The sequence below is a fragment of the Marinicella litoralis genome (assembly GCF_002591915.1).
Classification (GTDB): domain Bacteria; phylum Pseudomonadota; class Gammaproteobacteria; order Xanthomonadales; family Marinicellaceae; genus Marinicella; species Marinicella litoralis.
Map to the genome: position 1 here is coordinate 313,804 of NZ_NIHB01000002.1, position 461,373 is coordinate 775,176.

At 42.4% G+C, this 461,373-nt stretch carries 402 protein-coding genes and 5 tRNA genes (2 of these 407 cut by a window edge); 158 read left to right on the forward strand and 249 right to left on the reverse strand.

Annotation, left to right across the window (positions count from 1 at the left end; all coding sequences use genetic code 11):
* On the forward strand, positions 1-645 hold the 3' portion of the coding sequence (locus CCS90_RS07855) for a DUF3011 domain-containing protein (RefSeq protein ID WP_099018993.1). The gene continues 591 nt to the left of window position 1, outside the view; only the last 645 of its 1,236 coding nucleotides appear in the window; the start codon falls outside the window, past its left edge; the stop codon is at positions 643-645.
* A 57-nt stretch (positions 646-702) separates the two neighbouring features.
* Here CCS90_RS07855 and CCS90_RS07860 read toward each other — a convergent pair whose 3' ends face one another.
* From CCS90_RS07860 to CCS90_RS07935, 16 genes are all read right to left on the reverse strand, one after another.
* Positions 703-1,413 carry a hypothetical protein gene (locus CCS90_RS07860; protein WP_133566445.1) on the reverse strand — a complete coding sequence of 237 codons (711 nt, stop codon included), beginning with the start codon at positions 1,411-1,413 and terminating at the stop codon, positions 703-705.
* Positions 1,413-2,189 (reverse strand): hypothetical protein, encoded by a 777-nt coding sequence (locus CCS90_RS07865; RefSeq protein WP_099018995.1) that lies wholly within the window; start codon positions 2,187-2,189, stop codon positions 1,413-1,415. Before CCS90_RS07865 ends, CCS90_RS07860 begins: the two co-directional genes overlap by 1 nt.
* Positions 2,189-2,947: a hypothetical protein gene (locus CCS90_RS07870; protein ID WP_099018996.1), complete on the reverse strand. Its 759-nt coding sequence runs from the start codon at positions 2,945-2,947 to the stop codon at positions 2,189-2,191. The genes CCS90_RS07865 and CCS90_RS07870 overlap by 1 nt, the downstream gene beginning before the upstream one ends.
* Positions 2,947-3,756 (reverse strand): hypothetical protein, encoded by an 810-nt coding sequence (locus tag CCS90_RS07875; RefSeq protein WP_099018997.1) that lies wholly within the window; start codon positions 3,754-3,756, stop codon positions 2,947-2,949. Before CCS90_RS07875 ends, CCS90_RS07870 begins: the two co-directional genes overlap by 1 nt.
* A 13-nt stretch (positions 3,757-3,769) precedes the next feature.
* Positions 3,770-4,525, reverse strand: coding sequence for a hypothetical protein (locus CCS90_RS07880; RefSeq protein WP_099018998.1), 756 nt, complete (start codon positions 4,523-4,525; stop codon positions 3,770-3,772).
* On the reverse strand, positions 4,525-5,313 hold the full coding sequence (locus tag CCS90_RS07885; protein WP_143751553.1) for a hypothetical protein: 789 nt from the start codon (positions 5,311-5,313) through the stop codon (positions 4,525-4,527). Before CCS90_RS07885 ends, CCS90_RS07880 begins: the two co-directional genes overlap by 1 nt.
* Positions 5,313-6,080: a DUF6090 family protein gene (locus CCS90_RS07890; RefSeq protein WP_133566446.1), complete on the reverse strand. Its 768-nt coding sequence runs from the start codon at positions 6,078-6,080 to the stop codon at positions 5,313-5,315. The genes CCS90_RS07885 and CCS90_RS07890 overlap by 1 nt, the downstream gene beginning before the upstream one ends.
* Positions 6,080-6,844, reverse strand: a complete 765-nt coding sequence (locus tag CCS90_RS07895) for a hypothetical protein (RefSeq protein ID WP_180236514.1) — start codon at positions 6,842-6,844, stop codon at positions 6,080-6,082. The genes CCS90_RS07890 and CCS90_RS07895 overlap by 1 nt, the downstream gene beginning before the upstream one ends.
* A complete protein-coding gene (locus CCS90_RS07900; RefSeq protein WP_099019002.1) occupies positions 6,844-7,629 on the reverse strand; it encodes a DUF6090 family protein in 786 nt (261 codons plus the stop codon). Before CCS90_RS07900 ends, CCS90_RS07895 begins: the two co-directional genes overlap by 1 nt.
* A gap of 1 nt (position 7,630) precedes the next feature.
* Positions 7,631-8,245 carry a hypothetical protein gene (locus CCS90_RS07905; RefSeq protein WP_133566447.1) on the reverse strand — a complete coding sequence of 205 codons (615 nt, stop codon included), beginning with the start codon at positions 8,243-8,245 and terminating at the stop codon, positions 7,631-7,633.
* A 244-nt stretch (positions 8,246-8,489) separates the two neighbouring features.
* Positions 8,490-9,422, reverse strand: a complete 933-nt coding sequence (locus CCS90_RS07910; protein WP_099019004.1) for an alpha/beta hydrolase family protein — start codon at positions 9,420-9,422, stop codon at positions 8,490-8,492.
* Between the two features lie 224 nt (positions 9,423-9,646).
* The gene (locus tag CCS90_RS07915; RefSeq protein WP_099019005.1) at positions 9,647-11,497 is read right to left on the reverse strand and encodes a tetratricopeptide repeat protein; all 1,851 of its coding nucleotides are present in this window, start codon (positions 11,495-11,497) and stop codon (positions 9,647-9,649) included.
* On the reverse strand, positions 11,494-13,665 hold the full coding sequence (locus tag CCS90_RS07920; RefSeq protein WP_099019006.1) for a tetratricopeptide repeat protein: 2,172 nt from the start codon (positions 13,663-13,665) through the stop codon (positions 11,494-11,496). The genes CCS90_RS07915 and CCS90_RS07920 overlap by 4 nt, the downstream gene beginning before the upstream one ends.
* 103 nt (positions 13,666-13,768) lie before the next feature.
* On the reverse strand, positions 13,769-15,031 hold the full coding sequence (locus CCS90_RS07925) for a hypothetical protein (protein ID WP_099019007.1): 1,263 nt from the start codon (positions 15,029-15,031) through the stop codon (positions 13,769-13,771).
* A 30-nt stretch (positions 15,032-15,061) separates the two neighbouring features.
* On the reverse strand, positions 15,062-15,844 hold the full coding sequence (locus CCS90_RS07930) for an outer membrane lipoprotein-sorting protein (protein WP_099019008.1): 783 nt from the start codon (positions 15,842-15,844) through the stop codon (positions 15,062-15,064).
* A 19-nt stretch (positions 15,845-15,863) separates the two neighbouring features.
* Entirely contained in the window at positions 15,864-18,371 is a 2,508-nt protein-coding gene (locus tag CCS90_RS07935) for an efflux RND transporter permease subunit (RefSeq protein WP_099019009.1), read from the reverse strand.
* A gap of 146 nt (positions 18,372-18,517) precedes the next feature.
* Between CCS90_RS07935 and CCS90_RS07940 the strand changes: the two genes are divergently transcribed.
* Both CCS90_RS07940 and CCS90_RS07945 read left to right on the forward strand, forming a co-directional pair.
* Positions 18,518-18,805 carry an ArsR/SmtB family transcription factor gene (locus CCS90_RS07940; protein ID WP_306475081.1) on the forward strand — a complete coding sequence of 96 codons (288 nt, stop codon included), beginning with the start codon at positions 18,518-18,520 and terminating at the stop codon, positions 18,803-18,805.
* Between the two features lie 108 nt (positions 18,806-18,913).
* Complete coding sequence (locus CCS90_RS07945) at positions 18,914-21,115, forward strand: carbohydrate binding family 9 domain-containing protein (protein ID WP_099019011.1); 2,202 nt, start codon at positions 18,914-18,916, stop codon at positions 21,113-21,115.
* Between the two features lie 6 nt (positions 21,116-21,121).
* On the opposite strand, the gene CCS90_RS07950 is transcribed toward CCS90_RS07945, so the two are convergent.
* A complete protein-coding gene (locus tag CCS90_RS07950; protein ID WP_162846754.1) occupies positions 21,122-23,008 on the reverse strand; it encodes a glutamate synthase-related protein in 1,887 nt (628 codons plus the stop codon).
* Positions 23,009-23,290: 282 nt separating this feature from the next.
* On the opposite strand from CCS90_RS07950, the gene CCS90_RS07955 reads away from it, so the two are divergent.
* Positions 23,291-25,648 (forward strand): winged helix-turn-helix domain-containing protein, encoded by a 2,358-nt coding sequence (locus CCS90_RS07955; protein WP_099019013.1) that lies wholly within the window; start codon positions 23,291-23,293, stop codon positions 25,646-25,648.
* Here CCS90_RS07955 and CCS90_RS07960 read toward each other — a convergent pair.
* The 4 genes from CCS90_RS07960 to CCS90_RS07975 all read right to left on the reverse strand — a co-directional run bounded on the left by CCS90_RS07960 (position 25,547) and on the right by CCS90_RS07975 (position 31,034).
* Positions 25,547-28,243, reverse strand: a complete 2,697-nt coding sequence (locus CCS90_RS07960) for a choice-of-anchor Q domain-containing protein (RefSeq protein ID WP_133566448.1) — start codon at positions 28,241-28,243, stop codon at positions 25,547-25,549. The two genes, CCS90_RS07955 and CCS90_RS07960, sit on opposite strands and share 102 nt — an antisense overlap.
* A gap of 298 nt (positions 28,244-28,541) precedes the next feature.
* Complete coding sequence (locus CCS90_RS07965; protein WP_246026995.1) at positions 28,542-28,847, reverse strand: hypothetical protein; 306 nt, start codon at positions 28,845-28,847, stop codon at positions 28,542-28,544.
* 596 nt (positions 28,848-29,443) lie between these two features.
* Positions 29,444-30,808 carry a DNA repair protein RadA gene (radA, locus tag CCS90_RS07970; RefSeq protein WP_099019016.1) on the reverse strand — a complete coding sequence of 455 codons (1,365 nt, stop codon included), beginning with the start codon at positions 30,806-30,808 and terminating at the stop codon, positions 29,444-29,446.
* Complete coding sequence (locus CCS90_RS07975) at positions 30,801-31,034, reverse strand: glutaredoxin family protein (protein ID WP_099019017.1); 234 nt, start codon at positions 31,032-31,034, stop codon at positions 30,801-30,803. The genes radA and CCS90_RS07975 overlap by 8 nt, the downstream gene beginning before the upstream one ends.
* 14 nt (positions 31,035-31,048) lie before the next feature.
* Between CCS90_RS07975 and CCS90_RS07980 the strand changes: the two genes are divergently transcribed.
* The gene (locus CCS90_RS07980) at positions 31,049-32,428 is read left to right on the forward strand and encodes an L-serine ammonia-lyase (protein WP_099019018.1); all 1,380 of its coding nucleotides are present in this window, start codon (positions 31,049-31,051) and stop codon (positions 32,426-32,428) included.
* 54 nt (positions 32,429-32,482) lie between these two features.
* On the opposite strand, the gene CCS90_RS07985 is transcribed toward CCS90_RS07980, so the two are convergent.
* The 3 genes from CCS90_RS07985 to CCS90_RS07990 are packed head-to-tail and all read right to left on the reverse strand — an operon-like array spanning position 32,483 to position 34,394.
* Positions 32,483-32,800, reverse strand: a complete 318-nt coding sequence (locus CCS90_RS07985; protein ID WP_099019019.1) for a hypothetical protein — start codon at positions 32,798-32,800, stop codon at positions 32,483-32,485.
* 14 nt (positions 32,801-32,814) lie between these two features.
* Positions 32,815-32,940, reverse strand: a complete 126-nt coding sequence (locus CCS90_RS15105) for a hypothetical protein (protein ID WP_257205615.1) — start codon at positions 32,938-32,940, stop codon at positions 32,815-32,817.
* Positions 32,940-34,394, reverse strand: a complete 1,455-nt coding sequence (locus tag CCS90_RS07990; RefSeq protein ID WP_099019020.1) for a WS/DGAT/MGAT family O-acyltransferase — start codon at positions 34,392-34,394, stop codon at positions 32,940-32,942. The genes CCS90_RS15105 and CCS90_RS07990 overlap by 1 nt, the downstream gene beginning before the upstream one ends.
* Positions 34,395-34,474: 80 nt before the next feature.
* On the opposite strand from CCS90_RS07990, the gene CCS90_RS07995 reads away from it, so the two are divergent.
* A complete protein-coding gene (locus CCS90_RS07995; RefSeq protein WP_099019021.1) occupies positions 34,475-35,656 on the forward strand; it encodes a serine/threonine-protein kinase in 1,182 nt (393 codons plus the stop codon).
* Positions 35,657-35,724: 68 nt separating this feature from the next.
* Here the strand turns inward: CCS90_RS07995 and CCS90_RS08000 are convergent, their stop codons facing one another.
* From CCS90_RS08000 to carA, 6 genes are all read right to left on the reverse strand, one after another.
* On the reverse strand, positions 35,725-37,695 hold the full coding sequence (locus CCS90_RS08000; protein WP_133566449.1) for a caspase family protein: 1,971 nt from the start codon (positions 37,693-37,695) through the stop codon (positions 35,725-35,727).
* 10 nt (positions 37,696-37,705) lie between these two features.
* On the reverse strand, positions 37,706-44,149 hold the full coding sequence (locus CCS90_RS08005) for an autotransporter domain-containing protein (RefSeq protein WP_099019023.1): 6,444 nt from the start codon (positions 44,147-44,149) through the stop codon (positions 37,706-37,708).
* A gap of 223 nt (positions 44,150-44,372) precedes the next feature.
* Positions 44,373-46,103 carry a single-stranded-DNA-specific exonuclease RecJ gene (gene recJ / locus CCS90_RS08010; RefSeq protein WP_099019024.1) on the reverse strand — a complete coding sequence of 577 codons (1,731 nt, stop codon included), beginning with the start codon at positions 46,101-46,103 and terminating at the stop codon, positions 44,373-44,375.
* Between the two features lie 22 nt (positions 46,104-46,125).
* The gene (greA, locus tag CCS90_RS08015) at positions 46,126-46,602 is read right to left on the reverse strand and encodes a transcription elongation factor GreA (protein WP_099019025.1); all 477 of its coding nucleotides are present in this window, start codon (positions 46,600-46,602) and stop codon (positions 46,126-46,128) included.
* Positions 46,603-46,612: 10 nt separating this feature from the next.
* Positions 46,613-49,825, reverse strand: coding sequence for a carbamoyl-phosphate synthase large subunit (gene carB / locus CCS90_RS08020; RefSeq protein WP_099019026.1), 3,213 nt, complete (start codon positions 49,823-49,825; stop codon positions 46,613-46,615).
* Positions 49,818-50,990 carry a glutamine-hydrolyzing carbamoyl-phosphate synthase small subunit gene (gene carA, locus CCS90_RS08025; RefSeq protein ID WP_246026996.1) on the reverse strand — a complete coding sequence of 391 codons (1,173 nt, stop codon included), beginning with the start codon at positions 50,988-50,990 and terminating at the stop codon, positions 49,818-49,820. Before carA ends, carB begins: the two co-directional genes overlap by 8 nt.
* A gap of 134 nt (positions 50,991-51,124) precedes the next feature.
* Between carA and CCS90_RS08030 the strand changes: the two genes are divergently transcribed.
* Both CCS90_RS08030 and CCS90_RS08035 read left to right on the forward strand, forming a co-directional pair.
* Positions 51,125-52,246 (forward strand): Card1-like endonuclease domain-containing protein, encoded by a 1,122-nt coding sequence (locus CCS90_RS08030; protein ID WP_099019027.1) that lies wholly within the window; start codon positions 51,125-51,127, stop codon positions 52,244-52,246.
* Between the two features lie 26 nt (positions 52,247-52,272).
* Positions 52,273-53,295 (forward strand): threonine aldolase family protein, encoded by a 1,023-nt coding sequence (locus tag CCS90_RS08035; protein ID WP_099019028.1) that lies wholly within the window; start codon positions 52,273-52,275, stop codon positions 53,293-53,295.
* Between the two features lie 42 nt (positions 53,296-53,337).
* Here the strand turns inward: CCS90_RS08035 and CCS90_RS08040 are convergent, their stop codons facing one another.
* From CCS90_RS08040 to CCS90_RS08085, 10 genes are all read right to left on the reverse strand, one after another.
* The gene (locus tag CCS90_RS08040; protein ID WP_099019029.1) at positions 53,338-55,536 is read right to left on the reverse strand and encodes a putative bifunctional diguanylate cyclase/phosphodiesterase; all 2,199 of its coding nucleotides are present in this window, start codon (positions 55,534-55,536) and stop codon (positions 53,338-53,340) included.
* Between the two features lie 69 nt (positions 55,537-55,605).
* A complete protein-coding gene (gene parE / locus CCS90_RS08045; RefSeq protein WP_099019030.1) occupies positions 55,606-57,489 on the reverse strand; it encodes a DNA topoisomerase IV subunit B in 1,884 nt (627 codons plus the stop codon).
* Between the two features lie 19 nt (positions 57,490-57,508).
* Entirely contained in the window at positions 57,509-58,054 is a 546-nt protein-coding gene (locus CCS90_RS08050) for a thioredoxin family protein (RefSeq protein ID WP_099019031.1), read from the reverse strand.
* Positions 58,026-58,868 (reverse strand): BPSS1780 family membrane protein, encoded by an 843-nt coding sequence (locus tag CCS90_RS08055; protein WP_099019032.1) that lies wholly within the window; start codon positions 58,866-58,868, stop codon positions 58,026-58,028. Before CCS90_RS08055 ends, CCS90_RS08050 begins: the two co-directional genes overlap by 29 nt.
* Before the next feature lie 9 nt (positions 58,869-58,877).
* Positions 58,878-59,324, reverse strand: coding sequence for a Fe-S cluster assembly sulfur transfer protein SufU (gene sufU / locus CCS90_RS08060; RefSeq protein ID WP_099019033.1), 447 nt, complete (start codon positions 59,322-59,324; stop codon positions 58,878-58,880).
* 1 nt (position 59,325) lies between these two features.
* Positions 59,326-60,528 carry an aminotransferase class V-fold PLP-dependent enzyme gene (locus CCS90_RS08065; protein ID WP_099019034.1) on the reverse strand — a complete coding sequence of 401 codons (1,203 nt, stop codon included), beginning with the start codon at positions 60,526-60,528 and terminating at the stop codon, positions 59,326-59,328.
* The gene (locus CCS90_RS15210; protein WP_162846755.1) at positions 60,522-61,703 is read right to left on the reverse strand and encodes a SufD family Fe-S cluster assembly protein; all 1,182 of its coding nucleotides are present in this window, start codon (positions 61,701-61,703) and stop codon (positions 60,522-60,524) included. Before CCS90_RS15210 ends, CCS90_RS08065 begins: the two co-directional genes overlap by 7 nt.
* Positions 61,684-62,424 (reverse strand): Fe-S cluster assembly ATPase SufC, encoded by a 741-nt coding sequence (gene sufC / locus CCS90_RS08075; protein ID WP_099019036.1) that lies wholly within the window; start codon positions 62,422-62,424, stop codon positions 61,684-61,686. Before sufC ends, CCS90_RS15210 begins: the two co-directional genes overlap by 20 nt.
* Positions 62,424-63,917, reverse strand: a complete 1,494-nt coding sequence (gene sufB / locus CCS90_RS08080; protein WP_246026997.1) for a Fe-S cluster assembly protein SufB — start codon at positions 63,915-63,917, stop codon at positions 62,424-62,426. The genes sufC and sufB overlap by 1 nt, the downstream gene beginning before the upstream one ends.
* Before the next feature lie 4 nt (positions 63,918-63,921).
* Positions 63,922-64,341, reverse strand: a complete 420-nt coding sequence (locus CCS90_RS08085) for an SUF system Fe-S cluster assembly regulator (RefSeq protein WP_162846756.1) — start codon at positions 64,339-64,341, stop codon at positions 63,922-63,924.
* A gap of 219 nt (positions 64,342-64,560) precedes the next feature.
* Here CCS90_RS08085 and CCS90_RS14935 point away from each other — a divergent pair, with 219 nt between their 5' ends.
* Positions 64,561-64,716 (forward strand): hypothetical protein, encoded by a 156-nt coding sequence (locus CCS90_RS14935; RefSeq protein ID WP_162846757.1) that lies wholly within the window; start codon positions 64,561-64,563, stop codon positions 64,714-64,716.
* Positions 64,717-64,806: 90 nt separating this feature from the next.
* Here the strand turns inward: CCS90_RS14935 and CCS90_RS08090 are convergent, their stop codons facing one another.
* A complete protein-coding gene (locus CCS90_RS08090) occupies positions 64,807-65,298 on the reverse strand; it encodes a DUF2059 domain-containing protein (RefSeq protein ID WP_162846758.1) in 492 nt (163 codons plus the stop codon).
* Between the two features lie 185 nt (positions 65,299-65,483).
* Entirely contained in the window at positions 65,484-65,888 is a 405-nt protein-coding gene (locus CCS90_RS08095; protein ID WP_099019039.1) for a hypothetical protein, read from the reverse strand.
* A gap of 154 nt (positions 65,889-66,042) precedes the next feature.
* Between CCS90_RS08095 and CCS90_RS08100 the strand changes: the two genes are divergently transcribed.
* The 3 genes from CCS90_RS08100 (at position 66,043) to CCS90_RS08110 (ending at position 68,942) form a co-directional block, all read left to right on the forward strand.
* Entirely contained in the window at positions 66,043-66,672 is a 630-nt protein-coding gene (locus tag CCS90_RS08100; protein WP_099019040.1) for a redoxin family protein, read from the forward strand.
* Positions 66,665-67,198: a TlpA family protein disulfide reductase gene (locus CCS90_RS08105; RefSeq protein ID WP_162846759.1), complete on the forward strand. Its 534-nt coding sequence runs from the start codon at positions 66,665-66,667 to the stop codon at positions 67,196-67,198. The genes CCS90_RS08100 and CCS90_RS08105 overlap by 8 nt, the downstream gene beginning before the upstream one ends.
* A gap of 145 nt (positions 67,199-67,343) precedes the next feature.
* On the forward strand, positions 67,344-68,942 hold the full coding sequence (locus tag CCS90_RS08110; protein ID WP_099019042.1) for an ABC-F family ATPase: 1,599 nt from the start codon (positions 67,344-67,346) through the stop codon (positions 68,940-68,942).
* A 31-nt stretch (positions 68,943-68,973) separates the two neighbouring features.
* Here the strand turns inward: CCS90_RS08110 and CCS90_RS08115 are convergent, their stop codons facing one another.
* From CCS90_RS08115 to CCS90_RS08125, 3 genes are read right to left on the reverse strand one after another with little or no spacing between them, the layout of a single operon-like run.
* On the reverse strand, positions 68,974-69,273 hold the full coding sequence (locus CCS90_RS08115) for a DUF6122 family protein (RefSeq protein WP_099019043.1): 300 nt from the start codon (positions 69,271-69,273) through the stop codon (positions 68,974-68,976).
* A gap of 58 nt (positions 69,274-69,331) precedes the next feature.
* Positions 69,332-70,120, reverse strand: coding sequence for an esterase/lipase family protein (locus CCS90_RS08120; RefSeq protein WP_211336988.1), 789 nt, complete (start codon positions 70,118-70,120; stop codon positions 69,332-69,334).
* A gap of 4 nt (positions 70,121-70,124) precedes the next feature.
* Positions 70,125-71,555 (reverse strand): WS/DGAT/MGAT family O-acyltransferase, encoded by a 1,431-nt coding sequence (locus CCS90_RS08125; RefSeq protein ID WP_099019044.1) that lies wholly within the window; start codon positions 71,553-71,555, stop codon positions 70,125-70,127.
* A 220-nt stretch (positions 71,556-71,775) separates the two neighbouring features.
* Here CCS90_RS08125 and CCS90_RS08130 point away from each other — a divergent pair, with 220 nt between their 5' ends.
* From CCS90_RS08130 to CCS90_RS08140, 3 genes are all read left to right on the forward strand, one after another.
* Complete coding sequence (locus tag CCS90_RS08130; RefSeq protein ID WP_211336989.1) at positions 71,776-72,906, forward strand: PQQ-dependent sugar dehydrogenase; 1,131 nt, start codon at positions 71,776-71,778, stop codon at positions 72,904-72,906.
* 11 nt (positions 72,907-72,917) lie between these two features.
* Complete coding sequence (locus tag CCS90_RS08135) at positions 72,918-75,020, forward strand: TonB-dependent receptor family protein (protein ID WP_099019045.1); 2,103 nt, start codon at positions 72,918-72,920, stop codon at positions 75,018-75,020.
* A 78-nt stretch (positions 75,021-75,098) separates the two neighbouring features.
* On the forward strand, positions 75,099-75,527 hold the full coding sequence (locus CCS90_RS08140; protein ID WP_099019046.1) for an SRPBCC family protein: 429 nt from the start codon (positions 75,099-75,101) through the stop codon (positions 75,525-75,527).
* 617 nt (positions 75,528-76,144) lie between these two features.
* On the opposite strand, the gene CCS90_RS08145 is transcribed toward CCS90_RS08140, so the two are convergent.
* A complete protein-coding gene (locus CCS90_RS08145; protein ID WP_133566450.1) occupies positions 76,145-77,779 on the reverse strand; it encodes an amidohydrolase in 1,635 nt (544 codons plus the stop codon).
* A gap of 113 nt (positions 77,780-77,892) precedes the next feature.
* Between CCS90_RS08145 and CCS90_RS08150 the strand changes: the two genes are divergently transcribed.
* The gene (locus CCS90_RS08150) at positions 77,893-78,111 is read left to right on the forward strand and encodes an RNA-binding S4 domain-containing protein (protein WP_099019048.1); all 219 of its coding nucleotides are present in this window, start codon (positions 77,893-77,895) and stop codon (positions 78,109-78,111) included.
* A 108-nt stretch (positions 78,112-78,219) separates the two neighbouring features.
* Here the strand turns inward: CCS90_RS08150 and CCS90_RS08155 are convergent, their stop codons facing one another.
* The 3 genes from CCS90_RS08155 to CCS90_RS08160 are packed head-to-tail and all read right to left on the reverse strand — an operon-like array spanning position 78,220 to position 80,454.
* A complete protein-coding gene (locus tag CCS90_RS08155) occupies positions 78,220-79,143 on the reverse strand; it encodes an ABC transporter ATP-binding protein (RefSeq protein WP_162846760.1) in 924 nt (307 codons plus the stop codon).
* Positions 79,143-79,967 carry a hypothetical protein gene (locus tag CCS90_RS14940; RefSeq protein WP_162846761.1) on the reverse strand — a complete coding sequence of 275 codons (825 nt, stop codon included), beginning with the start codon at positions 79,965-79,967 and terminating at the stop codon, positions 79,143-79,145. Before CCS90_RS14940 ends, CCS90_RS08155 begins: the two co-directional genes overlap by 1 nt.
* Positions 79,968-80,001: 34 nt before the next feature.
* On the reverse strand, positions 80,002-80,454 hold the full coding sequence (locus CCS90_RS08160) for a hypothetical protein (RefSeq protein ID WP_099019050.1): 453 nt from the start codon (positions 80,452-80,454) through the stop codon (positions 80,002-80,004).
* 195 nt (positions 80,455-80,649) lie between these two features.
* Here CCS90_RS08160 and CCS90_RS08165 point away from each other — a divergent pair, with 195 nt between their 5' ends.
* Both CCS90_RS08165 and CCS90_RS08170 read left to right on the forward strand, forming a co-directional pair.
* Positions 80,650-81,555, forward strand: coding sequence for a histone deacetylase family protein (locus CCS90_RS08165; RefSeq protein ID WP_246026998.1), 906 nt, complete (start codon positions 80,650-80,652; stop codon positions 81,553-81,555).
* A gap of 191 nt (positions 81,556-81,746) precedes the next feature.
* Entirely contained in the window at positions 81,747-83,603 is a 1,857-nt protein-coding gene (locus CCS90_RS08170; RefSeq protein WP_162846762.1) for a C1 family peptidase, read from the forward strand.
* A gap of 39 nt (positions 83,604-83,642) precedes the next feature.
* Here CCS90_RS08170 and CCS90_RS08175 read toward each other — a convergent pair whose 3' ends face one another.
* Positions 83,643-84,530 (reverse strand): alpha/beta hydrolase, encoded by an 888-nt coding sequence (locus tag CCS90_RS08175; protein ID WP_211336990.1) that lies wholly within the window; start codon positions 84,528-84,530, stop codon positions 83,643-83,645.
* 388 nt (positions 84,531-84,918) lie between these two features.
* Between CCS90_RS08175 and CCS90_RS08180 the strand changes: the two genes are divergently transcribed.
* Positions 84,919-85,620, forward strand: coding sequence for a hypothetical protein (locus tag CCS90_RS08180; RefSeq protein WP_099019053.1), 702 nt, complete (start codon positions 84,919-84,921; stop codon positions 85,618-85,620).
* A gap of 90 nt (positions 85,621-85,710) precedes the next feature.
* Here CCS90_RS08180 and dapB read toward each other — a convergent pair whose 3' ends face one another.
* The 4 genes from dapB to grpE form a co-directional block, all read right to left on the reverse strand.
* On the reverse strand, positions 85,711-86,484 hold the full coding sequence (gene dapB, locus CCS90_RS08185; RefSeq protein ID WP_162846763.1) for a 4-hydroxy-tetrahydrodipicolinate reductase: 774 nt from the start codon (positions 86,482-86,484) through the stop codon (positions 85,711-85,713).
* A gap of 181 nt (positions 86,485-86,665) precedes the next feature.
* Positions 86,666-87,808: a molecular chaperone DnaJ gene (dnaJ, locus tag CCS90_RS08190; protein WP_099019055.1), complete on the reverse strand. Its 1,143-nt coding sequence runs from the start codon at positions 87,806-87,808 to the stop codon at positions 86,666-86,668.
* Positions 87,809-87,979: 171 nt separating this feature from the next.
* On the reverse strand, positions 87,980-89,911 hold the full coding sequence (gene dnaK / locus CCS90_RS08195; RefSeq protein ID WP_099019056.1) for a molecular chaperone DnaK: 1,932 nt from the start codon (positions 89,909-89,911) through the stop codon (positions 87,980-87,982).
* 147 nt (positions 89,912-90,058) lie between these two features.
* On the reverse strand, positions 90,059-90,679 hold the full coding sequence (gene grpE, locus CCS90_RS08200; RefSeq protein ID WP_218961656.1) for a nucleotide exchange factor GrpE: 621 nt from the start codon (positions 90,677-90,679) through the stop codon (positions 90,059-90,061).
* 125 nt (positions 90,680-90,804) lie between these two features.
* Between grpE and recN the strand changes: the two genes are divergently transcribed.
* Positions 90,805-92,463 (forward strand): DNA repair protein RecN, encoded by a 1,659-nt coding sequence (recN, locus tag CCS90_RS08205; RefSeq protein ID WP_099019058.1) that lies wholly within the window; start codon positions 90,805-90,807, stop codon positions 92,461-92,463.
* Between the two features lie 56 nt (positions 92,464-92,519).
* A complete protein-coding gene (locus tag CCS90_RS08210) occupies positions 92,520-93,656 on the forward strand; it encodes a hypothetical protein (RefSeq protein ID WP_099019059.1) in 1,137 nt (378 codons plus the stop codon).
* Positions 93,657-93,674: 18 nt separating this feature from the next.
* Here CCS90_RS08210 and CCS90_RS08215 read toward each other — a convergent pair.
* The 5 genes from CCS90_RS08215 to lolA form a co-directional block, all read right to left on the reverse strand.
* Positions 93,675-93,750 (reverse strand) — tRNA-Arg (locus CCS90_RS08215).
* A 240-nt stretch (positions 93,751-93,990) separates the two neighbouring features.
* Positions 93,991-94,896, reverse strand: coding sequence for a TolB family protein (locus CCS90_RS08225; protein ID WP_099019060.1), 906 nt, complete (start codon positions 94,894-94,896; stop codon positions 93,991-93,993).
* On the reverse strand, positions 94,893-95,258 hold the full coding sequence (crcB, locus tag CCS90_RS08230; RefSeq protein WP_099019061.1) for a fluoride efflux transporter CrcB: 366 nt from the start codon (positions 95,256-95,258) through the stop codon (positions 94,893-94,895). The genes CCS90_RS08225 and crcB overlap by 4 nt, the downstream gene beginning before the upstream one ends.
* Entirely contained in the window at positions 95,255-96,553 is a 1,299-nt protein-coding gene (locus CCS90_RS08235; RefSeq protein WP_211336991.1) for a replication-associated recombination protein A, read from the reverse strand. The genes crcB and CCS90_RS08235 overlap by 4 nt, the downstream gene beginning before the upstream one ends.
* A 3-nt stretch (positions 96,554-96,556) precedes the next feature.
* A complete protein-coding gene (gene lolA, locus CCS90_RS08240) occupies positions 96,557-97,228 on the reverse strand; it encodes an outer membrane lipoprotein periplasmic chaperone LolA (protein WP_162846764.1) in 672 nt (223 codons plus the stop codon).
* A gap of 340 nt (positions 97,229-97,568) precedes the next feature.
* Here lolA and CCS90_RS08245 point away from each other — a divergent pair, with 340 nt between their 5' ends.
* The 6 genes from CCS90_RS08245 (at position 97,569) to CCS90_RS08270 (ending at position 105,729) form a co-directional block, all read left to right on the forward strand.
* Positions 97,569-103,241: a beta strand repeat-containing protein gene (locus tag CCS90_RS08245; RefSeq protein WP_099019063.1), complete on the forward strand. Its 5,673-nt coding sequence runs from the start codon at positions 97,569-97,571 to the stop codon at positions 103,239-103,241.
* Positions 103,242-103,313: 72 nt separating this feature from the next.
* Positions 103,314-103,808, forward strand: a complete 495-nt coding sequence (locus CCS90_RS08250) for a phage tail protein (RefSeq protein WP_099019064.1) — start codon at positions 103,314-103,316, stop codon at positions 103,806-103,808.
* A gap of 9 nt (positions 103,809-103,817) precedes the next feature.
* On the forward strand, positions 103,818-104,336 hold the full coding sequence (locus CCS90_RS08255) for a phage tail protein (RefSeq protein ID WP_099019065.1): 519 nt from the start codon (positions 103,818-103,820) through the stop codon (positions 104,334-104,336).
* 10 nt (positions 104,337-104,346) lie between these two features.
* The gene (locus tag CCS90_RS08260) at positions 104,347-104,871 is read left to right on the forward strand and encodes a phage tail protein (RefSeq protein WP_099019066.1); all 525 of its coding nucleotides are present in this window, start codon (positions 104,347-104,349) and stop codon (positions 104,869-104,871) included.
* A gap of 2 nt (positions 104,872-104,873) precedes the next feature.
* Complete coding sequence (locus tag CCS90_RS08265) at positions 104,874-105,221, forward strand: hypothetical protein (RefSeq protein WP_099019067.1); 348 nt, start codon at positions 104,874-104,876, stop codon at positions 105,219-105,221.
* Positions 105,214-105,729 (forward strand): GNAT family N-acetyltransferase, encoded by a 516-nt coding sequence (locus CCS90_RS08270; RefSeq protein WP_099019068.1) that lies wholly within the window; start codon positions 105,214-105,216, stop codon positions 105,727-105,729. The genes CCS90_RS08265 and CCS90_RS08270 overlap by 8 nt, the downstream gene beginning before the upstream one ends.
* Before the next feature lie 5 nt (positions 105,730-105,734).
* Here CCS90_RS08270 and CCS90_RS08275 read toward each other — a convergent pair whose 3' ends face one another.
* The 4 genes from CCS90_RS08275 to ald form a co-directional block, all read right to left on the reverse strand.
* A complete protein-coding gene (locus tag CCS90_RS08275) occupies positions 105,735-106,028 on the reverse strand; it encodes a DUF6916 family protein (RefSeq protein WP_099019069.1) in 294 nt (97 codons plus the stop codon).
* Between the two features lie 51 nt (positions 106,029-106,079).
* Entirely contained in the window at positions 106,080-106,613 is a 534-nt protein-coding gene (locus CCS90_RS08280) for a DsrE family protein (protein WP_099019070.1), read from the reverse strand.
* A gap of 14 nt (positions 106,614-106,627) precedes the next feature.
* The gene (locus CCS90_RS08285) at positions 106,628-108,919 is read right to left on the reverse strand and encodes a DNA translocase FtsK (RefSeq protein ID WP_246026999.1); all 2,292 of its coding nucleotides are present in this window, start codon (positions 108,917-108,919) and stop codon (positions 106,628-106,630) included.
* Between the two features lie 83 nt (positions 108,920-109,002).
* Complete coding sequence (gene ald, locus CCS90_RS08290) at positions 109,003-110,064, reverse strand: alanine dehydrogenase (protein WP_099019072.1); 1,062 nt, start codon at positions 110,062-110,064, stop codon at positions 109,003-109,005.
* A gap of 277 nt (positions 110,065-110,341) precedes the next feature.
* Here ald and trxB point away from each other — a divergent pair, with 277 nt between their 5' ends.
* Both trxB and aat read left to right on the forward strand, forming a co-directional pair.
* The gene (gene trxB / locus CCS90_RS08295; protein ID WP_099019073.1) at positions 110,342-111,298 is read left to right on the forward strand and encodes a thioredoxin-disulfide reductase; all 957 of its coding nucleotides are present in this window, start codon (positions 110,342-110,344) and stop codon (positions 111,296-111,298) included.
* Positions 111,299-111,358: 60 nt separating this feature from the next.
* Positions 111,359-112,015, forward strand: coding sequence for a leucyl/phenylalanyl-tRNA--protein transferase (gene aat / locus CCS90_RS08300; RefSeq protein WP_099019074.1), 657 nt, complete (start codon positions 111,359-111,361; stop codon positions 112,013-112,015).
* On the opposite strand, the gene CCS90_RS08305 is transcribed toward aat, so the two are convergent.
* The 17 genes from CCS90_RS08305 to pilB all read right to left on the reverse strand — a co-directional run bounded on the left by CCS90_RS08305 (position 111,997) and on the right by pilB (position 134,732).
* Positions 111,997-112,926, reverse strand: a complete 930-nt coding sequence (locus tag CCS90_RS08305) for a peptidylprolyl isomerase (RefSeq protein WP_099019075.1) — start codon at positions 112,924-112,926, stop codon at positions 111,997-111,999. The two genes, aat and CCS90_RS08305, sit on opposite strands and share 19 nt — an antisense overlap.
* 61 nt (positions 112,927-112,987) lie before the next feature.
* Positions 112,988-113,536, reverse strand: a complete 549-nt coding sequence (locus CCS90_RS08310) for a hypothetical protein (protein WP_099019076.1) — start codon at positions 113,534-113,536, stop codon at positions 112,988-112,990.
* Positions 113,537-113,650: 114 nt separating this feature from the next.
* Positions 113,651-114,256, reverse strand: a complete 606-nt coding sequence (locus CCS90_RS08315) for a peroxiredoxin C (RefSeq protein ID WP_099019077.1) — start codon at positions 114,254-114,256, stop codon at positions 113,651-113,653.
* A 139-nt stretch (positions 114,257-114,395) separates the two neighbouring features.
* A complete protein-coding gene (locus CCS90_RS08320) occupies positions 114,396-117,776 on the reverse strand; it encodes an efflux RND transporter permease subunit (RefSeq protein ID WP_099019078.1) in 3,381 nt (1,126 codons plus the stop codon).
* Positions 117,745-120,987, reverse strand: a complete 3,243-nt coding sequence (locus CCS90_RS08325) for an efflux RND transporter permease subunit (protein WP_099019079.1) — start codon at positions 120,985-120,987, stop codon at positions 117,745-117,747. Before CCS90_RS08325 ends, CCS90_RS08320 begins: the two co-directional genes overlap by 32 nt.
* Positions 120,984-122,042 carry an efflux RND transporter periplasmic adaptor subunit gene (locus CCS90_RS08330; RefSeq protein ID WP_162846766.1) on the reverse strand — a complete coding sequence of 353 codons (1,059 nt, stop codon included), beginning with the start codon at positions 122,040-122,042 and terminating at the stop codon, positions 120,984-120,986. The genes CCS90_RS08325 and CCS90_RS08330 overlap by 4 nt, the downstream gene beginning before the upstream one ends.
* Positions 122,043-122,166: 124 nt before the next feature.
* Complete coding sequence (locus CCS90_RS08335; RefSeq protein ID WP_099019081.1) at positions 122,167-124,911, reverse strand: hypothetical protein; 2,745 nt, start codon at positions 124,909-124,911, stop codon at positions 122,167-122,169.
* 19 nt (positions 124,912-124,930) lie between these two features.
* A complete protein-coding gene (locus CCS90_RS08340; protein WP_162846767.1) occupies positions 124,931-127,036 on the reverse strand; it encodes a type IV pilus secretin PilQ in 2,106 nt (701 codons plus the stop codon).
* A gap of 77 nt (positions 127,037-127,113) precedes the next feature.
* The gene (locus tag CCS90_RS08345; protein ID WP_099019083.1) at positions 127,114-127,641 is read right to left on the reverse strand and encodes a pilus assembly protein PilP; all 528 of its coding nucleotides are present in this window, start codon (positions 127,639-127,641) and stop codon (positions 127,114-127,116) included.
* Positions 127,638-128,264 carry a type IV pilus inner membrane component PilO gene (locus tag CCS90_RS08350; protein ID WP_099019084.1) on the reverse strand — a complete coding sequence of 209 codons (627 nt, stop codon included), beginning with the start codon at positions 128,262-128,264 and terminating at the stop codon, positions 127,638-127,640. The genes CCS90_RS08345 and CCS90_RS08350 overlap by 4 nt, the downstream gene beginning before the upstream one ends.
* Positions 128,261-128,845: a PilN domain-containing protein gene (locus CCS90_RS08355; RefSeq protein ID WP_099019085.1), complete on the reverse strand. Its 585-nt coding sequence runs from the start codon at positions 128,843-128,845 to the stop codon at positions 128,261-128,263. Before CCS90_RS08355 ends, CCS90_RS08350 begins: the two co-directional genes overlap by 4 nt.
* Positions 128,846-128,847: 2 nt before the next feature.
* Complete coding sequence (gene pilM / locus CCS90_RS08360) at positions 128,848-129,906, reverse strand: type IV pilus assembly protein PilM (RefSeq protein ID WP_099019086.1); 1,059 nt, start codon at positions 129,904-129,906, stop codon at positions 128,848-128,850.
* A gap of 270 nt (positions 129,907-130,176) precedes the next feature.
* Positions 130,177-130,253: transfer RNA gene (locus CCS90_RS08365), tRNA-Ile, on the reverse strand.
* Between the two features lie 59 nt (positions 130,254-130,312).
* Positions 130,313-130,930 carry a dephospho-CoA kinase gene (gene coaE, locus CCS90_RS08370; RefSeq protein ID WP_099019087.1) on the reverse strand — a complete coding sequence of 206 codons (618 nt, stop codon included), beginning with the start codon at positions 130,928-130,930 and terminating at the stop codon, positions 130,313-130,315.
* 6 nt (positions 130,931-130,936) lie between these two features.
* Positions 130,937-131,755, reverse strand: coding sequence for a prepilin peptidase (locus CCS90_RS08375; protein WP_218961657.1), 819 nt, complete (start codon positions 131,753-131,755; stop codon positions 130,937-130,939).
* Positions 131,756-131,792: 37 nt separating this feature from the next.
* Positions 131,793-133,016, reverse strand: coding sequence for a type II secretion system F family protein (locus tag CCS90_RS08380; protein WP_099019088.1), 1,224 nt, complete (start codon positions 133,014-133,016; stop codon positions 131,793-131,795).
* Between the two features lie 6 nt (positions 133,017-133,022).
* On the reverse strand, positions 133,023-134,732 hold the full coding sequence (gene pilB / locus CCS90_RS08385) for a type IV-A pilus assembly ATPase PilB (RefSeq protein WP_099019089.1): 1,710 nt from the start codon (positions 134,730-134,732) through the stop codon (positions 133,023-133,025).
* Positions 134,733-135,152: 420 nt separating this feature from the next.
* On the opposite strand from pilB, the gene sucC reads away from it, so the two are divergent.
* From sucC to CCS90_RS08410, 5 genes are all read left to right on the forward strand, one after another.
* Positions 135,153-136,316, forward strand: a complete 1,164-nt coding sequence (sucC, locus tag CCS90_RS08390) for an ADP-forming succinate--CoA ligase subunit beta (protein WP_099019090.1) — start codon at positions 135,153-135,155, stop codon at positions 136,314-136,316.
* A gap of 1 nt (position 136,317) precedes the next feature.
* Positions 136,318-137,190: a succinate--CoA ligase subunit alpha gene (gene sucD / locus CCS90_RS08395; RefSeq protein WP_099019091.1), complete on the forward strand. Its 873-nt coding sequence runs from the start codon at positions 136,318-136,320 to the stop codon at positions 137,188-137,190.
* Between the two features lie 139 nt (positions 137,191-137,329).
* Positions 137,330-137,770 carry a DUF4426 domain-containing protein gene (locus tag CCS90_RS08400; RefSeq protein WP_099019092.1) on the forward strand — a complete coding sequence of 147 codons (441 nt, stop codon included), beginning with the start codon at positions 137,330-137,332 and terminating at the stop codon, positions 137,768-137,770.
* 50 nt (positions 137,771-137,820) lie between these two features.
* Positions 137,821-139,251: a DUF4139 domain-containing protein gene (locus CCS90_RS08405; RefSeq protein WP_099019093.1), complete on the forward strand. Its 1,431-nt coding sequence runs from the start codon at positions 137,821-137,823 to the stop codon at positions 139,249-139,251.
* Between the two features lie 145 nt (positions 139,252-139,396).
* Positions 139,397-141,697 carry a DUF1631 domain-containing protein gene (locus CCS90_RS08410; RefSeq protein WP_099019094.1) on the forward strand — a complete coding sequence of 767 codons (2,301 nt, stop codon included), beginning with the start codon at positions 139,397-139,399 and terminating at the stop codon, positions 141,695-141,697.
* Positions 141,698-141,702: 5 nt separating this feature from the next.
* Here the strand turns inward: CCS90_RS08410 and folD are convergent, their stop codons facing one another.
* The 8 genes from folD to CCS90_RS08450 form a co-directional block, all read right to left on the reverse strand.
* Positions 141,703-142,548, reverse strand: coding sequence for a bifunctional methylenetetrahydrofolate dehydrogenase/methenyltetrahydrofolate cyclohydrolase FolD (gene folD, locus CCS90_RS08415; RefSeq protein WP_099019095.1), 846 nt, complete (start codon positions 142,546-142,548; stop codon positions 141,703-141,705).
* A 4-nt stretch (positions 142,549-142,552) separates the two neighbouring features.
* Positions 142,553-143,581 (reverse strand): ThiF family adenylyltransferase, encoded by a 1,029-nt coding sequence (locus CCS90_RS08420; RefSeq protein WP_099019096.1) that lies wholly within the window; start codon positions 143,579-143,581, stop codon positions 142,553-142,555.
* A gap of 4 nt (positions 143,582-143,585) precedes the next feature.
* Positions 143,586-144,851 carry a molybdopterin molybdotransferase MoeA gene (locus tag CCS90_RS08425; RefSeq protein WP_162846768.1) on the reverse strand — a complete coding sequence of 422 codons (1,266 nt, stop codon included), beginning with the start codon at positions 144,849-144,851 and terminating at the stop codon, positions 143,586-143,588.
* A 7-nt stretch (positions 144,852-144,858) separates the two neighbouring features.
* Positions 144,859-146,250, reverse strand: coding sequence for a ribosome biogenesis GTPase Der (gene der, locus CCS90_RS08430; RefSeq protein WP_180236516.1), 1,392 nt, complete (start codon positions 146,248-146,250; stop codon positions 144,859-144,861).
* A gap of 18 nt (positions 146,251-146,268) precedes the next feature.
* The gene (gene bamB, locus CCS90_RS08435; RefSeq protein WP_099019099.1) at positions 146,269-147,402 is read right to left on the reverse strand and encodes an outer membrane protein assembly factor BamB; all 1,134 of its coding nucleotides are present in this window, start codon (positions 147,400-147,402) and stop codon (positions 146,269-146,271) included.
* 11 nt (positions 147,403-147,413) lie between these two features.
* On the reverse strand, positions 147,414-148,049 hold the full coding sequence (locus CCS90_RS08440; RefSeq protein WP_099019100.1) for a YfgM family protein: 636 nt from the start codon (positions 148,047-148,049) through the stop codon (positions 147,414-147,416).
* A 190-nt stretch (positions 148,050-148,239) separates the two neighbouring features.
* Positions 148,240-148,315 (reverse strand) — tRNA-Asn (locus CCS90_RS08445).
* A 72-nt stretch (positions 148,316-148,387) separates the two neighbouring features.
* Positions 148,388-149,122: an RNA methyltransferase gene (locus tag CCS90_RS08450; RefSeq protein ID WP_162846769.1), complete on the reverse strand. Its 735-nt coding sequence runs from the start codon at positions 149,120-149,122 to the stop codon at positions 148,388-148,390.
* 83 nt (positions 149,123-149,205) lie between these two features.
* On the opposite strand from CCS90_RS08450, the gene CCS90_RS08455 reads away from it, so the two are divergent.
* Complete coding sequence (locus CCS90_RS08455; RefSeq protein ID WP_099019102.1) at positions 149,206-150,012, forward strand: inositol monophosphatase family protein; 807 nt, start codon at positions 149,206-149,208, stop codon at positions 150,010-150,012.
* A gap of 97 nt (positions 150,013-150,109) precedes the next feature.
* Here the strand turns inward: CCS90_RS08455 and CCS90_RS08460 are convergent, their stop codons facing one another.
* The 4 genes from CCS90_RS08460 to yajC all read right to left on the reverse strand — a co-directional run bounded on the left by CCS90_RS08460 (position 150,110) and on the right by yajC (position 153,990).
* Entirely contained in the window at positions 150,110-150,628 is a 519-nt protein-coding gene (locus CCS90_RS08460; protein WP_099019103.1) for a DUF4252 domain-containing protein, read from the reverse strand.
* 134 nt (positions 150,629-150,762) lie between these two features.
* Entirely contained in the window at positions 150,763-151,740 is a 978-nt protein-coding gene (gene secF / locus CCS90_RS08465; RefSeq protein WP_099019104.1) for a protein translocase subunit SecF, read from the reverse strand.
* Between the two features lie 10 nt (positions 151,741-151,750).
* Positions 151,751-153,601 (reverse strand): protein translocase subunit SecD, encoded by a 1,851-nt coding sequence (gene secD / locus CCS90_RS08470; protein ID WP_099019105.1) that lies wholly within the window; start codon positions 153,599-153,601, stop codon positions 151,751-151,753.
* A 59-nt stretch (positions 153,602-153,660) separates the two neighbouring features.
* Positions 153,661-153,990, reverse strand: coding sequence for a preprotein translocase subunit YajC (gene yajC, locus CCS90_RS08475; RefSeq protein ID WP_099019106.1), 330 nt, complete (start codon positions 153,988-153,990; stop codon positions 153,661-153,663).
* Between the two features lie 72 nt (positions 153,991-154,062).
* On the opposite strand from yajC, the gene CCS90_RS08480 reads away from it, so the two are divergent.
* The 3 genes from CCS90_RS08480 to CCS90_RS08490 all read left to right on the forward strand — a co-directional run bounded on the left by CCS90_RS08480 (position 154,063) and on the right by CCS90_RS08490 (position 155,749).
* Entirely contained in the window at positions 154,063-154,482 is a 420-nt protein-coding gene (locus CCS90_RS08480; RefSeq protein ID WP_099019107.1) for a GFA family protein, read from the forward strand.
* 6 nt (positions 154,483-154,488) lie between these two features.
* Positions 154,489-155,322 carry a M15 family metallopeptidase gene (locus tag CCS90_RS08485; RefSeq protein ID WP_099019108.1) on the forward strand — a complete coding sequence of 278 codons (834 nt, stop codon included), beginning with the start codon at positions 154,489-154,491 and terminating at the stop codon, positions 155,320-155,322.
* A gap of 85 nt (positions 155,323-155,407) precedes the next feature.
* Positions 155,408-155,749 (forward strand): hypothetical protein, encoded by a 342-nt coding sequence (locus CCS90_RS08490; protein ID WP_133566454.1) that lies wholly within the window; start codon positions 155,408-155,410, stop codon positions 155,747-155,749.
* Here the strand turns inward: CCS90_RS08490 and ispG are convergent.
* The 8 genes from ispG to CCS90_RS08530 are packed head-to-tail and all read right to left on the reverse strand — an operon-like array spanning position 155,743 to position 161,169.
* Positions 155,743-156,954, reverse strand: coding sequence for a flavodoxin-dependent (E)-4-hydroxy-3-methylbut-2-enyl-diphosphate synthase (gene ispG / locus CCS90_RS08495; RefSeq protein WP_099019110.1), 1,212 nt, complete (start codon positions 156,952-156,954; stop codon positions 155,743-155,745). The genes CCS90_RS08490 and ispG overlap by 7 nt on opposite strands.
* Positions 156,935-157,318: a hypothetical protein gene (locus tag CCS90_RS08500; protein WP_133566455.1), complete on the reverse strand. Its 384-nt coding sequence runs from the start codon at positions 157,316-157,318 to the stop codon at positions 156,935-156,937. Before CCS90_RS08500 ends, ispG begins: the two co-directional genes overlap by 20 nt.
* A gap of 10 nt (positions 157,319-157,328) precedes the next feature.
* A complete protein-coding gene (locus CCS90_RS08505) occupies positions 157,329-157,610 on the reverse strand; it encodes an FAD assembly factor SdhE (protein ID WP_099019112.1) in 282 nt (93 codons plus the stop codon).
* Between the two features lie 28 nt (positions 157,611-157,638).
* Entirely contained in the window at positions 157,639-158,424 is a 786-nt protein-coding gene (locus tag CCS90_RS08510; RefSeq protein ID WP_099019113.1) for a succinate dehydrogenase iron-sulfur subunit, read from the reverse strand.
* Positions 158,425-158,432: 8 nt separating this feature from the next.
* On the reverse strand, positions 158,433-160,220 hold the full coding sequence (gene sdhA, locus CCS90_RS08515; protein ID WP_099019114.1) for a succinate dehydrogenase flavoprotein subunit: 1,788 nt from the start codon (positions 160,218-160,220) through the stop codon (positions 158,433-158,435).
* Positions 160,221-160,223: 3 nt separating this feature from the next.
* On the reverse strand, positions 160,224-160,601 hold the full coding sequence (gene sdhD, locus CCS90_RS08520; RefSeq protein ID WP_099019115.1) for a succinate dehydrogenase, hydrophobic membrane anchor protein: 378 nt from the start codon (positions 160,599-160,601) through the stop codon (positions 160,224-160,226).
* A 1-nt stretch (position 160,602) separates the two neighbouring features.
* Complete coding sequence (gene sdhC / locus CCS90_RS08525) at positions 160,603-160,980, reverse strand: succinate dehydrogenase, cytochrome b556 subunit (protein WP_099019116.1); 378 nt, start codon at positions 160,978-160,980, stop codon at positions 160,603-160,605.
* 18 nt (positions 160,981-160,998) lie between these two features.
* Complete coding sequence (locus CCS90_RS08530; protein ID WP_099019117.1) at positions 160,999-161,169, reverse strand: DUF1674 domain-containing protein; 171 nt, start codon at positions 161,167-161,169, stop codon at positions 160,999-161,001.
* 135 nt (positions 161,170-161,304) lie between these two features.
* Between CCS90_RS08530 and ygfZ the strand changes: the two genes are divergently transcribed.
* The 3 genes from ygfZ (at position 161,305) to CCS90_RS08545 (ending at position 163,422) form a co-directional block, all read left to right on the forward strand.
* Positions 161,305-162,015: a CAF17-like 4Fe-4S cluster assembly/insertion protein YgfZ gene (gene ygfZ / locus CCS90_RS08535; RefSeq protein WP_099019118.1), complete on the forward strand. Its 711-nt coding sequence runs from the start codon at positions 161,305-161,307 to the stop codon at positions 162,013-162,015.
* A 155-nt stretch (positions 162,016-162,170) separates the two neighbouring features.
* A complete protein-coding gene (locus CCS90_RS08540) occupies positions 162,171-162,965 on the forward strand; it encodes a phosphate/phosphite/phosphonate ABC transporter substrate-binding protein (protein ID WP_162846770.1) in 795 nt (264 codons plus the stop codon).
* Between the two features lie 88 nt (positions 162,966-163,053).
* Complete coding sequence (locus CCS90_RS08545; protein ID WP_162846771.1) at positions 163,054-163,422, forward strand: PilZ domain-containing protein; 369 nt, start codon at positions 163,054-163,056, stop codon at positions 163,420-163,422.
* Between the two features lie 12 nt (positions 163,423-163,434).
* Here the strand turns inward: CCS90_RS08545 and CCS90_RS08550 are convergent, their stop codons facing one another.
* From CCS90_RS08550 to ppsR, 6 genes are read right to left on the reverse strand one after another with little or no spacing between them, the layout of a single operon-like run.
* A complete protein-coding gene (locus CCS90_RS08550; protein ID WP_099019121.1) occupies positions 163,435-164,226 on the reverse strand; it encodes an SAM-dependent methyltransferase in 792 nt (263 codons plus the stop codon).
* A 3-nt stretch (positions 164,227-164,229) separates the two neighbouring features.
* Positions 164,230-165,282 carry a 2-oxoacid:ferredoxin oxidoreductase subunit beta gene (locus CCS90_RS08555; protein ID WP_099019122.1) on the reverse strand — a complete coding sequence of 351 codons (1,053 nt, stop codon included), beginning with the start codon at positions 165,280-165,282 and terminating at the stop codon, positions 164,230-164,232.
* Between the two features lies 1 nt (position 165,283).
* A complete protein-coding gene (locus CCS90_RS08560; RefSeq protein ID WP_099019123.1) occupies positions 165,284-167,113 on the reverse strand; it encodes a 2-oxoacid:acceptor oxidoreductase subunit alpha in 1,830 nt (609 codons plus the stop codon).
* Positions 167,113-168,885: an FAD-dependent oxidoreductase gene (locus tag CCS90_RS08565; protein ID WP_099019124.1), complete on the reverse strand. Its 1,773-nt coding sequence runs from the start codon at positions 168,883-168,885 to the stop codon at positions 167,113-167,115. The genes CCS90_RS08560 and CCS90_RS08565 overlap by 1 nt, the downstream gene beginning before the upstream one ends.
* A 25-nt stretch (positions 168,886-168,910) precedes the next feature.
* Positions 168,911-169,387: a DUF1249 domain-containing protein gene (locus tag CCS90_RS08570; RefSeq protein WP_099019125.1), complete on the reverse strand. Its 477-nt coding sequence runs from the start codon at positions 169,385-169,387 to the stop codon at positions 168,911-168,913.
* Positions 169,387-170,208 carry a posphoenolpyruvate synthetase regulatory kinase/phosphorylase PpsR gene (gene ppsR / locus CCS90_RS08575; RefSeq protein ID WP_099019126.1) on the reverse strand — a complete coding sequence of 274 codons (822 nt, stop codon included), beginning with the start codon at positions 170,206-170,208 and terminating at the stop codon, positions 169,387-169,389. The genes CCS90_RS08570 and ppsR overlap by 1 nt, the downstream gene beginning before the upstream one ends.
* Positions 170,209-170,353: 145 nt before the next feature.
* Between ppsR and ppsA the strand changes: the two genes are divergently transcribed.
* Both ppsA and CCS90_RS08585 read left to right on the forward strand, forming a co-directional pair.
* Positions 170,354-172,711 (forward strand): phosphoenolpyruvate synthase, encoded by a 2,358-nt coding sequence (ppsA, locus tag CCS90_RS08580; RefSeq protein ID WP_099019127.1) that lies wholly within the window; start codon positions 170,354-170,356, stop codon positions 172,709-172,711.
* Positions 172,712-172,789: 78 nt separating this feature from the next.
* On the forward strand, positions 172,790-176,215 hold the full coding sequence (locus CCS90_RS08585; protein ID WP_099019128.1) for a S8 family serine peptidase: 3,426 nt from the start codon (positions 172,790-172,792) through the stop codon (positions 176,213-176,215).
* Between the two features lie 83 nt (positions 176,216-176,298).
* On the opposite strand, the gene CCS90_RS08590 is transcribed toward CCS90_RS08585, so the two are convergent.
* The 11 genes from CCS90_RS08590 to prmB all read right to left on the reverse strand — a co-directional run bounded on the left by CCS90_RS08590 (position 176,299) and on the right by prmB (position 188,399).
* A complete protein-coding gene (locus CCS90_RS08590; protein WP_099019455.1) occupies positions 176,299-176,955 on the reverse strand; it encodes a phosphoribosylanthranilate isomerase in 657 nt (218 codons plus the stop codon).
* Positions 176,956-176,957: 2 nt separating this feature from the next.
* Positions 176,958-178,220, reverse strand: a complete 1,263-nt coding sequence (locus tag CCS90_RS08595) for a bifunctional folylpolyglutamate synthase/dihydrofolate synthase (RefSeq protein ID WP_099019129.1) — start codon at positions 178,218-178,220, stop codon at positions 176,958-176,960.
* Complete coding sequence (gene accD, locus CCS90_RS08600; protein WP_099019130.1) at positions 178,201-179,112, reverse strand: acetyl-CoA carboxylase, carboxyltransferase subunit beta; 912 nt, start codon at positions 179,110-179,112, stop codon at positions 178,201-178,203. Before accD ends, CCS90_RS08595 begins: the two co-directional genes overlap by 20 nt.
* 33 nt (positions 179,113-179,145) lie before the next feature.
* Positions 179,146-179,943: a tryptophan synthase subunit alpha gene (gene trpA, locus CCS90_RS08605; protein WP_099019131.1), complete on the reverse strand. Its 798-nt coding sequence runs from the start codon at positions 179,941-179,943 to the stop codon at positions 179,146-179,148.
* Positions 179,940-181,145, reverse strand: coding sequence for a tryptophan synthase subunit beta (trpB, locus tag CCS90_RS08610; protein ID WP_099019132.1), 1,206 nt, complete (start codon positions 181,143-181,145; stop codon positions 179,940-179,942). The genes trpA and trpB overlap by 4 nt, the downstream gene beginning before the upstream one ends.
* Positions 181,146-181,161: 16 nt before the next feature.
* A complete protein-coding gene (locus CCS90_RS08615) occupies positions 181,162-181,797 on the reverse strand; it encodes a phosphoribosylanthranilate isomerase (RefSeq protein ID WP_162846772.1) in 636 nt (211 codons plus the stop codon).
* A complete protein-coding gene (gene truA, locus CCS90_RS08620) occupies positions 181,790-182,557 on the reverse strand; it encodes a tRNA pseudouridine(38-40) synthase TruA (protein WP_099019456.1) in 768 nt (255 codons plus the stop codon). Before truA ends, CCS90_RS08615 begins: the two co-directional genes overlap by 8 nt.
* Before the next feature lie 52 nt (positions 182,558-182,609).
* Positions 182,610-185,249 carry a FimV/HubP family polar landmark protein gene (locus tag CCS90_RS08625; protein ID WP_099019134.1) on the reverse strand — a complete coding sequence of 880 codons (2,640 nt, stop codon included), beginning with the start codon at positions 185,247-185,249 and terminating at the stop codon, positions 182,610-182,612.
* Positions 185,250-185,361: 112 nt separating this feature from the next.
* Positions 185,362-186,390: an aspartate-semialdehyde dehydrogenase gene (locus CCS90_RS08630; RefSeq protein ID WP_099019135.1), complete on the reverse strand. Its 1,029-nt coding sequence runs from the start codon at positions 186,388-186,390 to the stop codon at positions 185,362-185,364.
* Between the two features lie 31 nt (positions 186,391-186,421).
* The gene (gene aroC, locus CCS90_RS08635; protein ID WP_099019136.1) at positions 186,422-187,498 is read right to left on the reverse strand and encodes a chorismate synthase; all 1,077 of its coding nucleotides are present in this window, start codon (positions 187,496-187,498) and stop codon (positions 186,422-186,424) included.
* Complete coding sequence (gene prmB / locus CCS90_RS08640) at positions 187,488-188,399, reverse strand: 50S ribosomal protein L3 N(5)-glutamine methyltransferase (RefSeq protein ID WP_099019137.1); 912 nt, start codon at positions 188,397-188,399, stop codon at positions 187,488-187,490. Before prmB ends, aroC begins: the two co-directional genes overlap by 11 nt.
* Positions 188,400-188,484: 85 nt before the next feature.
* Here prmB and CCS90_RS08645 point away from each other — a divergent pair, with 85 nt between their 5' ends.
* The 5 genes from CCS90_RS08645 (at position 188,485) to CCS90_RS08665 (ending at position 192,480) form a co-directional block, all read left to right on the forward strand.
* A complete protein-coding gene (locus CCS90_RS08645) occupies positions 188,485-189,108 on the forward strand; it encodes an SCO family protein (RefSeq protein WP_099019138.1) in 624 nt (207 codons plus the stop codon).
* Positions 189,105-189,944, forward strand: a complete 840-nt coding sequence (asd, locus tag CCS90_RS08650; protein WP_099019139.1) for an archaetidylserine decarboxylase — start codon at positions 189,105-189,107, stop codon at positions 189,942-189,944. The genes CCS90_RS08645 and asd overlap by 4 nt, the downstream gene beginning before the upstream one ends.
* 32 nt (positions 189,945-189,976) lie before the next feature.
* Positions 189,977-190,729, forward strand: a complete 753-nt coding sequence (locus CCS90_RS08655; RefSeq protein WP_099019140.1) for a hypothetical protein — start codon at positions 189,977-189,979, stop codon at positions 190,727-190,729.
* Between the two features lie 201 nt (positions 190,730-190,930).
* Positions 190,931-191,686 carry a hypothetical protein gene (locus CCS90_RS08660; protein WP_099019141.1) on the forward strand — a complete coding sequence of 252 codons (756 nt, stop codon included), beginning with the start codon at positions 190,931-190,933 and terminating at the stop codon, positions 191,684-191,686.
* Between the two features lie 155 nt (positions 191,687-191,841).
* Positions 191,842-192,480, forward strand: coding sequence for a YiaD family glycine zipper/OmpA-like lipoprotein (locus tag CCS90_RS08665; RefSeq protein WP_211337012.1), 639 nt, complete (start codon positions 191,842-191,844; stop codon positions 192,478-192,480).
* A gap of 36 nt (positions 192,481-192,516) precedes the next feature.
* Here the strand turns inward: CCS90_RS08665 and CCS90_RS08670 are convergent, their stop codons facing one another.
* The 4 genes from CCS90_RS08670 to CCS90_RS08685 form a co-directional block, all read right to left on the reverse strand.
* Entirely contained in the window at positions 192,517-193,350 is an 834-nt protein-coding gene (locus CCS90_RS08670; protein WP_099019143.1) for a 23S rRNA (adenine(2030)-N(6))-methyltransferase RlmJ, read from the reverse strand.
* Between the two features lie 65 nt (positions 193,351-193,415).
* Positions 193,416-194,210, reverse strand: coding sequence for a DUF2306 domain-containing protein (locus tag CCS90_RS08675; RefSeq protein ID WP_099019144.1), 795 nt, complete (start codon positions 194,208-194,210; stop codon positions 193,416-193,418).
* 149 nt (positions 194,211-194,359) lie between these two features.
* Positions 194,360-195,220 (reverse strand): hypothetical protein, encoded by an 861-nt coding sequence (locus CCS90_RS08680; protein WP_133566456.1) that lies wholly within the window; start codon positions 195,218-195,220, stop codon positions 194,360-194,362.
* Between the two features lie 227 nt (positions 195,221-195,447).
* Positions 195,448-198,321: a M16 family metallopeptidase gene (locus CCS90_RS08685; protein ID WP_099019146.1), complete on the reverse strand. Its 2,874-nt coding sequence runs from the start codon at positions 198,319-198,321 to the stop codon at positions 195,448-195,450.
* A gap of 234 nt (positions 198,322-198,555) precedes the next feature.
* Between CCS90_RS08685 and CCS90_RS08690 the strand changes: the two genes are divergently transcribed.
* The 4 genes from CCS90_RS08690 to ubiB are packed head-to-tail and all read left to right on the forward strand — an operon-like array spanning position 198,556 to position 202,436.
* Positions 198,556-199,461: an NAD(P)-dependent oxidoreductase gene (locus CCS90_RS08690; protein WP_099019147.1), complete on the forward strand. Its 906-nt coding sequence runs from the start codon at positions 198,556-198,558 to the stop codon at positions 199,459-199,461.
* Positions 199,454-200,200, forward strand: a complete 747-nt coding sequence (ubiE, locus tag CCS90_RS08695) for a bifunctional demethylmenaquinone methyltransferase/2-methoxy-6-polyprenyl-1,4-benzoquinol methylase UbiE (protein ID WP_099019148.1) — start codon at positions 199,454-199,456, stop codon at positions 200,198-200,200. The genes CCS90_RS08690 and ubiE overlap by 8 nt, the downstream gene beginning before the upstream one ends.
* Entirely contained in the window at positions 200,197-200,805 is a 609-nt protein-coding gene (locus tag CCS90_RS08700) for a ubiquinone biosynthesis accessory factor UbiJ (RefSeq protein ID WP_099019149.1), read from the forward strand. Before ubiE ends, CCS90_RS08700 begins: the two co-directional genes overlap by 4 nt.
* The gene (ubiB, locus tag CCS90_RS08705) at positions 200,802-202,436 is read left to right on the forward strand and encodes a 2-polyprenylphenol 6-hydroxylase (RefSeq protein ID WP_099019150.1); all 1,635 of its coding nucleotides are present in this window, start codon (positions 200,802-200,804) and stop codon (positions 202,434-202,436) included. Before CCS90_RS08700 ends, ubiB begins: the two co-directional genes overlap by 4 nt.
* A 231-nt stretch (positions 202,437-202,667) precedes the next feature.
* Here the strand turns inward: ubiB and CCS90_RS08710 are convergent, their stop codons facing one another.
* Positions 202,668-204,014: a hypothetical protein gene (locus tag CCS90_RS08710; protein WP_099019151.1), complete on the reverse strand. Its 1,347-nt coding sequence runs from the start codon at positions 204,012-204,014 to the stop codon at positions 202,668-202,670.
* Complete coding sequence (locus tag CCS90_RS08715; RefSeq protein ID WP_099019152.1) at positions 204,014-205,435, reverse strand: rhomboid family intramembrane serine protease; 1,422 nt, start codon at positions 205,433-205,435, stop codon at positions 204,014-204,016. Before CCS90_RS08715 ends, CCS90_RS08710 begins: the two co-directional genes overlap by 1 nt.
* A gap of 177 nt (positions 205,436-205,612) precedes the next feature.
* Between CCS90_RS08715 and CCS90_RS08720 the strand changes: the two genes are divergently transcribed.
* From CCS90_RS08720 to CCS90_RS08745, 6 genes are all read left to right on the forward strand, one after another.
* A complete protein-coding gene (locus CCS90_RS08720; RefSeq protein WP_257205616.1) occupies positions 205,613-206,065 on the forward strand; it encodes a universal stress protein in 453 nt (150 codons plus the stop codon).
* An 83-nt stretch (positions 206,066-206,148) separates the two neighbouring features.
* Positions 206,149-206,907 (forward strand): endonuclease/exonuclease/phosphatase family protein, encoded by a 759-nt coding sequence (locus CCS90_RS08725; protein WP_246027000.1) that lies wholly within the window; start codon positions 206,149-206,151, stop codon positions 206,905-206,907.
* 96 nt (positions 206,908-207,003) lie between these two features.
* Positions 207,004-207,504 carry a peptide-methionine (S)-S-oxide reductase MsrA gene (msrA, locus tag CCS90_RS08730; protein ID WP_099019154.1) on the forward strand — a complete coding sequence of 167 codons (501 nt, stop codon included), beginning with the start codon at positions 207,004-207,006 and terminating at the stop codon, positions 207,502-207,504.
* Positions 207,505-207,547: 43 nt separating this feature from the next.
* Entirely contained in the window at positions 207,548-208,588 is a 1,041-nt protein-coding gene (gene truD / locus CCS90_RS08735; RefSeq protein ID WP_099019155.1) for a tRNA pseudouridine(13) synthase TruD, read from the forward strand.
* A gap of 134 nt (positions 208,589-208,722) precedes the next feature.
* Positions 208,723-209,097 (forward strand): DUF4398 domain-containing protein, encoded by a 375-nt coding sequence (locus tag CCS90_RS08740; protein ID WP_162846774.1) that lies wholly within the window; start codon positions 208,723-208,725, stop codon positions 209,095-209,097.
* A complete protein-coding gene (locus CCS90_RS08745; protein ID WP_099019157.1) occupies positions 209,094-210,176 on the forward strand; it encodes an OmpA family protein in 1,083 nt (360 codons plus the stop codon). Before CCS90_RS08740 ends, CCS90_RS08745 begins: the two co-directional genes overlap by 4 nt.
* 107 nt (positions 210,177-210,283) lie before the next feature.
* Here CCS90_RS08745 and rimK read toward each other — a convergent pair whose 3' ends face one another.
* The 4 genes from rimK to parC are packed head-to-tail and all read right to left on the reverse strand — an operon-like array spanning position 210,284 to position 214,673.
* Positions 210,284-211,189 (reverse strand): 30S ribosomal protein S6--L-glutamate ligase, encoded by a 906-nt coding sequence (rimK, locus tag CCS90_RS08750; protein WP_099019158.1) that lies wholly within the window; start codon positions 211,187-211,189, stop codon positions 210,284-210,286.
* A complete protein-coding gene (locus CCS90_RS08755; protein ID WP_099019159.1) occupies positions 211,186-211,638 on the reverse strand; it encodes an ATP-dependent zinc protease family protein in 453 nt (150 codons plus the stop codon). The genes rimK and CCS90_RS08755 overlap by 4 nt, the downstream gene beginning before the upstream one ends.
* A 1-nt stretch (position 211,639) precedes the next feature.
* Positions 211,640-212,458 carry a CE1 family esterase gene (locus tag CCS90_RS08760; protein WP_133566457.1) on the reverse strand — a complete coding sequence of 273 codons (819 nt, stop codon included), beginning with the start codon at positions 212,456-212,458 and terminating at the stop codon, positions 211,640-211,642.
* Entirely contained in the window at positions 212,445-214,673 is a 2,229-nt protein-coding gene (parC, locus tag CCS90_RS08765) for a DNA topoisomerase IV subunit A (protein WP_099019161.1), read from the reverse strand. The genes CCS90_RS08760 and parC overlap by 14 nt, the downstream gene beginning before the upstream one ends.
* A 147-nt stretch (positions 214,674-214,820) precedes the next feature.
* On the opposite strand from parC, the gene CCS90_RS08770 reads away from it, so the two are divergent.
* From CCS90_RS08770 to CCS90_RS08785, 4 genes are all read left to right on the forward strand, one after another.
* A complete protein-coding gene (locus tag CCS90_RS08770; protein WP_099019162.1) occupies positions 214,821-216,206 on the forward strand; it encodes an MBOAT family O-acyltransferase in 1,386 nt (461 codons plus the stop codon).
* A gap of 4 nt (positions 216,207-216,210) precedes the next feature.
* A complete protein-coding gene (locus tag CCS90_RS08775) occupies positions 216,211-217,320 on the forward strand; it encodes an alginate O-acetyltransferase AlgX-related protein (protein ID WP_099019163.1) in 1,110 nt (369 codons plus the stop codon).
* Positions 217,321-217,387: 67 nt separating this feature from the next.
* On the forward strand, positions 217,388-218,479 hold the full coding sequence (locus tag CCS90_RS08780) for a hypothetical protein (RefSeq protein WP_099019164.1): 1,092 nt from the start codon (positions 217,388-217,390) through the stop codon (positions 218,477-218,479).
* A complete protein-coding gene (locus CCS90_RS08785) occupies positions 218,476-221,079 on the forward strand; it encodes a M14 family zinc carboxypeptidase (protein WP_099019165.1) in 2,604 nt (867 codons plus the stop codon). The genes CCS90_RS08780 and CCS90_RS08785 overlap by 4 nt, the downstream gene beginning before the upstream one ends.
* A 50-nt stretch (positions 221,080-221,129) precedes the next feature.
* Here the strand turns inward: CCS90_RS08785 and CCS90_RS08790 are convergent, their stop codons facing one another.
* Genes CCS90_RS08790 through CCS90_RS08800 form a run of 3 tightly spaced genes read right to left on the reverse strand, consistent with a single transcriptional unit; the run spans position 221,130 to position 223,401 of the window.
* The gene (locus CCS90_RS08790; RefSeq protein WP_162846775.1) at positions 221,130-222,038 is read right to left on the reverse strand and encodes an aldo/keto reductase; all 909 of its coding nucleotides are present in this window, start codon (positions 222,036-222,038) and stop codon (positions 221,130-221,132) included.
* Positions 222,035-222,943 (reverse strand): oxygen-dependent coproporphyrinogen oxidase, encoded by a 909-nt coding sequence (gene hemF / locus CCS90_RS08795; protein WP_099019167.1) that lies wholly within the window; start codon positions 222,941-222,943, stop codon positions 222,035-222,037. The genes CCS90_RS08790 and hemF overlap by 4 nt, the downstream gene beginning before the upstream one ends.
* A complete protein-coding gene (locus tag CCS90_RS08800) occupies positions 222,940-223,401 on the reverse strand; it encodes a PaaI family thioesterase (protein ID WP_099019168.1) in 462 nt (153 codons plus the stop codon). Before CCS90_RS08800 ends, hemF begins: the two co-directional genes overlap by 4 nt.
* 77 nt (positions 223,402-223,478) lie before the next feature.
* Here CCS90_RS08800 and surE point away from each other — a divergent pair, with 77 nt between their 5' ends.
* Genes surE through CCS90_RS08815 form a run of 3 tightly spaced genes read left to right on the forward strand, consistent with a single transcriptional unit; the run spans position 223,479 to position 225,787 of the window.
* Complete coding sequence (surE, locus tag CCS90_RS08805) at positions 223,479-224,243, forward strand: 5'/3'-nucleotidase SurE (protein WP_099019169.1); 765 nt, start codon at positions 223,479-223,481, stop codon at positions 224,241-224,243.
* Positions 224,225-224,896: a protein-L-isoaspartate(D-aspartate) O-methyltransferase gene (locus CCS90_RS08810; protein WP_099019170.1), complete on the forward strand. Its 672-nt coding sequence runs from the start codon at positions 224,225-224,227 to the stop codon at positions 224,894-224,896. The genes surE and CCS90_RS08810 overlap by 19 nt, the downstream gene beginning before the upstream one ends.
* Positions 224,897-224,923: 27 nt before the next feature.
* Complete coding sequence (locus CCS90_RS08815) at positions 224,924-225,787, forward strand: peptidoglycan DD-metalloendopeptidase family protein (RefSeq protein WP_133566459.1); 864 nt, start codon at positions 224,924-224,926, stop codon at positions 225,785-225,787.
* Between the two features lie 34 nt (positions 225,788-225,821).
* Here the strand turns inward: CCS90_RS08815 and CCS90_RS08820 are convergent, their stop codons facing one another.
* Together CCS90_RS08820 and CCS90_RS08825 are read right to left on the reverse strand one after the other, a co-directional pair.
* Positions 225,822-226,163, reverse strand: coding sequence for a hypothetical protein (locus CCS90_RS08820; protein ID WP_099019172.1), 342 nt, complete (start codon positions 226,161-226,163; stop codon positions 225,822-225,824).
* Positions 226,164-226,166: 3 nt separating this feature from the next.
* On the reverse strand, positions 226,167-227,309 hold the full coding sequence (locus CCS90_RS08825; RefSeq protein WP_099019173.1) for a M14 family metallopeptidase: 1,143 nt from the start codon (positions 227,307-227,309) through the stop codon (positions 226,167-226,169).
* 168 nt (positions 227,310-227,477) lie between these two features.
* On the opposite strand from CCS90_RS08825, the gene CCS90_RS08830 reads away from it, so the two are divergent.
* From CCS90_RS08830 to CCS90_RS08845, 4 genes are all read left to right on the forward strand, one after another.
* A complete protein-coding gene (locus CCS90_RS08830) occupies positions 227,478-228,116 on the forward strand; it encodes a peroxiredoxin-like family protein (protein ID WP_162846776.1) in 639 nt (212 codons plus the stop codon).
* A 187-nt stretch (positions 228,117-228,303) separates the two neighbouring features.
* A complete protein-coding gene (gene purB, locus CCS90_RS08835; RefSeq protein WP_099019458.1) occupies positions 228,304-229,671 on the forward strand; it encodes an adenylosuccinate lyase in 1,368 nt (455 codons plus the stop codon).
* Entirely contained in the window at positions 229,643-230,761 is a 1,119-nt protein-coding gene (locus CCS90_RS08840) for a cupin domain-containing protein (RefSeq protein ID WP_099019175.1), read from the forward strand. Before purB ends, CCS90_RS08840 begins: the two co-directional genes overlap by 29 nt.
* Before the next feature lie 47 nt (positions 230,762-230,808).
* Positions 230,809-231,978 carry a DUF7379 domain-containing protein gene (locus tag CCS90_RS08845; protein WP_099019176.1) on the forward strand — a complete coding sequence of 390 codons (1,170 nt, stop codon included), beginning with the start codon at positions 230,809-230,811 and terminating at the stop codon, positions 231,976-231,978.
* Between the two features lie 83 nt (positions 231,979-232,061).
* On the opposite strand, the gene CCS90_RS08850 is transcribed toward CCS90_RS08845, so the two are convergent.
* A complete protein-coding gene (locus CCS90_RS08850; RefSeq protein ID WP_099019177.1) occupies positions 232,062-232,961 on the reverse strand; it encodes a dienelactone hydrolase family protein in 900 nt (299 codons plus the stop codon).
* A gap of 140 nt (positions 232,962-233,101) precedes the next feature.
* Between CCS90_RS08850 and CCS90_RS08855 the strand changes: the two genes are divergently transcribed.
* A complete protein-coding gene (locus tag CCS90_RS08855) occupies positions 233,102-233,830 on the forward strand; it encodes an SDR family NAD(P)-dependent oxidoreductase (RefSeq protein ID WP_162846777.1) in 729 nt (242 codons plus the stop codon).
* A 146-nt stretch (positions 233,831-233,976) separates the two neighbouring features.
* Entirely contained in the window at positions 233,977-236,559 is a 2,583-nt protein-coding gene (locus CCS90_RS08860; RefSeq protein WP_099019179.1) for a G8 domain-containing protein, read from the forward strand.
* A gap of 9 nt (positions 236,560-236,568) precedes the next feature.
* Here CCS90_RS08860 and CCS90_RS08865 read toward each other — a convergent pair whose 3' ends face one another.
* The gene (locus CCS90_RS08865) at positions 236,569-237,891 is read right to left on the reverse strand and encodes a DEAD/DEAH box helicase (protein WP_099019180.1); all 1,323 of its coding nucleotides are present in this window, start codon (positions 237,889-237,891) and stop codon (positions 236,569-236,571) included.
* A 141-nt stretch (positions 237,892-238,032) separates the two neighbouring features.
* Here CCS90_RS08865 and CCS90_RS08870 point away from each other — a divergent pair, with 141 nt between their 5' ends.
* The 4 genes from CCS90_RS08870 to CCS90_RS08885 all read left to right on the forward strand — a co-directional run bounded on the left by CCS90_RS08870 (position 238,033) and on the right by CCS90_RS08885 (position 242,707).
* Positions 238,033-238,533 (forward strand): hypothetical protein, encoded by a 501-nt coding sequence (locus CCS90_RS08870; RefSeq protein ID WP_246027001.1) that lies wholly within the window; start codon positions 238,033-238,035, stop codon positions 238,531-238,533.
* Positions 238,534-238,633: 100 nt separating this feature from the next.
* Positions 238,634-240,202 carry a leucyl aminopeptidase gene (locus tag CCS90_RS08875; protein ID WP_099019181.1) on the forward strand — a complete coding sequence of 523 codons (1,569 nt, stop codon included), beginning with the start codon at positions 238,634-238,636 and terminating at the stop codon, positions 240,200-240,202.
* Positions 240,203-240,341: 139 nt separating this feature from the next.
* Positions 240,342-241,397 (forward strand): hemolysin family protein, encoded by a 1,056-nt coding sequence (locus CCS90_RS08880; RefSeq protein WP_099019182.1) that lies wholly within the window; start codon positions 240,342-240,344, stop codon positions 241,395-241,397.
* Between the two features lie 62 nt (positions 241,398-241,459).
* On the forward strand, positions 241,460-242,707 hold the full coding sequence (locus CCS90_RS08885) for a saccharopine dehydrogenase family protein (protein ID WP_099019183.1): 1,248 nt from the start codon (positions 241,460-241,462) through the stop codon (positions 242,705-242,707).
* A gap of 34 nt (positions 242,708-242,741) precedes the next feature.
* On the opposite strand, the gene CCS90_RS08890 is transcribed toward CCS90_RS08885, so the two are convergent.
* Positions 242,742-243,149: a hypothetical protein gene (locus CCS90_RS08890; RefSeq protein ID WP_099019184.1), complete on the reverse strand. Its 408-nt coding sequence runs from the start codon at positions 243,147-243,149 to the stop codon at positions 242,742-242,744.
* A gap of 647 nt (positions 243,150-243,796) precedes the next feature.
* Here CCS90_RS08890 and CCS90_RS08895 point away from each other — a divergent pair.
* The 9 genes from CCS90_RS08895 to CCS90_RS08935 all read left to right on the forward strand — a co-directional run bounded on the left by CCS90_RS08895 (position 243,797) and on the right by CCS90_RS08935 (position 250,805).
* Positions 243,797-244,732, forward strand: a complete 936-nt coding sequence (locus tag CCS90_RS08895; protein ID WP_099019185.1) for an ACP S-malonyltransferase — start codon at positions 243,797-243,799, stop codon at positions 244,730-244,732.
* A gap of 46 nt (positions 244,733-244,778) precedes the next feature.
* A complete protein-coding gene (locus CCS90_RS08900; protein WP_099019460.1) occupies positions 244,779-245,711 on the forward strand; it encodes an SDR family oxidoreductase in 933 nt (310 codons plus the stop codon).
* Between the two features lie 13 nt (positions 245,712-245,724).
* The gene (locus CCS90_RS08905) at positions 245,725-246,741 is read left to right on the forward strand and encodes a 3-oxoacyl-ACP synthase III family protein (protein ID WP_099019186.1); all 1,017 of its coding nucleotides are present in this window, start codon (positions 245,725-245,727) and stop codon (positions 246,739-246,741) included.
* The gene (gene fabA / locus CCS90_RS08910; RefSeq protein WP_099019187.1) at positions 246,731-247,324 is read left to right on the forward strand and encodes a bifunctional 3-hydroxydecanoyl-ACP dehydratase/trans-2-decenoyl-ACP isomerase; all 594 of its coding nucleotides are present in this window, start codon (positions 246,731-246,733) and stop codon (positions 247,322-247,324) included. Before CCS90_RS08905 ends, fabA begins: the two co-directional genes overlap by 11 nt.
* On the forward strand, positions 247,321-247,785 hold the full coding sequence (locus tag CCS90_RS08915) for a 3-hydroxyacyl-ACP dehydratase FabZ family protein (RefSeq protein WP_099019188.1): 465 nt from the start codon (positions 247,321-247,323) through the stop codon (positions 247,783-247,785). The genes fabA and CCS90_RS08915 overlap by 4 nt, the downstream gene beginning before the upstream one ends.
* On the forward strand, positions 247,782-249,062 hold the full coding sequence (locus CCS90_RS08920) for a beta-ketoacyl-[acyl-carrier-protein] synthase family protein (RefSeq protein ID WP_099019189.1): 1,281 nt from the start codon (positions 247,782-247,784) through the stop codon (positions 249,060-249,062). The genes CCS90_RS08915 and CCS90_RS08920 overlap by 4 nt, the downstream gene beginning before the upstream one ends.
* A gap of 18 nt (positions 249,063-249,080) precedes the next feature.
* The gene (locus CCS90_RS08925) at positions 249,081-249,320 is read left to right on the forward strand and encodes an acyl carrier protein (RefSeq protein WP_211336994.1); all 240 of its coding nucleotides are present in this window, start codon (positions 249,081-249,083) and stop codon (positions 249,318-249,320) included.
* A gap of 72 nt (positions 249,321-249,392) precedes the next feature.
* Entirely contained in the window at positions 249,393-250,130 is a 738-nt protein-coding gene (locus tag CCS90_RS08930; protein ID WP_099019191.1) for a lysophospholipid acyltransferase family protein, read from the forward strand.
* A gap of 3 nt (positions 250,131-250,133) precedes the next feature.
* Positions 250,134-250,805, forward strand: a complete 672-nt coding sequence (locus CCS90_RS08935) for a 4'-phosphopantetheinyl transferase superfamily protein (RefSeq protein ID WP_099019192.1) — start codon at positions 250,134-250,136, stop codon at positions 250,803-250,805.
* A gap of 76 nt (positions 250,806-250,881) precedes the next feature.
* Here CCS90_RS08935 and CCS90_RS08940 read toward each other — a convergent pair whose 3' ends face one another.
* Positions 250,882-251,583: a DNA alkylation repair protein gene (locus tag CCS90_RS08940; RefSeq protein WP_099019193.1), complete on the reverse strand. Its 702-nt coding sequence runs from the start codon at positions 251,581-251,583 to the stop codon at positions 250,882-250,884.
* Between the two features lie 187 nt (positions 251,584-251,770).
* Between CCS90_RS08940 and CCS90_RS08945 the strand changes: the two genes are divergently transcribed.
* From CCS90_RS08945 to CCS90_RS08955, 3 genes are all read left to right on the forward strand, one after another.
* The gene (locus CCS90_RS08945) at positions 251,771-252,655 is read left to right on the forward strand and encodes a 1-acyl-sn-glycerol-3-phosphate acyltransferase (protein WP_099019194.1); all 885 of its coding nucleotides are present in this window, start codon (positions 251,771-251,773) and stop codon (positions 252,653-252,655) included.
* 215 nt (positions 252,656-252,870) lie between these two features.
* Positions 252,871-253,683 (forward strand): crotonase/enoyl-CoA hydratase family protein, encoded by an 813-nt coding sequence (locus CCS90_RS08950; RefSeq protein WP_099019195.1) that lies wholly within the window; start codon positions 252,871-252,873, stop codon positions 253,681-253,683.
* Positions 253,684-253,762: 79 nt separating this feature from the next.
* Positions 253,763-254,215 (forward strand): nuclear transport factor 2 family protein, encoded by a 453-nt coding sequence (locus CCS90_RS08955; RefSeq protein ID WP_133566460.1) that lies wholly within the window; start codon positions 253,763-253,765, stop codon positions 254,213-254,215.
* A gap of 46 nt (positions 254,216-254,261) precedes the next feature.
* On the opposite strand, the gene CCS90_RS08960 is transcribed toward CCS90_RS08955, so the two are convergent.
* Positions 254,262-255,035, reverse strand: a complete 774-nt coding sequence (locus tag CCS90_RS08960; protein ID WP_099019197.1) for a sulfite exporter TauE/SafE family protein — start codon at positions 255,033-255,035, stop codon at positions 254,262-254,264.
* A gap of 241 nt (positions 255,036-255,276) precedes the next feature.
* Between CCS90_RS08960 and CCS90_RS08965 the strand changes: the two genes are divergently transcribed.
* From CCS90_RS08965 to lpdA, 3 genes are read left to right on the forward strand one after another with little or no spacing between them, the layout of a single operon-like run.
* Positions 255,277-258,105 (forward strand): 2-oxoglutarate dehydrogenase E1 component, encoded by a 2,829-nt coding sequence (locus tag CCS90_RS08965; protein ID WP_246027002.1) that lies wholly within the window; start codon positions 255,277-255,279, stop codon positions 258,103-258,105.
* Between the two features lie 7 nt (positions 258,106-258,112).
* Positions 258,113-259,315, forward strand: coding sequence for a dihydrolipoyllysine-residue succinyltransferase (sucB, locus tag CCS90_RS08970; protein ID WP_099019199.1), 1,203 nt, complete (start codon positions 258,113-258,115; stop codon positions 259,313-259,315).
* Positions 259,316-259,322: 7 nt separating this feature from the next.
* On the forward strand, positions 259,323-260,744 hold the full coding sequence (gene lpdA / locus CCS90_RS08975; protein WP_099019200.1) for a dihydrolipoyl dehydrogenase: 1,422 nt from the start codon (positions 259,323-259,325) through the stop codon (positions 260,742-260,744).
* Positions 260,745-260,906: 162 nt separating this feature from the next.
* On the opposite strand, the gene CCS90_RS08980 is transcribed toward lpdA, so the two are convergent.
* The gene (locus CCS90_RS08980) at positions 260,907-261,446 is read right to left on the reverse strand and encodes a CIA30 family protein (RefSeq protein ID WP_099019201.1); all 540 of its coding nucleotides are present in this window, start codon (positions 261,444-261,446) and stop codon (positions 260,907-260,909) included.
* 168 nt (positions 261,447-261,614) lie between these two features.
* Here CCS90_RS08980 and CCS90_RS08985 point away from each other — a divergent pair, with 168 nt between their 5' ends.
* Positions 261,615-262,121: a fasciclin domain-containing protein gene (locus tag CCS90_RS08985; RefSeq protein ID WP_099019202.1), complete on the forward strand. Its 507-nt coding sequence runs from the start codon at positions 261,615-261,617 to the stop codon at positions 262,119-262,121.
* Positions 262,122-262,189: 68 nt separating this feature from the next.
* On the opposite strand, the gene CCS90_RS08990 is transcribed toward CCS90_RS08985, so the two are convergent.
* Entirely contained in the window at positions 262,190-262,891 is a 702-nt protein-coding gene (locus CCS90_RS08990) for a CsgG/HfaB family protein (protein ID WP_099019203.1), read from the reverse strand.
* 80 nt (positions 262,892-262,971) lie between these two features.
* On the opposite strand from CCS90_RS08990, the gene CCS90_RS08995 reads away from it, so the two are divergent.
* The 4 genes from CCS90_RS08995 (at position 262,972) to CCS90_RS09010 (ending at position 266,046) form a co-directional block, all read left to right on the forward strand.
* Positions 262,972-264,069 (forward strand): bifunctional chorismate mutase/prephenate dehydrogenase, encoded by a 1,098-nt coding sequence (locus CCS90_RS08995; RefSeq protein ID WP_099019204.1) that lies wholly within the window; start codon positions 262,972-262,974, stop codon positions 264,067-264,069.
* A gap of 173 nt (positions 264,070-264,242) precedes the next feature.
* Positions 264,243-265,019, forward strand: a complete 777-nt coding sequence (locus tag CCS90_RS09000) for a Bax inhibitor-1/YccA family protein (protein ID WP_211336996.1) — start codon at positions 264,243-264,245, stop codon at positions 265,017-265,019.
* 8 nt (positions 265,020-265,027) lie between these two features.
* Positions 265,028-265,510: a GNAT family N-acetyltransferase gene (locus tag CCS90_RS09005; RefSeq protein ID WP_099019205.1), complete on the forward strand. Its 483-nt coding sequence runs from the start codon at positions 265,028-265,030 to the stop codon at positions 265,508-265,510.
* Complete coding sequence (locus CCS90_RS09010; protein ID WP_099019206.1) at positions 265,507-266,046, forward strand: hypothetical protein; 540 nt, start codon at positions 265,507-265,509, stop codon at positions 266,044-266,046. The genes CCS90_RS09005 and CCS90_RS09010 overlap by 4 nt, the downstream gene beginning before the upstream one ends.
* On the opposite strand, the gene CCS90_RS09015 is transcribed toward CCS90_RS09010, so the two are convergent.
* Complete coding sequence (locus CCS90_RS09015) at positions 266,038-267,129, reverse strand: ribonuclease D (protein ID WP_180236517.1); 1,092 nt, start codon at positions 267,127-267,129, stop codon at positions 266,038-266,040. The genes CCS90_RS09010 and CCS90_RS09015 overlap by 9 nt on opposite strands.
* Here CCS90_RS09015 and CCS90_RS09020 point away from each other — a divergent pair.
* The 3 genes from CCS90_RS09020 to CCS90_RS09030 all read left to right on the forward strand — a co-directional run bounded on the left by CCS90_RS09020 (position 267,092) and on the right by CCS90_RS09030 (position 271,135).
* Positions 267,092-268,705, forward strand: coding sequence for a bifunctional metallophosphatase/5'-nucleotidase (locus CCS90_RS09020; protein WP_099019208.1), 1,614 nt, complete (start codon positions 267,092-267,094; stop codon positions 268,703-268,705). The genes CCS90_RS09015 and CCS90_RS09020 overlap by 38 nt on opposite strands.
* Complete coding sequence (locus CCS90_RS09025) at positions 268,696-270,579, forward strand: formylglycine-generating enzyme family protein (protein WP_099019209.1); 1,884 nt, start codon at positions 268,696-268,698, stop codon at positions 270,577-270,579. The genes CCS90_RS09020 and CCS90_RS09025 overlap by 10 nt, the downstream gene beginning before the upstream one ends.
* A gap of 88 nt (positions 270,580-270,667) precedes the next feature.
* Positions 270,668-271,135, forward strand: a complete 468-nt coding sequence (locus CCS90_RS09030; protein WP_099019210.1) for a Dps family protein — start codon at positions 270,668-270,670, stop codon at positions 271,133-271,135.
* Between the two features lie 66 nt (positions 271,136-271,201).
* Here the strand turns inward: CCS90_RS09030 and CCS90_RS09035 are convergent, their stop codons facing one another.
* Positions 271,202-271,516, reverse strand: a complete 315-nt coding sequence (locus tag CCS90_RS09035; RefSeq protein WP_099019211.1) for an HPF/RaiA family ribosome-associated protein — start codon at positions 271,514-271,516, stop codon at positions 271,202-271,204.
* A gap of 233 nt (positions 271,517-271,749) precedes the next feature.
* Here CCS90_RS09035 and CCS90_RS09040 point away from each other — a divergent pair.
* Positions 271,750-271,836 (forward strand) — tRNA-Leu (locus CCS90_RS09040).
* A gap of 319 nt (positions 271,837-272,155) precedes the next feature.
* Here CCS90_RS09040 and CCS90_RS09045 read toward each other — a convergent pair.
* Both CCS90_RS09045 and CCS90_RS09050 read right to left on the reverse strand, forming a co-directional pair.
* A complete protein-coding gene (locus CCS90_RS09045) occupies positions 272,156-274,351 on the reverse strand; it encodes a DUF8740 domain-containing protein (RefSeq protein ID WP_133566461.1) in 2,196 nt (731 codons plus the stop codon).
* Positions 274,352-274,360: 9 nt separating this feature from the next.
* Entirely contained in the window at positions 274,361-274,615 is a 255-nt protein-coding gene (locus tag CCS90_RS09050; RefSeq protein WP_099019213.1) for a hypothetical protein, read from the reverse strand.
* Positions 274,616-274,854: 239 nt separating this feature from the next.
* On the opposite strand from CCS90_RS09050, the gene CCS90_RS09055 reads away from it, so the two are divergent.
* On the forward strand, positions 274,855-275,175 hold the full coding sequence (locus CCS90_RS09055) for a heavy metal-binding domain-containing protein (RefSeq protein WP_099019214.1): 321 nt from the start codon (positions 274,855-274,857) through the stop codon (positions 275,173-275,175).
* 64 nt (positions 275,176-275,239) lie between these two features.
* On the opposite strand, the gene CCS90_RS09060 is transcribed toward CCS90_RS09055, so the two are convergent.
* Genes CCS90_RS09060 through CCS90_RS09075 form a run of 4 tightly spaced genes read right to left on the reverse strand, consistent with a single transcriptional unit; the run spans position 275,240 to position 278,402 of the window.
* Positions 275,240-276,076 (reverse strand): DUF4097 family beta strand repeat-containing protein, encoded by an 837-nt coding sequence (locus CCS90_RS09060; RefSeq protein ID WP_133566462.1) that lies wholly within the window; start codon positions 276,074-276,076, stop codon positions 275,240-275,242.
* Between the two features lie 26 nt (positions 276,077-276,102).
* A complete protein-coding gene (locus CCS90_RS09065; RefSeq protein WP_099019216.1) occupies positions 276,103-277,026 on the reverse strand; it encodes a DUF4097 family beta strand repeat-containing protein in 924 nt (307 codons plus the stop codon).
* 22 nt (positions 277,027-277,048) lie between these two features.
* On the reverse strand, positions 277,049-277,873 hold the full coding sequence (locus CCS90_RS09070; protein WP_099019217.1) for a HEAT repeat domain-containing protein: 825 nt from the start codon (positions 277,871-277,873) through the stop codon (positions 277,049-277,051).
* A complete protein-coding gene (locus tag CCS90_RS09075; protein WP_099019218.1) occupies positions 277,863-278,402 on the reverse strand; it encodes an RNA polymerase sigma factor in 540 nt (179 codons plus the stop codon). Before CCS90_RS09075 ends, CCS90_RS09070 begins: the two co-directional genes overlap by 11 nt.
* Positions 278,403-278,620: 218 nt before the next feature.
* On the opposite strand from CCS90_RS09075, the gene CCS90_RS09080 reads away from it, so the two are divergent.
* On the forward strand, positions 278,621-279,706 hold the full coding sequence (locus CCS90_RS09080) for a phosphatidate phosphatase App1 family protein (RefSeq protein WP_180236518.1): 1,086 nt from the start codon (positions 278,621-278,623) through the stop codon (positions 279,704-279,706).
* Positions 279,707-279,729: 23 nt separating this feature from the next.
* Here CCS90_RS09080 and CCS90_RS09085 read toward each other — a convergent pair whose 3' ends face one another.
* A complete protein-coding gene (locus CCS90_RS09085) occupies positions 279,730-281,364 on the reverse strand; it encodes a serine hydrolase domain-containing protein (RefSeq protein WP_099019220.1) in 1,635 nt (544 codons plus the stop codon).
* Between the two features lie 415 nt (positions 281,365-281,779).
* Positions 281,780-283,930 carry a pilin gene (locus CCS90_RS14850; protein ID WP_133566463.1) on the reverse strand — a complete coding sequence of 717 codons (2,151 nt, stop codon included), beginning with the start codon at positions 283,928-283,930 and terminating at the stop codon, positions 281,780-281,782.
* A gap of 240 nt (positions 283,931-284,170) precedes the next feature.
* Between CCS90_RS14850 and CCS90_RS09095 the strand changes: the two genes are divergently transcribed.
* The 7 genes from CCS90_RS09095 (at position 284,171) to CCS90_RS09125 (ending at position 293,578) form a co-directional block, all read left to right on the forward strand.
* Positions 284,171-284,716 (forward strand): hypothetical protein, encoded by a 546-nt coding sequence (locus CCS90_RS09095; RefSeq protein ID WP_133566464.1) that lies wholly within the window; start codon positions 284,171-284,173, stop codon positions 284,714-284,716.
* Positions 284,717-284,907: 191 nt separating this feature from the next.
* Entirely contained in the window at positions 284,908-286,548 is a 1,641-nt protein-coding gene (locus CCS90_RS09100; RefSeq protein ID WP_099019222.1) for a DUF885 domain-containing protein, read from the forward strand.
* Between the two features lies 1 nt (position 286,549).
* Positions 286,550-287,692 (forward strand): DUF819 family protein, encoded by a 1,143-nt coding sequence (locus tag CCS90_RS09105; RefSeq protein WP_211336997.1) that lies wholly within the window; start codon positions 286,550-286,552, stop codon positions 287,690-287,692.
* Between the two features lie 509 nt (positions 287,693-288,201).
* A complete protein-coding gene (locus tag CCS90_RS09110; protein ID WP_099019223.1) occupies positions 288,202-290,157 on the forward strand; it encodes an acetoacetate--CoA ligase in 1,956 nt (651 codons plus the stop codon).
* Positions 290,158-290,178: 21 nt separating this feature from the next.
* Complete coding sequence (locus CCS90_RS09115; protein ID WP_099019224.1) at positions 290,179-291,132, forward strand: helix-turn-helix transcriptional regulator; 954 nt, start codon at positions 290,179-290,181, stop codon at positions 291,130-291,132.
* Positions 291,125-292,783, forward strand: a complete 1,659-nt coding sequence (locus CCS90_RS09120) for a DUF748 domain-containing protein (RefSeq protein WP_099019225.1) — start codon at positions 291,125-291,127, stop codon at positions 292,781-292,783. Before CCS90_RS09115 ends, CCS90_RS09120 begins: the two co-directional genes overlap by 8 nt.
* Before the next feature lie 153 nt (positions 292,784-292,936).
* On the forward strand, positions 292,937-293,578 hold the full coding sequence (locus CCS90_RS09125; protein WP_099019226.1) for a LuxR C-terminal-related transcriptional regulator: 642 nt from the start codon (positions 292,937-292,939) through the stop codon (positions 293,576-293,578).
* 88 nt (positions 293,579-293,666) lie between these two features.
* On the opposite strand, the gene ppnN is transcribed toward CCS90_RS09125, so the two are convergent.
* On the reverse strand, positions 293,667-295,049 hold the full coding sequence (ppnN, locus tag CCS90_RS09130; RefSeq protein ID WP_099019227.1) for a nucleotide 5'-monophosphate nucleosidase PpnN: 1,383 nt from the start codon (positions 295,047-295,049) through the stop codon (positions 293,667-293,669).
* A gap of 433 nt (positions 295,050-295,482) precedes the next feature.
* On the opposite strand from ppnN, the gene CCS90_RS09135 reads away from it, so the two are divergent.
* Both CCS90_RS09135 and CCS90_RS09140 read left to right on the forward strand, forming a co-directional pair.
* Entirely contained in the window at positions 295,483-295,812 is a 330-nt protein-coding gene (locus tag CCS90_RS09135; protein ID WP_099019228.1) for a DUF3301 domain-containing protein, read from the forward strand.
* Between the two features lie 18 nt (positions 295,813-295,830).
* Positions 295,831-297,585, forward strand: coding sequence for an ABC transporter ATP-binding protein (locus CCS90_RS09140; RefSeq protein ID WP_099019229.1), 1,755 nt, complete (start codon positions 295,831-295,833; stop codon positions 297,583-297,585).
* A 162-nt stretch (positions 297,586-297,747) separates the two neighbouring features.
* On the opposite strand, the gene CCS90_RS09145 is transcribed toward CCS90_RS09140, so the two are convergent.
* From CCS90_RS09145 to dksA, 5 genes are all read right to left on the reverse strand, one after another.
* The gene (locus CCS90_RS09145) at positions 297,748-298,335 is read right to left on the reverse strand and encodes a LysE family translocator (RefSeq protein WP_099019230.1); all 588 of its coding nucleotides are present in this window, start codon (positions 298,333-298,335) and stop codon (positions 297,748-297,750) included.
* A 30-nt stretch (positions 298,336-298,365) separates the two neighbouring features.
* Entirely contained in the window at positions 298,366-298,713 is a 348-nt protein-coding gene (locus CCS90_RS09150) for a hypothetical protein (protein ID WP_099019231.1), read from the reverse strand.
* A 4-nt stretch (positions 298,714-298,717) separates the two neighbouring features.
* The gene (gene lysS / locus CCS90_RS09155) at positions 298,718-300,196 is read right to left on the reverse strand and encodes a lysine--tRNA ligase (RefSeq protein WP_099019232.1); all 1,479 of its coding nucleotides are present in this window, start codon (positions 300,194-300,196) and stop codon (positions 298,718-298,720) included.
* Between the two features lie 54 nt (positions 300,197-300,250).
* Positions 300,251-301,346 (reverse strand): peptide chain release factor 2 gene (gene prfB, locus CCS90_RS09160; protein WP_099019233.1). Its coding sequence is split into 2 segments (ribosomal slippage): positions 300,251-301,273 and positions 301,275-301,346, totalling 1,095 coding nucleotides; the frame shifts between segments, so codons are not numbered across the junction.
* 3 nt (positions 301,347-301,349) lie between these two features.
* Positions 301,350-301,808, reverse strand: coding sequence for an RNA polymerase-binding protein DksA (dksA, locus tag CCS90_RS09165; RefSeq protein WP_246027003.1), 459 nt, complete (start codon positions 301,806-301,808; stop codon positions 301,350-301,352).
* Positions 301,809-301,962: 154 nt separating this feature from the next.
* Between dksA and yidD the strand changes: the two genes are divergently transcribed.
* Positions 301,963-302,250: a membrane protein insertion efficiency factor YidD gene (gene yidD / locus CCS90_RS09170; protein ID WP_211336998.1), complete on the forward strand. Its 288-nt coding sequence runs from the start codon at positions 301,963-301,965 to the stop codon at positions 302,248-302,250.
* A gap of 115 nt (positions 302,251-302,365) precedes the next feature.
* Here the strand turns inward: yidD and CCS90_RS09175 are convergent, their stop codons facing one another.
* From CCS90_RS09175 to CCS90_RS09200, 6 genes are read right to left on the reverse strand one after another with little or no spacing between them, the layout of a single operon-like run.
* The gene (locus tag CCS90_RS09175) at positions 302,366-302,767 is read right to left on the reverse strand and encodes a DUF3224 domain-containing protein (RefSeq protein ID WP_099019235.1); all 402 of its coding nucleotides are present in this window, start codon (positions 302,765-302,767) and stop codon (positions 302,366-302,368) included.
* Positions 302,768-302,783: 16 nt separating this feature from the next.
* Positions 302,784-304,436 carry an AMP-binding protein gene (locus CCS90_RS09180; RefSeq protein WP_180236519.1) on the reverse strand — a complete coding sequence of 551 codons (1,653 nt, stop codon included), beginning with the start codon at positions 304,434-304,436 and terminating at the stop codon, positions 302,784-302,786.
* 22 nt (positions 304,437-304,458) lie between these two features.
* Positions 304,459-305,682 (reverse strand): BaiN/RdsA family NAD(P)/FAD-dependent oxidoreductase, encoded by a 1,224-nt coding sequence (locus CCS90_RS09185; protein WP_099019237.1) that lies wholly within the window; start codon positions 305,680-305,682, stop codon positions 304,459-304,461.
* A gap of 46 nt (positions 305,683-305,728) precedes the next feature.
* Positions 305,729-306,181, reverse strand: a complete 453-nt coding sequence (locus CCS90_RS09190) for a GNAT family N-acetyltransferase (protein ID WP_099019238.1) — start codon at positions 306,179-306,181, stop codon at positions 305,729-305,731.
* Positions 306,182-306,202: 21 nt separating this feature from the next.
* Positions 306,203-306,844: a maleylacetoacetate isomerase gene (gene maiA / locus CCS90_RS09195; RefSeq protein WP_099019239.1), complete on the reverse strand. Its 642-nt coding sequence runs from the start codon at positions 306,842-306,844 to the stop codon at positions 306,203-306,205.
* A gap of 6 nt (positions 306,845-306,850) precedes the next feature.
* On the reverse strand, positions 306,851-310,093 hold the full coding sequence (locus tag CCS90_RS09200) for an amidohydrolase family protein (RefSeq protein ID WP_099019240.1): 3,243 nt from the start codon (positions 310,091-310,093) through the stop codon (positions 306,851-306,853).
* Between the two features lie 205 nt (positions 310,094-310,298).
* Between CCS90_RS09200 and CCS90_RS09205 the strand changes: the two genes are divergently transcribed.
* From CCS90_RS09205 to CCS90_RS09240, 8 genes are all read left to right on the forward strand, one after another.
* The gene (locus CCS90_RS09205; protein WP_099019241.1) at positions 310,299-311,186 is read left to right on the forward strand and encodes a DMT family transporter; all 888 of its coding nucleotides are present in this window, start codon (positions 310,299-310,301) and stop codon (positions 311,184-311,186) included.
* A 97-nt stretch (positions 311,187-311,283) separates the two neighbouring features.
* Positions 311,284-312,063, forward strand: a complete 780-nt coding sequence (locus CCS90_RS09210) for a hypothetical protein (protein WP_099019242.1) — start codon at positions 311,284-311,286, stop codon at positions 312,061-312,063.
* Positions 312,064-312,201: 138 nt separating this feature from the next.
* Entirely contained in the window at positions 312,202-313,101 is a 900-nt protein-coding gene (locus tag CCS90_RS09215; protein WP_099019243.1) for a TIGR01777 family oxidoreductase, read from the forward strand.
* A complete protein-coding gene (locus tag CCS90_RS09220; RefSeq protein WP_099019244.1) occupies positions 313,098-313,823 on the forward strand; it encodes an SDR family NAD(P)-dependent oxidoreductase in 726 nt (241 codons plus the stop codon). Before CCS90_RS09215 ends, CCS90_RS09220 begins: the two co-directional genes overlap by 4 nt.
* Positions 313,824-313,909: 86 nt before the next feature.
* Complete coding sequence (locus tag CCS90_RS09225) at positions 313,910-315,544, forward strand: DUF2891 domain-containing protein (protein ID WP_211336999.1); 1,635 nt, start codon at positions 313,910-313,912, stop codon at positions 315,542-315,544.
* 222 nt (positions 315,545-315,766) lie between these two features.
* Positions 315,767-318,616 (forward strand): ligand-binding sensor domain-containing protein, encoded by a 2,850-nt coding sequence (locus CCS90_RS09230; RefSeq protein ID WP_099019245.1) that lies wholly within the window; start codon positions 315,767-315,769, stop codon positions 318,614-318,616.
* Positions 318,617-318,745: 129 nt separating this feature from the next.
* The gene (locus CCS90_RS09235; RefSeq protein WP_099019246.1) at positions 318,746-319,966 is read left to right on the forward strand and encodes a pyridoxal phosphate-dependent aminotransferase; all 1,221 of its coding nucleotides are present in this window, start codon (positions 318,746-318,748) and stop codon (positions 319,964-319,966) included.
* A gap of 125 nt (positions 319,967-320,091) precedes the next feature.
* Positions 320,092-320,589 carry a pyridoxamine 5'-phosphate oxidase family protein gene (locus tag CCS90_RS09240; RefSeq protein WP_099019247.1) on the forward strand — a complete coding sequence of 166 codons (498 nt, stop codon included), beginning with the start codon at positions 320,092-320,094 and terminating at the stop codon, positions 320,587-320,589.
* Between the two features lie 129 nt (positions 320,590-320,718).
* Here CCS90_RS09240 and CCS90_RS09245 read toward each other — a convergent pair whose 3' ends face one another.
* Entirely contained in the window at positions 320,719-323,118 is a 2,400-nt protein-coding gene (locus CCS90_RS09245) for a mechanosensitive ion channel domain-containing protein (protein WP_099019248.1), read from the reverse strand.
* 204 nt (positions 323,119-323,322) lie between these two features.
* On the opposite strand from CCS90_RS09245, the gene CCS90_RS09250 reads away from it, so the two are divergent.
* Positions 323,323-324,882 carry a SulP family inorganic anion transporter gene (locus tag CCS90_RS09250; RefSeq protein WP_099019249.1) on the forward strand — a complete coding sequence of 520 codons (1,560 nt, stop codon included), beginning with the start codon at positions 323,323-323,325 and terminating at the stop codon, positions 324,880-324,882.
* Positions 324,883-325,283: 401 nt separating this feature from the next.
* Positions 325,284-327,320 carry a S8 family peptidase gene (locus tag CCS90_RS15160; RefSeq protein WP_180236520.1) on the forward strand — a complete coding sequence of 679 codons (2,037 nt, stop codon included), beginning with the start codon at positions 325,284-325,286 and terminating at the stop codon, positions 327,318-327,320.
* Between the two features lie 50 nt (positions 327,321-327,370).
* On the opposite strand, the gene CCS90_RS09260 is transcribed toward CCS90_RS15160, so the two are convergent.
* On the reverse strand, positions 327,371-328,240 hold the full coding sequence (locus CCS90_RS09260; RefSeq protein WP_099019250.1) for an alpha/beta fold hydrolase: 870 nt from the start codon (positions 328,238-328,240) through the stop codon (positions 327,371-327,373).
* 64 nt (positions 328,241-328,304) lie between these two features.
* Between CCS90_RS09260 and CCS90_RS09265 the strand changes: the two genes are divergently transcribed.
* A complete protein-coding gene (locus CCS90_RS09265) occupies positions 328,305-329,198 on the forward strand; it encodes a DcsG N-terminal domain-containing protein (RefSeq protein WP_099019251.1) in 894 nt (297 codons plus the stop codon).
* A 75-nt stretch (positions 329,199-329,273) separates the two neighbouring features.
* Here the strand turns inward: CCS90_RS09265 and CCS90_RS09270 are convergent, their stop codons facing one another.
* Positions 329,274-329,573: a YciI family protein gene (locus CCS90_RS09270; RefSeq protein ID WP_099019252.1), complete on the reverse strand. Its 300-nt coding sequence runs from the start codon at positions 329,571-329,573 to the stop codon at positions 329,274-329,276.
* A gap of 63 nt (positions 329,574-329,636) precedes the next feature.
* Between CCS90_RS09270 and CCS90_RS09275 the strand changes: the two genes are divergently transcribed.
* The gene (locus CCS90_RS09275) at positions 329,637-329,831 is read left to right on the forward strand and encodes a YwbE family protein (RefSeq protein ID WP_099019253.1); all 195 of its coding nucleotides are present in this window, start codon (positions 329,637-329,639) and stop codon (positions 329,829-329,831) included.
* Complete coding sequence (locus CCS90_RS09280; protein ID WP_099019254.1) at positions 329,824-330,453, forward strand: glutathione S-transferase; 630 nt, start codon at positions 329,824-329,826, stop codon at positions 330,451-330,453. Before CCS90_RS09275 ends, CCS90_RS09280 begins: the two co-directional genes overlap by 8 nt.
* A gap of 15 nt (positions 330,454-330,468) precedes the next feature.
* Here CCS90_RS09280 and CCS90_RS09285 read toward each other — a convergent pair whose 3' ends face one another.
* Positions 330,469-333,522: a ligand-binding sensor domain-containing protein gene (locus tag CCS90_RS09285; RefSeq protein WP_099019255.1), complete on the reverse strand. Its 3,054-nt coding sequence runs from the start codon at positions 333,520-333,522 to the stop codon at positions 330,469-330,471.
* A 519-nt stretch (positions 333,523-334,041) separates the two neighbouring features.
* Here CCS90_RS09285 and trhO point away from each other — a divergent pair.
* On the forward strand, positions 334,042-335,061 hold the full coding sequence (gene trhO, locus CCS90_RS09290; RefSeq protein ID WP_211337000.1) for an oxygen-dependent tRNA uridine(34) hydroxylase TrhO: 1,020 nt from the start codon (positions 334,042-334,044) through the stop codon (positions 335,059-335,061).
* Positions 335,058-335,699 (forward strand): lysoplasmalogenase, encoded by a 642-nt coding sequence (locus CCS90_RS09295; RefSeq protein WP_099019256.1) that lies wholly within the window; start codon positions 335,058-335,060, stop codon positions 335,697-335,699. The genes trhO and CCS90_RS09295 overlap by 4 nt, the downstream gene beginning before the upstream one ends.
* Before the next feature lie 60 nt (positions 335,700-335,759).
* On the opposite strand, the gene CCS90_RS09300 is transcribed toward CCS90_RS09295, so the two are convergent.
* From CCS90_RS09300 to hppD, 5 genes are all read right to left on the reverse strand, one after another.
* Entirely contained in the window at positions 335,760-338,027 is a 2,268-nt protein-coding gene (locus tag CCS90_RS09300) for a M36 family metallopeptidase (protein WP_099019257.1), read from the reverse strand.
* A 377-nt stretch (positions 338,028-338,404) separates the two neighbouring features.
* The gene (locus CCS90_RS09305; RefSeq protein ID WP_099019258.1) at positions 338,405-338,629 is read right to left on the reverse strand and encodes a glutaredoxin family protein; all 225 of its coding nucleotides are present in this window, start codon (positions 338,627-338,629) and stop codon (positions 338,405-338,407) included.
* A 145-nt stretch (positions 338,630-338,774) separates the two neighbouring features.
* On the reverse strand, positions 338,775-339,755 hold the full coding sequence (locus tag CCS90_RS09310) for a fumarylacetoacetate hydrolase family protein (RefSeq protein ID WP_099019259.1): 981 nt from the start codon (positions 339,753-339,755) through the stop codon (positions 338,775-338,777).
* 75 nt (positions 339,756-339,830) lie between these two features.
* Complete coding sequence (locus CCS90_RS09315) at positions 339,831-340,961, reverse strand: homogentisate 1,2-dioxygenase (RefSeq protein WP_099019260.1); 1,131 nt, start codon at positions 340,959-340,961, stop codon at positions 339,831-339,833.
* Positions 340,962-340,988: 27 nt separating this feature from the next.
* Complete coding sequence (hppD, locus tag CCS90_RS09320) at positions 340,989-342,059, reverse strand: 4-hydroxyphenylpyruvate dioxygenase (protein WP_099019261.1); 1,071 nt, start codon at positions 342,057-342,059, stop codon at positions 340,989-340,991.
* Between the two features lie 67 nt (positions 342,060-342,126).
* On the opposite strand from hppD, the gene CCS90_RS09325 reads away from it, so the two are divergent.
* A complete protein-coding gene (locus CCS90_RS09325) occupies positions 342,127-342,543 on the forward strand; it encodes a MarR family winged helix-turn-helix transcriptional regulator (RefSeq protein WP_162846782.1) in 417 nt (138 codons plus the stop codon).
* Between the two features lie 320 nt (positions 342,544-342,863).
* Here CCS90_RS09325 and CCS90_RS09330 read toward each other — a convergent pair whose 3' ends face one another.
* Positions 342,864-344,732 (reverse strand): ATP-binding cassette domain-containing protein, encoded by a 1,869-nt coding sequence (locus CCS90_RS09330; RefSeq protein WP_099019263.1) that lies wholly within the window; start codon positions 344,730-344,732, stop codon positions 342,864-342,866.
* 245 nt (positions 344,733-344,977) lie between these two features.
* Between CCS90_RS09330 and CCS90_RS09335 the strand changes: the two genes are divergently transcribed.
* Positions 344,978-347,269: a bifunctional serine/threonine-protein kinase/formylglycine-generating enzyme family protein gene (locus tag CCS90_RS09335; protein ID WP_180236521.1), complete on the forward strand. Its 2,292-nt coding sequence runs from the start codon at positions 344,978-344,980 to the stop codon at positions 347,267-347,269.
* Between the two features lie 4 nt (positions 347,270-347,273).
* Here CCS90_RS09335 and CCS90_RS09340 read toward each other — a convergent pair whose 3' ends face one another.
* Genes CCS90_RS09340 through CCS90_RS09350 form a run of 3 tightly spaced genes read right to left on the reverse strand, consistent with a single transcriptional unit; the run spans position 347,274 to position 350,940 of the window.
* A complete protein-coding gene (locus tag CCS90_RS09340; RefSeq protein WP_099019265.1) occupies positions 347,274-348,272 on the reverse strand; it encodes a serine/threonine dehydratase in 999 nt (332 codons plus the stop codon).
* Positions 348,269-348,883, reverse strand: a complete 615-nt coding sequence (locus CCS90_RS09345; protein WP_099019266.1) for a DUF938 domain-containing protein — start codon at positions 348,881-348,883, stop codon at positions 348,269-348,271. The genes CCS90_RS09340 and CCS90_RS09345 overlap by 4 nt, the downstream gene beginning before the upstream one ends.
* Positions 348,880-350,940, reverse strand: coding sequence for a winged helix-turn-helix domain-containing protein (locus tag CCS90_RS09350; RefSeq protein ID WP_099019267.1), 2,061 nt, complete (start codon positions 350,938-350,940; stop codon positions 348,880-348,882). The genes CCS90_RS09345 and CCS90_RS09350 overlap by 4 nt, the downstream gene beginning before the upstream one ends.
* Positions 350,941-351,025: 85 nt before the next feature.
* Here CCS90_RS09350 and CCS90_RS09355 point away from each other — a divergent pair, with 85 nt between their 5' ends.
* The gene (locus tag CCS90_RS09355) at positions 351,026-352,381 is read left to right on the forward strand and encodes an NHL repeat-containing protein (RefSeq protein ID WP_133566467.1); all 1,356 of its coding nucleotides are present in this window, start codon (positions 351,026-351,028) and stop codon (positions 352,379-352,381) included.
* Between the two features lie 160 nt (positions 352,382-352,541).
* Here CCS90_RS09355 and CCS90_RS09360 read toward each other — a convergent pair whose 3' ends face one another.
* Positions 352,542-354,905, reverse strand: coding sequence for a tetratricopeptide repeat protein (locus CCS90_RS09360; protein WP_099019269.1), 2,364 nt, complete (start codon positions 354,903-354,905; stop codon positions 352,542-352,544).
* A gap of 37 nt (positions 354,906-354,942) precedes the next feature.
* Between CCS90_RS09360 and CCS90_RS09365 the strand changes: the two genes are divergently transcribed.
* Complete coding sequence (locus CCS90_RS09365) at positions 354,943-355,179, forward strand: SlyX family protein (protein ID WP_218961658.1); 237 nt, start codon at positions 354,943-354,945, stop codon at positions 355,177-355,179.
* A 132-nt stretch (positions 355,180-355,311) separates the two neighbouring features.
* The gene (locus CCS90_RS09370; protein ID WP_099019271.1) at positions 355,312-357,984 is read left to right on the forward strand and encodes a M14 family zinc carboxypeptidase; all 2,673 of its coding nucleotides are present in this window, start codon (positions 355,312-355,314) and stop codon (positions 357,982-357,984) included.
* Between the two features lie 98 nt (positions 357,985-358,082).
* Here the strand turns inward: CCS90_RS09370 and queA are convergent, their stop codons facing one another.
* Genes queA through CCS90_RS09400 form a run of 6 tightly spaced genes read right to left on the reverse strand, consistent with a single transcriptional unit; the run spans position 358,083 to position 364,293 of the window.
* Positions 358,083-359,108, reverse strand: coding sequence for a tRNA preQ1(34) S-adenosylmethionine ribosyltransferase-isomerase QueA (gene queA, locus CCS90_RS09375; RefSeq protein WP_099019272.1), 1,026 nt, complete (start codon positions 359,106-359,108; stop codon positions 358,083-358,085).
* A 9-nt stretch (positions 359,109-359,117) separates the two neighbouring features.
* Positions 359,118-359,549 (reverse strand): copper chaperone PCu(A)C, encoded by a 432-nt coding sequence (locus CCS90_RS09380; RefSeq protein ID WP_099019273.1) that lies wholly within the window; start codon positions 359,547-359,549, stop codon positions 359,118-359,120.
* On the reverse strand, positions 359,546-360,877 hold the full coding sequence (glmM, locus tag CCS90_RS09385; protein ID WP_099019274.1) for a phosphoglucosamine mutase: 1,332 nt from the start codon (positions 360,875-360,877) through the stop codon (positions 359,546-359,548). Before glmM ends, CCS90_RS09380 begins: the two co-directional genes overlap by 4 nt.
* Before the next feature lie 23 nt (positions 360,878-360,900).
* Complete coding sequence (folP, locus tag CCS90_RS09390; RefSeq protein ID WP_099019275.1) at positions 360,901-361,686, reverse strand: dihydropteroate synthase; 786 nt, start codon at positions 361,684-361,686, stop codon at positions 360,901-360,903.
* Between the two features lie 40 nt (positions 361,687-361,726).
* Positions 361,727-363,661: an ATP-dependent zinc metalloprotease FtsH gene (gene ftsH / locus CCS90_RS09395; RefSeq protein WP_099019276.1), complete on the reverse strand. Its 1,935-nt coding sequence runs from the start codon at positions 363,659-363,661 to the stop codon at positions 361,727-361,729.
* Between the two features lie 14 nt (positions 363,662-363,675).
* Positions 363,676-364,293 carry an RlmE family RNA methyltransferase gene (locus CCS90_RS09400; protein ID WP_099019277.1) on the reverse strand — a complete coding sequence of 206 codons (618 nt, stop codon included), beginning with the start codon at positions 364,291-364,293 and terminating at the stop codon, positions 363,676-363,678.
* 74 nt (positions 364,294-364,367) lie between these two features.
* On the opposite strand from CCS90_RS09400, the gene CCS90_RS09405 reads away from it, so the two are divergent.
* Positions 364,368-364,694: a YhbY family RNA-binding protein gene (locus CCS90_RS09405; protein ID WP_099019278.1), complete on the forward strand. Its 327-nt coding sequence runs from the start codon at positions 364,368-364,370 to the stop codon at positions 364,692-364,694.
* 14 nt (positions 364,695-364,708) lie between these two features.
* The gene (locus CCS90_RS09410) at positions 364,709-365,095 is read left to right on the forward strand and encodes an Mth938-like domain-containing protein (RefSeq protein ID WP_099019279.1); all 387 of its coding nucleotides are present in this window, start codon (positions 364,709-364,711) and stop codon (positions 365,093-365,095) included.
* Positions 365,096-365,161: 66 nt separating this feature from the next.
* Here CCS90_RS09410 and ykgO read toward each other — a convergent pair whose 3' ends face one another.
* The 3 genes from ykgO to CCS90_RS09425 form a co-directional block, all read right to left on the reverse strand.
* On the reverse strand, positions 365,162-365,287 hold the full coding sequence (ykgO, locus tag CCS90_RS09415; protein WP_077412593.1) for a type B 50S ribosomal protein L36: 126 nt from the start codon (positions 365,285-365,287) through the stop codon (positions 365,162-365,164).
* Between the two features lie 93 nt (positions 365,288-365,380).
* A complete protein-coding gene (locus CCS90_RS09420) occupies positions 365,381-366,085 on the reverse strand; it encodes a 2OG-Fe(II) oxygenase (RefSeq protein ID WP_099019468.1) in 705 nt (234 codons plus the stop codon).
* 97 nt (positions 366,086-366,182) lie between these two features.
* Positions 366,183-367,061 carry a GGDEF domain-containing protein gene (locus CCS90_RS09425; protein ID WP_099019280.1) on the reverse strand — a complete coding sequence of 293 codons (879 nt, stop codon included), beginning with the start codon at positions 367,059-367,061 and terminating at the stop codon, positions 366,183-366,185.
* 585 nt (positions 367,062-367,646) lie between these two features.
* Here CCS90_RS09425 and gcvA point away from each other — a divergent pair.
* Complete coding sequence (gcvA, locus tag CCS90_RS09430; protein WP_099019281.1) at positions 367,647-368,591, forward strand: transcriptional regulator GcvA; 945 nt, start codon at positions 367,647-367,649, stop codon at positions 368,589-368,591.
* On the opposite strand, the gene cgtA is transcribed toward gcvA, so the two are convergent.
* The 4 genes from cgtA to CCS90_RS09450 all read right to left on the reverse strand — a co-directional run bounded on the left by cgtA (position 368,558) and on the right by CCS90_RS09450 (position 371,195).
* Entirely contained in the window at positions 368,558-369,583 is a 1,026-nt protein-coding gene (gene cgtA, locus CCS90_RS09435) for an Obg family GTPase CgtA (RefSeq protein WP_099019282.1), read from the reverse strand. The genes gcvA and cgtA overlap by 34 nt on opposite strands.
* Before the next feature lie 76 nt (positions 369,584-369,659).
* Positions 369,660-369,920, reverse strand: a complete 261-nt coding sequence (gene rpmA / locus CCS90_RS09440; RefSeq protein ID WP_099019283.1) for a 50S ribosomal protein L27 — start codon at positions 369,918-369,920, stop codon at positions 369,660-369,662.
* Positions 369,921-369,933: 13 nt separating this feature from the next.
* On the reverse strand, positions 369,934-370,242 hold the full coding sequence (gene rplU, locus CCS90_RS09445; RefSeq protein WP_099019284.1) for a 50S ribosomal protein L21: 309 nt from the start codon (positions 370,240-370,242) through the stop codon (positions 369,934-369,936).
* Positions 370,243-370,427: 185 nt separating this feature from the next.
* Positions 370,428-371,195, reverse strand: a complete 768-nt coding sequence (locus CCS90_RS09450) for an FHA domain-containing protein (protein WP_099019285.1) — start codon at positions 371,193-371,195, stop codon at positions 370,428-370,430.
* Positions 371,196-371,496: 301 nt separating this feature from the next.
* Between CCS90_RS09450 and CCS90_RS09455 the strand changes: the two genes are divergently transcribed.
* Positions 371,497-372,552, forward strand: a complete 1,056-nt coding sequence (locus tag CCS90_RS09455; RefSeq protein WP_099019286.1) for a hypothetical protein — start codon at positions 371,497-371,499, stop codon at positions 372,550-372,552.
* The gene (locus CCS90_RS09460) at positions 372,549-373,937 is read left to right on the forward strand and encodes a hypothetical protein (RefSeq protein ID WP_099019287.1); all 1,389 of its coding nucleotides are present in this window, start codon (positions 372,549-372,551) and stop codon (positions 373,935-373,937) included. Before CCS90_RS09455 ends, CCS90_RS09460 begins: the two co-directional genes overlap by 4 nt.
* Positions 373,938-373,988: 51 nt before the next feature.
* On the opposite strand, the gene CCS90_RS09465 is transcribed toward CCS90_RS09460, so the two are convergent.
* Genes CCS90_RS09465 through CCS90_RS09480 form a run of 4 tightly spaced genes read right to left on the reverse strand, consistent with a single transcriptional unit; the run spans position 373,989 to position 377,871 of the window.
* On the reverse strand, positions 373,989-375,695 hold the full coding sequence (locus CCS90_RS09465) for a DUF8614 domain-containing protein (RefSeq protein ID WP_211337002.1): 1,707 nt from the start codon (positions 375,693-375,695) through the stop codon (positions 373,989-373,991).
* An 8-nt stretch (positions 375,696-375,703) separates the two neighbouring features.
* Complete coding sequence (locus CCS90_RS09470) at positions 375,704-376,846, reverse strand: glycosyltransferase (RefSeq protein ID WP_099019288.1); 1,143 nt, start codon at positions 376,844-376,846, stop codon at positions 375,704-375,706.
* A gap of 12 nt (positions 376,847-376,858) precedes the next feature.
* Positions 376,859-377,194 carry a DUF2304 domain-containing protein gene (locus CCS90_RS09475; protein ID WP_099019289.1) on the reverse strand — a complete coding sequence of 112 codons (336 nt, stop codon included), beginning with the start codon at positions 377,192-377,194 and terminating at the stop codon, positions 376,859-376,861.
* A complete protein-coding gene (locus CCS90_RS09480) occupies positions 377,191-377,871 on the reverse strand; it encodes a glycosyltransferase family 2 protein (protein WP_099019290.1) in 681 nt (226 codons plus the stop codon). The genes CCS90_RS09475 and CCS90_RS09480 overlap by 4 nt, the downstream gene beginning before the upstream one ends.
* 94 nt (positions 377,872-377,965) lie before the next feature.
* Here CCS90_RS09480 and CCS90_RS09485 point away from each other — a divergent pair, with 94 nt between their 5' ends.
* From CCS90_RS09485 to CCS90_RS09505, 5 genes are all read left to right on the forward strand, one after another.
* Positions 377,966-379,045 carry a glycosyltransferase gene (locus CCS90_RS09485; protein ID WP_133566468.1) on the forward strand — a complete coding sequence of 360 codons (1,080 nt, stop codon included), beginning with the start codon at positions 377,966-377,968 and terminating at the stop codon, positions 379,043-379,045.
* Between the two features lie 62 nt (positions 379,046-379,107).
* Complete coding sequence (locus CCS90_RS09490) at positions 379,108-379,659, forward strand: RNA polymerase sigma factor (RefSeq protein ID WP_162846784.1); 552 nt, start codon at positions 379,108-379,110, stop codon at positions 379,657-379,659.
* The gene (locus CCS90_RS09495) at positions 379,643-380,113 is read left to right on the forward strand and encodes a hypothetical protein (RefSeq protein ID WP_099019293.1); all 471 of its coding nucleotides are present in this window, start codon (positions 379,643-379,645) and stop codon (positions 380,111-380,113) included. Before CCS90_RS09490 ends, CCS90_RS09495 begins: the two co-directional genes overlap by 17 nt.
* A 25-nt stretch (positions 380,114-380,138) precedes the next feature.
* Positions 380,139-381,413 carry a PDZ domain-containing protein gene (locus tag CCS90_RS09500; protein ID WP_162846785.1) on the forward strand — a complete coding sequence of 425 codons (1,275 nt, stop codon included), beginning with the start codon at positions 380,139-380,141 and terminating at the stop codon, positions 381,411-381,413.
* 117 nt (positions 381,414-381,530) lie between these two features.
* A tRNA-Val gene (locus tag CCS90_RS09505) sits at positions 381,531-381,605 on the forward strand.
* 34 nt (positions 381,606-381,639) lie between these two features.
* Here the strand turns inward: CCS90_RS09505 and CCS90_RS09510 are convergent.
* Both CCS90_RS09510 and CCS90_RS09515 read right to left on the reverse strand, forming a co-directional pair.
* Positions 381,640-382,170 carry a DUF5655 domain-containing protein gene (locus CCS90_RS09510; protein ID WP_099019295.1) on the reverse strand — a complete coding sequence of 177 codons (531 nt, stop codon included), beginning with the start codon at positions 382,168-382,170 and terminating at the stop codon, positions 381,640-381,642.
* A gap of 27 nt (positions 382,171-382,197) precedes the next feature.
* Entirely contained in the window at positions 382,198-384,072 is a 1,875-nt protein-coding gene (locus tag CCS90_RS09515) for a hypothetical protein (protein WP_099019296.1), read from the reverse strand.
* Positions 384,073-384,307: 235 nt separating this feature from the next.
* Between CCS90_RS09515 and CCS90_RS09520 the strand changes: the two genes are divergently transcribed.
* Positions 384,308-384,562: a ComEA family DNA-binding protein gene (locus CCS90_RS09520; RefSeq protein ID WP_099019297.1), complete on the forward strand. Its 255-nt coding sequence runs from the start codon at positions 384,308-384,310 to the stop codon at positions 384,560-384,562.
* A gap of 26 nt (positions 384,563-384,588) precedes the next feature.
* Here CCS90_RS09520 and CCS90_RS09525 read toward each other — a convergent pair whose 3' ends face one another.
* Genes CCS90_RS09525 through pmbA form a run of 6 tightly spaced genes read right to left on the reverse strand, consistent with a single transcriptional unit; the run spans position 384,589 to position 390,000 of the window.
* Positions 384,589-384,945 (reverse strand): Z-ring associated ZapG family protein, encoded by a 357-nt coding sequence (locus CCS90_RS09525; RefSeq protein WP_099019298.1) that lies wholly within the window; start codon positions 384,943-384,945, stop codon positions 384,589-384,591.
* Positions 384,946-384,948: 3 nt separating this feature from the next.
* Positions 384,949-385,257, reverse strand: coding sequence for a DUF2288 family protein (locus CCS90_RS09530; RefSeq protein WP_162846786.1), 309 nt, complete (start codon positions 385,255-385,257; stop codon positions 384,949-384,951).
* Complete coding sequence (locus CCS90_RS09535) at positions 385,250-386,068, reverse strand: tetratricopeptide repeat protein (RefSeq protein ID WP_099019300.1); 819 nt, start codon at positions 386,066-386,068, stop codon at positions 385,250-385,252. The genes CCS90_RS09530 and CCS90_RS09535 overlap by 8 nt, the downstream gene beginning before the upstream one ends.
* Positions 386,056-387,354, reverse strand: coding sequence for a UDP-N-acetylmuramoyl-L-alanine--D-glutamate ligase (gene murD / locus CCS90_RS09540; RefSeq protein ID WP_099019301.1), 1,299 nt, complete (start codon positions 387,352-387,354; stop codon positions 386,056-386,058). Before murD ends, CCS90_RS09535 begins: the two co-directional genes overlap by 13 nt.
* On the reverse strand, positions 387,341-388,684 hold the full coding sequence (locus tag CCS90_RS09545) for a MurL-like N-terminal domain-containing (protein ID WP_099019302.1): 1,344 nt from the start codon (positions 388,682-388,684) through the stop codon (positions 387,341-387,343). Before CCS90_RS09545 ends, murD begins: the two co-directional genes overlap by 14 nt.
* Positions 388,684-390,000 (reverse strand): metalloprotease PmbA, encoded by a 1,317-nt coding sequence (pmbA, locus tag CCS90_RS09550; RefSeq protein WP_162846787.1) that lies wholly within the window; start codon positions 389,998-390,000, stop codon positions 388,684-388,686. Before pmbA ends, CCS90_RS09545 begins: the two co-directional genes overlap by 1 nt.
* Before the next feature lie 190 nt (positions 390,001-390,190).
* On the opposite strand from pmbA, the gene yjgA reads away from it, so the two are divergent.
* A complete protein-coding gene (gene yjgA, locus CCS90_RS09555; RefSeq protein ID WP_099019304.1) occupies positions 390,191-390,751 on the forward strand; it encodes a ribosome biogenesis factor YjgA in 561 nt (186 codons plus the stop codon).
* A 23-nt stretch (positions 390,752-390,774) separates the two neighbouring features.
* Here yjgA and CCS90_RS09560 read toward each other — a convergent pair whose 3' ends face one another.
* The 9 genes from CCS90_RS09560 to CCS90_RS09600 form a co-directional block, all read right to left on the reverse strand.
* Positions 390,775-391,461, reverse strand: coding sequence for a response regulator transcription factor (locus tag CCS90_RS09560; protein WP_099019305.1), 687 nt, complete (start codon positions 391,459-391,461; stop codon positions 390,775-390,777).
* Positions 391,458-392,801, reverse strand: a complete 1,344-nt coding sequence (locus tag CCS90_RS09565) for a sensor histidine kinase (RefSeq protein WP_099019306.1) — start codon at positions 392,799-392,801, stop codon at positions 391,458-391,460. The genes CCS90_RS09560 and CCS90_RS09565 overlap by 4 nt, the downstream gene beginning before the upstream one ends.
* Positions 392,798-393,829 carry an SAM-dependent methyltransferase gene (locus CCS90_RS09570; protein WP_099019307.1) on the reverse strand — a complete coding sequence of 344 codons (1,032 nt, stop codon included), beginning with the start codon at positions 393,827-393,829 and terminating at the stop codon, positions 392,798-392,800. Before CCS90_RS09570 ends, CCS90_RS09565 begins: the two co-directional genes overlap by 4 nt.
* Positions 393,822-394,601, reverse strand: a complete 780-nt coding sequence (locus CCS90_RS09575; RefSeq protein ID WP_162846788.1) for a DUF1295 domain-containing protein — start codon at positions 394,599-394,601, stop codon at positions 393,822-393,824. The genes CCS90_RS09570 and CCS90_RS09575 overlap by 8 nt, the downstream gene beginning before the upstream one ends.
* On the reverse strand, positions 394,588-395,112 hold the full coding sequence (locus tag CCS90_RS09580) for a DUF2878 domain-containing protein (protein ID WP_180236522.1): 525 nt from the start codon (positions 395,110-395,112) through the stop codon (positions 394,588-394,590). The genes CCS90_RS09575 and CCS90_RS09580 overlap by 14 nt, the downstream gene beginning before the upstream one ends.
* Positions 395,112-396,323 carry an SAM-dependent methyltransferase gene (locus CCS90_RS09585; RefSeq protein ID WP_246027004.1) on the reverse strand — a complete coding sequence of 404 codons (1,212 nt, stop codon included), beginning with the start codon at positions 396,321-396,323 and terminating at the stop codon, positions 395,112-395,114. The genes CCS90_RS09580 and CCS90_RS09585 overlap by 1 nt, the downstream gene beginning before the upstream one ends.
* 94 nt (positions 396,324-396,417) lie before the next feature.
* The gene (locus CCS90_RS09590) at positions 396,418-397,206 is read right to left on the reverse strand and encodes a DUF1365 domain-containing protein (RefSeq protein ID WP_099019310.1); all 789 of its coding nucleotides are present in this window, start codon (positions 397,204-397,206) and stop codon (positions 396,418-396,420) included.
* On the reverse strand, positions 397,203-398,441 hold the full coding sequence (locus CCS90_RS09595; RefSeq protein ID WP_099019311.1) for an NAD(P)/FAD-dependent oxidoreductase: 1,239 nt from the start codon (positions 398,439-398,441) through the stop codon (positions 397,203-397,205). Before CCS90_RS09595 ends, CCS90_RS09590 begins: the two co-directional genes overlap by 4 nt.
* Positions 398,438-399,358 (reverse strand): acyl-CoA desaturase, encoded by a 921-nt coding sequence (locus tag CCS90_RS09600; RefSeq protein ID WP_099019312.1) that lies wholly within the window; start codon positions 399,356-399,358, stop codon positions 398,438-398,440. The genes CCS90_RS09595 and CCS90_RS09600 overlap by 4 nt, the downstream gene beginning before the upstream one ends.
* Positions 399,359-399,512: 154 nt before the next feature.
* Here CCS90_RS09600 and CCS90_RS09605 point away from each other — a divergent pair, with 154 nt between their 5' ends.
* On the forward strand, positions 399,513-400,067 hold the full coding sequence (locus CCS90_RS09605) for a nuclear transport factor 2-like protein (RefSeq protein WP_099019313.1): 555 nt from the start codon (positions 399,513-399,515) through the stop codon (positions 400,065-400,067).
* An 11-nt stretch (positions 400,068-400,078) separates the two neighbouring features.
* Positions 400,079-400,618 (forward strand): chalcone isomerase family protein, encoded by a 540-nt coding sequence (locus CCS90_RS09610; protein WP_162846790.1) that lies wholly within the window; start codon positions 400,079-400,081, stop codon positions 400,616-400,618.
* A 56-nt stretch (positions 400,619-400,674) separates the two neighbouring features.
* On the opposite strand, the gene CCS90_RS09615 is transcribed toward CCS90_RS09610, so the two are convergent.
* From CCS90_RS09615 to CCS90_RS09630, 4 genes are all read right to left on the reverse strand, one after another.
* Positions 400,675-401,700, reverse strand: coding sequence for a GGDEF domain-containing protein (locus tag CCS90_RS09615; RefSeq protein WP_162846791.1), 1,026 nt, complete (start codon positions 401,698-401,700; stop codon positions 400,675-400,677).
* Positions 401,701-401,895: 195 nt separating this feature from the next.
* Positions 401,896-402,843, reverse strand: coding sequence for a YbgA family protein (locus CCS90_RS09620; RefSeq protein WP_099019316.1), 948 nt, complete (start codon positions 402,841-402,843; stop codon positions 401,896-401,898).
* A 98-nt stretch (positions 402,844-402,941) separates the two neighbouring features.
* Entirely contained in the window at positions 402,942-404,807 is a 1,866-nt protein-coding gene (locus CCS90_RS09625; protein ID WP_099019317.1) for a DEAD/DEAH box helicase, read from the reverse strand.
* Positions 404,808-404,938: 131 nt separating this feature from the next.
* Complete coding sequence (locus CCS90_RS09630) at positions 404,939-406,027, reverse strand: alkane 1-monooxygenase (RefSeq protein WP_099019318.1); 1,089 nt, start codon at positions 406,025-406,027, stop codon at positions 404,939-404,941.
* Positions 406,028-406,315: 288 nt separating this feature from the next.
* Between CCS90_RS09630 and clpS the strand changes: the two genes are divergently transcribed.
* The gene (clpS, locus tag CCS90_RS09635) at positions 406,316-406,636 is read left to right on the forward strand and encodes an ATP-dependent Clp protease adapter ClpS (RefSeq protein WP_099019319.1); all 321 of its coding nucleotides are present in this window, start codon (positions 406,316-406,318) and stop codon (positions 406,634-406,636) included.
* Complete coding sequence (gene clpA, locus CCS90_RS09640) at positions 406,636-408,912, forward strand: ATP-dependent Clp protease ATP-binding subunit ClpA (protein WP_099019320.1); 2,277 nt, start codon at positions 406,636-406,638, stop codon at positions 408,910-408,912. Before clpS ends, clpA begins: the two co-directional genes overlap by 1 nt.
* Positions 408,913-408,946: 34 nt before the next feature.
* On the opposite strand, the gene infA is transcribed toward clpA, so the two are convergent.
* The 11 genes from infA to CCS90_RS09695 all read right to left on the reverse strand — a co-directional run bounded on the left by infA (position 408,947) and on the right by CCS90_RS09695 (position 421,622).
* A complete protein-coding gene (infA, locus tag CCS90_RS09645) occupies positions 408,947-409,165 on the reverse strand; it encodes a translation initiation factor IF-1 (protein ID WP_099019321.1) in 219 nt (72 codons plus the stop codon).
* 80 nt (positions 409,166-409,245) lie between these two features.
* On the reverse strand, positions 409,246-411,141 hold the full coding sequence (locus tag CCS90_RS09650; RefSeq protein WP_099019322.1) for a hypothetical protein: 1,896 nt from the start codon (positions 411,139-411,141) through the stop codon (positions 409,246-409,248).
* Between the two features lie 86 nt (positions 411,142-411,227).
* Positions 411,228-411,899 (reverse strand): uracil-DNA glycosylase, encoded by a 672-nt coding sequence (ung, locus tag CCS90_RS09655; protein ID WP_099019323.1) that lies wholly within the window; start codon positions 411,897-411,899, stop codon positions 411,228-411,230.
* Positions 411,896-412,702 (reverse strand): response regulator, encoded by an 807-nt coding sequence (locus tag CCS90_RS09660; RefSeq protein ID WP_162846792.1) that lies wholly within the window; start codon positions 412,700-412,702, stop codon positions 411,896-411,898. The genes ung and CCS90_RS09660 overlap by 4 nt, the downstream gene beginning before the upstream one ends.
* 83 nt (positions 412,703-412,785) lie before the next feature.
* Positions 412,786-413,721, reverse strand: coding sequence for a cell division protein FtsX (locus CCS90_RS09665; RefSeq protein WP_099019325.1), 936 nt, complete (start codon positions 413,719-413,721; stop codon positions 412,786-412,788).
* The gene (gene ftsE / locus CCS90_RS09670; protein WP_099019471.1) at positions 413,718-414,389 is read right to left on the reverse strand and encodes a cell division ATP-binding protein FtsE; all 672 of its coding nucleotides are present in this window, start codon (positions 414,387-414,389) and stop codon (positions 413,718-413,720) included. The genes CCS90_RS09665 and ftsE overlap by 4 nt, the downstream gene beginning before the upstream one ends.
* Before the next feature lie 4 nt (positions 414,390-414,393).
* Positions 414,394-415,614, reverse strand: coding sequence for a type II secretion system inner membrane protein GspF (gene gspF / locus CCS90_RS09675; RefSeq protein ID WP_099019326.1), 1,221 nt, complete (start codon positions 415,612-415,614; stop codon positions 414,394-414,396).
* Between the two features lie 4 nt (positions 415,615-415,618).
* The gene (gene gspE / locus CCS90_RS09680; protein ID WP_211337005.1) at positions 415,619-417,091 is read right to left on the reverse strand and encodes a type II secretion system ATPase GspE; all 1,473 of its coding nucleotides are present in this window, start codon (positions 417,089-417,091) and stop codon (positions 415,619-415,621) included.
* A gap of 15 nt (positions 417,092-417,106) precedes the next feature.
* Positions 417,107-418,978: a secretin GspD/PilQ domain-containing protein gene (locus CCS90_RS09685; protein ID WP_099019328.1), complete on the reverse strand. Its 1,872-nt coding sequence runs from the start codon at positions 418,976-418,978 to the stop codon at positions 417,107-417,109.
* Positions 418,978-419,841: a type II secretion system protein N gene (locus tag CCS90_RS09690; RefSeq protein ID WP_099019329.1), complete on the reverse strand. Its 864-nt coding sequence runs from the start codon at positions 419,839-419,841 to the stop codon at positions 418,978-418,980. The genes CCS90_RS09685 and CCS90_RS09690 overlap by 1 nt, the downstream gene beginning before the upstream one ends.
* Before the next feature lie 8 nt (positions 419,842-419,849).
* Entirely contained in the window at positions 419,850-421,622 is a 1,773-nt protein-coding gene (locus tag CCS90_RS09695; RefSeq protein ID WP_099019330.1) for an acyl-CoA dehydrogenase C-terminal domain-containing protein, read from the reverse strand.
* A 176-nt stretch (positions 421,623-421,798) separates the two neighbouring features.
* On the opposite strand from CCS90_RS09695, the gene CCS90_RS09700 reads away from it, so the two are divergent.
* Together CCS90_RS09700 and CCS90_RS09705 are read left to right on the forward strand one after the other, a co-directional pair.
* Positions 421,799-422,368: an ECF-type sigma factor gene (locus tag CCS90_RS09700; protein ID WP_099019331.1), complete on the forward strand. Its 570-nt coding sequence runs from the start codon at positions 421,799-421,801 to the stop codon at positions 422,366-422,368.
* The gene (locus CCS90_RS09705) at positions 422,355-425,186 is read left to right on the forward strand and encodes a serine/threonine-protein kinase (protein WP_099019332.1); all 2,832 of its coding nucleotides are present in this window, start codon (positions 422,355-422,357) and stop codon (positions 425,184-425,186) included. Before CCS90_RS09700 ends, CCS90_RS09705 begins: the two co-directional genes overlap by 14 nt.
* A gap of 52 nt (positions 425,187-425,238) precedes the next feature.
* Here the strand turns inward: CCS90_RS09705 and CCS90_RS09710 are convergent, their stop codons facing one another.
* Positions 425,239-427,185 (reverse strand): InlB B-repeat-containing protein, encoded by a 1,947-nt coding sequence (locus CCS90_RS09710; protein WP_099019333.1) that lies wholly within the window; start codon positions 427,183-427,185, stop codon positions 425,239-425,241.
* Positions 427,186-427,304: 119 nt separating this feature from the next.
* Positions 427,305-427,778, reverse strand: coding sequence for a single-stranded DNA-binding protein (gene ssb / locus CCS90_RS09715; RefSeq protein ID WP_099019334.1), 474 nt, complete (start codon positions 427,776-427,778; stop codon positions 427,305-427,307).
* A gap of 188 nt (positions 427,779-427,966) precedes the next feature.
* Between ssb and CCS90_RS09720 the strand changes: the two genes are divergently transcribed.
* Positions 427,967-428,494 carry a GspH/FimT family pseudopilin gene (locus CCS90_RS09720; protein WP_162846793.1) on the forward strand — a complete coding sequence of 176 codons (528 nt, stop codon included), beginning with the start codon at positions 427,967-427,969 and terminating at the stop codon, positions 428,492-428,494.
* Here CCS90_RS09720 and CCS90_RS09725 read toward each other — a convergent pair.
* Positions 428,491-428,817 (reverse strand): HesB/IscA family protein, encoded by a 327-nt coding sequence (locus CCS90_RS09725; RefSeq protein WP_162846794.1) that lies wholly within the window; start codon positions 428,815-428,817, stop codon positions 428,491-428,493. The two genes, CCS90_RS09720 and CCS90_RS09725, sit on opposite strands and share 4 nt — an antisense overlap.
* Positions 428,818-429,005: 188 nt before the next feature.
* On the opposite strand from CCS90_RS09725, the gene rraA reads away from it, so the two are divergent.
* The gene (gene rraA, locus CCS90_RS09730) at positions 429,006-429,485 is read left to right on the forward strand and encodes a ribonuclease E activity regulator RraA (protein WP_099019337.1); all 480 of its coding nucleotides are present in this window, start codon (positions 429,006-429,008) and stop codon (positions 429,483-429,485) included.
* 122 nt (positions 429,486-429,607) lie between these two features.
* On the opposite strand, the gene CCS90_RS09735 is transcribed toward rraA, so the two are convergent.
* Positions 429,608-430,006, reverse strand: a complete 399-nt coding sequence (locus CCS90_RS09735; protein WP_162846795.1) for a phasin family protein — start codon at positions 430,004-430,006, stop codon at positions 429,608-429,610.
* Between the two features lie 106 nt (positions 430,007-430,112).
* On the opposite strand from CCS90_RS09735, the gene CCS90_RS09740 reads away from it, so the two are divergent.
* A complete protein-coding gene (locus tag CCS90_RS09740; protein WP_099019339.1) occupies positions 430,113-430,877 on the forward strand; it encodes a hypothetical protein in 765 nt (254 codons plus the stop codon).
* 41 nt (positions 430,878-430,918) lie between these two features.
* On the opposite strand, the gene lpxC is transcribed toward CCS90_RS09740, so the two are convergent.
* The 15 genes from lpxC to mraZ all read right to left on the reverse strand — a co-directional run bounded on the left by lpxC (position 430,919) and on the right by mraZ (position 447,085).
* Positions 430,919-431,830 carry a UDP-3-O-acyl-N-acetylglucosamine deacetylase gene (lpxC, locus tag CCS90_RS09745; RefSeq protein WP_099019340.1) on the reverse strand — a complete coding sequence of 304 codons (912 nt, stop codon included), beginning with the start codon at positions 431,828-431,830 and terminating at the stop codon, positions 430,919-430,921.
* Positions 431,831-432,098: 268 nt separating this feature from the next.
* Positions 432,099-433,277, reverse strand: coding sequence for a cell division protein FtsZ (gene ftsZ / locus CCS90_RS09750; RefSeq protein ID WP_099019341.1), 1,179 nt, complete (start codon positions 433,275-433,277; stop codon positions 432,099-432,101).
* A 51-nt stretch (positions 433,278-433,328) separates the two neighbouring features.
* On the reverse strand, positions 433,329-434,552 hold the full coding sequence (gene ftsA / locus CCS90_RS09755; RefSeq protein ID WP_099019342.1) for a cell division protein FtsA: 1,224 nt from the start codon (positions 434,550-434,552) through the stop codon (positions 433,329-433,331).
* A 2-nt stretch (positions 434,553-434,554) separates the two neighbouring features.
* Positions 434,555-435,295, reverse strand: coding sequence for a cell division protein FtsQ/DivIB (locus CCS90_RS09760; protein WP_099019343.1), 741 nt, complete (start codon positions 435,293-435,295; stop codon positions 434,555-434,557).
* Positions 435,288-436,190 carry a D-alanine--D-alanine ligase family protein gene (locus tag CCS90_RS09765; protein WP_099019344.1) on the reverse strand — a complete coding sequence of 301 codons (903 nt, stop codon included), beginning with the start codon at positions 436,188-436,190 and terminating at the stop codon, positions 435,288-435,290. Before CCS90_RS09765 ends, CCS90_RS09760 begins: the two co-directional genes overlap by 8 nt.
* The gene (murC, locus tag CCS90_RS09770) at positions 436,183-437,604 is read right to left on the reverse strand and encodes a UDP-N-acetylmuramate--L-alanine ligase (protein WP_099019345.1); all 1,422 of its coding nucleotides are present in this window, start codon (positions 437,602-437,604) and stop codon (positions 436,183-436,185) included. The genes CCS90_RS09765 and murC overlap by 8 nt, the downstream gene beginning before the upstream one ends.
* Positions 437,601-438,647 (reverse strand): undecaprenyldiphospho-muramoylpentapeptide beta-N-acetylglucosaminyltransferase, encoded by a 1,047-nt coding sequence (gene murG, locus CCS90_RS09775; protein ID WP_099019346.1) that lies wholly within the window; start codon positions 438,645-438,647, stop codon positions 437,601-437,603. The genes murC and murG overlap by 4 nt, the downstream gene beginning before the upstream one ends.
* Positions 438,644-439,819 (reverse strand): putative lipid II flippase FtsW, encoded by a 1,176-nt coding sequence (gene ftsW / locus CCS90_RS09780; protein WP_099019347.1) that lies wholly within the window; start codon positions 439,817-439,819, stop codon positions 438,644-438,646. Before ftsW ends, murG begins: the two co-directional genes overlap by 4 nt.
* 4 nt (positions 439,820-439,823) lie before the next feature.
* Positions 439,824-440,906, reverse strand: a complete 1,083-nt coding sequence (mraY, locus tag CCS90_RS09785; RefSeq protein ID WP_099019348.1) for a phospho-N-acetylmuramoyl-pentapeptide-transferase — start codon at positions 440,904-440,906, stop codon at positions 439,824-439,826.
* Positions 440,903-442,240, reverse strand: coding sequence for a UDP-N-acetylmuramoyl-tripeptide--D-alanyl-D-alanine ligase (locus tag CCS90_RS09790; protein ID WP_099019349.1), 1,338 nt, complete (start codon positions 442,238-442,240; stop codon positions 440,903-440,905). Before CCS90_RS09790 ends, mraY begins: the two co-directional genes overlap by 4 nt.
* Entirely contained in the window at positions 442,237-443,727 is a 1,491-nt protein-coding gene (locus CCS90_RS09795) for a UDP-N-acetylmuramoyl-L-alanyl-D-glutamate--2,6-diaminopimelate ligase (protein WP_099019350.1), read from the reverse strand. The genes CCS90_RS09790 and CCS90_RS09795 overlap by 4 nt, the downstream gene beginning before the upstream one ends.
* The gene (locus CCS90_RS09800; protein ID WP_099019351.1) at positions 443,717-445,435 is read right to left on the reverse strand and encodes a peptidoglycan D,D-transpeptidase FtsI family protein; all 1,719 of its coding nucleotides are present in this window, start codon (positions 445,433-445,435) and stop codon (positions 443,717-443,719) included. Before CCS90_RS09800 ends, CCS90_RS09795 begins: the two co-directional genes overlap by 11 nt.
* Entirely contained in the window at positions 445,432-445,701 is a 270-nt protein-coding gene (ftsL, locus tag CCS90_RS09805; protein ID WP_099019352.1) for a cell division protein FtsL, read from the reverse strand. The genes CCS90_RS09800 and ftsL overlap by 4 nt, the downstream gene beginning before the upstream one ends.
* Entirely contained in the window at positions 445,698-446,621 is a 924-nt protein-coding gene (gene rsmH / locus CCS90_RS09810; protein ID WP_099019353.1) for a 16S rRNA (cytosine(1402)-N(4))-methyltransferase RsmH, read from the reverse strand. The genes ftsL and rsmH overlap by 4 nt, the downstream gene beginning before the upstream one ends.
* Positions 446,621-447,085, reverse strand: a complete 465-nt coding sequence (gene mraZ / locus CCS90_RS09815) for a division/cell wall cluster transcriptional repressor MraZ (protein ID WP_211337006.1) — start codon at positions 447,083-447,085, stop codon at positions 446,621-446,623. Before mraZ ends, rsmH begins: the two co-directional genes overlap by 1 nt.
* Positions 447,086-447,419: 334 nt before the next feature.
* Here mraZ and CCS90_RS09820 point away from each other — a divergent pair, with 334 nt between their 5' ends.
* Positions 447,420-449,282 (forward strand): GGDEF domain-containing protein, encoded by a 1,863-nt coding sequence (locus tag CCS90_RS09820; RefSeq protein WP_099019355.1) that lies wholly within the window; start codon positions 447,420-447,422, stop codon positions 449,280-449,282.
* 84 nt (positions 449,283-449,366) lie between these two features.
* Here the strand turns inward: CCS90_RS09820 and CCS90_RS09825 are convergent, their stop codons facing one another.
* The 5 genes from CCS90_RS09825 to CCS90_RS09845 form a co-directional block, all read right to left on the reverse strand.
* Complete coding sequence (locus CCS90_RS09825; RefSeq protein ID WP_099019356.1) at positions 449,367-451,589, reverse strand: NADP-dependent isocitrate dehydrogenase; 2,223 nt, start codon at positions 451,587-451,589, stop codon at positions 449,367-449,369.
* 90 nt (positions 451,590-451,679) lie between these two features.
* Entirely contained in the window at positions 451,680-452,456 is a 777-nt protein-coding gene (locus CCS90_RS09830; RefSeq protein WP_099019357.1) for an N-formylglutamate amidohydrolase, read from the reverse strand.
* Positions 452,453-453,979, reverse strand: a complete 1,527-nt coding sequence (gene hutH, locus CCS90_RS09835; RefSeq protein WP_099019358.1) for a histidine ammonia-lyase — start codon at positions 453,977-453,979, stop codon at positions 452,453-452,455. Before hutH ends, CCS90_RS09830 begins: the two co-directional genes overlap by 4 nt.
* A 1-nt stretch (position 453,980) precedes the next feature.
* Positions 453,981-455,651, reverse strand: a complete 1,671-nt coding sequence (hutU, locus tag CCS90_RS09840; protein WP_099019359.1) for a urocanate hydratase — start codon at positions 455,649-455,651, stop codon at positions 453,981-453,983.
* A gap of 50 nt (positions 455,652-455,701) precedes the next feature.
* Positions 455,702-456,196, reverse strand: coding sequence for a helix-turn-helix domain-containing protein (locus tag CCS90_RS09845; protein WP_099019360.1), 495 nt, complete (start codon positions 456,194-456,196; stop codon positions 455,702-455,704).
* Between the two features lie 174 nt (positions 456,197-456,370).
* On the opposite strand from CCS90_RS09845, the gene CCS90_RS09850 reads away from it, so the two are divergent.
* The 3 genes from CCS90_RS09850 (at position 456,371) to CCS90_RS09860 (ending at position 459,674) form a co-directional block, all read left to right on the forward strand.
* Positions 456,371-456,973, forward strand: coding sequence for a hypothetical protein (locus CCS90_RS09850; RefSeq protein ID WP_099019361.1), 603 nt, complete (start codon positions 456,371-456,373; stop codon positions 456,971-456,973).
* Positions 456,974-457,152: 179 nt separating this feature from the next.
* A complete protein-coding gene (gene trmB / locus CCS90_RS09855) occupies positions 457,153-457,836 on the forward strand; it encodes a tRNA (guanosine(46)-N7)-methyltransferase TrmB (protein ID WP_099019362.1) in 684 nt (227 codons plus the stop codon).
* A gap of 5 nt (positions 457,837-457,841) precedes the next feature.
* Positions 457,842-459,674, forward strand: coding sequence for an SLC13 family permease (locus tag CCS90_RS09860; protein WP_211337007.1), 1,833 nt, complete (start codon positions 457,842-457,844; stop codon positions 459,672-459,674).
* Here CCS90_RS09860 and CCS90_RS14950 read toward each other — a convergent pair.
* Positions 459,658-459,828 (reverse strand): hypothetical protein, encoded by a 171-nt coding sequence (locus CCS90_RS14950; protein ID WP_162846796.1) that lies wholly within the window; start codon positions 459,826-459,828, stop codon positions 459,658-459,660. The genes CCS90_RS09860 and CCS90_RS14950 overlap by 17 nt on opposite strands.
* A gap of 178 nt (positions 459,829-460,006) precedes the next feature.
* Between CCS90_RS14950 and gpmA the strand changes: the two genes are divergently transcribed.
* Both gpmA and dxs read left to right on the forward strand, forming a co-directional pair.
* Entirely contained in the window at positions 460,007-460,753 is a 747-nt protein-coding gene (gene gpmA / locus CCS90_RS09865; RefSeq protein WP_099019364.1) for a 2,3-diphosphoglycerate-dependent phosphoglycerate mutase, read from the forward strand.
* A 21-nt stretch (positions 460,754-460,774) separates the two neighbouring features.
* Positions 460,775-461,373, forward strand: partial view of a 1-deoxy-D-xylulose-5-phosphate synthase gene (dxs, locus tag CCS90_RS09870; protein ID WP_099019365.1) — the 5' portion only. The gene runs 1,288 nt beyond the window's last position; only the first 599 of its 1,887 coding nucleotides appear in the window; its start codon is at positions 460,775-460,777; its stop codon lies beyond the right edge, outside the window.

Here is a 461,373-nt window from a genome sequence, read left to right on the forward strand (position 1 = left end):
GGTATCGTAGAATGTCGATCGGTTGGGACCAACATCGCCCATTGTCAGGTACCTGCGTTACAAAGTGTTGAATTGGTAGAAGAATTGGGCAACCAATACCGCAACAGTTGTCGTGGTAACTGGGGTTACTCCAGCCACGGACTTTGGGTACGCAATGGTTGTCATGCACGCTTTGCAGTCACAGCCTACCAAGAACCCTCATATTCCGATCATGACAATAACCATAACCAAGGACGTGAAGTCATCTGCGAATCGAATTATGGGCAAGTCAGAACCTGCCCTGCTGACACCAGAGGTCGCGTAGAATTCGTACAAAACCTTTCTAACACCAGTTGTGACAACCGATGGGGTTATGATGCCAATGGCATTTGGGTCAAGGATGGTTGTCGAGCTCGCTTCATGACTTATGATGCAGGTTCAGCTGTCAATCAACCACCAGTCAACGCCTTACCGATAACAGTTAAATGTAAATCAAGACGCAACAAGGTCAAAATCTGTGACACCAAAGGACCATTTCGAGATGTTAAATTCAATCGAGAAATCAGCAAAGGCAAATACCCTTGCAAAGGCAATTGGGGTGTCAATCAACAAGGTGAGCTGTTTGTCACCAATAACTGCTATGCCGAATTCAAAGTCTATCGATAAACTTTGCTACAATAAAACCATCTAAGCCCATGCGTTTGTATGGGCTTTTTTTGTGGTTCAATGGATGGGCTTTATCACGGCTTCCAGTTCATTAAGCACCGATTCACAGTCCTTTAACAATTGAAGCATGTTGCTGGACAGGCCCATTTTGCCATAATAGAGCACTTGAAACTGCTCACGCGCCGCCAACACCTGTTGCCAATCATAGGTTGCTGTCATCTCTTCTTTGGAACTGCTGCCCATTTGTAAGGTCACTGCGGCATGAAAACCATCATGCGGGGTGGATATGCGCTGCAATACCAAATCATCCAGCTTTTTGTGGGTGGCCATGGTGTGATTGAATTGCACCAATGCCGCACGCAAGTCTGCTGAGGATATATCAGACAAAGAACCAGAGGCCAATAACTCTGCCAGGGTACTGGGTTGATAGGTGACTGAACCGAATCGACCAGCAGCCATCAATGTTTTGGCAAAAGTTTCACTGTCTTCAGGTTCTGTTTTTTGATTGATGACTTTCAACACCGCAAAATTGGCTTGAATCGATCGGTTGTTTTTTTCCATGCTGTTATGGGTGTCTGCTACAGTCAACTCAAACTCCTTTTGCAGTTGTTGTAAAATTTTCTGTTCTTTGGCCTGTTGTATATTTGAGGCATTCCAATTGGCCACTTGGATGCCAATAAACACCCCAACCACTACAATCAGAAAGTCAATGAATACAGCGAACCAGTTCTGCTCTCTGACGTGTTTTGAAACGCTTCTTAGTAGCATCAATCTTTACCCCAGTCTTGAGTATAGTTTTTTAAGCTTGATTCTAATTTATCAGGAACATACCCTAAGGTGGCAGCAATGGCATCTTTAAGAACCATCAAATCATCAATGTCGCGGAGTTGGTTGCGCCGATGTATCTGTACCACCATATTCATGTGTGATAATCGATTGATGAATTCAGTATTGTTAGCCAATGCAGCAAAATCATATTCTAATTGAGTCACTCCTTTGGGTTCAAAGTCAGATTTGATGAATTTCCAATAGGCACTGACTTCATTCAATTGTTTGCGGCGCAATTCACGCAAATGAAGGCTATGTTTTTCTCGGGTCATGAATTGAAATTCAAGGTTGCCAATTAATTCCCTTAATTCAATGTCTTTGATGATGGACATCTTTCCTGACGATTGTAATTCCTTGATAGACAATAAACTCCTATTGGATTCAGTGGCATAGCCGAAGAATGCCAGACCTCGATCAAATGTGTCTTGGAGTTCAGGCTCCAATTGTTTACTTTGTAAGGCATTTAAAACCACTTTTTCCGTTCTGATTCGATCATCGGCCCAGTCAATATCAAAACTGGTTTCTTTGATCGAGCGTTCTGCATCTAAGTAAATGCGTTCAAGGTATTTAGTTTCCAGCGACCGTTCTGATCTGTCTTCATTCCAGTTGGCCACCTGAATACCGATAAATACACCGACAACCACAATGAAAAAATCTATAAAAACCGCAAACCAATTCTGCTCCTTAACGTGTTTTGTAACTGAACGTAATAACATCAGTTGTTCTCCGTTGAATGGTGATAAAGCTGCAAAATCTCATCCAATGTTTGGTGTAACTGTGCCAAAGATTCACTGACTGGCACCACAGCACGCAATGTATAAACCTGATACATATAACTGTTGTTGATCATGTCATTCATGAATGCTTTGTCTGAGCGCATTTTTTCCGCATGACAAACCGGATCAATCCAAATCCCATCAACGACCGTGTCTGAATGTTTGTTGTAATGAAGGGTAATTATTTCTGGGTACCTGCGAGCCATTTCAACATTGTTATCACTGATGGCATCAACTAAATGTTCTGCTCGCTTGGCTTGTTGGGTGTAATTCAAGATATCAGTTCTGATACTTTCTGAAAATATTTGATCCAATTTACCGGCAGACAACATCTCATCAATCGTCGGTAATGCCGCTGGCGGCACAGTGGTGTGAGCAGAGGCAACCATGGCTGTACATAAATCATCACTGATTAAGACATCACTTGTTGGATCGGCCAATATATCCATTGCTGAGTTCAGCTTTTTGGAAAAATCTTCACGTGTTGCATCATAATTAGCTCTTTGTATCGATAAATGTTCGACCTCTGCATGCAAACGTTTCAGGTAACTGGTTTCAGTTTTTTGTCGCTGGCGTTCATTGGCAAAGTCTTGCACTTGCAAACCCACAAATACACCGACCACCACGATCAGAAAGTCGATTAATACAGCAAACCAGTTTTGATCTTTGACATGTTGGGTGATTCTTCGCAATAACATCAATCTTCCTCGTAAATCATAAAAATACCTGCTTCAGCAAGCACTTCATGGCTTGCCCGATAGGGTTTGGTCGCTCCAAGCAGGTCTGTAAAATCACTGATCTGCATAGACAAGTTTGCAATTCTGCGCCGCAACATATCAGCAAAATCAGGGTGAGTGCGCAAAACCGCAACGGCTTCTGACAGCTGCTCTGCTGGCAGGGACAATTGGCAGTCATAAGACAATGAATTTTCACCGTTCATCAGCCGAGTAACCGAGATGTTGCGATCACCACAAACTTCCGCGGCATGCAGCTGTACGTCTATCGGGATCACGGTTCGATACAAACGGCGGTAGTCTGAAGATTTACCATCATTTTGGATGTCTTCAGCTTGTTCACTTTCATAAAAAACCGTGGCAATTCGTCCCAGTTCACTTTTTGCCAACAAGTCATAGCCACCTGAGGACACCAGTTCTGTATAGGTTGAAGATTCATTCAATCGATTGAATTGGGTGGCCCGAAAGGCCGCAACCAATAGCGCATTGTCAGGCAGCGATTTTCGACCACTCAAATCGTCCAAAACCAGTTTCGCATTGTTAATCACCACTTCATGGTAGGTAGCAAAACTATAAGCAAGCCAGACATCAACCCCAAAATCATCAGCCAACCTTTCTGTGAGCACCACCGTGCGTTCTCTGGTTAACCGCTCTTCATTCCAATCACCAATTTGAATACCAAGAAAAACACCAAAAACCACAATGACAAAGTCTAAAGAAACGGCAAACCAATTCTGTTCAGTGACGTGCTTAGTAATTCGTCTTAACAACATAATTTTCTCATAACTATTTTAATTTCACACCCCATCGAGAATTCAGTTCTTGTTCTATGCTATGAAGAATACTTTCATACTGTTCCAATATGGGTTGATACGCTCTTTGTCGTTCAAGAGTAGAATAACTGACTGCTGAAATTGATCGTACTATCTGCGGCAAGGTACAAAGCGTTTGAATATCAAAATCAACACCCACAAATTCACCCATAAAGGGATCAGAATATTTGCGAGATAAGTCATAACGTACCTGTTTTTCAACAATGTGCCGATGGTGTTCATTTGAACGAGCAACAGAATCTGTAAAACTATTACCTCTCCACTCAACCAATGCAATAGTTTCTGACAACTGGTCTTTTAAGGATTGATTTCGAATGATGTTGGTGCGACCTGCCGCATTCATCTCATCTACTGTTCGACGAAAGATTCTCGGAGGATTGATATAGCCAATCGTATTGACTCCACGCTGAAAGGCCTGTTCATCCTCAGCATCCAAATTGCAGGCATCCAGTGAATTTAGCATGGTGTTGTAATCAGATAACTGACGGCTAAGAAAATTCAAATCCCGACTTTGGCCTTTGATACTTTCGATAAAGTCAACATGAAGTTGTTCTAGGTATTCTCGTTCCAACGACCGCTCAATCCGCTCACCATTCCAATTGGCCACCTGGATACCAATAAACACACCAAATACCACAATCAAGAAATCAATAAATACAGCGAACCAGTTTTGGGTTTTAACGTGTTGTGTAACACTCGTCAGCAACATCAATCCAGCCCCCTTAAATAATCAATCATCAATGTCGTTCGGTCTTTGAATATTTGCAAACTTGACAGCTTGGTATCTAAATCTGATACCTGTCTGGTTAATTCATCTTGAATAGCTGCGTCTAAAATGGCTTTAACGGCTGTATCTACATCCTTTCGACTTAAATTAATTTCGCAGCTGGTGGGTAAAGTAATGATGTGTTGAAAATACTGATTCACCCCCATCACATCATCACAATTGTCCCGCACAGCCTTTTGCGCTTGGTAGGGCATGATTGATCTGATGCTTTCACGATAAGGCATGATGGTGGTTAAATTGTTAACGGATGCTTGTATGCTGCGAAAGTATGTGGATAAACGCATTCTGATATCAACATCAGCAATCGCCACTTGGGCACCAATTGAATTCACTTCTGCATAACTCTCATTATCAAACTGTCTAGGCAGCGCTTGACTGGCTTGGTAGACATCAATAATGAACTGTTTGCCTAATGGCTCACTGGGCTCACTGGGCTCACCCAAAGCGCTCAAAGCACTCAATGCAGCCAGGCCATGGCTTCTGGTTTGTGAAAAATAGACGACTCGCTGTTCGGCGTCTAATATATTGGCTTCCAGGTCATCTGTGATGCGTTGTAAGTAATGCGCAGTTAAGCTTTGTTGTTGTCGGGTTTCATTCCAGTTGGCAACTTGGATGCCGATAAATACACCAACGACCACGATCAAAAAGTCGATAAAGACCGCAAACCAGTTTTGCTCGGTGACATGCTTGGTGATGCTTCTGAGCAACATCATAAAGACCCTTCTTCAAAGTCACAATTTCCACTGTTGTTCTCAAGTGCCTTGAGTAGTAGGTTTGCACGCTTGCCCAAATCTTCCAAAACCAACATATGATAATAGACAAAAAGCCGATTACTGGACATCGAAGCCGAAAGACTGTCGTGAGAGCGAATCCGATCCAGCGTTTCACTTTCAGTGACATGCCCCGTGATCGAAAGTCCTGCATCATGAAGGGTACGGACCATTTCCGAGCGAAACAACAACAAGCGCTCCTCAAACAGCAACACTTCTTGATACTGCGCATAATACGATTGAATACATGGCCATGGTTTAAGTTTGCCAATCAATGTGGCATTGCCTGTGTTAACCAGCGACAGATACGATGGATGGTTGTTATCAAGAAACCTGGTATAGGTTGAGGCGTTCATGAGGTAAGTGATTGAATCATTGATTAATGCCGGACGTTGGATTGTTAAATCACGCTCAAGTAAATGCGACTTATCTGGCGTTGGAATTCCTGCCATATCGAGCAACTCCGTTAATGCTGCCAACCGCCACTGGGATGTCCTGTAACCTGTATTGATATCAGTTAAATCTGATCGAATATCGTCTGCAAGTTGGACCATATAACCATCGGCCTGTTCATTTTGTGCTCGGTTTTCGTTCCAATTGGCCACTTGAATCCCAATAAACACACCGACCACCACGATCAAAAAATCAACAAAAACGGCAAACCAGTTCTGATCCTTAACGTGCTTGGAGACGCTTCTTAATAACATCATGGCTGTCCTATGGATGCCAAACGTTGAGCAATCAAAGCATCGATTTCTGCCAAAGTGACACTGAGTGTTTTGGCAGATTTTTTGAATGATTCGTTCAACCGGCCTCGATAAAACAAGATATTCATGAATTCAATTTGGCGCAGTGTGTCTTTGGGGTCGCGCCGGTCTTTCATGGGATCCAACCAATTGACCGAATAGGAGCCATCTCTAGAAGGGATGGTGATAAAGCCTCGCCAATCATAGTTTTTAATCAAAAAAAGATCAGACATGTCATACGATGCTTTTAATATAGCGTTTTCATCCGTCTTTAAGGTGGTTATTTGACTGTCGATGATTTGCAGTTGTTTGCGCAACTGCTGTTCTTTGAGCAGTCTCAGGCGACCGGTGTTTTTCAGTTCGTCGTAAGTCACCATGATCGGCTCAAAGCCCAATACAGCATAGACCCCAGCAAGGATGTGTTGGTCTATGGTTGGAATGTCCATATCATCGTGTTGACCATCGGCAAACTCTGCCAAAACCCGCAAACTGTCATCGGCCACCTCCGCTTCAATCAGCACATGAGCAATGCTGTTGGCGGTTGCTTTGATGTCCTCATGCAACGCCACCAAAGTTTCGGCTTCCAACAGACGATCAGCTCGATCCGTATTCCAATTGGACACTTGGATACCGATAAATACCCCGACCACCACAATGAGGAAATCGATAAAGACCGCGAACCAATTTTGTTCCTTGATGTGTTTTGTGACGCTTCGTAATAGCATCATTGCCGCTCCAGCTCTTGAATGAGGCTCTCAGCTTGGTCATCAAAGTATTCAATAAAGCTCAAGATCCGTACACTCTGCGAAAAAAGTAAATTGAGTTCATTGATCAAATTCTTTTCAGTGTGAATTTTGGCCGCAGTTTGTAATATATTGCTTGCTAAATCTGGAACTGGACAAGTGGTGTAATAATTTTGGTTGTCATCCAGAATATCGCTGGGATCAGCACCAATCACATTACAGTCACTGATGATGTAATCGGTAAGTTGCCAATCCAAAAGGCTGCGAGAATGATCCCTGAAAACAGAATCAAATTTAAAGGTAAGTCCGGCTTCTAACGCGGCGTCTTGATAGTAGTCACGCATTTGCCTCAGCACAGCATCATCACTGACTAAGTCTAATTTTCCGGCATTCAAAAGTTGGTTATAGACTTGCGCTGATGGTTGAAACGGCCACATACCGCCGGCCTTGTCTACATCGCGGATAAAATCCCATTGCAACGCCAATGAATCTGGCAAATCGTTATGCAAAATGTTGTCGACACCTGTGATCGCTTGCTTAACCTCTAAGTAGAATTTTTTTCTCAAGGCATAGACATCACGGTCATTTTGTAAATCTGCAATTAAATTGGCTCTGAATAGCCCTGCCTCCTGTTCTGCATGTCTGGTCTCATTCCAATTGGACACTTGGATACCAATGAACACACCGACCACCACGATGATGAAATCGAGGAATACGGCAAACCAGTTTTGGGATTGAACGTGTTGGGTTATTCTTCTTAATAACATGCTATTTAATTTCCTCCTCAATCAACTTCAAAGCTTGGACCAGAATAACGCGCAATTCCTTTTGCTCAACCAGAATCAAATTTTCATAGGCGATGCGGTTTACAATTTCATTTTGAAATTGCATGGATGAAGCCAGCACTTTGAATTCATCAATAGATACATCGTCATATTCATGAAGACCTTTAATAGCTGCAAAGTAGCTTTCCCATTCTGATCCCTTATAAGCAACAGCCCAAAGTGGACCAACCGGTAGTTTCTGACTGATGTAAGGCAACCAATGCTCATCAAGCCGTTGAATAACTGTTATTTCATCTTCCTTGGCATCTAGGTATTCAGCCGGTAAGGAAGAGATGACTGGACGAAGCTCAGAGTTTTGCAAACCTTGAAATGTCTGCTGGTTCAAAACAGATGTGAGCGCACTGGTAGAGTAGTCAGTGGTGAAGCCATCAACAAACACCTTGGCGATTAGCGTTATTGGTATGGTTTCAAAATTATCTGAGCGTATCAATTCCAGCAATTGTACACCTGCCGAATAAATATTATCATGGCGTGGCGAGTTATCATCAATTGCAACTACATTTGATTTAATTTCTTCGTGCAATCGTTCTAATGCCACATTCAATGACCTTTTTTCTGCCTGTTGTGAACCCCATTCTGTGATTTGAAAAGCCAGCAGAATGCCCGCCAAAACAATCAAAAAATCGATGAATACTGCAAACCAATTTTGGGTTTTAACGTGATGGGAAATACTTCTCAACAACATTTGCTTACCCCGTATATCGAATGATTTATATAAGTGGTTCCCAAACTGAATTTGGGACAAGCTTTGACATGTTTTGAAATTGATCGCAGTAACATGATTAGGGCGCCTCACAACTTAAAGCCCAATCCAACACCGTCTCAACCAATTGAATCCTAGACCATGAGAAAGCATGGTCACCTGAGATGACGGTATGGCTCAATGCAATATCTGGCTGAGCTGCATATGCTTCCACCAAAGGTGTATGGAAAACGGCTGGTGCAACAGCCTTGTCTTTATCACCAGCAACCAGTAACACCGATTTGCCTTTTAATTTGGGTGCGAGACCTACCAGACTGAATGCATCGCGGTTATTTTTCAATTCATCAATCGCTTTTGATCCTGACCAGTTATTGAGCATGGTTAAACCATCTGCACCTGAGGCAAAATTATTGGCCGCATCAATATTGGTTTGAAAGATATTTGCAACCAGACCAAAATCAGCCGGTGCAATGCCAGCCACGCATTTCACTTGCTTGTCTTTGGCAGCACCTTGCAAAGCCGCAAAGCCACCCATGGAATGACCAACCACTAAGATTTTCTCAGAATCTATACGATACTTGTCGGCTTGATTGCGTAAATAATTGATTGCACTGCCCACATCTTCTATCACATGAGTGAAACTAAACGTCCCTTCACTGCCCCAAGCACCACGGTAATGGAAAAACAACACGTTATATCCAGCTCTTCGCATGCTTTGGGCCAGATCCAGGTTTTTTTCATTGCCTGGATAACCATGCAACAACACCACTGTGGGGTGCGGACCTAAACCATCGGCTTGGTACAAAATGCCGTTCAGACGATCGCCATGACTGTCAAAATTGAGTTCAATCAATGCCGGTGGATGGGTTTCGTCGATTTGAATTGGGTCAGCATTAATCTTTATTTTGGAAGCACATCCAGTCAGATTCAATGTCAGAATCAGTAATATAAAAAATGGAACAGTCACTGATCGAAACACAAAACGTCTTTTTAGTTCTTTAAATAAACTCATAGTTTTTGCTCGATGATTTTTGGAATATTTTTCTTAGTAGCATAATGAATTCATAAAAAAACACGGTCATTGCGATGGCGCGAAGCGACTGTGACAATCTTTTAGGTTCGAATCTGCATCGTGAGAGGGTCTGGCCTTTAGGTATTGTCACGTCGCGTTACGCCTCGCAATGGCAACAACTTTTTTTAATTTTTTATCTGATTTCATATTTTCTGTCATTATTTTCAGTCACATTCAAAATCATCATCGCCCTCTGCCCTGCATTGCAACGGGTAGCCGTTCAGTTGCCAATAGTCGAATATACCGTTGGTTTTAAACAGTGGTTTGAAACTTGCACTTTGACGATACTTTTTGCCATGCGGGCCCCATAAAAAAAATTCATAAGGTTTACTTTCGACATCGCCCAAGGGAAATAACAAGATCTTGGCGAAGTACGGATCAAACGATGATTGACTCTTGCTGTAAGCCCTGATGTCTGCCACCAATGACGAATGATCTTGATCGAGATTTTGGTAGGCATCATAAATTTCAGGTAACCGATGCCATCCCAACAACAAGTTCGGTGAACCGGCCACCAATAGAAAAGCAGTTCGTTCTTGTTGTTGCGCTAAGGTGATGAAATTTACCCAATTACCAGTAGAAATCCCCTGCTCATTGGCTTGTTTAAAAATCTCCCAAGATTCATCGTATAAGCCCATACCGGCTTTGATGTCATATAAGTTTTCAGTACAAGGTGAAAAGAACGGATGACGCTGTTTACACGTTTGAAAAGTGGCTGTCGATAAGTCAGTTTGTCCAACAGCCGCATAGGCCAAACCCAACCAATTCATCGGTGACGGCAGGTTGGGGTCAATTTCAATCGCACGTATCAAATCATTGATAATCGATTGGTAATCCTGTTTGGTGCCATCTTCCCAAGCTATTAAATGACGAATATAGGCTTTGGCAGCCAGCGACAATGCACTGTTGGGATTCAATGCCAAGGCTTTTTCGGCATATAAGTTAACCTTTTCTTGGGCAGCAACAAAGGTCAAATCGGAAAAACCATAGTTGGGCATCAACAAAGCCACCGCAGCGCGTAATTCCCAAGCTGGTGCGTAATCGGGCTCCTGTTCTAAAATTTGTCGCAAATAGCCATCAACCATGTCTAATTCAAGCCTAGCGCGGTATAAGGCCCGAGCTTTCAGAAATAAATCATAGTTATTTAAAGCAGGCACTTGATGACCTTCATGAGTCAGCTGCTGATCAGTTTTTAATGCGATACCTAGTTGCTCAACGATCGCTTTGGCCACTTCGTCTTGAATGGCAAACAAGTTTTCTGTGGTCAATTCTCGGTCGTAAGTTTCAGACCACAGGTGTTGGTCGGTTTGGGCATCGATCAATTGGGCAGTAACCCTGACCATTTGTCCGGACTTGCGCACCGAACCTTCCAAAACATGACGCACATTGAGTTTTGCTGCTATGGCTGGAATCCCCATGGATTCTTGGCCTTTGAAGCCAAAGGATGACGTGCGGGAAGCCACTTTCAATGCTTTGACTTTGACCAACACATTAAGAATTTCTTCAGCGATACCATCTGAAAAATAAGCCTGATCACTTTGTGGTGATAAATCAGCAAAGGGCAGGACTGCGATTGATTGGTCGTCGGTGTTTGCTGTATCTGCAACATTTGTTTCAACAACTTCAAAAGCAGGTACATCAGCTACAGCCAAATCAGTCGCTGCAACCTTTGGCTTGGTGCCAAACTGTTGCCAAGCAACCAACAACATCACCGCAACCACCGCAATTAAGGTAATCACATCGAGCTTCTTGGCAGTGAAGGAACTGACCTGATTGGCGCTGACCTCACTGTCTTTCTTCAAACCATCAGGGGTTAGTTCATAAGCCCATGAAAACAGCACAGTGGGTATAAAACCCAATAGCAGCACCAGGGTCAGGGCAGAAATGATCCAATCAGGTAAATGCAAAGCAGGCACCACGGTATCGGTCACCTGTAACAACAGCCAACCAATCACCAAATAAGCCGCTGCCACTCGGAACACATTTCTTCTTTTCAGTTCGTTAAATAAGCTCATGGGGTTGGCTCTAATTTTCCAGCTTCCGCCAGCGCATGAGCCTCCATCTGCTGCGCAATTGCAATGAGTCTGGCTTCATCACGAAATTCGATAAAAAAGGGATCATGCTTGATAAAAGAATATTCGATGATATGTTCATCCAATGCACCCTGCATATACTTAACTACACCTTCAACATCGCCATCTACAGCAGCCAATTGGGCCAGGGTGTAATTAAGATTGATGTTAGGCCAGTTGCCTAAACTGATACTCACCAGTTTGTTTTCAGCAAATACCCGTGCCGCGTTCGCATGAACAGTCCAGGAGTCGATTTCCAGGCGTTTTTCAGCCAAAGCAAGTCCCACAAGCGCCTCAAGCACGTTGCCATTGGCTAGATCACCTTGGCGGTAATTGAGTCGTGATAAGGTGCGTTGAAATGCAGACCGAGCGGCTTCCCAATCAAGCTGACCTAAGCTTGCTTGACCTTGCCAAGTCGTGCCTGTTTTAGCCAGATAGAGTTGCCCCACCCGGAACATGGCATCCCAGTCACCACTCCACTGAGCAATTGAACGGCGGGCACTGAGTTCCCAACGGTTACCTGCCCCCCTGTCCCGAGCTGCTGCTAGCCATTGTTGTTGTTGATCTGACATCTGCATCAGTTTATAAGAAATCGCAATTTGAGCAGCAGCAAAAGGATCACCGGGGCGGTTTTCATGCAGGAATGTATAGGCAGGTATGGCCTCAGCCAATCGACCTTGTGTAACTAGGAGGTTGCCCAGCTCTTCATACGCATAGGTATCATTGGGTGCAGTTAATAGTATGGCATCGATAATTTGTTGGGCTTCATCGTATCGCCCCAGTCCCACCATCATACTGGCCAAGCGGGATTGTAAAAAACCTGACAGTGGATCACGTTCAACCGCGTCACGTCGCACTTTAAGAGCAAGTTCAATCTCACCCAAATCCCGCAATGCATCGGCATATAAGGTATAGGCTTCGATAAAAGCTGGATTGGCTTTGATTGCACGTTCAAAATAATCCCGCGCCACTTCGTCGTTGGTGTATTTACGCTCCTCCAAAAAGCCCATGGCAGTTAAGGCATCGGCCCGATTGGGTTCAAGCTCCAAGGCGCGACGAGCAGCTGGTTCGGCACGATCAAACGCATCTTGTGATGGAATACCACCGTAATCTTCCAACCATATCCACGCTGAAGCAATGGCGCCATGTGCCGCCGCAAAGTCAGGATCAATGACCAGTGCTTGTTCAAAATACTGGATGGCTCGAGTCAAGCCACTTTTGCTGGGCTCTCGAGCCAACTCTCGGCCACGCAAGTACAAATCATAAGCTTCACCATTTTCTGCATGCTGAGAACCACCCACTTGACTGTTTAATTTCAATTTAAGTTTAAGTGCTTCAACAATAGCGCTGGCTATTTCATCTTGAACGGCAAAAATATTATCCAGTTCACGATCATAAGTTTCAGACCAGACATGAAAACCACCCGCAACATCAATTAACTGTGCAGTGATTCGCACTTGATTGCCAGATTTACGCACCGAACCTTCCAGCACGGTACGCACGTTCAGTGCACTGCCAATTTCCACGATGTCATGCTCATCACCACGAAATTTGAATGAAGACGTTCTGGCTGCCACTTTGAGCCCATCTACTTGTGCCAAAACATTCAATAATTCCTCAGAAATGCCATCAGCAAAATACGCTTGATCACCTTCAATGCTCATGTCCGCGAAAGGCAAGACAGCAATTGATTTTGCCGCTACATCTTGGGTACTGCCTTGAATTTTCGTTGGCTTTCCACTCATTTCAGACTGGTTATGACTCACTGGGAATATTTGTTGATATACAAACAAGCTCGCTACACCAACTACCGCAATCAAGGTGATGACATCCAACTTTTTAGCCGTTTGACTGCTTACTGACTTTGACTTATCAACCGCACTGTCTTTCTTCAAGCCATCCGGGGTTAACTCATACGCCCAAGAAAACAACACCACAGGGATAAAAGCCAAAATCAACACCAATGTGATGGCGGATATGATCCATGCAGGCATATGCAAAGCAGGTACAACCGTGTCGACCACTTGAAGTAACAACCAACCGATGACTAAATAAGCAGCCGCCACCCTGAAGACATTGCGTCGCTTCAGCTCACTGAATAAGCCACTCATTTATAAGTCTTTTTTTTGTTCAAAATACACCCCCGTTACATGATTATAACAAGAATTTATTCTGTTAAGGCATTATTTACTTTGGCGTCACTGACTGGCTGATTTAAAACTGAAAACGGATTCGCGTGTAGAGCGCACTGGCATCTTCAAACTGTCCGAAAAAGGTGTGGCTTTTTTGTCCCGTAAATATCTGGGCACCGGCAGTGAACTGCCATTGGTCGTTGTGCCGATAATTGACCGAAGGTCGCCAATAACTGTCGTCATCTGTGGGTGAGTAAAACACAAACAGTGACCAGGTCAACTTATCTTGCATGGTGAGGTAGGTGAATCGATTGGTCATGACCTGACGGTTTTCTGCTATTTCAGTCTGAGGATAAAATGCATGCTGTATCAACCGTTCATAATGTTCGGTGTGTTCGACATAATATTGCCAACCCCAGTTGAGCTTTTTAATTAATTCACGTTCATAGCCCAACAACAATCGCCATTGGGCATTTGCCACCATTGGATTGATGCCTGACTTGTCATCCAGAGCATCATGGTAGCCTAATTCGACATGGTAAAGGCCTTGGCCGATTGCACTCTGCAAGCTAGCACCCCAAACATTTTTTGCGGCAAAATAAGGCTGCAAAGTGTTGTCTACGCCATTCGGTGATTTTTCAATGCCATGGTAAGCATACAGGGCCAATTGATGTCCCTTGAAGTTCCTAAATAAGCGCAAAGCATATTCTGTTTGTCGAGGGTGTCTCGGATTAACAACCTCAAAACCACCCACTTGTCTTTGTTCAAAAGGTGAAAACAATGAAAACCGCTCACCATTGATAAAGCGATCAGGCTCGGCTTCAGGGGTAATGACCAAGTCCACATTAAAGGCATTAAAATAACTGGTCAGACGCAGGGCATCTGCAGGCGATTTGAGGTAATTGTCGTCACGCCCACTGAAAAATGACACCCAATCTTTAGGAAATGGGTCATTGATAAACAGCAAGTCACCGGTTCCCCAGGTGGTGATTTGCCTGCCCAAGACAACATCGGTCTGGCCAAACAATGAAAAATCAATATTCAATGCACGCAAATCAAACATCAATTGACCTGCAACTTCATCCATCCAAAAATCATGACTCCAATTAAAATCAAACTTGTCATGGGTGTATTCAAGCGCCTGATGCCACCGCAGCTCACCCAATGGGGTCTGATCATCGAATAAAACGTCATCACCACTGCGCTCACCCCAGGCCAATTCCATAAAACCTGAATGTGACCAAGGTGATGTTTCTGTGGCCCAATCATCACCCCATTCATCAGCCTCCTGTTCGGTGACTGTCTGTTCAAGGCTTGCTTGGCCCCAGGCTGAGACTGTCCACATCAGGCAACAAATTAAGCGCAGTGTTTTCATTTATTGACCGCTGAGCCAGTTCTTGGGTGGGTTGCGCAATGAGCGCACCGTAAAGACGTCATCCTCCATGCCTAAATCGTAAGCCGGACGACGGAATTCCATCAAAGTATAGCCACCCGTTTTTAAATTTGAAACTTTAGACTTCATCACGGTGGGGTGCCCTTGAACATCAACCACCTCCACCACTTCAACCCGGCGGTAAATGGCTTCCGATTGATCAAAGTACTCAACCACCATGGGTAAGTGTGTCTGTTTATCAATCTGCATGGTGTAGTATTTGAACTCGACGGCATTGGGATCTTTGGGGCTGCTTTTGATGTAATAGAAAGCATCGTCTTGTTTCAGCAGTTCATGAAGGTCCGCTTGTGGATTGCGTCCTGATACGTCTTCATAGAAGAAATCAGAGCCCACAAAACTGGTGCGATTGTCTGAGGAAGAGATTCTTTTTTCTAAATCCAATGCCGGCAAGTACAACCACCGATGGTCTTCATCATCCACTTTTTTATGCACCAAAAATACCGTGTCTTTGACATCCGATGGTCGGCTAAAAACCACCAAAAAGTTTTGATCACCTCCTTCAGTCAAATCCTTGCGCAGGATCACAAATTGACGCATTTGTTTGTTGTCTTTATTGTCAACTATGATCATTCGTGCATCACTGCGCCCGTCATCACCAGCATAAAACGAGGCCAAATTGGCTTGACTGATGATGTGGTCTATTGTTGCAGCTTGTGAAACCATCACAGTTAACAACAACATCAAAATATTCAAAATTTTATTCATATTTAATTCCTCGTTCAGCTCACTTCATCACATGGGTTTTTAAAGCCCGCAACATGGCTGGTAACATCAATAAGGTAACCATGGCTGAAACGGCCATGATCGTCGCCAAAAAGAAGCCCACGGTAATATAAGGCATCAATGGTGCAAACAACAAAGGGGTAAATCCAATCGCAATGACCACCGCATTTTTGCTGATGGCCGCTGCCGGTTCTTCAAACATCATTTGCATGGTTAAGTTGAAATCTTGGTTTTCTGCATATATGTCTCTGGCACGTTGTAAAAAATGAATCGCAAAGTCCACGGACAAGCCCAAGGTTAATGCCGAGAGTACCGCGATGGGCATGTCATAATCTTTACCGAGCCAACCAATCAATCCGTAGATAAACGCAATGGTCAGCGTCAAAGGCAACATGGCCAACAGACCAAACAACACACTCCTGAATAACAAAACCATCATCAGAAACACCACCACAAACGCACTGATTAAACTCATTCCCATACCAGCCACCATTTCCTCTTGCCAGACTTTATTTAAGTATGTTTTGCCGGCCCAATGGATGCTGATCAGCTGATTGGGTGGCTTGTTGGCTATATGTTCAGCCATATAGTCAACCACTGCACTCATGTCTTGGTTGTCACCGCTTTTCAATTGGACCCAAACCACCGTACTGGTATAGTCCTTGGTCACAAAATGCCACAAATCATGGGGTCTGTGAGAGGATTGGTATTGTAATAAGGCTTGTGCCACACCCGCTTGACTGTCAGGTATATCGAATGCGACCGCTGCTCCACCCCGCAGTTCGCGATTCACTGTTTTAACCACATCAGTCAAAGAATTGGATTTACCCACCAAACCACTTTGTTGCAATGCCGACTGCAACTGGGCAACATAGGCCAGATTATCCGGCGATTTAAATGCTGCCAATTGAATATTGGTCTGATCAATCAATGCAATGAATTGTTCCAAGTCGTCAGCAAGCTGATCTTGCGCGTCAAACAATTGATCTTCTGCCCAATACAACCATTCATTCAGTTGTTGAGCAAAATCCATGTCACTATTTTTGGCTTCCTCGACATGGCTTGAAATCAACGGCGCCAACACACTGGCATCAGCAAAGAACGAACTTTCGATGGCTGCAGTATCCGCTTGTAAAACCAAATAAGCGTCATAAGTTCCAGCAAAATGTTCGTTGAGCACCTTATCCGCCACTCGGATGGGATGATCTGTTTTGAACCATCTGACAGGGTTGTCATTGATTTGAATTTGCAGCACGCCCCAAATGCTGACCGCAAAAACCGACAGAAAGAACACAATCACAGATTTATGCTGTTTGACACTGAACTGCCCCATGCCCTTAACCCAACCTGATAATTTTGATTTGCTGTGGTGCAGCTTTCGCAAGGAGTCCAATGATTCTTTTTTCAAAGTCACCAAATAGGCTGGAATAAATACAATCGTCAACACAAAGGCCAACAAAATACCGGCTCCAACAAAGGCGCCAAATATTTGCACCGGAGGTATTGGGGTTAACATCAATGAAAAGAACCCAACTGCTGAGGTGATACTGGTAAACAGCATGGGTTTAAATAAATCGGCTATGACGGCCCTAATGACTGATTCTCGATCACTTTCAGCCTGGTATTTTTCAACAAATTCAGACATGATGTGAATGGAATCCACCACCGCAATCGGCATCAAAAATATGGCAATCATGGAGCTCATGATGTGAACGGTATAACCCATGCCAATCATCGCACCCATGATCATGATGACTGTTGCCATCGCCACAATCATCGGCGCCGCAATGAATTTCAAATTTTTAAAGAAATACCACAACAGCAAGAAAATCATTAAACCTGCCATAGGTGCTGAAATACCCATTTGGACAAACATTTGATAGCCAAAAGTGTCTTCTGCCACCGGTAAACCGGTGATGTGGTAATCATCATCTGAATCCACTGAATCAATTATGGCTTGAATTTCCAATGAAATTCTGTGGCTTTGGTTTTTGTCGGCTATGGGAACATATATACTGCTGGCCTTGTAGTCGCTTGAAACCAATGTGTTTTTTAATAACGGCAATCGATCAACGGCCTGTTGCAACTGCTCAATGTCCACTTGGCTGCTTGGCGCTTGTTTCATCAGCCATTCGAACTGTATGCTGCCTGGGCCAGCTTGTTTGATGTTATCCACATGCGACAAAGCCATCAAATCATAATCAATCACCCCTTCAATCTGCGCCGTCTGCGTGGCCACGGTTAACAATGCCTGCAATGATTTTGGGTTATAAATACCTTCAGGCGATTGGTTGACTGCGCCAACCACAATCATGTCATGCAGATTGAAATCAGCTTTGATCTGATTATGGAACTGTCTTTCCACTTGATCAACAGGCAACATATTTTCAGGGTCTGTGTCTATTTTTATCATCGGCAACATGGCGGCTGTTATCAATGACAACAACAAAACGCCACCGAAAATGACTTTGGGGTGGTTGAAAATATAGTTAACGATTTTTTCTTGCATGTTAATCAGGCTTGTAGAATGGTTTGCATTATATATTAGATATTTCTAATGTTCAAGTGGTTGTGCATTGTCTGCTTTTCATGCAAAATACCTGTGTTAAATTAAGCCCAATATAAATAATGAACCAGTCCATGGATGAAATGATGATGCACTCGGGGGATGCTTCAAAGTTGTTAAAACTCATTTCAAATCAAAAAAGACTCTTGATATTATGCTTACTGCATGAAAAAGAAATGTCAGTATCTGAATTGAATGATACCCTAACTCAACTCAGTCAATCGGCTTTATCTCAGCACTTGGCTCAATTACGTCAAGCCAATCTGGTGCAAGTACGACGCGACGCACAAACCATTTACTATTCACTGACCAAAAGCAAAGCCGTTCAGATCATTCATCTGTTGCATGAATTGTATTGCCAAGATTCTTGTAGTTAAACCACACCAATAAAAATCTAAAAATAATCCGTTACCTTTGGGGGATTGGACCGTTTATAGACGTCAATTACAATTTCTTTTTACTAGGACAAACTTCGTAGGGGCGATATGTTAAAAATTTTGAGTTTGGTGTTACTTTCACTGACAGTTTCGGCACAAGACACCACCAAACAAGTGCCATTAATTTCTGAATCATTTAAAATTGATGGTGTCATGGATGAATCTGCTTGGCAACAAGCCCTAATCATTCCTTTATTGTACGAGACCTCACCAGCTGAAAACACCCCCGCACAAGTTAAAACCGAGGTGTATTTCATTGACACCGGCAATACTTTGGTCATTGGGTTCATCGCTGAAGACCCTGAACCTGAAAAAATCAGGGCTTTTTTGCGCGACAGAGATTCGGCCTATGACGATGACTTTGTCGGCGTTTTGCTGGATACATATAACGATGAAAGGCGCGCCTTGGAGTTTTTTGTTAATCCATTGGGTGTCCAAATGGACTTGATACAAAGTGGCAACAACGAAGATGATTCATGGAATGCCATCTGGGACTCTGCCGGAAAAATCACTGAATTTGGTTTCGTGGTAGAAATGGAAATTCCATACAACGAATTACAAATGCCAGACATCGTCGGGGAAAAAACCTGGGGCTTGTATGCGCTCAGAACCCATCCACGAGATGATCGCCGCTTGTACCGCAATGTGCCGATTGACCGCAACAACGATTGTTCTTTGTGCCAAACAGAAAAAATCACCGGCTTCACCAACGCCGATCGCGGCATGGATTTAGAAATCACCCCGACCCTGACAGGATTGGCAGCCAAAAATCGTGAACCGGAAGATGCTGCCTATGGCCCCAGTGAAACTGATTTTGAAGCCGGTGTCGATGTCAATTGGGGCATCAATTCAAACCTCACATTGAATGCCACCATCAATCCAGATTTTTCTCAAGTTGAAGCCGATTCTGCTCAACTCAATGTCAACCAAAATTTCGCCCTGTTCTTCCCAGAACGTCGTTCATTCTTTTTGGAAAACTCAGATTATTTTAACTCCAACATGAACCTGGTCTATACCCGCAACATCGCAGATCCAGATTATGGCGTGCGATTGGTGGGTAAATACGATGAAAACGCCTATGGTTTCTTCTATGCCAACGACACCATCACCAACCTACTGATTCCAGGAACCTTGGGATCGAGTTTCACCACCATGGAACAAGAATCGACTAATTTGGTTGGTCGTTATCGCAGGGATTTTGGCGAAAATGCTTCAACCTTCGGTGCCACCATTACCAACCGCGAGGGTGGTGATTACAGCAACACCTTGCTTTCTGCCGACCTCAATTACCGCATCAACAGCACCGATCAAATCAGGGTACAAATTGCCGATTCATCAACCCAATACCCTGATGAGATTGTGACTGATTTTGATCAACTTGATGGTCAATTTTCTGGCCAATATTACTTGGCACAATACCAGCACAATGGTCGCAACTGGCGGTTCAATGCTTATCATGAAAATAAAGACGATGGCTTTCGCGCTGACAATGGATTCATCAGTCAAGTTGGCATCAAAAAGTCCGTCATTGGTGGGGGCTATAAATGGATTGGTGACACTGAGGACTTTTGGAATCAAATCAACCTATACTCAGACTGGGACATCACCCATGACCAAACGGGTCAGGTGTTAGAAAAAGAATTTGAAGGCAGTTTGTCAATTGACATGCCCTTACAAACCAATGTCAATGGTGGACTAGGAGTGAGGGATCGCTTTTGGGATGAACAAATTTTCAGAGAAAATTACCAGTACATTAATTTGCACATGAAACCCATTGCTGGATTTGACTTCGGCCTGCACTTTAATCAAGGCAACTCGGTTGATTATGCCAACAGCCGTCTGGCTGATTCCAACAGGATAGATTTTCATTTTGGTGGTAATTGGGGCAGTCATTTCAGTTACCGGGTTTCTTATGCGCACAACAACTTAGCCATCGATGAAGGCAACATCTTCACTGCCAACCAAACTGACCTGCGACTGTCTTACCAATTCAACCTCAGACAAAGGCTGCGTTTGGCCATCATCCAAACCGACATCAACCGTGATTTGAGCTTGTACAATAACCCCGATGATTACAATAAAAACAGTGAATTCGTGGCGACTCAGCTCATCTATTCCTACAAAGTCAATCCCCGAACCTTGTTGTTTGTCGGGTATTCAGACGCCGGCAGGGAATACGACAACCTTGAATCATTTGTTAAAACAGATAAAAATGTATTTGTAAAATTCAGCTATGCGTTTAAACAATAAATCCAATCAAAGATCACTCACACCTGAATAGTTGATTCCAGATAACAGCGCCATATCTCGGTGCCAAGTGGCAATATCCTCTGAACAGAATTGATTCAAATCATCGTGCCCACAGGCCTTGGCCATTACTTTCATCATGGCCACTGCTGACTGATAAAAATTGGCCACCCTTAAACTGGCTTCATCTACCTTTATTAAGGCGCGTAATTCCGGATCTTGGGTGGCAATGCCAGCTGGACACTGATTGGTGTTACATATCCGTGCTCCGACACAACCAACTGCCTGAATGGACGCATTGGCCAAAGCAATGCCATCGGCACCCATTGCCATCGCTTTGATAAAGTCAGCGGGCACCCGCAACCCCCCGGTGATGATTAAAGTCACATCTCGCCCCACGCCACAACGGTCTAGATGACGCCTGGCTCTCGCCAAAGCTGGAATGGTTGGCACAGAAATATGATCTCTGAACAAAGCCGGAGCCGCACCTGTTCCGCCACCACGACCATCTAAAATGATGTAATCGGCCGATGCCTCCAAAGCAAAATCGATGGTTTGTTCTATCCGATTGGCAGATATCTTAAAACCGACAGGGATACCACCTGTCCGCTGTCTGACATGATCGGCAAAGTTTTTAAAGTCTGCTGGTGTTTCAAGGTCATCGAAAGTCGCTGGCGAGACAGAATCAGAGCCCACCTCAATGTTCCTCACCTCTGCGATTTTTTCGGTGACTTTGTTACCCGGCAAATGACCGCCTATACCTGTTTTGGCAGCCTGTCCCGCTTTAAAATGAAAAGCCTGAATACGATCTAAAATCTCATCTTTGTAACCAATCCGACCAGAACCCAACTCATACAAATACCTTTGGTTGTTGGCTTGTTCTTCTGGCAACATCCCACCTTCTCCTGAACAAATACCTGTTTCCACCATTTGAGCCCCTTTGGCCAAAGCGGTTTTGGTTTCTTCAGACAAAGCACCAAAGCTCATGTCTGAGACGAACAATGGCATGCTTAAATGCAAAGGCTTGCGGGCTTTCGGACCAATGATTAAGCTTGAATTGACGGCATCACCTTCCGTTAACGGCCTGGGATTCAATTGCGCTGTCATGATTTGGATGTGGTCCCAGCTGGGTAATTCAGTCCGTGGAGCCCCCATAGCCGTCAATGGCCCCTCCTCTCCCAAGCCTTCAACACCCTCTTTGGCCATTTGATGAATCAAAGCAACATGGGGTTCTAATTTTGATGGTTTAGCAGCCACTACCTTGTTTTTGGCTTTAAATCCATCTTCACCATTTTTCCATACATCATCATGTGAACCGTCACAGAAAGGCTTCATTTTTGAAGCACCACAGCGGCACAAAGAGTAGTGTTCTTTGGATGCACCCTCCCCCCACTGGGTATTCCTCAGCTCAATACCACCCACAATGTTAAATGGGCCATCCTTTGCCACAGTCACTTTGGCTGGTCTTTTTTGATCCCTGTATTCGGTGTCCCCATGGGCATAACTTAAGGCTCCAGATGGGCATTTGCGAATTTTTTCGATCAACTCGAAATCAGTGAATCCACCGTGCGCTGTTTTAGGTCGCCACTTGTCAGGTTTTCCACTGGGACAATAACCGGCATGAGAACATATGGCCACATTTTCATAGATGGTGATGGGGTCGCCTTTAAAAACCAAACGCTTGTCATCCTTATTTTCACCCCGCTCATCAATGAATCCAGCCTCAACATGACTGCCATCACAGAATGGTTTGTTTTTGGACTGACCGCAGCGGCATAAAGCCATCGTTTGGGTGGTTTTAATTTCACCGTCAGCGCCTGCAAAGTCGTTTAAATTTTCAACCCGCAATGGGCCATTTTTAAGGGGTGTGATTGTGATTTTGTTGTTATTGCTCATGGTATCAATGGTGTTGTTTGGTAGCGGTGGTTTTGTATTTAAGATCAACACCAGTAAACATCCAAGTGTTGATACTTTATGGATGATGATATCAGTATACATTATTCTTCAAATGAACCGCAAAAGGTCCGTGCTGAAACCAAACCCAGGAAGAATCAATAAACCACAGTGCCAGAACCATGATTCCCAAATCATTGTGTCCAACAATCCCCACTCAGCAAAAAGTGCCATACTGTGAAAGTATTTGTTAAACTATAGTTTGGTACTTTTTGAAAATCATCGATGCAATTTCTTGATTATGAAGTTGATTTAGTCCAACGCCAAGTCAGCAAAGCCGGCCAGCCACTTAAATTATCATCGCTTAATTTTGAATTATTGCGATACTTTTTAGCCCACCCTGGAAAAATCATCACCCGGGATGAACTGATGCAGCACGTTTGGGTGGGAAAAGTCGTTTCAGATGCCACGGTCTATAAACAAGTCAAAAGGCTGAAAAATGAACTACAAGATGAAACCGCCTCAGCTGAGCTGATTCAAACCATTCATGGACAAGGGTTCATGCTGGCACTGGACGCCAATCAAATGGCTGAAACCACTGCTGTTACTGCCACCAAGAAACCTTCCTCACTGTTCTATTTGATACCTTTGCTGGTGGTGATTTTAGTTTTGATTCTCTACCAGGTATTGCAGCTAAAACAGGACAACCAGAATTTAAACCAGGCTGTGCAGAACCTGGCCATCCTTTACCAACCTGAAATCAATGAATCAAGCAATGACCAACAGGCCATCGCTCGATCATTGCATGCTCAGTTGTTACTGAGTGATGGTTTGTACAGCAAAATAGAAGACGCTGAGTCACAACCTGAGTTCAAATCTAAAAGTGCCCGATTGCGGCAAACCCTGGGCTATGAAAACCTGTTACATGTACAGGTCATCACCCATCAACATGGTCTTAAAGCCCATGTGGTGTTACAACGCGGAGCAGCGTTGTTACCCGATGAGATCTTTGAAGCCAAAGATGTACTTGATCTGACCAGTCAAGTGGCCAAGTGGACCACCAAACAACTCAACACCGATTGGCCGACTGAAGAACAACATGGATTCACCACTTCAGCCATGGCTTTTGAACATTACTTACAAGGCATGCACATGGCCATTGAGAACAACCATGAGGCAGCCATAGCCGCTTTTGAAAAAGCCGCTGAGCAAGACCCCACGTTTAACGCTGTACACTATCAACTGGGCGTACATTACCGCCTGATTGGGCAAGTTAAAAAAGCCTACGCTGCGCTGGAAAAAGTTGACCTGACCACCGCATCTGGTCGGTTTAAGTTTCTGGTTTACAACGCCCGTGCCAGCATTCATTACCGTTTAGGCGAAATCAACCAAGCCATTGATGCCTATGGCCTGGCCATAGCCACAGCCAGGTCTTTGCATGACCAACAATTGATGATCAGCCCGCTGGTCAATCAGGCTTTTATGTTTACCGACACTGGACAAGCTGATGCCGCCCGCAAAAACCTTGAAGAAGCCCTGTTGTACACCAACAAAGACCGACAACATACGGTCATGGGCTCAATTTACAGTGCCTTAAGTAGCCTGTACCAAAATAATTTAGGTGATCTAAGTCGGGCCTTGCAGTATGCAGAATCCTCGTACCAAAGTTTCCTGACCGCTGGCAACCAAAGGTATGCTCATGTGGCCTTGAGTAAATGGGCCGAAGCCTTGTTGCAGCATGCTCACTACGAAGCGGCTTATGCCAAACTCCAACAAGTGTTGGATTACAGCGAGACAGTGAACGAAACGGTCAACAGTTTGTTTGCCCTCAAATCAAAGCTGTATATTGACCAACTTTATGGGCGGTTTACTGAGGCACAAAATGAATTGACTGTTTTTGCCACAAAACTCAACACCATTGAAAATGCCAATTTGAATCACTGGTTGCTGGTCAGTCAAATTCGACAAGCATTGATACAACAGGATTTTTCCCTGGCTCAACAACTGTTGACTGAATTTAAAACACGATTACCACTGCTGGAAACCACCGACTGGGCAATTAATTACCATGTACTCCATAGTGAATGGTTGTTATTCAACGGACAGGCAGAACAATGGACAGCAAGCGTCACATCATTGGCAGAAGAGATGCCAGCAAGTATAGAGCGACAATGGGTGATCGCGAGGCTTCAACACGCACTGGGACAAAACAAATTGGCCACCTCCTTGTTGAACCAGGCCATCAATCAAGCCAAAACTGAACAACGCCATGACCTGTTGGTCAAACTACTGAATACGCAGCTGGAACAATTGCTGGCAGCCAATCCTGCCGATCCCTTGATAGCCCAGCGGTTAAAACAGTTGGAGGCATTGAATCCACCCCCCTTCCCTCATCTGTTGAACCTGGCCAGACACCAACATCAACAAGGCGACACAGCGGCGGCCAGCAAAACCTTGAAACAATTACAAGCAAACGCCAACCAATGGTGGAATCCATCACATCAGAAACTGCTTAACCAATGGTCCGTACCTAAAAGTGCCTCAGTTTTGAAAGCCACTGGCGAATATAATGTCTTCAAGACCGATACCATCCATTTCAAAGGCACCTTGATCGTACATGGCATTAGACCCAGGTCTGAATAAGCCATCCAAATCGGTACTGGGTCCACTGCTACATGCATCAAGGCTTGGGGAATTGGCAGCCAAACGGTAAGGGCCACGGCCATCAGTGACAAAAATCGGATCACCCAAATTCCCCCCCATGCTTTGACTGGTGCCTTGTGGGTTCTGGATGTTGTTGCATGCTCGGGTGAAAGACACCGCAAAATCCACATAAGGTCCCTGACTGTTGTTATAAAAAATACTGTTAATTAAATTTAAGTCAGTTGCCAGAGAAACCACATTCAAAGGAGGGCCTTGATTTTCAACCAAGGTAAGCGAGCTCATATCCAACAAGCCGTTTATATCCACCTCAATGACCGAAGATTCATTGACCGCACTGCCATTGTGGTGCATCAAGCCATTTTGGATTTGAAATTGTGAGCCTTCCTCACTAAAAAGAAACAGCACTGAACCCGCCAGCACAGCGTCATTGCCAGTCCAATACCCACCCAAAAAAGCCAAGGATTCAGTATCTAGAGTTGAATTATTAAATGTATAAACAGCACCACCATATTCGCCCGCGGTGTTGTCAATAAACTGGGTACAGTATGCGTTAAAACCCAATTGAGAAGGGTCACAGACCGCTTCACCAGTTCCATATTCACTGCGTATTTCAGCTTGAGTATTCGACAAATACATGGCCCCTCCAGAGCTGTTTGCATGGTTGCCAATATACTGACTGTTGAGCACCACAACATCTACATGAGACAACCTCAAGGCCCCTGCATAGTTTGCAGCGTTTTCACTGAATGTCGAATTACTGATCAATAACTCGCTGCCTATCTGGTTCCATGCACCACCATGAGAGGTCGCGACATTGTTCTGAAATGTGGAATTATTGATAGTGGCAGCGGAGTTTGCATTAAAAACAGCGGCACCAGACCCTCCTGAATTGAAGCTAAATACACTGTTGTCAATGCTGATTTGATCGATGTAATTGATATATAGGGCTCCACCTATGTTGTCAGAGTCATTTTGATTGAACAACACATCCTGCACAATGAGGTTATCAATAGAATAAATGTAAGCGCCACCGCCGCCTTGGTTGGTACTGGACGCAGTGGTTGTATTGCCATTGAAAACCACATTATTGAGTTCAATGTCTCTAATTGTTTGAAACTCATCCCCCCTTTTGGCATATAAGCCGCCTCCGTTGGCGATTGCTGAATTGTTATTCAATTGCGTGCTGTTCAGTACAAGCTGACCTGCCGCCAGAAACACCCCACCACCAAAACCGACTGCTGTGTCTGATGCCAGGTTATCACTGATTATGCTGGCGTTGATGGTTGTTGGTTCACTGCTGCCTTTTGCCAGGTATATGCCACCGCCCTGATTGGCTTCATTACCCGAAATGACTGTACCACTTTCAACCACCAATTCGGTACAAAGCAAGCACGCCACCCCACCGCCCACCCCAAAGGGTGAGGTATTGTTGAGCAACTTGGCATCATTCAAAGTAAGCATGGCCGAGCTGGCAACACCAGCACCATCTACAAAAGCAACATTACCACTGATTTCAGCTTCATTACTGATGGTGATTTGTGAGCCATCCACCCCCCACAATCCGCCACCATTTTTATTGGCCAGATTGAATAAGACGTCCGTATTATCAATGACACTGATCGCTGCATCTCCGGTCACAAATAACCCACCTCCTCCACTGTCATCTGCAGCACCATTGGCGGTATTGCCCCTGATTTCAGCGTACCTGGTTTCAAAAAAGCCCTGCATTTGTGCGACACCACCCCCATTGTTGCTGGCAGTGTTGTTTCTTATTTCGCCATTAGTGAATGTGACATTTGAGTAATCTGCATAAATTGCACCACCATCCACTCCCGCGTTACCCCAGTTTAACTGTGTGTTCGACCCATAAATACCTGCCTCTGAATTTAATAAATACAAAATACCACCCAGCTGTCCAGCCACGCTCGAGGCATTGCCAGCCGTTCCACCGAGTGAAGATGAGGAGACATACAATTCGCTGTTGTCCATGGCAATGACACCACCATGCCCAACGGCTTCACCATAGTACAATTGACTGTTGTTAATCAGTCTTAATTCAGACGGTTGAGCGATTGAGCTGTTAACCCAAATTAAACCACCATTGGCTGTCGCATACCCATTCATGGCACGCACACCATCCAGCGTTAAGGACGCCCCTTCGATAACCGCCAATAGACCACCGTTCTCGGCCGTAGCATTATCTAAAGTCAAATGGCGAAAAACCACCTGTGCCGCGTTGCTGATCTTGCCAAGCCCCCCATGAATATCGTGGGAAGCACCATTGCCATTGATGACCACTGCTGAAGAATCGGCAGTCAGCAGCTCTGTTTCACAGCCGCTGTTATCAGGTGCAGCCGGGGCACCAGGCACCAAGGTCAGGTCCTTATCAATAACCCCAATGTAACTGATGTAATTACCTGGTTCGATATACAAGGTATCCCCTGCATTGGCGGCGGCAATGGCAGCTGTTAAGCTGCTGTATTGACAAGGTCCACCATTGATACCAATGCCGCTGAAAACCGAGTTGGAACAAAACAATAATCCCAGCAAATAAATCCCATTAAATCTACGCATTGAAAACTCCGATTGATGTGCAATCATCAGTCTAAGTCAATCCACCACCCAATCAGTCAGGCAAATTCGGACAATTTCAGGCAAAACGCTTATCTCATTGATTATTTAATGAAATCCAATCAAGATCCGTACAGTTTCAAAACCACGCACGCCTTATGTCTATGCTCAGAAAAGAGCAGGTAAATTTTTATGGTTTTTTTATAGGAGATTTAACGCCCGGCATCAGCGGCGCGGGGCGCGCGTAGCGGGCACTGCGTCCGTCTGCATGCCCTTGTTAGAGGTCGTTTGCACATTTCTTTCATATTAGCTCGTGTGTTTGCAGAGCATCTACCCATATCGCTTCGCCACAGTTTATAAAATATGCACTAAGAATATTTGCGACATCTTTAGTGGCGACGTTATCCTTTTCAACTTTTTCGAGAAGCTGTTGTGATACACCACTTTCTATTTTAATTGGCGCTTCCTTCCAGGAGGGATAACAACATCCATATCCGTCGAATGAAATTCTCACCAAGTAAAGTTGACCTTCTTCATCAAGAGCAAAATCGGCAAAAACACTATCATCTTGCAGGGCAAGACAAATATCGCAAGGACGAGTGGGCATTGACTCGGAAACTCGTATTTGCATGATTGCTATCGACCTCTAACAATTTATTAATAGTGCATCAGTGCCATCTAACAAGATATTGGCTTTAATTCGTGCATGCTTTTTTTAAAGATTTCATTGTAAGTCATTGATTTCTTACTTTGAAGGGATTTTTTGACTGCATGATTATCAGGAAATGAGCGGATAGAAGTGCATCAATGCGTTAATTTACGTCTATTACAGGGTAAACGTGCATTTAAAAGGGTTTTTCCTAGTTCCCAAGCTCCAGCTTGGGAATTCTTAGGTGCTTAAACACTGATTATATATTTAAGAAACAGCAAAGCTGACTCAACCCATATTATGAAATTCAATGACTTTCAAATCTTCTGTATGAACACAAATCTTTAGGCATTACCAAGCAGAGCTTGGGAACGAGATCTAAAGGGTTCATACTTAACCCTAACGAAGAGGAACGACACCCAATCAAGTTAAGTACAGGCTGTGGCATGCTCCTAAAACTCACGAGATATTAAGGGTACATCACAACCCAGCTTTTGGAGATCCTTCAATTCCGCTTCGCTCCATTCAGGATGACCATATTAAATTATTACTAATTAAACCAAGTCCAAAACTTCGCTGACTTGGTCGACTGTGATGATTTTGATGTCCAGATTCTTCACCCATTTACCGGCATTGCCTTTGGGGATGATGGCAGTTTTGAAGCCGTGGTTAGCGGCTTCTTTGAGGCGGTCTTCGCCATTATGAACGGGCCTAACTTCGCCGGTTAAGCCGACTTCACCAAAGACTATGGTACCGGCGGGTAAGTAGCGGTTTTTGAATGAGGAAATAATCGCCATGATGATGGCCAAGTCAGCGGCGGTTTCGGTGATTTTCATGCCGCCTACGGCATTGAGGAATACATCCTGATCATGCACTGCCAAATGACACATGCGGTGCAACACAGCCAATAACATCGCCAAGCGGTTGTGTTCTAAGCCCACCGATAAGCGCCGTGGATTCCCTAAAGGGCTTTGATCAACTAAAGCTTGGATTTCTACCAACAAAGGACGCGTGCCTTCGCGGGTGCACATCACCACCGAGCCGGCTTTTTCAGCGCGGCGTTCGCTCAAGAATATGGCGGATGGGTTTTCGACTTCTTTGACGCCGGTTTCAGTCATGGCGAACACACCTATTTCATTGACCGCACCAAAACGATTTTTTAAAGCGCGTAAAACACGATAGCGGCTGTTGCCATCGGATTCAAAATACAGCACGGTATCCACCATGTGCTCCAGCATCCTGGGTCCTGCAATGGCACCGTCTTTGGTCACATGTCCCACCAAGATTACCGTGATCTTGCTTTGTTTGGCCATTCTGACCAATTGGGCTGCGGCTTCTTTGACTTGTGACACCGAGCCAGGGATGGCGGTTAATTGTTCACTGAATAGGGTTTGTATCGAATCGATGACCACCAGGTCGGGTTTTTTTTGTAAAGTGGTGGCAATGATGGCCTCGACTGAAGTTTCAGCCATACAGTCCAAATCATCGGCTTTCAGCCCCAATCGTGTGGCCCGCATGGCGATTTGTGACAAGGACTCTTCCCCGGTGACATACAAGGGGGTAATGACTTCTGAAATTTGTGCCGAAACCTGTAACATCAATGTGGACTTACCAATGCCTGGATCCCCACCCAATAAGATCACCGAGCCAGGCACAATGCCACCGCCCAATACTCGGTCCAACTCTTTGATGTGTGACGATGTTCTGCGCTGTTGTTCGGTACTGATCTTACCCAGCTTCTGAATGCGGTTATCGCCTGAGTAATTGGCATAGCGATTGACTTTAGTGACGCCAGTGGTGGCTTGAATTTTGATTTCGTCGATACAATTCCATTCTTTACAGGCACTGCATTGGCCAGACCATTTGGTGCTGGCATTGCCACAAATATTACAAACGAATTGGGACTTGGCTTTAGCCATTTTCCGCCTCCATCATCAATTGTGCTGCTTGTTGCGCGGAGAAAGGCCAGTCCAATTCACGCTTGTCATTGGCCAAAACTGGAATGCGCACATGATATTGTTTAATTAGGGCTTCATTGTCATCGATATCAACCACTTCGTATGTCATCCCTGCCTCCACTAATAACTCTTCTGCATACTCACACAACGGGCATTCAATTCTGCTGTATAATTTCAATTTTCTCATGCGTGTAGTTTATCATGGCAGTCAGCGTTTTTGATCTCTTTAAAATAGGCATTGGCCCCTCTAGTTCGCACACCGTCGGCCCCATGCGTGCAGCCAATATGTTCATTGCTCAGGTGATGTCGCATAAGCTGGAACATCGCATTGACAGCATCAAGACCGAGCTCTATGGCTCCCTCAGTCACACCGGCCGCGGCCATGGAACTGATAAGGCCATCATCTTGGGCTTGTTGGGTGAAGAACCTGATAAGGTTGACCCTGATCGAATTCCTGCTTTGATGGCAGCGGTTGAACAAACTGAAAAAATCAAAGCCAATGATGCCATCACTTTGGCATTTAAAAGCAAAAAACATTTGGTGTGGCACAAGCGCAAAAAGCTGCCGTTACATTCCAATGGCATGCAATTCACCGCTTTAGACAAAGCCGGCAATGAGTTGTTAAAAAAAGCCTATTATTCAGTCGGCGGTGGTTTTATTTTGGCCCACAGCCACCTGGCCAAAGAACACATCATGGAAGATGATTCTGACTTGCCCTATCCATTCACTTCCGGTGATGAATTGATTGAGTTGTGTCATCAACATGACATGACCATTGCTCAAATCATGTATGCCAATGAACTGACTTGGCGCAGTCAAAATGAAATTGACCAACAATTGGACACCATTTGGCATGCCATGGAAGCCTGTGTACAAAGAGGTATCAAGGCCGATGGCGTGTTACCTGGCGGACTTAAAGTGGTTCGTCGCGCACCAAAAATATTCCGTGATTTGGATCAGAAAACCGAAAAAGATTTGGCCGATCCTTTGACTGTATTGGACTGGATCAATATGTATGCCCTGGCGGTCAGTGAGGAGAATGCAGCCGGTGGCCGAGTGGTCACCGCGCCCACCAATGGCGCAGCGGGTATCATCCCAGCGGTGTTGCACTATTACAAACATTTCATTCCTGAGAGCACCGAGCAAGGTATTCGTGACTTTCTGTTAACCGCGGCCGCAGTGGGCATATTGTATAAAACCAAAGCCTCTATTTCTGGCGCTGAAGTGGGTTGTCAAGGTGAAGTGGGTGTGGCCTCATCGATGGCCGCAGCCGGCTTGGCAGCCGCCTTACATTTGACCCCGGATGAAGTTGAAAATGCCGCAGAAATCGCCATGGAACATAATTTAGGCTTGACCTGTGACCCGATTGGCGGTTTGGTTCAAATTCCATGCATTGAGCGCAATGCCATGGGTTCAATCAAATCAATCAATGCCGTGCGAATGGCAGACCGGAATGATGGCACCCACACCGTTTCTTTAGACAAGGTAATCAAAACCATGAAAGAAACTGGCGATGACATGAAAGAACACTATAAAGAGACTTCTCGCGGCGGTTTGGCGGTGAACATCATCGAGTGTTAACTGATTCATCATTGACCCTCATTGAACCGAAACCAATGAGGGCCTTTGATTGACTTATTTTTTCTTCAATTCATAAACAAAACCAGCCATATCAGCTTTCATGGTTTTGCCTGTAAATTCCAGTACCTTGATTTGATAATAACCCAAATCTATTACATTGTCTTTGACCACAAATGGATCCGGTGAAATGCGTCGACCACCCAGGTTTTGATAAAACTGATTGCCTTCAAATTCCCACATATCACCTTCTTCATCTGGCATGCCTGCCATTGATATGATGGCCCATGCACCTTGAATGTTATCTTGGGTAATGTCTGCCGACCATACTTGAGCAGAAAGTAATAAACACAATATGAGGGTTAAGTTTTTCATTTTATTCCAGTTTTTCAAAAATTAAAGGTTTTAGTTTCATCAGCGACAGTCATGGTCAATCGACCCAGCGTGGCTGACACTTTCAAGGCGGCTAAGCAATGCAGTAAACCATGCGCAGTCCAGCCGATTAATTGCACCATTAAACCAACCCGTCCAATAAGTCGGCGTGTATGTCACCATCCCAAGGATGCAACATCATCAACTCTTTAAGTTGAGCAAATTGCTCTGGGAAGCGTACGATCACTTTATGCGGCTGAGGCACCATGTTTTTATCAACGATCAAGCCAAATTCAACTTGACCATTGTAAGACAAGATACTGATGCCCATGCCGATGGTTCCATTTTGTGGCACCCAAAACATGGTTTTATCGACTTTGCATCCAGCCATATATAAGGGAACAGAAGGTCCTGGTACATTGGTCAATACCGCCGTGGCTTTTTTCGAAAATTGGTTCAACAATAAGTTTTGAGCCGCCAATGGCGCCAAACCAATCATGCTCAACAAACCCAGTGAGACCAAAGCCTGTTTGGATTTTTTCAATTCATTCATTTCATGATGAACATAGGCCAAACGTTTCAATGGATTGGCTTCAAAGATCGGGAGATTCAAAAACACCAAGCCAAAATGATTGCCCAATTCTTTGGCGTGTTTCAAAGGTCTTAAATTGACTGGAACCGTCGCTCGAATGACTTTTTCATTGGGATCATCACCACGTTCTAGCATGTATTCTCGCAAGGCACCTGCCAGGTTTGAAATCAGCACATCATTGACGGTGGTTCCGGTGGCCTTGGCGATGGCTTTGACTTCATCCAATGGCAATGACTCAGCCCATGCCACACGTTTTCGCGTACACAACTCTGATTTATAAACCGTTTGTGGGTCATCACTCAGGGTCAAGGCATTGAATAACTCTTCCGCGATATCAACCGTATCACCGACGCTTTTTTCAATCAATGAAGGGTCTTGTAAAACTTTTTTGCCTAACTCAGTCACTTCATTCATCATTTTCAGAGAATGCGCGAATTGTTTTTTAGCCGGATTAACCACTTGTTTGAGTAAACCCAGTTTTTGATGTTCTTCCTTTTGGGTGTCATCAACATCAAACTCTAAACTTTTGGCTCGGCTGGTACTGGTCATGGATAACAACACTTGTATCAATGCGATGCCATCGGCATAACAATGGTGTATGCGTGATACCACGACTGGGCCTTTGTTATAGTTTTCAACGATATGAAATGACCACAAGGGTTTGTTTTTATCTAATGGTGTCGAGGCTAAATTACTGACATAATCCTGCAGTTCTTTGTAATCGGCATTTCCAGGCAATGCCACCCTGCGCACATGGGCTGCCATGTCAAAATACTTGTCATCTTGCCAGTAAGAACCACTGGCTGTTTGGTGGGCCAATTGGCGAAACCGCCTGTATTTAAGGAACTTTTTTTCCAGTCCCTCAATGAATTGAGCCAAATCAGGCATTTTATCCAAAAACATCAGACCAGTAATCATCATTAAGTTATGCGGAGATTCCATTCGAAGCCAAGCTGTATCTACTTTGCGCATGGGCTCTTTTTTACTGTCAACGTATTGGAACATAGAGAATTTTTTTTAGTTTTAATTTATCCTTCCTTCATTATAATAGAAAGCATGAATAAATATACAGCCGTCTGCTATTAATGGAAGAATCCTACGAAATTACCATTCCGAATTTTACATTGGGCAAAGAAATAGGCCGAGGTGGAATGGCCCGTGTTTATTTAGGTGAACAACTGGAACCCAAAAGAAAAGTTGCCATCAAAATTGTGACACCACAAGGTAATGACCCTAAAATATTGGAGGATTTACAAAAGGAAGGCGACACAGTTGCACAGTTTTCTCACCCCAATATCGTTACTGTCTTTTCCTGCGGGGTCATTGAATCAAATTATTATCTGGCGATGGAGATCCTTGGTGGCGGCGATTTGGCTCAAAAAATTGAAGCTGGTATCACTGAGTTAGAGGCTTTTAATATCATGATTGATATGGCCAAAGCCTTAGAACATTCCCACAAGCGTGGCACTTTGCACCGCGACATCAAACCAGAGAACATTTTATTCCATGAAGATGGTCAAGCGGTTTTGGTTGATTTTGGTATAGCCAAGGCACAGAACTCGGTCAGTGAGTTTACCCGTGTAGGCGCAGTTGTTGGAACGCCTCATTACATGAGCCCTGAACGGGCATTGGGCAAGGAAATTGATGAACGCTCGGATTTGTATGCATTGGGTGTGGTTCTGTATGAAATGTTGATGGGCAAAAAGGTCTTTGAAGGCGGTGATACATTTGCCATCAGTTATGCTCATGTGCATGAACCCGTTCCTGATTTACCTGAAGACAAAGCCAAATACCAATCGCTGTTGAATAAATTATTGGCGAAAAACCCGGATGACCGATTCCAAACGTCCACCCAGCTGATTTCTCAGTTAAAAAAATACGTGCGGCGCCTAAAACCGGTCACCGACACCACCCATTCTTTCGCTCCTTTACAGGATATGACTGCAGCGAAAAAGAAAACCAGTCCAATGCCGTTTATCATCACAGGTTTGGTCATCGTGGTGGCCGTGTTACTTGGCACATGGTTCATGAACCAACAAAATGCCATTGAAATCAACCAAACCACATTGAATTCAGAACAATTGTTAGAAATGTCGAATAAATTAGGGGCCGCTGAAGTGTTCTTTAAACAACAGAACATCAACCAAGCTGAAGCCTTATACCTGTCGGTATTGACTGAATTCGATTGTAAAAATGAAGATGCCAGGAATCGCATCAAAATCCTCAACCGAGCCAAATATGACCAAATCATTGCAGCCTGCGACTGAACTTTTTGTCCAAACATAAAAAAAGCGGTCAATATTGACCGCTTTAAATCCCCCTTTAATCTGTCCTGTTAAATACTGTCTGGTAAGAAATAGAACTCACTGCCTTCATGACCCGCATGTTTGACTGCAGTGTATTCAGGGATTTGTTGGATACCTGACAATTTAGAACGCAACCTCACTTGTTGTTCTAATGCTTTGTACAGCCTGTAGCCTTCCATCACACCATCATTTTCATTCAACACATCCAACAATGCCGAGGCAAAGATAGAATGACCGTCGCCACCACTGTCCAATACAGGTTGTAATCCACCAGAAGTCAAAACAGTACGGGCCTTGACCCTGGAGGTGAACAAGATGTCATTTTCCTCAACGGTCTCAGGGAATGGCCTGATGGCAGACCCTGACATGGTGCCAGAATAACAAGAATCAGCAATCACCATAACGTGTTTGGCCTTCATGCTGGACATGAACTCGGTGATCACATCATTGGGTATCCAGGTTTTTTTGTCATCCATTCTGGCATCAGTGGGTATCCAAAAACCGTCTTGTCTTTCATCGATCAACCCATGACCGGCATAATAAACAATCAGGTTGTCGTATTTACCTAATTTTTCTTGGTACTCAGCCAAGGCTTCGACGATTTGCATGTGGGTGGCATTTTCCAAAACTTTGGTTTTGTAACCATAGGTTTTTTTCAAAACTTGGCCAATGTCTTTGGCGTCGTTGATGGCTGTGCCCAAATCATCCAGGTCATCATAGTTGTTATTCCCAATCACCAAGGCATGATAATCACCCAAATCTTTCTTGAATCGTTTGGTAAATAAATCGCTTAAATAACGGGGTTTGATTTGCTCCAGTATTTGTCTGACCACGACAAATTGTTCCACTGATTTTGAACCATCACTTTTAACCGCTTCGATGCTGACCGGAGTGTCGTCATTTTCAATTAAATCTACATTCACGCTAAAAATACCCGTGTCAGTCAGTTTATCGGTGATGTTTTGGTTATTAAGGGTTAAACCGGCCACATCAGCAGGTGGATTCACACTGCCCATAATAGACATGAATTTAGCCGCTTGATTGGAAATAGGAATGCTTCTGATACCACGCGTTAACATGATGTCAGGGGTGATCACATTGATACCAAACTCATCATTCATCGCATACTCTTGGCCATTTTCTTCAGCAATTTTTCTTACCAAAGAGGAAGCCAATTCTTTGGATTGTTGGTTTTTATTGGTCAGGTCTTTGACTTGTTGTTCCAACTGGGCGATTTGTTGTTTGACCAAAGAATCATTGCTGTTTTCTCGCAATGCGGCTTGCAAACGTTGTAATTCAGCGTTGGCATTTTTAATGTAGTCTTGGGTCTTTTGGTAATTCTCGCTGACATCTGACAATTCGTTTTTAAGGTTTGAAACCTCTCTTTCAAGTTGAATCCTTTGGTACTCTTTTTCCCTGCGCTCCATCAAGTCCTGTTCAGTCACCAATTCAAGTTTTGCTTCTGTCACACCCGCGGCTTGGCGATACAAATTAATCGCCTTCACCGAATCCTGTGGCACGCCCAAACCTTTTTCATACAGGCTGCCTAAGTTCAATTGTGCCGAAGAATGGCCTTGATCAGCGGCTTTCTGAAACCAGCTGGCCGCAGTTTCATAGTCTGGGGTGCCATTGATGCCTTTTTCAAACAATTCACCCATGTAATTTTGTGCAGTGGCGTCGCCTGAATCGGCTTGCTGTTTCCATACTTTGGCCACGGTAGCAAAATTGGCTTCATCATATGCCACGTATTCACCACCACGCAACGCACACTCTTTGGCTGTTAATTTGGCCGGTTTACGTGGTGGTATATAAGTGAAATTCTGTCCCAATTGTCGAATTTGAGGCGGCAACAAACAATCAACAATATACAGTTGATCGGGGGTGATTTGTCCCTCCTTAACTCCTTTGACCTTTTTAGATCTTTTGGCGGATACATCACCAATTGCCAAGGAAAACATGGCAAAAAAGAGCAATGAGTTTTTGAAAAATATGTGTTTCATGATATCACCTTTAAAATTCAAATCTGGCACCCAAGTTTATTGTGCCTCGTGTAAATCCTTCTAATCCAAAGATACTTCTGTAATTAATATAGGCTTGTTTGCCATTGGCGCCAATGAACACCAAGCCAACACCTGCAGAACCAAAAGTCCTGTCAGGTTCATCGGTCTCTATGAAGAAAATTTCGTCATCTGGGGCGTTGATAAACCGTGCCTGTAACAGCCCACCATCGTTTTCAGTTTCGCGACTGAGGTTGATGTCAAATTGTGGAGAAATGATGCCCCGCTTCAAACTGATGGCTTTTGACACACTGGCACCAAATGACCATAGCATGCTCTTAACCTCTTGATCTGCAATGGCAAAGTTAAAGCCGCCTGCCCCGGTTTCTGAGAAAGCATCAATTGAAGTTCTGACGTATCGAACCGATGCGTTCGGCGTGATGTTCCAAGCATTTTTATTGAAATGATAACCCATACTCATCGCAACAGAATATTGGTTGGCATCCGTTTTACCTGTGGCCACTCGATCAATTGAAATGTTATCAAGCTCAAAATTAATGCGGCGTTTTTGTTCGAAATCTGGGTTGCCATAACTGATTCTGGCATCCACATAAAAATTGTCTTTTATATAGAAAGAACCATAACCGGTTAAGGTAAAGCCAGTGGACTTCATTTCTGCCTCACCTTCAATTTCAGAATCGAAGTTGGCATAACCCAATGCCACACCGGCCACTTTGCTTGGGCTGAAACGGTAATCAACCCCAGCGGTTAAGCCATAGGTGTCAAAATCAAACCCAAGTTCTCGTCCAGTGGCATCCATTTCACCCATTGAGAGGGTGCCGTTGACAAAGAAGCCCCATGGCGAGACAAAATCACTGATGTTGCTGACATCCTGTTGTTCTTCTTCAGATTGATTCAAATAAGCCAACATGCCCAATGGAATCGATTCATTGCCATAACGGCCGTTCAAGCCAGATACGCTTAAACCTGCACCGCCACCGCCCCTCAGTTGAGACATCCTGGAGTCAATGTTTCTGAATTGTGAAGTAATCATTTCTGAAGCTGATGTGGATTGACCCACCACTTCATTGGGTGTGATTTCTTCCATCGCATTGATTATCGCTGGACCATTTTCTGGACGAGCACTGGCAATCATTTCTTCACATAAGCCTTCAATCGCCATAAAGTAACTGCGGGCACAATAGCTCGAAATGTTCCTGATGGTTCGCCTGACTGTATCACTGGCAGCACTGCCAACAGCCACATCAAAGAGGTTGTAAATTTCGTCTTCGGTCGGTGTTCGGTTCACTGTATTGCTGAAACCAACCATGTTATTGCCAGGTTGTGGATCCATCGATGTCGATTCAACCATGGCGCTGAGGGTAATGGGTTGTGAAGTTTGCACCACTTGTTGAGTACTGATCAATAAATCAATGTCTTGTACCAGGCCCAAAGGATAATTGGCTGGAAATTGACAACTCAAAGAACCACTGTTTGCCTGACAAACCCATTGACCTGAATTGATCACCTGAACCTGTGAAATTAATCCAGTGAAGCTGGCAGTCAATACATTGCCTACTGCACTGTCCGGTCCATGGTTGCTTGTTCTGAGCTTCATTTCAATCATGTCGCCCTGGCGAATGTCTTGGTTATTTGCCACCAATTCCAGCGCCATGTCGGCATTGATATCATCTGCGGATATGACATTGATTTGGGTGCTTCCTTGGTTGTTGGACAAATCTGGATCAATGGCATCTGATGAAACATCAAACACATTGATTAACATGCCTTGAAAACCATTGCTGAAGCTTCCATTGAGGATGATTTGCACTTCTTGACTGACTGCCAATGACGCCAAATCACAAGTCAACGATGCGTTCAACATGATACATGATGCGCCATTTCCAACCAAAACCTCTTCAGCAACAAAGCCCATAGGGAAGTTATTTTGCAATTGAACATTGGTGGCTTCATCAGGACCGTTGTTACTGATGGCAATGGTCCAACTCACACTTTCTGTATTGAGTACATCTTGTACATCACTGGTCACCCTAACAGCCAAGTCAGCAATCGATGTCGTGCCGCTGCCTGTGATGACTTCAACATCCACAGAGGATTGGTTGTTGGCTTGATTTTGATCCAGATCCAATACGACTCGAGCGGTGTTATTGACCACGCCCAGTTCGTTAGGGGCTATCACATCAACCTGTAGCTGAGTAGCAGCACCTGAATTTAACTGTCCGGTGAACTGACATGTCAATGCGTTGGCTTCAACACAACTCCAACCATTGCCTACTGCGGCTTGAAAAATCACCCCAGGTGGCAGTTCATCAATCAAACTGAAACTGGTTTGTGTAAGCAGGCCTACATTCACAACATCAAAGGTATAACTGTATGCTTCACGTTGTCCGACTTGGGTAACTGAAACTGACTTCATCAAAGACAAGTCATGTTCATTTTCAGACAGCATTCCGAGTATTTCAGTACTTGTATTGGCAGATTTTCTTACCCCGTCAGCCAGCACCTCGGCTTCAGTGGCCACGATAGGGTTAGCGCCATTAGACTGCATAATGAATGAAGCATTGAGGCTGTCACCAATGGGCAAAGGACCTAAATTGGTACAGGTAATCCTGTTGCCATTCTGGCTACAATTCATGTCTGAATTTTCAATGCCAATCAAATCAGCATGGGTCGGGAAAAGAAAGACCGCAGTGATCTCATTCAAGTCAAAATTACCTGAATTCCTTAAATCCATCACATGTTCAAAAGGTTCTCCGGCATTGACTTGTTGCACCACACTGAATAAGTTTATGGCGATGTCACTGGCTGAAAAGTTAACACCCAATGATTGTGCAATGGGATTGATAAATTCCAAAGCATTGGCCGTAACAACTAAATCATAATTTTGGTTGTTGACTAAATTGACTGGGGCAGTCATTTGGATAGAAACATTCAATGAATTGTTCGGCACCATTGGGTTGGTAAAGGTACAATTGAGGGTACCGGCACTTTCGGCACAAGACACACCCGGGTCACCGACAAAGCCATTGTAATTAAAACTTTGTGGCAATGCCGCATCGATGGTAAGACCCGTCAATGTCGAGTCGCCCGTGTTGGTAAACAGCACATCAAATGTAACATTATCACCAGGATCTATCACCGATGGATTTTGGGTCAATAACAAAGCCCCCTCGGCACTCAATAAATTCACCACAGTTGATGCCGACACCAACGCGCCCGTGTTATCACCGACGGCCGACATTTGGTTACTGATCGAAGTAAAGGCTGGATTGGTTGTAGCCATTACATTCATGATAATTTGATCCGCGCCAGCAGCGGCCAATGGGTCATTTCTGGTACAGTCCACCACCTCACCAACAGAATTGGTGTTCAGTGGCAAACAAGTCCAACCAAATGTGTCAAAACCCATCAACGTGACCTCTGGCGGTAAAGTATCAGAGATGTGAACATTGACGGCATCGTTGATTCCAGTATTCTCTACCTTAAGTACATAGTCAAACAACCCGCCATAAGTCACCTCAGTCACGGTATTGGCTGCAATTTCTGCATATTTATTCGCTGCTATTGTAGTTACCAACGGTGGGTTGATGGTCACTGTGGGTGCCGTACTGGCGTTGTTGTTGATGTTGCCATCAGGATCAAAACTGGTGGTCACTGTCGCCGTATTATTGACATTGGGACTGGCAGTCACAGCCGTTACATTGATGTCAATGGTCACCACTTCTCCAGCAGCAAACAAGGTGCCATTGGTATCACAGCTAAACAGCCCGCCAGTCACTGAACCATCATGAACACAATTGATGGTGGTACCTAAATTGGTGCCTACAATGAAAGAATCAAATGAAATTTCTGGCGGTAATTGGTCTTCGATCTGTACATCAGATGGACTGGCAGTTGATGCCACGCCATTGGTCACTTCCAGGAAATAAGTGAATGTATCGTTGATGGCGAAATCTGTCCCACTGACAGTTTTTACGATGCTGAAATCACTGGTTAAGGCATTGATGGCATCGGCTTGGTTGCTGGTATTATTGGTTAAATTCGGATCTGCCGTACTGCTGATGGTGGCTTGCACGATCGCATTGGTGGCCGGCGAAACGGCCAACACACCAATCGTTAATACATGGGTACTGAATGAGACAAATGCAGCCCCTTGACGGTCACAAGTAACCATCCCTCCGGTAAGTGAACCATCATGGGTACAAAACCAACCGGGTGCACCGGCTAAATTGGCGTTGACAAAACTCACCTCAGTCGGCAAAGTCACATCAACAGTCGTGTCTGTAGGATTGGCCGTCGATATCATTGGGTTGTTGACTTCTATGTCATAAAATATCGAATCCCCTTGATTGTATACACCAGAGACTGAGGTGAACACCAATGACAAATCAGCATCAGCTGGGTTGATATCAAAAGCGGTATTGATCGTATCATTGCTTGGATTGGGGTCAAAGTCACTGGTCATCGTAGCAGTGGCGGACAAAGCCGTTCCTGCCGTATCAGCCAATGCCAATATATCGATAAATATATTGGTTCCTATGGGGACCGGCGTGCCCTGACTGTCACAAGTGACATCGCCACCTGTTGGTGAACCATCATGGGTACATGACCATCCAATGGCCTGAACCAGTTGAGTTGAACCGAATACCACCTGGTTAGGCAAAGTGGTCACCACTGTTACATTGGGTGGTGCACCCGTTGAAGCAAATGGATTGTGAACAGTTAAATCCAAAGTAACGGTATCACCCACTGAATAAACGACTGAATCAGAATCCAAGGTCAAGTCCAAATCCGCCGACACACCCACTGCAGTCACGGCGGCTGTGGCTTGGTTGGCGTCGCTGGTGAATGGATCAAAATGCGCTGGATGGGTTGATGAAGCGGTGACCGTATTGGTCATCAGTCCAGCACCATTGGCAATCATCCTCACCACCGCGGTGTGCGAATTGCCATTCAATAAATCAGGGGCGTCACACACTACTTGATTGTTTCCAGCAACAAAAACACAGCTCATGCCATTTTCAGAAACGATGGTGTCAAAGCTTAAGCCTGTTGGTATATCATCAACCAATCGGACATCATAGGCGTTGCTGGGTCCGTTGTTGACTATACCAATGGTGAACTCAACAGGTTGACCTTGATTGACTGTGGCCGGACCATTGACTGCCTTGGTGGAGCCTAAATCTGCATCGAATGTTTGCACAGTGAATGACACATTGCTTGAATTGTCCAATGAATTGCTGTCAGCAAAAGTTGAACTGGCCACATTATTGATCACATCTCCCACGTTTCCATCAACCACGACAGTGATCTCCACCCCATCGATGGCGGCAGTCACAGGCAAACTGGCCGCATTACACGAAACAGTCGGTGCCGTGTAGGAACAAATAAAATTACCTAATTGATTGAAGCCCTGAAAAGTAACTCCGGCAGGTAAGGTGTCAGTCAAGTCTACATTGCTGGCCACCCCGGCCCCGGTATTGTTAACTTCTATCCGATAAGTCAAGGTATCACCATAAGGCACCCCGGCGGGATTACCTATGATGGATTTGGCCACATCGATTTCAGGGAAACCACCCACTGCCACAGTGAATGCTTGATCACTGCTGTTATTGGCCAAATCTGGATCAGGTTCATCTGCTGACACCGTGGCAGTATTGATGTAGTTATTCGGCTGAGCCGTCCCGCTGACAACAGTGGCAATGGTCAACTGTACATTCTCTCCAGGTAGCATCATCGACAAATTACACTGAACAAATGAAGCCACATCCACACACTCTGGACTGGACCCAGTGGAATTGAAGTTTAAATTATTAGCCAACAAATCATCCATCACAACGACATTTGATGCAGCAAAAGCTGATAAATTAGTTATGCTTAGATTGAAATTGAGTGGATCGCCTGGTGCGACTGTCGCTGGAAAACCGGTAGAAATGGATTTAATGATTTCAAGGTCAACGAGATTTCCAGCCACAAAATCTATGTCACTGGTAATTTGTTCGTTGCCTGGGTTTGAGTCGCCTAAGGCATTGGATACACTGACGTTCAAGGCACTGAACACAGTGGTTGGGGTTACCGGTGAAGTGATGGTTAAAACCAAATCAGAACTGGTACCGGCAAAAAATATTGAGGTGTAATCACAATCAATTTGAGAAGTGACTTGACTACAAAACCAATCATTGTTCGGAGCAACCACACTGGCTGGCTCTATTTCAGGATCAAGAAAAAAAGTAACTGTGGTTTGATCACCTTCATCCAACGGCCCATTGTTGGTCACCGTATAGGTCAGCATTTGTGGGGCCCCACCTGCTGCAAAAACAATCGGGTTACCTGATGGTGAAACCGTGAGCTGAAAATCCGTTTGTGCCCATGCCGATGTGGCCATAAAAACCAACAGCACCGATAAATAAGTTTTCAATTGAAAAACATTCCTCATATCCCTTCTCTCTTTTTAGTGCCTCGTCAGGCAGTCTTTACATTTAAACTATAGATTATTTTGACCATGAAACAATTGTTTTTCAATCATTTACAAACTTATTTGAATAAATTGTGGCATCTGTCACAAAAAACATTCTTTATTTTTGATTGAAAACTGTAAAAACAACCGTTCTTGTCGCCTTTCACGCGGTTTCTTGAAAAATAAGGACAATGAAGCCTCATTATTTTAGGATGTGGTCAACTTTAAGCTGCAATGTCCTGCGGTTGCGAAATTCGTTAACCATCATTTGGTAACATAAATGGGTACTTTGTTGCTCTTCAGCAAATTGATTGGGGTGAAAACCAAAAGCGATCGCATCAATTTGTTTAATCAAATCTGGCGTTTGCAACACCAGCTTACAGTGGTTGTCACCTATCAAACGTTTACTTTTTATAACAAACCACCCATCAAACAACGGCTGATCAAATAACTGTCCCCAAGGACCAGCATCCTTCAGCATTTCAGCCATGCGTAAATTAAGGTCTTCGGTATCCACTGAGCCATCTGAATAGATGATCTGTTGCAGTGTATCTGCGCCCAGATGCTGTTTAACTGCAACACTGAAAGCCGTTTGAAATGTGTTTAGTTGGTCTTTGGGCAGGGTTAAACCGGCGGCCATGGCATGCCCACCAAATTTTGTGATCATGCCTGGTTGTTGTGCATCAATCTCAACCAACACATCACGAATATGCAATCCTGGAATACTTCTGGCTGAACCTTTGATAAAAATCGAATCATCATTTTCATTGGCAAAAGCAATCACCGGTCTGTGGGTATATTCTTTGACTTTCGAAGCCAACAAGCCGACCACCCCTTGGTGCCAATTTTCATGGTATAAACAAATCACTTCAGGCAAACTTGTTTTTTTCTTGAGTTCATCCACCACTGAGTCAGCAAAAATCTGCATGTCCTGTTGAATGCGTTTTCTTTGTTGGTTGATGTCATTCAGTTGTGCCGCCAACACCTTGGCCTCTGCATGGTCATCGGTTAGCAACAAATTAATCCCAATACTCATGTCTTCCAAGCGCCCTGCTGCATTCAGCCTGGGGGCAACATAAAAGGCCAATGAATTACTGTCCGCAGCACCCTGATCGACATTGGCCACTTCGAATAAGGCATTGATGCCTGGTACGCTGCGCTTGGCTTTGATCAACTGCAAACCGGCATCAACCATGATTCGGTTGTTACCATCCAAAGGCACCAAATCGGCCACCGTACCCAAGGCCACCAAATCAAATAAATGTGCCAAATTGGGGACTGGTTTTTGGTTGATTTCAAACCAATTCTGTGCCATCAATTGAGACCTCACAGCAGCCAACAAGTAAAATGCCACACCAACCCCAGCCAATGACTTACTGGGAAACTCATCGCCATGACAATTCGGGTTCACAATGGCATCAGCCGGTGGCAACGCTTCTGGCGGCAAATGGTGGTCGGTTACAATCACATCCATGCCCTTACTTTTGGCTTTGGCCACACCTTTGTATGATGAAATGCCGTTATCAACTGTAATCAACAATTCGGCTTTGATTTTCTCTAATTCATCAACCAATTCAACGGTCAAGCCATAACCATACTCAAAACGATTGGGTACCATGAAATTGATGAATGAAGCGCCCATTTGATGTAATCCGCGAATCATCAAAGCCGTGGATGTGGCACCATCAGCATCAAAATCTCCAACAATCACGATTTGTTTTTTTGCCGCGATGGCGTCAATGATGATTTTGGCTGCAACTTCAATGCCATTCAGCGCATCTGGACGACAGAGGTTTTTCAAGCGGTATTCAACTTCTGAGAATTCAGTAATCCCGCGTGCCAAATAAATGCGATGAATCAGGTGATGTAAATGGTCACCACCCAAAATGGGAGTATCAGGGACTTTCCTGCGCTGGAGTTTAGGCGTTGGCACTGAAAGGTCCCCTGGTTAATGATCAGATGTATTTAATTGATTCTATAAAATAGACCTTGTTGCCACCTGGTGCCAGCACTTCAATTTCATCGTCTTCACTTTTACCAATCATGGCTCGAGCAATCGGTGAACTGATGGAGATTTTACCTGCCTCAATGTCAGCCTCTGCATCGCCCACAATTTGATAAGTTACGTGGTCGCCGCTTTCCTCTTCTTCAAGTACCACTGTGGCCCCAAAAACCACCTTATCGCCCACATTCAAATTGGTCACGTCAATGACTTCAGCATTGGAAATAATGGATTCCAATTCTGCAATCCTGCCTTCGGTAAAGGATTGTTGTTCTCTGGCTGCATGGTATTCAGCGTTTTCCTTTAAGTCCCCATGAGCCCTGGCTTCTGCCACTGCATCAATGATTTTGGGGCGCTCTTCGGTTTTCAGTCTTTTAAGTTCTGCTTTTAATTTCTCTTCACCCGCTAAGGTAATTGGTGCTCTGTTCATTTTATCTTCCTCAATGTTTGTGTAACTCTTTCAATGAGTAAACTTCTTGTTTGTTGATGTAATCGTAGGCTGCAATGGTAGCAGCTGCGCCAGCAATGGTGGTGCTGTAATTGATGTTGTGTTTCAATGCTTCTTTTCTGATCGATGCAGAATCAGCAATGGCTTGTGCCCCTTCAGTGGTGTTGATAATAAAATCGATTTCTTTACTCTTTATTTTATCAACAATATGAGGCCGGCCTTCAATCACTTTGTTCACGCTTTCACAAAACAAACCTTCTTTGCGTAAAAGCTGACAAGTACCATGTGTGGCCACCAACTCAAAATTTAAAGCCCTAAGTTGTTTTGCCAATGGGATTAACTTTTCTTTATCAGCCTCTCGAACACTGACAAAAGCCTTGCCTTCTCTTGGCATGTGGACGCCTGCGCCCAATCGAGAAGAGGCCACAGCAGAGCCAAAAGATTTTCCACTGCCCATCACTTCGCCGGTAGAACGCATTTCTGGGCCTAAAATGGGATCAACCCCAGGAAACTTAACGAATGGGAAAACCGGTTCTTTGATTGAATAATGATCCAACTCCAACCTTTCTTCGATGTTCTGTTCTTTTAAGCTGATGCCTGCCATACATTTGGCTGCTATTTTAGCCAATGGCAAACCCGTGGCTTTTGACACAAAAGGCACCGTTCTAGAAGCCCTTGGGTTCACTTCCAAAATATAAATATCTTCACCTTGGATGGCAAATTGGGTATTCATCAAACCAATCACGTTCAATTCCTTGGCCATTAATTTACATTGTCTGGCCAACTCCAATTGCACCTCTTTGCTCAAGGTAAATGGTGGTATACAACAGGATGAATCACCTGAATGTACACCTGCTTGTTCAATGTGTTCCATGATGCCGCCAACCATCACATCCTGTCCATCACAGATGATGTCAACATCCACTTCAATGGCATGGTCTAAAAATCGATCCAACAACACAGGGGAGTCATTAGAAACCTGAACGGCTTCAGTCATGTATCGCATCAAGTCTTTTTGAGTGTGCACCACTTCCATGGCACGACCGCCCAAAACAAAAGAGGGACGAACAACCAAAGGAAAGCCTATTCGATCAGCCACGGCTTCGGCTTGATCTGGAGCAGTTACTGTGCCATTGGGTGGTTGTTTTAGGCCCAAGGTATCCAACATGGTTTTAAACTGTTCACGGTCTTCAGCTTTGGCAATGCATTCAGGTGATGAACCAATAATAGGCACCCCGGCGTTGGCCAGTTTTTCTGCCAAGTTCAATGGGGTTTGACCACCGTATTGCACAATCACCCCTTTGGGTTTTTCTACCTCAACAATGGCCAACACATCTTCCAAAGTCAAAGACTCAAAATACAATCGGTCTGAAGTGTCATAATCGGTAGAAACGGTTTCAGGGTTACAGTTAACCATTATGGTTTCAAACCCTTCTTCTTTCAAAGCCAAAGCAGCATGAACACAACAATAATCAAATTCAATGCCCTGCCCGATTCTGTTCGGCCCGCCACCCAAAATCATGATTTTGTCTTTGTCTGTAGGGTTAGACTCACATTCTTGTTCGTAGGTTGAGTAAAAGTAAGCCGTTGGTGCGTCAAATTCTGCAGCACACGAATCCACCCTTTTGTAAACGGGTTTGATGCCAAACTCCGTGCGTTTTTGACTGAATTGTTGTTCACTACAACCCAGCAATTCTGCCATTCTGGCATCAGAGAAACCTTCTCGTTTCAATTGTTTAATTTGTTTTTCATTCAGTTCATTCAATTGACTTTCTGCCAAAGCATTTTCGAGCTTCACCAACCGTTCTATGTGCGCAAGGAACCATAGGTCGATTTTAGAAATTTGGTGTACTTTTGCTAAATCGAAACCATGTCTGAATGCATCTGCCACATAAAAAATTCGTTCCGACGAGGGTTCTCTGATTTCTTTGATTAAATCAAAGCCATCATCTAAATCCTGCTGTGACACGATCGGGTCTAAGCCATTTTTACCCGTTTCCAAGCCACGCAAGGCTTTTTGAAATGATTCATTGAACGTTCGTCCAATCGCCATCACTTCGCCCACTGATTTCATTTGCGTACTTAAACGATCCACACTGTTGTTGAATTTTTCGAAGGCAAACCGAGGAATTTTCGTGACCACATAATCAATGGTCGGTTCAAATGAAGCCGGTGTAGCCCCACCGGTAATTTCATTTTGTAATTCATCCAAGGTGTATCCCACAGCCAATTTGGCCGCCACTTTAGCAATCGGAAAACCAGTGGCTTTTGATGCCAAAGCCGATGAACGCGATACCCTGGGATTCATTTCAATCACAATCATGCGACCATCCGCTGGATTAACTGAGAACTGGACATTTGAACCACCGGTTTCGACCCCAATTTTTCGTAACACCGCCAATGAGGCATCACGCATCACTTGGTATTCTTTGTCAGTCAAAGTTTGCGAAGGGGCCACGGTGATTGAATCTCCGGTATGTACACCCATTGGATCTAAGTTCTCAATAGAACAAATGATGATGCAATTATCGGCTTTATCGCGAACTACTTCCATTTCATACTCTTTCCAGCCCAGCAAAGACTCTTCTAATAAAACCTCGGTGGTCGGAGAAAGTTTTAAACCCTCTGCCGTGATGTCTTCAAATTCTTCCAAGTTGTATGCAATACCACCACCGGTACCACCCATGGTGAACGAGGGTCTGATGATCACTGGATAACCAATGTCTTTTTGTGCCACCCTGGCTTCGTCCATATTGTGTACGATGAATGAGCGAGCACATTCCAAGCCAATTTCTTCCATCGCCACCCTGAATTGCTCCCGATCTTCTGCCATATCAATGGCTTCCCTGGACGCACCAATCATTTCAACGCCATACTGTTCCAACACCCCTTGGCTGACTAAATCCAATGAACAATTCAGTGCCGTTTGACCACCCATGGTAGGTAACAATGCATCCGGCCGTTCTCTTTCAATGATGGAAGCCACTGTTTTCCAGTTGATGGGTTGAATATAGATGCTGTCTGCCGTTTCGGGATCGGTCATGATGGTGGCTGGATTTGAATTCACCAGAATGACTCGGTAACCTTCGTCTTTCAAAGCTTTACAAGCTTGAGTTCCAGAATAATCAAATTCACAAGCTTGTCCAATGACAATGGGGCCCGCACCCACGACCAAAATACTTTTGATGTCAGTTCTTTTACCCATTGTGTGACTCCTGCTTCATGGCTTGTATGAATGGTTCGAATATAATTTTTGCCTCATGCGGGCCTGGGCTGGCTTCAGGATGTCCTTGAAAGCCATAGGCATTGAGGTGTTTGTGTTTGATGCCTTGTATGCTGCCATCAAACAATGAACGGTGGGTGATTGATAAGGTCTCTGGCAAGTTTTCATCAGCCACCGCAAAGTTATGGTTTTGACTGGTAATCAATACCGTCTTGTTGTCACAATTTTCAACTGGGTGATTGGCACCATGGTGGCCAAATTTCATTTTCATGGTTTTGGCTCCCAAGGCCAATGCCATGATTTGATGACCCAAACAAATACCGAACAAAGGCACTTTGTTTTGCAAAAAAGCCTGACAAGCTGCAATGGCATAATCACAGGCCGCCGGATCACCGGGGCCATTGGATAAAAACACCCCATCTGGCTTCATCGCCATAACAGTTTCCGCACTTGTTTCAGCTGGAACCACAGTCAAATCACAACCCAAATCATCGAGGATTCTGAGGATGTTTCTTTTTACGCCGAAATCATAACAAACCACTTTGAATGTCTTCTCTTGGTTTTGCTTAAAACCAATCTGCTCCAATGAATAGGTGCCCTCTTCCCATTGGTAGCTTTGCTCACAACTGACTACTTTGGCCAAATCAAGTCCGGCCAAACCTGGGTAAGCCTGCGCTGATTTTAAGGCCTCATCCACATCAACTTCACCTGACATGATACAAGCACTCATCGAACCATGAACCCTCAGCTTATTGGTCAACGCGCGGGTGTCGACATCACTGATGGCGACCACATTGTGTTTGATCAAATAGCTCTGTAAGTTTTCTTCATTGCGAAAATTACTGGCTGTTTTGGCATAATCTCTCACAATCAGTCCCTTGGCATAGACATGGGCTGATTCATTATCAGCCGCATTGGTGCCGGTGTTGCCAATGTGTGGATAGGTTAAAGTCACCATTTGTTCGGCATAAGAGGGATCGGACAAGATTTCTTGGTACCCCGTCATGGCTGTATTGAATACAATTTCAGCCACTGACTTACCATCAATACCTATTGATAAACCGTGATAAATGGTGCCATCGGACAAAACCAAAACAGCTGGTTTCTGATGCTCGGAAGGAAATAAAATTTGATTTAATTTAGACACTTTTCTCAACTCTTTTGGGCGTAAAAAAAGCTGGATTGAACCAACTTTTTACTGTTATCGAATTGAAAGCAGATTTTAGCTTAAAAAACATATAAACACCACAACCCTTCATTGTTTTTTCATATAATTAAGTCATGCAAATTCATTTGGCCATATACCACCCACAACAAGCTGGCATTTTAAGTGCAGCCATCAGCCTAAAAGCTGAAAAAATCATCTTGTTGCACCGAGCGGAAGATGACACCGCTGGCATTGAATCAGTGATTCGATCCAGGGGCATTGCCTGCCAGTCGCAAGCTATCACTTTTGACACACAAGTGGCCAGAGAACAGTTTGCCAAGTTGATTGAAGACAACCAATCTGAAAACATCATTCTTAATGCTTCCAGTGGGTATCAGAAATTAATTTTATTGGGCTTTGAACAATTTTCAAATTATGGTTACCCGGTTTTTTTGGTTGATAAATTTACCGATGAATTGCATTGGCTCAACACCAAAAATACCCAGGAAGACTTGCATTTATCGCATCAACTGAAAATCAAAGAATATTTAAAGTCTTTCAACACCCAAGTTTTAGACCAAGGCCAAACCAATCCAGAGCCAGCCGCATCGAGAAACCTCACCCAATGGATCATTGACCACATTGGAACCCATGACGCCGCCATAAGTTCATTGAATTATATGGCCATGATGGCCAACAGCAACCACAGTTATGAACTCAACAATCATGACCACAAAAACCATGCTTTGATGTATTTGCTGGAACAATTTCAACAGGCCGATATGTTGAACCTCCGAGGGCGCAAATTAAAATTCGTCAATGACACCGCCCGCTTTTACTGTAATGGCGGCTGGTTAGAGAACCATGTTTTCGCTTTGATCTATGGCATGCGGGCAAAACGTCCACACATTGCTGATGTGAGTAGAGGCATGCAGATTGTGAGGAATCAAGGTCAAGTCAAAAATGAATTGGATGTGGTTGCCATGAGCCACAATCGCCTGCACATCATTGAATGCAAGACCAGGCGCTTTTCCAAAAGCAAGGAGGAAAAGTCAGCGGCCAGTTCAGCCATTTATCGCCTTGACACCATCAAAGCCATCACCGGTGGCTTATCGGGTCGTGCCATGTTAATCAGCTACCAACCTTTAAATAAATACACCCAATCACGGGCCAAAGATTTAGGTATCTATTGTTGTTCCCATCAACAGCTTAAACAATTGGAACGACACCTTTACAACTTTTTTGATAACAGCTAAGGAGACGCCATGCTCCAAGATATAATATGAATTTCAGAAGTGACAACGAAGCACCCGTTAATGCCAGCATTTTACAAGCGATGATTGAGGCCAATCAGGGCTTTGAAGAGTCTTATGGCTATGACACTTACAGTGAACGATTCACCGAACAGTGCCAACAATTGTTTGAAACATGGTGTGAGGTGTTACCCCTGTCCACCGGTACAGCAGCCAATTCAATTGCAATGGCATTGAGTTGCCCACCCTACGGAGCGATTTTGTGTCATGAGGATGCCCACCTCAACCGCGACGAATGTGGCGCCCCTGAATTTTATACGGCCGGCGCAAAAATAATATCCATTCCTGGGAAGCACGGCAAAATGGATGCCAATGACTTGGATCAATATTTAGCCAACACCGGTGTCCATGGAGAACACGAGTCGTTGCCCTGCACCATCAGTTTGACTCAATGTACCGAAGCTGGAACTGTTTACAGCTTGGATGAACTGCTTCAGTTCAAAAAAATCAAAGAGAAATATGGCTTGGCGCTTCACATGGACGGTGCCAGATTTGCCAATGCACTCGTAGCATTGGGCTGTACACCTGCCGAAATGACCTGGCAGTCTGGCATTGATATGCTTTCCTTTGGTGCCACAAAAAACGGTGCCATGATGGCCGAATCATTGATTGTGTTCAACACCCAATACATCAAAGAAATCAAAAGATTGAGAAAAAGATCTGGTCATTTAATCAGTAAAATGCGTTTTATCAGCGCACAACTACTGCGTTATATACAAGATGAGCTTTGGCTAAAATTGGCAGCTCATGCCAATCAACAAGCCCAGTATTTTTTCCAAAATACCCAACAAAAGATCACTTTCATACATCCAGTTGAAGCCAATGAGGTTTTTTGCCGACTGCCTGTTGAATTGATTGCATCACTCAGCGAACAGGGGTTTGAATTTCATGTATGGCCTGGTTTCAATGATGTGATTCGCTTGGTATTTTCCCATGCCACCGAACAATCAAGTACCGATAAGTTGGTACAAGCCATCATGCAACATGAATAAATTTAATGGGAATGGCCAACTGGATGCATGAATAAAGATTTGTTACTTTCTGTTGGCCTCAATGATTTTACAAAATGTCTCAAAATTCATTGGTTTATTGAAATAATACCCTTGGACCTCATCACAATCCTCATTCTGTATTAATTTAAGCTGTGATTCGTTTTCCACCCCTTCTGCCACTGTTCTGATGTTGAGGTTTTTTCCCATAGCGATCATGGTTTTTACCAATTCCAAGTCCCCTCGGTCGTCAACGATGTCATGAATAAAGGACTGGTCGATTTTTAACACATCGACTGGGAAGTTTTTAAGGTATGACAGAGAAGAATAACCAGTACCAAAATCATCAATGGCAATGGATATACCCATTGAAGACAATTTATTCAAGATAAAGCGGCTGTTCTCAACATTTTGTATCAAGGTTTGTTCAGTCAATTCCAACTCTAAATTTTGCGGTGGATAAGCGGTTTTGGTTAAAATCAATTTTAACTTGCTGATGAAATCCGGGTGCTCAAGCTGCCTGGCAGAAATATTGAACGACAATGACAAATGATTCCCTTGATCAAGCAACTTTTTAAATTGTACACAACTGGATTCAAACATTTTCCATGTTACTGGAATAATCAATGCCGTTTCTTCTAATATATCAATGAATTTTTCGGGTTTTATCACCGTCTCTTTGTTCGGTCGCCAACGCATCAAGGCTTCAGCACCCAACATACACTCATCTGACAATCGATAACGCGGCTGAAAATACATTTCAAACTCATTGTTTTCATGCGCAAGATGCAATCTAGAGATCAGTTCAATTCGGTCTTTGGCTTTTTGTTCAATCGCAGAATCATAAATGGCATACGTGTTTCTGCCATCTGCTTTGGCGCGGTACAAGGCTGCATCTGCATGAGAAAGCAATTCAATCACATTGTTGCCATGTTGCGGAAAGAACGCAACACCGACACTACCCGTTAATCGAATTTGATGCTCATCAATTTGGATTGGATACTCCAGTGATTTCAAAAACCTTTCCACCAAGTTGGTCAGATCATTTTTTTCTAACCTACCAGGTAAATAAACCACAAACTCATCACCACCCATTCGAGCAATCACATCATCATGCCTGAACACCCGATTGAATAAAACCGGTAACTTTTTAAGCATTTCATCACCAACTGCATGTCCTAAAGTGTCATTGATGTCTTTAAAATGATCCAAATCGATGAATAATATGGTGAAATTTTGCTTATTGGCCAAACCTAATTTAACTTTTCGCTCTATAAAGCCAGTGATGTAATGGCGGTTTGGCAGGTGTGTTAAGGTGTCATGATTGGCTAAGTATTCCAGTTCAAACTGTACTTTTTCAGTCTCACTGATTTGTTTACTGAGTTCCAACGATTGGTTTTTGGCTTTCAATCGTGACAACAGTGTCAGCAAAAACAGCAATGAAATGATGGTCCCTGTACCAATAATGAAATAAGACAAAGGTGATAAAATCATATCCGTTGAAGTTTCGGTTGGATAAACCCTGAATTCCCAGCCATTGTCATCACTGTCTAAACTCAAAACAAATGAATCATAATAAGGGATGGACTGAAGATCCTCTCCATTGCTATAAACAATTGAATCATTGGCTGTGGCTTCGGTATAGAAGCCGGTTAATTGTGGATCTCCCAAGACCTCATCAATAAACGCTTTGATATTTACTTCAATCACAAAATAACCATCAAAAATTTGATTGTGACCAATGGGTAAAAAGACATATATCCATTGGGCTCCATCAAACATATGAGCGCTGGTGAATTCCGGGATAAAACTCACTTTCACCGTGTCCAAGATTTCCTTGATTTCAGCTTCATTCAATAATTGAGCTATTTTATTGTTGTGATTGTAATTTTTCGACTCTCCCCATTGATACACTTTGTTCTTGTCTATCCACCAAATTGAAGACAGGCCTTTGATTCGGGCGATAAAGTCTCGTGCATCTGCACGCCAATTCTCTTCCGGGGTTGAGTTGTTATTGATCCACCTCTTAGTCATGCCATTGATTTCAGCAATAAGACTCCTGGTACTGTTTATGAGCTTCAAGTCAGTTTGTTTGACCTGACCGCTCAATATTTGAGAAAGGGCATTTTGCTGTAAATTACTTACATATTGTGAGATGAACAGTGAAGTCAGTAGGACAATCAATGAAATGGTGAACGCACCAATTTTTGACTCTTTTTTTATAGCCGGATCAATATAAGACAAAAACCACCCCCACTTTTTAAAACACCGTATTTAAATTCAATGCTTCATGCAAATTTAAAACTTTTATTATTATATGACGGCTAAATCGCCTTTCTCTTGCAACCATGACTTCCTTTCAGATGCTCTTTTTTTAGCCAACAGCATGTCCATAATACCATGGGTATTATCCCCTGCAGTAACAGATAATTGTAACAGCCTTCGGGTATCAGGTGCAATCGCACTCTCTCTCAGCTGCGATGGGTTCATTTCACCCAAGCCTTTAAAGCGAGTTACACTGACTTTACCTTTCAGCTTTTCCTTCTCAATTCTGTTTAATATTTGATCACGCTCGCTTTGATCTACTGCATAGAATTTTTGTTTACCTACGTCGATTCTAAATAAGGGCGGCATGGCCACAAAAATGTGTCCAGCTCGGACCACCGGTTCAAAATGCCGTAAAAACAAAGCACACAATAAAGTGGCAATGTGCAAGCCATCAGAGTCAGCATCCGCCAATATAATGATCTTGCCATAGCGCAAACCAGCTAAATCAGAACTGGCTGGATCAACTCCCATAGCAACAGCCAAATCATGAACTTCTTGCGAGGCCATCACTTGGGTAGATTCCACTTCCCATGAATTTAAAATTTTCCCTCGCAAAGGCATGATCGCTTGAAACTCTCGGTCTCTGGCTTGTTTGGCAGATCCTCCAGCTGAGTCCCCTTCCACCAGAAACAATTCACCTTGCATCGGATCTTGCGAGCTACAATCAGCCAATTTTCCAGGTAGCGCAGGTCCTGCTGTGACTTTCTTTCTAACCACTTGCTTGGCTTTGCGCATCCTGTTTTGTGCATTATTGATGGCCAATAAAGTGATTTGTTCGCCTTCGCTTACATTTTGATTCATCCACAAAATCATGGCGTCTTTGATGGTGTTGGCCACATAGGAAGCGATTGACCTTGATGACAAGCGCTCTTTGGTTTGTCCTGAAAACTGCGGGTCTTTCATTTTCGTTGATAAGACATAACACACACGATCCCACACATCATCAGGCGCAAGCTTTAATCCTCTGGGCAACAAATTATGACTGTCTGCAAAATCCCTGATCGCATCGGTTAACCCAGTACGCAATCCATTCACATGGGTACCACCTTGAGCCGTGGGGATCAAATTCACATAACTTTCAGTCACCAGCTCGCCCTGTGGGACCCAAGTTAAAGCCCAATCCATGGCAAATTCATCGTCATGTTGGGTACCGATAAAACCTTCCGCGGGAATGCGTTCTTCGGCTTCTATTTCGTCATTCAAATATTCTTGCAAGCCATCTTGAAACGCCCATGTTTCAGCACTGTCATCTAACATGTTTTTAAAATGGACGGTTAAACCTGAACACAACACCGCTTTGGCTTTCAATAAATGCTTGAGTTTCTTAACACCAATTTTGATGGTGTCAAAATACTCAGGTGCGGGGGTAAACTGAACCCTGGTACCAGTATTTCTTTGACCCACTTGACCTACCACGACCAATTCTGAAACTTTGATTCCATGTTCAAAAGCAATGTGGTGTTCATTACCATCTCGCTTAATCCAGACATCCAGCCTTTGACTCAATGCATTGACCACTGAGACACCGACCCCATGAAGACCACCAGAAAAAGTGTAGTTTTTGTTGGAGAACTTACCACCAGCATGTAGTTTTGAAAGTATCAATTCAACACCTGATACACCATGTTCACCATGTATATCAACTGGCATGCCCCGACCATCATCAGACACTTCGATGCTGCCATCTTGGTGTAATATGACTGTGATTTTACTGGCATGACCCTCCAGGGCTTCATCAACTGAATTATCAACCACTTCTTGAATCAAGTGATTGGGACGGGTGGTTTCCGTATACATGCCCGGTCTTCTTTTGACTGGGTCTAATCCTGAAAGGACTTCAATGTCTGATGATTGGTAGGTCTTTGTCATAGGGATTCAAATATTCCAATTATTTCCACTTAATTGAACAGCCCATTGATGGGAACTGTTCGGTTTTTATTGTGCCAGTAGCAACCATTTCTTTCATGGCTTCTACCAAATCTCGTCGCAAGTCTTGATGGTCATTCATTCCTGCCGCATCCAAACGACCCCGATATTGTATAACTCCATAGCGATCCAGACCAAATATATCTGGGGTACAGACTGCACCAAAAGCTTTGGCCACTTGTTGAGTTTCATCCAACAAATAGGGAAAGGGATAGCTGTACTTTTCCGACACCACTTTCATTTGTTCCAATGAATCTTCTGGGTTGTCCTCAGGATCATTGGACATGATGGCCACGGCATGAACACCCAATTTTTGCATAATAAGCACATCGGATACCAGTTTTGTTTGAATAGACTTTACATAGGGACAATGATTACAAATAAACATCACCACCAAGCCATTTTTGCCCATGGCTTTTTGTAATGACCATGGCTGACCATCCACATCCAACAAATTAAAGTCAGGGGCTATTTGTTGCTTAGATTTCGGTGTATATTTCAGTACCATCTTGATTAGTTTGATCCTTTTCAATCTTGAATATTTCAATGAATGCTTGGTATTGTGCACACAAACCTATCCCTGCTATGGTGATGGCAAAAAACAACACAATGACATTAATCATCACCTGACTGGCTGGGCCCATGACTGCCATAACAATTGATATGATTAAAGTCGCTAATATCATCACCCCAAAAAACAACAATATAAACAACAACCCCAATGCCACAAACGGTTTCCATGCCCGCAAAACACCAAGCACACTGAACTTAATCGCCTGATGTGGCAGGGTATGCTTGAACATAATCAATGCGGGAGCAAATGCCATGGCCAATGCCACCGGTAAATTGGTGACTAAATTGAGCATAGCGCGCAAAAAAGATTCTTTTCCTGACATATTTTGTACCATGGTTTCAGTCAGTTCTGCAGGCAAATTGAATGCTGCGAGCAATTGAAAGTGGACTTGTTGGAAAAATAAGCTGAGTAACATGGCATAAATGCCTAACACGAAATACAAATTAATCTGGGTTAAGATTTCTGCCCACAAAGAAGATACCGATGATTTTGATTCATTGTTCATGTGATGGCACAAGCCCATCATGACAACTGTGATTATGGGTGAAATGAAAACCATCAAAAAGCCAACAAAGGTGACCGATATATTTGCCGCCATCATCATCAAAACAGCCAAAATAAAACACAGCATATACCAGTAATTTTTAACCTGTTTAAACAGTTTTACACCGGCATCAAACCACAATCTACCGTCCTTCCAAGTAAAATTTTTAGCAGAAAATATCGGGGGGTTGGTTTGTTGATTCATACAGTTGGCTTATTCCGTGGTTGCAGTGGCTTCGCCATTGATGGCGGCTGCTAAGGCATACCAGCACAAAGTGGCGGATTTAATTCGTGATGGAAATTTTTTAACAGTGGCCAAAGTATTGACCGGCCCCAACTCTGGAAAAGAGTCAACCTGACCACTTTTATCCATCAGTTGTTTAAATAAGTCAAAGTGATGCTGCCATTGGGACACAGTCATTCCTTGAGAAAATTCAGTCATCATGGAAGCAGAAGCCATTGAGATGGCGCAACTTTCACCGGCATAATTGATTTGTTTCAGCAGACCCGCTTCGATGGTCAAATAGACATGCACCAAGTCACCACAGACGGCATTCAAGCCCTCGGCTTCATGGGTCCAAGTCTCTGGCTTTCCATAATTTCTGGGGTTTCTGTTGTGCTCTAGTATGGTTTCTTTGTAGAGTTTGTTTAAATCTGACATCCTACTCAAACATGGCTTTGGCTTTGAGCAGTGATTCTACCAGAACATCGGCTTCTTTTTCAGTATTATAAAAAGCAAATGAAGCCCGACAACTTCCGGCCAAGCCAAAGTACTGAAAGATCGGCATGGTGCAATGATGTCCCGTGCGAATAGCAACCCCATGATGATCAATGATGGTGCCAATGTCATGCGCATGGATGCCTTCAATCACAAAAGAAAACACTGGGGATTTATTTTGTGCCGTTCCTATCAAGCGCAAACCAGGAACTTTTAACAACGCCTGTTCTGCATACACCCTTAACGCTTGGTCCCTTTGAGCGATTTTATCCAGGCCCACAGACAGCATGAATTCTGCCGCTGCGCCCAAACCAATACCGCCCGCGATGTTGGGCGTACCTGCCTCAAACTTTGCCGGCACGGCATTGTAAATAGAGGATTCAAAGGTGACTTTGCTGATCATTTCGCCACCACCATGGTAAGGTGGCATGGCATTCAAATGCTCTGCTTTCCCATAAAGCACACCAGAACCCGTGGGACCATACATTTTATGACCGGAAACGGTATAAAAATCACAGTCTAAATCTTGTACATCCACTTTGATGTGAGGCATGGCTTGTGCGCCATCGACCAAAACAGGAACACCTTTGTCATGGGCCGCTTGAATCATGGTTTTAACAGGATTAATGGTTCCCAAAGCGTTGGACACATGAACCACTGACATAAATTTGGTTTTTTCATTCAGTAGTTGATCCAAATCATCCAACACCAATTCACCTTGGTCATTCATTGGAATGACTTTCAAAATGGCGCCCGTTTGTTCACACAGAATTTGCCATGGCACGATATTGGAATGGTGTTCCAAATGTGAAATCAATATTTCATCACCTGCTTTAACTCGATTGCGCACAAATGTTTGTGCCACCAAATTAACCCCTTCCGTACAACCTCGGACAAAAACCAAATCCTTGGCTGAAGGCGCATTGATCAGTTTTGCCAAAGATTCGCGAGCTTGTTCATACAGTTCGGTGGCCGATTCACTTAAACTGTGTACCCCACGATGTATGTTGGCATTGTTGTATAAATAGTAATTATTAATGGCATCTAGCACCACTTGCGGTCTTTGCGCAGTGGCTGCATTGTCTAAATAGACCAATGGTTTACCATGAACTTTTACCTGCAATCCTGGAAATTGTTCTCTCAACATACAACCGCCTCTTGTTCAAAGGATTCAATCATGATTTCTCGAGCCAACTCAACTTCAACACCGCGCGATTGTAAATAAAACAAAGCCGTCTCATCCAATGCACCAATGGTAGAACCATGGGCTGCCACCACTTCATCGGCATAAATTTCCAACACCGGCTTACTGAATATCTTGGCATCTGGTGACAATAAAATATTCTTTAAATCTTGTTCAATTTCAGAACCATCGGCACCAGGGGCCACCATGGCTTTGGCGTTATTAAATATTTGAGACTGGTCTTTGGCAATAGACCTATGGGTGACGTCTGATTGGTTGTTTTTTTGATAATGATTTACTTCAACTAAATCTGATATATTGTTGTTATCAATAGATTTGTTTACTGTACCAGAAACATATTTCGAACCAGAACCATTGAAATTAATGCGGTGCAAATGGTGTTGCAACCAACCACCATGGTGTTGATTCATGTTCAAAATTTCTACATTTTCAGCCACATCAAATTGATTAAAACTAACAAATTGTTCTGTCTGGCCAAGCCGCACATTTTGTTTGCGCTGCAAGATGGAACTGTTATTGATCTGATATAAATTGACTACATTGACTCGACCAGAGACAAAACGCTCTTCAATTTCCACTTGGCTGTCATCAGCCAAATTGATTTGATTCCTCACGTAACGCCAATTTTTTCGATCTGATAAATTGTATTCAATCACCACTTTGGGTGATTGACCCAAAGCAGATTGTGTCTTGGCTTGGGCATTGATTTTCACTGAAACGCCCGTACTGAATAAAACTGAATTGGCCAAATTAACCACAGTCTCCTGACTGAAATCAAGGTCCTGCCATTGTTGTGAATCCAAGCTTGTGATGGAATCTACACTCAACCAGTCCGGTAGTGTATTGAGCACTGCAAAACCACCATCATTTATTTGTATGACCACTTCATCTGATTGTTCAGCATCAAGGGCCTTGTCGACACGGCTGTCCGATTCAATCACTTGAGCCAATCGACTGGCTTCAGCATAACGCCAAGATTCAAGTTTTCTGTTGGGATCCTGCAAACGCAACAATTGTTTAGCTGCCACATCTCGCTTTTCTACCAACCACGCAGGTTCCTTGGTTTTTGACTGTAATTCAGTCGCTGCATCCAACCAATTATTTATCAAGCCAGCCATATCCATGCTCTTCCAATTCCAAGGCTAAATTCTTATCGCCTGATTTAACAATTTTGCCATCTGCCAATACATGCACAAAGTCCGGCTCGATATAATCCAACAAACGTTGGTAATGGGTAATGATGATGAACGAACGATCTGGTGAGCGCAACTGGTTAACGCCATCGGCCACAATTTTCAATGCATCAATATCCAAACCTGAGTCGGTTTCATCCAAGATGGCCAGCTTAGGTTCTAAAACACCCATCTGGAACACTTCATTGCGCTTCTTTTCACCACCAGAAAAACCTACATTCACTGGTCGCTTCAATAAATCATCGCGCATATTCATGTCTTTGATCTTTTGTTTAACCATGCGTAAAAACTGCGCTGAATCCATGGCCTCTTCACCACGGTATTTGCGTTGAGAATTCAAAGCGGTGCGTAAAAAATACATGTTATTCACGCCAGGAATTTCTACCGGATACTGAAAAGCCAAAAAGACACCTTCAGCCGCACGTTCTTCCGGAGCCAAACTCAACAAGTCTTTGCCCAAGAAATCAACCGACCCTCCTTGCGGTACAACACTGGGCATGCCAGCCAATAAGTTGCCTAAAGTACTTTTACCGGCTCCATTGGGGCCCATAATGGCATGTACTTCACCGGGTTTAACTTCTAAACTCAACCCTTTGAGAATTTCTTTTTCGCCAGCAGTGGCGAATACATTGTCAATTTTTAACATCAACCGATTGCTCCTTCTAATGAGATGTCCAACAAGGCTTTTGCTTCAACCGCAAACTCCATGGGTAATTCTTTAAATACTTGTTTACAAAATCCATCCACAATCAATGAAATGGCATCTTCTTCTGTGATGCCCCGCTGCAGACAATAATTCAATTGGTCTTCAGATATTTTTGATGTGGTGGCCTCATGTTCTAATTTGGCCGTCATGTTAGCTGATTCCGTATATGGGAAAGTGTGTGCACCACAGGATTTCCCAATCAGCAATGAATCACATTGAGTGAAGTTCCTGGCGTTATCCGCTTTCTTGGCCACCCGCACCATACCACGGTAGGTGTTTTGACTCTTGCCCACTGAAATTCCTTTTGAGATAACGGTACTTTTGGTGTTTTTACCCAGATGAATCATTTTTGTTCCGGTATCAGCCTGCTGGTAGTTGTTGGTCAAAGCCACTGAATAAAACTCACCACTGGAATTATCTCCCCGCAAAATACAACTGGGGTATTTCCAAGTAATCGCCGAACCGGTTTCAACTTGGGTCCATGAAATTTTAGAATTTTTACCCAAACAGCTGCCGCGTTTGGTGACAAAGTTATAAATACCACCCTTGCCGTCTTCATCACCCGGATACCAATTTTGTACCGTTGAATATTTAATTTTGGCATCATCCATGGCAATCAATTCGACCACCGCAGCATGCAGTTGGTTTTCATCACGCATGGGTGCCGTGCAACCTTCAAGGTAGCTGACTGATGCACCATCCTCTGCAACAATCAAAGTCCTTTCAAACTGTCCGGTGTTGATGGCATTGATTCTGAAATACGTCGATAACTCCATCGGACAACGAACGCCCTTAGGAATATAAACAAAGGAACCATCACTGAAAACCGCCGCATTCAAGGCTGCGAAATAATTATCTTGTGCAGGAACCACCGTACCTAAATACTTTTGCACCAACTCTGGGTGTTCTTGTACCGCTTCTGAAAAAGACGAAAAAATAACCCCAACTTTTTTCAGTTCGGCTTTAAAAGTAGTACCCACCGAAACAGAATCAAACACCACATCAACCGCTACGCCCGCCAAGCGCTCACGCTCGTGTAAAGGCACGCCTAATTTGTCATAGGTTTCAATTAATTTTGGATCAACATCGGCTAAAGATTTGGGTGCGTTTTCATTCACCGCATTGGGTGAAGAATAATAAGATATCGCTTGAAAATCGATTTCAGGCACTTTCAACTTGGCCCAGTTAGGCGTCTCCATGGTCAGCCATTTTCGATAGGCGTCAAGGCGATAGTCTAACAACCATTCAGGCTCATCTTTTTTACTTGAGATCAGGCGAATGGTGTCTTCGTCCAATCCAGGCGGAATGGTAAAAGCTTCAATGTCAGTGACAAAACCTTCTTTATACTTTTGATTCGCACGGGCTTTGACGACTGCATTTTCTTCGTTACTGCCTTTGATTTCCAAGTCTTGTTTCATGGTTTCAGTATTCATGGTTTTATGGTTTTATTTGCAAAGTGATTTTTTTCTTCTCATCCAAAATATCACTCACTGTGACACTTTGCAGGGCTTCCAATATCACTTGGTTAACTCTTTTCATGCCGGCACTCATATAACAACTTTGAGTCAAATGACAAGCATCATCATCTTCGGCACATTCAGTTAAAGACATGCCACCTTCCATAGCAACAATCACCTCATTGAGTGAAATGTCTTGTTTGCGCTTAATTAAAAAGTAGCCTCCGGTGGACCCACGCTTGGAATCCAACAAACCGGCTCTTTTTAATTGTTTAAGTATTTTGCTGACCGTCGGGGTTTCAAGCCCCGTCACACTGGCCAAAAAATCAGCTGATGCCGGCAAATCAGACTTTTTCAAAGCCATGATGACCATAAAGGCATATTCTGTTAATTTGGACATCTTAATCATGGCGTGGATTATAACATTAAATAGGACTGATTTAGTACCTTATTGCGCGGTTTAACCAACCTCATATGCATACACAACAATCTAATGACTGGTCAAAATTCAAATGATTGTCAAAAACATGCCCAAACACTGATAAAAATAATGATTGTTTTTGCTAAAAACCCAGCACACTAAGGTTCAATATATTAAAAGTTTGAAAAGGCAAATGTTTTGAGTAAAGAGTATTTTGCGAAGAAAAGTCTCAAAATGGCCAGAACACAGCAAGCAAGAACCGCTTATACATTTTTCCATGAAAGTGGCACTCGCTGTCTATTCAATCAACCAGAACCACCTTTTGATCTGATATTTGAAGATGGTTTTGATTGAATACAGCCAATCAACAATCATTGAATTCATTTACCTTTGACTTGGGTTCAATTGCAATATCCATCATGGCCAATGATGCGTTTATAGGTGTTAGTTTTTGTTGTCAAACATTTCATCGGCCATTTCACGTGAAAGCTTTTGAATTTTTGGCATCACATCCATCATGATCGGTTGAATTTGCTGAAATGATTCAGCCATCGCATCAGGTAATTTCTTGACCATAGATTGCCCGACATCAGATTGGTAAAAATCCACCATGCCTTGTAGCTCAGACTGGGTAAAATGCTTGGTGTAGATAGCAATGGTGGGTTCCTTGAATTTTTGCCAGCCCATTTCTGTTTTCATCAAATCACTGATTTTTTGCATGTATTTTTCTTTGATCGCCAATTGCGCCTCAGAAAAACCAGCATCATTTGAAAATGAATCAGTCAATTGATTTACTTGATTGTAGATGCCATCCATCATTGATTCTGTATCCATCAACGCCACCAGTTTTTCAGCCAAAACCCTTTTCTGCTCAATATTTTCAGCATCAGCAACATCACCAAGCATGAATACCAACAATAAAACAAACCAATTCATTCGCATAACTTCACTCAGATTCAATATTAATTGATTTTAAGTTTAACTTATATTGGACGACTTTGAGCCATTCATTAATCTCAGGCTATCCTTTCACCTACCGTCATCAGTGGCCTGTCGGCTTCAATCACCGATTTAATTGCGTTCATCTTTGATTCAAGCCTGATCGAAAGTAAACATAACCTTCACTCTTTAATCACCGCTGTTTTAACAGATTTTAAGATGAACAGGCTTTGTAATATCGCGACCAAAAATGCAGTTAAAAAGGTCATCTTGAACGAATCAAACCAGAAAATCCAATAACCTGGATACAGATAAATGGATTGGGTTTGTTGGATTTGCTCGATATTTTCTTTGATTGTCTCATCAAATTCATTTTCATCGAATGCAGCCATTTCTGCTGTTTCAGCATTATTCGTATCAACCACTCCGACCCAAGCAGCCCACTCTTCATCATTTACATCAACTTGATTTGCAAATGTTATGGCTTCATTGGTAGACACTCGCATGCTCCACTCAGTTGTAATGGCTGATATCACAGCTGACAACAGTATCGCCGCCAGAAATACTTTAGTTAGTTTCAAACTCATGGACTCCTTTATTTTAATAATGAACAATCTTCAACGCCATTATTTTAGCCCATTAAGCAAACCGCTGCCATGCTATATAATCTTGACCACATGGCTTGTTAAGCCATGCTGTGATTGTTATAATCTATATGACATTTCCTCACAGGCCTGAAGCATGACAAAAACCCTCAATTTAGCTGGCTTAATGATATTAATTCTATGCAGCAGTTCAATTCATGCTGGCCAATACAACCAAATCATCAACATTGGTGACGCTTTACCCGCATTCACCCAACTACCCGGCATTGATGGCAATCAATTGTCATCAACTGACATCAAAGAAGACGTGCTGGTGCTGGTAATTCTGGCCAACCATTGCCCGTGGGTCAAAGGCATGGACCAAGACTTGGTGCAATTGGTTGATTCATTCAAAGAGCAAAGTGTCAAGGTGGTTGCTTTTGGCGTCAACCTTCGAGAAGACGACCGTTTAGCAGCCATGAAGGTACATGCAGAAAAAAACGGCTATAACTTCAGCTATGTGTTTGATGAATCACAACAATTGGGACGCTCATTGGGCGCCACCAGAACCCCTGAATATTTTGTTTTCAATCAAGACCGTAAATTAACCTATATGGGGCTGTTGTACAATTCGCCCGCCAAGATGAATGCCGATGGCAGCATTCGGCACATCAATGGTGAAGTGAGTGAACATTATGTCAGTGATGCCATCAAAGCCACACTGGCTGGAAATCCAGTGGCCGTCCCAGAAACCCGAGCACACGGCTGCAGTGTTAAATATGAATAAATTCATTATGCTGACAGGACTGATTGTGTTGATGTGCTCAATTCAGTCAAGCAAAGCTGATAATGCAGTGGCTTTACAATATGTAGATTATGAGCAGTGGACAACTCAACTGGCTCAATACCCTGATAAAATTGTGGTGGTTGATTTCTGGGCCACTTGGTGCAGCTCATGTTTGGAGCGATTCCCACACATGGTTACAATGAATAAAAATTTTCAAAACAAAGGCATACAATTTGTTTCGATGTTACTGGAAGATCCGCAAGAACCTGAAGCCATTGAAAGGGCCGAGCGTTTTTTAAACAAACAATTCACTACAGAACCCAACTCAGGGTTTGATCATTATTTCATGACTGAAAACCTGATGATTTCATTTGAAAAATTGGACTTAATTGGAATACCTGCTGTATTTATTTACGACCGCCAAGGCCAGTTAGCCCATCGCTTAACCGGCGACAATCCCAACAATCAATTCAGCGAACAAGACATTGAAAATGCCTTGAATCAAATGCTCAGCAACGGCCAATAATAAACCAATCACTGATTTTTTATGACCACACAGGGATAAACTGTCACAAATACTTTCAGATCCAGCTTTTTTTTCAGCAAATCCACATGTTCTTGCCATAATGCCGTTATAATCGCGACCTTTTTGCACCACAAGCAGTTTTATTATGATAACCACAGCCAACATCACCATGCAATTCGGTTCCAAACCTTTGTTTGAGAACATTTCTATCAAATTCGGCAACGGCAACCGTTATGGTTTAATCGGCGCCAATGGCTGTGGAAAATCCACATTCATGAAAATTTTAACCGGTGAACTGACACCAACATCAGGCAATGTTGGCTATGACCCCGATGAACGCATTGGTGTTTTGGGTCAGGACCAATATGCTTTTGAAGAATACTCAGTGATTGATACGGTGATTATGGGGCACAAAGAATTATGGGCCATCAAAGCCGAACGTGATCGCATTTATGCGCTGCCAGAAATGTCCGATGAAGAAGGCATGCTGGTAGGTGAGCTAGAAAATACCTTTGCCGAAATGGACGGTTATTCAGCTGAAGCGCGTGCCGGTGAATTATTACTCGGTTTGGAAATTGCGGAAGACTTGCATTTTGGTCCCATGTCAGAAGTGGCACCAGGCTGGAAATTGCGGGTCCTATTGGCCCAAGCTTTATTTGCTGATCCAGATTTCTTGTTACTCGATGAGCCGACCAATAACTTGGACATCAACACCATTCGCTGGCTGGAAGACACTTTGAAAGCCAGAAAATCAACCATGATCATCATTTCGCATGACCGTCACTTTTTAAATTCAGTCTGTACCCACATGGCCGATTTGGATTACGGTGAAATGCGCATGTTCCCTGGTAATTATGATGAATACATGACGGCTGCAACCCAAGCACGTGAGTTGAAGTATGCAGAAAATGCCAAGAAGAAAGTTCAAATAGCTGAGCTACAAAGCTTTGTCAGTCGCTTTTCAGCCAATGCATCGAAGGCCAAGCAAGCCACTTCCAGACAAAAACAATTGGATAAAATTCAACTGGAACATATTAAGCCGTCTTCTCGAGTCAGTCCTTATATTGTATTTGAACAAGGTAAAAAATTATTCAGAAACGCAATCAACATCACTGGCTTAAGCAAGTCTTTTGACGATTTAACCTTATTCAAAGATGTGGACTTGTTGCTTGAAGTGGGTGAACGTGTGGCCATCATTGGGGCCAATGGTGTCGGTAAAACCACATTCCTCAATTGCATCACCAACACCATTCCAGCAGACAGCGGTGAGATCAAATGGTCAGAAAATGTTGAGATTGCCTATTTCAAGCAAGACAATTTAGGCGCTTTCAAACAAGACATGACTGTGTTCAATTGGATGGAACAATTCAAGAAGAAAACCGATGACGAACAGGCCATTCGATCGGTACTGGGTCGCATGTTGTTTTCAAAAGAAGACTCTAATAAAAAAATCAGTGTGTTATCAGGTGGCGAAAAAGGCCGCATGATGTTTGGTAAACTGATGCTAGAAAAACCCAATGTCATCATAATGGATGAGCCAACCAATCATTTGGACATGGAATCGATTGAATCTTTGAATCTGGCATTGGAAAATTATGACGGCACCTTGATCTTTGTCTCACACGATCGTCAATTCGTATCATCCATCGCCACTCGAGTGATGGAAATCAAACCCGATGATGTGGTTGATTTCCGTGGCACTTACCAAGAGTATTTGGAACGACAAGGCATCAAAGGCCAATAAAGACAAGACAAGTCAAATAAAGACTGCCAATTCATCCCATGAATTGGCAGTCAATCCCATCCAGCATCATATGAATCACCAACCCCAATCCAATCAAGCGGGTTTTAGGATAAAAGACCAACAATACATACAAGACAGTCATGACAGGATGGTGCATGGGATGAAAACCTATACTACAACGGTTGGGGTCATAAATAGGATTGGCCAACAAATGATCCAAATCAACCAGCATGGTCAGCAACATGATCAACCAAGCTGTGAACCACTTTCGTCGATAAAACATCAACGCGAGCAACAAAGGAATGATGAAATGCAAAGACAGGTGAAGCATCAATCAGATTTCTAAAGTGCGTTCGCTTGATGTAACAACAGGACCCATTGGTTTAAATTCATTTATAAATCAATTTTTCAATCAAACGGGCTTTAAAAGGCTGCCACTGCCCATCGGCTTGTGCCAATCGATCGGCCAAAGCCCACATCACCGCAGGATGATGACCATACCCTAAATGACTACAGACCACTTCAATGTTTTGGGTGAGTTCACTGTCTTGCTCAACACAACATTGCCAAGCCGTAATGCCATCAGATTTTGAATAAAATGAAGTGCTCGGCACAGGAGGTGGGGTGGGCATGTTTTTCAGTAATTTAGGACACATGTCGGTCAGTTTATAACCACTGGTTTTTTCAAATATTTTGGTCGCATGGTTGGCGCGCTGGTTGTTACAAAAAGGACTGCCCATGCTGACCACTTGGCGCACCAATGCTGGCTGTTGTCGTGCCAATTCTCTGGCATAAATACCGCCCAATGACCAACCAATCAAGGTGACTTTTTCACCGTGCTTTTGGTGAATGTCTTTCAGTCGTTGAATGATGGCAGGACCACAGCCTGTGATGGGATCACTGTGACGACCCATATTGCGCCCCAGTTTCCATCCATAAGGTTTGTAATTTCTGCTTTTTAAAAAGGTTCGCAACAATTTAGTCGAAAAATCAGAAGCCAAAAAGCCTGGTAACACCAAAACTGGATGACCATCCCCTTTGGGTGTGGTTTGTAGCAAAGGATAACTGAATGCAAATGAGCCCGCTTCAAAAAATGTGCGCATTTCTAGAGCCATTTTAAAAATCGATGGGCGGTGTAAATGTTGGCTCGAACGAGTGATTTCTGAAGATTGATTCATGGGCTTATTTTTTAGTGGGTTTTGATTTATTTTCAGCCAATACAGCAGTTTCCAATGTATTGGCGGCTTCTCTGATGTATTTGGCAAACTTATCAACGTCAGGCATCACATTGGCTGCCACTGTTGGGCTGATTGATAACATACCATTATAACTGAAAACTGGCATGATGAGACCCATACCATCGAACACCGGCGCCATCCCCATATGAGCCAGCATCAGATGGCCATTCATATACAAAGGTACCTGAGGCCCAGGCACGTTGGTGATGACTAAATTGAAAAAAGGCCGATGCTTTTTTGATACTTTCATGCGCGTATAAAGGCGGGTTGATTGTGCACCCAGTGCGAATGGAATGAATTCAGCATAATCAATCAACTGTTTGGCACCTATGGCATTTTGATAGGATTTACCCTGCCGGGTGCTTTGGTGGATTTTAGACAATTGTTCAATCGGGTCTGCTTCCGTGGTTGGTAACTGGACCAACATCGCCGACACTTGATTGCCCATGTCATCTTTTTCAGATGAAGTGCGGGTTGATACCGGCACCATGGCAACCAAGGGTTTTTCTGGCAACTCATCTTTTTCCAACAAATACCGACGCAATGCACCCGTACAAATGGTCAATACCACGTCATTCAAAGTAGCACCTGCCACGGCATGTCTTAACATCTTGACGCGTTCCAATGACAACAATGCGGTGTTCCACAACCTTTTAGAAGAAACTGGCTGATTCAAAATACTGAATGGTGCATTGAACAGTGAACGGGGTACTTCGGTATTTTGCACCCTAGATAGGCGACCTGCTTGCCAAGTTGACTTGGCAGTTTCTAACAACAAACCCGGTAATTTAAATGGCCGCTTGATAAAATTAATGGTGCTGTGTTTAAGCAAAGTCAAATCACCTGGTAAGGGTTCAACCACTTTGCTCGGCATAGGCGGTATTTTTCTTGGTTTTTTGGTGACATCAAACAGCAAACCCATGATTGCTGCACCAGAGGCACCATCAATGGCCGCATGGTGGATTTTGCTGATGATGGCCACTGAGCCCTTAGGCACTTGAGAAACGGCATCCAAACCTTCCACAAACACAAACTCCCACAAGGGGCGATTGCGATCAAGTTTCTGTGCAAAAATCCGCGAGGCCAACTTGCGTAAAGCTTGCCAATCACCTGGTTTTGGTAACGCTGCATGATGCAAGTGCATGTCAATATCAAAATCAGGATCATCAACCCAATAAGGGTGATCTAAACTCAAGGGCACTTGAACCAATCGCTGACTCAACCTGGGTGCCAAAGGCAGGCGTTCAAGTAAAAAACTTCTGAAATCATCAAATGACAAGGAACCTTCATACACATTCAAGCCACCTACATGCATGGGCTGGCTGTCTGTTTCTAAATATAAAAATGATGAATCCAAGCCACTGAGTGGTTGCATGCGTCTATCCTGATAAATTGACCAACAATCATAGCAGAATTTCTTGGCTAGATTGATGCATGAGGATTAAAAATAATGAGAGAATATTTACTCAACAAGGCACCATTTTTGTTCGGCCAAAACACCTAACCAGCAACCACATATGGAATTGTTGTCATTAATCCACAAAATCTTCACTGCTTCAGCTTAAAATAAAGCGGTTATTAAGCTGGATACACTCATGAAAAAAATACTGATAGCCACCCTGATGATTGTCACCTTGGCACCCATTTCTAATGCCCATGGCGATGAACACAACAAGCAAAGCCACGAGATAGATGTAACGGTTTTTGCGGACGGACTTAAGCAACCATGGGGCATGACATTTTTGCCAGATGGCCGGCTGTTGGTTACTGAGAAAGCCGGTCACTTACGCATCATAGACACCAATGGTCAAGTTTCCGTACCCATCGAAGGCGTGCCTGCGGTCAACACCAAAGGACAAGGCGGCCTATTGGACGTGGTTCTTGACCCAAATTTTATCGAAAATAAAACCATCTACTTTTCATATGCCCTGCTAGAACAAGACGACAATGAATCGAGAACGGCTGTGGCAAAGGCACAACTGCACAACGACACCTTGAGTCATGTCAAACCCATTTGGCAACAAGCACACAGCAAAAAAGCAGGGTATCATTATGGATCAAGATTGGTATTTGACCGAACTGGCCACCTCTTTGTTACCTTGGGAGATCGCAATTACGGCAAAGATGAAGTTCAAGATTTAAGCACACATTTTGGTAAAGTGGTGCGCATAGACACCGATGGAAAACCAGCCGCAAATAATCCGTTTCTGAACCAGTCCAATGCCCTACCCGACATATACAGTTATGGGCATCGCAACATACAAGGCGCATTTTTACACCCTGAAACTGGTGAGTTGTGGGCCAATGAACATGGGCCTCGCGGTGGTGATGAAATCAATGTCATCAAGGCAGGTCATAATTACGGTTGGCCGGTGATTACCTATGGCATCAATTACAACGGCACTCCCATCACTGACAAAAGATTTATGGAAGGCATGGAACAACCGATACACTATTGGGACCCATCAATTGCCACCTCTGGCATGTTGATTTATAACGGTAAAGCTTTTCCCAACTGGCAAGGTGATATTTTCACTGGTGCATTGAAATTAATGCATTTGAATCGCATCAAACTCAATGACCAGCACCAAGTGTTGACCGAAGAACGATTACTCAAAGCACAGAAACAACGCATCAGAGCCATTGAACAAGGACCTGATGGATTCATTTATGTGGCGACAGATAATTCTGCCGGTCAAATCCTTAAAATCACACCGGCCCAATAAATACGTTCATTATGAAATTAATCAATGCGCTGATATTGCTGTTATTCAGTATCAGCGTAGCTTGGTCGGCAACAAAGACTATTACGGCAGACCCACACGACAGTTCCAAACCAAACACTGAAATTAATCCCAATGCGGACAAGGTCATTGAACAGGATGTTTTGGTGGTCAGTGATTCAGCAAAAGCACTACCGGCCCCATTACAAACAGCAGCCAAGCGAATCAAAGCATGGTCCGGTGCGGCCAACATCAATACGGCTGAGATGTGGCAACAGCAACGTGCCACCAACATCAAAGATGTGTTGGATTACATGCCGGGGGTGTTTGCACAACAGCGCAACGGTGCAGAAAGTGCGCGTATTGCAATCAGAGGATCTGGTTTAGGACGTCAGTTCCAAGGTGGTGGCTTATTGCTGCTACAAGATGGCATCCCCTTAAACACTGCCGATGGTTCATTTGATTTTCAAGCCGTAGATCCTTGGTTGATTGACTACATCACTGTTCATCGAGGCGCCAATGGTATGGCCCTGGGTGGCAGTACCTTAGGTGGTGTTATTAACCTTGGCAGTACTTTACCTGATATGGCAGAAAACAAACTATTTCGTGTCTCTGCTGGCAGTTACGGTACACGGCGAGTTATGGTCGGATACACCACTGATGTCAGTCAGACCGAAGATGCATTGCGCTTACGTGCCAGTCACTTCAGTCAACAAGGGTTTAGGGTCCAGAACCAACAAAACAGCAATCGCTTGGACCTACAGTATTTATCCAAATTAGATGCAGGCTGGCAACAGCGCATCGGTCTTTACCATTTAAACAGCCAAGCTGAATTGCCCAGCAGTTTATCTCGGGCATTGATCATGGCCGATCCAAGACAATCAAGGGCTTTTAATATCAATGGCAATTTCAATCGAGACCTGACCTTAAGCCGCCTCTCCTATCAATTATTCAGCCCTGAAAACAGCCAGCAATTGTGGTCAGCCACATTTTTTATCGCAAGCAAGACGTTGGACAATCCAGTTTTCACTTATATCAACCGAGATTCTGATGATGCCGGCATCCACATCAATTGGCAATACGATAACCACCGCCTTGTTATCAACAGCCAATGGGGACAACAAGATGAGCTGCGACGTGAAAATGAAGCAGGTGTTCCTGGTGCATTGCGGTTGTCACGACAACAAACGGCACAGACCACAAGTGCCAGCTATCAATTCCAATACCCATTGTGGCCAAACAGCCACCACGAAAAATTAACCTTGTCTCTGGGGTTACAGGCCATCCATGCCAGACGAGACATCAACGAAACCATGCCTCAAGCCATCACCAGCCAACGCACTTACTCACAAATCAACCCACGCCTTGCCCTGTTATACCAATCACAGAACAACCAACAATGGTTCACCAGCCTTACTCGCAGCTTTGAGGCCCCTACGTTCGCCGAACTGAACAACGGCAACCAAGCCGGTATCAATACACCATTAAAGGCTCAATCAGCAGTCAGTTTTGAACTTGGCACACGTGGATTCAATGACCTTATCAGTTGGGATGTCAGTGCTTATTACAGCCGATTGGACAATGAGTTTATCCGTTTCCGTTTTCCAGATGGTGCAACCAAAACCACCAATGCCAATGATTCCATACACTGGGGGTTGGAGGCAGGCCTTGTATGGACCATCAAAGACAATATGGTTTCAGTCGGTGACCAAGTGACGCTGACCAGCCATTATTTGTTCAACCAATTTCATTTAGACAATGACCCAGTTTACGGCAACAACCTCATACCCGGCATTCCGGAACATTACATCCAATCCAAACTACTTTACAGACACCCTTCAGGCTGGACAGTTGGTCCCAATATTGAATGGATTCCATCCGCTTACTATATTGATTTGGCCAACAGCTTTCGCACTGAAAACCATATACTGGCAGGCCTCAGTATCAGTTACCTCAGCCCAAATGGTTTTGAATGGTTTATTGATGCCAAAAACATCAACAACCAAACCCACATCAGTACCACCCTGCCAATCCCAGATACAGGTGACAATGACGGTAATTATTTTTACAGTGGTGAAGGACGTGCCTTCTACACCGGGCTAAAGTGGACGTTTTAAATCAAATAACATTCCAATGACTACATCACGCCATGTTGCAGTATAATAATCAATAACAAACCATGTTAAATCAGGCAAATGCAGAAAATACACGTAACCGTTTATTTTAACCAAGACATCGCTGATGTATTTTCAGCAGTCAGTGATCACCGCAGTTTTCTGACGGGTGGTGGCTTGACTTGTCATTTAATCAAAAAGGGCGCTGTCAATAAAAATGGCTTGGGTGCCGTGCGCACCGTTCGTACCAAGACACACACCTTTACCGAAGAAATCAATGCATTTGAAGAAAACGAAAGTTTCGATTATTTAATCACAGCAATCAAACCGAAAATGGCCATGAAGCACCATGCCGGTTGGTTAGAGTTCAATGAAGAAAATGGGAAAACCAGGGTTGATTGGCATTCTCATTTCACCATCACTACCCCAATCATTGGCCCATTGATTGGCTGGGTCGTTAAACGAAAAATCGAAAAAGTATTTTTAAACAGGCTGAACCAGCTCAAATAACAACCCCACATATAGCCAGCAGAAACTCCAATAAATCGCCCTCTCTGATTTAAACACCAGGTATGTTTTCTGTAATTCAAATTCAATCAGAAAGTTAACAATGATTAAATCTATCGTAGCCCTAATGACTTTAGGCAAGCGCTGCTTGTAATTGTTTTTAATTGATTGATTGATAACAACATGCAAAAAGTACACGTCAGGGCCTACTATGATCAAAGCCTACCAGAAGTTTTTAATGCCGTAAGCAACCCACACTCGATTTTTAACGGGTCTTAACACACAATGTAAAAATGTGAAAAACGGTCATACTTTTGCCAATGGCTTGGGGCCATCAATACCATCAAAACCACTAAATATGAACTGACTCAAGAAATCACTGCGTGTGAAGAGAATAAAAGTTTTGATTTTAAAATAAAAGAAATTCAACCACATGTCCCTCTGACAACTCAAGAGTTGGGTAGAAGTGGTTGAAATCAAGGGCAAAACCAGGGTTGAGTGGCATTCATGTTTTAGTTATAAAAAATTTTTATTGGGTCATATTCAGGGATGGCTGATTAAAAAAAAGAATTGAAAAATTTTATATTCAACAATTAAACCAACTCAAAATCAACTGATTATTATTTGCTGAAAACCTGTTGGCCACCAACCCAAGTTTCCAACACCTCAGTTTTCCAGATCAATGCAGGTTCAATTTCAAAGATGTCTTGATCAACCACAATAAAGTCTGCCTGTTTGCCAACATCCAAAGATCCACTGTAGCCCTCAGCATGAGCGGCAAATGCGGCATTGATGGTAAATGATTGCAAGGCTTGTTCAACGCTCATCGCTTCATTTTTATACCAACCACCTGCGGGTTGATTCTGCTGATTTTGACGGGTAACTGCAGCATGCAAACCATGAAAAGGATTGATCAACTCTACCGGAAAATCTGACCCCGACGCCACCACCACGCCAGCATTAAATAGTTTTTGCCATGCATAAGCACCCTTGATGCGTTCTGCACCCACCCGGTCCTCTGCCATATTCATGTCTGAAGTGGCATGGGTGGGTTGGATTGAAGCAATTAAATCATGCTTTTTAAATTTGGCGATGTCTTCAAGGCGTAAAATTTGAGCATGTTCAACCCGATGTCTGAGTTGTGAAGATTTCATCTGTGGTCGCGACAACAAATCAATCACTTCGGTATTCCCTTTGTCACCAATGGCATGGACATTGGCTTGAAAATCAGCTTGAACCAATTCATCCAAAAGTGTTTCAATCTGTTCTGGCGTTTGTACATAGGCACCAGTTTGCTTCGGATCATCTGAATACGGCGCATGCATGATGGCACCGTAACTACCTAAAGCACCATCAATCATCAACTTCACCGAACGCACAATAAAATGGTTTTCAATGTTTAAATGACCACTGTTGATTAAACTTGTGAGCTTTTTATGGCTACTGGAAAGCATACCGTATACTCGAATGGGCATGGTCTTGTCAGCTGCCATTTGTTTGAATATTTCATAGCTGTCTACGCCAATGCCAGCATCATGGACAAAGGTTAAACCAACAGCAACCAAATCTTCGAATGCCAGCTCAATGGCTTTTTCTTTCATTGAACGGTTAATTGCTGGCACATGTTGATTCATTTTGTACATCGCATTGTCAATCAAAATGCCTGTAGGTATACCTTCTGAATCCTTAAGAATCAATTCATCATCTTTGGCAGTTTCGCGGTTGATGCCCGCCAATTCCAATGCCTTTGAATTGGCCCAGCCTGCATGGCCATCCACTCGTTTCAACCAAATGGGTTTATCTGTTGAGATTTGATCCAAATCATAGCGATTGGGAAATGCATTACTGTCCCATAAAACTTGATTCCAGCCACGGCCCAAAACCCAAGGGAAATCAGGATTATTTTCAGCATAACGACGTGCATGTTTGACTGTGGCTTCCAATGATTTAAAGCCACGTAAATCCACTAAAATTCGAGACAAACCATAATTCAAAATATGCCCATGGGCATCATGCAAACCCGGCAAAACAAATTGGCCCTTTCCATCTAACACAGTCACTGTTGACATATTGTCTTTATTGGGTTCTAAAATCAGACCAGAGACTGAATCAAACAACAAATCATTGACCTGCTTCAATGCCTTGCCATCATGGCTGTATCCTTTGATATTGGTCAGGTGAATCACTTCACCACAAACAGAAAAACTCAATAAAGTAGCCATGAGCGTGACAATCAATAATTTTGTATGAAACATGATGTTGTGTTGTGGATAAAAAAACAAAATTATATCATCAAGATTCCAAGTAAATAACACTTCTATCAGTATAATGCTTATCACTTCGTTATAAAAAATAGTTGAGGCCACAGATGCATACCATTGAAATCAATCGAGAACCTGTAGAATTGTATAAAATCTTAAAGTTTGAGGGCTTGGTGGGTACCGGTGGCGAAGCAAAAATGGTGATTGACGAAGGTTTGGTTAAAGTCAATGGCAAAACAGAGTTGAGAAGAAGAAACAAAATCCTCAGTGGTGACATCATAGAGTTTAACGGTGAACAATACACCATTGAATTTGTTGAAAGTTAACAGTTCATCATGTGCGCACTTCAAATGGGGTGATTTGTATCATTATTAAAGAGGTGAAGCTTTTGATTAATGGATGACCTGAACGGTGACACTTGAGCACTTGAAGCATTAACGCATGCGGTCCGAAACGGTATCTTGTAAACGCTCCCCGCGCACCATTTCACGGTAGGTGACACCTGCTACAGCCATGCATTTAATGATTTCAATTTCAGCCATGGACTCACCATCATCTTTAAAATATACCACCATACGATGTTGACCCGGCTGCCCCAATTTTACCGCAGTTACCAAAGGCAATGATTTAAAAATATCAGCCACATTGGCCTCAGGATCCTTATCCAGCTTAAAGGTCAAGGCCTTGGTCCTTGATGTTAAATCAGCCACCATTTCATGTGAATGAAGCTGGCCTTTACGTAAAATAATGATTTTTTCACACAAGTCTTCAATCACTTCAAGGTTGTGTGAACTGATTATGATGGTAGATGTTTGCCCCAATTTTCTGATAACGGCTTTAATCGCATCTGAAGTATTGGGGTCCAAGCCTGCAGTGGGCTCATCCAACATAATGATTTCAGGTTCACCCATCAATGCTTGTGCAATGGCCACGCGTTTTAACATACCATGACTTAATCGTTCTGGCAGTTGATTGAATGATTGGTACAAATCGACCAGTTTTAAAACCCTAACGGCCTCACTTTGCGCGGCTTTTTTATTCATCCCTTGTAATTCAGCCAACATAGACAATTGTTTACCCACTGGCAAAGATTTAAGTAAAGTGGCATCTTGCGGCAAAATACTGATACGCCCTCTGATGTGTGCACTGTCCGCATGATGTCCAAGCACTTGAATCGATCCACTGGTGGGCTTTAAAAAACCACACAACAAAGAAAACAAGGTTGTTTTACCGGCCCCATTGGGCCCCACCAATCCAGTGGTTGTGCCTTTATTAACGATTAAATTGACTTGGTCCAAGGCTTTTACTGGGCCAAAATGTTTAGATAAATTATGGGTTTCAATCACATTTTGGCTCATTAGATATCCCTCTTGGAAAAAATGCGCCAGCCCATAAAACCATAAAAGGCTACATACAAAGGCACCAGCATCAAAGCCTGCATAAACTGACTCCACTGCAATTGTATGATCAAACCTTTGGTGGCATTGGGGATTAAATACGAAATCCATTCAGCCGCTTGTGGCATTTTAATCTCAATGACCGCGACAATCACCAAAACCACCACATAGACACTGATACCAACCAATGCCGACAGCCCTGCTGAGCCGACCACCACCGAACACAAAGACATCAAAGCAATAAAAGGCAAAGCATAAACCACCAGGGAAAGCATCACCAAAACACTGTCTAACAGAACGGTTGTAAAACGGGTGTTATCAACAACAATGGCCATCACCGTTGCCACAGCAGTGATTACGATATAAGCCAAAGCCACCAATAAAGTTGCACCCAGAAAACGTGCCACAAATATTTCAATGCGGTTGCACCTGGGAGTCAAAAACCTTAAATACTTACTGCCAATGTCATTGGCTGTTTGGTCACTGGCAGCAAACAACACAAACACAGGAACGGTAGAGACAGCCAATAAGAAAAAGGCCGACAACGTCGGTGATCGGTCGACAAACAATGACCTGGCCACTTTTGGATCGAACAACCAACCAATAAGGACATTGCCTTCTGGATTGGCCAGCCATTGGGCTGCGCCACCGGTTAATTTTGAGAATAGCCACAACCAAAAAACAGCAAAGAACACCAAAAACAACAAGCCTCTGGCACTTCGAATCGCATAATACAGGTCCTGACGAACCAGGGTAATGACAGTAGGAAGCCGCAATGAATTCATTGCGGCCTATACCTGATAGTTAAAGACAAGTTAATTATTCGACATCAACTGGGGCGGCTGAACCACCCATTGATTTGGCAGAAATGATGGCTAAAATACCACCCACCAAACCGATGGTATTGGTAACGCCAAACTGAGTCACCAGGATTCCAATGACCTCAGCCACAATGGCCATCCCTCCTGCCACCATGATGAATTGTGGTTTTTTATCCTGAAACAAAAACACAGCACCAGCAATTAATATACCTACACTGACCAATAAAAACACACCAAATGCCATCATCAAAATACCTGAACCGCCAGCTTCATCTTGAAATTTTTCCAGTTCAGCTTTTTCTGCTTCAGTCATTTGTTGACTTTGTACATAGGCTGAATCAGCCACATTACTTAAACTGGTTGTGGCCGCACCGCCGCCCAAATATACCAGTGATGCCAATAGATTAAAAATGGCTGCTATGATTAAAATTACCCCAGCTGCTACGCGCATAGTGATCTCCTCTTTATTATTATATGAATCAAATCAATATAATTGACTTGTTATCTCTCTTTAAATTTAATCACAGATTTTGTTAAAACACAATCAATTCAATTGACCGTCCGTTTCCAGTTAGCCCCATTCACTGTACCCAGGTTGATTTATTTTTGGTATGATTAACAGGCACCACATGGAATTAATAAAGCAGTGACCATCCCGCTGATATACAGCCCCTTTTACTCATACCCATTTCCGGCCAACCATCGATTTCCGATGGATAAGTTCAAAGCCCTTCATCAATGTTTGACTGAGTCAGGGATTTTGGCTGGACACAATGTATTCAGGCCAGGTCGAGTCAAATCTGAAGTGCTTGAACTGGCCCATGCCAAAGACTACATCCAACGGTTCAGCAACAATCAATTATCCACCAAAGAACTCAGGAAAATGGGACTGCCTTGGAGTGAGGCACTGGTCAAACGATCGATGATTTCTCCCAATGGTACATTATTGACCGGTGCCATTGCATTGAATCAAGGCATTGCCTGTCATATGGCAGGTGGCACCCACCATGCTTACCATGATTTCGGTCGTGGTTATTGTATATTCAATGATTTGGCGGTAGCTGCCAAAGCATTGATTGCTCAGGGAAAGGTCCGGCGTATATTGATTTTTGATTGTGATGTTCATCAAGGTGATGGCACCGCATCAATTTTGCGTAACGATGACAACATATTCACTTGTTCCATTCATTGTGCAAAGAATTTTCCACACCACAAAGAAAAAAGCGATTTAGACATAGGAGTCGCTAAAGGCATGACTGATGAGGCATACCTCGAAGTGGTTTACAACACCTTACTCCAAGCGGTTGATACATCCAAGCCAGACTTGGTGTTTTATGATGCCGGCGTTGATGTATATGCTGGAGATGGTTTGGGTTACCTAGACATCTCTTTGGCTGGCATTGCTGAACGGGAGTATCTGGTACTGAAAACCCTGAAACAACTCAACATTCCTACAGCTACGGTGATTGGCGGTGGTTATGATAAAGACCAATCAGCACTGGCCAAAAGACATGCTTTGGTGTTTCAAGCAGCAGCCTCCCTTCATAAATAATAGAAATACAGTATGCCTCCAGGCAGTATTGAGCACTTATGTCATTACATGAGTCATTAAATTTGGCATTGCCTGTTGTTCAAACAATGTCATACTGTGGAAAAATGAAATAATGATTGATTTTATTGCACTTTTATTAACAAATCTGTTTAATGGTATCAACACCTCATTTCACTCATATAGGCTGCGTCATGATTAAAACGCCAGAAATCGATCAAATCAATAACCACATCACCAACGCAGTGCCTGATTTACCTGATTGCAGGGACTGGTATTACCGCCCTGCTTTGATTAATTTGGCAAGCCGCATTGATCCGCCCAGAAATTTACATATATTGGACCAAAAAAATGAACCCGCATGCACCGGTTTCGCATTGGCTGCAGTGATTAATTACCTCAACCTACAGCGAGGTGATGAAGAGAAAAAAGTGTCCATGCGCATGCTATATGAAATGGCCAGGCGAAATGATGAATGGCAGGGAGAAGATTATTCAGGTTCATCCTGTCGAGGTGCCATCAAAGGTTGGTACAACATGGGTGTGGCCGAAGAAGCACTGTGGTCATACCAAGCCAACAAACCAGGAAAATTCAGTGTGGCTGCCGCAAAAAACGCACGTGCCAATACGGTTGGCGCTTATTATCGATTGAATCACCGGGTTTCTGATTTTCATGCCGCTTTAAACGAAGCCGGGGTAGTTTATTGTTCGGCTAGGGTCCACCAAGGTTGGCAAAAGAAAAATGTCCTCAATGGCAAAATCCCCTTCAGTGAAAAATATGCAGGCAGCCATGCCTTTGCTATTGTTGGCTATGATGACAAAGGTTTTTTGATTCAAAACTCTTGGGGCAAAAAATGGGGTAAAGATGGCCTGGCCATTTGGAGTTATGAAGATTGGCAAAAAAACATTCAAGATGCATGGGTCCTGCGCTTGGCGCTGGGCACACCACAAATTTGGCACTTAGACGCCAACAACCAAGCCTCATACGCAGCCAAAATCATGGCTTCAAAAAAGACCAATCGAGCCGAAATTGCTGGTCACTTTGTACATATTGATGACGGTGAATTCAAAGATTCAGACAAGTATTGGTCTAACTTGGAAGACGTTAAAATCACCACGGATTTGCTCGCTGATTCCAAAGATTATGATCATATATTGCTGTATGCACATGGCGGCTTGAACAGTCCTGACGCTTCAGCCAAGCGCATCGAAAGCATGAAAAGTGTATTCAAAGAAAATCGCATCTACCCGTATCATTTCATGTATGACACCGGGCTTAAAGAAGAGTTGAAAGACTTGATATTCCGCAAAAAAGAACCGGTTGAAGACCGTGCCGGTGGGGTCACCGACGCCACAGATTGGTTGCTAGAAAAATTAACCCGCATCCCAGGCAGGGCATTTTGGCGTGAGATGAAAAGCGGTGCCCGTCTGCCATTCAACAAGCCGGGGGCAGGTACCCAAGTGTTGCAATTGTTTTTGCAAGCATTACAAAAAAACAACCAATCGAGAATACCCAACAAACAAATCAAACTGCACATAATTGGTCACAGCACCGGTGCCATTTTATTGGGTTGGTTATTGAATCGAATCAGTCAGTTACCCACAGCAAAGCGACATCGGATTGCGTCGGCAGCGTTGTTGGCTCCTGCTGCCAGTGTTGATTTTTATAAAGACCATTACCACCCCGCTTTAAAATCCAAAGCCAAAACCCATGGCATCGATGAACTGCATATCTACAACTTAAGTCAACAGCTGGAGTTGGACGACTCGGTGGGGCCATATCGAAAATCTTTGCTGTATTTGGTATCAAGGGCATTCGAAGAAAAACGAAAAACCCCCATCTTGGGCATGCAAAAACATGCAAAATTGGTACCCGACCACCCTAAATTGAAGCGAATCATATCAACTGGTATCAATGGTAAGGTAAAACAAAGTTGGAGTGAAACCCACGGTGGTTTCGATAATGATGTTCGCACCATGAACAGTTTATTAAAAAACATGCTCAAGAAAAACCCCAAGAGGCTATTTACAGCGCAGGATTTAGATTATTAATCCAACCACCCTGTTTCAAAGGCATTCAATTGAACGGGGTTAATTGCTTACTGTAGTGGCATTTATCAGACTTTTAAAGAATACATCAATTTCAACAGCCACATCAACTTCGCCGGCAAACCATGGGTGAATCTTGAGTACCGTATCAACATGCCCAATGTCTTCATCATACAGTTTAGTGATGACGTTGTGCCCAGAGGCTTGTAATTTATTTCTGAAGGTATCAAAATTGAATAAACCCACCGTTTGGTCTCCACGTCCATGAATTAATTTTATCGGCGGTTCTGCACCTTGAACATGGTTATTGACTTTCATTGATTCAAAATTTTCTTGACCAAATGTTTTGATGTATTGAGGCGCCTTTGGTGTGAAATTATACGGTCCTGAGAGCCCAACAAAACCCAAAAAATCCACAGGTGATAAGTCGACGGCAGCCAAGTACTGATGATCAGTAACCAACAATGCACCGGTATGTGCACCAGCAGAGTGGCCAGCCAATAATATCTGTTCAGCATTACCACCATAGGCTTTGATGTTCTGTTTAACCCAAGCAGTCGCCAAAGCAATGTCCTCGATAAAAGTGGGATAACGACCTTCAGGGTATTTGATATAGTCGGCAATCACCACCATATAACCCAAACGACTTAAACCGTCAGCGACAAAGTGATATTGCTCCTTGCTGCCTTTACTCCAACCACCGCCATAAATAAAGAACACCACAGGTGCATTTTGATTGTTTTTTTGCGGGTAAACATTTAATTTTTGCCACGTTTGTTCACCATAGGATATATTTTTTACCGATTTGATGGGATGAAATACTTTCAAAGCACTGTTCAGTAGAAAGGAACCCACGCCACTTTTCGCAGGTGAAGAAATAATCAGCGCCAGCATGCCCAATAAAAGAAAAGTCAAAAGGTGTAATTTCATGGTTTAGCAAAACTGTAAAAGCCAAACCTTACCATTCTGACTGTGAAAGTTATGCGACCGTAATGACTTTGATCCATAAAAACTTTTTCAACGCCCATACCGCGGGCAACGTAACAAATACCCCATTTTAAAAATTTAAGACATTGATTTTAAACCATTTTATTCAGACCATTGAAGTACAAATAAAAACATCTTCTGAATAAACATTGTTTATCCATGCCAAGTTCGTTATTATGGCCACGCATTCAAATATACCTTTCAATACCCGTGATTGAATTAATCATGGTTTGTTACCAAGTTACGGATAAGGTATATAGAATAAACCAGTGAACAATCAAGTCGTTTAAATCGAACGACGATTTTTTAATCTACTTTCCTTGGGGGAAAAATGAAAAATATTTTATTATCATTACTGTTTTTAACCAGCAGTGTATATGCCGCACCAGTCACATTGGACTTTGTCTTTACTGACACCACTACCAACGCACAAACCACAGGTTACATTGTTTTAGAAACTGATTTAATCGACAACCCTGGTTTCAACGAAATCAGCTTACCCAGTCCAGCCGTACTTGATTTACAGTTAACCGTCACCGGTTCTGCATTCAGCGATGGTGACTATAGCATCAGTGATTATGATTTGGTTTTATTCGGCACCAATGGTGCCACATTGAACTTCAACCAAGCGTTGATAGGACAAGCCACCGATGGCTCGCCATGGGGCACTACATTTGATGGTGAATCTGGTGAATTTAATTTCATTAGTTTTGCTCAAGGCCCTCCAGGCCCTCCAGGTGAAGCTAACATGGGTGATTTTTACAACGAGTTTTCACCATCCGGTGTTATCGGTGACCCACCATCAGGCTGTTGGTATTTCACCCTGTGTGAAAATATAAATCAAGATGGCACAGCTGCCAATGGTGGTATCCAAGGTGGTCCATCACCAGCTGTGATGGAGCTTCAATCATTCCAACCACAGACACCACAAGGAGCCCCCGCTTCAGTGCCTACATTATCGTTCTGGGCCATGACATTGATGATTTTTGGTTTATTTACAGTGGTCTTTTTGAAACGCAAGCAACAAGCTTAATATTTCAAATCTTAGACAAAAAAAAGCGCCAGTTTGGCGCTTTTTTTGTGTCCATAAAAATTTCAGAGATGGGAAATTAGATCCGTGTACTCAACCCATTAAAACTGAATTCAAATCATACAAGCCAGCTGGCTTACCATGTATCCATAAGGCGGCATCCAATGCACCTTGCGCAAATATCGCCGGATCATGAGACTCATGCTTTAAGACCATGGTTTCATTATCAAGCTCAATGGTTACTTCATGAATACCAGGGACTTCACCGGTTCTGATGGCATGAATAATCACATCACCCAACAGATAAGTGTCTTCAGCCGTTTTTATCATACTGGATCGGGGTTCAATCGCTTGGGCCAACGAAATGGCAGTGCCTGAAGGTGCGTCTTTCTTATGGATGTGATGGGTTTCAGTGATGCTGAACTTACCATCAGGATTGGTTTGTTTAATGACTTGTAATAAATTTTTCAGGATTTGAATGTTCAGTGAAAAGTTAGATGTCCACATCACATTGGTGTATTTAGCCGCTTGACCAATTCGATCAAAACTGGCTTGGTTCAATCCCGTGGTGCCACTGACCAAAGCGATTTCACTCAAGACACAATAATCAACCAATTCATCAAAGCCTTCGGGGTGAGCAAAGTCGATCACCACATCTGCTTTGACTTCAACCAAGGAATCTGTCGCCGTTAAACCTATTTCGTCGATTCCTATCAAATCACCCAAGTCTTTACCCAGGTATTGACTGGTTGGCGACACCAAGCCTGCCACCAAATTAAATTGGGGGTTGGCCAAAACAAGTTTCAATAGTTTGCGGCCTATTCTTCCCGAAACACCGGAAATGATTACATTAATGGCTTGGTTCATGGTTTTATTACTCTGTGGTTGTTGCATCGATTTGGGTTCAATTTTGCATGAATTAAAATGAATTTTCGACTCTTTTTTGTTCAATTTATCACATCACTGTTCATTGCAATAATGGCTAACATAAAAAAGCCTGTCCACAAAGAAAAGCAAACAGGCTAATTAGCGGGTTTGGCTGTTGCCTTCAACCGGTCATTTTGTCTAAAAATGATTTTACATTGTCAAACCACCCTTTGCGTTTAGGGTTGTTTTTATCACCACCGGCTTTGATGGTTTTGTCCAACTCTTTTAATAAATCCTTTTGTTCAGCGGATAAATTCACCGGCGTTTCTACATTCACTTTGCAATACAAATCTCCGGTGCTGTGTGATCGCACTGATTTCACCCCTTTACCACGCAACCTGAACTGTTTGCCTGATTGCGTTTCACTGGGAACTTTGAGCATCACTTCGCCAGAGAGTGTTGGCACTTTAATCTCACCACCCAAACAAGCTGTGGTGAAATCAATTGGCATTTCACAAAACAAGGAATCGCCTTCACGCACAAACAACTTATGTGGCAGCACATGAATATCTACATACAAGTCTCCAGCAGGACCACCTTGCGGTCCCGCTTCGCCTTTACCTGACAAGCGAATTCGGTCACCTTGGTCTACACCGGCAGGTATTTTGACATTCAGTTTGCTGTTTTCTTTGCGACGGCCTTCACCACCACATGAACCACAGGGGTTGCTGATGACAGATCCCTTGCCACGACAATCAGGACAGGCTTGTTGTACCGAAAACATGCCTTGTTGCATCCTGACTTGGCCTATGCCATTACAGGTTTGACATGACTTGGATTCGCCGTCTTTGGAGCCAGAACCGTTGCATGGATCACAAGCAACCATGCTGGGAATATTGATTTCCTTATTGACACCATTGATGGCCTCTTCCAATTCAACCGTCATCTCGATTTGTACATCACGACCACGTTGTGGGCCTGCAGAACGACCACCTCTGCGTCCGCCGCCACCAAATATATCGCTGAAGATATCACCAAAGATATCTCCCACATCACCTTGGAAACCGCCACCACCAAAACCACCAGGGCCGCCTTGGCCACTGACAGCATCGAAACCATATTGATCATAAGTTTGGCGTTTTTTCTCGTCTTTCAAGATTTCATAAGCCATTTGGGCTTCTTTAAACTTATCTTGAGCCGTTGGGTCATCCACATTGCGATCTGGATGGTATTTCATTGCAGTGCGTTTAAATGCTTTTTTAATTTCAGCTGATGTCGCTGATTTTTTGATACCAAGCGTTTCGTATAAATCTTTTTGTGCCATGTTTAATTCTTATGTTGTTATTATCAAAATACCGCCTTAGAAATAAATCGAAGGCGGTATTCATTTAAAAGATGGTGTTTGGCCTGCAATATGCAACAAACATGCATCGAGTCTATTTTGTTTAGGCCATTGCTGATTGATCAATTACCGCAATGGCTTAACAATTTTCGGTTACTTTTTGTCGTCGTTCACTTCTTCAAATTCTGCATCAACAACGTCATCACCACCTTGAGAAGCTTCTTCAGCCGTTGTATCAGCACCTGCTTCTCCACCTTGTTGTGCTTGAGCAGCTTGCGCTACTTTTTGCATCACCGGTTGAGCGGCGGTTTGCAAGGCTTCAGTGGCCGATTCAATCGCTGCTTTGTCATCTCCTTTGGCTGCTGTTTCCAAAGTTTCAATCGCAGCTTCAATGGCTGCCTTTTCAGCGTCATCAATGATTTCCTTGTGCTCTTCCAACATTTGTTTGGTGGAATGAGTCATGGCATCAGCACCATTTCTGGCTTGCGATAATTCTTTGAATTCTTTGTCTTTGTCAGCATTCAACTCGGCATCTTTAATCATGTTCTCAATCTCTTCATCCGAAAGACCTGAGCCCGATTTAATTTCGATGCGTTGTTCCTTGCCTGTGGCTTTGTCTTTAGCCGACACATGAATGATGCCATTGGCATCGATATCGAATGCCACTTCAATTTGTGGCATACCACGTGGTGCAGCTGCAATGCCTTCCAAGTTGAATTGACCCAATGACTTATTGGCATGAGCCACTTCACGCTCACCTTGTAACACGTGTACTGTCACAGCTGATTGGTTGTCTTCAGCGGTTGAAAATACCTGTGATGCTTTGGTAGGAATCGTGGTGTTTTTCTCAATCAATTTAGTCATCACGCCACCCATGGTTTCAATCCCCAGAGACAACGGAGTCACGTCTAACAATAAGACGTCTTTGACATCACCCGACAATACACCACCTTGTACGGCAGCGCCCATGGCAACGGCTTCATCCGGGTTAACATCTTTACGAGGCTTTTTACCAAATGTTTGTTCAACAATGGTTTGCACAGCTGGCATGCGTGTTTGACCACCAACCAAAATAACATCTGAAATTTCGCTCAATGAAACACCGGCATCTTTAATCGCTGTTTCACAAGGAGCCACTGTACGTTTAACCAATTCTTCAACCAAAGACTCTAATTTAGAACGCGTGATTTTAACGTTCATGTGCTTAGGTCCTGAAGCATCTGCCGTGATGTATGGTAAGTTAACTTCAGTTTGATCCAAAGTTGACAATTCAATCTTGGCTTTTTCTGCCGCTTCTTTCAAACGTTGCAAAGCCAATGGATCATTTTTCAAATCCACGCCTTGGTCTTTTTTGAATTCAGCCACCAAGTAATCCATCACACGGTTGTCGAAATCCTCACCACCCAAGAAAGTATCACCATTGGTTGCCAACACTTCAAATTGTTGTTCACCATCAATGTCAGCAATCTCTATGATTGAGATATCGAACGTACCACCACCCAAGTCATAAACAGCGATGGTGCGATCACCACCTTTTTTGTCCATACCATAAGCCAAGGCAGCAGCTGTTGGCTCATTGATGATTCGTTTCACTTCAAGGCCAGCAATTTTACCAGCGTCTTTGGTCGCTTGACGTTGTGAGTCATTGAAATATGCAGGCACAGTCACAACGGCTTGTGTCACTTCGTGACCCAAATAATCTTCGGCTGTGGCTTTCATTTTTTCTAAAATACGTGCTGAAATTTCTTGTGGCGCCATTTTTTTGCCACGAACTTCAACCCACGCATCACCATTGTCTGCACCAATGATTTTGTATGGCACGATGTCTTGGTCTTTTTTCACCACATCTTCATTGAATTTTCTACCAATCAAACGCTTGATTGCAAACAAGGTGTTCTCAGGATTGGTAACCGCTTGTCTTTTTGCAGCCTGACCCACGATGGTTTTACCTTCTTCGGTAAAAGCAACCACAGAAGGTGTTGTTCTGTCGCCTTCTGAATTTTCAATGACTTTGATGTCATTGCCTTCCATTATTGCAACACAGGAATTGGTTGTTCCTAAATCTATACCTATTACTTTTGACATTTTTATAACCTCTAAAATACTTTATTCTTTATTGAAGGTAGTTTGTACTTTTCACAAAACCTTCTGATTGATTGACGATTATCGATGAGTTCATCGGGTCGCTTTTCTCTATGACCACTATCTATGGTCAGCAATTATTTTTTCAAGCTATTGAGCCACAACAACCATCGCTGCACGGACAACGCGACCATTCAGCAAATATCCTTTTTGAAAAACATTCACAATGGTGTTTTTCTCATGATCAGGTGAAGGCACCATACTCATGGCTTCATGTTGTTCAGGGTCAAATGTTTCACCAACTGGGTCAATGATTTCAATCCCATTGTCTTGTAACACTTTGGCAAATATTTTTTGCGTGTTTTGGGTACCTTCAATCATGGCCTCTGTAGACACTTCACAATTGTCATCATTGATCACTTCCAATGCTTTATCAAAGCTGTCCATCACTGGAATCATCGCTTTGATGATTTTGTCATTGGCAAATTTTCTGGTGTTGTCCAAATCCCTTTGTAAGCGCTTTTGCAAATTCATGCCTTCAGCGACCACTCGCAAGACTTCATCGTCTTTCTCTGCCAACTTGGCTTTGGTTTCATCCAGCTCAGCCTGCAAAGATTCAATTTTTGCTTGCATTTGTTCTAATGCAGACAGTTCATTGTCATCCAATTCAGCAATCACCACTTCATCTTCATCATTGAATTCATCATCTGTTATAGATTCACCTGATGCATTCAAATCTTCATCTGTCATGGCTTCTTCAACTTGATTCACATTTTCCTCTGTCATAATCACACATTCGAAATTAATAATGGCACTGATATGGTGATTACAGATGACAATTCAAGGCAGTGTGGTTAAAATTAAATTTCATTTTCCATAAAAACCACCAGTCAAATATGTTGCAATCCTTGTACATCAAGAATTTTGTTTTGATCGAACAGTTAGAAATAGATTTCCATCCAAGAATGTCTGTCTTTACTGGAGAAACAGGCGCAGGTAAATCCATCATCATTGGCGCCCTGTCAATGGCCTTGGGAAACCGGGCCGACACACAAGCGATTGGACCCTTTGACGAACAAAGTGAAATCATTGCTGAATTCGTGATTGCCAACAACCCCAGTGCCCATGATTGGCTACAAGAACAAGACTTGTTAAATGGTGATGAATTGATTATCCGAAGAACCTTCAATCGCCAAGGCAGAAGTAAACAATGGGTGAATGGTCGCCCGACACCTTCGGGAATGGTTAAAGAACTGAGTCAGTTTTTAGTGCAAATTCATGGACAACACGACCAAATCAGATTACTAAAAAACCAAAATCAATTACAGATTTTAGACCAAGCCGGTGATTTTGATTTGTTACTAAAACAAACCCAAGAAGCCGTTAAACACATACATGCCATCGAACAACAGCTTGAAGATCTGCAGGCTGCAGGGTCTATGAGCCACGATCAAGTTCAGTTGTTACAATACCAATTTGATGAATTGGAACAACTGGCGTTGGCAGACAATGAATATGAATCACTGCACCAATCATTAAAAACGGCTGCCCATGCCCAAGAATTAACACAAAATATTGACGACTCCATTCAGCGACTCAGCGCCGACGACTCCAGTGTTGAAGTACAATTAGGCCACATCATCAACAAATTAAAACTGGCCAAAGGCCATGATTTCAGTGTTGTTTGCCAAATGCTTGAAGAATCATTGATCAATGTCAATGAAGCACAGAATGAGTTGCAATCGGTGTTGGAAGCCATTGAAAACAATCCAGATGACTTGCAGCAAATTGAAAGTCGCATTGAACAGATCAGTCACATCGCCAGAAAACAAAATGTGATGCCTGAACTGTTATTTCAACAACATCAGGATTTGAGTGAAACATTACAAACCCATGCTGACTTAGCCATTAACCAGCAAAAGCTCAACGATGACCTTGATTCAGCCTTGAACAAATACCGATCATTGGCCGCGAAACTATCAACCCAACGCAAAAAATCAGCCCAAGATTTATCGAATAAAATCACCACCATGATTAAGCAACTGGGCTTACCCGAAGCGCAATTCAGTATCCAGGTCGAATTACAAGACGACGCCAAACCCAAAATGTTGGGCAATGATCACATTGAGTTTATGATTGCAGCCAACAAAGGACAGTCTGCACAGCCCTTAAATAAAACCGCCTCAGGTGGTGAATTGTCACGCATTTCATTGGCCATCGAAGTCAGTACCCAACAAGATCAATTACAACAAGCCTTTATTTTTGATGAAGTGGATACCGGTATAGGCGGCGCCACTGCTGAAAAAGTGGGCCACATCATGCAACAACTCAGTAACAACAACCAGGTTTTTGCCGTCACCCACTTGCCACAAGTCGCCGGACATGCCCATGATCATTTATTGGTCAGTAAATCCAGTCAAGGCAAGTACACCACCTCTGTGATAGAACACTTGTCTACAGAACAAAGGATTCAAGAGCTGGCCAGAATGTCTGGCGGACAGAACATCACTGATGCCACACTGGCACAAGCCAAAGAATTTTTAAAAACGGGTTAATACTTTATAAAGCATCTTATAGTAAGATAACTTATGAGCCAATCGACACAAATCTTATGTATAAAATCATTGTATTAGCCTTTATTTTAACTTGGTATGGAAGTAGCTGGGCCGAACCGCAAACCACTGCTGAACCAACTGAATCATTATCTGCTGAACAATTGGCTGCAGCTGAAGATGATTTTTCCAAGTGGTTCAACCAGCTCAATGAGCATTTAATCAACTCCAACAACAGCGCTGAAAAAGTCATGGGGTTGGCCGCCATCATCAATGCCACCCTCAGCGAAAATAATCAGGGCGTTGATGCCATGGTTACTGACAAGTTGTTAAAAAACTTATCAGATATAATGAATGAAATCATCAATCAAGATGATTTGTCTGAAACCACCTTGGACATGTTGGCCTCATGGTGTTTCAGACCAAAACTGAAAGTCTATTGTGACCATGACGCCTTATTGGACAAACAACTCAAAGGATCACCGGATAATTTAAATGTATATTTGATGCCGTTGAATATTGCCTTAGAGCAGCAGGACCAAACATTGATTATGCAAATCATTGGTCGCATGTCTGAAGCCAAACGCAGCCACCACAGCCATTACATCACCCCAGAATTCAGCCAAATGATAGATCAGTACATCGCCGAAAACCCAATACCCACAAGTTATGTTGCAGCGTTCAAAGATGACAAGGCTTTGTTATCAGGCTTGTCACTTGAAAAACAAGGGCAGGCAGATGCTTTGATCAACGCTTATTTTCCAACTTCGATTAAAATGTCTTATGTGTTTTTAAACACCACACCAGCATTCAGACCTTTGTATCAAGTTTGTCAATCCAATAAAGCCACCTTCGTCCAATGCTTACAAATCACCCAAATCCTCATCAACCAGAGCAACTCATTGATCGCCAGGGGCGTAGGTTATGCCACCTTGATGGCGATGCATGAAAGTCGAGGAAAAGCGGATTTATTAAAAACGGTTGGTGAAAAACACGAAGCCTACAAAGCCAAAGTCCAATGCTTATCCAGAACGGTTCAAACTGTTAATTTCATTGAAAACTTCCTGGACCCAGCCTACCAAAAAATAAACCTGCAGCCAATTGACGAACTTGAACGAAAACAACAATTGGCTGAATATGTTTACAATAAATACAAAGACAAGCATGCAGACTTGAAGGATCCAAAAGATTGTTAAGCATTTAATTGATTAGTATGGCGCGCCCAGCAGGAGTCGAACCTGCGACCTACCGCTTAGGAGGCGGTTGCTCTATCCACTGAGCTACGGGCGCGTTGCTATGGGCTGGCTATTCTATTCGTTGTTGCTGATTTCTGCAAATACGACAGCGGTTTTTTAATCAGTATACAGACTCCTCCTGCAGGAGTACTCCGGGCATCCTGCCCTTCGCCCTACGGGTCCGCTGCGCGGGGTTGAATTGTTCCCGACAATTCAATCAAACCTGCGACCTACCGCTTAGGAGGCGGTTGCTCTATCCACTGAGCTACGGGCACGTTGTTATGGGCTGGCTATTCTATTCGTTGTTGCTGATTTCTGCAAACACGACAGCAATTTTATTGCTGCTGGGATTGGTGGTGACTCGACTGATTTGATGTAATTTAGGGTCGTTGAATTCATGGGCAATGAACCACCTTTTCTGATCCAAACTGACATATAAAGTGTTGTCTCGACCGGCCCAAAATCGTCCTTGGGTGTCCAAAGTAAAGTCTTCTACTCCAACAGGTAATCCCATCACATCAACCACTGCTGCTTTCGAAGTTCTCGATTTAATTCGCCATGGCTGGGTGTTTTTATCTACATAGTAAATACTTTGGTTGCTGGCATCAGTGATGAATGAACGTCCCACATTTTCTGCCAATTTCTCAGCCTCTAAATCAGCGCCTTGAATATACAAATCGCCACCGTTGTTGTCATTTAACATAAAACTCCAAACCACTTTTCCTTGGGTCCAATTAAAATAACCGACTTGTTTTAGATCACTGTATCGCTTGGCTTCTTCATTTTTCTGTAACAACACCAAGTATTGATCGCCATTGGCGTCGACTTGAACCACACTGATGCCATTGGCTTCTGGCATGGGTGTTGGTGAGTACTCGCTTTCCGCCGTGGCAATATAAACAGTGGTTTTGCCGGTGGTAACGTCGTATTGATTGATGTCCATTTGACCACTGGAATCGTCGAAATGCGTATAGTAAATCAATGCGCCATCGTTGGAAAATCGAGGTTGTGAATCATAACCCGGTGAATGGGTGATGTTAATCCCATTTGAAAGGGTAACCGCACCACTGTCATTGACTTTATAATCGAACAATAAAATTTCACTGCCTGGTGGTGTCGGCGCAGTTACTGGCTCAACCAATTTTGATTCTTCAGCAAATATTTGAAAACTCAATAAACTCAGCAAGACTATTTTTTTCATGATTTTACTCCCAACCAAAATGCAAAAAAACAACAAACCGTCGTCACCAAAGTATAAGCAATGGCTTTAAATAGCTGATCATTTTGGATCATAAGCACGGTTTCCATAGAGAAAGTAGACCACGTGGTCAATGCACCCAACAAACCCACAGTGATGAACAAGCGCAATGCTTCATTGATGGCTGCTTGTTGATTGAAGTAATCAAAAGCCATTCCCATCAGAAAACAACCCACCACATTCACCATCAGGGTGGCCCAAAACAAAGGCACGTGCAATGCATGTAGGGCCAGTTGATTGATGCCAAATCGAACCGAGGCCCCTAAAGCACCGCCTATGGCAACCGCGATGATTGAATTGATCATTGTGGCTTTTTATTCATATGTTGTGACCTCTGGTTTCTGATGTGGTTTAACTTTTCAGCAATTTTAGCTTCTAAACCCACATTTTTAGGTAAATAGTATACCTGTTCATTGATACCATCTGGAAATCCTGATTGGCCCAAATCAATGCCACCTTCGACATCATGGTCATATTGATAACCAGCACCAAAGCCCTGCTGCTTCATCAATGATGTCGGCGCATTACGCAAATGCATTGGCACCGGTTGAGTGCCAAACTGTAGCACATCAGCCTGTGCAGCTTTGAATGCAGTATAAATGGCGTTACTCTTGGCGCAACAGGCTAAATAAGCCACAGCTTGTGCCAACAACAGGTCACCTTCCGGAGAACCCAATCGCTCATAAGCTTGCCAAGCATTGAGACAGATACTCAAGGCCCTGGGATCAGCAATGCCTATGTCCTCACTGGCCATCCGTACAACCCTTCTGGCGATGTAGTTGGGATCACACCCGCCGTCTAACATGCGGGCCAACCAATACAAGGCCGCATCAGGATTTGAGCTTCTGACACATTTGTGCAAGGCTGAAATTTGTTCATAAAATTCATCGCCCCCACGATCAAAGCGTCTGGTTTGACCGGAAGTCACCAATTCAATGTCTTGGTCTTTAACCACATCATCGCTGATGCAATCCAGCAGAATTTCAAACAATCCCAATAATTTCCTGCCATCACCATCTGCGGCCCTGACCAAGGTCAATAATTGCTTGTCACTGATGGTTATATCTAACTTGAGCGCACTTTGCGTTTGCTGCAATAAATGCAACAAATCATCTTCACTTAAACTTTTTAAAATATAGACTTTTAACCGCGATAACAAAGCATTGTTTAAGGCAAAAGAAGGATTTTCAGTGGTCGCACCGATCAGAGTAATCAGGCCACTTTCCAGGTGTGGCAAAAAAGCGTCTTGTTGTGATTTATTGAAACGGTGGATTTCATCAACAAACAGCACTGTTCTTTTGGGCAATGCTTGCTTGGCTTGATTGATGGCATCTCTGATGTCTTTGACCCCAGAAAGCACCGCCGATAAATTAATCAGCTGTGCATTCATCGCTTGACTGATTATTCTGGCCAAAGTGGTTTTACCGGTTCCTGGCGGACCCCAAAAGACCATTGAATGGATGGTTTTATTTTTCAGCATCAAAGCCAGGGGTTTGCCATCAGCAACCAGGTGTTGTTGCCCTACGATTTCTGCCAATCGACTGGGTCTGAGTCGATCTGCCAGCGGCTGATTGGCACTGTCAATTATTTCCTCAAACAAGACTCATTCACCGATGGCTTGGATCACATCAACACCTTCTGGTGGAGTGAATTGAAACAACTGTTGGTCTAAATCTGGGTTTTTCTCAATTTGTGCAAATTCAAACACCATAATTTGGTCATAAGTATTGAATACCTTGATGGTCGATATGGCATTATTTTCAACCGCCAACCAGACATATTTCACATCTTCAGACTCTTCTCGCGGGGTCAAACTGATCCAGTCTATCTGCTTATCAGTGGTCACATACCTGATGTCATAATGCTGTTGCGACAATTCATCATTGATGATGACGTAAATTGGATTCAAATTATTGTTTTGTTGTTTAACCGTCACTTGCTCCAGATCTTCGTCATAAACCCATACCTGAGAACCATCTGCAACAATCAATTGTTCTATCGGGTCAACGTACTGCCAGCGGAATTGACTGGGTGTTGCCATCCAAACAGTGCCTGAGTTGATGTCCACTTTTTTATTGCTTTGCGTTAATTCATATTGGGTAAATTCTGCCTTCAAGGTGGATAAATCGGCCCTGACTGCTGCCAACACCACCATGGGATCTTTTGCACCTGCCACCAAAGGTGGTTGGGTGACTTCTTCAGCGCTGGTATCTGCAACAGCTGATAAAGGCAACGAGGCCACGAAAAGCAACAACACTGGTATCAATATTTTCATCATTAATTTCAAGTTAAAATGACATTTTAACCAATCAAGCTGAACTTGCGCTAAATAATTTAGTTGATTCATTTCATATCAGCCCATGTTTCTCTGTTTGACTCAATAACAATTTAATTAGGTGCGTCATTCTTGTCAATATTTCAAATATTTCTTGCTCAATTTAAATCAGTTTTTAAGTATCGATGTCACTGAATTTAAAACATTTATTATTTAATTGACATTGTTTTACAAATCAATTATCTTAATTGATTAAGGGGTGGAAAATAGTTGAATCATTAGGGCGTTAAGTTCACCAGTTTCTCACTGTCAGTCAAAATTATTAGTTTAAGGGTTTAATATGTCTTATCGTTCAACTGCTTTGGTGTGTTTCGGATTGTTGCTGTTCTCTGTCATTTCTCAAGCACAAAACAGGTTTTATCATGTGTACGTTGACAATGATGCCAATGCTGCTACCGGATGTGTGGTTAATTTACCAGATTTTTCCAGCACCATAGAGGGCGTACAGTCCAGATTAACAATCACCACCGACAGTGCCTTGCCACCCAACATCGTTTCAACCCAAATTCATCAATGCGATGGTCTAAATTTCAATGCAGGCACTGCAAGCGCAGCGGCAGCCCTTGGCCTGAATACCGGTGATGCCGGCGCTGATGTCTTTGAAGCAGCCATCAGCACATTGGATTTAAGCATCCATGCCTCTGGCAATGCCCTGTTCTATTTTGTGACCGAATCTGACACTGCCGGTGACGTTGTTTTGAATCATGCCAATGGCGGTCCGATAATCTTGGGTTTTGTGTTTCCAGTACCTGCTATGGGCTTATTGGCATTGACTGTATTGTTACTGATTTTATTGATAACGGTCAGAAGAAGTTTATCCAGAAACATCACCATCAGCATGGTATTAATCTGCGTATCAACATGGGTTTGGGCCATGAACATCATCATTGATGGTCAAACCACTGATTGGAACGGCATCAATCCTGCCAATACCGACCCCATCAATGACACCTCAGCACCCGGCAGCTATGCAGATTTAACGGCTGTATTTTTGACCAAATCATCTGATGATGTATTTATAAGAATGGATGTGCTTGATGTTGAAAACCAAGCGCCCATTGCCAATGCCAGCAGTGACACTACGCTTGAAGACAATGCAGTCACCATCACTGTGACCGGTTCTGACCCCGAAGGTTCGCCCATCACTTTTTCCGTTGACACAGCGCCTGCCAATGGCTCACTCGGCACATTCACTGTTGTAAACAACACCTCTTCAACTATTCAATATACCCCGGACCCAGATTTTAACGGGTCTGACAGCTTCACCTTTGTCGCTAACGATGGTCAAATCAATTCAGCACCAGCCACCGCTGCTGTCACGATCACGCCAGTTAACGACATGCCCAGCTTTACCGATGGTGGTGATATCACTGTTGATGAAAACAGCGGTATTTACAACAACACTTGGGCCACTGACATCTTGGCTGGCCCAGCCAACGAAAGCGCTCAAATCCTCACATTCAATATCGTGAATGTGACCAATGCAGGCTTATTTTCGACGCCTCCAACTGTCGATGCAAACTCAGGCAATTTGAGTTTTACCCCAACTACAGATGTTTTTGGGACCTCAACAGTCACTATCAATTTGATGGATGATGGCCTCACTGCCAATGGAGGCATAGATACATCAGCCAACATCACTTTTGACATCGTTGTTGAAGAAGTGAATGATGCGCCTGTACTGGCCAACATTCCTGATCAAACGGTTGACGAGCTTACCTTGTTGTCGTTCACAGCCACTGCCACTGATGCCAACGTACCGGCTCAGAACTTGACTTTCAGTTTGGGTGGTACAGTCCCTGCTGGTGCGGCCATCACGACTGGTGGCGACTTCAGCTGGACCCCCACAGAAGAACAAGGGAGCACAGGCACTTTTAGCTTTGATGTCATTGTGACTGATGATGGCACCAATCCAGATGACTTAAGTGATTCTCAATCCATCAACGTCACTGTCAACAAGGTCAATTCAGCACCTGTGCTTACGGCCATTGGACCACAGACAGTAGATGAACTGAATAATTTGTCATTCAATGCCGCTGCGAATGATACTGATTTACCGGCCCAGAACTTAAGCTTCACCTTATCTGGAACGGTGCCAAGTGGCGCAACCATATCAAATACAGGTGCATTCAATTGGACGCCTACGGAAGCCCAAGGTGGCAATGCCTATACTTTTGATGTAGTGGTAACTGACGATGGTGTCAATCCACCAAACTTATTCGATTCAGAAACCATCAATGTGACTGTGAACGAAGTCAATTCGCCACCAGTTTTGAATCCAATCGGCAACACCACCTTCGATGAAGAAACCCTGCTCAGTTTCAATGCCATGGCAGTTGACACAGATAACCCAGCACAAACACTGACATTCACCTTAGCGGGTGCTGTGCCAACTGGTGCGGTCATTACGACTGGTGGCGCATTCAGTTGGACACCCACTGAAGCCCAAGGGCCTGGCGTCTATTCATTCAATGTAGTAGTTACAGACAATGGCAGCAACCCTAATAACCTGAGTGATTTTGAAACCATTAGCCTAACGGTCAACGAAGTCAATGTAGCGCCAGTGGCGAACGCACAAACAACCACAACAGATGATGAAACACCGCTGACCATTACCTTAACCGGCAGTGACGCTGAAGGCAGCTCATTGACCTTTTCTATTGCTACTTCACCGGCCACTGGCTCCTTAGGTACAATCACTCAATTGACGACGACTTCAGCTTCGGTGACCTATACGCCGGGTGCTGTGGGCAACAATGACTTTACCTTTACAGTATTTGACGGTGAACTGAACAGCAGTCCAGCAACAGTCAGCCTGAATGTCACCAGTTCAAACTTACCGCCTGTTGCCTCTGATGATTCTTATGATGTCACTGGTAATGTTGGGCTCACTGTGCCTGTTGCTGCTGGTGTGGTATCCAACGACAATGATCCTGATCTAGATACATTGACTGTCACTGCGTTTGATGCAAGCAGTGCTCAAGGCGGCGCAGTGAGTGTCAATGCCAACGGCAGCTTCACTTACAGCCCTCCGGTGGGTTATACCGGTGCTGACAGTTTTGCTTATACCATGTCAGATGGCGAATTCAGTGATTCTGCCACTGTCAGTTTAACCATCAGTGACAGGCTGTGGTTTGTCGATAACAGCGCAGGTGCTGCTGGCAATGGTACCTTGACCAACCCATTCAGCACCCTGGCTGAGTTCGATACAGTCAACGGCAATGCCGGCATTGCCAACCCAGCTGCTGGTGAATGTGTGTTCTTGAATGAAACAGGCAGTGGTAACTACGTCGGTCCGGTCACTTTGTTGCCCGGTCAATCCATGATTGGCAAAGCCTCCTCAGTCTCAGCACCAGCACTTTGTGGCATCACTTTGGCAACACACAGTACGCCATTACCAGCCATTAACGGCACTGCACCTACTGTCACAAGTGCAAGCATCGGCATCAATTTAGCAGCAGACAATACATTGCGAGGATTTGATGTTGGCGACACCACAGATACTGACCTCAATGCCTCAGTCAATGTAGGCACGCTAGCCATTTCAGAAATGTCCTTGTTAGGCAATGGCCGCGCATTGAACCTGGCTGCAGGTGGTACTTTAAATGTAGCGCTTGATCAACTGATATCGTTCAATGGCACCAATGGCATCAATTTATCTAATGTGGGTGGCGTATTTACCGTGGCCAATGGCACGACCATTGACGCAAGCGCAACCAATGGAATTTATATCCTAAACTTGGCACCAGGAGCTGTCTATAATTTTGGCAACACCAATGTAACCAATAGTGGCTTTAATGGCATCCAAATTTATGCCGATGCAGGCTCCAATGTGATTTTTAATCAACTGAACATCAGCAACCCAACTAACTTTGCTTATTTTCAATTTGGTGGTGAACTGAATACATCATCTGGCAGCATCAATGCGCCCAACTCTACGGCCTTTGATCTAGAAAATGCTATTGCCAATGTGAATTTGACTACCGTTTCAGGCAACAACAACAGTGGTTCAGGAATCAAACTTGACAACAATACTGGCACCATCAATTTAGGCAACGGTGCTGTTACAAGCACCGGTTCAGGCATTGTTTTTGATGTGGGTGGTGCTGCCAATGCTTCTGGCGGATCAGCAATCATCACTTACAATGGGGATATCACCAGTACAGGAACTGGACGATCTGTTCAGATTGAAGAATTGACAGGCGGCAGCATCACACTGAACGGCACCATCACAGAATCCTCCAATGGTATCCGTATCCAAGGTATCAACAACGGTGCAGCAGCCAGCGTTAACTTTGCAGGCAATGTGACAGCCAATACGATAACCAACACGGCGATTGATTTGGGGTCAGCAGTGGGCAACACCAATGGCACCATCAATTTTACCGGTGTACTTGATATTGACACCACATCCGGCAATGGATTCAATGCATTGAATGGTGGTACTGTGAATGTCAGCGGATCATCTAACACCATTAACACCACCACAGGTACAGCCATCAATATTCAAAATACCAATATTGGCGCTTCCAATCTGGTTTTCCTCAGTGTATCAGCTGGTACGACAACAAATTCAGCAGGTGCTGGAATCAATCTCAATACCACTGGAACATCAGGTGGGCTGATGATTACTGGAACAGGAACCACAGCAGGTTCTGGCGGAACCATCCGCAACAAGTCCGGAGCCAATGGAAACAATTCTGAGGGCATTGGTATAACTTTGAACAACACATCCAATGTACAATTATCCAACATGCAATTGAATGATTTTGACAACTTTGCCGTTCGAGGAATCAGTGTCAACGGCTTTACCATGACAGACTCTATAGTCAGCGGAATCAGCGGTAACAGCAGTGCTGTTGATGAAGCTGCCATTAAATTCACCAATTTAACAGGTACCTCTGTCTTTGCTGGCAATAACATTTCAGGCGGCTTTGAAGATCAGGTAAACATCATCAACGACACAGGCATTGCCAATATCAGTGTTGTTGACAGTGCCAATGATGCTGCTGTCATCGGTTTAGATGCGGTGCCAACCAGTAACAATGGGAACGACGGTTTGTTGGTTGAATCTCAAGGTGCTGCCATGGTCACACTGACAGTGGCAGGTGTTGAATTCGCTGGCGCCAGGGGTGATATGCTGCAGACCAATGCCATAAACACTTCCAATCAAACCATTTTAGCCCAAAGCAATTTCTTTAATAACACCCACCCCAACATCGTTTCAGGCGGTGGTGGCATCACAGTATCAGGTGGTGGAGCGACCAGTGGTTTTACCCAAGGCTATGATGTTGAGGATTCCAACTTTTCAGGTGCTGTAGGTAATGCGGTGACGGTTAATTATGTTTCTGGAAGCGGAACCATCAGTGGCGCCTTAAGTCGCAATAATGTGGGACTCAATGACGTGGCTGGATCTGGCTCAATTGAAGCCAGTGGAATCAGTGTTGGCGCCTCACAAATGACCCAGCACAACACCACTTTAGACCTCAACATCATTCGTGGCATCAATGGATATAGCGGCATTGATACAATTGCCAACACTGATGTTAATTTCAATGCCACCATAACCAATAATACAGTGGAACAATTAGCTGGATTCGCATTTGCTGCGATGACTAATTTAGTTGGTGGAGTTGGCACCGAAACCGGCACCGCCTGTTTGGATGTCAGGAACAACACTTTTGATGCCAGTGCTTCACCTTTTGCCGGTAATGCGGTGTTCAAAGATCAAATCAGTGGCTCCGCCAATTATAATTTACCTGGGTATAGTGGCTCAGCAAGTGGCGAGTTTGCCATTGCCTGTGCAGCAGGAACAGCCAGCGTTGATACCGGTCTCCACCATATGGGTAACGGGAACACCATGATTAATGGAGCATTCTCAACATATCCAACCGGGGTAGACGCTTCTGCAGTTTGTGGAAAAACTGGTATAGGTACATCTTGTCCGCCATAACATGTAACATTGTGTCACTAATGAATGTTTTTTATAGTATAATTATATAGGTATATCAATAGGGGAAATATCATGTCAGAACCATTTTTGGCCGAAATCAGGATGATGGGCTTTAATTTTGCACCCAGGGGTTGGGCCTTTTGTGATGGGCAGATTCTACCCATCAGTCAAAATCAATCATTGTATTCATTGTTGGGTACCATATATGGTGGTGATGGCAGGACTACGTTTGCGCTTCCAGAATTACGTGGCAGAACCCCTATTCATGTTGGTAATGGACATACCCAAGGCCAGAAAGCGGGTGAAGAAAACCACACCTTAGCTGCTGCAGAAATGCCGGCACATAACCACATCACTTCAGCTTCAACCAACAATGGTAACAACCCAATTCCTGTCGACAACACTTTAGGAGCCATTAACAATGGATATAACTCAGGTACTGACTTGTTAACCATGACCAATGAAGTATTGAATTCGGGTGGTGGGCAAGCGCACAACAACATGCAGCCCACATTGGTTGTGAATTTTTGTATAGCCCTTCAAGGCTTGTTTCCATCTAGAAATTAGGAGTCTATTATGTCAGAACCATTTGTAGGAGAAATCCGCATGTTTGCTGGGAACTTTGCCCCCCGAGGCTGGGCATTCTGTGACGGCCAATTATTAGCCGTCTCACAAAATGACGCCCTTTTTTCATTACTAGGAACCGTATATGGAGGGGATGGGAGAACCACATTTGGACTGCCTGATATGCGTGGACGCATTCCTAATCACGCAGGAACGGGCCCTGGCCTGAGCCAAAGAAGGTTGGGGGAAAAGTATGGGACTGAAACTGTAACCTTAACAGTCAATCAGCTGCCATCACACCAACATGATTTTCAAGCGTCAACTGCGCCCGGGTCAGAAAACAACCCGAATGGTCAATATTTGGCTGCATCACCCAATGTCAGGTTACTCAGGCCTGTACCACCCAATGCAAATTTGCTGAACACCTCAGTTAATAACACCGGCGGAAGTCAAAGCCATAACAACATGATGCCGTATTTATGTGTGAATTTTATAATCGCCTTATTTGGCATTTATCCATCAAGACAATAGGAGCAAAATCATGTCAGAACCATTTATAGCTGAAATCAGAATATTTGCCGGTAATTTTGCACCCAGAAGCTGGGCATTTTGTAATGGGCAGTTATTACCAATTGCACAAAACACAGCCTTATTTTCCTTGATAGGGACCACTTATGGTGGCGATGGCAGAACCACCACCGCACTACCCAACTTACAAGGCAAGGCACCTATGCACCCAGGAAGAGGTCCAGGATTAACTTCTCGGCGCTTGGGGCAACAAGGCGGCGCTGAAACAGCCACTGTTACTGCAGCACAAATGCCTTCCCACAACCACAACTTAGGGGCATCAACATCACCTGGTTCAACCTTTGCACCAACTGACACCACAGTGTTGTCCAGAAGTGTTGGCGGCAATGTTTATGATGATACCGATAACTTAGGTGCCGACATGAATGCTGGCACATTATTAAATACCGGTGGCTCACAACCACACAACAACATGCAACCCTTTCTGGCCATCAATTACATCATCGCCTTACAAGGTTTATACCCAAGCAGGAGTTAATCATGAACAGAAGAATATTTGCCAAGTCTGTAATGGGCACAATGGGTATTTCCCTGATTGTGGCACCATCATTGGCTGCAATCAAAAGCAAGCAACATGTGTTTGAAGCCGGTCATCAAATGACCAGTGACGAAGGCTTAAAAATGAGCCTCAGTGGACACTCATTACCCACTGCCAACAAAGACCATAAACAATTTGTGTTAACCTTTGATGTGGAAAATCCCAATGGTTATTTAGATGAAAAAATATACCATTTAATCGACCACAATGGAAAAAAGCATCAAATATTTATGTCTCCTGTAGATAAAAACAAATTACAAGCTGTGTATAACTGGAGAACCAATGCCTGATGACTGGCTGGCTTATCAAAACAATTCAAAGCTGATTCAATCAGACATAACATTCAAAGCCATCTCTGATAAAGACATGGCTTTTTTGTGTGAATTGTATGCCACTACTCGATGGGAAGAAGTATTGCAGGCGCCATGGAATGACCAGCAGCGCCTTGATTTTTTAAAGCAACAATTCGAAGCACAGCACAAGCATTATTTAAGCCATTATCCAAAAGCTGAAAAACTGATAATCAAACAAAACAAGAAACAAATTGGTCGAATATATATTGATCGAGATGAAACCTCGATTTGTTTGATTGATGTGGCCATATTACCGTCACATCGTGGACATGGACTGGGTACTCAGTTGCTGCAAGAACTATTGATAGAAGCACAAGATGACAACAAAAAAGTGGTCATTCACGTTGAAAACTTCAACCCGGCTTATGCCTGGTACCTCAAGCACGGCTTCAAACAAGTAGAAGACAAAGGTGTGTATCAATACATGGAATGGTATCCTGAATAAAGTTTTTATGTGAATACAGCTTCGTAATGAACTTCTTTTTCATCACCAAAAACTGGCACCAAAAACAATTCAAACACACCCAATTTTGCATGAGAAACTGCATACACTCCTTGCTCATAAACCTGTGGGCCTGCCGTTAAAAACACCACTGAAAACTGTTTTGAATTTTGTTTAACCATTGGTGCTGTACTGGTATTGATCTCTTTGATATGACATTGGCTTTTGTTCTGTCCATCAAAATCAATCTCAAAAACGTCATCAATATGGGCTTCAAATAATTCTTTATCTGGCAGTGACATACAATTAAATTTATGTGGCTTAAGGTATGACAATTATAACTTAATTGATGATTAAAATGGATTAAGCGTGTAACCTTTCTGCTGCAGCAGTGCATGGGCAGTCATGGCAGACAGTGCCATCTTCACCCCTGGTATCAGGTCTTCAGTTTTAACCCCATAATAGGCTGCACTTTGACCACAAACATAAAAATCAACACCTTGTTTTTGTAAAGCCATAATCAATGCCACATTGGCATTGTCTGCTTCATTGTTTTTGCGGTAGGCATTATTTACAGTCATGTCCCTTACCGAACCGCCATGAACAACCATGGCCAAGTTAATTTGTTCAGCAGCAACGCCAGCCGCATCATGCATATTTATAAATCGAGCCACACTGTCAATTGAACGATTGATTTCACCGGGCACAGCAGCTTTAGAAACATCAAAACTGACATTGAACTGGGCCCCGGGTGGTAAGGGATCCATACCCTCAACTTCAGCTATTTTTCCATGGTTTTCTATGACTTTACCGGCATGAAATTGATCCATCTGGGCCAATGATTGAAAACTAAAAAATAAACCATAAATTATAAAAATTGATTTCATTGTACTTTCCTTACTCAGAATTCTGTATTGTCTACCGAAGGTGGCGGGGGCGCCAGAACTTCTCTTGCGCCATTGTGTGCTGGCGCCGAAACCACGCCATTGGCTTCTAACTGTTCAACGATGGTTGCTGCCCTGTTATACCCTACCCGTAATCGCCTTTGAACATAAGAGATGGAAGCTTTGCGACTTTCAGTCACCACAAACACGGCTTTGTCATACAGCTCATCAACTTCATCTTCACCGCGTTCAGGCAATCCAGTCTCACTCAACATTTGGCCATCATCGGTTAACTGAACATTATCTAAAATACCTTCTTGATAATCGGCTTCATAATGACTGGTCAGATAATTAACCACAGAATGTACCTCATGGTCATCAACAAATGCACCGTGTACACGATCTGGCTGAGCCATACCTGGAGGTAAATACAACATGTCTCCATGTCCCAACAGCATTTCAGCACCACCCTGGTCTAAAATGGTTCTGGAATCAATCCTTGATGACACTTGAAAGGCCATTCTGGTAGGAATGTTGGCTTTAATCAAACCGGTAATGACATCAACAGAAGGTCTTTGAGTGGCCAAGATTAAATGCACGCCTGCAGCACGGGCTTTCTGTGCCAACCGAGCAATCAACTCTTCCACTTTTTTACCCACAATCATCATCATATCAGCAAACTCATCAATGATGACCACAATAAATGGCATGGGTTTGAGTGCTTCTTGTACTGAACCGAAAGGTGAAGTGACTTCATCCCAAAATGGATCCATGATGGGTTCACCTGCATCCAAAGCTTTTTGAATTTTCTTGTTGTAACCAGCCAAATTTCGCACACCCATGGCTGCCATTAATTTGTAACGACGTTCCATTTCTGCCACACACCAACGCAATGCATTGGCTGCTTCTTTCATGTCTGTAACCACCGGTGCCAATAAATGTGGAATGCCTTCATAAATGGATAGTTCCAACATTTTTGGATCAACCATGATCATTTTGACTTGTTCTGGACTGGCTTTATACAACAACGAAATGATCATTGAGTTAACCGCCACAGACTTACCAGAACCAGTGGTTCCAGCCACCAATAAATGAGGCATTTTAGCAATGTCAGCAATCACTGGATTGCCTCCGATACTTTTGCCCATGGCTAAGGTCAATGGTGATCTAGACTTATCAAAACTGACCGATCTGAGTATTTCACTTAAATAAACGATTTCTCGACTGGCATTCGGAATTTCGATACCAATATAAGGTTTACCCGGTATCACATCCACAATGCGCACACTGGTGATCGACAACCCACGAGCCAAATCTTTGGCCAAACCCATGATTTTACTGGCTTTTATCCCAGCAGATGGATTGACTTCAAATCGGGTGATGACTGGACCGGGATAAACCCCCACCACTTCTGCTTGCACCTTATAATCTGCCAGCTTTAATTCCAGTTGTCTGGAAAGCACTTCCAATTCATCATTGGTATAGCCAAATACTTGGTTGGTTGGGTTATCCAGTAACGACAATGGTGGTAATTTGCCTGCCGGTAATGTATGAAACAAATTCATTTGTTTTTCTTTGCTTGAACGCTTGGATTCGACCACCTCAGGTTCAAACTGTTCAATCACTATGGGCTCACGCTTTTCTTGAATTTTAGCATCAATTTTTCTGACAACTTCACGTTCTGTTCGGGCCTTTTTGCCGGCTCGCCAATCAGCGAACTGTTCGCGCCTTTCACCCAACCAATGAATGAACTTAATGGTCAATTGTCCGACTTTATCGGCCAAGCCTATCCAAGACAAACCAGTGAACAAAGTAATGCCAGCCAGAAAAGTAGCGGCCAGAATCAAGGTTGCGCCAATGCCACCAAAACCAGAGAAAACCGAACTTCCAACCACATCACCAATGATTCCACCACCTGAAAAAGGCATACCACCAGTGTTCGCATGCAGGTGTGACAAACCACAACCAGTTAACAAAGAAGCGACAAAACCCAATGACTTAATCGTGGTATCTAACCATGAATCTTCATGATCTGTGCGATCTTGAAACAACCGCCATGCAATATACAACAAACCCAATGGAATGAAATAAGCAAAATACCCAAGAAAATGCAGTAAGAAATCGGCAATATATGCCCCGGTTAAACCACCCAAGTTATTGATCTTATTGACATCTGATGTGGCAAAAGATCCAGGGTCTTGGGGGTTATAACTGAGTAATGAGAGTAAGAAATAGGCCGCTACAGGAACAATGATAAATACCAAACTCTCCCTGACGCGATTTTTGACTTGTTTTGATACTTGATTCAACAGTGCTCACATTTAAAATTAAATAAGGCACTAAGGATAAGCCTTAATGCCTTAATAATCAATTCTTGAATTGAAGCAAAATGTTATAAATCAAACAATGCTGGGTGCATGATTTTACCATCCTGTACATTTATCCCTTTCTGCAATGATGGAACAGATGGCCAATCAATTTGTGACAACCTTTGCACATAAGGCAAGATGGCTGCTGAAATGGCATGTGTTGATGTTCTTGGCACCGCACCTGGCATGTTGGTGACTGAAAAATGAACCACACCATGTTGAGTGAATGTGGGTTCTGCCCATGTTGTTGGTCGCGTGGTTTCTACACAACCACCTTGGTCAACCGAAATGTCAGCGATAACTGAGCCTGGCTCCATACCTTTGACCATTTCTTCGGTGATCACATGAGGCGCTTTGGCACCTGTAACCAAAACCGCACCAATAACCAAATCAGCATTGGATATTTCAGAAGCAACCAATTCTTGATAAGGGTACAAAGCAGTGACATTTGATCCCATGGCCATCATTTGTGCCAATCGATCTTGACGTTTATCAAATACCACCACGTTGGCGCCACTGGCAGCTGCCAATGCGGCAGAGTTACCACCGGCTGCACCACCACCCAAAACCACAACTTTACCGCGTTCTGTTGATGGTAAACCACCCAACAAAATACCTTTACCACCCATGGGATGATGCAATGTCGAGGTTCCTACTTGAGTGGCAATTTTACCCGCAATGATACTCATAGGAGCCAATAATGGTAATGAACCATCGGCTTCTTCAACCGTTTCAAAAGCCACACCGGTTAATCCAATATCCAGCAACGATTGGGTTAACTCAGGTTCTGCCGCTAAATGTAAATAACAGAATAATAAATGATCTTCTCTGAGGTGTTGTAAATCACCAGCAATGGGTTCTTTGACTTTAACAATCATTTCAGCCACGCCGTATAAACTTGCTGCATCAGGTTCAATTTTTACACCCGCTCGGATGTAATCATCGTCAGAAAATCCACTCATTAATCCTGCTGATGATTGGATGTAAACTTCATTGCCAGCTCTGACCAAATCAGCGGCTGCTGCTGGTACCAATGCCACTCGACCTTCTAGTGTTTTGGTTTCTTTTGGTATACCAATTTTCATCTTTATGCGTCCCCACAAAAGGTAATGTTGAAGATAGGTTTTGCTCTTCAAAACCATTTAAGCAATGGACACTCATTAATTCATCAATACACGCCATCACATAGGAGGCACATTTTATCTCAATCAAAGCAATGACAACAAACGATTTATCCACTCAAATCAGATGTATGTCCCGAGTGGCCATAGATAAATCAAATCATTACGACTTATTTAATCTAATTTACAAACCACAGATGAACGTATAAGATTTCAACCTTTAGAAATTTGGAATAGGTGAATGGAAAAAGTACATCATAAACTCATCATTGTAGGTTCAGGTCCAGCTGGTTATTCCGCTGCGGTTTATGCAGCTCGCGCCAACTTAAATCCAGTGATTATTACTGGCTTAGAGCAAGGTGGCCAATTAATGACCACCACTGAAGTTGAAAACTGGCCTGGTGACCCTGGTGATTTACAAGGACCGGAATTAATGGCTCGCATGTTACAACATGCAGAAAAATTTGACACCAAGGTTATTTTTGATTACATCAATACTGTTGATTTAAAACAAGGTCCATTTACCTTGAATGGTGACCAAGCCATTTACACTTGTGACTCGCTGATCATTGCGACTGGCGCCAGTGCCATGTATTTGGGTTTAGAATCTGAAGAAGCCTTTAAAGGCAAAGGTGTGTCGGCATGCGCCACTTGTGATGGTTTTTTCTATCGAGATCAACCAGTGGCTGTGGTAGGTGGTGGTAACACGGCCGTTGAAGAAGCCTTGTACCTTTCCAACATCGCATCCAAAGTTTATCTGGTACACCGTCGTGATTCATTGCGGTCTGAAAAAATATTGCAAGACCGGCTGTTCGAAAAAGCCAAAAACGGCAACATTGAATTGGTCTGGGACCATGTGGTTGATGAAGTTTTGGGTGATGCCGCCGGGGTCAATGCTTTGCGTGTTAAAAGTGTTAAAGATGAAAGCACCCAAACTTTGGCTGTACAGGGGGTGTTTATCGCCATTGGTCACAAACCCAACACCCAAATATTCGAAGGTCAATTAGCCATGCAACATGGTTACATTACTGTAGAATCCGGACAACAAGGTAATGCCACACAAACATCCGTTAAAGGTGTTTTTGCGGCGGGTGATGTGATGGATCACATTTATCGCCAAGCCATCACATCAGCCGGTTCAGGTTGTATGGCAGCGTTAGATGCTGAAAGGTATTTAGATGCCAAAGAAAAAGTTTAATACTTATATTAAAGGCGGGTGTGACTCTGAGCAAAAGTCCACACCTGCCCCGTTTGATTTATGATACTTCCTTGTATCGATGGAACAACCCCCTTCCCGCCGATCAATCAAGCCTTAAATGATCCAGATGGTCTTTTGTGTTTTGGTGGCGATTTATCAAGTCACAGGTTAACCCAGGCCTATAAAAAAGGCATTTTTCCTTGGTATTCCTTAGGAGAACCGATTCTTTGGTGGAGCCCGAGTGAACGAATGGTCATGCGACCCAATGAGTTCCATGTCAGCAAAAGCCTTAAAAAGGCAATCAACCAACTTGCACCCCAATTCCATTTCAATCGTAATTTTAAATCAACAGCAGAACATTGTGCCCAAGTTTCCAGAAAAGACAAAGGCACTTGGATTCACCCAGAAATGATTGCAGCATACACTGCCTTGTTCAACGAAGGGCATGCTTTTTGTCTAGAAGTTGAAATTGACGGTGCACTGGCTGGCGGTATTTATGGCGTGGCTCTTGGTGCCATATATTGTGGGGAATCCATGTTTTCACTACAAACCAACGGCTCAAAAATGGCCATGTATGGTTTGTGTCAACACATGCTTAAAAACGGTATTAAATTGTTAGATTGCCAGCTTCACAACCCACATTTGGCTTCGCTGGGTGCAAAATTAATTCCAAGGACTGATTTCATTAAACAACTCAATCAATGGGCAGCTGTTTGAAGCCTCACAGGAATTGGCACTCCACAGGCATCGATATAATCATGCTGATGTACAAACCACTCACCAGATCGGTTCTTGCGTGCATCCAATAATTGCTTGAACGAATCTGAACGGGTATCCATCACTTCAATTGCCAATACATCATCTGCCGATAAATCAGCTGCCATTTGAATAGAAGCAATGATGTTCTGTCCAGCTAAATCGACAGGGCCATCAAGATTGACACTTCTTTTTAATGCTTGGATGTGTTCCATACCAGTAATCACTCGACCGAACACCGTGACATTTCGGTCTAAATAACGTTGTGCAGGGCCATTGACTATATACAACTCTGTACCTCCTGAGTCTAATTCATTGGCACGTCCCATACCTAATGCACCATAACAATGTAACAGCCAGGTTTCACCACTGGATAAATCCCTACCCACAGCAAAGCCATCAATGAATCCCGTTTCATCCGCATAACCATCAGATGAATCAAATGGGATGTATTGATCACTTAATTCACCGGTATAAGTCAGTTCTTCAGGGACACTGTATTTGCCATTTGATAATGGCTTCATGTCTGCCGCTGATTCAAACATGGGGCCACCTTGTGCCACAAAGCCATCAAGCACACGATAAAATTGAGTGCCATCAAAAACGCCTTGTCTGATCAATGCCTTGGTGTTTGCAACATGCTCCGGAGCCAAGTCAGGCAACAGTTCAATCACCACCAAGCCACTGCTTAATGTCAGGTACAATGTGTTTTCTGCATCCAATTCCCGCCACTCTTCAGCACTGGAATTGGCCACCACAGTTGATGGCGTAGCGATTGATGGATCATGGATAGGCTCAACTATTAAATTGGATTTAACCTGGCACCCTGAAATGAGCGGCAGTAAAGCCAGACAGCAAATAATAAGTTTCATTATATTCTCGACAAACAATCAACACAATATAACGCAAATCATGGCCCAGCTCAAAATAAGTTCAACCTGAATGGTTATTGAGTGACTCTACATAACGAAAATTCAATACCTTCTGTCCCTTAATGGTTAAATAGCGAAACCTTCCTGGTTTGTAGTCAAGGTACTTGGCATGTTTGCGATGAACGCGTCTGAATAAAATTTCTGTTGTGGTGTTAAGTGCTTTGTTTTCGATGGTGGCAAACAACAAGTATTTGTGACCTATCACAACATGTACCTGTGCAGTTTCTTGTTTGAGGTGTCTACCAAAATTGGCGCCAAACTTTTTGGCTATGGCTTTGAAACATGAGTCATGACCATGTTGTAAACCCACACACAAATGTGCCAATTCATGCCTGATGGTGGCATCCAATAAAGCAACTGCAGATGTGCCGACAAATGCTTGGTTGATATAAATCACACCATTCACGTCTGCCATACCATATTTGGTTTTGTGTTGAGTTGCTGATAATTTGAGAGGCTGAATAGACCATTGATCCAAAGGACAGAGCAAATCAACGTTTGCTGTTATTTCAGCAAATGCCCGTTCTATATATGGCCAATCAATGAGCATAAACATCCCACATAAAAAAAGACCTGAAAGTATAAACCATTACAGTCACTTTCAGGTCTTTGCTTGCTTGCTAATTGGTCAAAATAAACAAGTATTTGTGAGCAAGTAATTGAGTTATAGTTTGTCAGATTCTGTTGACAAATACTCAGCCACACCATCAGGAGATGCGTTCATGCCTTTGTCACCATCTTGCCAACCTGCTGGACAAACTTCACCATGTTCTTCATGGAATAACAAAGCATCAACCATACGCAACATTTCATCCACGTTACGACCCAAAGGTAAATCATTCACCACTTGATGACGAACAATGTTGTTGGCGTCAATCAAAAACGAGGCACGAAAAGCCACTGCGCCGTCTGGTGTTTCAACGTCATATTTTTTACATGCTTTGTGTGTAACATCTGCAAACATGGTATATTTTACTGGCCCGATACCACCTTTGTTGATTGGCGTATTGCGCCATGCATTGTGGGTAAATTGTGAATCAATCGAAACTGAAACCACTTCAACACCACGTTTTTCAAATTCTGCCATGCGCTTATCAAAAGCAATCAACTCAGAAGGACAAACAAAAGTAAAATCCAAAGGGTAGAAAAAAACCACTTTGATTTTTCCTTCTGTGGCTTGTTTGAAATTATATTCATCAACAATTTCACCGGTTCCTAATACAGCTGCACCTTTTAAATTTGGTGCTTTTCTTCCAACGAGTACGCCCATTGTTTTTCTCCATTTGTCATTATAAAAGTTCTATTTTAATAGATATCAGGTTGAATTAAAATTGCGAAATTCAGATTGATGTTTTCTATTTTTTGAATAACCCTTTTATGGGTTGAATCCACTTTGACTGACTCATAGACTATGCTTCATCATGACTTGTGTTTGAACGCAGGTCTGCATTCACATTTTGCTTAACAGCAACCACTCCAACCGTTCTATTACCTTGTAAACGGTTCAAGACTCTAGCAAAACGCTCCTTACCCCACAAACTTAAATCGTCCAACCAACAATAGATGCAAGGTAACAACACCAAGCTGATGATGGTTGAGAATGTCAGGCCTCCAATGATTGCGCGAGCCATAGGAAAGTAACTGGGTCCATTTCCACCACCGACTGCTGACACACTGACACTTAAGGGTAATAAACCCACAACTGTAGTCGATACAGTCATGAGTACAGGGCGAATTCTGTCCAAGCCACCTTGGACCACTGCATCGAAACGATTCATGCCTTCTTTGCGTAGGTTATTGATGTGATCTATCAACACAATGCCATTGTTTACTACCACACCTATGAGTATCATCGCCCCAATACCTGCCATTACATTGAATGTGGTGCCGGTAATCGCAAAGAATAGAAAGATGCCTAAAATGGAGAATAAAATGGTGTTATAAACACAAATTGGAAACAACAAAGATTCAAACATGGCTGCCATCACCATAAATATCACCAACAGGGCAATCACGAACGGCATCACCAAATCGGTCAATGATATGTTGGCCCCATTACCTTCTAGATTAAATGTCCAAGAGTATCCGTTGGGAACATTATAGTTTTCCATCATCGCTGTGATGGCCTCCCTGACCTCTTTGACATTGCTGTCATCTTCAACATCCAAATCAATTTGCACAGAATTCAAACGCCCCAATCTAAACAAACGCTGTGGTGAACTGGTTGATTTAATTTCTGCCACATTGTTAAGCGGAATAGAAACACCGTCTGCATTTTTGATTGGTAAATTCCTGAGTTGATCAATTTCAAACTGCCCTTTTTTATAAAATCGCATTTTGACTGGAATTTCACCCGTCTCGGAAACATATTCCTTCAAGTTCATACCACGCATGGCAATTGAAACGGATTGAGCCACTACAGTTGGATCCAAGCCTAAATTCAAAGCCCGTTCACGATTGACGTTGACTTGCAGCTCTTCACGATTGTTCTTTTGCTCCACTTGTACATTGGTAACTTTTTCCACGTTGCCTAACATGAACATCACCTCATCCAACATTTCTTCACGAATAAATTGTGCAGACTCACCTTGTAAATAAAGCTTAATCCCTTGAGATCCTATGTTACTGCGCCATTGAAACGACGGAGAACCAATGGTGATTTCTGGCATGTTTTCTAGAATTTCTTTTTTGACTTCACTGACAGTCTTGGTGGCCAAGTCTTCGTCAATCAAGGTGATCATCGATGTGGCATTGCCATTCTCATTGTAATAGGTATAAACCGAATCAATTTCAAACTTTTCTTGATTGGCATACAAATAATCCTCAACGCGATCAACGTCCTTCTTCATGCGATCCAAGGTGTAATTTCCGTTCACATGGTAAGGGAACCAAAAATTCCGACTGACTGATTGACCTGTACCATCGTCCTGACTCATAAATTTCAAACAAAACATACCGACAAAAACCAACATCAACGCACTAAAGAAAGTCAACCAGCGGTGTTTAAGAAAAAACTTTAATATTGACAGGTAATTACGGATTAAGAACAAACTGAACAGGAAAAACAAAGAGACATAGGCAAAAATTGAAAAATTTTCAGCGGGCATCTTCATCAATTTGGCCAGCACATACAACAATACATAAATACCAATAATCAGTAAAAACTTGTATCTTTTTTTGATTTGACTCCAGCGATTGAAAAACCTGGCTTCTAGCCCACCGGTTTTACTTTGTTGTTTTTTAACAAACAAGCCAATGGCCATGGGCACCACTGAGATAGAAAGCATCAATGAAATTATCAAGGAAGCAATGATGGCCACAGCCACATGGGTTAAAAATATGGCCAATAAATTACCTTCACCAACTATCACTGGTAAAAAGACACATACAGTGGTTAAAGTGCCGGCAATCACTGGCTTAATCACTAATTTCACACCTCGAATCAATGCATCTTGAGGGTTGTCTGGATCCAGCTGTCTTTGGGTATATATACTTTCTGTAATCACCACAGAATTGTCCACCAACATGCCAACAGCCAACATCAAGCCCATCAATGACAAATTATTTAAACTGATTCCGGTGAAATACAACACACCCAATGTAATAATAATTGATATAGGAATCGACATTGAAATAATCAGTGTCATGGGTAAGTTACGTAAAAAGACGAACAACACAATCAATGACAACAAGGAGCCTGTTACCCCAGCAGTCACAACGTCTTTCAAGGAGTTGGTTACACCTTCTGCCTGATTATTTAAAAACACCAACTTGATACCACTCATTTGATCGGTTTGACTGATCTCATTGATGGTGGCAAGTACTTGTTCGCCGACGTCCACCAAGTTGGCAGTGGACTCTTTGAATATTTCCAGCCCCACCGAATACTTACGATTCAGATGACGCGCATAATCACGCTCACCATTCAGCATCTCAATGGTTGCAATGTCCTTTAAACGAACATTGTTGTCATTCAAAATTAAATTGCGGTAATCATTGATGTCTGTGGCTTGAGATTTTGGGCTTAATCTGATGGCTTGATCGGCTGTAAAAAAACTGCCTGATTTGATGGTGAAATTAAGGTTGCTCAACTTGCTTTGTAACTCATTGAACCCAATCCCATACCTGATCATGCGATCATTGTCTAAATTGATACTGATTTCAAGTGGTTCAATGCCTTGTAATTCGACCCGTGCCACACCTGGAATCCGTTGTACTGGTTTCACCAAGTATTGGTTCAATACATCGTAGGCCCCTTCCAAATCACGGTCACCAATGATACGTAATTGCATCATGGCTTCACTGCCTGGTTGTTCTTTGCGAATAAATATTTGCCTGACATCTGAGGGCAGATCACTGCGAATCAAATCAATTTGTTCATTGACCAACATGACCTTTTCATCGATGTCTACATCCAAATCAAACAACATAAAAGTATTGCTTGAATTGGTGGTTGAGTTGGAATTCATTTGCACCACATCGCCAATGGTGGCCAAGGCTTCTTCCATGGGCCTGGTGATGTTCCGTTCAACCTCTTGTGGCGTGCCTGCATCATAAGGAACGACCACTATCAAAAAGGGTAATTTAATTTCAGGCCAACTTTCAAGCGGTAACAACTTGGATGAAATCAAGCCAAAGGTAACCAGCGTTAAAAACATCATACTGATGGTTACGGGTCTGGCCATTGAAAAAAGGGCCAACCTCGATATACCAGTGGCTTCATTATTGACTTGAAGTTGATGATTGTTTTTCATGACATCAGTTGGCCTCTGTTGAGCTGATTTCTTCATTTGTTGACCGCTCTTTGGTTAACAATGAAAACATCACGGGTATCACCAATAAAGTTAAAAATGTTGAAACCAGTAATCCGCCTATGACCGTAATCGCCATCGGTGCTCTGATTTCAGAACCAGCGCTGGATGAACCAAAGGCTATCACCATTGGCAATAATCCCAGCACAGTTGTCATGGTGGTCATTATGATGGGTCTGAGTCTGGATTTACCCGCTTCAGTGATGGCCAAAGTTTTGTTCATGCCTTTGTCGATAGATTGTTTGATGATATCAATCAGTACTATCGCATTATTGACCACGATGCCAGCCAACATGATTAATCCGATAAACACCACTACAGATATAGATGTGTTGGTCAAAAACAAAGCCCAAACTGCCCCAATGAAAGCCAAAGGTACGGAGAACAAAATGACAAATGGGTGGATGAATGATTCAAACTGAGATGCCAAAATCATATAGACCAAGAATACAGCCAAGGACAAGGCAAAGATCATCGATCTATTGGATGACTCCAAATCCTCATTCTGTCCAGTTACCTTGGTCATCACCAGTGGATGGATGTTGGCCTTCGCCACCAGCTGATTAACCAAAGTGACTGCATCACCCAATGCGATTCCATTGACATCAGCTGAAACAACCACAGTCCGGTCTTGATTTCTGCGTAAAATATAACCAGGGCCTTCAGCTATCTTAATTTCTGCCACATCAGCCAACCTGATTGGAGCGTCATTCTCAGGATTAATTATCAAGTTCCTGATGTCATCAATCGAATCACGTTGAAATTCTTGTGTACGCACACGCAAATCCATTTTTTGGTCTTGCCAATGTACCGTAGTTTCTACTTTACCCAGAACATTATTAACCACGTTGTTGGCAACAGTTGAAACATTCATACCCAAGGAAGAAATTTTTTCATGATCAAAATACAACTGCACTTCTGGGTTTCCGACTTCCACACCATCATCGACATTGATAAAATAATCATTGGTCATCAATGATTTGGCCAATCGAACGGCATTTTCTTTCAGAAGAGCCAAATCGTTTCCAATCAATTCAATTTCAATTGGTTTCGCTAAATCAAAAAATTGTCCTGTTTTCAACTCACTTTGTAAACCCGGAGCAGCATTGATTAATTTAAGCGCCTGGCTTTGTGCCAATGCTTTGTCAGCACCTGGTTTAATTTTTATCGTGATTTGACCAGAATTTTGACCACCAGATAAAGAAGAGGTATCCAATAAATTTCCTTCTCCACTGTATCCATAAACCAACTCAACTGATTCACTTTCACTGAAGTTTTGGCTTAATTTCTTGAAAAACGCATCGGTGGCTTCGATGGTTGATCCTTCTGGCAGTTTGAAATTAATTTTAACTGTACTTGCATCCATATCAGGAATTAATTCAACACCAATTTTAGGTAAAATAACCATACCTGAAATAAAACAGATTGAAGCAAATAACATCACCAAAATTCTATTGCGCAAAGCCCATGGCAACATTTTTTGGTACGCTTTAGCCAAACCATCAAATAGGCGATTGACCATAGCTGCCGGAACAATCAAGAGATACTTCAATAGAGTGGCAATAAGTAGCAATGGCAGGCTTAATAAGTACATCAATCCAGCACTGATTCCATTAAAAAATTTTCTCCTGCCAGACCTGACAACACCACCAAATTTGGTTTTGGGTTGATATTCCACTTCACCTGTTTCACCCACTGTATCAGATTTTCGATGCTTTAAACTGGATAACATTGGAATCAATATTAAGGCAAATACCAAAGACACCATCAGGGTAAAAGTAACTGTCAACGCTTGATCCTTAAAAAGCTGACCTGCAATGCCTTCAACAAAAACCAAGGGCAGAAAAACGGCAATTGTTGTTAAAGTTGAGGCGGTTATGGCACCACCAACTTCTGCAGTTCCCTCACGAATGGCATCGATGGGGCGATCATTTGATTTCATTTTAGATGCTATGTTTTCAAGCACAACAATTCCATTATCAACCAATAATCCAACGGCCAAGGCCACACCTCCCAATGACATGATATTGAAGGTCACTCCTGCTCTGTACATGAAAAAGAAACCAGAAATGACTGAAACAGGAATTAAAACAGCAATGATCAAAGTGGCCAATGCATCTTTCAAAAATAAGTAAATAATTAATACAGCCAACAAGCCACCAATCAATGCCGCATTGATCACATTGTCGATGGCATCTTTGATGAAAGCCGATTGGTCATCAATGATTTCAATATTTGCACCAAAAGGTAAGTGTTTTTTGATGTCTTCTAATTTATTGCGAACCGCTTCTGCCACTGCCACCGTATTACTGTCGCCTTCTTTATATATCGCAACCTCTATGGCTTCTCTGCCATTAAGTCTATTGATTGATTTGCGGTCTTTGTGACCTAATTCGACGGTGGCAACATCCTTAATTTTTATGATTCGATCATTGTTGTTAGAAATGATGAGTTCTTCAATGGCATTGATATTTTCAAATTGGTTGACAGTCCGAACTAAAAACATTTTGCTGCCTTGCTTAATTGAACCACCGGATAGATTGATGTTTTCTTGTCTGAGGCGATTAGAAATATCATTGATGTTTAAACCCAGCTGTGACAATTTGAATTGATCAGGTAAAATTTCAATTTCCTTTTCATAGCCACCACTGATTTTAACGGCTGCAACACCAGTAATTGGGTCTAATTTCTTTTTTAAATCATTGTCTGAAAAGGTCCTTAAGCGTTTAAGGTCTGCTTGGGAGCTGTCACCATCAATGCTCAGTGATAGCTGCATGATGGGGTCTGTGGATGGGTTGAATCGCAGTAATATTGGAGATTCAACATCAAGGGGTAACTGCACCGCATCCATGCGGTCTCTGACATCATAGGCTGCTTGCTTCATGTCAGCATCCCAGTTGAATTGCAATTTCACATCAGATCGACCAGTCGTAGAAGTTGAATAAATTTTACTTAGACCTTTTACTACACCAACACTTTCCTCTAAGGGCTTGGTAATCAGCAATTCCATTTCCTCAGGACCCGTGTTGTCATAATCAGTTCGAATCGTCAATGTTGGGTATTCCAAAGATGGTAACAATGTGACAGGCATGTTATTCATGGCAATTGAACCAAATAGAATAAATCCAATTGCCAACATAAACACAGTCACCCTGCGTTTGGTTGCAAAATGTGTAATGGAATTTATCATAAATTTTGATCGTAATTAACCACGTTGATTTCAACATCAGGTGTTAAATTATTTTTCCCAGTAGTGACAACCTGTTGTCCTGCTTGGATTCCTGAAGTGATTTCGAATGAGTCTGGCATTTCGTAACCAAGTTTAACTTCAACTTTCTTAACTGCAGACTCACCTTCAATGACATAGACATAAGATAAATCGTCTTCACGAATGATGGCATTTTTATCAACCATAACGACATCATCACGTTGATCAAAAACAATGTCGGCTTTGGCAAATAAACCTGGCCTGAGAGATAGATCTGAGTTATCAACTGAAACAGTGACTTGAAAAGTTCCTGAACCGGCATTAACCACAGGACTGACCCTGACTATTTTTCCTACTATTGTTTTTCCTGACAAAGCATCAAAACTGAATTGAACATCCAAACCAGTTTTCATGATTGACCATTGATGCTCAGGCACACTGATCTTAGCTTGCAGAGACTCAAAATCAACCACTTCATAGACGGCCGTAGCATTTTGTATTAAGTTACCTATTTTGACATGACGTTTAACAACAATTCCATCAAATGGTGCTTTGACTTGGGTAAATGTTAAATTCATTCTGGCCTGATCTAAAGCTGATTTTAAAGATTGCGTTTCATACTTTAAATTATCTAATTGTTCTTTATTAATTAAACCCTTACTGATCAGTTGTTGCGCGCGTTCATAGTTATTTAAACTTTTCTCATAATTGGCTTTTGCACTATTAAGAGAGAGTACTTGTTCATCTGATTCAAGTACCAGAAGAACATCGCCTTGATTAACAACATCACCTTCTTCAGCAATGATATCTAGAATAATGCCAGACGTTTTGGTTGTTACCGTTGCCGCCCTGTCAGCTTCTAAAATTGCAGTCGATTTAAACGTTGCTATAGAGTTTCCAATATAACTGGTTGCCGCCTCAACATTGATGATAACTTTATTTTCTTCTTTATTGTCTTTTTTGTCAGATTTTGATTCCTTGGATTGATTGCAGGCAGACAGTATCAATAACAACATCACTATTATATATTTTTTCATAACGCTTACATTTTCTAATAGATTCATTTTAAGTATTTTGGGTGGAAATTCATGTGCATTTAGTCACTCAAAAAAAAAGGCTTGTTTTTAAACAAGCCTTTTAAATTCAGTATTTATTAAATACTTATGGGGTACATGCAGGAGGATTGTTTGGAGACAAACCTGGATCACATAAATCATACCCTGTGAATTCAACAATCGCTTCAGGTTCACCTGTACCCGTTGTGAATGTACACGTTCCAGTAAAGAATTCATTGATACCACTCAAAGAGGCATTGACATTGGCAATTGCCATACCATTCTCATCGGTATTTCCTGGTTGTGCAGTCACTGTTAGGGTTCCACCTGTTGATTCACACGAACCGAACAATGGAACATTCGGAATGCCTTGACCATTACCACCAAAGAGATGTAAATCGATAACTTTCAGACCATTGGTGAAATGAAATTGAGGTGTTGCCGATAAATAAATGGCACCTGGGTCACCAATTTCAATACAAACACCACCTTCTTCATTGATACAGCTTAAGGATCCAGCATTAAAGACGAATCCAGTACCATCTACATCACCGATGATGCCGGTAGCATCGGCAAGACCTGTTGCACAACCATCAGCTCCGGTGCGGTTATCCATAATTCCTGAGCCATCAACACCATCAATTGAACCTGAACCTGATCCACCTATGAACGCCCATTGAATGGCAACACCTTGGATTGGATGAGAAGCCGCATCAAACACACATACAGTGACTGTGGTTGATGAGTTCGCGGGTATAACTGATGGAGCCGCTGTAATGTAAGCTGTTCTGTCTTCACCCAAAGAGGCGATGCCAGGGTATAGAATCAATTCAACATCAGTAACAACTCGAGTTGTTCCATTGGTCGTGGCACCTTGGCCTTTGGCGTAAATTCCAGCAATTTTACCCAATTTCGAAACTGGGTAATTAACCTGGGTGGTCACGACGCCATTTTCATTGATGACTCCCGTGGCATTGATGTTGCCATCTACAGCTCTACCCACAATGTAAGGAACCACACCCAAACTGTTGTTTACCGTACCTGTTAAATCATTGTTATTAAATCTTTCTGATATTCTTAATGAAGTTTGCGACAACACTGTTTGTACTGTTGAAGAACTTTCTAAATCTTCATTACCCAAGATCTCTTCGCCAAATACCAACAAAGTATCACCAGGCTGAGTACCGCCAGCAGCCGTTTGGAACTCACCCGATGCTGAGGTAAATAAGCTGCCACCCTCCTCAGGATCACCGTCAAGGCCTGCAATGATGAATGAACCTGGACCATTTTCAGGATAGCCTTCAATCGGACTGTCTATCAAACCAAATTGAATGGTTTGAGGCAATGCAGGGTTACCACCTTTGTCCGTACCAATTGCACTGACCGTCATCGTATAACTACCGTCTAAGTTACCAATACCATCATCACTGAGGACATTACCATCAACAGTATTGACAAATAAACTGTTTATATTAGGTGAAGTAATGTCTAATCCAAACAAGACGCCATCACTGATGATGAAGTTGTTCTGTGCTGTGATTGGGTCTTGTAAACCATTATCAACATTATTATCAGCACGGTCTGTGGTTGCAGTCATGAACACAGTATTTGGATTTGAACCACTTAATAATTGAAATGAAGCCACGCCATTTCCAGTTGCTAAATTAATTGATTGACCAGAGACAGTTTGACCTGACGCATTGACACCAGTGATCTTTTCACCGCTGTTTTGACTGTCTGTCGAAATATCTATCATTACATTGTTGAAGCCATTTGGGTTAGGCACAGGGAAATTACTAGAGGACTCAACCAATACTTGTATCACTTGACTTTGTGAACCACCAGAGCCATTGACATAGTTGGCACCAGAACCTGCCAATGATATTGAAGTAGGAAGATCGACAGGACCATTGTCTACAATGATATCAACTTGTTGGCTGATCTCTGTATTTAAAAATTCATCAAAGGCATTAACAGTGATGGTGGCTGTACCTGGCGTATTCGACCATATAAAAATGGTTCCTTTACCTGCAACCATATCAACGGGGCCTTGACCTAGTAAAATAAAGGTTTCATTATCTTCAGTCAATGGATCACCATCATCTTGTGTTTCAGGATCGTCAAGGGTTGAAAATGCAGCCACACTAACAGGGTTGATTGCCACTCCAACTGTTGAAGTATCACCACCAGTAACCACAGGATTGATAAAATTACCCAGAGGATCTCTGAATGAAATGGTCGCCTCAGTCATATACACCGTACCAAAAGCTTGTCTTGGTGAAAGTCCAAATACGTTGGCGGGTAAAGTAGTAGTAATGGGTTCAATGGTCAGTCTGTCGAAAGGCTCTGGACCTTGTGTCACAGTAAATTGAAAATTGAATGAAGATGTGCGATTTGTAGTAGGGTCAACTGCTGATGCCGTTAAATTCACATTGCCAGCCGTGGCACCACTGTGAATATAAAAAGTAACATTACCACCACTGGACAATTCGGAAACAGATTGTGCAGTCAACTCAAGCTCGTTCTCAACAGTTGATGAGTCGTCAGCAGGAGAGATCAAAGCCACTGATGCATTTGTCGTACTCAGTTGAACTGCAGTGCCATTCGGAATTGCTGTCCCATTATCAAAAGTCACGTTCACGCTGACTGATGTCAAAAAAGGTGAAGATTCTGATGCTGGGAAATTATTGGTGTTTGAAGGAATATTGTTTTGAGCAGGTGTCACTGTAAATTTCAAATTTGAAACCACCGGACCAGGTGAAGCGCCGCCGCTGTCACTGCTTCCGCCACAAGCTGTTAACAATACAGCAACCCAACTAATCAATAATATATTTTTTGTAAAATTTGACATAATTTACCTATCGTTAACTTTATAAACTTTCTTTTATGATTGTAGGAGTTACAAATATCAATAACTCCGCTTTATTATCTGAAACAGATTTATTCCTAAATAAATTACCCAGGCCTGGTATATCACCCAAAACTGGAACTTTTGATTTAGTTGTTCTTCTTACTTGCTCGTAAATGCCACCTAATACAATGGTTTGACCATTATTAACTAACACCCTGGTTTTCACAGATCTGGTATCAATTGAAGGAACACTGCCTTCCCCTTGAGAAACCAACTCACCCACTGAATCTTGATTAACCTGCAAAGTCAAATCAATCCTTTCGTCTGGCGTGATTAATGGAGTCACTTGTAAAGTCAATGCTGCATCTTTGAATGAAGTAGCTGTCGCCCCACTAGATGATGATTCTTGATAAGGAATCTGAACCCCTTGTTTAATGATCGCTTCAGATTGATTGGCCGTGATCACCCTAGGTGATGAAATCACTTCACCCCTGTCCTCGGTTTCTAATGCCGATAATTCTAGATCCAAAAGGAAATCAGCTGCCAATATACTTGCAGCCCAAGTTCCAGCTGAAGAAGCAATGGCTGGTAAATTAACATTCAGCCTTTCACCAATAGGAGGACCTGCGATCAAATCTGATGGTTGGTTACTTGGAGTGACTGTTGGTAAACCTGAGCCACTTGGCGAAGTGTATCTATTTAACAAGGCAGCATTTGACATTCTGTCTACTGCCAAAGCACTACCACCTGTGCTGATGATGTTACCGTATTTATCTTCATGAGAACCATTGATACCAAAACGGACACCAAGTTCATCACCAAATTTTTCCGAGGCAACCACAATTCTTGATTCAATTTGCACTTGTTCTACTGATCGATCCAATGTATCTACCAATTCTTGAATAACAATTATTTTGTCTGGAATATCATTAACCAAAAGCGTGTTTGTGCGCTCATCAAATGTGACTGAACCTCGATCTGAAAGCAATGAATTGGTATTACCACCGCCACCACCACCAGAACTACTGCCTTCACCAGTAATCAACTCAGCTAAATCTTCAGCTTTTGCGTAGTTTACTTGTATGAAAATATTGTCAAGTGGTTGAAGTTCAATTTTTTTACTGAGCGCTTCAAGCTTCTCTTGCTCTCGTTGATTTATTTCAGAGGCTGGTGCCACCCAAATAACATCACCTGTTCGACGTTGATCCAGTTGCTTACTTTGTAAAACAATATCCAATGCTTGGTCCCAAGGAACATTATTCAATCTTAAAGTCACATTACCATTGACCGTATCAGCAACTACTATATTTAATTGTGAAGCATCAGCAATTAATTGAATGACTGACCTTACCGGTATGTCTTGAAAGTTGAATGAAACCAGATTACCGACATAAACAATCTCAGAGTCTAGCAAAGTGGTTTTATCTACATTGGTTTTACTTTTTTCTTTGACTTCAACTGTATACATATTACCCGTTTGGTAAGCCATTTTATCGAAAGCGCCTTCTGCTTCAATTTCGATCTTAACATTACCACTGCTTTGTCTGGTATCTACATAGGTCACTGGAGTGGCAAAATCTATCACGTCTAACTTCCTGTCCATTGATTCTGCAACACGACTACCAGCAATTTCAACAACGATTTTTCCATTGATTTCTGACAAGTTAATCGGTGTATTGCTGTTACTTAAAGTAACGCTGATGACACCTTGCCCTTCTAAGCCCCTTCTGAAATCCACAAACTCAACTTCTGTTGTGTTTTTAGTTGAGGTGATTTTTCTGCTGTTATCGGAACCAGATAGCATCAAAGACAAAACGTTTCCATTGACTGCAAATTTATGACCCACTTCGTGAGTAAAATCCAATACAACTCTGGTTTTAGAATTGGTAGATACAATCCTAAGTCCTTTAGCCGCACCTGTACCAATATTTAGATTGGTGATTCCTGATGAATTAACGGTGTCTTTAAAATCCAATGCCAAACGAGGTGGTAGATTAGTAGAAAATGTTTCAGGAGTCTCTGGAATCGATTCGAATTCGAAATCAACAACAATCAAACCATTTTCGCCTGTTTTTAAATCAACTGATTGGATGGCATTTTGACTCAACACTTGACAACTGAACATTAACAGCACCAAACACTGAATAGCTCTTAACTTTATTTGTGTGTTTATAAATCGATTTTTCATATAGTTACTCTCATTTATTCTTCTTTCAATGCCATAGCTGCTTCACGTTCACGCCAAGCGCCTAGTCCATCATTCAACCATTCAATAATTTTAATTTCATTTTCATATATTTCGGAAACAACACCGTGATTGTGTCCAAGATAATGTCCAACTGAAACCCTATGGATTGTTCCATCAGGATCAACAACCAATCCCCAATAATTTCCTTCTTGTTCGTATGTACCAACCATCAATAAACTATCCAGTGGATAAGATTCAAGGAATTCTTTGCGTCGAGTTAAGTCTGGCCCTTTGCCTGTTTCTGCAAACGAAGATGTTTCATTGGATTCACTGTCATCTTGTTCTTCTAAATCATTAGAAAACGGGTCTCTGAATCCATTGGCATTGTACTCAAACACTTCATGCGGCTTTAACTGAGGCAATGGATCTATTTGTGGCACAGGAATGTTTTTATGTCGCTCCATAAATTCATTGATGTCTTCTAATCCGTTGTTACAACCACCCAACAGCATGACCAACGACAATAAATATATCGCCTTCATTTTCCACCTCCACTTGCCGAGACTTCTTCATCATCTAAGTACCGATAAGTTTTTGCAGTTCCTTCCAACAACAACTGTCCACCTAAAAGTGAATCACCTGTAGGTTTTAGAGAAATGTCATGCATGGTTAAAATCACCACCCTGGGTAAAGAAGCCACACCACTCACAAAAGCACCGAAATCATGGTAATTTCCTTTCATTCTCAAACTGATCGGTTTTTCTGCATAAAAATCTTTCAAAGTTTCAGCACCTGGCTCAAACAACTCATTATCGATGCCGCTGGCCAATGCAGTTTGTGACACATCTACAATCAAATCAGACATTTCATTTTTACTAGGCAGTTGGCGCAACATGGATTGAAGAATAATTTCCATTTCTTCTAACTGTTCTTTGTATGCATCCAGTTGAGCTGCTTTTTTGTATTTTGTCGTATAAGTAGTTTTTAATGTACTTTCCTTTTTTTGCAATTCACCTAACTCAATGCGCTTGTCATTAATTACAAAATAGTATCCAGCTGCTAACAAAGCGGCAACCAACAATACGGCAGAACCAATCTTGAATTTCTTTGGCCAGCCACCAGGATTTGCGGTGTCTAAGCTATTAATTTCATCAATAATACTCATGAAACTTCCTCTTCCGAATTATCAGTGTCTTTATTTCTATTTGGATTAACCAACCTTACACTTAATTTAAACTTTTGCTCATGTGATGTCAGGGTGTCATCTGCTCGAATATAGTCCAGATCAATTCCTGTGAACCAAGCTGAAGACTCCAGTCTTCTCATATAATCTGAAACCCTAGAATGAGATTGTGAATACCCTTCTAATGACATGGAAGATCCTTTTTGCGTGATTTTTTCTAAAAACACACCATTTGGTATAGATTTAACTAACTCATCGAACAAATGAACCATCTGTGTTCTGCTGGCCTGAAGCTCTTCAATCACTTCCTGCCTGGCAATCAAATTGGCTTTTTGAGCTTCTAGCTTTTTAATTTCGGCAATTTGCGCATCTAACTTACTTATTTCAGCCGTTAAATACTGGTTTCTTTGGTTTTGATATTTAACACTTTGATCAAAATAATAAAAAGCCAAGCCAAAAACAGCCAACGCCAATCCTGCTGAAATTCCCAGCAAAATGTAAAATTCTTTGGTTTGTTGTTGACGCCTTTCTTCACGCCAAGGTAATAAATTAATCTTTGCCATAATCAGTCAAAATTCCTCAACGCTAAACCAACAACTGACATCATAGCTGGTGAATCAGCTTCTAATGCCTCACGACTTACTTTCGATGATAATTTAAAATTATTTACGGGATTGATCACTTCGGTAGGTACACCTATTTGATCCTCAACCAATGCATCTATATCAGGAATTGATGCACATCCTCCACCCAGTAGAATTCTATCTACATTTCCAAATTCTGTTGCAGAAAAGAAAAACTGTAAAGCACGACTGACTTGTTGGACTAAAGTGTCTTTAAATGATTGCAACACCTCTGATTCGTAACTTTCTGGTAAACCACCCTGTCTTTTTGCCAAACCGGCCTCATCGTAAGACAAACCATACCGCTGCATGATTTCTTCGGTTAATTGCTTACCACCGAAAGACTGTTCTCTGCTATAAATTCCAGTTTTCTTATGCATGGCATGCATGGTTGTTGTATTGGCACCAATATCAAACAATGCCACAACTTCGTTGTCATCTATTCCATAATCATTTTTAACCATGTTGAAACACCTTTCGATAGCGAAAGCTTCAACATCGACAACTTTTAACTCCAAACCCGATCCCTGAAATGCTTCAATAAAAACATCGACATTTTCAGATCGTGAACTCGCAATCAACACATTATTTACATCAGGGTTACCTTCAACAGGCCCCAACACACAAAAGTCTAAACTGACCTCGTCGATTGGGTAAGGTATGTATTGAGTCGCATCCAGCTCAAGCTGTACTTCCAGCTCCTCTTCACTCAATTCACTGGGCATTTGAATGATTTTTGTGATCACAGCAGATCCAGATACAGCAGTTGCAACACCTTTTGCTTTAATTCCTGCTTTATTGAATGCTTTACTGATGGCCGCTGAAACCAAATCAACTTCGGCAATGCTGTTATCAACCACTGCATTAACAGCCAATGGTTCTACAGCATACCTTTCAACCTTTATGTTATCAGCACTTCCAGACAGCTGTAATATTTTTACTGCTGACGAACTGACATCCACTCCAACCAACTGAATTTTTTTTCGACCTAACAACTGCAAAATATTCTCTCTCTTTTAAGTTCAATAAAACTTTATATATAAATTATGACCATTTGACCCACTTACTTACTTCATTTCTGTGTCACTAATCACATTTTCCATATATACTTTACTTTTTTTAAGAAGCCATTGCAAGAATAACCTTTAAAGTACTGAATAATCAAGACATATTTAATATTTATTGGTGTTTTTTTACACCCATTATTAGACATATACGATAATAATTTCGCTTTAATTGCAACAATCGTAGTTTTTTAAGGAGTTTTGAATTGGTGGGCCTGGTAGGACTCGAACCTACGACCAATGGATTATGAGTCCACTGCTCTAACCAACTGAGCTACAGGCCCTTTTTGAAAGGATGCGGAATTATAACTGATGATTTTTTGGCTTGCATTAATTATTAACATCAATTGGCAATTATATCACCAGCCATTTCCAGGTACATCGCATACACCAAGTCAGCACTGAGGCGCAGTTGATTGATTGTACCATCATTAACAATCACATCACTGGCATGGGTCAATAGATCGGACCTTGAAGCTTGTGAAGATATGATCTTATTAGCCAGCGGCTGAGAAACTCCGTCTCTGTCCATAACACGTTTAATCTGGATTGACGCTGCCACATCAACCAACAACACCCTATTAATACCATATGCATCTAACATAAATGATTTAAACAGGGGAATAACCAGAAGTTTCATGGATTGATGTGTGGACTTAATCTGACGTTTAATTTCAGAACCAATCACAGGATGTAATATTTGATTGAGGGCCGTCACACTTTTTTTGCTTTGAAAGGCCAACCGTTTTAACTCAGCTCTGTTGAGCGAACCATCTATATTCAACACATCCTGACCAAACCTCAGCACCAACTCAGACAAAGCAGGCTTACCCACTTCAACCACTTCACGTGCAATCACATCAGCATCAATTACTGCAACATTTTTAGTGGAAAAGTGATTTGAAACAAATGTTTTTCCGGAGGCGATTCCACCTGTCAGACAAATGATTAAACCGCTCATTGAAACCTATACCGCAAATAAATACTGCATCAATGAATCACCTACCAAATAGGTGACTAATATCCCAATCGACAAATAAGGCCCGAATGGTATTTTTGTTTGTGATTTTTTTAAAAGCATTTGCATCACAGCGACTAACAAACCTGAAATTGAAGAAAGCAGTAACACAATAATCAAAGGCTCAAAACCCAACCATGCACCGCCAGCAGCCAATAATTTAAAATCACCATAACCCATACCTTCTTTGCCCGTCAGTACTTTAAACACCTGAAAGACCATCCACAAAGACAAGTAACCAACCAAGGCACCGATGATGGCCACTGTCGGAGAAATTGAGAATTCAAACAAGCTGAAAAACAGGCCAAGCCACAACAAAGATAAACTCAATTGATCCGGTATTAAGTATGTATCCAAATCTATCCAGGTAATTACAATTAAAAACCAAAGCAATAAAATCGCTGCAATAAAGTGAAGTTCAGCCCCATAGAGATAGGCCATTAAGCCTGTCAACAAACCCGTCAACAATTCAATGAAAGGGTATCTCATAGAGATGGAAGATTGACAAAAGCCACATTTTCCTCGAAGGAACAGATAACCCAATAACGGGATGTTGTGGCGAGCCAGCAATTGTTGCTTGCATTTAGGGCAGTAAGAACGTGAGTAAGCCATGCTGGGAGGCTTCTCTTCTGAAAACTTCTGTTCAGTGAATTCAAAGAAGTCCTTTTTCCAATGGTATTCGAGTAATGGAGGCATTCTCAGAATGACCACATTTAAAAAACTACCTACCACCAAACCAAGCAACACCGCAAATGTCAAAAAAAGCATTGGGTATTGATTTAACACCAATATCAATTCCATTATTTTAGAATACAGAAGCCATCTTAAATATGGGTAGATACATGGCCACTACCATGACACCAACCAGTCCACCCACAAGTACCATAATAATGGGCTCCAACAAACTACTTAAAGCATCTACAGCATTGGATACTTCTTGCTCGTAATAATCAGCAACCTTTGCCAACATGGCATCTAAATTACCAGATTCTTCACCAATGGAAGCCATTTGTACCACCATATGAGGGAACAAACCCGTTTGACTCATGGCCAACTGCAGCTGATGACCAGTACTGACATCGTCTTTGATTTTTAGTACGGCATCCCTAAACACAACGTTACCAACCGCGCCGGAAACAGTATCTAAACCTTCGACCAATGGCACACCTGCAGCAAACATTGTAGACAAGGTTCGAGAAAACCTTGCAACAGCAGCATTGAATAAAATACCACCAACAATGGGTATTTTTAATGACAGCCGATCTAAAAAGTGAGCAAATTTAAGCGACCTTTTCTTCAGTTGGATAAAACCGACGATAAATCCAACAAAAATGGCAACGCCAATAAACCAATATTCTTGCATTGTTTTCGACGCACTCACCACCATCAATGTCAGACCCGGCAGGTCAGCACCAAAACTGGTAAACATGTCTTGAAATTGAGGCACCACTTTAACCAATAAAAGAATGGTTACACCGATCGCCACAAATAAAACGGCAGCCGGATAGAACATGGCTTTCTTAATTTTACCCTTAATCTCTTCAGTTTTTTCTTTATAGGTTGCAATGGTATCCAGCAACTCATCCAGAACACCCGCCTTTTCACCTGCATTAACCAGATTACAATAGAGCTCATCAAAATAAACCGGATGTTTACCCAATGATTCTGCCAATGATGAACCTGATTGAATTTCTGTTTTAACTGAGTTGAGCAATTGCGCCATTCGTGGATTTGATTGACCACCTTCTATGATTTCAAAGGCTTGCACCATAGGAACTCCCGATTCCATCATGGTTGCCAATTGTCTACTGAACAAGGATATGTCTTGTGCTTTAATGGCTTTGCCATTAGAAAACAAAGATTTCCTTTTCTTATAAATCTTTTTAACTTGAATGCCCTGTCTTCTTAGTTCATTCTTTGCCAAGGTGGTTGACTTGGCTTTTTGCTCGCCTTTCAGCTTTTTCCCAATTTTGTCGATACCAACCCATTCAAAGGTTTGTATTTCATCTAATTTTTTTACTTTAGCCATATTTTTTTAATCCACAGTAACTCGATTGGCTTCAACCAACCCAATTAACCCGTTTTTCACTTTCAGTAATGCCGACTTTCTCAAATTTGAAATGCCATCTTTGTCAGCTTGATCAGCAATGTCTAATGAATTGCCGCCCTCTAATATTATTTTCTTGATGTTATCTGTAATAGGCATCACTTCATAGATACCTACCCTACCCTTATAACCCTCATTACATTTTGAGCAGCCAGATGGGTCAAAAATGGTGGCGTCTTCCAGGTCCGCCTCGGTAAACCCTGCTTCTATCAATGCCTCATTGGTCAACTCAGTCGGTTTTTTACAATCACAAAGCCGCCTTGCCAGTCGCTGCGCAATAATCAGCGAAACCGCTGAAACGATATTAAATGGCGCCACCCCCATGTTAATCATCCTACTGACCGTCTCTGGGGCATTGTTGGTATGCAATGTCGAAAGTACCATATGGCCTGTTTGTGCTGCTTTGACTGCAATTTCAGCTGTTTCCAGATCCCGAATCTCACCCACCATGATGATATCTGGGTCCTGCCTTAAGAAAGACCTCAATGCCGCTGAGAATGTCATTCCTTGTTTGGCATTTTGTTGCACCTGATTGATTCCATTTACCCTGATCTCAACTGGGTCTTCTACCGTGGAAATATTTCTTCCTTCGGTATTCAATATATTTAATGCGGTATACAAAGAAACCGTCTTACCAGAACCGGTTGGCCCTGTAACCAGCACCATTCCATAAGGCTTTACAATGGCATCCATAAACAATTGCTTTTGATCATCCTCATAACCCAGCTTATCAATGCCCATTCTGGCGGCAGAGGCGTCCAAAACCCTCATCACAACTTTTTCACCAAACAAAGTGGGACAAGTACTTAAACGAAAATCTATTGACTTGGTTTTAGTTAAATTTAATTTGACTCGCCCATCTTGTGGAACTCTTTTTTCAGCGATGTCTAATTTTGACATGACTTTAAGGCGCGACGCAATTTTTGTTGTCATGTTTTTGGGTGGCTTAATGACGGTTTTCAACATGCCGTCGATTCGATACCTGACCCTGTATGTTTTCTCATAAGGTTCAAAATGTATATCAGAAGCACCCCGTTTAATGGCATCTAACAAAACTTTGTTAACGAGTTTAACAGCGGGTGAATCAGCCATGTCCTCTGAAGAATCATTTTCAGCCTCATTTGGATCTTCATCTTCATACTCTAAATTTTCTAAACCCTCATCTTCTAAGTCATCAAGTACTGAAGATGACTCCTTCAAAGACTCTTCAATCGCCTCAATCAAATGATCCTGTCTAATCAATATGGGTTCGATGGTTAAGTTGGTATGGAACCTGATTTCTTCTAGGGCTTTGACATTGGTAGGGTCTGAAATGCCAATAAATACTTTCTTAGACCTCATGAACAATGGCAAGACTTGATGCTTTTCAATCAAAGAGTCTGACACCAATTCTTTTGGCATGGTAGCAAAGTCGAGCGCCTTTACGTCCAAGACAGGCACACCATATTCACTGGAAGCCGCGTCACACAAGACACTGGCATCAACGATGTTGTTATCAGTCAGGTAGGTAAAAAGAGGAATCTTTTGTTTGCGAGAAGTTTCATTGGCTTCGGTGGCATCTTCATTAGATAAAACGCCATCTTGGACCAAACGCCTCAATGCGCCACTGACCATGGTTTTTGTACTTGCTACATTCATATTCTATTAATATCTTTAAAGTTACAGAGCATTCATACCAATACTTTACCTGAAAATATCAATTGATTACAACTATTTAGCGCGTTCATTTTAAGGAAAATGCAAAACACTTCCAATACCCGATACCTCCTCGATTTATTATTCATTAAATTATAGCGAACTATCCAAGTCTTATTGAGAACACATTCACAAAACACAAACCCCACTGGGGATTAATTCACCCACAAATCACCATGATTAAATTTAAAACCACTGCCCTCAGAGGTAACAGCCACCAAGCTGGCACAATAAAGACCATTCAAACCATCAAAAATCTTAAGATTTGGCCCGTTATTCAAACATTTTCCCCACAATTCAAAGTTAAATTCAGCTAAAATACAGCGCGTCTTTGAACATAACAAATAACCAGGAACACAAACTATGAATTTTCATGAATATCAGGCCAAAGAATTATTTGCCAAGTACAAGATTCCAGTACCTAACGGCGAAGTCGCCCGCACCCCAGATGAAGCTGTTGCAGCTGCCAAGTCTTTGGGATGCGATATGTGGGTGGTAAAAGCCCAAGTACATGCCGGTGGACGAGGAAAAGCCGGTGGTGTCAAGCTGGCGAAAACCTTAGATGAAGTTAAGCAATATGCCACTGACATGTTAGGCATGAAAATTCAAACGTACCAAACGGGCGGTCTGGCTTTACCCGTTAATGAAGTATTGATCACTGAAGCTGCTGATATTGAACAAGAAATATATTTGAGCCTGTTATTAGATCGTGCCAATCAATGTTTGTCATTTGTCGCCTCTGCAGAAGGCGGTGTTGAAATTGAAGAGGTGGCAAAAACCAACCCTGAAAAAATTCACACCATTCAAGTTGATAACACAGAAGGCTTGTTTCCATATGCCTGTCGAAAAGCTGGATTTGCTATGGGCATGAATGCCAAACAAGTCAGACAATTAACTCACATCATGATGCAAATGCACAAGATGTATGTTGAATTGGATCTGTCATTGATCGAAGTGAATCCACTGATCATCGATGACAAGCAAGACGTCATTGCATTGGATGCAAAAATCAGTTCAGATGACAACGCACATTTTAGACACAAAGAATTTGCTGCCATGCGCGACATCACTCAAGAAGACCCAGCCGAAGCCAAAGCGCACGAACATGACCTGAACTACATCAAACTTGATGGCAATATCGCTTGTATGGTCAACGGTGCTGGGTTAGCCATGGCCACAATGGACGTCATTAAGTTAAAAGGTGGCGATCCTGCGAATTTCCTGGACGTGGGTGGTGGAGCCACTGCTGAAAGGGTTGCAATTGCCTTTAAAATCATCTTATCTGACCCCAACGTCAAATCCATCTTGGTTAATATATTTGGTGGAATTGTCAGGTGTGATTTGATTGCCAACGGCATCATTTCAGCCATTAAAGAAGTGGGGGTTGAAGTTCCCATTGTTGTTCGTTTAGAAGGTACCAATGTCAATGAAGGCAAAAAAATATTGAATGAAAGTGGATTGGCTGTGATTTCAGCTGATAATTTAGATGACGCTGCGAATAAAGCAGTTGCAGCGGTAGGAGCATAACATGAGTGTATTAGTTAACAAAGACACCCGTTTACTGGTTCAAGGATTCACCGGTTCTCAAGGCACATTCCACAGTGAACAAGCGATCGATTATGGCACCAACTTGGTGGGTGGCGTAACACCTGGCAAAGGTGGCAGCAAACACTTGGATCGACCTGTATTCAATACAGTTGCTGACGGCGTGAATGAAACAGGTGCCAATGCATCTGTAATATTTGTTCCACCGCCATTTGCTGCTGATGCCATCTTGGAAGCTGTCGATGCTGGCATTAAATTGATAGTAACCATCACAGAAGGGATCCCTGTTTTAGACATGATGAAAGTCAGAACTGTGCTGGACGCACACCCTGATGTCGTAATGATTGGGCCCAACTGTCCAGGCATCATCACCCCAGGTGAATGTAAAATCGGTATCATGCCAGCTGCCATTCACCAACCTGGACGCATCGGAATTGTCTCACGCTCAGGCACATTAACTTACGAAGCAGTTCACCAAACCACATCGGTCGGTCTGGGACAATCAACCTGTATTGGTATTGGTGGAGATCCCATCCAAGGTACCAACTTCATTGATTGTTTGAAATTATTTCAAGCCGATGATCAAACAGACGGTATCATCATGGTGGGGGAAATTGGTGGTTCAGCTGAAGAAGAAGCGGCTGAATACATCAAAGCCTATGTGACCAAGCCTGTGGTGTCTTACATCGCAGGAGTGACTGCTCCTGAAGGCAAGCGCATGGGTCATGCAGGAGCCATTGTTGCGGGTGGACAAGGTACCGCACAAGCTAAATATGAAGCCCTTGAAGCTGCTGGCGTTAAAACCGTTAAGTCACCTACTTTCTTAGGGCAAAGCATCAAAGAACTGCTGTCATAAATCCAGTAGTTTCTGAAAAATTAACCAGCATGATTCAGTTCATGCTGGTTTTTTTACGTCCAAAATATCACCATGGTTTAACCTGAAGCCAACATGCTTTATGATATATTAATAATCAAACCACACATTGGAGATACTCATGAAAAAACTTTCCTACCTGATGATCATTTTTATGCTATTGACGACTCAAATTTCTTGGGCAGAACAAAAAGTCAGCGCAGGCCACTTTGAACTTCATTACAACACATTTCCATCCACATTTTTATCCAAGGAAATTGCCAATACTTACCAAATAACTCGTTCAAAAAATCGTGGGATTGTCAGCATTTCTGTGATTGACAAAAGTACTGATACAGCCAAGGCCGTTGAAGCTGAAGTAACCATCACAGCCAAAAATTTATTGAACCAAAACAAAGAAATTAAGTTTTTTAAAATAGTGGAAGCAAACAAGGCCGTGTATTACTTAGGATCTTTCGCATTGAATGATCAAGAAGACATCAATTTCAGCATCACAGCAACCCCCACCAATTCTGAGGTTAAATTAAGCACTAAATTTTCCAGAGAATTTTTTACAGATTAAAAATGAACATGAAAATAATTACCCTTGTAACAACACTAATGGCAATTCAAATGAGTCAAGCAGATAACAGCATCACCATTTATTCTGGCAACCACCAAGGCCACCTGAACCAAGATCAGCTGCAAAACATTCACAACATTGCAGGATTTGCCGTAGTTAAGCAAATCAAAGAGGCATCCTTCAAGCAAGGAGTCTTCAGTCTGGCATTTGATGATGTCGCAGCGCACATTGACCCCACCACGGTATCGTTTGATTTACCCGAAAATCCAAATGCTGTTTCAGTGTTGGATCAAAACTTCCAATTTGACTTAGTCAGTTCAGACAAACTATTACAAAAATACCTTGATCAAGAAATAACGGTCAATCATGATTTAGGCGAACAAAGCATCAATACTGTTGGCACCCTATTAAGCACATCAGGTGGCCTCACCTTGAAAACCGCTGACAATCAAATAACCACCATCAATACTTGGAATCAAATTCAATTCCCTGAACTGCCGGGAGGATTGTTAACCAAACCCACTTTGGTTTGGCTACTTGATTCAACAACAAAAGGCACTGAAACCATAGAATTGACCTATCAAACCAAAGGCATGACTTGGTGGTCAGATTACATCATCAACTTGCAAGAATCCGACTCAGATTGCACCATTAACATGACTTCGTGGGTAACCTTGGTTAACAAGTCTGGTGCAAGTTTTCCTGCATCGCAATTAAAACTGATTGCTGGTGATATCAACCGAGCCAAGCCCAATGTTTCAAACCACATGGTTCGGGAAAGTTTCACAAAAACTGCAGACAATCAATTCACTGAACAATCGCTTTTTGAATACCACTTATATAAATTGCCCCGATTGATTGATTTACCCAATAACTCAACCAAACAAATTCAAATGCTGCAAAACACACATGACATACAATGTGAAAAAATATTGCAGTTTAATGGCAGCCAACAACAAACAGTTAACTACCATCGACCAATCACAGACCAAAACCACCTGGCCAGAAATGAAGCCAAAATTGAAGCATTCTTAAGCTTTAAAAACTCAACCAAAAACAAACTCGGGTTACCACTTCCTGCTGGCAGGGTTAGGGTTAACTCCATTGACTCAACCGATGGCAGTTTAGAGTTTATTGGTGAGGACAGCATAGACCACACAGCCAAAAATAAAGTCATTACACTAAAACTCGGCAATTCATTTGATGTCACAGGAAAAAGAAAACAAAAGCATTATGAATTATTGAAAAACAGCATCACTGAACAATTTGAAATTACCATAGACAATCAAAAACCCACAGCACAATGGGTAGAGATCAGCGAACCTTTATACAGGTGGTCTAATTGGACCATCACTCATCACAACACAGAATATGAGAAAATAAATTCAAGCAGAATTAAATTCAAAATAAAAGTGCCAGCCGAATCGAGCAAGGCGGTCACTTACACAGTTCAGTATCAGTGGCCAGAGCATCAAAAATAAATGACACAATCATGAAATAAGGAACTACACAAATCAATTTTTCTCACATTTTTCATGCATGTACAACTATTGTGACTACACTCACATTATGTAGACAGTATTTTTGGTATGGTGCTATGAAGGAAAAATTGATTTCAAGCTCACAATGAAAACAGAAAAACCAGTAAATAACATCACCCACATATCTCCTGAATTGAAGGAAAAGATCAGTCAGGGCCGGATATTACCTAAAGTTCACAAGCTGTTTTTAAAAGGTTTAAAACCTGCCATCAGAGATTATTACGACAACTTGGATGATTCATTGTTTGATATGGCTGAAAAAGCGGAAAACAATGAAACCCAAAGTGATTATTTCACTGCCATGCGTGAGGTCAGAAAGAAAAAGGAATTGATGGTAAGAAAATTCTCAGAAAACATTCAAGACACATTTAAAAAATTTAAAAAAGCAGATTTTAATTATTTTTCAGAGTCTAGTTCCCAGGTTGATTCATCTGCCAACAATATGTCATTGGTTGACGAACATGAATTGGATCAAAACCTGGCTATTACCAATATGATTGATAAAGCCAATACCTATTTACATCAAAATCTGTTTGCTTTCAAAAAAAGGTTTTCATTGTTGGCTGGTGGCAGTGAACTGAATAATGATCAAGTGCCAGTCTCACCATCGGTCATTGTTAAATCTTTCTCAAATACTTTTGTTCACGTCAATATCAGTAACAAGGTTGAATTGATCATGTTGAAATTATTTGAACGAAATTTAATTCCGAATTTAGGAAAACCCTATCAAGAAATCAATGAATACTTGATTGAAGAAGGGATTTATCCCAATTTAAAATTTCAAGTTCCCAAAAGAGCCAACCAATCTGCCTCACCTACACACAGTCAAGCAACACAAGGGGGACTGGATCATGGCATGGAAAACAATGAAGCATATGCTACTAACAACCAGCCACAAATCTCTGATGATAATTTTCGCATCATATCTGCCGCTTTCAATAACCGCCAGGCATCAATGATCAATCAAGTGTCTAATCTGCCAGTGTATGAATCGGCCATAATCAACAACGCATTAAGTGCATTACAACACGAAGAATTACAAAACCTTAATTCACGACAAATTTCAATGAGCCCGATTGAAATCAAAGATGAGTTACTGAACAGGTTAAAGCAAACCGAAGGTGGCACGAAGAAGCAGGTCAATAAACAGGATGAAGACACCATTGATTTAGTTGGCATGCTTTTTCAGTTTTTAGTTGAAGATCGCAATTTACCTCACAGATTACAAGCCTTATTGGCAAAACTACAAATACCCTATTTACACATCGCCTTGGATGACAGGAAATTGTTTTCCAACAAAGAAAACAATGCAAGAAAACTGTTGGACATCATAGCCCAGGCTTCAGTTGGCTGGACTGAAGAAACCGATGTAAAAGGAAACTTCATTAATAAGGTGGAGGAAATCATTCAAAATATTTTAGAAACTGATTACCAAGAAATCAACTTTCCAGAATTGATTGAGGATTTTCAAGCCTTCTTAAAGAAACATGAAAAACGAGCCAATATATTAGAAAAAAGAACATCTGAAAAAGCCCTAGGCCAAGAACGCATACTGAAAGCAAAAGAAAAAACCGCAGCAATACTTCAAGCCAAGATGAAAAATCACAGCTTACCTAAAAGTGTTTCTGACTTGCTGTTAACTCCTTGGGCGAATGTATTGATTCTGGCTCACCTAAGGCATCAAGATGAGCCTGAACTGGTTGAAAACTATGCAAAGTTTGTTGATAAACTGATATTTGTTTCAATACAAAACAAAAAGAAACAAGCCACCAATGCACAAATAAGCCATGTGATTGATCATTTAAGCAAAGGATTACGGTTGGTGGCCTTTGATGAACACAGTATCAAGGAAAAAAGCAAAGAACTTTACCAACTGTTATTAACCATCAACGGGATAGAAACAGAAGATACAGAAGTTGAACACGAATTCATTTTGCCTCAAGAAGCTTTCAAAGTATCAGAAGACAACAGCGAAAACAAACCTGAAATCGTACACTTCATTGCAGACAAAAAGTTCAACAACTTAAACACAACCATTGAACACCATGAAGATGAATATTACCAAAAGGCCAAAAATTTAGTGACTGGTGACTGGGTAGAATTCATAGCTGAAAACGATGAAGATATCATCAGAGCGAAACTTTCTTGGGTCAGCCCGATCAGTCAAAAGTTACTGTTTGTCAACGCCAGAGGTGTGAAAGTAACGGACAAAAGCTTGGATGAATTGGCTCATGATTTGCGGGAAAAATCAGCCATGATTTTACAACAAATCCCCATCTTTGACCGGGCCTTAGATGCCATTGCCAAACAAATGACAGACAAAAACAATGAGCAACAAACCAGTGAAACGGAATCTATAAATTCCACACAAGTTGAAGAAAACTGAACTGTCTACAAACTGGCTTCGTAGGTATTCTGCATCAAAGTCGCTACTGTCATTGGGCCTATACCACCAGGAACGGGCGAAATCCATGCTGCCTTCTTTGAGGCCACATGAAAATCGACATCACCACTGAGCCGACCATCTGCCAATCTGTTGATACCAATATCGATTACCACAGCACCCGGCTTGATCCATTCTGCATCAACTATTTCGGGATTACCTACAGCCACACACAGTAAATCTGCTTGCTTCACATGCTTTGCCAGATCCTGTGTAAATCGATGACAACAAGTCACCGTCGCACCAGCAAATAACATTTCCAACATCAGCGGTCTTCCCACGATATTGGACGCTCCTACCACCACACAATGCATGCCTTTTGGATCAATTTGATAATGGTTCAATAAAGTCATGACCCCGCGCGGTGTACAAGGCCTTAGCCCAGGTTGTCGCAACACCAAATGACCCACATTTCGGGCATGAAATCCATCCACGTCTTTGTTCGGATCAATCCGATTGGTTACCTCTGACTCATCGATGTGCTCTGGCAATGGTAACTGAACCAAGATACCGTGGATTTTAGAGTCTTGATTCAACTCATCAATCAACTCATAAAGTGCTTTGGCCGATGTTTGTCGAGGCAAAAAATGTGCCTTAGACCTGATTCCTGTTTTTTCACAGGCTTTGATTTTATTATTGACATAGACTTTAGATGCCTCATCATTACCTACCATGACCACCGCCAAACCAGGCGGTTTATGGCCTGCTTCAACGCGTTTGCTGATTTTCTCAGCCAGCTCTGCTTGAATTAATGTAGATACTTTTTTACCGTCTAGAATTTGATGCTGAGTCATGAAATCACCGATGTTGACATTGTTGCTGAGGCGGGTATTTTAACACTTTAAATTGATGATTCAGCACATTATAAGCCATCATCTTGTTACGTAAATTTTCACCAATACCTGTCAGGTATTTAATGGCTTCTGTGACTTGAACCATGGCGGCCATTCCCGGCACAGAACCTAGAATACCTTCTGCGCTACAATTGCCAGCGTCATTTTCTGAAATATGGGGAAACAAACAACGGTAACACTGCTCTCCAGCCTCATGACCAAATACCGCCACTTGTATTTCGAAACCAGTCACTGCTGCAAACACCCATGGTACAGCCATTTGATTACAATGGTCGTTGATTAAATAACGTGTTTGGATGTTGTCACTGCCATCAATGATCATATCGACCCCCTTTGTAAGGTCAGTTACGTTTGACTCACTCAGTCTGTCACAAATGGCATTGATGACAATGGATGAATTCAACCTTTTGAGTTCATTGGCTGCCTGGGTCGATTTTTTCATACCAATATCATTTTCACGGTATAAAATTTGTCGATGTAAATTGCTCAATGAAACCACATCATCATCAATCAAAGTGATTTCACCGACTCCTGCTGCCGCTAAATATAACAAAGCGGGTGAGCCCAGGCCACCGGCTCCTACAACCATCACATGAGACTGTGCCAATTTAACTTGAGCTGACTGGCCAAATCCTGCTAATTTTATTTGTTGTTGATATCTGATCTGATTTTCGTTGAATGTAGGAATTTCAATCGACAGATTGTTCAGACACCATGACTCAAAGCCACCTGACAAAGAAACAAATTGACGGCCTAATTGATCGCACAATTGCTGAGACCTGACGCCCTTATAACACATGACTATAATTTTTTTATGAGATGCCTTTAGTTGAACGGCTGCTGCCTTCAGTTGATCTGCTGTCATGCATTGTGCGCTTTTAGCTACGCCTTGAATTTGCTCACTGGCGTCACGAATATCAACCAATAAATAGCCTTCTTGCTTTATTAACTTATCCGCTTCAATGGCTTTCATTGTCTCACGCACCCAAATAACTGAGTTGGCTAAATGGTTGAATCGAAACCCGCTCACCCTGCTTCACATCTTGCTGAGACTCATTAAAAACAATCAGACAATTGGCCTCCGCAATGGATTGAACTCGACTTGATTGCTGCCCACCACATACAACCACTTCAATTCCTCCAGCCGCTGTCATGTTGTAATGTCCTCGAACAAACTCTCGTTTCATGTGCTTTTTAGAATAATCTTGTAACAATTCAGCGCGCCAGACCAAAGGAACTTGCTTACTTAATTGATTGATGCACAAAACCGCAGGGTATACGAATTGAAATAAAGTAGTGAATGCAGAAACTGGATTTCCAGGCAAACCAAAAAACAGAGCCTGACCCAACTTACCCACCAGCAGGGGAAAACCAGGTTTGATGTGTGTTTTATGAAATAAAACCTTTCCATTTGATGCCAAAGCAAAGGGCAACCAATCTTTATCACCCATGGAGACACCACCTACTGTCACCACCAAATCAAAATCATCATCATGAAACCGCTTGAATTGACTATCAATCAATGTTTCATCATCCAACAAGATGTTATGTAAATAAACCTGGCATCCCATTTGTTCCAGCAATTTAGACAGCATCATTGAATTTGAATCATAGACTTGACCTTTAGAACATGGCTGACCAGGTGCAACCAACTCATCGCCTGTCATCAACAAAGCCACTTTGGGTTTGCTATAAACTTCTATCTGCGCCAGACCCAATGATGCAATTAACCCCAAATCACCGGCCGACAATGCATGGTTCTTTTTTAAGACGACTTGACCTTTCTTAATGTCTGAACCAGCCTGCCTGATGTTTTGACGTTTGATGACTGGTTGATCAATTTTTAATTCACCCCCTTCTACTGCCGCATGTTCTTTCATAACCACAGTATCGGTTCCAGCAGGAATAAGCGCACCTGTCATCACGGGCGTTGCCATGGTGGCAACAAGTTCAGCCTGCTCACAACCTGATTGATTGATACCAGCAAACACCGGAGAGCTGAGCTTCATCCGGCCATGGTTGATGCTGTTGAAATGGTCAAAATTTATGGCATAACCATCCATTCTGCTGCAATCAAATTCAGGGATACTTATCGGTGCAACAATGGAGCTAGCAAGCACCCTTCCCAAGGCCTGACTCAAATCAACCCATTCAAGCTGCAAACTCATGGATGACGCTGCTTGCTGAACTGTTTTTATGGCTTGGCTAAAATTAATCGATTGAGGGTATTCGGCTGACGACATGAATTTATCAGTGACTTTTCTTTTGATTGTGCGGCTGCTTTCTTCTTGATGGATACAGATTGGCCGTACTTTTCTTGTCTTTGTAAGGATTTTTACCATCCTTAAATGCCATGATGATGGGCACGCCTTTGAGATTGAACGCTTTGCGAAAGCTGTTTTCTAAGTACCGCTTGTAAGAGTCAGGCAATTTTGTGGTTCGTTTACCATGTACAATAATTCTCATGGGATGGTTACCACCAGAGTGTGCAAATTTTAATTGAGAACTCAATCCCTGAGTCAATGGAGGTTGATGTGCCTTGTAGGCTTCAATCAACACATTGGTCAGTTGATTGGCAGACAATTCCAAATCAGCCTTATCCATCAGCATGTCTATTCGCTCCATAAGTACCCGCAATCCTGAGCCATGTAATGCCGAAGTAAATAACAAAGGAACCCATTCAAAGGCTTGCATTTTTAAATGAATCTTCTCTTTTACATACAAGCGATGTTCTTCACTGAGGTGGTCCCATTTATTAACCACCAAAATCACCGGTTTGGCATGATGAACTGCCAATCCCAATAAATGTAAATCCTGGTCTGTGATGCCTTCTTGTGCATCAATCATGACCACGCATATCTGAGACAGCTTGATTGATTCAATGGTTTTTAGAATGCTGAACTTTTCGATGCCTTCGTCTATTTTAGACCGCCTTCTAACGCCAGCGGTGTCTATCAATGTATAGGGCATGTCATCCCACACCAATGGCAGACTGATGCTGTCACGTGTGGTACCTGGCATATCATACGCCAGAACCCGGTCCTCTCTTAATAAACGATTAACTAAGGTAGATTTACCGACATTCGGCCGACCTACGATAGCTACTTTAGGCCCGTGATCATCAATCAGGTCCTTCGAAAACTCTTCTTCTGCTGATCTAAAAAAATCATTCAAGCGTTCTTTCAGTTCAGTCAAACCTTTGCGATGTGCTGAACTGACTGACATCATGTTTTCAATACCCAGCTGGTAAAATTCTGCCAGAGCCAACTCTTCCACTCGACCTTCTGACTTGTTTGCCAACAGCATAATTGGTTTTTCTGTTTGTCTGATTCTACGTAAAATACGTTCGTCATCACCAACCAAACCATCACGAGAACTGACCACCAACAAAACCAAATCAGCCTCTTCGATGGCTGTAATGATTTGCTTATCCATCAAGTCTGTTAGCTGACCTTCATCACCCAACATGCCTCCAGTGTCAATCAATGTGGCTTGAAAATCTGGTAATTCAAACTCACCATATTGACGGTCTCTGGTCAATCCTGGTAAATCAGCCACAAGTGCATTACGGGTATTGGTTAGCGCATTGAATAATGTAGACTTTCCTACATTAGGTCGACCAACAACAGCAATTACAGGCATCATGACTTGGCATATTCCTTATTTATTGAACCGCATGGCAGTGATTTGGCCATCATAGTTATAAGTATAGAAAATGTCACCAACAACCAAAGGAGCGTGATAAAGCTGTTCACCTCCCGTTTTGATTCTGTTGATCACTTCACCTGACACGCCATTGATGACATGCACATACCCTTCTAAATCACCAACCAACAAATCACCCAAGTAATAACTGGGTTTGGTGAGGTTGCGATTGAGTAATGTATCCTGAGTCCATCCTCTTGATCCATCCATTCGATTCAATTCATGAATAATCGATTGGTTGTCTGTTAGATACAATGAGCGTCTTGAAACTGTTACTCCGGTAACTGAACCAATGTTTTGGCTCCACAACACACGGCCTGATTCGGTTGCCACCGACAACGTTTTGTCTGCAGCACTTGAAAGGTATAAATCAGTGGCCACCACATCTATGTCGCCATCAATATCAGCAATGCGGTCTATTTCTGTTTTCCCTTGGCTATTAATGACGTTTTGCTGCCACAACACTGAACCGTCTAAAATATTCAACGCCGCCACTTTTCCATTATCAAATCCAATATACACACGACCACCTTTGGCGATCGGAGTACTGTTGCCCCTTAAGGTTAAATTTGGAATATTGGTATCAAAAACCCAGTCCCTTTCTCCGTTCTGAATTGAGAATCCATAAATACGACCATCTTGCGTCCTGACCACAACTTTATTGCGATCAATCACTGGTGGGCTTAACACTTCAGACGTCACACGGGTTTCCCATAACACAGTACCTGTGTCGATATCCAATGCAATGACTTGTCCTTCTGGTCCGCCCAATACCAACAAAGTATCACCAACACCAGGACCCGCACTGATTTCAGATTCTAAATTAACTTTCCAATTGTTAGCGCCTGTTTTTGCATTCAAGCTGACCACTTCTCCAGACTGGCTTGCAACATAAAGATTACCATTATTTTCAGCTGGAATTAATTTGTAACCAAAAGCCTTTTCTGCAGCTTTTAACTTACTTTTCCACAGCACATTAACTTTGCCTATTTCATCGACCTTAATCAATTCATTGGGTTTGGTTTCTTCATTTTTAGAACCACAAGCTGCCAAAAACAAAATCATTAACAATACAGGTAATCTATTCATTCGAACCTCGGTTATTTTGCAGCTTTAACATCAGCTAATTTCATTTCAACAATTTGTCGTCCAGAATAGCCTTCGCCTTCATTCAACGCCAATTGATAAGCATCCTTGGCTTTGTTTAATTCACCTTGTGCCAAAAACACATCGCCTACCACCTCTTCAACAATGGTTTGGTAGGCTTGAGACTGTACTTTATCCAAATGAGTCAGAGCCGCTGTATAGTCACCTTCAGAAACCAACAACCTTGCCAATCTTAAACGCGCCATTTCAGCAATTGATTTTTCTGGCTTAGCGTCAATCAATGTTTGATATTGTACTTTCGCTTCTGCAATCTTGTCTTGTTCAACCAACTTACCTGCCGCCATCAAACGGGCTTTTACCACGTAAATGTTCGAGCCATATTGGGCTTCATAATCAGCGATCATCTTTTCGGCTTCAGTCAGTTCACCCAAAGAAAGTAATTGTTCAATCTGAACGAACTCTTCAGCTGCTGCTTTGATGTTATTGGATTGCGACACCTGCCATTGGCCGTAACCCCATAGTCCACCAATTCCCAGCGCTATGCCTGCAACAATGGTCAACCAGTTTTTGTTCAGCCATTCTTTGACCAGCTGTTCTTGTTCATAATCATCGTATTCTTCAAATGCCATATTTTTATTCCAATGGTTAATCTATTTTACAAAGCAGGCTATTTTACATGATGACTTGTAAAATTTCATCAAGCCATTTGTATTGCCAGCAACAGAATGAGTACATTTTATCGTTGTTACAGGCTCACTTTGAAAAAATGATAATGCTTAAATCAAAAAAGCCGCTTAAAAAGCGGCTTTTTCAGAATTTTGGCTCCCCGGGACGGGCTTGAACCGCCGACCTAGTGATTAACAGTCACCCGCTCTACCAACTGAGCTACCGGGGAAGATTGGTAAGTCTTGCTAAGCAAGAGATGCGCATTTTACAGTTATCAGAAAAACTGTCAAGCAATATGTAGTCATTTTTTTATGTTCTTGTTCACAGCGCTTAAGAAACCTCGCAAGATGTCCATTTCATGCTTTTCAATGCGCAGTCGATTGAACATCATTCTGAGCTTCTCTTCCAATGACTTTTGATTCTCTGTATGCATAAAATCGATGTCATGCATGATTTGAAACAAATGTTGATAGAAACTTTGCATTTTTTCAGCAGTAGCGAATGGAACATCAGCTGGCTGATCAATCACTTCTATGTTTTGTGCTTCCAGACACCTCATTCTCAGCTCGTAGGCTGCCACTTGAATGGCTGCAGCTAAATTCAATGACGAATATTCCGGATTGGCTGGTAATTTAACCAAATAATGGCACCGTTGCATTTCTTCATTGGTCATTCCATAACGTTCTTTTCCAAAAATCAAAGCAACTTGTTGTGACTTGGCAGCGAGGGTCAACATTTTAGCAGCCTGATGCAAGTCAATGACCTCTATATCCATCCCTCGATTTCGGGCACTGGTGCCCATCACCAAGGTACATGGTTCTATGGATTGATCCAAATCATCATGAACAGTGGCTGCGTACAACACATCATCGGCACCGGATGCTCTGGCCGTGGCCTCAGCACTGGGGTAGTCAGTTGGGTTGATTAAATGTAAATTTTCCATCCCCATCACCTTCATGGCACGGGCAGCAGCTCCAATATTGCCAGGATGTGAGGTGTTAGATAAAACGAATCTGATGTTTTTTAATCTGTCCACAAAAGTGTCAATAAGTTAAAAGATTTGGTATCATACGCGGTTCGCTTCTTAACATCAACGTGCCACATAAATGTGTCACATCAATGGATAAAATTAAAGACATGTCACCTGAACTGAATATTGCCAAAAAAGCAGCACTCAAAGCGGCCAATTCAATTGAACAATTGATGTTTAAAAATGAATTGCTCTCAGTCAATAAAAAACTCAACAATGGCTTTGTTGACCAAGCCATTCAAGTCAGCATGAATGACATCTTTTTTACTTTAAAAAGGGCTTATCCAGAAGATGAAATTCAAACTGATGAAACCACTTTAACTGATTTCACCAATTCCGAGAGGGTTTGGCTGATCAATCCATTAAGCGGCATCACCAATTTTCTCTATGACATCCCTCACTGTGCCATCAGCATCATCCTGATCGAAAACCACAAAACCAAAGAGGCCTTGATTTACAACCCAGTCACCGATGATGAATACATGGCTACCAAGGGCAAAGGCGCCTTTTTAAATCAAAGAAGGTTAAGACTCAGCAACCACAATGAACCTTCAGAGTCACTGATTGGTACCAACTACTCAGAAAATAAAAACAAAAATGCCCTTCAGTCCAAAGCTTTGCGGACCATCAGCAATCAAGTCGCTGATGTGCGGGTTCTCGGCTGTCCCGCATTGGACTTAGCCATGGTATCTGCCGGAAAACTCAATGCCTATTGGCAAAATGAGATGAAACCGTCAGAAATGCTTGGAGGTATTTTGTTGACCGAAGAGTCAGGCGGTCAATGTATGGATTTTTCAGCCAAAAGAGCGTTCAACCAATCCGCTCAAGTGGTGGCTGGAAACTTAAAAGTCTCTGCTTGGCTAACTTCACAACTTAAAAGCCTTTATCAAAACTAAATAAAAAGGCGCTGCTAAAAAAAGCAGCGCCTTTGCATTGTGCATCAAACTTCGTTAAACAGCTTAAGCTCACCTGTGAACCTGAGCCAAATTTGATTCACAAATTCAAGCTAATCGTCTCTAAAACATCAACATCAACATCAAAATTAGCAGTCAAATCTTTGAGGTGAGCCACATCAATTTCACCATCCAATTTGATGTAAACAAATTCATCTCCTGCCTCGAACACCATAATTGACAAGTCACTTAAAATCATGCCATCGACTTTAGCCATGATGTGTACACGCTCATCACCTTCAACGACCTTGATGATCTCCTCAACGCCATGCTTAGCCAAACTCCTGACCTTGTCACTCATCCAGTCACCGATGTCATCTACATCCACTGCATCATTCAATTCATAAACATTGATAGACAGGTCTTTCAGCCCAGATAACACAGCTTGAGCCTCTTGATCATCTTTGGTGAACATCCTCGCCATACCCAGCACACCAGGGCCTAAGGTTATTTTTACTTTGGCTTCAGTGCCTAAAATGCTTTCAAGCGCTTTAAAATCATCAGCCCAAGAATTGACTGATACCAAACTTAAAAACATCATCGCCATTATATTTTTCATAAATACCTCTATTAATTAAACATCATCCGCCATGGATTTATGTGCATATAACGAGGCAAGCTAAAATATGTTACAAATGAGAGGCAAAAAAAAGCCCGGCAATACCGGGCTGATTGTTTAATCAAAAATTAAAATTATGGAATGTGCTCTAAGTTGGCACCTTCCTTTTCAACTGGAATTAAATCTTCACGACTGATACCTAAGGCCAAAGTGGTTGTACTGGCTACAAATATGGATGAATAAGTACCGACAATCACACCCACTATCAAAGCAAAAGCAAAACCATGGATCAAATCACCGCCAAAGAAAAACAATGCCAACAACACCAGCATGGTGGTGAATGAAGTAATCACAGTTCTGGATAAAGTTTGACCGATCGAATTGTTAATCACTTGTTCAGTGGTGGCTTTTCGGCCCTTTCTGAAATTTTCCCTGATCCGATCAAAAACCACAATCGTGTCATTCAATGAATAACCAATGACTGCGAGCAGTGCTGCCAGAACAGTCAGGTCAAATTCCACCTGCCAGATCGAAAACACGCCAGCCGTGATTATCACATCGTGAACCAAGGCAGCGATTGATCCCAATGAAAAGCGCCATTCAAATCGAATGGTCACATAAATCAAAATGCCCATGATGGCGTACAACAACGCCAATGAACCTTGTTCAATCAACTCATCACCCACCTGTGGGCCCACAAAATCCGCCTTACTTATTCTTGCTGATGAATCCAATTTCTTTAATTCTTCAAGTACAGCATTACTTAACTTGGCTTCATCCTTTTGAGTAGAATCTGATTGTTCATCCATGTCCGGAGTTGCTACTGCCTTTTCTTGAGGCGGCAAAGTGATTTCAATATCTTTGCTGGAACCAAAATTCTTAACCACTATATTTTGGTACCCCGAAGCTTCAAGGTTTTCCCGCACTTCGGTCACTCCGATGCCTTCTTCAAAATGCACCACGACAACTGTTCCTCCAGTGAAATCTAATCCAAAATTCAATCCCCTGGTCACGATAGAAATCAACGACATAATGATTAACAACGACGACACCACCAACGCAATTTTTCTCTTGCCCATGAAGTCGTATTTAATTTTTCCTAATATATTCATACTCAACTCCTTAGATGGCTATCGATTGTAATTTTTTCTTGCGACCATAAACCAAGTTCACAATAGCCCTTGATAACACAATCGCTGTAAACATTGACGTCATGATGCCAATACACAATGTCACGGCAAACCCCTTGATGGGTCCAGTACCAAATGCGAACAAGACAACCGCTGCAATCAGAGTGGTTACATTGGCATCTGCAATGGTAGAAAATGCTTTTTCGTAACCAGATTTGATGCTGCCTTGTATGGTGTTCCCACCCCTCATTTCTTCTTTGATCCGCTCAAAGATCAAGACATTGGCATCAACTGCCATACCGACAGTAAGTACAATGCCTGCAATACCAGGAAGGGTTAATGTGGCGCCAAACATAGACAAACAAGCCATCATCAATACCACATTGATGGTCAAGGCCACATTGGCGATCAAACCAAACATGCGATAGTAAACAATCATAAATACCACCACCAATGCCAATCCTATCTGAACCGACATCACGCCTTTATCAATATTGTCTTGTCCCAATGAAGGACCAATGGTTCGCTCTTCTACAATTTGAACCGGGGCTGCCAAGGCACCTGCTCGCAGTAACAAGGCCAATTCATTGGCTTCTTTTTGTGAATCCAAGCCAGTGGTTTGAAATTGATTAGAAAAGATGCCGTTGATGCGTGCATCACTGATCACCTCTTCTTTATTTCTGTACTGCATCACGCCTTCATCATTTTTGCCTATGGGAATTCTTTCTTTAAGAATAACACCCATAAAATTTCCTACATTGGACTTTGTGAATTCAAGCATTCTGTTGGCACCTATGCTGTTCAATTTAACTGATACAGCAGGAGAACCTGATTGTTGGTCGAAAGTCGCCTGAGCATCTATCAATTGATTACCAGTCGCGATCACTCGGTCTTTTAACAAGACAGGCCGACCTGATCGATCGTAATACAATGAAGATCCTATCGGTGTTTTGCCCGTTCTTGCTGCCAATTCTGCATTGTTTTCACGGTCAGTCGGTCGATATTCTAAGGTGGCTGTTGCATCTAACATGATTTTTGCCTGGGTCGTGTCTTGTAACCCTGGCAATTGAACCACGATACGTTCCAAACCCTGACGTTGAATGATGGGTTCTGCAACCCCAATCTCATTCACCCTGTCTCTCAATGTGGTTAAGTTTTGATTCAATGCATTTTCTTTGATTGCATTGATTGACTGTTCTGTTAACAAGCCTTTCAACTCATAACTATCTGCAGTCACATTTTGACGCAATGTCAACTCAGTGAAATCCTTTTCGATCAGTTCTGCTGCTTTCTCCATATCAACTTCGTTTCTGAAACTGATGGTAATGTCATTGCCAGACCAGCTGATGCGTTTCTTGGGAATTTTTTGTTTAATTAAAGTAGAAGTGATGTCAGAACGGATTTGTTTTTTCTTGTTGTCCGCAGCCTCTTTCATATCAACTTCTAACAAGAAATGTACGCCGCCACGCAAATCCAATCCCAGGTTCATCGCTCTGCCACCCAGGTTTTCTAGCCATTCTGGCACGTTGGGTCTCAAATTCATGGCTGTATTGAAGCCTGTCAAACCTTCTTTTAACGCATCTTGCCCCTTTCTTTGGGCATCCAAATCAGCAAATTTAACAATGGCGGTGTCGCCATCAATTGAGATTTGATCGAAAGCAATTTGTTTGTCATTCAATACATCAGAAATTTTATCCAGTGTTTTTGGTTCAATTGCTGCGTCTTTAACTGCTTTTACTTGCACCACTTGACTTTGGCCATATAAGTTTGGCAATGCATACAGCGCTCCCATAGATATGATGACCAGAATCATTATGTATTTCCACATAGGATATCGATTCATTGTTATTCTCTTTATTGTTATTGTTATATATGTCTACCCAAGCAAAAATGGGCAGGTATTTACTTAAGTGATTTAATCGTCCCTTTAGGTAATACTTTGGCCACTGCACTTCTTTGCACGTGTATTTCAATGCTTGGTGCAATTTCAATCTTTATGAATGACTCATCGACCGCAACTATTGCACCCAAAGTACCGCCATTGGTAATCACTTCATCACCCACACCCAGTGCTGTTACCATTTCATTGTGAGCTTTCATGCGTTTTTGTTGTGGACGAATCAACATGAAGTACATGATGACAAAGAACACACCAATAAAAATAAAGGAACCCATTGGGTTAGCAGCTGCATCGCCCGATTGAGCCATGGCATCAGATATAAAAAAATTCATCTTTCAATCCCGTTTCTAGTAAAATAAAAGCGCGCTATTATAGCACCACAGAAACAACGATATAGGACTCAAATGGCAAAAAATCAAGGGCTTGATACTGCAAAAACTCAAGTAACAAAATCAATTACTGGTGGATGTCATTGCGGGGCCATCAAATTTCATGCCACAGTTGATATCAATTCAACAATTCTTGTTTGTAATTGTTCGGTCTGTTCGATGACAGGGTTTCATCATTTGATTGTGCCACATGATCAATTCAAACTGCTTACTGAGGTCCAATCATTGACCAGTTATCGATTCAATAGCAAACAAGCCAACCACCTTTTTTGTAGCCGCTGTGGTGTTAAGTCTTTCTACCAACCGCGCTCTCACCCAGACTGTTGGAGCATCAATGCGCATTGCATCAAAGGCTATGTTGCGACTGAATGGAAGCATGAACTTTTTGATGGAAAAAATTGGACCCAAGCACACAATAACTTACAATCAAGTTAAACAGCCATGACTTACATCTCTACACAACGATTAGACATCAAGCCCACGCATAAAAATTGTTGGTCTATTTTTGACAAGTTTGATCAGCACTTGATTGGCAAGTTATTCTTTAAAAAACAATGGTTTAACATTATCCTTAAACCGCATTCCCTGGGCCTTGGGGTTGCTACTGAATCTGCTTTTGGTTTGATGAAAGCAATCAATTGTGATCATTACAAAGCAAAAACCGATTTAGCCCATGCCGCCTCATTTTTACGTGGCATGGGATTTGTCAAACAAGAAAATCACTATATGGTTTCTGCTGAAACCTTGACCTGTCCAGACCCCTACCTCGAGTTGAATCAATCACTGGGAATCGAAGACCGTAAATTGTCCTGTCCTTTTCAACCCACTGCCGTCCAACTGATAGATTCTGACATTGATTGTTTCGACCGCAGCACCAAACTACACCCTCAAGCTCACCACGCATGGCATCAAATGAAACAAGCTGCAAAGGATGATGGTGTCTTGCTGCAATTGGTATCGGCATTCAGATCCATGAAGTACCAAGCCCAGTTGATTCAGGGAAAACTCGACAATGGCATCCCGCTTGATGACATCCTGTCAGTCAATACCGCACCAGGTCACAGCGAACACCACACTGGGCGTGCCATCGACATAACCACCCATGAATTTGAAGCTTTATCAACTTCATTTGAATCAAGCCCGGCTTTTAAATGGCTCACTGATCGTGGTGCTGAATTTGGTTTTATCATGAGTTACCCCAAGGACAATCAATATGGCATCATTTATGAACCTTGGCATTGGTGTTACCATCCGGTGGCTGGGGTAAATAAATAGTATTTATGGTTGGTTAGACTTGGGCTTGACAGTTCAAGCCAAGATATTTTATACTTTTTGTTACATCAGTAATAAGGGGCTATTTTTGCAACCTAAAACAACAAATAATCAGACGAATAACCAATGGCCAATGCGTTTGGTCTTGTTGTTTATTTTACTGCAACTGTCCTCAATATTATCCGCAGCCATTAATGACCCGCATAAGGTGGACTCAATCATCAATAACAAAATCAGTCAACTGATTGACATCAATCATTTGGGCCATTCACAAAGCATTCAAACCACTCAAATTGGCCCTATGACGTTTTTTAAGTTGAAATTTTTTGAGCAAAATAATTACCAGGTTTCTGCCAAAGCCACTCAATTGTTTGGGTTTAGCCCGACAATCACTTGTGTATCAGGCAGTAAAAACCACATTTGTCAGTAATTATTTTTTACAAATTCATCCAATATATCTATGAATTGACCCGCGATGTTATCACCTTTCAATGTATGTGATTTTTGACCTCTGATAAAAATGGGCGCTGTTGGTTTTTCTCCAGTACCTGGCAAGGAAATTCCAATATCAGCGTGTTTTGACTCGCCGGGACCATTAACGATACATCCCATGACAGCGACATTCATGTCTTTGACACCAGGATGTGAAATGCGCCATTCAGGCATTTTTTGCTCCATGTGTTCTGTCACGTCTTTGGCCAATACCTGAAAAAATTCACTGGTGGTTCTGCCACATCCAGGACAGGCTGTGACTTCGGGCTTAAAGGATTGCAACTCCAAGCTTTGCAAAATTTGTTGGGCAATTTTGACTTCAGCCGTCCTGGCTTGATTAGGCTCAGGAGTCAAAGAAACACGTATGGTGTCTCCTATGTGCTGCTGTAACAACACACTCAAAGCCGCAGTAGACGCCACGATGCCTTTGTTTCCCATTCCGGCTTCAGTCAAACCCAGATGCAAAGCGTATCGGCATTGTTGATATAAATTCTGGTAAATACGAATCAATGACTGAACACTGCTCACTTTACATGAGACGATGATGCGATCAGCTGGCAAACCAAAACTCTCAGCTTGCGCCGCACTTTGTAACACGGAGTCGATCAGGGCTTTTTCTATCAAAGCACCCGATGATAATGGCGACGGACTTTTGGCATTTTCATCCATCATTTTAGCCATTAACTTTTGGTCTAAACTGCCCCAATTGCCACCAATTCTGACCGGTTTATTTAAATCTTTAGCCACTTGGATAATTTCTTCAAATTGGCTGTCTCGCTTGCGGCCAAAGCCGACATTTCCGGGGTTAATGCGGTATTTTGCTAGTTTTTCTGCGCATTCAGGGTATTCCTGAAGCAACATGTGTCCATTGTAATGAAAATCACCTATGACAGGCACATCACATCTGGCTGCCCGCAAACGATCGATGATTTCAGGAACGGCGGCGGCTGATTCTTCGTTGTTGACAGTGATTCGAACCAACTGAGAACCCGCTTGGTGTAACTGGTATATTTGCTGTGCCGTCCCTTTGGCATCCGCTGTGTCGGTATTGGTCATGGATTGAACCACTACTGGCCCACCACCCACTTTAATGCCGTCGATATCAACAACATGTCTTTTGTTATCAATCATTTGTTTGTTCATTGCTTTGTATTCCTACATTTAGGCGAGAAAATGACGCCGCATCTACTTTATTTCTTAAAATAATACAGTGGTATTGACCCAAATCTGAAACCAATTTGATGGCTAAAAAAAAGGGAGTCACCCAATAATCTTGCAATCTGGCTTCTAGCACAAGTTGATTGTCTGTTTGTACCAATCGCCATTCCCCCACAGCATTCATAACCAAAGTGAAATCAAGTTGTTGATTGATCATGCGTCGATTGCTTGCATATTGCCATAAAATCAATGGAACGAGCAATACCAGCCATACTGACAGGAACCAAGCACCCAATAACAAGACTGGTATAAGAAACAACAACAAAATTTGAACCCAACTCAGGCTCAAAATAATTTGCTTATTTTTTAAGGTAACTGGAGGCACAAATATCAGCGACCAATCGAGCGGTTGGTGCATCCTCTGGTGTTTGTTTACCACTGAGCCAAGACCATAATGTCATGTCTTGAAGCTGAAGAAACTCATTGAATTGAGTTTTGTCGTCATCAGACATTAAAGGATAAGCTGATTCCAAATAACGGGTCATGATGAAATCCAATTCTTTCATCCCACGACGACAACGCCATTGAAAATATCCTTCGGTCAACTCAGTGGGTACAGTTTCGGCAGGATAATCACTCATCTTTTAATGCTGTACTTGAATGTCTTTGTTACAAGGCATGTCTTTGAGCAATCATTTTTTTAATTTCGCCAATGGCTTTACCAGGGTTCAATCCTTTGGGGCAAGTGTTGGCGCAATTCATGATGGTGTGACAACGATAAACCTTAAATGGGTCTTCTAAATCCTCCAAACGTTCCCCAGTGTACTCATCACGAGAATCTGCCAACCATCGATACGACTGCAACAACACAGCGGGTCCTAAGTAACGATCACCATTCCACCAATAACTTGGACATGATGTTTGACAACAGGCGCACAAGATACACTCATACAAACCATCTAATTGTTCACGCTCTTCAATCGATTGTAAGCGTTCCTTATCCGGTAAAGGCACTGAATCAGTTTGCATCCAAGGTTTGATTGAAGCATATTGCGCATAAAAATGTGTCAGGTCTGGCACCAAATCTTTGATGACTTCCATGTGTGGCAATGGATAAATGGCAATTTCCTTGCCTTTGAATTGTTTGATGGATGTGGTACACGCCAAGGTGTTAGTTCCATTGATATTCATCGCACAAGAGCCACAAATGCCTTCTCGACATGAGCGCCTGAATGTCACAGTTGAATCCATCTCGTCTTTGATTTTAATCAAAGCATCCAAGACCATTGGGCCACAATTATCCATGTCAACTTCATAAGTATCGGTCCTTGGGTTTTCACCATCATCTGGCGACCAACGATAGACTTTGACGGTGGTCAAATTAGTGCCACTTGCTGCTTTGTGGTGCTTACCTTTTTGTACTCTCGAGTTTTTGGGTAGTCTAAATTCTGCCATAATAATTCTCAATAAACCCTTGGTTTGGGTGGAATAACTTCACATTCATCGGTCAAGGTATACATATGTACCGGGCGGTATTCAAAACTCACATCACCATTGTCATCTATATAGGCCAAGGTATGTTTCATCCACTGATCGTCATCACGCTCTGGATAATCTTCACGGGCGTGTGCTCCTCTGGATTCTTTGCGATTTTCAGCCGAAAACATGGTGACTTTGGCTTGTATCATCAGGTTTTGTAACTCCAGGGTTTCTACCAAATCTGTGTTCCACACCATGGAAGTATCTGTTACATTGACGTTACCAATTTTGGCCGCAGTGGCTGTAATCTTTTCACAACCCTCTTCCAGCACTTCGCCGGTTCTGAACACAGCGGCATTGTTTTGCATGATTTTTTGCATTTCTAAACGCAAATCAGCGGTTTTGATGTCGCCTTGTGCATGGCGAGTTTTATCTAAATTGTCTAAGGATTTATCCAAGGCACCTTCAGTCAACTCTTTGTGCTTGGTTCCTGGTTGTATGACTTCGGCACATCGATCGGCCACAGCCCTACCAAAGACGATCAAATCCAACAATGAGTTTGAACCCAGTCGGTTGGCCCCGTGGACTGAAACGCATGCCGCTTCACCTATGGCAAACAAGCCGGGTACCACTTTGTCAGGATCATCACCCACTTTATTAACCACTTCTCCGTGGTAATTGGTCGGGATGCCGCCCATATTATAATGCACCGTTGGTAGCACCGGAATGGGTTCTTTGGCCACATCTACACCGGCGAAAATTTCTGCAGATTCTGCAATGCCGGGCAGTCGTTTATTAATCACATCAGCACCCAAATGTTGTAAGTTGAGATATATATGGTCGTTTTCACTGCCAACACCCCTGCCCTCACGAATTTCTATTGTCATAGATCGTGAAACCACATCGCGGGAAGCCAAATCTTTGGCGTTCGGTGCATAACGCTCCATAAAACGTTCACCTTTGGAATTGGTTAAGAATCCACCTTCACCACGCACGCCTTCAGTAATTAAACAGCCTGCGCCATAGATACCCGTGGGATGGAATTGTACAAACTCCATGTCTTGTAGTGGCAAACCTGCTCGCAACACCATCGCGTTGCCATCACCCGTACAAGTATGAGCTGAAGTACATGAAAAATATGCCCTGCCGTACCCACCAGTGGCCAGAATCACCGCATGACCTCGGAACAAATGCAAACTGCCATCAGCCAGATTCCAAGCTAACACACCTTTACATTCGCCCTCTTCCATCACCAAGTCTATAGCGAAGTACTCAATAAAGAATGAGGCATCGTGTTTCAAAGACTGTTGATACAAGGTATGTAAAATGGCATGGCCTGTGCGGTCAGCAGCGGCACAAGTACGCTGGGCTGTCCCTTCACCATAATTGGTGGTCATGCCGCCAAATGGTCGTTGGTAAATTTTACCTTCTTCCGTTCGAGAGAACGGCACCCCATAATGCTCTAATTCAACCACCGAAGGAACCGCTTCACGACACATGTACTCAATGGCGTCTTGGTCACCCAACCAATCTGACCCCTTGATGGTGTCATACATATGCCAACGCCAATCATCTTCACCCATGTTTCCCAGTGAAGCTGACATGCCGCCTTGTGCTGCCACGGTGTGTGAACGTGTTGGAAATACTTTGGTGATGCATGCCGTAGACAGGCCTTTGGTCGCCAAACCCATGGTCGCACGTAATCCAGCACCGCCTGCACCAACCACTATGGCATCAAATTTATGTTCTGTTATTTTATATTTTTTAGTCATTATTTATCCAAATAGAACTGATGAGACAGCATATGTATTGACCATCATGAGTAATATCATGCTGAGCTTAATAATATATTGAAGTATGAGTTGCCAAGTATGACTGCTGACATAATCTTCAACCACCACTTGAAGGCCCAATGCACCATGATAACTGGCAGTCAAAGTGAATAACAGCAACACAATTGAATGAATGGGGTTTTGCATCCAAACCACCATAGATTGAGCACTCAATGCATCTAAACGCAATAAACTGATCAAAACAAAAAGTCCAGTCGGAACCAATAAAACTGCGGTCATGCGTTGCATCCACCAATGACTGAATCCATGTTTGGCAGAACCCAAACCTTTCACCTTTGCTACATCTGATTGATAACTCATGTTATTTCCCCAAGAAAAAAACAGCGGCTGTAAAAATCACAGCCATGATGATAACCACCACGCCAGATTTATAAACCGCAGGGATTGAATACCCTTTGCCCGCATCCCAAAATAAATGCCGAATGCCATTACATAAATGGTAATTAAAAGTGAACACCCAAGCATAAAGCATAACAACGCCCAATCCAGAGGAGAAAAATGCCGATACTTGATCGGCAATGATTGGCTGTGTGGTCACTCGATACAGCCAGTAAGTGAACACAACTAAACCAAAGGCCAAAACCATGCCAGTCAACCTATGAGCAATCGACATCATTGATGTCAACTGAGGCTTATAGACTTGTAAATGTGGAGAGAGGGGTCGATTTGTACTGCTCATGTGTGCTCCGTAATTTGTCTAAAAATCAATACAACGGCCATTTTTTTCCCAATCGCCATAGCGTGTAGGGTCTAAGCCATCTTTGCGGCCACCATATTCTTTGGCCTTTTCGTTTGAATGAGATTTTGTGGGTTGTGTGTTGGTTTCAGTCACCAACTCTTGTTGTTTATTTGCTTGATCAGTTTTCATAGGGTATGCATTTTTAATTGGGTTAAAATGTATTCAGCTGCTGTCAATTCATTCAACCAATTCATTATTATTCAACTGGCATTTAACAAGCTCAAATTATATCATTGAACCTTACCTAATAAAAGATTCAATCACATGTCAAATGAACCCGTTTTCAACAACCTTTCCGTATTTGAAGTCAATGGTGCTGACACGGAAGTGTTTTTAAAAAACCAACTGATCTCTGAATTCAATCAAAACAGCAAAGTCAGCTATTCAGCCATATGCAACCCCAAAGGCCGCATCATTTTTACATTGTTGCTCTTTCCAGATGAAAACGGTGTCAAAATTGCTGTAAATTCAGATTTGAGTGACAATTTTTATCACTATGTGACAATGCGAAAATTCAGAATGGATTTAAACATCAACAAAACAAATGATTCAATCCAAATGCAACACGACTTTACTGAAAATACAACCTTATCATCATTGAGCCTCGTTGTTGCCGATACGGCATTCATCACAAACAATACCGATTTGTTTTGGCGATTTATTTTTGCAAGCGGCCTGCCTTGGATAACCGATAAAACAACAGAACTTTTCATCCCACAACATATGAACCTTGATAAAAGTAAAATCATTGATTTTGAGAAAGGTTGTTACCCAGGTCAGGAGATCATTGCCAGACTCCACTATATAGGTAAAGTTAAAAAAAGAATGACGCTGATTCAAACAAATAACGAACTGACTTACCAAGCAGGTGACAAAGCATTCATCGAAGAATTAGACCAAGAAGTGGAATTTTGTTCGCCCATATTTCATTGGGATGCAAAATGGCATGCCCAAGCCATTATAAAATCAAGCTGAATCTGTTGATTGAGGTTGAACCAAAATTTGGGTTGGCATCAATGTAAAATCCAATTAAAACTGGAAATTGGCTTAATCTGAATATATTTAAAATTGATTAATATCATGGTATTATAAAGAATAACTGTAGTTAAACATTAATGGTGGGACATTCGATGAAAATTTTAAAACTTATTTTTCTGTGCTTTGCAATGCTGCAATTTTCAAACGCATTCAGCCAAACCATCACTTTAGCCGTAGAAGCGACCTACCCCAAAGATCAGGCTGAGTTTGTGTACGAACCTTTGAAAAACTGGCTAGAAAAAAAGACGGGCTTAACCGTTGAAATTGAAAGCGCCGACAATTACTATTTTTACTGGCGATCAGCACGAAACAACCAACCTGATTTCACCTTAGATGCATCTCATGTGGCCGCATTCAGGATGCAAGAAAAAAACTACCAACCTTTGGCTCGAGTTCAAGAAGATGTCTCCTATCATTTAATCTCAAATTATGAACCCGCCGCTGGCCAAAGCATAGATGAGTTTTTGGTTGGAAATCGAGTGGTTACTCTGCCCAATCCCAACATGGGTTCGGTACTTTTTGATGAATGGTTTACTGACTTATTTTTACAACCACAAAAAATTGTCACCGCACTGTCATGGGAAGACGTGATTGAACAAGTCTTTGCACAATCGGCAGATGCCGCCATCATTCCAAGTTCTTTGTCTGAATTGTATCCCAATTTTGCCAGGCTTAAAGAAAGCAAAAAGTACCCAGGCTTAACGTTTTTAGCCTCGCCCAATGTCAGTCCCCAACTAAAAGAGTCTTTTAAAAATGCCATCTTAAGTATTGGTGAAGATGACGAATCTTATGATATTTTGGCAGAACTGAATTCCGATGGCTTTGTAGAAGTCAATCCTGAAAATTATAAAGACTTGGCCGAAATACTAACTAAATTAATGTACTGAGTCACAGTTTAGTAATTTTAATATTGATAAAATAAATAATTGATAAGTATTGTTCGCGCCAATGAAAAAATCAAATACAATTCGCTTTATGAAAAATAACTCCACTTCTGAGCGCAGACGATTTACCCGCATACCCCTGATGAAAGACGTCACTTTATATACTGGTATGGAAAGCTGGGTATCACAAATACATGACCTCTCGTTAAAAGGCGCCTTGTTGAGTTGCCCCACAGAACATACCGTGAAAAACGGTGACCTTTTGCGCTTAAGTATTCCTGTCGAAAACTCTCCTGCCATTATTATGAATATTCAAGTGGTTCATACCAATGGTGAAACATTTGGTGTGGAGTGGACCCAAATTGACATGGACAGCTTTGCCAGTTTAAAGCGCACCATTGAACTTAACATCAAAGAAAAAGAAAGCCTCAGAGAAGACATCAAAACCTTGTCAGAGTAAAACGCTTCCTCATTACTTTTCCGCCACAATGTAGCAAACCCAACTGGCATCCGCTGTACCGATTTTGGATTGGGTATAAATGCCGTCTCCCTCACCCGTTGCTTCATCGGTTCCTTCCCAATAGACTTCGGCTGTTGAAAATCCGGCTGTTAATAACATCTCGGTAATTTCTGGCAAAGTCCACAGTCGCCAGTAATAATCGAAAGCTTGGTCCATTTTAATCCCCTCATCCGTGACAAAATGAATATAACATTGCATTTGAGAATTGATTGGATTGAAACTGGCTTGTTCCCAAATATATGTATAACCATCACACTCACGCTCTTCCTTGATTTCTTTGGCCGCCTCATAGCCGCCAAAAGCATCCAGGAAAAAGACACCATCATTTTTCAGGGATGTGAGAACGGATTGAAAGTAGTTGATCATCAAAGCCCTTTCCATAAAAATGAAATAACTGAAATTCATTGCCAAGATGGCATCCATCGATTGCCCACCCATCTTGGTTGTTCCCACCTTTAAAACATCTTCATTCAGCAACTGAATGCGATTTTTTTGGTGGTTTTCCAGCATTGATAAATTATGGTCATTGCCCCACTGTAAAACCAAGGGATCAAAATCAACCGCCCAAGCCCAATTATCAGGGTGCCTGCCAATCCATTCACAAGCGGTTTGGGCTGTACCACAAAAATCTTCACGCAGACTTCTGGCTGGCCTTCCCTTTAATTGTTCAAAGGTTGATTCAACAAAATCTATTTCTGCTTCAACGCACTGAACGGCATTTTGGTACAGGTAATGTTTATCCAAAAATCACCTCAATGATTCATTCAATGCAGCCAAAACAGCAGAACCAGGACACAGTTCAGCCTGCGACAAGCTGTTCAAAGGTGCATTCACAGAATTTATGCGACCGTGGGTGTCTGCTTCAGACTCATCATGATAAATTAAACCAGTCAGTATTTTGTGCTGCTCTTTGACCGTTTCGATGCGATTCATGGCTTCCTTTCTGCTGCTTAAATCATAATCAGCAGCATTCTTTTGCAGGTGTAATTCACTGCCATCATGGACGGTTACTTTTCTGGAACTGCCTTCAGGATAATCAATTTTAATTTCTGATTTACTGGGCACAAAATCAATGGTGCCTGAGGCCTCTAAATGATCTCTGACCCATTCATACCCCTTGGTTGACGAAGGGGTGTTATTGAAGGTCACACAAGGTGAAACCACATCAATAAAAGCAAATCCTGGGTGTTTTATGGCGGCTTTGATCAAAGGAATTAGTTGGTGCTTATCACCGGAAAAACTTCTGGCCACCATACCAGCGCCTAATTGTAAGGCCATCTGACACAAATCTATTGAATCAAATACACTGGGAACTCCTTTTTTACTGGCCGATCCTTTATCAGCAGTAGCAGAATCTTGGCCCTTGGTTAAACCATAACAACCATTGTTCATGACTATATAGACCATATTAAGATTTCGCCTCACCACATGAGCAAATTGCCCCATGCCTATGGAAGCCGTATCACCATCTCCCGACACCCCAATGTACAACAGATCTCGATTGGCCATATTGGCACCAGTGGTCACCGATGGCATGCGTCCATGCACAGAATTAAAACCGTGTGCCTTACCTAAAAAGTATGTGGGGGTTTTTGAAGAACAGCCAATGCCTGATATTTTGGCAATTTTGTGCGGCTCCAAATTCAAATCAAAGCATGACTTAATAATGGCAGCGCTGATGGAATCATGCCCACAACCCGCACATAAGGTCGACAATGCACCTTCATAATTTTTGATGGAATACCCCACCTCATTGGTGTGGTTTTCTGGATGTCTAAAGTTAGGTCTTATAAAAGTCATTTCAGGCCTCCTGATGGATGTTGCTTATCATCAATTGATCCAAGTGCTTTTGAATCTCAGTCACTAAATATTCTGCGGTAATTGGCATGCCATCAATATTTAACACCTCAATCATTTTTTGAGGGTTGATAGCCAACTCGTTAACCAATAAAGTTTTCATCTGGGCGTCTCTGTTTTGTTCAATCACAAATATAACATCATGCTTTTCCACAAATGTATTCACTTCTTCACCAAATGGAAAGGCTTTGATTCTCATTGAATCAATGGTTTGCTTGTCCCTTAAAATTGCCAAGGCTTCTTTTGACGAATAATCACTGGTGCCATAAAAAATCACCCCCACCTGACACGTATACCCAGAAATCTCAGCCGCAGGTACTGTTTTTTTAGCCGTGTCCCACTTAAGCAATAATCGCTGCATGCCCCTGGCATAAACTTCTCCATCCTCGGTGTAGGCCGCATATTCATCATGAGATGAACCTCGGGTAAAATAAGCCCCTTTTTCTGGATGGGTTCCGGGAATGGTCCGATAGGGAATCCCATCGCCATCTACGTCTAAATAACGCCCCCATTTCTCTGGCAATTCATTCAATTGTTTTTCGTTCAATACTTTGCCTCGGTCATAAACCTGCTGATCATCCCATTCAATGGGATCACACTGGTGTACATTCATTCCCAAATCCAAATCACTCATTAAAATGACCGGTGTTTGTAACCTTTCTGCCAAATCAAACCCTTTGACTGTCATGTCAAAACACTCTTTGGGATTGGCTGGAAACAACAAAACATTTTTGGTGTCACCATGTGAAGCATAGGCAGCCGCGATTAAATCCGATTGTTGTGTGCGGGTGGGCATGCCGGTCGACGGACCCGTTCGTTGTATATCCATCAACATCACCGGAATTTCCGAAAAATAGGCCAATCCCAAAAACTCGCTCATCAAAGAAATTCCTGGTCCTGAAGTGGCGGTAAATGCCCTCGCACCATTCCAACTGGCCCCTATCACTATGCCTATGGCCGCCAACTCATCTTCGGCTTGAACAATGGCAAATTTATTTTTTCCAGTGTGCTGATCCACTCGATAAGCTTTACAATACTTTTCAAATGCTTCAATCACTGAAGTTGACGGGGTGATTGGATACCAGCCAGCGACTGTTGCACCGGCAAACACAGCACCCAAACCAGCTGCAGCATTGCCTTCCATTAAAATTTGTTCACCATTCAAGTCACGCCGATGAATATTCAATTCACACACTGCATTGTGATGTTCTTCTGCATAACTAAAACCAAGCATCAAAGCTTTTATGTTGGGTTCAATTAATTTGGCTTTTTTGGCAAATAAGGATTTTATCGATTGTTCAAAAACACTGAAGTCCATTTCAAATAAGTAAGCCAGGGCACCTACGTAAATGATGTTCTTGAATATCTGCCTTTGTCTTGGATCGGTATAATTCGCATTACAAATTTCAGTCAGAGGAATGCCAATGGGTACCACGTCCTGACGATTAAAGGAATCTGGTAGTCGCTTTGATGAGTCGTAAAAAAAATAACCACCGGGCAACAATTCCTGATAATCTTTATACATGGTTTGGCCATTGTCAGCGACAATAAAATCATAACCACCACGACGACCTAAATAACCATGCTCATTGATTCGAACTTCAAACCAAGTGGGCAGACCTTGGATATTTGATGGAAAAACATTTTTGGACGAAACTGGCACCCCCAATCTGAAAACCGCTTTACTGAATAAATTATTAGCTGATGCAGAACCCGACCCATTCACATTGGCAAATCGAATCACAAAATCATTGATAGAAGATATTTTTTTCATCACTTACCTGCCGTTGCTTCATGTAAAAGGAACTTTTGCATGTCCCATGCGCCTGTCGGACATCGTTCAGCACAAAGCCCACAATGCAGACATACATTCTCATCTTTAACCATGACTCGTTTGGTTTTTAGTTCACTAGAAACATACAAATCCTGGGTTTCATTGGTGGCCTTGATTTTCAAACTGTCACGCAAGACATCTTCTTCTTCATTGTCTAAAAAGTTGATGCAGTCAACAGGACATATGTCTTCGCAAGCATCACATTCTATACAGCGATCAGTTTCGAACACTGTTTGAACATCGCAATTTAGACAGCGCATGGCTTCTTCATAGCCTTGTGTCAAGTCAAAGCCTTTTTCCACCTCGAGCTTGCGATCAGATATGGCTTTGTCTTTATCTACCAAAGCCACAATGTTGCGATCTTCATCAGAAATATGGGCATCATACAACCAATCATGAAAGCCCATTTTCTGGCTGATTAAAGTGAAATCTGGTGCTGGTCTAACGGTGGTGTCTTCACCTTCACAATATTTGTGAATTGAAATGGCGGCCTGGTGGCCATGCGCCACTGCAGTAATCACATTTTCAGGTCCCCAGGCGGCATCGCCACCAACAAAGACATGAGGCTGGGAAGTTTGAAAGGTGACTTTATCCACTTTTGGCATTTCCCAGTCATTGAAATCTATACCTATGTCGCGCTCAATCCAGGGAAACGAATTCAGTTGTCCAATAGCCATCAACACATCATCACATGGCATCAGTACTTCCTCACCGGTTGGTACCAAACTGCGCTTACCCTCTTCATCAAAAACAGCTTCCACCAACTCAAACAACATGCCTGTGAGTTTCCCGTTTTCAGTCACAAATGCCTTGGGGTTGTGATTTTCATACATGGGAATATCCTCATGTTGTGCATCTTCAATTTCCCAAGGTGATGCTTTCATGTCTGATTTGGGACTGCGTACCACCACCCTGACATCTTTACCGCCCAGACGAATGGCTGTGCGACAGCAATCCATCGCGGTGTTACCGCCACCCAAAACCAATACTTTTTCACCAATTTTTTCAATGTGCTCAAATGCCACACTGGCCAACCAATCAATGCCAATATGTATGTTGTCATCGCCTTCTTGGCGCCCTGCCAATTTGGGTAAGTCCCGGCCTCGTGGCGCACCAGTACCGACAAAAATGGCATCATAACCTTTGTCTAACATAGCCTTCATGCTGGTCACTTCTTGGTTAAAGTGGGTCATCACGCCCATGTCTAAAATGTAATTAACCTCTTCATCTAAAACCGTCTCTGGCAACCTAAAAGAAGGGATTTGACTGCGCATGAAACCACCACCTTTCTTTTGATCATCATACAAGTCTACCTCATAACCCAGCGGCATCAAGTCCCTGGCCACTGTGAGCGAAGCCGGCCCGGCACCAATCAAGGCTATTTTTTTACCATTCTTCTTCGAAGGAATTTGAGGCAATCGATCGCTGATGTCAGTTTTGTTATCCGCAGCCACCCTTTTCAATCGACAAATAGCCACTGGTTCTTCTTCTACCCTGCCACGCCGACAAGCTGGTTCGCAGGGACGATCACAAGTTCTGCCTAGCACCCCTGGAAACACATTGGATTGCCAGTTAATCATGTAGGCATCATTAAACCTTCCAGCGGCAATCAATCGAATGTATTCAGGTACAGGGGTGTGCGCTGGGCAAGCATATTGACAATCAACCACTTTATGAAAATACTCCGGATCAGAAATATCGGTTGGTTTCATGGTACATTTCTCATATCTAAAATTATTAACGCTGAGTCACGGATGACTCTGAAATGGCCTGCCATTCAGTTTGACAATAACCTTTCTCCAATAAATAAATCAGCCATTTATTTAAAAAGCAGTTTTGACTGTATCTTAAACTCGCTTGATTTTTAGCATCCACTCGCCCACCCATTTCTCTGAATTGTTTTTCAAATTCGTTGGAATAGACCAATTCGGCCAATTGGGCATCGTGGTAAATTCGAATCACCAGTGCATCGGAAACGGCATCATCAAAAATCATACACATGGCGATTTCTGTGGTGAACTTGAAGCGTTCCCGGTATTTGACTTGTAACAATGGGGTGCTGTTTAATGCGGAATGATGGATCTGTGCTTGCTGGTTTTCAATGGGCAGCAAAGCTTCGAGCAAACGATGATTGAATTCATGCAATTGCATTAAGCTGATATTGTGCTTGCGCACATATTGTCTGTGGGATAAATACTGTTCGGTCAAAATCATTAATACAATCTTTTATTTAAATCCAAAGCTATCATTATCTTACCTGAAATTTCCTCGATTGAGGTAAGTGTTGTGTTCAAAAAAGGAATTTGGTTGCGGTGATAAATCACTTCAGCATCGCTGACTTCCATCTGACACTTTTTTAATGCCGCATACCTAGAATTGGGACGGCGCTCACTTCTGATTTGTGACAACCTGAACGGATCAATGGTTAAGCCAAACAATTTTTGTTTATGCATCATCACATCATCCGGCAATTTCATTCGCTCCAGATCTTCGTCTGTGATCGGGTAATTGGCAGCTTTCAAGCCATAATGCAAAGCCAAATATAAACAAGTCGGGGTTTTACCGGACCTTGAAACACCCAATAAAATCAAATCGGCTTTTTGTAAATTCAGATTAACCCCGTCATCATGTGACAAAGCAAAATTAGTGGCTTCGATGCGGGCATTGTAGGAGGTGCTGTCTAACATGCCATGGGTACGACCCACTCCCGGATCACTCTTAACCCCAAGATTTTTTTCAATGCGTCTGAGCAAACGATTGAATGGATCCAACTTTAACCCACCTGCTGAATGTATGATTTTGCGCAGTTCAATATCGACCACCGTATTTATCACCAATCGCTGGTAATCTGAAGGTGTATTTTTAATCAGGTCGGCAGCGGCTTGTGCCGTTTCGACGTTATTGATGAAGGCCAACCTTTTTTCAATAAAATTGATGCCTGTAAATTGAGTGATTAAGCTCCTTCCAACTGTTTCTGCAGTGATGGCAGTACCATCTGAAACATAAAAAATGGCGCAATTTTTTATTTCAGCCATTGAATTGACTCCATCGTTATTATTCCTCCCCAGTTTTTCATATAAAATATGTAATTAAATCCTACAGACTGTTTATGCCAAGGGCATGAACAGATAGAATATAACACTTTTGTGAATCCCAAGGAAATTTATGTCTGAGAAAGTAATGCCTGAATACATCATTAAGCTTGACCAACTTAATATGAGTCATTTAGATCAAGTGGGCGGAAAAAATGCCTCTTTGGGCGAAATGATTACCAACCTAAACGCCATGGGTGTCAAGGTGCCCGGAGGGTTTGCCACCACGGCGGACGCTTTCAAAGAGTTTTTACAAATATCAGGTTTAAATCAAAGAATCAGTGACAAACTCAAAAATTTAGACACAGACAATATAGATGATTTGCGTCAAGCCGGTGAACAAATCAGAAATTGGATTCTGGCCACACCTTTCCAAGCCCCCTTGGAACAAGCCATCAGACAAGCCTATGAGGAAATGAAGTCTGAATTAGGCAATGACTTTTCTGTCGCTGTCCGCTCTTCTGCCACAGCAGAAGATTTACCTGACGCATCATTCGCCGGCCAGCAAGAAACTTTTCTCAACGTCAATGGTGCCGATGAAATACTGAGCAAAGCCCACGAAGTTTTTGCCTCTTTATACAATGATCGAGCCATTTCATACCGTGTCCACCATAATTTCGAACATGACGACGTTTATTTGTCCGTTGGGGTACAACAGATGGTGCGGTCTGACATCGCGTCTAGTGGCGTGATGTTTACCATGGATACAGAATCAGGGTTCAATGATGTGGTGTTCATTACTTCTTCTTACGGATTAGGAGAAATGGTGGTTCAAGGTGCGGTCAACCCAGATGAATTTTATGTGTATAAACCAGCCATAAAAAACAACAAACCAGCTGTATTGAGAAGAAACTTGGGTTCTAAATCGATCGAAATGACCTATTCTGAAAGCGGGGTACAAACCAAAAATATCGAAGCCAGCCGCAGCCAACAATTCTCGATCAATGACGATGAAGTCCAACAATTGGCCCAGCAAGCCATCATTATTGAACAACATTACGGCCGACCAATGGACATTGAATGGGCCAAGGACGGAATAACTGGTGGACTATATATAGTTCAAGCCAGACCAGAAACGGTTAAATCAAGAGAACATTCAGGGCAAAAAATTGAACGCTATGCATTGAAAAGCCAAGGCACCATCATTTGTGAAGGTCGCAGCATTGGTCAAAAAGTAGGTCAAGGGACAGCCAAAGTAATAAAAAGTATTGCTCAAATGGATGAAATCAACGCCGGCGATGTTTTGGTTACCGACATGACTGATCCTGATTGGGAACCCATCATGAAAAAAGCGGCTGCGATTGTAACCAACCGCGGTGGTCGGACGTGCCATGCGGCCATCATCGCGCGTGAATTGGGCATTCCAGCCATTGTCGGTTGTGGCGATGCCACGCAAAAAATACCCAACAACACAGCTGTCACAGTGTCTTGCTGTGAAGGAGACACTGGTTTTGTCTATGAAAAAGAATTGGGTTTTGACATCCACACCACTGACCTACAAAACATGCCAGAAGCACCCCTGAAAATCATGATGAATGTTGGTAATCCTGATCGTGCATTTGATTTTCAAAACCTGCCTCACTTCGGTATTGGTCTGGCTCGATTGGAATTCATCATCAATCGCATGATCGGCATCCATCCAAAAGTATTGCTCAATTACGACCAACAACCAGATTCCGTAAAGCAGATAACCGACCCCATGATTGCGGCCTACGCCTCACCCAGAGACTATTTTGTTAAACGTCTGGCTGAAGGCATATCAACCTTGGCTGCCGCATTCAACCCACAACCGGTGATAGTCAGATTATCAGACTTTAAATCCAATGAATACGCCAACCTCATCGGAGGCAAGCAATACGAACCCACAGAAGAAAACCCCATGTTGGGTTTCCGCGGTGCTTCCCGCTATTTAGATGAATCTTTTGTCGATTGCTTTGAAATGGAATGTGAAGCCTTGAAATTTATCCGCGATGACATGGGATTAACCAATGTCTGGGCCATGGTGCCATTTGTCAGGACTTTGGCTGAAGGTCAGGGGGTTATTGACTTGATGGCTAAAAACGGTTTAAAACAGGGTGAGAACGGCTTAAAAATCATCATGATGTGCGAATTGCCCTCCAATGCATTGATGGCTGATGAATTCCTCGATATTTTTGATGGTTTCTCAATTGGCTCCAACGACATGACCCAGTTAACCCTTGGTTTAGACCGAGACTCCGGCCTCATCGCTCATTTATTCGATGAACGTGACCCAGCAGTCAAGAAAATGTTGTCGATGGCCATCAGCGCCTGTAAACGGAGAGGCAAATACATTGGCATCTGTGGCCAAGGCCCTTCAGACCACCCTGATCTTGCCCAATGGTTGTTGGACCAAGGCATAGAAAGTGTCTCGCTCAACCCTGACACGGTGGTGGAAACTTGGCTTAAACTGGCGGGTACTGAATAAAAACGAATTTTTTTTGACCTATCAGTTTATTAATTAAGCTGTTGGTCAATCTTACATAATCATTAAAAAGAGGTAATTGTGAAATTTAAATTGAAACCACTGGCCAGTGCCATTTTGTTGAGTTCCTTTTCAGCCACGTATGCTGAGCCCAATATCATTCAACAACACCAACCAAGCACTGAACAAATTAAGCAAGCCATCAACGGCAATCAATTGATCTTGTCAGTCGGGGTTTTTGATCCCCTGACCGAATCTTTGGATTTTCAACAATCTGGAATTGCTGCACTGCCTTCTCAACATTATGGTTTGGTCCAATTCCAACCAGGTCATGCCAATTTTGAATGGTTGAATAAAAACGGTTTTAAAGTGCTCCAGTCAATGAGTAACAACGCTTATCTGGTTAACTGGAAAGACCAAGACAAAACGCTGCTGAGTCAAAACAACAACATACGCTGGTATGGTGACTTCATGAGCAGTTATAAAATTTCGCCTAACTTGTGGCAAGCCAACCGTTCTGCCCTAACTTCTTTCGATATAGTCGTCAAAACATTCCGTGATTATCCTACGGATCAAATAAAGGCACTGATCAAAAAATATGTCCCCACTGCTGAATTCATTCAATCAAACATCCATCAAGGTGATAACAGGATTGCCATTCAATTGAGTGCCAGCGATTTAGATGAAAAGTTAAATCAACTGGCTGCATTAGAACCGGTGCAATGGATTAACAGGTACGTTGCTGAAAAGTTTGCTAACAATGAAGCCGTTGCTGCGGTTCAAGCCACCAGCAGTACAACCACCAACCGCCCTATTTTTGATCAAGGTATTTTCGGTACTGGTCAAATAGTTGGGGTTGCTGACTCTGGTTTGGATCGAAATGAGGATTGGTTCGTTCATCACAACAACGGTTCTGGCGTGGTGACAGCCATAACAAATTTCGCTGACACCAACCCGCCTGCGATGGGCCCATTGAGCCCTGATAATAAAGTCATTGCTTATTGGGTCATGCCTGGTGCAGAACCCTATGACAGTGGAACCTACCACGGCACCCATGTTTCTGGTTCAGTTGCAGGCGATAGAGGCAGTTGTATAGGGTCTTGTAATGGTGAGACCCCGTCGATTTCATCACCGCTGAATTCAGGCTATGACAACGACGATGGCATGGCACCCAATGCACAAATTTTATTCCAAGACATCGGTAGCCCATCAGGACTTACAGGCGTAGGTTCATCTCCCATGTGGGAACAAGCCAATGCTGCGGGCGCCAAGATTCACAGCAACAGCTATGGAGCCAGCACATTCGGAGAATATGTCAGTTCCGACCACAATGTAGATCGTTCCCTGCGAGAATTAAATGATATGATCATTGTGTTTGCAGCAGGTAATGACGATGGTTTCGATAACACCACCAGCTCACCAGGAAATGCAAAAAGCGTTTTAACTGTTGGCGCTTTAAACCATGGCAACAGTTCCCTTGTAGCCGGTTTTTCCAACCGAGGGTTAACTGATGATGGCAGATTAAAACCAGACATTTCTGCCACAGGTACATCGATACAATCAGCTGCAGGTGACAGCAACAACAGCAACGTTGTCGACTCACCATCCAGAAGAAGTACCAGTGGTACCTCAATGGCTACACCAATCACCGCCGGCACTTTGGCATTGTTGCGTCAATATTTCACGGATGGCTTCTACCCCACCGGGTCTGCCAATGCCAATGACAGTTTGACACCCAGTGGGCCTTTGATGAAAGCCATGATTCTGAATGGCACCAATACCGATGTGGGATTTGATTCTAAAGATGCAGGATGGGGCAGACCTTGGTTGGAAAACACCTTACCTTTCACTGGCAGCAATCGAAACATTAAATTTTGGGACGTTACCCATGACAATGGATTAAGCACTGGAGAAAGCACTACATTTGATGTGGATGTTCTTGCCGGTGAAGAATTCAGAGCAACACTGGTTTGGTACGATGTTCCTGGCCCCACTGGATCAGGTGTAACTTTGGTTAACAACCTGAACCTCACAGTCACCACACCTGGCGGCGCTTATTTAGGCAATCAATTTGATCTTTTGGGGGTTTCCACTACGGGGGGAAGTGCTGACAATATTAATACGGTCGAACAAATTCGTTTTACAGCACCTGTGACCGGAAGCTACCAAATTGATGTATCAGCTCCCAGCATCCCTGGTGATGGCAGCGTTGGTTCAGACATACAAGGTTATGCATTGGTGGTTTCTGGAGATTTGGGCAGTAATTCGCCGTCAAATATTGGAAATCCAAACAACCTAACTGCTGTGGCTGATGGCTTAAATGGAATTGACCTGAATTGGAATGCCGCGACCAATGCCACTAACTATGAGGTATACCGTTCTGATGGCAGTTGCGCAAGTTTCGAGCCAGGTGTCATGCGTTATATTGGACAATCTTCAACCAATTCATTTACCGATGACACCACCACAGGTGGCTATGAATACGCCTATCATGTCAGGGCATTCAACAGCGATGACCAAAGTGCTTTAACCAATTGTACTGATGTCACTTCTGCCCAACAATGTCTACTGGCTCCAGCCTTTAATGCCCTTTCTGCCACCACCAGTGCTGCATTCAATAACACCTGTCAAGTTAATCTGGTTTGGGACCCAGCCACTTCAAATTGTCCAGCGAACTCAGCGGTCAGTTACAACATTTACCGTTCAAGTAATCATAATTTCATTCCAGGGCCCGGTAATTTATTAACCAGCACTGATCCTAATATAGCCAGCTATACTGACTACACAGTCAGCACTGGAGCCAATTATTTTTACCGTGTTTCAGCCGTCAACAACGGCAATGAATCTAGCGCTTCGCCAGAAATTGCCACGTCTCCGATTGGCACCACATCTGGCACTGAAGGCACCTTAACAGACAATGGAGCAGCTGACGTACCTCTGCTGATGAATTTAACCAGTCCTTGGTCCATATCCAACGATGCTTCCAGTAATGGCGCACTAAGCTACCGTTCAGCTTTGGAGGGAACCACCAATTACACCGCCAATACTTGTGCCAGGATGCATTCTCCTGTCATCAGCATTCCTGTGGCTCCTGGCAGCAATGCCCAACTCAGCTACCAAGCACGATACAATATAGAAGCAGACTGGGATGGGGTGGTGGTTGAAATTTCAACCGACGGTGGAAATAATTGGAGCGACTTACCTCCTGTTGGTGGTTATCCAGGTGACTTCAGTCAAACCGGTAGTCCACCCATCAATATTTGTGGGTACCCAGCCAGCCATGGTGCATTCAATGGATCAACAGGCGGTTCATTCAATGCTGTCTCACATGACCTGAGTGCCTATCATGGTGAAACAGTGCAAATCAGGTGGAGCCAATCTACAGACCCAGGATCTGAATTTGAAGGGTTTTATATTGATGAAATCAATTATTCAAATGTCAACATTCCAAACGTATGTTCGGCATTTGTTGATTTGATTTTTGCTGATGGGTTTGAAGGCCTTTAACCTTAATTAGTTAATTAAAAGGGAAATTAAAACCGGTATTAAAATACCGGTTTTTTTATGCACAGAACCTACAGAATACTGATTTAATTAACGGTCATGGATTTGACTTGGTTGATAAACTCCGATAATTTTTCTACATCCAATGCATGATGGGTTCTGACACTGCTGCATAAATCCAAGCCGTGGGGTTTGACTTGGGCGACTGCTTTACTGACATTCGAATGGTTTAAACCACCTGCCAAATAAACAGGTAGATCAACTGAATCAACGATGTCCTTGCTCAATTGCCAATTGTGTACTCGACCCGTACCACCTAATTCCTTTATGACTGCATTCGGATTACCACTGTCCAGTAACAATGCATCCACATATTGAGCCACTTGTTGTGCTTGTTGTACAGAATATTGATTGATGACATGAATTACCTGAACCAACTTAACCTCTGGCAAGGCCGCTTTGATGTCTGAAAGGTGACCATCAATCAGTTCATCAACCAGTTGCAAGGCCGTACTGTTGACCCGGCGATGATGAGCCAGGATTCCGGCAACCGTGGTTTCACTGGTCAATAAGAAAGTTTCCATTGATTCAGGAACCCAAGCAGCTATTTCTGCGGCCAATCCATCTGAGATAATACCCGGCCCACTCGGCATATGACCCACCAAACCCAATATATCGGCACCAGCATCAACGGCCATTTGCGCCTCAGCCAGCGATGAAATACAACATATTTTAATTTTCATGGTTAAATTTTTTGCTGCCAAAAGACTTCTTCTAGCACGTGAAATGAACCAAATACAATGACTCGATCTTCTGGCAAAGAACATTTCAATGCTGCCTGATAAGACATTTCAGCAGACTCAAATACTGAAAATAATTTAACATGGTCAGCCAACGCTGATTTTAATGAATTGAGTTCAATGCCTCTTTCACTGAGTAACTGAAACACAAACCAATGATCCACGACATCGTTCAACAAGCCCAACCAGCTGTCTAGTTGTTTGTCCCCCAACACCGAAAAAACCGCTCTGGTTTTACCAGAACATGGGTTGGCACGAAGCCAATCAACCAAATGACTGATGGCTTGTTTGTTATGCGCCACATCAGCCAACACCAAAGGTGAGGTTTGGATGGTTTGTAATCGACCCTTGACGTTCCAATGGTCTATGCTGTGTTGTACTTCAGAGGATTTGAAAGCATACCCAAGTTCCAATAAAGCCGTCAGGGCAGTTGAAAAATTATTAAGTTGCCAGTCACCTTTCAGGGCAGGACTGTTTAAATCAATAAACTGATGTGCTCCGTAATTGAAAGTAAATTGATTGTCATCATTAGAGACCTGATAGTCCAAATTGTATTGGATCAATTTGGCAGCTACATTCTGAGCATGGGCGATGATTGATTTTGGCGCATTGCTGTCACCAAAAACAATGGGTTTTTGCGATCGCATGATGCCTGCTTTTTCCTTGCCAATTTTTTCAATGTCATCACCCAACCATTCAATATGGTCAATATCCACCGTGGTGATGACAGCCACATCGGCATCCACGGCATTGGTGGCATCTAATCGACCACCAAGGCCTACTTCAAGGATGATGACATCCACATCATTTTCGACGAATATCAATAAAGCGGCTAAAAAAGCATATTCAAAATATGACAAGTTGATGTTTTGTTTCACTTCGTCAATCAGATCAAATGCTTTCAATATTTCTTTATCGCTGGCCTCCTTGCCATTGACGTGAATTCTTTCGTTGAAATTAAATATATGTGGAGATGTGAAAACACCCAGCTTTTTCGATTGGGTCTTGAGTAAGGAACTCAAAGCAGCAACGGTTGATCCTTTTCCATTGGTCCCGCCAACAGTAATGATTGTTTGATTGATGTCAGAAAGCTTTAGACGTTGTAAAACAAGTTTCAACCGATCCAAGCCCAAATCAATTTTGTATTGATTGAGCTCGTTCAGTCTTTGATTCAATAATGATTTTTGTTCAAGATTTTGGATGGTCATCAGCGACAATCACTTCATCTGGCTCAATCAGTTGTCCATTAACCGGTTTCAACAAATCCAATAATTGAAATATTTTGTCACTCAGGTCATGTCTCGACACAATCATGTCAATGGCCCCTTTTTCTAACAAAAATTCACTGCGCTGAAACCCTTCAGGTAAAGTTTCTCTTACCGTTTGTTCAATCACACGAGGTCCAGCAAAACAAATCAGTGCATTGGGCTCAGCAATGTTAACATCTCCTAACATGGCCAATGAAGCTGAAACACCACCCGTTGTTGGGTTAGTTAACACCGAAATATAAGGTAAACCAGCCAGTTTCATGCGTCTCAGTGCAGCAGATGTCTTGGACATTTGCATCAATGAAAACAAAGACTCTTGCATGCGAGCACCACCAGAAGCAGAAAAATTAATCAGTGGTAATTGTTGTTCCAGCGCCAAATGGACTGCCCGGACAAATTTTTCACCCACTACGGATCCCATAGAACCTGCCATGAATTTAAAATCAAATGCAGTCACCACCACATCTCTGCCTTTCAATTTTCCTTTTACTGCAATCAAGGCATCGTTTTCACCGGTGCTTTTCTGCGTGGCTACCAGTCGATCTTTGTACTTTTTACTGTCTTTGAATTTTAATGGATCTTCTGGTTTAACTTCGCCACCAATTTCTTCCATGGGTGCTTCATCAAGAAAGTATTCGATGCGCTCTCTTCCAGATAAAGACTCATGGTGCCCACATTTAGGACATACTTTGCCATGTTTTAATGTTTCAGGCTGATATAAAACAGCTTCACATTCTTTACATTTACCCCACAAGCCTTCAGGTATGTTTTTTTTCTTGTTGCCACCTTCGGTACGAATCCTTGATGACATGATTTTTTGAAACCAGCTCATGTGAACTCCACATATTTTCGAAAAGACCTACAATTATAACGAATCTAACGCCGTTCTGATAGGTTTGATAAATTGACGGATGGCATTACTTGCAGATGCCAAGTCGGTACACCCATCCAACAGGCTGACCAAGGCACTACCAATAACCACTGCATCGGCCTTTGACGCCACTGACACGGCGGATGCGGCGTCTTTCACCCCAAAGCCAACAGCAACAGGCAAGTCTGTCAATTGTTGAATACTTTGGACATCGGCATCAACTGAGTGACAATCTAAATCAGCTGACCCAGTCACACCTTTCAAAGCCACATAATAAATAAATCCTGAGGCATGCTGACAAATCATCTGTTTTCTGGCATCTGTGGTGGTGGGTGCCACCAAAAAGATTTGTTCCATGTCATGGCTTTTCAAGTTTTCCAATAAATCAGCCGATTCTTCCGGCGGGCTATCCACCAACAACAAAGCATCGACCCCAGCCATTTTAGCTTGCTCTACAAACACTTTGTTGCCTTTGCATTCTATGGGGTTTAAATAACCCATTAAAACGACTGGAGTGTGTTGATTGGTGGAACGAAATTGTTTTACCATTTCAATCACATGATCAATGCCAACGCCTTGTGATATGGCTTTTTCAGAAGCCAGCTGGATCACAGGCCCATCCGCCATTGGATCTGAAAATGGCATACCTAATTCAATCACATCAGCACCAGCATTGACCAATTCATGCATGATGTCCACAGTCAAATCAGGCTTCGGATGTCCTGCTGTAATGAATGGTATCAATGCTTTTTTTGTACCCAGTGTTTCAAACATGGTTTTAAGTAAACTCATACGGTCACTCCTTCAATGGCAGCAATGGTATGTACGTCTTTATCGCCCCTACCTGATAAATTAACAATGATGTTTTGTGCTTTACTCATTTTACTGGCTAATTTCATGGCGTATGCAATGGCATGAGCGCTTTCTAACGCAGGTAATATGCCTTCTACACGAGTTAAACTGTGAAAGGCACTCAAGGCTTCATCGTCATTGATGGTGACATAATGCGCACGACCAGATTCATTCAGAAATGCATGTTCTGGTCCCACACCTGGATAATCAAGTCCTGCCGAAATGGAATGTGTTTCAATGATCTGTCCTTGATCATTCGACATAACATAAGTTCTGTTGCCATGTAGAACGCCCACCTTACCCGCAGTGATCGATGCAGCGTGTTCGCCCGAATCAACCCCATGGCCTCCCGCTTCTACTCCGTACAAGGCCACATCATGATCATCTAAAAATGGATGGAACAAGCCCATTGCATTTGAGCCACCACCGACACAAGCCACCAATGCATCTGGCAAACCGCCAACTTTTTCTGCAAATTGTTTTTTGGCTTCTTTACCAATCACAGAATTAAAGTCTCTGACCATTTGTGGGTATGGGTCTGGTCCTGCCACAGTGCCAATGATATAAAAAGTGTCATCCACATTTGTCACCCAATCCCTCATGGCTTCATTCAAAGCGTCCTTCAGCGTTTTAGAACCAGAGTCTACACTGCGAACTTCTGCGCCCATTAATTTCATTCTGTAAACATTGATGGCTTGGCGTGCAATGTCAACTTCGCCCATATAAACCACACACTCCAGCCCCATTCTTGCTGCCACTGTGGCAGTGGCCACGCCATGCTGACCTGCACCAGTTTCTGCAATGATGCGCTTTTTGCCCATCGCTTTGGCCAATAATATTTGTCCTACGGTGTTATTAATTTTGTGCGCACCGGTGTGATTCAAATCTTCACGTTTCAGCCAAATACTGGCCCCGTCACATTGCTTGGTTAACCTTTCTGCTAAATACAAAGGTGATGGCCGACCCACATAATCAGCCAGGTCTTTATTGAATCGTGCCAAGAATGATTCATCGGTTTTTAAACGGCTGTAAGCTTGGTTCAGCTCTTCCAAACAATGCATCAAGGTTTCACTGGCAAAAATGCCGCCAAACTGTCCAAAATGTCCTTTGGCATCTGGGTATTCTGAGTATTTTATAGTCATATTCTTTATGGGTTATTTAATTTTTATTGTTGTGGTCAATGGCACTGATGGTATTGGCAAAAGACAACATTTTCGCCTTAGATTTTACGCCAGGACTAGATTCAATGCCACTGCTGGTATCAACATATTGACTGCCAGTTGCTGCCAAAGCAGCGGCAATATTTTGTTCGTTCAGACCGCCGGCCAAGATCATTTTTTGTTTTAAGTCTATGGGGAATTCAAACCAATTGAATGATTTGCCGGACCCCCCTGATTGTTGGGTGTCAAAGGCATCCAATAAATAAGCAGCGGCGTTGGGATGACTTGCCATGTATTCAGTATATGAAGCATTAGATAACATAGGTATGGCTTTCCAATAAGGCAGCATAAATTGTTCGCAATATTCGGCACTTTCTTCACCGTGAAACTGTAAAACATCGGCTTTGGTTTGTCCAATAGTGAGATTAACTTTATCTGCATCTTGATTGGCAAACAAAGCCACAGTTGTAAGGCCTGACGCTTTGGCCATTGAAATCAAATTTGTAGCCACTTCAACTGACACCCTTCGTGGACTGCTTGGCACAAAAACAAACCCAACCGCATCAACGCCAGCTTCAATGGCATGTTTGACATCATCTTCCGTTGTTAGTCCACAATATTTAATCTTAGTCATTGTCATTACCAGGTATTTCAAAATGTTCAGGATAAGTCACATGGGTGAATGACAATCCATTGGGTGGCGCCGTAATCCCAGCTTGTTTCCTGTCTTTACTTGCCAACACTTCAGCCATCCAAGACACCGGTTTCAAACCAGAACCTATGGGTATTAAAGTACCAACAATGTTGCGAATCATGTGATGTAAAAAACCATTGGCCGTCACGGATAACTTTATGATGTTGCCAGATCGGGTCACTGCAGCATGATGGATTGTTTTAACAGACACATGCGATTGACAATGGCTGGAACGCAGGGCATTGAAATCATGAGTACCTACCAACAGTTGCAATGCATCATGCATCAAATTGTGATTCAATGGTTGTGAAATCCACGTCAAATGATGGCGATTAATGGCAGGTCTGACTCTGCGGTTGATGATGCAGTATTCATAGCTGCGGCTGACAGCAGAAAACCTGGCATGAAAATCATCACTGACTGGTTTGACCCACAACACCGATATGCCTTCATGAGAAGCTGTATTTATTCCCATCATCCATTGCCATGGGGTTCTTTCTGAAGTGGTATCGAAATGAATGACCTGATGCTTGGCACTGACACCGGTATCGGTTCTACCTGAACAAGCAACCCTGACTTTATGATCAGCCACTTTGCCAATGGCTGCTTCTAAACACGACTGAACTGTGGGTTCTTGTGCTTGAATTTGAAAACCATAAAAAGGTTCTCCATCATATTCAATACCGCAAGCTAGACGCATAAAAAAAGCCGAATCAGAAATTCGGCTCATTATAGTTTAAAGCACAGATGATTTACATATCATCAATGATTTTCTTGGCTTCATCGATTTGTGCATCTGAACCTTCAGCTACCACTTCATCAAGCAAGTTTTTAGCACCTTCAACATCGCCCATTTCTAGATAAGCTTTGGCCAAATCAAGCTTGGTATCAATGGCATCTGCGTCATCCATCAATCCCTCTAATCCCAAATCAATTTCTTCATCCATCTCATCACCTGTTGCAGTGTCAAAACTGTCTGTCTCATCAGACAAGTCTAATAAATCGTCGAATTCATCACTTGAATCTTCTTTATCTTCAATCTCATCTGCAACAGCAGATTCTGTTTCATCATCTTCTGATTCATCATCAAGATCAAAATCGAAATCTTCATCGAAACTGAATTCTTCTTCGTCTGAGCTTACTTCGTCACTGGCTGCTTTGTCTTCATCAGCGTCCTCATCATCTAAATCAAGGTCTGCCAATTCATCATCTAAATCAAAAGTATTCTCAATGTCATCGACGGCATCTTCTATCGATTCTTCTGCTGACTTCTCAGCCTCATCAACGGCTTCAACCACATCGTCCAAATCCATCCCTAAATCATCGAATGATACCTCTTCAAACGCATCGTCCGAAGCCAGTTCAACTTCTTCAGTTTTCTCAATATCATCTTCCAAGTCATCAGTAAATCCTGCAGCAGCCATGGTTTCAGAATGATCAGCAGTGATTGATGTGTCATTATCACCTTCATTCAAGAAGCCATCCAAATCGAAATCATCGCCATCAGTTGATGTCAACTCATCTGTTTCAAAAAGCTTATCTTCAATGTCTGCATCTTCACCCTCATCAAAGGTGATTGACTTGTCTAACTCTGCCAAAACGTCTTCTTCATCATCTGAGTCTACAAACTCGTCTGTATCTTCCAGTGGCTGATTGACTTTGGTATCAACAGATTCATATGACTCTACATCATCTTGATCAGCTTCTGCTTTTCTCTGTTTGATGTCATCCAAGAAGCTCGTTTCATCTGCTTCTTCACCATCACTTCTCAGGAATCTTGGTACAATCAATAGCAGTACCAAAGCACCTAAACCAATCAATACCCACTTCAAATTATCCATGACCCAATTGATGGTTTTGTCAACCACTGAGGGTTCTTCTTTGATGGTTGCACTGAATTTGGGTGGTGCGACAGCAGTTTTCTCTTCCGTCTCAGTGGCATCAGTTTCATTGGGTGAGGCTGATTCATCTGATGAATCTTCCGCCATGCCATCTTCAACCATTTCATCAACAGGTATTGAATTGTCATCTGCAACCAATGATTCATCTGACAAAGTATCATCCGTTTCACCTGATGTATCAATTGATCCTAAATCAACTGAAAAATCACTGATTGAGTCAGTGGCTTCCTCAACACTGTCAGTGGTCTCATCCCAAACATCATCCAACATTTCTGCCGTTTCATCGGAGGCAGTTTCACTGGCATCTGCCAGCTGAGTTTCTAAGTTCGCCAAACCATCATCGCTCACTTCTATGACTGATTGCTGTTGTTCAACGATCTCCTCGAGCTCTGAAATTCTTTCTTGTAAGTCTGCACTTTCACTCTCTTGATTGTATTGCTCCTCAGCTGATAACTGGTCCACTTCACTGTCGCCCACTTCAGCATTGGTTAGTCCACTGTCAGACCCTTCACTGTCACCACCTGATAATTGAACACCGTAATCCAACCCTGAAGAAGTATCTGTGTTGTCTGAATAAGTTTCTTCTGTTGTTTGGTAACTGCTGTAATTTTGTTGTTCAGGTGCCCAAGATTGGTGGTGCGACTCCACTTGTGCCAGAGCTTCTGCATAACTGATGGCTTCTGCCTGATCCAATGAAGGCATTTTCAACTGGCTGCCTTTGATCAACTTGTTGATGTTGTTATCAATAAATGAACCAGAGTTGTTGTTGTAAATCGCCATCATCATTTGATTGGTCGACAAACCTCCCAGTTTATTTCTATTGGCAATGCTCCACAATGTATCACCTGCATTCACATAAACATCGTCATTGGTTTGTTGGTATGCCACTGTAGTTTCAGCAATGGGTTCAGCAACGGGCTCAACAACAGGATCTGGTCTTTCATACTGTGCAACATCTTCATTGGTGAATGTGGTTTGAGTTGCTGGCTCCACATCAGTCGCTTCAGTGACGACTTCAGCTTGGGGACTGGCTTCATCAATCGCTTGAATTTGTTCAACAACCACGTTATTAACCTGCACATTGGTTGTGGGTACGTCATAAACTGGTGGGTCTAATAATATGGTGAATTCTCTTAAAATACGTCCGTTATTCCAATTGACGTCGAGTAATAAACTGATGATCGGTTCACTGACTGGACCATTTGAAGTGACGTTCACTATATTGGGGTTGTCTTCATCCAAATTGACCAAGATGTTAATTGGTACGAAAGACCTGTCTAATCCCACTTTTTTATAATCCGCATTGCTTGCTAACTTAACGGTTAAATTTTGCAAATCTTCATCAGGGTTGGTCATCAACTCGATGGTTGAACGCAATTGCTCATCCAACGCAGAATAAACCTGAATATTCCCCATCCCTAAGGACAATGTAGACTGCGAAACTATGGTTAAACCAATAACCAAGGTCAATAAAATCAATTTTTGCTTCATAATTTACCCAATGCTTTTACGTTAGTAAGTTAGTGATAATAAGATATCGTTATTGATGGTAACTAATTCTACAATAAAAATCCAAGAATTTATGTAAAAAAAGTCAGCTAACTTACTCTTTATCCAGTATTTTTATTAATTTTTCTGCAATTTGCACGCTGTTCAATGCCGCGCCTTTGCGGATATTATCCGACACAATCCACATGTTAATTCCTTTATCGTAAGAAATGTCTTCTCGAATTCTGCCTACATATACCGCATCATTTCCTGCAGAATGCACTGCAGGCGATGGGTATGCAGAGGCACTCGGTTCATCCATCAGTTCTATGCCTGCTGATTCTGACATCAGCTGTTTCACTTGTTCAGCGGTAATTTTATCGCGGGTTTCAATGTGAACGGCTTCTGAGTGACCATAAAATACCGGCACCCTGACACAGGTTGGATTTACCATGATACTGCGATCCCCCAATATTTTTTGAGTCTCCCATACCATTTTCATTTCTTCCCTGGTGTATCCATTGTCCTGAAATTGATCAATTTGTGGAATCACATTGAATGCTATTTGATGAGAAAAAGCGCTGATTTTCAACGGCTGAAAGTTCAGAATAGATTTTGTTTGTTCCGACAATTCATCGATGCCTTTATTGCCAGCTCCAGATACCGATTGATAGGTCGCTACATTGATTCGTTCAATCCCTGCTTTTCTATGAATTGGCGCCAGTGCGACCAACATTTGAATGGTCGAACAATTGGGATTGGCAATGATATAAGTGCTCTTATAGTCCTTGATGGCTTCTGGGTTCACTTCAGGCACCACCAACGGTACATCTTCTTCATTCCTGAAATAGGATGTGTTGTCAATAACCACGCATTTTTTACTTGCTGCTATGGGGGCATATTGAGCAGAGACTTCCCCACCTGCAGAAAACAAAGCGATGTCAACCTGACTGAAATCAAAGTCCGCCAAGTTTTTAATGGTGACTTGCTTTTTGTTGAAATCAATTTTTTCGCCGGCGCTCCTGGCACTGGCCAATGGGTAGATGTTGGCAATTGGAAAATGGCGTTCCTCTAAAATTTCCAACATGGTTTTACCTACAGCACCGGTGGCACCAACCACAGCAACATTGTATTTTTTAGTCATATCTTTTCTATGTTTCTAAGTTGTAACAGAATTATTTATTTAAGTGATTTGATTGAATTTGGGCCTTGTGTCTCATGATATGGTCCATAATCACCAAGGCCATCATGGCTTCTACTATCGGTGTCGCTCGAATGCCAACACAGGGGTCATGTCGACCTTTGGTCACCACTTCGATGGCATGGCCATCGGTGTCAATACTTTGTGCAGGAATGCGCAAAGAAGAAGTGGGTTTGAATGCGACACTTAAGGTAATGTCTTGACCGGTTGAGATTCCGGCTAAAATGCCACCAGCATAATTACTGGCGAATTCGCCATTGATGATTTCGTCACGGTGTTCAGAGCCGTTTTGTGCCACTGCATCAAATCCTGCGCCAATTTCAACCCCTTTGGTGGCATTGATGCTCATCATGGCCAAAGCCAATTCAGCATCTAATTTACCATAAACTGGTTCGCCCAATCCAGCAGGAACCTGGCAGGCTTTTGCGCTGATTTTCGCACCCACTGAATCTCCAGATTTACGCAATTTGTCCATATATAAATCCAGCTCAGGAACCCGGTCAATTTCCCCGGTGAAAAAAGGGCTTTGATCAATTTTAGATAAATCACCTGCTTGCAAACGGATGTCTCCTAATTGTGACAACCAAGCCGTGATGGTGATGTTATGGTTTTGTTTCAACCATTTACGTGCCAAAGCCCCAGCGGCTACACGCATGGTGGTTTCTCTGGCCGAGGACCGCCCACCACCTCGATAATCCCTGACACCGTATTTTTTCCAATAACTGTAATCAGCATGGCCTGGTCTGATTTGTTTGGCTATGTTGGAATAATCCTTACTCCTGGCATCGGTGTTCTCAATGATCAATGCAATTGGATGCCCCGTGGTTACACCTTCAAATACACCAGAAACAATTTGCACATCGTCTTTTTCTTTTCTTTGAGAGGTGTGTCGTGACTGGCCAGTGGCCCGACGAATTAATTCAGCCTTAATTTCATCGGTTGTGATTGCCATGCCCGGAGGGAACCCATCCAAAACACAGCCAATGGTGCTGCCATGTGATTCACCAAACGACGTGAACCGTAAATTTTTACCAAATGTATTATGCGACATGATGATCTAAGAACTCTTTGAATTTCATTCGATACTTTAACAAATCAGCACGATTAAAAACACATATTCCTTGTCCGCCTACACTGAATTCGATCCATTCAAACTCAACCAAAGGCAAAACACGGCTTAAGACTGCATCGTTGTAGCCAACTTCTAAAAACAAGTGGCCATCTTCCGTTAAATAATCAGCCGCTTGGTAAAGAATTTTAATCGGAATTTCCATGCCCTGATGTTGGCTCACCAAAGCCATTTTCGGTTCATGTGAAAACTCTGCTGGTAACACATTGTATTCATCGTCAGCCACATAAGGTGGGTTAGAAACAATTAAATCATAGGGGCCGTAAAGTTCGCTGAATAAATCAGAATGAATACATCGTGCTCGTTGTTCAAGTTTTAAAACACCCATATTTTCAGCTGCCAAGGCCAATGCATCAACACTGAGGTCAGCTAAATCAACCCTGACTGTTGGAAAGTAATGGGCGATCGCCAAACCAATACAGCCCGAACCAGTACATAAATCCAAAACGCGATCTGTGTTTGCCAAATCAACCCATGGTCTGAAACCCATGTCAATCAACTCAACAAATGGCGACCGAGGAATCAATGCCCTTTTATCTATATTAAATTTCAAACCAGCAAACACAGAAAAACCGACCAAATATGCCATGGGCATTTTCTGTGCCACCCGTTGTTTTAAAATTTTGTGTACTTTCTGAATGTCTGAGTCATTTACATGCTGATCTACCATTTGGTTTAACGTTTCAAAATCCAAGTTCAAAACATGCATTAAAAGCAACAACATTTCATCTTCAGCCTGCTCAACACCATGACCATAGAACACATCTTGCTGCCTCAGGAATTCAACGGACTGATCAAATATATTTTTAAGTAATGTGGGCAATTAATTCACCTGGTAAAAGACTCTAAATTGAAAAAGAGATACAATGCCTGTTTTTTACCTTTAGGTCAACGGTTAAAACACCTTTATGATTAGTTATTCTATGAAAGTAATGTCGCTCAGCCTATTGCTTTGTTTGTTGATGACAGCTTGTAATAACAGCCCTGAAAATCAACCGACTGAGCCCTCGTATGCTGCCCTTAAAATGTTTCCAGAAGGCAAAGCTTTTTCTGGCTTCCAGTTGACCAGTCATAAAAGCAAACCTTGGACCCAAGAAAATTTTAAAGGCAACCATTCAATCCTGTTTTTTGGATTTGTCAACTGTCCTGATATTTGTCCTACCACTTTGTTAGAAATGCAGAAAATTGATAAAATGCTTAAAAACAATCAAGTCAAATCACCGAACTTTGTCTTCATTTCTGTCGACTCGGACCGTGACACACCCAAAATACTTAATGATTACATCAATTATTTCAATCCTGAATTCATTGCGTTGACAGGCGATGCACCTAATATTTTATCCATCACCAGCCAACTCGGTGTGGCGTACAGGATAGAAGAACATCAAAAGGGAGACTTAATTTACGATGTAGACCATGCATCGGCTTTATTTGTACTGAACCCAGAGGGCGAAAGGATTGGTATTTTCCCTGCCCCACACAAGGTCAATGACATTGCCGCAGACATCCAACAACTCATGGAGAAATCATGAAGGCCATAGCACTGATGTTTCAATACATCTTACCTCACCATTTGCTTTCAAAACTGATGTATAAGTTGATGCGAATTCGCTTCAAACCAATCAAGCATTTCACCCTCAATCGAATGATTAAAACTTTCAACATCAATATGGAAGAAGCCGCTTCGAAAGACTTTAATGATTACGAACATTTCAATGCATTTTTCACCAGGGCTTTGAAACCATCTTGTCGAACCATTGATTCATCGAAAGACAGTGTTGTTTCGCCTGTAGATGGGGTCATTTCACAAATTGGATCTATCAATAAAGATGAGATTTTACAAGCCAAAGGTCATCATTACACCATCCAGGAATTATTGGCCACATCGATGGATTCAGATTTTATTGATGGCCAATTTGTGACCATTTATTTGTCGCCCAAAGATTACCACCGCTTACATGCTCCGGTGGCTTGTGAAATCAAAAGTTTAAGGCACGTGCCCGGTCGGTTGTTCAGCGTAGCGGATTGGACCACACAAAAAATTCCACGCTTGTTCGCGCGCAATGAGCGATTGGTCAACACCTTACAAACCAGTTTTGGCAAAGTAGCTTATGTCTATGTAGGAGCCATTCTGGTCTCTAGCATTGAAACTGTTTGTAATGGGGTCATTACACCTCCCTATGGCAAGCAAGTGACAGACTTACTGCCTGAAGGGCAAACCCAATACAATAAAGGTGAGGAAATGGGTCGTTTTAACATGGGTTCAACCGTCATACTTTTGTTCCCCAAAAACAGCATCACTTTCGAAGCCGATTTGGTGGCCGGCTCGACTTTGAAGCTTGGTGAAAAAATAGCCACAATACATTGAATTTTACCTCAACAAATTGGTCAAAGATGCTCATGAAACCCATCACTTTATTTAAAACTTGTTTAATCGGCACATGGCTCATCATTGCCATGCCGTCTTTTTCTCAAAGCTCGGCATCCAATTTATTGCCTGAAGCCAACCGAAATTTTGAATTTGATTATGAACCGATTGAACCCATAGCGTTTGCCACTTTTGAAGCAGCTGCTGCTTGGGCTGATGTGGTTGCCATTGCTCAGGTGGTTAACATTGATTACTTAAAGACCCGAGATTTGAATTCACAAGGACAAGGGTTTTTGACAGTCAGGGTGCCTTATAAAGGCGTTAAGAAAAATGACTTGTTGATTGTTAGCAGCAAAGGTTTTGAAGACCATGTTTGTTATTATCCAGACCGGATTGAAGAAGGTGAACGTTTTTTGGTGTTTCTTAAAGAAAGTAAAAATCAAGGTGAATACCATGGATTCAAGCCCTTTTGTCAATTACAAATACTGCTGACCGATACCGGCGAATATGCTTTGAGGTATCCGCTGGATGCCAAAATTGATGTGCCATCGGACTTGATAGAAGACATCACATACAACGACCCACATGCAGTGATCGATGTAACTGATTGGACCCATATCAGGCGCGAAGAATATCAGCAAGCATTTTCCACAACCTTGACTGAGGACAGTGATTTGTTTCAAAAGTATTTTTATTTGACTTATAACAAAGGCATCATGATTTATAAAGTCAGGAAGCTGATGAACATCAAAGCCGAACCCAGAATCAGCTCAAAACAAATGTAAGCCACAGTAAAATGGTATAGCAAAATAAATCAATTGTTGTCAGCTCCTTTATGTCTGTCTCAGCGTCAATAATTACACAACCACAATCAACCGCATGATTCATTGACGAAACATTGATTTTCCTGTATGTTAATTGTAGTCAACCCCCAGAAAAACATCTGAACTTGTTATTCAGCATTTTAATTTTATAGGGGAAAATCAATGAATAAATTTTATTCAATTCTATTTACATTACTGCTTATTCCTGCCTTGTGTGTGGCAGAAGACAAACCGCCTCAAGTCATTTCTGATGGCTGGGTTGTGGTACCCAAAGCCGGTCACGGTGAAGAATTCAAAAAGGCATTGAAAGCCCATATGGATTACCGAGTAGAAAAAGGTGATACCCGCCATTGGGACGTATACGTGCCAGTGACTGGTAATAAATTAAACCATTACATGGTTCGATCATGTTGTAAACCTTGGGCTGAACAAGACAGTTACAGAGCATGGTCGAATGAACACATTGGTAATCACTTCAATGAGACCGTACACCCTCATGTTGAGACATATGCTCATAATTTCAGTGAGGTCGATATGGACAACAGCCATTGGGGAGAAGGCGTCGATGCCAGTTATGTAGGCGTGACTACTTGGGACGTCAAATCAGGCAAAGGTGCCCAAGCCAATACCGCCATTGCTGCCATGAGCACCATGGCCAAAGACAACGGCTGGCCCAGACATTGGTCATGGTCATACCCAGTAGGTGGATCAAACCAAGTGATTCTGGCCACACCGTATAAAAACTTTGCGGATATGGCTCCGATGGAAGAAAACTTTTATCAATTCGCCGTAAAACACCTGAAATCAGAGAAGAAAGCCGATGCGATGTTCAAAGATTTCAACGGCTCATTCAGCGGATCTCATTACGGCATATACCGCCATGTCAAAGAATTATCAATGAACCATGATGAAGAATAAACATAAATCATAATAGAACCAACCAAAGGGGCTGCGGCCCCTTTTTTTAATGCCATTTGATTTATCATTCAGACCAAAAATTTATTAATATTCACATTTTATTAAGCTTGCTTTGTGTACCATGACCATTCCTTAATAACAAACAAAACTATATGATGAAAAAATTATCGATATTTATTCTGAGTCTTTTGGTTTTACAAGCTTGTACCACGGCCGACCCTTATACCGGTGAGGATAAAGTACGCAAAAGCGTTAAATACGGTGCTGCTGGAGCCATCGTTTGTGGCTTGATTGGAGCCACCAAGAATTCCAAAAATGCCAGAAATGCTGCTGCAGGTTGTGCTGCCATCGGCGCAGGTATTGGTGCTTATATGGATCATCAAGAAGCTGAATTGCGACGTGAGTTACAAGGCTCCGGTGTTCAAGTGGTCAGACAAGGCGATCAGATTCAATTGATTATGCCCAGTAACATCACTTTCAATACGGCTGAATTCAACATCAAAAGCAGCTTTTATCCGAGCTTAAATTCCGTGGCTAAAGTGCTGTACAAGTACAAAGACACCGTGCTTGATGTGATTGGCCATACCGATTCTGTTGGCAATGACCAAGACAACCGAGAATTATCTAACAAACGCGCCTATAGCGTTGCTGATTACCTGGCAGCACAAGGCGTTCCAGGTGAGCGTTTATCTCCATTGGGACTGGGTGAAACCCAACCGATTGCTGATAACAACACCGAGTACGGCCGTAGTCAGAACAGACGTGTGGAACTATATATCACTGCTGTACAATAAAATTCAATCCCAACCAGGCCAGTGGCTTGGTTGGGTTTATTCTGCCACCAACACTTCACATTGATAAAAAGCAGCTTGTTCTTGTGCCAAACAGGATTTCAATTTAGGTAACACCAGTTGCATTTTATCAAACAATGACCACGGCGGGTTGATCACCCATATGCCAGTTGCCGTCATGCCATATTCATCAGCATCTGCTTGCACAGCCAGTTCAAATTTTTGAATGTTTTTAATGCCACTTGCTGCCAACCTCCTTTCCATTTGTCTGATTCTTGCTCTCTGTACCACCGGATACCAAATGGCATAAGTACCCGTGGCAAATTTTTTATGGGACTTGATGACTGCATCAATGACCTGGTTGTATTCATTCTTGATTTCATAAGATGGGTCAATCAACACCACGCCCCTTCTTGAAGGTGGGGGCAACAATGACAACAAGCCTGTATAGCCATCTCTTTGCTTCACAACAAATCGAGCATCATTGGCAAAGTGCTTGTGCAATGTTTTAAAATCAGCTGGATGCAGTTCATGCAACCAAGCATGGTCTTGGCTTCTGAGAAAATGTTCAGCAATCACTGGAGACCCAGGATAACGAGTCAGTTGTTTAGCGTTCAAATCATGAATGACTGAAAAATAGCTGGCCAATTCTGGAAATTGCTGCTCATCAATAAGTGCAATCCCTGTTTTATATTCTTGAACCTTATTCGCAACGGCTGAATCCAATGCATACAAACCTGCACCCGCATGGGTATCGATATAAGTAAAAGGTTTATCCTTTTTGAGCAGGTGCTGCAAAATTTCCACCAAAACCACATGCTTCAAAACATCAGCGAAATTACCTGCATGGAAAGAATGTCTGTAACTGAGCATCAGCGCTCCTTCGTGTTATTGTTTACATTTTTCAACATTGTAGCAAATACCTTTGAATATTCAGTTTAACTTGGAAACCACATCCCGATGGTGGCCATAGCTATGCCAATCACCATCAACAAGGTGACGATGCAAAGCAAAGCAGCCACAAAGGCTTTGAACGAGCCGGACAAACTTGACTGGGCTTTGAAATACAACTCAGCAAGCAACAACGGAATGATCCACTGTGCAAAGGCCAAAAAGGTAACAAATGGGCCGGTGAATGTAGCTGGATCCATACCCGCCGGTCCTTGATTGATAAAAAACCACAGCATCATGCCAATCCTAAAAAACCAAACTGTGCTCACCACCAAAAACAGTCGGATGGCCCATCGTTTGTGGATCAAAAACTTTTTGGCTCGCGCATATTTATAGGCTTGAAAACCAAAAACAAGAATCAATAAACCAGATAAACTGAGCCCTACTTTTAAAGTCCAATCGCCAACGGTACCTGTGGTCCACATCAAATATAAACCGCTGGCAGACATCATCATCGCCACCATCAAATAAACCCGACCATTCCATCGATGGAATTTTGGAAAGGCATTTCTGATTTGTGGTATCAGCTGTACACAGCCGCTTAGGATGATCAAAGCAGCCAGCAACATGTGTGTGACAGAAGCCAAATTACTGCCCATCATTCCAGGCACATAACCATGGGTTAACTGCGTATTCCAGACATTCCATTGTCCTTGTGCAGCTGAAAGGTAGAAGGTTTTGAAGACATAAACCACAAAAATCAACTGCCCTATAAAAGTGACAACAAACCAAAAAACCGCGGAAACATTGAGGGTTTTTTGCGCCCAAGTTTTTCGATCCATTTTATCCTCTTTAATGTGTGATGTTTGGCTGATTATATGACACGAAAGCCAAGCCGCTGTGATTTAATTTTAAACTGTTTTAATGAACTCGCCCACAAAAAAAGCCAAGTTCAATACTTGGCTTTTTTCTTGTGCAATCAATGCTTGTTTTATTGACGAATGAAACGTCGTCCAAATACCAAAGCAATCAGGGCCAATAACAACAAACCGTAAATGCTTAAACTGGGAACAATCGGTGGAGGCGGCAAAGTACCATACATAACGAATGGAAAGCCTTGTTGTGTCGAAGTTCCACTGTCTAATTGGTCAAGATAGGTCACGCCACCATCTGTAGATTGCAAAGCATTGCCTGTAGTGGTCTCTCCATTGATGGTGATCGGAGGCGCCCATGGACCAGACGCACCAGTGCCATCAGACTGCCAATCTAACCAATAAGTGCCTGGTGACAAGGTGATGCCTACAGACACATTACTCACTGCAATTTGTCGATTGTTGGTGGTTCCTGTGGTCGTATCTGTCACCCTCAATATACCTGAATTCCCTGTAGAACTCATAAGATTGGTCGTGGTATCACCAAAAATAACTGTACTGCCTGGATCTCCTGGAATCCCATCCCATATTCTTAAATTAACAGCAGTAATGGTTGATGCCACTTCATTGGTTTGGTAGGCGTAGAAATCAATCGATTCAATCTCCCAATCTCCACCTGTCACAACAAAATCATCAGCAATCCTGTTGTCAAATGCCACTTGGTGCCCAGATCCTAAAGTATTCATACCAATATTACCTTGCAAGACACTTTCATCTTCGCCACCAATACCGGTACCCACACTGTTGACCAATGGACCGTTGTTGTAGATTTCGTTGGCTCCACCACCAAACACAACCACTGGAGCTGAAGCAAGCACGTCGCCGTTGCTGTTGACTGCATTACCTGTTGTCTCCGCAGTGTTTGCAAAAACGGCTGTACTCATGCCTGCTAAGGCCATTAGGATTAATTTTATTTTCACGAGTTCCCCCAAAATTGTTAATTAAAGTTAAATATCATTCGCCAAAGATGTTATTTGAACAGTTCCAGATAATCAACAATATATTGATGTAATAATTGAAATTTGCTGCAAAATGAATGTTTTGAGCAATGATTACATGAATCAGAGGTATTCAAGCGTATTAATTTGACAAAAAAAAGCCAAGCGTTCCTTGTGGGTGCCTGGCTTTAATAGCAAACAGTTATTGATTATTTGAATACTTTTTCTATCTCAATCACTGCAACTTGAGATGGCTTTAAATTCAGTTTGTAGTCTTGAATGATGACATCTTCAGCCATCAGACTGGCTGGTTTTTCTGAATTATATGTCATCGCAGATGTGGTTTCATTCAACAAACGGTCTTTCATGTCTGCACCGTCTTTGGTGATGAACACAAAGTGTATGTTGTCCATTTGTAAATGCTTTTTAATCACCGCATTGACTTGTTCAACCGTCAACGCATCCAAACCATTTTTCACCAAATCTACAAATCCTTCCGTGCCATAAAAACCACTGTCCATTTTATAACCCAGTACCCGATCTTGGCCTTTCAACAATAAGCCTGCATATTTTGACAAAAATGCTTTGGTGGCAGTGAACTGTTCTTCGGTCAAACCGTTGGCAATTAATTTTTCCAACTCATACATCGCTGTTCTGGTGGCAAAATGTGCATCGGTATTGCTGCGCAAGGGACGCAACCACACTTGGAAAATTTGCTCGCTACGACCCAAATTAGCGGCTGGTTGGGTTCTGTACATGCCACTTGGGAAGTATTCAATGTAGGCATAATCACCATAATTCATGCCACGCGCTTCGCGAATTCTTTGGTATAAAAATGAATTAGAGTTGCGGTGTTCACCCAAAAATGAACGAACCAACCACAAGGCCACCCAATCAGGGTGTGAACGGTTGACTTCGATCGGAAAACCAAATGACACGGCAGTCGGCATGGTCTGTTTTTCTACAATGCTCACATGTCGACCTGATAACTCAGGTGCTTTTCCAATAGCCACTTTTTCCACACCTTCGGCATTCAATTCATTGGTAATTCGATCCAGCATCATTTGCTTTTGTGCTGACGCCAAGTTTCCAGTGATGCCTACGTTCAAATTAGCTTGAGTCAATTGTTCATGATAAAAAGTTTTGACGTCATCTAATGTGATGCTGTTTAAATCATCGACATGACCTGCATTCAACGACTCATAGGGATGACCAGGATAAAGTTTTTGATACAAAACCTCTTTACCCAATTCTTCATCATTGTTTTGTTTCAAATCAGTTTGCACCGAATTGATTTGTTGGGTTTTCAGGCGGTTAAAGTCATCTTCACGAAATCCTGGGTTAAGTAAACTTTCCATCACTAGATCCAGCCACTCACTGGCTTTTTCACGATGAACTCGTCCTGACAATGAAATCATTTCCTTATCAACTTGTGAGGCAAAATAGGCCGCCATGGGTAACATGGCTTTCTTGATTTCTTTGATTGATTTGGTTGCAGAACCCCCTTGTGTGATCATCGATGCGGTCAACGCAGCCAAACCTTTTTTACCTGCAGGGTCTTGCGCGGCCCCGGTGTTGAATAAAAAGTTCACGTCAACAATGTCACTGGTATTGGTCATGTCAGTGACTTGGTATTGAGCGATTTTAGGCTCGCTGGCTGTGGCTACCAAAGCCGCCAAATCAAAATCATTATTGATGCTGTCGATGCTTTCATCTTGTGCCAATGTAACCATGATCCGGCCATCATCTACCAAATATTTATTGGCAGCCCATTTCACATCTGCTGCAGTGATTTGATCCAATTGAGCGTATTGTTGATTGATAAATTCTGGGTCACGATTGTATTGCACCACAGAGGCCAGCATATCAGCAATGGCTTCAGAGTTATCCAGAGCATTGGCGAAGCCGTAACGTGCTGCCGATTTGATGTCATTCAATTTACTGTTATCAGCCGTTTCTGATCGAGACCTGACAATCGTGTCTAACAAGGCTTGGTGAACTTCAGGATAATTTTCCTTGTCAGTTAAACGAGCCAATAAATATATCAAACCTGGATCCTTGCTGTCAGGGGTATAAAAATACAAGGCATCAACCAATTGTCTGTTGACCACCAAATCTTGATAGATGTCGGAGTTTTGACCAAAGTAAATTTGTCCTAACATGTCAATGGCTGCTTTGTCTTTGACCGTTGGATCAGCTGATGTACCTCTGAAAACCAAACCCAACATTGGCAAAGTTTCTGATTCCCATTGAATGTGGTGTGATTGGGTTCCCACCGCTGGTGGTTCTACTGGAATTTCCACACTGTAGTTGCCACGTTCCCAATCACCAAAATATTTTTCAACCAATGCATGTGATTCTTCTACATCCACATCACCAACAATGATAACGGCCGCTTTTTCAGGACGGTACCAACGATCGAAAAATTCCAAAGAATAATCCAATTGATTTGGCATGTCTTCAATGTCTTCCAGGAAACCCATGGTGGTGTGGCGGTAGGTGTGTTGAGTGAAGGCATTTTTACGCACAGTTTCGAACAACTGACTGAAGGGACTGGCACTGTTCTTCAGATACTCGCCTTTAACTGCCAACGCTTCTGTCTTGAATTGGGCTTCAGAAAACTTAAGGTTTTTAAAGCGATCTGCTTCCAACATCAACATGCGCTCTAAATCTTCATTGATAAAAGTCACATGGTAATTGGTGTAATCATCAGTGGTGTATGCATTTTGGTCAGCCCCCACTTCCTTTAACATCGCACCATATTCTTCCTGACTGTAGTTCTCAGTGCCACGAAACATCATGTGTTCAAAGAAATGAGCAAACCCAGATTTACCCGGCTCAACCTCGTTCCTTGAACCCGTTTGAATGGGCATTTGTAATGAAACCACACCAGGGTAGTCGGTTTTAACCACAATGACTTTCAAACCGTTAGAGAGTTCGCGCATGTCATATGGTTGGGTAAATACCCGTGAATCTGAATGTGCCATCGACTTGTTGTCATCATTGGCTGCTGTTTTGACCTGTTTACTTGGTGTACAAGCAAGCAAGGTCAACATTGATATGATTGAAAAAATTGTTCTCATGTTTCTGTACCCATGGTTTTAAATAATAGATGATCCTCTGCATTCAACACGCTCATAAAATGGATGCGGCAAATTCAGAAAGGTTTGGATTTTAACCCAATTCACGCCTCTTTTGGATAACGTATCGCAAATGAAAAAGTTACTGACCAAGCTTTTATTGTTATTTTGAATGAAACCGATGATTCACAATCGGTTATAATGGCGTTTTGATAAACATCTCTATAAACACCCATAATGAGCGAATTAAAACTCAACAAAGTTGTTGTCTATGGTTTAGGTGCCATGGGGCGGCCCATAGCAAGAAATTTAAAAGACCACGGTCTATTGATTGGGGTTAAAAACCGCACAGAAGGCAAATCATTGGCTTTGATGAACGAGTTAGACTTGCCTGAATTTGAAGATGATGAAGCACTGTTTTCTCAGGCCGACTGTGTTCTGACCTGCGTTTCAGCCGATGACGACCTGAAAGCTGTGGTCGATCATTTTATTGATTATTTGGCACCAGGCTCTGTGGTACTGGATTGTTCAACCGTCAGTCCAAACACGGCGCGAAGTTTGGCAGATGACTTGGCATCCAAAGGCATCAGCTTTATAGATGCACCCGTATCAGGCGGGGTTGAAGGTGCTAAAAAAGGCTCATTGTCTATTATGGTCGGCGCAGACCGCGAACAGTACAAACGAGCCTCCGATATTTTCGCCGCCATCGGCAGTCAAATCACTCACATGGGCCGAGTGGGACAAGGTCAAGCCACCAAAGCCGTCAACCAGGTGATGGTTGCAGGTGTTGCTCAAGCGGTCTGTTCAGCCTTGGCCATGGCAGAAAATTGTAATTTGGACATGAAAAAAGCCATCGAAGTACTCAGTGCTGGCGCTGCTGGCAATTGGTTTTTAGAAAACCGTGGTCACACCATGGTTAACAATGAATTCAATGTCGGGTTTAAATTGTGCTTGTTACACAAAGATTTAAAAATTTGTCAATCAACCATTCAAGAGATGGGCGCCACCATGCCATTGGTTGAAAGCAGTATTGAAGAATATGCACAATTGATGCAACAAGACCATGGTGATGAAGACATTTCATCATTAATCAGATTAAAACGTGAATTATTTCAACCATCAAAAGGTGATACTGATGACTGAAGAAACCACTCATTTTGGCTTTAAAAAAGTGGCCACTGAAGAAAAAGAAGCTTTGGTTGGTGAGGTATTTACTGCCGTAGCCGCTAAATATGATTTAATGAATGACATGATGTCCGGTGGTGTTCACCGATTATGGAAAAGACATTTTGTCGCCACCAGTGGCATCCACCAAGGTGATTTGGTACTGGATTTGGCAGGTGGTACTGGCGACATTGCGAAATTGCTGATGCCACAGATTGGCAAGCAAGGCAAAGTAATCATCGGCGACATCAATCAAGCCATGTTGGATGTGGGTAACGATCGCATGATTGATGCTGGCTTCATGGGACGATTTGAATGCATCCAGATGAATGCAGAAAAACTGCCCTTTGAAGACAATTCTATCGACGCCATCACCATGGCATTTGGTTTACGAAATGTCACCAACAAGCAACAAGCATTGAATGAAATGTACCGGGTGTTAAAACCCAGTGGCAAAGCGATGGTACTGGAGTTTTCTAAGGTCAACAGCAGTGTATTGAAAAAATTGTATCACTTTTATTCTTTCAAAATTTTACCTGAAATTGGGCATTTCGTTGCCAATGACCGAGACTCCTATCAATACTTAGTAGAATCCATTGAACAACACCCTGATCAAGAAACCTTGAAATCCATGTTTGAACGCGCAGGTTTGGAAATGTGTGGCTATGAAAATCTATCAGGCGGAATTGTGGCGATTCACCAAGGTTATAAATTATGACGACAAGCAATGACTCCCTTTTGTCACGAATCATGACTTCGGCGATTCAAAAGTTGATTCAATACGATCAAACTGCCATTAAAAAATTAAAACCATTGGCTGGCAAAAATGTGAAAATCATTATCCAGCCGATCAATCAATCCATCGTCTTGATGCTCAAGGAAGACACCATAGCAATCAGCACCAATGACGACATCGAGGTACACACCACCATCACTGGCAAGCCCTCCTCATTGTTTGCCATGAGCACCAACCAACACATTCCTGGTCTAGACGGCGTCACCATCAATGGCGATGCCACCACTGGGCAGTTTGTGGCAGACTTTCTGAAACAGCTGAGCCCAGATTGGGAAGAAGCCTGGTGTGACTTATTGGGTGAAGTTCCTGGTTACCACGTTGCCAGCATTTTAAAAGGTTTGACCACTGCTGGTAAAAGTTTTGCCAACAGCATCAAAAACAGCAGCAAAGAGTATTTGCTGGAAGAAAATCGAGAGCTGGTTTCACCGGCTGAAATGGATGCATTTTTAGATCAGGTGGATGACCTCAGTGCAGATGTAACCCATTTAGAAAGAAAAATACGCGAAATTCAAAAACGCAAAGTATGAATATATTCCGACTGCTTAAAATCACCCACACCCTGGCTGCTTATCGGGTCACCAACCTCATTCCTGCCAAAGGGATTCATTTTTTCAGCATGATTAACCTCTTGTCACCATTGGGTAAAAAAGGGCTGAAGCAGATGACTGATGGCCAAAGGGTGCGAGGTGCACTTGAATCCTTGGGACCCATTTTTATTAAACTGGGCCAAACATTATCCACCCGCCCAGATTTAATTCCCGTGGGCATTGCCCAAGCATTGGAAAAATTACAAGACGATGTAGAGCCCATCAGTTGGGAACAAGCCAAAAGTGTGGTTCAAGCTCAATTACCCAGGAACCTGTTGGATGACTTTGCTCATGTGGACGAACAGCCTTTGGCTTCAGCATCCATTGCACAAGTACATGCTGCCACTTTAAAAAATGGCGCCGACGTGGTGATCAAAGTATTGCGGCCTGGTATCGGCAAAAAAATCAAACGTGACATTGAACTGATGCAAGCTGTGGCCGCTTTGGCCAAAAAACACCTGAATCCTGGCGTCCAAGTTGATCCCACTGAAATTGTTGCTGAATTTGAAAAAACCATTTATGACGAACTGGATTTACAACGAGAAGCTGCCAATGCATCGGTCTTAAGGAAAAATTTCAAAAATTCGAAAGACATCTATATACCAGCCATTCATTGGGACTATTGCAAAGAACAAGTCATGGTTCAAGAACGCATCCATGGCATTTCAATCAAAGATTTTGCTGGCCTTAAAGCCGCCAACATCAATTTTGAAAAATTAGCTGAGAAAGGCATCAAGATTTTTTACACCCAGGTCTTCAGGGATAATTTTTTCCATGCAGACATGCACCCTGGCAACATTTTCATCAGCAAAGAAAATCCAGAAGACCCACAAATCATGTTATTGGACTTTGGTATCTGTGGCTCCCTACCCAAAGGTCATCGGGTTGATTTAGCCAATAACTTCATGGCTTTTTTCAACCAAGATTACCGCCGTGTGGCTGAATTACACATTGAGGCTGGTTGGGTACCTGCTGATACCAACCTGGAAGATTTGGAATCGGCCACAAGAACCATATGCGAGCCATATATGGCCAGACCCATTGAAGAAATTTCTTTCGGCGAGGTGATGCTTAAAACTTTTCAAATGGCCAAAAGGTTCAAACTCATCATCCAGCCTGAATTGATACTGTTACAGAAAACCCTGTTAAACATAGAAGGCATCGGTCGGCAGTTGTACCCACAGTTGGATATCTGGCAAATTTCAGAGCCAATATTGCGTGACATCATGAAAGCCCATTATGGCCCAGAACAATCAATCAACAAAATCAAGGAAAACTTACCCAAATGGATTGAACAAGCCGCTGAAACACCGATGCTGTTACATCAATTATTGAGCCAACAAGTCAAACCATTGCCCAGACACTTGAAAATGACCCAACAAGCAGAACAACTGGCCAAATTGAACGAAAGCAAAAAGAACCGCTATACCCTGTTAACAGTAGGCGGCTTAATCACCACTGCCCTGCTTTACAGTCTTGACGAAACCGGCACTTGGTTCAGCTGGACACCCAACTCTGCATTGATTGCAGCCACTGTAACAAGCTGGTTTTATTGGAAATCAGTCAGGTAAGTTTTTTATTGCGGGTATTACATGACCAGATTTACGGACACAGAGCGAATGACCATGGCATCGAACTGACACGTTTTAACTGTTGGGTACAGTTCAGTTCCTAGCAACCTCAAATGATTTGAATTACTTTTCAGCCCAAAGTATAAATTAAGCCAAATCAAACCACATAGAAATTTACCGCACTGATCATCATCGGATTGTAATTGCGTTGTTGAACACATGAGTTAATTGCTATGAACTTTGATGGTTATTCATCCTAACAATCATTTTTCGACAGGCCGCTGCATGCTCGGCATATTTCGGATACTCATCAAGTGCATCTGCTAACATTGACAAGGCTGGAACCAGGTCTTTAAAATCCGGGTGTTTTTTGTGAATACCATGCAATAATTTAATCACAGTTTGGTGATCATTTTGGGCGAAACAGGCTTGAGAAATCACCCATTTCAATGGTGCTTCAGTCGCCTCAAACTCAGGCATCCTTAGTTTCAACCTTTTGTAGCTGCTACTGATCATATCAGAACGGCCATGTGTTTCTAATAACTCAAAATATTTCGGCAGAAAAGCAGTGATGACATCTTGCTTATTGGTGGCTAACAGGAATTCAAAAAAACGTGTATTCAATAACAAGTTATCACCGTTGACCTGTAACTGTTCTTGGAACAGTTGAGTGGCTTCAACGAAGTCAGCTTCTTTGATTAAGGTAGAAATTTTTGCCATCGCAATGGCTTGGCTGCCGCGCCTTTTATTCGAACCATCTTGTAAGCGTGCACTGAATCCCAAGGCACTTTGGTATTGGAAAACCATATAACCCATCAAGTGATGCAACACAATCAAGTAATAAAATGTCACAGCATACAAAAAGACAGAATCAAGACTCGATGGTACCCATAACACCAATTGGTAAAGTACCGCTATGGATCCTGACATGATCAAGATAAACCCTAAGATCAAGCCATAAGGCAGGCCAATTGAGTTTACCAACCTGATGATATTGACTGGATTTAGGGATTCAAACATATTGTCCGAAACTGCATAGTTAATGATGATGGCAGGGAATGACAGTGTCACCAACAACGCCGTCAAACCACCCATGGCTGGACCCATATAGGTGTCGGACAAATGAACCAACAAGCCGGTGATAAACAACATCAAGATCAGCACCAACATTTTCTTGAAACCACCTTCATAAGCTTCGGTGACATCTGGCGGCTTCATGTAGCCATCGGCCGTATGACTTAAACAACTCAAGCAATATTTAAAGACCGTACCGAACAAAGCCAAATAAATCAAAAGTGGGAAAGGTAGGTAAATGGCCACCGAGCTCAAAATTGATAAGACAGTTATAAATACCAAAGATTGGGTAGCCAATGGGTATCTAAAGCTTTGTTGTAGCCGCCGCCAAAATGGTTCTATGTTTCCTGGCCCCAGCGTATCAAGCTGTCGATTGCATTGAAAACATCGTGGTACTGGGTTGTACCGAGAGTCATCTACGCACTGATCACAACTGTTGGTTTCACAAATGGCACAAAAATAAGTGCCTGGCTCCAATGGATGGTATTTACAGGCCTGTTCCATCAGCTCAACTCCTTGGCAAGATTCATGTACTTTTCAGTTTCGAGTCGATTATCAAGTTGTTTGAATACCGATGAAATTTTCTTCGCCAACACATTCAATGAATGGTGCTTGTTTTCCGCTTGGTACATTTGTTCAAACAAATATATCGCATGTTCTATGTATTCTGGAACTGTGATGAAATGCCATGCCAACTTGTATTGGGCCTCAGTCTCAAGCTGCTTATCACCCTTAGACAGTCCTTGCCAAACCTTTTCAATTTTCGACACTTGTTGCTTGTTGGGTCGTGAACCATTGATGATTTGATTGAAGTAACTTTGTGCTTGTTCAGGCTTCACAGCACGCAATAATTTATATTTTAAAATCTTCAAGTTAAAATCTGCACCAAATGCAGCAATGTGTTCGTCCAATTGATTCAAAGCTGAATCAAATTTAAATTTATCCATGCTTTGATACAATTCTTGTAGACTCAACTGTACTGGTGTGGCCGTTTGATCTTGTTCGATGTATTCATGATTCAAGGTTTCAGGTTTGCGCCAAACCACCAAGCCAATCAACACAGCACCCGTCACAAAGCCACCGACATGCGCCATAAAAGCCACATTGGCTTCTGGTTGTGTCCACAGCGATATCAATTCATTACCAATGTAAAAGGGCAAAATAAACAATGCCGGTGCACGAAAATATCCCACAAACACAAAAAACCAATAGAAGAATTCTATTTTTCTCAACCTAAAGATACCCAAGTACATCGCCATCACACCTGAAACCGCACCCGATGCCCCGATCAATGGGGTGCTGCTGTTCAAGTCCATCAAAGCTTGCGCCAAACCACCGCCAACACCGGTCAGAAGATAGAACAGTATGAACTTTTTGTGACCCAGACTGGCTTCAACGGCAAAACCACAAATGATCAGAAAAAACATATTGCCAATCAAGTGCATCGTGCCACCATGGAGAAATTGGTGGGTGATCAGTGAAGTAATTTGGATGTCATTGGCAATCAGGCCGTGTTTTTTATAACTGACTTCAAACATCAATTCATGCATGTGCTCGCGTTGATACAACCAATACTCGTGGTAGCCTGGTTCGAATAGTTCCTCACCATGTTCCGACATGTAGACATAAAAGGGCTCATCTTGCAGGATAAAAGCCGCAGCATATCCGTTGTTTCTCATGCGCTCCATTTCTTTAAACAAAGCTATTTTTTCAGCATCACCACCCTGTTCAAGAAAGTCGCGATAATGAGGCAACTCTTTTTGGTAAATGCCCTCACCCACATAGATTCTGAGGGCTTCTTCAAAATGATCAGAGTCACCTGTTTGGTAAGCATAAAAGACCAAAACATTGATAATCACAATAACAAACAACGCAAGCGGTGCATTTTGCCAATCAAAACGCTTTTCTGTAGGGACAATAATCATGGCTGAATCATGGCTGTAGGCTGAAGTGCCTTAAGTTTAACTGAGACCTTAATCTGATTCAAATGTTTGCGCTTCTGTGCCAAACAATGACACATTAACTGATGACACCACTTAAACTCTTGACATCAATCAAGGTCAGCTTGGTTTCTAGTTGTTATAATAAACGGCATTGAAACTGTGGAATTTATCATGTCTTTGTACCAAAACACCCTCGTGGCCATCGATCCCTGTGCGGATTCAGATGATTTGATTCGTAAGGCCATTGCGATAACCGATGAAAAGGCCCACATCACCTTAATTCATGTGATGGAAATCATGTGTGCATTACCCACAGCGCCTTATGCACCCGTTGTGATAGACACCAGTCAAATCGAATCACAAGTCAAAGCAGCCGCAGTCAACCATTTAAAAGACTTGATTGCAAAACATCAATTGACCGAGGGTTCCTACCAAATTCTTTCGGGCAGTACCGCCGCTGAAATTAAAAAACATGCCGAAGAACAACAAAGTGATGCCATTGTCATTGGATCGCATGGCCGACATGGGTTCGGTTTGTTATTGGGCTCGACATCAAGCGGTGTCATCCATGGCTGCGGTTGTGATGTGTTGGTGGTGCGTCTTAAAACATGATATTTGGCTGAACCATGGCACAGTGGGCATTGGTCATATTTTCAGGTAGAATGTAGCCTCTTTAATCAGTAATCCAATCAGCTTTGACAGCCATTAAAATTGCCAGTTATAACATCCATCGTGCCATTGGTATAGATCGCAAGTTTGCCCCCAATCGGATTGTTAAAATCCTTGAAGCTTTGGATGCCGATATTGTGCTCCTACAAGAAGTCGACGAAGGAGTCCCCAGGTCCAATGAACTCAATCTGGCGGAGGTACTGGCCACTGAATGTGATTACCCCTATTTCGCCCTCAGTCACAATGTGACTTTGAAAAAAGGCCAATACGGCAATGCCACATTAAGTCGATTCCCCATCATCAAACAAAGTAACATTGACTTAACCATCGATGGCAAAAAAAAGCGTGGCTGTCAACACACCACCATCCAAATCAGCGAATCCAAAACCGATTACCAATTTTTAGAAGTGTTTAATTTACATTTAGGACTTTCTGCCAAAGAACGTCAGAAACAAGCAGGCAAATTGTTTAAATCAAAGGAATTCACTAAAATTAACAGTCAGCAGCCTTGTGTCATTGGTGGTGATTTCAATGACTGGCGCTCCATGTTGCGGGCTTTGTTTATCATTGGCAAAGACTTTCAATGCGCCACCGACAGAACCACTTTAAGGGGCAATGAAACCGCCCTAAAAACATTCCCTTCGTTTGCGCCTCGCGGCGGCTTGGATCGAATTTATTACCGAGGGAAAATGACTTGTCACCACATCAGTACGACCAAAATGAACCTGGCCAAGGTGGCCAGTGATCATTTACCTGTATTGGGTTTATTTGAGGTCGAAAAATAATCAGTCCGATTGGCATTAATTAATCGAATATCACTTTAAATGGTCTTGGCTGACCCTATAATACCCTTTATTATTTATCACTGTTGGATGCAATTTATGAGCAAAGAAATCGCAATATTAGCTGGAGGCTGTTTTTGGGGCATGCAAGACTTGATTCGGAAAATGGGTGGAGTCACATCAACACGCGTTGGATACACCGGTGGTGATGTAGAAAATGCCACTTATCGCAACCATGGCAGTCATGCCGAAGCGATTGAAATAGAATTTGACAATGAGGTCATAAGTTACCGTGAGATATTGGCTTTTTTCTTCCAAATCCACGATCCAACAACGGTAGACAGACAAGGCAATGATTTGGGTGAGTCATATCGTTCTGAAATTTTCTACACCCATGATGCACAAAAAACGATGGCAGAAAAAACCATAAAAGACGTTGATGCATCTGGATTATGGCCAGGTAAAGTGGTGACAAAAATTTCCGCGGCTGGCGACTTCTGGGAAGCAGAACCGGAACACCAAGATTATTTGGAAAGACTGCCCAATGGTTATACCTGTCATTTTGCCCGACCTGACTGGGTTTTACCCAGTATAGATTGATGTCAATGACAGCCCCTAGCCACATTCATCAATCACCACAACAATGAACCAGACCTTTGATGCACTGTTTCCAACTTTAAATACTGTATCAGCACACGGTCTTATACGCCAAGCACCTGAAGATTTTATGGTGTTTGAACACAATGAACTCAATTTCACCGAAAGTGGTGAACATTTATGGTTAAAAGTTGAAAAAGTAAATTGTAATACTGCTTGGGTAGCCACACAAATATCAAGTGCTTGTAAAGTACCAGCCAGACAAGTGGGCTTTGCTGGTCTCAAAGACCGGCATGCCATCACCCAACAATGGTTCAGTGTTCAATTGCCTAAAATCAGTGATTTGGCTGTCATTCAAGCCAAGTTACCTGCTGAAGTAAAAATCATTGAATGTCATTGGCACAAAAGTAAAATCAAAACCGGATTTCTGACCTATAATGAATTCAAATTACGTGTCAGAGGAATTTCCTCAGGTCAAAATCAAATAGAAGAAAACATTGAAGCCGTTCAATTGCAGGGTGTTCCCAATTATTTTGGGCCACAAAGGTTTGGCCATGACATGAACAACATCGAACAAGCCAAAGATTGGTTTGCAGGGAAAATCAAAGTCAACAATAAAAACCTGCGCGGCTTGCTCATTTCCACGGCTCGCAGCCACATATTCAACTTGATTGTCGCCCACCGAATTAACAACCAAACTTGGCATCAAGTCATCCCCGGTGATGTCTTACAATTGAATGCAAGTCATTCTTGGTTTCCAGCACATGAGGCAACCACAGATGAGCTTGCAAGACGCCTGAGTGCTTTTGACCTACACATCACTGCGGCCATGTGGGGCGAGGATCCTGTACAAAGTACCGACCAGTGTGCCGCTATTGAAAATCAGATTGCCAAAACTCAAGCTGACTATCAAGCGGGATTCACCACCCACCGAGTCAAACAAGACCGACGTGCCATCCGCATCCACCCCAAGGAAATGACCCATCAATGGGATGGCAATGACCTGCTGATTGGCTTTAAACTTCAAGCAGGTGCCTATGCCACCAGCATCCTACGAGAAGTACTACAAATAGCACACGATTTTTAAGCCGTAAACGCAAATATAATTGGCTAATTTTTGATTTATAGGTTACCTTCCGCAATTGATTCATAGCAACATTTTCATGTGCCTTTCACGGGCAGTCTGTTATGGTCAAAACACATTTTTTAGCGGAGAAAAAAATGCAGTTAAAATTGATTTTACCCTTGGCATTTGCCATGACAACCATCACGCTACCAGCCTTTGCTGACCGTGATGCCAGTAACAAAGCCATCAACCAAGCCAAAGTCTTGATTGAATCGGCAGAAAGAAACGGTGCTTCTATGCACGCCTCTTTTTTACTTAAATCATCACGTGATAATTTAAATAAAGCGATGATGCAATTGGATAAAAGGGATTGGGTCGAAGCAGAAGTTTCTGCCAAGATGGCTCAGCGTGATGCCGAAGTTGCCGATGCCAAATCACAAGCTGCCAAAGCAGAAAAATCTTACACTGATTTAAAAGCTTCGGTAGATATTCTGAAAGCAGAATTGGACAGAAAAAGGAGCATGCAATGAAACATTTAAGCAGAACCGTATCGATTGTGGTCATTTGCGTCTTGATGGCAGCCTGTGCCTCTACACCCAAAATGGATCCACGAGTCACAGCATTGGAAAATCAACTCAGTGATTTGATGTCAAACAGTGAATTGGCCAGTCGCGGTGGAGATGAATTAAAAAATGCCCAACGAGCCATGAACCAATTAAAAGCCAATTTTGATGACATGGATGACGAAGATTTAACTTACGCTGTCTATGCCACTGATCGTTTGATTGAATTGGCAAAATACACCGCACAAGCCCGATGGTTTGATGATCGACGTGAAATGTTGGTAGAAGAACAAAGCAAATTGGTGTTAGAAGCCAGAACGTTGGAAGCTGACTTAGCCACGGCCAGAGCGATGAAAGCCAATGCCAGTGCCGAAGCCGCGCAAGAGCAGAAAGCCATGGCATTGAAAGAAGCCGAAGCTGCACGCATGATGCGTGATGAAGCCTTGATGGCTGCACAATTTGCTGAAGAGCAAAAACAATTGGCACTTGATGCACGTGCAGAAGCCGAGGCACTGAAAGCCCAAGCTGAAGCCGCTGCTACATCAGCGTTAAGTGAAGCTGAAAAAGCCAAGCTAATGGCCGCAGCCGAAGCTGCCAAAGCCGAAGCAGCGATTGCTGAAGCGGCGGCTGCCAAAGCCGCAATGCAGCAACTTGAAACAGAGTTGACTGAATTGAAAGCCAAGCAAACTGACCGAGGGTTGGTGATTACCTTGGGCGACGTATTGTTTGAATTTAATCAAGCTGATCTGGTTAACGGCGCAGCAAGAAACCTTGATCCATTGGTTAAAGCTTTGAACAAAGACATGGATCAAAAAGTAATCGTTGAGGGCCATACTGATAACATCGGTAGTCAAGCCTACAACCTGAGTTTGTCAGAAAAAAGAGCCAACTCAGTCAAAGCTTACTTGGTCAGTCAAGGCATAGACGGTAACAGAATTTCAACCCAGGGTCTGGGATTTGAATTTCCAGTGGCTAACAACCAAACCAACGAAGGGCGTCAGCAAAACAGACGCGTTGAGATTATATTGCCGCAAGACGAGCAGTAATTCCCTTTTGTAGGCAAATAAAAAGCCGTTGTGGGTTTTCCCACAACGGCTTTTTAAATTTTGTCTTATTGAGTTAACCATCTAAACAACTCAAGTTACAAGCTATATCAGCCTTTTCCCTTAGTTTTGGTGCGATGTGGTTTGGCCGTTTTTTCAATAAAATCAATGATCATACCAGCCACATCTTTACCCGTGGCTTTCTCAATGCCTTCCAACCCAGGAGAAGAATTGACTTCCATCACCACTGGACCACGAGACGACCTTAAAATATCTACACCAGCCACATTGAGGCCCATTATTTGAGCTGCATTAACAGCGGTTTTTCTTTCAGCAGGTGACAACTTAACCAAAGTGGCTGAACCACCGCGATGTAAATTAGACCTGAACTCTCCCTCTGCCCCTTGACGTTTCATGGCTGCAACCACTTTTCCACCGACCACAAAACACCGAATATCAGCACCACCGGCTTCTTTGATAAATTCTTGCACCATGATATTGGCGTTTAAGCCCAAAAAGGCCTCAATCACCGATTCTGCTGCTTTTTTGGTTTCAGCCAATACCACACCAATCCCTTGTGTTCCCTCTAACAATTTGATGACCAAAGGAGCGCCGCCCACCATTTTGATTAAATCTTGAATATCATCTGGTGAATTGGCAAACCCAGTGATTGGCATTCCAATGCCTTTGCGAGACAATAATTGTAAAGAACGCAATTTATCTCGTGAACGCGAAATCGCCACACTTTCATTCACTGGATAAACCCCAATCATTTCTAACTGCCTTAAAACAGCGGTTCCATAGAAGGTAACGGAAGCCCCAATTCGGGGGATAACGGCATCATAAACCGGTAAATCTTCACCCCGATAATGCAAAGTGGGGCTGCTCGATGAAATGTTCATATAACAGCGCAAATGATCGAGCACCCTGACTTCATGCCCCCTGCTTTGAGCGGCTTCAACCAATCGCTTGGTTGAGTACAGTCTAGAGTTTCTTGACAATATGGCTATTTTCATGATTTTTTATTTCCTTTGGTTTTTGTTGTAAGGTGTGATTTCTGAGGTACCACAACCATGTCGTGCATGGCTTGACGACCCAGTAACATCCTGAATTTCATTTTACGTCTACAGACCAATGTCAATTCAATATGACGTTTGATACCACCAATCACCAAAGGCGTTTCAATCACAATGCGTTCTGATTTATGTCCGTTGGAACTGGTAATGGTTCTTTGGTCTTTAACTGGCATTTCACAATCAATGGTCGTGTCATCGTCATCTTGATGTGGTGCCAAGGTAAATTTAACCCATTGTTTACGGCCTTTGAGAAATAATTTATTGCTCAAAGTGTGAATGGCGCTGGTTTTAGCGCCCGTATCTATCTTAACATGGATTCGTTCCACGCCAAGTTCTGGTAAAGCGGCATATTCTTTCCAGCCAACCTTCATTGTATTTTTATCTGTCATATCAATCTAAATTTGTTGAGATACATATTTTTTCCCATATTTCAGCCGGAACTGAGCTTGGAACCTGATGTGCGCCTACAAAAACATCCAGCCAATAGTTTTTATTTTCAACCCAACCAGCTTGTAAAAAGGCCATCCTGTCATCTTCCGCATATGACAACAACTGATCGCTGTTACCTACAGAGACAAACACTGGTATCGTTCTGTCCGCATTGGCGGGTACATGCCCTTGTCCCGCAGCAAAACCAGCCAATACACCCGCACTGACTGCATAAGCGGCATATCTGTTGGCATCATCCAGAGCAGTGTCGTGCATCACATGACCTCCGGCTGAAAACCCCCACAAATATATTCTTGTGGTTTCAATGCGATAACTGGCTTCCATGTCTTGCATGATGGCTGTCAACAGAATTTTATCGTTCGGCAATGACCAACTGCCATTAGGGCTGGTGCCAACTTGCGAAACAATGATAAAGCCATTGGATTCAGCTGCGCCATCCCACAGGCTTCTCACTGCCTGTGCTTGGTTGTCTGCATTGCCCGCACCAGCGGCTCCATGCCAAAGATACATCACTGGCATCGCAACATTCGGATCATAACTGCTTGGTATGTAAATATAATACACATAGCCGCCAAAAACCATTCTTTGTGTATTTCCTGGAAAAACACCGCCTGAACCGTTTGATGGTAATGAAGCATTTTCAAGACCATCTATAAATATCATGTCAGTACATTGGTTCAAACTGGGCACGCTGGCCGTTGCCAACGCTTGTGTGCTTAAAACAAACAATAACCAAGCATAATAGTTATTCAGTCTCAATTTCCACCCGGTCCACATTTCTGAAACCTTGCGGCAGCACCGCACCACGTTTGGCTCGATGACCAATGTAATTAACCAAGTCTTTCCACTTGAACCTGATGTATCTGGCCCCGGCATGAATCAAAAACGAGTCCTCAGGCGTAATCGCTAAAGTGGCGGCCAACTTCTCTTCGCCCGCTTTCAATCGTTTGGCTGGAATATTAATCAATTTATTGCCTTTGCCTTTGACCAATTCAGGTAACTCTTCTAATGGGAACACCAACATATAACCCGCAGTGGTAACACAAACCACATGCGCATCTGGCAGCTTTTCAATCCATGTCGGCTTCATGGCCTTGAAACCTTTGGGCACACTCAAAACATGTTTGCCAGCTTTCATCTTGCTGTACAAATTTTCCATTACCCCATGATAACCATAACCCGCATCAGAACACATCAACAACCGCGCATTGGGCAATTGACAGGTGACTGAAATAGGTAAAAAATTGTTTTTGAAAACAAATTTTGTACTCAATGGTTCACCCTGCCCTCGGGCTGATGGCATGGTGTGTGTCGGTAAGCTGAAAGCCCGTCCATCTGGCGATAAAAAGACTGAAGTCAAATTACTGCGGCCATGGGTGTGATCCAAGTATTCATCACCGGCTTTGTAATTCAACGCCGTGGGATCAATCTCGTGGCCTTTGGCCGCCCTGACCCAACCTGAGGTTGATAACACAATGGTGCTGGGCTCGCTGGGGACCAATTTGGTTTCATCAAAAACTTGAGCCGCTTCACGTTCTGCAATTTGGGTTTTGCGTTCATCCCCATACAGTGCCATGTCGTCTTTCAGTTCATTGCGGATCAAAGTTTTCATCCGTGCTCTGGACATCAAGATGCCTTCAATCTCATCTTTTTCAGCTTGTAATTCAAGTTGCTCGGTGCGGATTTTCATCTCTTCCAAGCGGGCTAAATTACGCAAACGAGTGTCTAGAATCGCATCGGCTTGAATTTCAGACAGCTTAAATGCCTTGATCAATTCTTTTTTCGGTTCATCTTCATACCTGATGATACGGATCACTTCATCCAGGTCCAAATATGCAATCAACAAGCCTTCTAAAATATGTAATCGAGCGTCAACCTTATCCAACCTGTACTGTAACCTTCGACGCACAGTTTCTGTTCGGAACGTCAGCCAATCTTTAAGAATCATCTTCAAATTCTTAACCTGTGGTCGGCGATCCAAGCCGATCACATTGAAATTGGCCTTATAAGTTTTTTCCATGTCTGTGGTCGAAAACAAATGCAGCATCAAAGCATCAAAATCAACTCGATTGGAACGGGCCGTGATGACCAAACGCACTGGGTTTTCATGATCTGATTCGTCCCTCAGGTCACTGACCATGGGTAATTTTTTTGCCCTCATTTGGCTGGCAATTTGTTCTAAAATTTTACTGCCTGAAGCTTGATGAGGTAAAGCAGTCACAATCACATCGATGCCATCTCGCTCATACACAGCTCGCATGCGTATGCCACCATGGCCCGTTTCATACATCTTCAGGATATCGGCTCTGGGTGTAATGATTTCTGCTTTGGTGGGATAATCAGGCGCCTGAATAAATTCACACAGGTCCGATATTTCTGCATTGGGATTATCCAACAAATGTAATGTGGCTTGAGCCACCTCAGTCAAGTTGTGTGGCGGCACATCCGTGGCCATTCCCACAGCAATACCCGAGGCGCCATTGAGCAACACATTAGGTAGGCGTGCGGGTAACCACAAAGGTTCATCCATGGTGCCATCAAAGTTTGGCCCCCAATCCACTGTACCATGTGGCAACTCAGACAACAGGGTTTTGGCATATGGGGTCAGTCTTGATTCGGTGTAACGCATGGCTGCAAATGATTTAGGGTCATCGGGCGAGCCAAAATTACCTTGGCCATCCACCAAAGGATAGCGGTAGGAAAAAGACTGCGCCATCAACACCATGGCCTCATAACAAGCAGAATCACCATGTGGATGAAACTTACCTATCACGTCACCTATGGTTCGTGCTGATTTTTTGTGCTTGGACTGGTTTGACAGACCCAATTCACTCATCGCGTAAACAATACGACGTTGAACCGGTTTCAGTCCATCACCAACAAATGGCAAGGCCCGATCCAATACCACATACATGGAATAATCTAAATAAGAGCGCTCGGCGTATTCGCCCATTGATATGGTTTCAAAATCCATTGAACAGTGTTATTTTAAAAAACTAAATTTTACCACTTACTCATTCTCCCTGCGGCAAAATATGTGGCTTGATAAAAATATATTCATCGAAAAAAATGTTAACATTTCAATCTTCCTCACAATCACACTGAATTAACCCAACAAAGCATGTTATTTACTTCACCCACATTTATATTTGCTTTTTTGCCTTTGGTGTTGATTTTTTACCATTTATCACCGAAAAAACTCAAAAACAATTGCTTGTTGATTTTCAGTTTGCTGTTTTATGCCTGGGGAGAAGTCACTTATGTGTTGTTGATGATCGCATCTATAGTGGTCAACGCCCTCATCGGTCGCCTGATTCATCAACCCCATGACCGCAACAAAGCCATCTTAACACTGGGCATTGTGTTGAACTTATTGCCCCTGGTGTTTTTTAAATATTATGTTTTCTTATTGAACCAAATGGGTTGGCAAACCGAAAGCAATATCCACCTGCCCTTGGGTATTTCATTTTTCACCTTTCAAGCCATATCTTACTTGGTTGATGTGTATCGAAAAGAAACTGACTGTGAACGAAGCCTGATAAATTTGGGATTATATATCGCTTTGTTTCCACAACTGATAGCCGGTCCTATTGTTCGCTTCAAAACCATCCACCGACAAATCACTGAACGCATTCATTCCAGCACCTTATTTGTATCAGGGATTGAACGGTTCGTTTTTGGGCTTTCCAAAAAGCTGTTAATTGCCAATCCACTGGGCTATGTAGCTGATCAATTGTTCGACTTACCTGCTGATCAATTGAGTGGATCGCTGGCTTGGCTGGGCATCATCAGTTACAGCTTACAAATTTATTTTGATTTTTCAGCTTATTCAGACATGGCCATCGGTTTGGGCCGTATGTTTGGCTTCAAGATTTTAGAGAATTTCAACTATCCATACATTTCCCAAAGCATTCAAGAGTTTTGGCGTCGCTGGCACATTTCAATGTCACAATGGTTTCGCGATTACCTGTACATTCCATTGGGCGGAAATCGCAAAAGCCCGGGCAGGATTTACTTTAATTTAATTGTGGTATTTACCTTGTGTGGTCTGTGGCACGGAGCCAGTTGGAGTTTTGTGGTTTGGGGCCTATATCACGGTTTGTTCTTGGTCATTGAACGCCTGGGTTTGGCACAATGGCTGCAGCAAACATTCAAACCCCTGCGACACCTATATGTGCTTTTGGTGGTGACTTTTGGCTGGGTGTTTTTTCGGGCAGAAAACCTCACCGACGCATTAGCGTTCCAAGCAAAAATGCTGACCTTTTCGACCCCAGACACAGTCATCAATGGATACCCATACTTCATCAGCCCTCAATATATATTGGCCTTGATCTTCGCCATCATCCTCAGCACTTCGGTGGCCAAAAAATTCAGTTTGGCTGATTTAGCACCAATGACCGTCAAACAACAAATACCCAGACAATTATGGGTGTTGTTATTGATGTTGCTGAATTTCACGGTCATTTCAGCCTCAACTTACAACCCTTTCATTTATTTCAGGTTTTGATGTGATGAATAAATCAACTGCCAACCTTACTTTCATCGGACTTTTTTTGTTGTGCTTGCTGTTGCCTGGCTTGGTGGCGCTTTACCACAGCCAAGGCCTGGCTTCAAACCAAGAAAAAAGATCATTGGCGGCTGCTCCTGATTTCCCAGCCACTTACCCAGCTCTGCAAGCATGGCCTGGTCAGGTTGACGCTTATTACCAAGATAATTTCGGTTTGCGCTCAACCTTATTGGCAGGGTATTACAAGCTCAAGTTGTGGCTTAAAGATGCCACCGGGACCGATGTGATTTATGGTTCAAAAGAGGGTTGGCTGTTTTACAACAACCCAGTTGAAGACCCCATCGGCGATTTCCGTAACATCAATCAATTCACGGTACAAAACCTGAATGAATTTATCAGTGTTTTAAAAACCAAACAACAATGGCTGGCACAACAAGGCATTGAATATTTATTCGTCATCACGCCTTCTAAACATTATATTTATCCAGAATATTTGCCCAGTCATCTCAAACCATTGCAACAAAAGAACATCAAGCAACAATTGGCTGAAGCTTTAATGAACCACCCAGAGATTCATTTTTTAGACTTAACCGACACCCTGCTAGAACACAAGAAAAAGCAATTGCTGTATTTCAAAGCAGACACCCATTGGAATTACTATGCAGCGGAAATTGCGCAACGGAAAATCATTCAAACGGTGAACCACATATTGGACCTCAACACACCCATTCGTCACTGGAGTGACGATGAATTTAAATTTCAATTTGACCACGAAGGCGACTTGGCTTTTTTGCTTCATGCAGGCCCACACTTTGCTGAACCATTGTTCAAACCAGAGTTTTCAACTTGTGCTCACATAGGATTCGATCAACTGTTAAAACCTCGCAGCCAATATTCAACTGTTTGTGATGCCAATGTTGTCAATGTTTTGATTTTCCATGATTCTTTTTTCAATTTACTGCAACCTTTTATATCTACGCATTTCAGTGAGGTCAGTTACCTCAAACAAAAATTTAACTTTAAATCAGCAACCCAGGCAATCAGCAACAACAAACCTGGCATCGTGATTGAACAATACATCGATCGAAAACTGCCTCAAATTGACCCGCCCTGAGCGCTGCCAATTGAATTTACGAAGGATATCGTTTAATATATTTTGATTGCTTTATCTGGAGAATTAGATGATTAAAACATGCTTATTACTGGCCATCATGTTTTCGCACACCTGCCTGGCTGTGATTTATGATGATTATGAAATCAATCGAGAATTGAACAAAGCAGAATTACAACAGACTACGCAACAATTTTTGACTGAGTACTTTACGGCCAAAAATCCACAGCAAACAATTGAACAACTCATTCAGGCTGATATGTCTCCGATTGAACGTGAATACATGCTCTATAGTTTGCTGACAGCCATTTCACAACACCCGCCCCAAAATTTTCACCAATATGTGGTGGATTTGATGAAAACATTTCCCCCACAGGCCAGCAAACTGCATGAAGAAGGAAACTTATCGGTACCCATATTTAACCTATCGAGCAAAGCATACGGCATTGAAAATATCTGGATGGCCTATCGCACTGAACAGCAATTCAATCAACAGTTTGAAAAAGACCGGGTCGCTGCAGTTGATGCCATCAAATCAGTCATTGCTGGTGGCAGTAGACCCCAATGGCTGGGCATCAAAAACAGTTTGGCTGCACTTAGCAACCAGCAGCAAAATCAATTGGCCGATTATTTATACCAAAACGTCAACGTCAATTCAGGTTTAGATCGCCTGATCAGTCATGTGGGCTTACTCACCGGAAACTTGCCCTTGATTGAAAAAGCCCTGTCTTCTGAACAACAAAACATTCGGGAGTACACTTTAAGAAAAACCATTAACCACCTCCCCAGACAACAAGCCAAAGACTTGTTATTACAGTCTGCAAGATATTCTGCTGATCAAAAATTCAGTACCTCATTGCTCAGTCATTTCAGCGATGATGAAGCTGTACAAGCATTGTTAATCAAACAATTAAGTGATGAAAACCTGGCTGAAAATGCGGCATTTGTGCTCAGTCAATCCACCAATCAGCAGTTACCCTATGTTCTGATGAATCATTTTTTACAAAGCAAACAACCACAAGTTAAAAACCATATTTTATTGGCTTTGAAGTTGAATGGTGGGGAGGAAGCCAAGTTGATCTTGAAAGATTTAACACCCCATATAGAGCCCAGTTCAAAAGGTGGCAAGTGGCTGAAATCATTCAAAGGAGAGCAGCCATGAAAAAGTTCAATGACTTGATATTACTAAGTGCTTCGGTGTTGTTGACATCATTGGCTTCTGCACAAAGCATCATTCCTTGGACTGAACAAAACAGTACTTTGGGGTTGGGCTATCCTGTACCTATACCGGTCAACACACCTGAACCCTTTGATGGCTTTCGCACCTATGCGGGTTTGTTTGCTAAGCACCAGTCCATGGCGATGAACAATGATTACATCACTGGTCAGATTGTGGGACAAACTCATTATGACCGTGACATTTGGGCCTATATACTCAGTGATGATAACAACACCACCAAGTTCGGAGTGAAGGAAGGAGCGATGATGGTCAATGGTGGTATCCATGCACGTGAATGGCAAACCCCTGAAACTTTGACCCAAATCATCACAGATTTTCACGGCAACAGCCAAGATCATTCCTTTTATCAATACCTGTTAGAGAATACCACCATCATCACCATCCCCAGCAACAACATCGATGGCTTTTTGCAAACCCAACGCTACCCAACTGAAAATTGGTATTCCAACAATTTGGGGCCCAGAGACGGTCGCATGCGGCGCAAAAACTTATTGAACACGGATGAAGATTTATTCACCCAAAATGATTTTTTAAATGGTGTTGACCTGAACAGAAACAATGAACCCTTTTGGGCCACAAGTGGCAGTTCATCAGGTGACCCCACTTCGATTGTATACCATGGCCCATTTTCCCAATCCGAACCAGAAACCAGTGCCCGAATCAACGCAGCCAATTTGGTTGATGCCGACCAGTTGAGAATTTATACCGATGTCCACTCATTCTCTCAAGTACATTTCTCTGAACTTACTTTCAATCAAAATAGGAATGCACTACAAACCAGGGTATTGAGTGATTTTACCAAGCACCACAAAGCCTACACGCTGGCAAAAAACTATGTAGACTTACCCTCTCAAGCTGGGTTTGGTATCGGATCGACTGATGAGTATTTTGCAGTCACTTATGAAATCCCATCTTGGACCCTTGAAATTGAACCAAGCAACTTCACCATCAATGGTGTAGACAGGCACCCAACCTTGCCAGGCTTTGGCGCTGATTATGGTGGATTTGCCAACAATGGCCATGATGGATTTATCTTACCTGAATCCGAAATCAAACGTGTCCGGGAACAATTGGCCAAATCCTTTATGGTGGCTTGGTATGGCCAAGCTGGCCCCCCATCAATCACTCAACTAAGAATCATTGATCATTTAAGCCAAGCGATTGTCTTTGATGCCGAGTGGGACATCACAGCATCAGGTGAACGCGAACTTTACTCACAATACTACGATGAGTTGATTGCCGGGAATGACTATTCCTTGCTGTTGCGATTTGATAAACCCATGCGAGACAGGAACAGTGCGGGTGAAATAGCACCGTTACAAGGTCAATCAACCGCATTGAACCCAGTCATTCAAGGCATCAGTAACGACAATGACATTAATCTGAACTTATCAAATCATCGTTGGATCAATCAGAACAACAATGGATGGGAAAGTTATGGTTACTATAAAGACGACACCTACGTGGTTGATTTCAACATCGATCCCGCCATCAATGCGGCTGACGATGCTGAGCTGACTTGGCGGATCATAACCACCGACATGATTGGTCAAAGTATTGATGCCAATCCGGCGACAGTGGTTACCTGGGCAGATGGCCAATGGCAAAATTATGAAGACAGCAATGGCAACCCGTCAATCAATGGTGGTTTTGATAGCACAATTTCAATCCAAGTCAGCAACCAAGGTGACTTCAATTATGCCAGTGTTCCTGACACTGCCCTGTATTATGATGCGACCCGCAGTGGTGAGGGCTTTACCCTTGAGTTCATTGATGGGGTGAATGACTTTTTGATTCAGTGGTTTACCTATGATGGATTCGGCAATCAACAATGGTATGTGGATACCGATCAAAAAATCGCGGAAAATGCCTTATTAGCCAAAGACATACTCACTGCCGAAGGCGGTGTTTTTGGGCCTGACTTTAACAACGACGACATTGAAATATTTGAGTCAGGTGACATAGAAATGATTTTTGGCGAGCAGTTCAATAACAGCCGAACTGGACAAATGAAATACACCTTCCCTGATGGTCGTAAATTTCGAACTCAAGTCGACCAACTGACCGCAGCCAACGGCATCAATTCCAATCCTTCGGTTATACTTCCGGTTGAAACAGGACTCACTGCAGCCGCCATAATTGGCTCATGGTACGACCCATCAAGGAATGGTGAAGGCTTTCACATTGAACAAATCACCGATGGCTCAGTGGTATTTCTTTGGTACAGTTATGATTTGGATGGCAGCAAGAAATGGTTCATTGGCAGTGGTGGTGTGGTGACTGAAACAACAGACAATGTCAACATCACTTTTGCTGAAGTTTACATCACCGAAGGTGGGGTGTTTGGACCCGACTTCAATACCAATGATGTGATTTCTACTGTCTGGGGTTCTGCTGAATTCAACCTACAATGTACAACGGGCACATTCAGCTACAATGGCTTGGATGCAGCCTATGGACAAGGAACCTACCAACTAGAACCGATCACCAGACCCATCAATAATATTTATCGCTGCGAATAATTAAACCGTGATCCCAAGAAGTGGATAACCACTTCTTGGTAATTTATAAGTTATGCCAAAGCTTGTATCTTTTCGATCAACTTTGGCGACAAGGTCAGATCAGACGCTTGCACCAACTCCCTGAGGTGTAAGTGAGAAGTGGTGCCCACCAAGGTTGAGCTGATTTCCTTGGCCTGGAGCACATATGCCAAAGCAATTTGTATCGCCGAGGCCTGTTGCTGCTGGTTTAAAAAGCCAAATTCTTTGGCTTTGATCATTTGTTGACGATTGTTTTTAAACGCCCGCAACCAATACCAAAGCTTTTTCATGTTGGTGACGCGATTGAATCCTTGTTGAAACAAACCGCCACCTAAACCACCAGCCACAATAACATCCATTTTTTTTCCGGTTAAGTGTTTGATGGTTGCCAGCCGATGTTGGGTGAAAATATTGTAATCCAGCATGAGGCATTCAAATTGTTCACTCGCGACACTTAAATCTATGATGTGATCATCGAATGTATTAACCCCCACCATGCCAATTTTTCCAGCGGCCTTCAGCTGATCAAGTGTTTGATAGGTCTCATGATTAAAATTTTCTGGATTGGGCCCATGGAGAAAAAACAGTGGTAAATGGTCCACTTGTAGCTGCTGTAATGACAATTCACATGACTGTTTTATCCAGTTGGCTGAAAAATCTTTATAAAGTTTACCCAATCGACCTACTCGAGTGCCCACTTTGCTGCTGATGATCAGATCACGGGTGGCCTGATTAGCCAGGGCACGTCCCAGTCTACGCTCTGCATTACCCTCAGAATAACTGTGTCCAGTGTCAAAGTAATTGATGCCAGAAGCAATGGCTTGATGAACCACCGCATGGGCTTGTTTTTCTGAAAACTGTTTTTTTCCCCAATAACTGGCACAGCCTAAACCAATTTCTGACAACCTGAAAGTGGCATTGATTAAGCTTTTGTACTTCACTTGATCCAGTCTTGAGGTTTCAGATATTCCTGTAATTTGGCTTCTTGGGTGCCGAGCTCTGGTTGGTAATTGTAGCGAAAGGAAACTTCGGGTGGCAGTGACATCAAAATTGATTCTGTGCGGCCACCTGACTGCAAACCAAATAAAGTTCCTCGGTCATACACCAAATTAAACTCAACATAACGTCCTCGGCGGTATTTCTGAAATTGCTTATGTTCATCATCAAAGACACTGTTTCGGTGTTTTTTAACAATCGGTAAATAGGCTTCACAATACGCGCCACCTATGGCCTGGATAAAAGCAAAACAGGTATCAAAACCCCACTCATTCAAATCATCAAAGAACAAACCACCTACACCACGAGTTTCTCCTCGGTGCTTGAGGTAAAAATAGTCATCACACCATTTTTTATATTTGGCATAAACATCCTGTCCAAACGGCAAACAAACATCATGCGCCACTTGGTGCCAATGCATCACATCTTCATCGAAAGGATAGTAAGGTGTTAAATCAAACCCACCACCAAACCACCAATGGGCTTTTTCATCACCTTTCGGTAAGGTTCTGAACACCCGAACATTGGCATGAGAGGTTGGAATAAAAGGGTTGTCAGGATGTACCACTAAGGAAACACCAGAAGCTTCAAATCCCTGGCCTGCCATTTCTGGTCTTTTGGCGGTAGCTGCCGTCGGTAACTGAGTTCCAATCACATGTGAAAAATTCACCCCAGCTTGTTCGAACACATCGCCACTCAGCACACGTGTACGCCCGCCACCGCCACTGTCATGTTGCCATGCATCCTGCTTAAATTGACCATGCACTTCGACGCCTTCTAACTGCTGACATATGTCATCCTGCAAGGATTTCAAAAAAGTGACAACCTGTTCAAACTGAGCTTGATTCATGATAATGACGATCTGATAGAAATGTCCTTATTATAACCTTGCACATCTGACAAAAGATTCTTACTTCTGACAAAAATACCATTACCACGACCAATTTCCTTACCTGCTGAATTGAACACCACTGATTCGGCGATCATTTGACTGCGATTTTGATTAACCACTTTTCCCACAGCTCGCATTTGCCCCTTTGAAACCGGTCGTGTTAAGTAGGTGGTAAATGAAGTGGTCAGCATGAAATATTCAGGTTCCAATGAATTGGCAGCAAAATAGGCGGCATCATCCAACAGTTTAAAATACACCGAACCATGTACTGCTTGGGCTGCATGGTGATAATCTGATTTCAGCTCAATGGATATTTCTGAACTGCCCTGACTGACAATTATGGTTGGTTGAAATAATTGATTGAAGGGTGCTGACAAATACATCTGCTGTAAATTGCTAAAATGGTTTGTATTCATTCATTTTCTCATATGGGGTGTTTCTTTTTAAGCCAAGTCCTTATTATAATGGAGTCTTGTTCAATTGATCGAATCCCATGAAATTTTTAGTCAGCAATGATGATGGCGTGAATGCCAAAGGAATTAAAATATTGGCTGAAATGCTTAAAGATTTAGGCGATGTGGTGGTATTTGCTCCCAATCGAGATCGTTCAGGTGCCAGTAATTCATTGACCTTGGACCGACCCATTCGAGTCGAAAAAGTCTCAGATGATGTTTTCAGCGTTTATGGCACACCCACAGATTGTGTCCACCTGGCAGTGACAGGGGTGTTGGAAGAGGAACCTGACATGGTAATTTCGGGGATTAACAATGCGGCAAATTTAGGCGATGATGTCTTGTATTCAGGCACAGTGGCAGCTGCCATTGAAGGACGTTATCTGGGTTTACCAGCCATTGCAGTCTCTATTGTGCTTGACTCAGTCAAAGAGAACCGACGCAAGCGAGACTTTCACACAGTGACTTATTTTTTAAAGAAAATCATTAAACATGTGATCAAGCATCCGTTGCCACAAGACACCATATTGAATGTCAATGTACCAAATTTGCCTATCGATGAGATCAAAGGCATGAAAGTGACCCGCTTGGGTTATCGACACAAGGCAGAAAACGCCATTCCTATCCGTGACCCCAGAGGTTTTAAAATGTATTGGATTGGACCAGCTGGCCCAGAAGCCGATGCCGGTGAAGGCACAGACTTTCATGCGGTTAAAAATGGTTTTGTGTCCATTTCGCCCATTCAAACGGACATGACCAAACATGACTTTATCAGCGAACTAGACCAATGGGCGAAGAACATATGAATTCATTGGGTATTGGCATGACCTCACAAAGAACCCGACAACGGATGATTGATCGATTGCGTGATCGTGGCGTCGGTGATGAACGGGTGTTGATGGCAATGGCACAAATACCCCGTCATTTATTTGTTGATGAGGCTTTGGCACATCGGGCCTATGAAGACGATGCTTTGCCGATTAAATTTGGTCAAACCATTTCTCAACCTTATGTGGTCGCTCGCATGACCGAAGAGGTGATCAAGCACCATCACCCAGCTAAAGTCCTCGAATTGGGTACGGGATCAGGTTACCAAGCTGCAGTTCTGGGTCAATTGATTGATCAGGTATTCAGCATCGAACGCATTGATAAACTCACCCGCATCGCTCGCCGCAGATTCATCAAATTAGGTTATCAAAATATCCGTTGTAAAACCGGTGATGGTTTTGCTGGTTGGCCCAGTGAAGCATTGTTTGATGTCATCATCTGTACGGCCGCGCCTGAAAAGGTACCCTACAGTTTATTGGATCAACTTGAGGTTGGCGGTAAAATGATTTTGCCAGTTGGTGATAACAAGAAACAAAAACTGGTTGCCATTGTCAAAGAAGAAAATGGTTATCATGAGGAAATATTGGGTGATGTGTTTTTTGTTCCCTTGTTGGAAGGTGTGGTCAGGTAAGTGAAAATTTTTTGTCTCATTTTAACCATGATTGGCCTTGCAGCTTGTACGCCCAGAAAACCTGCACGGGTGGATGAAGTCGGTACCAAACCGCACCGCACACAAACCCAGTCAAATTCCCGACATCCCATCAGAGATTCAAAGAAAACCACTCACCGTGTTGAAAAAGGCGATTCTCTGTATTCTATTGGTTTTCGTTACCAAGTAGATTACAAAGAATTGGCGGCAATTAATAACATCCAAGCACCCTACCGCATCTACCCCAATCAGATACTGAAGTTAAAAGGTGATCCAGAAAAAATAGTTTTTAAACCAACCAGTAACAAGCAAGTAAAAACCAAGCCTTTGGTAAAAAACACACCCATTACAGCAAAAAGCGAATCCCAAAGCAAAGCAACACCAGCTAACAAACAAACAGCCAAACAAAGCACTCCAACCAGTAAACCGCCGACGCCGACAGCAAGCAACACAAGCAAACCACCCGCAAAAAAACCCGTGGTGGTGGCCACCCCAACCCATACAAACTTACAATGGTTATGGCCTACTCAAGGTAAAATCCGCACCACCTTCTTGGCCAGCAACCCAGCCCGTAAAGGCATCTCTATTGGAGGTAAAGAAGGACAACCGGTTAAGGCCTCAGAAGCTGGCGTGGTTGTTTACAGTGGCAATGGCTTATTGGGTTATGGTGAACTCATCATCATCAAACACAATGAAAGCTACCTCAGTGCTTACGGACACAATAAATCATTGAAGGTCAAAGAAGGCCAAACTGTTACACGAGGACAAGTGATTGCTGAATTAGGCTCTACCGGCACCAATGTGAATAACCTGCATTTTGAAATTCGAAAAAATGGCACCCCTGTCAATCCATTAAGTTATGTAAAACCATAAAGTTTTTGTCGGATTCCATAACAGATTAAACGCGTTAAACAATTTTTAAATACAGCCAAAAAGCCGTTAAACCACATACCAACAACAGCAATAAGGGCATATAGACGTAGGGCTGGTTGAATTTTTTAATATAAAACCACACCATAAACAGCAGACAAATCGCTGTTGCAATGATTTTTATAAAAGCCGCAAATGGCCCCAGATTTGGAAAAACCGCAACAAAGGCAAACAATAAACTACCGAACACACCCATTAAAGCAATGCGCTTCTCTTGAAACAAAGCCTGAATCAGCAGCACTGCCCAGCTACTCACACCGATGGTAAGCAGCAAGGCAATCAACCAGCCATACTGTATCAATAACGCCTCTTTGGACATCGCTTACTTGCTTTTAAGGGCAGCGATGGTGTTATTGATGGCAATGATCACGTCTTCCCCGAACTTTTTACAACGCTCAGGTGACCAACCATACAACTCATCAGGTAAGTCATGGTTGTCTTTGAATGGCATTTCGACGGTATAAGCCAAAGTATTGAATGTTTGACCAACATAATTGGTGGCAATGCGCAAATCACCTTTTCCAGGCTCGTCATCATCGTACTTATGTACGTCTTGAAAATCAGGACTGGCAGCAGCCCAGGCGGTTTTAAAGGTTTGCTCCAAGTGCTTCAGGCGATCATCATAATTAGGGTTGCCTTCACAACCTGCAACAAAATTATAAGGGATGGCTTCATCACCATGAATGTCTAAAAACATATCAACGCCATGTTGGTGCATTTGCTCTCTGACTAAATAAACTTCAGGACTGGTTTTCATTGATGGTTCCAACCATTCACGGTTCAAGTTGGCTCCTGATGCATTGGTGCGTAAATTACCACGATAAGCCCCATCAGGATTCATGTTGGGTGTGACATAAAACCGACAGTGTTGCAACAACTGACGTGAGGTTGGGTTGTCTTGGTCCAACAAAGACTCCAAAAAGCCTTCAACAAACCATTCTGCCATGGTTTCACCGGGATGTTGACGTGCAATCATCCAAACATTGAGCTTTTCTGCCAAATCAACTTCTTCATCTTCGATGACCAACATATCAAAATCACGACCATCAATGGTTTCACCTAAATTTTTCAATGAACTCAAATCAGACTGTTGGGCAAACGCCAACAGATTCAAATGACGTTCGAAAGAATAAGGGGCAAAGTAAGCAAAGTAAATGTCATCGGTATCGGTATTGAATTCAACTGTCAGCTGCTTGCCATCAAACTCAGTTGGAATTCGGAACCACTCTTGGCGATCGGTTGAGGCACAGACATCATAGTCCTGCCAGCCTTCGACATAAGAAGTGTCAGCGGCATTGATGAATTTCAACACACAATCCTGGTTCTTAACGCCTTGCACACGAAAATGAAACCATTGTCTGAATTCTGCATGTGAATCGTGATCTATCTTGACTTGAATGTCAGAAAAATCATCGGCTTTGACCACTTCAATGCGACCACCATCAAATTGACTGCTAATTTTCATATTGTTAGGCATTAGTTTTTAAAGCCTGTATCTTGTCATATATAGCTACAGCAATCAATCCTGTGTTGCACCAGTAAAAGACCAGTCAATCAAATATAAATGAAAAAATATGTAATAGAATCCGACCAATCCTATCCTATCTATTCACATTGTAAAGAGAACCATACCATGAAAGCATTTTACCTTCTGATTGTTGGAATGATTTCCAGCTTCAATACATCAGCTAAAGACTATTTCGACGATGCCGAACAAGTCACACCCTTGTTGTCTGGCATGACAATTCCTGTCTTCAGCGCATTAACACCTGAAGGGAAAACGGTCACATTTGACCCGGAAAACTTAAACAAACCATTTGTTTTGACTTTTTACCGTGGTGGATGGTGCCCTTATTGCAATGCCCATTTGGGCGAGATGCGGGAAGTGGAAAAAGAATTGATAGCCATGGGCTTTGATGTTTTTTTTATCAGCCCAGACCAACCCAGTTTTTTGATTGAAAGTCTCAAAGACCAAGACTTGAAAGCAGACATGCATTATCAACTGCTGTCAGATGCCAGCATGGAAATATCTAAAGCCTTCAAAATCGCTTTCAAAGTGGATGACACGACCGTAGAAAAATACAAAAAATGGAACATAGACCTGGAAAAAGCATCAGGTCATGATCACCATTTACTGCCTGCTCCAGCCACTTTTGTGGTGGGAAAAGACGGTGTTATTCAATTTCAATATGTTAACCCGGACTATAAAATACGCTTGGCACCAGAAATATTACAGGTTGTTGCAAAAGATTATTTGAAAAGAACACAATAAACCCCATATAATGAGGCAATGGTTGGTGGCGCCTTCCCCCTTTATGCCACCAATCACTAACGGGGCTTGGTTCTTTGAATCAAGTCCTGTTTTTTTATGCCAGAAAAAATGGCAGCTAATTGACCAATCAATTGTTTTCAATAGCCACAGACTTTATAATGCCGGCTTTCAAAATCTAGCTGGTCGCATGCAACTTTCAGAATTGACAGCCATTACCTCAGTCGATGGCAGATACCACAGCAAGACCAAACAATTTGGTCACATCTTCAGTGAATATGGTCTAATCAAGAATCGTTTATTGGTTGAATTAAAGTGGCTGGTCCACCTCAGTCAAACGGCAGGCATCGATGAAGTCAATCAGCTCAGCGAAAAAGATGTGGATTGGGTCATGTCCATCTACGATAACTTCACTCCGGCAGAAGCGCAAAAAGTCAAAGACATTGAAGCCATCACCAACCACGATGTCAAAGCGGTTGAGTATTACATCAAAGAACAATTGAGTGCACACCCAGTATTGAGCGATATCAAAGAGTTTGTTCATTTTGCTTGCACGTCTGAAGACATCAACAACCTCAGTTATGCCTTGATGTTAAAAGAAGCCCGAGACAGTATATTCATTCCTACCATCCAAGGCATCATCAACCAACTGTCAGATATGGCCATGGCCTATGCAGACATACCCATGATGGCTAAAACACATGGACAACCAGCCTCACCGACTACCATGGGTAAGGAAATGGCCAATGTGGTCTACCGATTAAAGTACCAATTAAACCAGTTAAGCCACATCACTTTGTTTGGTAAATTGAATGGCGCTGTGGGTAATTTCAATGCCCATTACAGTGCTTATCCTGAATTGGACTGGCCAAAAATCTCAGCTGACTTCATCACTGATTTAGGTTTAACCTTTCATCCGTTCACTACACAAATTGAGCCACATGATTTTGTTGCTGAACTTTGTCACAACATGATTCGCTTAAATACCATTCAATTGGATTTGGCCCGTGATGTTTGGGGTTATATCTCAAATGGCTACTTCACCCAAAAAACCGTAGCTGGCGAAATTGGTTCTTCAACCATGCCACACAAAGTCAATCCAATCGATTTTGAAAATGCAGAAGGCAATTTAGGCCTATCTAACGCCACATTAAATCATTTGGCAGAAAAACTACCTGTCTCTAGGTGGCAGCGAGATTTAACTGATTCTACAGTGTTGCGGGCGTTGGGTACTGCCTTTGGTCACTGTGCCATCGCTTGGGCCTCTTTGAGCAAAGGCTTGGGTAAACTGGCCATCAACGAAGCCACTTTAACCAAAGATTTGGACAACAACTGGGAGTTGCTGGCAGAACCCATCCAAACAGTGATGCGTCGTTATGGCATTGAAAACCCATACGAAAAACTCAAAGAATTAACCCGTGGTCAAAAAGTTGATCAACAACAAATGCAATTGTTTATCCAAAGTTTGGCCATTCCTGAGGATGCCAAAGCCCGTTTAATGAAAATGACTCCAGCCAACTACCTCGGCAATGCCAAAGACCAAGCCAAACGTTTTTGATGGACAAAACATCAGTGCCAATGAGTTTTTAAAAACTCATTGGCAACGCGCACCCTATTTATTCACCAACACATCCATCGATTTAACTTGTTTACCCAATGTTGCACAATTATTTGAGTTGGCGACTCAAGACGGGGTGCAATCGCGCATCGTATTCAGTGATGATGACATACACTATCAGGCGGTCTATGATGAACCGGATGCGTGGGAAAGCCTGACACAGCACAAACCCACCTTACTGGTTTCAGACATAGAAAAGTGGTACCCGGCAGCCATGCGTTTAATGGATGGATTTCCATTCATCAAATCTTGGCGTTTTGATGACTTGATGATGTCATATGCTCCCAAAGGGGCCTCTGTCGGCGCCCATACCGACCATTATGATGTGTTTTTGGTGCAAGTCAAAGGCACACGAATATGGTCATACGATGAACAACCCTTGGCCCAATGCAGCATGGTTGAAGACAGTGAGTTGGCTGTCATTCGTGACTATAAACCTCAAAAGTCATTTGAATTGAAGCCCGGCGACATCTTGTATATACCACCGGAGATTCCACACCATGGCATTTCAAGCTCTGATGACTGCGTCACCTGCTCGATCGGTTTGCGGGCGCCATCTAAAGCAGAGTTGATGATGGCTGTGACTGAATTTGCAAGCAGTCAAATGTCAGCCGATGACCGGTTCAAAGACCAGGTCACCGAAAACATCAAGCAAGCCTCTATTGGTCAGCATGAAATTGAATATATTCGACAACAACTGAAAACCATGAGTCAAGCTGATGACCAACAACTGGCAAGCTATTTCGGCCAATTTGTCACTGGCTATCGATTGTGGGAGGCGTTTGATGACTTCGAAGTCAATACACCCACCGTTTCCGACCAAACTGAATGGCAAAAAAACCCATTTGCGGTCTTTGCCTATTACCTCAAATCAGCTGACGAAGCCACATTATTTGTCAATGGTGAAGTGTTCAATACCAGTGTTGAAATGGCCAAAAATATTTGTGACCACACCCACATCGTGTATTCTGCTGATGACTTGTTTCAACAACTGGTTGCCATGCATGCCCTCATTCCATTGAACCAATGATTCATTAATCCATTGATTTTTAAAATCATGTAAGATGGCCTTTTAACTTGAGTCAAGCCATCAAACCCAATTCAATTCAAAACGACTTAAAGGGCATCAACCAACTGGCGGAAGATGGCATTGTTGGCGTGATTGATTTGGTTGAATCCATGCACCAAAGGATTTTTAGCTTAGGTGGTCTATTGAATCGAGGTGACTTAAATAAAACCACAGGTTTAACTCGCTTTATTTATCAAACCATTCGAACCACCACTCAATTAAGCATTAAGGGCATTGATTTGGCATTGTCTCAATTCACCCCTGCCTCAGTAGAATTCAAAAGCAGCCATCAACGCAACCAATGGATTTCAATGCTCAACGGAGTCATTGGCGACCATTTAACGGCCACCAATAATCCATTGGCCTTGAAGATGAGCTGGCATCATCAAGCAGCCAGTGTCACCCCGCAACAAATGGCAAAAAGATGCATTGAACTCGGTGGGCAACCCTTGTTGCTGATTCATGGTTTGTGTATGAATGATCAGTTATGGACGCGCAATGGCCACGATCATGGACATGAATTGGCAAAAACAAAACACATCATCCCTATCTATGTCCGCTACAACAGTGGTCTGGCTGTGTATCAAAATGGCCAACAATTGGCACAATGGCTGCAACCATTTTTGCAGGCATTACCAGCAAAAACTACCTGTGATGTGTTGTGCCATTCAATGGGTGGATTGGTGATGCGCAGTGCCATGGATATCGCATCGAAAAACAATCAAACCTGGCACAATCGAATCAATAAAGTGGTTTTTCTAGGAACGCCGCACCAAGGTGCCGTGTTGGAAAAAACCGGTAACTTGATTGATTACATCACCAGTATCAGCCCTTACAGCGCGCCTTTCACAAAACTAACCAAAGTCCGCAGTCATGGCATTAAAAATTTACGCCATGGCACGGTGACTGAACAACACCAAACCGTCCAATTACCGCCGCATATAGATTGTTATGCCATCGCTGGCAGTACCCAAGAAAATGGCCGAGCAAACCGGGGCACCTTGGACTGGGTTGGGGATGGCTTGGTCAGTGTTGATTCGGCATTGGGTCAGCACAAAAAACCCAATAAAACAGTGCTGTTCAAAACCCAAAACAAAACTGTGCTTGAAAATGTCTCTCACATGGGATTGTTGTCTGATCACCAAGTTTTTATTCGCCTTCAGGCAATTTTCAACTGATCCAGACCCAGTTTGCACATAGCAATCAAGGCCTGGCAACCAGTGCTGTTAATTGGCAGATTGCAAAAAGTTGAATAAGCCAATTAACTGTGAACCAGATTTTTCTTGAAAAAATCGATGGTTCTTTGCCATGCCAAAGCCGCAGTTTCAGGATTAAACCGCGGGGTTGAGTCATTGTGAAAGCCATGTTTGCTGTTAGGATAAAAATGGACTTGGTAATCTTTGCCATGTGCTTTCAATGCTTTTTCGTAATCGGGCCAGCCGGCATTAACCCGTTCATCATCATCACCGTATTGAATCAACAAGGGCGCTTGGATTGTTGCCACTTCTTCAGCAGTTGGTTGGGTACCATAGAACGGCACGGCTGCTTTTAAACCAGAAATTCGTGTGGCCATCATATTAGATACCCAGCCACCAAAACAAAAACCAACCACCCCAATGCATCCATTACACTGAGGGTGATTGTATAAATAGTCATAGGCCGCAATGAATTCATGCAACATGTCATTCTTGTCGCGTTTTCTTTGCATCGTTCTGCCATCATCGTCATTACCAGGATAACCGCCCAATGGGCTCAAAGCATCTGGTGCTATCGCAATAAATCCCTCGACACTGGCACGTCGCCCCACATCAGCTATATAGGGGTTTAGTCCACGATTTTCGTGAACCACCACCACACCTGGTAGCCGGTGCTCTTGGTTGACAGGTGTACTGAGTTGCGCGATGATTTGGGTGTTGCTTTTAGGCGATTCATACTGCACCATTTCAACTGATACACGAGCATCTGAAATTGGAATCTGGATGGCATGGGCATAATTAGGTGCCAACAAAGCCAGAATACCTTGGGCCGTTAAACCGGCAATGGCATATTTGCCCACTTTTTGTAGAAATTGACGTCGACTGATTTGGCTGTGGACATATTGATCAAATAACTGATAGACCTGTGGATCTAATTGTTCCAATGCATTTTCTTGTTTTGACATAAGGATTTCCAATGACTTGTAGTCCTAACAATTCTAAATGATTGAGCTGTCTTTGTCGAAAACTTGTAAACTGGCTTCATTTGATTGAATTTCATGCAAGCCCTCTTTAATATGTACTCACTTCATAAAAAATAATGACCATGACCCATATAACATTCATCGCAGGTGGTTCAAAAGGCTTGGGAGCCGCCATGGTAGACACTTTTAAAGCTGAAAAACATGTGGTCTATGAATTTTCCCGAACGGGTCGATCAGACACCCACATTGCCTGTGATTTTACCCAGCCCGAGCTGGCACAAAAAACATTCAATAAGACTTTCAAAACACATGCAAGCAAACAACATGACAGCATAAACCTATTGATCAACACCGCCATCCTGGCTCCATTTGGCTCAATAACACGGGCTGATAACAACACAATAAATGCCCATTTAAACATCAACATTGACAGTACTTTGTTGTTGATTCAATCTTTTTTAACCGTTTTTCAAAACAACCCAACCAACAAAACCATCACCTACATTTCATCAGGAGCTGCGCGCAGAGCCATTCCTGGTTTGGCCCTGTATTCAGCCAGTAAAGCCTTCTTTGAACGATTGATAGATACCCTGGCAACAGAACAAGCTGCAATGACTGATCCAATCAGGTGTATGGTGATCAATCCTGGTGTGATGAACACCGACATGCAAACCGAAATTCGCGCCCAATCAGCAGAAAATTTCCCAATGGTAGACATGTGGAATGAACTCCACCGAAAAGGCCAACTGGCTGATCCACATGAAGTGGCAGCCGTTTGTGCCCAATTGGTGATCAAAACAGGCGTTAATGGTGCTTATTACAGCGCACAAGAATTGTTTGATGAAATTTAGCCAGAACAATCAATCGGCATTCATTCTTTTAACCATCACTTAAGCATCAAGTTCTTACTGACAAGGGGATTGATGGTCATTTTGTTAGCAAAATCACAGTCTTTGTAGTTAAATTAATTTATCATGGTTCAACAGAGGATAATGATATGAAGACCGCACAACTGTTTTGCTGCTTGCTCAGCATCTATTTTACGCCAGCATTGGCGATCAATCACAGCAAGCAAATAGAGGCCATCCAAGGCTTGATTGACAACGAAGACATCACCCATACCGCCATAACAGATGGGTTGTGGTTCGATACCGCTACTTGGGCAGGTGGGGAAATCCCCAATGAAAATGCTTGGGTGTTAATCCCTGCTGGCATAGACATTGAATATGATCAGATCAACACCACTGCATTGGCCGCAATTCGAGTTGAAGGTGGGCTGAAATTCTCAACCACACAATCCAGCCGATTGATCGTTGAAACCCTGTTAATTGAATCCACCGGACGACTGATCATAGGCAGTAAAAACAAACCCATTTTAGCTGACGTAACAGTTGCTATTGAAATCCGTGATACTGGCGACTTGGATGTGGTTAAAGACCCCACATTGATGGGTCGCGGCCTATTGGCTCGTGGACCGGTTAATATTCATGGTGCCAAGAAAACACCACACCTGAAAGTCAGCACAGATCCTTTGGCTGGTCACAATCAACTGATTTTAGAGCACACGCCGCATAATTGGCAAACTGGCGACACTTTGGTCTTAGCAGGCACCAAATATTCTGGTTGGAAGTGGGACAACGACATCCAAGCGGTCAGGTACCATGGAACCCAAGATGAAGTGTTAACCATTGCCAACATCGATGCCAATGTAGTGACACTCAATGAATCGTTGCAATATGATCATTTCACCCCGAGAAGTGACTTAAAGACGTCGGTGGCCAATATGAGTCGTAACGTCACCATAGCCACCCAAGACCCAGACAACACAGCCACTCACAGGCGTGGGCATGTGATGTTCATGCAAACAGCTGAGGTCGATGTCAGGTATGCATCATTTTGGCAACTGGGTCGAACTGACAAATCATTTTTAACCTTAGAAGCCAGCGATTTTGATCCCATCACACCAACCAGCAATGTTCGTGGAAGGTATGCTTTCCATTTACATCGCAAAGGCATCACAAATGCCCCAGTGATTGCGATTGGTAATGCCGTGATGGGTTCGCCAGGTTGGGGTTATGTGCATCATGACAGCAATGCATTTTTCCACAACAATGTCTCATTCGATACATTTGGCGCAGGTTTTGTGGCTGAAACTGGCAATGAAGTTGGCTCTTGGACTCAGAATTTAGCAATCAAAGCCGAAGGAAACAGCGCTTTCAACCCAAAAAATGGCAACGACCGTGATTTATTTGACATTGGCAGAACAGGCGATGGTTTTTGGTTCCAAGGTCGCATGGTCAGGAGTGTCAACAACATAGCCGCCAGTGTGAACCATGGATTTGTCTATTTACATCGGGGCAGTGGCATGTTGTCATTCCCCGGCTCAGTATTCATGCTACCAGAAGCCTTGCGCAGAGCGGGTAATTCAGCCGTAGATGATGCCCCTATTTTATCCTTTGAAGGCAATGAAAGTTTTGCCTCCACTGTGGGCTTGTATGTGGTCAAGGCCAACCCAAATCAAGAACATGACGTGCACAGCCATTTCAAAGACTTCACCGCTTGGGAAGTCCGGGCAGGTTCAGCGATGGAATATACATCACACTATGTATTAGAAAACTTTGACATCATAGGAAACACCCCTGAACCATTCAGAACCGCTGCCTTTGGAATTGAATTTGGCACCAATACCAGCGACATGGTAGTCAATGGCGCACACATCGAAGACATGGCGGTGGGAGTGATTTTAAGCAAAAACTACACTGACCCGGCGCCACCACCTGAAACCAATCAATACGTCTTGATTGACACCACCTACACCAATGTTGGCTTACCCATGGAATTTTACGACCCCACCATTGACCAAATTTTGACCACTGCAGATTTGGTTGCTGGACAATTTGACATCACAATCAATGCCGGTGTTTATGAATACTTGTCTCCTGCCACCTCTGCAGGTTCTGGTTTGTTTTGGTTGGGAGAAAAAATCGACAGCATTGGATTCAGTCCGATTCCTGCAGGCACTGACGTCATAGGAGTTCCCGCATTTGACATGATTGCCACGCTCGAAGAAGACGGTTATTTCCGCACGGCAGGTGGTACGCCCTATGCAGTGGTAGAAGAATATTTCACCGACCGATCCACTGGAACCATTCATAAATTGGGATTAAAAACCTTATTGGGCCCAGCAGTAGACAATGTGTTGGGAGACCCGTTCAGTGCGTGGCGAGATGCATTTCAGGTGGGGATTATTGATTTAAACAGTTTGCCCCCGGTGACCCAAGATGACAATTTTCAAGTCAGCAGCGAACGCCTAAGTTTGTTGAATCTATTGGTCAATGACAGCGACCCAGAGAACAATCCATTGAGCATCGATGGCATCGTACAACCCAAACATGGCCGGGTGTTTCCTATGCAAAATGGTGGTTTGAATGGCCACGTCAGCTATGTTTCAGATTACGATTATATTGGCCCAGATCAATTCAGTTATTGGGCCACTGACCAAAATGGTAATTACACCCCAGCACAAGTGCATATCAATGTGGTTGATGACTTAATCTATACCAATGATTTTGCTGAGTAAACCGAGGTATTAATTGCGTTTGCCTTTTCTGGCATCTTTACCACCGGCCCTGGCCGTGATTTTTTTGACTTTGCGTTTGGCTTTGGTCGGTTGACCATGGTTGGCCCTGCTTTTTTTGTTATCGGCGCTGTGGCTGGGCTTTTGTACTCGTTTCTTTTTGTTTTCTACCACTGGTTTTCTGGCAGGTCTTTCACGTTCTACCGTTTCAAAACCTCTTTTATGTACGCGTTTCACTTGTCCGCCGATCACCCGTTCAATGCGTTCCAGGGTATGGGCTTCTTCTGGGCAGACAAACGAAATGGCATGACCTGAATGACCGGCACGCCCTGTTCGTCCAATGCGATGTACATAATCCTCTGGTAAATACGGTAAATTATAATTCAATACGTAATCCAAACCCTCTATATCCAATCCACGGGCAGCCACTTCTGTGGCCAACAAAACTTGGATCTTGGCTGATTTGAAATCGGCCAAAGCGCGGCGACGTGAACCTTGGCCCTTGTCTCCGTGACAAATCGCTGATGCAATGCCGGCCTTTTTCAATCGCACAAACAAATGATCAGCCTGTTTCCGAGTACTGGTAAAAACCAAAATTTGGTACCAATTATGTTCTTCTAATAAAGTCAAAAACAAATCCATCTTACGTGATTCATTGACTGGGTAAACCACATGATCAACTGTTTCAGCCGTGATGTTGGCCTTGGTCACTCTGATTTCTTGGTGGCTTTTTAAAATTTTGTGAGCCAGTTCATTCATCGCAGGCGTGGTGGTCGCTGAGAACAACATGGTTTGCCGATTATTGGCCGTTTGAGCAACCAACTTTTGTGCGTCTTTGATGAACCCCATGTCCAACATGCGATCAGCTTCATCCAAAACAACGAACTCAACATCAACCAAGCTGATGTGTTCCATTTCTACATGTTCTAAAAGACGCCCAGGGGTTGCAATCAAAATATCCACGCCAGCTTTCAGCTGATTGGCCTGCCCACCCATTTTCACTCCACCATAAATGGCGGTGATTTTGGTTGGTAAAAATTCTGCATAAGCACCAATGGTCTCTGCCAATTGTTCAGCCAATTCCCGAGTCGGCGTCAGGATCAATACGCGTGCTTTGCCAGCGACCACATCTTTGGGCTTATCCAACAATTGTTGTAATACAGGTAAGGCAAAAGCAGCGGTTTTACCGGTTCCGGTTTGTGCATTAACCAACAGGTCTTTGCCACGTCTGGCGGGCACCATCGCTTGCTCTTGGACCGGCGTCATTTCTTGGTAACCACATTGCTCAATGGCTTGTTGAATTCTGGGGTCTAACCCCAATGCTGCAAATTTCATCTGATGTCCTGGTTTACAAGGGCAATTAAAAGTTCGCGCAATATACAGTACATTGCGCCTTAAGTGTATTAGATTGATGATTTTAAGCCAATTGATGGCATTTTTTGCAGCTTAGACGTTCAAATCAAGCAGATTGATGACATGCAATCACTTTCTGACCACGGCATACTTGCTGTTTCAAGCAGTGTCAGCTATATTTACAAACCTCATTTTACTGCCAATATCATGAAAACCGTCACTACCGTCATACTTTTCCTGGCCCTGTCAATCGCCACAGCAGACACACTCAAGCCCTTCAAGTCAGATGGTTGTAGTGCATTTCCAGATGGTACCCTGGCAGAAAAGGATTTGTGGCTAAGGTGTTGTTACCAACATGACTTGTCTTATTGGCAAGGTGGCACCGCAGTACAACGTAAACAAGCAGATTTTGCCCTTAAATATTGTGTAGCCCAAGTTGGAGAACCCATGGTTGCGAACCTGATGCTGGCGGGTGTCAGAGTGGGTGGGTCGCCGTATTGGCCAACTCAATTTCGCTGGGCTTATGGTTGGCCATATTTCAGAGGGTATAAAGAAATTTCAGCTGAAGAACAAAAGCAAATTGATGCTGAATTGAGTCAAATAAAACCATTGAAAACTGATTAATTACCATCAAACAGATTAATGCAGAAAATATAAGCCATTTACTGACTGAATCTGTACAATTTCAACCCTCAATCAACCAAACAGAAAAAACCTGAATGTTATGAAACAACAAACACTTAATTTAATCAGCATGGTATTGCTGACTTGCACCCCTCTTGTACAGGCTAAAACTCCGACAGAAATCACCCAAATTGAACTGAGCAATCAACTACCTACAAATGGCAATTTGGTGCTGGGTGTATATGAAAGTGGTCAATTGGGAGATTACGGCAAAAACATTGATAACAACAGCCAAGGCGGACTGACTCATGCCATCCAAGCCACAGGCTTTGAAGCCAAAGTGATGCAAAGCAAACTGATTCCAGGACCAATGGGATCAGGTTTTGATCAAATCATGTTGGTGGGTTTAGGATTACAGGATGGTGAAAACACCACATTACAATGGCAAGAAATTGGTGGCAATGCGCTCCAAGTGGCCGTTGAAGCATTCAAAACAGTGCCTGCCATGGCTTTTGACACAGATAGCATAGAGTCTGTTGCTAACTTGGCCTATGGAGCCAAATTGGGAAGTTATTACTTCGATAAATACTACACCGATGCCGAACGTCACAAACGTCAAGTTATGATCAATGTAATCACCTCGAAAGTTGCGGCTGTAAAAGCACATTACATGCACCAGTTGGACCCGTTGGCCAATGCCATCTGGCACACAAGAAACATGTCCAATGAACCGGCCAATGTCATCTACCCTGAAAGTTTTGTGGCTCAATGGCAAGCTCATTTCAAAGGCATGAAAAACATCAAGATCCGCGTGTATGACGAACAAGACATGATTAAAAATGGCATGGGCGCGATTTATGGCGTGGGTCGTGGCAGCCAACGACCACCACGTCTGATGGTGGTTGAGTACATGGCTGGTGAGCCCAATGATGCACCTGTCGTGGTGGTTGGCAAAGGCATTACATTTGACACCGGTGGCATCAGTTTAAAAAACCCACCCAATATGTGGAACATGAAATTTGATATGTCAGGAGCCGCCAGCAGCATCGGCACCCTATATGCTTTGGCCGGCAGACAAGCCAAAGTCAATGCAGTGGGGATTGCAGCGCTGGCAGAAAACATGCCGGGTGCCAAGGCACAGCGCCCAGGTGATGTGGTCACTTCCATGTCAGGTAAAACCATCCAAATACGATCGACCGATGCCGAAGGCCGGTTGGTGCTCGCTGACGGTGTTTATTATGGAGACGTCACCTACGACCCTGCCCTATTGATAGATCTGGCCACTTTAACCGGTTCAGTGGGTCGTGCTTTAGGGAAAGATTACGCGGGCATTTTCACTCGCCATGATGAACTGATTAAAGACTTTATCGCCACTGGACAACAAACCGGTGAAAAACTATGGCAATTACCGCTGAATGACAATCATTTCAAAGCCATTGAAAATAATGTAGCCGATGTCATGAATTCAGGCCCAGATGCTCCTGGTGCCAGTGCCGGAGCCGCTTTTATTGGAACCTTTGTTCGTGACACCACACCATGGATCCATTTAGATATAGCCGGAGTTGCATGGAATGACAAAACCACAGCGATTAAAGCCTCACCTGGCTCAACTTCTTTTGGCATTCAATTGTTGAACCAATACATCAAAGATCATTATGAAAAAGATTAACTTAAAAACAGAAAACATTTAAAGACCAACATCATAATGGGTTGATCCATTGGATTGATCCATTGATTTTGTTTAGAATACCATTGCTATATGCCCAGCTTGACCCTACCTATTAACCTAACCTACCTTTGAACTGTTTATGATTTTACTGTTGCTGTATGTATTTGGCGCCCTGTTTTTTTCTTTTTTGTGCTCTATAGCCGAAGCTGTTTTACTGAGTATCACGCCTTCCTATATTGAAAACCTGAAGTCCACCGAGCCCGAGAAAGCCCAACGCATCAAACGCTTGCGATTTGCGGAAATTGACCGATCACTGGCTGCCATATTGACCTTAAACACCATTGCCCATACGGTTGGTGCCATTGTTGCCGGCGCCAAGGCCACCCATGTATTTGGTGATGCATGGATTGGACTGTTTTCCGCGGTAATCACAGTATTGATACTTTTCTTCTCGGAAATCATTCCAAAAACCATTGGCGCTGTTTACTGGAAATCCCTGGCCAGCCCGATCGCTTATTTGGTTCAATTTCTGATTAAAATCTTGTACCCCATTATTTGGCTGTCTGAACAAGTCACCCGCTTAATTTCCAATAAGAAAAGTCACCATGATTTTTCACGTGATGAATTTGTGGCCATGGCAGGATTAGGACTCCGTACTGGCCACATCGAGGAACATGAATCGCGCATCATCGATAATTTATTCACTTTTAATGTGATCTATGCCAAAGACATCATGACGCCTCGAACCGTGATGGTTTGTTTTCCTGGTCATATTGATGTTGAAACCGCCTTTGAAACCTTGATTGAATCAACTTTTTCTCGAATACCCATCTATTCTGATGATATGGATGACATTTCTTCTTTTGTACTCAAATCAGATATATTGATGGCTCAAGCCAAGGGTGAAAACGCACCACTGATCGAATTACAACGTGAATTATTGACAGTCATTGAATCCACCAGCTTGCCCACTTTGTTGGAAATGCTGTTAAACCAACGTCAACACATTGCATTGGTGGTCGATGAATATGGCCACACCGCCGGTTTGGTCACTTTAGAAGATGTGGTGGAAACCTTATTGGGTTTAGAAATCATGGATGAAGTGGATCAGGTTCAAGACATGCAGAAACATGCGCGAAAAAAATGGCGACAAAGGGCCATCGCCAAAGGTTTGGTGGTTGATGAAGACACCTGAATTGTTACTTAACTGGTGTCTGAATGTGCTAACCTTAAAGACCCATAAACAGTCTGAAATCCATGCAAGATAAAATCCATGACGTCGTCATCTTTGGAGCCACCAGTTTTGTTGGCCAACTCATCTGTGAATACATGGTTCATCAATTCTCAGCAAAGGATTTATCTTGGGCATTGGCTGGGCGCAGTGAATCAAAACTAAAAGCACTCAAAAGTCAATTAGGTGCAGCGGCCAATGACTTGCCATTGATCCTGGCCGACGCCAATGATTTGAAAGCTTTGAAAAACATGTGCCAACAAGCCAAAGTAGTGGTCTCTACGGTTGGGCCTTATGATTTATATGGCGAAACTTTGATTCAAGCTTGTGCTGAAACAGGAACCGACTATTGTGACTTGACTGGGGAAGCACATTGGATCAGTAAAATGCTGGAAAAATATGAATCGACGGCCAAACAATCTGGAGCCCGCATTGTTCATTGTACCGGCTTTGACTCTATCCCATCAGACTTGGGCGTTCATTTCTTACAAGGTGAAGCAAAAAGCCGGTTTGGCAGTCATTGTAATCAAGTGAAATTACGCATTAAAAATATGCGCGGTGCCGCCTCAGGAGGCACCATAGCCACCGCTTTGAATATTGCCAAACAAATCAAAATGGATCCTCAGGTTAAAAAGGTCATGGTTAATCCATATGCACTTTGCCCTAAAGACCATGGATTCAAAACCAGACAAAAAGAAATCAAACTGGAATTTGATGCCACTTTCCAAAAATGGACCGGCCCATTTTTTATGTCCTCCATCAACACCCGCATTGTGCATCGCACCAATGCCTTGAGTAACCAGGCCTATGGCCAAGATTTTCAATACAATGAAGGAATGATGACGGGTAAAGGCATCAAAGGCAAATTGAGAGCACGCAGCATTTATTGGGGCTTGGATGCTTTCTTTACAGGAATCAGTATTGCCCCAATCAGGGCCTTATTGACCCGCTTTGTATTGCCTAAACCTGGCGAAGGACCCAGTAAAGAAGACCAAGCAAAAGGATTCTATGATTTCAGGTTCGTCGGCACCACTGAACAGGACGAACAAATCATCACCAAGGTTTATGGTGACATGGATCCAGGTTACGGCTCTACAGCAAAAATCATTAGCCAGGCTGCCGTTTGTATGGCATTTGATGTCGCAGATGACGTTCCAGGTGGTTTCTGGACACCAGCGACTCTGATGGGTGATGTGCTGATTGATCGTTTAAATCAATATGCCGGGCTTACATTTTCTGTAAGCGAGACCAGCCACACAAAAACCGTTGATTGAAAGTTAAATAGACCTAAAAACAAATAAGCAGTGATTAACCTCTGCAGGTGTTTTCATCTAAAACCACCTCTGCAAATTTCTTGTCGATGGCATTAAAATAAACATAATTAACGGCAACACCAAGTTCCAAAACTTCTTGTATCTCACGTTTTCCACAATTTTTTCGCTTTAGGTTTTCAAGCAGTCGCTCGTTCATTGCCTTCCGATCAAACGAAATTTGCTGAAAATCGATCAATTGATAATTGATAACCAGACCACGACTTGACTCATAGGCGCCTTTAAGTAACGTTTCATTGTCGATCATCTGACCTGACATGTTATTGATTTCTCTGACAGCATACTCCACCAATTGATTACGGTGACTTTTTTCACCCAACACGAAATGGTTAACCAACGCGCCAATGATGGCCAATATGACCACTGACTTAATCAGACTTCCCATAACCCACTCCTTACTATTTAATATGTTTAAATTGCACGATTTTGCTTGAGGGATATTAGCACATAAAGCAATTCACCATGGTGATGGACTTGTCATACCTATACCATTCATCATTGTATTATTTTGCATCGGGGTGTTAATGCCGAAATATAACATGAAATAACTACCATTTAACTTAACTACACCCAGTCGCATAATCCTTAGAGGCTTTAATTATATTCTCTAGAAAGTCTCATTTAGTAACTTACCTGATTTCAGATTTTTGGCGTACATTTGTTCTCTTAAAACAATCAAATACAATTTGAATAACTGTGTTCCATTTTTTTTAAATAGCTTAATTACTCAAATTATAGGTTTTAAATCACTAAAAGTGATGATATTTCAAACGTTTGTTTGATTAAATCGCAAATTACTTACTTGTTATGTATATTTAACATCCTTGTTAAATTTTCATTTTTCAGCGTACACTTGTACTATTATTTGAATAATAAGTTGCTAATTCATGTGGAATTCATGATAATCCCCAAGTGTTTTAACACAGCATTGATTACCTTAAATGTTAATCAGTTGGTTTTGACTTCAAGATAAATACAAACAACGGTCTTTGCAAACAAACAAAAGATCTAACAATCAGGAATTATATTTTTATGAGCGAGACAAAATCTAAGTTCAACGCAGTGGTATTCCCTGGACAAGGCGCACAAAAGTTGGGCATGGCCAAAGACTTTATCGAACAATACCCAGTGGCTGCCAAAGTGTTTGAAACTGCGAACGAAGTGCTCCCATTTGATATTTATGAAGTGTGTCATGAAAACGCCGACATGTTGAACCAGACCAATTACACCCAGCCTGCTATTTTGGTGGCAGAAATGGCCATGTATGAATCTTTAAAAAGTGAATATGGACTCAACCCCAAAGCTTACGCTGGTCATTCTCTTGGAGAGTATTCAGCCTTGACTGCAGCCGGTGTTATTTCTTTTGAAACCGCACTTCAAATGGTCACCAAGCGCGGTGAACTGATGAACCAAGCCGCATCAGACGGCACCATGACTGCCATTATCATGGATGAAATACCCTATGCAGAAGTCACTCGCATTGCCAATCAACATCAGGTGGATGTGGCCAATGACAACTCACAACAACAGGTGGTTCTCAGTGGTTTGGAATCAGACATGACCAATGCCATTACGGCCTTAACGCATCATTATAATGACGTGGCTTTCAGAGCCGTACCACTGACTGTCAGTTCTGCATTCCATTCAAGGTGGATGCAGTCTGTCGAACAAGTCTATATGGAATACCTACAACCATTCAAAGCGGATATGAATGTGACGAACTTACCTCAAGTCGCATCCAACTTTTTAGGTGGTTTTTATCCAGCTGACAAAGAGCAGTTGGTAACCGCTTTGGCCAAACAAATCAGTGGCAGTGTTAAATGGCGCAGCAACATGGCACTTTTACAATCCATGCAAATTCTGGAACTTGGGCCCAATCGCCCACTCAGGGGATTCTTCAAAACCATTGGGGTAGACATCACATCAGTGATCAATGTCAAGAGTGCAGCAAAAGCATTCAGCGCATGATATCAACATTCGTTTATTTAAGTCATTTTATACAAAGGAGTTCCAAGTGAATATATTCAACAAAAACCATTGGGCATTGATACTGGGCGGATCAAGTGGTTTTGGTTTAGCCAGTGCAAAAAAACTCAGTCAACAAGGGATGAATGTATGTGTGGTTCACCGTGACAGGCGGGGCGCGATGGACAAAATCAACCAAGAATTTGAAGTCGTTAAATCCAATGGAACTCAGTTCCTCAGCTTCAATGTTGATGCATTAAGCGAAAATGGCATGGACCTAGTATTGACCGAATTGAAGTCCAAAATGGGGCAATCTGGTCAAGTCCGCGTGCTGTTGCACTCCATTGCATTTGGTAACTTGAAACCCATCGCACCCGTCATCAAAGAACGCAATCAAGGGGTTGTGGAATTGGCTAAAAAGCTGAACATCGATGAAGCTGCGCTGAACCTTGCCGTGGCTGATTTGCTGGCAGAAAGCACCGATGAATTGTTTCCTTTAGAATCACCACAATACAGTGACAACCTGATTGAAGACGAAGACATGGCTCGTACCATTTATAGCATGGGAACCAGTTTATTGACTTGGACCCAAAAACTGTCGATGGCCCAAATGTTTGCTGAGGATGCTCGGGTTTTGGGCTTAACCAGTGAAGGCAATACGGTGGCATGGCGTGGTTATGCAGCCGTTTCAGCGGCCAAAGTGGCACTGGAATCGGTATCGCGATCAATTGCAGTTGAGTTTGCACCCCAAGGCATTCGATCCAACATCATACAAGCTGGTGTCACAGACACCAAAGCTTTACAAGCCATACCAGGCAGTGGTCGCATGAAGTCTGTGGCCAAGTTGAAAAATCCATTCAAACGATTAACCACACCTGAGGATGTGGCCGACGTGGTGTCACTGTTATCCCGAGACGAGGCCCAGTGGATCAATGGCGCACTGATCAGGGCTGATGGCGGCGAACAAATTGCTTCATTCTAAGGCGAGATAACTGATGCTATATATACATGGTGCAGGTCACTACCACCCATCCAATGTCATTGACAATGCTTTTCTTGAAAGCTTAGACATCGGTACCACCGATGATTGGATTATAGAGCGAGTGGGTATTCAAAAACGCCATACGGTTATGAATCTTAATGACATCAAAACCACCCACAACCGTTCAGTGGGTGAGTCACAAGTACAAATTAACAGTGCACAAATGGGTGCCAAAGCGATCACCATGGCCTTAGCACGGGCTGGCATCAGCAAAGATGAAGTTGGCATGGTGTTGGCCGCTTCATGCTCTCCCACCTACTCCTTACCGGCCAATGCCTGCGTGATTGCCCAAGCTTGTGAAATCGATGCATTTGCAGTGGACATTTCATCGGCCTGTTCAAGCTTTGCCGCACACATGCACTTTTTAAACAACATGCAAGCAGCAGCGGTACCCGACTATGTGGTTTGTGTGATCCCAGAAAGTTGGACCACCACCACAGACTACAGCGACCGCCGTACGGCCGTGTTGATTGGTGATGGGGCCGCTGCTGTGGTGGTTTCCAAGAAGCACGTTGCAGCCATGAAGATAAAACACACCACCATGACTTCAAACCCTGAAGCGTGGGAGAAAGTACAAACCAAAACCGGCCATCACTTCTTTCAAGAAGGCTTATCGGTACAAAAATTCGCCATCAAAAAAACCATTGAAACTTTCAAATTATTGGCTGAGCAGTCAGCGCTGCCATTGAACCAACATTATTTCATCAGCCACCAAGCCAATTTAACCATGCTGAAATCAGTTTGCAAAAAATTAAAAATTGCCGACGAAAAACACCTTTTTAATGTGGACCAATATGGCAACTGCGGCGCAGCCGGCGCACCCAGCGTGTTGTCACAAAACTGGGATCAGTTCAAAGCAGGCGATCACATTACCTTGGTGGTGGTGGGCGCAGGCCTGACTTGGGGTGGCATGCAAATTTCGGTCGATGAGACCAACCAAACCAGCAGCGGAGCAAACCATGCAGCTTAAGTACCAAGATTTTTTAGCCAGAACTGAATTCAGCAAACAAGAATTACTGGCCTATTCATGGGGAGATTTGGTGGCAGACCCACCGATTGAAGGCTGTGGTTTATTGCCGTCTCCGCCCATGTTGATGTTTGATCGAATCACCGAAATTTCTCACAAAGGCAAACGAGGTCGCATAGTTGCCGAACAAGACATCTCATTGGATGACTGGTTCTTTCAGTGCCACTTTCGCAAAGACCCTGTACAACCAGGTTGTTTGGGCGTTGATGCTGTTTGGCAGTTGATTGGTTTTTACGCCATCATACGTGGTGGCAAAGGTGCCGGCCGGGCTTTGGGTGCAGGTGAAATTGAGTTTTTTGGCCAAATTCGACCACACAACAAAGTGGTTCGCTATGAGATTGATATCAAACGCTACTCACACATGGCCGCTCAAGACGCTTCTATAGCCATTGGTTCGGCCAAAGTGTTTGTTGATGATGAGGAAATTTACAGCATCAAAGACGCCAAAGCAGGTATTTTCAAAGACATTCAATACACCAATTATCCGCATGAAAGTAAACAGGCTGTCGGAGGGACCTTAGGATGAGTCAACAACCACTGAGCTTTACAGAAATTTTGGATTTGGTGCCACAACAAGCCCCATTTCGCTTCATCGATGAAATCATTTCATTGCAGGAAGATGAAATTGTGGGTAGCTATACTTTCAAAGAAGATGAAAGTTTTTACGCGGGCCATTTTCCAGGAAAACCAGTGACACCAGGTGTTATTTTACTTGAAACCATGGCCCAAACTGGGGTGGTGGCGTATGGGCTGTATTTACTGTCCTTGCAAGTCAAACGTGAGGAGTTAGACCAATGGTTGACTTTATTCAGTGATGCCGAAGTTGAATTCAGCAAACCAGTTTTTCCAGGTGAGAAAGTCACCATAACCGCCAAAAAAGTGTTTTGGCGAAGAATGAAATTAAAAGCCAGTGTCCAAATGCACAATGCCGCAGGGGAGTTGGTATCCAGTTGTGTTATTTCTGGCATGGGAGTACCGAAACAATGAATGAACAAAAAGAAAGGGTCGTAATCACTGGTATGGGTGTCGTCGCACCCAATGGTCACGGCTTGGCAGCTTATGAACAAGCTTTAAGGAACGGTGTTTCAGGAATCAGACACCAACCGCATTTGGCCGAGCATAAATTTGCGTGTCAAGTCGGTGGTATTCCACAGGGCATGGAAGAAATCAAACTGCAATACCTGTCAGAAGAATCACTGTTGGCAATGAATGAAGCCATGGTATTTGGTGCAGTGGCTGCTATTGATTGTTGGCGAGATGCCAAATTACCTGAACCCGGCAGTTGTGGCGATGAAGTGGATTGGGACACCGGCGCGATTATTGGAACAGGCATCAGTGGTTTGGATACCATTGGTGAAAAACTGGTTCCTCTGACCGATGCAGGAAAAGTCAGAAGACTGGGATCCACCATGGTTGAACAAGTCATGGCCAGTTCCAGCAGTGCCAATATCGGCGGCATCTTAGGACTGGGCGGACAAGTCACCACCAATTCCAGTGCCTGTACCACTGGAACAGAAGCCATCGCCAATGGTTACCACACCATCCAAATGGGTCACAGCAAACGGGTGTTGGTAGGCGGTACAGAAGGTGCGTCTATATACAGCTGGGCAGGGTTTGATGCCATGCGGGTACTGTCCAGGTCTTACAACGACAACCCAGAACAAGCTTCACGCCCAATGAGTGCATCGGCTGGTGGTTTTGTTCCTGGTTCAGGTGCTGGCATGCTGATGTTGGAGTCATTGAGCAGTGCCGAAGCCAGAGGGGCTTACATTTATGCCGAAGTATTGGGTGTCGACGTCAACTGCGGCGGTCAACGCAACGGTGGCAGCACCACCTTCCCCAATCCAGTCGGCGTGCAACGTTGTATCCAAACAGCCTTAAAACGTGCCGGCATCAATGGTTCAGAGGTCGACTTAATCAATGGTCATTTAACCGCCACCATGGCTGATCCATATGAAGTGAAAAATTGGCAACAAGCACTTAATTGTGAACCACAAGATTTACCGTTGATCAACTCAACCAAATCGATGATTGGTCATGCTTTGGGCGCCGCAGGCGGATTAGAGTGTGTGGCTGCGGTGTTACAACTCGACAAAGGGTTTGTTCATGGCTCATTAAATTGTGCAGACATACACCCAGATTTGATGCCATTTGCCAACAGTATTGTACAAAAAACCCAAGCATCTGATGCGCAGGTTTTGGCCAAAGCCAGTTTCGGCTTTGGTGATGTGAATGCGTGTGTCGTATTCAAAAAATTTAATTAAATTAACCGAGGAATTAAAATGAGTGAAATATTCGAAAAAGTAAAAACAATTGTATCCCCTTACTGTAAAAACCAAGAAGCCTTGGCAGCTGCCACTGAAGAAACCAGCTTTTTGGATGACTTGTCTGTCAACTCAGCGCGTTTGGTCGACATCGTGATTGATTTCGAAGATGAGTTTGATATTGAAGTCAGTGACGATGAAGCCGATGCCATCCGCACCATGGGCGACGCAGTCAAAGTCATCAATGCAAAAGTATAAAAGTCATTGTATGGTTGATTCACTCAGCGTTTTTGTCACATTGATGTATGAAAGCGCGGGTGATTTAACCAGATGAATATTGCCCTTAAACACCGCATACAATTGACCATGCAAAAAAGTGTCGCTTTGGTCTGTTTTCCGTTGTTGTTTTCAATGGTCATCATTTGGTTTAAATTTTTCAAGAAATACCAAATCAAAGACATGAAAGCAGTGCGTCAACAATTCAAACAAATCAAACAAAACAACCCAGATGGCTTATTGGTCTGCCCCAATCACCTGACCTTTATTGATTCAATGATACTTATCTGGGCTTTTGGCAGTCCATGGTCTTACCTGCGCAGTTTCAGAACCATGTGTTGGAACCTACCCAAAGCCAGCCATGTCAAAGAAAGCAAACTCTATCGCGCTATCTGTTACCTGGGCAAATGTATATTGATTGAACCTGATACCAAGGCCTCCAAATTAACCATGGACAAAGCCAGCTATTTATTGAATAAGGGGCAATACGTTATGGTGTTTCCTGAAGGCACTCGCAGCAACACTGGCCGCATCAATACCGAAAATTTTATTTATGGTGTGGGGAAACTACACATCGACAGTGGCTTAAAACAATTACTCTGTGTGTATTTACGTGGAGACGCTCAACAAACAGCCAGCAAAATGCCAAAACAGGCTGAACAATTCACTGTTACATTGAAGCTCATCACCGCTGAAACCGAACAACATGGTCGCAGAGCGATGAGGGATGTCGCCACTCAGATGATTGATTCATTGGTGGCAATGGAAGCCCAATACCAAGCAGTTCAATAAGCGATGTTAGGTAATGACGTGGTCGATTTAACCCTTGACTGCGAAAAACATTTAAATCACAGGTTCATCAAACGAATTCTGACTCTCAAGGAACAACAACAACTCCAGCTGGCACACGATAAAAACCTGTTTTTATGGAGCCTCTGGTCGATCAAAGAAGCCAGCTATAAAGCCTGTCAAAAACTCAATCACCTGTTGTTGTTCTCACCCAGTCAATTAGAACTCAACGATTCCAGTTTAAAAAAACTGACTGAACATCATCCACAAACTGCCTTCTTCGGCACCCTCAAACACCAGTCAACCGAATTGCAACTCAAACTGACATGGTATGCAGAACACAGTGAACACAGCCCAACAATGAAATACACTGCCGTCCACGCCACCGCCTTGCAAGGCACAGACCCTAAATCATTGGCTGATGTACAGGTGGAAATTTCAAAGATGAATCAACCGTCTAATTATAAAAACCAATCGCTGGCTGTCAGAAAATTAGCAACCAAGCTGCTTGAATCCAATGCAATCACTGCCAGCATCCAGCGCCCTCCCATAACAATCAAAGATTACAGCAAACCAGGCCCACCCATTTTAGTCAGTGACCAGCAAACAACCCTGCCCCACGAAATCAGCCTTTCTCATGACAACGATTGGCTCGCTGCAGTGCTGCTCATCAAATGAATCCATAAGGCAAAACAAAGCTACACATGTCAGCATCAACCCACTGAGGCTTTAATAATAAACAGTTAATCCCGAATTATGCCTCAGCCAGTTTTTTAACCAAATAATCACTGCTCAAATGCTTGGTGATATCCATAGGATCACATTGGGTTTTCCCAGATTCAACTGGAATGGGGCCGATGGTTTTGGCCACCTTGATGGCTGCTTGGTTCAACTTCAAATTCCTTTTGCCGATGCCCAACAGCGCCCCACCCATCGATAGGTGTACCGATTTATCTTCCTCAGAAAACGTGTGCGCAATGTGCTTTATGTATTTAAGAAAATAATCATCCTCTGGTGAACATTTCTTTTTTGATTTAGACAGCTCATAAACGAACCCATAGGCACAACGCCTTCTGACTGAATCTTCATTGTTCACCCAAGCATCCGCCACTTCATCAATAAATGCCGTCTTCGCCACCGGCGCGCCACAGGCGGAAAATACATGTGCCATCAAGCCAAAATCAATGTCTTCTACCTGTGCCTCTATTTGTTCTCTGGTAATCAATTTTGGATCATCGATCAAAATTCCAATCACCTTCATGTCGTAATAATCACTGTCCCATAATTGCAGGGCCAGTGCATGATCCTTACCTACCTGTTTAGCCAGTTTGCGCAAGACTGTCAATCCAATGCCAAAGCTTTTGTAAGCACAATCAGCCTCCATTTCAATCCAATTGTTGATTCCACGTTCGTTTTTTTGTGCCTGTAATAGATTGAACACTTCTGACTTATTCACTGATTTGCCCCAACAAAAAATAACTTATTAGCATATACCAACTGAGTTGATATTTCGATTCAATGCACCTAAATCACCTATTTTAGAAACGAAAACAAAAATTCTGACACGCAAATTCACATTCTCAGGTAGGCACTTACTGCTATAATGTGCGTCGATTCAAATCACAGAAATAACAGGTTTATTAATGAGTAAAAAGGCATTGGAAATACGTGACAAAACCATTTTTGATGGTTTCATTGTGAAATATATTCTGAAACTTATTTTTAAAATCTGGTTTAAGTTGACGGGTTGGCAAGCGATTAAAGCAGATCATGAAGGTGCTGGCATCACCATTGCTGCACCGCATACTTCTAACTGGGATGTGATTTATGCCATGGGTGCAGCCATCCTACTGGACATTAAAATCTATTTTTCAATCAAAGAAAGCTGGTGCCGAATTCCATTGATTGGACGCTTGATGATGTGGATGGGAGCCATACCGATTACTCGAAAGGCGGGTGCTCAGGGACAGATTGATAAGATCAGACGCTTTGTCGATAAGCATAAAAATCGCCGTGTGTTCTTTCTGTTTACTCCAGAGGGTACACGAGGCAAAGTCAACAAATGGAAAACTGGATTTTATCATTTAGCCCAAGGTTGTGATTTACCTATTTTTCTGGCCAAAGTTGACTTCAGGAACAAAGAGTCAGGCGTCTTCCACACCTTCCACTTAACCGGTGATAAAGATGGGGACATTCGCTCAATCCAAGAATCCTACAAAAAGGTCCGGGGCAAATACCCAGACCTACAGTATCCTGAATATACCGGTCCTGTACCTGAATTATCTGATCTTGAAGCCAAGGTATTGAAAGCAGTCTATTCTGCCAAAGGCGTGGCCACACAATTAGAAATTGCCGCTAAATTAAAAGCGCAAAAATTATCAATAGCCATGTTGGATTTCTTGGTCGATAAAGGCGTGCTTGAAAAGAAACCAGCTGACAGTGACCAAATCCACTATCAGCTGACCTTTGCTGGTAGAGGTTGTTTATTACATTTGTTCCCCGCATTGGATGAAAATTCCCTCGTTTGAATTATAGTGAATGATAAACACACTTAATATTGACTTGGTGTAATTGCCTTTTTGTGGCATTGAATAGAGGAATGGGTGATCATAAAAGGCTTTACAGACTGTCCTCTTGTAAAAAATCTAACAGCATGAAACATTTTTGAGTAGCCTGAGTTAATGGACTCTGCCTTCAACTTTGGTTAAAGTAAGTCATGAATTGTTATTGACAAAATTAAACCATGAGTAATGAAAACAGAGTTGAAGTAAAAATTAAGCACAGCATTGCTTATGTCAGTTTAGCCAGGCCCGAAAAAATGAATGCTTTGGACATGGCGATGTTTCAGTCAATAGTCAGTACCATCAAAGCCTTAAGAAAAAACCGAGGCATTCGAGCGGTCATTGTCTCTGGCCAAGGGGACAATTTTTGCTCAGGCCTGGATGTGAAGTCAATGATGATATCTCCCACTGGTCCGTTAAAATTACTGAAGAAAATAAATCCCTGGAGTGCCAATATGGCACAAAGGGTTTCTGCTGATTGGCAAAAGGTCAGTGCACCGGTTATTATGGCGATCCATGGCCGATGTTGGGGTGGTGGTTTGCACATTGCTTTGGGTGGTGATATACGCATTGCTACACCTGATGCTTCATTGTCGATCATGGAGGGTCGTTGGGGCATGATTCCTGATATGGGCGGCCTACTGGCTTTGCGCACCCATTGTCGCATTGATGTGGCCAAAGAATTGACCATGACTGCTAAAATAATCACTGGCGAAGAAGCTCAAAAAGCCGGCTTAGTCACTCACGTCACTGAAAATCCCATGAAAATGGCACAAGCCCTGGCAGAAGAAATCTGTCAACAATCACCCGATTCAGTGGCTGCAGTGAAAAAACTTTACAACAAAAGTTGGATTGGCGGGAGAGGTACTGCTTTGATGCGAGAAACACTGTATCAATTGCGTGTCATTTTGGGTAAAAACAGCAAAATCAAAATCCACAACCAAACCCATGATGAAGATAAACAGAGACATTTTTTGCCACGAAAAAAGTGGTGATAATCTGGCCTATAAAATGCTTTTTGAACCTTTGCCTTTGATTGGGCTCAAAACACCTACAAACCCAAACAAAAATAATATGCCAACCATCAACCGTATTTTTATAAGCACTGTGATGTTAGTCACTGCTTCATTGGCACTGGCTGCACCCAGCCAAGAGCTGATTCAGTCCTTCGTTACCGCCATTTCAGCGGCCAATCAACCGACAACCACTGAAGATGACTTGAAACATTACTTTACTTTCATGACTGATGATGTCACCGATTTCCATGCGGCCTACGGGGTCACCATGTCAGGCAAAGAAGGACCAATGAAAAACATGTTGAAAAACGTCGCCAACAAACGTTCATTCAAAGTCAATTTATCGGATGTCATCCTTGGTTCAGACACCGCTGTGATGGTGCTCAATGAAGAATCTGTCTATCTAAAAAATGGCCAAACTAAAAACTTCAAAGGCCGTACCCTATGGGTACTTGAATTTAATGAGCATGATAAAATCAAACACATCAGAAGATACTTGGATTGGTATTAATCACAATCACAAACTTTACAGCAACAATGGGATTAAAGCTTTGGTGTTAAATCAACCCAGTAATCAGGCCCAATGCCACCACAACCAGTAACAATGAAACTAAAAAATGTATTAGGTTTATGGTGACTTTTTGCAACCATTTCTTACCCAAATAGGCACCAACAAAGGCAGACAAGGTGGCTGCAATAACCAGTGGCCAATCAACCAGCTGGTGATTGGCAACCATGTCTTGACCGTATACCAATAAACGCGACACATCCACCATCACGGCCACCATCACCCCGGTTGCCACAAACTGTTCCTTGGTCAGCCCAGCCTTTAACAAGAACAGACTGCGAAATGCCCCTTGATGACCTGACAATCCACCAAAAAAACCACTGACCAAGCCACCCAGTGGCAAATATTTCGGGTCTAAGGCCCAGGTGTTGAATTTTTTAGAAAATTCTAACATAACAAACAACAGGATCAATCCACCAACAATCAATTTCAGGCCAGTGGTTTCAAAATCATGACCCAAACATTGATAAGTGATCACTTGGCCCTGCTCGGCCAACCAGCCCAACAGCCAAGCACCCAAAAAAGCGGCCATCACAGCGGTCAAACCAAACTTCAACAGAACAGTTTTGTGTGCATGTCGTCCTAGCAGGGCCACTTTGAATAAATTGTTGGACAAATGAACAATCGCAGTAACCCCAATGGCCACTTCAATTGGAAAAAACAAGGCAACGACTGGCATCAACAATGTGCCCAAACCAAAGCCAGAGAACAGGGTCAAACAAGAAGCCATCAAAGCAACGGTTGAAACCAAAATAATTTCCATTAATTTCCTCTATTCACGTGATGTATCCAGATTATATTGTAAAGACATTTCAATTTCATGAAACCACAAAACCATGGAAGTGAGTTAAGCGGTGTTCTATGCCTGTCATGGCCTAATTTCATTTTTAGATGATTATTTTATGCTTTGGTCTGATTTTTTTCGCTTTATCAGCCGATTGCCTTTTACCCTGCTATGGTTTAGGTATAATACGCGTTTTCAAAGATTAACACAGAGACATCCCTTGGGAAGCTGGATTAAAGAAAAACAACAGTCAGCCGCTTTTTTCGGCGCCAACTCTACATGGTTGGAACAAAATTACGACCTCTATCTTGAGGACCCAGAGTCGGTCACACCTGAGCTACAAGCGTTGTTCAAAGAATTTGATCACGGCGAGCCTGATGTCCGCCATTTACCCATCATTGAGAAATTTGTACAAGCCGGTCGATTGCATGCAACTTCAGATGACTCAGGCGATGCGGTTCATGCCCAAAAACAAGCCGATGTTTTGAGGTTGATAAACTCATACCGCTTGCGTGGACATCAAAAAGCCAAACTGGATCCAATCAATTACTCCCAACGTCCTGAGACACCTGATTTAGAACTCTCATTCCATGATTTGCATGAAGCCGATATGAACAGTGTTTTCAACACCGGTTCATTGGTGGCAGCCGATCAGATGGCATTGAAAGACATCATCACCCTGTTAGAAAACATCTATTGCCAACACATCGGTGCTGAGTACATGCACATCACCGACATCAAAAAACGTCAATGGTTACAACAAAGATTGGAAAAACCTGCTGGTGCTTTTCCATTCAATGCAGAGGATAAAAAGCAAATGCTTAACTGCTTGACTCAAGCAGAAGGCATGGAGCGTTATTTACACACCAAATACGTGGGACAAAAACGTTTTTCCTTGGAAGGCGGCGATGCATTGATTCCACAAATGTCCTTTTTGATCGAGCATTTAGGTGCCCAAAAAACCAAGGAACTGGTTATCGGTATGGCCCACCGTGGTCGTTTAAACATGTTGGTCAATATCTTGGGCAAGTCGCCAGCTGAATTGTTCGATGAATTCGATGGGGTAAAAGCCGACGAATTAGACAACATCAACTCTGGTGATGTGAAGTACCACAAAGGCTATTCATCAGATGTACCCACCTCAGGTGGTGATGTCCATTTGGCGATGGCGTTCAATCCATCCCATTTAGAAATCATCAATCCAGTGGTTTTGGGCTCAGTACGCGCCCGACAAGTCAGACGTAATGACAGCGAGAAAAACGTCGTGGTACCCTTGTTGATTCATGGAGATGCCGCCTTTGAAGGCCAAGGTGTCAACATGGAATTGTTCAACATGTCGATGGTAGAAGGCTATGATGTGGGCGGTACCATCCATGTGGTTATCAACAACCAAATTGGCTTCACCACCACCCATGCTTTGGATAAAAAAGCCGGACTGTATTGTACCGAGCTGGCAAAAATGGTGCATGCACCTATTTTCCATGTCAATGGTGATGATCCAGAAGCCGTGGTGTTTGCTACCAATTTAGCGGCTGATTATCGATTGGCATTTGGGGTCGATGTGGTCATTGATCTGGTTTGTTATCGCAAGCACGGCCACAATGAAGCCGATGAACCTTCAGCCACTCAACCACACATGTATAAACTGATTAAAGCGCATAAATCGCCACGTGAAATTTATGCTGATAAATTAATCAGTGAATCCGTGATAGATGCCGCTTATGCCAAATCTTTGGTCGATCAATACCGTGACCGCTTGGACAACAAAGAAGACATTGTAAAATTTGGCCCCACCCATAACAACGACAAATATGCCGTCGATTGGACACCTTATATCAACGGCGACCTGAAAGAACCTGTAAAAACCGCCATCACTGCCGAACGGTTTAAGCGATATGGAGAAGTCATAACCACATTGCCAGCGGATTTGAAACCCCATCCACGGGTTAACAAAATCAATCAAGACCGCATCAAAATGATGAATGGTGATTTGCCCATGGACTGGGGATTCGCCGAGACCATGGCATACGCCAGCGTTTTGGATGAAGGTTTTCAGATCAGAATCGATGGCCAAGATTCGCAAAGGGGTACCTTCTTTCATCGCCATGCGGTGATTCACAATGTGGACATGAATGAAAATTACACCCCATTGAGTCAATTGGAAACCGATAAAAATAAAATAGACATCATAAACTCTGTCTTGTCAGAAGAAGCGGTCCTTGGTTTTGAATATGGTTATGCCACCACAGAGCCCAGATCATTGGTGATTTGGGAAGCTCAATTTGGTGATTTCGTTAACGGTGCACAAGTAGTAATTGACCAGTTCATCTCATCAGGTGAAGCCAAATGGGGGCGTTTAAGTGGTTTGGTGATGTTTTTACCACATGGTTTTGAAGGCCAAGGCCCTGAGCATTCTTCAGCCAGATTGGAACGGTTCTTACAGTTGTGTGCGGTCAACAACATGCAGGTTTGTATGCCATCTACACCGGCGCAAACATTCCACATGATTCGCCGTCAAATGTTACGCAAAGCCCGCAAACCGTTGATCGTCATGACACCCAAGAGTTTGTTGCGCCACAAATTAGCCACATCAACCAAAGAACAGTTGACCGATGGACAATTTCAAACAGTCATTCCTGATCGACGAATCAAAGCCAAAGAAGTCAAACGCATTATTTTCTGTTCTGGCAAGGTATATTATGATTTACTGGAACAGTTAACCAAAGATAAAAACAAAACGGTCGCTTTGGCCAGAGTGGAACAACTGTATCCCTTCCCTCGCACTGAGTTGACCAAACAAATCGATGTTTATCCGAATGCCAAAGAAGTGGTTTGGTGTCAGGAAGAGCCGATTAATCAAGGTGCCTGGTTTCAAATCAGACACCATTTACAACATTGTATCGATGATCGCTTTCCGCTGTATTTTGCAGGCCGCAAAGCATCGCCTTCACCGGCCGTGGGTGCATTGAAAGTACACATTAAAGAACAACAACAATTAGTTAAAGATGCCATCCATGGCGAACATGGATCGGCCATAGACGCGGAGTAATAAGAGTATGAGCATTGATGTAAAAGTGCCCGTTTTACCAGAATCTGTCACTGATGCGACGGTTGCCACTTGGTATAAAAAACCTGGCGATTTCGTTAAAAGAGATGAAAACTTGGTTGATTTAGAAACAGACAAAGTGGTTTTAGAAGTCCCCGCACCGGCTGACGGTGTTTTGGAGTCGATTGCCGTTGAATCTGGTGAATTGGTTGAAGCCAATCAAATCCTGGGTGTAGTTAAAGAGGGTGAAATTCCGGCTGACAAGGCTGATGAATCTGTGGCACCCAAAGCCAGTTCAAAAGGTCAAGATGCAGCCAAGGAAAATGCCAATATGGGCACGTCGTCTGACACGGACACCTTGAAAGATGCACCTGCACAAAAAGTTGACACCGGCAATGCCGGACCGGCAGCGCGTAAAATGATGCACGAGAGTAACATTGATGCTTCACAAGTTTCTGGCTCTGGCCGGGGTGGACGCATCACTAAACCCGATGTGCAAGCGGTGGCCAATACACCGATGGAAGAGCGGGTTCCGATGAGCCGTTTGCGTCAAAAAATTGCTGATCGCATGGTAGAAGCCCAATCGACTGCTGCGATGTTAACTTCTTTCAATGAAGTCGATTTAAAGGCTGTGATGGACATCCGCAAGAAATACAAAGAAGAATTCATCAATAAACACGGTATAAAACTGGGCTTAATGAGTTTCTTCGTCAAGGCCGCCACTGAAGCCTTGAAACAATTCCCGGTCATCAACGCCTCAGTTGAAGGCACGGATGTGGTCTATCACAAGCAACAAAACATCGGTATTGCGGTAGCCACTGAACGTGGTTTGGTGGTGCCAGTATTGAAGAATACCAATGCCATGGGCCTGGCTGACATCGATGCCGGCATCCGTGATTACGCGGTGGCAGGTAATGCGGGCAAATTAACCATGGATGACATGACTGGTGGTACTTTTACCATCACCAATGGCGGATCTTTTGGATCCCTAATGTCTACCCCTATCTTGAATATGCCTCAAAGTGCCATTTTAGGCATGCACACCATCAAAGACCGTCCTGTGGTGGTCAATGGTGACATAGTGGTCCGACCTATGATGTACTTGGCATTGACTTATGACCACAGAATCATCGATGGCAAAGATGCCGTGCTGTTTTTGGTGGCGATCAAGGAAATGCTTGAAGACCCAGCCAGAATGTTACTGAACCTATAAGGAGATTGTGATGGAAAAATATGACGTGGTAGTAATTGGTGGCGGTCCGGCAGGCTATGTAGCTGCCATTCGTGCGGCACAAATGGGTTTTAACACTTTGTGTGTAGATCGCTTCAAAGGCAAAGACGGCAAATACTCATTGGGTGGAACTTGTTTGAATGTGGGTTGTATCCCTTCCAAGGCATTGCTGGATTCATCAAAACATTTTGATCACATGAACCACAGTTATGATGTACATGGCATCAGCTTTGACAATCCTAAAATGGACGTGGCTACCATGATTGCGCGCAAAGATAAAATCGTCAAACAATTGACGGGTGGAATTGCTCAATTATTCAAAGCCAACAAAGTCAAATACATCGGTGGTTCAGGTAAATTATTGAAAGACCGTCAAGTTGAGATCAACAATGACGAAGGCAGCCAAGTGGTTCAAGGAGAACACATCATATTGGCCAGTGGCTCTGTTCCCATCTCTATTCCCAATGTTGAAATTGACAATGAATACATTTTAGACAATGCGGGCGCACTAGACATCAATGCCGTACCGGAAAAGCTCGGTGTGATTGGTGGCGGTGTGATTGGGCTTGAATTGGGCAGTGTGTGGAATCGACTGGGCTCAAAAGTCAAAGTCTTTGAAGCCATGGATACATTTTTAGCTGCTTGTGATCAAGGCATTGCCAAAATGGCCGCCAGAACTTTCAAGAAACAAGGCCTTGATATTCATTTATCTACCTTTGTTAAATCCGCCACCATCAAAGACGGCAAAGTTGAAGTCGTTTCTGAAACCAATGGTGAAAAAACCACAGAAATTTTTGATAAATTATTGGTTGCTGTAGGCCGCAAAGCCGAAACAGACGGCCTGCTCGCTGATGATTGTGGCATTAAATTAACGGAACGTGGGCAAATAGATGTCAATGACGACTGTCAAACATCTGTACCCAATGTTTGGGCCATTGGAGATGCCGTACGTGGTCCTATGTTGGCCCACAAAGGCTCTGAAGAAGGTTCTGCTGTGGCTGAACGCATCGCAGGACAACATGGCCATGTTGATTTCAACACAGTACCATTCGTTATATACACCGAACCTGAACTGGCCTGGGTTGGAAAAACAGAAGAACAATTGAAAGAAGCTGGCATCGATTATAAAGTCGGTTCATTCCCTATGGCCGCCAATGGCCGCGCCTTGGCGATGAATGAACCCACTGGTATGGTTAAAATTTTAGCAGATGCTGAAACCGATGAATTGTTGGGAGCACATATATTTTCTGCCAATGCAGCCGACTTACTTTCTGAATGTGTAGTGACCATGGAATTCAAAGGCTGTGCTGAAGATTTGTCTCGCATCATTCACGCACACCCAACATTATCAGAAGCGGTGTTTGAAGCGGCCATGAATGTCGATAAACGAGCCATTCACAAAGCCAACTAAGCTTTTTTTATATAATTGTTATTTCAAAGCCCATGGTGCTGTCCGCTTCATGGGCTTTTTTGATTCGACAATTTTCGGTAAGTCAAAAGCAACATACCTGATGACTCCACAGTATTTGTTAAGCAGACTTGATATCAATACGAAAAATGAATGGGTCTTTGTTCAATGTAAGGACAATTCATTCAGTTTGATGATGAAAGGGCCGGTTTGCTTTTCAGCTATCAATATGCCCATTTGTTTCACATTTCCAAATTCTAATGCAGGTTGATCTGATAGCTCTCGTCCTCTGAACGTTGCTTTGAACGCCTCAAGTGGTACCGTAACCACCGTGTCTTGACCTTTAAGGGTATCGAATGTATGTCTGTAAGCAGCACCATCAAAACTGTTGTTGGTTCTGAGTCTTAATTGGTATTGATGCCCATCACCATTCACTTTAATCGACAAAAGTTGTTTGCCCTCACTGTCCTCAGCATTGAATGGCCACAATATCCTCACAGAAGCAAAACCGCCGTTGTTCTCTGTTGAAACCACACCACTGAAAGTGGCTGACGTGTTGTTAATAATCAGCTCACTTTTCGATTTCCCTCCCATGACACCATCATTAACAATCATAAATTGATTGGTTTGCAATTGATTGAACCGATAAAGGTCAGGTTGTTCGATGAGTGTGCTGGACAGAGTAACCATAAATAATAAAAGCATAAGCTGTATTTAAAAATAAACCAATATACGGCCGATCGGTGAATTTACTGTGAAATCAATCATTGCATTTCGTCACAGTGCATCCACAACCTTCGGCCTAAGATGGCAGCAAGATCGAAACACATCGACCTTAACGACTTTTTATCCACAATTTTATAGAGAATTAACATGAACAACTTAACTTCAAAAATAACAGCTGTCCTGATGATGGTTTTATTGACACTAACTGCTTATGCAGGTGGTAGTTACAAGAAAAAAGCAGACATCGTCGATACGGCTGTCGCTGCAGGTTCTTTCAACACATTGGTTGCTGCCGTTAAAGCTGCCGGCTTGGTAGAAACTTTGAAAGGTGAAGGCCCATTTACGGTATTTGCGCCGACAGATGCCGCATTTGCAAAATTACCAGCAGGCACCATCGAAAATTTGTTGAAACCTGAGAACAAAGACCAACTGGCAGCCATTCTGACATACCACGTGGTTTCAGGTAAAGTCAAAGCCAAAGACGTGGTTAAATTGACATCAGCCACTACTGTACAAGGTAGTGATGTGGCCATCATGGTTAAAGATGGCGCTGTGGTTTTAAATGGCAACAGCAACGTAGTAACCACTGACATTGCTACCAGCAATGGTGTGATTCATGTGATTGATACCGTCATTTTGCCACCTGCTTCATAATCACAAGAACAAAAGTTTGACCAAAAAAAAGACCGATTAAATCGGTCTTTTTTTTGTGTTTGATTGAATCAGTCTAAAGACAATGCCGATTTAGATTTATTGCGACGATCTCTTTCTTTGTCGCGGTATTCTTTCATACAGCTGTCTTGATCATACATCACACAAGCCAAATAATCAGTGGCTTCAATCAAAGCCGCACGAATCGCTTTACCCGCTGGGGTTTTCTTGTGCCCGCCCAAAGAACCGCCGAAACCATTGCGTGAAAAACCAACACTCATACCACCACCTTTAGAATGACCTTCTACAGTTCTGACAAATTCAACTTCACCAGTTGTGGCATTAACCACCCTTAAATCAATGGCCAAATAAGCTTTGCTTTTTTTACCACCCAATGAAATGCCCTTAATGCTGATACCGCCACCGCCACCTGACGTGTTTTCGTCATAAGCAGCCACATTGCCAGTAATCAGGTATTGAGCGCCAGTGACTTTACCCATTTTGGCTGCTGAGGATTTTGATACACGTCCAGAGGCACCTAAGTCTTGCTCACCCAAAACACTGTCCAACTTTTGTCTTTCAACCACTTTAAAAGCGCCGGTTGATACCAGTTCATTGGCCAACATACCACCCAACTCTCTGCCCACATCAGTTTGCCACCAATGGGCTCTGGTTTCGTTGGTGAAATCCAATACCGCTACAACCGCCCGATTCTTCGCAAAAACCGATCCCGATACCATCATGGCCGTCATTAAAATCAGTAGTTTTTTCATATTCTCTTCTCCCAAATAAATAATTGATTAATAATACATATACTGTAACAATCTACTCCTATTTTTGCTGACAATCAATAATGGATACCAAAAAACTTGACCTATTACGCAGAAAATTAGACGAAATTGATGAACAAATTATAACGCTTATCGCTGAACGTCAGTTTAATGTGGAACAAATCGGAAATGTGAAGTTGAGCACAAATTCACCGACCAGGGATTATCAACGCGAAAAACAGGTGATTGATAAAATCAAAAACCATGCATTGATCAAAGGCTTAGATCCAGAGATAGCGCAAAAAATATTTGAACTGGTGATTGAAACTTCACTCAGCAAACAAGAAATTCAGAAAGTCAAAGAGTCCAACTACGGTTCAAACAAATCAGCCTTGATCATCGGCGGTAACGGTAAAATGGGCCAATGGTTTGCCCAGTTTTTGGCTTCACAAAATTTTGATGTACACATCAATGACCTAGAACCACTCAAAGATCAACACAATTTCATTGCTGATTACAGCCGCATTGAACTTAATCATGATTACATCATTGTTGCAACACCAATTCAAAAAAGTGCCGAGGTATTGATGCAACTAAGCGAATTAAAACCCACTGGTATCGTCCTGGACATCAGTTCCATCAAAAGTCCATTGCGATTGCCTTTGCGCCAATTGGCAGACAGTGGCTGTAAAGTGGTGTCCATCCACCCCATGTTTGGCCCAGACATTCAGTTGATGTCAGGTAAACATGTGATCTTTATTGATATGGGCAATGAAGAAGCGGTCAATCAGGTCAAACAATTGTTTCAACCGACCATGGCAGAACGGATTGACATGAAGTTTGAAGATCATGACCGCCTCATTGCTTATGTACTTGGTTTGTCCCATGTAGTGAACATTGCTTTCATGACTGTATTGTCTGAGTCTGGCGAAGCTGCCGACCTTTTGTCGAAGCTATCCAGTACCACTTTTGATGCCCAATTGGGTATCGCCAATAACGTATCCAATGAGAACCCAAATCTGTATTTCGAGATTCAAAAACTCAATCATTACAGTCCCACCACACTCAATGCCTTGTCAGATGCCGTACAAAGAATCATCCAAATGGTTCATCAAGACAACCAAGCCGCTTTTGTTAACATCATGTCCCAAGCTAAAAAATACATGAGCCAAAGACCTTGACAACAAAAGCTTATAACCTATCAACGATGCGCATCGAAAAGAGTTACAAATACAGCCAAAGAATTATAAATTGTTATTGATAATCACTTTCATCGTCACGATATAAAGGTTGAGTATAACAACTAAAAATTGCTATAATAATTGAATTGAAAAAACGTACTGAGGTAATAAATATGAATTTTAAAGGAATGAAATCTTCGAACCCCGCCATGAGCAAATTCGAACAACAATCCATGAGTTTAGGTCCTGTGGATGAATTGATTGTTGATGACTCGCAGCGCATGACCGTCAATGGCACCATCAACAAAACAGGCATCCTGTTAATGATTGTCGTGGCCGTCAGTGCCTGGTCATGGAATACCATGTTGTCTAATCCCAGTCTGGGTTATGGCTTAGCCATCGGTGGCATGATTGGCGCCATAATTGCCAGCTTGGTGGTTTCATTTAAGCCACACACAGCACCGATTGGCGCGCCCATTGTTGCAGCACTTGAAGGTTTATTTGTGGGTGCCATTTCTGCAATTTTTGAAATGCGCTATCCTGGTTTAGTGGTTCAAGCCCTGGGCTTGACTGTGGCTGTGATGTTCTCCATGCTGTTTGCTTACCGCACAGGGTTAATCAGAGTGACTGAAACATTCAAGAAAGTGATGATTTTTGCTATTTCTGGCATCATGCTGTTTTATGTCGCCAGTTTTATTTTGAGCTTTTTTGGCGCAGCCCCCAGTTATTTTGAAATGGGCAACAACAGCTGGTTCAACATTGGTTTGAATTTAGTCATAGTAGGCGTTGCAGCCTTGAGTTTGGTTCTTGATTTTGACTTCATTGAACGAGCCTCGGAACAAAACACACCTAAATTCATGGAATGGTATGGTGCCTTTGGCCTGATGGTGACACTGGTTTGGTTGTATATTGAATTGTTGCGTTTATTGGCCAGATTCCAAGACGATTAAGCCACCCAATGAAAATAGACATCATTCAAATTGATTACAACAACCCACAACATGCACACCACATGATTGAGTTGTTGGACTGCTACGCCACTGACCCCATGGGCGGTGGAGTGGCTTTGAGTGATTACACCGCACAAAACTTGGTTCCTGAGTTGGCCAAAAGAAATGACGCATTCAGCTTGATTGCTTATGTTGATGGTCAACCCGCAGGACTGACCAATTGTTTTGAAGGTTTTTCTACCTTTGCCTGCAAACCACTGATCAATATCCATGATGTGGTGGTGGCTAGTGAATACAGGCGTCTGGGTATCAGTCGAATGATGTTTGACCGGGTTGAACAAATTGCCAAAAGAAAAGCTTGTTGTAAACTGACTTTGGAAGTTTTAGAAGGCAATTCAATTGCACAATCAGCCTATGAACAATACGGCTTCAACCAATATAAATTAGATGACAGCATTGGTGCTGCAATGTTTTGGGAAAAAAAATTATGAAAACCACTTTGATTTGTTTGATGGCCTTATTAACCATGGCCTGTCAAAACCAAAACAATGAGAGCAAGTCTGCTCAAAATACTACCAAAGCCTGTACCAAAGATTTAAAAATATGTGAAAACGGACAATCGGTTGGCCGTGATCCAAGCAATCAATGTGCGTTTTTTGAATGTCCAGATATAAAAATGGATGGATGTGCTGAAGACATGAAACAATGTGCAGATGGCTCATTCGTTTACCGTGACCAAGAACAACAATGCCACTTCAAAGCCTGTCCAGAAGACAAAGCTGACAACCAAGCTGCGAAAAAACCAATGGCCTGCACCAAGGATTTAAAAGTTTGTGAAAATGGTCGCTCAGTGGGAAGAGATCCTTATAATCAATGTGAGTTCCCTGCTTGCGGACAACCCAAGAAAGAGCCCATGATGTGTACCCAAGAAGTCAAAATGTGTGCTGATGGAAGCTACGTGGGTAGAGATTCCTATAACAATTGTGCTTTCAGCCCATGTCCCGAAGGTGAATCCAACTTAAATTAATGCTTGCCACGTTGGCAGGTCATTCAAATCTCCACCCTCAAAAGCCAGTTTTTTCAATGCCTGAACATTGATAATGACCGATGGCTCTATATCAAACCTTGCAGCAACTTCTGACAAGCGCAGTTTCATTTCACTCAAATGAGCCCCTTGTTGACTGCTCAGCTTGATTTTCGCCGGTAAATTTTGCAATGCGCCATTCGCTTGATCGAACATCACTTGAATCAGCTTTTCCCCGTTCAATTTAACAAAATTTGGGTGTAAACCTAAGTGGAATAAATCACTGTATGTTTTAACCTTACGAATGACTTCAACAATTTGTTTCGGATTCAAAATCCAGTTTCGCGGTTTGTTTCTCGATTTGGCCAATTGATCGCGCCAATTCAATATCAACCATAATTTTTTTGACTCCTCATGATTAAGTCGTTCTGACTTAACCATTTTCTGAAACAATTTTTCGCTGTGAATGTCATGATCAATGTTATCGATCATTTGTTGCATCAATACTGAAAATAAATCATTCAATCCACGTTGATTCATTTTTTCAGTTAATTGCATTTTAAATTCATCCAAATAAATGATGTCTTCAACCGCATACTGTAATTGTGCATCGCTCAAAGGCCTGGCCAACCAATCTGAACGGCTCATTGCTTTATCCAGCTCAACACCCATCAACTCATTGACCAAATTCAAATAGGATGTGTGCAATGAATACCCTGACAAAGCGGCAGCCACTTGGGTATCAAAGACCCGTTGCGGTTTTTGTTGAGTGACTTGATGCCACAATTCCAAATCCTCCGAACCCGAATGCAAAACCAAACCTTGAATGGGCTTCATTACGATATTGGCAATGTCTGGAATGGCAATATCAACCAAATAAACCAATCCATCACAATTGATTTGTAACAAAGCTGGATTTAAATAGAATGTCCGACTGCGTTCAAACTCGGTATCAATGGCATAATCGGCACCTTGGTCGATCAATGCGGCTAAATTAAATGCTGCATCAGTGTCATCAACCCATATAAAATTTGATAAAATCTTGTCCATGAAAAATCGTTTATTCACATTATTAATATTTGCCATTGTATGTTCTGCCTGCCAACATGCAACAAAAAATCCATCTACAGCCAAAACCACATCAAGCCAACTGGCCATCATTTCCATCAATGACGTCTATCGAATCAATGGCATTGACAATGGTGAAACCGGCGGATTGGCCAGGGTCAGAGCACTGCGAAAACAATTAGAAGCGCGATATGAACACGTGCTGTTTTTACATGCAGGCGACTTCCTGCACCCTTCTTTTATCAGCAAACAAGACAATGGCAGCGCCATGATTCAAACCTTGAACATGATGGATGGCGAACTGGGTCAATTTGACCACAATATGTTGGTCACATGGGGCAATCATGAATTTGATAAAGGCCGCATGAAACATGTGTCAGTGATGAACCAAATATTGGCCCAATCAGAGTTCAATTGGATCGGTAGCAACATACAATGGCAAGCCAACAGCATCCAATCTGAAAAAATGAAAACCCATCAAATTATGACCATGGGCGACATCAAAGTGGGTGTTTTTTCATTCACCACCGGCATGGCACATCCAGAATACATAGATAGTTTTGAAGACTATAAATCCACAGCTGAAAAGTATGTTCCTTATCTGCGAGATCAAGGCGTTGATTTGGTGATTGGTTTAACCCACCAATGGTTACAAGATGATTTGGCCATGATGGAATTACCTGAAGCAATCCGTCCAGACATCATATTTGGCGGCCATGAACATTATGTTCAAACGGCACAAGTGAATGATCGTTGGGTTCTTAAGGCCGATGCCGATGGCGCTTCGGCCATAGTTGCTGAAATCACCTTTGAAAACGGCCGCCATCATGTCTCGCCACAAGTCATTCAATTGGATGCTGCGTTTGCACCGGATCCTGCCACCCTGCTTATGACTCAACAGCTGAGTGAAGCCAACGACATACAATATTGTGCCAAGCAAGGAATGAACGATGATTGTTTGACCCAGGTATTAGGTACCACTAAAAATAAATTGATGGCAGAAGAAACTGAGATTCGACGATTTGAAACCAACTTAGGTAACGCCTTGGCAGACATGGTGCTACAAGAATTTGCTTCCTGTGAAGCTGATGTGGTGTTGTTAAATTCAGGTTCTATCAGGTTAAACCAAAACATCCCTGCAGGTGCTGCCATCACGGTTAAGCATTTAGAGGAAATGTTCCCATACCCAAGTGATTTGCGTTTGATTGAGTTTGATCGGAGTTCGTTTGCAGCAGTCTTAAATCACAGCATATCAAGTTGGACGGCCAATGGTCATTGGTTACAAATTGCTGGGTTTGTCTTTATCCATAACCCAGAAGAACAATCCGTTTCACATGTACACCTCAACAACGAAAAAGATTACCCGATTACTGAACAGCAAAAAATTCGCGCCGTGGTGCCCTATTATTTAATCTCTGACGACACCGACCACGATGGCTTTACCATGCTCAATGAAACCATGTTGGTTGATTGTGAAGTCAACGGTGCCCAAGTTAAAGCCTTGTTCAGTGATTTGTTAAAATCTCAGCAACAAGCACTGAATGCAAATCGAGATTATAGAATTTGTAATACAGTCAGGGATTCATGCCAGTAATATCCATCAAAGAAACTGCGATGCTGATTCTGGGTTTTGGACTGGTATACAGCTTGTATTACCTGCGGACACATGATGCCATTTTTGAAGCCCCGGTACCTCTGGTAAGCTCCAACGCTGCTGAAAACCTCAATACTGCGATTGCCATTCAACCAGAAGCCAAGGTGCTGCCTCAAGCCGTCAGAGAAGAAGTTCAAATTCCAGATTGGTTGTCCAACAAAAGTGATTTTGATTTAAGCAACCTGACCATAGATGATCTGTTGGCGTTGGCCAAAATTTCACATGAACAAGACCATGATTTTTTCCCTGAAAACCAAAACACTTTGGTTTATTTACTGAAAGCCAAGGAACTGGGTATAGATCCAGCTGAAATCGATGAATTACTGACCACCATTCATGCATCTTTGTATGACCAAGCCGAACAAGCCATCAGAAATTATGACGCCAAAACCCTCACTGCATTGACTGCAAGATTAAAATCTATTGACTCACAAGACCCCAAGATTCAACCTTATACAGACCAAATCAGTTTGATTTATACCTTAGAACGGATGCGTGATGAAATTGAAATGCACATTCGTGATGGCCGCTTGTATGAAGATGATCAAAATGATGCCATCCATACCCTGATGGTGGCTCAAGAACTCGATGCCGGATTCCAGCCCTTAATTGAATTAAAAACAGCACTGATTGAAACAGTCAGCCAAATGGCATTGCGCTCGGCACAAGAACTTGATTTTCCAATTGCAGACACATACATCGACATTTTGAATGAAATTGACCCATCCGATACAGTCACCATTGAAACCATCAGTAACATTCAAAACCAAAAACAAAATCGTTTTGCTTATTTGGATCAACAATTTTACACAGCAATCAACAACCTCAATCTCAAACGTGCTCAAGACATGATAGATGAACTGAGCGAATTGGAAATTGCCAGCAGTCAAATCAGCGGCTATCAAGCGCTTTACAACAAAACCAAAACCTATGGCCCTTATGACGTCGGCAGCAAATTCAACGATTTGTTATCGAATGGCAGCAATGGTCCAACCATGGTGGTTATACCATTAGGAAACTTTTATATGGGCAGTCAAACCGGCCCTAAGCACCAAAGGCCTCGTCACTTGGTTGATATCAAATATGGTTTCGCTGTCAGTCAAACAGAAATAACAGTGGGTCAATTCAAACAGTTCATAGAAAACACTGGTTACCAAACCACCGCAGAAAAAAACAACAGAGCCAAAATTTATGATGAACGTACAGGCCGCTTCAAAGAAAAGTTCAACATCAATTGGCGACACAATTATATAGGCAAAAATGCCGATAAAAACTTACCAGTCATCCATGTTTCGTGGGAAGACGCCCGTGCTTATTCGGCTTGGCTAAATGCCAGCAGCAAAGAAGGGTATCGCCTGCTGACTGAAAGTGAATTTGAATACATCCTTGGCGCCAGCAGTGAAACCACCTACCCCTGGGGCAATGAACAACCGACCCAAGTCTGGGGTAACTTTTCCGGCGCAAAAGATAAATTCAAAAAAAGCCGCATCCGGTGGCGCGAAGGCTTTGCTGATTATGAAGATGGGTATTGGGGACCTGCACCTGTCGGCTCTTTCATTCAATCCCTGTTGGGGTTAAATGATTTGAGTGGAAATGTCATGGAATGGGTTGAAGACTGTTGGCATGACTCATACACCCGAGCACCCAATGACGGATCCGAGTGGGTCAACAGGGGCTGTGAAAGTCGCGTTATCAGGGGAGGCAATTGGGCCAGTGCCATTGATGAATATGAAATTCATCATCGAGTCAAAGCCGCTTCAACATTGACTGACCCCAGATTAGGTTTTAGGGTCGCCAAGACGCTTGCATTCTGATTTATATATCATTACAACACAATCATTCTATTTTACATTTATAAGTGGATTCTTTAAAATAGAATTTTAAACAAAGAAACGGTCAATTATGAGTATTAATACAGGAATCAACACAGAGAACAGAGCAGTGATAGTAGATGGTTTAAGTCGTTTACTGGCTGATACCTACACACTGTACCTTAAAACCCACAATTACCATTGGAATGTAACAGGACCTATGTTTACGTCATTGCATGCCTTATTCGAGGAACAGTACAACGCTTTGGCCTTGGCTGTCGATGTGATTGCTGAACGAATCAGGGCCTTGGGAGAATTTGCACCCGGTTCTTACCAGGCTTATGCCAAATTAACCGCAATCAAAGAAGAAACCGATGTGCCCAATGCTGAAAACATGTTGAAAAACTTGTTAGACTCACATGAAATCATCATCAGGCATGCCAGAGAGTTGTTACAGACCACTTCCATTGAAACCGATGAGGTGACTTCTGATTTGCTGACGCAACGCATGGAATTTCATGAAAAAAATGCATGGATGATGCGATCTTTACTCGGATAATCCTGTTAAAGATTATTTTTTTAAAAGCCAGTTTATCAACTGGCTTTTTTTGAATTTAAAATATATTTAAACTTCTCTGCGTTTTTCCACCGTTTTACGAACTGACCTGACCATCCTGTCAGTGGCTCCATCGATGGCCGCATGTATGTTTTCGGCATGATGAGTCACCGCAATTGGTTTTAAGCCCCTGATTCGTGCCTCCATGGTACAACGCAAATCATCATCGCCTCCTTTGTGGCTGTTTTCATCTGCCACATAAACTTCAATTCGGGTCACTTCATCTTTGAAATTATTCAAAGACCCATTCAACAAATCTTCAACATGTTGTTTGAGTAAATCGCCTCCTTTGACGTGATGATCTGTGTTGACTTGTATTTGCATTGCTGACTCCTCAATATTGTATGTAAGGTTATTTATAGTTAAATAACTGTGGCCGAAAGTTATTTTTTCAAATCATTTATTATGTTTATTATAGTCAATCGGAGTTAAGCACAGTGGTTTGAACAAAAAGTTAACAGTTGAACCAAATCATTCCAGCAATCCGCCTTTTTCTGGGGTAAATCAGAAAAAATCACTTGCCATAAAATAAAAATCTTATATACTTTACGACCTGTGCCGGGGTGGCGGAATTGGTAGACGCGCCGGATTCAAAATCCGGTTCCTTTACGGGAGTGCGAGTTCGATTCTCGCCCTCGGCACCATTAACACCTACCAAATCATTTCAGCTTGCTGTCCAATCAAAAATAATTTCATTAAATACATTATTAGGTGGTTTACTCTATATATATGCTTAATATAGGCTACAGCAAAATAACCTATAGGTGATTTATGAATGCTGAAAAATTAAAAACTCACACGACTGTAGATGAGAGTTTGGAAGTTTTTACTCCCTACCCTTCTTATCAAAACCTAAAATCAGTCAAACACAATTTGTGGATTAAATTCTTTAAAGAATTAATTAGCAACAAACATTGAAGTATCAAAGGCCGTTCACGTGTTGAACGGCCTTTTTTTATCCCTTTACCAAAGCTGATTGCTCCAAACACAGCGATAGTTCGCCGTGGAGCCTTTGGACAAGGCAGTGGCTGATCCTGAGTATTCAGGTGAAAAATCCAATTCAGTTCCATTCCATCGCAAAACTGTGTTATTTCCCGATGTTTCACTATTGGTGTCCGTGGTCCACAGATATTGCAATACACCATTACCAAGGCCGCCTCGAATGGCCTCAGTGAGTTGTAATTGTGTGGGCAATCGACCGCCATCGGCCAAACAATCTTGTATCGCTTCAACGTAAGTGGCTGCGGCTCGGTCAAACCGATCCATGGCCATTTTGCTGGCGCCGTTGTCAAAAGTATCACAAGGAATACCTGCTGCGCATTGAGCACTGCTTGGGTGGGTGTAACTGTTATCAACCGGATAAAAAACACACCGATGCTGATGGGTGTTGGTGTTATCTATGAGTGCCCATGAGGTGTATTCTGAATAATAACCCGTATATGAAGTATCAGTTCCGATCCAACGCGTGATTTGAGTGATATCGTATCGAGATCGATCAGCAGTCCATAAATAATCAGTACCTGGCCCATTTCCCATCCCTGACCTGACCAACTCCATGTAGTCCCTGCTGTGAGCCATATGGCCACCCTGATTGAAACAGCCATCAATGGATTCACTGTAAATTGCTTCACTGGTAATGGCATCGCTGGCCTTTATCAAGGTACTGGATGCTATGAATTCATTGGGCACTACCTGCGGATAAGGTCCTGCGGCATAATTTACCCCAGCACACCTGAATCGGTAGGCCCCCATATTTCGGTTGCCAGAAGCTACATAAGTTCCAGTGGTGTCACTGTAGTTCAGATCCACACCTTGCCACCTGACCAATGCAGCTAAATCGTATCGTGAGTGATCACTGGTCCACTGCCAATTGTTACTGCCGTTGGGCAAGCCATTGATGATGTTTTCCGCATAGTCAATTTGTTGCGCCAAATGGGCGTGCACAAAAGCACACTCTTCGGATGCTGCCAAATAGCTCACCGCAGGTCGTTCAACTTTATCCATCACCATGGTGCCGCCCTGAAATCCAGCATGTTCCCAACAACCATCTTCAGGTTCTCCCATACAAGCCTTACCAGTAAATACAGTTAAATTTTCGGTGTCCCAAACGCACCTGTAAGGACCAACATATGTATCCGCTGCTGCCCTAAAAACTGCGCCATCATTTAAGCGCACTTGCCCCTTGTTGGTTTTGTCCCACCAAGTCCTGGACCACAGGAATTGATCGGTGTAGCCGTTACCCACTTCGCCTTTAAAAGCAGCACTGACACGGTACAGTTCCGAAACAGTCGGCAGTCGACCACCCATCGACTCACAGATTTGATTGGCGGCGGTCCAATTTTGCGCATTGCGCTCTTCACCATCCCAAACCAACCCCCAACTGTCAGCCAATTCATAACCTTGAGCGGCCCCTGCACTGGGACCTATGGTATTGATGTCTACACAATTCCATCCAGCTTGTGAATCGTATTGCAATGCTTGGTTGACTTGGTTGCAGTCAGGTGGTGTGGCATTGTTTGGCATCGAAGCACATTGAATACTGCCATCAGCTGCCACACCTGTGACAGTTTGACCTACCGTACAACTTTGGTTGCTCAATGCAAAATCTACACCGCTGTAAGTGGTGTCATCATCACCATCAGCTAAATCTGCCGGCACTGAAGTTAACTCAGAAAATGGGTGAACATGTCCAGCAGCAGCAAACTCATTACAAACCACACTGCCATCTTGGTTAATCAAACTGATGGCGGCATCAGCAGCACAAGAACCTGTGATTTGCAGTTGCAAGCCAGTGACATCCAAATCATAGGCAAATTCTGAATAGGGGGTGGGACTGATTTTTTGTCTTGGGGTTAAGGTGGTAAAAGTTGGATTTCCTGCAGGAATGGCCGTTGCTATTTCTAGCCAGTAATCATTGCCATCAAAGGTCCATGCATTCAACTCAACCATAAATCGGCCCTCGGTAACCACCACACCCGTGTGTGTATCAATAACACCCACCATGTTTCCGTTACTGGACGCATCAAACAACATGAAATTAAGATCAACGGTTCCATTATAGGGTATTCCTGTCTGACTTAACTCGCCTTGATAGGTAAAAGCATGAGTTAGACTTGAAGCAAAACACAACAGCAAGACATATATTTTAGTAAAACGCATACAACCCCCTCAATCAAATTGATTTTCAAAAATTAAATCTGCGGGAACTGGTAAAAAACCACCAGCAACCGACACCGAACCCCCTTCCATCAAAACCACATCCGTTTGACCCATAACACCCGTCAAACTGATCATGCCATTGCTGGATACACCACCGCCATTGTCAATTGAATACCAATTGATTTCTTGGGCCATTATTGAACCAGCAACCAACAATAAACTCACTGAAAGGCATTGCTTAAATTGCGAATTTAATTCAGACATCATTACCACCCTTTTTCTATTTCATTGCCAACAAATGCAAAAGACTCAACTTTGTATACAACATTTATATCATCATTATTTCTGAATAACCCTGAAAACTCCTGAAAAATACATGAAATTTAAATGAAATATCAAATACAAGCCTAATCCCAACAGGACGATCACTGAATATGACTGATGGCATTGGTTAAACTGCGAAGATTCACGTACCCTATTTATTTAAACCTCAGGAGCACACTTTGATTTTAAGTACCACCCCAGAGTTACAAGGACATCAAATCACTGCCTATAAAGGCATCGTCGTAGGTGAAGCCATATTAGGAGCCAATATTTTCAAAGATTTATTCGGTAAAATTAGAGACATCGTTGGTGGTCGTTCAGCTGCCTATGAGCAAGAAATGGGTCACGCACGTGAGGTGGCTTTTGCAGAAATGCAACAAAAAGCCACACAACTGGGTGCCAATGCCATAGTGGGTATAGACATTGATTATGAAGTCATTGGCGATACTGGCTCGATGATGATGGTCAGTGTCAGTGGAACCGCAGTTAAAATAAATTGACCAGAACTAAAAAACCCAAGTCACGCCATCAAGCGTCACTTGGGCTTTCAAGCCATGCAATCAATCAGTCTTGAGCGCGTAATATCAAATCACCCGAATGGCTTTTGAGGGTGATTTCTGTCCCACCACCATTGGCTGATCCGGTCACCCATTTTTCCAATTTAACTTTGTAGGATTTTTGAGTACTGTCTTTTTGAATCACTGGCTGGGAAGTTTTGAAGTCAATATCAAATCCAGTCAGTATTTCACCACTGGTTGTTTTTAACTTAAAATCAGCCTGCACGTCATTGGGCAAGGAAATATCAACATTGCCATTGAAGCTGGTAAATGCCAACTGAGAGCCTACAGTGATTTGTTTAAAGCTGGCCTTTATTTCACCATTAACCGAATCCACCACCGCCGACCCTGAAACTTGGTTTAAAGTGATGTCATTATTGATGTTACTGATTTCAATTTCACCATTGATGTTATCAACCCATGTACTGCCATCGTTGATACTCCACAATTTAAGGTTGAAATTTCTTGGCACCTTGACTTCAAGATTCATGCTGTTCTTGCTGCCTCCATTGTGATTCTGGGCATTGATTTCTACATGATTATTAGACTCTTCAACCATCAGCGCCATGGAATTATTTTGGATCTTGCGCAATCCATTTTTCATTTGACTGACGGTTTGCATTTTTTCCTGTTTGGCCAATACAACCACCTCGTTTCCATCGTATCCAGTAACTTTAATGCCGCCATAAATTTGATGGACTTCCAGCGTACCAGTCCGGCTTGGATCACTGAGTGGAATCACCATCTCTTCGGTGAACATTTCATTGTCCTGTGCCATTGAGGTGGCACTGAACAAGACTGCTGCTGAAGTGATAAAAGCCATGATTAATTGTTTGTTGTTCATCATTATTTCTCCTGATGCCAATGGTATTATTGGCGTTGTATTTTAATGTCGCCGTTGAGGGTTTCGAAACGATATTCCGGACCACCTTTACCGACCATAAGTCGATTTTCAGCGTCTAATTTATATTGAATGCCATGTTCTTTTTTCTGACTGGTTCGTTGCAGCTCAGGTGCCATCATTGACACATCAAAAGCCGAATACATTTCACCGTGCATGGTCTGATAAACCACTATTGCATCAGGTGAGTCAGCAAAGGTGATGTTGATGTCACCATTGATTGATTGAAACTGAGAACCATCTGTTGGATTCCTACTGAATGCCACATTGATGTCTTTGTTGATGGAATTAACCCTTGTTTGACCACTCACATTCACCATGTCGATGGCCCCATTGATGTTGTCGACCATCAATGATTTGGCATGAACGCCTGAAACTGTGATGTCACCAGCATTGATAGTCGACACTTGGATATTGGTGTGTTGTGGCACTTTGACTACCAAATCCATGTGGTATTTATAGTCTTTGCGTTCAGGGTGCTTTCTGGAACAATCATCGTGTCGCCAACAGGTGTCACTGTGCCATACCTTGCCTGCTTCTAGATCAATATAGGTATATGGTGAATCTAAATAGGCAAAAATCTTTTGACCCTGAGTTTCAATTTTCAAACCAATTTCATCAAGACCCAAATCCACCAATTTCTGGGTTCTGGCAGCCACTGTATTTTTGGCCATAATGATAATTTCATCACCATCATGGCCCTCAACGTCCACAGATCCATACACGTTAAAAACAATCAGCTGGTTGTCTTCATGCTTTTGTTCAAACTGTAGGCTTTCATTGAAGCTTTCAGTTTGAGCGAATTGAGCCACCTGTGCGCCCTTGGCCAAAACCAATGGGCTAACAAAGCAGCACAAGGCAAACATGGATTGTTGTAAATTAAATCGTTGCATTGATTTCTCCAGTTATTATGATTTAAATAAGCTCGCTGATGGTCTCATTGAACTTGGACCTCACTGGCGCTATCAATTCATCATGTTCCAATAATTTCTGCATTGGCTCAACCGCTTCTTGTTCTCCCATTGCCTGCATTAAATTGGCAATGGCAAACTGCACCATAGGAGATTCTTGATAAGCTATGGCTGACACCAAACCAGCTCGCACCACATGGTTCTCGGTATGTTGGGCCAATACATCCAAAGCCTCTAAACGCACATTGATGTTGTTGTCTTGCTTCAAAGTGCGTAACAAGGCGTCAATCATTGCCTCATTGGGTTGTTCAGTCATGCTGACCAAATTAACGGCCACCAGTCTTTTATTGGCCGAAGGCATGTCTAATAAAGACAATACAGTCAGTGCTTGGATTTGTTGGTCTTTGATCACCATGCGTTCATTGGCCAGGGCTGTTTGGGTGTTCAGCAAATGCATATAATGACCCAAAAAAACACCCACGACCATAAAACTGAAGGCATAGGAAAACTTCCTGACTTGAGGTAATTGAAACCAGGCAACCAGGTTCTGCCAGAACCCTTTGTGACTGTTTGAATCTGCAGCCACTTCAGCATGTAACATGGTATAAAAATTTTGGTCCATTTGATCGGACGGTTCTGGAATGTCAGCACCATCATGCTGAGCAAACAATTCCATCATTTGCTTTAACTCCACCAGTTCTTGACTGTATTCTGGATTTTCAGCAATCAATTGATTGAATGAAGATGCTTCATCATGATTCATTCTGCCTGAAATGTAATCCATCATCATCAATTCAAGTTCTTTGTGACTTATGTCCTTAGGCGACATCAGATTCTCCTGCTTCTAAACGGTTAAACAAATCCCTCAATTCAATCAGGGTTCGACGTATTTTCATTTTCACCGCCCCTTCTGAACAACCGAGGATTTCTCCAATTTCTTTGTATTTTAAATTTTCAAACCGACTCATAACCAACAGCTCTTTTTTCTCTAGACTCAATAGATCAATGGCTTTGAATAATTTATCAATGGTCTGCTCTGTATCAAACGTTGACTCAACATCTTCATCGCTACTTAATTGGGTGGCCTCATCTTCAACCACATTTAAATGTACATATTTATGTTTTCGGTAATGGTCATGCAAAGCATTGCGTGCAATGTGGTACATCCAAGTAATGAATTTTCCATCACCAACAAAGGTGTGCTTTGACTTGAGTATTTTAATGAATACCGTTTGTACCAAGTCTTCACTGGTGCTGGTCGAACGACTCATCTTGTAAAAAAATCCAAACAAGGCCTTCTTATGCCGTTCATACAACAATCCCAGCTTTTGGATTTCGCCTGCTTTGACTTGTAACATGATGTGGTTGTCGTTAAAAATATTGCTGCCCCTGGCTTTGATTAAACTGTATTTATCTATCTTATTGGCGGAAACGGTACTTACCAGAAAAAGTAACAGAATTAATTTATTTTTTTACGAATCAACTGTGGATTGATAAGAGATTTTGATCTGACAGTTGCATCTACATTGATTTGCTTCATAATTAATGCTTTATAGCCCACCAAAACCATTACATGATGTCACCTGTTTATTCATTCGTATTTTTGCTGATCCTGTTAATGGGTCAATCTAACCATGTATTGGCCGGCCCTGTCAGCGAAGTCAAAAAAGATGAAACCTTGGTTTTTTTCAATACCAGTGCCTGGCTCAATCCGCAAACTGACCAATGGCACATCCCGATCCATGGCTGGATTTATGAAACAGCAGACTCTTCAATCAGAAAAAATTTAATCGCCGATGCAATGGAAAAGTTCTATGGACTATCAACCAAGCCTCATTCGCAAACCCTATTTGATCAGCGGGTTAACTTATTATTGGCTGACAATGAAAGCAACAAATCAATTGTCATCCGTTTTGCCAACCGGACTTACTCATTACCAGCTTCGGCATCCAATGGACATTTCAAAAAGGTTTTGTTGGTTGATGCCAAAATCATTACAGCTGCTGGTATCAAGAACCAATTGAATTTCCAAGCTGTGTTGTCAAAACGTGACCACAGATCATTCAATGGTCAGGTTAACATGCTTGCAAGTCAAGGCCTTTCCATCATCAGTGACATAGATGACACCATTAAAATCTCTGCTGTAACCAATCGAAAAGAACTATTGAATCATACCTTTTATTTAGACTTTGAGGCTGTTCCTGGAATGGCAGATTTATACAAACACTTGTTAAACGATCAAGGTGCACTGCATTTTGTTTCCTCCAGTCCATGGCAATTGTATCCTGCATTGGTCGATTTTATTGACAAAGCCGGATTCCCAAATGCTGACTATGCGCTTAAATCGTTTCGCTTTAAAGACAGCACTCTATTCAATCTTTTTGCCAGCAGCCTTGATACCAAACCACCTGAAATCATTAAAATCATCGAAAACTACCCCAGCAGAAAATTCATTTTGGTCGGCGACAGCGGTGAAAAAGACCCAGAAGTCTATGCCAAAATACAACAACAATTTCCCCAACAAATCTTAAGAATATGGATCCGCAATGTCACCGGTGAAAAAGCCGATGACGACCGTTTTCAATCTTTGTTTAACGAATTGCAGTCGGATCAATGGCAGCTTTTTTCAACAGCTGATGAAATTCTGCCACTGATCGATTGACTCTACCCCCAAGTTAACCTGATTTACTCTACTTTTTTTGCCTCGTGATGGCCATTCTGATGGAGGGTTAAACCTTCCACTTGATTCGCATTGTCCATATTAATGGTTAATTTGATGTCTGTGTTTTTCAACGTAAATTGGTTCATCGCAGTGGCCACCAATTCATTTTTTTGCTGGCCAGTTGCTTGTGCATACATCACACCATCAGTGATAAATAAATTGATGTGAAATTCTGGTGCCAATTCATACTTTCCAACATATTTGGCCAATATTGTGGGATCCATTTCAATCGCATTCACTGAAGGAATTGGTTTGTCAGTTTTGATCCAGGTTTGGTCTTGACCGGTACTTTTCATGGTGACTGATTGAATTTCACCGGCTTCGTTGCGATTGAAAATCAACGACAATATACTGTCTTCAAAGAAAAACTGATCTTTGGCAAAAGGATGAATTTCATATTTTGCACCACCTGTTCTCATAGAGAAGAGCTTTCCTTCATCAAAGGTGATGATGCGAGTATTGTCAGGCGTAATTTCATACACGCCTTGGTAACTTTGCAAAAGGGCTTCATCTAAACTGATTTTTTCAAAGGCAAACGGTTTATCGATAACAATGGCCGCGATTTCATTGACCGCATCACCAGGATAGTTACACATACAATTTGAAAACACTGCAACGAAAACATTTTCTTGTGGCAATATCAGGGAGGCAGTCAGGAATCCATTGATTCCACCTCCGTGTTCAATCATTGGTGAACCTTGGAGGTTGCCAATGTTCCAGCCAAAGCCATAGCCAATTTTTTCTCCATTGTTTAACACACCCATTTGATGCGCCATGGCTCGACTTTCTTGACTGATGACTTGATCGGCCATTATGGCTTTATACCAAGTGTGGATGTCATCAACCGTAGATAATAATGAACCGGCAGCATAGGGTTGAGTCATACTTAAAAAATCAGCATTTTTATACTCACCATCGGCTTGAGCGTACCCATATGCGCGGTTGTTAATGATTTTTGAAGTTGAGCCATAGGATGAATGGTTCATATTAAGCGGCTTAAATATATGGTTTTCTATATAATCTGCATATGATTCACCTGACACCAACTCAATGATATGTCCGAGTAAAATGTACCCCGAATTGTTGTACTTGAATTGTTCGCCAGGTGCAAAATCCATTGGCTCATTTTTAAAAAAATCAATCAGTGCTGAAGGGGTGAAGTCTTTTTTATGCACTTCATGATCCCATTTGGACATACCCGTGTAACTTTTGATACCAGAGGTGTGATTCAGCAAATGCTTGATGCTGATGTGGTGTCCATGGGTTGGGTAATCCTTGATGTATTCAGTGATGTCGGCGTCCAGGTCTATTTTTCCAGCTTCAACCAGTTGTAAGATTGCCACTGCTGTGAATTGTTTGGTGATCGAACCAACACGAAATATGTGCTCTGGCGTCATTTTGACATTCAATTCTAAATTGGCCATGCCAAAAGCTTTGCGATAAATGGTTTTACCGTCTTTGACCACCAAGGCCGCTCCACCTGGTCCCGCCTGACCAAACAAATCATGCAAAATCTGATCAATCTGTCTGCCGTCACTTTTGGCTTGGCTTTGAGCCACAAATGCCCACAAACACACCATCACAAAATACTTTTTCATATGTTTCAAACCTTATAGAATCAAAAAATAATAATAACAAATCATTATGCCATCAGAACAGTGTATTTAGTCATACAGATAAAAACACAAATCAGTCCTGCCGATTTTTTAAGTACTATTGAAGCGTCAATGTTTAAAACAGCAAAAACAATCAGAACCCCTAAAGCAGACAGTTTTCACATCGTAAATTCCTACACAACACAAGAAAATTATAATAATCGAACAAGGGGTGGTTCTGAGCAGTGTAGCAAGTCACATTTGGATGAATTTAGAACAATCTGAAATACGGCTTAATTGACCCTATATGATGCAAATCAAAAATTCTTAATCAATGACCCATGATGGGAGAAGCAAGCAAGTCGCTGATCAATTATTGTTTAATCAACGACTTGAGTAATCGGCGCTTTATCGTGGTTTATTCATCTCGACAAAAAGCAGGTAGATAGGCTGATTTGATGTTACTGGAACATCGCCATTCAACGTAACCTTCATCGGTCACCGGTTCCAGATAAATAACATCACCCGCTTCAAAACTGGAACCCACATCCGCCAAATCAATCACAATCACCCCTGTGGTTTCATCGATGGAGTAATTCAAATCAGATTCACCCAGCGCTGCTTGTGAACCGGCAAATGACTGATTAACAAACCATTGCTCAGACACGGTGGCTTTGATTTGTCCAGCCATCGCCAATTGTGCGGCCACTTGAGCCCGCACTTCATAATCTCGGTATGCTGGAATGGCATACGCCGCCAAAATACCAACGATGGCTATGGTGGCCATACCCCCTTCGGCGCTCAATACACTTTCAAGCAAGGAATACTCATAACCCACTTTGAAACTGACTTTCTCAGCATCTGAAGACAACACCACATTAATTCGTCCACGGTCTGGTAAGTTCAATTCTTTGGCAGTTGGCAGAGCAAACAAATCCACTTTAACTTGAGCCATGTCACCCAACCCTTGTAACATCAATAAGTAAAAATGGTACAGACTTTGTGGCATGTTTGTCACGTCTTTACCGTAGGCCAAAACAGCTGAATCCCAATGACCGCCTTGATTATTATCCAACCAATCTGAAAGCTTCAAAGGGTTGTCTGTGTTCCTCTTGTCAGCCAAAATTTGAGGCACGGTACTCATGTAATAAACCCCATCTTCTATGTACCAATAAACATGGTCTTTGAACATGTTCATAAAAGCTTTGACCTGTGCCATATCAGGTGATTGATTGACTGAGGACTCCATGAATTTTGCATAAACTGAAAAATGCGCTTGCATGATCTCAACCCCACTTAAGGATTTTTTTTCTGGGTTGATATCAAAAAACGCATACATGCTGTCATTCAGCTTTTGATGTAAAGCCTCATCCTTAATTTTCATTGCCCACCATGAACCTGAGTCATCGGTAACCATATATATCTGCTGGTAATATGCATCAAAGAAATCATATAAATCAAAACCTAATGTTTGCTCAAACTCAAACAATGATTTCATCTCCTTGCGGTCTTTTTCACTGAGCATTTGGTCCAATTTAAAATGGCTGATGGCTTGTTTAACTTGATCAGATGTTGGCAGTGCCATTTGAATCACCGAACGCGGGGTTCCAGCCACATTGACATCGAACCAATCGCTTGCCCTTGGAAGCATCAAACGCCATCCAGCTTCAGGCATCAACACATGCAAAGCCATGGCCGATTGACCTTCGGCAGATTCAGCACCCAACCAAATGTAATCCATTTGATCCAAGCCCAATTGACTGACCAATTTATGCTGTTCAGGTGGCACAAAAGAAGCACCTAATTGATACATTTTTGCTGGCGCCAACCACATTTTTAGATTCAAACCACTGGGATCCGATTGCTGACTGAGCTGTTTGATCGCAATCAATTGGTCAGTTTTCGCCTGCTCCCAAAGGTCAGTCATTTTGGCCAAATTGACACCCATACCTCCGAAAATCAACAACTTACCAGTGGACTGTTCAAAACGCACAAATGCTGGCAATCTATTGGATTGAAAAGACCACTGTGCATCTTGACCCTGACGAAGCAATTCAATAGATGGATCCAGCATCTGCAACACAGCCGTCAATTGCTTGCCCAATTCATCGGCCGTGATGTCATGTAATTTCGTTGCTACCGCCACAGACGGCATCACTGCAGTGGGTGAATCATTAATCACCGCCACTTCAAATGATGTTGCTACATGATCTAACAGCAGAGCAACCATGCCTTTCAGCTCAGCTGGAAGGTATTGATAATAATTGTCTTTCACCCCTTGCTTGATGGCTGCCACTTGATTGACGTGAGCCGACAAGGATTGCACCGCATGTAAGGCATCTGCCTTGGCATCAAATAAATAATTCCACGGTGTGGGCACATTGATATAAGCCAAAGTTTCATCTGGCAAATGATCTCTCAACCAAGCAGTTTTGTGCTGTTCGACCTCATAGGAAGTGTTTACCTTTCTGATTCCTTCGTCAGAAGAATTGATTTGGGTATTATCACAACCGCTGATAAATACCGAAAAGAACAGCCCAACTAAAAGCATTCCTTTTGTTTTGTGCATTTGTCTAGTCCCTGAATTTAAAAAGAGAATTATACGGCTGAGACCAACGCAAGCCCATCAATTTATTCGATTTTTGGTGAAGAGGAACAACCCATAATCAACAAAAGACATTTCGATGACATGTGGCATTTTACCTATTTATTTATACTTGGATGTCATAAATTAAGCGGCAAATTCGAACTTGTTAAATATCCAATCTACATTGATTGGTATTTATTAATCATTGAAAAGGAAAAAATCATGAAAATATTTAAATTTACATTATTGGCATTGCTAGCAATAACAGCCATGAGTGCACAAAGCCAAACCCTAAGACTGGTGGGCTATCAAGGGGAAGTGGTATTAACCAATGGAGCAACATTTGCCGTCAGCGGAGCCACACTGAGCCAATGCGAGGAAGCATTTGATCAGGTCGTTGATGAACAAACGGCTGCTACCGGTGAAGCCGTTTTCTATGGCCGTTCAGGCACTCAACATTGCACCCCCAACTATGTTTACCGTTCACCTTCTGCACCTTCAACCAGCCTCAGTAGTGCAGCCAAAATCATCCCGCAAATACCTGGCCCACCTACATGCCTCAGTTGTCTGGTGTTTGAACACCCCAACTTGATTAAAGACCTGTATCCTGATCACCATCAATTGGTTGAGGATTATGTTAAAACCTATAAAATTGATCAGTACAACAAAGACTTAAGGGATTTACAAAACCAATACCAAGCCAATTTAGCGGCCTTCGAAAAAGACATGTTCGCTTTAGAGGAATACCTCTCAACTAAAGACAAATAAGCAAAACCAAAACAAGGCTCAACCAATCCAGTTGAGCTTTGTTTGTATGTAATAAAACTCATTCAATCATGTCTTAAGCCTTTATCCTGCTAAACACCAACACGGCACAGCCCATTAGATGTCTGCCAGATAATTGGGTAAATCATGTGTGGCTCTGCTATATTATAAGCACTTAATTCAGGCCAATAAAAATGACAAGTAAAATCCTGTTTATGGTGCTATTAATGATTCCATTGGGTGCCAAATCGTCATCAGACTTCAGCCAATTAGAAGCCTTGTTTATCCAATGGCGCGCCTTTGAGGTTGCTCCCTTACATGAATTGGCACCTGATTATCGCCAACAAACTTTTGATAAACGACGAGCAACTTGGGCAGATTTCAAAACCCAATTACTGGCGATGGACAAATCGACTTGGACAGTTCCACAGCAGGTTGATTGGTTTGTGGTGCTGGCAGAACTCAATGGTTATGAATTTAACGATCAAGTATTGAAGCCTTGGGCCAGAGACCCTGCTTTTTACAAGCAGGTTTGGACTTACCAAAGTGACGTACCTGCCCACGAGGGCCCGACCCCTCACTATGTCACTGAACTGTGGACTTACCAGTTTCCATTGAGCACTTCGGCTCAAATCAGGTTGAACAAGGACTTGTCTCGAATCAAACCGTTGCAAAGCCAAGCTCGATTGAATTTAACTGGTAATGCCAAGGAACTTTGGATCGCAGGGATACGTGACATTCAATCACAACACAAAGTCTTGATAGACTTAACACCACAAATTGAAAATGCCCAAAACCCAACATTAAGCAAAACCCACCAACAAGCCATACAATCCACAGCTGAATTTATTGAATGGTTACAAGCACAAAGTCCCAGTAAAACTGGCCCTTCTGGCCTTGGTGTAGATCAGTACACTTGGTATCAACAACACGTACATATGTTACCGATGACCTGGGCAGATGAAGAACGTTTACTGCGACGTGAACTGGACCGAGCGTGGTCATCACTTAAATTAGAAGAACAGCGAAACAAAGATTTACCTGCATTGCAAGCTGCTAAAAATGCCGCAGAATACGACCAACTGGCCAATCGCTCGGCTGAATATTTTTTGAAATTTTTGGATGATAAAAACATCGTCACAGTGGCTGATTATTTCAAACCGGCACTTTACGCCAGATTAGGAAGCTTCGTACCTGAAAAAACCCGCAACTTCTTTTACATTGGTTCGCACTTAGACCCCACACCCTTGTATTCACATTTTTACCATTGGTTTGAATTGGCCATCATGGAACATGATCCAAACCCCAGTATCATCAGAAAGAATGCGTTGTTGTACAACATCTTCGACAGCCGCAATGAAGGCACCGCCACTGCCGTTGAGGAAATCTTTATGCACGCAGGTTTATACGATCACAATCCCAGGACCCGGGAAATTGTATACATCATGCTGGCACAAAGGGCGGCTCGTGGTTTAGGTTCTTTGTACGCCCATGCCAATCAAATGACCATGGAAAAAGCCGGTGAAATCCACATGAACTACACCCCAAGAGGATGGATGAAAACTGAACCCGATTTACTGCTATTTGAACAACACCTGTACTTACGCCAACCTGGCTATGGTACCAGCTATGTCACCGGCAAAGCGCTGCTGGATACCGCCATGGCTCAAAAAGCCAAACTGGACGAAGAACAAGGCAAAGAATTTGTGTTGAAAGACTTCTTTGACCAGCTCAACAGCATGGGTGCCATACCCATCGCGTTAGGTACTTGGGAAATGACCGGTATTAAACCCGACTTTTTGGACGAAGTTGAGGCTGCAGCGAGGAATCAGTAGGATGGAATTCATCTCTGACCCAATTTATGTGTTAACTGTTTTGTGTTTGATGGTCATACTGGCCGTCTATGCCAGTAAAACCAGAATTGGACAGAAATTAGGGGCGGCCTTATTGGTGATACTTTTCACTGCAGTCTTGGCCAATATAAACCTGATACCAACTGCTTCAAACAGCATACCACTGTACAGCGGTATATTTAAATACGTTGCTCCATTGGCCATATTCTTTTTGCTGCTTAAGGTTAATATAACCACCATTAAGCAAGCAGGACTTCCGATGATTGGTCTGTTTTTAGTGGGTTCACTGGCAACGACTTTTGGCGTTCTCATTGCTTGGGTTATCACCTCACCGGAAAATGTTTTTGGGGAGAATGGTAAAATCATTGCTGGCATGCTCACTGGTACCTATACAGGAGGCAGTGTTAATTTCAATGCCGTGGCATTGGAATATGGTTTCCAAGAAAAAGGGGCCTTGTATGCCGGCGTCATCGCGGTAGACAATGTGGTAACCACCTTGTGGATTATGGTCACATTGGCCATGCCTGTGGTACTTAAGAAAATATGGCCAGCTAAAGCCACGTTAAAACAACCAGCACAAACAGAAGATACGGACCAACCGGAAGATGAAAGCATGGATTTAACCGATTTGATGTGGTTGCTTTTTCTTGGACTGGCGGCCTATCTGATCGCTGAACTGATAAAAGTATGGTTACCACAAGTCCCATCGATATTAACCCTATCAACCATTGGTATTTTACTGGCTCAAACGCAATTTGTCGCACGTTTAAAAGGCAGTCATTATTTGGGCCTGTATTTGGTGTATATTTTCTTGGCTGTGATTGGGGCATACTGTGAAATTTCTGCCGTCATTGAACTAAAAAACCTGGGAATGACCTTGTTACTATTTACCGGCTTAGCCGTAGTCTTACACGGACTGATAATGATTTCAGTTGGTGGCTTGTTGTATCGTGATTGGCAAATGATAGCCATTGTCAGTCAAGCCAACATTGGCGGGGGCACCACAGCCCTGGCCTTGGCAGAATCCTTTGATCGCCAAGAACTGGTTTTACCAGCCATACTGGTTGGGTCCCTGGGCAGTGCACTCGGTACCTATTTAGGCTTTTTTGTGATTTATATCCTTTGAATCAGATGGAGCTGATTTTGAAATGACGGCGAATGGGGTGAAGTGCCTGCATTGCCTTGGTCGATTGAGTCAATTGCAGTCAGTAACCAATTGGTAGGCTCAAAGCACTTCGACAAGCTCAGTGTGCTTTTATGATGTGGGTTGTAGACTTTAGACTACCCATAAAACCGAAGGCTTGACCCAAGGTTGGCTGAAGCCAACAACCCAATTATTTTGGTTCAATCCAAGCAAAATCAGGATAATTTATCAAATCACTTAATCAATATGGCTGACCCGCTGGAATGACAAATCTAAGTTATTGATCAAACTTAAGGAGCAAGCCGACCAAGCCTGTCGAAGTCTCTAGCAGGTTGGTATACTCCAATATCAACTCATGCACTTCGACAGGCTCAGTGAACTTACATGTTTTATAGACCCACTTCAGAACAATAAAATTCATCTACATTAAACCCAAAACTCAAATCCAATTGTTGTTAAAATCTAAGCTTTAACTCAGGTACCACGTAAACATGTCAGATCGCATCCTTTGGCAACCTTCTGAAGCCATGTTGGCAAGCAGCCAATTAACTCAATTTACCGACATGTTGAATAAACAGCATGATTTAAATCTCAGTGATTATGCTGAGTTACACGATTATTCAATCACTCATCGAGCCGAATTTTGGCGGGCAGTGATTGATTTTTGTGGGGTGATTTATCATGCTGAGGCCGATACAGACTTGATTGATGAAGGACACATGATTGATGCCCAGTGGTTTAAAGGCATGACACTGAATTTTGCAGAAAATTTGCTTAAACATCAAGGCACTGACGATGCCATTATTTTTGAATCCGAATCTGGCGCAGTGAAGAGGCTAAGCTTTGATCAATTGACCAGTCAAGTATCGCAAGTGCAACAAAAACTGCGTGAATGCAAAGTCGGTGTTGGTGATCGGGTGGCAGGCTTTTTACCCAACCTGGCCGAAACCATTGTGGTGATGTTGGCCACCACCTCTTTGGGTGCTGTCTGGTCTTCAACTTCGCCAGATTTTGGAATCAATGGTGTGGTTGATCGATTTGGCCAAATTGAACCCAAGGTTTTGTTCTCAGTTGATGGCTATGAATACAATGGCAAAACCCATGATTGTTTAGCCAAAGTTGAACAAATAGCGGCGCGAATCGACAGCATTGAACAGACGGTTATTATCAATTTTACTGGCGAAGCAAATAAATTGCCTGCTGGCTGTATTGACTACGATCAATGGTTAGTTGGTACTGATGCCACGGCCACGATTGTATACACACCCGTACCGTTTGACCATCCTTTGTACATCCTGTATTCATCAGGCACCACCGGCAAGCCTAAATGCATCGTACATCGAACCGGTGGAATACTGTTACAACACCTCAAAGAGTTGATGTTACATGCCAATGTGGCCGAAGGCAAAAGGCTGTTTTACTTCACCACTTGTGGTTGGATGATGTGGAACTGGATGACCTCAACATTGGCCACTGGTGCCAGTTTGGTGCTGTTTGATGGATCACCCTTTTATCCAGATGGCAATCGTTTGTTCGATTTAGTGGATCAACATGACATCACCCACTTTGGCACTTCTGCCAAATGGATTTCAGCGGTAGAGAAAGCCGGGATCAAACCGATTGAAACACACCAGCTTGATCAACTTGAAACCATTTTTTCAACCGGATCACCATTGATGCCTGAAAGTTTCGATTTTGTTTATCAACAAGTCAAAGCCGATGTCTGCTTGTCTTCTATCTCTGGCGGTACCGATATATGTTCTTGTTTTGCTTTAGGCAACAGCAACCTCCCAGTGTATTCAGGTCAGCTGCAATGTACGGGTTTAGGCATGGCGGTGAAAATTCTGGACGATAAACAGCAAAGCATCATTGGGGCACCTGGAGAACTGGCTTGTGATCGGGCCTTTCCCTCAATGCCGGTTTATTTTTGGCAAGATCCAAACAATGAAAAATACAAATCCGCTTACTTTGATAAGTACGATAACATTTGGTGTCATTCAGACCGTGCCGAAATCACTGAACAAGGTGGCATGGTTATTTATGGTCGCTCCGACACCACCTTAAACCCTGGTGGGGTGCGCATAGGAACCGCTGAAATCTATCGGCAAGTGGAATCTTTGAATGAAATCACCGAATCAATCGTGGTGGGTCAAGAATGGGAGGAAGACACACGGGTTATCTTGTTTGTGGTGATGCAACCAGGCCATCAATTGGATGATGCCTTGCGCTTAAAAATTTGCCAAACCATCAGAGCGAACACCACACCCAGGCATGTACCAGCCAAAATCATTGCTGTCGATGCCATCCCAAAAACCATCAGTGGAAAAATTGTTGAAATCGCAGTACGGGATGTGATTCATGGTAAAACGGTAGCCAATACCGATGCGCTGGCCAATCCAGAGGCATTGGATCTGTTTAAAAACTTGGCAGAACTACAGCAACAGTGAATTGAGTTAAACTGTACCCTGATGAAAAAAATCGATCGCATATACTTACTGGATAAGATCCTTAAAGAACGGCGCACAGCCGTGGCGATTGATACCCTCAAGGAAAGATTGGAATGTTCTCAAGCCACGGTTTATCGAATCATTGCCACCCTGCGTGATGAATTCAATGCGCCGATTGAGACGGACGAAAACGGAGTATACTATGACCGATCAGCGCAATTTGATTTACCAGGCATCCGTTTAAATGCAGAAGAAACCCAAGGGCTTTTGATGGCGGCCCAATTACTGGAAGATTTACAGTCTGAATCGCTACAAAAACCAATGCAACGCATCCTCGACAACATCGACAAAGTATTGGAACAAAAAGGCATTCAAAATCGACGGATGATTCAAATCATCCCTGCCCTGTCAAGAAAACCCGATCCCAATGTCTTTCAAAAAGCCATGACAGCACTGCAAAATGAAAAAAAACTAAACATCAGCTACCAAACTCGCAACAACAAAAACACCACCCAACGGTTGGTTTCACCTCAAAGATTGACCAGTTATAAGAATGCTTGGTATTTAGATGCCTGGTGCCACCTGAGAAATGGCATCCGTTTGTTTGCCTTAGAACAGATACAAAGCATAGAAAACGACATAGAACGAGCACACAAGGTGCCTGCAGAAGATTTGCGTGCACATTATGCCGAAAGCTATGGTATTTTTTCCGGTCAAGTCAAACACCAAGCTGCCATCAAAATCAACACCGAACAAGCCCCTTGGACGGTGTTTGAGCATTGGCACTCAAAGCAAAAAATGCAGCGATTGAATGACACTCATATGATGTTGCACATTCCCTATAATGATGAAAGGGAATTGATTGCCGATGTGATGCGGTTGGGTACTGCCGCTGAAATCACCGCGCCTGAATCACTGCGATTACAATTTCAGCAGCAATTGGCGCAAATAATGAATCAATATTTAAATGATTAAAAGGCTGTATAAATACACATCTTTTTGGTTGTTACTGATGTTGTTACTTTATTTGTTGTTTGGTTTTTTCTATGCGCCAAAGTTAATTGAAAAACATTTGAATGTTCAAATACAGCAGCACTTGGAGATGCAAGCCGAATGGTCCTCCTTGAAGTTCAATCCAATCACCTTTACCCTCGAATTGTCAGATTTACAACTAACAGATCGTAAACATCAAACATGGTACAGCAGTCAAAAAACTGCCATTAACTTTGACCCCTTCAATTTACTTTGGGGCCAATGGCAGTTCTCAAATCTGATACTGAAGCAACCCAACATCACCTTATCAACCGATGAATCAGGCCAAGTCATCATACCTGCGCTGCCAGAATTTTCAGTAGCCAGCGATCCAGAAGAAAGCATTGATTTGATTATTAACAACATCGAATTAAATCAAGGACTCATGAACCTTCAAGCTGGGAACATCAAAAAAGATTTTGAACTGAACATACAAAACATATCCATCAAACAAAACAAATTCAGCTTGACCGACGAAAACAGTTATTTTGACCTTACGATGACCACTGAAAATGGCGAATCTGTCACATTAAATGGACATTACAACCATGCTCAACAACACCTACAGAGTAAAATCAATTTAAATAATTGGCAAGCCAGCACCCTGAATCAAGCCTTACCGAATGAGCTGATGGTTAACAACCAAAGCGGTCTGATCCAGGCAGAAGGACGAATTGATTGGCCGCTACAACATAAGCCATTGCTCAATTTCAATCACATTCAAATCGACAATTTGGGTTCACTGTGGCATAACTCAATTCAGCTGATTGGGCTGTCAGCCAACATGGAACAACTTGAAATCAATACAGAAACTAAAGAAATCAAAATGGATCGATTCCATTCTGGACAAGCCAGTTGGCAATTGAATTGGCCCTTGGCTTTACCAGATGCATCCAATACACCGTCCTCCACTGAAAATCAATCCACTGTTAAACCATGGTCAGTCAGCATCAAGCAAATTGACATTACAAATTGGCCGATTGAATTGATTGACCGTGAAGTTGCTGCCACCCTGCCAATCAATATAGAATCATTGGCAATCACCTCATTCAACACCCAGTCTGAACCCGTCCTTTTACACAGCATTATTCAGGTTACACAGCATGGCACAATCACCATCAACAGCGAACTTGGCCTGTCGCCACTGTACACAGAAGGAAAATTAAACCTGGAAATGATTCATTTACCGGATTTAGCAAGCTGGATAACTGCACAATCTGGCATGGTTATCACCAAAGGCAGTTTAAGCGGTCAGCAAAATTTTAAATACCATCCAGACAATTTTGAAATCAATGGACATGTAACTGTCATTGATGGCTTCATACAGAACCAGGCTGGGCAAGAAGTTGTCGATTTTGGCCAACTGATGATTGGTGAAACCAGCATCAACAGCACAAACCATACCATCATTTTTGATCAAATCACCTTAGACCATGCCAATGGCCGCATCATCGAGGACAACCATAAAGCCATTGATCCCCAATCATTGGGAAGCAGCGAGGCGATCAATCAAGACAATACAATCGCAGATCATTGGACGATTAAAATCGGTACAATCAAATCCCTAAACACCCCCAACAACGCAGATAATTGAGTTTGAAAATTGGCACTAAACCGGCAAATGATTCAATTGAGGTTAACAATTCAGTGGATCTTTGTCCGCTTTTCAAGATGCTGTGTTAAATCATCCGACTATACCAATCAAACAGGTAGGGAAATGCATTCTTTTTGTGGTTAAAATATCTGGATGAAATCCAAAGGCAGGCCACAACACCAAGACATTTTGACACCAGCAGAGTGGCGTGTTGTGAGTTTGGTGCAACATGGCTTGACCAACCCACAAATGGCTGAACAATTACAAGTCAGCATCAATACAATCAAATACCACATCACCAATGATGTGGAAAAATTGCGCATTCACAGCCATGGACAAGTCAGCAACAAAAAATCCTTACTACACTATTTGGGTGCTCCCAAAGACAGTCCATTTCACCGGAGTCAACACATGAAAAAAGCAACACCTATCCAATCATTGGGACAAATTTCACGCACGGTCAAAAACATCGCACAATCTGAAACTTGGTATAAAGATGTGCTGGGACTCAAGCATTTATACACATACGGTCAACTGGCGTTTTTCGACCTCAATGGCGTTCGGCTTATGCTTTCCGAGGCCGACGACAAGGATTCAACAACCCAATCTGCATCAGTCCTTTATTTCCAAACCGAGGACATTAAATACAGCCACCAGCAGTTAAGCGAAAAAGGCATAACATTCAGTCATGCTCCACACAAAGTCCATGTTCATGATGATGGCACTGAAGAATGGATGGCCTTTTTTAATGATTCGGAGGGACGGCCATTGGGTTTAATGGGACAATACAAATAACCCTGTTGACCTAAATATTAAAGTATAAAAAAACCCAAACATCGGCTTGGGTTTTTTACAGTCAATATTTTTAAAGTAATATTCAATATCACTTCACCACTTCGAACACGGGGGTGTAAGTACTGCCAGGTAACTTCATTCGCTTTTGCGCAATGAACGATTGCAAAAGGTCATCTAATTTTTCCATCAATTCTTTATCACCATTGATTTGGTATACCCCTTTTTCTTTGATTTGCTGCACACCATATTCTTTGACATTTCCGGCCACAATACCAGAAAATGCCCTGCGCAATGAAGCTGAAAGCTCTTCGACGGGGCGGTCCAAATACAAATCCAAAGCCGCCATATTTTCATGTGATGGAATGAATGGGAATTGGAACGAACTGTCAATATGTAAACCCCAGTTAAAGTAATAACTGACTTTATTTTTGGTGCGGTACAATTTCACTTGATCCATACCAGCCATCATTTTAATCGCCACGTCTTCTGGATCATCAATGATGATTTCGTACAATTCGGCCACTTCATCTCCCAAAGCAAATCGAATAAACTCATCAATTTTATGAAAATAATCGGCTGATTCTTTAGGGCCGGTCATGATGAATGGAAACGGTACACCTTGGTTTTTCTGGTTAGATAATATTCCGATCAAATACAAAATTTCTTCCGCTGTACCCACACCACCTGGGAACACGATGATGCCATGACCCAAACGCACAAAAGCCTCCAATCGTTTTTCAATGTCTGGCATGATGACCAAATGATTGACAATTGGGTTAGGGGCTTCAGCAGCGATGATTCCAGGTTCTGTTAAGCCAATGTACCTGCCGTCTTTGATTCTTTGTTTAGAATGGCCCACAGTGGCCCCTTTCATTGGGCCTTTCATGGCACCTGTGCCACAGCCTGTACAGATGTGTGCGCCACGCAAACCCAATTGATACCCAATGTCTTTGGTGTATTGGTATTCAACACGATTGATTGAATGCCCACCCCAACAAACCACTAAATTAGGCTCTGTGCCAAATTGATGCACTTCACCACGACGTAAAATTTCAAACACAAAGTTGGTGATGTCAAATGATTCATCTAAATCATAATTCCCCACACCTTTTTCAGTGCTTTGAAACACAATGTCGCGCAATACTGAGAAGATAGAATCCCTGATACCTGAAATCATTTTACCATCAACAAAGGCTTGAGCAGGTGCGTTAACAAAGCGCAAATGGATACCACGTTCACGTGGAATTAAAGTCACATCAAAATCTGGGTAGCGTTCTAACACCGCCATCGCATCATCTTCTTTGGCATCACAGTTCAAAACGGCCAAACAACATTTTCTGAACAGTTCATGGACGCCGCCTTTACCGACTTCCATCATTTTGTTAACTTCCTCTTGTGACAATAAAGTCATGCCGCCCCTGGCTGCAATGGTGCATTTTTCTATAATTTTCAAATTATTTTCGTTATTCATATTTTTTCCTTTTCTTATTATTATTATATTTCAATCAAACCTTCAGAGTCACCAAAGCAAAATCTCGATTGGTATCAAGACAGCCCCTAAGCACTCAGAAGTGATTCAATGCGGATTTTTCTACCGCGGTCGCCATCATGTGGATGATGGTAACGATTTGACACAATGTTATTTCATGCATGTGTCGTTTTGACTAAAAAGCCAGCAAGAATGCTGGCTTAAGTTAGGTTTGTACCGATTATAACCTTTGTCGATAATAAATTCCAATCACAGCCAGTTTAGCCACTTGTTATCTGAATTATTGCTGATTGTTATTGAATATTGGTCAAGAAACAACATATCAGGTTTTGTCATTCTGAAGTTTGTATCACTTATTTATCTGAAGCCGATACAGACCTCACCTTTTTTATGCTTCAGCTTATACAATATAACCATGTTAGAACTCACATTATTATTGGCCTTTGGTTTACTGGGCTATTATTGGTCCAATCAAGTCAGTGCCTTAGACGCATCCAGGTCGGCAGGCAAACAATTGACTCAACAAAAAGGCTGGGCTTTTCTCGATGATTCACTGATGCAAAAAAGCATTAAACTTAAAACCAGGATGGGAAAAATTGCTCTGATCCGAAAATTTGAATTTGAATTTTCAGACTTGGATGCCAGCCGCTATACTGGAATCATCACCCACCACGGTGGTACCGTCACTGAAATTAAATTTTTTCATGACAATGAAATCGAAACCATCGCATTAACCCGTTATTAAATTAATCTCAGTTTTACTATGACATTATTCAAAGTACTCTCTTATGGTAAAGGCTTCAAAGGCCAGGCCATTTGGGCCAGTGTTTGCTCAATCGTTAACAAGTTGTTCGACATTGCCCCTGAAATTTTAATTGGTATCGCCATTGACGTGGTTATTAATCAAGAAGATTCATTTGTCGCCAATTTGGGCGTTGTTGACCCCAAAGAACAATTGTATTTACTGGGCTTTCTGACATTTTTGATTTGGGCCGGCGAATCCATATTCCAATATTTATACATGAAAAATTGGCGCGAGTTGGCCCAAAAAATTCAACACCGTTTTCGGGTTGATTGTTATGGGCACATCCAACAAATGGACATGCGTTTTTTTGAAGATCAATCCACTGGACGATTGACTTCTATCCTGAACGATGATGTCAATCAATTGGAACGTTTTTTAAACATAGGGGCCAATGACATCTTACAAGTAGTCACTTCGGTGGTTGCTGTAGGTGCTGTGTTCTTTTTGATATCCACCAAACTGGCTCTGTTGGCTTTTTCACCCATTCCGGTGATCATCCTGGGGGCTTTTTATTTTCAACGCAAAGCCGAACCCAGGTACGCAGAAGTGCGGGAGAAGGCCGGGCAAATAGCCAGTGCCATCAACACCAACATTGCTGGCGTGGCAACCATCAAAAGCTTTACCAAAGAACGTCACGAAAAAAAGCGCATCAGCGCCATCAGTGACGAATATGTCATGGCCAACGAATCAGCCATCAAAATTTCGTCGGCTTTCACACCCGTCATCCGCATGGCGATATTGACCGGCTTCCTGGCGACATTTATTGTAGGCGGGTTAGACACACTCAATGGGGATCTGGCAGTGGGTGCCTATGGCGTGCTGGTTTTTTTAACTCAAAGGCTGTTGTGGCCTTTTCGTGACCTGGCCAACACCATGGATCTCTATGAACGCGGTATGGCCTCAGCACGTCGCATATTAGGCTTATTGGATGAACCCATTCACATCAAAGACCATGCACAAGCTGAAAACATCGATTTATCTGGAAACATCGAAATGGAAGATGTCACTTTCAAATATGAATCTCAAACATCAGCCGCCTTAAAACAGATTAATCTAACTATCAAAGCGGGTGAAACCCATGCTTTTGTTGGCCAAACAGGATCAGGTAAAAGTACCGTCATTAAATTACTGATGCGTTACTACCACGCCCAGCAAGGTCAAGTAAAAATGGATGGTGTGTTGATAGAAAATATCAACATCGTCTCCTTGCGCTCGCAGATCGGTTTGGTCTCACAAGCGACTTTTCTATTCAATGCCAGCATCTTTGACAACATACAATATGGCAATGAACAAGCCACAGAAGCTGAAGTCCTCAAAGCGGCCAAATTAGCCGAAGCGCACGAATTCATAGTGAAGCTTGATCAAGGCTACCAAACCACAGTGGGTGAAAGCGGGGTTAAATTATCGGGTGGACAAATTCAGCGCATTGCCTTGGCAAGGGCCTTGTTAAAAAACCCGCCGATATTGATATTGGACGAAGCCACCTCAGCTGTGGACAATGAAACCGAAGCTGCGATTCAACGATCGTTGAAAAAAATTGCCGACGGTCGAACCATTATTTTGATTGCACACCGCTTATCAACCGTGGTGCATGCCGATCAAATTCATGTATTAGAAAATGGTGAATTCATCGAATCAGGCAGCCATGAGACCTTATTGAAAAACCAAGGTCGCTACCATCAATTATGGAGCATCCAGACCGGTGGGGTTTGAGGTTTTAAACTGTCAAACTGTGGCCATCCTGAGGAAAGCAAAGCGGTATCAAAGGATCTTCTGCTGACCGGGTGACTGGTGTTGATGGGCATGGCGTGGACTGTGGGAAATCCTTCGACGACACTTGGTTGCGCTCAGAATGACAGCCAATGACTTTTTATTTTAAAACACCGAAAAAAGCAACAGTCCAGCCAACAACATAAAAACGCCGATGGTGACATAATCCATGCCCTTTTTGAAACGGGGATTTTGCATAAAGCTCTGGGTACTTTTTGCGGTAAGGTAAGCCAAACCACCAAAAACCATAATGGTCACAGCGATAAAAATCAGTCCCAATATAGCAATACGCCAATGATAGCCCGGCTCATCCAATTGAGCGAACTGAGGGAACAATGCCAGAAAGAATAACAGGACTTTGGGATTCGAAATATTCATGATCACCCCACGCCAATAGTATGATCCTGAAATTTCTTGTACCGATGAGTCAATTGCATCTTGTCGATGTTGCCAAGTGAGCCAAGCCAAATAGAGTAAATAAACGGCGCCAAAAGCAGCGACCAATTTCATTGCATGGGGATAGGTAATGATTGCCGCAGAAACGCCCAATATAATCAGTGAAGTATGAAAAACAACACCGCTGGCAAGCCCTAAGGTCAGCTGCAATGATTTTTTAAAGCCTTCTTTGGCAGCAATGGTCACCACCAACAACACATCAGGTCCTGGCGTCAACGCCAACAACACCGAGGTCATAAAAAAACTGAAATAGGCGGTCAAAGCGTATTAAGTGTCAAAAACTTCCACTTCATGGACATGATCACCCAATAATTGCCACAAGGCCACTTGTTTCTCTTCTGGAATAGAAATGTAATGTAATGCAATTTCACCCTCAGCAATGCGGGTGACTTTCGATGACACATGTAAATTGAAGGTTTCATTGACCACAATTTCTAAAATACAAATTGAACCCAGTTCTAAGCCATCAATGTGCTCATCTTCCAAAGGTGCCACCAAAATACCAGACGCAGAAATATTCATCACTTGGGTTAAACAAGAATATCCTTTATAAAGCAATAAACAAGATGCTTCTATTGATTTTCTGGCATATCGAATGCCTTGGCTTTCACTCATTCTATTACTCGGGTTTCATGTACGGAAACAATAATACATCGCGAATTGAAGCTGAGTCTGTGAACAACATCACCAATCGATCAATACCAATACCTTCACCAGCTGCTGGTGGCATACCATATTCTAATGCTCGAATATAATCTGCATCGTAATGCATGGCTTCATCGTCTCCGGCTTCTAAATTCGCCACCTGTTGTTTAAAACGTTCTGCCTGGTCTTCTGGGTCATTCAACTCTGAAAAGCCGTTGGCAATTTCGTTTCCACAAATAAACAATTCAAATCGATCAGTGATTTCAGGATTTTCATCGTTCCTTCGTGACAAAGGCGATATCTCTATGGGATATTCTGTCACAAAAGTTGGCTGTATGAGGTTGGCTTCAACATACAAATCGAACAATTCAGCCAATAACTCACCTTTTTTCCAACTTTTATTGTATGAAACACCTTTCTCATCACAGTATTTTTGCATCAGTGACAAATTATTGCAGTCATTTTCCGATAAACCATCACTGTATTCCGCCACCAATGAAGCCATAGATTGGCGTCTGAACGGCTTGGCAAAATCCAATTCATTGCCTTGGTAGCTGAATTGGTAGGTGCCTTTAACGTGGTCAGCCAAAGACTTAAACAATTGTTCAGTCAAATCCATCAGATCATTGTAGTCGGCATAAGCCCAATAAAATTCCATCATGGTGAATTCAGGATTGTGTTTGGTCGACACGCCTTCATTCCTGAAGTTGCGATTGATTTCAAACACTTTTTCAAAACCTCCGACGGTCAGGCGTTTCAAAAACAATTCAGGTGCCACCCTTAAATACAGTTCCAAGTCCAAAGCATTGTGATGGGTGGTGAATGGTTTGGCCGTCGCCCCACCTGGTATCATGTGCATCATTGGGGTTTCCACTTCCAAGAATGCCAAATCTTCCATAAATCGCCGGATGTGCGAAACCATTTTTGAGCGTACTTTAAAAACTTCAGCAGATTCATGATTCACGATTAAATCAACATATCGTTGACGGTAACGAGTTTCTTGGTCAGATAAACCATGAAATTTTTCTGGCAAAGGTCGCAATGATTTGGTGACCAATTTAAGTTCAGTCACTTTGACCGACAATTCATCGGTTTTGGTTTTGAATAAAACACCCTTACCGTAAACGATGTCACCCATGTCCCAAGTTTTAAAATCACTGAACACCGCTTCACCAACGCCGTTTAATTGCACAAACAACTGAATGTCACCGGACACATCTTTAATGACTGCAAAACCGCCCTTACCAAACAACCGTTGGCTCATCATGCGACCCACTACAGCAACTTCAATATTTTGTGGGTCCAAAGTTTCCTTATCTATTGCGTCATATTTGGCGTGTAAATCGATAGCCAAATGACTGCGTCTGAATTGATTTGGGTAAGCATTTCGCTCAGTTCTGATGGCATCTAATTTGCCACGTCTTTCTGCGATGAGTTTATTGTCTTCAGTCATGATATTTAGTGTTATCTTTATGGTTAGGGTTATGGCCTGAAACTCAGGATTTAATCAAAGCCCTTGCTTCAAACTGGCCTCAATGAATTTATCGAGGTTACCATCTAAAACTGATTGGGTGTTGGTGTTTTCCACACCGGTTCTTAAATCTTTGATTCGTGATTGATCCAGTACATAAGATCGAATTTGGCTGCCCCACCCAATGTCAGATTTGGTTTCTTCCAATGATTGCGACTCTTCACTGCGCTTTTGCATTTCCAATTCGTACAATTTGGCTTTCATTTGTTGCATGGCTGTGGCTTTATTTTGATGCTGAGAGCGGCCGTTTTGACACTGGACCACCGTATTGGTTGGTACATGGGTTAATCGAACGGCTGACTCAGTTTTATTCACATGCTGACCACCCGCACCTGAAGACCGATACACATCAACCCGCAAGTCTGACGGGTCAATTTCAACTTCATAGCTGTCATCAATTTCAGGAGAAACAAAAAGCGCCGCAAAACTGGTGTGTCGTTTGTTGCTTGAATCAAAAGGTGACTTTCGAACCAAACGATGTACACCAATTTCGGTACGTAACCAGCCAAATGCGTAATCACCCTCCACCTTTATGGTGGCCGATTTAATGCCTGCAACATCTCCAGCGGACACTTCAATCAATTCAGCTTTCCAGCCACGTGATTCTACCCAACGCAGGTACATACGAAGCAATATTTCAGCCCAATCCTGGGCTTCAGTGCCACCAGAACCTGCTTGGATATCAACAAAAGCATTGTTGGCATCCATCGGTCCCGAAAACATTTTTTGGAATTCAAGCTTTTCAATTTTGGCTTCGATGTCAGCGATCATCAGCAAAACTTCATCTAAACTGTCTTGATCGTCTTCTTCATTGGCCATTTGTAGAAAATCACTGGCATCAGCAACGCCGGATTTAAGTTCGTCAATGGTGTTTACGATGTGTTCGAGTGAGGAGCGTTCCTTGCTGAGTGCTTGCGCCTTGTCCTGATCATTCCATACATCAGGGTCTTCAAGTTCAAGTGTGACTTCTTCTAAGCGTTCTTTCTTGTTCTCATAGTCAAAGATACCTCCACAGCGCATCGGTGCGCTGTTGGAAGTCATCTAACTGAGCTATTTGTGGTGCTATTTCCATCAATTAACCTTCTTTGGTGATTTTTTGTTTCAATTCCCATCGCTCTTGGGCATCAATACACATGGTTGCAATGGGTCGAGCAATCAATCTGGGCAAACCAATTTCTTCGTCTGTTTCTTCACAATAACCATAATCATCCGTTTTGAATCGAAGCAGTGCTTTGTTGATTTTTTTCAACAATTTTCTGTATCGATCACGGGTTCTCAGTTCAAATGTGTTTTCAGTTTCTCTGGATGCCCGTTCAGCTTCATCACTGATGTCCCGAGCTTCAGATTTCAAATTGGCTATGGTTTCATTGGATTCAAACAACAGCTCTTCTTTCCATTGTTCAATCCTGCGTCTGAAATACTCCAAGTGTTCAGGGCACATATACTCTTCTTTGGTACTTGGCACATACCCTTCTGGTAAATCCATTTTGGGAACATAATCTGCGGGCAAATCATTAATACTTCTTTCTGCCATTTTTATCTCCTTTAAATGCATCGCTAAAATACGGCGCGTGCTAAAATATGGTCTTATTAACACATTTCAATGATTTTCTATGAAATCACTGAATAAGTTAAAATTTCAAGGCGAACTTTATACCTGAATCTGAACCAATGAGCAACTATTTTTAATGATTAGAAGCATATTCATTTCAATATTGAAGGGCTATCAATATTTAATCAGCCCCTTACTTGGCAATCGTTGTCGCTTTCATCCAAGTTGTTCAGAATACATGATTGAGGCAGTACGTAGATTTGGTGTTTTCAAAGGTTTTTATTTGGGGGTCAAAAGATTGGGCCGTTGCCAACCCATGTGCGAAGGTGGTTTTGACCCAGTGCCAGAAATTAAAGCCAACCACGCTGACATTCAAACTGACCAGAACCCATCAAACAGCCTTTCAGAAAACGAAAAAAAGTAAATACATGCCTCGGTGAGAGCAGGTTGAGAACGAGCCATAACTGGAGTCATTTACTCATTTTGGCTCAGATGATGTGGCAAAGGTTCAATTAGACGACACAGGATGGCTGATTCATTCAAGGCAATACATCAAGCTCATAGTCAAAATCATAATGATGTTCACCACTGTCAATGCGGATGTCCATTGTGCCGCTGAGGGTTTTGAGTTCCCCACTGCCTGAATCTGGTACCACGGTTAATGTCAGCTGGGCATCTCCTTGGTCCATGATTCCGGAATGTTGTAACACAAAGCTGCCTGACTGGCCTGACAAGCTACCGGTCACTTGTTCGATAGCGACATAGCCCGCCGAACCCGTTGTGGTTGTCACTGCACTGAGCATTTCGCCTTGACTGTGTGCAGACAGCTCACCTTTATATGTTTTATCCAGAGACATGCGTGTCACATTGATGCCATCTGATCCCTCAAATGAAGCCTCTTGTGCTTGCATTTGAACTGTAAATTTTCCTGATACCCTCATGACATTCCTGTATAGCTTAATCAAACAGTATAACTTGCTTGCTGGTGGTTTTCATCTGTTGCTCAGCTGTCGATTGATACGCTTTTTCAATCGCCCCGCGAATCATTTTCAAGGTGGGAGTCAACAGCCCATTCTCTGGGCTCCAAGCTTGATGAGATATGAACACATGGCTGACCCTTTCCTGAGCTTCCAGGGTTGGGTTGATTTCGTTCAACGCCTGTTCACAACGGATTAACAACTCACTGGGGGCATCTGCATGGCTTGATTCAAAAGTTGAAATCACCAAAAACGGTTGGGTAAAACCGTTGCCCATCAAAATCAAATGCTCTAACCCCAAGACTGATTGAAACCGTTTTTCTATCGGTAAAGGTGCAATGTATTTGCCTTTACTGGTTTTAAAAATGTCTTTGATGCGTCCAGTGATGTATAAATAACCTGCTGCATCTATCTGACCTAAATCACCGGTATGAAGCAAACCATTTTCATCAATGGTAGCTGCTGTCAATGCTGGCTGCTTATAATAACCTTCCATCATCGCTGGATTGCGCAGCAACACTTCCCCTGCATCAGACAATCGGCATTCACAACCTTCAATAATTCGGCCAACGCTGCCAGTTTTTGTATCACTTTGTTTGGTCATGTGAGACAGACCGCAGGTTTCTGACATGCCATAGGCCTCATTCAACTTTAAACCTATTTGCTCAAACCATTGCAGCACGTCCTTATTGATGGCTGCCGCGGCACACAGGGCATAGCGCACATTTTGAAAACCCAATTTTTTAAGCAAAGCTTTTTTCAACCAAGACCCCAATAATGGTGTTTTTAACAACGCATTCAAAACTTTGGCACCACCCAATTTGCTTTCAATCGCCATCTTGATTTTGGTCCATATTCTTGGCACCCCAAAAAAGATGGTAGGCGCTGCCTTTTTAACGTCTTCAGTAAAGGTATCTAATGATCGGATAAAAGACACGTGGGAGCCATGATACAGCGCGCCAAATTCCACTGCCATGCGTTCGGCCACATGTGCCAATGGTAAATAGGAGACAAACCGATCTTGTTGATTAATGACAATGATGCTTTTTACCAATGCCATAGAGGCTTGAATGGCTCGGTAAGCCACCATCACACCTTTGGGATCACCTGTGGTACCTGAAGTATATATGATGCTGACCAAATCATTTTCAGCATTGACTACAGGCTGGGTCAATGGTTGGTTTTTCTCTACCAAATTTTGCCAAAAGGGAACCCCTGGATAAGCTTGGTATATGGCCAGTTGATCCACCCCTTGGGGCAGTAAATCGAGCGCTTGGTTAGGGTCAAACATTTTACCCAAGAACAGCGCTTTGGCTTCAGAGTGCTGTAAAATCTTTTCAATGGTTTGTTTTGAAGCTGTTGGATAAATAGGTATTGATACATGACCGGCCATTTGAATGGCTAAATCCGCCATGATCCAATGTGCACAATTTAGCGAAATAATCGCTATATGACTGCCTTGAGGGTATTTTCCTAAAAATGTCGCTACACAAGAAACTTCATGTAAGACTTGTGACCAAGTGTATTGGGTGACCTGATCGGCTATGGGTTGAGTGAGATAGACTGCATTGGGTTTCTCTTTGGCCCAATGAAGTAAACGGTTGACTGGAGATTCAAATTTAGCTGCACACATGATAAAATAATAACACAGTTTTTCATCGATGCTCAGATGAAACAATCCCTTGGGCGGCCGCATAAGCCGAGGCCCACGCCCACTGAAAATTAAAACCACCCAAATGTCCAGTAACATCGACCACCTCACCAATGAAATATACATTGGGGTGCGCAATAGAAGCCATGGTTTTCGATGACAATTGTTTGGTATCCACACCACCCAAGGTCACTTCAGCCGTGCGATAGCCTTCGGTGCCCGATGGTTTAAGTCGCCAGTCATTGATGAACGCAGCCACCTGCAATACTTGCTCATTACTAAGATTTTGTAAAGGCTGGTCACACCAATCTGGAAACTCATGTTGCATGATGGCCAGAGCTGCTTTTTTTGCCATCAACTGTCCCAACCATTGAATCAAAGTCAGTTGGGGTGCGGTTTTTTTGGCTCGCTTTATCTCTTGATGGGCATCATGTTCGGGCAACAAATTCACAGTTAAATGCATGCCTGGTTGCCAATAGCTAGACACTTGTAAGATGCAAGGACCGCTCAAACCTCGATGTGTGAACAACATATGGTGACGAAAACTGGGTGCTGATTTATTCTCAACGACCGACAATTCCACCGACACTGCCGTGCCCGATAAACCACTGAACAGTTCTTTGTATTCATCGGTGAAAACAAAGGGTACCAGACCGGCTTGTTTGGGTCTTATTTTTAGTTTTAATTGTTCTGCCAATTGATAACCAAAATCCGAACCACCCATTTTGGGTATTGATAAACCACCTGTGGCCACCACCAGTTGATTGGCAATAAATGATCCAGCTGAGGTGTTCAAAATAATTTGATCAGCATGAACCACATCAGTCACCAACGTATTCAACCTGATTTCAACCCGACCTTCAGCACATTCATCCAACAACATATTGAGAATGTCTTTTGAAGAATCGTCACAAAACAACTGACCCAACTCTTTCTCATGGAATGGAATGCCGTGAAGGTTCACCATTTCGATAAAATGCCAAGGCGTATAGCGACTCAGAGCCGATTTACAAAAATGCGGATTCTCCGACAAAAAGTTATCTGGCGAAGTGTATAAATTGGTGAAATTACAACGTCCTCCACCAGACATCAAAATCTTTTTACCTGGTTTGTTCGACTTTTCAATCACCAAGACTTTCAAACCACGCTGACCCAGCGTCAATGCGCACATCAATCCGGCCGCACCGGCGCCCAGAACAACCACATCGTAATGGTTATTTTGATTCATATGAGGACTTTATTTAGCGGTCGTGAGCTTGCCATGACTTTTCGAATCAAAAGAGATGCCACTCCCAAACGATACCATCTTCTGGGTGTTCAACCACATCAAAGAAAGTAAAACCAAGTTTTTGTAACAATTGATTGGAAGCATTTTTCTCGGGTAAAGTTTGTGCCACTATTTTCAGTTCTTCATCGGCTTGAATCGCCAAATCTATCAACGCTTGAGCGGTGGCAGTGGCCATGCCCTGATTTTCAAATTCAGGTAAAGTGTAATAAGCGATTTCAACTTGTCCATTGTAGGGGGCTGACTTGAAAGCCCCACCACCCACTACCACGCCATCATGACTGGCCACGTAGGCAATCCAGGGTTCATGAAAACCGGCACCTGCATAAAAATCAATCATTTGCCTGTTCACCTCTTGAGTCATTTCAGGCAATGCATCCATCTCATCCAAACTCAGTCCTGCCACTTCACCTGAATGACCAACGGCCAACAATTTAATCATGCCCTACTCCTTCTGCATGCATCACTTGACCTCACCCAATTGGGCTTCAGGAGCAGCCTCTTTGAAAGCCGGTAATTCCATACAACGTTGGTTGATTTCCATCAATCGCGGATAATCATTCAGTGGTACATTAAATCGTTCGGCATTGTAAACTTGAGCCACCAAACAAATGTCTGAAATACAAGGAAACATTTCATTCATAAAACTCGTATTGGAACCTTGCAACATCTGCTCCAAAGCAGTAAATCCCTCATGTATCCAATGTGCATACCAAAGGTCAACCTGAGTTTGGTTCCAGCTGTTTTTCAACATTTTCAACACCCGCAAATTATTCAATGGATGAATGTCAGAAACGATCATTTGTGCCATGGCTCTGGTTTTGGCTTGACCAATGGCGTCGATAGGTAAAATAGAAATATCAGGATAAGTGGTCTCCAAATACTCCATGATCGCCATCGATTGATTGATCACCTCACCACCTTCAGTCACCAAAGCAGGCACCAAGCCTTGAGGGTTCAAGGCTTTGTATTCAGCTTTGTGTTGTTCACCGCCATCTTTAACCAAATGCACTGGCATGGACTGATAATCAATGCCTTTTAAATTCAAAGCAATGCGCACACGATACGCAGCAGTGCTGCGCCAATAAGTGTAAAGTTTCAACATATTAAATCACTCAAAATAAAATTTCGCCCGTTCCACTTTTTCAGGATAAACCTGATGCATGGTGGCAGATTCATACAAACGGCCATTGATCATCACATGTGAAACATCATCGGTGTTGCGGATGTCGGCCAAGGGGTCGGCATCTAAGATCACCAAATCTGCCAGCTTACCGGCTTTAATCGATCCCAGCTCATCATCCATGCCAATGTACTTGGCACCATCGATGGTGCTGGCTTTGATTACATTCCAAGGTGACATGCCACCTTGTGCGAACATCCACATTTCCCAATGCGCTGCCAAACCTTCACGTTGTCCATGAGCACCCAATAAAACATCAACGCCTTCGTTTTGTAGTTCAGTGGCTACACGAGCATTGTTGAAATGGTTGTAATCTTCTAAAGGCGCTTTGGTGCGACGAATTGCCACGGGTTCTAAAATGTTTTTCGGCACAAACTGAGTTAACAAGGGGTGTTTCCAAACATCTGTGGTGTCATACCAGTAGTTTTCTCCCCAAATACCGCCATAGCCTACACCCAATGTAGGCACATAAGCCGTTCCGGTACCGGCCCAAAGTTGTTTCACGTCATCATAAATCGCGCCCACAGGAATGGAGTGCTCGATGCCAGTGTGACCATCAATCACCATCGACATGTTGTGCATAAACAAGGAGCCACCCTCTGGCACCACCATCAATCCTGTTTGACGGGCAGCTTCTAAAACTTGTTGTCTTTGATCACGACGAGGCTGATTGTAACTTTTGACTGAAAAAGCACCCGCCGCTTTCATTCGCTCTAAATGTCCCACAGCATCATCCAATGAATCCACTTTGGCTGTAATGAAATGGGTGGCTCCATATAGTATGGTACCTGTAGAGTATATGCGTGGGGCAATGATTTTCCCTGCACGTTGCATCTCAGCCGCTGAAAATACTGCAGCCGTGTCTGCTGAAGGGTTGTGCGTGGTGGTCACCCCAAATGCCAGTGACGCATAGGCATTCCAATTGGTTTGTGGCGTGATTTGACCATTGGCGTAAGGCCCGTGCCAATGCACATCAACAAGGCCTGGCATGATGGTTTTGCCTTTGACATCAATCACTTCAGCATTGGCAGGCGCTTTAACCTGATCGGCAGGTCCGACGGCTACAATGCGGTTATTATTAACAATAACTATGCCATCTTCAATCACCAGATTGTCACCATCTACTTGTTCCATGGTGATGATTTTGGCACCAACCAATGCCACAGTCCCTTGCGGGACATCGGTCTTGACATTGAAGGTAATTTGAGTGGCGTGGGCTTTCACTGGTGCTTTCTCTTGCTCATCTCCTGCCTCAGCTTCAACCACTTTCATCTCGCCGCCTAAGAATTCAAAACGCTCAGATAATTTTTGTTGATACAACATTGGACCCATCGACCAACTTAACTGATTGGATTTTTGATTCCAATTGATGTAATCACCGGCATGTTCAGAAAAATTCTTTACCGGCAAATTACCCGCACTGCCTCCTGTTTTGATGTGCTGACCATTGCGCACAAAAGGGGTGACATACACTTGCCAATCTTGCACAAAGGCCAACCACTGTTCATCCGGTGACACTTTGTATTGGGTGATCCAATCACCTTGGTAATGTTTTTGTTGATCATTACCGCTCAAGTCTGTTGATTGAAGCTGGGTAGTGACCACTTCACCTGCTGACGAACTGCCCATGAAATAAACCCTGGAACTGTCTGACGTAAAAAATGGATTGCTGCCACTGTCAGCAATTTTTGATTGTTTACCACTGGATAAATCTACCGCAAACAATCCAGTGTCATGAGAATACAAAGGCGTGGTTAAGTAACCACCAGAATCAGCTTCAAACACCACCGTTTTGCCATCTGCAGCAATCACCGGATTGGTAAAATGTCCTGGCTTGGTGGAAATCACCTTTGACTTACCTTTCAAATTTGACAGGCGCACCGTACCTAATTTTTGGTCGTGCCATGTGGTGTATACAATGTTTTTACCATCTGCACTGAATTGTGGAAAAAACTCAAAATGATCATTCTGTTTAGTCAATCTTTTCGGTTGACCTTGCATCTCACCATTGGCTAATGCCACTGTATAGATATGTCCTAAAGATTGAAAAACAGCCATGTTGCCATCAGGAGAAGCTTGCAACCAACGCAACATTTTTGCATCAAATGACTCTGGTGACACTTCATTTTTAGTGGTTACGGCTGCCCTGACTTCCCGTTGGTCATTGACTTTAAATGGTATATTTTTTACAGTTTCTGAAGCCACATCAATGTGGTGTATTTTACCTTTGGCATAAAACACTATGCCGCTGCCATCAGGGGTCCAAGACATGGTTGGATAAACCCCATGAATCGCCCAAGTTTCTTGCATGTCACGTTCTAAACCGGTGAATATAGGTTTAATGGCACCACTTTCCCTGTCTTGAATAAACAAGGCACTGTCGTTTCTGATGCGGCGCACAAATGCCAATGACTGACCATCTGGCGACGGTGTGGGTCTGACTGCACCACCAGGACCCGAAACCCAGGGTTTGATGTCACCAGTGGCCAGTTCTATGGCAAATATTTCATATATTTGATTGTTGGCATCTTTGGAATATTCAAAGTATTTGCCTGGGGTAGAATCTCTAGAAAATAACACATATTTGCCATCTGGGGTATAGACTGGCTCACCCAAATCTTTTTGCTCATTGGGCCTTTTGTTCAACTGAATTCCTTTGCCGCCACTTTTATGGTACATCCAAATTTCACCAGCACCCAAAGACCGCATGCCGGTAAAGTGTTTTCTGGCCACAATATAATTCCCATCTGGTGACCATGCAGGAGCGTTCAACAAACGAAATTTTTCTTTGGTGACTTGGGTCGCATCACTGCCATCCACTGCCATGGTCCAAATATTGTCTCCACCGCCTTGATCTGATGTGAAAGCCAATTTTGTCCCATCAGGTGAAAACCGAGCTTGCATGTCCCAAGCCATGGAGTTGGTGATGTTCTTTGCCACACCACCGGCCATGGGCATGGTATAAATATCACCCAATAAATCAAATACAATCAATCGACCATCTGGACTGACATCCACATTCATCCAGGTCCCGGTTTCAGTATTGATGTTTACCATTTTTTTCACACCAGGTGGGTTATTAACGTCCCACTTATCACCTTTGTCGTCTGCAGACGAGCCTTGTCTTGGTATCAATAAAAAGAAAATGAGCGTAAAATAAATTGATTTCATAGTGATCCTCCTTATGCACGGCAATCGGTCGTTTTAAGTCCTTATAAACCACCAAATGCCAATTAAACTAACCTGACTGCATCTTGTTTAGTCTTTATCAAGACAAGCGATGTTGCCAAGTGCTTGGTATTACAAAGTGGATAATTATACGTATAAACTCTTTTTATCGCTTACAATTTGTTCACTTTTAAAATCCTAAACAAACATGACCATCGGCTTGGGTGAATTTTTATCTTTACTGTGTGCACTGTTGTGGGCATTTGCGGTGATTTGTTATCGCAAAGCCGGTGATCACATCAATGTAAGTGCGATGAATTTGTTCAAAATCAGCCTCACTTTGGTCTTGATGGTTCCCACCTTATATTTCACCGACGGCTTCACTTTGCCAGATTTATCTCTTGAAGACTGGGGTTTGTTATTAATCAGTGGATTTTTTGGCATCATGCTGGCTGATTTATACTATTTACGGGCATTGCAACTGATTGGAGCAGGTTTGACCGGACTGACCGGTAGTTTATACAGCCCATTTGTGGTGTTTTTGTCATTTTTTTACTTGGGAGAAAGACTCAATAGTTGGCAAATCATGGGGATGGCATTGGTGATCGTTGGGGTCATTGTTATCAGTTATCGCAAGAAATCTCTGACTGTAGAGAGCCCACCAATCAGGGGATTCGTGTATGCAGCTTTGGGGGTGTTTTTTACCGCTTTAGGTATAGTGATTGTTAAACCAGTCACCGCAGAAATTCCCTTCTTTTGGATCATCACCATCAGGACCATCGGTGGCGTACTGACCATGTTTTTATTCAATTTACTGTTACGTAAAAACCTCAATCCACTGGCCATCATGAAATCCAAAGGACGGTATTGGTTATTGGCGGGCGCTGTCTTGGGGCAATACTTATCGACCATGGTTTGGGTGGCTGGATACAAATACACTTCTGCATCTGTGGCATCTATTTTGAATGAAACTGCCTCAATTTTCATCTTGATTCTTGGCTGGCTTATATTAAAAGAGCCAATGAGCAGCAGAAAAATCATGGGAGCCATCATCAGCGTTTCTGGGGTTTTTATCGTGTTACAAATGAGTTATTGAGTGTGCCTAAGGTGACAATTGTTTACAGATTCGACAAAAACCTGCATGTCATTTAAGCTATCATCACCACTGTCAGATATGAACACAGGTGGATGTAATGAACAATGTAATCAATTTATTTTTCAACAACGATGAAAGTGCTATGAAAGCCGGACCAAAAATTTATTTTCGAGGTGTCAACCGCATTCATATCAATCGATTCAAGGCCTACACACATATTTTATCAAATCGCCTCAATCACCTGTGGCAAGTCACCGACAACATCAGCGAAGCCAATGCTGTGGCCACTTATCTAGAACAAGACAACGATAAATCTGTTATTTGTTTGTCGCTTTATGACAGTGCACCCAATCTCAATCCACCAGCCATAGATTATTACGAACTGAATTTTGACGAAAAATCGTTGATTAAACAACTGAATCAGGCAGGCCGCAAATTCAGTTTATCGAACACCCCCCAAGTTACTGATCAAACAAATCTAACCAAAAAAATCAGGGTCAGTGGTCTGCCGGTTAAAGCCAGTGAAACACTGTGTCAAAAACTCAATCAATTGAATACCAACAATCGACTGTATTTTAAACATGTTGTTGATGCCATCAACGACGAATCTACCATTTTCATTAACCACATGGTTTTTGTGGTTGAGCCCAATGATCCTGAATCAGTCAACGCATTTTATGCTTTGGAACAACTCCGTGAACAAGATGACTTGACGGTTGATCAATTGTCAGTGATTTTAATTAAAAATCAAAACAGTGAAGTGTGTGAAAATTTGTTTGATGAAATTTATGACCGCTGCGACGAATCTACTCAGGTCATCTTATTGGACGTGACTGAAGACAATGATTTAAAAACCTTTATCAGTTACGTTGAATAAATAACAAACCTGAAGCCTTTCAAGTTCAAAATGGAATAAATTTCAAGTCATTGACAAGGACTCATTATTGACACTTTAAATTGACATCAGATTCACCTGCTAAGATTTAATATCAAATTTTCTTGACAGTAAACAGCAATGAATCAAGCTAAACACATCATTTTCATCACTGGCCAAAATGGCCTGCTCGGCAAACAGTTGACAAAATCACTTACTGATCAATACCTGGTAGTTGGTTTAACAAGAAATACTGAATTTCCAGAAAAACCAAGCTGGAATTACCGAGAAACGCTGAAACAATTAAACATCAAAGCACCTGATACTGTCATTCATTTGGCTGGGGCAGGTATAGCCGATAAACGTTGGAATAAGCAACACAAACAAATCATTTTTAACAGCCGCATCAATGGCACCCAATGGTTGGTAGACGAAATTTTGTCTCATGAAGACAAACCCAAAACCTTTGTGTCCGCTTCTGCCATCGGGTTCTATGGCCACCGGCCTGGTGAGTCGTTGACTGAGAATGCCACGGCTGGTAACAATTTTGTCGCAGACATTGCCAAACACTGGGAATTGGCAAGTGATCCATTGATGGCTGTCAATACCCGTGTCATTAAACTCAGATTCGGCATGATATTATCGAAAAATGGTGGCGCGCTCAAAGACATGCTTTTGCCATTTAAAATGTGTTTAGGCGGCCGTTTGGGCAATGGAAAACAACAATACAGCTGGATCAGTATCACAGATGTCATCAAAGCCATTCAATTTTTATTGCCCCAAGACAATAGCGAAGGTGTGTATAATTTGACATCTCCGCATCCTGTATCCAATCAAACATTTACTAAAACCTTGGCCAAAGTCTTGAAACGCCCTGCTTTTATGCACATGCCGGCTTTCATGGTGCGTTTGATCTTTGGTCAGATGGCGGATGAGTTGTTGTTGGCAGACGCCCATGTATTACCCGATAGGTTATTGGCAGAAGGGTTTGAATTTAACCACCCATCGTTGCCAGCCGCGCTTGAGGCATTACTTCAATGATTGTGATTATTATTGGAGCCAATCGAGGCATCGGTGCGGCATTGGCAAACCAACTACAAACCGAAAATCAACACACCCTGATCAGAACCAGTCGAGCCTTTGGAAGCTTAAAACAAACCGACACCTTGAATTGGACCATTCATTGTGATGTCACCAAAGAAGCCTCTATTGATGCCATGAAAAAGCAACTGGAGGATCAATTCCCAAATCTTGACTGGGTCATCAATTGTGCCGGTATTTTACACACTGATCAGTACATGCCTGAAAAATCATTGGACCAAATAACCACACACCAGATGACACAAAACTTCATGACAAATGCAGTGGGTCATTTATTGGTCATCAAGGCATTGCAACGTTTAATCACTGTTGGAACACAGGCATTGGTTTGTTCTGTTTCTGCCAGAATTGGCAGCATTGAAGACAACCACCTTGGCGGCTGGTACGCCTACAGAATGAGCAAAGCTGCATTGAACATGGGCATAAAAACCACCGCCATTGAATGGGCTCGCCTTTTTCCACAAGTTAAGTTTTTGTTGATCCATCCCGGCACCACCGACACCGATTTATCGGCGCCTTTTCAAAACAGACTACCGACTGGACAATTACAAGCGGCAACCCGAACTGCAAAACTGTTAATTAAACAACTGAAGTCAAATCAAAACCACACATCAAAACACCCCTTATTTATTGATTACAATGGCGCTGATATTGACTGGTAAAACACAATCTAAAAGACGCAGCTTGACCACAACATGATTCAATAAGCTACTTGAGTGGTTGGTGTTTCTGTGGCATAGTTCTGACCATGAAACTCACCAAAAATATAATTTTGTTCGCAGCAGCGCTACTTTGCAATTTTTGCCTGTCCCAAGCTGCTGACATTAAAGAGGGTATGTTGCTGGCTTTGCAACAAGACCAACAACATCGCAGTCAGTTAAACACACTCAAGAACCAACAGCAAAATGTTGGCTTGATCAAACAGTTGGAACAAGCACAAAACAACCTAGACCAGGACAATTTGAAGTTTCTCGATCAGGTCATCAATCAACTGGGTCATTGGCCAGGAATCAATGATGTCGGTGAAAATGCTGCCAAAATCGGTTTGATATTATTCAAGCGTTCAGATTTAAATCGTCAAGCATCTTATTTACCATTGATTTATACCGAAGTCCAAAACCATAACATACCTGCCACTTGGTACAGTGAACTCTACGATCATCATTTGATGATGAAAAATTTGCCACAAAACTTTGGCCACCTGCTGGTTAAATCCACCCACAGTGAACAACAATTTCTGTACCCGATCCAATCAATTGAACAGGTCAATAAAAACCGCAAAATCTTGGGTCTAACACCATTGAAAGAGATGCTGGGCACAAAAAACTGGTTGTTAAGAGCCAAAGGAGAAGTCAATCGCAATCATGAACTGGTTCCAGCCGAACAATTGATGCAAATAGCAGATTTGGCGCTCACTTGTTTGGATCAAATTTACCCCAATTCAATCAAACACATATTGAACCATGCCGATGATGCCGCCGTACCTGACCAATTGTATCCAGCTTTTTTTGGTTGTTTTGACTGGCATTCATCTGTGCATGGTCACTGGTTACTTGTCAGGGCAGCAAAATTATTTCCAAATCACGAAAAAACGCCTGTATTTATTGAACGGCTGGCAGCCCATTTCACTGCTGAAAAACTGAAAAGCGAATTGGATTATTTTCAACAATCTGGACGTGCTGGCTTTGAACGCCCTTATGGCTTGGCTTGGTTTTTACAGTTGTATGCAGAAATTCATGACTGGCAACACCCTTCGGCTCAAGCATGGTTGCTGAATATGCAACCCTTGAAAAATCACATTGTGCAACAATTAACCAGTTGGGTGCCCAAACTGGCTTATCCCATTCGAAGTGGTGAACACAGCCAGACGGCCTTCGCATTTGGGCTTGCCTATGATTATGCAAAGATCACTGAAGATCATGTGTTCAGTGATTTATTGGAGCAGCAAGTCAACCGTTTGTATTTGGACGATCGAAAATGTCCCATCAACTATGAACCATCGGGCCATGATTTTTTATCTCCATGTTTGGCTGAAGCAGATCTGATGCGCCGTGTTTTGTCACAACAAGACTACAGCAAGTGGTTAAAACGATTTTTACCTGGCATCAAAAAAGGCAGTCGTTGGTTAAAAATCGCCCAAGTTACCGACCGAGTTGATGGCAAACTGGCTCATTTAGATGGCTTGAATATAGCCCGAGCTTGGATGTTGGAAGGTATGGCTTTCGCCTTGCCAAAAAAAGACAAAAGACAACAGTTATTATTAAAATTGGCTGACAAACATGCCGAATCAGGACTGGCGGCTGTGACTGGTGAACATTATTCGGGAGGGCACTGGCTGGGTTCATTTGCTACTTATTATTTGACCCAGAGCGGCTTGAATTAAGCAGTGACATTTTGGCCTTGTTCAGCCAAGAATAACTAAAAGAAAATTGATGCCCTAAATCATCGGTGGTAAGATGAATCGTATGGTTAACTATAGGGATGCTCAATTACTGTGAAAATTAATCAATCTATCCGATTCAACACATTTTTAGATTGCACATTATTCCCTCTTTTACTCTGCCTCATATTAATCCTTTCTAGCAATAACACAGCCGCACAAGAATTGCCTTTTGCCAATCTAAGCATCGCAGATGGTTTAGAAGATATGGTGATATTTGACATTGAACAAGATGACCATGGCTTTCTGTGGATGACCACAAGAACTGGCATCAGTCGATTTGACGGCAATCAATTCTGGACATTCAACCGCTCAAATGGTCTGCCACATAATTTGGTAAGGGATTTATTGAAGGCCAAAAATGGCAAGCTTTGGGCTGCCTCAGAAGCAGGTTTGGCTTGGTTTGATGGTTATGAATTCAAATCAATTTCGGAAGAATATTGGCCAAGCAACGTTTCAGCCAGGGCCTTACAAGAAGCCGCAGATGGTACCATTTGGGTAGCAACCTATGGTATGGGTATAGTGCAAATTGACCCCAGTGGCAACCCCAAAATAATCAATCAATTTAATTCGTCGACCGGTTTTCCAAGCGATCGTTTTCGCAGCCTAATGATTGATGTGGATGGCCACATTTGGGCAGGTGACTCAAAACGCGTGATCAGAATCAACAACGATGGCTACGAGGCAATTGAATGGAAGGCCGAAGCGTCTGAAATCCGCACCATTTTCCAACATGAGAACAAACAAATTTGGGTTGGCACCCGCAATGGTGTGGCCGTTTTTGATGGAACGGCCTTTGTTCCACTTGACTTTGATGTTGACCTGTCCAACCAAACCATCAACTCCTTTACAGTTGACCATCAGCAGCATATTTGGGTGAGTTCGCGGGATTATGGTGCCTATGAATTTAATCAAGATCGTCAATTAGTCAAGCATTTAAACATGTCCAATGGGCTGCCTGATAACAGCGTGAATAGCATGTATCAAGACAGTGAGAACAACATTTGGTTTGGTACTTATGGTGGCGGCATTGCCAGACTGAGCGCAGCCAATGTAACCAATTGGAAAGCACAAAACGCCATGCCAAATCCCAATGTATATGCCATCATACAAGACAACAACGGTTGTATCTGGATAGGCACCAATGGTGATGGCGTCAGTTTATTGTGTGAAGGTGAATTAACACACATCACCACCAAGCAAGGACTAAGCCACAACAAAGTATTAACGGCCGTATTGGACGATGAAGGTGATCCTTGGTTTGGCACTTTACAAGGAATTACCTATCAAAAAAACAATCAATTTCATCAGCTGCACATTTCAGAAGGATTAACTGGACCGGTGGTTTATCACATCATCAAAGACTTGGATGACAGCTTATGGATAGGCACCAACAATGGTTTAAACCATTACCAAGATGGGAAATTCACCAGTTATTTTACCGAAGATGGCTTGCCTGATAATCGAATCAATCGCATCTTTCAAAGTAAAAATGGTGATATCTGGTTGGCATCTTCCAATGGACTGTCATTATTTAAAGACGGCCAGTTTACCAATTGGTCAACCAGTGATGGTCTGGCGGCTAATTTCATCAATGACATTTATGAAGATGGAAAGGGGGTTTTATGGCTTGCGACCAACAATGGTTTGAGTTTATTTGATGGCACCTCGTTCACCACCTGGACCACTGAAGATGGTTTACCACACAACAATGCAACCAGCATCCTACAAGGGGAAAACAATGACATTTGGATAGGTACCAGCAGGGGAGTGGCGATTTTTGATGGCAGCAATTTTACGGTGATAACCTCCAGAGAAGGTTTGGTTTTTGATTTGGTCAATCGTGGTGCTGGATTCCGTGATGATCAAGGCAACCTCTGGTTTGGTACCGCCAAAGGCATCAGTCGCTTTGATGCCAACTTCAAGCCCGGTTCAAGCACACCGCCACCTGTTCACATCATATCCGTTCGCAATGAAATGGATGCACTTGACCTCAATACAAAAATTAGAATTCAGCAACAAGACAGCAGCTTAACCTTAAGTTTCACTGCGATCAGCTTTCAACGTGCCCCGGATATCAGCTACCGATATCGATTGGCGGTGAATGAAGACACGCCATGGCGTGAAACAAGACTGAATGAAATCCAAATCAACTCATTGGCAGCGGGTAATTATCGTTTTCAAGTCACAGCACGCATTGGTAATGGTGCTTGGAACTCAAACCCAGCTGAATTTAATTTTGAGGTAACCCCACCTTTTTGGCAAACTCCGTGGTTTATCTTGCTGTTGATTGCAGGTGTAGTGATTTTCTTGCTGTATCGTAATTGGCGAAACAAACAACATGCATTGAAACTGGAAAACATTGTGTTTGATCGAACCAAACAACTTGAAGAACTGAACCAAGGTCTGGATTGGCTGGCAAACCATGACAGTTTAACTCGCCTATCAAACCGCAATCACGTGCAAAACTTACTCAATGAATTCAGTTACGCCTCCTCATCTCCCTTTGCGGTCATTGCCATTGATTTAGATTATTTTAAAAACGTAAATGATCAATATGGTCATGACTTCGGCGACCAGGTCTTGAAGCGTTTTTCCAAAATGTTGTCTGATTTAATTGAAGAAAACCAAACTGCAGCCCGCTGGGGTGGTGAAGAATTTATTATTATTTGTCCTCAAATTAAACTGACTCAACTCAAAATATTGTCATTAAGTATCATCCAACAATGCAGGCATTTAATCATTCCGAATCACCTCAGTGAAACAGTTGATGTCACTTGTTCAGTTGGCTTTGCCTATATCCCCGGATTCAACCCTGAGTACAAACTGGTGACACAAATGGAAAAAACCATTCAGTTGGCTGACCAAGCTTTGTATGCAGCGAAACACAACGGACGGGATCAATTGTATGGATACATCATCAAACAACCGGCAAAAACAATACAACTGAAAACTTACCTCAGTGACATTCAAGATGCCATTGATAAACAATGGATAGAAGCCGTCAAAGAATAAACCCATTCTGATTTTTTTGGTACATCGAGCCAAAACCAAATCAGCCGGTTTTATCCTTAAATATTCACTGTTTCATTGTGCCCCACTGCAGTTAGAATATAGCACCAGTGATATCAACTGAGACAAGCAATGAAAAATACCTTTAAATCAGACAAACTTAAGGGCGTGTGTTATGACATTCGAGGCCCTGTTTTGGCTGCCGCTAAACGCATCGAAGAACAAGGCCAGAAAGTGTTGAAATTAAACATTGGTAACCCAGCACCCTTCGGCTTTGATGCCCCAGATGACATTGTTCGTGATGTGGTCCACCACATCACTGATGCCGAAGGTTATTGTGATTCTAAAGGCATCTACCCTGCTCGGGTTGCTATTTACCAATATTATCAAAAACGAAAAATCAAGAACCTGAATATTGATAACATCCTCATTGGCAATGGCGTCAGTGAATTGATTGTCATGACCATGCAAGCCTTGTTGAATGATGGTGATGAAATGTTAATTCCCGCACCTGATTACCCATTGTGGACTGCTGCCGTTCATTTATCAGGTGGCAAGGCCGTGCATTATTTATGTGATGAAAACAACGACTGGGCACCTGACGTTGCTGACATGGAAAACAAAATCACTGAAAATACACGTGGCATCGTGCTGATTAACCCCAATAACCCAACAGGTGCCATTTATACAAAACAACAATTACTAGCGGTTATCGACCTGGCAAGAAAGCATGATTTGATTGTTTTCAGCGATGAAATATATGAGCTCATCAGGTACGATGACACCCCGTTCACCTCTATTGCAGCTTTGGCAGATGATGTGATGTTTGTGACATTCAATGGTTTGTCAAAAACTTACCGAGTGGCCGGTTATCGAACTGGTTGGATGGTGATTTCAGGAGCACTTGAGGGTGCTGATGATTATTTAGATGGCTTGAACATTTTATCCTCAATGCGCTTGTGTGCCAATGTTCCCACACAATATGGCATACAATCTGCATTGGGTGGTAAGCAATCCATTTATGACCTGACAGCTGCCGAAGGAAGGTTAAATCAACAAAGACAACTTGCCCATGAAATGATCAATGACATACCAGGATTATCAACCACCTTACCCAAGGGCGCTTTGTATTGTTTTGTTAAAATCGATACCGAGCGATTTAACATCACAGATGATGAACAATTTATTCTGGACTTATTAATAGCCAAACACATTTTACTGGTTCATGGCACTGCATTCAATTGGCCAGAACCGAACCATTTCAGGTTGGTTTATTTACCCCAGGTCACAGTACTGGAAGATGCCTTGAGTCGCCTAAAGGATTTCTTGAGGGATTACCGACAAAACAACTAAGCTCACCATCTGAATGGTCATTTGCTAAATTTGACACGCCAGTGTCATTGGAACAAACAGCTGGTTTTACAATATTTTCATTGTGCTGATGTTAATGTATTGATACTTTCATTTGAGGAGAAAAGATGAGTATCAAAGAAACCAATGATTTTGACAAGATCAGAGAAATCATTGAAGACATCAAAATTGCCATGCTGGTGACAGCAGACAGCGAAATAAGCCTGAACTCAAGGCCCATGTTTACTGCAGACATTGACAGTGAAAACAACATTTGGTTTTTTACCCGAGATGACTCTGGTAAAGTCAAAGAAATGATTAATGACCACCATGTCAATCTGTCGTACTCTTGCCCCAAAGATGGCCAATACCTCTCTGTAAGCGGCACTGCATCATTCAATGACAATCCCCAAAGAAAAGCAGCATTGTTTAACCTGATGACCAAAGCATGGTTTCCTGCAGGTGCAGAAGACCCAACTTTATTGTTAATTAAAGTCAATCCGCATCAAGCTGAATATTGGGACACTTCTTCAAGTAAACTGGTACAGTTGTTTCGAATTGTTAAAGCCATTGCCACTGAGAACGTATATAAAGGTGGCGAGCACGGCAAAGTCAACGATATTTGAGCCACCAACTCAAACCCTGCCACCTTATAAGCTCAATCAATCAAACCTCTGGAAATTACCCAACTCCAGAGGTTATAGTGCATGGTTATGAATTTTTGATTTGCACCAACAGATTGAATTGAAAAGAGATCAATCTGATTTGTCTTTGTCTTTTTGTTCAGCTTCCTTTTTCTTTTCATCCTCTTCTATCATTTGCGCAACTTCACCTTTACCCTTTTCTTTGTTGTCATCAGCGGTTTGTCTGGCATTGGACTGTGCAGGAGATTCAGCTTCAAGCTGTTTGGAATGATTGTCCTTAGAATCGGTATTTTGGGAATTTGATTCATCAATCTGCAATATCGATGAGTCTTTAATGTGAATGTCTCTTTGTGGGAATGGAATACTGATATTCGCATCACGCAGGGCTTTATCAATTGCAAAATTGATGTCTGTTTCCACATCTAAAAACATTTTTATGTCTTTAATCATCACCCGCAGTTCAAAATTCAAACTGCTGTCGCCAAATTCTCGAAACAACACTTTGTGTTTATAGGGGTCACGTTTAATCACTTGATCATGGCTGGTGGCAATTTCATTCAGTATTTCTCGGACTTGATTCACATCAGACCCATAAGCCACTCCGATTTTTATGGTAATTCGTCCAATAGAATTACTTAAAGTCCAATTGGTGACATGATGAGACAACAGTTCTGAATTAGGCACCAATATTTCTGCATTATCAAATGTCCTGATGCGCGTGGCTCTGATTTTAACTTTTTCAATCAAGCCAACTGTTCCCCCCACTTCAACCCAATCACCTCTGGTCACTGGCCTTTCAAACAATAAAATCAGACCTGAAACAAAATTACTGACTATGTTTTTTAAGCCAAAACCAATACCCACAGAAAGTGCGCCAGCAATGATGGCTAATCTCGAAATATCAAAGCCTGCCACTGAAAGCCCAACAAACACGGCAATGGTCAATCCAATGTACCAAATCAACATAGAAAAAACTTCACGAGAACTTTTTCTGACCCTGCTTTTATCAAACCAACGATTTTCAATACCCAATTTCAGCTTCTGCAAAACATAAACAATCAAAGAGACCAACACCACAGCAATTAATATATCCTGAGGGACAATGCGAACTGATCCCAAATCAAAACCTTCACTGTAGATGAATGAAACTTGTTTATAAGCTTCCTCTGAAACGCCACCCAGCCAGCTCAAAAATACCAAGCCTGCCAGACCAGAAACAAGTACAGTCAATAGACTGACCCAGAATGGAAATGCAAAGTTCGAACCATCGTATTCCTCTTGCTGCTTTAGGTGGTTGATTTTATGCACCAATGATACTTTTCTGATTGAATTAATTGTTTTTAATTGCCAATGAACCAACATCAGTCCAACAGAAATTATCAGTATATATTGAGCGCCCTGAGCATAACTCAATGTATACGCCAGCAAGCTAAGGACTGCTAAAAGCAAAATCAACAATGGAACAAACCGATCCTTCTTCGATTTGATTAACAAGTAAAAGTACAGGTTAGTTAGGCCCAATAATAAACAAGTCAAAATGACCAGTGGAGTGATTAACACTGAATATTCAACCAACCAATCTAAACCAATGTTCTGTTTAAAATGAATGCCATTCCACCCTAAAGCCAACAACACAATCAATCCTGTTGAATAGATCATGAAAGGCTTTATAAATTGCTTTTGTTGTTCAGACACCAATAATTTTAAGGGCAACAGTACAAAAGCGTCACGAACCAATAATCCACCGAATAACACAAACGCGTGTACTTTATTGCTGTCAACCCAAACGTAATAGAGCCAAGCCAAAACCAATGGCACCGCATACAAACTCATCAGCTGCTTTATAAATCCTTTAACGCTGATACCCGCTGGATCGACAGCCTTAAAGGTAAAGGCCTCAGCTCGATGACGCCACAAAACCATCGCATAAGCACCCATGCCCAATAGAACAGTCCATAAAAACCAAATGTTAAAAGGCAAAATTTGGGACACATCTTTTAAATTGAGTTGAACGTTTTCTGCTTTCATAAAAGACCAAACATCTTGACGGCTGGTCAATTCATCCATCCAAAGTTGTTGTTTCTTTTCAAACAGAGCAAATCTGGCCTCTTCCATTTGCCCGGATTTTAACCGGCAGGCTATCAGTCGCTTGGTGGTGACATTAATTTGGCGATCGACCTCTTGCGTTGCGGCACTTTGCGGCAACATTTGGGACCCTTGATCCTGTCCATCTTTGGCGTCGCTTTTTAATGCATCAATCTCGCGGATATCTACCAACTGTGCAATTTCTTGTTCAGCCTTTTTTTCACAATTTTGCAAGGCTTTAATTAAATCTTGACTATTTTTCTCCAATTCACTTAAGCCATTAACTGACAAATCAGATTTTTGATATTTTTCTAAAAATTGGTTGGTCTGCTGTTCTAATTGTTGAAAATCAAGATTGTCTGCACAAGTTAAAGACACCCAATGACTCAAAACGCACAGGAGCAAGCATACTATTTTATTTGTCATGAAGCTGATTTGATTTCACAGATTTTAATGTATTCCTATTCTATCAATACAACTGTCATATTTATGTAGATATTGCATAAATTTAAACATTCATGATGACGCAAACTACAATCTGGCCGGCATCAATCATGAATTCCGCTTAAATGATTGACTTTAAAGTTCAATGAGTTACCATGCGCGACACTATTTTCATCAGTTTAAATCATGTTTAATTTAATATCTAAAAAGACGGGTTACAGCATCAAAAATGATGTGTTGTCTGGTTTAACTGTGGCCCTGGCATTGGTTCCTGAAGCCGTGGCTTTTGCATTTGTGGCCCGAGTTGATCCTTTGGTCGGCTTATATGCCGCTTTTATGGTTGGCTTGATAACCTCAATTTTCGGCGGTCGTCCTGGCATGATCTCTGGAGCCACAGGCGCGATGGCTGTTGTTATGGTGGCTTTGGTTGCTGAACATGGCGTTCAATATTTATTCGCAGCAGTACTTCTGACCGGAGTGATACAAATGCTGGCAGGGGTATTTAAACTTGGCATGTTTATCAGGATGGTGCCCTATCCAGTCATGTTGGGCTTTGTCAATGGATTGGCAATTGTCATCTTTTTGGCTCAATTGGGCCAATTCAAGATTGTAGATGAAGCAGGCATGCATCAATGGATGCAAGGAACCACACTTTATTGGATGATTGGTATGGTTGCATTAACCATGTTAATCATACACTTTTTACCTAAATTAACCCGAGTCATACCTGCTTCATTGGCCGCTATTTTGATTGTAACAGGTCTGGTTATTGGTTTAGACATCCCAATTCCTAATGTGATTGATTATGTCCGTTCTGAATCAGGTAACCCAAATGCCACGATTGCAGCCGGTTTACCAACATTCGCCATTCCTTCGGTACCATTTGATCTGGCTACTTTAAAAATAATCCTGCCTTATTCGTTGATATTGGCGGCGGTTGGATTGATCGAATCCTTATTGACGATGACTTTGATTGATGAAATCACTGAAACACGTGGCAATGGTAATCGTGAGTGCTTAGGCCAGGGCTTAGCTAATTTTACCAATGGATTTTTTGGTGGAATGGGTGGTTGCGCCATGATTGGGCAAAGCATGATTAATATCAAATCAGGTGGGCGTGGGCGGTTATCGGGTATTTCAGCTGCCATTGCCTTGTTGCTGTTTATTTTGGTGGGCTCATCATGGATTGAAATGGTGCCATTGGCGGCCTTGGTTGGCCTGATGTTTATGGTTGTGTTGGGAACCTTCGAATGGGCAAGCCTGAGAATGATTACCAAAGTACAAAAATCAGAAATATTTATCATTGTATTGGTTTCCGGCATCACAGTCATAGCAGATTTGGCCATTGCCGTCGTTATTGGCGTGATTGTCAGCGCCTTGGTATTTGCCTGGAAAGGCGCCAAACGCATCTTTGCCGAAAGTCATGTTGATGAAAATGGATCCAAGGTTTATTTACTCAGTGGACCCGTGTTTTTTGGTTCCATTCAAAATTTTCAAGACATCTTTTCACCTCGTACTGACCCCGAAGACGTGATTGTGGATTTCCTGAATGCCCGTGTTTACGACCATTCTGCCATTGAAGCTTTGGACTCATTGGCCGAACGTTATGAACGCAATGGTAAAAAATTACATTACCGACACTTAAGTCCAGAATGCAAACAACTTTTAACCAAAGCGGGTGACTTGGTCGAATTGAATTTGATTGAAGACCCAGACTATAAGGTTGCAGACAGTACATTGGGGTGAATAATATGCCCAGTGATTATAAAAATAACCAATTTCTCATATAACTATATAAATCAATATGATAGGTGATTAATTAAGCTGGATTATGCTTGTTTTCTAAAAGCATATCCAGCGGATTATAATCAAATTTTTATCTATCGCCTTTATTCGTACGACAATTCCTTCAGTTCAACCAGCCTGTTAAAATCACACTCAATTCTCTTTTTTTTAATTCTACACATTTCGGTGTTTTGTGAATCCTGTCACATTTTTTTTCGCTGTTATGCCAATAATGATTTGTGGTTGTGAAAATAATGTTATATATTCTAACCGCCACAAAAACTAATATTATAAAAATAAGTGGTATAGCCAGATTGATGAATTCAATCTGAATTATAAAAAATAGAGGAGAGAAATCTAATATGAAAAAATTAGATATTGGTACGCGTTCGCCAAAAATTAAATTAAGAAGCGCAATTTCGAAGTCACTCACTGTTATTACTTTAGCAGCATCTTGCCAAATTTCTTTGGCTCAAATGTCAACCGGTTATGGCCTGGGTAATGACAATTCTGGTAACAACAATACCGTTTCACAAATCAGGGGCATCAATTCTGCCACCAAGATTCCGAATCAATACATTGTTGTTTTTAAAGACAGCGTGGTGACATCTCAGGCTGCCCTGTATGCCAACGAGCAATTCAGTGAAGCGGCTGCTCGTGCATCAGTTGTACAAGAAATGGCGGTCGACATGTCAACCATGGCACGTGGTGAAACACTACGCACCTACTCGACAGCTTTAAATGGCATGGTCTTAAAAAGTGATTCTCAACGAGCTGTTGATGCATTAACTAAAGATCCTCGGGTTGCTTTCATTGAAGCCGATCAAACAGTTTCAATTGGTGCCACACAAAGCAATGCCACTTGGGGTCTAGATCGTATTGATCAAGCCAACTTGCCTTTAAACAGTACTTATAACTATGACGCCAATGGTACAGGTGTAAATGCCTACATTGTTGATACGGGTGTTCGCATTTCGCACAATGACTTTGGTAACAGAGGAAACTCTGGGTATACTGCCATCAATGATGGAAACGGTACCAACGACTGTAACGGTCATGGTACACACGTTGCAGGTACAGTAGGTGGTAGCACCTATGGTGTTGCAAAAAATGTTGAAATCTATGCTGTAAGGGTATTGGGTTGTAACGGCTCAGGTTCAAATTCTGGTGTAATTGCTGGTATCGACTGGGTTGCTGCCAATCACATCAAACCAGCTGTAGCCAATATGAGTTTAGGTGGTGGCGCCAGTTCAGCCACTGATAATGCCGTTAATTCTGCCGTTGCTGCTGGTATCACAATGGTTGTTGCTGCAGGTAATGACAACAGCAACGCGTGTAATTATTCACCTGCACGAGCTGCCTCAGCAGTAACTGTTGGCTCGACAGCAAGTAATGATGCAAGGTCATCTTTCTCTAACTACGGTACTTGTTTAGATATTTATGCACCTGGTTCTTCAATCACTTCAACTTGGTCAACCAGCAATACAGCGACCAACACGATCAGTGGAACGTCAATGGCTGCACCACATGTAGCTGGAGTTGCCGCTTTGTATTTGGATGACAATCCGAATGCATCACCTGCTCAAGTTCAGGCTGCGATTGAAAACTCAGCCATTCCTAATAAAGTATCTGATGCCAAAACGGGTTCGCCAAACATTCTGTTGAATAACTTCAGCGGTGGCGGTACACCTCCAGATCCAGATCCAGATCCAGTAGATGGCGTTTTAAGTAACGGCGTTGCCAAAACTGGCTTGTCAGGAGCTTCAGGTTCTCAAACTTACTTCACATTGGCTGTTCCTTCTGGCGCAACAGATTTGAGTTTTGTATTGAGTGGTGGTTCAGGTGATGCTGACATGTATGTTAGGTTTGGCAGTGCGCCAACAACATCTACATATGATTGTCGTCCTTACAGAAATGGTAACAACGAAACTTGTGACATCACCAATGTTCAAGCGGGCACATACCATGTTATGTTAAGAGGCTACAGCTCATACTCTGGCACAAGTTTAGTTGGTAGCTACACAGCTGGCGGCGGCGGTGGCGGTGGTACTAACTTCTTCGAAAACACCAACAATGTGACGATTTCATCAGGTGCGGGCAGTACAGTAAGCTCTACCATCAATGTAACTCGCACAGGTGCTTCGGGAACCATTACCATCAGAGCCGATATCAAACACACTTACCGTGGTGACTTATCCGCTAAGATCTATGCACCAAACGGTGCAAGTGGTACAGTACATGCCAGAACCAACTCTTCTGACAGTGGTGATGATTTACTTATCGATATCGACTTGAATGCTGGAACCATTGAATCCAGTGGCCAATGGAGGTTCGAAGTAACTGATCACGCTTCTCAAGATGGTGGTTATATTGATTCATGGAGTATTGAGTTTAATTAATTCAATCTTCAATGTTTCAATTAAAAAAGGAGGCTCAGGCCTCCTTTTTTTTATGCTGCAATCAATGCATTCAATACTGCGTTTGACCACAGCTCTGGATTTTCTAACATGGGGAAATGACCCAAGCCTTCCAGCAAGGTTAATTCACTGTTGCTTATTTCATCATTCAAAGTTTCTGCCATGGCCGCAACGGCAACAGGATCATTTTTGGCCCAAATGATTTTGATGGGAACATCAGTGGTTTTTAATGCGCCAATCCACCGATGCCAAAATTGGTAACGTTGACTGATGTACTGGGTTGTTTTAGGCAGTACACGCCGTCCTTGGTTACAATTCATCATGTACCACAAGGCATCAAGCTCTGATTGATCGACTCGCTCTTTATTATAATAAATGTTTTTAATATTTCTGGCAAAGATGCGGCGACTACTGAGTCGAGCAACTATTGGACCAGTCAATCGGTTTAACAATAATTTTTGTATCAATCGCAATTGAGCCATTTCAATGTGCATGCTGCCATTACACAACACAAATGAATCTATCTTTACGCCCAAGTTTTTGTGCAGATTGATTCTTGCCAATAATTCTGTCGCTATACTGGTCCCATAATCATGTGCCAGTACAATGGCTTGGGTGATATTCAACTGCTGCCACAATAGCAATGCCTGGTCAGTCTGTTCAAACAATGAATAGGAGTAATTCAATGGCTTGGCTGAATAGCCAAAACCTAAATGATCATGAACGATGACCCTGAATTTATCCTCCAGTATTGGTATGGCCTTGTAGTAGTCATAAGAACAGGTTGGGTAGCCGTGTAACAACAATAAAGCGGGTTTATTCGAATTTGAGTCATAATAAAAGTGCTCGTAACCATTGACAGTGATAAAGCCGCCTCTTTGCTTCCATTGATCTGCATCCATAATGTTTTTACCCCAGTTTGATCAAGCTATATAATAGCTCACTTTAAAAGCTTAATTGAACTGAATGAAACTCGCTATCATTACCTGTGAAAAACTTCCCAATGGCGTTAAAGATGACCAAATCTTTTTTCGTGCCTTAGTCAGCATGGGGATTGAAGTTGATTTATGTGTCTGGGACAGTCAAATTGATTGGTCTCAGTATGAAGCATGTGTCTTGCGATCAGTATGGGATTATCATGAAAAAACCGAAGCTTTCACCCAATGGTTGACTGAAACGTCAAAGGTCACCCAATTAATTAACACCAAGGACATGGTGCTGTGGAATCAAAACAAATATTATTTGGCAGAACTTGAACAATTTGGCATCACCATTGCACCAACGACATGGATCAAAAAAGAACAAGACTTCGATTTAGTCCATTGGTGTGAAGCCCAATCTGCCACAAAGTTTTTTCTTAAACCAGTGGTCGGAGCCGACTCATCGGGTACATTTCGTTTTCAAAAGTCCAATGAGGAAATCAACCAAGCCAACAATCACTTACAACAATGGCTGCCTAAAGTTGACATGATGTTACAACCCTATTTTAATTCAGTTGAAACCTTTGGAGAAACTTCGGCCATATACTTTGGCGGCAGCTTATCACATGCTGTCAGAAAAATACCTGTCAGTGGAGATTACCGAGTTCAAGATACCTTTGGTGCCAAAGACATTCCATACACTTTGAATGCGGCTGAAATGGTTTTGGCAAAAGCTTGTTTAGCATACCTAAATGAAAAATTTGGTGAAGTTCATTATGCTCGATTTGACTTTTTACATGATCAGGAGGGCACTGTATTTCTCAATGAAGCAGAATTGATAGAACCCTCCTTGTTCTTCAACCATATGCCCAGTGCTGCAGATAATTTGGCGCAAGTCATTTATCAGCAACTCAATCAATCAGAATCAGTAGAAAACTGACCCAGAGATGGCTGACATTGAAACTGCTTAAAAACCATACTTACTCAATCCCTCGCACAGTCTATTGACAGGAGTTTAAGGCAGCACTTTTAGATAAGGTTTGACCACCACTGTGGCATAAACCCCGGCTTTGATATAAGGATCATCATCAGCCCAGTTTTGGGCTGCAGCCAAAGATTCAAACTCAGCCACCACCAATGATCCGGTAAATGCAAGCGGATCTGGCTTACTTTCATCGGTTGCTGGGTGAGGTCCCGCAATCAACAAACGTCCAGCCTCATTAAGTGCTTGTAAGCGAGCCAGGTGCTGATCACGAACCGTCATTCGCAATGCCAAGGACTCAGGTACATCGGTAGAAATAATAGCAAAATACATGATTTACTCAAGTAACAAAAGAAGGGTCGATTATAATGGTCTTTTTACCGAAACAAAATCATCATGTCAGGAAATAAACGCAGTGAATTATCCATTGGTCTTGAAGTTTCAGTGGTCCAAAAACCACACCAACGCAGCGGTGAGTTGACCCAAGGTGTTATTGCTCGGATTTTAACCAATTCTCCCAACCACCCTCATGGTATCAAAGTCAAATTAGAGTCCGGTGTTGTTGGTCGCGTTAAATTAATCCATGACTGAAGCCATTTTATACACTTTCAGAAGGTGCCCCTATGCCATCCGTGCACGAATGGCATTGGCCTACTCCGGTATTCAATGTGAATTACGTGAACTGATGTTGAAGGATAAGCCACAAGATATGCTTGATCATTCTCCCAAAGGGACTGTACCCGTTTTAATCACTGACAGTGGGGCAGTGATTGATGAGAGTTTAGATTTGATGTTATGGGCATTGAACAAAAATGATCCGGATCATTGGCTCAATGACGCAGCAACAAGCCATGAATTGATTCAACTTAATGACCACACCTTTAAACCGTTATTGGATCGTTACAAATATGCAGACCGGCACCCAGAGTTGTCGCCACAAGAACACCGTGAACTGACTCTACCATATATTGCGCATTTAAATGAATTACTGGATAAACATACATTTTTGATTGCTGAACAAACCAGCCTGGCTGACACAGCCATCTTTCCTTTTATTAGGCAGTATGCTTTTGTCGATAAAGTTTGGTTTGATCAGCTGCCTTACACCAAACTGCAACAATGGCTGAAATTTTATCTGAATATGCCGCTGTTCAATCAAGTCATGAAAAAATACACATTATTTAATCAAGGCTTCAGTCACCGCTTTCCTTGAATTGATCCTTTTGATTCAATGTGCAATTCGAATGGTGTTGCGCCCTCCTGATTTACCTTGATACATGGCTTCATCGGCTTTTTTAATACAGTCATTCAATGACATGCCTTTTTCGCTTTGACATATTCCAAAGGTCAAAGTCACCGAAATAATGTTTTCGCCATATTTGAATTCGGTCCCTTCTACCGCTTCACGAATGCGATCAATCATAGGAAGCAGTTGATTGGCATTTTTCGCTTCAAAATAAAAAATAAATTCTTCACCGCCCCATCGGGCAACCATGTCTTCTTCTCTGATCATGGCCCGCATTATTTCACTGACTTTGATTAAAATCACATCGCCAGCAGCATGTCCATATTGGTCATTAATTTGTTTAAAATGATCAATGTCAGCCATCACCAAACAAATACCATCGATTGCCGGGTCCTTACGCTTCAACTCAATGGTCTTGATAAACGCCATTCTATTCGGTAAGCTGGTTAAATAATCTGAATGTGCTGCGGTTTTCAATTGGGCATTCAAATCACGCAATTCTGAAGTCCGACTTTTCACTTCGTTTTCTAAAGTTTGGTTTTGCCTTTTTATTTTGTTGGTTCTGAATTGATGTAAAAAGATGGCCAGAAGCACAAAGATGATACCAAATAATGCCCTAACCCAACCTTGATTCCACCACACTGGATGTATATTCAGATTGATAGACATCAATTCTTCAGACCAACGACCATCGTTGTTGATGGCTTTAACCTCTATTTGATAAGCGCCTGGATTTAAATGACTTAACTCAATCATTCTGTTGCTGCTGATGTTCAACCATTCCTCATTCAAACCCATGATTCGATACCTGTATTTGATTTGTTCAGGTGCTTTGAAATCTAAGGCTGCAAACTCAAATGAAATGGCTCGATCCTCATGATAGAGATCAAATTGGTTTTGTTTGGAAACCCATTGAGCATTTTGAACTGGCTGATTGTTAACCCAAACTTGAGACAGGATAAGCGGTGGCTTGTACTGTTTACTTTGTTTAATTAAACGGGGGTAAAATGAATAATAGCCATTGATACTACCGATATAAATGACATCATTGGCGTCGATGGTCGATGACCGATTACCAAAACCATCATTACTGATTGATTCATTGAGGATGTAATTATTGATTTCCTCTTTTTCTGGGTTGAAACGAGACAGTCCAAATTTATAAACTATCCACAAATTCTGATTTGAATCTTCATGAATTGATCCGATGGAATCACTTAACAAGCCATTCGATTGCGAATATTGCTTAAAATTTAAACTTTCTGGTAAAAATTGATTCAAACCCCTCGCAGTGGCAATCCATAATCTTCCCATACTGTCCTGAAAAATGTCTTTAATACGATTAGATGAGATGCTGTTGATGTCGCCATAGTCATGTTTGAAAAGTTCTATTTGCTGACTTTCCGGATCTAACCTAAATACACCAGCTAAATTACTACCAATCCAAATATGTTGATGATTGTCCTCATAAATCACGCTGATGTTCATGTCGGTAAGTGATTGACCATCAACCGTTTGCATCAATTTTGCAGTATGTGTCATTGGGTTCCATTGCAGTACACCGATGTTATACAAGGCCAACCACAAATCACCATTTAATGATTCTGTTACAGAAAAGACATCTGTTGGTTCAATTCCAACTAAATCAAAGGGTTCATTCTTAATTTCTGCCTTAAGTGAATTGCTTGGTAACAGAAACAGACCAGCACTGGTGCCGATCCAAAAGCCATTTTCTTTGGTTTTTTTAATGGTTCGTATGATGCCCGGAATTTCATTCAATCCATCAACCACGACCTTTGAAGAAGGTGCTGCTATGGGGTGTTGGTAAACGGTTTCTGAAGTGCCAATCAAGAGGTTACTGAATTCATCGGTATTGATGGTCCATACTTGCTTGTTTTGTTCAGTGGCTTCTGATTCCGAAACATAGTTGGTGTGTAATTTAAACAAACCACCAGCCTGATCAATTTTGACCACTCCGTTATCACGTGTGGCTAACCACAACAGACCGGAACGATCTCGTAGGATTTGCCTGACATCTAAATGGGCATAAGCTTGCCATAACTCACCCCCTTCGTCGGTTTTAAATAACTGCTTTGTTGCATCATATTCATAAAGACCTTCCATGGTAGCAATCAATAATTTTCCACCAGCCTCAAAATGAATGTCATTGATTTTTATGGTTTTATTGTTTGAAAAATGAAGCGTAAATTGCTTGGTGTCAATGTCAAAACTATACAAACCAGTAGAGGAGCCAATCCACAGCACATCTTCGTCCATTTGAATGTTCCTGAATTGGTTGGATGATATATTACTGATCAATGATGCGGGTAATTTAAAATGCTGATAAATCCCTGTATTAACATTCAATTGGCTCAAGCCTTGAGAGGTTCCTAACCATATATTGCCCAAACTGTCTTCTTCGATATCCCAAACGCGAGATTGACTAAAACCACTGTTATCTTGTTTTTTTCCACCAAAGTAGTTCAGTTGATCGCCTTTCATTTGGTAAAGACCACTGCCTGTGCCTATCCACATACTGTGTTGGCTGTCTTCAAAAAATGTTTGGACATTTTCAGAAATCATTTGATCTGTTTTTGAACTTGAATAGGGCAATCTGGTTAATTCACCGTTGTTCAAGTCTATGACATTGGCACCACCGCCAAATGTACCAATCCACAAATGATTCTCAGAATCCAGATATATGTTCCCGGCGTTGTTATTTGATATCGTACTTTCATCTGCACCATCATGTCTGAATACTTTGAAAGAGTAACCATCATAGCGCGCCAAACCACTTGTGGTTCCAAACCACATGTAGCCTGTTTTGTCTTGCGACATAGAATATACGGTTGAATCAGGTAGGCCATCTTCCATGGACAGTTCAACAGCTTGCCACTGATCTGAATGACTAGAAATTGCCGCCCATGAAACCAATAACAAAACGGAAGTTAAATAATTTTTAAGATTAAAGAATACAGTTTTCATGGCCAAACAAGTTGGAATAGGCAACCGGGTATAAATTGAACACTTCGTCATAGGCTCCACACTTCTTTAACTGTCAAAATAATTATTTTGACCACACACCATTAAATAATAACACAAAGATGTTTTTCCACGGTACGCTTGAGATAAAGAATGTCCATAATTCGTCGATTTAACAACATCAATGAAATTTTACTTACTAAAAACACGTATTTTGATACTTTTTAGCAGTAATTAATGTGATTTTTTGTTAACAATGGTCATAAAAGCCTAAATAAAACCATCGCAAGGATATAAATACATTAAATCCTGTGGTTCAAATTCATCCAATTGTGTATCACAAGGCATTCATGTTTTGTTATCCAGTGTTAAACACCGCTGGCAACAATCCAAATTCAGTTCTGTATATCAGGAATACAACACCACATTACAGGTTTAAGATATATTAAGAGATCAACAAACCAAGTAATTTTCAGTTAAGCTTGGATTTTTTGGTTTCATCATTAAAATACCCAAACATTATATTTCAATCATTTTGCGCCTGATTTACGTTCAGGTTAGCAGGAGAACAACATGTCAAATTCAACCGAAACTGCTCGTGTGGGAGCCATTGTAGTCACTGCACTTTACCATTTTGTGCGTTTGGAAAATTTCAAAGACCTGCGACAACCTTTGTTAGATTGCATGATCAACCATCAAGTCAAAGGCACCCTTTTATTGGCCAATGAAGGTATCAATGGAACCATTGCTGGAACTAGATCTGGTATAGATGCCGTACTGAGTTGGATTCGTCAAGATGAACGGCTGGCGGGAGTTGACAGTAAAGAATCATATACCAATGAGATGCCATTTTATCGTTCAAAAGTCAAATTAAAAAAAGAAATCGTCACCATGGGTGTCGAGGGCATCGACCCCAAAGAAGTGGTAGGAACTTATGTAAAACCAGAGGACTGGAATGATCTGATCTCTGATCCAGATGTGGTTTTGGTAGATACCCGCAATGATTATGAGTACAACATCGGCAGTTTTAAAAATGCCATCAACCCCAACACCGAAACTTTCAGAGAGTTTCCTGAGTATGTCAAACAAAATTTAGACCCAGAAAAACATAAAAAAGTGGCGATGTTTTGTACCGGAGGCATTCGTTGTGAAAAATCGACAGCCTATTTAAAGGAACAAGGCTTTGATCAGGTCTATCACCTTAAGGGTGGAATTTTGAAGTATCTGGAACAAGTACCTAAGGATGAAACCTTGTGGCAAGGCGAATGTTTTGTTTTTGACAATCGAGTGGCTGTCAATCATGACTTAGAAAAAGGCCAGTACGACCAATGCTATGCTTGTCGTTATCCCATCACCGAAGAAGATAAAAAATCTCCTCACTATGAAAAAGGTGTCAGCTGCCATCATTGTTATGATCAAACCACTGCAGAACAGCGTGCACAATTCGCTGAACGTGAAAAACAAATGCAGTTGGCCAAACTACGTGGAGAAACACACATTGGTATGTCTGCCAGTGAAGCCATAGAAAAGCGCAAGCAAGAAAAACTGGCCATTAAAAATGCCATGCGTAATCAAAGCCAAAACAACACATGACTCTGTTGTTACCCGTTGTATGCCTATTCGCCTGTGCTTTAAGCCTTGGTTTTGAATCACGAAATCAAACGGCATTGGCCAGCAAAACCAAATTCCTTGCCAGTTTAGCTTTTGTGGGGTTTGCTTGGGATATGGGCGCCATGAATTCCACTTATGGTCAATGGGTATTCATCGGTTTATTGATGTCACTGATGGGTGATGTGTTACTGACTTTAAAAGGTCATAAGCATGCCTTCATTTCAGGTCTGTTGTTTTTTATGTTGGCACATTTATTTTACGCTTGGGCTTTTTTCAAAACTGGATTCAATGGCAGTAAGCTGCCTATGACTTTACCCACTGTCATACTTGCAGTGACAATCACCGCATTGTGGTTACGACCTCATTTAACTGGCCTTTATGCCTTCGCAATTCCAGTCTATTTATTTGTCATTGCTGTCATGTTGATTTTTGCATGGAGCAATCTTTCAGTGACTGCTTGGTGGTGGATTGTAACCGGTGCGACTTTATTCGCAATGTCAGATTTATTGGTGGCCAGGAACCGGTTCATTCAAGCAAACTCCATCCATCGAATCATCGGTTTACCAAAGTACTATTTAGCCCAATTGATGCTGGCATATTCTATCAATTTAATCCCATAAAAAAACCCACAGTCAATTCACTGTGGGTTTTTCTTTACCGATAAAATGATTAATATATATTCAGGGGACCAAATCGAAGCTGTCAGCAAATATCACATCGCTAACCTCACACTCAACTGGGACTTCATATGATTCAGTTTCATCGCCAGTAACATTGACGCTGCCTGAACTGGCTCCAACACCTAAGCCACGTTTGGCAAAACCATGCCAAATTTCACATTGATTCGCTCCTGCACTGTTGTTTTGATCAGCCAATAAAACGGCATCACGCCCATCTATAAAACCAGGATCGCAAGGTTGTAATTTCAAACCATCCATAACCAGCTGTAATGCCAGGTTGTTACCGCCACTTCCGTTGTATAAATCAGCATCATAACCATATTTATCTACCAAATTCCAATACACTTCCCACAACATTTGAGCCCAAATCGACCCCACAAAATGAGGGCTGCCATTGGCATCAGCTAAATCTCCGAAAGTATGCAAGTTCACATTCATATTGGTAGAATAAGGATAAGTTCTGATGCCCCCAGGATTTTGCGTGGCATAGGATCCCATCGGTCTGGCTTCAAGTGCCGTATCATTTGGATCTGCTGTCATAACCAGAGCAAAAAAGTCGCTCCAACCTTCTCCCATTTGTTCACTGCTGGTCAAACAACTGGATTGTGACGGGCCTCCGGTTAAACGATTGGATATACCATGACCATATTCATGAATAATGATACCATTATCGAAATCACTGTCTCGATCGGCATTGGTCTTAACCATGTCAACATCTACATTGTTATCCAATTGGGCGCGAATGATTCCACCATCGGTTTGACCTACCATTAAAGCGGGGATGGTAACATTGGCACCCTGCGCACCTGGCCCCATATTGAGAATGCTGTCGCCTTGATTATTGGCCACTATGGCACCGATGGCGCCTGCATTTTCTGCGTTAAGAACTTTAACCCCAAACTCACAACCACCTCGATCAATCAAGGCAATACGTCCTGAAGTAAACCCCACTAAAGCCTCGCAAGCATCGCTGACCGTTCCGGTGTTATCATCTGCTGCTTCTACAATTCCATTCAATGGTGTGGAAGTGATTGGTGCTCCAAAACTTGCCCCGGCTGCGGTGTATGATCCAGCAATAGCCGGTGGTGAATGGACCAGTAAATCAGGCGTTCCAGAAAAGTAAAACATTTGCATTCTGGGGTTTGAACCATCAGGAGGGGTAGAAAAATTGGCATTATTTGTTCCGGAACCATCTTGTGCATCTGCATTTACAGCGTCGCTGCCTAGGCCATTGTTACCATAGTTATTCTCCTGAAAATTTCCTGCTGCTTCATCAAAACCATAAAAGTACATCACGTCATGTATGACGTTGTTCCAATAAAACAAGTTAACGATGGCCGCATCCAGGTTTTGCTCTTCATCTGGATCTACGGCCGGATTCCAAGGCACATCAAACAATAAATTAGCTCCGCCATCAGGTCGCCCTCCACCAGAGTTGTTCGCATCTAAGTCATCCTGTGCATAAACATTATTACCACGCGTATCGGTGAATTCTGCACCCGCTGAACCGTCGATGTCATGCCAACCAAATGGTGAAGCTGTTAAGTCATGTGGATCAACCATCGTCTCTAATTGGTACCCGTTGTCAGCCGGAGACTCATTGGGTAATGGGATGACATCATAACTGGCATCAGCAGTCCAGTTCACCTGATCGATGACTTGACCAGTTAATGTATCTACCCGCATGCTCCACCAATTACCACCAGATTGAATTTGTAGGTCCCAAGAAAGTCTGAGTTCATCTCCCTGTTTTTGATACATCAATTTAACCGGTATTTCAGCACTTGAGATGTCCTCATCTAAATAAACAGCTGCCCGATTGGATGACTGCGATTGATTAATTAAATAAGCTGGCAATCGAGTAACAATTCCCAATTCTTGTGCTGCATTTAATATGGCTTGATCAGCGGCTATAAATGGACTTACTTGCGGTGCTTTGGCTGCCAGATTATTGACAAATAAATTATGCAAATTTAAGATTTTTCCTTGTTGATCCAAATTTAATTGAATCAATCCTTTGTGAACTTCTATGCCATTAAGTTGTTGTTTAAACACCAAATGGCTAATGCCATTTTTCTCACTGAGGTAGTGACTGGTGATGGCAGCATCTTGTACGTCTTTATTGGTGACATTGAGATTGCTTAATTGGTTAACCAACAATGTTCTGGCGTCTTCTGCCGGATAAAGTTGGGCGGAACTGGCGAATGTGTTTGAAGCACACAACAGTGCGCCACATGCTGTAGCCAGCATGACTGTTTTTATTTTCATTTTTACCCTCTGTTTTATGGATTAGTCGCAAAACTTTTGGTTTGTACTTTTTATTATCATCCAAAAATTTCGATCACATCTTAAAGCCTAGCAGGATTAAAAATCCAGTATTTCTTATAACAAACTTATGTATTGTGATGACCCTCTATAAAATAGTTTCTTGCTTTCGAGAAAACCAATTATTCAACCGACTTTTAAGTATTCAAGTAGCATCAAAGGTTTCTGAGCAATCGTTATTGGTTTCGTCGTTTTAATTTCCATCATCAAATAGGTAATTTGTTAATACTCATTCACCAATGCAAGAACTCGATCCTTGTGATAACCACGAACCACTTCTCCTTTGATTAAAAATAAAGGCACGACACGCCCTCCAAACTTCATATTTCGGCATTGACTTGCGATGACTGTTCAATGTCTAGTTCCTTATATACAATGCCTTGCTGCTCAAACAACGCCCTGGCCTGTTTACAATAACCGCACCATGACGCTGAATACATAATGACATCGGCACCCTGTGTTTGGTTCAGTTCAGCAGTAGCATCTGTTACAACCCACTTTTGATAAATAAAGAAAATAACAACCAGTGCAATCAATGATTTCATCCAAGCTCATCCGCATTCATAAAGTTACTGTCTTTATACCACATTCACAGCAGATAGAAAGACTGTCACAAAGCAATACGTTTATTGATGATCAAAAAAAAAGCCCGATAACATCGGGCTTTTTCTTATGAATAAAAACTGCTTTCTAATATTTAACCACTTTCTGGTGGATGGTGCCAAAGATGTTATGACCTTCGCCGTCAGTAATTTCAATTTTTACATCATCACCGAAGCTCATGAAAGGTGTACTTGGTTTGCCATGTTCTATCACTTCAAGTACCCTTTTTTCAGCCAGACAAGTGGATCCTTTGGCCATGTCATGGTTAGCAATCGTGCCTGATCCGATGATAGCACCAGCACACAATGGTCTTGTTTTTGCCGCATGGGCCACCAGTTGAGCAAAATCAAATTGCATATCAACACCACAGTTGGGTTCACCAAACCATTCGCCGTTCAACCAGGTTCGCATCGGCAAATGAATTTTATTGTTTTGCCAGGCCTCACCCAATTCATCTGGAGTCACAAAAAATGGTGACAATGCTGTGCGAGGTTTTGATTGTAAGAAACCAAACCCTTTGGCCAATTCAGCAGGTATCAAGTTTCGCAATGACACGTCATTCAAAATACACACCAATTGAATGTACTGGCCGGCCTCCTCTGCCGACACATTCATCGGTACATCTGAGGTGATGACTGCAGCTTCAGCTTCAAAGTCAATCCCGTATTCTTCACTGACCACTTCGATGTCTTGGTTGTGCGCTAAGAAACCATCACTGACCGCTTGATACATCAATGGATCTTCTAAAAAACTGGGAGGCATTTCAGCGCCACGTGCTCGTCGAACCCTTTCCACATGAGCCAAATAAGCACTGCCATCTAAAAATTGCAATGCCCTGGGTAAAGGCGCCATCACTTCATCTAAGTTTAAGTCAAAAGCATCATTCAGCCCTTCATCATTCAAATGTTGGTAGACCGTATTCAACTGTGGCGCCACACTGTCCCAGTTGTCCAGGGCTTGTTGCATGGTTTGAGCAATTTGTGGCACTGTTACGGCTCGGTTACCCGCTCGGTTGACAACGACCAATTGGCCATCGCGCGTTTGGTTGTTTATGGTAGTTAGTTTCATAGTCTTTTAATATTTTGTTTTCAGTTTTAAGGTATTTGAATAAAAAGCTGATTATTGTCATCTCGTTTCATTCAATTATTTTTGTTCTTGCCATGAGTTCACATACTCTGGCCACTCTACTTGTTCTGCCGCATCACACACTTCAAGCGGGTCTCGCGTATCAATCATCACTGCCACTTCTTCAGTCATCACATTGTTCTGCGTAAACGCATTTTTCATCGCTTTGGGATGAGGTCCGTGGGTAAAACCAGTCGGGTGTAAGGTAATCATTCCTGGGTGAATATTGTCTCGCGAAAAGAAATTGCCTGAATGGTAAAACAATACCTCATCATAATCATCATTGTTATGATAAAACGGCACTTTCAATGATTCAGGGTTGGTTTCAAACAATCGTGGTACAAAAGTACAAACTACGAATCGATTACCCAAAAATGTGGTGTGGGCTGAAGGGGGTACATGAAACCGATGACTCATGACAGGTGAAATATCACGCCAATTAAGTGCCACCGGCATCAAGTCGCCTTGCCAACCAATGGCATCCAATGGATTGAATGGATAGTTGATGGTTGAAATCTTCTGTAGCCTTTTGACTTGTACTGTCCAATCGTCATCACTGTATTGTTGTTGGAATGCCGCATTGATTTCAGGCGTCCTATAGACCGCTGCATCAACGATGGCATTTGGTCCCAACAACCCTTTGTCTGGCAATTGATAATGGCCATTGCTGGATTCAATCATCAATATTTCACATGAATTGGTGGTTTCTAAACGCCACATGGTACCTTTGGGCAGCATCAAATAATCACCTTCTTTAACCACCATATGCCCAAAATCAGAATATAAATCAGCCGTGCCTTGGTGAAAAAATAACAAATCATCGCCGTCGGCATTCCTGACTAATTTTTTCATGCTGCTGTCTAAAGTCCACATGCGGATTTTGACTTGGTTATTTTTTAACAACACATGAGCATCCCATGGGGTTGCTTGGCTTGAACCGAACAAATTGGTGTCAAAAGCACGCGGCCGGTTGTCTCCTTGAAAATCGGTCCAACCCGTGTGTTTATGCTTGTGATAGAAATGAGTCACTGGGCCAAAAAAACCTTCTTTACCCATTTCACGTTCATAACTGTCTTTGGGAAAACCAATGTGCGCTTGTTTAGCCACCTTGCCTTGTTTTTTATAAAAATTAAACCACTTGCCGTTCATATCGTAGCTCCGTTCGTTGACCCTCGTTTATAAATAACCGCGACGTTGTTGTTCTAATTCAATCGAATCAAATAATGCCTGGAAATTCCCTTCGCCAAATCCTTCATTGCCTTTTCGTTGAATGATTTCAAAAAAGATGGGACCAATGGCAGTGTTGGTGAAAATTTGCAACAGAATTTCTTTTTTGGTGGCTTCATCGGCATCAATCAAAATATGATTGCGTTGCATCCGTGCGACATCTTCTTGGTGCTCTGGCACCCGGCGATCAATGATACTGAAATAGGTTTCAGGTGTTTGCATGAACTCTACCCCAGCTGCACGCATTGACTCCACCGATTCATAGATGTTATCGGTAAATAAAGCGATGTGTTGAATGCCTTCGCCTTTGTACTCGTCCAAGTATTCATTGATTTGTGATTTCGGATCTTCCGATTCATTCAAAGGAATTTTGACTGAACCATTGGGGCATGTCATGGCCTTTGAAACCAGACCTGTTTTTTGACCTTTGATATCAAAATACCTGATTTCTCTGAAATCAAATAGATTTTCATAGTAATTGCTCCACTTTTCCATGTTGCCAAAATACAAATTATGAGTCAAATGATCGATGAAGGTCAGCCCAAAACCAGTCGGAGTTTGGTTCATGCCAACGATGTCATTGAAGTCTTCTTTCAATACTTTGGCATAACTTTCTTTGTCCAGGATATACAAGGCCGCATCACCGATACCCTTGATCGCTGGAAAATTCAATCCATTGGGTACATCCAATTGCTCCGAACCACCCTTCAAGCTGTGAGCCAAGGCATCTTCCTTGTTGTCAAAAACTATCGAAAAGCCACAGGCACAAGGTCCATGCGCTGTCCTGAAGTCAGCAGCAAATCCCGTGTCACATTCATTGATGTAAAAATCAGTTTGACCTTGGCGGTACAAAGTAATGGGCAGTTTTTTGTGGGTTTTGATCGCGGTAAAACCCATTTGACGAAATAATTTATGTAATGGAGCGGCGTCATTGGCCGAGTACTCAATGAAGCCAAAACCGTTGATGGTTGCTGACATGTTGTTGTCCCCGATATGATAAAAACAATATTCTATCCGCATTTAGTTTCATATGAAACTAATATTTGTTTCATTTGTAACTATTTTTGATTAAAATGGGAAAATGGACTTGAATCAATTCTTACCTTACCAGCTGTCAATCTTGAGTTTGAAAATCTCTAATGGCATTGCTGAACATTATCAAGACCAATTCGGTATCAACATTTCTGAATGGCGTGTTCTGGTCATTTTATACAAAAACCCTGATATCACAGCCAAAAAAATAGCGCAGTTGTCGCAAATGGACAAAGTCCGAATCAGCCGAACCGTTAAATCATTGGTGCAAAAAAACTACCTGACACAATCACAGCACCCATTAGACGCACGTGCTAAAAACTATGAATTGAATGAACGTGGTCGGTACTTAATGCGGGCAGTCATCCCGGATGCCCTGCGCTATGAAGAAGAACTGCTCAGTCAATTGAACCAAGATGAGCGAGCACAACTGCATCACTTGATTGGTAAATTCAATCGCATTTTGGGTTAGGATTGATTTCACCTGAGATTTCTGAATATAGGAAGAAATCATAGTATTGAAAATTCATTGATATGAATAAATATGCTGACAAGGTATAGAAAATAGAGGTTGAAAACAAAACAACATGCTAACTAAACTTAGCAAAAATGCTTTCAACACAGTATCTGCACTCGCTTAAGCACGGTTAGAACGATGGACGATTGTCATCCTGAGCGAAGCGGAGCGCAGCCGAAGGATCTCTAAACACAGGATGGCAGGTTACGTTTATCAACGCATGAACTTGGAGAGAGTCTTCTACTCACCAAGGCTCCCTCAAAATGACAACAGGTTCAGTCCTTGGCTTCTAATTCATCCCAACGGTTATACACAGTTTGTAACTCTTTTTCCTTATCAGCCAATTCAGTTGTCACCTTTTTAATATCAGCCTCGGCTTTGTTATAAAATTCAGGGTCACAAACTTGTTCTGACAAAGCAGCTATTTGGCTTTCTAGTTGATCTATGATCGATGGTAATTGTTCCAATTCATGCTTTTCTTTGAAGGTCAATTTATGGCTGTTGTCAGTTTTGGTTTTTTCAATTGGCTTTGCTTTGTCTTTTTTGGGTGCTTTATTGGTTTCCGGTTGGCGCCTTTGCCTCAAATAATCTTCATAACCACCAATGTATTCATTGACGTCATAAACGCCATCGACAGGGTTTTCATAAACAATGGTTTGGGTACACACATTATCAATAAAATCTCGATCATGACTGATCAAGATTAATGTTCCTTTGAAATCAAACAACAGGTCTTGAATCAAATCCAAGGTCTCCATATCTAAATCATTGGTCGGCTCATCCATTACAATCACATTAGCCGGACGCGCAAACAGACGTGCCAATAATAAGCGAGACCGTTCACCACCTGACAAGACGCTGGCTGGTCCTCGAATCTTTTCAGCATTGAACAGAAAATCTTGTAAATAAGAAATTACATGTCGTGGCTTGCCATTGATTTCGACAAAATCCGTGCCCAATTGCAGGTTATTTTGTACCGTGTCTTCATCATTGATTGCTTGTTTGAGCTGATCAAAATATGCCACTTCAACACCGGTACCCACTTTCACCGAACCTTCTTGGGGTTCAATCTCACCCAACAATAACTGTACCATGGTGGTCTTTCCAACACCATTTGGACCAATGATACCGACTTTATCACCACGCATGATTTTGGTTGAAAAGCCTTTGAGGATGGTTTGGTCACCGTATTTAAAGCCCACATTGTGCGCCACAATGACTTTTTTACCGCTGGCATCGGCCACATTAATTGCTGCTTTGGTGGTTCCAGATTGCGTGCGACGGGTTTTGCGTTCTTCGCGCAATGCCACCAAGTCTTTAACCCGACTTTCACTTCTGGTTCTTCTGGCTTTGATGCCTTGCCGCACCCACACCTCTTCTTGACTGAGTTTTTTATCCAAACGCTCCCATTCTTTGACTTCGGCATCCAAACGGTCCTCGCGCCTAACCAAATACGTTTCATAATTACAGTCGTATTGGTATATTTTTCCTCGGTCCAATTCAATGATGCCGTTGGCTATGCTTTTCAAAAATGTCCTGTCATGAGTGACAAAAACAACGGCACAATGCAGTTTATTGACCATGTCTTGTAGCCACAGGATACTTTCGATGTCCAAATGATTGGTCGGTTCATCTAATAACAGCACGTCTGGCATTTGTACCAACGCAGCGGCCAAATTGATTCGACGCCTGACCCCACCTGACAAGGATTTAATCACGTCATTAGGGTTGAGCTTTAATTTGGTGGTCACCACATCTATCTGCTGCAGCAATTCCCAACCATTGTTTTCATCAATCACATGTTGATATTCCGCCATTTTATTAGGATCGACAGCGGTTTCGTATTGCTCCAAAGCATGACCCACTTCACCCAAGGCGTGTAATAAAAACTCCCTGACGGTGGATTCAGATTCATTGACTGCTGATTGTTTCATCATCGCCACTTTCATACCATCCTGTTTAATGACTTGACCATCATCAATAGGCATTTCTCCAGCCATGATTTTCAACAAAGTGGATTTACCTTCACCGTTGCGACCAATCAAGGCCAATTTTTGTCCTTTGGAAATGGTTAAATTAACCGAGTGCAAAATGGGATGAGCACCGAAATCAATACTTACTTTGTCGAAACTGATGAGTGACATGAATATTTTTCATTGGAAATTGGCTCAACATTGTATTCAGTTAGCGAACAACCACAAGCTTGATGTAGACATATTCCAATTTTATCTTTAAGACTGACCTAAATTGACACATGAGATGCCAATGAAAATAAATTAATTTTATTCTTTTGACGGCCATCACAGAAACATCTTAATCCTTCGACTAATTTTAATTAAATTCACAGTTAATGAGTTAAAATGAAAACCTGTCATATAAAGAACGTATGTTGAAAACGGTTCCGAAACTAAATTTATCCATTCCAGACCACACCATATTAGATAAAATTGGTGAAGGTGGCATGTCGGCTGTTTATTTAGGACGTCAAATATCCTTGCAACGCAAAGTCGCCATCAAAGTATTGAAAAAATTAGTGATGGATGACAAAACCTTGTCTGAGCGGTTTGTCGATGAGGCCAAAACAGTCGCTTCTTTGGACCACCCACACATCATCAGCATTTACGAAGCCAAAAAATTACCTTCAGGCTTGGCCTATTTCACCATGCCCTATTTAACCCATGGAGATTTTGGTGAAATCATTTGTACCAATTCTGATCATTTGATTGAATTGCTGTGTCAGATTTGTGATGGTTTATCACATGCCCACAAACATGGCGTTATACACCGTGACTTGAAACCAGAAAATATATTATTTGATCAATTTGGTCGCATTAAAATCGCTGATTTTGGTATCGCTATATCTAAAAACATCAAACGAAAAACCAAGGACACTCAGTTATTGGGCAGTGCCCATTTCATGAGTCCAGAACAAATTCAATCCAAGATGATTGATTTTCATACAGATATTTACAGTTTGGGTTGTATCATTTATGAGAAATTAACCGGTGATCATGTGTTTGATGCAGGCAATGATTTTTCTATACTAATGTCTCACATCAACAAACCCATTCCCACTTTACCCAAAGCGTTGTCTGAATGGCAACCGATCATAGACACTTGCTTGGCCAAAGACCCTGAAGACCGCTACCAGTCTGTGGAAGAAGTCAAAGATGCCCTACTGGAAATCAAATACAGTAAATCCAGTAACGAGAAAATAGGACAAAGCAAAAATCCATCGCTTTCTCAATTGTCACCAGCCAAGTTGGTGATTGCGGCAGGGGTGATTCTGACCCTGCTTGTAACCACTGCTTGGCTTTTTATGGGTTCTGACACAGACATCATTGAACCCGCAACAACAGCTACAACAATCGAACCAACCGAACCAGTCGAAGCGGCTGATCAGGACCCTGAACCAGCTGCACAACAGCCATTGGTTTCAAATGAAACACCTGACAATGACCCCCTGACTTTGACCTTCGGTGTCATCGAAGCCGACCCTGAATTGGACGAAGATGCCGAACTGATTGATTTAACTGGAAACTTAGACAACGATCAAATCAATGAAATGTCAATCGAAGTGACTTTGAATGAAGCCCAACAATTACTCAGCAAATACCGTTTAACCAAACCCAAAGGTGAAAATGCCGCTGATAAGTTTCAAAAAATCTTGTTGGAACATCCAGATCACGCAGAAGCGCAAACAGGCCTCAATCAAGTGGGTGTCTATTATTTCAGGTTAATCAACAGTAAACTTAAAAAAGAGGATACGACTGCCGCATTAAAACACATTCAATCTGTAGTTAGTTACATTGAAACTTATCAAATAGATCGTGGGTTGTTTGATAAACAAGTCAGTGCGATCATGTCCGCCACTGACCAAAAAGTCAAACAAGCCATTCAGCAGAGACGCAGGAACCCAGCCACTGAAAACTACCTGAAGATGGCAAAATTATTGGTGCCTGACGCACCAGTCATCAACAATTTGCAAAGCAATTATGACAATATTCCCATCAAAGGTGATGTCAGCACAGATACATTGGGTCATCAGTTTGTTTTTATACCTGTTTACAACCCAACCACAATGAATGATCTTTTGGTGAGCCAGTCGGAGGTCACCGTAGCCCAATTTGAATCATTTGCAGGTGACAAATTCACTGAGGAAAAATGTTCACATTACGGTAAAAAGTCCTTTTTCAAGAAAACTTGGGCCAAACCACCATTTGATCAAACCAGCAACCATCCTGTGGTTTGCGTCTCTTTCAATCATGCGAAAGCTTATGCCACTTGGTTAAGTGCTAAAACAGGCGACACTTACCGCTTGCCCACAGCGCAAGAATGGCAATACATCAATCAGCAAGTCAGGCCTACACACCATTGTCAATCAGCCAATGTGGCTGGTGCTGAAGTTGAAGATGAAAGCAAAGCAACCGACAATCCTTTGACTTGTCATGATGGTTTTACATTCACCGCGCCCATCAATTCATTCGCTGCCAAAATCAATATCAATGACTACAATGGTAATGTGGCAGAATGGGTCAGCAACTGTAATGGCAACAAAGGATGTGTAGCAGGCACTTCATGGCGTTCTGGCCAGGGTGTTGACCCATTAAAGTTGGACCCCTTACCCACCAATGAAACCTACTCGCATGTAGGATTCAGGCTGGTCAAGGAAATACAGTAAAAGCTCAACCATTAACTGACAAAGCAGGCGTGTTACATAGGTAATCCACTTGCCAGATCTTTTGCATCATTTCGACATCAATGTTACCGCCCGAAATAATCACCAACACTTTCTGTTTAGATGTTTGTTTACGCAACCATTGACACACCGCATCCATGGTCATGGCTGAAGTCGGCTCAACATGCAGTTTAAGTAAATGTTGTAACCATTGTGTCCAATAGGCCATGGGCGTTTCTGCAACCGTGTAAAAGTCATCCAGGTGTTTGATGTGCTCAAATGTTTTCTCACCAATTGATAATGTCATGGCACCATCAGCCAAAGTTTTTGGTGCATCATCCAAGTGTTGTATCTGCCCAGTCTGATAAGATTGAAAAGCATCATCACCAGCCATTGGTTCAGCGGCAATGACTTGGGCCTTGGGTTGCAATTCACGGGTTGCCACTAAACTACCTGAAATCAAACCACCGCCACCACACGGGGCGAACACAGCGTTGATGGACTGATTGACCTGTTGCAGTGCTTCCAGTGCAACCGTTCCCTGACCTGCAATCACCGAATAATCATTATAGGGTGGAATCCAATAGACCCCCGCTTCAGCAGCCGCAGCTTCAACGGCTTGATCCACTGCCATTCGGGTTTTGTATTGTTTGACTTCGGCACCGTAGGAACGTGTGGCTTGGGTTTTCACTTTGGAAGCAAATACCGGCATAAAAATGGTGGCCGGTAAAGCGAACTGAGCCGCTGCCCATGCCACTGCTTGGGCATGATTGCCAGAAGACTGAGCCACCACTCGTTTGATGTCATTGTGCTGTTCACGCAACACTTGAATCGCATTACATCCGCCTCGGGCTTTAAAAGCACCAATTTTTTGTAAGCACTCCGCTTTGAAATAGATTTCATGTCCCAGCCATTGATTCAACAAAGTTGAGCTGAGTACGGGCGTGTCGTTGATGTAAGGTTTAATCCGATGCTGGGCTTGCTTGATGTCTTGGAATTTAATCATAGTCGTTCAAAAATTAACATTTGGTTGTTGGCGGGCATATTGATGTCTTGACGTAAGGGTAATCTTTGTTCATCCATTAATGCAACAATGGTTTCAAAGTCACGCACACCACGCAATGGGTCGATGTCTTTCAACCACAAATCGAAATCGGCATTGGATGCAGAGGTGAATTCACCCTGGTATTTGAATGGGCCATAAAACATCACCAAAGCGCCTTTTCTGAGGTTTTGTCCCATGCTTTGAATCAGTAATTTAACCCATTCAAATGGAATGATGTGTAAGGTATTGGCACTAAAAATCAAATCAGCCTTAATATCTGGCCATTGGTCTTTACCAATTTCATATTCAATGGGTGATTGAACATTATTTAAATTGGCTTCATCCAACCACAATTGGATGCCGGCATGGTTGGCTTTGATGTCAGAAGTTTGCCACAGCAAGGCAGGCAAGTTTTCAGCAAAGAATACAGCGTGTTGCCCAGTACCTGAACCAATTTCCAACACCTGTTTGTCATCTGTACGAAGGTGTTGTTTCAATACCTCAAGCAACACCGATTGATTCCTTTCACAAGAAGGAGAAAAGGGTTTCTCAACTTTTTCTGGATGATTCATTGTAATTGTGTCCGCAAAACATCTGACTCGGCTCGATCTGTGCGCGTAATCAATAGACGATCCTCAGCTCGATTGACACTTAATGAAGTTCCAACTGAATAAGGCCGGTGACTGGTGATGAATGTTTGGTCTCCCGTAGTCACGTCTAAGCGCCAAATCCCTGATGACTCAGCTGATTGGTTTGAATTCAGGTCAAAATACACGGCTTGATTGATGGCCGTCCATAAATTCATGGCAGACATCCTGACAGATGGGGTTAACAACTGGGATTTTTCAGTCAAAGGGTCATAAATAAACAATCCCGCTTCAACAGAACTTGAATACACCAATCTACCATCAGATAAAATCATAAAGCGACTGACTGATTGAGGAGGCAGTACAGTGACTTTGCCGGCTTTTAATTGCAGGATTTTATTGTTCACTTCTTTTGACTTGGCCAAGGCAAAAAATACGCCCTGGTACTCCCTGGAGGCTAAATGCCCCTGACCAAAATCCAAGGTATGTGTTTGCAGGGTCTCACTATTAAAAACCAAGGTACCATAACCCTTGTTGTCATTGGTGGTGATCAGAATGTCTCTGCCATTGCTGTGCCAAGAAGGTCGAGTCAATTTAACATTCGGTAGAGTCACCAGTAATTTTTCTTTAGATTGTTTAAAATCATAAATCCAAATTGAGCTTTGGTCTTGTCGATTGGAGGAAAACAGAAACTGTGTACCATTGGGTGAAAACGCAGGATAGTTGTCATATTTTGTGGAATGAATCAGTCGCTGATAACTTTTATTTTTGGTGTCGAACATCCAAATATTGGCTTCATAACTGACCACCTGAAAAGTCATGGTGCTTCTTCGCTGGTCAAACGAAGGGTGTTGAGCGCCATAAGCACCTAAAAGTACCGGTGATTTTTCATGAATGTTCAACAGCCAAAGTTGTCTACTGCCACTCAAATCAGAATCAAACACGATGTGGTCATCATCATACCAATCATGACTGACCGAATAATGTTCACCCAAAGTGAGGGGCCACTCCTTACCTGATATGAACGATTTAATCCAAAGGTTCCTCACCGATTGGTTACCTCTGGAAAAACTGAGGTATTTTTGATCAGGACTGACCCGAGGAGACCAGTCTTGTTGGTTGCTTGACGCTGGAAAAGTCAGTCTGGATTTTTCATTAGATTTCAAGTCTAACTGGCTGATTCCCACCAGTGCTTCACCATCACCCACTGCCTGATCAGCATAGTACAACTTCTGAGTGACGGAATTCCAATCGATTGTTCGGGACTCTGCATTGAAAAAACAGGTTCCTAAATCCACAAACAGTTGTTTTGAAATATGGTAACTTTTGAGGTGACATTGGCTTTGCTCACGGGCTGTAAAAATGAGCAGGTTTTGATCAGACAAAAAAACCGGTGATGATAAGCTGTGATGGGCCAATTGTATGATCTGCTGTTGATTGGCATCAAGCATTGACTCTATGATAATTTGACTGCCTTGCTCATCATTGCGCACATAGCTTAACCAAGCACCATCCTCACTTAATTCACTTTGTTGCTCCATTCCAGGTTGAAAGGTGACTCGGCTGGCAGCCGCTAATGCAGTTTGTAATGTGCTTTCCATTGATTCTTGTTGATTGAAATAAACCGACAGCAACAAGACGCTGACTGTAAACAACAAGACGCCAACACTTTTTGTGACCCGAACATTCCGCGCTTTCAAAGGCTCAATCATTTGGGTGAGTTGATAGCCCTTCTTAGGAATGGTTTTGATGTATTTTGCTTGGCTTGCTGAATCACCCAATATTTTTCTCAGTTCCGCAATGGTACGTGACAGCGCATCTTCATTGACATATTTATCGTGCCAAACATGATCTAAAAATTGTTGCCGCGTCACCACATTGGGCGCATGTTCTATCAGCAATGACAACACCAGATTCAATTGAGTAGACAACCGCACTTCGTTGTTGTTGTTTTTCAACAAACCATTGTCTGGGTGGTACCGCCATTCACCGATTAACCAAACGATGGGTTTGCTCTGCATACTTTCAGCGACTTTCTTCATGCTGGATAAGCAAAAAAGAAGTTTTGCGAAGGTTTTTTCATGGAGAAAAGAATAATTTTAAGCCTTTAATAAACAAGAGATGAACATGAAAAATATACGATTAATATTAACCCTCATTATAACCAGCCCTTTCGTAGATGCACAAGATTTAGGCAATCCTAACTGTGACTCTTTGTTGCTGGTCAGTAGTTGGTTTAATGACAATGTCAAAATCTTTGATGGTTGTGATGGCCAATACATCAGAGATTTGGCAGAGAACGGTGTTTTAGATGGCCCGCAATCTATTTTCCAAGACCCCAATGGAGACGTTATTGTTGTCAGTGAGTCAAACCACAAATTAATAAAATTTGATCAAGCCACGCTATCCACGGCCACCACGGTAGTTGCATCTGATCTGATGGATAATCCCATTACTGTGGTTAAGAAAGACGACAACCATGTCTATCTAGGAAGCTATTCAGGTAACAACATCATTGAATTGAACACCCAAACTTGGCAAGCTGTGCGCACTGTTTTACCAGTCAACAATGGTCAAATTCAAGGCATAGATATCGGCATGGCGATGGGCCCTGATGGACAGCTGTACGTCCCAGGATATGACTCTGACAATGTACTTAAAGTGAATCCAATGAATGGCAGTACCAGCCAGTTCATTTCCTCGGGTGCAAATGGCTTGAACCAGCCACGTTCCATTCTTTTTTTGAATGATCGCATTTTGGTCACCGCGTGGGGCAATCTGGCAGTATACAGCTATTCATTAAATGGCCAATTTCAAGGTGAAGTCATCAGCGGATTACCTGGTCCTGCGGGAATGATGCAGGACGGCCCTGATCATATACTATTGACATCCGACACCTTAAATACGGTCAGACGGTATCAACTCAGTGATTTCAGTTTTGAAACATTGGTCGCCAATCGCAGCGGCGGTCTTGCTGGAGCTACTTTTGTTTATCGTTTACAAAAACAGACCAACGTCGCAGAAGTTACAGGCATGCGCCAAGCCTTTTTAACCGGGCTTGGCACCATTGACGGCAATCAATTAACAGTCAGTTCGTTTGCCACTACGGGTGGGGCTTTTGGTCTTGATTTTAATCCTGATGATGTCAACAATGTTTTTTGGGGCACGATGACCTTTGAATTTTCAAGTTGTCACACTGCTCAGATGACTTATGACTCTGTTTTGGCCATCAATGGTGTTGCCTTTGGAAGTGGCGGTTATCAAGTGGGTCGATTGGCCATGAATGCCAGTGGACAAGCTTGTGAGAGCCAAGGGTACGAATTGATGAATGAAGCTTCATTCATGGGTGGAACATTTTACGGTGGAGAACTTTTTGATGGCGAAGGTTTTACCATTGATTACTTAAACGAAGGTCAAGCCATTGTGACTTGGTATACTTATTTACCTACAGAAGGTACTTGTCTCCCTACCGAAGGCTGTTAAGTTTTATTGGCTCTGATCAAAAAGGTACTCAAGCTGGGCCAAATTTGATTTGACCCAGCTTAATCTTAAGACGCATGCATCAACTCCTTCTGTGAATTTCAATAACTCCACAAAAACCCAACAGCCTAGCAGATTGTATCTCCCCGCATTTAAAGAGACCTTAAGTGGCAGCTATTTGTTCTTCGAAAGCCTTTAGCTCAATCAAGTCTTTGAAATCTGCATCTGCATCTTGCCAAATGGACTTGATTTTTTCGGTTAAATCAATGGCTTCTTCGAGTGCACCTAATTCATACAGTGCCCTGGCTTTTAACAACATGGATTGCCCAAGTATTGGATTGCGTTGCAACGTTTCATCAATGATGTTTATGGCAGATTGAAATTTTCCAAATTCAAACAAGGTCAATGCTTTCTGGTATTTCAACTCATCCACCACATACAAAGAGTTTAGCGTGAGAAAAGACTGATTTGACTCATTGATGGCCTGATCATGAAGTTCAATGGCTTCTTCAAACTTACCCGCATGCCTGGCTTCAATGGCTCTGGATGCATAAATGAACTGATCATATACATTCATTTGAAATTCATTCTTAAACTTCTCAAAACGCTTTAAAGATGCTGCAGATTGCTCAAAATTACCCGCCAGATCATGTACAGATTTGGCGATAATCTCCAACATCTGATTAAATGGAGGTTTGGTTTCTGCTTGCATGTCAGCATAGGCTGCCCAAGCTTCATCAAAACGTTGTAAGTAAGCCAAATAGGATATTTTTTTACTACCAAACATCAAGTTGAGCGACAAAGGTGGCATGAATGATTGGCTGATGGCACGCATTTCATCAAGCACCTGCATGGCCTCTTCCAATCGTCCCAGGTAGAACAACAGGTTTTCTTTTTCTGTCAAAATTTTGACTCGATCGGCATCATTGTCTGCCTTCAAGCGCAAAGCATCCAAAGCTTGAATGGCATCCAAAATACGCCCCTCTAATGCCATGACTTTGGCCAGGCCTAAATCGGCATCAATGTCATTGAAGCTCATTAAACTGGCATCTTCAAAATGTGATTTGGCAGCCGCAATGTCACCAAACTGCAAATAAGTGCTGGCCATTTCCAAATGTGGCTCAGCTTTGTCGGGGCTACTTAATAAATAAGCATTCAAGGCCTTGATGGCATTTGCTTGTTCACCTTTTAAGCGATAGATTCTGGCTTGATTGATCAATGCAGTTGAATTGATTTCTTGTAACTCCGCAAGCTTTTGATAGGTCGACAAGGCATCATCCAAGCGATGACCAATCACCATGTAATTGGCACCTAGAATTTGTAAGGCATCTGCACTTTTCGGGTACAGTTTGACCCAGTTTTCTAACACTTTGATGGCCTTGTCGGTCTCACCATTGATGGCATAATAATTGGCTTTGACTTTCAACAGTGTTTCTTGAGACAGGTTGTATTCCAGTTTCAATGCCGATTCAGCGGCTGATTTGGCTGATGCAAAATCACCCATGCCTCGATAATAGTCAATCAACAAGACATAAGCCTCAGCCAATTTTTCATCTGATGACAATGCCATTTTAAGGTGACTGATGCCCTGTTCAAAATCATTGTCTAAAGCCACAGCATTCAAAGAATCAATCACAGATTCAATGGCTGCTAAATTATTGGAAATGTGTTGTGATATGGGCATATCAGGTATCACATTGGCGTCCACTTTTATGTTGGCTTTGTTTAAAATCACCTTGGCCAGTTGTTCAGCCACATCATCCAAGGCAAATAACCAATCATCGTAAGAAGATGATATGGTGGTCAGTAAAGCACCGCTTACGACATCGTACAAAGAGGCTTCAAAGCTTATTTTTCCTTCATCTTGCAAGATTTGTCCTTTGATCATCCACTGAGAATCACGATCATTGGCTATGCTCAAATCCAAGGACAAGGGCTCACCAAGCGCACGGTCGTATCCTTTACTGGTAATGGCACTTAATAAAGCAGGCGATTCATAGGGGGTACGTATAGATATGATTGGGTTGCGCATCAAATCTTTGGCCACCATCCACATTGAGCCATAACTCAACCAGTCCAAAGTTTCATCGCCAGTCTTATTTTCCCAAAAAAAGCCATAGACTTTCTGACTCATGCCAGATCTGGCCACTTCATAATCAACCATTTTGCCAGTTTGCACATCAGTCAAACTCAAAATTTCTGTGGCCTGAACCTTGTCTACGGGTTGGATGAAAGTGGTGACAGCAAACCATGCCAGTAATGAATTAAAAGGAATAAATATAATTTGTTTTTGGGTCCATTTGTCTTTCCCTGGTCGTCCATGGCCCCAAGCCAACAAGGCCACCAAGGGCAGAAATGAAATCAAAATCACAAACACATAGGATGAAAACTGGGTGGGCACATCGAAGCGCTCACTCATCCAATCACCTATTTCAACGGCCAACCAAACAGCAGCCACATACATACCCAATATTTGGGGAATTCTTCGTTCTGCGAGTTCAGTAAGCAAACTCTTTTTGCGGGTCATTTTCTATTCATCCTTCAACATATAAATGCATTATACTATGACAACCAAACCGATAGAAAGGCCACCCGTGACAGAAAACAAATTGATTGATCTAGAAACCCGCATCGCATTTTTAGAAGACACCGCGGACGACTTGAATAAAATGGTTTACCAACAAACCAAAAAGATAGATGACCTCCTGGCAATCATTCAAAACTTGAGCAAGCACATGAAACAAGTGCAGAGCGACATCAGTGACATCAAACCAATGGATGAAGTACCTCCCCATTATTAACGAAGTGCTTGTGAACACTGCTTTGGCTTGAGGCACCTGCGATTTTTGACCCATTCAAAAACCATCTTCTGACACATGCGTCTCTGTTAATTTCAGCTATACTGTAATTGAAAAAAACTAAGGGGTATTCGCATGTCATTCAAAAAATCTTTCGTCGTCATTTTAATGTCGTTGTTTATTTATCATTCTGAGGTATCAGCGGGTGAGCTGTATTGGCCTGAAATGGAATATGATACAACCATACCCAGACACCATGATGTTTTGGGTTATCAGACTGGTGAAAAAATCACCAACCACATCGACATGCTCAAGTACTTCGATGCTTTGGTAAAAGCAGCACCTGAGCACATTCAAAAATTCAGTTACGGAAAAACTTGGGAAGGTCGAGAATTGATTTACTTGGTCATTGGTTCAGAACAAAACTTAGCAAAATTGAGGGAATTCGAACACAACATCCAAAAATTGGCTGACCCCAGAATCACCAACAAAAAACAAGCCGATCAACTGATTAAACAATTACCCGCTTCGGTGTGGCTTGGTTATGGGGTTCATGGCAATGAAATCAGCAGCACCGATGCGGCCATGATGACTGCTTATCACCTACTGGCTTCAGCAGAAAGCCCGATGACAAAACAAATCATGGACAACACCTTGGTCTTTATCGATCCTTTGCAAAACCCAGATGGCAGAACCCGGTTCACCAGTCGATATTATTCAAATGTAGGCTTGGAACACAGCGGCGATCGCTACAGTGCAGATCATAATGAACCCTGGCCAAACGGTCGCAGCAACCATTATTTATTTGACATGAATCGAGATTGGCTGGCCATGACCCAACCTGAAACCCAAGGCCGCATTGCTACCATGAATCGTTACCTGCCCTTGGTGGTCATAGATTTGCATGAAATGGGTGGTGACAGCTCTTATTATTTTGCCCCAGCAGCGGAACCAATGAACCCATTGATGACAACAGCGCAAATCAATAACATGACATTGATTGGCAAAAACCATGCCAAGCATTTCGATGCCATGGGCTATGATTATTTCACTCGTGAAGTGTTTGATGCTTTTTACCCTGGCTATGGCGACAGTTGGCCCACATTTTACGGCGCTTCAGCTTCCACTTACGAGGTTGGGTCAGCCAGAGGGGAAGTTTTTATCAAGCGAAACGGAGAAAAATACACCTACGCCGATTCAGTGCAAAAACATTTTATCGCATCAATTTCTACCATTGAAGCCACTGGCAATCTTCGCACTCAATTGCTGAATGATTTTTATCAGTATCAAGTCAGTGCCATTGCTGATGGAAAAAACAAGCAATATGTCGTTCCGGCACAAAGCGATCGAGCTGGAGCTCATCGTTTGGCCCAGTTATTGATGGCTCATGGCGTCGAAGTTCATCAGCTTAAGCATGACATCAAAACCTGTGGACAAGCATTCAAATCTGGTGGTTTTGTGGTTGACTCAGCACAACCAAAAGGGCGGTTTGTCGAAGCCGTACTCAGTCAGCAAGTTGATATGGACCAATCCTTTATTGAAGAACAAGAAAAACGCCGCAGCAGAAACCTCAGAGATCAAATCTATGATTTAACTGCCTGGTCACTGCCATTGATGTTTAATCTTGAGGTGATCAATTGTCGTGGGATAAAAAGCAACCACACCACTATGCTCAATGGCGACATGGCATTGTCACCCCAACTGTCCAACCCTGATGCTAAGGTGGCATATCTGGTACCGTGGGGCGATATGGCTGCTGGCCGATTCCTCACCAACGCTTTGCGCCAAGGCATCAAAATCAAATCATCTGATTTACCCTTTACCTTAGCCAATGGAAACAACTATCCAGCTGGCACTTTAATCATTGAAATCGAAAACAACAGCAATGACCTTGCTGCACAGGTCCAACGCATTGCTACCACTACAGGTGCAGTGGTTGATGGCATCGATTCAAGCTGGGTCACCAAAGGACCTAATTTTGGTAGCGGTAATGTGGTTGAAATACCAGCACCCAAAATTGCCATGGCATGGGATCAGCCCACCAGTAGCTTAAGTGCAGGAAACAGTCGTTTTGTGATTGAGAGACAATTGGGTTATCCAGTAACGGCCATTCGCAGTCAGCATTTAATCTATGCTGACCTCAGTCTTTATGATGTCTTGATACTGCCATCGGGCAACTACAGTCAGGTTTTCAATGAACAAAGCATTGCGCACATCACCTCATGGATTAACACGGGTGGGGTTTTGTTGACCTTGGGTCAAGCCACTGCCTATGCAATCAGTGAACCTGCCAATTGGTTGTCAGTCAAAGCTGAGCAGTCATTCAAAACAACTGCTGATACAAAGCCCACTGAGACTGAAAAAAGCAGCAGTGTGCCAGGCCAATTGATACAAAATGATGAAGAATTCAATCTGGCCATACAACCAGACAAAGGCAGACCAGACTCAGTGGCTGGTGTGTTGGCCAAAGTGGCAGTGGATCAAGATCATTGGTTAACTGCAGGCGTTAAACCCGAAGTCATTGCCATGGTCAGTGGCAGTCAAATCTATACCCCAATTAAATTAGATGAAGGGAAAAATGTGGCATGGTTCAAAGGTTCTGACGAATTACTGGCCAGTGGATACCTGTGGGAAGAAAATCGACAACAATTGGCCTACAAACCTTTCCTGATACACCAACCCAAAGGCAAAGGCATGGTCATCGCTTTCACTCAGGAGCCGACCTTACGGGCATTCCTTGATGGCCTGCAAGTGATGTTAACCAACACCTTATTCAGAAGTGTTGCACATACGGGTAAATTGCGTTGATTAAAGTCTAATTTGACCTGTGCCAGGCTGAGACTGTTATTGTAAGGTACCCATTTACTTTTTTGTGTGGACAGCTTACAACGTCGTTCAGCTGGTCTTTATACAATCAACATGGCATCGCCATAACTGAAAAACCGGTACTGTTCATCGATGGCATGTTGATAGGCTGCCAAAATATTTTTTCGACCAGCCAAGGAAGAAACCAACATAACCAAAGTGGATTCAGGTAAATGGAAGTTGGTGATTAAACCATCAATGATTTTGAACTCGTAGCCAGGGTAGATAAATATTTGGGTGTCACCCACAAAAGGTTCAATTTCACCGTTGGCAGCTGCCGTTTCTAAACAACGCACTGCCGTGGTACCCACCGCAATCACACGGCAGCCCTTTGCATGTGTCTGTTTCACCAAGTCGCACACTTGTTGATCAACAGACAACCATTCTTTGTGCATTTGATGAGACTCGATTTCATCGGTTTTTACCGGTTGAAACGTACCGGCACCAACATGTAAGGTCACGAATGCTGACTGTATGCCTTTGGCTTCGATTTGCGCCAATAGATCATTGTCAAAATGCAAACCTGCCGTAGGTGCAGCCACTGCACCGGTTTGCTTGTTGTCGGCATAAACAGTTTGGTAACGTTCATCATCATGTGAATCTGCTTCACGTGTGATGTATGGCGGCAAGGGCATATGACCATGCTGTTGCATCAAATCAGATAAATGATGACCGTTGATTGTTTCAACCAAATAGAACATGCCCTGTTTGGCAGTGACGGTCATTTTAGCCATACCATCAAATTCAATGGTGCTGCCCAATTTGACAGATTTGTTTGATTTTAACAGGGCTTTGGCTTGTTGTTCATTCAAAACCCTTTCGATGAACACTTCAATTTTTCCGCCAGTCGATTTTTGTGCCAACAACCTGGCTGGGATGACTTTGGTGTTATTGAAAACCAACAAATCCCCGGGGTTCAACTCGCACAAAATGTCCTTGAATTGTAAATCTGTGGTTTGACCCGTTGATTTATGAAGCTTCAGTAAACGACTGGCAGAACGGTCTGGTAATGGCTCTTGGGCAATCAGTTCGGATGGTAATGTGAAGTCAAAATCCTTTTTTTTCATGGTATTTAATTATTGTTTTTTAACGGGGAAATCCAGATGCTGAACCTGCTCACTGCCCGACTCATCTTGGTAAATCAAGCAGATTCTGACTTCTTCACCAACAGTAAAACGCTTTTTAGGCATCATCAACATAATATGTAACCCACCTGGCTCCATAACTAGTTGCTCATTTTGGGGTATCAACAGTTCTTTTTGTTCCCGCATTTTCAACAAACCATCTACATCAATGGTTTTGTGAATTTCCGCCATGGCAAAATCTGGCGCGAAAGCACCGATTAACTTCAGGTCTTTTTGAGTTTGATTTTCAACCGTAACATAGGCTGCCAGCATCTTAGCTGTCGGCGGTGCTTCTCTGAACCACAGGTCACTGATTGCTGGAAACTCAAAGGCTTGAACTGACTGGACACTTAAGCACAAAATCAAAACAATGATAGGTTTCATAATGTATTTACCAGGTTTGCCAAGTCACTGGCGTGTTTTTGAGCGAGCTGTGCATCTTTGGCTTCTACCATCACCCTTAATTTCGGTTCTGTGCCAGAGGGTCTTATCAAAACCCGACCATTGTCACCCAGATCATCATCCACCTTTCTGGCCGCGTCAATCAGGGTTTGGTTGCGGGCCAATTGTTTAGGTTGATCATGCTTCACATTGATCATCACTTGAGGATACAACTGCATTTCAGCTGCCAATTCTTTCAATGATTTACCGGTTTCCATAATCACTTCCAAAACCATCAAAGCACTGATGATTCCATCCCCTGTTCCAGCCAAATTTAAATTCAAAATATGCCCCGAGGACTCTCCACCCAAAATCCAATCCCTTTTGCTTAATTCCTGATGGACATAGCGGTCTCCGACATTGGCCCTGACAAACGGCACCCCTAATTGCTTCAAGCCTGCTTCCATGCCTTGGTTGGACATCAATGTTCCCACCACGCCACCATTTAACTTATTGTGAATATGTAAATGTTTAGCTACCATGAAAATCAATTGGTCTCCATTGACTTCATTGCCGGTGTGGTCGACCATCACCACCCGGTCTCCATCGCCATCCAGAGCCACGCCCAGGTCGGCTTTGGTTTCTATCACCATTTCACTCAGTACAGAAACTTCAGTGGAACCACAGTCTTTATTGATATTAAACCCGTCTGGTTTATTACCAATGACGGTGATGTCAGCACCCAATTCTTCAAACACCTGTGGTGCGATGTGGTAACTGGCTCCATTGGCACAGTCTAAAACGATTTTTTTACCAGCCAACAGTTGTCGGTTGGCAGCACGTTTACAAAACTCAATGTATCGACCTGCCACATCATTGAGTCTTTTGGCCTTACCTAATTGTGCTGACTCCACCATATCCATGGGTTGGTCCAATAAAGCTTCAATGGCCAATTCTTGCTCATCATTGAGTTTTTGCCCGTTTTGATTAAAAAATTTGATGCCATTGTCATAGTACGGATTGTGTGATGCACTGATTACAATGCCTGCACTGGCATGTAAGGTCTTGGTTAACCAAGCAACAGCCGGCGTTGGCATGGGTCCAAAAAGAATGATATTAACCCCAGCAGATGACAAGCCAGCTTCTAAGGCTGATTCCAGCATATAACCAGATACTCGGGTGTCTTTGCCAATAACAATGGTTTTATTGGGCATGGACTGTCCCAATACTTTGCCAGCCGCATAACCCAAGCGCAAAGCAAATTCAGCCGTGATTAATGACCCACCCACTTTACCTCTGATGCCATCAGTACCAAAATATTTTTTATTCATAAACTGTTCCTAGTTTCATCAGACTATGCTGTATCAGCTATCAGCGCCTGACAGGTTTTCAACACATCCATGGTTTCAGCCACATCATGAACCCGAAAATAATCAGCCCCTTGTAAATAAGTAAATTGTGCCACTGCCAATGAGCCTGCCAGTCGTTGGTCTACAGGTCTTTGCAAAAGGTCTTGGAACATTGATTTTCTAGAAACCCCAATCATGACTGGCAACCCCATTTGTTTCAAAGTGGACGTATTGCGTAACAATTGTAGGTTGTGATGTAAGGTTTTACCAAAGCCAATACCAGGATCTAAAATAATACGGTCGGCATCCATACCATATGATAAACAAGCTTCTACCCGCTCATCAAAAAAATCCAGTACCTGTTGTACCACATCATCATATTCGGGGCCGTCTTGCATATTCTGAGGCGTGCCTTGCTTGTGCATCAAACAAACCATCACATCATGAACAACTGCTATTTCAATTGCCTCATCCGCTTGTAAAGCATTGACGTCATTGATCATGGTAGCACCTGCCATGATGGCCGCTTCCATCACTTCTGGTTTACTGGAATCAATTGATATTTTTTGTTCGGGGTATTTGGCTTTGATGGCTTTGATAATTGGCACCACACGACTGATTTCTTCATCAACCGAAACTGTGTCAGCACCTGGCCTGGTTGACTCACCACCCACATCTATCCAGTCGACTTGTGCCATGACCATTGAATCTACTTGCTGCATCGCCGCGTTGACTTGACTGAATTGTCCGCCATCTGAAAATGAATCGGGGGTCACATTTAGGACCCCCATTATTTTAAAATCTCTTATAAAAGACATGGCTTATTGGTTATTATGATTCTGTGGCCTCTCCACCAATGACCGAATCTTTTTTGTCTTTAGATTTTTTCTTGGTGTCCGTTTTAGGCTTGTCATCGTCGCCATCTTCTTCCCAATTCTCAGGAGGTGTGATTTCCTTGCCTTCCATGATTTCTGCCACTTGACTGGCATTGATGGTTTCATACTTCAACAAAGCTTCTGACATGATGTGTAACTTATCAATATTATCAGTCAAAATTTTACGGGCTTTTTCATAGTTGGTATCAATGATCTTTTTAATCGCATCATCAATCAATTTGGCAGTCGCATCTGACACATTTTTATGTTGAGTCACTTGCCTACCCAAAAACACTTCACCTTCGTCTTCAGAATAAAGCAATGGACCCAGGCCTTCGCCAAAGCCCCATTTTGTCACCATGTTTCTGGCAATATTGGTGGCTTGTTGGATGTCACTAGAAGCGCCTGTTGAAATGGCGTCAGCGCCACCCAATAACTCTTCCGCAATTCGTCCACCATAAGCCATCGCAATTTGTGATTCCAATTTACGTTTGCTGATCGATATTTCATCTTTGTCTGGCAATGAAATGGTGACGCCCAATGCCCGTCCTCTTGGGATGATGGTTACTTTGTAAATCTGATTGTGTTCAGGTGATAAATAACCCACAATGGCATGACCAGATTCATGGTATGCCGTTACCTTTCTGTCTTCTTCATCCATCACCATGGATTTTCTTTCAGCACCCATCCAAATCTTATCACGGGCTTTCTCAAAACATTCCATATTGACTTCTTTGGCATCTGTTCGAGCAGCAAACAATGCCGCTTCATTGACCAAATTAGCCAAATCAGCACCTGAAAAACCTGGTGTGCCCCTGGCAATGTCTCTTGGCTTCACATCATCAGCAATGGGTACTTTTTTCATGTGAACTTTCAAAATGGCTTCACGACCTAAGATGTCGGGTAATGGCACCACCACCTGTCGATCAAATCGCCCTGGTCTTAATAAGGCAGAATCCAATACGTCAGGTCTGTTGGTTGCCGCGATGACAATAACCCCTTCATTACCATCAAATCCATCCATCTCAACCAACAACTGATTCAAGGTTTGTTCACGTTCATCGTGTCCACCACCCATTCCGGCACCACGTTGTCTACCGACAGCATCGATTTCATCAATAAAGATGATGCAAGGTGAATTCTTTTTCGCTTGTTCAAACATGTCTCGCACACGAGAGGCACCCACACCGACAAACATTTCAACAAAATCAGAACCTGAAATGGTAAAGAAAGGCACTTTGGCCTCACCAGCAATGGCTCTGGCCAGTAAAGTTTTACCGGTACCCGGTGAACCCACCATTAAGATTCCTTTAGGAATGTGTCCACCTAGTTTTTGAAATTTGGTGGGGTCGCGTAAAAACTCAACCACTTCAGCCACTTCTTCTTTGGCTTCCTCAGCACCAGCCATATCATCAAAGGTCACTTTGTTTTGATCTTCAGTCATCAATTTGGCTTTAGAACGGCCAAAACTCATGGCCCCGCCCTTGCCACCGCCACCTTGCATTTGACGCATGATGAGGAACCACAAGCCGATGAACAATAAGATGGGGAATATGGTTTCAAAGATGCGCCAGCCCCAACCTTCTTCATGGGGTGCTTTGATGGCATATTTGACATTATTCAGCAGCAAGTCATCTTCTAAATGCGGATCGTTGCCCGCTTGTACCATCAATTTTTCACCACCTTTTGTGGTGGCAATAATTTTTCGATGCACTGAAGTTTCAGGGTCAATCTGAACCTCACTGATTTGGCCGCTTTGTACCATATTGATGAATTCAGAATAAACGATTTCACCACTTTTCTGTGGTTGTTGTACCATGCTGCCAAAGACACTCATGAGTACCATCAGTACCACCACCCATAATAAGATGTTTTTTGCTATGTTATTCAATATCAGCCTCTGCTTTATTTGAAACCAGTGGCCACCGCAAATACTTCTCTCGATCGTGGGCGCGATGACTTGGGTTTGTAGATAACTACTTTATTAAACAAATGGCGAATGTTTTGCATGTGTTGATCAAAACCTTCACCTTGAAATAATTTGACAACATGTGCACCACCAGGTTGCAACGATTGTTGACAAAAATCCAATGCCATTTCAGCCAACAACATACATCGTGGCTGGTCCATGGCATTCATTCCACTTAAATTGGGGGCCATATCCGATAAAACAAGGTCTATTTTTCGTTCCCCTAACAATTTGAGAAGCTGTTCATACACCTCATCCGATGTAAAATCCCCTTCTATAAAATGAACCCCTTCAATCGGTTCAATTGGTAACAAATCAAGACCAATGATAAAGTCGGTTTGCGGCGACTTGGCTTTAATGACCTGACACCAACCACCAGGGGCCGCACCCAAATCGACCACCGCCTTCAAACCCGATAATAAATTGAACTTTTCAGCAATTTCTTCCAATTTATAAGCAGATCGAGCACGGTAGCCAGCGCCTTGAGATTTTTTCACAAATTGATCATCAAAATGCTCCCTTAACCACTGGTTGGAGCTTTTACTTCTGGCCATACTTTCTCACGTTCTTATGTAATGCTTGTTGGTTAATGATAAAATACCACTTTAAATTAAAAGTGTATCATTGAATGTCAAACAAAGCTGTAAATAAATCAAGCAACAAACCTTTAAGCAAGAACGCTTTAAAGTTCCTGCGAGGCATTGCTCATGACACCAAACCAGTGGTGACCATTGCCGATAAAGGCATCACCGAAAACATCTTAATTGAGTTGGATATTTGTCTCAATCAACATGAACTGGTCAAAATCAAAATCCGCGCTGACCGCGAAGCCAGAGAACAATTCACCTCACAGATTTTAAAAGAATCTGGTGCCCAAATGGTACAGTCGATTGGACAAACTTTAACCATATATCGCGCCAATCCTAAAAAACCTGTTTTTGAACTGCCCAGATAACAACCTATTTGATTATGGATTTATTAGAAAATCGCACCAATCATCCCAACATCATAAAATCAGCAGCGGCCGATTCCTGTGTATTTGAAAGTCAAACCTACCACCATTCCATCATTATTCCATTCAATGGTGAGGTCATGGCTTGTGATTTAATATCGGTGGATGAGTTAAATCAGCAAATTGTGCAGCAATTATGTGATTATCATCCTGAAGTCATCATCCTGGCTACTGGCTCATCAATCATATTTCCTACCACTGAATTACTTGACCCATTGGTTAAGTTAAACATTGGTTTAGAAGTGTTACATAACGAAGCGGCGGCCAGGACATTCAACATCTTATTGGCTGAAGACCGCAAAGTCGTTTGTTTGATGCTACTAGCTGATAACAACTGCGTTTAACAACAAAATCATAGACAAAAAAATACCCTCATCCGAGGGTATTTTTGGTATTCAGTCTTAAGCGGTTTATCTTTGACGTGCTTTTAATTTAGGATTTGATTTACAAATCACAAATACTTTACCACGGCGGCGAACCACTTTGCAGTCTCTAGAACGAGTCTTGGCTGATTTCAAAGATGATAAAACTTTCATAATTTACCGCTGGTTTAAAAAGATTGGAAATTATACCCATCTGGCATAAAACTGCAAACCATTTTTACTATTAATTCAGCTTTCGTTGAATGATCATCCACTTGCACTGCCATACAACTGTTCTGACTTATTAAACAACAGCCATGAGGTAAATATGTATTTATCATCTGATATGGGCATATTACCCCTGTGCGTATGCGTAAACCCAGCTGGTGCAATCACCAAAGTACCTTGTTTCGGTTGCGTTTTGATGTTTTGGAAATAAAACTCAGTTTCACCACCTTCAGCGACATCATTCAAATAAAACATCCACAAAAGCGTTCGATGTAGTGCGTCATTGGCAGGATCTCGTGGATGTGGATACACTTCTGAATGGTAGTAAAAATAACCACCTTCATTTTGTTTGTATTTTTGGATATTTACTGAGCCCAAACGATATACCGCTTTGATCAATGCCACCAATGATTCATCACTTAATCCTGGGATATCCACGTACGAAATTTGTTCAACCCCATCCTCTGTTTGAACCTGTAGGGCCACGGCGCCAGCCAATAAAAAAGGGTATTTCCGCACATACGCCACCAAGCCACTTAATACAGCATTTTGAATAACGCCCATTTCTTCTGACCAATCCTGGTCAGAACTGATGGTTATGTCCGTGCTGTTTTTTTTAATCACATCAACGCCTTGACCCGTCACACCAGGACGCTGATGGTCGCTGTGATTAAACTTTTGAATACAATGTTGGCAAAATTCAGGAGACAATACCCCCTCTGCTACTTCGATAAAATGAGTCAAGTTAATCAAGCCTAAAATGAAAGGCAATTATTCTAGCTTGTTGTGGACAGAAGTTAAACCATCGATTGTGGTGATCTGGTCATATTCTATCTATCACTCACTTTCTGATAGCCACCACTTGATTTTTTCCATTGCTTTTAGCAAGGTACAATGAATTGTCAGCACGTTTGATGGTATCCATCACCGACTCATTATTTTTCAACTCCGCAACTCCCAAGCTGACTGATATTTTCTCATTACCCATTTTAGGCGGCATTGTTATTCCAAGCACCCTTAATCTGATTTTTTCGGCAAACTCACACGCTTTATTGACATCGCTGCCCAGCAAGCAAATGGCAAATTCTTCACCACCCCAGCGACCAATGACTTGGTTTTTACTCATTAATTCAAGCAGAGACTTACCAAGATCACTGAGGAAGCTGTCACCTGCCAGGTGTCCCATGGTGTCATTGTATTTTTTAAAATCATCTAAATCAGCAATAACAAACGACAAGCTCAAGCTGTTTTTTTGTGCCACTGCCTCAAAGGCTTTAAACTGTTGCAACATCCCTCGTCTGTTATACAGTCCTGTCAGCTCATCGGTAATGACTTGACGTTCCAGGATTTTGTTTAAATTGACAAAATCAGAAATCCAGTCTTTGACACCAAAAATAATGAGGGTAAATGCAATCACCAAGGTAAGCTTTTCTCCGATGGCGGTATAAAGTTCACCATGAAAATGCAACTGGTCTAATGCATCTATATACATAGAAATAAATGCCAGAACAAAACCCACATTTAAATAAGAATAATATTTTTTTCCTTTCAATTGATCAATGGTAAAAAATAAAATGGCTGCCATAGTGGCAAACACAAATTCTGCCATTAAATTAAATACGCGTACGTCTTCAAATCGCTCCAACCAAAAAAAGTCATACCCAGCAAATACAACAACAATGATCAATAAAACGATCGTTTTTTTATAATTAGGCCACATGAATTGATTTTTACTCCAATCAAGCTCAATTAATTAACTGTTCGAATAACACGAACCCTGGGGTTATCATAAACTTCATTCAATAAGAAAGCTTTATTGAAAACATTCATTAAACGCTGATATAACTATACCACAACGCTTAAATGGCAAACCACAGTTTAAAGTGGAAAAGTATTCGCGCAAAAAAAAAGGCGCCATAAAATGACGCCTTAAGTATAACGCTGAGGAAGAGGGAGGAAAACCTCAGCTGTTTTTGCATGTGACAAACATGAAGTCTGGCACATACATGAAATCTTGCGATTTCAAATGGGAACAATGAAAATTCCTAATTCTAATTCTACGCATCTAAGATGAATAGAACGTGAAGATAAATAAAATAATTAAACTTCAAACAATATATTTTATTGTTATTGCCTTTGATGCATTGTTGAATCAAAAGTTCAAATTATTATGATTAATTCATTGCGGTTTCAAACAACCGTTTGATTCAATCTATGAGGGGCATTTTAACTACATATTGAAAAGAAACAAGCTAATTGTTTTTGTGTTTCGGATAAATTATACTTATGCGAAAAAATCATATATATGTCTAATAAATACAAAAACATCCCTCCATTGAGAGCCATCAAAGCTTTTGAGGCTTCTGCTCGGCTGCTTAGCTTCACCCAAGCCGCCCAAGAGTTACACGTTACCCAAGCTGCCATCAGCCATCAAATAAAAAATCTTGAAGTATTAACTGGCGTACAACTGTTTCAGCGGTTCAATCGATCGCTTAAATTGACATTTGAAGGACGGCTTTATTTAATTTCAGTCAGAAATGCTTTAGAAAGCATTGAAAAAGCCACACGTCAACTTAAAAACAAAGACGCCTCAGGAACACTTAATATATCAGTACTGCCCTCTTTCGCCACCAAATGGCTGTCTAAACGCATTTGGCGCTTTCAACAACAACACAAGGAATTGGATGTCAGGATATCGGCATTCGAATGGTTGACTGACTTTAAAAAAGACGATTGTGACATCGCCATACGTTATACCGCAGACCCCAATTATCCAGGATTAAAAAGTGAACTGTTACTTGAAGAAGAGGTGTTTCCCGTCTGTTCTAAACAAGTCTACGAATCATACCAAGGAAAATTAACACCTAAATCATTACTGAATGCCAACTTGTGCCATGAAGACTTCACCACTGAAGATTGGCATGATTGGTTTGATGCGGTTCAAATTCAGGCAAAACCCAAATTAAGAGGCACACGGTTCAGTCACATGGTAACCATGCTGGAAGCGGTTGAGAATCATCAGGGCTTTGCCTTGGGCCGAACCCCATTGGTTCAGGATGACATCAACCGAGGCTTATTGGTAGAGCCATTTAAGCAAAGAATCAAAGGCGAAATGTCATATTATTTGGTCTACCCGAGATCAACCGAGAGTGATCAAAAGTTACAAATTATCAGGCAATGGTTATTCGCGGAAGCTGAACAATTCAAAAACAGCCATCAAAGCCAATCATCTTCTTCAGCAAACAAATAAGCAGCGATGTCTTTGATCAACTCATCCAAACCATATTTATTGATTGAAGAAATTAAATAATATTTATCGGTCCAACCCATTTGCTGGGCATAATTGGCTGCCAATTCCTTGGCCTCTGCTTCAGTGGTGACATCGGCCTTAGTAAAAACCAACCACCGTTTCTTTTCTTTTAACTGTTCAGAGAATTTAACCAATTCTTGTTTAAGTTGATGGTACTGCTCTATGGGGTCTGACATCCCTTCATATGCGGGCAATTCAATCATGTGTAACAACAGACCCGTCCTTTGTAAGTGCTTCAAAAACTGAATACCTAGACCCGCGCCTTCTGCCGCACCTTCAATGATACCTGGAATGTCTGCCACCACAAAACTGGTGTCGGTGTCTATTGGCACCACACCCAATGCAGGGTATAAGGTTGTAAAAGGATAGTCAGCAATTTTAGGTTTGGCTTTTGAGATGGCGTTAACAAATGTAGATTTTCCAGCATTGGGGAATCCGAGTAAGCCAACATCTGCCAAAACTTTCAATTCGAGTTTAATTTCTCTCAGCTGTCCTTGCTCTCCGGAGGTGAATTGTTTGGGCGCCCTGTTAACAGAACTTTTAAAGTGCATGTTACCCAATCCACCTTTACCACCATTGGCGATAATAAGTTGTTGATTGTGTTCGGTAATGTCACCTAGTTTTTGATCAGTTTCCAGGTCATACACTTCCGTACCAGTGGGCACTTTAATGATCAGATCATCACCACCCTTACCATACATTTGCCGTCCTTTCCCAGAAGTACCATTGAGGGCGTCAAACCTTCTTTTGTGTCTAAAATCCACCAGGGTATTCAGTCCCTGGTCGCCTTGAAGAATGATATGACCACCATGCCCACCATCTCCACCATCAGGCCCGCCAAATGCAATAAATTTTTCACGACGAAAACTGGCGGATCCACTTCCTCCATTCCCTGCTTTTACAGTGATTCTGACTTCATCTACAAATTTCATGATTTTGACTATAATTGATGTGTATAAAAAAAGCCCACTTAAAAGTGAGCTTTCTCATTCAAAACAGGGCTTATTATTAGTTTTGTGCTTCGACTGTTACGTATTGACGGTAATTTTTGCCTTTCTTGACAAATTTAACAACACCATCTTTAAGTGCAAACAATGTGTGGTCTTTACCCATGCCAACATTATCACCAGCATGAAATTTTGTACCGCGTTGACGGACTAAAATGTTACCAGCGATGGCTGCTTGGCCACCGTACATTTTGACCCCAAGGTACTTAGGATTTGAATCGCGACCGTTATTAGTACTACCTGCTGCTTTCTTATGAGCCATGACGTTTTACCTCTTATCCTATTTTAGTGATTTTCAACTCAGTGAAATTCTGACGATGACCCATTTGTTTCATGTGGTGCTTACGTCTCTTGAATTTAATGATTCTTACTTTCTTATGGCGACCATTAGACAATACTTCTGCTGATACTGTTTTACCATCTAGCAATGGCATGCCAATTTCAATGTTTTCACCATCGGAAACCATTAATACTTGGTCTAACTCAATTTTATCACCAGCTTCAACTTTTAACGACTCAACTTTAATGATATCGCCTTCTTTGATTCTGTATTGCTTGCCACCTGTAGCTACAACTGCGTGCATGAAACTACTCCAATTCGGTTGTTCTTAAAAAGAGCGGGGATTTTACTTAAATTAAATATAACGGTCAACCTATATTTAAAGAGAATTTAATCGGCAGCCTTTATTGACTCAGCACATGCCTGATTTAAGGTACATACAAAATGACGATTGAACCACAACCGATATAGTTTATCATTAATGAGCCATCAACCTGGTGGATTATTAATCACCACAATCAACAACACGACCAACCCAACCAAAAGGGTCAACCACCATAAATTATTTTTTACAAAACTGGTTTTTTTCTGCTGTGCTTCAGGTGGTTGCTGATCTTTGTCATTGAATGATTCACTCAACTGCACATTCCGCGGGTGAGATGGACTGAATTTAGAAAATCCAGACGTTCCCGGCAATTCTATTTTATATTTATAATGACTGTTGGCAATCACATCTCCATTGACCAATTTGGCTTGAGCAATGGCCAAACCATTCAAGTTGGTTTTGTGTTTGTTGTCTATGTAATGTAACTCGTTTTCATTCCTAAAGACATGCCAGCCATCTGGATGATGGAAATCATCGATGATAAAAAAACCAGCAGCGGTGTCGGCAAAACTCCTCACACCGAATACCGAAGACACATTTTTGGCTTTATCAAGCACCACATTGGTGTGGTTTAAAACTGAATCTTTTGGAATGTATTGATCATCGACCAATCTGAATGGCATGTCATCAATTTGAATCAAATCTCCAGAATCCAACAAACACTTCTCTGCAATGGGTAATCCATTTACCGAAACACCTTGGTCATATACATTCAACACACAGCCATAACTTTTCTTTTCAATTGAAAAGTGTCTGCCCCAAATTTTAGGGTGGTTGATTTGTAAATCACAATCAAAATCATTACCCACAACCAGCACATTGTTTTCTGGAAAAGGAAAAGATTTTTTTGTGGTTTCAATAACTAAATGCATTTTATTAAGCCTATATATAAAAAAGATTGTAGCTTCAATGAATACAACAATTCAATCCCATTAGTCAAATTAATGAACCAATTCACAGTTTCATAAAATATTTCAACCATACTCTGATCCCGGCAAAGGGCCAGTCAAAGCATTTCATAATCAAAAACCCATCCGTGAGTTGTTGATTTTTTATTTGAATTAAATCGTTTATAATGCGTAAAATATTTCTTAAGGAAGGATAAATAAAGTGACATCAAGGGTTTTAATTTATTGGACATTATCAATATTGAGCCTGCTATGCTGTCTATTCGTGTCATTTGACAGCGAAAATTCAACCGCTGTTGAACCCAAAAACATCATATTTTTATTGAAAGTTGAGCCCAATTACTTTTATTACTCCAACAATAAATTTCATGCCATAGTTGCTGGACAACTTAAACTTGAAATTAAAACCGAGACCATCTTACCAAACTTAATTAATTATGACGCCCTGGTCATCGATGGTTTAGATCTTGATTTGAATTCGAACATCAGTTTAAATTGGGTGGCTGATGAGAAAAAACATCAGATACCGCTTAATTCAAACACCCAGTCAATCAATCTGATTGATTTTCAAACCGCACAACCGCAAAATATTTCGGACCTGCATCTACTCATCCGTTCTAATTTTGAATTGGGCGATCATCCCAATGCACACAAAGAAGTGTCTTTTGAATCAATCTATTTTGATTCAAGGAAAAATCATTCAACCCTATCGTTGCAAATGAATGAATGGTTCGATTACACCCCACTGAAATTTAATTCGATTAACGGCTACACCAGCAGCGAAAATTTACATTTTCAAAGCTTGATACAAAGACTCGTTATTTGGGTCTTGATCAATGTACTTTTGTATTGGTTACTCAGGGTTTCTGGCAAGCAATTGATTATCAGTTTAACCATTGCCTGGTGTTTCACCTTGATTCCATTTGTTAATAACTTCATTAAACAGAACCAACAAATAGAAACTGCATTTGCCGAAGATGGTGGCTACTTAAATAAGCAAGACATTAGCACCTATGAATTGGCTCAGGACATCATTGCTGATTTAAAGAACAGGTCAGACATCAACCTAAGCACGCAAAAATTCATTATCGTAGGAACCAATAGTTTTTATCATTTGAGGTTGTTTCACCACCTCATGGGTTTGAATGTAGCCATCAACAATTACATCAACAATGATTTACCCAACGACGGTACCAAGCCATATATATACATCCTGACCAAAAAATCATTGGAAGATTGTCACGCAAACGAGGGTTCTCCAAGTTTGCCAATTAACATACTGAGTCAACAGGCTCAATATTGCTTGGTGAGCAGGTCATGATTGTGATTGCTGGATTTTGTTATGCTTTGTACTTCACAATCCTCGGGTATGCCGTCAGAGCCAGTTACAATTTAATCAATAAAACCCATTTGTTCATTGAAAAGAAAACTGATTTCATTGCACATGCCTTTTTCCTCGGTATTTTTGTTCATGTAGTCATTTTTAATATTTTTCAAATCATGAAACTATCGAATGATTCTGTTCTCGTCATTTGTGGTGTCATCTTAGTTTCCAGCCTGTCTCTGATTACATGGCACACGCTGAAGCTGGGGGTTCAAACCAATAAAATAAGACCAACCAAACAAAATATATGGTTTATATGTTTAACCATTTTGGGCTCAAGTGCCATTTATTGGAACAGTGGAAATTTACCCAACATTGCCTGGGATTCCTGGATGGTTTGGGTTGGCAAAGCCGATCAATGGATCAGCCATGGACTTTCAGTCCACATCAAGCAATTTGATGCTTGGTCTCACGACAGCGAATCAATTTATAATGCAGCTGCACACTACCCAGACGGCTTGTCACTGATTTATTTCTTACCCAAGCTGATATCAGTCAATAACAATGGAACTGCAAGCATTATTTACCTATTTGCTTTTGTCATGATTTCTTTGTTATTGGTCAGTCGCTTAGATCAAAAAGGGACTCCCATTTATCTTCAATTGCTGTTTATTGTGGCGCTATACACCACACCATTGATCAACAACCACTTAATGATTCAAGGCTATGCGGACATTTGGATGGCGATGTACATTGTTTTGATCATGTTGACTTTTATGGACTATCACGAACAACGAGATTTAGGCGTTGGCATCACCTTAATGGCCTATTTATTGATGTTGCCCATGCTCAAAACAGAAGGATGGGTTTGGTTATTGTTGTTCATTTGTGCCCATACCATCGTTGCCATTGTGAACCACAAACACAAATTCAAACTGTTGGCCAGTGTATTGCTGCTCATTGGGTTAATAGTGATATTGGGTGGCGTTCATTTGCAACTACCTTTTGGCAACCTGGTCATTGATGCCAATAAAATTGAATTCTTCAATTTAATCAACACCCAAATTAAATACACTGACATCAATGATTATTTATTAACCGGTTTCTTCTGGCAAATGAATTGGTCATTTTTATGGCTGGGCTTGCCCTTCTTGTTGATTTCGTTTGTCAGCAATCAACACAACAAAGCCAGTCAAATCTCACATGTATTTTTCATCTTGGCACTGACCTGTTTCATGTTCCTCTTTTACTTTACAGAAGCCAGCCAATGGGCTGAAGATTTAACAGCGCTAAATCGAATAGTTTTACAACTGACCCTGTGCTATTTGTTTTTACTATTTAGGACACTGACAACGCTCAGAGGCGTAAGAAGGACAGAATAAACAGGTTCATCAACCATACCACCAAATGGTATGGTTGATGAAACCATGACATCATAGGTTCAAGTATTTAATCCCTTGTTCAAAATCAACATCAACAGGTATGCCTGCTTGATTGATGCGTTGCAATGCACTGGCCAACTCCTCATTGATTTGACCCTTTGTTTTAAACCATGCAGAAACGGCTTGGTAATCACCATTACCTTGTAAGGTTAATATTTTTTCCGACAAAGAGGCTATGGCGGCAGACATTTTTTCTGCATTGACTGAATAATGACCCGATTGTTCATCAAAACTGAAAGCACCATTTTCAGAAAAATAATTAAATCGCAATAAATTTGCTACACCATGAGCTGAACTGGATCCAAAGCGAACAGACCTGAAAATACCGGCCATAAATGTGGTGTAATAATCCATCATTTCCCCCTCTTCTAATTCACCCAATGTATGTAGTTTTTCAACCATATACAATCCTAAAATATCGGCTTTGCCTTCTTCAATGGCCCCTGCGTATTCTTTCAGTGCAGTTCTGACAGGCCCTTTGTCGTTGATGGTGTTTTTGACTCCCAAGCCATGCGCAACCTCATGAAACATGGTGTTGGCAAAAAACGCATTGAAAGTGATGTGTTTTCTTTGTTCTGGTGCAACCAATTCATTGGCAATGGGCAACAAAATCTTTTCGAATTTGGCTTGCATGACATTCTTTAATTGTAAGCGTCGGGTTCCCTTCTCTAACTGCACGCTTTCATCATTGGGCAAATTAATGGCAATGGTTTTACTGCCCGCATTTGAATGACCTGCATAATAAATGGCATCATACGCATTCAAATCTGAATCTGTACCTGGGGTTTCAGTTTTATAGGCGGCTGCAACTGGCAGCTCAGCTTGCAATTGTGGTAAAAAGGCAGCGAACTTCGCCAACTTCTCACTCCAACTCAAGTCTTTAATCAAAACATAGGCTTCATAGGCTGTTTTGTAACCAAACAATTGATCTTCATAATTTTCAATGGGTCCAATAACCACATCAATTTGGTTGTTTTTCATGTCCATCCATGCCAGATCAGAAGCTTTGAATTCATCATCCAGTAAGGCTGTAGCCCTTAACTCCAGGTATTTTTTAAATCCCGCATCTTCAGCCAATTCTGCGGCTTTTAACAACAAAGCTGACGCCTGTTTAAGTTGAGGTTCAAAGGCTTGGTGGTAAGGAATTGATTTTAATGCGCCATCCTCATCACGAACGACATTGGTATACAAGCCTTTCATGGCAGACGTAGCCTCTGCTTCGAATTGAGCTTTGTCTATATCTGCAGGGTAAAAATTGGCACCCAATGGTTTTTCCGCAAAACCTGGAACAAATGATTTATCACCATCCAATCGATCCCATGGCCCATAATTAATTTCAGCAAATTTTCTTAAATTCTGATTTTCAATCCCTGCCAAAAATTCTTGTTTGGGACCGTAGCTTTGCAACCAAAATAACTCATCCATTATTTTTGCCGCATCAATCAATAATGGCAGCATATTCCTTTGGTTGTCCGAAAGGTGAGACAAATCCGCAGTCAATCTGAATTTAGCATACTTATTCAGTAAATCAGCGTGGTCCTTCTTGATGGCTGGCTTAACCGGATCGATTTGGTATTCCACTGACTTGTCTTGTTGATTCGAGCTTACCGACGACTCATCTTTCTCTGGTGATTGATCACAGGCTGTCATGCCCAAAGATAATAAAGTGATCAACATGGTTTTATGTATTAAATGCATAGGTACTCCTAATTGATGATGGACTGATATTGTGTTGTGACCATTTCAGTGATTTTTTCAATTTCATAGTCAAATTGTTTGGGTCTTTTTGTGATGGCTTCATAATTGTCTTTAATCACATTTATTTGTTTTATAAAGTCATTCACATCATTGGCCTTGAAAGTAAACCCTTTGTTGTAGTTGTTAGCCAACCAACTCATGCCCGAACCCTTGGTGTCTGCCACCAAAATGATTTTATCATGATACATGGCCTCCAATAAAACCACACCAAAAGATTCTGCTCGGTCATGTGAAACCAAGCAAAATACATCACAGCTTGAAAACAACTCATGCGCTTTTTGCCAACTCACTTGACCCAATAAAGTCACCCTGTCTGACAATTGGGTTCGTTCAATGTAATTTTTCAACTGACTTTCCAGTTGGCCACCGCCAGCCAAAAGCAGTTGACAATCTGTCATGTGTTGCATTGATTCAAGCAACATCTGTTGATTTTTATAATAGGTTAACCGACCTAGGTTGAATAAACGAAAACCGCCTTTTCTCCAGTGCTTTTGCGCTACTTTGCGGTCCAACTTCATGGCCTTCAGCTCTTTGGTATTGAGCCCCAATGGCACCACTCGAGTGATGTCTTGATGGACAATAAGTTGGGGTGAAAAATTGGCATAATTCTGTGAACTGACCAAAATGGCTTTGGTGTGCTTCAGTAAACGGCTTTCCAATGGTTTAATCAGCCGATACAGAGTTTTCATTAATCTCGAACTGTGCGCTGTGACCATATCAGAATGCCAACTGATCACCCAAGGAATTTGCTTGGCAACTCGATTAAACAACAGTTGAAGCAAACTGGGATTTGGCCAATGTAAATGAATCAAATCAGGCTTTTGATCGGCAATTATTTGATTGACTTGCCGATTGAACCCCAGCATCAACGGTGTATGAAAAACAGGCCGTGAAGACTTCAATCGAATTAAACTCACACCCAGCTCCTCACTCAATTCTGTCGGGGAAATCAGTTTGCCCCATTGGTGATTATGCACCAAAACGGTGACTTGATGTCCTTGCTTAACTTGTTCACGAGATAAATCAAATAAATATGACTCCATCCCACCTCGATAAGGAGGATAGAATTTACCGATGTGAAGAAGTTTCATAATGGCTTGGTTTTACTTATCCTCTTTCAGGGAATCTTCAATGATTGCAAGCTTTTGCGTTAGCCTGCGGATTTTACGTTCCTTCTGAGTCAGCGCCATATCCATGGTCAGCATTCGGACTAAAATCATACTGATGGCCAATACCAAAATAAGCGTTGGTGGATAAGTTACACCCAGCTTTAATGCCACCCAATCGACCACTTTAGGGAATACTGACAATAAAATAGCAGACACCGCCACCATCAACCACCATGTCGCATAAGGTCCATGCATTTTGCCTTTTCTGACCAAGTATAAAATGCTGATAGACAACAATGCGCCAATGATAAGGATAGTAAGGTTTGTCATTTTGTTTGCTTGGCTCCAATATTAGCAATACATAAGGTGGTGGTCTGCATCATGTATTTCAATACCACCAACCATGAACTGAAGACCCTCGATTTACCGTCGTATCGATCCTGCATTTTAACAGGAACTTCGACAATTGTTAATCCGGATTTTAACAGCATCAACAAAACGCCCACATCTTGGTAATCCAACATACTGGCTTGTCTCAATGACAGCACCTCGATGGCTTTTTTGTTATACAGTCTGAACCCTGACGTTAAATCTTCAATTTTAATGTGGGTCAAAAATTTAAAGAATGACCAGGCCATTTTTTTCAATCGGCTTAATCGATCAGGAAATGTACCTATCACCACATCAGTTGAGTTGTTTTTATAGGCCTGACACAATGAATGCACTTCTTCCGGCAAATGCTGGCCATCTGCATCCATGGTAATCACATGATCATAACCATATTGTAAAGCATACCTGATGCCTGTTTGAGTGGCACCCCATGCGCCCAACTGCACGGTTAAGCACAGGCATTTGATTCCATGTGATTTAACCACTTCAACTGTGTCATCTTGACTCAAATCATCAACCACCAACACATCACCTTCAACCAAATCAATCAGTTTCGGTAACAACGCCTTGAGGTTATCAGCTTCATTGAAAGCAGGAATCACAATTAGTGTCTTCATGACATGATTATTGAATTAAAATAGAAAGCACGTTATAAACCATGTGCACCAATTAGTGGTGCATTTTTTTGTTTTTTTGTTGATTTTACAAGCCATGCCAAAACAAACTCAAATCATTCATGACATGTTCCAAATAAAAGGTGGTGGCGAGCGTTTGGTCATTGCCATGTGTCAAGGTTTAGATACCGATTTACTGACAGCACACATTGGACCTAATACCTTTGATTTAAGCCAAATCAATGGTGATGTCATTAATTTAGATGCACTGAGCAGAATTCATGGCATCAAAACTTGGCGTTTAGCCAAGGCTTTCAAAAACCTAAAAACCGAACAAAACTGTTATGAACAAATTATTTACAGTGGCGTGGCAAGTCCGTTGGCTGTGCATCATTTTCCGACCGCAAAAAATATATTTTACTGTCACACACCGCCAAGATTTGTTTATGATAAAAAATCATATTATGCCGATGGCTTCAACCCCCTTAAAAGAATGGCATTCAATTTATTGGTGAATTGGTTCAAGCCTCAATATGAAAAAGCCATCAAGCAGATGGATGTGGTGTTAACCAATTCTCATTATGTTCAAGCCAGAATCAAATCCACCACTGGGCTTGACGCTGCTGTCATTCATCCACCCTGTGACACCCACCGGTTTAAGTGGATTGCACAAGGTGATTACTATTTATCCATGGCCAGGCATGATGATTTAAAACGAATCGACAGCATCATCAAAGCATTTTTAAAAATGCCAGATAAAAAACTCATCATTGCATCTGGAGGCGGTCAAACCGATGCCTTAAAAAGAATCGCCGGCAATGCAAAAAACATTTCATTCACCGGCTGGTTGAATGAGGCCAAGATGATGAGTTTGTTGGGAAACTGTTTGGCCACCATCTACGTACCATTGGATGAAGACTTTGGCATGACCCCAGTAGAATCCATGTCAGCGGGCAAACCGGTCATCTGCTCAAACCATGGCGGCTTATTAGAAACAGTGATTGATGGAGTCACTGGTTATTTTGTATCCTCAGAGAACTTGGTTAATGACATCATCCAGAAAGTCAATCTGTTAAGCAACAACCATCAAGCCAGCCTCATGCGCAGCGCTTGTGAAGAACGCGCTGGATCATTCGACACCCAACTGTTCCTAAAAAAACTCAAAGAATTTCTATAAGTCTGCGACCCTTTTGACCTAAACGCCGTCTTATAGGGTATGTTGTATGAAAAAATAATATTTTGAGCTATTTTAATCAAACCATAGATGACATCACCAAACGTCAAATCTCCCACGGCAAGCAACGTGCGTGTAGACAGGTGTATGATGCTTTCTCAACTGCGGTCTTTAATTTGGCATTCAAGATGTTACAAAACAGAGAAGATGCCTTTGATGTGATGCAAAACACGTTTATTGTGGCATTTCAAAAGGCCACTCAGTGGTCTGGGGATGTGGCCTTCGGTTTTTGGTTAAGAAAAATTGTCATCAATCAATGCTTGGATCAAATCAAGCAAAACTACCAACAACTCACGGTAGAATCCCAACATCTGGCTCAACAGGTTGATGGCATCAATTACGACAAACAATACGATGCCAATTACCTTTTAAGTCAACTTCCACCCTTATCCCGTTCGATACTTTGGTTGTACGAAGTGGAAGGAATGACTCACCAAGAGATTGCAGACATGTATCAAATGTCAACCAGCTTTTCAAAATCACAATTATCCCGCAGTAAACAATTGCTGCATAAGTGGCTCCAAAATCAGGAGGATCAAAGTGAACAACGATTATAAAACAGACATCAATTATTGGCTTAACAAGCAAACACAGGAAAATCCGCCCAGAGATGCTTTTGATGGCATCATGGACAAAATCCATCAGTCAAAAAGACAGCGAAGCTTCAGGCTACCTGCCATGGCTGCTGCTGTTTTTGCTGGAATCCTGTTGTGGATGTTGCCCCAATTTAATAACAGCCAATCTGACCAATTACAGCTGTTAACAAGAAAAATATCTATGATAGAACATGTGGTTCGCAATGAAGTGGTCAATCACACGGCACCCGGATCACCTGTCTTAGAAAAAATGGTTTCCATGGAAAACTGGTTGGATCAATTGGACCTCAATATCGCGCAAACCGATGACACCAACCAAAAACTCGAGTTGTTACATGCCAAACTCGAAATTCTCGATGACCTGGTGGCTTTGCACAAAAGGCTCAAGCCCAGATCCAGTGATCAAGTTATTTAACGAACAGATAAAAAAGGTGAAAAAAATGAAATTAAGAGCAGCCATACTAACCAGTCTATTGGGTGTCAGCAGTCTACTTTCTGCTGAAGACACACAAGAACACGTCAACGTCAATGTTACCAATGGTGAAGGCAAAGTTGTCATAGTCAAAGACGGAAAAACCATTGAAGAAATGTTTGCTGTCGATGCGGACACAGACATCGATGATACAGTTCAAGCCATATTAACTAAACACGGCATTGACCAAGATAACAACAAAGATATCCATAAAGTGACCAAAATGATGAAACATCAGGGTAAAAATATGGTCTGGGTTCAAAAAAGTGATGACGTCAATGTCAACTTAGAAAATGGCCAAGCCACTGTCATCATTAAAAAAGACAACAATGGTGAAGTAGAAACTTATGAACGAATCATTGAGGTCGATGAAGACACCGACATCGATGCCTTGGTGGATGAAATGATGGCAGAACATGGCATTGAAGTGGGCGACGCAAAAGTTCACCGTAAGGTCATCAAATTGGATAAACACATTGCCCAAATTGACAGCAACAAGCCCCGCATGGGTTTTATGGCCAGTGTAGAGGACCAAGGTTGGAAAATTGTTTCAGTGGTTCAAGACAGTGGTGCTGCAGAAGCCGGCATGGCCAAAGGTGATGTTGTCATCAGCATTGACGGCAAAAGCACCGCCAAAGGCGGCTTGGGATTGACCGAGTTTATCGCCATGGATCACAAAGAAGGCGATGTCAGTGAAGTCATGGTATTGCGTGATGGTAAAAAAGTAAAATTAGCCATCACTGCCAAAGTCCTCGACTCCCCAGACATCATTATGGAACTCAAAGACGGTAACAAATGGTTCTCATCATCTGGCAATGATTTTAAATTCAAAACAGGTGATTTGGATGAGAAATTTGAAGGCTTGCATGTTGATGTTGAGCATTTGGAACAAATGGTAGAAGGCTTGGGCGATCATAACATCCGTGTGGTAACCACTGGTGATGCCGATGCTTACTTTTTTGCAGGCAGTAAAATGAATCAATGGTTGGGTAAAAATCACCATTTTTCCACCATCACTGAATCATTGGGCAATTATTTTGGAACCACCGAAGGTGTATTGGTATTGGAAGTAGACCAAAACAATAAACTGGGGCTGAAAGACGGCGATGTGATTCAATCAATCAATGGCAATAAAGTGAGCTCACCCAAAGAGGTCATTAAAATCATGTCTGGATTCAAATCCGATGAAGCCATTGAAATTAAAATCATGCGAGAAAAAGAAACCCTATATTTAGAGTCTTAAAGATTGCCTTTGTATTCTGATTTTTGATAGAATACGCGCACTTTGACAATCAAAGCAAAAATGGCAAAGCCCAATTCAATGGGCTTTGCTTATTTTAAACTGATTTGACATCAAAATGGACGCGTAGCTCAGCGGGAGAGCACCTCGTTGACATCGAGGGGGTCACTGGTTCAATCCCAGTCGTGTCCACCACTCTATTGACCTGACCCAGGTCTTCAAGGAAGCTTTAAACTGATTGTTCATAAGCTTGTTTAATCCAAGCCATCAACTCATCATCAACTTCAGACACATCCGTTAATTGAACGCGATGGGTGCACATGGTGCCGAACGGACCTGAATCCTCTAAGCGCCCACAGACCTCCTTACCCTTTAGTTTCAATCCCAAGTCAATTCGTGATTTGGTGGCTGGCTTTATCAAGACAAACTGGTGTTTTCTGATAAAACTGACAGCGGCTTTTTTCGGTGTTTGTGTGATGTCGCTACCCAATGCATTGATTTTAGTAATCAATGATTCACAAATCGGTCTTAAATGCTCCTTGCCTTTATATTGACCTTCTACCAAATCAACCTCATTTTGCGAAGCGGCATCTGATTCGCGTGTCTTGTGTGCGACGAAATTGGCAAAACCATAAGTGAAATCATGTTCAGACTTAAGGAAATCTATCATGGCTTTGTGCTTCTCCAAGCCAGTAGATCTGAGTAACTGAACCCAGTGGTCCAATGGTTGACCCGTTTTTACCAATAAACCTTTTTCCATACTGCCTCCCGAATGAATGACTGAAATTTATTGTGGCACAATGTTATCTATGAATGTCATCACCATATCGACCGGTTCAGAACGACCATAAGACTCCCACAATGTTTTCATGAATGCGCCTCGACTTTGATCCGCCGGTCCTTCAGTCCAAGAGCGATTACACATTTGATTCTCTGTTTCAAACATGCCTTCAGTCGCTTCACGTTCAAGGAATTCGATGTATTCTTTGCTGGCAATTTGATACTTTAATGTGGCTTCAACTGTAAAAGGCCCAGTCATTCCTGTCAGCGGGATTTGGTAATTGCTCACATCATAATTGACCACTTGGCCTGTATTATTTGGGTGTAGCGGATAGCTGACAGGTACCGATTTCAATTCAATGTCAGTGGCACCACGAAACCCCAACGGAGGGATTCTGTTGTCTTTGACTATGCAATTATTCAATGCAAAGTGAAACATTTTATCGCCATCGTCTTCAGTCACTTCGCAAGCCCCATTGCCAACACCATTGGCGTCTGGATCCCAGATACCTTGTAATGATTCATATATTTTTACTGGTGGGTTCTCAGTTAAGACTCCAGTGGCTACATCGTAAGCCCCACTTTCCCAAATCACTTGGTTACTGACGTCTTTGGCCACCACATGTAACCACATTCGACGACCTTCTGGGTAGCCTGTCGGTAATTTATGACCCGTTTTATTCGTTACTTTGACATCCAAAGTCAATAAATCATCAGTCACCGAAACCACTTCAGGTTCAATGAGTGCACTTTGATTTTGTAACATGTTATAGGCATAAGATGTGGTTAAATCAAAAGCATCCTTGCGACCTGTGTCATTGGCTTCAAGCTCATCACCATACAAAGCTTTCAACACCTGTGGAATCCAAGTATTGCCACCAGCAAATTGATGGGTTCTTAAATTGTCCTGCCTGCGTCCTGCAACATCATAGTCACAAGCCCTGGCATTGATACTGTCTGATTGGGGCATGTGACAACCTTGACAGGTTTCTCCTTGGGTAATGATCGGAAAGTCACCGTCAAAGTTATCATCCAATCCATCACGATAAATCAAATCTGCAAAATATGAATTTTTCCATTCTGCATAGGTTCTTTCAATGGGCATGGCTAAATTGGTTTCTATGCCATTGTCCCAAAGCTTCTGAGACACCTCCATTGAGCCACCATTTTGAATGGTTGGAGATGATACGTTATGACAGGAACCACAAAACTCGGAGGATTGTAAGAAACTTGAATACTCCCAGGCATGTAAGGCCGGGGTACCACCGTCGTCATAATCAATGGCATCATAGGGACCTTTCCTGCAAGGTTCTCCACCACCCACTGAACAAACCTCATCGTCCAGCCAAACACTGCCGTTTTCTATGATTTGTGGTTCATTGGCGGGACCCAATTCATCAACGCGGTGACAAAAATGACAGCTTACACCACCAAAGTCATTGGAATTACTGTGTTCAGAAGTGTATCCAGTATCAAAGCCTGCATCTAATTCACAACCATTGGCACCATCAATCAATGGCGCACCATCAACCGCAGGTTTGACCACATTGCCTTTATACCAGCCCATAGGGGCATGACACTTCAAACACCAATCACCAACACCAGGCTGGTCATTATTGGCCACATCCAAAGCCGCCCAAAACAGCGGATCCCTGCCGGCATTGGCTTTCATTGAACCCACCCAAGTGCTGTAAGGCATATTGATTTCATCATCTGTAACGCCACCACCTTTGTGACAACCCGCACAATCAGCAGAACTGGACAATGGAAATGACAGCCCAGGTTGGGTGCCATGTGGGGTGAAATCGACGTTGCCACTTGCCTGGACTTGAAAATCAAGGGTCAAAAATAAAACAAAAATCAAGAGTGAGGTAATTTTCATGAAGTTTAATGATGGAACAATGAGTTGAACAGAATAATTATATGGAATTAATCAATGATTTCCTACAACCCGAGTGTTTTAAATAAAAAATTATTCAAATAATAGACCCGATTCTCAGAATCAAGCCATATTTTGCTGCCAAAACGATAATTAAAATGTGCAACAGGTGGTGAGCTACTGATAGAGCACATCAACCTAAAACATGAAATATAAAATAAACTTTAAGGAGAACATTATGAAATTTTTAAAAACTTTATTCATTACAATGGCCATTTTTGCTCAAACGGCATTTGCAGCAGTCAATGTAAATTCAGCAGATGCTGAAAAAATTGCGGCTGAATTGAAAGGTGTTGGCATTTCTAAAGCCACCGCCATTGTGGCTTATAGAGAAAAAAACGGCCCGTTCAAAACCATTGAACAATTGACAGAAGTCAAGGGCATCGGCTTAAAAACTGTAGAGAAAAACAGAACCGAAATATTACTTAAATAAAAAATTAAGCAATAACACCGCCGGATTCAAACAGAATCTGGCGGACTTTGTTTGGCTTCATCACTGCTTTTTAAATATTTGATGGTCACCTCTCTGGATTTGCGATTGATTAACTGATTCTGTATTTGTTCATCAGTCAATAAGCTTTCAGCAGAATCCGACAAATGCTCAAAGACCTCTTTATAACTGTCAGTTAAATTGTCAATCAAATCAGCCGTTTTTGAAAAATGACTTTCAACTTCAAGCTGGTATTTATCCAACTTCTCTTGAACCGCCTTCACCCCTGTGTCTGAGGTCGTTTTTTTATGTAACAAATGCATGACTACCATGCCTATCAACAAACCCACTACACCTGCCACTAAAATATATATCAAACCGTCCATCTGTTATTCCTCATTGTGTATTTCTTGAACCAGTACCCAAGGGGCAACGGTTACTGCATTAAACTCTGTTCTAGATACAACCCATTCCTTGGCATGCTCATCATGGGCCCTGACAACCTGCTCATCATCAATCCACTGTTGAATTTGTTGCACATCATCGTCATGTAAACTCATGGCCACATCAATTATTGGTAACTGGTCAGAAACCATGATCATCATCCCTTTGGCAAAAAACTTTTGCAGCTCTTGGAAACTGATTTGCCCTAATTCCTTTTCAAACCTTTGTCTTGTGGTTAAATTTTCTTCATTCATAATTAAGTTGAGGTTGCTCTCTCCATGGTTCTCTTTGTACATAACTTTGTAGTCGGCGAATCGCTCCATAACATAACTCATCACCCCCTTCGCTGAATTGTTGGGTGAATTGGTCGACTGATTCAGCAAATGCTTTTTCATTGGCTGACAAGTCCAGATCACAAAAATCTTCAACAATCCATGATTGAACTTCTATGGCTTCATTAAACTCTGCTATTTCTGCAAAAACAGCAGCTTTGGTGTCTAAATAAGCCCAAGGAATGGGCTCCATCCTGCCATACAAACTTTGTAATTCTGAAAATATTCGCCAAGCTTTTTGGCCATTTCTACAAGACTTGTCCGGTAATGTTGCCAACATCCAAGCATAGTCATTGAAAGCCGCTTTGACATCTCGGGAAGATGCTTGTTCCAGTAACTCATAGGCTTTATGACAATCGAAGCCATCATCACCTAAACTGTAAATTGGGTACAGCGACAAGCGGTAAAAGGCTTCCCCATGCCCTTGTTCTGAAGCTTTCTCAAACCATGACTTGGCCTCAACATAAAGCGCTTCACCATACAACAACTTGCCAATTTCATACATGCCGTGGACATAGCCCATTTCAGCCGATTTTAAAAACCACTCCTTGGCTTTGACTAAATTTTTTTCAATTCCCATGGTGCCTTCAGCAAATGCAGTGGCAATGAAAAAGGCACTTTCAGCATGACCAGATTCCACTTGTTCAATCAATGAGGGAGGAATAACAGTCTCTTCTGCTTTAAGCGCTGAAAATTGAAACATTAAAAAGATGATGACAATTATTTTATCCATTGTTCGAATTGTTGGCCTCTGTGTTGGTAATCTTTAAATGCATCAAAACTTGGCGCTCCCGGGGACAGCAAAACAACATCACCCATGGATGCAGCATTGACAGCTGTTTTGACCGCATCTTTTAAATTTGGTTGCCATATAGATTGTGTTTTTATTTCATGATTCAAGATGGTTTGGTGTATTTTTTCACCATTTTGTCCACTACAGACAATCATTTTCGGTGGTTGACTCTTGATTGCCTCAACCCACCAGTCCCAATCCACCCCACGATCAAAGCCACCGACCAACACAATTGTTTTTTTGACATCCACCGTTTTTAATGCCGCCAAGGTGGCATGGGGTGTCGAAGCAATACTGTCATTGATAAAATCTACGCCATGAATTTGACCCAAACTTTGTAAACGGTGCGGCAAGGGTTTGAATTGCTTTAAAGAATTCATCGCCGCTTTGATGTCCAAGTGCAACAATTCAATCACTGCACAAACAGCCGCTGCATTGATAAGATTATGAGCCCCTTTGAGTTGCCAACCATATGCTGACATCAAGGCTTTGTCCTGATACATCAATACATGATTCAACTCATAAAACCCATTTTCTTGATTGAACCAATTCACTTGATCGTTTGCGTTGAGCTTGTCAACATATTGAATCAGTTGCTGGTCTTTGGCGTTCAATACTTTCAGTTTGGCGTGCTTGAGTAAACAAAGTTTATCCTGATGATATTGCTGTTCACTGAGGTGCCAATTTAAATGCTCAACATATAGATTCAAAATCACTGCGATGTCTGCTTTGATGGCACCATCTTGAGACTGGTAACTGGAAGTTTCTAATACGACAAAATCATATTTTTCAGTACAACTGATCAAAGGCACACCAAAGTTGCCAGCCAAAACCACAGCAAAACCCAGGTCACTCAGCACATTGGCTAACATGGCACAACTGGTGCTTTTTCCCTTGGTTCCTGTGATGGCAATGACCTTACCACTCTGCTCATTATGAAACCACAAAGATGTGCTGCTGATGATTGCGCACTGAGCTGATTTTGCTGGCTCAATGTAAGGCGAAATGCCGGGTGATTTAATCACCACATCAAATTGATCCAAGCATGCAGTATTGACCTCTTGGGTATAAAAGTTGTATGGCTGACCATCTATTTCATCGATAGGACACAGCACAGTAAAATCAAGATTTGAACACCGCAGTTTCAGGTATTGAGCGGTGGCTTTGCCTTCAACTCCATAGCCCCAAATGGCCACTTTTTTCTGCTTCAGCTCACTTAAATTCATAGCTCAAAGCCTGCAAAAAATTTCTTTTATCTGGAATTTGATGCGGTGTACTGACTTGAAAAAGCCTGTCACCTTCTTGGGGATCGAAATGAGCAATTTGATCAACCCAGTTTAAAACAGCTGGGTCATCGTTCCAATCAGTGTGCTCTGCCAACATCCGCATAGCAGTTCTACATTCACGTTCTTCACCCACACATTCAAAAGGCTTCTGCCCTTTAACGCCTAACAAGGCTGCGAATAAATCTTGCAATTGATCATCAGCCAATAAGTTTTTGTTGAAAATATGCAGCAATTGTTGTTTTTTTATAAACGGAGCAAGGCACAAAAAAACAAACGCACATTTTGGGCATTCCCCACACCAATGGTTAGCACTGTTTCGCGAACCTGCTAAATGAAAGTTTCTGTTACAGCTGGAAAAATAGGGGAAATACGGAGTCAGCTTGGCAAATTTTTTCACCACAGCCAATTCTGAAAATGGCCTTAATAATGAAAAGTAATCCAAATGAATGGCTATATCGTTATGGATGATTGATTGCCAGGCTTGTTCAAACTCAAACGATTTAGAGTATTGGTGGTTGACCCAACGGCCTTTCTCATCTTCTACATTGCCTACATCAGCCGATCGCTCATTGGAAAAAACCACACTGTCATAATCAAACAACAACGCAGCCACAACCGCTACACATGAATTAATGGCAGTAATGGGAACATGCCCATTGAACGCGCCTTGTTCATTGACCTCTTTCAATCGGGCATCAACCGTTCGCCTGACTTGCAACAAAGGTATCGATGTTTTCTCAGCCACTGATTGAATAAAAGTCGATTGTCCAACCACAAATAAGCTGATGTCCTCAGCCAAGTTTTTCAACATTTCAATACTGACCAATGAATCTTTTCCGCCACCGATGGCGACCAAAGACCTCGCTTGAAGACCTGTGATTGACGCTGTTTCAGGCTTTGACTGGCTGGGGAAATCAATAAAATCCAACCAAGGCTTTTGGTTTTCAAAGGCCAATTCAGCCAAGCCTGATTGCCAAGTTTCAGTCAACCAAGCCGCTTGGCGATCATTGGGCAGGTTTTGACTGAACTTTAATTGCCTAGCCAATGATGTTTTGTAGTAACTGACTCCAGCCATCCAGTGCAAACAATTCAAAGCAGTTTCCAACGGTTGTTGAATCTGCTCGTATCTGGTTTTTGTTGCTGCTGGAAAGTCAAATTGTTCACTGAAAAAACCAAACTGGCTGTCGAAATAATTCAGTACCAAATGTCCCGAATCAGGATTAAATTGCCAATCCAAAAATTCAAAGTAATGATTTGACGCAGTGGTCATCAGTCACCTGCTATGGTCATTTCATCAATTAACCATGAACCTGTAAGGGTTTTACTTCTCTTGTCTACATCATTGCCTGTTGCCACCAAGGACTTATACATGTCTTTTAACTGGCCGGCTATGGTCAGTTCTGAGACTGGAAATTGAATTTCCCCATTTTCCACCCAGAAACCAGAAGCGCCTCGAGAGTAATCACCGGTGACCGTATTGACACCTTGGCCCATCAATGAGGTGACATACAGCCCTCTGTTCATGGTTTTGATTAAAGCCGAATCAGTGGTTGTGGTTTGAACTTCGAGATTGTGTGCACCACCTGCATTCCCGGTGGTTTGCAAACCCAATCTCCTGGCAGAATACACCGACAACAAAAATCCATTTAGCACGCCATCTTTAATCAGGTGACGTTGCTTGGTTTGAACACCATTGCTGTCAAAGTTTCGGCTGGCAAAGCCACTGGGGATAAAGGGGTCTTCAAACAAGTTAAACCAAGTTGGAAACAACTGTTGGTGCAAATCATTTTTCAAAAAACTGGATTCTTGATACAAGGCACTGCCGCTGATTGCAGACAACATATGACCCATTAAGGATTTGGCGCACGATGGGTCAAACAAGACCGGCGCCTTGGTAGACTTAACTTTTCTTGAACCCAATCGTTCAAGCGTTCTGTATGCAGCTATTTTGCCGATATTTTCTGGTGGCGGAAATAAACCAATGTCTCTTGTAGCATCCCACCAATATTCACGCTCCATGACATCGTCTTGTTCTGCAATACAAACCACACTGGCTGATACATTGCTGCCTTTCTTTTCGCCGAAAAACCCTTGGCTGTTGGCATAAATACTGTAGCCATCACCCAGTTGAACATTGGACTCATCCACGTTGATGGCTTGTCCTTGCTGTGCAGCATAATCAACCGCCCCCTGTTCCGCAGTCAAGGCCATTTGCACCAATTCATCGGCAGATTTTTCGTTGTTATAAAAAGTTTGTAAGTCTTTAAATTCCGTAGCTAACAAAGCCTTTTCAGCCAAGCCTGCGGCCTCATCCGGTTCTGTTAAGCTGGCAATTGCCATGGCTTTTTCTATCGTCAAATCAACACTGTGTTGGTCCACCACTGCAGTAGATGCAGAACCTTTGGCCTGATCTTTGTAAACAGTTACTATCAAAGACCTGTCTTGATTGTTTTCAATGGTGTCAACTTCTCCATTGCGGCAACTGACCGAAACACCACTACCTTCAGAGTAAACCACCTCCGCTTGAGTGGCTCCTTTTTTTGACAATTGGGTTAATACTTTTTCGACGAAATCTGTTGATGACATATGAATTAATGGTCGCATTATTTTGTAAAGTGTAGTTTACAAGATTTATCTTACAAATTGTATTTTGATCAAAAAAACAGCCACCAATCTGCCGGCTCATACTTTTTCTGCCATTTTCAGCCACTAAAAGCCAAACACATCCCAGTTAATGCCGGTATTTTGATAAAATTCACGTCTTAAAATAAAATGTATGCGTTTAATTATGGGCAAAAAACACAAAGATTTTGAAATCACTGATTTTAATGATGAAAGTGAAGAAGTCAGTAAGACACAAAAGAAACAAATGGCTGTTGAACTGCGAGAAGTGGCAAAACTCATTACTGACATGCCAAAAAGCAAATTGGCTGAACTTGAATTACCCGCACAGTTTTTAGACGCCATTGAAGAAGCCAAAAGAATCAACAGCCACATTGCAAAAAAACGGCACTTTCAATTCATGGGTAAATTATTAATTAAATTGGATCATGTTGGAATCCAAGAAAAAATGTTGCGCATTAATAATTTAGATGGGCATTACCAGATTCGTGATGAAGTCATTACGGCTTGGATAGAACATTTTGGCGAACATGAAAAACCCTTGTTTGAACACTTATTTGAAAATCATCCACATGAAGAAATCAATGCCTTGCGCCAAACATTAAGAAATTATAAGAAAAAACCAGACAACCCAACCAGCAGAAAAAAACTGTTTCAAGCCTTAAGATCACTGGATAAAAAAAATGAGTTGATCAATCCACTGATCTTATTCTGATTCTTAGGTCTTTTCCGTTTTATTTACGGTGACTCTGAAATCTTTACGCCAACGCCTGGCAAGGTGTGCAGCAGTTGTTTGTCAAAAGGTTTGTCTATGGTTTTTCGTAAGATATACAAGTGACTGCGCAACACATCAGAATCAGGAATTAGATCGCCCCACAACTGTTGTGCCAATTGGTCTTTGGTGACTATTTCAGGCGTTTTCTTCATCAGCACTTTCAAAATCTGTAAGCCAGTTGGCGATACTTTTAATTTTTGATTGCCTCGATAAACTTCCATGGTTCCTAAATCAAACACCAAATCACCCACTTTCAGCGCTTTAGAATCGAACTCACCACGATGTCTTCTGACCATTGATTGAATTCTGGCAACCAATTCATCTGGATTGAATGGTTTGGCTAAATAATCATCGGCACCATTGTCAAAGCCCTTCAATTTATCGGCGATTTGATCTCTGGCAGTTAACATGATTATAGGCACATCTGACTTGGCCTCTTTCCTAATTTTTTCACAGACACCAAAACCGTCCAGCCCAGGTAACATCACATCCAGAACAATCGCATCATAAGGGTTGGTAACGGCCAAATGTAAACCAGTGATACCATCTGCAGCAAAGTCTACCACAAAGTCTGCCATTTCTAAGTGATCGGCAATGGTCTGAGCCAAGGCCTGGTGATCTTCCACTATCAATACATTAATTTTACTCATATTTTATCCAATTTTTCAGATGCTAAAATTTCTATTTCGTTCAAGGTTAAGGTCACACTTGTACCTACTCCCAACTCACTGGCAAATTCAATTTCCCAGTCACACTGTTTACATATCATATCGACAATCGCTAAGCCGAGTCCAAAACCTTTTCCTTTTTCATGCTCATCGGCTTTATAGAATGGTTCAAAAATTCGACTGAGTTGTTCGGCACTCATGCCCTTGCCATTGTCTTCAATGGTAATTTTCGCCCCATCAACTTCAACTTTGATTAAAACGGGGTCCTTCGAATGTAAGCAGGCATTGCGGACTAAATTACTCACCACGATGCAAAATAACTGCTCTGGCATATGGGCTTGAATCAAATGTTTGGCATGCCAGTGTAATTTGATGTCTCTGGGATCAAACAACCTGATGGTGTCTTGAACCGTACTTTTCAACAAATCATTCACCAACACAGGTTCTTCTGACACCTCGCTGACTTCATTCCTTGACAACATCAACAAGGCTTCAATCAAAGCTTGCATTTCCTCAATCATGGGCTCCATTCGGGTCACCAGCTCCATGCCTTTGTCGGTTAATTTTTGTTTCTTTAACATGCCCATCGAACCACGCAAAACGGTCAATGGTGTACGCAGTTCATGCGATGCATAGCGAGAAAAATTCCTCTCTCGACTGATCAACTGAGAAATCCTGACTGAAAAATCCTCAAATGAATCAATCAACACATTGACATCCAAATGTCCCGTTTGTTTGATGTCATCAAATTTCAATTTTTCAATACCAGATTTAGAAATTTTGGCACTTTCAAGTCTATCAACCAGTTGAAGTACTGGTGAAAAGGCGCGTTTTGAAAAGACAAATGAAACAAAGGCTGGTAGATACACAATCAATAAAACAATGATCAGCGGTGTGATACCAAAATACAGGGCCAGTTTAGAAACCTGTGCTTCCTCAAACACCAAGATCAGTTTGGTGTCACCCCGTTCACTCACATAAGCTATCGGCCTTTTGCCGTTCAATTCAATGCGTTGGTACTGTTCAGTGATGTTTTTCAATGCTTTAGGCACCAATGAAAAGTCGTTATTCTCGACCACATAACCCGTTAAATTCATGGTCTTGGGTAAAGGAAATTCTACAAAGCGGTCCTTGTGCTCCCAATAAAATTCAGCTTCACCAATCAAAGCTTCCTTGATCAACACATCCTCAACCACTTTGGCTGCGCCTAATACACCCAGCACTGTGGCGATACTGATAAATATCAATTGCATGATAAACACTTTATTCAAGCGGCTGATCATGCTGCCACGTTCAATTTTTTTTCTTTTGATTTTTTTCATATTTGTTTAGAAAATAAATAATGGGCCACAAACCACTGTCGGCCCTCATCATAACCAAATAATTCTGCACATGACATGAAAAATATCCGCCATCTTTGAAACCACAACTTGGCTTCATCACCATACACCCGTTCAAATATAGGCATGATTTGTGCTTTATTTTCATCCATATTTGCCAACCAATGATTGGATGTTTTTTCATAATGTTGACCAGAATTAATCCACCTTCGCTCAATTTTCAATCTTTCCTGAAAATGATAAAAGGTATCAACTGCCGGCATTTGACCCCCACTGAAAAAATATTTACCCATCCAATTATCATCACCTTCTGCTACAAATGGATACATCAAAAATCGATGACAGAAAATATGAACAAACATTTTCCCATCAGCTTTCAGCCAATTGGCAATGTGATCAAATAGGCTTTGATAATTTCTTACGTGCTCGAACATCTCAATCGATATCACGCGATCGAATTGTTGATTTAATTTCAGTTCATTGATGTCACATGTAATGATGTTAACATTTTCTAAACCACGTGATGCGGCTTGTGCCATGATGTATTTTCGTTGCGAGTTAGAGTTCGAAACGCCGGTTATTTTCGATTGAGGAAATTTCTCTGCCAAATACAAGGTAATCGATCCCCATCCACAACCCAATTCAAGAATGTCCTGCCCATCTTTGAATTGACCACGTTCGATGTAAAGTGCCAGCATGGATTCTTCTGCTTGGTCCAATGATTCATTCCCATGGTAGTAACATGATGAGTATTTTTTTCTGGCACCCAGCGCATAATGATAAAAATCGGCATCCACTTCGTAATGCTGTTCATTGGCTTTATCGGTGTCAATGGCCAAGGCAGAAGATTTTATTTCTTGTAAAAATTCATGGTACCTTTGATCACATTTTTCAACATCATATGCATGTTCTTCAACCAGTCTCTGCCTGATGAGTTTTCTGATGCCACCGCGCACAATCGCATCTGGCAAATAACCTTTTTCAATCCATTTTATCAAGGTATTAATCATCGTTCGGTCTCCATAATATAAAAGGGCTGGTTTTGTTCATGTATGCTTGGTAAGCAGCACCACGTTTCTTTAATGCCTGCTGTTCTGAAAATGGAATACCTGTTAATTTTAACAAAAACAGTAACATCATCAAAACCACCAACAGTGACCACCAAAAATAACCACTGTTCCATAACAAAATTGGATACACAAACCAGTGCAACCATTCAAAAAAATAATTAGGATGTCTTGAATATTGCCACAAACCAACATCACAAACTTCTGAAGAATCATGTGTTTTTTTGAAACGCAGAAGCTGATGATCTGCTGTGGACACACCGACCAAAGCAGTCAGCCCCAAAATCATCGCTGTGACCATTTGCCACAAGGCCATTTCAGGTGACAACAAAACCCAATATGCCGTCAATGAGAATAATACCGACAGCATGGCCTGAAACATAAAGAACATCAGAAATTTAAATTGGGTATTTTCGTCCCAATGATTTCTTAAGTTCAAATACCTACCATCCTCATGATGTACATCAAACCTTAAAATCAGATGAAACAACAGCCTCAAATACCAAACCACAGGGAACATCATGACCATCAATGCATTTATATTGGCAGATGGAATGAGCCACAGATACAAACCAGCACAAAGTATGATTCCCAATGTCCAAGCAATGTCCACCACATCGGCATTTTTGGTTTTCATTTGCATCAACCAAGCCAACAGTTGAACCATGACACAGGCCGTACACGCCAGGAAAAGTGGTGAATTAAGCCAAGACATCATTGCGCCCTCCATTGGGATAAAATAACTGGGTGATACAAAGGAAATAAATCAGCCATCCCAATGCGATCGCCATCAATGCCGTTAACATGCTGCTGATTTCCACCGCCCCTAGTCTTGATGCAGAATAGTAACTCATCGGCGCACCAAGGGTCATAACGATGACCCCCAGCTTAGGGTGTCTGAGGAACCATTGCATGCCAGTTTTAATCGAAGCGGCAAAACCCACCCATAAAATCATGATCCAAATGGGTGGTAATAAACTGTATTCATGAAATGGACTGGCATAAACAAGCAAGCCACTGCCTTGCAACAAACCGTCAATCAAAATACCAATGAACAAACTGAAGCCAATCACATACAGGTCTTTTTTGTAAAAGCCCGTATTGGCAAATACAACCACCAACAGCACAACCAAACTGGCCAGCGACGGCCACAACAATCCATTACTTGCTCCCAATACACAGGCAAACCACAATACGTTCAACAATATAACACTGATAATAACCATCATTTAAAAGCCAGTATCGAAGGTCTTTTGTTTTTGCCTTTGGCAAACAACATATGGACGTCACTGATCGCTCGTTCAATAAAACCACCTTCACAATAGCTCAAATAAAATTGCCACATGCGTTGAAAATCAATGGCATAACCCAACTTTTCAATGGCTTCCGAGTTTGCATCGAAGCGCTTATGCCATTCTCGCAAAGTGTACGCATAACTGTCACCAAAATCCTCTAGGTTGACTAACTTCATTTCTGTGGTTTCTGCATTGGCGGCCAGAACAGCGCCAACAGACGGAATAAAACTACCAGGAAAGATATACTTTTTGATGAAGTCGACTGATTTAAGGGCCAATTCATACCGGTGGTCTTCAATGGTAATGGCTTGTATCAATGCCAGACCTTCTGGTTTCAGTAAGTCGTTACATTTTTTTAAGTAGGTGGGCAAATAATGATGACCCACTGCTTCAATCATTTCAATGGATACCAACTTATCGAATTGACCCGTCAGTAAACGATAATCGTGTTGTAGCAAAGTGATTTGATCCGACAACCCCAACTGATTGACCCGCTTAGAGGCATATTGGTGTTGTTCGGCAGATATCGTCGTGGTGGTCACCTGACATCCATATTTTTGTGCCGCATAAACTGCAAAGCCGCCCCAGCCGGTACCAATTTCAATCACATGATCACTTTTTTTGAGGTGCAACTTCTCACAAATAATCCTTAACTTTCTTTCACTGGCCACCTCTAAATCTTCTGATTCCTCCAGATAAATTGCTGATGAATACATCATTCTGGAATCTAAAAATTGTTCAAACAAATCATTGCCTAAATCGTAATGACCCGCTATGTTTTTTCGACTGCCTGCCAAGGTGTTTTTATTAAAAAAATGACCCACTTTTAATAAAGCATTTTTAAGCCATGCACTACCACCTTCCATCTCATCTAACAAATCTCGGTTTCTGACAAAAATTTGGATCAATTGAGTCAATTGTTCACAATCCCAATCTCCAGCCATGTAGGATTCAGCAGCACCGACACTGCCTTGAAATGCCACTTCAGAAAAAAAATTGTCATTGTGTAAAGTGACAAGCACATCAAGGTCAGCTTGTTCATCACCAAAAAAATGGGTGCCTTCTGGGGTTACCAAAGTCAACTTGGCATCGACCAACTTATCCATTCGTTGTAACACTTGGTTTTTGATATAGGTTTTCATCCAACTATTTTTTTGACTCTGTTTGGTGCTTATTAAATCGCTGTGATCCATGGCTAATGACTCCATTGCGTGTAAAAGTAAAACCACCCAATTTTTATTTATTTTGAGGGTGGGAGTAAAATGGCACTTTTTTTATCCACAATTTAAAAGCCTGCCAATATATGCCTGCTGCCATTTTCCAAGGTTGAAAAAGTAGCTTAAATGGAAATTTATGTGTCTTATTATCCATTCTCGGCGTGATTTTCGTGTCTAAAATCACATTTAAAATATTTACCCCATCCTGCATCAGCTTCATTTTTACTTTTAGACTTTTATCATCAACATAAAAATCCCAACTGTAATCAATGTCCATTCCAACAAAAGGAGAAATGTGAAACTGTTTTTTAAATTCAAAACAATGATGACCAAGGCTGGATTGCTGGACAGATTGACATGCATGCAAATACAGTTTTTTTTCACCCCAAGGGGTGTTGTTTATTTCAGAAACAATATGGACCAATTGATTGTTTTGATAACAAAAATAAAAACTCACAGAATTAAAACCATAGCCCAAAAATCGAGGATGGGTGAACAAGTACACTTGACCATTGAATTTTTCTTGGGTCTGAGTCTCCAAGTATTTTTTGACTTTATCAATAATAGGCGATTGCTCTGAATTGATATAGTCTGTGTCCTTTAAACTGAATATTGACCAGGCATTGTGCCGCCAATATTTAGCTGATGCCATCCACTGATCCAAATGATTCAAATCAAACACACACCAACACATGTCGTACTTGAAGCGATGGGCATTGGGCTTAAGCCTGTTGTGGATGACAAATCCTTCAGCATATCCCGCTTGTAATTGAGCGATGTTGGTTGATTTTTTGGCTGACTCATTCACAACATTTTTTTGATTAAATTAGCGACTTCTACACCACTGCGAGCCCCATCTTCATGAAATCCCCAGCCCATATAGGCGCCACAATAGAAGGATTGATTGACGCCCTGCAACTGTTTTATTTTTTGTTGCGCAAGCAATGTATCACGGGTATATACAGGATGGTGGTATTTCTTTGACATCAATATTTTGCTGTTATTGATGTATTCATGTTGGTTTAAGCTGACAATCACAGGTGACTCACAGGGTAATGATTGTAGCAGATTCATGTAATAATTTACCGTACAAACGGGTTTGTTTTGTGGGTGCCGATTGACGCTCCAACTGGCCCAAGCTTTTTTATTTTTTGGCAACAAATTGGCATCGGTATGTAAATCCATGTGATTTTCAACATATGGGATGCCACTGAGGGCACTGCGTTCATTTTCAGCCACATCATCTAGCATGCCCAAGGTCACATCCGTATGGGTTGCAAACACAACGCAATCAAAAAGTGTTGATCGTTGATCTGTTTCAACCACCACGCCGGATGATTGCCGCTTAACATTCAATACGGCAGAATTTAATTTAACCTCACCAGTCATATGTGCTGTAATCGCTTTGACATACGCTTGTGAACCATTTTTTATGGTTCGCCATTGTGGCCTGTTATGTAAACTCAACATATGGTGGTTGCGCATAAATTGCAACATAAATACCAAAGGATAGTCTTTAACTGAAGCAAAATCGCCAGACCACAAAGCACTGGCCATCGGAATGATATGCTCTTCTATAAAATAATCGCTGTAATTATTTTCTGTTAGATAGGCATAGAGTCCAACATCAGATTGACTTTGTAAGATCTCAGGCGCTTGTTTATAAAACCGCTTGATGTCCCAAATCATTCGGTAAAATTGAGGATTGAATAAATTGGCTTTCTGACAAAACAAACGCCTTAAGCTGGTGGCATTGTATTCCAAGCCAGTGACTCTGTTTGAGACCGCAAAACTCATGTCCGATTTAATGGAGCTCACATCATATCGCTTGAGCATGTCACCAAAATGTTGGTACACATCTTCGTTATATACAATAAAGCCAGTATCTACATTGAATACATGACCTTCAACACGAACGGTTTGGGTGTTGGCATGACCACCTAGATAATCAGCTTTTTCATAGAGGGTGTAATCGACCAAGCCATTCAGTTGATCTGCCACCATGAGACCAGATATACCACCTCCTATGATGGCAACCCTCACGAGCTGCTCCTGATGGCTTTTTTATTCAGCACCGTTTGGTTGGGGTATTTTAAATCCCATATAAGTCCTAATTTATTCATGACAAATAAAACATAATAACTTAAATCTAACTGCCACCACTTGAACCCTTGTTTAACTGAACCTGGACAACAATGGTGGTTGTTGTGCCAACCTTCGCCCATGGTCAAAATGGCCAATAAAAAATTATTTCGGCTGTCATCTTTGGTGGCATATGTCCTGAATCCAAAAACATGCGCCAATGAATTAATGCAATAGGTGATGTGTGACAACAACACCGTCGAAATGAAATACCCCCAAATCACCAATTGCCACCCTGAAGTGTTCAACTGCGGCTGGGTTTGTTGCAGATACCCGCCCAACACATACAAAGCCACTGCCAATAAGATTGGAAAAAGTATGTCAAACCTGTCTATAAAATTCAACTCAGGGTACTTCTTTAAATCATTCACATATTGTGATTTGGTCGGAAAATTTTTTTTCATCAAAAACCATTTAAGGTGACTGTGCCAAAAACCATGTTTGGGGGAATGGGTATCATGCTCTGAATCAGCATGTATGTGATGATGTCGGTGATGAGCCGCCCACCATATGGGGCCACGTTGGGTGGCCGTGGCTCCTATGGCAGCAAAAATAAATTGTACCAGGCGTGAAGTTTTAAAAGTCTTGTGAGAAAAATAACGGTGATAAAAAGCGGTGATAGAAAACATACGTATCACATAGGTGAACAAACACACCATAAAAGCTGTCCATGAAAAGCCCACAACAAATACAAACAAACAAGCCAAATGAATGGCGATGAATGGAATAATCCTGGTCCAATCAATGGCATCTGGATTGTCAAGTAATTGTAATTGGCTTTGGGTATTATCAAACCACTTAGTTAAAAACTGCTTCATATAATTCATAATCAGGATAAGGCACCATAATAGAAACCCGCTGGTGAAAAAACCGTGAACAAAAATCATTTATCAACTCCGGATGATTCAGTTCACATCAAGTACACGCGAGGTGATTTAATATTGCGTTTTTAAATTTAACCCACAGCCAGTTATGAAAACAGTTATTATTCTTATTTTACTTGCCATGTTGCTCTATGCTTGTACTGGTTCTACCCATTTAAAGCTCAACAGATCAGCCACTCAATATTTTGACAACTTAGCCAACACGCCCACAACTGCTGAACATGAAGTTAAAGATACATTTGGAATGATCTTCACTGATTTCAAAGCAGGCGCCACTGCGGCCAATATTCGAAAGGTGTATGCCGAAGAACTGTATTTCAATGACACCTTTAAAATCATTAATGACATCGATGAATTGGTCGATTATTTATCACATTCGGCCAGCCAAGTAGAAAGCACAGAAGTTCAAGTATTGGACGTTATCCGCAGTGAACATGATTATTTCATCAGATGGTCTATGCACATGAAACTCAACATCAAAGGTAAAAGCATTGACTCTCATTCTATAGGCATGACGCAATTGCGGTTCAATCAAGCCGGTAAAGTTGTTTTTCACCAAGATTTTTGGGATTCTTCTGAAGCGTTTTTCGAGCATTTGCCGATGATGGGTGGTATGGTTAAGAAAATCAAATCCATGTTATGAAAATCTGCCACATGAAATTTATTACTTTGTTATTGTTATTACCGATGTGCGCGTTCAGTAGTAATTACCTTCCTCTGTCCATTGAACAAAACAACAATCAATTTGAACGCTGTAAAGATTTTACACTGCGCTATGGTTACCTCATTAAAGTGGCCGAAATCGGTTGGTATGCGCCAGATTGTGAAAAAACGGCCCCCATTCTTCAGGCGGACAATAAAGTCATCAGATTCCATTACTTGAAAAATGTGTCGGCAGATTTTTTTAAAAAGAGTGCTGAAGAGTATTTTCTTTTAAACTTGAAAAGTCCAGAACATTTGAATTTACTCAAGCCTCTGTTGCTTGAATTCAATGCAAACTATACCGATATCAAAGCTGGAGAATATTTTGATCTGGTACAAATCAACGACTCAACGTTGAGCTTGTTTAAAAACAAAGAATTGTTAGCAGTATCAACCAACAAATTATTTTCAAACCATTATTTCAATATATGGTTTGGTACTAAGCCAGTGGTAGATAAACTGAAAGCTGCCTTTGACTTGGATATTGAATAACTTCCTTGCAGCTGAATCATCATTCAGAATATCAATGGGCCTCTGAAGATCCTGTATCAGCCATGAGAAACCACAACATTCCTGCCTTGTTGTTTGGCTTGATACAACCTTTGGTCAGCGGCTTTTAACATGCTGTTGAGGTTGGCACTTTTCACCCAGTCAGTAATAACGCCGACACTCACACTGACATAAAACGCTTTGGGTAATCCTGAAATAATAAGATCTTGTTCAATGGCTTTTCTGATTTTTTCAGCCAAATTATTGGCCTTCGCCTCATTGCTTGTCGGTAATATAACCACAAACTCTTCCCCACCCATTCTGAAGGCGCTACTTTCCGCTGGAATTTGTTCCATCAATACTTGTGAAAATCGCTGTAAGACCTCATCACCAATGGCATGACCATACTGATCATTGATGTTTTTAAAATGGTCCAAATCAAATGAGATGACACTGATTTGTTGTTGATGGGTGTTTGGTGATTCTATCGCTTTGGTAAAGAGTTTGGTAACCATGGAACGGTTGTACAGTCCTGTCAGGTGATCGAATACCGCCAGTTGATTCAACCGGTCTTTGGCAAACCTGTTTGAATGTTCATAACTGTGAGAAATGCCCCAAAACACGAAAGCACAGGCAATAAAGTTGGCATAGGCGATTGAATCAACCATGGATACATGTGCATGGAACCCTCGGTAAAAAAGGGAGGCTGTCAAAGAATAAAAAATGGCGGTCATGATAAAACCTGTTTCCACACCCAATAACAGGTATGAAATAAGTGGTATTCCTAATGCCCAAACAAATACCGTAATTGAAACGCCTTCAACCGAAAATGCGAACATCATGACTGACAAGAAAAATGTCAAATACACCAAAGCTATGCGCAGAAACTTTTCTCTGTTCCGGATTTTATTAACCCGGATCATCAACCCAACCGAAAGTATCACGATTGCCATTTCAATCAATGCCAGTGCACTTTGACCGCGTTGGTAATTAAAGAAAACAAAGACAGTCCCAGACACAATGGTTAATGCCAACAGCACCTGAAACACCCGTTTTTTATATTTATCTAACTCTAAAAATTGCATTGATTGCAAAGGACCTTTATACACACACCCTTTCATCATAGTGCATATCAACAACGATCTGAGTCATTCACAGTAAATAATGTCTGTTTTCAGCCATAATTCAAAACTCATACAACCAACACCCTCTTCCTGTGCCAATAAATATAAACATGACAGGTCTGGTGATTCCAATAGACGTTTCTCTCAATCTGTATGCTACAAACTATTTCTTAAGCCCAATTCATAAGGGTAAGGCGATAAATATTTTTGATTCATCAGGTATTCAATTTGATGAATATCTACATAATGCTTCAGCATGGTGATGGGAACAATCAAATGTACTTTTTGTTCTTTGTAACGTTCAATCAAATTGAGTAGGGAAGCTTTAACCTCACTTGGCAGCTGATTCTTCAAAAATCCCATCATGTGTAACAGCACATTGACATGATTGTTGATCTTCGCAACTTGAGTCAAGCATTCGGTAAACAAAGTAAAATATTGCTGTAAAATTTCATCAATCGGTTTGACGCCGGCATCAGCCACCAATTGACCTAATTTTCTGTAATGCGATTCTGAATGGGCTTGTAACAAAAACTTATAACGCGTATGAAAGGCCACTAAATTTTTAGCCAGGGGTGCGGCCAATACATGTTCACGCCAATCCTGATTAGCAAACACCCTGATGATAAAATTCTCTCTCAAACGAATGTCATTGATTCGTCCGGCCTCTTCCATTGGCAACAAGGGATAATGTTGTTTCAACTGGTAGGCAAAGGCTCCCATGGCAGGGTTGGTTTCGGGCATACCATTTTGATTGTATACCTTGACCCTAAAGACCCCACAACTGGGTGATTTTTGCATAAAAATATAACCGCAAAGGTCATGCAGTTCAGGTGCTCTCTGGTCTGCCAAGGCATGTAGCTGATCGGTATAGTCTTTGGATTGATCGGTGACGTTTTTAACCCTTATTTGGTTGTTTTCATTGACCAAGCGAATCGGTTCTCTGGGAACCCCCATGCCAATTTCCACTTCAGGGCAAATGGGCACATATTCGAACCATTCTGATAATATTTCGTTACAAAAAACTGAGTTTTTGTGTGATCCATTGAATCTAACTGCTTGTCCTAACAAGCATGCACTGATACCCACTTTGATTTTTTTCATATCGAGACAAAATTAGAATAATAATGCATATTATTCTAACCTGTGTCGATTAAATGTAAAACCAATTTAATGAAGGCCTTCACCTTCAGCTTGTGCTTTTATTTTTTGGGTTTTCTTTTGGCTTTACCGAATGATTTGGCTTTGCCTTTTGATTTGGTGGCACTACCGGCTTTGGCATTTCGGCGATTCACCCTTTTCGGCTTGCTTGGTTGATAATCATCTGAGTTTTTACGTGATTTTCCTTTTGCGCCACCACCTACTTTTTGAATTTCACTTTTTCTGCCACACAATCGGCCATTCCACAGAATGTCCATGATTTCTTTCGGCATATCAGCAGGTAAATCAACAGTCGCTACTTGGTCATATATGTCAATTTGCCCAATGTATTCCCGTTCCAATTCAGCTTCATTACAAATCATTCCAACAATGTTACTTGGTTTGACGCCTTGCTCTCTGCCCACCGAAACCTGAAACCTTTCCATCACGATGTCTGGATGGTCATTCAATGGGATTGGGGTTGGATCAATGAACTCATTCGACGCGCTTCGTTGTTGTCGACTGTGTGATCTGCCAGAATCAGAATCACGATCAAATTCGTTTGATTTAATGGGTTTGTTTCTTTCGTGTTTTTCACCCTTGGTTTCAACCAATAACATGCCCTTGTCACCATGGATCATATACGCCAATGCAGCAGCAATTAATTTAGGATCAAAATCGGTTTCATTCTCAAACTCATCAACCAATTGTTGATAAATTGACAAGTCTTTGGCCGCCAAGGTTTCGTTGATTTGGTTTTTAAACCGCAGCATGCGGTTGTCATTGATGTCTGAAACCGTTGGTATATTCATCGGTTCTATCGGCGAGTTGGTGGCTTTCTCAATCATCCGCAACATGCGCTGTTCGCGACGAGATATAAACAAGATGGCATCTCCAGATCGTCCCGCCCTGCCTGTGCGTCCAATTCGATGTACATAGGACTCGGTGTCATAAGGAATGTCATAGTTGATGACATGACTGATTCTTTCAACATCCAATCCACGAGCAACCACATCGGTGCCAATCAATATATCAATCGAACCATTTTTTAATTTAGCCACCAATCTTTCGCGTTGTTTTTGTACCATGTCACCATTCAAGGCTTCTGCTGAAAAACCACGGGCTTGTAATTTTTCTGCCAACTCTTCCGTCGCCATTTTGGTTCGAACAAATATCAACACGCCATCAAAATCTTCAACTTCCAATACCCGGGTTAAAGCTTCTAATTTTTTCAAGCCACTGACCATCCAATAACGCTGCCTGATGTTGGTCGCGGTACTTGTTTTGGTTTCAATTTTAATATCGACAGGATTATGTAAATGGTTGACTGCCACTTTTTTAACTTCTTTTGGCATGGTTGCTGAAAACAAAGCAATTTGTCGATCTTTGGGTGTGTGGCTTAAAATCCAATCCACATCATCAATAAATCCCATGCGCAACATTTCATCGGCTTCATCCAACACCAAAGTACTTAACGCCTCTAATTTTAATGTCTTGCGTCTCATGTGATCCATGACACGACCGGGGGTACCTACCACCACTTGAACACCACGTTTTAATTGTTTAAGTTGAATGTCGTAACTTTGCCCACCATAAATCGGTAACACATGAAATCCTTCTATGTGTCGAGCATATGACTGAAATGCTTCTGCCACTTGAATGGCCAATTCACGTGTGGGGGTCAAAACCAACACCTGCACATGTTTGGCTTTCATGTCTAGATTGGATAATATGGGTAAAGCAAATGCAGCTGTTTTTCCGGTGCCTGTTTGCGCTTGTCCCAACACATCTTTACCCGCCAAAATAGGTGGAATACTGGCTTCTTGAATAGGAGATGGTTGTTCATAACCATTTTCTTTGACTGATTTCAATATTTCTGGCGACAAAGCCAAATCATCAAATGAAAGTGTTTTACTGGATTGAGACATAAAAACTGACGCAACATGGCGCGTTGAAAAAAAGAGTGCGGATTATAAAGCAAGCGAATGAAAATAGCATATTATTACCTCAAATAACCCCTATTTATGCGGTATTTGGACCTGTTTGGCTGCTTTTGCATTTAATGATTAATCAATCGCATGTCGTTTTGATACATTGACAATAACCTTTTATCCATCACTTTATACCAAAGTGGGGGGAAATAGGCCAATACAAACATGCCCATATACCCTGTGGGTAATTGTGGTGCCTCTGCAAAATGCCTGAGACTTTGGTAATGCCTGGAAGGATTGGCATGGTGGTCAGAATGCCTTTGTAAATGAAACAACACCAAATTAGAAATCAAGTGATTAGAGTTCCATGAATGCCTTGGCTCACAACGTTCATATTTTCCATGCTTGTTTTTTTGTCGCAACAAACCATAATGCTCGATGTAATTTGCACTGGTTAATTGCCACCAAACCAATGGTGCATGTGCCAACATAAGCAGCAAAGCTGGCCACCCCAACATAGCAGTCAGTAGACCGTATATGATTATTGTGAGGATATAGGAATGTAATATTTGATTGTCCTTTGAATACCATTTCAATCCATGCCGGGTTAAACGTGTTGTTTCAATGCGCCAAGCCCTTTTTAATCCTCCAGGAAACTCCCGCAAAGCAAATCGATATATGCTTTCACCCAATTTCGCACTGGCGGAATCTTCAGGTGTTGCCACATCTCGGTGATGGCCTGCGTTGTGTTCCACATTAAAATGCCCGTAGGCACCGGTCGCCAATGCCAGTTTGGCCAGATTTTTAGACCAGCGGTCTTTCTTATGACCAAGCTCATGCCCCAAGTTGATTGCCAGGCCGCCAAAAACCCCTAAGGTCAATAGCAGAGTCAAATGCATCCAAAAAGTCAATTCCTGACTCACTGTATAGTCAATTATCGTGTAAAAAACAAAGAAGTGCACAGGCAGCATCAGGAACAAGATCCAATCATAGAATTTTGATTGCTCCAACTGTATTAATTGAGCGGCGTCCGGGTTGCTGTTGTCGGTTGAAAACAACCAATCCAACAGGGGGATGCCAATATAAATAAATGCAATCGGTAACAGCAAACACCATGCCACAGAAGTCATTTCATACAAACTTATGCCAGAGAGTCCAACCAGTGGTAATAAAACAGACAAAATCCATAAATACTTTTTCGGCTTGACTTGATCCATCTTCACTTTTCGTTTGAGTTGTTATTATCATAACAACAGACTGACCGTTCGGTCAACAACTGACTTAACTATATTCAATTTGTTGGGATGACACATATTTGACTTTTAAAAGTAGATTTATTTATATTTATTGATGTTCTTTAAATTATGCTTAAAAATAAGCAATGACGTGATGCAAGGCTAGTCAATCCATTGATATTTAGGCTATGATATTAATTGAGGTCAGACCAAGTCTTGAATTATTCAATAAAAATCAAATATAGGCTTAAAGATTTAATATAAATACACATGACTGATAAAGAAAACAAAAACCAATTGGACACAGGCCTTTTAGAGGAAACTGAAACTCAGTTGATTGAACCCAAAATGTACAAGGTCATTCTGCTGAATGATGATTACACACCGATGGATTTCGTCATCGAAGTTTTACAAAAGTTTTTTGATATGGATGAACAAAAAGCCACTCAAATCATGCTGCATGTTCACACCAGAGGCCAAGGCCTTTGTGGTATTTTTACCCATGAAGTGGCCGAAACCAAAACCGCCCAAGTCAATGAATATGCACGAGACAATGAGCACCCCTTATTGTGCGTTGCGGAGATTGTATAATGTTAGACACCCATTTAGACCAAAGCATCAATAAAATATATAAAATGGCTCGCACCAAACGGCACGAGTTGTTAACCATGGAACATTTGATGTTGGCCTTACTTGAAAACCAACACGCTGCTCAAGTGCTTAATGACGTGGATGCTGACATCACTTTGTTACAGCAAGAATTGGAAATATTGATCAGTCAACATGTCAAAATCCTGCCGACTGAATCGGAAATTGAAACACAACCCACTTTGGCTTTTCGCCGGGTCATTCAAAGGGCCATTTATTCAGCCCAATCGGCTGAGTTAAAACAAGTGACTGGAGACCGGGTTTTGGTGGCCATGTTTGATGAGATGGATTCTCATGTGGTTTACCTGTTGAACAAACAAGGCATCACTCGATTTGATATAGTCAGAAGCATAGCGCATGGTGGCAACAATGAAGCCGATCAAATTGACCAAGAAAACCATCCCAACAGTGAAGTTTTGGCTGAAGCAGAGAAAGCAGAATCCGGCAAAGAGTTTTTAATTAATTTAAATGAAAAAGCCGAGCAAGGACAAGTTGATCCATTGATAGGACGCGCCACCGAAGTGGAGCGAATGATTCAAATTTTGATGCGCAGATCGAAGAACAACCCGTTGTTGGTTGGAGAACCCGGTGTGGGTAAAACAGCCATAGCAGAGGGCTTGGCATTGCATGTGGTGAATCAAAAAGTACCCGATGTCATCAAAGACGCCAAAGTATTTTCCTTGGATTTAGGCGGTTTATTGGCTGGTACCAAATACCGTGGTGATTTTGAGAAAAGACTGAAGTCAGTGATTAAATACATTCAAGAAATAGACCATGCCATCTTATTCATTGATGAAATACATACCATCATAGGTGCAGGCGCAGTTTCTGGTGGCTCCTTGGATGCCTCAAATTTACTTAAACCTGCCCTCAGCAAAGGGGCTTTGCGTTGTATTGGAGCAACCACCCAAGAGGAAGTTCGCAATGTTTTTGATCGTGATCGCGCTTTGTCTCGTCGCTTTCAAAAAATCACCATCACAGAACCCACCCAAGATGAAGCCATTGATATCATCAAAGGTTTGCAGCCTCATTTTGAAAAATACCATGGGGTCACCTATGATGACCAAGCCATCACGGCGGCCGTCAAATTATCGGCCAAACACATCAGCGATAAATTCTTACCGGACAAAGCCATTGATGCGGTCGATGAAGCCGGTTCATGGCAACGAATCAATGGGCTACAAGAAAAACCAATCGGTAGAAGTGACATCAAGCGAGTGGTTGCATCCATAGCAAAAATACCGGTTGATGACCTGAACCATGAAGACGGACAAAGGCTACAATCGATAGAACGTAATTTACAGCATGTTATTTTTGGACAAGAAGAAGCCATAGAAATCCTTGCTTCAGCCATAAAAATGGCTCGAGCCGGTCTTAACCGGGACAATCGCACAGTGGCCAATTTAATTTTTGCTGGACCCACTGGAGTGGGCAAAACCGAAGTGGTTAAACAATTGTCCCATCATTTGGGATTAAAATTGATTCGTTTTGACATGTCAGAATACATGGAGCCACACACCGTTGCCAAGATGATTGGAGCACCTCCAGGTTATGTGGGCCATGAACAAGGTGGCTTACTGACCGATAAAGTACATCAAACACCACACAGTATTGTGCTGTTGGATGAAATAGAAAAAGCCCATCCAGACGTCATGAATATCTTGTTACAAGTCATGGACAATGGCAAATTAACAGATTCTAATGGCCGTGAAACTGATTTCAGAAACGTGCTTTTGGTTATGACCACCAATGCCGGAGCCACCACCTTGGGGCAAAACAGTTTCGGTTTTGTCGATCAAGACAGAAGTTCAGATGCGATGATTGAATTGAATCGTCACTTCACACCAGAATTCAGAAACCGTTTGGATGCAATCGTACCGTTCAAAGCCCTGGATAAATCACATATTGAAAGAATTGTAGACAAGATCATCATCGAATTGGAACAACAGTTGGTAGAGCCAGGGATAACCTTCAGCATCACCCAAGTTGCCAGAGAGTGGTTGGTTGAAAAAGGTTATAACCCAGAAATGGGTGCTCGCCCGATGCAAAGGGCCATAGATCAATACGTCAAAAAACCATTGGTCGATGAAATCTTATTTGGTAAGTTAAAGAATGGGGGATTGGTAAAAATCAATGTCATTAATCAAGCATTAAACTTTGAAATTATCTCCAGTACACTGATGCTGTCATCAGTTGAAGAAAGCCCTACTGCTCATTGACATCAAATCTTTCCAAATTCAATTTTGGAAAGATTTACTTACTGCGGAATGTGATACGTCCTTTGCTTAAATCATAAGGCGTCAACTCTACAGTTACCGTGTCACCTGTTAAGATTCTGATATAGTGTTTTCTCATGCGGCCTGAGATGTGTGCCGTCACAATGTGACCGTTTTCCAACTCAACCCTAAACATGGTGTTAGGCAAGGTATCAATTACTTTACCTTCTAATTCAATTACGTCTTCTTTCGCCATATATTTCCTGGTATAAAAAAACGCGTATTCTATCAGATATACGCGTTTAGTGCATAAAAGTTATCAGTTCTTGTTCAGACTTAATTCAGAATTTCGAAGTCGTTCTCAAAAATTAAATCGCTTAAATCGCCAGGAACTATCAGTGAACCTATGATTGGACGTCTCATGACCCCCAATGGCTTGGCCTCAACATCGCCGGCGATCGGTTCGGCATTTGAGGTAAAGGAAAAGCTGTAAAGGATACCCCAGTCAATTTCATTGCCGGCCGGCGCTTGTAAGGTCAGTACATGATTGGAACGAGACACCGTCCAATCATTACCCGCATCTTCATCGGTGTCAGCAAAAATAAAGTCTGTCATAGATGCCAGGTCATTCAAGGGCAAAGTGATGGCTTGAACTTGTGGATCAAAATCATGATTTTCCACCATATAATTGTAAGTGTATTGACCATTGCCTTGGTCAACGACTCTGACCGCCAAGGTCACATGTCCCGCCCCTTCAATGGTTTTTCTGGCTGAAGCAGTGCCAGCACTCAAATCAAAGCTGTTGGGTGTCACATAGGAATCACTGGCCGCTCCGAGGGTTAAATTGGCCTGTTGTTGGAAAAACCAATTGCCATTGCTTTCGGTCACAGAATAAGGTTTGTACCCCATGGTATTGAAAATATTGATGTCATCTCGCACCAAATACCAAGATGAGAACACATACTCTGCACCTGGCACACCCAAATCTGCTTCCGCCACCACCATCCTGTTCTCATCGGTGCCATTGGATGAATTGGTTTGTGATCCGCTGTTGTTGGGATCGAAAAAGGATGGAGACTCTGTCCACAGGCCTTTGTAGGCTTCAATGTTCTCACGAGGTCCTAAGGACGAACCACTGTCATTATTACCCACACCGTAAATATCTTCACAGCCAGGCCACAAGATGTGGCCATTGTTACAATTGATGTCACAATTAAAATTAATCGTCAAAAAGGCATGCTTCACCCCAGAAACCCCAATCTGCTCGATCCGATCATCAATGATGCGATACATGTTCCAGATCAAGAACGGGTGTTGTGCATTTTGATACGGGGCAAAGGTTCCTGAGTATTTGGTGTACCAGGCCACATCAGCCATGTCTTGAGACTGGGTAGCGGTAGGGTTGGCTATGCCATTGCGAAGCTCTGCACTGGGTGTCACCACAATGTAACCATTGTTAAGGTTTCTGCGTTGAGATGCATTCATTTCAGTTAAAAACACATCGACCTGAGCGGGATTCCCGTCACTGGGGCGGGGATCACCCGGCCACAATGGACGATTTGCACAGGAGCCACCTTCGACACTTTTGATGTCCTGATAACCACCTGGGGGCAGGGTTAAATGGCTTTGGATGTGGGCTTGACCGATGGTTAAACCTGATAATTTCGGTTCATCCAAGATTTTCGCCAATGTTGGACTGATGCTGACATCCATATTTTCTAAATTAAGGAATTGGTTTTTTACATCCAAGGTTGAATGCACATGATCAAAATAGAATAACACTTGGCCTTGGTCATTGACCATTTCGAAACCAACCACATCGCTGTCTTGCTTGTGCTGATTGGACACCCTTAAGGTCAATCCATTGAATTCAATGACTTGTCCATTGTGATGCCACTCGAATTGACCCGCCAAACTCAACACGCCTTGGTCGATACCGATCAGGTTTCCATAAGGTACTTTCAAGGACAAACCACCGATGTTTTTGATTGGCATGATATAAGTATTTTCAGTCCAATTATTGGTGTCAAACGCTACGGTCCCCTTCACTTCAATACCGAGTGATTGCAATCTGCCATAGTAAAACAACAAATTCATTTCGCCACCATCTGCATGCCATCGCTGATTGATTTCAGCCTTCTTATTGTCATCCATTAGGTTGTCTAACCAACTTTCTGCTGCCATTGTTTGTGTTACCAACAAGGATGCCAAAATAAAAATAATTGCTTTCATATTGTTTCTCTGCCCAATAATTTGTTTTTCAAGCAAAGATTATAACGAATTGCAAGTCCACGAACAGTGACAAACCGCTGCTTTTTTTAACTTATCTGCCAATTTATCGGCGTTTTTGCGTGATTTATTAGGTATTGGTTACATTTTGAAAAATGCCGGCATCCCAGAAACCCTCGATAAGCCGATAAAGGTGATGGGTGTGGCGCTTGTAAAATGCAGTGTTTGTCTGGGTCCACATGCCGACCCTTTTGCTGTGCATAGGCCCCCCACAACATGAATACCACACCTTCAGATTGATCATTGATTATTTGGATGACCCGGTCAGTAAAAATTTCCCAACCCTTGCCTTGGTGACTCGCTGCCCTGGCCTGTTCCACAGTCAGTACACTGTTTAATAACAGCACACCTTGGTCTGCCCAACTGGATAAATTGCCTGAACAATTGGTAACGGCTAAATCCTGTTGTATTTCCTTGAAAATATTGACCAAAGATGGGGGCGGCTTGATACCATCAGGCACTGAAAATGAAAGTCCATGTGCTTGACCCGCACCGTGGTAGGGGTCTTGCCCCAGTATCACCACCTTTACCGCAGGCAGTGGTGTGCGGTTAAAAGCGTTAAAAATGAGTGGTTCGGCAGGAAAGGTGACTAGATTGCCTTCTTTCTGCTGTTGCAGAAAAGCTTGTAAGGCTTGCATATATGGCTGAGAAAACTCACTGGCTAAATGCCTGAACCACGATTCGTCCAGCTTTGGGCTCATTTATTCTTGCTTTTTTCTCGATGAAACTGAGTGAACCTAATCTGAAATTTTATTTTCTTAACCAAAGCCTCTTGATTCACCGGTTTGCCGATCAAATCATTGGCACCTAGGTTCAGGATTTGCTTCTGATTTTCGGTGTTTTCATCACCGGTCATGATGACAAAAGGCATTTCAATTTTATCCAAGCCCAAATCATTGCGCACGAAGTCCAAAATTTCCAGGGCCGTCTCATTATTTTTAAGGTAATAATCAGTTAACACCAATTCAAACCCATCGTAGGCACTGTCTTTGGTCGGAATGATGGCTTTCGCATCGGTCACACTTAAGGTATGGGTGATGTCTAAATTGTGGTTCTGCAGCAACTTTTTGGTGGCATGTGCGACCACGGCAGAATCTTCAATATACAAAATCTTGCCATTGATTTGGTCATCTGGACGTAACAAACCTCGCAGAAATATCTCCAGCCCTTTCTGTCCTGCAGCCTTGTCAATATAATCGGTGACATCACTGCTCATGATACGCTCTTGAACCCGTGAATCGACATCTCCGGAGACTATGATGACTGGTAAGTAATGCAGGTTTTCCCTGACGTATTGGCAAATTTTTGTGCCATCATCATCAGACAGACGCAACGCCGAGATGATTAAGTCAACGCGGTTATCTTGTAATTTAGTGATTGCTTGTTCAACCGTCTCAACAGTGATGACATCAGTGTAAGGTCTGATTTTTTTGACCAGCTTTTCGGTTAACCTTCTGGCTAATTTCGAAGAATCTGCAATCAAAACTTTTTGTGATTCGCTCATAAGGGCATTGTACACCATTGTGGATATTTACTGCCAAGATGATAATCTATTTTATTTTCTGACACCAAATCATTCATACCTATTTATAAATTTGCAATGTGATTCGAAGCACTGACTCTGGCCCCTAGCCATGAAATCAATGTTGCCAACAAGATAAACACCAACAATTCTGGTAAATAAGGGGTTCGTATCAGGATACTTTGCCCAAAAGATTGAGACAGATCCGCAATCGGTTTTTCCAGGTACCACAGGGTTATTCTTAACATCACAATGGCAATCATCGAGGCCAACAGCCCATAATATAAACCACCATACAAGAACCGCCTTCTGATTTGTCCGGGTGATGCACCCAATAATTTTTGCAAACTGATTTCTTTTTTATGCAATGCCACTTCACTGCCGATGGAATGACTTAAAAACACCAAGATAATGATCAAGAAAACAACGATACTGGCTTGCATTAAATAATAAAAAGCCTGGGTCAGTGATTTCAATTGATTGAACCATTCTGCATCAAAACTGACGTAATCAATGTCAGGCAGTAATTGTAAATTTTTCGCCAAGGATTGCAGTTGTTCACTGGTGGCGTTTGGGTGTGGTTGTACCAGTATTTGATCGGGCAGTTCATGCGATGAGATGACATCAATCACTTGATTTAATTGTGGATCATCATTCAGACTGGCCTTGATGGTGTCCTTATCTACCACAGAGACTTCAATCACAATGTTTCTTTCCAGTAAATCATGTTGTAATACAGTCAAGTCATTGGCAGCCAAACCCTGTTTCAAAAACACCGCCATGCTGCCTTGTCCGCGCCAAGAGTCCTCGACTTCTGAAAAATTTTGCCACAGGGTCCACATGACCAATGGCAAATAGAAACAGATGGCCAATGTTATCACCGTAAATAAACTGGAATAAGGGGTCAACATGGGCATTTTAAAGCCTTCAACCATAGCCCTGATATGTCCTCTGTACCATTTGACCCATTGATTGGGTTTGTGTTTAATGATTTGATTCATGTTTCAGGTCGGTAATCATCTATCAACTGTCCGGAATCTAACACCAACACCCGTTTTCTCAATCGTTTGATCAGGATTAGATCATGTGACGCAATCAACACAGTGGTGCCTGTCTCATTGATTTTCATGAATATTTCCATCAATTCCAACGACAAATCTGGATCCAAGTTACCCGTAGGCTCATCTGCCAGCAGAATGTCTGGTTTACTGACTATGGCTCGAGCAATGCCCACCCTTTGTTGTTGCCCACTGGACAATTGATCAGGGTAGAAATGGGTCTTGTCTTTGAGACCTACTTGTTGCAGCACCACCCTGGCCTGTTTGTGACTTTCTGCTTTTCCATAGCCACGAATCCACAATGACAAAGCCACATTGTCCAAAATGGTTCGATTTTCAAGCAAACGATGGTCTTGGAATATCATGCCGACACTTTGTCGGTATTGCGGCAATTGATGACTTTTGAGGTGCTTGAGCCCATAGCCATTGACCGTGGCTTGACCATAACTCATGTCCTCTATTTTCATGATTAATTTTAATATGGATGTTTTACCCGCTCCAGAATGACCGGTTAAAAATAACATTTCTCCCGCTTCAACATCAAAGCTGACATCAGACAATGCCTTGTTGTCTTTGCCATATGCTTTACTGACTCTGTTGAATTGAATGATCACTTTATTTGACTATGGTGTTGATTTGAAAAATGGGCAGCAACATCGCTAAAACAATAAATAATACCATAACCCCCACAAACAAGATCGCCAAGGGTTGAATCGCTCCAATCAAGGTCTTCAACCTGTTTTCCACGTCTTTTTCTTGGACCATCGCTGTGCGAACCAGCATTTGGCTTAATTGACCACTTTGCTCACCTGAATGGACCAATTTAACACTCAAAGGTGGAAATTGACCGCTGTTCTTCATGGCCTGAGCCAAGCCACTGCCTTCACGAACAGCTGCTGCTGTTTGTTCACAGGCTTGCTTTATCACTTCATTCTTGACCACTTGGCGTGATAAGGACAGGGCCGAAACTATCGGGACAGCACTTTGCGTCAAAATACCTAATGTGCGGGTAAACCTGGCAGCTTGGGACACCCTGATTAACCTTCCTATGCCGGGTATTTTTAATAAGAAGCGATGCCAAGCGAGTTTAAATGGTGGATAGTTTTGCAAAACAATAAACCCAAACACCAACAACAGCAACAGGGCAAGTAAATAAATGCCATAGGTGGCCAGAAAATCACTGAGTGAAATCAACGTTCTGGTCATCAATGGTAACTGAACCTGGGTACTCTCAAAAACTTGAATGACTTTGGGTACAATGTAAACCATCAATCCAGCCACCACAGCAATCGCGGTTAACACCAGTATCAACGGATAAATCAATGCCGATACGGACTGTTTACCCATTTCGTCTCGGGTCTCTAAGTAATCAGCCAACTGCAACAACACTTCTTCTAAATGCCCTGACTGTTCACCAGCCTCAATACTGGTGGCAACCAATTCATCAAAGGCTTTGGGGAATATCCGCATGGCCGATGCCAAGGACTGGCCTTCCATTACTTTGGCATGCACTGTTGACAGGATTCTTTCAGAATTTTTATTTTCACTTTGTTCAATCAAAGTTTTCAAAGCATCGTCAATGGGCAATCCCGCTTGTACCAGTGTAGCCAACTGTCTGATCAACAAGGGCAGCTCATTTTTTTTCATCGACAAACGTTGAGTCCGTCCATTGATTGGTTCGTTGGCATGGGGTTTTTCGACCACCAAAGAAACCTGTATGGGTGTCAGTGCTTGGTTGCGCAGCAGTTGTCTGGCTTGTTTTTCATTGTCGGCTTGAATGATCCCTTTCTTTTGTTTGCCTTTCGCATCGATCGAATTGTATTCAAATGCTTCCATGCCATTACCCGCTGTGAATCACGCGTAAAATTTCATCAATTGAAGTGTGCCCTGCCATTAATTTCTCCCGAGCGTCGGTTTTGATACTGGGGTGCAATTGATGGGCCACTTCTGACATTTCACTTTCAGATTTGTTTTGGTGAATCATGGTTTTTAATTGCTGATCCAGTGTAATGATTTCATACACCCCGAGCCTACCGGAATAAGCTTGGTTCATTGGCAAATTATCATCCGCTTGGTAGACTGAATGCACATCAGCAGGCAATCCCAAGGCTTGTTTTAATTGGTCATCCAAGACTTGTTCTTGGCGGGTTTCCGGATTGAGCTTCTTCACCAACCTTTGCGCGATCACGGCTTTGACTGAAGAGGCCAATAGAAACGGTGGCACACCCATGTCTATCAATCGGGTGATTGCGCCTATGGCCGTGTTGGTGTGCAAAGTTGAAAACACCAAGTGACCGGTTAAACTGGCTTGAATGGCTATTTCAGCCGTTTCTAGGTCACGAATCTCACCGATCATGATGACGTCAGGGTCTTGACGAAGAATGGCCCTCAAGCCACGAGCGAAAGACATGTCTACTTTGCTGTTGACCTGAGTTTGACTGATACCTTCTAAATGGTATTCAATCGGATCCTCAATGGTCATGATGTTGCGTGATCGTTCGTTGATGGCTTCGATGGCGGCATACAGCGAAGTGGTTTTACCAGAACCCGTAGGTCCTGTGACCAATATAATGCCGTGCGGTAATTTGACCAAATCATTCATCATGGATAGATGACGGTCATTCATACCCAGCTGTTTGAGGTTCAATTGCCCTGCTTGCTTGTCTAACAAACGCATCACGATGCGTTCACCAAACGCGCCCGGTATGGTTGAAACCCTGACGTCAACTGGATGTGCCGCGATGCGCAGTGAAATCCGACCATCTTGTGGCAGTCTTTTTTCAGCAATGTCCAACTTCGACATGATTTTAACTCGTGAAGCAATCATCGGCGCCAATGACCTGGCAGGGGTCAGCACCTCTTGTAATTCACCATCCACCCGATAACGGATGGACAATTGATGCTCACCCGGCTCAATGTGAATATCGGATGCACTGACTTTGACCGCGTCTGCCAGCAAAGCATTGATCAATCTGATGATGGGGGCATCATCGTTGCTTTCCAATAAGTCTTCAGGTTCTGCCAAGACTTCAGCAATCTTTGACAGTTCAGCTTCACTGTTGTCTAAATCGGCCACCACATCGTCTGTCATGGATTGTTGATGGTGGTAAATTTTTTGAATCACTTGCTGGTATTGTTGCGGATCAAAAAATGACATTTCGACTGGCTGCTTACTCAACCTTTGTAATTCGGCAATGGCAGAGGGTGACGCATTTTTAGAAACCGCCAGGGTGATTTTCCCAGCATCATCTTGTTGTAAAATCGTGGCCCCACGATTTTTCGCAAAACTGTATGACGGTAGTTTAACAATCATATTGGCCATTGACCTTTATTGTTGGTCTTCAATTTCAGGCAACAAAGGTTCACCACGTCTGAATTTTTCAGGTGTGACCTTATCCAATTGTTGTTGTCTGATTTCATTGTATTTTTGTTTGCTGATGGCTTCCTGTTCTAAATTATCTTTCAATATTTTGGGGTGGATAAAGATCATCAAATTTCTTTTCACCCGGGTTCTTTTCTTGGTTCTGAACAGGTTTTTAATCAATGGAATGTCACCCAATAAAGGTACTTTTTTGATGCTTTCCTGAACCGAATCATCAATCAAACCACCTAACACCAAAATTGAATCATCAGGAATCATCACCGAGGTGCTTAAGGTTCGTTTCTTGGTCACTAAATCCACCGCGCTGACAGCTGTGGCATCTATGCTTGAAATTTCTTGCGCAATGTCCACCACAATTTGACCACCCTCATTGATGTGAGGCGTTACAGTCAGCGACAGTCCCACGTCCTCTCTTTGGATGGTGGTGAATGGGTTGGGCGACCCTTCAGAGTTTGAGCTGCCGGTGCCAGAAAACTGTCCGGTAACAAAGGGCACTTCTTGACCCACTGACAAAGACGCTTCTTGGTGATTCAGTGTCACTACTGAAGGTGTTGATAAAATGTTGTTATTACCATTGGTGCCAATGGCTTTCAGTAAACCGCCAAATTTAAATATTTGTTCGCCATTGTTACCAGTACCAAAATTCAAATAACCTAAATTCAAGCCACCTGATAATAAACTACCAAACACATCCAAAGGATCGTCTGCACTTAAATTAGGCAAGTTGTTTCCAGTGAATGAACCACCAACCAGGCCATCGTCAGAGTCCCCCGCAATCGGCGCAAACCAATCGACGCCCAACTCCTTCGAGTTATCAACAGAAACCTCAGCAATGATCGCTTCAATCAACACTTGCTGACGTCGTATGTCCAACTGAGCAATGGCTTGCTGTACATTGCGATAGACGGCTGGCGGTGCATTGATCACCAAACTATTGGTTTCATTGTGTGCCTGAATGCTGACATTTTGACTGTCATTCTCACCTTGTCCCAATTTAGCCATGGTTTCTAATATGGGAACCAAGGTTTCCGCCGATGCAAATTTAAGGTGCACCACTTGCGCCTGGGTATTGGTATCAAGAGGAACATCTAACTGAGCAATGATGTTCATAATTTTAGATTTCAAGGAAGGGTTGGCATTGACGATCACTGAATTTGTACGTGAATCAGGAACTATTTTTGATTGAGGTCCCAATGCATTGGAAGAGTCTAGTAACTGGGTCAGGGTTTCTGCCACGTCAGCAGCATTGGCATGTTTAATGGAAATAAGCTCAATGGATGAATCAGATTTTCGATCAATGTTATTGATCAACTCTTCCATTTTATCCACATTGGCTTTTTTATCCGATGCAATTAAGATATTAGAATCTACATTGCTGATCAATTTAGCCTTGCTGTTCATTGACTTTAACATTTGCATCACATCTTCAACTGGGATGTGCTTGATGCGGAATATTTTGGTCATCAACTGATCTGGATGGTCACTGGTTAAACCAGACAATGGATTGCTTTTACCCACTGGGATAATTTTTATGGTGTCGCCTTGCGTTTCGGTGGTAAACCCATTAACACTCAAGATAGAAAGGAACAAGTCATATACTTTATCCTCAGGAATGGGCTGACCAGAAATAACTGTAATCTTCCCTGTAACTTCTGGGTCAATCACAAAGTTCTTTCCGGTAATGTCACTGATGGTTTCAACCAACAATCGAATTTCAGTGTCCTGTAAATTCAATGTGTGCATGTGGTTATCTGCCGCAAGACTGGAGCATAACAACAAGCCACAAATGGCAGTCATGATAATTCTGGTTTTTTTCATTATTGAAACTCTGATAAGTTAAGATTTAAATTGAGCTCTTTGCCATTTCGCATAATGGTTACATTGGCCTCCGAGCTGCCTTCCAACTGTTTTCTTAATTCTAAAATGTTTTGATAGGATATTTTAACCCCATTTACTGCCGTGATTTGATCATTCGACCGCAAACCTTGTTTCATCAAAGCACCCGCACCTGATATTTGAGAAACTTTAAGACCTGAAATTTTGCCCTGTCCATCAGTTACCACACTCACTTTACTGGCTATTTTAGCAATTTTACTGGGGTCATATTTTTGTTTATTGAGCATGTCCTGCCAATCGGATGATTGGTTGATATGATTAGCGATTCTGGCAGAGGATACCGCATTTTTGCTAGTGACGTTGGGTTTATTGATGGCAGTTGGCTGACTGTCGATGCGGTTTTTACTGAGTGAAAGTTTCTCTTTCTTGGCACCACCTCTCCTTAAAATCAGGTGGTCATCATAAATCGCATCTAAAACAGCCAAACCAAAAACATCGTCGCCCACTTTGAATTTTTGTTCATCGCCTTGTCGGTTTCTGATATAAGCCAAACCCTGGCTGGCATCATCGCTGGAAAATATACCCGTAATGATTAAATCCAATGAAGACTCAAATTGCAGTAGATCTAAAGGTACTTCGGTGACTGTAGAAGAACCAAACAGGTGAAAGCTTGAAGGTTTGGGCCTGATGGCCTGCGGTAAAAGTTGCGAGTTGGGTGCTGTGACCGCTGTGATGTCATTTTGCAAGTGTTTGGGGAACAAAATAAATTGTACCCATACCAAAACCAACAATGCCAACAGCACCCATGTAATGATTGTTTTTATTTGTTTTTTGTAATTACTCAATCGCGATTTTAAAACTCTGATTCTTTAATATTCATCAAAGGATCAGCGCCTGTCATGATGGTTGCTTTCAAAGCATGACATCGTGGCAAAATTTTCGCGAAGTAAAACTGTGCAGTTTTCTTCTTGCCATTATAAAAATCGGCTCCCAACTGACCTTTGTTGTTCTCTGCTGAATTATGCAGTTGAGCCCAAAAATATGCAAGGATTACATAGCCTGACATCATCAAATAATCAACCGAAGCCGCACCCACTTCGTTGGCATTTTTCTGTGCTTGACCCGTGATGAATTCAGTCATTTCTTGCCACATATCAAGGTAATTTTGCAACTCTTGATTCATGGGTGTATCAGTTTCATTGATGAAATTTTGGATCAATTCTGCCATTTCTCCAATTTGGCCTTTTTGCATCATCAGCATTTTACGACCCGTCAGGTCCAAAGCTTGGATGCCCGTGGTACCTTCATACAAAGTGAATATTTTGGCGTCTCTGTGCCATTGCTCTTGACCATGTTCACGGATATAGCCGTGGCCACCAAAAATCTGTACACCATTGTCTGTGGCTTCCAAAGCAACCTCAGTCAAAAACGCCTTCAAAATTGGCGTCAAGAAGGCCAACAAGCGATCGGCTCGTTTCACTTCAACCTGATCTTTACTGTGTTTAATGATTTCAATTTGTTGTCCCACAAAATAAGCCATCGCTCGGTTGCCTTCTGCAAAAGCTTTCATGGTCAATAACATGCGCCTGACATCTGGATGAACAATGATAGGGTCGGCGGGTTTATTAGGGTATTTTGCACCGGTGGCCGCCCTCATTTGCAAACGATCTTTGGCATAGGCCAAAGCATTTTCATAAGAGGCTTGTGTGGCTGACAAACCTTGAATCCCGGTATTCAAACGTGCACCATTCATCATGGTAAACATGATTTTCAAACCGTCATTACCCTCACCTATCAAGAATCCTTTGGCAGCATCAAAATTCATCACACATGTGGCTGATCCATTCAATCCCATTTTGTGTTCAATGCTGGCAGCGCCCAATGTATTGCGTTGGTCTAGCTCCAAATCAGCATTAAGTAAAATTTTAGGTACCAAGAACAATGAAATGCCTTTGGTGCCTTTGGGTGCGTCCGGCAATCTGGCCAATACCAGATGAATGATGTTGTCGGTCAAATCATGCTCGCCTGAAGTAATGAATATCTTGGTTCCAGTGATGTCATAAGAACCATCTTCATTGGGTTTGGCAGAAGTATTGACCAAGCCAAGATCCGTTCCACAATGTGGTTCAGTCAAACACATGGTCCCTGACCATTCACCGGTGGTTAATTTAGGTAAAAACTTTTGTTTCAAAACGTCTGAACCAAAATGTGCAATCAACTCTCTGGCACCATGGGTCAACCCTGGATAGTTTGACCAACCCGGACAATAATAGGTATTCAACTCACCTAAAATCAATTGCAACCAGTAACTTAAGCCCTGTCCACCGTACTCAGGATCACCATCCAAAGCAGCCCAACCAGATTCACAAAATTCTTTGTATAACTTTTTAAAACCATCTGGCGTGGTCACCGATGTGCCTTCATGGTGACAGCCCTGTTCGTCGGCATTGCGATTCAAAGGGCCTGCATTTTCATGCAAGAATTTGGATGCTTCTTCTACAATGGTCATGAAAGTTTCAGCATCGATGTCATCGTGAACTCCCAGTTTCTTGTAGTGTGCAGTGAGGTCAAGCACTTCATCAGCAATGAATTGTATGTCTTTTATTGGTGCGGGTAGATTGGCCATAATTCAAACGTTCGTTTCAAAAAAAAGTATTTTATCATCCACCCTGTCGAAATGAAATAAAGATTGGGAACTAATCATGCGGTTTTTTTAGTTTCACGTCACAGTTATGCAAACTATTCTTGGCTGCGGTTGAATTGAAGTTGTTATTAATTTTTTGCATCAGTTAAAATAAAAACATGCAAGCAGGTCAAATCACAGTGTTACTGAATCAGGGGAGTCCGAATAATAAAGAGGATTTAGACCACATCTACGCGCTTCTGTACAATGAAATCAAAGCCGTTGCGCAAAATCAATTGGCACATATACACAATAACAACACCATCAGCGCTACTGTGCTGGCCAATGAGTGTTACCTTAAATTAATCCAGATAGAAAAACCCAGCCACCAAGACCGCAGGCATTTGTTAAATTATTTAGCCAAAGCCATGCGCCGGTTTTTGATTGACCAAATTCGCAGTAAACAACGCAAAAAAAGAAAAGGCCAAATGGACAATCTACACATGTCACAAGTACTCGGAGCCGATGACATTGACTTTGATGTGATTGAAATTGATCGATTGATCGATATATTGGCAGAAATTGATCCCCATTTAGCTGAGCTATTCCAACAAAAAATCATATTCAATTTTACGTTCAAGGAATTGGCTGAAATGTTTGATTTATCAGAAAGACAAGTGATCAGACAATGGAACCAAGCCAAAACATTGCTCTTGACCATGATTGAGAACCCTGATGGATCTAGATAAACTCAAGCAAGCCAATCAAATCTATGAATCTTTGGCAGAAAAAACCATTGACGAAGCATTGAACCAATTAAACACCTATGACCATTTAGATATCGAAGTGCTCAATTTAGTAAAAAGTCTGATTCATAATAGCCACCAACCCAGTATCTATTTTGAACAAAAAGTCAGTCAACATTACCAAACGCCATTGAGTCAAACCTGGCAAAAAGGTGATCAAATCGGTGGCTATGAATTGTTGGCTTTGATTGGTCAAGGGGGAATGTCACTGGTCTTCAAGGCCATGCGTGTCAACAGTGAAACCCAGAAACCTGTGGCCATTAAGCTCTTCAACCTCGCTCATCAAAGTCCTGAGTTAAAAGCCCGGTTCCAAGCAGAACAAAGCATGTTGGCAGAATTGTCACATCCCAATGTGATTGAATTTCATCACGGAGAAAACACCGATCAGGGGGAGTCCTTCATCGTGATGGAGTTGATCGATGGCGGCTTACCCATCGACGAATATGTCAGCAAACATGCGCTCAATACCAAACAAATTGTGGCTTTGGTGATTCAAGCCACAGAGGCATTACAGTATGCCCACAATCATTTAATCATTCATCGAGACATCAAACCATCCAATATCATGATCGATGGAAACGGTCACCTTAAAGTGCTGGATTTTGGAATAGCTAAACTGATTAACCCAAAAAATGAAGGCTTGACTGAAAGCCAAGCAAAAAACACGCTGATGGCACTCACGCCATCATTTGCCTCTCCTGAACAAATAAAAGCCGAACGCATCGACGTAACTTCCGATGTGTATTCCTTGGCTGCAGTGCTGGTTTACTTACTCACGGACCAATTGCCTTTCCCCAGCAATCGCATGTTAAACGCTTGTGTCGATGATGAACATCATGTCAGAAAATTACTCAAGACTGAGGTTCAAGATCAGGATTTACGGCATATATTGATGCAAGCGTTGCAACCGGATCGCAATGCTCGCTACAGCAATATGTTTGCCTTCAATGAAGACTTGAACGCATGGCTGGCTCAAAAACCAGTCAGCGCCAGCAAAGATTCATGGTGGTATCGGCTGAATCGTTTTGCCGTCAGGCGCACCGCTTTGTTCAGCACATCACTGTTGTTGTGTGCCACCATAGTCATCGCTGTTATTGCTTTAAGCATACAAAACCAATCCATTAAACTGGAAGCTGACAAAGCCAACGCAGTCAAGCAGTTTATGCTCGACTCCTTCAGTGTCACTGATCCCAATGTTTCGCAAGGCGTCGATCTATCCACCAAAGATTTGTTGCGATCAGCTGCCAATAAAATAATGATCGATGATGGCATGGACCCAGCCATTAAACTTGAACTGTATGTTGCTTTGGCGCTTGCCAATGGTCGTTTGGGATATTATCCGGAGGCCATTGACTTATTGAATGATGCCTTAATCATCCAACCACAAAACGAACAAGCCACAGCACTGTTAGCCCAATACCTCTTTTCAGCGGGAGAAATTAAAACCGTTAATGAACTCCTGACACAAACCCAAGAAGATAATTTCGATACAAAATCACAAGCAGCTGCGGTTAAAAGAGTACGTGCCAATGTGCTGGCACAAGCCGGTGATTATGAGTCGGCATTGATACACTTTGATGCATTAGGTCCGCTGACAACTTCGGACATAGATACCATAAAAAATCAATCCCTGCTGGCTGAAATACATTACCTCAAAGGTGAATCAGTCCGGTCAGTGGAAATTATTCAATCGCTTAAACGCGCATTCCCATTACCAGCCACTGATGTACTTAATTTGAAACTAAATTCCGATTTAGTCCAATACTATGATCGAGTTGGCAACTTCAGTGCAGCCATGGCGCTGACCCAAGAAAATATTCAAGCTTATCGAAAAATACTGGGTGAAGATCACCCTGATTTAGGTATAGCTTACAACGCCTTATCAGCATTTCAATGGCTCGACGGACAATTGGATGAAGCCTTGATCAGCGCTGAAACCAGCAAAGAAATTTTTCGCAAAAGATACGGAGACAGCAGTGAGGGCTTGTCACAAGCACATGGCAATGCAGGCGCTGTTTATTATTACCAGGAAAAATATGAACTGGCGATTGATGAACTCGCACAAGCGGCTGGTATTCTACAAGGCATATTCGGCCCAGATCACCCAGAAACCATGAATGCCAAAGCCAATTTAGCTACCATTTTAAATGCCACAGGAAATCCTGAAAAAGCCCTGCCAATTTTGCAACACATGTACAAAGTCGAGTCAAAAACTCTGGGTAAGAATCACCGGTCGACACTTTACACCCAACAATCATTGGCTTTGACCTTAGCCAAAATGGGTCAATATGACCAGGCCACAGCCCATGCCAAAACCTGTGTTGAATTGATCAAGGAAAACTTTACCAAGGAACTTAATTTCATCAACCATGCCCACAGTGTTCTGGGCAGGGTGTATTTCATGGCGGGCAATCATCAATTGGCCATTGAACAAAATTTAATACATATCAATGGTTGGACAGAAGGCGATGAGAACAACTTTGCCCGTTCACTACAGCTGATAGCAGCAAGCAACCAAGCCTTACAACAGTTTGTTCAAGCTGCTGAATTTTATAAAAAATGGACCAATCACCTGGCCAAGACCTATGGCGAAACCGATGTTAAGTATTTACAAGGTATGCTGCAATGGGCTGAACAATCCCAATCAATGAACCAGCGCGATCAAGCCCATCAGCTGCTGTCTTTGGTAGCACACACCCTTAAGGAAAATGACTTAAACTTTCCAGAAATTCAGTCCAAACTACTAGAGTTGAGCCGCTGATTAAAGCGATTTCAGCGACTCAAGTTTGTGATTTGCTCACATCTTATTGGGCTTAATCAAAACCATCACTGAAGATCAAATCATCAGGTTGGAATTCAGCGTACACGGTGGTGCTTTCAGTCACACTGATAAAACATTCGTTGTTATTAACCAAAGGACAGCCTCGCCAGCCAATAAAATCTGAGCCTGTAAATGGTGTTGCTGTCAGTGTAACCAATGTGCCATTGAAAAATACCTCAGTACAATCAGTGCCACAAGAAATCCCCAGGGGATCACTGATGACAAAACCATCACCGGAGCCTTCACGCTGTACTGTTAACAGGAATTCATCATTGCCAATGTTGTCGTATACTTCATCAAATCCAGCATCATATAAGCCACCTGGCTCACCTGGATTACCTTGTGGGTTGGTGTTTTCATTGACCGGTGAATCCTGGAATTCAATATCAACATCAACACTCCAGGCAAAGGTGTCTTGTAGGCACATGTCCACCCCTGGTGAGCTTGACTGCTGTCTGGCGTCCCCACCGGCCACATTATTAAACACAGCTGTTCCAATGGTGTATGAACCCATAGGCCAGTCCGTTGAATCATCAATTAAATTACATTTGCCAGAAATGTCGGGGGTGGTGGTAGGGGCATTTTCGCCTCCTTGGGTGTCTTGAAAAATAGAATTCTCAAAGCGCAAACTACCCATAGTACTGAACCAAACAATCGAATCATTGGTACCACCACCAGATTCTTCTAAGAAGTTACCTGCTGCGGTCACATGCGTGATTTCCGAAGTACCATAATTTTGTATTAAATAATAAGTTTCATTTTTAATAAAGTTACTGCCGCTCAACTGCAGCGTTGAACCAGGTCTAACTTCAACCAAGGAATTAATATCCAATGAACCAAATCGATAAGAATTACTGTCAAACAAGGTGCGATTGATATTGACCTTTGAATTATTGATTTCAATTAAATTTCCATCAAACTCATTTTGCTCAAACTCAGAACAACTGATTAAAAAAGGGCAGCTGGCAACACGGTCCATGTATACCTGAGTTGCACTGTTTCCACCATCAATGGCAAACAATCCTGCACCACTGACATCCGCCATGTTGCGTGCAATATAAGTGTTAAATAAAGTCGCTCTGCCAGTACCATGCACATAGATTCCCGATCCATTGAATGCCCAGTGATCAGTGATCTGAACACGATTGGCACCACCATCAGCTACCAGTTCGCCGCCATCATGTACCATGATGCCACCACCGTCATCGGCACTGTATTCAAATAACCCCCGGCTACCCTTGATACGACTGCCACCTTCAAGTAAAACAAAACAGCCATCTTCAATGTACATATTGCCACCCGAAACCGCCTGATTTTGTTCCAAAGCACCCGCAATGATGACTTGTGAATTGACCCCAAAACACCAAATACCACCGCCTTTTGGAATGTTATTTAAATCGCCATTATTTTGCACAATACTGCCTGCATCAATGGTTACATTGGAACCGCCTAAAACCCTGATTCCGGCTACGTTAGAAGAAACATCTACAGCTTCTAGATTTACGGTGGAATTTTCATCAACGATCAACCCTCTGGACTGACTGTTAAACAACTGTAAATTTCTCAAGGTAACCATAGAGCCACTGTTTACTTCAAACACAGCACTGGAGCCGTCACCCAGTACGGCATTGGCCGCATTAACCGAATCACCACAGTTGGCATAGCCACCAGCAATGATCAACTCACCTAAACTGCTTGAATGCCAATTGGATAAGGTATTGGTACCATCACCTTCTCCTAAATAGGAAACCGTATTGGTCAATCTGATTTCATCATTTTCAGTGCCATTGATTGCAGCCGCCAAAAGGGCCTCAGACAATGATTCATGATGGTTTGGGGCATTACATTGGGCACCAACACCCACATAATAGGTGGCCGCTAAAGCACTTGGGCCAACCACCAAGCCGGCTACAAAAAATATAAACTTAAAGTAACTCATAAAAAACTCCCTATTGATTGGCTCTAAATACGACATTGATAATATTTTTATGACATCAGAAAGCAAAAAACCTCACAGCGTGAGGTTTTTTTGCACTTTATTATGTCGAAAAACACCAATTAGAACGGGATTTCATCATCAAAATCATCAAAGTTAGGGGCTGGATTGTTGTTTTGTTGATTGTTGTTGTTAGCTCTTGGTGCTGATGGCATGGATTGTCCACCTCCACCGAATCCACCTTGACCAGAGTCACCGCCCGTTCTGCCACCCAACATTTGCATTTCATTGGCCAAAATTTCTGTGGTGTAACGGTCATTGCCGTCTTTGTCTTGCCATTTATTGGTGCGCAATTTGCCTTCGATGTAAACCTGGCTGCCTTTTTTCAAATACTCACCCGATATTTCCGCCAGGCGACCAAAGAATACCACCCTGTGCCACTCAGTCTTTTCTTGTTTATTGCCTTCCTTGTCCTTCCAACTTTCAGTGGTGGCAAGTGATATCGTGGTGACAGCAGCACCAGCTGGTGTGTATCTGACTTCGGGGTCATTGCCCATATTGCCAACTAAAATGACTTTATTGATTCCTCTTGCCATTACATGTTCCTAATTAAATAAAAGTTGATTATAGGTTGCTGCATCTGTCGATTCAAGTTGATGTGGTCGATTTTCTCAGAGATAAATTCATATGGCTATCAGAAAAGATTGACAGCAATTTAAGAAAACTGCCAATGTTTCAATCAGCCATGGACAAGACAATGGAATCTTTTAAATTGGAGCACATGATGAGATTGCCAGCACAGCTAAAAGGATTTACCTTGTTTGAAATGATAATGGGTTTGTGTCTTATTTCAATTTTATCGATTTACGCCGTACCCAATTACCGAACTTTTAAACAAAACAGTGTCATGACACAAGAGCTCAATAGGTTGGTTGCCAATATCAACTATGCACGGAATCAAAGCATCACCCTGTCGCAACACATTATTTTATGCTCAACAGAAACATTCTTAGATTGTGATGGTGAAAGTCAATGGCATAAAGGTTGGCTGGTTTTTGTTGATCTTGACCGCAACAGAAAATATGACAACAACGATCAACTGCTGTTAGTTGAACACAAAATGAAAACAGGGCTTCATGCTGTGGCATCAAGATACAGGAAATTAATCAGATTTGATCAGATGGGCTTTTCACCTGGGACCAATTTAACCATCCGCTTTTGTGACCAACGAGGTGCTGAATCAGGTAAAGCCATTATCATCAGCAATGTCGGCAGACCCAGAGTCAGCCAAGAAATAAACCATTGTGGTTAGTTGGTGGTAAAGCTCTCACCACAGCCACAAGAACCCGTTGCATTGGGGTTTTTATAGACAAATATTTGGTTGATGCCTTGTTTTTCATAATCAATCACAGTGCCCTCAACTTTATCAATGGCGTCTTTAGGAACGATAAGCTTTACCCCTTTGTCTTCCAAAGTGATTTCACTGTCGGTGATTTCATGAGCCAAGGCCACATCATACCCCCAGCCTGAACAGCCCATCTTCTTAACGGCCACGCGAAATCCCACTGCATTTTGATCCAAAGACATGAAATGCAAGATGCGATCTGCGGCTTGTTGTGTAAGTTGTAATGACATCGTGGCTCTATTGTAACTGATTAACGCTAATATATAGTACTTTCGCCGTATTTCAAGCTTTGAAAACACATATATGGCATGACTTATTTGATTGACTCGGACATGCATAGGGCCAGCCTTCGCTACAGTAGGATTGAATGTATCCTATAAAACTGATTTAATACCATGAATTAATCTGGAGACAACCCTTGGAAAAAACGTCCACACCTGATTTATGCGACATCCATGCAGATCAACTTAAAGTCCTGACACCTGTTTTCAACTCTTATGGCGGGAGATCAAACTTTTTTGGTCAAGTGGTCACTGTAAAATGTCATGAAGACAATTCTTTGGTCAAACAACAAGCCGCGACTCCGGGTAAAGGCCGTGTCTTGGTGGTAGATGGTGGTGGTTCTATGAGGCGCGCATTGTTGGGCGACATGATTGCAGAAAACGCAGTCAAAATGGGTTGGTCTGGTTTCGTTATATATGGCTGCATCAGGGATTGTGATGAAATTGCTGCACTGGATTTAGGCGTAAAAGCCTTGAACACCATTCCAGTTAAAACTGAGAAAAGAGGCCTGGGTGACTTGAATGTACCCATTACATTCGCCGGACAAACCATCCATCCTGGTGATTGGATCTATTGTGACAACAATGGCATTGTGGTGGCAAAACGAAAACTGTAACTGATTAAACCAGTCGTTAACTTAATCAAGTAACTTTTCTTACAAGCAAAAAAAAACAGCAACCATCCTTGGTTACTGCTGGGGGACGAGGTACAAACTCGTGATTGAATAAAGTGCTTAAATTAAGCGGCTTTTTTGGTATCAATCTTTTTGATTTCTTTGATCAAAGTTTCAACACGTGTGCTCAAACCTTTTAAATCTTCAACTGTTGGTATATCTAATTTATTCAATGCAGTTTCAACTTTAGTTTCAAAAACATTTTCAATTTTATTGAATTGCTTGGTCGCCATGTTTTTGATGTTGTTGAATTTACCTTCAGCTTTGTTAGTCAGTTTATCTACAGATTTTTTAGATTTTTTCTCTACAGACTTACCTTCTTTCAATAATGTACCGTAAAATTTATTGGCTTCTTTAGAAACATTGCCATAAACTTTAGTGGCTTCTTTTTGTGCGATTGATACGACACCTAGGCCGGCCAATACCACGTTTTTTGCTGATTCTTTCATTTGTTTTGTATTCATGTGACACCTCATTAAGTTGTGTTTTATTGTTGATATGCGTATAGTAATCATAGGATGTAGAGTAAACACACTAAACCAATAATTAATTTAAAATAAATCTAAAATCATGAAAATATCCAACTGGCAAGACACCGATTCAACCTTCACTTTATCCATGACAGCTGACGAACTTGAATCTATTTGGGCTGAATTACATGCGGCAGACTTGGCGCCACTGCCTGAGAATGATTTATTGAATGCTTGGTTATTGTTTCACAACGGTCAATTTGCCAAGGCAGCCAAAGCAGGACTCAAATTAGGCGCAGATGGTACAGCTGTGGTGATCAGGTCAGTGGTGGCATATACCGATTACATTTGTGAAGATGATGACGAATGTGTTGATTTATTGGAACAAGCTTACCTACTGGGTGAAGCCGATTGTGACAAATCGGCTACATGTCAGTTTCCTACCGCCTTAGCCATGGGGAGATACTCTCAATCAATTTCCATCACCAAAGCGCTGGCCAAAGGATTGGGAGGAAAAGTTAAAAATTTATTGACTGATGTTTTGCACTCACAGCCCAACCATGCCGAAGCCCACCTAGCAATGGCCATGTACCATGCTGAAATCATAGATAAAGTTGGCGCCACATTGGGTGGACTGACTTATGGCGCAAAACCCAAAATAGCCTATCAACACATTGACCAAGCACTGGTATTGGTTCCCAATGCGATTAATTTAATTGAAGCAGGCAATGCTGTGTTGTTATTGAAAGGTGATAAAGGCATGAATGATGCCACGGCCTATTACGAAAGAGCGGCTGAAGTTAAACCTTTGGATGCGTTACAAGCGATGGATGTAGACTTTGCGGCTTCACAGTTAGAAGAATAATCTTTGGCTTTTATAAAGCCATGTTACTGACTGGGGATTATTTATGCCAACAAGCCAGCAGGTAACATCGATTCGGCTTTGTCTCGATTCGATGTAAAACTCACAATCTCATAAGCCGATTCATCAGCCAATAAGGCACGTGCCAATTCATTGTTTAAGTAATGACCCGATTTGTAGCCATGATAAGCGCCAATGATTGGATGACCCAATTGATAAATGTCACCAATGGCATCTAACAGTTTATGCCTGACAAATTCTGCTTCATAACGTAATCCATCATTATTTAACACCCGGTAATCATCTAAAACAATCGCATTGTCCATGCTACCACCCAAACCTAAATTGTTGTTGCGCAGCATTTCAATGTCGCGCATGAAACCGAAAGTCCGTGCACGAGAAATTTCTTTTACAAATGACTGAGTATTGAGGTCAATGTCGGCATGATTACAATGGTCTTCAAAGGCAGGATGATCAAACTCTATATCAAATGAGTACTTACTGCCGGAATAAGGTTGCAATGAAGCCGACTTATCATCTACTTCGATTTTAATTTCTTTTTTGATCTTAATGAATTTACGGGCGGCATTTTGTTCTTCCACGCCTGCAGACTGAATTAAAAACACAAATGGTCCGGCTGAACCGTCCATCACAGGAACTTCTGATGCACTTAAGTCAACATAGCAATTATCAATGTTCATGCCAGCGAAGGCCGCCATCAAATGTTCTACCGTGCCCACTTTAATACCATTCTTAATTAAAGTAGTGGACATACTGGTCTCACCGACATTAAGGGCATTGGCTTTGATAGAGAAAGGTCTTTTATAATCAACACGTCGAAAAACAATCCCTGTGTTAACCGGTGCTGGTTTTAATGTGATAAAAACTTTTTGTCCAGAATGTATTCCTACACCAGTGGCTCTGACTGTATTTTTTAATGTTCTTTGTGCAATCATAGGCGAATGATACTGTTACTGATCTCAATTTTTTGTGAATTGTATCACATGAACTGCGCTACAAACATGGGTTTTGTGGTATTTTTACAACGGTTGTGACATTTTTGCTACAGAAATAACAAGTATATAACTTTTACACCTGTATTCAGCCGTCCAAAATACATTTACAAAAGTTCAATACAGCCGGCCACCGGAGGAGTAGCCGACCGTATCAAAGTTTTAAGGCAATCTAATGGGTTGAATAATAGACGCCTTGGGAGGTAAACCCTTAATCCAACTGATTTCTAAGAAAGGTTGGAATGTCTAAGTAATCATCACTTTCTACAGCTGGCTTGTTATCCCTTAAGTGGTCAACCACAGCATGACCAGTTGCTTGCGTGGGTTCGTTGTCGATCACATCATCACGCGTGGCACGGATCGGCTGTTCAATCCGATTATTGGTCGCATTACGTACGATCTCAACTGACTTGAACTGTTTTTGTTTGGCTGCTGTTTTATTCAGCCCTGTCGCAACCACAGTCACCCTGACTTCATCTTTCATGTCCATATCAATCGAAGTACCAACCACTACAGTGGCTTCATCTGAGGCATATTCCTTGATTAAATCACCGATTTCCTCATACTCACCAATGGTCATATCCATACCAGCCGTGATGTTAACCAAAACACCATTGGCACCATGCATGTCTATATCTTCCAACAAAGGAGAATTCATTGCCAATTCAGTCGCCTGAGCTGCACGGTCATCGCCTTTACCAGAACCTGAACCCATCATGGCCATACCCATTTCTGACATCACAGTCTTCACATCAGCGAAATCAACATTGACCAAACCGGGACAGGTGATTAATTCAGCAATGCCTTGAACGGCACCCTGTAGTACATCATTGGCAGCTTTAAAAGCATTCAGTAATGTCACATCACGCCCAAAATGTGTCAGTAATTTGGCATTTGGGATGGTGATTAAAGAATCAACATGTTGCTCCAAATCTTGAATACCTTTGTTGGCCACATCCATACGACGCTTGCCTTCAAAAGGAAATGGCTTGGTCACTACGGCGACCGTTAAAATACCCATTTCTTTGGCGATTTGAGCAATCACCGGCGCTGCACCGGTTCCGGTACCACCGCCCATACCTGCTGTGATAAAGACCATATCAGTATTGGCCAAGCATTCTTTCAACCTTTCAGTGTCTTCAAGTGCTGCTTGTCGTCCCACTTCAGGATTGGCTCCTGCTCCCAATCCTTTGGTGACATTTTGACCAATGCGCACCACATTTCTGCAGTTGGTTTTCTCCAATGCTTGCATGTCTGTATTGGCGCAAATAAATTCAACACCATCAATATCAGCATCTACCATTTGTTGTACGGTGTTACCACCGCCACCACCGACACCAATTACCTTGATGACAGCTCCTGTATCTTCAGTTTCCATTAATTCAAACATTATATATACCTCCGGTTAATTATTATTTTTTCAGCAACACTTCGGAATTCCTCAGTAATCACCTAAAAACCACTTTTTAAACTTTTGGAACCAACCTTCTGACTCCAATACACTGTCAGTAACAAAATCTGTGTTACCGCCATACTGTAATAACCCCACACCAGTGGCATGAACGGGGTTATTAACCACTTCTTTTAAACCCGCCACATCGACGGGGACGCCGAGGCGAACAGGTACGTGAAATACCTCTTCTGCCAATTCAACAGCACCCTCCATTCGCGCAGCACCACCTGTTAATACAATACCTGCAGCTATCAAATCGATGTATCCACTGCGTTGTAAATCAGCTTGCACTAAACTAAATAATTCTTCATACCTAGGTTCAACCACTTCAGCCAAGGTTTGTCTGGCCAACCTTCTGGGCTGACGATCACCGACACTGGGCACTGAAATGGTTTCTTCAGGGGATGCCAATTGTCGCAAAGCACATGCATATTTCAATTTAATGTCTTCAGCATGTTGGGTTGGCGTTCGCATAGAGACGGCAATGTCATTGGTGACTTGGTCACCCGCAATTGGTATGGCCGACACATGTCTAATGGCTCCTTGGGTAAATACGGCGATGTCAGTTGTTCCAGCACCAATGTCCACCATACAAACACCCAATTCTTTTTCATCATCTGTCAATACAGCTGTAGATGATGCCAGTTGCTCTACGATCATTTGATCAATCGATAAGCCGCAACGGGCCACACATTTGGCAATGTTCTGTGCCGCACTTTCAGACCCTGTAATTAAATGAACCCTGGCTTCCAACCTCACTCCAGACATGCCAATCGGGTGCCTGATACCATCTTGTCCATCAATCACATATTCTTGCGGCAACACATGCAGAACCTTTTGATCATTTGGAATGGGCACGGCCTTGGCAGCATCCAATACTTTTTCTACGTCGTTTTTAGTCACTTCCTTGTCTTTGATTGCCACAATGCCATCTGAGTTGATACTGCGAATGTGACTTCCCGCTATACCCACATAAACCGATTGGATTTCACAACCGGCCATCAATTCTGCTTCTTCAATGGCCCTTTTGATTGATTGCACGGTTGATTCGATGTCAACCACCACACCTCTTTTCAAGCCTCTTGATGGTGATGAGCCAATGCCTACCACCTCAATTGAGCCATCAGCATGGTGCTCACCAACGATGGCCACTACTTTGGATGTACCAATATCCAGACCAACTTGTAATTTTGTTTCGTTTCTTTTCGCCATTTTTATCCCATTTCACCCTGGTTGAATGACACTTTCTTATCTGTCAATCCATTTTCTTCGCGCCAACGAACCACATAGCCGTTGCTGTACCTTAAATCCACCCTCGCTGGTAGACGTTCTGAAGCCAATAACAATTGATCCCATGTTTCAGCCAAGCGCAATATCCTGGCTTCATGTTTTTCCGTACCCAGCAAAACCTCTAAGCCATTTCGCAAAATCAATCGCCAATCGCCACGTCCATCTACATGCGCTTCACTGATTTCATAACCTACTGGTTGCAACAATTGATTGAAGCGATTGAAATCTTCCAAGGTGACTTTTGAATCTTCGGTCAATCCGAAAATTCTTGGCAACGCTTTCAAATGATCGACCGCATCGACCTGGAAGACCTCACCAGTTTGATTCAATAAATCCTTACCGTTCCAGATAGCCGTGGCTTGGTGTTCTTTGATGGTTATCTTTAATGTATCTGGCCATTGTTTAACCACGTGGGCGTATTTAACCCATGGCATGGACTCAATGTTCTGCTTAACTTGTTCGGCATCCAGTCTAAAAAAGGACCTTTCAGGAGTTTTCGCAACCATTAATCTTAATTGCTCTGAAGTAATTCGGTCATAGTCAGCGGCCACTTCTAATTGTGTGATGCGCCATCGGTCTGATTGAATCAATCCACTCATCATCGCCACCACCAGTAACAACACCAGCAAACTGAATATAACGGTTAATTGCATTGATTTAGACATCAGTCACCTCACTGCCTTGCAATATTTCACTCACCAATTGATCAAACGTCCAACCATGTACTTTTGCGGCCTTAGGTAACAAACTGCTGGTGGTCATTCCTGGTGTGGTATTGGCTTCTAAAAACCACCTGTTTCCATCAACATCAACGATGAAATCAATTCGACACCAGCCACTTAAATGCATCACTTCATAAGCCTTTAAAGCATCTTGCTGTAAGGCCTTTTGCCATGACATTGGAATGTTGGCTGGACACTGGTATTTTGTGGTTTGGCTGTTGTATTTGGCTTGGTAATCATACAACTCACTGGCCGGCTGTATGCTAACAACGGGTAACACCTGTCCATTGACGATGCCTACCGTACATTCAGTTCCTTCTATAAAAGTCTCAACCAAGACTTCATCTGAGACTTCCAAGCTTTTATTCACAGCATCCATTAAGTCAGCTTGATTGTCTGCTTTGAATAAACCCACACTGGAACCTTCGCAGGCTGGTTTGATAATCCATGCACTTTCATTGTCCGTCCTTAAATCATTGGCCTTTTTCAACAATTGGCTCTTAGGCGTCATTAATCCTGCACCTTCAACCAATGTTTTTGCCAAGTCTTTGTGCCAACTGACACTGGCACCTACATAGTTACATGAAGTCGACGCATACCCTTCTTTATTTAACCAAGCTGCCAGTTGTCCGTCCTCACCATCGGCACCATGCAGCACGTTAAAAACCACATCAATATTAGCTTTAGACATGCTTTTCAGTGCATCAATGTCATTCACTTGGGTCACATGATGTCCTAAATTTTCAAGGGCTTGACTGACTGCTTTTCCACTGTTTAAAGAGACCTCCTTTTCAGCACTGAAGCCACCCATCAATACGACCACTTTTAAATCACTCATGCTGACCTCCTTGTGTCATATTCTGGATTAAAGTGCCGATATTTCCTGCGCCCAACATCAAGACCACATCGCCATTCTCAAGCACATGCCCCAAGGATTCTGGAACGGCGTTGATGTCATTGACATACACTGGATCCAGTTTTCCTCTGTTTCTTACGCTTCGACACAAGTCATTTGATGTTGCTCCCGAAATGATCTCCTCACCTGCAGGGTACACTTCACTCATCAGCAGCAAATCAACTTGACTCAATACTTCCGCAAAATCATCGAACAGGTCTCTGGTTCTGCTGTACCTGTGTGGCTGAAACACCACGACCAATCTGGAATCGGTCCAACCAGACCGGCAGGCACTGATAGCCGCAGCCAATTCAGTTGGGTGATGGGCATAGTCATCGATCAAGGTGAATGATTTACCATTCAATTTTTGATCTGTGTATATATTGAAACGCCTACCCACACCATCAAAATGGCCCAATGCCTGCTGCATGGCAGCTAAATCAACATCCAGCTCCAAACCTATGGCAATGGCTGCCAATGCATTCAAAACATTGTGCTTACCAGGTAGGTTTAATTTTACTTTTTTCATCACCAACTGATCATTGATCACCACGTCAAACCACATGTCTTGACGGATTTGGGTGAGGTTTATTGCCCTGATTTGAGCCCGCTCAGACAAGCCATAAGTAATTTGGTGACGTGAAATCTTTTGTGACAAGTTGTAGACATGATCGTCGTCCACACACAACACGGTTACACCATAAAACGGCACTCGATGTAAAAATGTAGCAAATGACTGTTTCAACTGATCAATGTCATTGTCAAACGTCTCCATATGGTCTTCGTCTATATTGGTGACCACTGCCATAACAGGTTGGAGCAACTGGAACGAACCATCAGACTCATCAGCCTCAGCCACCAAGTATTCACTGGTACCTAATCCCGCATTGGTCCCTGCTGCATTCAGCAGCCCGCCAATGACGAATGTTGGATCCAAACCGGCTTCGGCCAAAACACTGGCAATTAAGCTGGTGGTGGTGGTTTTACCATGGGTACCTGCCACTGCAATACCAATTTTGAACCGCATCAACTCAGCCAACATTTCTGCACGAGTTAACACAGGTATTTGTGCAGCCCTGGCCGCTTTAAGTTCACAATTATTGTCTTTGATCGCAGATGAGTACACCACCACATCTGCCATCTCAACCTGTGCGGCATCATGACCGATATAAACTTTAATGCCCATTTGTAGCAAACGGTCTGTCACTTTACTTTGATTCATGTCAGAGCCACTGACAGCAAAATCCAAGTTATGCAACACTTCGGCAATCCCAGACACACCAGACCCACCCACGCCAATTAAATGGATGCGTTTCATGCGACTGGCAAATTTATGTTCAGGGTTCAAATAGCTCATTTGACTGCCTCTTCACAGTAAAAGGCTATGGCATCAGCCACATGCGTTTTTTTGATTTTAGCCAATGCCAATTGCATTTCATTTCTCTTGCCTAAATCCAATATAGATTCAAACTTATTCAAGAATGATTCGTCAGATTCATTTTCCTGCCAAATCAAGGCGGCCTTTTTATTGACCAAACTCATGGCATTGTGTGTTTGATGGTCATCAACCGCATGAGGATATGGCACGAAAATGGTGGGAATTCCAACGGTAGAAACTTCGGCCACTGTCAAAGCACCTGCCCGACAAACACAAACATCCGCCCATTGATAAACTGCTGCCATATTTTGTATAAATTCTTGTAAGTCAATATCCTGAGCCATCTCACCATAAGCGGTTTCGGTCATGCGAAATTTATCTCGGCCACATTGGTGCTTAATTTTGATGTCTCCGGATTTAACCCAATTGGCCAGCATAGAGGGCATTCTGGTGTTTAAGGTCTGTGCTCCAAGAGAGCCGCCCAAAATCAATACATTGATGGGTTTAACCCGTTCATAATTTTTAATGATTTTCTCAATACTGTCACGCACAGGATTACCAACCCAGCGAGATGAATACTGGCCATTCAAATCAAATCCAGTCATCACCAATTCGGCCTTTTTGGCCAGGCTTCTATTGGTCATACCGAAAACACTGTTTTGTTCATGGACTATCAGCTTTGTTCGACATAGCTTGGTAGCAAAACCACCTGGGGCCGCCACATATCCTCCCATGCTGATGGCAGCGTCAATGTTGTGCTTAACAAAGAACTTCTTCGCTTGATAAATGCCCTTGAGCAACCTGAATGGCATGGTCAACATGCCAATGATACCTTTACCTCGCAATGGCTTGATTGGCAACAATGTCAAAGCGATCCCATGTTGTTTAACAATGCGTTCTTCCATGCCACCTTTGGCACCCAACCAAAATAGACTGTGACCTTTTTTCTGTAGCGCTTTGGCCACTGCAATTCCAGGAAAAATATGTCCACCTGTGCCACCAGCCATGATTGCAAAATTCATACTTTCGACTCCTTTTTCGAGACGCGGTAATTGAGCTTGCGGTTTTCAAATGAGATTCTGAAAACCACGGCCAAGGCAATGATGTTCATCATAATGGCACTACCACCTGAAGAGATAAACGGTAAGGTCAATCCTTTGGTTGGTAACAATCCCAAATTAACACCCATACTTAAAAATGCCTGTAACGCCATCCAAACAGCTATTCCAGTACACATAAAACCAGCAAACTCATTGCCATTGTCAAAGGCATTCCTCGCTATTTTGAAAATTCGATAAATCATCAAAACGAATAAGGCGATCATGGCCAAAACACCAATGAATCCCATCTCTTCTGCATACACAGCGAAAATAAAATCAGTATGTGCTTCAGGCAAGTAAAATAATTTCTGTACGCTAGAACCAATGCCGACACCCGAAATTTCGCCCCTACCAATCGCAATCAATGCTTGGATTAATTGAAAACCTGCATTGTATGGGTCTTGCCATGGGTCAACAAAATTCACCAGCCTTTTAACTCGATAAGGTTCAGCCCAAGCAATGACGGCCATGGCAGAACCTGCCAATAAACTGATAACCGATAAATCTCGGTACCTGGCTCCTGCAATGTAAATCATGATCAAAGTGATGATCATCAACAAGGCAGCAGAACCAAAATCAGGTTGGACCAACAACAATCCGGCTATCACCACCACCATAACCAATGGTTTCAACACACCTAACATCGAATGTTGGATGCTTTTTTTGTGTTTAACCACATAAGCAGCCAATGACATGATCAATGCCAATTTCACCGCTTCAACCACTTGGAATCTTGAAACGCCTAGATTTATCCATCTTTTTGCACCATTGACTTCAACACCAATCCCAGGAATCAACACCATGACCAATGACAAAACACCCAATATCAAAGCAGGACGAGACAATCGATTCATCCAATCAGAAGATATATTCATCATGATCAAGGCACAACCACCGCCCAAACCAATGAACAACAAATGCCGTTTGAAGTAATACAAAGAATCATGAATGGTATTTTCAGCCACGGCTATGGAAGACGATGCAACCATGACTGCGCCAATTGACAACAAAGAAATAAATGCCACAGCCAGCCACCCGTCCACGCCTACCGTGTACCAATTGACTTTAACTATTTTTTGATTCTTTTGTGTCACTGTATTATCTGATTTTTAATGTTGCTAAGCCGATCAAGACCAAAATGATAGAAATAATCCAAAAACGAACGATGACCTTGGGTTCAGCCCACCCTTTCAATTCAAAGTGATGGTGGATTGGTGCCATTCTAAATATGCGTTTACCTGTTAACTTAAATGAAGCCACTTGTAAGATGACTGAAACAGTCTCCATCACAAATACACCGCCCATGATAAAGAAGACGAATTCTTGCCTGGTGACAAATGCCACCAAACCCAAAGCGGCGCCCAAGGCCAATGCGCCCACATCTCCCATAAATACTTGCGCTGGGTAGGTATTGAACCAAAGAAACCCTAACCCTGAACCGGCTATGGCTGCACAGAAAATAGTCATTTCACCGGTACCAGGTATGAATGGCAATAACAAGTAATCTGAAATAACCGCATTGCCAGATACATAGGCAAAAATGCCTAAAGCAGTGCCAACCAAAACCGTAGGCATGATAGCCAAACCATCTAAACCATCGGTTAAATTGACCGCATTGCTTGACCCAACAATCACAAAATAGCCCAATGGTATAGCCAAAAGCCCCAATTCCCAGTTGTAATCACTGATGGCTGGTATCACCAATTGCGTGGTGATGCTTTCATGTCCATACTGATACAAGTACAGCACGGCGATGATGGCCACAATAGACTGAAAACTGTATTTCCAACGGGCGGCCAAACCAGCGGAACTTTTTAAATGAATTTTTTTGTAGTCATCAACCCAACCGATGAGCCCAAAGCCAAACAACACAAACAAACTGAGCCAAATGTATTGATTAGATAAGTCACCCCACAATAAAGTGGTCATGATGATGATGGCCAATATCATGGCACCACCCATGGTTGGCGTACCTTGCTTTGACAAGTGGGATTCTGGGCCCAAGCTCCTGACTTGTTGACCAATCTGTTTAATTTGCAATGTTTTTATGAACCAAGGGCCTAAAAACAATGACAAAAGCAATGCAGTCAATGCAGCCATGATGGCTCTGAATGTTAAGTACCCAAACAAGTTCAAGCTTGAATACTGATCACTGAAATGTTGTGCCAACCAATAAATCACTGTTTATCTCCACCTACAATTGCGTTAACCACACGTTCCATCTTCATACTTCTGGACCCTTTAACCAATATGGTTCCATGCTCAAATTTTTTATTTTGCAAATGTGCCACCAAGGTTTCTACTTGATCAAAAACTTTACATTGCGCTTCATGGCCCTGACAAACTGCAGCAGCAAATTCTCCAACTGCCCATATTTCATCCACCCCATTGCTGATGGCATAATTGCCAACATTGGCATGCATTTGGACTGATTCATGTCCCAATTCAGCCATGTCACCGACAATCAGAGTGGTTGGTTTAGCTTGGTTTTTCAACACATCAATGGCTGCATTGACGGATGCAGGATTGGCGTTATAACTGTCGTCAATCACTTGTAAGTGATCTGACAGTTTCATTAAATTCAGTCGCCCTGATTCTGGGGTGAATTGCATCAAACCTTGAGTGACTTCTTCTGCCTTCACACCCAAAGACATGGCCATGGCCGTCACGGCACATGCATTGAGGTAATTATGATGACCCAAAACCGGCAGTTTCACAGAAAAAACATCGCCAGTTTGGGTTTTGATCGCATAACCCTCTTTGTTTTCAAACAAACGATAGTCAGATTCTACTGACTCACCAAATGTAATAAATGGCGATTGCAACCCTTGTTTCCACTGCACTGCATATGGACTGTCTTGGTTGATAACGGCCAAAGCTTGTGCGCTGAGGGCTTGGTATATTTCACCCTTTCCTTTGGCCACATTGTCTTGGCTGCCAAACCGACCCACATGCGCTTGACTGACATTGGTGATTACGGCCATCTGTGGCTGCGCCATTTCAGTCAGAAATTCAATGTCACCAAGTTGTGCAGCACCCATTTCTATCACTGCAAAATCATCTGACCTGCTGATCGACAACAAGGTCAACGGCACACCTATTTCATTGTTGAGATTGCCTTGGGTTGCCATACACTGGTTGTTTTGGCTTAACACCGAATACAACATATTTTTCACTGTTGTTTTGCCATTCGATCCAGTGATTCCAATGACCTTGACGCCTGTTTGTTTCACCCAAGCGGATGCCAAAGCTTGTAAAGCTTGCAAACTGTCCTCACAAATAATCTGCGGCACATCGACTTCAACTGCCGATGACACCAGCACAGCTGCGGCTCCTTGGTTGGCTGCCTGTTGACAAAATGCGTGACCATCTACTCGGGCTCCTTTGAGTGCTACAAATAATTTACCCTGGCAATCTGCCCTTGAATCAATTTCCACCCCTTGTATCCGGGCTTCTTTCCCCACAAGGCTGCCGCCAACGATGGCCGCGACTTGATGTAAGTTCATCTGAATCATAAGCCCACCTGCATGATGTCTTTAATCACAGCCATGTCATTAAAATGTAACAACTCACCGTTCACTTCTTGTGTTGACTCATGGCCTTTTCCAGCCAACAAAATGATGTCACCACGCTGGCTCTTGTCAATCACATAAGTGATGGCTTGTTTTCGGTCACTGATGACATGGGGTTTGGTTTGCATACCAAATTCAATATCAGCCAAAATCTGGCCTGATGATTCGAACCGTGGATTGTCATCAGTTAAAATGACATGGTCTGCATAAGTTTCTGCAATCGCTCCCATCATCGGTCGCTTGCCCTTGTCTCGATTCCCGCCGCAACCAAAAACACACCATAAATCATTTTTCACGTGTGCCTTCAATGCCTTTAATACTTGTTCAAGTGCATCGGGCGTGTGGGCATAATCTACAACCACAATTGATCCATTTGAATTGATGTCAATTCGATTCATTCTGCCTGGGACTGGATTTAAATTTTGTACCACCGGCTGCAATGCTTCCAGTGAATAGCCCATGGCATGCAAAGCCGCCAAAACCGCCATGGTGTTTTCAACATTGAACTGCCCCAATAAACTGGTTTGGAATGCCAAGCTCTGAGTTGCATGGTGTAATTTAAAAGCAATGCCTTCAGGTAAAAGTTTGATCTGACTGGCCAAAAAGTCCGCAGCCTTGTTATGGATGCCATAGGTCAAAACATGCTGATCACACAATGCACCCTTAGCCCAATCTCGAGCGTATGAATCATCCAGGTTTAACACCATGTTCTTCGCTGAAAATTCAGTGAATAATTTCAATTTAGTGGCCGCATAAGACTTCATGGTCTTGTGGTAATCCAAATGATCCCGGCTTAAATTGGTATACAAAGCATTTTCAACTTTGGTACCAACAAACCTATTTTGATCCAAAGCGTGGGATGAAACTTCAATACAAACATGAGCGAAGCCTTGTGCCAGCATTTGCGCCAAATTCTTTTGTATTTCAATTGCCGAGGGCGTGGTATTTTGTAAAGTTCGCATTGAATCAACATCACCGACACCCAATGTTCCAATGTATCCAGTCTTTACACCCAATTGTTCCAATGCATGCATCATCAACCATGCCGTCGATGTTTTTCCATTGGTACCAGTAACCGCTGTGACTTTTAAGTGATCACTCGGTTTGCCATAAAAACAACTGGCCAACTGCCCCAGTTGATCACTGAGGTTTGCCACTTCAATCACTGGAATTTTCAAGGGTTTTTGACGACCCACAGAGGCCGCCCTTGCAACTTTAACGGGTTCTGCAATCACCGCCACTGCCCCGGCTCTTTCAGCCTGGTATGCATAATCCATGCCATGAACATTGAACCCAGATAAGGCAATGAACACATCGCCTGCTTGAACAGCTCGATTGTCCAACTTCAAATCAGCAACAACAATGGAATCATCTTTATAATCGACAGCGAGCCACTTGAGTAATTGTTGAAGTGTCACTTTATTGACCATCAACCACCTCCTCAGTATCTGTGGCTGCAATCAACGTTCGATTAACTTGGTCAGCGGGTACGTTCAACAAACGCAATCCCGTTTTCATGATTTCGGTGAATACGGGAGCTGCAACCAAACCACCATAATAAGCTTCGCCTTGAGGGTTGTTGATACTGACTGCCACCACAAGCCTTGGAGAGGATACGGGAGAAAAACCAACAAATGACGACATGTATTTATCTGAATACCCACCATTTTCTGCAATCCTGGCCGTTCCTGTTTTACCCGCCACGCTGTAATTTGGAATGAATGCTTTGTGACCTTCATTGTCATTAACTACATGCGACAACATATCAGTTAATTGTCTGGCAATCATCGGATCAATAATGGCCTTGTCTTCATTGATGTTGCCTTTAATAAAGGTTGGTGCACGGTAGCGTCCTTGGTTGGCAAAAACCGAATAGGCCGTTGCCAATTGTAAAGTGGTGACTGATAAATTGTAGCCTCGTGACAGCGCCGCATGATCGGCGGTTCTCCAGCGCTCATGATGTGGCAAATATCCAGCCGACTCACCCATAAAACCACTGCCTGAAGATTGACCATAACCAAAACGATGATAAACGTCCCACAGGTGTTCTTTACCTAAACCTAAAACCAACTTAGCCACACCAATGTTGCTGGACTTGACCAATATATCGACCAAACTCAGTTCGCCATAATCCCGGAAATCATGAATCACAAAACCATCAACCTCATACTCACCAGGCGAAGTATCCACGACCGATTGCGGCGTATATTCAGCACTTTCCAAAGCTGCAACAACCGCAAATGGCTTCATCACTGAACCTGGCTCATAGATGTCAGTGACTGATCGGTTGCGCAAGCCTTCGTTATTTTCCTTGGTGCCATTGGGGTTGAACGAAGGTTGATTGACCATCGCCAATATTTCTCCTGTTTTGACATCCAATACCACCGCAGAACCTGAAGTGGCTCGGTGCTTGTACACCGCTTTTTTTAATTCCAGATAAGCCGCATACTGTAACCTTCTGTCTATACTGAGGTGCAAATCCTTGCCCGGTTTTGCTGGTTCAAGTTCATCGACATCAATGTCAGCAACCACTTGACCTAACAGGTCTTTTACCACCGTCTTTTTACCAGATGTTCCGGTTAACCAATTGTCATAAGTTCGTTCCAATCCTTCTTGGCCGACATCTTCAACATCGGTGAACCCGACGACATTGGCTAAGATTTCACCGGCTGGATAAAATCGCTTGAATTCCGTTCTGAACACCACGCCATTCATGTTCAAGGCCTTCACCGAATCTGCCAACATGGGAGTAATTCGTCTCTTGATGTATAAAAACTGTCGGTCTTTTCTTGATGTAATGATCTGCTTCAGTTCATCGGCATTCAAGTCCAACACTTCAGCCAATTGCTCAACTTTACTGAATTGATCCAATAATTTCCCTGGCACTATACCAACAGAGACCATAGCCGTGCTTAATGCCAAAGGTTCCCCATTGCGGTCATAGATTGAACCTCTTGAAACCGGTATTTCAACTTCTCTGACATGTCTTTTCTCACCTTGGGACTGATAAAACTCGGCACCCCTTACCTGGATGGAAAAAGCGCGAACCACAACAACCACAAAACAACAAAGCAAAAAAGCCATCACAATGGCTATCCTTAAACTTATATTGACTTGTTTGTTTTGTGATTTTTTCATCTTGTTATGACCAAAATCTGTTCTTCATCTGGCATTTTCATGCTCAATTGTTCCCGTGCCACTTTTTCAATTCGATTGTTTGCCACCAAAGTCGACTTTTCAATTTGTAACCTGGCCCACTCAGCATTGATGTCCAGTTTTTGTTTTTCAATTTTTTGCGTGGCAGCAAATAGTTTTCTGGTTTCATTTTGATAATAGACATAACCAACCAACAACCAAATCAGCACCAATATCAGTACAGCCGTCATTCCGCTCTGAATATTCATATTTTTTCAGCCACCCTCATGATTGCGCTTCTGGCTCGGATGTTTTCATCATGATCCACTGCCTTAATGGGCTTGCCTAAAATTTTCAAATCAGGTTGTTTGGCATTCTCAGGAATCACTGGCATGCGCCGGTCAACCTTTTCTGGCAACGATTGCTTTCTCATAAACCTTTTTGCCAAGCGATCCTCTAATGAATGGAAACTGATGACCACCAATCGACCACCCGATTTCAGCAAGTCAACACTGAGGGGCAAAACCCTTTCCACCTGACCCAACTCATCATTGATAAAAATTCGGATGGCTTGAAAGACTCGGGTTGCTGGGTTTTTCTTGTCTTTATAACTGGGTCGATTGACCTTTTTGACCACTTCAACCAAATCAAAGGTTGTCTTCAATTGTGCTTCTTCTCTGCTGGCTACAATTTCTCTGGCAATCCTTCCTGCATTTTTTTCTTCGCCATAACGCCAAAACACACGCTTCATTTCATCTGCCGATGCAGCATTCAACCACTCCGCAGCTGTCATGCCCGACTGATTATCCATGCGCATATCCAAAGGCCCATCCTGCTGGAAACTAAAACCCCTTTCTGCTTGGTCGATTTGTGGTGACGAAACACCAAAATCAAACAAGATGCCGTCAAATTCATTGTTGTTCGCCAGTAAAGTCGTTAAAACTTGCTCAAAAGATCCCGGATGTAAAGTCACACGAGCATCGGCAGCAGCCAAAGTCTCAGCCACAGCAATGGCTTCAGGGTCACAATCAACCACATCCAACCGGCCATTTTCAGACAGTACTGACAATATCATCTGGCTGTGTCCGCCGCGACCAAAAGTGGCGTCTAAGTATCGTCCATCAGATTTCACAGCAAGGGCTTCTACTGCCTGACCAAGTAGAACGGATTGATGCAATGATTGATTCATCACAACACCAATGTCTTCATGGAATCAGAAACTTCACCATTCATGGCAGGCACTTGATGCCTGGTTTTGTGTAAAGCGTCTTCATTCCAAATTTCAAACTTGTTGCCTAAGCCCAACATCACGACCCGTTTTTCCATGGATGCCACCTGACGCTGAGTAATTGGCAACAAAATCCTTGAACCTTTATCAGGAACCACATGAAAGGCACTACCAACCAACCGCCTTTGTAAAGCTCGGTGCATTGGATCAAAGGTACTCAGGGACATCACAGAATCACGTACTTTTTCCCATTCATGCTGTGGATACAACCACAAAGAGTCGTTTTCATAGGCGTTGTAGGTAAGTACCAGGCGATTATCGCAGGCGTCACTAATCGGTTCGCGATACATAGAAGGTATCGCCAACCGGCCTTTAACGTCTAAATTTAATGCTATTTCACCGTAAAACACTACTTTATCCCACAAAAATACTACTTAACTCCACAATTATGCACTTTATGATTAAAACCCTGCTAAGTCAAGCATCAAATAGGAAAAAAGCAATAGAATCAATAACTTATACAATATATTGCTTTAAGAAACAGCTGTAAGTTATTGATATTGCTGGTTTGAATTAAAAAGGACGAAAGTCAGAACCAACCCCAGAAAGCCTTATTCACCACCTTTTTTAGGCGATAAACAAGGCAGCGCATTTTAACCACAAATTGGCCGATTAATATCAACTTTTCAATGGGTCAACCAAGCCAATCCTAAATTCATCAGTTACAATGTCAAAATCCATAGGCAGGAACATGAATTTATGTCATTTAAGTTGCAGACCCTCGGCTTTGTTTTACTTCTAACGATTCAAGTGTTGAACCAAGCATCAGCAAGCACTGAAGACTTGGCACCGCAATACCAAAAGTTCAACAAAGACTTGGGAACCAACCCGCAACAGGTACTGAGCGACATGGCACTGATCGCCGTACCACCTGAAAACACCCACCTCAAAGCACAACATCACTATACATTGAGCCTGGCTTATTTAACCCTGGCCTACCCACAAAAATCATTGACTGAAGCCAACTTGGCACTGGATAACCTGGCAGAAAACCAAGCAGATTGGTTGTATCACAGCATCATGGTGGTTAAAACACAGGCGATGGAACTCTCTGGACAAGCCAAAGAAGCCCTGCCCCTGATTAAACAAACGGTAGAATGGGCAACAGAAAATAACAACAAAGAATTACTGATTGATGCTTTGGTCGGTTTGGGCTACATAGAAAACACATTGAGAGAACCAGTCAAAGCTTTGGATGCATTCATGCAAGCCTATGAATTGGCCCCAAGCAAAGATGCCATCGTCACCAAAAGCGCTATAGCCAGCAGCATCGCCTTGGTCTATGAGTACCGCAAAGAAAATGAATTGGCCATCCCCTACTTTCAAGAAGCCGTTGACTATCACCGGGCCTCAAAAAACTTACTAGAACTTTCAATTGCCCTTTATGGCCTTGGACGTGCCAATAAAAACATTGGAAAAAGTGAGTTGGGTACCAACCAATTGCAAGAATCACTGGACATTTCCAGGGCCATAGCCGATGACCAAGGTGTGGCGTATGCTTTAAAGGAACTGGCACCATTGCATTTTGAAAATGATCGAATCGATTTGGCTGAGTCGATGTTAATTGAAGCGGCTGAGTTATTTGAGCTGAGTGAAAATAACTTCATGTTGTTTGATGTCTATAAAACACTCACTGAATTGTACTTAAAGAAAAACGACATCATCAACGCTCAACTGAATTTAGACCAAGCCAAACGATACCTCAATCAAGAACGCATGCCCATGCAAAGCATTGGCTTAGAAGAAATTGAATCGAAACTACTGGCATCACAAGGCCAATACCAACTGGCATTCAATCAATTGATCAACACCGTGGGTAAAAAGCAAAAATTACAAGCCCAACAAAGCACCCGTCAATTACACGAATTAAGAACACAGTTCGAATTGGAGGAACAGGCCAATGCCAACCTGTTGTTAAGCCAAGAAAATGCGGTGCAAAAACTAAACCTGACCAAAGAAAAACAACAAAACCAAATCCTGATTATAGCCATCATTGCCACCACAGTTATTGTGCTGCTGCTGTTGTTGTTGGCGCTTAAATCCAGGAAACAAAAACAACTTTTATTTCAATCCGCCAATTTTGACAGTTTAACCCGCTTGGCCAATCGCTCTTATATATGGCAACAACTGGATCAGTACCATCAACAATTAAAAAGCCAACAAACCATATACCTGGCTATGCTCGATCTTGACCATTTTAAACAAATCAACGACCAGCTGGGCCATGATGTGGGCGATCAAGTTTTACAAGCCATGGGGAAAATCTGTCAGCAAAACATACAACCACCGAACTTGGTGGGAAGGTTTGGGGGTGAGGAGTTTTTACTGGCATTTATTGATATTGAATACAGTGAAATTCACACCATCATTGAAAACATCAGACAACAAGCCAAGCGCATCAACATTAAAAATGACCTCCAATGCCCCACCATTGGTTTTTCAGTCGGCATTGCGACATGCAAAGCTGATGACTCATTAAAAGAAAAAATCAAAGTTGCCGACTTGGCCATGTATGAAGCAAAAAACACGGGTCGCAACAAAACCGTATCAAGTCAATTGTAAAGCGCCTAAAATCCTTATTAAAAACCGATTTGGGCATTGAACCAACACAAGAGGCACCCAGTCAATAGGTGCCTCTTAACAAGTTTAAATTGAATCAATGATTTGATTAAAGGTTGAGCTGGGACGCATGGCTGCTTTTGCCAGTGCATCATTGGGCTGAAAATAACCACCGATATCAACTGGCGAACCTTGCGCATCAATCAACTCTTGTAAAATTTGAGCTTCATTGTTTTTCAAAGCTTCAAACACTTGAGTAAAAGTGGCTTTCAGTGCTGCATCTTCATCCTGTGCTGATAATGCCTTGGCCCAGTATTTGGTTAAATAATACTGTGAACCGCGATTATCCAATTCGTTGACTTTACGAGAAGGTGATTTATTGAAACTCAAATAGCGCTCATTGGCATCATCCAAAGCTGCAGCCAAAACTTTGGCCTGTTGGTTGTTGGTTTTTTCAGCGATGTCTTCCAAAGAAACAGCCAAAGCCAAAAACTCACCCAATGAATCCCAGCGCAGGTGACCTTCGGTCACAAATTGCTGGACATGCTTGGGTGCGGATCCGCCGGCGCCAGTTTCAAACAAACCACCACCGGCCAGCAATGGCACAATGGAAAGCATTTTGGCACTGGTGCCTAATTCTAAAATAGGGAACAAATCAGTTAAGTAGTCACGCAACACATTGCCGGTGACTGAAATGGTATCCAAGCCAGCAGTGACTCGTTCACAGGTATAACGCATGGCCGCTTTTGGATTCATTATTTTTATTTCTAAACCCGTGGTGTCATGATCCTGTAGATAGAGCTCCACTTTTTCAATCAAGTTGCGGTCGTGAGCGCGGTTTTCATCCAGCCAAAACACTGCAGCAGACCCCGTGTTTTTTGCCCGAGTCACTGCCAATTTAACCCAATCTCGAATGGGCAAATCTTTGGTTTGACAGGCTCGCCAAATATCACCTTGTTCAACTTCGTGTTGCATCAAGATTTCACCCGAAGAATTGACCACACGCATCATGCCATCGCTGGCCATTTCAAATGTTTTGTCATGTGAACCATACTCTTCAGCTTTTTGTGCCATCAAACCCACATTGCAAACATTGCCCATGGTGACCACATCAAATGCACCATGCTCTTTACAATAAGCAATGATTTCTTGATAAATGCCCGCATAGCTGCGATCTGGAATCATGGCTTTGGTGTCTTGAAGCTTGCCTTCGGCATTCCACATTTTAGCCGATGATTTAATAGCGGCAGGCATGGATGCGTCAATGATGACATCATTCGGCACATGTAGATTGGTGATGCCTTTGTCTGAATCAACCATGGCCAATGCAGGCTGATTGGCATAACAAGCCGCTATATCAGCTTTGATTTCGGCCTGTTTGGCTGCCGGTAATTCAGTGATTTTGTTATAGACACTGCCGATACCGTTATTGACTTCAACGCCGATTTTTTCAAATGTGGCGGCATGTTTTTTAAACACCTCTGCATAATAAACTTCAACCGAATGACCAAACATAATGGGGTCTGAAACTTTCATCATGGTGGCTTTTAGGTGTAATGACAACAAAACGCCAGATGATTTGGCATCCTTAATTTCTTTGGCAAAAAACTGACGCAAGGCACGCACACTCATACACGATGAATCAATCACCTCACCGGCTTGTAAAGCCACCGCTGATTTCATGACAGTGACCTGACCATCTGTTCCGACATGTTCAATACGAACCTCATCAGCTGCTGGCATCACATAGGATTGTTCACTGCCGTAAAAGTCATTGGCATCCATGTGGGCTACATGGGTTTTAGAATTTTTTGTAATGGCTCCTAAACGGTGCGGATTTTTTCTGGCATAAGCCTTAACTGCTGCCGCCACTCGTCGATCTGAATTTCCTTCGCGCAAAACTGGATTTACCGCGCTGCCCAATACATTGGCATATTTTGCCATGATGGCTTTTTCTTCTTCAGTCTCAGGATCCTCAGGACAATCAGGCAAATCATAACCAGCGGCTTGTAATTCTTTGATGGCTGCATTCAATTGCGGCACAGAAGCTGAGATATTTGGTAACTTAATGATGTTGGCTTCAGGTGTTTTTGCCAACACCCCCAACTGACCCAAAGCATCTTCACACTTTTGACCAGCCTTCAGCCGCTCAGGGAATTGAGCCAATATCCTGCTGGCCAATGAAATGTCCTTGGTCTCCACTTCAACATCTGCCTGCCCAGCAAATTTTTGTACTATGGGTAAAAATGAATAGGTTGCCAAAGCAGGCGCTTCATCAGTGATGGTGTAAATGATGGTTTGTTTTGTCATGTCCGCTCCAAATAAAGAAATGGCCCATAATCAATCCAGATTGCAGAGCCTAAAATTAGGAGCGGATTATAGCAAAATACAAGGTCTAATTCACTTCATCTTGAGTATAATTTTTTCAAATACAGAGCGCCAGAATTGGCGCAAATAATCTGCTTTGACTGACAGTTTTAACGCACCATCTAAATATGAACCCTTGGCATGTTCCAACTGAATGGCATGAATGTGCTTTTCGGGGTGACCATAATGCCGGGTAATGAACCCACCCTTGAAACGACCATTGCTGACGAAAGTGAAATTATTTTGACCCGCCAATTCAGTAAGCACCATGTCCTCCAATGGCTTCTCACAACTGCGGCCATCAAAGGTACCCACATTGATGTCAGGTAATTGTCCTTCAAAAAACCTTGGCACCTCGTCATCGATGCTGTGGGCATCAATCAAAACACAAAAACCAAATTGTTCTTTTGCCGATTGGATCAGCTCAGTCAATTGATCGTGATACGGTTGCCAGTACAACTCAATCCTACGATCTATTTCAGCTTGACCTGGCTCATGACCTGCTTGGTAGATTGACTGAAAATCAAATGTGCTGCTTGGACAAAGCGCTGTTTCAGCTTGATTGTGATACAAGGCTTTGCCATCAGCTGGGCGGTTCAAATCAATCACATGACGAGAATAATTGGCTTTGATTTTTGAATAGGCTAAATCCTCGAAATCAAATACCTCACCAATCAAATAATCGCGGTCCGTTGAATCCAACACCGCAGGATTCATCACTGACAAAACATCACTTGGAATCAGCGCACCATCATGCGGTACACTGATGACCAAGGGGGATTCTACTTGCCAAAGTTCAAATGGCTTCATTTCAACGATGGACACAATGCTGGCAAGAAAACATTTAATTGTCCCGACAACACCAATTGTTGCATGTGATTGATGTCAGGTGAAAGCAATCGGTCTTTGTCCAAAAAGGCCACATCTTCCCGTACTTTTTCATAAACAGCAAACAAGGCATCAGAGGTTCTTAGGCCTTGATGAAAATCTATGCTTTGACAAGCCGCCATCATTTCGATGCCTATGACAGCCGCTGAATTTTCAGCAATGTCAGTCAACTTTCTGGCTGCAAAAGTAGCCATACTGACGTGATCTTCTTGGTTGGCCGAAGTTGGAATGGTGTCAACACTGGCAGGGTGTGCAAAGGTTTTGTTCTCAGAGGCCAAAGCAGCAGCCGTCACATGAGCAATCATGAAACCAGAGTTTACGCCAGAATCAGGTACCAGAAAAGCCGGTAAACGACTCAATGACGGGTCAATCAACATGGCCAGCCTCCGTTCTGACATGTTGGCCATGTCGGTCACTGCTATACCCAAGAAATCAGCCACCAAAGCCACTGGCTCGGCATGGAAGTTACCACCCGACAACACATCACCTTCATCAGCAAACACCAAAGGATTGTCAGTTGCAGCATTGGCTTCAATCAACAATTTATCAGCCACATAATTGATGGTATCCAATATAGCTCCCATCACTTGTGGCTGGCAGCGCAAACAATAAGGGTCTTGCACCCGATCACAATCTTCGTGCGACACCACTATTTCACTGTCTTTCAACAAACCCCTGATGGCCCTGGCCACTTGTACCTGACCTGTTTGTCTGCGCGCTTGGTGAATACGCTCATCAAAAGGGGCCAACGAGCCTTTGGCCGCATCAATGGACAATGCACCCGTCATGATTGCAGCAGTAAAACAATTTTCAGCCAAAAACAATCCCTTCAATGCCAATGCGGTTGAAACCTGTGTGCCATTCAACAATGCCAACCCTTCTTTGGGACCAAGCTTAATGGGCTTGAGACCTGCCAGGTCCAAAGCCTCCATGGCTGGCATCACATAACCTTTGTAGTTAACTTCACTCAAACCTATCATGGCTGCCGTTAAATGAGCCAATGGAGACAGATCACCCGATGCACCTACCGATCCTTTTTCAGGAATGATTGGGTATATTTCATGGTTTATCATTTCCAACAACAACTTTAATGTGTTGGGGTGAATGCCAGAAACACCCTGCGACAAGCTCATGGCTTTCAATGCCATAATCAATCGGGTGGTATTTGTGTCAATGGGATTGCCCACACCGACAGCATGAGAAATCACTAAATTTCGCTGCAAGGTGTCTAATTCATCTTTGGCAATTTTTACGTTGGCCAATAATCCAAAGCCGGTATTAACTCCGTAAACCGTGCGATCAGATGCAGCCACTTCTTCAATGGTCTGACGAGAACGAATCACCCCTTGCAACATGTGGTCATCAACATCAATGTGAATCGGCGCCTGCCAAATTCCCCTTAAATCGGCCAAAGTAAAACCTTGGCTTGAAATTGTCATACTCATTTTATTTCTCCATTGCCTGTTTTGACAACATAGGCAAATTCAACCCGTATTCACGGGCACATTTTTCAGCCATTGCATAACCCGCATCGGCATGACGCATCACACCTGTGGCCGGGTCATTCCATAATACGCGTTCAATTCGTTTGGCAGCTGCATCGCTGCCATCACAACAAATCACCACACCTGAGTGCTGAGAGTAACCCATACCCACGCCACCTCCATGATGCAAGGATACCCAAGTGGCACCACCTGCCGTGTTCAACAAAGCATTCAACAAGGGCCAATCCGAAACCGCATCGGAACCGTCTTTCATGCTTTCCGTTTCACGGTTAGGGGACGCCACAGAACCTGAGTCCAAATGATCACGCCCAATCACCACAGGTGCTTTGAGTTCGCCCGTCTTGACCATTTCATTAAAGGCCAAGCCTAATTTATGGCGCTGACCCAATCCCACCCAACATATTCGAGCGGGCAAGCCTTGAAATTGGATGCGCTCTCTGGCCATGTCCAACCAATTATGCAGATGAGGATCATCTGGAATCAATTCTTTCACTTTGGCATCGGTTTTATAAATGTCTTCTGGATCACCTGACAAGGCCACCCAACGGAATGGCCCCACCCCGCGGCAAAATAAGGGCCGGACATAAGCCGGAACGAATCCTGGAAAATCAAAAGCATTTTCTACCCCAACATTAAAAGCTTCTTGCCTGATGTTGTTACCATAATCAACTGTTGGAATGCCCAAAGCGTGAAAATCCAACATGGCCTGAACTTGCACGGCCATTGATTTTCTGGCTTCTTTGGCCACCCGCTGCGGGTCGTCTTTAGCGGCTTTTCGCCATTGTTCTACACTCCAGTTTTGCGGCAAATAACCATTGACTGGGTCATGTGCTGAAGTCTGGTCAGTAACCAAGTCAGGCCGTATGCCAGACTGATACATTTGTGGAAAAACATCTGCTGCGTTGCCTAATAATCCGATGGAAATGGCTTGACCCTGTTCAATCGCCTGATTCAACAATGACATGGCCTCATCCACCGAACGCGCTTTTTTATCTACATAGCCAGTTTTTAATCTAAAGTCTATGCGCGTCTCATCACATTCAACTGCAATCATGGAGTAACCTGACATGGTTGCAGCCAGAGGCTGGGCGCCACCCATGCCACCCAAGCCACCAGTTAACACCCATCTACCAGCTGTGTCACCTTGAAAGTGTTGACGACCCGCTTCAACAAATGTCTCATAGGTACCTTGTACAATGCCTTGTGAGCCGATGTATATCCATGAACCAGCGGTCATTTGTCCATACATCATCAATCCCTTTTTATCCAACGCATTGAAATGCTCCCAATTGGCCCAATTGGGTACCAGGTTAGAATTGGCAATCAACACCCTCGGCGCATCTGCATGGGTTCTGAAAACCCCTACAGGTTTACCCGATTGAACCAACAAGGTTTCATCATCTTCCAACTGTTTCAATGATTCAACAATGGCATCATAACAATCCCAATTTCTGGCCGCCTTGCCAATACCGCCATAAACCACCAAATCCTCTGGCCGTTCAGCCACGTCGGGATCTAAATTATTCATCAACATCCTTAATGGCGCTTCAGTTAACCATGACTTTGCATTCAGCTGGGTTCCGGTTGGTGCTTTGATTATTCGATCAGTCATACTTCTCTCTTGTTTGTTTTAATTTATTAAGGTTTTTTAATGAACGTCACTCATCGCTTATTTTGTTCATTGAATCGGGTTAGCAGGTCTTTCTTTTTCAAACCATTGATCGCCGCAACCAACACTTGATACAAGTCGGTACCGATTTCTGCGGATAGATCTGCATAAACTTTTTCTAATGAATTTTCATTCAACAGCTTGGCTTGTTCATTGCCCAAGCGGGTTAATGAATACAACAACCGCCGTTTATCGTTGGCATCTTGCTGAACCTCAATCAACCCCAATTTCAATAGCCTGGGCAGTTTTTGCTTCACCAACTGGTGCGATTGTTTCAGTGACTTGGACAAATCTGCCAATGAGGCTCCTGCTTTATCAATCAAGTTATTTTGATTGAGGTAATGAATAATAGAACAAGATTTTACAGGCACCACAATACCCAGTGATTCATAAATGGGTTTGATTTGCACACTGATCAGATTACCTAAATCATCGGCATGTTTACCAATGAAAGATCGGACCACTGATTGATTGTTTAAGTGATTCATTTTCGAATTATATGCAATATATTGCGCAACATGTTACATATTTTCTCATTGTGTCATATCTGGGTCAATATATGATTTTATTTTTACCCAATTAAAAAGGATATCGAGCTTTATTCTTGTAATGAGAATGATTATCATTATAATCTATATTTTAACATTCAATTGATTGATAAAATGACTTGGCAACTGACTTTAATAAACAACCACCGGCAAAGCAATGAATGTTGTTTAAAGATGACCCAACTAAAAAGAAACCGAATACTCAGACAGTGGTTTGGCCCAATGGCATGGCAACTATTTAAATCAGTGACCGGCGACAAAACAACACCGGTCTGCCACAATGAAAAAGTTCTGTTGGACAAACAAACGGCTCAATCATTTTTGATTGAAGCCAGTTTCTTCCATCAAAAATGCTTACAACTTTATCAAATCAATAGCGACCTCAAAAGCAAAGGGCTGGTGCCCAGCCAAGAATTGTGCGAATTGTTGTTGTACCTCAGAATGACCACTCAACACCCCAGCCATCAAATCATCAGCTTGTTGGCTGATTGCCATTTTCCATGCAACTTGAGTTTTGACAGAGCACTTAAAGCCTTATTAAACGCCCAATTAATACAAAAAATTGTCTGCTTGCCTTTTATATTTTATGACAAAAACCCATACCCACATGATCATGTCTTTGATCAGACGAGTCAATCCTTAACAGACCATGACAACATAAAAATAATCCATGACCACCAAATGATCATCCAACACCATGCAGAACCTTGTTTGTAACCACAGACATAATCATTGTTTAATGAGAAGATTTGCTGAAGCATAACGCATCAATCACCTACTGTATTCAGTCTAATAATCTTTGGTATGGTTTAACAATCCGTCCAGTGCAAAAGAAAACAATGGTCAAGTGATGTTAACTTTCTGTAAAATGAGCTGATTCAAACGAACCACATCACATGAAATTCGAATCAACTGATCGGCAAATTCGCAGCTTTGTATTGAGAAAAGGAAAAATGACTGTGGGCCAAAAAAAGGCGGTTGAAGAATTGATGCCGGTTTTTGCTTTTGACCCCAAAGAAAAAATAGATTTCACAACCTTGTTTGGCAACGACCACCCTGTTTGGCTTGATATTGGCTTTGGTAACGGTGAATCAATTATCCATGCCGCTCAAAAATACCCAGAAGTTAACTTTTTGGGCATTGAAGTTCACTTACCAGGCGTGGGTCATTTATTGATGGCCATCAAAGAATTTAACTTAAAAAATGTGCGCATCATCCGCAACGATGCCGTCGATATGCTGAACCTTTTTATCCAAGACCATTCACTGTCAGCCATTCATGTCTATTTCCCTGACCCTTGGCACAAAAAGCGTCATCACAAAAGAAGAATCATGAGCCAAGAATTTTTAGATTTGATTCGACCTAAATTAAGACCCAGTGGCCGCTTGCATTATGCTTCTGATTGGGAGCCTTATGCAATTGAAGTTCAAGCATTGTTGGCTGAAAATTCATGGCTGACTAACCAACAACCAGACAATGGGTTTGCTGACCGCCCTGACTGGCGACCCATCACTAAATTTGAACGCAGGGGCATCAAACTTGACCACGGTACTTATGACTTAATCATGACCAAAACCTAATGGAAATGCTGCCACTGACCAATGAAATGCTTATGGTTTTTGCCATTTTGGCATATACCGTGCTGATGTTCATTACAGAAGTGATTCGAATTGATGTGGCAGCCTTATTGATTTTGGTTATGCTTGGATTGTCTGGCCTGGTTCCTGATGCACACCTGTTTGATGGCTTTGCATCCAATGCAGTGATCGCCATCATTGCTGTGATGATCTTGGGTGCCGGGTTGGATCGCACCGGTGTGATGACAGCGGTGGCCAATTTTATTTTAAAAATTGGCGGTAAAACCGAAAAGTCGGTGATGCCAGTGGTTTCATTGACGGTCGGAGGCATTTCAGGTTTCATGCAAAATGTGGGTGCCACAGCCTTATTTTTGCCCGTGATGAGTAAAATTTCCAGTGCTGCTGAATTACCCATTTCTCGCTTACTGATGCCCATGGGCTTTTGTGCCATATTGGGTGGTACCGTCACAATGGTGGGTTCATCACCATTGATTTTGCTTAATGATTTGATTGAAACCTCTAATCGCTCCTTACCACCTGGGGCTGATACCATGGAATCATTTGACTTGTTTGCCACCACGCCAATTGGCTTGGCATTACTGGCAAGTGGTGTTTTGTACTTTTTGTTGATAGGTCGTTTCTTATTACCACAAGCAAAAGAAATGTCTCACATCAACAACCACAAATCCGACAGTTATTTTCGCGACACTTATGGCATTGACAAAAACATCACGGAAATGATTGTCAATAAAGACAGTCCGTTGGTTGGTAAAATGATTCAGGAATTGGAGTTTGATAACCACATCCCGAACATCGTGGCCTTATTTACCGAAGGCGAATCGATGTTATCCCCACCAAGAAGCAAATTCATTTGGAATGGCGCCATCTTGGGTGTTATGGGCAGCGCAGATCAGGTCAAAGATTTCGCAGAAGAATTTAACTTAACGGTCTTACCCAAATTAAAACAATTTAAATTAGACTTCAACCCATCCATTTCTGGCACTTCTGAAGCTGTGGTAGTCCCCGGTTCCAGGTATTTAGGGGTTAAACTGTCAGAATTTCATTTTCGCAAAGAATTTGCCATTACCATATTGGCTGTTTCAAGAAGCAATCGCATTTACACCGGTGAAGAAATGTATGACCTGGAATTGCAATTAGGCGACACCTTCATTATTCATGGTCGATGGACCGATCAAATGGGATTGGGACGTTCTCGCAATGTAGCATTGGTCAGTGACATTCCTGCAGAACCACAACGCCCGCAAAAAATCCCTTTTGCCCTGTTATTTTTCGCACTCAGTTTAAGCTTGGTAATTTTTACCGATTTGAAATTGTCACTGTCTTTATTGACTGGTGCGATAGGTATGATTATTTTTGGTGTATTGAATATGGATGAAGCCTATCGGGCTGTGAGCTGGAAGACGGTATTTTTGCTGGCCTGTTTGATTCCATTGGGCTATGCCATGGAACATACAGGAGCAGCGGCTTGGATTGCACAAAACGTGATTCAAATTCTAGGTACCGTACCGCAAATCGTCTATCAATTGGCCATTGCCTGCTTAGCCACCTTGTTTTCTTTGGTGATGTCCAATGTAGGCGCCACTGTCTTATTGGTTCCATTGGCCATCAACATAGCCTTAGAAACTGGAGGCAATCCTGTGGTTTATGCTTTGATCGTCGCGATATCAACTTCCAATGCGTTCCTGTTACCAACGCATCAAGTTTCCGCATTAATCATGGGACCTGGCGGCTACAGTGTGAAAGACTTTTTGAAAGTGGGCAGCCTGATGACCCTCATATTTATCGCTGTTTCTTTGCCTATGATTAACTGGCTTTTTTGATGGAACAGGCCTGTTGTATTTTCAGTTGAAACAATTCACTCAATAACTTCTTACTACGTAAATCCATGCCTTTTTTACAATAACTACACTCTGCCAATTGATTGATGATGGCTTCTATTTCTTTCATGATTTGTTTTAATTCCAATTCGTTCATAACTGATATTCCAGAGAATGTAGGAACCATCATATAAAAAGCACCAATAACTGACTATGGCAAAACACCGACTCTGTTGTAAGAAATTATAGACACCGCACCCCTCATAATGCTGTAGAATCAGCTGTCATTTCATCCTTTCATGGTATAATTGGCGTTTTATTATCAAAGTCGATTAATGATTAAACTTGTACTGTTAAGACATGGTGAAAGCGAATGGAACTTGGCCAATAAATTCACTGGATGGAAAGATGTTGATTTAACTCCCAATGGAGTGGCCCAAGCCAACTCAGCTGGACAATTATTGGCCGAAGCTGGGTTTCAATTTGATCAAGCCCACACATCAGTATTAAAAAGAGCCATCAAAACATTGAACATTACTTTAGAAGTGATGGATCAATTGTGGCTACCGGTAACCCGCTCTTGGCGTTTGAATGAAAGACATTATGGCGCCTTACAAGGGCTAAACAAAGCCGAGACTGCTGAAAAATATGGTGATGACCAAGTTCACATATGGCGCAGAAGCTATGACATTCCACCACCAAAACTAGACTGGGATGATGAGCGCAACATCGCTGGCGACAGAAGGTATGCACACCTAGACAAAGAGCAGATCCCATTAGGCGAATGCCTGAAGGATACGGTCGAGCGCGTCTTGCCATACTGGCACCAAAACATTGTGCCAGACCTGAAGGCCGGAAAAAGGATTGTTATAGCAGCCCATGGCAATTCATTGCGTTCGCTGGTTCAATATTTAGACCAAGTCTCAAAAGAAGAAATTTTAAAGCTCAACATTCCGACAGGTGTTCCACTTGTTTATGAATTAGACGATGACTTAACACCCATCAAAAGTTACTACCTTGGCAACCAAGACGAATTGGCTGAAGCCATGAACGCTGTGGCCAATCAAGGAAAATCTCAATAACCCCAATGGTATGAGTGAATCATGAACAAAAAATACCCACTACTTGATGAAATCAACTTACCAGAAGATTTACGTCAATTAAAAAAATCACAACTGACGCAAACTGCGGATGAATTGCGACAGTTTCTCATTGATGAAATTTCACAGTGTGGTGGTCATTTTGGTTCTGGTTTAGGTACCGTAGAACTAACCGTGGCATTACACTATGTGTTTAACACGCCGCATGACCGCATCGTTTGGGACGTTGGACACCAAGCCTATCCGCATAAAATATTGACTGGCAGAAAACATCAATTACAAACCATCAAGAAAAAACATGGTTTGGCACCTTTTCCCAAAAGGACTGAAAGCGAATACGATACATTTGGAGTAGGACATTCATCCACTTCAATTGGTGCCGCACTGGGCATGTCTTTAGGCAGTCAAATTGCGGGCACTGAACGAGAAGTGGTGGCGGTGATCGGTGACGGAGCCATGACTGCTGGTATGGCTTATGAAGCTTTGAATCATGGCGGTGAACTTGACACCAATATGTTGGTGGTACTGAATGAAAACGAAATGTCTATTTCTCCGAATGTAGGTGCCTTATCCCGCATGTTAATCAAAATAGTCAGTGGCAG

What these genes read in the sequence shown, in the direction of transcription:
- CCS90_RS07860 (WP_133566445.1), bottom strand. Translation starts at nt 1,413, where the DNA reads ATGCTACTAAGAAGCGTTTCAAAACACGTCAGAGAGCAGAACTGGTTC.
- CCS90_RS07865 (WP_099018995.1), bottom strand. Translation starts at nt 2,189, where the DNA reads ATGTTATTACGTTCAGTTACAAAACACGTTAAGGAGCAGAATTGGTTT.
- CCS90_RS07870 (WP_099018996.1), bottom strand. Translation starts at nt 2,947, where the DNA reads ATGTTATTGCGAAGAATCACCCAACATGTCAAAGATCAAAACTGGTTT.
- CCS90_RS07875 (WP_099018997.1), bottom strand. Translation starts at nt 3,756, where the DNA reads ATGTTGTTAAGACGAATTACTAAGCACGTCACTGAACAGAATTGGTTT.
- CCS90_RS07880 (WP_099018998.1), bottom strand. Translation starts at nt 4,525, where the DNA reads ATGTTGCTGACGAGTGTTACACAACACGTTAAAACCCAAAACTGGTTC.
- CCS90_RS07885 (WP_143751553.1), bottom strand. Translation starts at nt 5,313, where the DNA reads ATGTTGCTCAGAAGCATCACCAAGCATGTCACCGAGCAAAACTGGTTT.
- CCS90_RS07890 (WP_133566446.1), bottom strand. Translation starts at nt 6,080, where the DNA reads ATGTTATTAAGAAGCGTCTCCAAGCACGTTAAGGATCAGAACTGGTTT.
- CCS90_RS07895 (WP_180236514.1), bottom strand. Translation starts at nt 6,844, where the DNA reads ATGCTATTACGAAGCGTCACAAAACACATCAAGGAACAAAATTGGTTC.
- CCS90_RS07900 (WP_099019002.1), bottom strand. Translation starts at nt 7,629, where the DNA reads ATGTTATTAAGAAGAATAACCCAACACGTTCAATCCCAAAACTGGTTT.
- CCS90_RS07910 (WP_099019004.1), bottom strand. Translation starts at nt 9,422, where the DNA reads ATGAGTTTATTTAAAGAACTAAAAAGACGTTTTGTGTTTCGATCAGTG.
- CCS90_RS07915 (WP_099019005.1), bottom strand. Translation starts at nt 11,497, where the DNA reads ATGAGCTTATTTAACGAACTGAAAAGAAGAAATGTGTTCCGAGTGGCA.
- CCS90_RS07920 (WP_099019006.1), bottom strand. Translation starts at nt 13,665, where the DNA reads ATGAGTGGCTTATTCAGTGAGCTGAAGCGACGCAATGTCTTCAGGGTG.
- CCS90_RS07925 (WP_099019007.1), bottom strand. Translation starts at nt 15,031, where the DNA reads ATGTGGACAGTCTCAGCCTGGGGCCAAGCAAGCCTTGAACAGACAGTC.
- CCS90_RS07930 (WP_099019008.1), bottom strand. Translation starts at nt 15,844, where the DNA reads ATGAATAAAATTTTGAATATTTTGATGTTGTTGTTAACTGTGATGGTT.
- CCS90_RS07935 (WP_099019009.1), bottom strand. Translation starts at nt 18,371, where the DNA reads ATGCAAGAAAAAATCGTTAACTATATTTTCAACCACCCCAAAGTCATT.
- CCS90_RS07940 (WP_306475081.1), top strand. Translation starts at nt 18,518, where the DNA reads ATGCACTCGGGGGATGCTTCAAAGTTGTTAAAACTCATTTCAAATCAA.
- CCS90_RS07945 (WP_099019011.1), top strand. Translation starts at nt 18,914, where the DNA reads ATGTTAAAAATTTTGAGTTTGGTGTTACTTTCACTGACAGTTTCGGCA.
- CCS90_RS07950 (WP_162846754.1), bottom strand. Translation starts at nt 23,008, where the DNA reads ATGAGCAATAACAACAAAATCACAATCACACCCCTTAAAAATGGCCCA.
- CCS90_RS07955 (WP_099019013.1), top strand. Translation starts at nt 23,291, where the DNA reads ATGCAATTTCTTGATTATGAAGTTGATTTAGTCCAACGCCAAGTCAGC.
- CCS90_RS07960 (WP_133566448.1), bottom strand. Translation starts at nt 28,243, where the DNA reads ATGCGTAGATTTAATGGGATTTATTTGCTGGGATTATTGTTTTGTTCC.
- CCS90_RS07965 (WP_246026995.1), bottom strand. Translation starts at nt 28,847, where the DNA reads ATGCCCACTCGTCCTTGCGATATTTGTCTTGCCCTGCAAGATGATAGT.
- radA (WP_099019016.1), bottom strand. Translation starts at nt 30,808, where the DNA reads ATGGCTAAAGCCAAGTCCCAATTCGTTTGTAATATTTGTGGCAATGCC.
- CCS90_RS07975 (WP_099019017.1), bottom strand. Translation starts at nt 31,034, where the DNA reads ATGAGAAAATTGAAATTATACAGCAGAATTGAATGCCCGTTGTGTGAG.
- CCS90_RS07980 (WP_099019018.1), top strand. Translation starts at nt 31,049, where the DNA reads ATGGCAGTCAGCGTTTTTGATCTCTTTAAAATAGGCATTGGCCCCTCT.
- CCS90_RS07985 (WP_099019019.1), bottom strand. Translation starts at nt 32,800, where the DNA reads ATGAAAAACTTAACCCTCATATTGTGTTTATTACTTTCTGCTCAAGTA.
- CCS90_RS15105 (WP_257205615.1), bottom strand. Translation starts at nt 32,940, where the DNA reads ATGGTGCAATTAATCGGCTGGACTGCGCATGGTTTACTGCATTGCTTA.
- CCS90_RS07990 (WP_099019020.1), bottom strand. Translation starts at nt 34,394, where the DNA reads ATGTTCCAATACGTTGACAGTAAAAAAGAGCCCATGCGCAAAGTAGAT.
- CCS90_RS07995 (WP_099019021.1), top strand. Translation starts at nt 34,475, where the DNA reads ATGGAAGAATCCTACGAAATTACCATTCCGAATTTTACATTGGGCAAA.
- CCS90_RS08000 (WP_133566449.1), bottom strand. Translation starts at nt 37,695, where the DNA reads ATGAAACACATATTTTTCAAAAACTCATTGCTCTTTTTTGCCATGTTT.
- CCS90_RS08005 (WP_099019023.1), bottom strand. Translation starts at nt 44,149, where the DNA reads ATGAGGAATGTTTTTCAATTGAAAACTTATTTATCGGTGCTGTTGGTT.
- greA (WP_099019025.1), bottom strand. Translation starts at nt 46,602, where the DNA reads ATGAACAGAGCACCAATTACCTTAGCGGGTGAAGAGAAATTAAAAGCA.
- carB (WP_099019026.1), bottom strand. Translation starts at nt 49,825, where the DNA reads ATGGGTAAAAGAACTGACATCAAAAGTATTTTGGTCGTGGGTGCGGGC.
- CCS90_RS08030 (WP_099019027.1), top strand. Translation starts at nt 51,125, where the DNA reads ATGCAAATTCATTTGGCCATATACCACCCACAACAAGCTGGCATTTTA.
- CCS90_RS08035 (WP_099019028.1), top strand. Translation starts at nt 52,273, where the DNA reads ATGAATTTCAGAAGTGACAACGAAGCACCCGTTAATGCCAGCATTTTA.
- parE (WP_099019030.1), bottom strand. Translation starts at nt 57,489, where the DNA reads ATGACAAAGACCTACCAATCATCAGACATTGAAGTCCTTTCAGGATTA.
- CCS90_RS08050 (WP_099019031.1), bottom strand. Translation starts at nt 58,054, where the DNA reads ATGGTACTGAAATATACACCGAAATCTAAGCAACAAATAGCCCCTGAC.
- CCS90_RS08055 (WP_099019032.1), bottom strand. Translation starts at nt 58,868, where the DNA reads ATGAATCAACAAACCAACCCCCCGATATTTTCTGCTAAAAATTTTACT.
- sufU (WP_099019033.1), bottom strand. Translation starts at nt 59,324, where the DNA reads ATGTCAGATTTAAACAAACTCTACAAAGAAACCATACTAGAGCACAAC.
- CCS90_RS08065 (WP_099019034.1), bottom strand. Translation starts at nt 60,528, where the DNA reads ATGTTGAGAGAACAATTTCCAGGATTGCAGGTAAAAGTTCATGGTAAA.
- CCS90_RS15210 (WP_162846755.1), bottom strand. Translation starts at nt 61,703, where the DNA reads ATGGCTGGCTTGATAAATAATTGGTTGGATGCAGCGACTGAATTACAG.
- sufC (WP_099019036.1), bottom strand. Translation starts at nt 62,424, where the DNA reads ATGTTAAAAATTGACAATGTATTCGCCACTGCTGGCGAAAAAGAAATT.
- sufB (WP_246026997.1), bottom strand. Translation starts at nt 63,917, where the DNA reads ATGAATACTGAAACCATGAAACAAGACTTGGAAATCAAAGGCAGTAAC.
- CCS90_RS08085 (WP_162846756.1), bottom strand. Translation starts at nt 64,341, where the DNA reads ATGTCCAAATTAACAGAATATGCCTTTATGGTCATCATGGCTTTGAAA.
- CCS90_RS08090 (WP_162846758.1), bottom strand. Translation starts at nt 65,298, where the DNA reads ATGAATTGGTTTGTTTTATTGTTGGTATTCATGCTTGGTGATGTTGCT.
- CCS90_RS08095 (WP_099019039.1), bottom strand. Translation starts at nt 65,888, where the DNA reads ATGAGTTTGAAACTAACTAAAGTATTTCTGGCGGCGATACTGTTGTCA.
- CCS90_RS08100 (WP_099019040.1), top strand. Translation starts at nt 66,043, where the DNA reads ATGACAAAAACCCTCAATTTAGCTGGCTTAATGATATTAATTCTATGC.
- CCS90_RS08105 (WP_162846759.1), top strand. Translation starts at nt 66,665, where the DNA reads ATGAATAAATTCATTATGCTGACAGGACTGATTGTGTTGATGTGCTCA.
- CCS90_RS08110 (WP_099019042.1), top strand. Translation starts at nt 67,344, where the DNA reads ATGATAACCACAGCCAACATCACCATGCAATTCGGTTCCAAACCTTTG.
- CCS90_RS08115 (WP_099019043.1), bottom strand. Translation starts at nt 69,273, where the DNA reads ATGCTTCACCTGTCTTTGCATTTCATCATTCCTTTGTTGCTCGCGTTG.
- CCS90_RS08120 (WP_211336988.1), bottom strand. Translation starts at nt 70,120, where the DNA reads ATGAATCAATCTTCAGAAATCACTCGTTCGAGCCAACATTTACACCGC.
- CCS90_RS08125 (WP_099019044.1), bottom strand. Translation starts at nt 71,555, where the DNA reads ATGCAACCACTCAGTGGCTTGGATTCATCATTTTTATATTTAGAAACA.
- CCS90_RS08130 (WP_211336989.1), top strand. Translation starts at nt 71,776, where the DNA reads ATGAAAAAAATACTGATAGCCACCCTGATGATTGTCACCTTGGCACCC.
- CCS90_RS08135 (WP_099019045.1), top strand. Translation starts at nt 72,918, where the DNA reads ATGAAATTAATCAATGCGCTGATATTGCTGTTATTCAGTATCAGCGTA.
- CCS90_RS08140 (WP_099019046.1), top strand. Translation starts at nt 75,099, where the DNA reads ATGCAGAAAATACACGTAACCGTTTATTTTAACCAAGACATCGCTGAT.
- CCS90_RS08145 (WP_133566450.1), bottom strand. Translation starts at nt 77,779, where the DNA reads ATGTTTCATACAAAATTATTGATTGTCACGCTCATGGCTACTTTATTG.
- CCS90_RS08150 (WP_099019048.1), top strand. Translation starts at nt 77,893, where the DNA reads ATGCATACCATTGAAATCAATCGAGAACCTGTAGAATTGTATAAAATC.
- CCS90_RS08155 (WP_162846760.1), bottom strand. Translation starts at nt 79,143, where the DNA reads ATGAGCCAAAATGTGATTGAAACCCATAATTTATCTAAACATTTTGGC.
- CCS90_RS14940 (WP_162846761.1), bottom strand. Translation starts at nt 79,967, where the DNA reads ATGAATTCATTGCGGCTTCCTACTGTCATTACCCTGGTTCGTCAGGAC.
- CCS90_RS08160 (WP_099019050.1), bottom strand. Translation starts at nt 80,454, where the DNA reads ATGCGCGTAGCAGCTGGGGTAATTTTAATCATAGCAGCCATTTTTAAT.
- CCS90_RS08170 (WP_162846762.1), top strand. Translation starts at nt 81,747, where the DNA reads ATGATTAAAACGCCAGAAATCGATCAAATCAATAACCACATCACCAAC.
- CCS90_RS08175 (WP_211336990.1), bottom strand. Translation starts at nt 84,530, where the DNA reads ATGAAATTACACCTTTTGACTTTTCTTTTATTGGGCATGCTGGCGCTG.
- CCS90_RS08180 (WP_099019053.1), top strand. Translation starts at nt 84,919, where the DNA reads ATGAAAAATATTTTATTATCATTACTGTTTTTAACCAGCAGTGTATAT.
- dapB (WP_162846763.1), bottom strand. Translation starts at nt 86,484, where the DNA reads ATGAACCAAGCCATTAATGTAATCATTTCCGGTGTTTCGGGAAGAATA.
- dnaJ (WP_099019055.1), bottom strand. Translation starts at nt 87,808, where the DNA reads ATGGCACAAAAAGATTTATACGAAACGCTTGGTATCAAAAAATCAGCG.
- dnaK (WP_099019056.1), bottom strand. Translation starts at nt 89,911, where the DNA reads ATGTCAAAAGTAATAGGTATAGATTTAGGAACAACCAATTCCTGTGTT.
- recN (WP_099019058.1), top strand. Translation starts at nt 90,805, where the DNA reads ATGTTGCAATCCTTGTACATCAAGAATTTTGTTTTGATCGAACAGTTA.
- CCS90_RS08210 (WP_099019059.1), top strand. Translation starts at nt 92,520, where the DNA reads ATGTATAAAATCATTGTATTAGCCTTTATTTTAACTTGGTATGGAAGT.
- CCS90_RS08225 (WP_099019060.1), bottom strand. Translation starts at nt 94,896, where the DNA reads ATGAAAAAAATAGTCTTGCTGAGTTTATTGAGTTTTCAAATATTTGCT.
- crcB (WP_099019061.1), bottom strand. Translation starts at nt 95,258, where the DNA reads ATGATCAATTCAATCATCGCGGTTGCCATAGGCGGTGCTTTAGGGGCC.
- lolA (WP_162846764.1), bottom strand. Translation starts at nt 97,228, where the DNA reads ATGAAAATATTGATACCAGTGTTGTTGCTTTTCGTGGCCTCGTTGCCT.
- CCS90_RS08245 (WP_099019063.1), top strand. Translation starts at nt 97,569, where the DNA reads ATGTCTTATCGTTCAACTGCTTTGGTGTGTTTCGGATTGTTGCTGTTC.
- CCS90_RS08250 (WP_099019064.1), top strand. Translation starts at nt 103,314, where the DNA reads ATGTCAGAACCATTTTTGGCCGAAATCAGGATGATGGGCTTTAATTTT.
- CCS90_RS08255 (WP_099019065.1), top strand. Translation starts at nt 103,818, where the DNA reads ATGTCAGAACCATTTGTAGGAGAAATCCGCATGTTTGCTGGGAACTTT.
- CCS90_RS08260 (WP_099019066.1), top strand. Translation starts at nt 104,347, where the DNA reads ATGTCAGAACCATTTATAGCTGAAATCAGAATATTTGCCGGTAATTTT.
- CCS90_RS08265 (WP_099019067.1), top strand. Translation starts at nt 104,874, where the DNA reads ATGAACAGAAGAATATTTGCCAAGTCTGTAATGGGCACAATGGGTATT.
- CCS90_RS08270 (WP_099019068.1), top strand. Translation starts at nt 105,214, where the DNA reads ATGCCTGATGACTGGCTGGCTTATCAAAACAATTCAAAGCTGATTCAA.
- CCS90_RS08275 (WP_099019069.1), bottom strand. Translation starts at nt 106,028, where the DNA reads ATGTCACTGCCAGATAAAGAATTATTTGAAGCCCATATTGATGACGTT.
- CCS90_RS08280 (WP_099019070.1), bottom strand. Translation starts at nt 106,613, where the DNA reads ATGAAATCAATTTTTATAATTTATGGTTTATTTTTTAGTTTTCAATCA.
- ald (WP_099019072.1), bottom strand. Translation starts at nt 110,064, where the DNA reads ATGAAAATTGGTATACCAAAAGAAACCAAAACACTAGAAGGTCGAGTG.
- trxB (WP_099019073.1), top strand. Translation starts at nt 110,342, where the DNA reads ATGGAAAAAGTACATCATAAACTCATCATTGTAGGTTCAGGTCCAGCT.
- aat (WP_099019074.1), top strand. Translation starts at nt 111,359, where the DNA reads ATGATACTTCCTTGTATCGATGGAACAACCCCCTTCCCGCCGATCAAT.
- CCS90_RS08305 (WP_099019075.1), bottom strand. Translation starts at nt 112,926, where the DNA reads ATGAAACTTATTATTTGCTGTCTGGCTTTACTGCCGCTCATTTCAGGG.
- CCS90_RS08310 (WP_099019076.1), bottom strand. Translation starts at nt 113,536, where the DNA reads ATGCTCATTGATTGGCCATATATAGAACGGGCATTTGCTGAAATAACA.
- CCS90_RS08315 (WP_099019077.1), bottom strand. Translation starts at nt 114,256, where the DNA reads ATGGGCGTACTCGTTGGAAGAAAAGCACCAAATTTAAAAGGTGCAGCT.
- CCS90_RS08320 (WP_099019078.1), bottom strand. Translation starts at nt 117,776, where the DNA reads ATGAAGAAATCAGCTCAACAGAGGCCAACTGATGTCATGAAAAACAAT.
- CCS90_RS08325 (WP_099019079.1), bottom strand. Translation starts at nt 120,987, where the DNA reads ATGATAAATTCCATTACACATTTTGCAACCAAACGCAGGGTGACTGTG.
- CCS90_RS08330 (WP_162846766.1), bottom strand. Translation starts at nt 122,042, where the DNA reads ATGAAAAAATATATAATAGTGATGTTGTTATTGATACTGTCTGCCTGC.
- CCS90_RS08335 (WP_099019081.1), bottom strand. Translation starts at nt 124,911, where the DNA reads ATGTCAAATTTTACAAAAAATATATTATTGATTAGTTGGGTTGCTGTA.
- CCS90_RS08340 (WP_162846767.1), bottom strand. Translation starts at nt 127,036, where the DNA reads ATGTTCAGTTGTCAAGTGTTGAGTCAAAATGCCATCCAATCAGTTGAT.
- CCS90_RS08345 (WP_099019083.1), bottom strand. Translation starts at nt 127,641, where the DNA reads ATGAAGGCGATATATTTATTGTCGTTGGTCATGCTGTTGGGTGGTTGT.
- CCS90_RS08350 (WP_099019084.1), bottom strand. Translation starts at nt 128,264, where the DNA reads ATGAGTATTATTGATGAAATTAATAGCTTAGACACCGCAAATCCTGGT.
- CCS90_RS08355 (WP_099019085.1), bottom strand. Translation starts at nt 128,845, where the DNA reads ATGGCAAAGATTAATTTATTACCTTGGCGTGAAGAAAGGCGTCAACAA.
- coaE (WP_099019087.1), bottom strand. Translation starts at nt 130,930, where the DNA reads ATGAGCGGTTTAATCATTTGTCTGACAGGTGGAATCGCCTCCGGAAAA.
- CCS90_RS08375 (WP_218961657.1), bottom strand. Translation starts at nt 131,755, where the DNA reads ATGCTTTTTTTGACATTTGCGGTGTTGCTTGGTTTGGTGGTAGGTAGT.
- CCS90_RS08380 (WP_099019088.1), bottom strand. Translation starts at nt 133,016, where the DNA reads ATGGCTAAAGTAAAAAAATTAGATGAAATACAAACCTTTGAATGGGTT.
- pilB (WP_099019089.1), bottom strand. Translation starts at nt 134,732, where the DNA reads ATGAATGTAGCAAGTACAAAAACCATGGTCAGTGGCGCATTGAGGCGT.
- sucC (WP_099019090.1), top strand. Translation starts at nt 135,153, where the DNA reads ATGAATTTTCATGAATATCAGGCCAAAGAATTATTTGCCAAGTACAAG.
- sucD (WP_099019091.1), top strand. Translation starts at nt 136,318, where the DNA reads ATGAGTGTATTAGTTAACAAAGACACCCGTTTACTGGTTCAAGGATTC.
- CCS90_RS08400 (WP_099019092.1), top strand. Translation starts at nt 137,330, where the DNA reads ATGAAAAAACTTTCCTACCTGATGATCATTTTTATGCTATTGACGACT.
- CCS90_RS08405 (WP_099019093.1), top strand. Translation starts at nt 137,821, where the DNA reads ATGAGTCAAGCAGATAACAGCATCACCATTTATTCTGGCAACCACCAA.
- CCS90_RS08410 (WP_099019094.1), top strand. Translation starts at nt 139,397, where the DNA reads ATGAAAACAGAAAAACCAGTAAATAACATCACCCACATATCTCCTGAA.
- folD (WP_099019095.1), bottom strand. Translation starts at nt 142,548, where the DNA reads ATGACTCAGCATCAAATTCTAGACGGTAAAAAAGTATCTACATTAATT.
- CCS90_RS08420 (WP_099019096.1), bottom strand. Translation starts at nt 143,581, where the DNA reads ATGAAAGCCATTGAAGCGGATAAGTTAATAAAGCAAGAAGGCTATTTA.
- CCS90_RS08425 (WP_162846768.1), bottom strand. Translation starts at nt 144,851, where the DNA reads ATGTCGTCAGCCGAATACCCTCAATCGATTAATTTTAGCCAAGCCATA.
- der (WP_180236516.1), bottom strand. Translation starts at nt 146,250, where the DNA reads ATGCCTGTAATTGCTGTTGTTGGTCGACCTAATGTAGGAAAGTCTACA.
- bamB (WP_099019099.1), bottom strand. Translation starts at nt 147,402, where the DNA reads ATGAATAGATTACCTGTATTGTTAATGATTTTGTTTTTGGCAGCTTGT.
- CCS90_RS08440 (WP_099019100.1), bottom strand. Translation starts at nt 148,049, where the DNA reads ATGGCATTTGAAGAATACGATGATTATGAACAAGAACAGCTGGTCAAA.
- CCS90_RS08455 (WP_099019102.1), top strand. Translation starts at nt 149,206, where the DNA reads ATGGATAAAATTAAAGACATGTCACCTGAACTGAATATTGCCAAAAAA.
- CCS90_RS08460 (WP_099019103.1), bottom strand. Translation starts at nt 150,628, where the DNA reads ATGAAAAATATAATGGCGATGATGTTTTTAAGTTTGGTATCAGTCAAT.
- secF (WP_099019104.1), bottom strand. Translation starts at nt 151,740, where the DNA reads ATGAATATATTAGGAAAAATTAAATACGACTTCATGGGCAAGAGAAAA.
- secD (WP_099019105.1), bottom strand. Translation starts at nt 153,601, where the DNA reads ATGAATCGATATCCTATGTGGAAATACATAATGATTCTGGTCATCATA.
- yajC (WP_099019106.1), bottom strand. Translation starts at nt 153,990, where the DNA reads ATGAATTTTTTTATATCTGATGCCATGGCTCAATCGGGCGATGCAGCT.
- CCS90_RS08480 (WP_099019107.1), top strand. Translation starts at nt 154,063, where the DNA reads ATGGCAAAAAATCAAGGGCTTGATACTGCAAAAACTCAAGTAACAAAA.
- CCS90_RS08485 (WP_099019108.1), top strand. Translation starts at nt 154,489, where the DNA reads ATGACTTACATCTCTACACAACGATTAGACATCAAGCCCACGCATAAA.
- ispG (WP_099019110.1), bottom strand. Translation starts at nt 156,954, where the DNA reads ATGAACAAACAAATGATTGATAACAAAAGACATGTTGTTGATATCGAC.
- CCS90_RS08505 (WP_099019112.1), bottom strand. Translation starts at nt 157,610, where the DNA reads ATGAGTGATTATCCTGCCGAAACTGTACCCACTGAGTTGACCGAAGGA.
- CCS90_RS08510 (WP_099019113.1), bottom strand. Translation starts at nt 158,424, where the DNA reads ATGGCAGAATTTAGACTACCCAAAAACTCGAGAGTACAAAAAGGTAAG.
- sdhA (WP_099019114.1), bottom strand. Translation starts at nt 160,220, where the DNA reads ATGACTAAAAAATATAAAATAACAGAACATAAATTTGATGCCATAGTG.
- sdhD (WP_099019115.1), bottom strand. Translation starts at nt 160,601, where the DNA reads ATGAGTTATCAATCAGATGTAGCAAAGGTGAAAGGTTTGGGTTCTGCC.
- sdhC (WP_099019116.1), bottom strand. Translation starts at nt 160,980, where the DNA reads ATGAGCAGTACAAATCGACCCCTCTCTCCACATTTACAAGTCTATAAG.
- CCS90_RS08530 (WP_099019117.1), bottom strand. Translation starts at nt 161,169, where the DNA reads ATGAAAACTGATCAAGCAAATAAACAACAAGAGTTGGTGACTGAAACC.
- ygfZ (WP_099019118.1), top strand. Translation starts at nt 161,305, where the DNA reads ATGTCAAATGAACCCGTTTTCAACAACCTTTCCGTATTTGAAGTCAAT.
- CCS90_RS08540 (WP_162846770.1), top strand. Translation starts at nt 162,171, where the DNA reads ATGAAAATTTTAAAACTTATTTTTCTGTGCTTTGCAATGCTGCAATTT.
- CCS90_RS08545 (WP_162846771.1), top strand. Translation starts at nt 163,054, where the DNA reads ATGAAAAATAACTCCACTTCTGAGCGCAGACGATTTACCCGCATACCC.
- CCS90_RS08555 (WP_099019122.1), bottom strand. Translation starts at nt 165,282, where the DNA reads ATGACTTTTATAAGACCTAACTTTAGACATCCAGAAAACCACACCAAT.
- CCS90_RS08560 (WP_099019123.1), bottom strand. Translation starts at nt 167,113, where the DNA reads ATGAAAAAAATATCTTCTATCAATGATTTTGTGATTCGATTTGCCAAT.
- CCS90_RS08565 (WP_099019124.1), bottom strand. Translation starts at nt 168,885, where the DNA reads ATGAAACCAACCGATATTTCTGATCCGGAGTATTTTCATAAAGTGGTT.
- CCS90_RS08570 (WP_099019125.1), bottom strand. Translation starts at nt 169,387, where the DNA reads ATGATTTTGACCGAACAGTATTTATCCCACAGACAATATGTGCGCAAG.
- ppsR (WP_099019126.1), bottom strand. Translation starts at nt 170,208, where the DNA reads ATGGCTGAAATAAAAAATTGCGCCATTTTTTATGTTTCAGATGGTACT.
- ppsA (WP_099019127.1), top strand. Translation starts at nt 170,354, where the DNA reads ATGCCTGAATACATCATTAAGCTTGACCAACTTAATATGAGTCATTTA.
- CCS90_RS08590 (WP_099019455.1), bottom strand. Translation starts at nt 176,955, where the DNA reads ATGAAAATTAAAATATGTTGTATTTCATCGCTGGCTGAGGCGCAAATG.
- CCS90_RS08595 (WP_099019129.1), bottom strand. Translation starts at nt 178,220, where the DNA reads ATGACCATCCAAAATCTTGAACAAAAATCATTATTGAATCAAAGACTG.
- accD (WP_099019130.1), bottom strand. Translation starts at nt 179,112, where the DNA reads ATGAGCTGGTTTCAAAAAATCATGTCATCAAGGATTCGTACCGAAGGT.
- trpA (WP_099019131.1), bottom strand. Translation starts at nt 179,943, where the DNA reads ATGAGTTTACTTAAAACCATGTTTGAAACACTGGGTACAAAAAAAGCA.
- trpB (WP_099019132.1), bottom strand. Translation starts at nt 181,145, where the DNA reads ATGACTATAAAATACTCAGAATACCCAGATGCCAAAGGACATTTTGGA.
- CCS90_RS08615 (WP_162846772.1), bottom strand. Translation starts at nt 181,797, where the DNA reads ATGACTAAGATTAAATATTGTGGACTAACAACGGAAGATGATGTCAAA.
- truA (WP_099019456.1), bottom strand. Translation starts at nt 182,557, where the DNA reads ATGCGTCTAGCTTGCGGTATTGAATATGATGGAGAACCTTTTTATGGT.
- CCS90_RS08625 (WP_099019134.1), bottom strand. Translation starts at nt 185,249, where the DNA reads ATGAAGCAAAAATTGATTTTATTGACCTTGGTTATTGGTTTAACCATA.
- CCS90_RS08630 (WP_099019135.1), bottom strand. Translation starts at nt 186,390, where the DNA reads ATGACTAAAAAATACAATGTTGCTGTGGTTGGTGCCACCGGTGCTGTA.
- aroC (WP_099019136.1), bottom strand. Translation starts at nt 187,498, where the DNA reads ATGTCGCATAATACATTTGGTAAAAATTTACGGTTCACGTCGTTTGGT.
- CCS90_RS08645 (WP_099019138.1), top strand. Translation starts at nt 188,485, where the DNA reads ATGATTAGTTATTCTATGAAAGTAATGTCGCTCAGCCTATTGCTTTGT.
- asd (WP_099019139.1), top strand. Translation starts at nt 189,105, where the DNA reads ATGAAGGCCATAGCACTGATGTTTCAATACATCTTACCTCACCATTTG.
- CCS90_RS08655 (WP_099019140.1), top strand. Translation starts at nt 189,977, where the DNA reads ATGAAACCCATCACTTTATTTAAAACTTGTTTAATCGGCACATGGCTC.
- CCS90_RS08660 (WP_099019141.1), top strand. Translation starts at nt 190,931, where the DNA reads ATGAATAAATTTTATTCAATTCTATTTACATTACTGCTTATTCCTGCC.
- CCS90_RS08665 (WP_211337012.1), top strand. Translation starts at nt 191,842, where the DNA reads ATGAAAAAATTATCGATATTTATTCTGAGTCTTTTGGTTTTACAAGCT.
- CCS90_RS08670 (WP_099019143.1), bottom strand. Translation starts at nt 193,350, where the DNA reads ATGCTCAGTTACAGACATTCTTTCCATGCAGGTAATTTCGCTGATGTT.
- CCS90_RS08675 (WP_099019144.1), bottom strand. Translation starts at nt 194,210, where the DNA reads ATGGATCGAAAAACTTGGGCGCAAAAAACCCTCAATGTTTCCGCGGTT.
- CCS90_RS08685 (WP_099019146.1), bottom strand. Translation starts at nt 198,321, where the DNA reads ATGAGAACAATTTTTTCAATCATATCAATGTTGACCTTGCTTGCTTGT.
- CCS90_RS08690 (WP_099019147.1), top strand. Translation starts at nt 198,556, where the DNA reads ATGAGCGAATTAAAACTCAACAAAGTTGTTGTCTATGGTTTAGGTGCC.
- ubiE (WP_099019148.1), top strand. Translation starts at nt 199,454, where the DNA reads ATGACTGAAGAAACCACTCATTTTGGCTTTAAAAAAGTGGCCACTGAA.
- CCS90_RS08700 (WP_099019149.1), top strand. Translation starts at nt 200,197, where the DNA reads ATGACGACAAGCAATGACTCCCTTTTGTCACGAATCATGACTTCGGCG.
- ubiB (WP_099019150.1), top strand. Translation starts at nt 200,802, where the DNA reads ATGAATATATTCCGACTGCTTAAAATCACCCACACCCTGGCTGCTTAT.
- CCS90_RS08710 (WP_099019151.1), bottom strand. Translation starts at nt 204,014, where the DNA reads ATGGAACAGGCCTGTAAATACCATCCATTGGAGCCAGGCACTTATTTT.
- CCS90_RS08715 (WP_099019152.1), bottom strand. Translation starts at nt 205,435, where the DNA reads ATGATTATTGTCCCTACAGAAAAGCGTTTTGATTGGCAAAATGCACCG.
- msrA (WP_099019154.1), top strand. Translation starts at nt 207,004, where the DNA reads ATGAGCAAAGAAATCGCAATATTAGCTGGAGGCTGTTTTTGGGGCATG.
- truD (WP_099019155.1), top strand. Translation starts at nt 207,548, where the DNA reads ATGAACCAGACCTTTGATGCACTGTTTCCAACTTTAAATACTGTATCA.
- CCS90_RS08740 (WP_162846774.1), top strand. Translation starts at nt 208,723, where the DNA reads ATGCAGTTAAAATTGATTTTACCCTTGGCATTTGCCATGACAACCATC.
- CCS90_RS08745 (WP_099019157.1), top strand. Translation starts at nt 209,094, where the DNA reads ATGAAACATTTAAGCAGAACCGTATCGATTGTGGTCATTTGCGTCTTG.
- rimK (WP_099019158.1), bottom strand. Translation starts at nt 211,189, where the DNA reads ATGAAAATAGCCATATTGTCAAGAAACTCTAGACTGTACTCAACCAAG.
- CCS90_RS08755 (WP_099019159.1), bottom strand. Translation starts at nt 211,638, where the DNA reads ATGACAGATAAAAATACAATGAAGGTTGGCTGGAAAGAATATGCCGCT.
- parC (WP_099019161.1), bottom strand. Translation starts at nt 214,673, where the DNA reads ATGGATTTTGAAACCATATCAATGGGCGAATACGCCGAGCGCTCTTAT.
- CCS90_RS08770 (WP_099019162.1), top strand. Translation starts at nt 214,821, where the DNA reads ATGTTATTTACTTCACCCACATTTATATTTGCTTTTTTGCCTTTGGTG.
- CCS90_RS08775 (WP_099019163.1), top strand. Translation starts at nt 216,211, where the DNA reads ATGAATAAATCAACTGCCAACCTTACTTTCATCGGACTTTTTTTGTTG.
- CCS90_RS08780 (WP_099019164.1), top strand. Translation starts at nt 217,388, where the DNA reads ATGATTAAAACATGCTTATTACTGGCCATCATGTTTTCGCACACCTGC.
- CCS90_RS08785 (WP_099019165.1), top strand. Translation starts at nt 218,476, where the DNA reads ATGAAAAAGTTCAATGACTTGATATTACTAAGTGCTTCGGTGTTGTTG.
- hemF (WP_099019167.1), bottom strand. Translation starts at nt 222,943, where the DNA reads ATGAATCAAGCTCAGTTTGAACAGGTTGTCACTTTTTTGAAATCCTTG.
- CCS90_RS08800 (WP_099019168.1), bottom strand. Translation starts at nt 223,401, where the DNA reads ATGAATACAAACCATTTTAGCAATTTACAGCAGATGTATTTGTCAGCA.
- surE (WP_099019169.1), top strand. Translation starts at nt 223,479, where the DNA reads ATGAAATTTTTAGTCAGCAATGATGATGGCGTGAATGCCAAAGGAATT.
- CCS90_RS08810 (WP_099019170.1), top strand. Translation starts at nt 224,225, where the DNA reads ATGGGCGAAGAACATATGAATTCATTGGGTATTGGCATGACCTCACAA.
- CCS90_RS08815 (WP_133566459.1), top strand. Translation starts at nt 224,924, where the DNA reads ATGATTGGCCTTGCAGCTTGTACGCCCAGAAAACCTGCACGGGTGGAT.
- CCS90_RS08820 (WP_099019172.1), bottom strand. Translation starts at nt 226,163, where the DNA reads ATGTCCAAAGAGGCGTTATTGATACAGTATGGCTGGTTGATTGCCTTG.
- CCS90_RS08825 (WP_099019173.1), bottom strand. Translation starts at nt 227,309, where the DNA reads ATGAAAATTAGCAGTCAATTTGATGGTGGTCGCATTGAAGTGGTCAAA.
- CCS90_RS08830 (WP_162846776.1), top strand. Translation starts at nt 227,478, where the DNA reads ATGAAAGCATTTTACCTTCTGATTGTTGGAATGATTTCCAGCTTCAAT.
- purB (WP_099019458.1), top strand. Translation starts at nt 228,304, where the DNA reads ATGCAACTTTCAGAATTGACAGCCATTACCTCAGTCGATGGCAGATAC.
- CCS90_RS08840 (WP_099019175.1), top strand. Translation starts at nt 229,643, where the DNA reads ATGCCAAAGACCAAGCCAAACGTTTTTGATGGACAAAACATCAGTGCC.
- CCS90_RS08850 (WP_099019177.1), bottom strand. Translation starts at nt 232,961, where the DNA reads ATGTCAAAACAAGAAAATGCATTGGAACAATTAGATCCACAGGTCTAT.
- CCS90_RS08855 (WP_162846777.1), top strand. Translation starts at nt 233,102, where the DNA reads ATGACCCATATAACATTCATCGCAGGTGGTTCAAAAGGCTTGGGAGCC.
- CCS90_RS08860 (WP_099019179.1), top strand. Translation starts at nt 233,977, where the DNA reads ATGAAGACCGCACAACTGTTTTGCTGCTTGCTCAGCATCTATTTTACG.
- CCS90_RS08865 (WP_099019180.1), bottom strand. Translation starts at nt 237,891, where the DNA reads ATGAAATTTGCAGCATTGGGGTTAGACCCCAGAATTCAACAAGCCATT.
- CCS90_RS08870 (WP_246027001.1), top strand. Translation starts at nt 238,033, where the DNA reads ATGCAATCACTTTCTGACCACGGCATACTTGCTGTTTCAAGCAGTGTC.
- CCS90_RS08875 (WP_099019181.1), top strand. Translation starts at nt 238,634, where the DNA reads ATGAAACAACAAACACTTAATTTAATCAGCATGGTATTGCTGACTTGC.
- CCS90_RS08880 (WP_099019182.1), top strand. Translation starts at nt 240,342, where the DNA reads ATGATTTTACTGTTGCTGTATGTATTTGGCGCCCTGTTTTTTTCTTTT.
- CCS90_RS08885 (WP_099019183.1), top strand. Translation starts at nt 241,460, where the DNA reads ATGCAAGATAAAATCCATGACGTCGTCATCTTTGGAGCCACCAGTTTT.
- CCS90_RS08890 (WP_099019184.1), bottom strand. Translation starts at nt 243,149, where the DNA reads ATGGGAAGTCTGATTAAGTCAGTGGTCATATTGGCCATCATTGGCGCG.
- CCS90_RS08895 (WP_099019185.1), top strand. Translation starts at nt 243,797, where the DNA reads ATGAGCGAGACAAAATCTAAGTTCAACGCAGTGGTATTCCCTGGACAA.
- CCS90_RS08905 (WP_099019186.1), top strand. Translation starts at nt 245,725, where the DNA reads ATGCTATATATACATGGTGCAGGTCACTACCACCCATCCAATGTCATT.
- fabA (WP_099019187.1), top strand. Translation starts at nt 246,731, where the DNA reads ATGCAGCTTAAGTACCAAGATTTTTTAGCCAGAACTGAATTCAGCAAA.
- CCS90_RS08915 (WP_099019188.1), top strand. Translation starts at nt 247,321, where the DNA reads ATGAGTCAACAACCACTGAGCTTTACAGAAATTTTGGATTTGGTGCCA.
- CCS90_RS08920 (WP_099019189.1), top strand. Translation starts at nt 247,782, where the DNA reads ATGAATGAACAAAAAGAAAGGGTCGTAATCACTGGTATGGGTGTCGTC.
- CCS90_RS08925 (WP_211336994.1), top strand. Translation starts at nt 249,081, where the DNA reads ATGAGTGAAATATTCGAAAAAGTAAAAACAATTGTATCCCCTTACTGT.
- CCS90_RS08930 (WP_099019191.1), top strand. Translation starts at nt 249,393, where the DNA reads ATGAATATTGCCCTTAAACACCGCATACAATTGACCATGCAAAAAAGT.
- CCS90_RS08935 (WP_099019192.1), top strand. Translation starts at nt 250,134, where the DNA reads ATGTTAGGTAATGACGTGGTCGATTTAACCCTTGACTGCGAAAAACAT.
- CCS90_RS08945 (WP_099019194.1), top strand. Translation starts at nt 251,771, where the DNA reads ATGAGTAAAAAGGCATTGGAAATACGTGACAAAACCATTTTTGATGGT.
- CCS90_RS08950 (WP_099019195.1), top strand. Translation starts at nt 252,871, where the DNA reads ATGAGTAATGAAAACAGAGTTGAAGTAAAAATTAAGCACAGCATTGCT.
- CCS90_RS08955 (WP_133566460.1), top strand. Translation starts at nt 253,763, where the DNA reads ATGCCAACCATCAACCGTATTTTTATAAGCACTGTGATGTTAGTCACT.
- CCS90_RS08960 (WP_099019197.1), bottom strand. Translation starts at nt 255,035, where the DNA reads ATGGAAATTATTTTGGTTTCAACCGTTGCTTTGATGGCTTCTTGTTTG.
- sucB (WP_099019199.1), top strand. Translation starts at nt 258,113, where the DNA reads ATGAGCATTGATGTAAAAGTGCCCGTTTTACCAGAATCTGTCACTGAT.
- CCS90_RS08980 (WP_099019201.1), bottom strand. Translation starts at nt 261,446, where the DNA reads ATGCTTTTATTATTTATGGTTACTCTGTCCAGCACACTCATCGAACAA.
- CCS90_RS08985 (WP_099019202.1), top strand. Translation starts at nt 261,615, where the DNA reads ATGAACAACTTAACTTCAAAAATAACAGCTGTCCTGATGATGGTTTTA.
- CCS90_RS08990 (WP_099019203.1), bottom strand. Translation starts at nt 262,891, where the DNA reads ATGAAAAAACTACTGATTTTAATGACGGCCATGATGGTATCGGGATCG.
- CCS90_RS08995 (WP_099019204.1), top strand. Translation starts at nt 262,972, where the DNA reads ATGGATACCAAAAAACTTGACCTATTACGCAGAAAATTAGACGAAATT.
- CCS90_RS09000 (WP_211336996.1), top strand. Translation starts at nt 264,243, where the DNA reads ATGAATTTTAAAGGAATGAAATCTTCGAACCCCGCCATGAGCAAATTC.
- CCS90_RS09005 (WP_099019205.1), top strand. Translation starts at nt 265,028, where the DNA reads ATGAAAATAGACATCATTCAAATTGATTACAACAACCCACAACATGCA.
- CCS90_RS09010 (WP_099019206.1), top strand. Translation starts at nt 265,507, where the DNA reads ATGAAAACCACTTTGATTTGTTTGATGGCCTTATTAACCATGGCCTGT.
- CCS90_RS09020 (WP_099019208.1), top strand. Translation starts at nt 267,092, where the DNA reads ATGAAAAATCGTTTATTCACATTATTAATATTTGCCATTGTATGTTCT.
- CCS90_RS09015 (WP_180236517.1), bottom strand. Translation starts at nt 267,129, where the DNA reads ATGGCAAATATTAATAATGTGAATAAACGATTTTTCATGGACAAGATT.
- CCS90_RS09025 (WP_099019209.1), top strand. Translation starts at nt 268,696, where the DNA reads ATGCCAGTAATATCCATCAAAGAAACTGCGATGCTGATTCTGGGTTTT.
- CCS90_RS09030 (WP_099019210.1), top strand. Translation starts at nt 270,668, where the DNA reads ATGAGTATTAATACAGGAATCAACACAGAGAACAGAGCAGTGATAGTA.
- CCS90_RS09035 (WP_099019211.1), bottom strand. Translation starts at nt 271,516, where the DNA reads ATGCAAATACAAGTCAACACAGATCATCACGTCAAAGGAGGCGATTTA.
- CCS90_RS09045 (WP_133566461.1), bottom strand. Translation starts at nt 274,351, where the DNA reads ATGCGTTTTACTAAAATATATGTCTTGCTGTTGTGTTTTGCTTCAAGT.
- CCS90_RS09050 (WP_099019213.1), bottom strand. Translation starts at nt 274,615, where the DNA reads ATGTCTGAATTAAATTCGCAATTTAAGCAATGCCTTTCAGTGAGTTTA.
- CCS90_RS09060 (WP_133566462.1), bottom strand. Translation starts at nt 276,076, where the DNA reads ATGAACAACAAACAATTAATCATGGCTTTTATCACTTCAGCAGCAGTC.
- CCS90_RS09065 (WP_099019216.1), bottom strand. Translation starts at nt 277,026, where the DNA reads ATGCAACGATTTAATTTACAACAATCCATGTTTGCCTTGTGCTGCTTT.
- CCS90_RS09070 (WP_099019217.1), bottom strand. Translation starts at nt 277,873, where the DNA reads ATGTCGCCTAAGGACATAAGTCACAAAGAACTTGAATTGATGATGATG.
- CCS90_RS09075 (WP_099019218.1), bottom strand. Translation starts at nt 278,402, where the DNA reads ATGTTACAAGTCAAAGCAGGCGAAATCCAAAAGCTGGGATTGTTGTAT.
- CCS90_RS09080 (WP_180236518.1), top strand. Translation starts at nt 278,621, where the DNA reads ATGTCACCTGTTTATTCATTCGTATTTTTGCTGATCCTGTTAATGGGT.
- CCS90_RS09085 (WP_099019220.1), bottom strand. Translation starts at nt 281,364, where the DNA reads ATGAAAAAGTATTTTGTGATGGTGTGTTTGTGGGCATTTGTGGCTCAA.
- CCS90_RS14850 (WP_133566463.1), bottom strand. Translation starts at nt 283,930, where the DNA reads ATGCACAAAACAAAAGGAATGCTTTTAGTTGGGCTGTTCTTTTCGGTA.
- CCS90_RS09095 (WP_133566464.1), top strand. Translation starts at nt 284,171, where the DNA reads ATGAAAATATTTAAATTTACATTATTGGCATTGCTAGCAATAACAGCC.
- CCS90_RS09100 (WP_099019222.1), top strand. Translation starts at nt 284,908, where the DNA reads ATGACAAGTAAAATCCTGTTTATGGTGCTATTAATGATTCCATTGGGT.
- CCS90_RS09105 (WP_211336997.1), top strand. Translation starts at nt 286,550, where the DNA reads ATGGAATTCATCTCTGACCCAATTTATGTGTTAACTGTTTTGTGTTTG.
- CCS90_RS09110 (WP_099019223.1), top strand. Translation starts at nt 288,202, where the DNA reads ATGTCAGATCGCATCCTTTGGCAACCTTCTGAAGCCATGTTGGCAAGC.
- CCS90_RS09115 (WP_099019224.1), top strand. Translation starts at nt 290,179, where the DNA reads ATGAAAAAAATCGATCGCATATACTTACTGGATAAGATCCTTAAAGAA.
- CCS90_RS09120 (WP_099019225.1), top strand. Translation starts at nt 291,125, where the DNA reads ATGATTAAAAGGCTGTATAAATACACATCTTTTTGGTTGTTACTGATG.
- CCS90_RS09125 (WP_099019226.1), top strand. Translation starts at nt 292,937, where the DNA reads ATGAAATCCAAAGGCAGGCCACAACACCAAGACATTTTGACACCAGCA.
- ppnN (WP_099019227.1), bottom strand. Translation starts at nt 295,049, where the DNA reads ATGAATAACGAAAATAATTTGAAAATTATAGAAAAATGCACCATTGCA.
- CCS90_RS09135 (WP_099019228.1), top strand. Translation starts at nt 295,483, where the DNA reads ATGTTAGAACTCACATTATTATTGGCCTTTGGTTTACTGGGCTATTAT.
- CCS90_RS09140 (WP_099019229.1), top strand. Translation starts at nt 295,831, where the DNA reads ATGACATTATTCAAAGTACTCTCTTATGGTAAAGGCTTCAAAGGCCAG.
- CCS90_RS09145 (WP_099019230.1), bottom strand. Translation starts at nt 298,335, where the DNA reads ATGACCTCGGTGTTGTTGGCGTTGACGCCAGGACCTGATGTGTTGTTG.
- CCS90_RS09150 (WP_099019231.1), bottom strand. Translation starts at nt 298,713, where the DNA reads ATGAGTGAAAGCCAAGGCATTCGATATGCCAGAAAATCAATAGAAGCA.
- lysS (WP_099019232.1), bottom strand. Translation starts at nt 300,196, where the DNA reads ATGACTGAAGACAATAAACTCATCGCAGAAAGACGTGGCAAATTAGAT.
- dksA (WP_246027003.1), bottom strand. Translation starts at nt 301,808, where the DNA reads ATGGCAGAAAGAAGTATTAATGATTTGCCCGCAGATTATGTTCCCAAA.
- yidD (WP_211336998.1), top strand. Translation starts at nt 301,963, where the DNA reads ATGATTAGAAGCATATTCATTTCAATATTGAAGGGCTATCAATATTTA.
- CCS90_RS09175 (WP_099019235.1), bottom strand. Translation starts at nt 302,767, where the DNA reads ATGAGGGTATCAGGAAAATTTACAGTTCAAATGCAAGCACAAGAGGCT.
- CCS90_RS09180 (WP_180236519.1), bottom strand. Translation starts at nt 304,436, where the DNA reads ATGTGTGCAGCTAAATTTGAATCTCCAGTCAACCGTTTACTTCATTGG.
- CCS90_RS09185 (WP_099019237.1), bottom strand. Translation starts at nt 305,682, where the DNA reads ATGAATCAAAATAACCATTACGATGTGGTTGTTCTGGGCGCCGGTGCG.
- CCS90_RS09190 (WP_099019238.1), bottom strand. Translation starts at nt 306,181, where the DNA reads ATGATTAAATTGTTGGCCGTTGGTCATTCAGGTGAAGTGGCAGGACTG.
- maiA (WP_099019239.1), bottom strand. Translation starts at nt 306,844, where the DNA reads ATGTTGAAACTTTACACTTATTGGCGCAGCACTGCTGCGTATCGTGTG.
- CCS90_RS09200 (WP_099019240.1), bottom strand. Translation starts at nt 310,093, where the DNA reads ATGAAATCAATTTATTTTACGCTCATTTTCTTTTTATTGATACCAAGA.
- CCS90_RS09205 (WP_099019241.1), top strand. Translation starts at nt 310,299, where the DNA reads ATGACCATCGGCTTGGGTGAATTTTTATCTTTACTGTGTGCACTGTTG.
- CCS90_RS09210 (WP_099019242.1), top strand. Translation starts at nt 311,284, where the DNA reads ATGAACAATGTAATCAATTTATTTTTCAACAACGATGAAAGTGCTATG.
- CCS90_RS09215 (WP_099019243.1), top strand. Translation starts at nt 312,202, where the DNA reads ATGAATCAAGCTAAACACATCATTTTCATCACTGGCCAAAATGGCCTG.
- CCS90_RS09220 (WP_099019244.1), top strand. Translation starts at nt 313,098, where the DNA reads ATGATTGTGATTATTATTGGAGCCAATCGAGGCATCGGTGCGGCATTG.
- CCS90_RS09225 (WP_211336999.1), top strand. Translation starts at nt 313,910, where the DNA reads ATGAAACTCACCAAAAATATAATTTTGTTCGCAGCAGCGCTACTTTGC.
- CCS90_RS09235 (WP_099019246.1), top strand. Translation starts at nt 318,746, where the DNA reads ATGAAAAATACCTTTAAATCAGACAAACTTAAGGGCGTGTGTTATGAC.
- CCS90_RS09240 (WP_099019247.1), top strand. Translation starts at nt 320,092, where the DNA reads ATGAGTATCAAAGAAACCAATGATTTTGACAAGATCAGAGAAATCATT.
- CCS90_RS09245 (WP_099019248.1), bottom strand. Translation starts at nt 323,118, where the DNA reads ATGACAAATAAAATAGTATGCTTGCTCCTGTGCGTTTTGAGTCATTGG.
- CCS90_RS09250 (WP_099019249.1), top strand. Translation starts at nt 323,323, where the DNA reads ATGTTTAATTTAATATCTAAAAAGACGGGTTACAGCATCAAAAATGAT.
- CCS90_RS15160 (WP_180236520.1), top strand. Translation starts at nt 325,284, where the DNA reads ATGAAAAAATTAGATATTGGTACGCGTTCGCCAAAAATTAAATTAAGA.
- CCS90_RS09260 (WP_099019250.1), bottom strand. Translation starts at nt 328,240, where the DNA reads ATGGATGCAGATCAATGGAAGCAAAGAGGCGGCTTTATCACTGTCAAT.
- CCS90_RS09265 (WP_099019251.1), top strand. Translation starts at nt 328,305, where the DNA reads ATGAAACTCGCTATCATTACCTGTGAAAAACTTCCCAATGGCGTTAAA.
- CCS90_RS09270 (WP_099019252.1), bottom strand. Translation starts at nt 329,573, where the DNA reads ATGTATTTTGCTATTATTTCTACCGATGTACCTGAGTCCTTGGCATTG.
- CCS90_RS09275 (WP_099019253.1), top strand. Translation starts at nt 329,637, where the DNA reads ATGTCAGGAAATAAACGCAGTGAATTATCCATTGGTCTTGAAGTTTCA.
- CCS90_RS09280 (WP_099019254.1), top strand. Translation starts at nt 329,824, where the DNA reads ATGACTGAAGCCATTTTATACACTTTCAGAAGGTGCCCCTATGCCATC.
- CCS90_RS09285 (WP_099019255.1), bottom strand. Translation starts at nt 333,522, where the DNA reads ATGACGAAGTGTTCAATTTATACCCGGTTGCCTATTCCAACTTGTTTG.
- trhO (WP_211337000.1), top strand. Translation starts at nt 334,042, where the DNA reads ATGTCAAATTCAACCGAAACTGCTCGTGTGGGAGCCATTGTAGTCACT.
- CCS90_RS09295 (WP_099019256.1), top strand. Translation starts at nt 335,058, where the DNA reads ATGACTCTGTTGTTACCCGTTGTATGCCTATTCGCCTGTGCTTTAAGC.
- CCS90_RS09300 (WP_099019257.1), bottom strand. Translation starts at nt 338,027, where the DNA reads ATGAAAATAAAAACAGTCATGCTGGCTACAGCATGTGGCGCACTGTTG.
- CCS90_RS09305 (WP_099019258.1), bottom strand. Translation starts at nt 338,629, where the DNA reads ATGAAATCATTGATTGCACTGGTTGTTATTTTCTTTATTTATCAAAAG.
- CCS90_RS09310 (WP_099019259.1), bottom strand. Translation starts at nt 339,755, where the DNA reads ATGAAACTAACTACCATAAACAACCAAACGCGCGATGGCCAATTGGTC.
- CCS90_RS09315 (WP_099019260.1), bottom strand. Translation starts at nt 340,961, where the DNA reads ATGAACGGCAAGTGGTTTAATTTTTATAAAAAACAAGGCAAGGTGGCT.
- hppD (WP_099019261.1), bottom strand. Translation starts at nt 342,059, where the DNA reads ATGCGGATAGAATATTGTTTTTATCATATCGGGGACAACAACATGTCA.
- CCS90_RS09330 (WP_099019263.1), bottom strand. Translation starts at nt 344,732, where the DNA reads ATGTCACTCATCAGTTTCGACAAAGTAAGTATTGATTTCGGTGCTCAT.
- CCS90_RS09340 (WP_099019265.1), bottom strand. Translation starts at nt 348,272, where the DNA reads ATGATTAAATTCCAAGACATCAAGCAAGCCCAGCATCGGATTAAACCT.
- CCS90_RS09345 (WP_099019266.1), bottom strand. Translation starts at nt 348,883, where the DNA reads ATGAATCATCCAGAAAAAGTTGAGAAACCCTTTTCTCCTTCTTGTGAA.
- CCS90_RS09350 (WP_099019267.1), bottom strand. Translation starts at nt 350,940, where the DNA reads ATGAAGAAAGTCGCTGAAAGTATGCAGAGCAAACCCATCGTTTGGTTA.
- CCS90_RS09355 (WP_133566467.1), top strand. Translation starts at nt 351,026, where the DNA reads ATGAAAAATATACGATTAATATTAACCCTCATTATAACCAGCCCTTTC.
- CCS90_RS09360 (WP_099019269.1), bottom strand. Translation starts at nt 354,905, where the DNA reads ATGACCCGCAAAAAGAGTTTGCTTACTGAACTCGCAGAACGAAGAATT.
- CCS90_RS09365 (WP_218961658.1), top strand. Translation starts at nt 354,943, where the DNA reads ATGACAACCAAACCGATAGAAAGGCCACCCGTGACAGAAAACAAATTG.
- CCS90_RS09370 (WP_099019271.1), top strand. Translation starts at nt 355,312, where the DNA reads ATGTCATTCAAAAAATCTTTCGTCGTCATTTTAATGTCGTTGTTTATT.
- queA (WP_099019272.1), bottom strand. Translation starts at nt 359,108, where the DNA reads ATGAAAAAAAAGGATTTTGACTTCACATTACCATCCGAACTGATTGCC.
- CCS90_RS09380 (WP_099019273.1), bottom strand. Translation starts at nt 359,549, where the DNA reads ATGAAACCTATCATTGTTTTGATTTTGTGCTTAAGTGTCCAGTCAGTT.
- glmM (WP_099019274.1), bottom strand. Translation starts at nt 360,877, where the DNA reads ATGAATAAAAAATATTTTGGTACTGATGGCATCAGAGGTAAAGTGGGT.
- folP (WP_099019275.1), bottom strand. Translation starts at nt 361,686, where the DNA reads ATGGGGGTCCTAAATGTGACCCCCGATTCATTTTCAGATGGCGGACAA.
- CCS90_RS09400 (WP_099019277.1), bottom strand. Translation starts at nt 364,293, where the DNA reads ATGGCCAGAAGTAAAAGCTCCAACCAGTGGTTAAGGGAGCATTTTGAT.
- CCS90_RS09405 (WP_099019278.1), top strand. Translation starts at nt 364,368, where the DNA reads ATGTCAAACAAAGCTGTAAATAAATCAAGCAACAAACCTTTAAGCAAG.
- CCS90_RS09410 (WP_099019279.1), top strand. Translation starts at nt 364,709, where the DNA reads ATGGATTTATTAGAAAATCGCACCAATCATCCCAACATCATAAAATCA.
- ykgO (WP_077412593.1), bottom strand. Translation starts at nt 365,287, where the DNA reads ATGAAAGTTTTATCATCTTTGAAATCAGCCAAGACTCGTTCTAGAGAC.
- CCS90_RS09425 (WP_099019280.1), bottom strand. Translation starts at nt 367,061, where the DNA reads ATGTGGCCTAATTATAAAAAAACGATCGTTTTATTGATCATTGTTGTT.
- gcvA (WP_099019281.1), top strand. Translation starts at nt 367,647, where the DNA reads ATGTCTAATAAATACAAAAACATCCCTCCATTGAGAGCCATCAAAGCT.
- cgtA (WP_099019282.1), bottom strand. Translation starts at nt 369,583, where the DNA reads ATGAAATTTGTAGATGAAGTCAGAATCACTGTAAAAGCAGGGAATGGA.
- rpmA (WP_099019283.1), bottom strand. Translation starts at nt 369,920, where the DNA reads ATGGCTCATAAGAAAGCAGCAGGTAGTACTAATAACGGTCGCGATTCA.
- rplU (WP_099019284.1), bottom strand. Translation starts at nt 370,242, where the DNA reads ATGCACGCAGTTGTAGCTACAGGTGGCAAGCAATACAGAATCAAAGAA.
- CCS90_RS09450 (WP_099019285.1), bottom strand. Translation starts at nt 371,195, where the DNA reads ATGCATTTAGTTATTGAAACCACAAAAAAATCTTTTCCTTTTCCAGAA.
- CCS90_RS09460 (WP_099019287.1), top strand. Translation starts at nt 372,549, where the DNA reads ATGATTGTGATTGCTGGATTTTGTTATGCTTTGTACTTCACAATCCTC.
- CCS90_RS09465 (WP_211337002.1), bottom strand. Translation starts at nt 375,695, where the DNA reads ATGCATTTAATACATAAAACCATGTTGATCACTTTATTATCTTTGGGC.
- CCS90_RS09470 (WP_099019288.1), bottom strand. Translation starts at nt 376,846, where the DNA reads ATGAAACTTCTTCACATCGGTAAATTCTATCCTCCTTATCGAGGTGGG.
- CCS90_RS09475 (WP_099019289.1), bottom strand. Translation starts at nt 377,194, where the DNA reads ATGACAAACCTTACTATCCTTATCATTGGCGCATTGTTGTCTATCAGC.
- CCS90_RS09480 (WP_099019290.1), bottom strand. Translation starts at nt 377,871, where the DNA reads ATGAAGACACTAATTGTGATTCCTGCTTTCAATGAAGCTGATAACCTC.
- CCS90_RS09485 (WP_133566468.1), top strand. Translation starts at nt 377,966, where the DNA reads ATGCCAAAACAAACTCAAATCATTCATGACATGTTCCAAATAAAAGGT.
- CCS90_RS09500 (WP_162846785.1), top strand. Translation starts at nt 380,139, where the DNA reads ATGAAATTAAGAGCAGCCATACTAACCAGTCTATTGGGTGTCAGCAGT.
- CCS90_RS09510 (WP_099019295.1), bottom strand. Translation starts at nt 382,170, where the DNA reads ATGGAAAAAGGTTTATTGGTAAAAACGGGTCAACCATTGGACCACTGG.
- CCS90_RS09515 (WP_099019296.1), bottom strand. Translation starts at nt 384,072, where the DNA reads ATGAAAATTACCTCACTCTTGATTTTTGTTTTATTTTTGACCCTTGAT.
- CCS90_RS09520 (WP_099019297.1), top strand. Translation starts at nt 384,308, where the DNA reads ATGAAATTTTTAAAAACTTTATTCATTACAATGGCCATTTTTGCTCAA.
- CCS90_RS09525 (WP_099019298.1), bottom strand. Translation starts at nt 384,945, where the DNA reads ATGGACGGTTTGATATATATTTTAGTGGCAGGTGTAGTGGGTTTGTTG.
- CCS90_RS09530 (WP_162846786.1), bottom strand. Translation starts at nt 385,257, where the DNA reads ATGAATGAAGAAAATTTAACCACAAGACAAAGGTTTGAAAAGGAATTA.
- CCS90_RS09535 (WP_099019300.1), bottom strand. Translation starts at nt 386,068, where the DNA reads ATGGATAAAATAATTGTCATCATCTTTTTAATGTTTCAATTTTCAGCG.
- murD (WP_099019301.1), bottom strand. Translation starts at nt 387,354, where the DNA reads ATGAATTTAAGTGAGCTGAAGCAGAAAAAAGTGGCCATTTGGGGCTAT.
- CCS90_RS09545 (WP_099019302.1), bottom strand. Translation starts at nt 388,684, where the DNA reads ATGACCACTGCGTCAAATCATTACTTTGAATTTTTGGATTGGCAATTT.
- pmbA (WP_162846787.1), bottom strand. Translation starts at nt 390,000, where the DNA reads ATGTCATCAACAGATTTCGTCGAAAAAGTATTAACCCAATTGTCAAAA.
- yjgA (WP_099019304.1), top strand. Translation starts at nt 390,191, where the DNA reads ATGCGTTTAATTATGGGCAAAAAACACAAAGATTTTGAAATCACTGAT.
- CCS90_RS09560 (WP_099019305.1), bottom strand. Translation starts at nt 391,461, where the DNA reads ATGAGTAAAATTAATGTATTGATAGTGGAAGATCACCAGGCCTTGGCT.
- CCS90_RS09565 (WP_099019306.1), bottom strand. Translation starts at nt 392,801, where the DNA reads ATGAAAAAAATCAAAAGAAAAAAAATTGAACGTGGCAGCATGATCAGC.
- CCS90_RS09570 (WP_099019307.1), bottom strand. Translation starts at nt 393,829, where the DNA reads ATGATTAATACCTTGATAAAATGGATTGAAAAAGGTTATTTGCCAGAT.
- CCS90_RS09575 (WP_162846788.1), bottom strand. Translation starts at nt 394,601, where the DNA reads ATGTCTTGGCTTAATTCACCACTTTTCCTGGCGTGTACGGCCTGTGTC.
- CCS90_RS09580 (WP_180236522.1), bottom strand. Translation starts at nt 395,112, where the DNA reads ATGGTTATTATCAGTGTTATATTGTTGAACGTATTGTGGTTTGCCTGT.
- CCS90_RS09585 (WP_246027004.1), bottom strand. Translation starts at nt 396,323, where the DNA reads ATGAAAACCTATATCAAAAACCAAGTGTTACAACGAATGGATAAGTTG.
- CCS90_RS09600 (WP_099019312.1), bottom strand. Translation starts at nt 399,358, where the DNA reads ATGAAGCAGTTTTTAACTAAGTGGTTTGATAATACCCAAAGCCAATTA.
- CCS90_RS09605 (WP_099019313.1), top strand. Translation starts at nt 399,513, where the DNA reads ATGAAAACAGTTATTATTCTTATTTTACTTGCCATGTTGCTCTATGCT.
- CCS90_RS09610 (WP_162846790.1), top strand. Translation starts at nt 400,079, where the DNA reads ATGAAATTTATTACTTTGTTATTGTTATTACCGATGTGCGCGTTCAGT.
- CCS90_RS09615 (WP_162846791.1), bottom strand. Translation starts at nt 401,700, where the DNA reads ATGCAATTTTTAGAGTTAGATAAATATAAAAAACGGGTGTTTCAGGTG.
- CCS90_RS09620 (WP_099019316.1), bottom strand. Translation starts at nt 402,843, where the DNA reads ATGAAAAAAATCAAAGTGGGTATCAGTGCATGCTTGTTAGGACAAGCA.
- CCS90_RS09625 (WP_099019317.1), bottom strand. Translation starts at nt 404,807, where the DNA reads ATGTCTCAATCCAGTAAAACACTTTCATTTGATGATTTGGCTTTGTCG.
- CCS90_RS09630 (WP_099019318.1), bottom strand. Translation starts at nt 406,027, where the DNA reads ATGGATCAAGTCAAGCCGAAAAAGTATTTATGGATTTTGTCTGTTTTA.
- clpS (WP_099019319.1), top strand. Translation starts at nt 406,316, where the DNA reads ATGACTGATAAAGAAAACAAAAACCAATTGGACACAGGCCTTTTAGAG.
- clpA (WP_099019320.1), top strand. Translation starts at nt 406,636, where the DNA reads ATGTTAGACACCCATTTAGACCAAAGCATCAATAAAATATATAAAATG.
- infA (WP_099019321.1), bottom strand. Translation starts at nt 409,165, where the DNA reads ATGGCGAAAGAAGACGTAATTGAATTAGAAGGTAAAGTAATTGATACC.
- CCS90_RS09650 (WP_099019322.1), bottom strand. Translation starts at nt 411,141, where the DNA reads ATGAAAGCAATTATTTTTATTTTGGCATCCTTGTTGGTAACACAAACA.
- ung (WP_099019323.1), bottom strand. Translation starts at nt 411,899, where the DNA reads ATGAGCCCAAAGCTGGACGAATCGTGGTTCAGGCATTTAGCCAGTGAG.
- CCS90_RS09660 (WP_162846792.1), bottom strand. Translation starts at nt 412,702, where the DNA reads ATGAGCGAATCACAAAAAGTTTTGATTGCAGATTCTTCGAAATTAGCC.
- CCS90_RS09665 (WP_099019325.1), bottom strand. Translation starts at nt 413,721, where the DNA reads ATGAATCAAATCATTAAACACAAACCCAATCAATGGGTCAAATGGTAC.
- gspF (WP_099019326.1), bottom strand. Translation starts at nt 415,614, where the DNA reads ATGGAAGCATTTGAATACAATTCGATCGATGCGAAAGGCAAACAAAAG.
- gspE (WP_211337005.1), bottom strand. Translation starts at nt 417,091, where the DNA reads ATGATTGTTAAACTACCGTCATACAGTTTTGCGAAAAATCGTGGGGCC.
- CCS90_RS09685 (WP_099019328.1), bottom strand. Translation starts at nt 418,978, where the DNA reads ATGAAAAAAACCAGAATTATCATGACTGCCATTTGTGGCTTGTTGTTA.
- CCS90_RS09695 (WP_099019330.1), bottom strand. Translation starts at nt 421,622, where the DNA reads ATGGCCAATCTACCCGCACCAATAAAAGACATACAATTCATTGCTGAT.
- CCS90_RS09700 (WP_099019331.1), top strand. Translation starts at nt 421,799, where the DNA reads ATGCAAGCAGGTCAAATCACAGTGTTACTGAATCAGGGGAGTCCGAAT.
- CCS90_RS09705 (WP_099019332.1), top strand. Translation starts at nt 422,355, where the DNA reads ATGGATCTAGATAAACTCAAGCAAGCCAATCAAATCTATGAATCTTTG.
- CCS90_RS09710 (WP_099019333.1), bottom strand. Translation starts at nt 427,185, where the DNA reads ATGAGTTACTTTAAGTTTATATTTTTTGTAGCCGGCTTGGTGGTTGGC.
- ssb (WP_099019334.1), bottom strand. Translation starts at nt 427,778, where the DNA reads ATGGCAAGAGGAATCAATAAAGTCATTTTAGTTGGCAATATGGGCAAT.
- CCS90_RS09720 (WP_162846793.1), top strand. Translation starts at nt 427,967, where the DNA reads ATGAGATTGCCAGCACAGCTAAAAGGATTTACCTTGTTTGAAATGATA.
- CCS90_RS09725 (WP_162846794.1), bottom strand. Translation starts at nt 428,817, where the DNA reads ATGTCATTACAACTTACACAACAAGCCGCAGATCGCATCTTGCATTTC.
- CCS90_RS09735 (WP_162846795.1), bottom strand. Translation starts at nt 430,006, where the DNA reads ATGAATACAAAACAAATGAAAGAATCAGCAAAAAACGTGGTATTGGCC.
- CCS90_RS09740 (WP_099019339.1), top strand. Translation starts at nt 430,113, where the DNA reads ATGAAAATATCCAACTGGCAAGACACCGATTCAACCTTCACTTTATCC.
- lpxC (WP_099019340.1), bottom strand. Translation starts at nt 431,830, where the DNA reads ATGATTGCACAAAGAACATTAAAAAATACAGTCAGAGCCACTGGTGTA.
- ftsZ (WP_099019341.1), bottom strand. Translation starts at nt 433,277, where the DNA reads ATGTTTGAATTAATGGAAACTGAAGATACAGGAGCTGTCATCAAGGTA.
- ftsA (WP_099019342.1), bottom strand. Translation starts at nt 434,552, where the DNA reads ATGGCGAAAAGAAACGAAACAAAATTACAAGTTGGTCTGGATATTGGT.
- CCS90_RS09760 (WP_099019343.1), bottom strand. Translation starts at nt 435,295, where the DNA reads ATGTCTAAATCAATGCAATTAACCGTTATATTCAGTTTGCTGGTGTTG.
- CCS90_RS09765 (WP_099019344.1), bottom strand. Translation starts at nt 436,190, where the DNA reads ATGAGTGATTTAAAAGTGGTCGTATTGATGGGTGGCTTCAGTGCTGAA.
- murC (WP_099019345.1), bottom strand. Translation starts at nt 437,604, where the DNA reads ATGAGCTATTTGAACCCTGAACATAAATTTGCCAGTCGCATGAAACGC.
- murG (WP_099019346.1), bottom strand. Translation starts at nt 438,647, where the DNA reads ATGAATTTTGCAATCATGGCTGGTGGCACAGGTGGACATATTTTTCCT.
- CCS90_RS09790 (WP_099019349.1), bottom strand. Translation starts at nt 442,240, where the DNA reads ATGATTCAGATGAACTTACATCAAGTCGCGGCCATCGTTGGCGGCAGC.
- CCS90_RS09795 (WP_099019350.1), bottom strand. Translation starts at nt 443,727, where the DNA reads ATGGTCAATAAAGTGACACTTCAACAATTACTCAAGTGGCTCGCTGTC.
- CCS90_RS09800 (WP_099019351.1), bottom strand. Translation starts at nt 445,435, where the DNA reads ATGAAAAAATCACAAAACAAACAAGTCAATATAAGTTTAAGGATAGCC.
- ftsL (WP_099019352.1), bottom strand. Translation starts at nt 445,701, where the DNA reads ATGAATATTCAGAGCGGAATGACGGCTGTACTGATATTGGTGCTGATT.
- rsmH (WP_099019353.1), bottom strand. Translation starts at nt 446,621, where the DNA reads ATGAATCAATCATTGCATCAATCCGTTCTACTTGGTCAGGCAGTAGAA.
- CCS90_RS09820 (WP_099019355.1), top strand. Translation starts at nt 447,420, where the DNA reads ATGTCATTTAAGTTGCAGACCCTCGGCTTTGTTTTACTTCTAACGATT.
- CCS90_RS09825 (WP_099019356.1), bottom strand. Translation starts at nt 451,589, where the DNA reads ATGACAAAACAAACCATCATTTACACCATCACTGATGAAGCGCCTGCT.
- CCS90_RS09830 (WP_099019357.1), bottom strand. Translation starts at nt 452,456, where the DNA reads ATGAAGCCATTTGAACTTTGGCAAGTAGAATCCCCCTTGGTCATCAGT.
- hutH (WP_099019358.1), bottom strand. Translation starts at nt 453,979, where the DNA reads ATGAGTATGACAATTTCAAGCCAAGGTTTTACTTTGGCCGATTTAAGG.
- hutU (WP_099019359.1), bottom strand. Translation starts at nt 455,651, where the DNA reads ATGACTGATCGAATAATCAAAGCACCAACCGGAACCCAGCTGAATGCA.
- CCS90_RS09845 (WP_099019360.1), bottom strand. Translation starts at nt 456,196, where the DNA reads ATGAATCACTTAAACAATCAATCAGTGGTCCGATCTTTCATTGGTAAA.
- CCS90_RS09850 (WP_099019361.1), top strand. Translation starts at nt 456,371, where the DNA reads ATGACTTGGCAACTGACTTTAATAAACAACCACCGGCAAAGCAATGAA.
- trmB (WP_099019362.1), top strand. Translation starts at nt 457,153, where the DNA reads ATGAAATTCGAATCAACTGATCGGCAAATTCGCAGCTTTGTATTGAGA.
- CCS90_RS09860 (WP_211337007.1), top strand. Translation starts at nt 457,842, where the DNA reads ATGCTGCCACTGACCAATGAAATGCTTATGGTTTTTGCCATTTTGGCA.
- CCS90_RS14950 (WP_162846796.1), bottom strand. Translation starts at nt 459,828, where the DNA reads ATGAACGAATTGGAATTAAAACAAATCATGAAAGAAATAGAAGCCATC.
- gpmA (WP_099019364.1), top strand. Translation starts at nt 460,007, where the DNA reads ATGATTAAACTTGTACTGTTAAGACATGGTGAAAGCGAATGGAACTTG.